Here is a 461,373-nt window from a genome sequence, read left to right as displayed (position 1 = left end):
GTGATCACGACGCTCACCGGGCGTTGCATGTCGACGAGGATCTGCGGCAGATCCTCGCGTATCGCGTGCCACGCAAGGTCTCTAATGCGCTGACCGTGCAGTACGACCGCGTGATGTATCTGCTCGATGACACGCCCGTCAGTCGTGCGCTGATGCATGAGTACGTCGAGGTCGTTGAATACCCTGATGGCGTCATCGAGGTCCAGGCCAGCGGTGTCACGCTGCCGTACCAGCAATACGACCGCATCACGCGCATTGATCAGGGTGCTGAGCTCGAGAACAAGCGGCTTGCAAGCGCCCTGGAGGTGGCGAGGCGCGTGCAGGCCGTGCGCGATGACCGCCGTGCCTCGGGCTCGCCGTCACGTACGCATTGCGGTGAGGAAGTACGCGCGAAGCAGGCGCTCATCGGACTGAAGAAACAGCGGGCAATTGATGTTGCCGACATCAGTCATGCTGTTCTGGAAGTCAGTGCTAAAGCAATGCGGGGACGGGGGGCGGCTGCGCCGCCCCACCCCAAAACCATAAAAAGAAACAAGGCTAAAATCGCTCTGAAACCCGACATTTCGATTTAGCTGGAGGTGCGACATTTGAAACTGGCCTCGACAATGGATGTAGCGGCAATATGAGATGTCGTGTTTCGCTGCTGATGCCGCGGACCGGCCATACCGCCGACCTTCCTATGTCGCGTGTTCGAACCTCTTGAGCGCGGTCCAGGCGCTGAAACGCGGCCGGACTCAGAGGACAGCCTCGGCCCGGGCCTCTACATTGCAAGAGAAATCGCCCATGCTCACGGCGGCGATGTGGCCGCAAGGTCTGACGAATCGGAAACGGTCTTCACCGTTCGACTACCCCGTGGAGCTCCCGACGTCTGAAAAGACCCACCACACCAACGCTAACACTTTCGACTGGAGCGCCGATTGCGCTGATCCGCGCTGACGAGCCTCTCCAGTCATGTCTATGCGGCGACCCGAACCAGTTGACGAATGTCGCTCAGCGACGACCGACGTGGGGTGCATGCATTTTGCCGTCAGCGAGAGGCAGTCCGTCGAGTTCCGATGGCCGCATCAATTACTTAATGTGCGGCTTCGATGACGCTCCAGATTCGTTCAGTGGAGTCGCCCGTGAATCGTCTGGCGATGACAGCATGGCACTTGGTGCACCGATAGTGCTCGAGAGCGAGCGTACCGTTACACTCAGCAATGCCTATCAATGTGAGGCCGTCTTGCCGTTGAACATCGACGGGGCGGCCGTCAATGTTGGCGCATATATCGCAGACTTCCAAAGTGCCTCCTCACCTCGTCGTTGACGTTATCCAGTATTCAAACTGCGATTTATGTAGCTACCCCGGCTGTCCCCTTTTTGGACATCACTGACCGCACTGGATCGACACCACTCGACGCCTTCTGCCTCCGAGCGGAACGCTGGCCCGCTAAAAGCTATTACCTTTTCCCCACTCCAAGCGTTCGCTCTACGGTGAGCGCCCAGTGCCAACCGCCGTCTTGTTCAAATATGTGAAGCGTTAAGCCGTGCGCATCCCTTGATTCCGTCATGCGCGCCTCCGCCGGTGGAAACCGGATCGACGAAAAATGCCTTACCGTTTTCCGCTTGAGCATAGGCGCAAAATTGCTGCATCACAACAATAAATTGTGGTGCCGCCTATTGATGAGCACGCGGCTTTGTGCCGTAGGCGGCCATTTGCCGCCTCCCCCGACAAGGTATTCGAGCGCCAGCTTCGCACGCAAAAATCAGCCGGACGACGGTCCGCACATACATTCCGGATGAATGCACACGTTGTAGCTCGCGTCCGCAAACTTGACAGATAAACTTGCAAGTTAATCTGTCTTGATCTACGCTTCACTCATGGCTCGCTCCCGTCAATCCACTCCGCCGCTGAAATGCGTCGTCTCTGATCTAACGCTGGCTGTCGGCCAGCTTTTGCGTCGGCTGCGCAGCACCAATCCCGGCGACCTGAACCTGTCGCAGTCCAGCGTGCTCGCGAGGCTCGAACGTGAAGGCCCCATGACCACCGCCGATCTCGCGCGCGCCGAATCGATGAAGCCGCAGTCTATGAAAACCATCCTCGCGGGCCTTGAAGAAGAGGCATGCGTCGAGCGCGAAGCGCATCCCACGGACGGCCGCCAGATCCTGTTCGCGATCACGCGCAAAGGGTTGAACGAACGCAAGCGGCGCACGGCGGCCAAACGCGAATGGCTGCTGGCGAAGATCGAACAGTTCGATCCGCAGGACGTCGCGACGCTTGCTGCGGCCATTCCCCTCATCATGCGGCTCGGCGATTCCACGCCTCCCTAGGGTTTCCGGATTCTCCAGCTTTCCTTGAAAGGACGAACCATGAGCTTCGTTGCGATCTTTTTCGCGGGTGCCTTCCTGTGCAACGCGATGCCGCATCTCACCGCAGGTCTGCGCGGCGAGGTGTTCCCTTCTCCGTTCTCGACACCGCATGGCAAAGGGCCGTCGTCGCCGCTGGTCAATTTCCTGTGGGGCATGCTGAACGCATTGATCGGTCTGGCGCTGCTGGTCCACCGTCCGTTCGCGCCCGGCGTGAACGTCGATAGCGCGGCGCTGCTCGTCGGCGTGCTAGTCATGGGTGCTTTCACATCGGTTCATTTCGGCCGTGTACGTCGCGAAGGTCTGTTTTGAGCGCGACGCAACGCGATCAGCTCGATCCGCTGGTCTGGAAAATTACCACCGTCGCCGTACTCGGCTCGCTGCTCGCGCAACTCGATGCGACTATCGTCAATGTGTCGTTGTCGGGTCTCGCGCAGCAGCCTCGCCTATCCTGACGCTGTTCCCGACGGCGCAAAAGAAGTGAATGCCGTCGCGAAATGCTGAAAGTTTGTTGTTAGTTAAGTGGTCCACTTATGACTATGCTTCTGAGGCCACACCCTGAACAGACCGCCGGGCCGAGTGGCATGCCAATCCTTCATGGGAGACGAAAGTGTCGCTCGATACGTTGTCACCGCGCGCGCCTTGCGGTGCGCGCAGGCTACCTGCTGTGTCCGTCATCGTTTCCCTTCTCGGTCTTTCGTGCGCCGCGCCGGTGGTCGCGGCCGGCATCCTGCCGCAAGGCGGCGCCTATGTGAGCGGCAGCGGCTCCATTGCCACGTCCGGCGATACGCTCACTGTCACTCAGCCGGGCTCAACGCGCGGAGTGATCGACTGGAACCGCTTTTCGATTGGCCGGAACAACACCGTCAACATCAACAACGGCAACGGCGCGACGCTCAATCGCGTGACAGGCGGCACGCCGTCGATGATCCTCGGCAAGCTGAACGCCACCGGCAGCATCTACCTGATCAATCCGCAAGGCGTAGTGGTCGGACCGCAAGGCGTGGTCACGACGGGCGGTCGCTTCGTTGCCTCCACACTCGACACCGACAACGCGTCGTTCATGGCCGGCGGCCCGCTGACGTTTTCCGGCCAGTCGACGCAACGCGTGGTGAACCTCGGCAACATCGGCTCGACGAACGGCGACGTACTGCTGATCGCCGCGAGCGAAGTCGACAACTACGGCAACATCAGCGCGCCGAACGGCACCGCCGAGATCGCGGTGGGCAACAAGGTACTGTTGCAGGACTCGTCCAGCTCGCAGCAGATGTTCGTGCAGACCGCGAGCGGTGGCGCGATCGTCAACACGGGCGCGATCGAAGCGGCGCAGGTGAATCTGCAGGCCGTCGACGGCAACATCTATGCGTTGGCCGGCAACGCCGACGTGCTGCGCGCGACCGGGACGGCCGTGCGCGACGGTCACGTGTGGCTCGTCGCGGGTCCGAAAGGACAGGTGATTCTCGCGGGCAACATCGCCGCGAAAAACGCCGACGGCAAAGGGGGCACGGTTGATATGGACACCGGGCTCTTCACGTTCTGGGGCGACTTTGCGAAAGTGGTCGCGGGTCAGTGGAACGTCACCCTGCCCGCGTACACGTTCGACAACGGCGCGTCGCGTTCTTTCACGCGCAGCCTCAACGACGGCACATCCATTTCGATGACGACCACCGGCGCCAACGGCCAGAGCGGCGACCTCATCGCAGATCAAAGCATTCAATGGACGGGCGGCGCATCGCTCTCGCTGAACGCGGCACATAGCGTGACGGTGAGCCCGGGCGTCACGTTGAGCAACCAGGGCAGCGGCGCGCTGACACTGCGCGCGGACGCAGCGAGCGTGAACAACGGCGGCAGCATCACGAACAACGGCACCATCGACTGGTCGCAGAGCACCGGCACGGTCAGCGCACTTTACGACATGAACGGCAGTTATTCGCCCGGCACCCTGCTCGCGAACAGTGCGTGGGTAGCGCCCGACTACAGTGGACTGGTTACGCAGATCACAGACTACAAGCTGGTCAATACGGTGCAGGATCTGCAGAACATCGAGAGCGATATGAGCGGCAACTACGCGCTCGGCCACGACATCGACGCGACGGGTTATGCGTTCAAGACGCTGGGCTACGTGAGCAAAACCTCGTTCACCGGTCAGTTCGACGGCATGTGGCATAGCGTGTCGCATCTCAATCCTGACATCTCGTTCATCAGTGATATTGCCGCAAACGCGGTAGTGCGCGACGTCAATCTCATCGACGCGTCGGCCGGGAATCAGGTGCCGTCGGGTCACCCTGAGGGCATTCTGGCCATGACCAATCACGGCACGGTCGTCAACGCCTTCTCCTCCGGCGTCATCGGACCGCGCAGCAACAACACGTCGGCGTCAGTAGGCGGTCTTGTGGGCAGTAACTTCGGAACAATCGCGCGTTCGGGCAGCAGTGCCACGGTCTATCCAGACAGCGGCGGTGGCGGACTCGTCTCCGACAACTACGGAACCATCACGCAGTCGTATGCGACTGGCATGGTCCAGGCGATCGCGTCGCGTAGCCCAGCGGCAGGTCTCGCCGACCACAACGTGGGCACGATCTCGCAGTCATTCGCAGCGGGGAGAGTTCTGGCATTTAATCCATTGAATGAAGGCGGAATCTGTGTGCGCTGCACAGTGCTCGGCAGCGACGTCTACTGGAATAAGGAAACGACAGGACAGGCGGAAAGCGGCGGCAATCTGCCCGCTTTGAACGGACTAACCACTGCGCAGATGAGTGACCCCAAGAGCTTCGTGGGCTGGAACTTCGGCAGCGATGGCGCGTGGGTGATGCCGGCGGGCGCCACGCATCCGGTGCTGCGCTGGCAGGTGGAACATTGAGCGGAACACGTTGCTGTGGGACTGGATCAGTACGCGATATCGTCGTCACCCTTCCCCACTCCAACCAACTGAGCCCGACGACGGCTGGCTCTGATCGACACGAAGCGGTCATACAACGCCAACAGTGCAACGTCCTGACTTAAACGGATAGCGGACCCCGCCCTGGAGATGGACGATATTCCCGAGAAGCGACCTTTGTAAGAAAGACTCTGTGGTCGATGCCAGCGAGCTAGCCTAGCGCGCCGAGGTGCACGTCTCACGAGCGATATCGGTCAATGATCTCGAAGAGTCGCTGACAGGACGTGGCGAGGTGCTGCTGAGGCGCCGTCGCAACCCCGAGCAAAAGGCCGGGTAAGGTCCACGACGGAGTCGCGAACCACACGGACAGCGGCGATGGCGCCATGCCAACGGCCATCGCTTCCCGAACGATCCGCACGTCGGGTGCGCCGTCGGGGAGTCGGAGAAGTACTGCCAGGCCGGCATTGACCCACTGCGCGTCGCGCATTCGCAACTGCTCACATAGCGCGTCGCGCTGGGCGGAATATAGACGCTTAAGCCGGCGCACGCGTCGGACATAGTGGCCGTCACGCATGAATTGAGCTGTGGCGAGTTGAACGACCGGCGATGGTGCCGGGGCGAGCGTTGCGGCAACTTCGGCGAATGCGTTGGCCAATTCGTTTGGCGCGACGACAAATCCAAGCCGCAGCCCCGGGCTAATCGTCTTGCTGAACGAACCGATGTGAACGACCCGTTTGCCCTCATCCAGCGACGCCAGCGCAGGTGCCGGCCTCCCTTGCAGTTGCAGCTCGCTGAGGTAGTCGTCCTCGATGATCCAGGCGTGGCGCGAGGCTGCCCATTCGAGCAACTGAAGCCGTCGCCTCAGCGACAGCGTCGAGCCCAGTGGTGCTTGTTGACCAGGCGTCACAACAGCTAACGCGGCGTCCGCGGCGTTCTCGATGCCATAGCCTACGTTGAGGCCTTCTGCGTCCACCGGTACCGGCACCATATTCAAGCGCGCGAGCTCCAGGCCTTTGCGGGTGACCATGAAACCGGGCTCTTCCATCCAGACCTTCCTGCCTTCCAAACCTAACACCCGCAGTGCAAGGCCTAAGCCGGAACTGTATCCGGAAGTGATAAAGATCTGCTCCGGATGGCAGTGGACGTTTCTGGCGATGGAGAGATAGCCCGCGATCTCCCTGCGCAGTTCGAATTCCCCCCTCGGATCGGGATAAAGCAGTGACGACAAGCATCCGGTCTTCAGCAGATTGGAAGAACGCGCGCGTGCAAAAAGCTGTTCCGGCAAACCCTCAAAGGCGGGAATGCCGAGCTGGAAGATCGCCGGCCCGGCATTCATCTCCTCGTAAGCCCTCATAAAGGCGCCGAGCTGCGGCGCTTGCGCCCGGGCCGTCACCGCGCGGGGCCGTGGAGCGACACGGCTGCCGCCCGCCCCGAATGTTTCGATCATCTGGGCGTCGCATAACCGTTCATATGCCGCTTGAACCGTACCGCGAGCCACCCCGAGCTGCGCCGCCAGGTCCTGCCACGAGGGCAGCCGCGTGCCGGCTGGGAGCAGTCCGGCCTCTATGGTCCTGCTAATGCTCGCGCGAATCTGTTCTGCCAGGGACAGCTTCGCTGTCCGGTCGAGCTGGATCTGAAGGTCTGGATGCATGTTCTTGGTACACACGAAATTGGTAAGTCTTGGTTCTTCTATTCGTACCGTCGATGGTACAGAATGTTCCCACCATAGCAGGTAGAAATGTGAGCCCAATAGGGAGATACCACGCCATGATCGACCGACCAATTCGAATGGTCAACCATTCGTACTTCGAACTATTCCTCCACTCATAGGATTAACCATGACCAACGCAGTCATCGAATGTATCCTGAGCCGCAGCGCCTCCAAGTACTACGAAACTGCCGCGACGTTGAGCGACGACCAGATCCGCGAACTGGTGCGAATCGGCACCTCCGCGCCGACATCGTTCCACTTGCAGAATTGGCGCTTCATCGCTGTACGCACGCCCGAGGCCAAGGCCCGGCTAAGCCCTATCGCCTGGAACCAGCCCCCGATCAGGGAGGCGGCGGTTACGTTCATCGTATGCGGCCAACTTGTTGATACGAGCGTCATACCCGAGCGCCTGGCTCCGCTAGTGGAAGCGGGTGTCATGCCCGCTGCGATGGTGCCGGAATGGGAAAACCCGGCACGCGACCTGTACATGGCGCACCCGCAGCGCCGGCGCGACGAGGCCGTGCGCACGGCCACGTTCGGCGCGTCCGCGATGATCTATGCGGGTCTCGTCTAGTGATTAGTAGGACCGCCGGTGATGTGTGGGACGCACGCGGCGGCATGATCCGCCGCTCCGAGGCGGCACACACGCTCGATTCCGCTATTGTCTTTCCGAAGCTGCCGGAGAAACTCGCATGAATATCCTGCACATCGATTGCAGTCCGCGACGCGAGTCGCACAGTCGACAGCTATCGTCGGCAGTCGTCGACAAGCTCCTCGCAATCCTCCCCGGTGCGCGTATTAGCCGCCGCGACCTGGGATATGAACCGATACCTCACGCCGGCGCCGACTATGCCGCCGCGCTCGCAACGCCCGCGTCGCTGGCTGCAGCAGGGCGTTCCGCCGACGCGCTACTTCTCGCCGAGCAGCTCATTCAGGAAGTGGAGCATTCCGATGTCGTTGTCATCGGCACGCCGATGAACAACTTCACGGTGCCGTCCGTTCTGAAGGCGTGGATCGATCAGATACTCCGTGTCGGCCGCACGATGAAGTCGACACCAGTTGGTAAGGTCGGAATGCTTCAGGACCGTCCCGTATTCGTCGCGATCGCTTCGGGTGGCGTGTTTGCTGGTGAGCGAGCTAATCAGCCGGATTTACTCACACCCTACCTCACCGCCGTACTCGGCTGCATCGGTCTGAATACAGTCCATTACCTGCCTTTGCAAGGCACGGCCTTTATCGATGAGGCTCGCGCAAAGGAACTTCGCCGCTCGCTCGTCGCGACGATCGAACCGGCGATGGTCAGCCTCGTGCAGAGCCTCGCCTGAACAAGCGTCGAGCCGGTAACTTATCAGGAATGTTTGTCCTTGCGCGTCTCAATCGTGGAAAAGCTGTCGTCGACAACGATCAGCGTATGCTGGAGCGATCCTTGTTCGGGTCATTGCGCGGCTCAGGTCTGGGGCATCTGCGTTGCGCGTGTGGACGCCGTTTGCGTGCTGTCCGGTAGGCCGATACGCCGCGGCGATTCGATCTTTCGTCCACGTGTCTATCGATCACAAGTGCCACTCAATCGCCATCGCATGATCCTCGCTTCAGCGGTAGCGGGATTCCCCGAGAAACCATCCTTTTAAAAGTACTAAAGTATGAGCACACGTATGAGCACATCGAGAAAGGTTGTTGTCGTTACCGGCGCCTCGCGCGGGATAGGTGCCTCGATCGTTCGGGCATTTCGCGAACTCGATTGTGCGGTCGTTGCTACCTCACGCTCGATCGGGCCGTCGGACGACGCGAACCTGCTCACAGTAGCCGGCGACATCGGCGACCCCGCAACCGCGCGACGTCTCATCGCCGAGGGCGTCGCACGATTTGGCAGGATCGACACGCTGGTGAACAACGCCGGCATCTACATCGGCAAGCCTTTTACCGAACACACCGCGGAAGACTATGCGGCCGTGATGAACGTGAACATGGCGGGCTTCTATCACATCACGCAGCTTGCGATCGCCGAGATGGAAAAGCATTCGAGTGGTCATGTGGTGAGTATCACGGCCAGCATCGATCAGGTCGCAATCAGCGGGGTCTACTCGGTCCTCGCGGCGCTGACGAAGGGCGGCATCAACGCGGCCACGAAGTCGCTGGCGATCGAATACGCGAAGAAGGGAATCCGCGTGAATGCCGTCGCGCCTGGAAACGTGGACACGCCGATGCACGCGCCTGAAATCCATGAAGCGCTGCGAGCGTTCAATCCCATCGGACGCCTGGGTGAAACACGCGATATCGCCGACGCCGTGGTCTTTCTCGATTCGGCACCGTTCATTACTGGAGAGATTCTGCACGTCGACGGCGGGCAAAGCGCTGGCCACTGAACCGCTCTTTTCCATGCCGAGGCCTAACGGAGCCCTATGTCCCAAGTCGATTGGCTGAGCCACCTGCTGCAAATGATCACCATCACCGGTCGGCTGGAAGTCCGTTGCGCGTATGGCGCGCCGTGGCGCGTGGCCTGGCCGCGGTCCAGTGCGCATGAAGTTCCCTATCACGTCGTGCTCAAGGGCCGGGCCATCATCGAGGACCCCGAGACAGACACGGCGCGGGCACTGGTAGCCGGCGATGTCGTGCTGCTGCCTCACGGGTCGGCGCACGTGCTGCACGACGGCAGCGGACATGCACCCGGGCCTACATGCGAACGCCGTGATTCCGCCGGATTGACGTTCAGCGAGAACGACGGCCAGGGCGAGCGTCTGGACATGCTATGCGGGCGATTTCTCATCGGACCGCCTCATGATCGGCTGATTCGCAATTACCTGCCTACGAATGTAGTAGTCCGGACTATGAAAGGTCGAGGTGAAAAGGATGCGGGGACTGCTCCAAACCACTTGGCCAGTTTCGTGGGGATGATGCGCGAGGAGTCCACGGGCGACAAGGTCGGTGGATACGCGATCGTCAATGCCCTCTCCTCGGCGCTCTTCACGCTGGTGTTGCGCGAGGCGAGCGAATCCGAGGAAGCCCCGGCAGGCCTGTTGGCACTGGCCGGCAATCCACGACTCGCACCCGCCATCTCAGCCATGTTCGCCGATCCCGCGCGGCCCTGGAACCTGCCTGAGCTAGCCGACTTATGCAGCATGTCGCGCGCCACGTTCATGCGGCACTTTCAGGACACGCTCGGATGCTCGGCCGTGGATCTGTTGACCGATATCCGCATGAGCCTCGCTGCCAACGAGTTGAAGAAACCGATGATGACCACCGAGGCCGTGGCCGAGTCGGTCGGATATCAATCGGTGTCGTCGTTCCGGCGCGTGTTCACCGAGAGGATAGGCATGACGCCGGGGCAATGGCGGCGTCTCGCGCGCAACGGCCAATAGCAGTCCCGGTGCCGGTCGCGAAACATCGCTTCGCTTTCGGTGTGCGGGTCGAGGAGGCACCAGAGGTTCGGGTCGTCTCGTCGACTTGATCCTTTTGGATACTTTATTGAGCAAATCCAGTCTCGAAAGCCGCATCGACGAGGCCTAAAGTGGAGGCTCTTAACCGCCTGACACCTCATCGACGCAACGCAGCTGATACGAGAGAGACCGACTTATGAGCGCACAAGCCTTTGAATTCGACGGACCGCACGGCTACCGGCTCGCCGGCAGACTCGAATTGCCGGACGGCCAGTCGCGTGGCTGGACGATCCTCGCCCACTGCTTTACGTGCGGCAAGGACAGCCTCGCCGCCAGTCGCGTCGCACGGGCACTCGCCGCTCACGGCATTGGCGTGTTGCGCTTTGACTTTGCCGGATTGGGCAACAGCGGCGGAAACTTTGCCGACACGACTTTCGCCGCGGACGTAGACGATCTGGTAGCGGCCGGCAACGCGATGACCAGAGACGGCAAGCCGCCATCGATTCTGGTCGGCCATAGCCTCGGCGGCGCAGCCGTCCTGATGGCCGCGGGCCAGATGTCGGGCATTCGGGCGGTGGTCACGCTGGCCGCTCCATTCGATACCGGCCATGTTCTGCATCAGTTCGCCCCGCAAAGCCTTGAAACCATCGAGACGCACGGCGAAGCGGAAGTATTGCTGGCTGGCAGGCCGTTCGTCGTGCGCAAAAGTTTCGTCGATGACCTCGCGTGTCACAACCTCGAGTCGCGGATCGCCGGGTTGCGCATTCCATTGCTGGTGCTGCATTCGCCGCTGGATTCAACGGTGGGCATCGAGAACGCCGCGCGTATTTTTGCGGCTGCGAAGCACCCGAAGAGCTTTATTTCCCTGGACGACGCCGACCACCTGCTGACGCGCCGGGCCGACGCGGATTATGCGGCCGCAATGATCTCGACCTGGGCCAGCCGGTATCTGATTTCCTAATTTGAATGACATGTGCTCCGCAAGGAGCCGAAGCAATCGTACGCCTGAATCCACCCCTCTACAGACAGGAATCCTTATGAAAAGCGAAATCACCATGACCAACCCCGTTATCGAATGCATTCTGAGCCGCAGCGCGGCCAAGTACTACGATCCAGCCGCGACCTTGAGCGACCAACAGATCCGCGAGCTCGTGCGGATCGGCACGAGTGCGCCGACATCGTTCCACTTGCAGAACTGGCGCTTTATCGCGGTACGCACGCCCGAAGCCAAGGCGCGACTAAGCCCGATTGCGTGGAACCAGCCCGCGGTCAAAGATGCAGCCGTCACTTTCATCGTTTGCGGCCAACTGGTCGAAACGAGTGTGATACCGGAGCGTCTCGCACCGTTGGTCGAAGCGGGCGTCATGCCCGCAACCATGGTGCCAGAGTGGGAAATCCCCGCACGCAATCTGTATATGGCGTACCCGCAGCGCCGTCGTGACGAGGCCGTGCGCACCGCCACTTTCGGCGCGGCGGCAATGATCTATGCGGCCCGCTCGATGGGCCTGGGTTCAACGCCGATGATCGGTTTCGATGACGAAGCCGTACACCGCGAGTTCGGACTGGCCGCGGACGAAGTACCGGTTCTTCTGTTGTCCGTAGGAGCAGAGCGAGCCGGAAACTGGGCGCAGAAGCCGCGCCGTCCCGTGGCAGAGGTGCTGGACCTGGTGTGAAGTGAAAGACAAGCACAAGGCGTCTGCTGCTTAAAGGGCAAACCCGCTTCGACCCATAGTCTGGGAGCGAAGCAAACCAACGGATGGTCTCCCAATGACCGTTCTCAATCTGTAAGACCAGTAAATTAAGGAGGACTACGATGGCAAGGACTACTACTTTAACGCCGAGTCAGGTGCCGGCCGATTCGAAGCCGACGCTCGATGCGTTCACCAAAAATATCGGCTTCACGCCGAACATGATGGCGAGCTTCGCGCAAAGCCCGATCGCCTTCAACGCATGGGCCACGTTGCTCGGTTCGCTGAGCAAAGCACTCGACGTGAAGACGCGTGACAGCATCGGCCTCATTGTCTCGGAAGTGAACGGCTGCAACTACTGCCTGACGGTGCACAGCTTTACCGCCGAGCATATGGCGAAGCTGCCGGCCGATGAAATCATTCTCGCCCGCAAAGGACATGCTGCCGACCCGAAGCGCGACGCCGCGGTTGTGTTTGCGCGCAAGGTCATCGAGACCCGCGGGCAAGTCAGCGACGCCGATCTGAAAGCGGTCCGCGATGCCGGCTACACGGATGCAAACGTGATGGAGATCGTCGCGCTGGTGGCCATGTACTCGCTGACGAACTTTTTCAATAACGTGTTCGATCCCGAGAAGGACTTTCCCCCGGTTACGCCGGCCGGCTCGATCTGAACTTTATTCCCTCGTCTGCGAGGGAATAGGGAAACGAGGCGGAAGAGCCGGTCATACCCCGGCTCAGCCCCGCTCGCTTTACTCAGGAGAACACGCATGACACTCGATCATCCGATTTTCGCGCGCTGGCCGGCGCGGCACCATGATCGGCTCCAGCTCTTTTCGTTACCGACGCCCAATGGTGTGAAGGTCGGCATCATGCTGGAGGAAGCGGGTCTTGCGTATGAGGCGCACCGCATCGACATCATGGCAAATGAGCACCATGATCCGGCCTTTCTCGCCCTCAATCCGAATGGGAAGATTCCGGCGATCTTCGACCCGGACGGTCCCGGTGGACGGCCGCTCGCATTGTTCGAATCGGGAGCGATCCTGATCTATCTCGCCGAGAAGACCGGACAACTCCTCTCGACCGATCCCGTTACTCGCTTCGAGACCATCCAGTGGCTGATGTGGCAGATGAGCGGTGTCGGGCCAATGTTCGGCCAGGTTGGCTTCTTCAACAAATTCGCCGGCAAGGCGTATGAGGACAAGCGCCCGCGCGACCGCTATGTCGCCGAATCAGCGCGGCTGCTGACTGTTCTTGACGAACGGCTCGCGGGTCGCGACTGGGTAATGGGCGCTGACTACAGCATCGCCGATATTTCATTGCTCGGCTGGGTGCGCAACCTGATCGGCTTTTATGAAGCACGTGAGCTTGTCGGTTTCGACCGCTTCTCGCATGTCGGGCACTGGTTCGAGCGCGGTCTTGCGCGTCCGGCGGTGCAGCGCGGGTTAGCAGTGACTGCGGCCTGAAGCAAGGCCGTTGAAACGTTTTGCGTAGCGCAAAGCCGCTCAAATTCTTTTCAAGCGAGGATATCCGTGATCGAAATCAACGCCGACGCAGAGGCGATCATCAAGCGGGCGATATTGTCATTCGTCGCGACAGTCAACGAGGACGGAACGCCGAATCTTTCGCCGAAGGCATCGTTGACGGTCAGGAACGGCGTTCTGTACTTCGCCGATATCGCCTCCCCTTCGACGATACGAAACCTGAAGCGCAGTCCCGCCGTGGAGATCAACGTAATCGACATCTTTGAGAGGCGCGGTTATCGATTCAAAGGTCATGCGTCGATCCTGCCGCCAGGCGATGACGGGCACTCGATGATCGCGGACTGGGTCCGCGCGACCAACGGCCTCGAGTATCCCGTTGATCACGTCGTCAGGATCGAAACCATTTCGATCACTCCGCTGCTGTCACCGGCGCATGTATTCGCCGAGCCTGCTCGAAGTCAGGATGAAATCAGGAACACCTACTATCAGAAGTACGGTGTGGAACGCATCGGCGAATAGGCAGAAGTACTCGTCCCAAGCCAGGAGAAATCTATGCTATCGGTTCAGATCAAAGCCATTGAAAAGAACGACTTTGATATTTGGCTTCCTCTGTGGAAAGACTATCAGCGATTTTACGAAGTGGATATCCCCGAGTCGGTGACACTCGAAACATGGGCGCGCTTCGTGGACCCGATGGAGCCGATGCATGCGGCGCTCGCCATGATGGGCGAACACGCGTTCGGACTGGTGCATTCGATCTACCATCGATCCACCTGGACAACAGCCAGCTACTGTTATCTGCAAGACCTGTTTGTGGCGACCGATGCGCGTGGCGGCGGCATCGGCCGCGCACTGATCGAGCATGTTTATGCGGACGCGAAACGCCGCGGGGCAGCGCGTGTGCACTGGCTGACACACCAGACCAACGCTGCCGCCATGCGGCTTTACGAAAGCGTCGGCGATCGCTCGGGTTTCGTTCAGTACCGAAAACTGTTCACCTGAAAATTTCCATGCGGAGAGGTTCTCAGGACTCCTGCGACACATCAAGCAGCCCCGCGTTTATTTGATCGTTTTGAGCATTTTATAGAGCGATCGCAGTCTCGAAACCGGCATCGGGCAAGCCTAAAGTGAATGCTGTTAATGACCGACCCACAACCTGAATTGGAAACCCAACATGTCTATTCGCACAGATCAGCTCCGTTTTCAAATCGCCGAGAGAAGCGCAGGATCGCTCTCCAGTCTGGCTCTGCTCAGATGGGCGCTTGTCATCGTCTTTCTTTGGTTCGGTGCAATGAAATTCACCGCCTACGAAGCCAACGGCATCGCTCCATTCATCACCCACAGCCCGATCATGAGCTGGTTGCACTCCGTATTCGGAGTTCGAGGGGCAAGCGACGTTATCGGCGTACTCGAACTGTCGACTGCAGCAGCGCTGACTATCGGGGCCTTCCTGCCCATTTTCTCGGCGTTGGGTGCAGCCATGTCGGCCGCGACCTATTTCATCACGCTCACCTTCTTCCTGAGCACGCCAGGAGTGGCAGAAGCGACAGCGGGTGGGTTTCCGGCGATTTCAGCCTTGCCTGGCCAGTTCCTTCTTAAAGATGTCGTTCTACTGGCTGCATCGCTTTCTCTCCTTGTGGCGTCCATCCAGGCCTCGCGGGCTAACGCTCACAATTCGTGACGTGGATGAACTTTCAATAACGCGATTGCCGACACCGCGAGAAGCATCCCACCCATGAAGATGAAGAGGAAAACAAACGTGAAAGAGTCCGCTGAGATCGGCGACAGAATCGCCGACAAATCTTCACAGCCCGACGAGCGCACTATCCGCGACTGGATGGGGCCAGAGGCGTTCGAGCATTGGGTCGAACTGCGGACCTGGATCGAGGCCTCCTATCCTGGTGTTTTTGCGCCAGACTGGTTGTATGGTGGCAAGAAACGTGGTTGGTCACTGCGATACAGAAAGACCAAGGCGCTCTGCACTCTGTTGCCGGCATACGGGCTGTTGTCGGTTCTGGTTGTCCTGGGACGAGCTGAACGGGAGAAATTCGAGGCGCGGCGTTATTTGTGGAGCCCACGGTTGGTGAAGCTCTACGATGAAGCCCGCGCCTACCCTGACGGGAAATGGCTGACTGTTCCGATTTCATCCGCGGACGATCGGCATGAGGTGACCGAGCTAATCCGTATGAAGCGCCCTACGCTGTCACGCGGGTGAATGTCGGGGAAGTTTTGCAACCCACGACACGCGGACGGTACCGTGAACAGGCGTATCGTGCAGCTGCGGGTAGAGCGTTTGCCTCGCGCCAGGTCTGACGTCTGCACGGCGATGAGCAAGCGTCCGCTGTGACTCTGACAGCCGCCGTTGACGCTGTCCTCGCGAATGACTGAAAGTGGCCGATAAGGTGAGGTCGCCAACGTCTAGGCCGTCTCTTTGAAACCAAGGGTCTTCGTTTCGGACGGCGGGAAAAAATGCGGTATGGCGGGGCTGTTCATCGCAAAAATATTTAACTGCGCGCCGTACAGGACGTGGCCGGAGTTTGAGGTGAAGCTAAAGGTCCCGTTCGCCGAAGCCTGAGCACTCTTATTAAACGCAAGAAATCCTGCGGCGGTAGTCGGGTCCTGGGCCAGATTGATCGGTGAGCCGTCAGATGTAGTGTAGATACCGTCCTTCATTTGATACTGTTGAGCGTCGCTGCCCAAACTCTTAAAAAGGTCCAGGAAGCCAACCAGGCCGTCTGCCTCTTTGCTTACGTCGTCTAACTGTGCCTGCGTAAGGGGCGAACCATCCGCGTCTGCCCAAGATGCATAGCCGGCGACAGCATCATCGTGGAATTTCCTAACGGCTTGGACAAGGCCCGCGTTGCTGTTCAGTTTCCCCTGAATCCAGCTTTTATCATCTGCGCTAAGGCTCTTCGATACGACCTTGATTGAACCGTTACTCGACTGGAAATCGAAATGTGCATTAGCGAGGTCCGGGCGCTGTAACAACACTGATCGCATCGTGGAAACCAGGGCGTTTGCGATGTCTCGCGCGTCACTACCCATCTTCAACGGTGCGCCGATCGCATCCATATATTTCGCCAGGCGAGCTGAAATAACCGAGGAGTCAAGGGCAGTCACCGTTAGCGGTGCTGCCGCTGTTCCATCGCTTGACGCGGCCTGTTTCTGGTTCAGTGCAATCGAATTCGGATTGGTGCTGGTCGCGGTCGCCGCTGTCGCATTTGTCGAAATAATAGAGACGCTCACTTTCCCCTCGCAAAGGTTTATTTCGTAAACGTGCTTACGGCCGCAGCTGCTGGAACTTGATGGACCGCTGATTTCCGGCCTTGGTTTTCATCGACCCGCACGGTGTTGCAACACTAGAAAGCGGTCAGTCCGCCGAATCAGGGCTTCCCGGACTGGAGCACCGCAAAGCGGACGTTGATGACCTCACCCAATCGGCCAGGAACGGACCTTCGAAGTCAAATGGCAGAACGGCTGCTAGCGAGGAGTTACCGTTTAAAGATTGGGGCGGCGATCAATCTGCTTGCCGCGGCCGTTCAGGCGGCCAAACTGGCCAGCGGCAATGCTAACCTGACCTTTAGACCTTGCTTATGCCAACGCAACTCCAGGCTGCCTCTGAAACGGCGCGTGACGCTATTGCGCAGCAACATGGCGCCGAACCCTCTTTTTCGGGAGGTGCATCTATGGTCGGGCCGCCGTCTTCTTGCCAAAGGAAGTCGAGCACCTCATCGCGTCGCTCCCAGCTCAACAGGACGCGCCCCCCATCTGCTGAAAGCGCGCCGTACTTGGCGGCGTTCGTCGCCAGCTCATGAAGCACTAACGCAAGACCTGTCATCGCTTGCTCGCCAAGGCTCAGATCTTCGCCTACCACAATGAAACGATCGTGTTCTGCGGACCTATACGGTTCGAAGATTGCATCTGTCAGCCCCCGCAACGTGGCTGAGGATGACACCGACGCAGTCGGGCTCGCGCGGGGACTCTGGCGGGCGAGTGCATGTGAGGCGGCGAGGGCATGCAGTCGACCTGACAGGGTATTCGCGAAATCTGCGGTTGACGTGGCCAGTCGCGCGCCCACTTGAATCATCGAGTCAACGACAGCGAACACGTTATTGACCCGATGGTCCATTTCGCGCGTCAACATCTCCTGCTGATTTAACGCTTCGCGTAAACGCTCCTGGTTTTGCTGCATGGCAAGCGCGATGGCAACGAACGACGCCAGCTCCCGCATGATCCGCGCGTGCCCGCTATCAAAGTGTCCTTCTTCCTCGGAAACGATCCACAGCGTCCCGAGCGGTTGTCCGTGGGCCACATACAGTGGGACAAGAAGCACCTCCGGACAGCTCACGCCTGCCTCTGCAATCCACGAATAATGGCGCTCCGGGTGCCGCGTCAGGGTGGGCTCAAATCGATCAAGGCAAACACCGCAGGGACTGTAATTGCGTGGAGTGGTCCCCCCTTCGAATGGGGCGAGCTTGCCTCGCAGATGACGCCAGCGAAAGATGCCGGCTGTGCCTTCCTGCGGCTCGAACGCGCTGATTCCGGCGGACGTTGCACCGGTCATTAACATGGCGCGCTCGACGAGCTTTGGCAGGAGCTGTTCGGGATGGTCCAGCATCTGCGCACCAATGTCCTGCAGCGCAAGCTTTTCGCCGAGGTGATCTACGACGTTGGGCATCCGCCGTTGGAGTTCAGGGGTTATGTACAGGTCATACGGGGGCACGGAAGCACGCGCGGCCATACCTTCCTCATATCTTTGAACGACGTCCAGCGACTTCAACGCGATCTGCCATTTTGCTTAAAGGGCCCTCGGTAATATCACCCGATGCCGTTAATTTTATGCCAAACCGCGCAAAAAAACAGTCACCCGAATACATGTTTTCGGTCTTTCCAATCGCGCGTCAGTCTAATCCAATGCGCAGGCGCGCAAAGATGGTCCAAGCTTGATGGCGGAATTCAAGCGGGGCATTCTGGCACAACCGTTTGGCCAGCAATGCATTGAAGTCGTTGATAACGCGCAGGGCGTCCAATTCGTGAGTTGATAGTCGTACCTACCGCGGTGTGACGCATGGAGGCCGAACGGCGCATGAATAGCCCGGCCATGAAGAGACCGTCGCCGACGCCCAGGATCGTTGACATTCCTGCGTCGGTTGTGTTGCGAGTGCAATCATCTTTCGATCCGAAGTCCAGACTGTTGAACGGCAGCGCCTGCCGGTGATCGGCGCACCCTTATTAAACCGTGGCTAGCGACGTCCGCTGCGGCCCCATACATAGCGCACCCACCGCTGCCACCGGCCCTGCGGCGGAGCGGATGAGCGGTGCGCAGCCTGCGCTTCGCGGTCGCGCTCAACGCTCTTCTGCACCTGCTCGTGGATCTGCCGCAACGTCATGCCGCCGGGGCCTTTCAGCTTGTCAGGATCGGAATCGGGATCGAGATTGGGATCGTCTGTCATGGGAGCCGCCTGTTCCTCGTGAGGCGACTTGATTTTGAACCTGGTAACGATAATTGCAAAATTGCGCTTTCAATGGTGAACGCGCGAATAGCCGAATTAAAAAATGGTCCGAGGCGGGTTTCAACCGGTCGAGGCGGGCGCGCGAATGGCCGTTCCAGTTTGCAACCAACGTGCCGTAGCGCTCGCATCGGGCCGGATGGCCGATGAGAGTCGACAAGCGTCTTGCGCGACATCGTCCGTCGAGCATTCGATTCCTCTCGTCGCGCTGCGGCGCTGCGCGGCGTTATGCCTGACCATCCGTGGCAACCCGCACCCCTACCCTGCTCCGGCGCCATTTGTTGAAGTTCGTAATTTCCGCTAATGGTGTCCGTTGGAGCGCTAATGGCGTCCGTTAATTCTGCTAGCGTGGCTTTTCCACCGGAACACGAACGCTCCGCGCGGAACGACTAGGAAGGCGCAGCACGATACTTCGGTTGTTGACGCCAAAAACACTCGATTGATGAGGAATCCCACTCAAATCACGAAATCCCTCCCTGGATAGCGAACCGGGCGCCTGATATTGGTCTCCGTTAATTCTGCTAGCGATGTTCACAGCATTTGCTAATGGGAGATGAACCTGGCGGGGCTCGGCGGTTGATGAACACCACCAGCGTGCACGCCGGCGGCCGCTGCGCCCGTGGCACCCGTAGCCCGGCGTCATACATCCATTGCTGCAGGCGTTCCATCGTGCTAACTAAAGGCTGTCAGCCGGGATAACACGGATATCAGCGTCGATGATCCAAGGCATCAAAAAACAGTATTAGATGTTATAGGGCGATCTCGCTATGTTTGTGTTCACACACTAGGCTGCGCCCGAGGTCGGATCAGCAGCCACACCTGGAAGGAGACATGGATGAAATACGACGAAGACGTTCGCACGCGCTCATACCGGTTTCGCGACGAATATGTCGCGGCTACACCGGCGTGGTACAGGGGCGAGATGCACCTGGGCTTCACCCTGTTGTTCACGGGCGGCGTGATTGCGTACTGTATCGCGCAATTGCATGCGCCGACGTTTTCCGAATGGCTCGCCGTCGTTCCGCTTTTCCTGTTCGGCAACTGGGCCGAGTGGGCTGCACATCGTTACGTACTGCATCGGCCCACCAAATATTTCAGCATGATCTACAAGCGGCACTGTGCCGTTCATCATCGGTTCTTCACGCACGTCACGCTCGAGTACAAGGGGCAGAGGCACTGGCGCGCGCTGCTCTTTCCGCCGTTCGCACCTGTGGCGTTCGTGCTTGCCGCCGTGCCGTTTGCGCTTCTAATCGGCTATGTGTTCTCGCGCAATGCTGGCTACATCGCGCTGCTCACCATGGCTTCGTATTATCTAATGTACGAAGGCCTGCACACGCTTTCGCATGTCACCGATAGCCCCTTGCTCGACCGTATGCCGTTCGTCAACACCGTGCGCCGGCTTCACGTGACGCATCACGACCCGGAGCTGATGGCGACGCAAAACTTCAATCTCACGTTTCCCATCTGCGACATGTTGTTCGGAACGCGCAGCGACGTTGCGGACACCGCACGCGAGCCGCTCCAACGCAGTCGCTAGCGCTAGTAGCTACCGTCAGTGCTTGCTGAGACTTCTCGCGATGAAACGCATAGGCTCGCCTACGCTCCTGAGGATCTGGCGCAGCCCCACGTCGACAGGGGGCGCCTCGGCTGCGTGCTGTAGGTCTTATATTGCGAGGTCGTAGAATTGATCAGCGTCCGACCGATGCGGTCCGCGAGGACACTGCATCTGTTCAAGATGGCGCAGACTCAACGGATAAGCTACGTACCGCCGGACACACCGCACATCATAGCGGACCGCGCTATTGCGACAGAGCCCGAGAATCTCGATCACCCTATTGTGCCGGCATGGTCCGAGCATGTCTGTTGACGAACGCCGCGCTTAGAATGCGGTTCCCGTGGCCATCTCGAAGATGAAGTCCTTGAGCAGGACCTTCGCTTCGTCGGTGCGCGCGCCAAACTCTGCACCGACCAGCACGCCGTCTTTTTTGCGCCTGACGTTTCTGGCGACGCAATTCCATAGCACAGCGTGCGTCTTGCCATCTGTCGGCAAACGCAATGCGAGCTTGAAGTGCTCCCCGGGCATCAGTGCGGTATCGCGCAATGACAATTGAAGACCATCGATGCTGACGTTGACGACAGTCGCATCGTATCCCGCGGCGACGGCATCGTTGCGAATGACGCGGGCGGCCACCCTGGTCTCGACGCGACGATGGCGCCTCACCCTGTGTTTGACCACCTTCTCCGGATGCGCGAGTACTACAAGATCGGAGGGAGCCGCGTGCCGTGCGGTCACCCGTGTGCCGAACGTGTACACGTCTCGCCCGAATATCATTTTTGCCTGAACGACGACCCCAGGCTGCAGCAGCTCATCATCCTTTGGCGCTGTGACGATCAGCGCACTCCCCTTGACGGTGCCGACGTACGCAGTTTGCACCGAACGTTTGTCCACGCCCTCCACTGTGAGCTGCAAGCAATCCAGTGCCTGGGTCAGCGCGGGAAAGTCCACGGTGATTGCAGTAGCGGCGCTCGGCGCTGGACGATGGTTCGCGCTCGAAATCAGTATGCTGCGCGCGGACCCGCTCCCGTTTCGTGCCCCCGGCCCGCTGTCGTCGCGATATGCGCCGACATCGAAAAGGCGCTCAAGCTGCGCCTCGGAACTGATGCAGCAGCCCCGGTTCAGGAGCAATCTGCCGTTAGCCGTGTAAATCGAAAATCTGATGGGTGCACCCAGTTGGACGTCCCCTCTGCAGACTTGGACAAAGGCCATTGTGATCGACGGTATAAGTTGGACAAGTGGACTTCGCGCCGTTGCTTCGCGGCGGCTCGAATCATCGCGAGTCACCGGACTGTATCGCGGCACTTGAATCACAAACGTGCGCCAACGCTCTTCCGTCACACAAATTCCACGGATCCCGCGCCCTTTCCGAAGTCGATCCGCCCGCCCCCCCTCCGCAATGATGTTCTCCGGGCTCGATCAGAGGTTGGCGCTTCGTGAGCGAGCCAAGCGCGTCCTTGTGGAGCTCAAAAATTGCGGTACAGGGCCGCACCTGCTCGGTGCCCGTTCACCGCAACCCCAAATCCTGCTACTCGAAAGACGCTTCGCTGGAGGCAGGCGGCTAAGACGAACTTCCGCCTGCCAGCGTGGCCAACATCGATCGGGAGGGAGCAAAGAAGGTCGTACCGGTATGTGCCGTGGAGAAGTCCAGAAGCCTGTCATATGCGCCCGCCGGTTCGCCCACGAACATCCGCTGCAGCATCTTCTCGATCACCCACAAATGCCGGGTGTATCCGATGAAGTAGGTGCCAAACTCGCCGTGGCCGGCGCGACCGAAAGGCATGTTGTCGCGCAAGATATCGTGCTCGTTGCCATCCTCATCGACGATGGTCGCCAGCGTCTTGTGCGACTTGCGCGGGGCATCGTCGTCATCGAGTTCGATATTGTCGATCTTGGTTCGGCCGAGGATTTTCTCCTGCAAGTCGGTCGAGGTTTCGCCCCAAGCCGCAAGATCGTGCAGATATTTCTGCACCACGACATAGCTGCCACCAACAAAGTCGGAATCTTCGTCGCCGACGAGCGCGGACTGACCTATTTCGTGTCCGACCGGGTTGGCAGTGCCGTCCACGAAGCCAAGCAGGTCACGAGCATCGAAGTATCTGAAACCCGAAACCTCGTCGATCATCGTCACCGCCGATCCGAGGGTTCGGAGCAGGATTCGCTCGAACTCAAAGCAGAAATCTGGCCGTTCGGCACGAATGTGAAAGAGGAGATCGCCTGGCGTAGCCGGCGCCTTGTGCCGCGTGCCTTCAAGCGCGGCGAACGGCTTCAGTTCGCGAGGCTTCGTGGGCGCACCCATGCGATCCCACAGCTCGCTACCGATCCCGACGATGCAGGACAGCCGGGCGGAGAGGTCGCGAAATCCCACGGATTTCACGAGGTCGTCGATCCCACCGAGCAAATCGCGAACCTTGGCGAGGGCGTCGGCCCCCTCGTTCACGCCGACCACAAGAAAGATCGCGGCCTGCGAAAGCGGTGCCTCGATACTCTGGGCGTCGATTGGCACCCGATCCCAAGCATGTCCTGTCATATCCACTCCGTTGTTGTGACGCCGCGGCCGTGTCAACCACGGACCGCGTGCTTCTAACCCTCTACCCCAGAAAGCAGACCATCCGACGCAATGGATCGCGATTTCGAGCTTCACCCGCCAGACGCTCAAACGCAGACGTCCGGCGCGGCGATATCGCGCTGGCAGACGATCTAACGCGGCCGCGTTTGCCATTGCGTGTATTGGGGCAAACCGTAGAGGTTAGCGATATTGGCGTCAAGTAGGACGGTCGGTGGCCCTTACGGCGGTCTGCTGGCTTGCGCCAAAAATCTCCTTACACCAGCTTCCATATCCAAACAAAACGTGAACGCGCGAACGCCCTTCCCCTCTGCACTGAAAACGCCATGCATGCCCCATGCAACGTGCATTTTGACCTCCACGCGCGCCATACAAAGCGGCGTCTTCCAGGCGCGGGTTGTAACGGCTCCGTAAAACATGATCTTTCGTGGATTGGTAACTTCCCCACTGACACGCGGCGTTGCAGTTCCGCTTGCAGGCCGCGGCGCCGCGTGACCGTAGATCCATTGAAGGAGGAAGTATGAAGAAGCTGTTGGCAATCGCGGCGCTGGCCGCCCTGAGCGCAACCCTGAGCGGATGCTGGTGGGGGCCGCCTCCGGGTGGCGGCGGCGGTGGCCCTGGCGGCGGTCATGGCGACGGTCCGCATGGCGCGATCGTGGTCCCGGGACACGTCGCGCAGGGCTGACGCCAACCGGCGCACAGCGTGAGTCGGAGAAGGACGGTCAGAAGCATGACCGCCCTTTTTGCGTCAGGCGGGGAAAGTCATCGACACGACGAACCCGCCGTCGACTGCATTGTCCGCATGAAAAACGCCGCCGTTGTATCGCACGAGTCGCCGCACGATCGCGAGACCGAGGCCGCAATGGGCGTCGCCGCTGCGGGCTTCGTCCAGTCGTACGAAGGGTTGCAATGCGCGCTCCAGTTGCCCGCCCGGAATGCCGCCGCCGTGATCGCGAACCGTCAGCGTGTAGTGTCCATTGTGCCGCGACGTCGAGATCTCGACCGGTGGTTCGCCATACGTCAGCGCGTTCTCGATCAGATTGGTGAGTATCCGGTCGAGATCGACGAGCGGCAAGCCAAAGCCGTCGCCCGCCTGCAGGTCGAGACGCACCAGGGCGTCGTCTTCGAGACTGTCGCCGTAATGGCGGCGGCAATGCGCGTCCACGCTCGTGGGCGGTGACCTGTCCGCGCTCTCGCGCGCGAAATCGAGAAACTGCGTGACGATGCGCGACAACGACTCCGCGTCGCGCAGAAAGCCGCTGCGGTTTGCTTCGTCCCGCAGCAAATCCGCGCGCACCTGCATCCGCGTGATGGGCGCACGCAAGTCATGCGCGACGCCCGCCAGCATCACCGCCCTCTCCTGTTCGGCCTGTGCAAGCGCATGCACCATCTGGTTGAAATCGTCGATGAGTCCCTTCACTTCGCGCGGACCGCTCGCCGGCACCACCGGCGCGCGATGCCCAAGCCGAAACTCGCGCGCCGCAATCGCGAGGCGATGCAACGGCCGTTGCAAATGCCATGCGCCGATCAGCGCAAGGATTACAGCGAACACCAGCATCATCGCGGACGCGCTGATAAAACGGCGCGCGGGCAGCATCGAGCTTTCGAGTTTGAGCCAGCCTGCGTTGCCGGCATAGCGCACCCAGACATTGCCGCTTTCCGGGTCCGCGACCACTGCGCTGCCTGGCGGCAGCTTCGCGCGTAACGCGTTCTGGAACGGGCCTGTCGTGTCCTGGCAAGGTGCGGGGCAGCCATACGGGATCGCATTGTCCGCGTTGATGACCGACACGCCGAGCGCCGCGGAGACCTGTGAAGCGGTAACCGCGCCGTCGCGCTGCGACTGAACTGCAAGCAGCAGCGCGCGCTGCGCGTGCCCCGTATCGATCTGGCCGCGATCGCGGTCCACGAGCACGAGCGAGGTAAGATGGACAATGACGATCAGACCGACCGTCATCAACGCGAGCTGACCAAACAGCGTATTAAAGGGATTTTTCATCGTCGCTGCTGCCGGGCACGAACATATAGCCGATGCCACGTACGGTCTGGATGCGTCTTGGGTTGGCGGGGTCGTCTTCGAGCAGGCGGCGCAGTCGCCACACGGGCACGTCGATACCGCGCTCGGTCACTTCCGAGTGCGGGCCATGCAACAGGTCGACGAGTTTCGATCGCGACAGCGTTTGCATGGGATGCTGCGCAAGCACTTCAAGCAACGCATATTCGCTGCCGGTCAGCTTGAGCGGCTCGTCCTTGCGAAACAGCGTACGGCTCGCAAAGTCGAGGCGAAAGCTGCCGAAGCGCAGCGCTTCGCGCTTCTCCACCGGCGTCGTGGCCGGCGCTGCCGGTTGTGCGTGCCGCCGCAGCACCGCATGAATGCGCGCGAGCAATTCCTGCGGCATGAAGGGCTTGCCGAGGTAGTCGTCCGCGCCAAGCTCGAGACCGATCACCCGGTCTACGCCCTCCGCGCGCGCCGTCAGCATGATCACGGGGATCGTGTCGCCGCTCGCGCGTAGCTGCCGCAACGCGCTGAGACCGTCCACGCCCGGCATCATCAGATCGAGCACGACGATGGACGGCCGTTCGCGCTCCAGCCGCCGCGCCAGTTGCTTGGCGTCGTGCAATACCGAGATTTCAATGCCGCGTTGCTGAAAGAAGGTTCGCAGCAGGTCGCGAAGGTCGGCGTCGTCGTCGACCAGTAACACCTGGATGGGCGTGTCTGACATGGCTGGGCCCTGCTCGATGATTACGTTGGCGGACAGCGCAGCGCGCTCGCCCGTCGTAGCGAAATATAGCGAATCGCGCAACGCAGGCGGTTTCGGATTCTTCTGCAAGCTTACAGTCTATTACTGCGCCGCTCGCCATTTGGCGGCCATCCCCAATCAAGCGAGCGTTTGTGCGCGTTGCGTTACAGCTCGTAATGCATGCCTAAGCCACCGTAAGACGCCTCTCATTACTCTCTGGGCCATCCCTTGCCGCTGGTGCGGCGTTGCGTGGCTCCTATCGAACCGGCGACGCATGCCAGACGGTCCTTTGTCGAATTCAGCCGAAGGATGCCCAGAGCATGCCAACATTGTTCCACCCGGATGCATCGGCGGTGCGCGCTCCCCGCTTCGCGCTTCTTGCCGCGACGGTTGCCGCCGCGACGCTGATGCTGGCGGCTTGCGGCGACAACGCGCCGCACGGTCCGCCGCAAACGACACCCGAGGTCGGTGTCGAAACCATCAAGCCGCATACCGTTGTCTCGAACACCGAACTGTCGGGCCGGCTGTCGGCCATTCGTGTCGCCGAAGTGAGGCCGCAGGTCGAAGGCATCATCAGAAAGCGCCTGTTCACCGAGGGTTCGCAGGTCGCGGCCGGAGCAGTGCTTTATCAGATCGACGCAACCAGCTATCAGGCCACCTACGATCAAGCGATCGGCACGCTGGCAAAAGCTGTCGCGACCGCCAACGCCGCGCAAACCAAAGCCACGCGCTACGCCGAGCTATCGAAGATCCAGGGCGTGAGCCGTCAGGACTACGACGACGCCGTGGCCGCGCTCGAAGAGGCCAGGGCCGACGTACTTGCAGACCGCGCCGCATTGAAAACCGCCGCGATTAACCTTGGCTACACCAAGGTCGTCGCGCCCATCTCGGGGCGCATCGGCAAATCGAATGTGACCGAAGGCGCGCTCGTCACCGCTGAACAATCCACTGCGCTCGCCACCGTGCAGGCGACGAGCGAGATGTATCTCGATGTCACGCGTTCTTCCGCCGACTGGCTGCGCTTGCAGAAGGAATTCGCGAGCGGCCAGTTGCAGCCGTCGGGCGCCGACGGCGCCGTGGTCCATCTCGTGATGGAAGACGGCAGCACCTATGCGCGCGCGGGCAAGCTTCTGTTCTCCGACATCACCGTCGACGCTACGACCGGCTCCGTCACGCTGCGCTGCGTGTTTCCGAACCCGGACGGCGTGCTGCTGCCCGGCATGTTCGTGCGCGCGCGGCTCGAGGAAGGCGTGAACCACCAGGCGATCACGGTGCCGCAAATCGCGGTCTCGCGTGCGTCCGACGGCTCGGCGAGCGTGCTCACGGTCGGCGCGGACAACAAGGTCGCGCAAACGCCCGTTACCGCGGATACCGCGTCGGGCTCGGACTGGATCGTCACGAACGGCCTGAAGGCAGGCGACCGCGTAATCGTGAGCGGCTCGCAGCAGGCGCGCACCGGCGCGGTCGTAAAGCCGGTCGAGACACCGGTCGAGATGCCGGCGACGCCCGGCGCGCCCGCCACCGCGGGCAACGCAGCCGCCGCGTCCGCCGCCCACAGCTAAAGCGAGAATCTCATGGCAGGTTTCTTTATCAACCGACCGATCCTCGCGTGGGTCATCGCCATTGTCATCATGATGATTGGCGGCGCTTCCATCGAGACCCTACCGGTCGAGCAATATCCGAGCGTTGCGCCGGCTTCCGTGCAGATCACGGCGACGTATCCGGGTGCGTCCGCCGAGACCGTCGCGACGACCGTAACGCAGGTGATCGAGCAGAAACTGAGCGGCATCGACCATCTGCTCTATATGTCGTCGACGAGCAGTTCGGTCGGCCAGGCGCGCATCACGTTGACGTTCCAGCAAGGCACCAACGCGGACATCGCGCAGGTCCAGGTACAGAACAAGGTCGAGCAAGCGACCTCGTCGCTGCCCGAGACCGTCCAGGAGCAAGGCGTTCAGGTCGCGAAGGCGGCCAACTCGTTCCTGATGATCGTGTCGCTGTCGTCGAGCGACAACAGCATGAGCTCCATCGACCTCGGCAACGTCATCGCGACGCAGATCGAGGACCCGCTCACGCAGATCGACGGCGTCGGCGACGTTACGCTCTTCGGCGCGCAGCACGCCATGCGCATCTGGCTCGATCCGGTGAAACTGCAGGCAGTCGGCCTCGCCACCAGCGACGTCACCACCGCAATCACGAATCAGAACGTGCAGCTTTCCGTCGGCCAGATCGGCGGCTCGCCGTCGACTAAACCGCAGGCATTGAACGCGACGATTTCCGCGTCGAGCCTGCTGACCACGCCTGAGCAATTCGGCGCGATCCTGCTGCGCGTGAATAGCGACGGTTCGAAAGTAATGTTGAAGGACGTCGCGCGTATCGAGGTCGGCGCAGACGACTACAGCACCGACTCGCGTCTGAACGGCAAGCCCGCCGCATCGCTCGCGGTCAAGCTAGCAAGCGGCGCGAACGCCATGAGCGTGGCCAAGGCCGTGCGCGCGAAGCTCAACGAACTGAGTCCGCAACTGCCGCGCAATGTCGTCGTCGACTACCCGTACGACACCACGCCGTTCGTACGCATCTCGATTGAAGAAGTGGTCAAGACGCTGATCGAAGCGGTGCTGCTTGTCTTCGTCGTGATGTACGTGTTCCTGCAGAATCTGCGCGCCACACTGATTCCGACGATTGTGGTGCCCGTCGCGTTGCTCGGCACATTCGGCGTCATGTCGGCGGTGGGCTTCTCGATCAACGTGTTGTCCATGTTTGGCATGGTGCTGGCAATCGGCTTGCTGGTGGACGACGCGATCGTGGTGGTGGAAAACGTCGAGCGCCTGATCGCCGAAGAAGGCCTCTCGCCGATCGAAGCCACGCGCCGTGCAATGGAGCAGATCACCGGCGCGCTGATCGGCATTACGACCGTGCTGATCGCCGTGTTCATTCCGATGGCGTTCTTCTCCGGAACGACGGGCGCGATTTACCGGCAGTTCTCGATCACGATCGTTGCGGCGATGCTGCTCTCCGTGTTTCTTGCGTTGACGCTCACGCCCGCACTGTGCGCGACGCTGCTCAAGCGCTCCGACGTCGAGCATCACGCGAAGCGCGGCTTGCTCGGGTGGTTTAACCGCGTGCTCTCGCGCGGCACGGACCGCTACGATTCGGCGGTCGCGCACGTAATCGGCAAGCCGATGCGCTACATGGTGATCTACGCGTTGATCGCGGGTGTGGTCGCGCTGCTGTTCATGAAGCTGCCGTCGTCGTATCTGCCTGACGAAGACCAGGGAATCATCATCACGTCGGTCTCCGCCCCGGTCGGCACGCCCGCCTCGCAGACGCTCGAAGTGGTGAAGAAGGTCGAGGCTTACTATCGCAGCCAGCCGGAGGTGGACCAGCTCATCACGCTGACGGGCTTCAGTTTCAACGGCTCGGGACAGAACAATGCGCTCGCCTTCGTCAAGTTGAAGGACTGGAGCGTGCGGCGCGGCAGCAACGGGTCGGCGGCTGCGGTGATCCAGCGCGCGAACATGCACTTCGCAGCGTCGCACGAAGCGCAGGTTTTTGCGGTCAATCCGCCCGCGATTCAGGAGCTCGGCACGCAAAGCGGCCTCGACTTCGAACTGGAGGACCGCGCGGGCCAGGGCCACGACAAGCTGATGGCCGCGCGCCAGCAATTGATGGCACTCGCGGCCAAAGACAGCGCGTTGTCGGGCATGCGACCAGGCGGTCTGGAAGACACGCCGCAGTTCCATGTCGACATCGACCGTGAAAAGGCGAGCGCGCTCGGGCTTTCCATTGCCGATGTGAACGACACGCTGCAGACGGCGTTCGGCTCGTCGTACGTGAACAACTATGTCGATACCGGGCGCATCCAGAAGGTGTATGTGCAGGCCGATGCGCCGTACAGGATGATGCCGTCCGACGTGGGACGCTGGTATGTGAAATCGGGTACGAGCAGCACATCCAGCAGCACATCCAGCAGCAGTTCCGCGAGCAGCACCGCAAGCACCAGCACGACCAGCGGCTACGACGGCCAGATGGTGCCGTTCTCCGCATTTGCGACGGGCAAGTGGACGTTCGGGCCGCCGCAGATCGAACGCTTCAACCGCACGCTTGCAATGGAAATGACCGCTCAGACCGGCGCGAATGCCAGCACCGGGGAGGCGATGACGGCCGTGGATGCGCTCGTGAAAAAACTGCCGGCGGGCTATGGCATTGACTGGACGGGTCAGTCATATCAGGAGCGCATGGCCGGTTCGCAGGCCATCTACCTGTATGCGATTTCGTTGATTGTCGTGTTCCTCTGTCTTGCGGGCTTATATGAGAGCTGGTCCGTTCCGATTGCGGTGATTCTCGTGGTGCCGCTCGGCGTGCTGGGCGCGGTGCTCGGCGCGCATATTCGCGGCCTGTCGGACGACATCTATTTCAAGGTCGGTCTTCTCGCGACGATCGGGCTCTCCACGAAAAACGCGATTCTGATCGTCGAATTCGCGAAAGACCTGCAAGCGCAAGGTCGCAACCTGATCGAGGCGACCATCGAAGCCGCGCGTTTGCGTCTGCGTCCGATTCTGATGACGTCGCTCGCCTTCGTGTTTGGCGTGTTGCCGCTTGTCATCAGCACGGGCGCCGGGTCGGCGAGCCGCCATGCGATCGGCACCGGTGTGATGGGCGGCATGATCGCCGCCACGGTTCTCGCGATCTTTTTCGTGCCGGTGTTCTTTGTGGTCGTGCGCCGCCTGTTCGGCGAGCACGGCGACGCCCAGCAACAGGAAGGTGTTGAATGATTAAACTCAAAGTCGGTGCATGCGCGGTTGCATGCGTGGTCGCGCTGCTGACGGGCTGCACGCTCGATCCGCACTATGTTCGGCCCGCCGCGCCTATTCCGGCAGCCTATCCGGAAGGCGACGCATATGAGAGCACGACCGCAGCGAAAGACGCAGCCGATGCGGGCGCGAGCGGGTCCCTGGCAGCCTCTGCAGCGACGCCGAGCACGGCACCGCTCGCCGTCGATACCGCATGGCGCAGTTTCTTTCGCGACGAGCGTCTGCAACGATTGATCGAAATCGCGCTCGCCAACAATCGCGATCTGCGCGTCGCGGCGCTGAACGTGGCCGAGTACGAAGCCCAATACCGGATCACGCGCGCTGCCCTTGCGCCGTCCATTACGGCAAGCGGCAACATGACTCGCGAGCGCACGCAAGGCGCCATTGCAAGTTCGAGCGATGTCAGCGTCGGCACGACGTCGTGGGAAATCGACTTCTTTGGGCGCCTGCGCAGCTTGAAGCGCCAGGCGCTGGAAAACTATCTCGCAACAGATGCATCGCGGCAAAGCACGCAAATCAGCTTGATCGCGACGGTGGCGACCGACTATCTGACATTGCTCGCTGACGAGCGCCTGCTGCAATTGACAGAAGACACCGTCAAGTCGGATCAGGCCACCTACGACGTCACGAAGCGCGTGCAGGAACTCGGCAATGCATCGCTGCTCGACGTGCAGCAGGCGCAGAACTCGCTGGCGAGCGCAAAGGCGAATCTCGCGTCGTACCGGCGCGCTGTCGCGCAAGACCGCAACAACCTCGCGGCCGTGCTCGGCGCGCCGATTCCCGACAACCTGCCTCCCGCGCGCATGTTCGACGACGAGTCCATGTTCGCAGACATCGGTGCAGGCGTTCCGTCGCTGCTTCTCACCCGTCGGCCGGACATCGTGCAGGCAGAGCATGCGTTGAAGGCGGCGAACGCGAATATCGGTGCGGCGCGCGCGGCGTTTTTCCCGAAGATCGAACTGACGGCGACCGCAGGTACGTCGAGTTCGACGCTGTCGAATCTGTTCAAGGCGGGCACCGGCGCGTGGGCGTTCGCGCCGAGCGTATCGGTGCCAATCTTCGATTACGGCAGCAACAAGGCATCGCTCGATGTCGCCATAATCGAAAAGCAGATCGAGGTCGCGGACTACGAAAGCGCGATCCAGACGGCGTTCAAAGAGGTGTCGAATGCGCTGACGGCGCGGGCTACTTATGTGGACCAGGTTGAGGCGGACCGCGAGTACGTCGCTTCGGCGCAGAACTACTACACGCTTGCAGAGGCACGCTACAAGACGGGCACGGACAGCTTCCTCACCTTCCTCGACGCGCAGCGCACGCTCTACACTGCGCAGCAGCAACTGGCCACCGATATTCTCTCGCGGCAGTCGAATCTCGTGACGTTATACAAGGTGTTGGGCGGTGGCTGGGAGGGCTGAACCCGCGCGTGTGCACGGCTGGCTGCGAGTAGAAAGCCTGGACGGGTTTTTCAGAGCGGTAACTTTCTACGCGCTGACGATGCCGCCCTGCGCCGCTGGCATTTTGCCGCCACGGCTTCGCGGTGGCGGCGCGACTGCGGACGCCATTCTCGTGTCACTGCGACCGCACTGCCTCAGAAGCGCGCGCGGTAGATAGAACTACCGTCCCGGCGGATTGGGAAGGTGGTTGGAATGTGAAGCCGCAGCCTTCGCAGGCCCCTTGAGCAGACGGCGGGACGGCTAAGGCAGCCGCGGGAGGATCCGATGTACGGGGAGCGGCAATCAGAAATCCACTCGACGTCAAAAAGATTGCGAGTAACAGGACAAATTCCATGAGCTTGCTCCTGTTGCACAACTGCCGGGTCGTTGGTCGATCGCTTCCTAAAAGTTAGCCCACAGAATGTATCGGGCCAATAGGTCTTTGGCCTTATGCCAGAACCTGCCGCACCGCGACTTGCAGCATCGGTCCGTTTAGATCGGAACATGCGCATGCTTAAAATAGCCGCTAAAGTAGTTCTTCGCGGCTCACGAAATCAATCGCATCGCTTGCGGCCAGCGAGCCGCGAGGATCTGATGACCGGAGGAAGTCGCAGGTTCGCATTATGTTGAGTTCCCTTTTAGTTCGGTGGACTGATCGTCGTCACGGGTACCCATTTCGCGTTTTTCACCTGATACAGCGTCGAGGTCGGGCGCTTCAGATCACCGAATTCATCGAACTCGATCTTCCCCGTGATCCCATCGTATTTCGTGGCATGCAGAACCGGCATGAACACGTCCGGCTTCGCGGAGTTTGCCTGCTTCATCGCGTCGATAGCTACCCACGCGCAGTCGTATGCGAAAGGCGCATAAGTCAGCGTGTTCGCACCGAAGCGCTTCTTGAACTTCTCGGCGAAGGCCCTTCCCTGAGGCAGTGACTCCACAGGGCGGCCATACTCCCACGCCATCGCGCCTTCTGCGGCCGTACCCGCAACACTGATAAAGATGCTGTCGGCAATCCCGCCGCTGCCGACGAACTGCGCTCGCATCCCGAGCTGCTTCATGCGTTTGGTCACCAATGCCGCCTGATTGTTGAGCCCGGCGAAGTAAAGCAGGTCGGCATTCGCTGCCTTGATGGTCGTGAGTTGCGCATTGAATTCGACGGCTTTGTCGTTCGTAAATTCGGATGCGACGATCTTGCCGCCCGCCCCCTGCACCGCTTTCTTGAACTCGTCCGCTGCGCCTTGTCCGAAAGCCGTGCGGTCATCCATCACCGCAATGCGCTGGGCCTTGGTGACATTCACCGCATATTTCCCGGCGTTGCCGGAGTTCTGCGCGTCGGTGGCAATGATGCGGAACACGTTCTTGAGTCCTTGCCGCGTGATAGCAGGATTGGTTGCTGCAGGATCGATCAGCGGAATGCCCGCCTTGGCGAAGATCGGCGCCGACGGTAGTGCAACCCCCGAGTTGTAGTAGCCGACAACCGCCACCACGCCGTCGTCGACCAGTTTCTGCGCGACCTGCACGCCGATGCGCGGATCGCCCTGATCGTCGACGGAATCGAGTTCGAAACGCACTTCCTGTCCACCCAGCTTGATGCGCTGCGCGTTCGCCTCTTCAAGCGCGAGGCGCACACCGTTCTCGATGTCCTTGCCATTGGCCGCACCGTTACCCGTCAGCGGTGCGGAGACGCCTATCTTGACGACCTGCTGCGCACTGCAGACGTGACTCGCGAGGGTCAGCACGATGGCAGACAGCGCGAAGATGAAAAACTTGCGTGACCTATCGAGCATCGTTGGACTCCTGTTGGCGGCGTGCCACGCGTCGCCAGTTCTCAATCCGGTACGCCTGACACGATCGTCGAGCCGGTCTGAGAGACCACCAGCACCGTGCAGCCTTCCGCCGACGACGTGCTATGCCGCGAGCCCGCCGCGTAGCACACGGTGTTTCCTGGCAGGAAGTCGGTGCCGTCTTCGTCGGTGAATACGCCGTCGAGAATCATGATGAGTTCGGTCGAATCATGCCGATGCTCGAGCGAGCGCGCGCCCGGCTGCAGGCGCATCCAGTAGCTGCTCCAGGCGCCGCCTTCGTCGTCGGCAACGGGAATCCACGAAAAGCCGGGCAGCACCGTGTCGCCGATCTTCATCGGGCGCCAGTCGCGCTCATCGATCGAATACCAGCGGCGCGCGCCTTTGACGTTCAGACCGAAAGGCACCATTTCATCGGTCAGTCGTACTGTCGTCATGTCAGTTCGTTCCTGTAGTTGGGATGTGCATCGCCGTTACGTGACGTTCGGTTTTCAGCCATGACGGATGAGCGGCATCGCGCACGCGCCATTCGCCAGGCAATGGGCGATTCGCCGAATTTCTTTCTGAACTCGCGGCTCATACTCGCGGCCCATATGCGATGCATCGGGAAAGCCGCAAGACGTGGCGGCGTTTATTTCGCCGCTTCCGTTTCAACGCTTCGCCATTCGCGCATCATCGTGGCGACTTCCTCGCCTAGCCATTCACGGAACTGCGCATATTCGGACCGCAGCTTCGCATTCTTGTGCGTGATCACATAGTGATGACGGTCGTGGAATTCGAGCGCGTCCTGCACGGGCCGCAGCAAGCGGCCCTGCTCCACCTGTCGATGCACGAGATGATGCCAACCCAGCAGTGTGCCCTCGCCCGCCTCGGCCTGCGAAACCAGCAGCCGGTAATCGTTGCTCTCCAGATGCTCGTTATCGACCAGCCGGTCCGAACCGTCGCCTTGCTGGAACCAGTTGCGCCACACGCGCCAGTCGACATGCTCGCAAACCTGCGCTCGACCCAGCAGCGACAGATTCAGCGTGGGATGCGACAGCAGATCCAGCGGCTTCAACGACCGGTTGTGAAAATGCCGCTCATGAAACGACGGACTGCACACGGGATACACGACGTCATGAAAGAGCGGCTCGATTTCATACTCCGGCTCGCGCGGCGGATTCTTCGTGATGATGACGTCGGGCTGCATGAGCTCGTCGATCTCCATGAAGTGCTCGGTGACCATCACGTGCAAACGGATCTCCGGAAAACGCTTGCGAAACGCCGGTAGCCTGAACGACAGCCAAAGCGCCGAAAACGTATGCGAGACGCACACCGTCAGCGCGTGCCGGTCGGTGCGTCGCACGGCTTCAGCCGCTTCGGCGATGTTCATGATCGACAGATACGACGCGTTGTACAGAATGCGCCCCGCATCCGTCAGCGCGATATGTCGGCCTGTCCGCTCGAACAGCGCCACTTCGAGCGAATCTTCCAGTTCCTTGATCTGCCGGCTGATGGCGGCTTGCGTCACGCACAGCACTTCGGCCGCCTGCGTGAAGCTCTCGTATCGGGCAGCCGTGACAAAGCATCTCAGCGCCCGCAGGGAAGGCATCTGCGCGAGCAACCGGTCGGCGAACAACTGTTTCTTTTGCATGGCTTTCACCTGTGAAGCGGATGCGCAATGCGGGGGCGACGTGTCGGGCGGAGCGTTCCCGCGGAAAAAATAGTGTGCGAGTCTCGCTGGCAACTGGCAATGGCGGGCAACCCGAGTGCGTGGCGGCGTACGCCCCGCCGCGCCCGCTCCCACGCCGCAATGGTTGTGTCCGATGATTATCCGCTGCTATGCGTTGCCCCTGATTCGCCGAAGCACGCCGTCGAGCGCTTCGGCGTAGTAAGCGTATGCCCCACGGCGGGAAAGCTCGGCATGCACCTGCTCGTTGATGCCGCCCGGCGTCATCGAATGCTCGACCATCTGCGAAAACGGCTGTACGCCGCGGGTTGTGTCGTGAGCGAGTCCTACACAGTAGCCGGACAAAAAAGCCCGCGCGTCGGCGTAGTCGATACCCTGCTTTGCGAGCCACGACGCCTCAGTTTCGAGCACCGCGTAGAAGCTCGCCATCGTCGCCGTCACGGCGGACAGCGCGTCGAACTTGTCTTCACTGTCGACCTCGACGGCTTGACCGAGCGGCGCAAAGATCGCTCTGGCGATGTCGTCGGCGGGACAGATCGCGGTACTGCCTTTGCCCTCGGCGACAGCCGGCAACGGCACGGCGCGCGCGATCTTGCCGCTCGTGCGGACCAGGCCGCGCAACTGGTCGAGCGAAACGCCCGCCATAAAGCTGATGACGTGGTGACGCGCGTTGAATTCGAGTTCGCCCAGCACCTCGGCCGCGATTTGCGGCACAACGGCAAGACAGACGACATCCGAGTGATCCAGCACTTGCTGGTTGCTTTCGCAGACTTGGACACGCCCGTCGAGCGTCGCAAGCTCCGCCGCCGTTCGCTCGTTGCGCGGCGACAGCGATATCCGCTCGAACGGCACGCCGAATCTGAGCATGCCCTTCACGACCGCTTGTGTGATCGTACCCGTTCCGATGAATCCAGCTCGCATGTGGCCTCGCGCAAATGTGATGCGTGCCCAACCTGCATGGCTGGGCTATCAGTGGTTTAGATCAGAGCTAGCCCAGCTTCAGCCAGGTGGTCTTCAACTCGCAATACTGGTCGTGAGCATAGACCGATTTGTCGCGGCCGCCGAAGCCCGATTGTTTGAAGCCGCCGAACGGCGTGGACAGATCGCCTTCGCCGAAGCAGTTCACCGTCACAGTGCCCGCACGAATCCGCGCTGCGATCTTGTGCGCGTGGTTCACGTTGTCGGTCCACAGCGAGGCGGCGAGGCCGTAGCAGGTGTCATTTGCAATGTGCACTGCTTCGTCGATATCCGCGTATTCGATGAAGCACACCACAGGACCGAATACTTCGTCGCGCGCAATCCTCATTTGCGGCGTCACGTTGTCGAAAATCGTCGGCTCGACGAACCAGCCGCCCGAGTCGGTCCGCGTCGCCTTGCCGCCACATACCAGACGCGCGCCTTCCGCCCTCGCCTTTTCGATGTGCGCAAGCACCTTCTCGAAGTGCATTTCTTCGATCAACGACCCGAGTTTGACGTCAGGGTCGAGAGGATCGCCCGTTTTCCAGACTTCGAGTACGGCCAGTACTTTTTCGAGCAAGCTCGCCTTCAGCGACGACGGAACCAGAATGCGCGAGCCTGCGCTGCAGTTCTCGCCCATGTTCCAGAACGCAGCGGCGACGGCCTGCTCGGCAACGGCATCGAGATTCGCGACGTCGGGCAGCACGACCTGCGGGTTCTTGCCGCCGCATTCGAGCACCACGCGCTTCAGGTTCGTATCGGCCGAATAGCGAAGGAAGCGCTTGCCCGTTTCCGTCGATCCCGTGAACGCCACCAGATCGACATCCGCATGACGGCCCAATGCCTGGCCCGCGCTTTCGCCGAAACCGGTCACGACATTCAATACGCCTGCGGGTAAGCCTGCTTCCAGCGCGAGATCGGCAATGCGCAGCGTGGACAACGAAGTCTGCTCGGCGGGCTTCACGATCACGCTATTGCCGACCGATAGCGCCGGGCCGATTTTCCAGGCAAGCATGAGCGCGGGAAAATTCCACGGCAACACCGCGCCGACGACGCCGATCGGTTCCCGCGTAATCATGCTCACGACGCTCGCGCCCGATGGCGACAGCGCGTCGTATCGTTTGTCCGTAACTTCTGCGTGCCAGCGGATGCACGCGGCCGACTCGGGAATGTCCAACCCCAGGCATTCGCTGATCGGTTTGCCCGCCTCGAGTGCTTCGAGCAGCGCCAGTTCTTCCGCGTTATCGTCGATCAGTTGCGCGAGCCGTTGCAGCACGGCTTTACGTTGCGCGGGCGCGGCCTTCGACCACACGCCGGATTCGAATGCCTCGCGCGCCGCCGCGACCGCTCGGTCGACATCTTTTGTGTCGCACTTCGCGATATCGGCGAGTACTTTTCCCGTCGAAGGATTGAGCGTCGCAAACGTCTCATTCGACGCAGCATTCGCGCGTTGTCCCGCGATAAACGCCCTGCCGTCGAGCGACAAGGCATCCGCTTTCTGTTTCCATTCCTGATACGTCATCATGTCCTATCCTCACAGATTCAAAGCTCGGCCCCGGCCGAAAATTCCTTGACCCAGATCGCCGCCGATACCGCGACGTCGGCAATCGGACGCACGGGCAGCGAACGCGGATGCGGCTGATTCAAAAGCTGACGCACGAGATCGCTGGACTGGCCGAGCGCGTATTCGGCAATCAGCTTGCCCGACGCCGATCCTCTGCTCAGGCCCAGGCCGTTGCAGCCGACCGCTTCGAAAACGCCATCGGCCCTGCGTCCGAACAACGCACCGTTATTCGCCGACAGACATAACGGGCCACCCCACGTGTATTCGAGCTCGACGTCTTTCAACATCGGAAAGCGCCGGTCGAACGAACGTTGATGCAGATTCTTCGCTTTCGCCAGATCGGCTGGCGAGACCTCCAGATTCGGCCGGAACGCAAAGTGATTGCGCACGCAGATGCGGTCCGTGATCAGCCGGCGCACTGTCGAGCCCATCGGGTCGGCGGGAATCAGCGCCCATGAGCGCGCACCGCCGAGCCGCTGCACTTCTTCCGGCTTCATCACGCGCGTCATCGATGCGAACGTGTACACGGGCAGCAAGCCGTTCGGATGCCCGCCGAACGTCGCTGCGTAGGCGTTAGTGCAGAGAACCACGCGCTTTGCGAAGATCTTGCCGCCGGCGAAAGTCAACACCTTCGCAAGCCCTTCGTCTTCTATCCGCTTCACTGCGCTCAACTCGAACACCTGCACGTTCGCAGGCAAGCTCGCGGCGAGGCCTCGCATCAGCGCGGCGGGCTGCACCGTGCTGCATCCGGGCGTAAAGAGCGCGCCTTCGTAGAAGTCCGTGCCCGTTACCTTCGCGATGGCGGCTTCGTCGAGCCACTCGAAGGCTTCGTCGATACGTTCGAGACCTTCGGCGAAATGCGCGAGCGCCGCATGACCTTTCCGGTTCACCGATGCATGAAATTTTCCGTCGTCGCGCCAGTCGCACTCGATGTTGTGCTGCTTGACGACCGAGCGAACGTAGTCGATGCCGTGACGCTGAAAGCGAACGTCTGCCTTATCCGCTTCGACGCTGCGCGAATAGCTTTCGCTGCTGATGTCGTGCGGCAGATCGACGAAGAAGCCGGAATTGCGACCGGCCGTCGTGCGCCCGATACGGTCCGCCTCGACGAGCGCAATCGACGCATCGGGCGCCAGCTCGGCGAGACGCCGCGCCGCGCACAAGCCCGTGATACCGCCGCCGACCACCACCCAGTCATAGCGGCGCTCAGATGACACTGCAACCGCGGGCGCGGCTGGAGGCAGGCTCTCCCACCATGCGTTCACGCCATCCGATGCGGGAAACCGCGCGAATTCCAGTTTCGAGGTCATGCACGTTACTGAGCGTTAGACAGCAACGGACGGACGAGCTTCGCGAAGCCGCTGCGCTCGTTTTCATCGAGCGTGCCGAGCGGCGCGCGTGCGACGCCAACGGGCGTGCCCGCCAGTTCGCAGCCGTATCGAACGTATTGAATGAATTTGCCGCTGCGCTCCAGCAATTCGAGCACGGGCAGCAATTGCGCCATCAGCTTGCGGCCGGTTGCGAAGTCGCCATGCTTCACGCAGGCATCGAGCAGTGCCGTGTGCGCCTCGGGTAAAAAGTTGGATGCGCCGCCCACCCAGCTTTTTGCGCCCCAGACGAAGAACTCGAGCGCCTGATCGTCCATTCCGCAGCTCAGTACCAGCCGATCCCTGAAATGCGTGGCGAGATGATGGAGGTGCGAAATATCGCCTGTGCTTTCCTTCATCGCGATGAAGTTGGGCCGTTCGAGCAGTTTCGACAATACGTTGTCGCCGATGTGCGTGCCCGTGCGCGCCGGAAAGTTGTACAGCATGACGGGCATGTCGAGGCTGTCGTCCACCTTGAGCAGATGGCTCAGCAGTTCGTCCTGTGTAGGCTGTGCATAGTACGGCGCGGCAAGCAGAAGCGCATTCAGGCCCGCGCGTTTTGCTTCCTGGCCAAGACGGATCACCTCTTTCGTCGTCGTCGCGTTGATGCCCGCCGTCAGATACGTCTTGCCGCCCGCCGCTTCGGCGACGGTGTTGAACGTCTGCACGCGTTCGTCGAAACTCAATGCATAGTATTCACCCGTCGTTCCGCCGACCCCAAGACCCGCGACACGGCCCGCGAGATTCACGGCGTGCTTGCCGAGCAAAGTGTGATCGATTTCGCCATCCGCCTTGAACGGGGTGACGAGCGGTGTGTGTACGCCCTCGAAGCTCATTTCGATTCTCTCTTGAGTAGTTGATCCGCGAATCGCTTTACACAAGCGCTTCGGCATGCGAGTAAATGGGGAACTGGCTACAGAGATCGCGCACCCGGCTGCGCACCGCGCGCTCGACCTGTTCGTCTCCCGCAGGTTCCTGCTCCAGCGCGGATAGGACTTCCAGAATCATCTGGCCGATCTGCTCGAATTGCGCGGTGCCAAAACCGCGCGTCGTGCCTGCCGGTGTGCCGAGTCGGATTCCCGACGTGACGGTCGGGCTCTCTGTATCGAACGGAATGCCGTTCTTGTTGCAGGTGATGCCTGCCCGCTCCAGCGCCTTTTCAGCTTGCGTACCTGTCAGGCGCTTCGAGCGCAGATCGACGAGCAGCAAATGGTTGTCGGTGCCGTCCGTTACGAGGCTTAGTCCGCCCGACTTGAGCACGTCGCCGAGCGCCTGGGCGTTGCGCAACACCTGGTCGATATACGCGGTGAACTCCGGCCGAAGCGCTTCGCCAAACGCGACCGCTTTGCCCGCGATCACATGCATCAGCGGTCCGCCCTGCAAGCCGGGGAAAACCGCCGAATTGATTTTCTTCGCAATGTCGCCGTTGTTGGTGAGGATGAAGCCGCCGCGCGGTCCGCGCAGCGTCTTGTGCGTGGTGGACGTCACGACGTCGGCGAAACGCACGGGGTTCTCGTGCCGGCCCGCTGCGACAATACCGGCGATGTGCGCCATGTCGACCATCAGCAGCGCGCCTACGCTATCGGCAATATCGCGGAATGCGGCGAAGTCGAGCGCGCGCGGATACGCCGAATAGCCAGCGATAATCAGCTTCGGCCGATGCTCTTGAGCCAGGCTGCGCACTTGCTCGTAGTCGACGCGATACGTCTGCGGATTCACGCCATATTGAACCGCGTTGAACCACTTGCCGGACAGCGCGGGACGCGCGCCGTGCGTCAGGTGCCCGCCCGCATCGAGTGACATGCCCATCACCGTCTCGCCGGGCTTGACGAGCGCGAGCATTACCGCGCCGTTCGCCTGTGCGCCCGAGTGCGGCTGCACATTGGCAAACTCGGCCTCGAAGAGAGCCTTGACTCGATCGATGGCGAGCGCTTCGACGCGGTCCACATGTTCGCAACCGCCGTAGTAGCGCTTTGACGGATAGCCCTCCGCGTATTTGTTGGTCAACACGGTGCCCTGCGCTTCCATCACCGCTGCGGACACAATGTTTTCTGAAGCAATCAGTTCGATCTGCGTTTGCTGGCGGCGCAACTCCAGCGCAATCTCCGATGCGATGACAGGATCGCGGCTCTGGAGCGGTTCTGCAAAAAAGCGCGAGTTCTCGTTCACGTGGTCACTCCGGGAAAAATCGTGAAGCATGTAGTGCAGGACGGCAACAACCGGTTCATGCAATGTGCGGTGGTGTGCGGCTTAATGGCTTATTGCTGCAACCAGGCCTTCAGCTTTTCCGGATGCGCATCGACGAATTTCTTTGCGGCCGTTGCGTAGTCGTTCGTGCTGTTGCCTTCGAATTCGATCGCTTCGACGTCGGCGAGCGTCAGCTTGAAGTGCTTGAAGAACACCTCAGCACGGGGGAACTTCGTTGCGAACTGCTTCGATGCAAACGCGTGTACCTGTTCTTCGCCGCCCAGCGCGCCCTTCGGGTCTTTCAGGTAGCGCATCTGCCACTTCTGGAACAGCCAGTGCGGGCTCCAGACCGTGGCGACGACCCATTGTTTCGACTGATAGGCACGCGATACGCCCGCGAGCATGCCCGCCTCGCTCGACGATTGCAGGTTGTAGCCATTCAGGTCGTACGCCTTGAGCGCCTTTTCCGATGCCTGCATCAGACCGCCGCCGGGTTCGATGCCTTGAATGGTGCCGTTCAGCTTGCTCTTCACATCCGGCTTTTCTAGGTCGGAAATCGTTGCGACCTGCGACTCCGGAATGTAGGCAGGCACGGCCCAGCCGTTCTTGCCGCCCGTATAAATCACGCCGACGTCTTCCATGTCGTTCTTGTACTTCGCGTAGTAGGCGCCGTGTGTGACGGGCAGCCATCCGCCGACCATGATGTCGAGGTCGCCGCGCGCCACGCCCTGATACTGGATACCGATGTCCGCCTGCACGAACTGGACAGGTTGCTTGAGGCCGGTTTCGAGCGCGTACTTGGCCACGTTGGCGACGGCGAGCACATCGGCCCAGTTGGTCACGGCCATCTTGATCGGTTCGGCCGCCGCGGCGTGCGCGGCGCCCATCGCCACGACTGTCGATACAGTCAGTTTCGCAACGAGCGATTTGAACAGATTAGTTTTCATACAGTACTCCTACGCGATTATGAAAATTTTCGAAATGAACAAGCTTAGCGATGTGGTTTGCTCTTGTTTTACCGCGAGATGAAGATGACGGCGTGCGTCGGCGTCAGGTGCGCACGGCCGCGCTCGTGCCTGGCTTTGCGGTTCGTACCGTGCGCTTTGCTTTCTTCGCCTTCACGCCGAAACTCTCCGTGAGACGATCGAGCACGATGGCAAGCAGCACGACACCCAACCCGCCCTCGAAGCCGATGCCGATGTCGAGCCGCTGGATGCCGCTCAGCACGTATTCGCCGAGTCCACCCGCGCCGATCATCGAGGCCACCACGACCATCGAAAGCGCCATCATGATGGTCTGATTCACGCCCGCCATGATCGAAGGCAGCGCATTCGGCAACTGGATTTTCCAGAGCAGTTGCGCATCCGTGCTGCCGAACGACCGCCCCGCTTCCAGCAGTTCTTCGCGTACCTGGCGAATACCCAAAGTGGTGAGACGGACCACAGGCGGCATCGAGAACACGATGGTTGCAATCACGGCAGGCACGCGGCCCAGACCGAACAGGATCACGGCGGGGATCAGATAGACGAACGCCGGCATCGTCTGCATGAAATCGAGCAACGACCGCAGAACCATTTCGACGCGCTTGTTCCGCGCGCCCCAGATACCGAGCGGAACACCAATCACAAGACTGAACACCGTTGCCGCCACCACTAGCGCGAGCGTCGAAACGGTCTGCGCCCAGAGTCCCATGTAATGGATAGCCATCAGCGCAACACCAACGAACACCGAAAACACGACCCCGCGCCGCCACAGTGCAAATGCGACGAGCAGCACGAGCATCGCAATGAACGGAATGGCGGCGAGTCCGTCTTCCAGCAACTTGATGACTGCGCCCAATGCGGCAGAAAAAGCGTCGAAGCCGCCACGGAAATGTTGAAAGAGAAAATTGACCGCGTTTTCCGCGAATTTCCCGATGACTGACGAGTTCATGCTGCTCTCCGTTCCATGACCTGCTTGAGAATCGCCCGGCATGACACGATGCCTGCGAGCCGGCCCGCTGTATCGGTGACGGGGACGTCGTGTTGCTGGTTCAATGCAATCGTGGCCAGTTGATGCAGATCCGCATCGAGCGGCACCGCATTCACGTCGTTCACGAACGCCTCCCTGATGGAATGCGCGCCCGTCTTGCGCAGTGAAGCGGGCGTGACGCAGCCTTGATATCGGCCTGCCTCATCACATACGTAGCCGCAATCGGCGCCGCTATCGATCAGCTGATTCAGGTAGCGCTCGGAGGGCGCGGCCACATCGCAGGAGATCAGTTCGCGCTCTACCCTCGTCATCAGGCTCGACGCTTTCAGAAAGCGCGATACATCGACATTACGGAAGAAGTCGCGCACATAGTCGTCGGCGGGTGACTGGATTAGTTCGGCGGGCGTGCCGACCTGAATCAGACAGCCATCTTTCATGATACCGATACGGCCGCCGATCTTGATCGCTTCTTCAATGTCGTGCGAGATGAAAACGATCGTGCGCTGCTCTTCTTTCTGAAGCCGCAGAAGCTCGCTTTGCATTTCGAAGCGGATCAGCGGATCGAGTGCCGAAAATGCTTCGTCCATCAGCAGCACGGAAGGATTCACGGCGAGCGCGCGAGCGAGGCCGACGCGTTGCTGCATGCCCCCGGAGAGTTCGCCCGGCAGCAACTTTTCATACGAACCCAGACCGACTCGCGTCAACGCGGCGCGTGCAATGTCGTAGCGCTCGGCTTTTTTCAGACCCGCAACTTCGAGTCCATACGCGATGTTGTCGAGCACCGTGCGGTTCGGCAGCAGCGCGAACGACTGGAACACCATCGCCATCTTCTTGCGGCGCACGTCGCGAAGTTCGGGCGTGGACATCGGCGCGATGTCGCGGCCTTCGAGAATGACCTGACCCGAGGTCGGCTCGATCAGGCGGTTCAGCAGACGCACGAGCGTCGACTTGCCGGAACCGGACAGGCCCATCACGACGAAAATCTCGCCTGCCTTGACGCTCAGGCTCACGTCGTTGACGGCAACCATGTTGCCCGTCTGCTCGAAGATCTCGTTTCGGCCGAGACCTTGCCTGATCAGTTCGGCGGCACGCTCGGGCCTGGGACCGAAGATTTTCGACAGGTTCTTGACCGTGAGAATATCGGTCCCGGAGATAGCCACGGGCTTCGCCGCTGCGGAAACGTCGTCCGCTCCGAAGGTACCCGGATGGACCATGCTGTCCGGCGCGAATGTCAGGTTTGGCGTCATTCTGTCATCCCAACTGGCGAGTTCAGGAAATCGGCGCCGCGCATTGCGTTTGCTAGATGCGGCAGCACTCGATTGCGAACCCGGGTCTTTCCGCGCAACATGCCGCCTGTCTTCTGACGGGCAGAAGAGTCGTGCGTCACATCCGGTGAACCGCGGGCTTAATGCATGAAGTGCAGCGTATCAAGCCAATTTGCTTCGACTAGCTACATTTTCTGCGCGCTTTTCCATACCTCTGGTAATGGAAGAAGCCGAGAGTCGAGACCACGAGTTGGCCATTTGCTTCGGGCGAGACTCGAGGTTCCTGAACGGACGGGGATTTGCGGGCGATGGCGGCGTAGAGCCGCGTTGCTCCAGATCACGGCGGCTGGGCGCCTTTCGAATGGCTTTGTAGGGATAGTCCCAGGTCGGTCTATCCCTTTCCTGTTTCGCGCGGCAACGCAGGTTTCGTTTGTTACTTCTGCGAGGTGGTTAGTCGCTGAGCGTCGCGGATGCCAGCGAGCACAACCAAACGTCAAGCCGCGTCGCTCTTCTAGTCCGCGTGCGCGCGATCAAACGCCCACACCTCGGGGAACCCCATCAACTCGCACATATCGGAAAACGGATACATCGAGTCAGTGGCGGCTTCCGTGCTCCGGTGCGCAAGAATCTGCCCATAGACATCTCTGAGCGCCTTCGCGACAGATAAGAAACCCGACGCAGGATAGATGGCCAGAGAAAAGCCGAGCTTTTGCAACTCAGAGGGCTCAAGCTGCGGCGTCCGCCCACCTTCAACCACATTTGCGAGCAACGGCATATCGAACGTGCGCCCGATCGTTTCGAGTTCCTCAATACTCTCCGGCGATTCGATGAACAGCACATCTGCGCCGGCCTTCGCATACGCCTCGCCACGACGCAGCGCTTCATCGAGACCGAGCGACGTCCGCGCATCAGTGCGCGCGACGATCTGGAAATTGCTATCGCTGCGGCTCTCCACGGCGACCTGAATCTTGCGCACCATGTCCTCGAGCGGGATCACGCGCCGTCCCGGCGTATGGCCGCACTTCTTCGGGAATTCCTGATCCTCCAGCTGTATGCCTGCCGCCCCCGCGTGCTCATAACCCCGCACGGTATGCGCAACGTTCAGCAATCCGCCATAACCGGTGTCGCCGTCGCAGATCATCGGCGTGTTCGTACCGCCGCAGAACGCCGCGACGCGATTGACCATGTCCGTGTAGGTGGCGAGCCCCGCATCCGGCAGACCGAGGTACGACGCTACTGTGCCGAAGCCCGTCATATAGAGGCAATCGAAGCCCATTGAGTCGGCCATCTTCGCGGAGATCATGTCGAAGATGCCAGGCGCAGTGACAATCTCCTTGCGTGCAAACCGCGCTTTCAACGCTTGACGCCTGCTTTGCTGTGTGACGCTCATACGTGTCCTGTTTAACGAAGGAAGTTGAAATTTGAAGTTGCGATTCATTGTGAAAGCGATGACGCCGGCAGCGGATCGTTCGTGTCGATCGAAGGCGCAATGTCCTCTAGCGAGCGTCGATTCGTCTCGATACCGAACGCTGCAAGGACTACCGCCAACACGACCAGCGTGCCGATGATCATCGTCAGCACGTCCTTCACGCCGCCCGCCGCGTACATCATGACGACGAGTTGCGGCGCGCAGATGCCCGTAATGCGCCCGGCGCAACCCGCGATGCCGTTTGCGCGCATGCGATTCTCCGTGGCGAAGAGTTCCGGGATGTATGTCGCAATACCGAGCGCGACCATCAGGTACGTGAGCGTGAAGAGCAGAAAGCCGAGCAGCGTCGCCATTTCTATGCCGGTCGAATGCCCGTACAACCAGCCGATAACTGCCGTGAGCACCGACACCGCGATGAGCCCTTTCCTGCGTCCGATCCTGTCGGCGAGCAGTACGCCCAACAGCGCCCCTGCCGGTCCGCCGAGCGCCATCAGTGCGGTATAGCCGAGCGACGATGCCATGCCGAGCCCCTGTTTCATCAGAAACGTCGGCACCCACACGATAAAGCCGTAGATCACCATGTTGACGGCAACCTGCACCACGATGGAAAGGAACGTGCGGCGAATTTGCGCCGGCCCAAAGAGTTCGAGCAGCGTGGTTTTCCTCGTGACGGTGCGCGGCGCATCGACGACGGGCGGCAGCGTCCCATTGCGCGCCGACTCCTCTTCTGCTTCGCGCAGGATCGCTTCGGCTTCGGCGTAACGGCCTTTCGATTCGAGCCAGCGCGGTGACTCGGGCATCTTCTTACGAAGGACCCACACGATCATCGCGCCGACGCCGACGATTGCGAACATTGCGCGCCAGCCGATCGACGGGATGATCAGATACCCGAGAAACGTTGAAAAGAATAGTGCGGAGTTCGTGATGAGCGACAGATACGCGGACCACTTCCCACGCACGGCAGGCGGCATGAATTCGCCGACCGATCCATAACCGACGACGATCTCCGCGCCGAGGCCCAGTCCCATGAAGAAGCGGCACACGATCAGCCACGTCATGTTCGGCGCAAACGCGCCCGCGAGCGACGCGAGGCCGAACACTGCGAGATTGAACTGGTACGTGAATTTGCGGCCTTTCGCGTCACCGAGCACACCGGCGGTGAACGCGCCGATCAGCATGCCGATGAACGTCGAAGACAGGAACGCCGCGTTCAGATGCATCGTCGACCAGCCGGTTTTGGCGAGCGCGCCGAGCACGCCGCCGGCAAGATAAATGTCGAACGAATCCAGGAACATGCCGGCGCCGATCAGCCACAGCACGCGCGTGTGGAAGCGCGAGATCGGCAGCCGATCGAGACGTGCACCAGCGCTTGCGGTGCTCAAGGTATATCTATCGGTGCTCGGCATGTCTCGTCTCCAGTATTGTCGTCGTCGCGACTATTGAATGACTGCTCGTGATGCTGGTGCCTTGCTGCTCCTGGCGCGCGGGTTCAGGACGGGGGGCGCTCTCCCTCGCGACGGTCGAGCACCGCACTTTCAGCGGCGAGAATGTGGCAGCGCATGGCGGCTTCCGTCCACGCGGCGTTGCGCTGCTCGAGCGCGCGAACGATTTCGAAATGCTGGCGTGCGCTGCGGACGCGGTCTTCGTCGCTATAGGTGCCAAACGTCCACTTGATGAGCGGCGTTTCCTTCATCGACCTGAGCGAGCGGTCGAGGCGCGCGTTGTTCCCGGCGGCTGTGATGATTGCGTGGAACTCGCTGTTCGCCGTGAACCAGGCTTCGCTGGATTCGGGCGTCGATGGCTGCTGCGTAATGGCGAGCATCGCATCCGCTAGCGTTCGCAGACGTTCTATGTCGGAAGCACCGATGGATAAGGACGCGCGCCCCGCGAGATAGGGCTCGACCAGAAGACGCGCCTCGAAGATCTCGCGGGCGTCGTGCAGCGTCCACATCTTCACGCGAACGCCGTAATTCGGACGCGTTTCCACCCACCCATCCGCGTCGAGACGCCGTAAGGCCTCGCGTACCGGCGTGCGACTCACGCCGAGGCTTTTCGCAAGCTGTTCCTCACGCAGATATTGACCCGGGCCGTATTGGCCGCTGGTCACTGCGTCCTTGATTGCGGTGTAGACGTCGTCCGCAGAACGAGGCGGCTCAGGCGGAATTGTATGCAATGATGCTTCTTGGTGAGCCATTTTGTTCCTGAGATCGGCTTACGTTCACACATTGTATGCAATGATGGCAGCGCCGAAACGTCGGGATTTCCCGCAGGACGCCGCGCTCACGCCATCGGAGATGGAAGGCAAGCGGGCAGCGAAGATTGTCGGTGTCGTAGACGCGAAACGATTGGCCAGTAAGCTGGGCGCTGCTGGCAACGTCTATTGGCGGCTGGAGGCACGAGCCATACCCATCTCACTCCTTGTCCGGCATCGCCGACGAGTGATGACTGGTAATCAGCCATTGCGTGCCGTCCCACCGATAGGTGTACGTATAACGCGCCTTCACAACGACGCCGGTTCTCGCGAACGTGAACGTGTAAAGCCCCGCGTCGACAGCCGAGTTGCAGCCTGAGTCGACGAAACGCATGTCGATTTTTCCGGAGGGACGATCCTGAAGGAAGTGCTGGAAATAGTCCTCCTTGTCCGCAACCGTCACGCGCGGCTTGCTGGATACCGTTGCGAGCAGGATCGACCGCGGCGCGTAGTTGGCGACCACCTTGTGCGGATCGCCGGTCTGCAGAGATTGATTCCATCGATCGAACAACGACGCGATCTCGGCCTCTGTCGCGACCTTGCAACTGCCGGGCTGCGCCGACGACGCATTATTCGAGGATGTGTGATCGGAGGCGCATCCGGCGAGCGTCAGCGTCAGCGCGAGGACAGCACCAGTGAGCGACCTCATGGCGGCACCTCTTCCTTCAGGAGCAGGAAGAAGTTGCGTGCGCGCTGACTCTTCCCGGCAAGTCCGAGGGCGACGCGGAGATAACCTGTGACCGATCTAATGCTGCGTCCGCAGAAGGACGCACCGTCGCCAGTTCAGGCAGACCGTATCGGACAAAACAAGCCAAGTTGAACAAGCACTGCGGGGCCGGTCTGTGCGCTAGCGAACACTTTCTGCTACTCGTCTGCACTGCAAGCCGTATTGCGCGGCAATGCAAACATGCGCGACGCAGAACCCGCCCGGCGCCTCGCAATTGTCGCGGCGCACATCACGGACAACACGCTCGCGACCTTCGACACAAAATAACGGCACACGCCACGAGTTATTCGCCACAGCCACAGCGCGTGGCAGCGCATCTTTGTACTAGAACTTCGGATGACATTCGAAGTTGACCGACGACCCATGCGTCGTCAGCATCTCCACCCCGCTCACCGTTTCCACATTGATGCTGCTCTGCATGCCGCGCCGCTCGCAGTATTCGCGCGCCTCGTTCAGTGCCTCGCCGTGCGCGCGCGCCCATGCCATGCGTCCGCCCGTCGCGCTTGCCGCGACTGTGTAGGTGCCGGGTTTATCGGTTGCGACGACGTGCGTCGAGGACGCGCAGCCGGCAAGCGCGCCTCCTGTCGCGAGCGCCGCAATGGCGACGCGAGACCAATCGCGAAGCTTGTTCAACATGATGCACCTGGATTGTCTGATCGTTTCATGACCGCGCATGGAGTCGTTACGGGGCGGTCGGTGGGTTGTATCGCAGCCGCAATTATCCGGAAATACGCGTGCGAGATCAGCCTCACGGCTCGAAAACACTGTTGCCCTCACCTGAACAATCTGTGCAGGCGCAGCATCGACGCATTGGCGCGCTGGAACTGTTTAAAGCGCTTCCCGAATCGCGGCCGAGCGATTAGTCTTTAACGAAATCTTCAAACCATCCGGACAATGAACTGGAGGAGACATCGATGGAACTCGAAGCACGTACCATGAAACGTGTGACGGTTCGGCTCGTGCCGTTCCTGATCGTCTGCTATTTCATCGCCTATCTGGACCGCGTCAATGTCGGCTTTGCCGCGCTCCAGATGAACAAGGCGCTCGGTCTTTCGGCAAGTGCATTCGGCTTCGGCGCGGGGATTTTCTTTATTGCGTACTTCTTCTTCGAAGTGCCGTCCAATCTTCTGCTCGAAAAATTCGGCGCGCGCCGCTGGATCGCGAGAATCATGTTCACGTGGGGTTTGCTTGCCGGTGCGATGGCGTATATCCCACATATCGCGCAATACACCGGGTTGTCCGCGGCTCATGTGTTCTACGGCTTGCGCATTCTGCTAGGCGTGGCCGAAGCGGGATTCTTCCCAGGCGTCATCTTCCTGCTCACATTGTGGTTTCCCGCCGCGTATCGAGGCCGTGTGGTCGGCTATTTCATGGCGGCGATTCCGCTGTCGACGGTGATCGGCGGACCGATCTCGGGCGCCCTGCTTTCCATGGATGGCTTCGCCGGTCTCGCCGGCTGGCAATGGGTCTATCTGATCGAAGCGCTGCCCGCTCTGATTCTCGCGTTCGCGGTGTGGTTCTACCTGACCGACAAACCGGCCGACGCCACCTGGCTAGCCGCCGATGAACGCGACTGGCTGGTCGCACGTCAGAAGCAGGAACGCGAGCATCGCGAAGCCGTGCATGCGTTTAGTGTGAAAGAAGCGCTTTTGAACCGGCGCGTGCTTGCCATCGCGCTCATCTACTTCGGCGCCAATGCAACGAATTACGGCTTGAGCTTTTTTCTGCCGCAGATCGTCAAGGCCTTCGGTCTGACTAACTTGCAGACGGGCTTTGTGACGTCGCTGCCGTATATCGTCGGCGTCATCAGCATGGTTTACTGGGGACGTCATTCGGACCGCAAGCTGGAACGCAAACGCCATGTGGCAATCGCGCTGACGGTCGCGGCGCTCGGCATCGCGGCGTCGGCCGGGCTCGACAATCCCGTGCAGAAAATGATTGCGCTGTCGATTGCGGGCTTCGGTATTTTCGGCTGTCTGCCGGTTATCTGGACTTTACCGGCTGCGTTCCTGTCGGGCGCCGCGGCTGCCGGCGGCATCGCGGCGATCAATTCGCTCGGCAACCTAGCCGGATTCTTCGGACCTTACGCGATGGGCTGGATCAAGGACAGCACCGGCGGTTTCGGAGCGGGCCTGCTCTGCCTAGCAGGCGCGGGCCTCGTCGGGGCGGCGGCCGCTTTGCTGCTGCATCACGACCCCGCGCTGGAAGCGTCGGCGGGCACCGCGCGACGCGACGCGTCCGCGGGGCCCCCAGTCGCGGAATACTAGCTAACGGGACGCGGCGACACGGCGCCGGGTCGTCCCTAGCCCGGTCGCGCTCAAGGCGAGCCGTTCGCCGCGCCAGATTGAGTTCCGGCGCCCACTGCGTCGGGCGGCACGACGTCGTCCGGCGTGGGCGTAGGCGCCAACGCCGCTGCGCCGGCGCCCTGCGCGTCGCCGTGGACGGGCTCGCTGCCGAACACCGAAGTCGCTGACGAACTGGAAGCCGTGGCGTCGCCGGGCGTGGAAAGAAGCGGCGGTAACGCCCGCGATTCCGCGCTGGCTGCCGCTGCTGCACTGGCGGCAGCCTCGGCGCTCGCACCCTCTGCCGCCGCCCCCGGCAAAGCCGTCGCCACAGGCGCACGCCGCGTCGTGTTGCGAGCGGTCACCGCCGTCTGAGACTTCACCGTCGACGACGGAAAGAGATGCTGGAACCACTCCCGTAGCCGCTCGGAACGCTCGGCGAACCAGCCTGGCTGCTGCTCGGTGGCGAACCGCACGCGTGTGTCGACCAGCTTCGAGCGCTGCGCGCGCTGGAAGAAGTCGCCGACGATCGGCAACGCGCTATGCGCGCCCTGTCCCCAGTAGTCGCTGCGCAACGTCACGCGGCTGTCGTTGAAACCGACCCACGCGCCGGCCACGAGTTGCGGATGAATCAGGATGAACCAGCCGTCTGCGTTGCCCTGCGTCGTGCCGGTCTTGCCCGCTACGTCGCCGCGCACGCCGAAGCGTCCGCGTATCGCCGATCCCGTGCCGCGGTTCACGACGTCGCGCATCACGTCGACGAGCGTGCGGGCGGCGTCCGTGGGCAGTTCCTGTTGCGGCTGCACCGGCGCGAAGTCGGCGAGCACTTCGCCGTTGCGGTCCTCGATGCGCGTGACCATCACCGGCTCCACGTATCCGCCGAGGTTGGCAATCGTTCCGTACGCCGACACCATCTCCTTCAGCGTGACGGGGCTCGTGCCGAGCGCGAGCGACGGCACGGCGTCGAGCGGGCTGTCGCGCACGCCCATGGCGCGGGCGAGCCGCGCGACCTTGTTCGGGCCGACCGTTTGCATCAGCTGCGCGGTGATGCGGTTGCGCGAATACGCGAGCCCGTCGCGCAGCGTGATCGCGCGCTCGCTCGGCTCGTCTTCGTCGCTCGGACGCCAGACTTCTCCGCCCGCGAGCTGTATTTCGACCGGCTGATCTACGAGCGTGTCGGTCGGCTTCGCACCCGCCTCGAAGGCGGCCGCGTAGACAAACGGCTTGAACGTCGAGCCGGGCTGACGGCGCGCCTGCTGCACGTGGTCGAACGGATCCTGGCTGAAGTCGCGGCTGCCGACCCACGCCCTGATCTGGCCGTTGCGCGGGTCCATCGCGAGAAAATCCGCCTGCACGCGGGTCTTGGATTCGCAGAGCGATTGCACGAGGCTGCGGTCGGACGACACGCGCTTGAGCGCATCGTCGTCGGTCAGGCCCGTGTCTTTCGCGGCGCGAAAGTCCGGCGTTTCGCGCAGGAAGGTGGCGAGCAGTTCCTTGCCGTTCGAACAACCGGCGCGGCTGCCCCACGCCGCATTGGCGATGCCTTGCAGCTGGTTGCCCTGCAGGATCACCGCCTGGGTGGCCATGGTCTGCAGGCGCGAATCGATCGTGGTGCGCACCACGAGGCCGTCAGAATAAATGTTGTAGTCGTTGCGATCGGCCCACGCCGCGAGCCACTTGCGCAGTTGCTGTGCGAAGTGCGGCGCGGGTCCCGGCGGCTCGGTCTGCCGCTCGAAGTCGATGCGCAGCGGGCGTTTTCTGAGCGTCTCGAACGCGGCGGGCGTGAGCTTGCCGAACTTCACCATCTGCGCGAGCACGGTATTGCGCCGCTGCAATGCGCGCTCCGGGTTCAGCACCGGGTTGTAGTAGCTGTTGCCCTTCAGCATGCCCGCGAGCGTCGAGCTTTCGAGCACGTTCAGGTCCGACGCCGACTTGTCGAAATACGTGCGCGCCGCCATCTCGATGCCGTACGCGTTGTAGAGAAACGGCACCGTGTTGAGGTACGTTTCGAGGATCTCGTCCTTCGTGTAGAGCGCCTCGATCTTGAAGGCGGTGATTGCCTCCTTCAGCTTGCGGTTTAGCGTCGGCGCACGGCCGATTTCGTCCGGATAAAGATTGCGCGCGAGTTGCTGCGTGATCGTCGAGCCGCCCTGCCGGTCGCCGGAAAACGTATGCAGCGCAGCCGATGCGGTGCGCCGCCAGTCCAGCCCGAAATGCTCGTAGAAGCGATGATCTTCGGTGGCGATCAGCGCATTGACCACATTCGGCGAGATGTCCTTGAGCTTGACCCACTCGCGGTTGGACGGCTTGAACTCGGCGAGCAGCTTGCCGTCGGCCGAGAGAATGCGCGCGGGCTGCTCGATCTTGGCCTTGCGAATATCGCCGATGCCCGGCGTGAACGGAACCAGGAGCAGCACATACAGCACGAACAACAGCGGAAGCGCCGCGCAGGCCCTCAGCACGCCGCGGCGGGTCGGATGGCGCAGGTGCCGCAACGCCCCGGTCACGAGCGGGTTCGCGCGGGTCAGACCTCGTTCGAGGGTCTCCAGAATCAGGGAAATAAAACGCTTCACACCGGTTACCGTCTGCTCGAAAAGGCTGAATCCTACCAAGATGTGCGAAGCCGTCCGATTTCCGGCTTGCATGGCGGCCCGCCCGGCGCCCCCCGTGACCGATCCCGCGCGCCACGCCAGGAGCCGCGCGGGCCACTATAATGTCGCCAATTCCGACAAGAGGTGCTTCATGATCATCAAACCGCGCGTGCGTGGATTCATCTGCGTCACTACCCATCCGACGGGCTGCGAGGCCAACGTCAAGGAACAGATCGAATACGTCAAGGCACGCGGCCCCATCGCCAACGGTCCCAAAAAGGTCCTCGTGATCGGCGCATCCACCGGCTACGGACTTGCCGCGCGCATCACGGCGGCGTTTGGCAGCGGCGCGGACACGCTCGGCGTGTTCTTCGAGCGCGGCGGCAGCGAAACCAAGGCGGGCACGGCCGGCTGGTACAACAGCGCGGCATTCGAGAAATTCGCGACCGCAGAAGGCCTGTACGCAACGAGCATCAACGGCGACGCATTTTCGGACGAAGTAAAGGCACGTACGATCGAGGTCATCAAGCGCGATCTCGGCCAGGTCGATCTCGTCGTGTACAGCCTCGCCGCGCCCAAGCGCACGCATCCGAAAACCGGCGAAGTGTTCAACTCCACGTTGAAGCCGGTCGGCAAGGCGGTCAAGTTGCGCGGCATCGACACGGACAAGGAAGTCATCAAGGAAACCGTGCTCGAACCCGCCACGCAAACCGAAATCGACCACACGGTCGCGGTCATGGGCGGCGAAGACTGGCAAATGTGGATCGACGCGCTGCTGGAAGCCGGCGTGCTCGCCGACGGCGCGAAGACGACCGCGTTCACCTACCTCGGCGAAAAAATCACGCACGACATCTACTGGAACGGCTCGATTGGCGCGGCCAAGAAAGACCTCGACCAGAAAGTGCTTGGCATTCGCGAGAAGCTCTCGGCCAAAGGCGGCGACGCGCGCGTCTCGGTGCTGAAGGCGGTCGTCACGCAAGCGAGTTCCGCGATTCCGATGATGCCGCTCTACCTGTCGCTGCTGTTCAAGGTGATGAAGGCAAAAGGCACGCACGAGGGCTGCATCGAGCAGGTCTACGGCCTCTACAAGGAGAGTCTGTACGGTTCGGCGCCGCACATCGACGACGAAGGACGCTTGCGCGCGGACTACAAGGAACTGGCCCCCGACGTGCAAAACGAGGTTCAGGCGCTGTGGGACAAGGTCACGAACGACAACATCTACGAACTTACCGATTTCAGCGGCTACAAGACGGATTTTCTGCGTCTTTTCGGATTCGAGATCGCAGGTGTCGACTACGAGGCCGACGTCAATCCGGACGTGCAGATTCCGCGGCTCGTGCAGGTTTGAGCGGTTGCGGTAGCGACCGCGTTTGCGTCTGTGTTTGTGTTGCGGGGCCGTTGTGGCCCCGCGTCGTTTGTCCGGTTGGTCTTCTTCCTCTTTTCTTCCTCTGTTCTTCTTCTCTGCTCGCGAGCGCGTCTACGGCGTGCCGTTGCGGCAGTATTCGCGATAACCGTCTCGTTCCGCGAGACGCGTCATATAAGTGGCGACGGCGGGTAAATCGTCGTGCTGAATCGGCGTTTCGAGCCAACGGTTGATCGACAGCGCGATCGGAATGTCCGCGAGCGAGAACGCATTGCCCGCGATGAATGCGCCGGTTCGCTGCAACTGCCCTTCGACGATCGCCATGTGCTTCGCCCAGTTCGCCCGCGACGACTCGATCTGCTGCGCGTCGCGATGCGCGGGCGACTGCCGCACGAGCGCGAGGAACGCGTAACTCCACGAACGGTTCAGTTCGCTCGCCTGCCAGTCGATCCACTGGTCGCATCGCGCGCGCTCGCACGGGTCGGCCGGATACAGCGACTCGCCGCGATCCCGGTAGCGGCCGGCGAGGTAGCGGATGATCGAGTTGGATTCCCACAGTACGAAGTCGCCGTCCTTGATGACGGGAACCATTGCGTTCGGATTGAGCGCGCAGAAACTGCGGGTCGTTGGTCGGGCGAAATCCCGCGCCCCAGTCTTCCTGCTCGAACGCGAGGTCGAGTTCGGCGCAGGTCCACAGCACCTTGCGCACGTTGATGGATGAAGTCTTGCCGAGGATTTGCAGCATAGGACGTCGGATGCGGTAGTCGGGAAGAATGGCTACGTTAGCGCGTCGCGGGATTTTCCGCTGCTCGTGCAGCGCCGGCGGCGCCGTGTAGCGTGCGCCAGGGTACGCCCGGGAATTGCCGCTGGTGAATTCTGCGTGATATTGTTAATAAATGCGGAGGACGGCCGCACGCCGCCTCCCCCGGAAAGCACTTTACCGCAGCGAGCGTCGCCATGAGTGATGTACGCCACCATCTGAGTCCGCGAGACCGCCTGGAGCTGTTGTGCTGGCTCACATGCGGCAGCCTCGGCGCTTATTACCTCAACGAGGACTGGCCCGACGCGGCGTTCCACGTGCAGGCCGCCCACAAATGGCTCGACCGGCGCGCGCGCGAGGCCGACTGGCTTTCCATTGCGAAGTTGTCGGCGACCGCGCTGGAGATTGCGCGACGCCACGCGCGCTTTGTCGACACCGACTGGGCGCGCGACGCCGTCGAAGAAATCCTGGACACCGACGAACTCGACCCGCAAGCCCGGCTCGTACGGCAGGTTCTCGCGGACTGCGAGAAGGCGCTGGCGGACCGGCGGACGGCGGATTAACTTTTCCGGTAAAACCTGGGTTGACGTGACCGCTTAACGATTCGACCACAAAGGTTGAACGAATCCTCCGCGCACCGGCCGGGCTCCGCGCTCAGCCGGGAAGCAGAGAAACCGGAAACCGGCTCAAAACCCTCATGCCGCGTGCATCGCTTCGTGCACCCAAACGCTAGAATGCCGGGCATAGCGCGTACTCGCGCGCCTTCTTCTCCGGTCGAACACCTTGAAACGCAAAATGCCCGCGCTGAATGCGCTCAAAGCCTTTGAAGTGGCTGGCCGCACGGGCAGCTTCACACGCGCCGCGGAATTGTTGAACGTCACGCAAAGCGCGGTGAGCCGGCAAGTGCGCCAACTGGAGGCGCAGATTGGCGAGACGTTGCTGCAACGCCATCATCACCATCTCGAGCTTTCGGCCGCCGGCCGCGTGCTGTTGCAAGCGCTGCAGCAGTCATTCGATCGTATCGAACTCACGGTGCGCAGCCTGCAGGAGAAAACGCATCGCAACCGCCTGCGCATCAACGCACCGCCCACCTTCACGAGCCGCTGGCTGATGCCGCGCCTCGGCCGTCTGCGCGACGCGCATCCGCACCTCGAATTGAGCCTGTCCACTCGCCTCGACGACAAACTCGCGGAGTCGGGCGTGCTCGACTGCGCAATTCGCTTCGGCAACGGCGAGTGGGAAGGTTTCGACAATCGTCTGTTGATGAACGAACGGCATGTCGCTGTCTGCGCGCCGGCACTGCTCGCGCGGCAGGCTGGCCGCGCCGCTATCGACCTCAACGAGTTCACGCTGCTGCATGTGCTCGCCAGCGCGGATCAGCGTTACCTGACCTGGCAACACTGGCTGAAGGCCGCCGGAATCGAGAACGTGGATACACGCGGCGGTTATGAATTCGATCTGCTCGACCACGCGATTCGGGCGGCCATCGACGGGCTCGGCGTGACGATTGCAGACCGCAACATGATCGCGCGCGAACTCGCCGAAGGCCGGCTGGTGCAAGTGTTGAACGTGCACGTCGACGGCCACCAGTCGTACTGGCTCGTCACCCGCGCCGGACAGGACGAACTGCCGCACGTCACGCTCTTTCGCAACTGGCTGCAGCAGGAGATCTGGCTGGGTGAGCGGGCTTTCGAATCGTCCGAGGCGGTGCCGTTGGGCGACGTATCGTGACAGCCGCGCCGTGGATGGTGGCGATGGTGTCGACATTGCGGATATGAAAAAGCCGCGCCGATCGACTGACCGGCGCGGCGTTTCAAGCAACTTCTGAAGGTGCCAACAAGCATCATGCGGCGGTGGCGAACTCCGCCACATAAGGCTCGTGCGCGGCGTGCGCGGCAGCGTCCTCGAGAATCATGTCGGCGCCCTTCTCCGCGACCATCATTGTGGGCGCATTGATGTTGCCGGAAGTGATGTTCGGAAAGACCGACGCATCGACCACGCGCAATCCGGCAACACCATGCACGCGCAAACGCGCATCCACCACGGACGTGCGCGGATCATTGCCCATCGCGCAGGAGCCGCACAGATGATAGATCGAGCCGGACTGCTCGCGAAAGTACTGCAGGAAGCTTTCGCGGCTCGCCACCTGCGGCCCAGGTGAGATTTCCTCGACCGTGATTTCCTTTAATGCGGGCGATGCCATCACCTTGCGCACGAGCTCGCAGCCCTGGATCACCTCGTCGATATCCTTTTGCGTAGTCAGCGCGTTCAGGCGGATTTTCGCGGCATCTTCCGCACGGTTCGACGCGATTTCGATCGAGCCGCGGCTCGTCGGCCGGCAAGGATTGAATGCAAGCAGGAAACCCGAATACGGTTCCGGCTCCAGACTCGCCTTGTTGCTCTTCGGAATGCGGTACGACAGCGGATTGAAGTACAACTGCAGGTTAGGCTGCGCCTCGCGCTCGCTGCCTCTGAAGAAACCGCCCGACTGATTCACGCTCATCGCAAGCGGCCCCTTGCGCGTGAGCAAATACTGCAACCCGAGCTTCAGCTTGCCGATCAGCGGCCGCAGTTCGTCGTTCAGCGTCTTCACGTTCGCGCGGTAATAGAAGCTCACGCACAGGTGGTCCTGCAGATTCTGGCCAACCGCGGGCAATTCCTTGATCGTCGTAATGCCGTGTTTCGCGAGCAGTGCGCTATCGCCGAGGCCGGACAGTTGCAGCAGCTTCGGCGAATCGACAGCGCCGGCAGCGAGAATCACCTCGCGCTTCGCCATGAAACGCCGGGCGACGCCGTTCTGCGTGACGCTCACGCCGATAGCGCGGTGCTTACCCTCGAACAGAACGCGATTGGCCAACACGTTGTGTTCGACCGTGAGATTCTTGCGCGCGAGCGCCGGATGCAGATACTCGAAACTGCTCGACGAGCGTTGGCCGTTGCGCGTGTTGACATCGTAAATACCGGCACCTTCGAACTGCGCGCCGTTGAAGTCGTCGCTGCGCCGGTAGCCTGCCTGATCGCAGCCTTTCAGGAACACATGACAGATCGGATGCACGGCGTCTTTCATCGGCGAAATGCGGATCGGGCCGTCAGCGCCGTGATATTCCGTGTCGCCGAGCGGATGCGATTCGAGCTTGCGGAAATACGGCAGGACATCGCGAAATGCCCAGCCTGGATTTCCGGCTGCCGCCCAATCGTCGAAATCGTGCGGTTGGCCGCGCACGTAGATCATCGCGTTGATCGAACCGGAACCGCCCTGCACCTTGCCGCGCGGACAATAAATAGGACGGTTATCGAGCTCCTTTTCCGGTTCGCTGTAGTACATCCAGTTGTAGGTTTCGTTGTAATACGTCTTCGTGAAACCCACCGGAACCTTGAACCAGAACGAGCTGTCCTTGCCGCCCGCCTCCAGCAGCAGCACCGAGTATTCGCCCGACGCCGACAGGCGATTGGCGAGAATGCAGCCCGCCGACCCGGCGCCGACGATGATGTAGTCGTAGTTCATGCTATATCGCCAGAGTGGCGCTCAATCCATTGAATGCTTGTAGAAGGCCGCGCGGCGTTCAGCCCTTGGCCGGCGCGAGATCTTTCACGTCGACGGGTTGCGCGGCCATTTGCAGGTGCAGACGCTCGCCCGTATATGGCGTGTGCTGCGCGACCACTTCCATGTTCAGTTCGACGCCGAGGCCAGGCTCGCGCGACGGAATGATGTAGCCGTCTTCCCACTGAAGCGGCTTCTTCAGCACGGCCGCGTGAAAACCGTCCCATGTGCCGATGCTTTCCTGGATCAGGAAGTTCGGCGTGCATGCCGCCAGCTGAATGCTCGCCGCCGCGCCGATCGGACCGTTGTACAGATGCGGCGCGATCTGCGCGTAGTACACCTCGGCCAGTGCAGCAACCTTTTTCGCTTCGAGCAGGCCGCCCACGCGCGCCACGTTCAATTGCAGAATAGACGCGGCACCCGCTTGCAGCAGCTTGAAGAACTCGTATTTCGTGGTGAGGCGCTCGCCCGCTGCGACTGGAATGCTCGTGTGCCGCGCGACTTGCGCCATCGCGTCTTCCTGACCAGGCGGCACCGGCTCTTCGAACCAGAGCGGATCGTATTTTTCGAGGCGCTTCGCAAGCCGGATCGCCGATGAGGGCACCATCTGCCCATGCGTGCCGAATAGCAGATCGGCCTTGCTGCCCACCGCTTCACGCACGCGGCGGCAGAACGTCTCGCAACGGTCGAGCACTTCCATCGACAGTTGATGCCCCGAGTAAGCCGTGTACGGCCCCGCCGGATCGAACTTCACCGCCGTGAAGCCGCGCTTCACGTTCTCGGCGGCGCATTCGGCGGCGAGGTCGGGATCGTCGTAGTCGTATTCGCCGCGGTTGTTCTTCGGGTACAGGTATGTGTACGAACGCAGGCGCGGATTGACCATGCCGCCGAGCAACTCGTACACCGGCTTGCCTGCAGCCTTGCCGATGATGTCCCAGCACGCCATTTCGAGGCCGCTCACAACGCCCATCATCGTCAGGTCGGGACGTTGCGTAAAGCCGCTCGAATACGCTTCGCGCCAGAGCCGCTCGACATGGTGCGGATCGTGATCGAGCAGGTAGCGGGAAAAGACATCGTCCACGATATGCGTCATTGCTTTCGGATGGAACGTGGCCGAATAGATTTCGCCGACGCCTTCAATGCCGCAATCGGTCTTCAGTTTGACAAAGATCCAGTACATGCCGCCGACGTGCGGCGGCGGTACGGCAACGACATGCGTTTCGAGCGAGACAACTTTCATTTACGCAACCTCTTTCCTGTTGAGCATGTTTCTTAGCGCGAGTCCGGCCAAACCGCCGAGCGCCGCCATCGCGGCCACATAGCCGAAGTACAGCTGATAGCCGAATACGCCCGGGAACGTCTGCGTCAGGTAACCGTTGATGAGCGGCAGAAACACATCGGGCGAATAGCCAAGTACGGAGATGAGACCGATTGCAAGGCCCATCGTGGAAACCGGAATGTTGCAGCGATCCAGCAGCGACCAGTAAAGCCCGCGAATCGCGTAGGTCAGAATGCCGATGAACAGCACGAGAAAGACCAGCAGCACATGGCTAGAGATACGCGGTGCGGCCATCAGTCCGACTAGCGACAGCGCAGCGAGGAAGAGCGCGATAACCAGCACGGACACCTTCGAGTAACGGTCGCCGAGAAAGCCGCCGCCAATGCCGCCGATGGGCCGCATCCACAGCTTCAGGGTGGTGATCGTGCCGGCCATTACGACCGTGAGGCCGATATCGCCTTCGTGCAGATAGGCAGAAAAGCTGTAGGTTGCCCAGAACACCTGGTAGCCGCAGAACACAATGGCTGCGACGAGCCACAGTTCGGGAATTTTCGCGAGCGTTGCGAGATCGGCGAGCACGTTGCTGCGCTGACGCGCTGCGCGATTCGCGGCGTCGGCGCGGGCGCCCTGCTCGCCTTGCGGATCCTTCACGAGCACGAGCACGACGCCGAGCGCGATGCAAAGAAATGCGTACAGGTAGACGACCATCCGGAAGCCGGCTGCGGCCGTCTCTCCTTTCGTCTGCGTCGCCCACGCGAACAGCGTGATCGCGATCGTGGCGAGCATCGCTTCGATGAGACCGCGCCCGCCGTCGAGCAGACCGAAGAAGCGGCCTTGCTCGTTCGTACCGGCAATCATCGTGACGCGCTTGATGACTGCCGCCCAGAACGTGAGGCCGGTCGACAGGCCCCAGCCGCCGAAGATCAACATCAGCATAGGGAACGACGGCGCGCTCGAATACCAGAGCCCTAGCGCACCCGTTGCGATCAGCGAGAAACAGATCAGCATGCGTGGCGCGATGCGATCCGCGAGCCAGCCGCTCGGCAGATAGCTCAGCAAGAAGATGATACCGAGCGACGAGTACAGATAGCCGAGCTGGCTATCGGTGATATGGAACACTTCCAGCATGGTCGGCTGATAGACCTGCCGCAGATACAGAATCGGATAGATCGCGCCGGCGGCGAGCACCAGCAACATCAACTGCGTATAGCGGCGCCCCTTTGTTTGTTGCAGCGCGGCTTGCGCGTCGGCTTTCATGCCGGCTTCCATCTCGCCTAATGCGAGCGCAGCCGGGGTCGAAGACGATTGAACGGGTTGAGATGACACGTGAGCCTCCTGACAGGCACAGCGCCGACTGAACGGCCTGTGCGTCTCCAATATGTTTTGTTATGAGAGGCAGCGCTTCGCTGTCTCTGGACGAAGCAAGGCAAACGCACGCCGTGCCTTGCGGACTGCTATGCACGGCGCGGCGCGCGCCGGTTCGGCCTTAGTACTTCATGACGACGAGACGGGTCTGCGTAAATTCGAGCATGCCGTGCTTGCCGTCGTCGCCGCCGAGCCCCGAGCGCTTCCAGCCCGCATGGAAGCCCTGATAAGGATCGGCCGGCGTGCGGTTCACATAGAGTTCGCCGGCCTCGATACCGTTGGCGACTTTCATCGCGTTTCGGTAGTTCTCCGTATAGAGCACTGACGACAAGCCGAACTGGTGGTCGTTGGCCATGTCGAGCGCTTCGTCGAGCGTCCGGTATTTGACGACCGGCATGACCGGACCGAACGTCTCCTCCTGCACGATCTCCATGTCCTGACGGCAGTTCGACAAGAGCGTGGCCGGATAGAAAAAGCCTTTGCCCTCGGCCGGCGCCGGCAGCTTGCCGCCCGTCTCGAGCGTGGCGCCCGCTGCAATCGCCCGCTCGACCATCGCGTGGATCGACTGACGTGACGCTTCATTGACGAGCGGACCCATCAGCGAAGGTTGCTCGCTGCGGTCGCCGAATTCGACCGCGCTCATGTGGCGTTTGAGCAGCGCGACGAAGCGGTCGTGCACGCTTTCGTGCACGTAGACACGTTCGATCGCCGTGCAAAGCTGTCCGCAATGCGTGGTCTTCGAGGCGACCAGTTCACGCGCGGCTCTTTCGAGATCGGCATCGGCCTCGATGATGGCGGGCGTCTTGCCGCCCAGTTCGAGCGATGGCTTGGCGATGTTCTCCTTGCAGTACTCGAGCACCTTGCGACCCGCGCCGACGCTGCCCGTCAGCGTGATCATGCCGATCCTGGGATGCGTGCAAAGCGCCTCGGCAGTCGCATGGTTCATGGCCAGGATATTGACGACGCCCGCGGGCAGGCCGGCCTTCTCGACTGCCCTCGCGATTTCGAATGCGGAGGTCGGCGTGTTGTTGCTCGGGCGAACAACCACCGTGTTGCCGGCGATCAGCGCAGGCGCCACCTTGCGCATGAACGTATAGACCGGATAGTTGAACGGAATCAGGCACGCGACCACGCCGATGGGCTCCCGATGCAGCACGAGGTTTTCATCGGGCGAATCGCTTGGAATCACCTCGCCTTCGATGCGGCGTGCCCACTCTGCGTGGTAACGCGTGATCTGACCGGCGTAGACGGCCTCGCTGGTTGCATCGGCGACGCTCTTGCCCGACTCCAGCGCAAGCGCGGCGCCAATGTCCGGCGCGCATTCGGTCAATGTGTCGGCGAGCTTATGCAGATACGCGCCCCGCTCCGCGGAAGGCAGCTTGCGCCACGCCTTCTGGGCGACCGCCGCGGCGTCGACTGCTGCAATGACGTCGGCGTGGCTCGCGGCCGTGACGTGCGCGATCAGCGCTTCGGTGGCGGGGTTGTAGACAGCGATCAATTCGTGATCGGCAGAACCGGCGGCGGGTTCGAGGAAACGGCCATTGGCAAAGTTCCGGTCGAGTCGCATGTTTGTCTCCTTCTTCTTGCTGTGCTGGAAGCGCATGGCCAGTCATATCCGGCTACATGCGAAAGTGCATGGACGGAATTTTTGTCTGGGTCAGGACCGGCCACAAGCGAAAAATTCGCGGGACAAACATTCGAAAAAATCACGTTTATCCAGGGATGTGCCTCATTCGAGAACCGGTTCACGAATTGCAGAATCCGGGCTTCGCCAAAAAGCAGCGGCCGCGCCGAGCCTCGGCCAAACGCCGCTCATTACCAACGTCTGGAGCTCTCGATGATAAAAAAGACCTTGTCCGCCACCGCTACCCTCAGTGCGCTCGCAGCCCTTGCGTCACTGGCCGCTCCGTGCGCGTTCGCACAAAGCAGCGTGACGCTCTATGGCGTGCTCGACGAAGGCCTCGACTACACGAACAACGCCGGACATGGCGCAGTGTGGGAAATGGCAAGCGGCTACGCGCAGGGCAGCCGTTGGGGCCTGAAGGGTTCCGAGGATCTGGGCGGTGGCATGAAAGCCGTGTTTCAGCTGGAAAACGGCTTCGACGTGAACTCCGGGGGGCTCGGCCAAGGTGGCCGCATGTTCGGTCGGCAGGCATACGTGGGATTGAGCGACAGCCGCTTCGGCACGCTTACGTTCGGCCGCCAGTACGATTCGGTGGTGGATTACCTCGCGCAGACCACGGCCAACGGCAACTGGGCCGGCTACCTGTTCGCGCATCCGTACGACAACGACAACACCGACAACTCGTTCCGGCTCGGCAACAGCGTGAAGTACACGAGCCCCGAAATAGAGGGCCTGCAGTTCGGGGGCGTCTACAGCTTCAGCAACGACACCAACTTCGCCAATAACCGCGCGTACAGCTTTGGCGCCCAGTATGCAACCGGCGGTCTGCTGATCGCGGCGGCCTATTTGCAGGCGAACAATCCCGGCATGGGAGCAACTGGCGCGATCACCGCGAACGACGCGAGCTTCATCGCCGCACGCATGCGCGTTTTCGGCGGCGGCATTAACTACACGTTCGGCCCGGCGACCGTCGGCTTCGCTTATACGAACTCCACGTATAAGAGCCCGACCGGCAACGGCTATATCGGCATTCCGCTCGCCGCGCCAGGCGTCGAATTGAACACGCTCAAGTATCAGAACTTCGAAGTGAACGGCAAATATCAGTTCACGCCCGCATTCTTCGTCGGTGCTCAGTACGTGTACACGATCGAGAACTACGATGCATCGTCAGGCAGCGTGAAGCCGAAAATCCACTCGGTCGGACTGATGGCGGACTACAACGTGTCCAAACGCACAGACGTCTATGTGCAGGGCGAGTACCAGAAGGTCACGGGAGACTCGACCCATTCGATTCTCGACAATGCGTTTATTCCCGGTGTGCAGGCGCCTTCGTCGACGGGCACGCAGGTCGCCGTGCGCGTTGCGCTGAGGCACAAGTTCTAACGCACGTCCTCGCTATTTGCTGTCGGGCATGTTGCCTTTCACAAGGCGCGCGCTCGACAGGATCAGCAACGCAATCACCACGCTGAGGATCGCCGTGGCCTCGCGTCCGAGGCCCGCGGCCACACCGACGCCGGCGCTGAGCCAAAGGCTTGCCGCCGTCGTCAGGCCGCGCACCTCGCGCTGCGCACTGAGCTTCATGATGGCGCCCGCGCCGAGAAAGCCGATGCCGGACACGAGTCCCTGCAGCACGCGGCTCATGTTGTCTTGTGAGAAGCCGGCTTGCAGCGGCACGACGACGAACAGGGCCGCGCCCACCGCCACCATCATGTGCGTTCGCATACCGGCGTCGCGCTGCGACATTTCCCGCTCGAAACCGAGCACGCCGCCCAGTATCAACGCGAGCCCGAGACGCATCAGCACCTGCGTTACATCGGCTGGATCCCCGAGATCGGAGAATTCTGCCTTGGCCGTTGCCCACACGGCCTGCCATCCACTGTTCATGTAATTGCCCCGACGTTTGAGAAAACGCCAAGCATAGCCGGGATGAGCACGCGTGGGCAGGTGGGCCGAGATCAGCGATCAGTGTTGAAGCGCTGCGCGTTGCGCGAACTACGTAGCACGCATGACGTATCAGGCGCCCGAGACTTTCTTCACGAATGCGCTGACCACTGCCTCGAGTTCCTTCGTGATCGAAGTCATGACACCGGCCACGACCGCGAACTCGCGACCGGTCACGTTCGTGCGGCTGGCCACGATCTGACCGTTGAAGGACACGATATGCGCTTCTTTCGCGATCGATTTGATGCGATCGATCAACTGCTGCTGCTCTTTCTTCTGGGCACGCGCAATACGGCGGCTTTCCTGTTCGTAGACCGCCGTGACGCCATGTAAGTCGCCTAGCAACGGGTCCGCCGACGCGATCAGGACTTCTAGAGCACTTTCGGCGTTCGAAGCCTCGCGCGCTATGGCGTCGAGCGCCGCGTGAGCCAACGCGATGAAGTTCGTGATCCTCTTCTCCACGTGTCCGCTGCTGCTACCGTTGCCGCTCCCATGAAAAGCCTCGCGCAGAGCGGGCGAAAAGAGCCCCGGCAGACCATCGCGGCCTTGCACCAGTGCCGCGTGACTGTCCGCAAACGTGCGCAACGTCTCCTGCGCGATGGCGAGCGCGCCGTCGCTACGACGCAGCGCGAGCATCGCCTTGAAGACGATGCGCTGCGAAAGCATCCGTTGACGTCCTGCCATGTTGATCAACGAACTCAACACTTCGCTGGACACGTCCACTTGCGGCGGGAGCCGTTCGATTGTTGTGAGCATATCTACTTCGGAAGATCCAGATCGGCGGGTCGCGCCGGCGTGCTGTAGCTTGCACGCCGACGCCCCGTTGACGCGCCCGTTGATACGCTGAGTGACTGCTTTCCGTTAGCCAGTTGCGTTACTCGGTTGCATGAGCGTGCATCACGCCCGATTGCATCGACCACGCCATCCACGGCCGGCGCAGCGCGACGATTGCGACAAACGCGCACGCGGCCAGCGCGCCGAAGGTGGCAAAGCCCATCTGATATGAACCGGTGCTTTCCTTCGCCATGCCCATTACGACCGGCAGATAGAAACCGCCGATGCCGCCCGCCGCGCCGACGATGCCCGACATCAGGCCGGTGCGGCCGGCCCAGCGATGCGGCACGAGCTGGAACGTCGCGCCATTGCCGAGGCCAAAGGCCAGATACAGGCACAGCAGCAGCGCAATGCCGCCCGCGAGCGTCGGCATGACCGCGGCAAACACGAAGTCGCACACCGAGATGATGGCGAGCAGCACGGTCAGTGCGCGCACGCCGGAGACCTTGTCGGCGATCAGGCCGCCAAGCGGACGCACGAGCGCACCGGTCGCGGCGAGAAGCGCCATGAAAAGACCCGCGTCGATCTTCGACAGTTGATAGAGATTGGTGAGCAGCAGCGACACATACGAGGACATACCCACGAAACCCCCGAACGTGATGCTATAGACGAGCATGATGACCCACGTGTCGCGCTCCGCCAGCACCGCACGATAGCGCTTGGGCAGCACCGCAATGGCAAGCAGCGCGCCGATCACCGGCAACAGCAGCACACCCGTTTTGCCCGAACCGAAGATGCCCGCTTCGACCAGCAGCACGAGCACGATCAGGCCGACAAGCGTCACCACGAAGCTGCCGAATGCGCGCAGCACGCTGCCCGTCTTCACGCCGGAGTCGTTTGCCCAGAAATACAGCGTGATGCCTGCGATAGCGAGCAGAGGCAACGCACCGCCCGTTGCAGTCTGCCAGCCGTAGTGAGTCGCGAGTTGCGGGAACAGGAAACCGTCGAGCACCGCGCCGATGTTGCCCGCGGCGGCGAGTCCCAGCACGAGACCCTGTACCTTCGGCGGATAGTTGCTGCCTGCCATCGGCAATGCAACAGCGAAGCTCGCACCGCCGACGCCGAGGAACACGCCCAGCACCAGCAGCAGCGTGTACGACGGAACAGACGGTAGCAACGGCAACACGATGGTCGGCACCGCCGACAGCAGCACGCCGAGCAACGCAATGCGCTTGCCATGCGCCGACTGATAGAGGTTGCCGAGCGTCACGCGCAAGATCGCTGCAGACAGCACAGGCACCGCGACGAGCAAGCCTTGCTGTGCCGGGGTCATCGCGATGCTCTTGCTGATGAACGGCGCGAGCGGGCCATACAGAACCCAGACCGTGAAGCCGGTATCGAAATAGAGGAAACACGCTACCAGCGCGCGCCAGTCTCCACTCTTAAGGGAGCTCATCACGTTTTTCATCAGACATCCTCACTAAACTGATTTTCGACCATCCGGCTCACTGCATGCTTCGCCACGCACCGGAATGATCACTATGTTGAAACCCGCACTATTCATGCAACGTCCATGCCATGCGGGCCTGCTTTTCGATGCAGAACTACGTGCTCCTTGAAGCTTGAATCTGATACGCGCCAGCGAGTACGCGAGCCATGGCGCCAATGAATCAAACGGTTTCCACTACGACGGGAATGGCGGCAAGCTTCGATTGACGTTCATCGTGTGTAGCCGGGCGGATCTGCCCGCGTTCCTCGACGAAGCGCACTGTGCTATCGGACTCGTCGCTATTGACGAAATGGCGGAAGCGCTTGCGCGTTTCGGGATCGGTCACTGCCTTCTTCCACTCGCATTCGTAGGTGTCGATCACGTGCTGCATGTCCGCTTCGAGTTCTTCGGCCACGCCTAGGTGGTCATCGACAACCACGTCGATCAGATACTGGAGCCCGCCTTCGAGGTTCTCGCGCCACACGCTGGTGCGTTGCAGACGGTCGGCGGTGCGCACGTAGAACATCAGAAAGCGGTCGATGTAGCGCACGAGCGTTTCGCGGTCGAGGTCTGAGGCAAGCAGTTCCGCGTGACGCGGCTTCATGCCGCCGTTGCCGCACACGTACAGGTTCCAGCCCTTGTCCGTCGCGATGATGCCGACGTCCTTGCCCTGCGCTTCCGCGCACTCGCGTGTGCAGCCCGAGACGCCGAACTTGATCTTGTGCGGCGTGCGCAGGCCCTTATAGCGGTTCTCGAGTTCGACAGCGAGGCCCACCGAATCGCCCACGCCATAGCGGCACCATGTCGAGCCGACGCACGACTTCACGGTGCGCAGCGATTTGCCGTACGCATGGCCCGACTCGAAGCCCGCCGCGATAAGCTCTTCCCAGATAAACGGCAGTTGCTCGACGCGCGCACCGAACAGGTCGACGCGCTGGCCGCCGGTGATCTTCGTATAGAGGCCGAATTTCTTCGCAACCTGCGCAACGGCGATCAGTCCGTCGGGCGTGACTTCGCCGCCCGCCATGCGCGGCACGACCGAATATGTGCCGTCGCGCTGAATGTTGGCGAGGTAGTAGTCGTTCGTGTCCTGCAACGACGCGTGCTCTTTCTTCAGCACGAATTCATTCCAGCACGACGCAAGAATGCTGGCGACCACCGGCTTGCAGATATCGCAGCCGAGACCATGGCCATGTTTCGCGAGCAGTTCGCCGAAGCTGCGAACGCCTTCCACGCGCACGATGTGATACAGCTCCTGGCGCGAATACGCGAAGTGCTCGCACACATGGTTGTTCACCGCGAGGCCCTGCTTCTTCATCTCGGCCTTCATCACCTGCGTGACGAGCGGCACGCAACCGCCGCAGGAAGTGCCCGCGCTAGTCGCGCATTTAAGCGCGCCGATGTCGGTCGCGCCCGCGCAAACGGCGGCGCACAGGTCGCCCTTCGACACGTTGTTGCACGAGCAGATCTGCGCGGCGTCCGGCAGCGCGTCGACGCCGAGTCCCGGCTTCGCCTTGCCGTCGCTTTGCGGCAGGATCAGAAATTCGGGCGACTCGGGTAGCTCGATGCGGTTGAGCATCATCTGCAGCAGCGTGCCGTACTCGGTTGCATCGCCGACCATTACGCCGCCCAGCAGATACTTGCCGCATTCCGAGACCACGAGCTTCTTGTAGATCTGCTTGCGTTCGTCGCTGAACTGATACGCGCGGCTGCCCGGCGTATTGCCATGCGCATCGCCGATGCTCGCGACGTCCACGCCCATCAGTTTGAGTTTGGTGCTCATGTCGGCGCCCACGAATTCGGCGGGCTCGCCCAGCAGTTGCCTCGCGACCGTGCGCGCCATGTCGTAGCCGGGCGCGACGAGGCCGAACAACTGGCCGTTCCACAACGCGCACTCGCCGATTGCATAGATGTGCGGATCGCTCGTGCGGCATGCGTTGTCGATCACGATGCCGCCGCGCGCGCCGAGCGTCAGGCCGCTGTCGCGCGCAAGGTCATCGCGCGGACGAATGCCCGCGGAGAACACGATCATGTCAGTGTCGAGATACGTGCCGTCCGCGAATTGCATGCGGTGCGTGCCCGCTTCGCCGTCGACGATCGCCGTGGTGTTCTTCTGCGTGTGCACCGTCACGCCGAGTTCTTCGATCTTCGTGCGCAGCACGCGGCCGCCGCCTTCATCGACCTGAACCGCCATCAGGCGCGGCGCGAATTCGACCACATGTGTCTGCAGGCCCATGTCGCGCAGCGCCTTTGCGCATTCGAGGCCCAGCAGTCCGCCGCCGACCACCGTGCCGGTCTTCGAGCGCGCGCCGCATTCCTGCATCGCCTCCAGATCGTCGATGGTTCGATAGACGAAGCAATCGCTGCGCTCGCGTCCCTGCACCGGCGGCACGAACGGATAGGAGCCGGTCGCGAACACGAGCTTGTCGTATGGCAACGTCTCGCCAGTCGAGACAGTCACGGTGCGCGCGGCGCGGTCGATCGAGACAGCCTTCGCGTTGAGCTTGAGCAACACGTTCTGGCGTTCGAAGAAGCCCGGTTCCACGAGCGAAAGATCGTCCGCCGTCTTGCCGGAGAAGAATTCGGAGAGGTGCACGCGGTCATACGCCGGACGCGATTCTTCGCACAGCACCGTGATGTCGAGGCCGTGCGCGGCGTGTTGCGCCAGACACTCGACCAGTTTGTGACCGACCATCCCGTGACCGATAACGATGATTTTCATGACCGCGGCTTCCTCAATGTGCTGGGCATCGGTCGCCGCCATGCCGTCATCGGCAATGCGGCGCCGGAAATAAAAACGGCGTCCCGCGAACCCAGTCAATGACTGAATTCGGGGGACGCCGTTGTCCTGACCTGGTACTGCGGCAAGTGCCTCGTGTGGCGCTTGCGGCGGATCCACGTTGACCCGATGGCGGGACTAAATGCAAGGGCTGTGCCAATCGCATGCGATGTGCGCGTGCGCCCCGCAGCACGGGGCTTCGCGCAACATTGCGCGGGTCGGTGCCGATTCGCACGCGCGACGCATTTCGATGCAGACCGGCACTTCGATGGTGCGACGCAGCACTTTGCGCGTGCCAAAAGCGGGCGCGTAGCCGGTGCAGAAGAGTCCCGCACGAGGAGCGCCGTGACGGCGTCGCGCTCTTTTAGTCAGCGGCTGGCAGGGCGTCCGCAACGTGCCTCAACGCGCATCGCCGAAAGTTCGACTCGACCGAATGCTTGCCGCCAGCGTCGCGCCTTCGCATGTTGGCCTGCTCCTTGCATCGGCATTGGGCGTATGAATGCCGCTCCGGCGACGCAGCCGGCGCACATTTACGGCATCACCTGGCAAGACACAACGCAGTGCCTGGCCAGATTGCGAATCGAAGAGCGGCAAATCAGCAGCATCGGACAACGGCGTCCCCTCGTGATCATCACGGGCGGACGCCGTTTTTGTTTGGCGCCGGCGGAACCCTACCCGCCGGCCACAGAGAGAAGCTAAGGACATCACGATGAACACGAACTCCGGCAAGGTCACGTTATTGAGCGCGGGTCCGGGAGAACTGGATCTGCTCACCATGCGAGCCGCGAAAGCCCTCGCCGCTGCGGACGTCGTCCTGCTCGACGACCTGGCGAATCCCGAGATCGTCACGCTCGCGCCGCAAGCGCGCGTGATCCGGGTCGGCAAGCGCGGTGGCTGCCGTTCGACGCCACAAGCATTTATCGAGCGCCTGATGCGGCGCTACGCGCAAAAGGGGCTGCACGTGGTCCGCGTGAAAGGCGGCGAAGCGCTGCTATTCGGCCGCGCCGGCGAAGAGCTCGCGACCTTGCGCGACGCGGGGATTCCCGCGGAGATCGTCAATGGCATCTCGTCGGGATTCGCTGCCGCGGCGGGGCTCGGCATTTCGCTCACGCATCGCCGTCATTGTCACGGCGTCACGTTCGTCACCGCGCACACGGAAGATCACGGCGAACCGGATTGGGCTGCACTGGCGGCAACGCGAACGACGCTCGCGATCTATATGGGGATGCGGCGTATTGGCAGCCTCGCCAGCGCGTTGCTCGCGAGCCTGCCTGCCGACACGCCGGCTGCGGTCGTTCAATGGGCTGGCGGCGCCAATGAGCGGCGCTTGCTGACGCGCCTCGATCGCCTCGCGGCCGACGCCACAGACGCGGGCTTCGGCAGCCCTGCAGTGATTCTGATCGGCAACGCGATCGGTGAAAGTATGGAGACGGAGTGGGCGCAACATGCGTCATCGCGCAGTGACGCGGCGCATGCTCGCGCCGCGTGAATGTGATGCAAGCGGTCGCACGACTTACTAGTCGCCAAAGCCCAACTCTGCTTCGACTGCCTGGCCGACGCGCAGCCACGCGCCCGCCCCGCTCGTCACTAGCGCGTTGTTGCCGAACGTGACCGCGCCGTTTCGCTGCGGGTTTGCACGATAAACGCTCATCGTGTCGGTCGGTTCGTTCGGCCAGTTGGGATCGCGCTCACCCTTTGCCTGGTCGATGGTCGGCATCGGGCAGCGTGCACACAGTTTGACGAGACGCAGTTCGACGCCTTCCGCGCTATCGGAAGTCGTGTCGTCCACCCTCAGCGTTTCCAGATAGTCTTCCTCGTAAGCATCGAGCCCGCTTAACACCACGTTCGGACGGAACCGATCGATCGGAATGGACGGCGCGCCCTTCGCATTCAGGCGCGTGTTCAGGTCGTCGAGCGACGCCTGGCCGATCACGAGAACCGGGAAGCCGTCGGCGAAATGCGTGGTAGCGCGACCCACACTCTCCGTATAAGCCGGATCGACAATGCGCTCGCGCTCGGGATCAAAGCGCAACAGCCGCACCGGCATGCCGAGAAATTCGGAGAACCACTTCGCGCATTCGTCGCCAGTGTCGAGTCCATAGGCTGCGTCGCGCCATACGGTGGTCTCGACGCTGGCCGCCGTACCGAGTCGCGCGGCGTCGAGCGGCGTACGCAATTCGCTCATGCCGGGCGCGCGAATCACCAGGTCTTGAGCGGCGATCTCGACACTGATCAGCGCCATGCGTGGATACGCGCGTTGCGTGAGCATTGCGCCATTCGAATCGACGGCCATCCAGCCGCGATCGTATTCGAGACCTGTGGACAACACCCGCGCTTCATTTAGCGCGATGCCCGCGCAGGATTTGATCGGATAGACAAAGAGCTCGCTGATGGTCGGCATGATGTGGGGCGTGGACGTTGGATTCGCGAGCGCCGAATCACGCACTCGCTCGTTTTTTATGGCAACTCCTGAATCAACGCACGATTGTAAATCGGTTCGGCACTGTGACCGTGTTGCAACGGCGCTGCCGTGCGTCGGAATTGGGCCGTTTTGCGTCGGGTAATCCCGCATGGCGCTCTGCCGATGCGCCGCTCGACGCCGGTCATGACAGATGATCCCCGAAGACGCCGCCAATCGCGCCGCTGAACGATGGCGTTTCTTCGCATCGCGCTTGGACGTAGAATCCCCAATCAAGCTGATTCGCAAGGGACCCGCCGCGAACGATCGCCTTTCACGGTCCCTGCACGTCGCACCCTACAATGAACGAGACAGGAAATTGATTATGCTGAGCAAACCCGTGTTGACCGTAGCCGAAACGACCCGGATCCTCGAAGCCGCGCGCGCGGAAGCGGAGAAAAACAAGTGGGCCGTCGCAATCGTCGTGGTCGACGACGGCGGCCACCCGCTCGGCATGCTGCGCCTCGACGGCAGTGCGCCCTCGAGCTCGTATATCGCGACTGAAAAAGCCCGCACTGCGGCGATTGGACGGCGCGAAACCAAGGTGTACGAGGACATGATCAACAACGGCCGCACCGCGTTTCTCAGCGCGCCGCTGCTCGGCACACTCGAAGGCGGCGTGCCGGTGATCGTCGAAGGCCAGGTGGTCGGCGCGGTCGGCGTATCGGGCGTGAAGTCCGACCAGGATGCGCAGATCGCCAAGGCCGGCATTCAGGCGCTTGGCGTCTGAGTCAGGCACGGCGATGGCTTCGCCCATCGCTAACGCCAGCGCCGTCACGAATGCCGCCGTGATGGCCTTTCCTCTGAAGCGCAACAATCCGAAAGCAGGATCGTCCCAGCAGTAGCCCCAACGCGGGCCGATGTCCCCACGTCGGCCCCACTCAGACAGATGGAGCAGTCGATGACTCAGATGAACCCGCGCGGTGGATTGCAGGTCGCCGCCAATCTCGACCAGTTCGTCGAAACCGAAGCCCTGCCCGGCACCGGAATTGACAGCGCCGCATTCTGGTCAGGTTTCGACGCACTCGTGCACGAGTTGGCGCCTAAAAACCATGCGCTGCTCGCCGAGCGCGACCGCCTGCAAACGGAACTGGACAACTGGCATCGCGCCAATCCCGGGCCGGTGCGCGACTTACGAGCCTATCGTGCGTTTCTCGAAGGCATCGGCTATATCGTGCCGGCGCCTGCGAGCGTGAAAGCGACGACCGACCAGGTCGACACCGAAATCGCCGAACAGGCGGGCCCGCAACTCGTGGTGCCTCTGTCGAATCAGCGCTATGCGCTGAATGCGGCGAACGCGCGCTGGGGCAGCCTGTACGACGCACTCTACGGCACTGACGCGATTCCCGAGACCAACGGCGCAGACAGACAGAAAACCTTCAACCCGGTGCGCGGCGCTGCGGTGATCGCCTATGCCCGCAAGTTTCTCGACGAAGCCGCACCGCTCGCGAACGGCTCGCATGCTGATGCGACTCGCTACAGCGTGGAAGGCGGCAAACTGGTCGTCGCGCTGAAGAACGGAACGAGCGAACTCAAAACGCCTGCGCAATTCGTCGGCTATCAGGGCGACGCAAGCGCGCCGTCGGCAGTGCTGCTCAAACATAACGGGCTGCACTTCGAGATTCAGATCGACGCGAACGACTCGATCGGCAAGACCGACGCCGCGCATGTGAAGGACGTGGTGGTCGAAGCGGCGGTGAGCACGATCATCGACTGCGAAGATTCCGTTGCAGCCGTCGATGCAGATGACAAGGTTCAGCTCTATCGCAACTGGCTCGGCCTGATGAACGGCGATCTGACCGAAGAGGTCACGAAGAACGGCAAGACGTTCACACGCCGGCTGAACGACGACCGCGTGTACGTCGCCGCGAACGGCACGGCGCCCGTCGTACTGCATGGCCGCTCGCTGCTGTTCATCCGCAACGTCGGTCATTTGATGACCAATCCGGCTGTGTTGACGAAGGACGGCGCCGAGATTCCCGAGGGCATACTCGACGCCGTCATGACGACGCTGTGCGCGCTGCACGACCGCAAACACAAGTTGAATTCGCGCACCGGCTCGATCTATATCGTGAAGCCGAAAATGCACGGCCCAGCCGAAGTCGCGTTTGCGAGCGAACTGTTCGCTCGCGTCGAAGATCTGCTGAAGCTGCCGCGTAACACGATCAAGATGGGCATCATGGACGAGGAGCGCCGCACGAGCGTGAATCTGCTCGCATGTATCGCCCAAGCGTCGGAGCGTGTGGCGTTCATCAACACGGGCTTTCTCGACCGTACCGGCGACGAAATGCACAGCGCAATGGAAGCCGGCCCGATGATGCGCAAGGGCGACATGAAGTCGAGCGCATGGATCGCCGCATACGAACGCAGCAACGTGCTCGTCGGTTTGCACGCGGGCCTGCGCGGCCGCTCGCAGATCGGCAAGGGCATGTGGGCCATGCCCGATCTGATGCACGCGATGCTCGAACAGAAGATCGCACATCCGAAGGCCGGCGCGAATACCGCGTGGGTGCCCTCGCCGACTGCGGCAACGCTGCATGCGCTGCACTATCATCAGATCGACGTACAGGCGGTTCAGCAGCAACTGGAGCGCACCGACTATGCGAGCGTCCGCGACGAACTGCTGGACGGCCTGCTGACGATTCCCGTCGTCGAAACGGCCAACTGGAGCGCCGACGAAATCCGCGCCGAGCTCGACAACAACGCGCAAGGCATTCTGGGCTACGTGGTGCGCTGGATCGATCAGGGCGTGGGCTGTTCGAAGGTGCCCGATATTCACAACATCGGCCTGATGGAAGACCGCGCGACGCTGCGTATCTCGAGCCAGCACATTGCGAACTGGCTGTATCACGGCGTGGTGACGCGCGAACAGGTTGAGGAGACCTTTAAGCGCATGGCGCAAGTGGTCGATCAGCAGAACGCCGGCGATCCGAATTACAGGCCCATGGCGCCCTCGTTCGACACCATCGCATTCAAGGCCGCGCAAGCACTGGTATTCGAAGGACGCCAGCAGCCGAGCGGCTACACGGAACCGTTGCTGCACAAGTTCCGTCTGCAAGTGAAGAACGGCTGAGCTTGATATCGTGCCGCGGCTCGAAGAGGTTTCAAATTCGAGCGCGGCAAAAAAGGACGGGCGCCCACGTGATTCGGGGCGCCCGTTTTCAATGCGCGCGATGTTTCGCGCGCTTCTGCGTGATGCTTCGACGTGATGCCTGAATGCGATCTCGCGCTAATGCGCCGATGACACCGATCACGCGAATTACACGAATCGCGCGATCAGGATGTCCCGGCCTGGATCAAGCCGCTTCGGCCGTGTACTGAGGCTCCAGGCTTTCCGGATTCGCCTGTCCATTTGCGCGCATGTATGCGTGCAGATACGCTTCGAATTCCTCCTTCACCTCCGGATGGCGCAGCGCGAACTCCACCGTCGCCTTCAGGTAGCCGAGCTTGCTGCCGCAATCGAAACGCGTGCCGAAGTAGCGGTATGCGAGCACCTGCTCCTCGGTGAGCAGCGACTGCACTGCATCGGTCAATTGCAGTTCACCGCCGGCACCCGGCTTGAGCGCGCGAATATGCTTGAAGATGGTCGGCATCAGCACGTAGCGGCCCACCACGCCGAGGTTCGACGGCGCATTGTCCGGCGCCGGCTTTTCCACGATACCCGAGAGCTTGATCACGTTGTCTTCCCACTCGCGGCCGTCCACGACACCGTACGAGCGGCTGTCTTCGCGCGCGATGGTTTCGACGCCGATCACAGAACTGTGATAGTGGTTGAACGTATCGACAAGCTGGCTCATGACGGGCTTCGAGCTGTGCAGCAGGTCGTCGGCGAGAATGACCGCGAACGGGCTTTCGCCCACCAGCTTTTCGGCGCACAAGACCGCGTGGCCCAGGCCGAGTGCTTCGGCCTGGCGCACATAAAAGCAGTCGACGTTGGCGGGTTTGATGCTGCGCACGAGGTCGAGCAGCTTCTGCTTGTTGCGTGCCTCGAGTTCGGCTTCGATCTCATACGACTTGTCGAAATGATCTTCAATAGCGCGCTTGCTGCGCCCCGTCACGAAGATCATTTCGGTGATACCGGCGGCAATCGCTTCTTCAACCGCGTACTGAATCAGCGGCTTGTCGACGATAGGCAGCATTTCCTTTGGACTTGCCTTCGTAGCCGGCAGGAATCGTGTCCCGAGGCCCGCTACGGGAAACACGGCTTTAGTGACTTTCAGCATGGTAGGCATTCCCAGATCGGTTAGAAATTGGTGTTCGCGGGCCGCTTGAGCCCTCGACGTCGCCAGAAAGGCTAACAAAAAATCTGCGCTAGATCACGCGTGAATTTCACACATAATGCTTAATGCGCCCGACTCACAACTATTTGCGCCATTTGTCACGGGCACAGGAAACATTTACTTTCGGAAACCGAATTATCTGCGGACAATTCCGAAAAAATTACTCACGCCAGAGGACCCCGCGCGGACTCCGTTAGCAAGCGCGGTGGCATTTACCGGCGTGCTTCGTCGTTTTCGTCGAGTTGCGGCAGCTTGCCCGGACTGATGCGGAAACGGCGGATCGGCTCATTGCGCAGCGCCTCGCGATAAGCTGAAGCGGCGACGAGGATCAGTAGCACGGCAATGCCGGCAAGCATATGCAGGTTCATGACTTCACCTCTCATCAGGAGAATCCGTGCTGTAAATTAGCACGACAAAATCGATAAATAATTGATCGTCCGTATCTGTTTATGCGCAATTACATTTAGTCACAAAGGCCGCTCAAATAGGAATTGGCTGTCATTTTTTATTCATTTTTTTATAGACGCGGTGAACTAGCATGTGATGCACCGCGTGCGGAGGTCGCGCGCGGATCCGCATTGCATGACTTCAAATAAAAGGACCGCGCATGAGCGACCCAGCACTGGATGCCGCCGGCTCATCCCTGCCCCTCTCTCCACCTGTGACGGCTGCCGCACCGCGCGTGCAAAGCGACGCACGTGCCGACAGTGCCGGCAAAGAACATGTGATCGACGCAATGCGAGGCTTTGCCGCGCTGCTCGTCGCGTATTTTCATTGCCGTCAGATCGAATGGGTCGGCATGCAGGCATTTCATCAGAATGCCGGGCATTCGTTGAGTTTGAAAACAATTGCGGCTTATCTGACTTTCCCTATTGCATGGGGATCGGCGGGCGTGCCGATTTTTTTCGTAATCAGCGGCTACTGCATTCACCGCAGCGGCGCCTTACGCCTTGCCAACAACCCGGCTTACCGGCTCGACGCAGGCAATTTCTGGGTGCGCCGCTTCACGCGCATCTATCCGGTGCTGCTCGCCGCGCTACTGCTGACGCTCGCGCTCGACTGGTTCAGTCTTCAATTGCCACCGGTTAGTCACAAGATTCGCGAGATCGGCGTACAGGCGTTTCTCGTCAATCTTTTCTCGCTGCAAGGCGTGGCCGGCAAGACATATGGATCGAACGGCGCGCTGTGGACTCTTTCGCTGGAAGTGCAGTTCTACGCGATCTATCCGTTGCTGTTCGCGCTGCGTCGACGTATCGGCATGACCTCCGTGCTCGCGATCGTCGGCGTGGTCAATCTCGTTTCCGCGTATGTGCTCGAACGGCATGACATCCAGTTCTTCACGTCGTACTGGTTTTCGTGGACCCTCGGCGCATGGATTGCCGACGCGAAAGCCCGCACCTCCGCGAAGACCGGTTCGCCGCGGTGGCTCTATGCGCTCGCCGCTGGATTCATCGCGCTTGGGTGCGCCGCGTTTCACTACGGTCAGTACGGCGCGTTCCAGCTCTGGGCAATCGGCTTCGCGTTCTATCTTTACAAGGCGCTGGAGCGCGGCAACGCCAACCAGCGCGACGGTTGGGGGTTGCGGCTTCTGTCGCGCTTTGGCGACTTCAGTTTTTCTTTGTATCTGATTCATCTGCCGATCTTCGTGCTGCTTTCGTCGGTCCTCTACCGCTCTTCGTTGCAGATGTCGATCTGGCCGTCGTTCGGCTACATGCTGGTCGCCCTGCCGGCCGCATACGTGTTCTACCGGCTGGTCGAATTACCGGCGATGAACTGGTCCGCCAGTTTCAAGCCGAAGTCCGCTAAAGGCGCGTTCGTGAAGTCGTAAAAAAAGCGGGGCGAATGTCAGTGACGTTCGCCCCGTTGCGCCAAATGACAGGAACCGGCCAAGTCCCTGCCTACCCCGCGTCAATCGTTCCTTCAGCAGATGTTCCCGACAGTGCCTCTGGCCTGGATGTCTGTCGCACGGCGGCGGTCTCGGGCGCCATTCATCGAGCCACGCCCTTTACCACCTTTGTGCTTCATGCAAATCGTGCGGGTCGTGCAGATCATGCGCCGGCAGCCTTGCCCGGCTGCGCCACACGCCTCAGGATCCGCTCCACACTTTCGACATAGCTCGACGTACCAAAGCGGTTCAGCGCCGTCATGTAGCCGTTTTTGACGAGCTTGTCGCGCAGTTCGTCGTTCGAGCGCAGTTCTGCCAGCACATCGGCCAGTGCATGAGCATCGCCCGGTGTGCACAGCACGCCGTTCTCGTAGTCGTCGATAATTTCAAGTACCCCACCCGCACGCGCGGCCACGACCGGCCGTTGCGCAAGCATGCCCTCTACGATCACCCGGCCGAACGGTTCGGGCGTGATGGACGTGTGCACCACCGCATCCACCGCGCACATGCAGGCAGGAATATCGTGCTGAAAGCCGAGAAAATGCACGCGGCCGCCAAGATCGTGCGCGGCGACGAACGCGCGCAATTCGATCTCGTACTGATCTTCGCCGAATAGCGGCGCGCCAACCAGCACCGCGTGCATGTGGGGATTGAGCACCAGCGCCTGGAGCAGTACATGCTGCCCTTTCCAGCGCGCGAGGCGACTGAAGGAGCCCACCAGGAAGGCATCTTTCGGCAGGTTCAGCTTCTCGCGCAGCGTGGCTTGCGGCACGTTGCGCAATGCGTCGAACGGTGCCGCCGAAATGCCGTTGAACACCACGTCGATGCGTTTGTCGTCGAAATGCGTGAGGTCGGCGAATGCGCGCGCCGACGCCGCCGAATTGGCGATCACATGCGTGAGGCCGAGGCGTGCGCACCATTTGATGATCGCGAGCTGCTTGGACCCGAAATGCTCCGGACTTACGATGTCGCGCAGATGCCAGACCACCGGCCGCCTCGCGAGCTTGCCGGCGACCGCGCCGATCACCATCGCGCGCTGCGTGTTCGCATAGATCACCTGAGCGCTGCGCGCGCGTTTGGCCGTCGCGCGAATAAGCGACATCAGGCCCATCAGCGCCTGCCCCTTCGGCAACGAACCGCCCTGCTTGCGCACGTTGCGCAGCGCGCCTGCATCGAGCACCTCGACACTGGCGCCCACTTTATCGAGCGCGGTCCGGAATGGGCCGTCGTCGAACAGCACCACTTGCATGCGCGAGCGCAGCGCCTTGACGATTTCGAGCAGCGACAACTCGGCGCCGCCGAGTACGCCGCTTTGATCGACCGCGAGAATATGCGGCGCGTTCGCGGCCGGCTCCGCGTGATACGGCACATACGGTGGCAGCGTCGCGTTGCGCAGCGCGGGCACGGAAGCCCGCACGTGGGCGAAAAAGCGTTCGCGGAAATTGGCTGCGGAAAAACGCTCGGCGTTCGCGCGGCAATCGGTTGGCGAAAAACGCTTCACGTGCCCATCGAAACGCTCGACCGCGGCGATGATCGACTCCGCGCTCTGCTCGTCGAAGAACATGCCGGTCGGACGCGGCTCCGACAGATCGCGCACCGTTTCGAGCGCACCGCCCTTGCCATACGCTATGACAGGCGTCCCGCACGCCTGCGCCTCGACCACCGAAATGCCGAAGTCTTCCTCGGCAGCGAAGACGAAAGCCTTGGCGCGGCTCATCCGGTCCTTCAGCACTTTGAACGGCTGGTAGCCCATGATCTCGACATTGGGCCCCGCCTTCGCGCGGATCTTCTGCATGTCGGGACCGTCGCCGATGACGACGAGTGTTCTCTCGGGCATGCGCGCAAACGCCTCGACAATCAGGTCGATTTTCTTGTACGGCACCATCCGCGAGGCAGTCAGATAGAAGTCTTCCTTCTGCGTGCACAGCGTGAACGCTTCGACGTCGACAGGCGGAAAGATCACCTGCGCATCGCGCTGATAAACCTTTTTAATGCGCCGCGCGATGAAATCGGAGTTCGCAATAAAACCGTCGACCGAGTTCGACGTGCGGATGTCCCAGTTGCGGATGTAATGCAAAATGAGCCGCGCCATTGCCGACTTCGGCCCGCTCGTCAGTTTCGACTGCTGCAGGTACTGGTGCTGCAAGTCCCACGCATAGCGGATCGGCGAATGCACGTAGCTGATATGCACCTGATCCGGACCGGTGAGAATGCCCTTGGCCACCGCGTGGCTGCTCGATATCACCACGTCGTAGGCGGATACATCGAGTTGCTCGATCGCGAGCGGCATCAACGGCAGATACGTGCGGTACTTGCTGCGCGCGAGCGGGAGCTTCTGAATGAACGATGTGGTCACCGGTTTGCCGCGCAAAAAGCTGCGGTCGTCGAGAAAGTCGACGAGGCTGAACAGGTCCGCGTCCGGAAAGCACGCCACGATCTGCTCGAGCACCTTCTCCGCACCCGCATACGTAACGAGCCAGTCGTGCACGATCGCCACGCGCACAGCTTTGTCGCCGCGCAGTGCGGCACGCCGCGGCGGCGCGTCAGCCGTAGGAACGGTGGTCAGTTCCGCCAGCGCACTGCGCGTCGGAGCTTGCAGCACGGCTTCTTCAAGGACTTCGTGGTTCATGCGCTTTTCCTCGGATTCAGTCGCAACAGCAGTGAACGCGCTAGATCGCGCAAGGCGGGTGTCATCGTGATGGACCAGGCGATATTCGCGCCCACCATCAACAGGCCGGCGACGATCGCCATGGGGAGGCCCGGCAGGAAGCTGGAAAGCCAGAGGCTGGCCAGCAGGAAAGCGAGATGAGCAAGCATGTCGAGCGCAATTTGCCGCGCGCGGATCGCCGAGAGCCGCAACAGCACTGCGTAATCGAACAGCGCACGGCCGGCCACCGCGATCGCCGCGCCGGTCAATCCGAAATGCGTGATGCCGAACCACAAAGCCCCTGCAAACAAGGGCAATTCGAACAGACCGACGCGCGCGGCCGTGGCCGGATTAACCTGCGACTGGATCAGGATGCGCGTCACGTTCGCCTGGCCCACGAGCCAGACCGCAACGATCATGATGCGTCCCACGGGCGCCGCGACGCTTGCAATTTCGTTGCCGACCCAAAGGTGCAGGAACGGTTCGAGCACCAGCATCGCGATCAATGCGACAGGCGTGAACACGCCGTTGAGAAATTCGAGCGACTGCTGCGTGATGGTGTCAGCATCGGCGCGGCCCACTGCGGAAAGCCTTGGAAAGAGCGTGCGCACCATGGCGGTGGGCACGATGTTCAAGCGCGTCACGAGGTTTTGCGGCACCGTGTAATACGTGACGAAGCGCGCACCGAGGCTCGTGCCGAGCATCACGCGGTCGAGCGATTCGGCGATCATGTTGGTGACGCTCGCAATCAGCATCCAGCCGCCAAAGTTGAAAAGCCCCTTTGCCACACCAAGCTGCGGCGGCAGAATACTGCGTATTTCAAGCACTTTTAGCGCAGACCGGCCGAGCAGGATCGCAGCGAGAACGCGTGCAAACACGGCGGCGGCCAGCACGTTCTGCAAGCTCGCACCGAGCCAGAGCGCCGCGCCGAGCGGCAGCAACTGGAACAGGAACGTGCCAATGGTCTGATTCGTGTTGTAGATACCGAAGCGTTCGGCGCCGTTGATCGCGCCGGCGAACACCCACGACACGTTCGCAATCGGAATCGCCACCGCGAGCCACGGTAGCGCCATATACACCTCGTGCTGCAGTTCCGGCGACACCTTCGTGAAATACGCGGTGTAGAGGAACGCACCGAAATAGATGATCAATCCGCCGATCACGCCCGTCGCGAGATTGAGCCACGTCGCGCTCCAGAACACGCGCGCGCTCTCGTCCTTGTTGCCCGACGCGCGCGCCTTCGAAATGTGATTCTGCGCGGCCATGCTCATGCCCAGATCGAGAATCCCGAAGTAGCCGATCAGCGTCCACACGAGGCTGATTACGCCGTAGCGCTCGACGCCGAGCAGCCTGATATACGACGGCACGGTGACGAGCGAGACGAAAGTCGGCAGCACGAGTCCGAAGAAATTGATCGCTACGTTCTTGAGAATGCCTTTGTCCATCGGATGCCCTGGGTTCGACTACGATTGCCTGTTTTTTTCGTCATGCGTGGTGTTGCCGACGCGTCGTCAAGGTTTCCAGCGGTACATCAGCACCTTGCCGCGGGCGTCTTCCTCGACGAATACGAGGTACTCGCCGTCGGCTCGCTTCGCCGCGCTGATGCCGTTGGGTACGTCGACCCAGCCGGACGCCCGGCCCACTTCGGGGCCGGGCCGGATTACGCCGAGTTCACGGCCGCTGTCCTTGTCCCACACATGCACCGCGCCCACCGGTTCGACGCCGAAAATGTATTGCCCCTCGACCGTGAGGCCGATGATCGTCGCGATGGGCTTGCTTTGTGTCTGCCACGGCAGCGCGATCGAATAGCGCTGCACCGGCTTGCCGCTCGACCATTTGTCGTAGCGCACCAGCACGCGGCCCACTTCCTTCCAGAAGCCGCGATCGACCGGCGTGTCGGGCGTATAGCCGCTCACGTACATCGTGTCGGTGTCGGGCTCGTAGATCGCGCGATGCAATTCTGTGAACGGTTGCGGCACCGGGTACTGCGTGAGGTCCGAATACGAATAGACGGGGTTGCCCTTCGCATCCAGCCCGCCGAAGCGAAAGCGATAAATGCCCTTGGTGTCACGCGTTCGCCAGACGTCGCCCGCGCTATCCACCCACCAGCCCCAACCGCCCGCGAGCTTCGTGCCGCTCGTGTTCGGGGCGAATTCGTCGCTATTGAATTTGCCGTCGCCGTTCGCGTCGCGCCAGATCCAGTCGCCGCCCGGCGGCGCGTTCGGTACCTTGGCGACCGCGCGCTCGCGGCCCGCGATAAAGCCGGACGGAATCGCCGTTTCGCCATCGCGTTGCGGATCGAAGCGATAGATCTTCAGATGGTCCGCATACATGTCGGTCAGGTATAGAAAGGTGTGGCCCTTCAGCTTGCGGGCGATCGGCAAGCCCGGATATTGATCGGTGTGAAAGACCGGATCGTCCGGGTATTTGAAGCGATTAGAAAGGAATCCGACATATTTCCAGTCCTGCCCCGCAGGCTTCGACAAATCGAGCTCGAAACGCTTGTTGCCCGTGTACACGCTGTCTGGCCGCGACGGATCGACCCATGCACCATCGACGAAAAGCAGTCCCTGCACGAGCCAGTTCTGCTTGCCGTCAGACGCGTAGCTTTCAAGAGTCGCGCCGAGGCCCGCGCCGATCGGCTCATAACGCGGGCCGATGCCGTTGGTCGATACATAGACGTTTCCGCTTGCGTCCACGCCTATGCCTGTTAGTCCGTTGAAACGTCGGGGACCCGGTCTTCCCGCGACGCCGCTAAAGATTCCGCCGCGCTCGCCCAGTGAGCCCGACTGCGCGTATTGGCCATTGCTCTTGCTGAAGAACAGCACCTGCTGTCGCGGACCGTTGTCGGCGATCAGAATGCGGCCTTTCGCATCGACGGCGATATCGACGGCGAGCGTATCGGCGGGCAGTTCGAACGTCTCGTCGATCCGCTTGCCGCCCGGCGTGTAATGCTCGACATGCGGCGCACGATCGTTGCGCGTACCGCTCAGCACCCACAGCGTGCCGTCCGGCGCAAGCGCGATCCGGCCGGGCTCGTGCACGCTCCACGTGGCCTTCTGCTGCATCGACTCGGCGTCGTACACCTCGATCCGGTCTCGCGCCGTGTTGGCCGCATAAAGCGTGGTGTCGCTGGCCGCGAGTCCGCCAATCTCGGCGCTCGTGCCCGTCGGCACTTCGTTCATCATCAGAAAGCCGGCGGCGAGTTGCGCATGCGGGTCAGCGGCTTTCGCCGCGGGCTGAAACGGCGCGGCACGCTTTGGATCGGCGATCTGCCGGCGCGAGATGCCGAACCACTGCTTGCCTTTTACCGGCCACACGCCCTGTTCGACCAGCCGGCCTTTTTCGTTGCCGACCGCAATAGCAACAAAGGCGTACTTGCGGTTGATCGCGATCGCGTTGCCGCCGCTGTTGCCCCACCCATGCGTTCCGCCCGCGAAGCCGAGCATTTTGCCGTTCTGATAGACACTCGCTTCTGCGCCGCTTTCGTCCCATGGCGCATTCGTATAGACCTTGCCGTCGGGCGCGACCGCGATCGCCGTGATGTTGATCTGTGCCCAGGTGCCGTCACCGAAACCAAACGTGTTGCCGATCCATGACGTCTTCGCGTTCAACGCAGTTTCCGCGCGAGCCGCCGAAGTGGCCGATGCAGCAGCCAGTCCGACAGCGCACGCAAATACCGCGAGCCAGCTTTTGAACGTGAAACGGGGCAAGGTATGTCCTCCAGTCGATGCAAACCGATGCTTTGACAGAACTGTGATCCGGGTACGCGACCATGCGAGCGTGCTAACGCGAGCGCCATTGGCAACAGCGTTGCAGGAGTGATGGCAAGCGCCATTCATGAACGCGCGCGGCTATCGGCACATAGACGACTCAGTGAAAGATGAAGGCGCAGCGCGAAGCTTGCTGTCGCGAGCGGCGTCAGCACACGCACGCGCTCTTCCGCTTCGAAGATGCAGGCCGCGCCACGCTGCAGTACGTCACGTCGAACTAACGCGGTGCGCGGCGCACGCGCAGTCCCAGGACGCCCAATGCGCAAGGCTCACATTACGCGTAAAAAACTCCGCGACGAAAATCGAAAATAATTCAAAAATATTCGACACTTTAAAACGATGCGAAAGAAATCATTTTAAAAATGGATTAAAAGAAAATATGTCCGTGCAGCGTGCGAATGAGGCATGCGCGGACCGCTGCTGTTCGTCTTTTGTTCCTCTTTTCGCCTAACAGGGCAGTGCGGACGGTCACTTCATCACGCGATTTTCACCCGACGTCATGAGCGCGACACAAGCATGGAAACGTCGCGCAAATGCATAACGAAACAACCTGTTTCAATCTGGTTCATTTATCCATTTCATTCCCGTTTTTTCACGATTTTCTTTTGCCTAGAATCAAATGCACTGACGTCGCGGCCGCAGCGGGCGCGACTGGCTTTCTGGCACGGCTCGCGGCTCCTCGCGGCTCCTCGCGGATCCTTGCGACTCTTCGGCTTCCACACCATGGACGGTTCATGACTGTTAGCGCAATGCCCTCAGCGCCTTCCCATTCACGCCGCATCGTGCAGCTCGACGGCTTGCGCGCGATCGCCGTGCTCGCGGTGTTCGCGCAGCACGCGTTGAAAGCGCCGCTGTGGATGGGGGTCGATCTGTTCTTTGTTTTGAGCGGCTTTCTGATTACCGGCATCCTGCTCGAACGCAAGGCACGTGAGCAGTCGTACTTCGGCTACTTCTACGCACGCCGTGCGCGGCGCATTCTGCCGCCGTATCTGCTGCTGATGGCGGTCTCCTCGATCCTGTTCGGCTTCGGCTGGGCGCAGCACTGGCAGTGGTACGCATTCTTCGCAACGAACATTGGCGATGCGCTGAATCAGAGCGGACACGACAGCCTGAATGTGTTGTGGTCGCTTGCAGTCGAAGAGCAGTTTTATATCGTCTGGCCGTTCGTGATTCTGTTCGTGCCCGAGCGTGCGCTCGCGTGGGTGGCCGCCGCGCTGGTCCTGCTCGTGCCGGTGCTTCGCGCAGTGGCCACGCCATGGTTCGATTCGTTCTGGCCGATCTATTACCTGACGCCCTTTCGCATGGATCTGCTCGCGGCCGGCGCGCTGCTCGCCGTCGCCGTGCGGCGCGATCGTCACGCACTCGAACCGTTCAAGGGGGTTGCGGTGCTGGGCGTGATCGCTGCCCTCGCCGCGCTCGCCTGGCTGCATCTGCACTTTCCGCGTTTTCGCGCGGCGAATACACCGCTGTCCAATGCGGGGCTCTACAGCATTTCGTTGGTGCTTTGCACATCCGTCGTGGTCATCGCTCTGCAAAGCAAGGGCATCGTCAAACGGCTGCTGTGCAATCCGGTGCTCGTGTATATCGGCACGATCAGCTACACGATCTATCTGATTCATCTGAGCGTGCTGTATGCGCTCTGGCCGCTGCAGATGAACCGCTATGTGAGCGCCGCGCTCGCGCTCGTTATCACGATTGCATATGCAAGTCTCACGTGGTTCGGGTTTGAGAAGCGCCTGATCTTCGGTTCGCGGGGCAACGTGCATGCGACGGCGGGCACCAGTGCGGGCGTGGCGAGCGCTGCGCCGCAAGTACCGCAAAGCCGCGCATGAGATGCCCGCCACGGCTTCGGGCCGCCGCGATATGCGCGTCGCTTGCCGGACTGTCTCTGTGTTCGCCGGGCGCGATTGCTCAAGCCGCGCAAGTGGAGCGGATGCAAGCGCACACGCAGGTCGTGATCGAAGCATACGGCGATTCCACGACGCTCGGTATTTCATGCAGCGAAGGCCATTGCGCGCCGCAAGCGCAGAACGCCGTGGCTTATCTGCAGGACGAATTGCAGACGCATCACGGCGACCGCGTGCGCGTAACCAACTACGGCGTGGGCGGCACGATGGCCATGCAATTGCTCGACGGCACGGGTAATCGGCGCGCCGGGCCGACCGCCGGTTTGCCATGGCGCGAGCGGCTCGCTGCGTCGCCCGCGCGAATCGTGTTGATCAACTACGGCATCAACGAAGTGATGCAGAACCAGACGCCCGAGCAGTTCTACACGGCGCAAACCGCGCTCGTCAAAACCGCTCGCGCGCTCGGCAAGGAGCCGGTGCTGGAGACATCGAATCCGATGCCCGATAACCGGCTCAATGCGCGGCTCGCCTCGATGGTCGCGATGACGCGTCGCGTAGCCGACGAACAGCATGTGCCGCTCGTCGATCAGTTCGCGTACATCAGCAGTCTGCCGGACTGGAAGACGTTGATGTCCGACGGCGCGCATCCGAAGCCGGGCTTGTACAGGCTCAAGGCCGAGCAGGATTTTCAGGTCGTCGAACCGCTGGTGCGGCGGCTTCTCGATGGCACGCTCTGAGGTGCTCTTTTTTCTTTTACCAATATTGAAGGCAAGCTATGAGCCAACCACGCAAAGCGATCATCACCGGTGTGTCGGGACAAGACGGCGCCTACCTGACCCGATTGTTGCTCGACAAGGGCTATCAGGTCACCGGCACGTATCGGCGCACGAGTTCCGTGAATTTCTGGCGCATGCGCGAGTTGGGCGTGCTCGACCATCCGAATCTGCGTCTCGTCGAACACGATCTGACCGACCTCGGCTCGACGCTGCGTCTGCTCGAAGGCGCGCAGGCCGACGAGTTGTATAACCTCGCCGCGCAGAGTTTCGTGGGCGTATCGTTCGACCAGCCGGTGACGACCGCCGAGGTAACCGGCATCGGCGCACTGAATCTGCTCGAAGGCATCCGCATTCTCAACCCGAAGATGCGCTACTACCAGGCATCGACATCGGAAATGTTCGGGCTCGTGCAGGCGGTGCCGCAACGCGAGGACACGCCCTTCTATCCGCGCAGCCCCTATGGCGTCGCGAAACTGTTCGCCCATTGGTCGACGATCAACTATCGCGAGTCGTATGGTCTCTTTGCGAGCAGCGGCATTCTGTTCAATCACGAATCGCCGCTGCGTGGCCGCGAATTCGTGACGCGCAAGATCACCGACACGGTCGCAAAGATCAAGCTCGGCAAGCAGGATGTGCTGGAACTCGGCAACCTTGGCGCGAAACGCGACTGGGGTTTCGCGCTCGAATATGTGGAAGGCATGTGGCGCATGCTGCAAGCCGACGAGCCGGATACCTTCGTGCTCGCTACCGGCCGCACTGAAACGGTTCGCGACTTCGCGCGCATGGCCTTCGCCGCGGCGGATTATCAGATCGAGTGGTCAGGCAAGGAAGAGCGCGAAACGGGCATCGACGTGGCGACTGGCAAGACGCTCGTGCGCGTGAATCCGAAGTTCTACCGGCCAGCTGAAGTCGATCTGCTGATCGGCTGCGCGGACAAGGCGCGCGAGAAACTCGGCTGGCAGGCGCAGACCACGCTCGAACAACTGTGCCATATGATGGTTCATGCGGACATTGGGCGCAATCAGCAACACGAGACGTTTTAATCAGCGACCCTCAGCAACCGCCCCGCACGCCCGCATTGGGGCGATGCAGTGGCGGCAGCACAAAAGCAGGCACATGAAAAAGGCGCCGGCTCTCTTCTACAGGAGCGGGCGCCTTCTTTATTTCGTCCCGCGAATTTCAACGCTCGATCAATGGACCCCGCCCGAAGCGATGGCCTCGCTGTACACCGACGCCACCCGTTTCGCGATCACCGAGTTATCGAAGTTTTCACGCGCATAGCGCCGGCAGGCATCGGCATCGGGCAACTTCAGCGAGCCACTTAGCGCGCCGGCAAGTCCCGCCGCAATCGCCTTTGCGCCGGTCTCCGGCAGCACCAGATCGGGCGACAGCCCCGCAACCGCCTCGGGCAAGCCGCCAACCGGCGTAACCAGCACCGGCGTGCCCGACGCGAGCGATTCGACCGTGATGAGGCCGAAGCCTTCGAGCGCGACTGTCGGCACCACGCTGATATTCGCCGCGCGATACAGCGCCGCCAGATGCTGATCCGGCACGAAGCCGAGAAGCTTCACGTTGTCCTGCAAGCCGGCCTCGTCGATGCGCGCTTGCAATTCATCCGCGAGACGTCCCTTGCCCGCAATCAGAAGCAGCACATCGGGGTGGCTCGGCTTGAGCAGCCTGATCGCATCGATCAGATCTTCGAGACCCATGCGCCGCACGAGACGCCGCACCGCGAGCACGATCGGTCTGTCCTGCGGCAATTGCAGTTTCAGACGCGCCTCGGCAGGCGTGATGGGCAGATTGAACTGTTCGACGTCGACGCAGCCCGGCACCACACGCACACGCTCCGGCGAGATGCGATAACGCGAAGTCAGAATCTTGCCGAACGCCTCCGACAACACGATGAGGCGCGACGAGCGCGTATAGACCGATTGTTCGAGATAACGCTTCGCGCGCTGACCGAGAGAATCCGCGCCTTCAACATGGCTTTCGTCCGCCCACGGTCCCTGAAAATGCGAGACTTGCGGAATGCCGCGCGTCACGTCGAGGCCCGGAAACGTATAAAGCGCGAAGTGCGACGAGATCACGTCGGGACGCGACGTACTGATTTCCTGGCGCAGCGCGCGACGCGCGGCCATCAGCCGCAAAGGCAGCGACTGGCCGGCGGAGCCGAAACCGTTGATCGCACCGCCTGTGTCGGCGGCAACCTTCGGCGAGCCTGCTACGACGCCGCGCACAGCAACGCCCGCGCCCGGCAGCGCGCCGACCAGCGAGTAATACATGCGGTCGAGGCCGCCCGCGCGCTCCGGGAACCAGTGCATGCCGATCTGCAGCGATTTGATTGAGCTTGTCGTCATTGTCGTTGCCTTATTGCGCCTTTTTGTATCCGGTGAGTAGTGTTGAACGCTAGCGCGTAGCGTCATTCGACGCGCTTGTGTCCGGCCAGCGTGTTCAGCGTGAGCGCGTCGGTCTTCGCGACCACCGCCGCCTCGGCTTCCTTGCGCCGGCGATTCTTCTGCTGCCCCTCGATCTGCCGATACAGCGCGATATATTGCGCGGCCATGCGCGCCCAGCCGAAACCGGTCGCGAGTTCGTTGGCGGCCACGCCCATCTTGCGACGCGCGTCGTCATCGGCGGCGAGGCGTGCGACCGCCCCTGCGAGCGCCATCGGATCGTCCGGATCGTCGAGCACGATCCCGCATTCGGGCGTAATGATTTCAGCGCCGCCCGCGGTGCGCGCGGTCACGACCGGCAGGCCGGCCGCCATCGCTTCGAGCAGCGACAGGCTCATGGCCTCGTAACGCGACGGAAACACGAACGCATCGATCGAATGCATCAGCACCGGCATCTCTTTGACGAGCCCGAGAAAATGCACGCGATGCGCGATGCCAAGCGCCTTCGCCTCGTCCGGATACGGACTGCCCGGCAGAAAGCCCGCCACTGCGATATGCACGTGTTCGGGCAAATGCTTGAGCGCGGCTAGCACGGTGCCGAGGTTCTTGCGCGGCGTACGCAGATCGCCGACGAACAGCAGCAAGAATGCGTCTTGCGGCAAGCCGAATTTCGCGCGATCGCCGGTGGCCGCAGCGAAGCCTTGCGTATCGACGCCGTTGTAGATCACGTCCACACGGTTGTCCGGCGTGAGGCCGATTGCGCGGATTTCATCGGCGACTTTTTGCGAGACCGCCGTAATGACCTTCGAGCGCCGGTAGGCCCAGCGCTCGAGCAACGCATTGCAGCGCGTATATACCGACTGATACGCGGACCACGCGCCCTTCGTGAGACCGAACGGGTAGTACTTGCTGCCGAGCCACCCGCTGTGCACGAAGTGCGACGTGTTGACGTCGGCGGGCATCCACGTGATGAAGCCGTTCACGTGGAGCACGTCGTATTCGCGGCGATGGGAGCGCAGCCACATTGCGCTCTTGAACGCGAACACCTGCTGGCGCAGCAGATTGGTCGGCCACCAGCGGCCGATTTTCATCGGCACCCAGCGGACATTCGGATGAACGAGCAGATCGGGCGCGACGTGCGAGGCAATCAGCGTGACGCCGATATTCTCGTCGAGCGCCGCGCGCGCGATCTCGTGGTTGACGCGCCCCTGGCCGTCGTTATGGCGCACAACGTGCGTGACAATGGCGACTCTCAATCAGTGCCTCCGTGGAAAAGTTGCGTGCGGAATAACGTACCGGCGCGGTTGATTTTTTCGTAATGCACCGCGGAAAGAATCGAAAAAACGCTCATGAAAAGCAGCAGCCCACCAGTGCCGACCAGCGAATTGGTGAACACCAGCATCGCGAAAGTCGCGAGGCACAGGCTCAGACATGCGGACACGTACTTGTCGTTGCGCAGCCTGAACGACGCAAGCACGGCGCGCGTCAATAGCCACACGATGCCGGACATGTAAAGCAGCGTGCCGGGCCAGCCGAGCACGAACGGGATGTTCATCACGCCGCTGTCGAAGTTGCCGTACTGGCCGAGCTGGCCGCCGTCGTTCGAGAGCTTGGTCGAGGTGCCGGTCGCGCCCATGCCTTCGCCGGAGACATCGGTAAAGGCGGTTTTCGCGAAGGTCGCATAGAACTCGTTGCGGGCCGCGTAGCTCTGGTCGTCGTTCAGATTGACGATGGTGGACAAGCGCGCCTGCATCCGCTCGGCCACCGGACCGACGGCGAGGAGCGGCACGCACAGTCCCGCGAGCAACACCGCGCTCGCGACGATGCGCACCCGCACCTTGTTGTTGGACTTGATCAACTGGATCAGCAGCGCGATGATCCAGCCGCCCCATGTGGAGCGCACGAGGCTCAACGCGAACGAAAAGAAACCGAGCGCCGCGGCGACCCAGCGCACGCGATGCGTGGCCGCCATCACGTACACCATCGCGCCCATCATCGCGAACGCGAACGGTCCCGACGAATTCATCGTGCTGAAGACGCGCACGCCCATCGGCACAGGGTCGCCTTGCGAGTTCATCTGCGAGCCGAGCATCCACAGTGCGTCCCACTGCGGCATGATGAAAAACTGGATCAGCCCGTAGCCGCCCATCACGAGCATGCCCCAGATGAACGTGTTCACGATGGTGTCGCGGTACTGCGGATACTGGCGCGTGTTCGCCATGATATGAAAGCCGATCAGAATCGGATACAGCCAGTTCGCAAGGTCGTAGGTGGCCGCGAGCGGGCCGCTCGACACTACGCCGACAAGATAGGCGTAGACGAGTCCGAGCAGAATCAGCAGCACCGGAAGTCCGCGCCGTTGTCCGAGCAGCCTGTAGTAGCGTACGAGCGACAACGCGCTGATCATCGTGACGGCGAGCGGCGCGACCTGGATCAGGCTCGTCGGCGTGAACGAGCCTTTGGACCAGTCGGCAAGGCGGCGCACTTCAGGGCTCAGGAACCATAACCACCACATGAAGCCGACATAGCGCGCCGGGCTCTTGAAGTAGAGCCACAGGCCCGTCGCGATTGCGAGCACGGGAAACGCGAGCGTGAGCACCGTGCCCTGACGCGCGACGATCAGTACGGCCGTGACCAGCCACAGCATGGCTGCGGGCAGCCACTCGCGACGTTTGCGCGACGCACCTACGCTGCCCGGCATGCCGGGTGTGGGCGAAAGGTCGGCTCGCGGAAGCGTCGACATCGCTTAGAGGCCTCCGCGCGATTCTTGCGCGGTGCTGCGTTGAGCATGAGCGCCCACCGCCTTGTCCGCGTCGGCAGAAGGCACCGCGCGGCCGCGTGCCGCGGCGCCGCGAGCGCGTAGCATCTCCTGCGTGATCCGCACATGCTGCATCGCGTAGTGCTGCGTGGTCAGATCGCGCGACAGCAGGCCGGCAGCCGCTGCCTGCGCCTGGCGCAATGCTTCCATGGGCGCGGCGGCGAGCCGGTCAACCGCATCGCGCAACGCAGACGGATTGAACGGCGGAATGTACGCGGCCTCGCCGGCCGGGAAATAATCCTGCAAGGCGCCGACGTCGGTCACGACCATCGGCTTGCCGACCGCCGCCGCCTCCAGCATCACGGTAATACCCGACGCGTGCGTGTTCGGCCGCAACGGCACGACGATCACATCGGCCCAGTCATACAGTTCGTGCTGTTTTCTGATGCCCGAGAACAGCGCGATTTCCACGTTCGGCGCGCGCAGCGACGCGGGAATGCGACGGCGCGTGGCGAGCTTCACCGTGTAGCGCGCGTCGTTGCCGAATGCCCTGATGAGCGTGTCCCAGTCACGGTCGCGGTCGTTGCCGATCGCGGCAATGCGGATCGGCGAATGCGGCTTCCATTCGATCGGCGCCTTAACCGGAAAGTCGCGCGTGTTCAGACCGTAGAGAAGCGGCTTCGCGTCGCGATTGAAATAGCGCTTGCATAGCGCAGCGTTTTCACTCGCGAGCGTGGTCAGCTGATCGGCGCGAGCCATCAGCTTGCGATAGAGCCACTTACGCACGATTCCATACGAAGGCCATTTGTCGAGCAGCCACACGCTTTGCGCGAGCAGAAGCGGCGATGAGTCCGCGCCGGCCTTGCGGCCGCTCAGCAGGAGCATCAACGCGGCTGACAGCCATTCCTGTTCGGTGTGCGTCCAGATCACATCGGAGCGCAACATTTCCGCGCGATTGCGCCACGTATGGATGAAGTCGAAACCAAGCACTGCCTTCAGCGCGCGTCGAATGAGCCGCATCGGCTTACCTTCGCGAGCGTCCTGTGAATAGGTCAGCGCGAACGCGTCCGATTCGGCGTGGTGATAGCCGTACAGGCAACCGATGTTGTCGCCCGGTCGATAGAAACGCGGATCGGCGCCGTAAAACAGATGAACGTGGACCTTCGTACTCATGCAGACACTCCCTTTGCCGATGCTGCAGCGTGTGAGGCGCTGCGTGCTGCTCGCGCCCGTTGCATTGGCCGCCCCGCTCAGGCGGTGCGCGACAGCGCGCGCCGCGCTTCGTGCGCGCCGGTACGCACCGCGCGCCAGCGCGAGAGCTTCAGGCGCGCCTGTTTCGACACGAGCGCGAGCGCCGCATGCGTGAGCCCCGGATAGACGCGTGTGCCGACGAGCGTCCACCACCACCACGCGGTTTCGCGGCGCAACGGCGGCAACTGGTCGCGCAGGATCAGATGGAAATTGAACGCGGCATTGCGCAACGCGGCCATGGTTTGCGCATCGCGGCGGTCGTCGTCGAAACGTTCGGCGGGAAAATGATCGACCGCGACGCGCGGGTCGTACATCAGCTTCCAGCCGGCGTTCTTCACCGCGAGGCTGAACGCCATGTCGTTGTGAACCTGCGCGCCCGCGCCGCGCAGCCGTGCGTCAAAGCGGATGTTGCGCACCGCGTCGCGCCGGTAGCTCATGTTGGCGCCCTTCAGAATGTCGACTTCGCGCGCGCTGCCCACGCCGAGGTGATGGTTGCCGATGATCTTGCCGTGCGCCGTGACCTTGCCGACCAGTGGCCGCTCGCCGTCCAGCACGCGGCCTTTTTCGTGCACCCAGTCGCGCCCGCCGAGCGCGCCGAGCCGGGCGTCGCTCTCGAATGCGGCTGCAATGCGCTGCACCCAGTCGGGATGAGGCGCGGCGTCGTCGTCGGTAATCGCGATTACGTCGCCGTTGGCCGCGTCGAGTCCGCGATTGAGCGCCGCGACCTGGCCGGGTGCTTCGACGAGCGCGACTGAGACCGGCAGCATGCCGGTGACCGCCGGATCGCGCAGACACATATGGGTCGCCTCGTCGTCGGCGCGCGCCACCACCACGACTTCATCGGGCGCGCGCGACTGCCGTTGCAGCGCCGCGAGGCAGCGCGCGAGGTCGGCCGGGCGGCGGTAAGTCGGAACCAGTACCGTCACTTTCATTGCGATGTCCTTGTTGCGATGTCCTGTGTGTTTCATCGTCGGTGTACTCCTGCCCGATCAGGTGCTCAGATATTCCTGGACGGCCGCATAGCTGCGGTCGTAGCCGCCGCGAGCCCGCGCCGGCATGCCGTTGAAGATGCCGCCCTGCACGTGCACGCCCGCTGCCCGCAGACGCTTCAACGCGTCGGTAATCTCGCCCTCGCTGTGCATGCCCGAACGCATCACGAAGAAGGTCGAACCGGCATACGCGCCAATGATCGACGCGTCGGTCACCGCGAGCACCGGCGGCGTGTCGACCAGGATCACGTCGTAGCGTTTCGCGAGACCGTCGAGGTATTGCGGCAGACGCGGCGACATCAGCAGCTCGGACGGATTGGGCGGACGGCGCCCGCACGAAATGAAGCTCAGGTTCTCGATCTCCGACGCACGGATCGCCTCCTCCAGCGAGATCTGGCCGCTCAGCAGCTCCGACAGCCCGTTGTCCTGCGTGCCGCCCAGGAAGCGTTCGAGGACGCCGCGGCGCATGTCGCCGTCGATCATCAGCACGCGCTTGCCCGAATGCGCGAGCAGCACCGCCAGGTTGACCGTGAGGAAGCTCTTGCCGACGCCGGCCATCGGGCCCGTGAGCATGACGATGCGGTTCTTCGCGTCCATCATCGTGAATTGCATCGACGTGCGCAGGCTGCGCAAGCTCTCGACCGTGACGTCCTTCGGCCGCGCGTTGGCGAGCACCGAGCGCAGGCGCTCGCCGCCGCGCTGGAAGCCGTTTTCGAGCAGCGTCTGCTCGGCGCTCATCGGCACGAGCCCGAACACCGGCAGATGGAATGCGCGCTCGATGTGCTCCGGGTCGTCGATGCCCTTGAACATATTGCGGCGCAGGAACACGAAGCCGGTCCCCGCGATCAGCCCGAGGATCGTCGCCGCCGACAGGATCAGCGCCTTCTTCGGCTTGACCGGCGCGCCGGGGCGCAGCGCGGCGTCGACGATATGCACGTTGCCGCCCGTGCCGGCCTTCTGCACCGAAAGCTCCTGCACGCGATTGAGCAGCAGCACGTAGATGTCTTCCGCCACTTTCGCGTCGCGCTGCAACTGCACGGCTTTCACTTCGGTAGCCGGCAGATCGCGAAAGCGATCAGCGTATTTCGCGCGCTGCGCCTGCAACTCGGCCATTTGCTCGCGCGCCGCCTTGAGCATCGGATGGTCGTCGCCGTAACGCTCGATGAGCTGCGCCATCTGCAGACGCAAGCCGGCGATCTGCTGCTCGTACTGCACGCTGCCTTCGAGATACACCTTCGCTTCTTCGCTCGCATTGATCGAGCCGGACTGGCGCTGATACGCGGTCAACGCGGCTTCGGCGCGCTCCAGGTCCGACTTCAGGCGCGGCTCCTCGCTCTTCAGGAAGTCGAGCATCTTGCTCGCGTCGGCCTGCTTGTTGGAAACATGCTGGCGCACATATGACTGCGCGAGCGCATTGGCGACGAGCGCGGCATGCTCGGGGTTCTTGTCCTCCAGCGAAATCTGGATCACGCCGGTTTGCTTGCCCTGCTCCTGCACGCTGATTGCGGACTGGAACGCGCTGATCGCGTCGAGATCGTTCGCGCGGACCACGGTGAATTCCTCGCCCGGACGCGCGACCAGCTTGTTCACCAGCATCGTCACGCCGCCGCCCTGCGCCTGCTGGCCGACTTGTCCGCGCAGCAAGAGCGCGCCGTTTTCCGCATGCAGTTCGTAACGGTCACCGCCGAGCGCCTTCATGGTGAGCTTCTGGCCTTCGAGTGCGGGCAGCACGTCGATCGAATCGATGTCGGCCACTTCACCGCCCCACGCATACGACGACAGGCCGAGCCATGGCCGCGCCGGCTGGCCTGGCGTCGCCATGCGGGCGGCAATGCTGCCGAGAAGCGGCAGCGTCTTCGGCGTGACGCTGAAGTTCAGCTTCATCTGCTCGACCACAGGACCGACGACGCCGCGGCTTTTGATGATCTCGATCTCGGCGTCTGTCGGCAGCGAGGTCGAGCCGCTCGTGATCGCGGCGCCGGTCTGCGTCTGCGTGAGCGCCTGCGACGTGTTGTCGGCCTGCTCGACGCGTACGTGCGCATCGGCCGAATAAATCGGCTTGGCGAGCACACAGTACGCACCGGCAATCGCGACGACCGCCGCGGCGATTGCGATCAGCCACCAGATGTCGTCGAGGATCACTTGCACCAGTTGCCCGAGAACGACGTCCTCTTCTTCGGTCCTGAGCGGTCCGGTCATGTGTGGAGAGATTTGATTGCTCACGATTCGATCCCGTATCGGTTGCTTCTGCGGTTGCTGTCGCGGTTGCTTGCGTGCATCTGCTTCGGCGTTGGCTTATCTGTTGTTTCGCGGGTGCTAGCTGCCTTTGCCCCAGTCCCGCGCCGCAGCCACCGGACGATGGCGCGGCGCGGGACCCCTGGCGACTCACGCGCCTAGCGTGTGAGCTGCTTCAGGTAGAACAGCGTCTGCACGCTCGGCAACACCTGCTGCAACACACGGTTGAACGTGGTCGATGCGGCGGTGCCCACATATACGACGTCCATCGGCTGCAACTGGAACTGCGCGGACAGCATGATCGCGTCGGGCTGCGTCATATCGAGGCGGTACACGTCCGGTGTGGTCGGATGCTCGCGCATGCCTCGCATAACGAAGATCTGGCGCGGATTGGCGTCCGTGTCGAGAATGCCGCCCGCTTGCGTGAGCGCGTCGGCAATCGTCAGACGGCCCTTGAGCATCGGCAACTGGATCGGTGTCTTCACCTCGCCCATCACGAAGATGCGGCTGTTGCTGCGGTCCGGCACGTTGATCACGTCGCCGTTTTGCAGCATCACGTTCTGCGTGGTGTCGCCCGCATCCAGCATGCGGTTCGCGTCGAGCACATAGAGCTTGCTGTTGCGCGTGAGGCGCACGCGCTGGATATCGGCGTCGGCAGTCGTGCCGCCCGAGCGCGTCAGCGCATCGACCAGCGTGAGCGGCACGTCGCTCACCGCGAGCGGGCCCGGCGTCTTCACCTCGCCCGTGACCTGCACTTTCTGGCCGCGGTACGACAGCACGCGCACGTCGACCTGTGGATTGCGGATATAGCGCACGAGTCCGGTCGCGAGCTGATCGCGCAGTTCGCCGACGGTTTTGCCCGCAGCCCGGATGCGGCCGACGAACGGGAAATAGATGGTGCCGTCGGCGGCGATGGTCTGGCCGTACGGATCGGCCTGGCCCGGCAGCGCGGCCGTGTACGGCTGCTGCAACGCGCCGGCGATGGTCTGCGTGCTGGTGCCGCCCGCCGACAGCGTGCTGCCCTGCGGCGTGGTCAGTTCAGGGTGATCCCACACGGTGATGCCGAGAATGTCCTGCGGCGAAAGCCGGTAGACGTATTGCGACGGATCGCTGAAGGTCGACGTAGGCAGCGGGCGCGGCGGCATGCTGGCTTCGGCCTGCGCTTGCGCAGCGACGACGGTAGCGTCGATCACATGGACCGGATAGGTTTCCGCGGGCTGGCTCTCGTGCTGGCCGTCGTCTTTCAGACGCGACGTGTCGAGATAATTGCCCGGTGCGGTGGCGCAGGCCGACAGAAAGGACGTCAGCAGCAGCGTGGCGGCGAACCTGGCTCTGAGGTTCGCTCTGAGGTTCGCTTTGAAGTTAGCGTTGCGGTTCGCGAATGCGCGTGTAGCGTATGCAGCTTGTGTAGCGTGTGTTTTCATCAGCATATTTTTTTCAGCCATCCCATGACCAGGTGTTCGATGAGCTCGAGACTCTCCCTGTAAGCGGATTCCTCGCCGCCGTGCGGATCGGCGACGTCGGGCATGTCTTCCCACTTGCCGAGCGGGAAGACCTTGCCGCGCGAAGCCGGATCGAGAGCTTCGACTTCGCTCGCCTGCGCGCGCTCGCTCACGAGCACGAGGTCGGCGGACCGCACGAGCTGCCGGTCAAGACGACGCGAATAATGTGCGTCGGACGCAACGCCGCGCTCGGCGAGCAGCCGCCGCATGACCGGGTCCATGCCGTGACCGTTCATCGCCCGCACGCCCGCCGAATGAAACGCGATCGCCCCCGCCGACGCATGCGAGCGCGCGGCCTGGCGTGCCTTGAACAGCATTTCGGCGGCGGGCGAACGGCACACGTTGGCGTGACAGACGATCAGAACATTGGCGAACATGTCGGGGCTCCGTGAAGATGCGCGGCGATGCAGCAGCGAGCGGCCTGCCAGCCGGCCTAGTGGCCCGCCTCCGCTGCCGCGAGCGCGTCCGCCGGCGTGAGCGGCAGGCCGTTTGCGCCGACTCTCGCGGGCGCATTGCGCAACGCATGCTGACGGCCGATTGCGTGATACTCGATGCCGAGTTCGAGTAGCGTGTCCGGTTCATACAGGTTGCGGCCGTCGAAAATGAGCGGCGTCTTCAGGATCGTTTTCAGCGCGTCGAAGTCCGGGCTCTTGAAGACCTTCCACTCGGTGAGAATTACGAGCGCGTCGGCGCCGTCGGCAGCTTCCATCTCTTCGTTGGCGAAATGAAGGCGTGCGTGCTGCTGCGGCACGTCCTTCAGATCGAGCGCGAATACGCGCTTCGATTCGTCGATTGCGACCGGGTCATACGCTTTCACGCGCGCGCCGCGGCGCAGCAGCTCGGCGATCAGCGGACGGCTGGGCGCTTCGCGCATGTCGTCGGTATTCGGCTTGAACGCGAGACCCCACACGGCGAACGTGCGGTCCGACAGGTCCTCGCCGAGGCGCGCGACGATCTTCTGCGCAAGCACCTTCTTCTGCGTATCGTTGACGGCTTCCACCGCTTCGAGAATGCGCAGGTTGGCGTTGTGGTCGGCGGCCGTGCGGATCAACGCCTGCACGTCTTTCGGAAAGCACGAACCGCCGTAGCCGCAGCCTGCATACAGGAAGTCGTAGCCGATGCGCGGGTCGGAGCCGATGCCGCGACGCACGGCCTCGATATCGGCGCCCACACGATCGGCCAGATTCGCGAGTTCGTTCATGTACGAGATCCGCGTGGCGAGCATTGCATTCGCCGCGTATTTGGTGAATTCCGCCGAGCGCACGTCCATGTAGAGCGTGCGTTCGCGGTTGCGGTTGAACGGCGCATAGAGGCGCTTCATCAGTTCGCGCGCCTTCTCGCCGGGCACGTCCTCATCGCAACCCAGCACGATGCGGTCGGGCCGCGTGAAGTCTTCGACCGCCGCGCCTTCCTTCAGAAACTCGGGGTTCGATACGACCGAGAACATGTGGCTCAGTCCACGCGTCTCGAGCTCTTGCGCAATCGCTTCGCGCACGCGCGACGCCGTGCCGACCGGCACCGTCGACTTGTCGACGATCACCTTGAAGCCGGTCATATGGCGGCCGATATTGCGCGCGGCGGCGAGTACGTATTGCAGATCGGCGGAGCCGTCTTCGTCGGACGGCGTGCCGACCGCGATGAACTGGATGTCGCCGTGCGCGACCGCCGCTTCGACATCGGTCGAGAACGTGAGGCGGCCCGCCTTGCGATTGCGCGCGATGATCTCCTGCAGACCCGGTTCATGGATCGGCACGCCGCCGTTGTTGAGCACGTCGATCTTGCGCTGATCGACGTCGAGACAGAAGACGTCGTGGCCGATGTCGGCCAGACATGCGCCCGTTACGAGGCCTACGTAGCCACTACCGATGATCGTCAGGTTCATGTATTACCTCGCAGGAAATTGGAGTTGGTTCAATATGCGTTGTTGCCGACAAAGCCCTTCCACAGCGTCAGCACGACGATCTTGATGTCGAGCCAGAAGGTCCAGTGCTGCATGTAGTAGAGATCGAGCTTGACGCGGCCCATCATCTTTTCGATGCGGTCGGTTTCGCCGCGATAGCCGTTGATCTGCGCCCAACCGGTGATGCCCGGCTTGATCCGGTAGCGGTGCATGTAACCCTTTACCAGATCCTTGTAGATGTCGTCGTGTTCGAGCGCGTGCGGACGCGGCCCGACCACCGACATCTCGCCGCGCAGCACGTTGATGAACTGCGGCAGTTCGTCGAGGCTCGTGCGGCGCAGGAACGCACCCACCGCGGTGATACGCGGATCGCGTCGCGTCGCCTGAGTGATCCTGCCGGCCTCTTCCTTGTGCACTTTCATCGAACGGAATTTGTAAATCTCGAACTCGTGTCCGTCGATGCCCTTACGCTTCTGGCGGAAGAACACGGGGCCCGGCGAACTGAGCTTGACCATCGCCGCGATCACGAGCATCACCGGAGCGAGCGCGGTCAAGGCGGCGAGCGCAAAGAGCCGGTCGAAGATGCGCTTGGGCAGCACGCGCAAATCGGTGATCGGCGACGCCGCCAGATTGATCGCCGGCACGCCGAGCAACTCGACCATCGGCTGATTGAAAAGAGTCAGGCTGCGCACATCGGGAATGAAGCGGATATTCACGAAGTCGTTGCGCAGATCCATCACGAAGCGATGGATCTCCTTCTCCTTCGAGATCGGCAGTGCGAGCCACAACTCGCGAATCGCGCGCTGCCGGACGAGCTCGATCATGCGCTGATAGTCCCGCTCGACGGGCACGCCTTCGATCGCGTCGGACGTATCCGGGTCTTCGTACGGGTTCACGGTGGCGTCTTCGTCGAATACGACGACGGGGCTAAAGCCCGCGTCCGGACGGCTGCGCATCTGCTGGATCAGGAAGCGCCCATACGGCGCGCCGCCCACGATCGCCACCGCGCGCTGGTTGAAACCTTCGCGGCGCAGTCCGCGCAGAATCGAATAGACGATTACCTTCGTGACGATCAGCAGCACGATGGTGGCGACCGCCCAATACACGAGCCACAGCCGCGACAGACTGTCCGCGCGATGCAGCGTGAAACTGATGAGCACGCCGGTGACTTCCACCATCGCCCAGCCGCCCGCGACGCGGCACAGCAGGTCGTACAGCGGCTTGCCGCGCCATGACTGGTAGATGCCGAGCGCCGGAAAGAACACCACGACGAGCAGGACATCGAAAGCGAGCGACACGCTTTGCATATCGTCCAGCCACACCACTTTCCCGTTGTGCACGGCCGCCGCGATCGCGGCGCCGAGCGCAACCATCGCGATGTCGATGATTCTCGATAGAACGCTCAGCATGTGCTGCCCCTCAGTTCGTCAGTCAAGTGCCATCCCGTCGGTTAGTCGGCTGGTGGGTTCGAAAGGGTTCGAAATACGCGGCCAGGTCATTCCCGCAAGAGCACGCCCAACGCCGGTCATCGCGTTGGCGAAAAATTGCCCGACGCGAAACGAGTTGAAGCGGTGCTAATTGCAGTTCCGTTTCCCGCATGGCTAAACCGGATACGCGGCCGCAGCGAAAAACGTGTCTCGGAATGAGTGAATGTCCTTCTGCAGGTATAGATAAAGCGTTATTAAAATTCGCTTCGCAAGGCTGCAAAAATCTCAAAATGTATCGGTCGAAATTCCTGCATTTTTGGCGCAATTTATTCGGCACTTTTTACCGGAAAAGATGCGTTATCACGGTGTTTTGAGGCGCCCGTGCGCCCGTTTTGGCGTTCTGCAGCCGAAGTTTTTTCTTCGTGCCCTGCCGGCTCGATAGATTGGTCCCGCTCATCCATCGGCGTTAAAAAAATACGTCGTCAGTTTTTTGCGCTTAATTTTTATTTTTGGAACCGCGGCGGTGACATTCTTTGTTCACGAGACGTCGAATTTATAGCCTCGTTTATATAGTTTTAATTTAACGCGCTTTTATTGATTTCGTCCTTCGTGATAAAACTCGATGCATTCACCCAGCCCCGAGGAGTCCATCATGACAGCTCCGGTTACGGCCACGTCCGCCGACACCCGGTCCACGCAAGCGACGTCCACGCACGTCAAACTGAAGGTCCATCCCGTGATTCTGGCGGGCGGCTCCGGCACGAGGTTGTGGCCGATGTCGCGCGAACAGCACCCGAAACAGTTGATCGGCCTGCTCGGCGATGATTCGCTGCTGCAATCCACCACGCGCCGTCTCGACGGCCTCGAGGCCGGTTATCCGCTGACCGGCCAACTCGTCGTGGTGGCCAACGAGGAACAGCGCTTCACGACCGCCGAGCAGTTGCGCACGAGCGGCAAACCAAGCAGGCTGATACTCGAACCCGTGGGCCGCGATACGGCACCTGCATTGACCGTGGCCGCGCTTTCAATCGCCGCGCAGGACGAGGACGGCATCATGGTCGTGATGCCCGCGGATCATGCGGTCACCGACCTCGACGGATTTCATGCAGCGGTCGCCGCAGGCGTGCAGCATGCAGCGGCGGGCAATATCGTCACGATGGGCATCGTGCCGACTCGTGCGGAAACGGGCTATGGCTATATCCGCATCGGCGCGCCTGTCGCTACACCTGGCAATCCTGATGAAACGAGGGCAGACAATGCCGCGCAAGATGCCGCATGGGATGCCGCCGACGCCGACGCTCCGATCGCCGCACACAAGCTCGACCGCTTTGTCGAAAAGCCGCATCTCGAACTTGCGCAGCGCTACGTCGAATCGCGTGAATACTGGTGGAACAGCGGCATTTTCATCATGCGCGCGTCGACCTGGCTGAAGGCGATCCGCCACTTTCAGCCCGCCATTTACGAAGCATGCGACGCGGCTTATGCGGGCGGCAAATCAGATGGCGATTTCTTCCGGCTGCAGCGCGATGCGTTCAGCGCGTCGCCGTCCAACTCGATCGACTATGCAGTGATGGAGCAGCTCGGCAACGATCAGACCGCGGCCGCGGGCGTTGTCATGCCTTTGAATGCGGGCTGGTCGGACGTGGGCTCATGGGACGCGATCTGGGACATCTCCGAGAAAGACGCCGAGCAGAATGTCGGCCGCGGGCGTGTGATGTTCGAAGGCGCATCTTCCACGTTTGCCCATTCGGAAGGACGCCTGATTGCCTGCGTGGGCACGCAGGATCTGGTCGTAGTCGAAACGGCCGACGCCATTCTCGTCGCGGATAAATCGCGTGTGCAGGACGTCAAGAAGATCGTGGCGCGTATTCGCAGCGAGGGCGGCCTCGAAGCAGCCAACCATCGCAAGGTGCATCGCCCGTGGGGCAACTACGATTCCGTCGACTCCGGCGAGCGCTTCCAGGTCAAGCGTATCGTCGTGAAGCCGGGCGCTCGCCTCTCGCTGCAAATGCATCATCACCGCGCCGAACATTGGATTGTCGTGCGCGGCACCGCGCTCGTCACGCGAGGTGAAGAGCGCTTTATCGTCTCCGAAAACGAATCGGCGTATATCCCGCTAGGTGTCACGCACCGTCTTGAGAATCCCGGCAAGATGCCGCTCGAAATGATCGAGGTGCAATCCGGTTCGTATCTCGGCGAAGACGATATCGTGCGCTTCGACGACACCTACGGACGCCAGTAAAGTACTGGATCACGTACGCGAAGTCACTTGCAGGCACAGCCTTGAATCACAGCGAATGAAGCGGAAACCTGCGGCGGTTGCTCCGACAGCCGCGGGGTACTGCGTGCTCATCCCGCGTGGGAGATGAGTTCTGTGTATGACGGATAACGCTCTGCTGCTTCGCGTTCGGTGACTACATGTGCTGCCGCGTCGGCAGCATTCACCGCATTCACCGCGTTTGCAATATTCGCCGGGACTGACGTAGTCACGGCGGACGGTTCGCTCGCATAACGCCGCAGCGGTCCGCGAAACGCATTCAGCGGACCATGCAACGGCGCGCCATGATGCGCGGCGACCGGCTCCGGCACATGACGCAGCCCAGGCAACGGACGCGCCGGCGCCCCGGCATACGGCGCATGAGTGGCCGGTCCATTCGGCGCATAACCTGGCTTGTGCGTTTGCATTGGCGTTGCATGCTGTTGCGGCGCGCGGACCTGGGGCGCGGCTTGCGCTGCGGCCAGCGTACGGCACTCGCGATCGACCCACTGCGCCGCCCACTCGAACGCATACTGCTCGGCGGCCTGGGGATCGGCGAAACGCGGACCGACGAGACCGGAACGCTCGACGCGCCTGCCGTCCATCATGATCTCCGCCCATGCGCGATACATATCGTTGGGCACACGCTCGGCGGCAACGTAGATCAGGTAGCCATGCCGCTCAGCAACTTGCCGGCCCCGCGGTGCGAGACTTGCCGGCAGCGGGCTGCGCTGCAACGCTGCCGCGGGCATTTTTCGCGCCGACGCAATTGCCGAATCCAGACCCTGCATGGCGGCGCCGACTGCACCGGCTTCGCCTATCGCGCCGAGGTCCACGCGCAGCGCAGGGCGCGGCGCATAGGCGACCGAAGGCGTCGGAAAGGCCGGTGCGCGTGCTACTGCCGGCGGTGCATACGGCGTATGCGGTGCGGACTGTTCGGTTGGCGCGACATTGTCGATACCAGCCAGCTGACGTGTGATGTCGGCAAATGGATCGGCGCAACGCCAGTCGCGCGCGTGAGACGGAAGCGCCGCGTGCAGAGCATTCGCGCCGTTGCCGCTCGTGCCGGGCGCCTGCCAGGACTCGGGGCTCTTCCACGTCACACCGCGCGGAGCGTCGTCGCGCGATCTCGAGGTTTCCGCGACCTGCGCGGCCGGCTTGCCCGCAGGCTTTGCGGCAACCAGCGGCGCAGGTTGAGGCACGTACGCGAACGTGCGTCCGGTCCTGGACAGGAGCCGAACCATCTCGAGCAGCGTGCCGTTCAACTGCCATTCTTCAAAGCGGCGCCGGCAAGTAGGACCCGACGGATACCGTCCCGGCAGCTTCGACCACGGCTCACCGGTGGTGAGGATCCACAACACTGCATTCGCCACGACACGTGGATCGGCACGAGGCCGCCCGCGTCGGTTCAGACGGACGGCCGGCTCATCTGAGACAAGCGCTGAGAGCAGCGCCCATTCGTCATTGCTTAGCTCATCGAAAAACATGGATTTTCTCCACGCAGCCTGGCCGGGCCGCGGCTTTGGGCTGACCACGGATTCAACTTTCACGATCCGTGTGTAGCCCTCGGTTGCACAAATATGTTTTGTACTTCTGTCTGGTGATCAATACCGCCCTGTGTTAGTGCGGTTTGTCCCTATTGCGAAGCACAGAACGTGGTCTCACTCGTGCATGGGAGAATTGTGCACGAAGCATACCACCACCAGGGTTTGCGTGAATATCGTTGCGACAAGTGTTACGGATAGAAACAAACTTCTCTTGCGCATTCCGTCTTTTCACGTCAAGCCGTAACGGAAATGCTTGCTGCGATAGCACCGGTTTTTCTGTAGCGAGCCTGAGAATTCGAAAAAGCCGCGAATAAACTTATGCGATTTCGCAGTCACGACGGCACTCGAGATTTTTCGAAATTTTGACGTAGCCGGCTGCGTCAGTTGGTTGCGGGCGCATCGAGCTCAAGGTGCCGACGCTTGATGACATCGATGTGGCAAGCAAGGCTCTCGCGCCTCGTGGCAACAGCGCGGGCGAGGCACCTCGCCCGCGGGTTCGTCGGCGCGTTCAATTAGCGGACTGGAGTGGCTGCGCCCTCGCCGACCACGGTCGTCCACTCGCGCACGCGCCAGCGTTTCACAAGGCCCGCTTGCACGTACGGATCCGCCTTGGCAAAGGCCTCGGCGGCTGCGGGCGACTCGCCGGTGAAAAGCAGCACGGCGGTGTCCACGGGGTCGTTCAATGCGCCGGCAAGCAGCAGTTCGCCGCGCTCCGCCGCAGCCCAAGCAAGTTTCAGATGCCGCTCGCGGTGCGCGCCGCGCTGTTCGAGATAGTCGGGCACAAGGTCATAGGTCAGCAGATAGTGCATGGCATGCTCCTCTGGTTTGTCTGACGCGACAGCATCGGCGCCCCATGCACACCGCCGCGGCAGATAGATTTCGGAATTTCGGTCCGGATTTCCTTACCAATTGCTATTCGTGTGCGGGCGCAGCAAAAAGAACAATTCAGCGCGAATTTTTTTATTCCGCCACTCGCAGCGGCAACATGGCGATTTACGGCCCGGCTGCATTCGTCAATTAATCTGCAATGCATAACATAATGGCCTGTCCGCAATTGGGCCTTCTGAATGCCGCGAATGCCGCAAGCGCCGCTACATCAGGGAAAACACGCGGGTGCGCATGTCAACGCAAACGCGGTTTTGGCCGTTGATGCAGACAGCATTTGCCATAATGGACCTGCCGAGGGCCGGATGCGTAGACGCCCGCGTGCATGAAGACCAAAAACGTTTCTACACCGATGGGAGTGTCACATGAAATTCCAATCCACAATCGCTGCATTGGTACTCGGCGCCGTCCTCGCTTCGCCCGCGTTTGCAGAGAACAGCCAGCAAACCAAGATGGCGGACTGTAACAAGCAGGCCGCCGACAAGAAAGGCGACGAGCGCAAGGCGTTCATGAAAACCTGCCTTTCCGCGAAGCCGGCCGCCGCACCAATGAGCCAGCAGGACAAGATGAAGGCGTGCAACGTGCAAGCCACCGGCAAGAAAGGCGACGAACGTAAAGCGTTCATGAAGAGCTGCCTGTCTTCCGCGCCGGCCAACTGAGTCCGGACATCGCCGGAAAGCGCCGCGTACCTCGCGGCGCTCGATCGTCGCATTATGCTGTCTGCGTTTTTCCGTCACGCGCTTTCCCCGCCCTTCTCCGTGCCGCCGCCCGAACGCGCCGTTTTTCTTCTATGATGGCTGCGGAGACGGCCCACCCCACACAATATCCATACGGGCCGCCATCTTGTCGTTGATGCCGAAAAGCATCGATTGGAGGCAAGGATGGTATCGAAGCATAAAAACCGCTGGTTGAGGCGGTGGCTGGTCGTCATCGTGTTTTGGGCCGTGCCCGTGGCGATCGTTGCAGTCAGCGAAATTCGCGAGGAGATGGCCTATAACGCCGTCGACCTCGAGCGCGCGCTGACCACCTGGAATTTCACCGACGCACAGCGCGCCGCCGGCGCCCCCGCCCGCTGCCACGGCAAGCCCGACGAGGCGCAAGCCGCCGGTTGCCCGGCCGACGTGCTGGCCGCCAACGCGCCGCGCCAGCAGGACGCCCGCAACGAATACAGCGTGCGCCGCTCTACCTTGATGGCTTACCTCTGGCATGCATTCGTCGGTTACTGGATCGTGCCGGCGCTCACGCTGCTTGCCGTGGGTGTGCTGATCGGCGGGGTGCGGCGCGCACTCAGGCGGCCGCCCACGGTCAAGAGTCAGGCGAATCACGGCGGATAGCGTGCACCGAAGCCGCGAGTGTGCGGCGCCGGGACAACACTTTTCGTTCGATGGCGGCGCAAATTGCAGCGCATCCGAATCGGTAAAAATGGGCATCTGCTTAGGTTTCTGTGCGGCCGCCGGTCGTCAACCCACGAGCGAATCCGCGACGCCGTGACCCCGTTCGATCACGCTTTCTGCGCGGGGCGAGCCTCGTCGCGCGAGCCGGTCAGATTTACAGCGTGGCTCTTGCGATCTCCCGCAAAGCCCCGTCACATAAGGCTTTTCGCCTACGCGTGCGAGGGCGCCTTTTAGCGTGCCGTGTGATATAACTCAGAAGACAGCCGCGTAACTTCCGCGGCTGCGCCAAGGAACCATACGGAGAAAAACGATGCAAAGACGACACTTCATGTTGAAGACTACCGCTGCGCTCGCTTTCGGAGGCCTTGCACTTGCTGGTTGTACCACCAACACCGGCGGCCACGACACACCGTCCACCGACGCGTCCAAACGTCAGTCGATCGACGCCAGCGTCGACGGCACCTTGTCGCGCCTGTACACGACCGTGAAGGGTTCACACGAACTCGTCTCGAAGGCGCGCGGCGTGCTCGTGTTCCCGTCGGTGCTGCAGGCTGGCTTCATCGTCGGTGGGCAGTACGGCGAAGGCTCGCTGCGCGTGGGCGGCAGCACGGTGGGCTACTACAGCACGGTTTCCGGCTCGTTCGGCTTGCAGGCCGGCGCACAGTCGAAGGCCATCATCTTCCTGTTCATGACGCAGGACGCGCTCGACAAATTCCGCAATGCCGACGGCTGGTCGGTGGGCGGCGACGCTTCGGTCGCGCTCGTGAAGATGGGCGCGAACGGCGTGATCGACACCACCACCGCCACGGCGCCGGTGCAAGTATTCGTGCTGACCAATGCCGGGTTGATGGGCGATCTGTCGCTGCAGGGCACGAAGGTTTCGCGCCTGAAGATCTAAGGAATATGACGGCGGACCAGCGGCCTCGCATCACGTCGCATCGCGATAACCGCCCGGACGTATGCGGGTTGCGCGTGCTGCCCGCCTGATTCCCGCAACGGTGTCCGGGATGGACGCGGGGATTGCACAGTGTGAGCCGCGCGATGTGTCGCAGTGCGCGGAAACTTGACGACAGGCCGGCTCCACCCGCGGAGGCCGGCCTGTCCAACTTTTATGCGTTCAACTTAAGGTTCTGAAAACGTTGCGCGGGCAGTCGGCATGAGCTTTTGCAACGAGCAAGTGCACATGTCAATTCCGTGGCCAGACCTCCAGAACCGTCCGCATGAACCGCTCGCGGAAATCAACGCCCCGAGCTATCCACCACCTTGAAGCGCGAGCGCTTTTGGGCGCGAATCACCGACTGATACGCGTCCACATATTGCTGCGCCATCCGGTGCGACGTGAAGCGCTCCTCGAAGCGTTGACGCACGCCGGCACGCGGCATCTTGTGCAGCCGGTTGACCGCCGCCACCGCGCCGATCTCGTCTTCGACGATAAAGCCGGTTAAGCCGTCTTCGAGCACCTCCGGCACCGAACCGCGATTGAACGCGACGACCGGCGTGCCGCAAGCCATGGCCTCGATCATGACGAGGCCGAAAGGCTCCGGCCAATCAATCGGAAACAGCAGTGCATGAGCGCCTGACAAAAATTCGGCCTTCTGATGATCCGCGATCTCACCGATGAACTCGACGTGCGGCAAGTCCAGTAGCGGCCGGATATCGCGTTCGAAATATTCGCGATCCGCGGTGTCGACCTTTGCCGCGATGCGGATCTGCATGCCACAGCGCCCAGCAATGCGAATCGCCGTGTCGACGCGCTTTTCGGGCGAAATACGGCCGAGGAACGCGAGGTACTTCTGCTCGACCGGCTGCGGCGTATATAGCTTCTCCGGCAAGCCGTGATACACCGTGGTCAGCCAGCGCGCTTGCGGCAGCGGATGGCGCTGCGCATTGGAAATCGAAATGACTGGCGCAGTGTTGAACGTGTCGAACACCGGCTGTTGTTCGGGTAGATCGAGCCGGCCGTGCATGGTCGTCACAAACGGCGTCTCCTGCCGCTTGAACACCGAGAACGAGTAATAGTCGAGGTGAAAATGCAGGACATCGAACTCTTCGGCCTGGCGGCGCACCAGTTCCATTAGCAACATGTGCGGCGCCACGCGATCGCGGATGCCGGGATCGAGGCGCAGCGCGCGCGGCCACACGGCCTCCAGCTTCGCGCTCGTCACCGAGTCGCCACTTGCGAACAGCGTCACGTCATGGCCGAGCTCCACGAGCGCCTCGGTGATGTACGACACGACGCGCTCCGTGCCGCCGTACAGCTTCGGCGGCACCGATTCGGTCAAGGGGGCGATCTGCGCAATCTTCATAGTTGTCTCCGTGAACTGACGGCTTGCAGCGCTGGCTTATGCACAGCCTGGCGCTGCCCGGCCCGGCCAGGTTTATCCGGCGTCGATAGGCGCCGGGGTGGCAGGCAAGTCTTCCGTCTTTCGATTAATGGCGCTGAGGCTGGCGCGCGCGCCACAGGCATCGAAGCATTATTCCCTGGCAAGCGCTAAAAAGCGCCCGGTATTGCATTTTTTGGGCGCTGTTACATTCAGCTTACATCGCAAGGACCATCGAAATATTGGAGCCGCACGCACGCGTCGGCGTCAGCGCGACGGCCATTTCCACGCCGGTATGTCGCGCTCTTCGGCGTCGGCGAGACGCGTTGCACCGAAATGCTTCTCCAGCACGAGCGACTCGCTCGCGTCTTCGCGTTCGAGCGACGCGATGAGCCGCGCCGCGTGCGACACGACAAGTACCTGTGAGTGCGCGGCGACCCGCGCGATCAGCCGTGCGAGCGCCGGCAACAGATCCGGATGCAGACTCGTTTCGGGCTCGTTTAATACGAGTAACGCGGGCGGACGCGGCGTCAACAGGGCGGCGACCAGCAATAGATAACGCAGGGTCCCGTCAGACAGTTCCGCACCTTTTAGCGGACGCAGCAAACCATGCTGCTGCATCAGCACTTCGAAGCGGCCGTCCTGTGTGGCGACGTCGAGCCGTGAGCCGGGAAACGCATCGTCGATGGCGGCGTCGAGTGCAGCGGGGTCGCCGATTTCGCGAATGGTCTGCAAAGCCGCGGCGAGATCCGCGCCGTCGTCGGAGAGCACCGGCGTGTGCGTGCCGATTTGCGGCATGCGCGCGGGCGCGTCGACATCCGTGCGGAAGTGGTCGTAGAAGCGCCACGAGCGGATCTGTTCGCGCACCGCGATCATCTCCGGCGCGCATCGCGGGTCGGCGAACTCCGTCATCATGCTGTCAAAGCTCGCGACGGGTTGCGGGACCGTTTGCCAGTCGCCGTTTTCATCGCGCGTGCGCAGCGCCGCTCCTTGTCGATCCACCAGCAACGCCGAGGGCCGCAGCACCGGCCCGCTCCAGATGCACTCGCGCTTGATGACGGGATCGAGCACGAACCTGCTGATGCCCGGATGCGGCAAGCCGAGGTCGATCGCATAGCTGAACGTGTCGCCCGCGAAGCCGAGACGCAGACTGACCGGTGCGTTGCGGGTCGTGCCTTGAACCTCGAATTCGCCGCTCAGCATGCCCCGGGAAAAACGCTCCGGGCCGGCCCATAAGGTGGACGGCAAACCGCCTTCGCGCGCGAGCGACGTGATCACGCCGCCGCGCGCCGTTTCGGCAAGCAGACGCAGCGAACGATAGACGCTCGACTTACCGCTGCCGTTGGCACCCGTGATGACGTTGAGCCGCCCAAGCGGCACGATCAACTCGCGCAGCGACCGGTAACCGGCGATGGCGAGCGCGCTCAGCACGCGGCCATCCGTGCATAAGACGCCCTGCAGGCTGCAGGCGCCAAGCGCCCTGGCGTGCCGCGCCCGCATGCGCGCACGACATGCCGTTTCGGATGGCTCACTACTTATGCCCGCCGCCCATGGCGGGCTTCTGCAGCGGCACGCTGCGCAGGTCGCGCAGGAAACTGTCGCGCCACACGCCAAGATCGTTCTTGCGCAGCGCCGCCATGTTGATCTCGTGACGCCGCTGACGCGCGTCGAGCGGCATTTGCAGCGCGCGCTGCAACGCCTCGCACATGCCTATTGCATCGTGCGGATTCACGAGCAGCGCGCCTGTCAGCTCCGCCGCGGCGCCCGCGAAAATGGACAGCACGAGTACGCCCGGATCGTCGGGGTTCTGCGCGGCGACGTATTCTTTCGCGACGAGATTCATGCCGTCGTGCAACGGCGTGACGAAGCCGATCTGCGACTCGCGGAACAGCGACATGAGTTTCCAGCGGTCGTATTGCTGGTTCAGATAGCGGATCGGCGTGTAGTCGAGACCAGAATAGCGCCCGTTGATGCGCCCTGCTTCGTACTCCAGATCCTGACGAATCTTCTGGTACGTAGCGACGTCCGAACGCGTGGGCGGCGCAATCTGCACGAGCGTGACGTTGCCCCGCCATTCGGGCGAACGCTCCAGCAGGTGCTCGAATGCGCGAAAGCGTTCAACGAGCCCCTTCGAATAATCGAGCCGGTCGACGCTCATGATCAGCTTGCGGCCTTCGAGACTCTGCTTCAGATCGAGCACGTGCTGACGGCTTTCGTAGCGCTTTGCCTGCTCGGCAATCTCGTCTGGAAACACGCCGATGCGGTAGACGCCCGTACGCAGTTTGCGGCCGAACGCTTCGACGAGACCGTCGCTCGACACCGAGCCGCGCGCGTGGCGAGTGACGTAATCGTGGAACGCTTCCTGATCGGTCGCCGTCTGGAAGCCCAGCAAGTCGTAGCACGACAGCGATTTCACCAGCTCCTCGTGCGGCGGAATGTTGAGCAGAATCTGCGGCGCGGGAAACGGAATGTGCAGGAAGAAGCCGATGCGGTTCGTGATGCCTTCGCTGCGCAGCGCTTCGGCAAACGGAATCAGGTGATAGTCGTGAATCCAGATCACGTCGTCTGGCTCGAGCAGCTTGATCAGCTTGTGCGCAAGCCACGCGTTGACGCGCCGGTAGCCGGCATACTCCTCGCGCTCGTAGCGCGCGAGATCGTTGCGGTAGTGGAACACCGGCCACAGCGTCGCATTCGAGAAGCCGCGGTAGTACTGGTCGTAGTCCTTGCGCGTCAGACCCACCGTTGCGAAGGTGACCGCGCCGTCCTGTTCGAGCGTCGGCCCGGCGTTGGCGACGGTCTCGCTGACCACGTCGCCGCTCCAGCCGAACCACACGCCTCCGGCATCCTTGAGCGCGCCGAACACGCCGACGGCGAGGCCGCCAGCCGATCCTTTGGTTTCCGTCGGCGTTGCGACGCGATTCGACACGACGATCAGTCGGCCCATGTTGCTAGTCCTCCTTGTTGCGCGCGGCATCTGCCAGGGTGCAGCCGGCGCTCGTCACGCAGCGAGCGCCTCGACAAACTTTCGCATGGTGCACGCCATGCCGCGCCGAGTTTATGTGTAAGTGGACGGTTCGACCCCTTAGCGATCGAATCGGTTGCATCGCCGTGGGCGCCGGTCCGCGCGGAGAAGCCTCACGCGGACATCGGTGGCCACTAGGCCATTTCCTTGACCTTGTTCGACGGCGCTGCCGCGCCAGTCGCCTGAGCGGGCCGGCTCGCCACCGGGTCCGCCTCAGTATGCGCCGCGGTGCTGCCAGCAGGCGTGCGAGCGCCGCGCGGCACCCAGTCGAGCGGCTCGCCCTTGCCGTTTTCGAGTTCCGCCGACACTTCCGCACGCGCGCGCGGCAGATACTGCGGATAGTGCTTCTGGATGAAGTCGAGGAGCCCCTCGCGCACGCGGCAGCGCAAGTCCCAGTTGAGGCCTGAATCGAGCGAACTGACGAGCGCACGCAATTGCATCGAGCGTTCGGTGCCCTCGGTGACTTGCAGAACCTGCACGCGCCCGTCCCACTCAGGCGCCGCCGCGACAATGCGCGCAAGCTCCTCGCGCAGCGGCGCGAGCGGCATCCGGTAATCGACGTAGAGAAACACCGTGCCGATGATTTGCGAACTGCTGCGCGTCCAGTTCGAAAACGGATTTTCGATGAACCATTGCAGCGGCACGATGAGCCGCCGCTGGTCCCACAGGCGCACCGACACGTATGTTCCGGTGATTTCCTCGATGCGCCCCCATTCGCCCTGAATGACGACGACGTCGTCGAGCCGGATGGGTTGTGACAGCGCAATCTGCAAGCCGGCGATCAGATTGCCGAGCACCGGCCGCGCGGCAATACCGGCAACCAGCCCTGCCACGCCCGCCGATGCAAGAAGGCTCGCGCCGATCTGCCGGACATTCGGGAACGTCATCAAGGCGCCGCCCACGCCGACGATAACGATCACGAGCATCACGGAGCGGGCCAGCACTCTCGCCTGCGTATGGATGCGCCGCGCTTGCAGATTGTCGGCGGTGTCGAGCGGATGGGCCTGAATGATTGCCTCGCCGATGGCCGCCGCCGAGCGCACCGACAGCCAGGTCAACGCGCCGATCAGCGCGATCGCGGCGGCGTCGCGCAACGGCGATATGAACGTGAGCGTGTCGGGCGCCTCCCACCATACGGCTTCCAGCGCGAGAATGGTGAGCGCGAACAGCGAAGGCTTGTCGATATAGCGAAGCACGACACTGGTGAGCGGATAAGGCCGCGCGATTCGGGTCACGATACGTGCGCCCACGCGGTGCATGCCGATGCCGATCAGCACGACGACCACCGAGATCATGAACGCGCCCAGCCACGTATGCAGCGGCGCTTCGGCGATACGGTCAAGGTGGTTGAGTTCGTCTAGAAAAGGCATGAAGGACAACCTCCTTTTCGATTGGATGGGGACAGGCCGGCGGCCATGAAACGCGGCGACGGCACAATGTGACACGCGCCGCGGGACGAACCCGCCGGACGCGCTCGTGAAAAGCACTGAAAAACACCGTAAAGCGCCTTCGAGACGGATGCGCTAATCGAAAAATGCGCTCCGCTTGTCGAGCCGGCCGCGCATGTGCAGCGTGGCGTCCGACTCGTGGGAGAACGTGTGCGTCGTACGCTACACGTCCTTTCAACTCACACTAACTTCCGCTTTTGCAAGGAAATGCCTTGCCGAGTCCCAGCGAGATTGCCGTGCTCGCGTTGTAGCCCGCGACAATCGGATTTTCCGCGATGTACTTGCGTACGGCGTCGGTCAGCTGCGCCGAGCGCGCGTCCTGAGGCAAGCAGAAGTATTGCCCGACGCGCGGTCCCGTAGTACCGCCAATCGCGTCGATAGTGTTGAAGATGCCGTCGGCGGCGCCTTCGATGTATGCGGCGCACGCACTGCGCGACGCGACGTCGGTCTTCGTGCACAGTTTGTTGAGGTCGCCCCCCGTAAACGCGGCTGCCGATAACGGTACGGCAAACGCGCTGGCGAAAATCAAAGCCCGCAGCATGGTGTTCCTTTCCAGGGTCGTTTATCAGGCGGTCTGTTGCCGCATCCGGACGGCGCGCGAACGCGCCGCAACAAAGTCGTCATTCTGCACTGTTTTGCGATGCGGCAGCAGGCCGGCAGCCGCGATCTCCAGGCAATGGGCGGTGCGCACCGGCGCATGCCGGCGCGCTGCGCGCTCTATTTTTGCTGCATCTGCTGCAAACGCGCGGTCAGACCTTCGACCACGTCCGGCTCCTTATAGGTCTTCGCGAAATCCAGTGCGGTGAGTCCGATCTGGTTCTTGACCGTCAGGTCCGCGCCGTTGTCGAGCAGCAGTTTCACCGTCGACACATGGCCGCCGCGCGCCGCCATCATGAGCGGCGTGGTGCCGTTCGGGGAGCCTGCGTCCACGTAGGCGGAATGGTCGAGCAGCAGCTTCACGATGTCGTCGTGGCCGTTTGCTGCCGCGTAGTGCAGCGGCGCCCAGCCCTTCTTGTTCACTTCGGCGTCCTTCGCGATCAACTGTTTGACGAAGTCGATGTCGCCGTTCAGCGCGGCCATCATCATGGCGTTTTCGCCGGCCTTGTCTTCGATCTCGACGTTGGTTTTCGCATTTGCGAGCAGCGCGGCGCCGACTTTGTCGGACTTCTCGCGCGCGGCCAGCACCAGGAGCGGCATGCCCTGGTTATCGACGCTGTTCGGGTCCATGCCCTTGGCGAGCAGTTTCTTGACGCCGTCGACGTCGTCGAATTTGACTGATTTGATCAGCGAATCGATCGGCGCGGCCTCGGCCGGTGCCGCGATCAGCGAACTCAGCGCGGCGCAGGCCACCGTGGCCGCGAGCGCGGCGCGCGAGAAGCCGCGGCGCGCCGACATGCATGCGGCGCGGGCCGTTTGGGCGGCTTGGCGCGCGTCGGAGAAACTAGAACTGTTGATCATATTTTACTTTAGGGTTGGCCCCTATCCTCTTGATATTTATCCACTTTCACAGTGCACCGATCGGCGCGGAAAGCTTGAATAGACGGAAGAAATTCTGCGTGGTTGCGGCCGCGAGCGCCTCGTCCGTCATGCCGCGCTGCTGCGCGATGAAACGTCCGACATAGCTGACGTACGCAGGTTCATTAGGCTTGCCGCGATACGGCACCGGCGCGAGGTAAGGCGAATCCGTTTCGATCAGCAGGCGCTCCAGAGGCACGCGGCGCGCGACGTCCTGCACATCCGTCGCGCTCTTGAACGTGACGATGCCCGACAGCGAGATGTAGAAGTTCTGCGCCAGCGCCTGTTCGGCCACGGCCCACGGCTCCGTGAAGCAATGCATCACGCCGCCCGGCTCGCTCGCGCGCTCCTCGGCCATGATGCGTAACGTGTCTTCCGACGAAGAGCGCGTATGGATGATGAGCGGCTTGCCCGTGGCATGCGCGGCGCGGATATGCGTGCGAAAACGCTCGCGCTGCCATTCCATATCGGCGATCGAGCGGCCTTCCAGGCGGTAGTAGTCGAGCCCCGTCTCGCCAATTGCGATCACTTTCGGATGCCCGGCCAGTTCCACGAGTTCCGCGACGCTCGGCTCGCGCATGTCCTCGTGGTCCGGATGCACGCCCACCGACGCGTACACGTTCTCATGCCGGCTCGCGATATCCAGCACGGACGGCAGCGTTTCCAGGTCCACCGACACGCACAGCGCGTGCGTGACCGAGTGGCTTCGCATATTCTCGAGCACCTGCGGCAGGCGGTCGGCGAGTCCTTCGAAATTGATGTGACAGTGCGAATCGACAAACATGATCATGTCCTGCAAATGAATGGCCCGAGGAATGGCCCAAAGCGTGGCCCAAAAGCGTGGCCCGACTCGGTCAGGCTGCCGCGCCTCGCGCGTCGAGGCGCTTGCCGAGGATCACCAGATCGCGCTCCACGCCGTCCAACACGGCCACGCGCGGCAGCGAGCCCCATGTGTCGAAACCGAAGCCGCGGAACAGGCGCAGGCTCGCCTCATTGTGACCGAAGATGAATCCCAGCACGGTGTCGATGCCGAGCGCCGGCGCCGCCGCCAGCGAGGCCGCCAGCAACTGCTTGCCGAGGCCCTTGCCGCGCGCGCGCTCGTCGAGATAGATACTGACTTCGGCGGTACGCTGATAGGCGGGACGGCCATAAAAATCCGAAAAGCTCAGCCAGGCGATCACACGGTGCGGCTGTTCGGCGTCTTCTACAACCCATAGCGGGCGTTTGTGCGGCCCATGCGCGTGAAACCATGCAACACGGCTTTCTACGCTGACCGGTTCGAGATCGGCGGTCACCTGACGCGAGGCCACCGTCGAGTTGTAAATGGCGACGATGGCAGGCAGATCGTCGAGCGTGGCATCGCGGTAAGACAGGTTCATGGTGCTTTCAGATTGAATTGAAGAACCGGCTAACGGGTAAAGCGCTATCGGGTGGAAACGACGCTCGCCGCACGTGGGGAACGCCGCCTCGCGTCATGCAAAAAGCTCGCGGTAACCGAGAAACAGTTCCTCGAACACGAGCCGCGCGTTCAGCGGATGATTTTCGACCGCGCGCTGGCGCGTTACGGCGCGCATGAAGCGGGCGAACGCGCTCGCGTCGGCTTGCGACGCACAGCGCGTCAGCGCCGCCGACGCCTGCGGAAAATAGCGCGGCGCGCCCGCGGTGCGCTGCGCGAGCAGATCGTACATCCAGCGCTGCAGCCAGCCGAGCACGAGCGGCACGGGCAGCTTTTGCAGCGCCTCGCCGCACGCGAAGGCGTCGCACTGCGGGCCGGCGGCCAACTGCTTCAGCGTCCAGTCGCGCAACGTGCGGTTTTCGTCGCTAGCGAGCGCGAGTGCGGTCAGCGGCGCGCCGCCCGCTTCGGCGAGCAGCGCCGGCGCCTCCGCCAAGCCTTGCCCGGCGAGCCACTGGGTCGCGGCCTGCGGCGCGGGCAGACTCATTGGCCATTGGCGGCAACGGCTGATGATGGTGGGCAAAAGCCGGTCGATCCGCGCGGACACCATCAGGAACACGACGCCCGCAGGCGGCTCTTCGAGTGTTTTCAGCAGCGCATTGGCCGCCGCGATGTTGAGCGCCTCCGCCGGAGCCAGCACGACCACGCGTGCGCCGCCGCGGTGCGAACCCACGCCCACGAAGTCGAGCAAGCCCCGAATCTGCTCGATCTTGATTTCCTTGCTCGGTGAGCGCGTTTTCTTGCCTTCGTCGCCATCGGCTTTTTCGGCTTTCTCGTCCGCGCCGTTGCCGATGCCGGCTTCGGCCGCCAGCGCCTCGGGCACGACGATACGGTAATCGGGATGGTTGCCTTGCGTGAACCAGTTGCACGCGACGCAAGCGCCGCACGGTTCGCCGTTGTCCCGCTGGTCCTCGCACAGCAGACCTTGCGCGAGATGCTGCGCAAAGCGCAGCTTGCCGATGCCCGCCTGTCCGTGCAGCAGCAAGGCGTGCGGCCAGTGGTCGCGCAATTGCTGCAGGCGGTTCCAGTCATCGGCTTGCCACGGATAAATCATCTTTTCTCTTTCTGATCAGTCAGTTGAACGCGATTTTATGACGTATTGCATGAGGTCTTGGTCGGTAAATAACACTCGCTTATATTGTTTTATGATCAAAGACTTGCAAGAAGTTCATCAAGTTGTTTCTGGATTCGCGCAATGCTTTGCGAAGAGTCAATGATAGCGAATCGATAAGGCGCTTCTTCCGCGCGCCGCAGATATTCGGCTCGGGTGCGGTCGAAGAATGCGGTCGATTCGCTCTCAAAACGATCCGGATCGCGCGCCGCGCTGCGCCTCTCGTTCGCGATTTCGGGCGCGAGGTCGAACAGCACCGTGAGATCGGGTTGGAAGCCGCCTTGAACCCAGCGCTCCAGCGTTTCGAGCTTGTCGCGCGGCAACCCGCGGCCGCCGCCCTGATAGGCAAAAGTGGCGTCGGTGAAGCGGTCGGAGAGCACCCAGTCGCCACGCGCGAGCGCCGGTTCGATCACTTCGGCCAGATGCTGGCGGCGCAGCGCGAACATCAGCAGCGCCTCGGTTTCGAGGTCCATCTTCTGATGCAGCACGATCTCGCGAATCTGCTCGCCAAGCGGCGTGCCGCCCGGCTCGCGAGTCATGACGACCGAGCGGCCGCTGGCCGCCACCTTCTGTTCCAGCCGCTCGCGGAACCAGGCAAGATGCGTCGTCTTGCCGGCGCCATCTATGCCCTCGAATGTAATGAATTTGCCGCGCGCCATTATTGCCCTCGAATGTATTTGTCCACGGCCTTGTTGTGATCGCCGAGGGTGTCGGAAAAGATGCTGCTGCCGTCGCCGCGCGAGACGAAGTACAACGCGCTGGTTTGCGCAGGGTTCATCGCCGCCTGCAGCGAGGCCACGCCCGGCAGCGAGATAGGTGTCGGCGGCAGGCCCATCCGCGTATAGGTATTGTAGGGAGTGTCAGTCTGCAGGTCCTTCTTGCGGATGTGGCCGTTATAGCTCTCGCCCATACCGTAAATCACGGTCGGATCGGTTTGCAGCGGCATGCCCACGCGCAGACGGTTCGCGAAGACGGCGGCGACCATTGCCCGGTCGGATTTCTTGCCGGTTTCCTTCTCGATGATGGACGCCATGATCAGCGCATCATACGGCGTCTTGTACGGCAGATCCGGCGAGCGCGCGACCCACGCTTCGTCGAGGCGCGCGCGCATCAGCCGGTAGGCGCGGCGGTACACGTCGAGATCGCTCGTGTTCTTGTCGAACAGGTAGGTGTCCGGGAAAAACAGCCCTTCGCCGTTGCCGATCGAGGCTTCCGGCGCGCCGATCGCGCTCATCAGTTGCGCGTCGTTCATTCCGGCGCTGTCGTGCTTGAGCGCCGGATTGGCGTCCAGTTCCTGGCGCATGCGCCTGAACGTCCACCCTTCGATAACGGTCGCGACGTATTCGTTAACGTCGCCGCGAGCGATCTTTTGCAGCACTTCGTATGGCGTGATGCCGGTCTTGAACTCATAGTTGCCCGACTTGAGTTCGCTCTGAAGACCGAGCAGCCGCGTCATGACGATGAACAGTTCCGGCTCGACGGGCACGCCGCCGCGGTTCAGCTGCAGCGTGACGCTGCGCAGACTGCTGTGCGGTTTGACGGTGACGTCGAGTTGCGCGGGGTTCAGCTCAAGCGGGCTATTGGCCCAGTGGTATCCGCCAGCAATCGCGGCTGCGGCCAGCACGACGATAATCGAGCCGGCGACGAAACATTTCTTGAAGAGGGACATGAAAACGTGACTGGGTTGGACTGCATATAATACTTGTTTGCCTTAGCTAAAGTCAGAATTGACTGTTCCAGGAATCCATGAACACACCGCTCGCTACCGCTTCAGGCACTCCTTCAGGCACACCTTCAGGCACACCTTCAGCTACTGCTTCAGGCGCTGCTCCCGGCGCTGTTGCTGGCACCGCCGGCGGCGCGCCCTCGGGGCATTCCGCCACGGCGCTACCGGTGCTGCCGCGTCCGTCCGCCGATGAGTTCGCCGCAGTGCTCGAACATGGCGCCTACATGTCCCTCACGCAGTTCGGCGTGATCGACGCCACCGGCGACGACGCCGCGAGCTTCCTGCACGGGCAGTTGACCAACGACACGCAGCACCTGGACGCCGCGAACGCGCGTCTCGCCGGTTATTGCTCGGCGAAGGGACGGTTGCTGGCGTCGTTTCTGACGTGGCGCAGCGGCGACACGATCCGTCTGCTCGTCTCGAAAGACGTGCAGGCGGCGGTGCAAAAGCGGCTGTCCATGTTCGTTTTGCGCGCCAAGGCGAAGCTCGTGGATGCAAGCAGCGAACTCGCCGTGATCGGCCTCGCGGGCGATGTCCGCAAGGCGCTGTCCGGCGTGTTCGACGCGCTGCCCGACGGCGTTCACGTGAAGGTGGACGGCGCGGCCGGCTCGCTGATCCGCGTGCCTGACGCGTTCGAGCGTTTGCGCTATCTGTGGGTCGGCCCGAAGGCGCAAGTCGAAGCGCACTTGCCGCAGCTTCGCGAGAAGTTGAAGCAGGTTTCGCCCGCAGTCTGGGACTGGCTCGACATTCGCGCAGGCGAGCCGCGCATCACGCAGCCGGTGGTCGAGCAATTCGTGCCGCAAATGGTCAATTTCGACGTGCTCGGCGCGGTCAATTTCCGCAAGGGCTGCTATCCCGGTCAGGAAGTGGTGGCGCGCAGCCAGTATCGCGGCACGATCAAGCGGCGCACGTCGCTCGCCAACGTGGCGAGCGAACTCGATACCGCGAAGGCCGGCGCCGAACTCTTTCACTCCGACGATCCGGGCCAGCCGTGCGGCATGGTGGTGAACGCGGCATCGGCGCACGACGGCGGCGTCGATCTGCTGGTCGAGATCAAGCTGGCGGCGCTCGAAAGCGGCTCGGTGCATCTAGGCGAGGCGCAAGGCCCGGCGCTGCAGTTCCTCGCGCTTCCGTACGGCCTGCCCACCGAGGTTTGACCGCGCTCGAAGATGCGACGCGGCGCTGTTCGACGAAAACGCGCCGCGTCTTCGCTGCACCCTCGCCTGAACCTCTGCCTGCCATGCCATTTCAGAAGTCCCCAACTGGGAGACGCCCCCGATGTGCCTAATTGTCTTCGACTGGCGACCCGATGCGGTCGACGGCCCGATCTTCACGCTCGCCGCGAATCGCGACGAGTTCTTCCGGCGCACGGCCGAGCCGATCGCATGGTGGAGCGACGCGCCTGGCGTGCTGGCCGGCCGCGACTTGCTCGGCGGCGGAACGTGGCTCGGCATGTCGCGCGACGGCCGATTTGCTGCGCTGACCAACTACCGCGCGCCGCGCGAGATGCGCGCCGATGCGCCGACCCGCGGCACGCTTGTCAGTGACTGGCTGGCTTCGGGCAGCCCCGGCAGGAATGGCAGTCAGAACGACATGGAGAACGGCGGTGAGAACGGCGGCCCGCACGAAACGCCGCTGGCCTATCTGCAACGCGTGGCGAAGACCGGCGACATGTACAACGGCTTCAACCTGCTGGTCGGCGACTGGACGCGTCGCGAACTCGCCTGGTATTGCAATCGCTCTAACGCTGCCCCCGCGCTGCTTACGCCCGGCACACACGGCATCTCGAACGCGGTGCTCGACACCCCGTGGCCGAAGCTCGTCAGAAAGCGGGCCGAATTGAGCGCGCTCCTCACGCGCAACTCGATGCCGCCGCTCGAGCGCCTGATCGACCTGATGCGCGACCCGCGCGTCGCCCCCGACGATGAGCTGCCTGCCACCGGCATTCCGCTCGAACGCGAACGGGCGCTGTCGGCGGCATTCATCGAAACGCCGGAGTACGGCACGCGCGGCACGACGGCGTTGCGGGTAGTTGCGAACGCGGAGATGATCAGCGTGGCGGTGGCCGAGCGAAGCGACGACAACGGCTCACACCGGGTCGTGCGCCCGGGCGACTTCGAGCGCAGCTTCGCGTTCAACGTCGAGCCGCAAATCGCGTAATCATTACTCGCCGAATGCCCTGCGCAATGCCGCCGCGGCCTCCGCGTGCGCATGCGCAACATCGGGCACGAAGCCGCCCATCTTGAAGAACTCGTGGATCATGCCCGGGTAGCGCCTGAGCGTGACTTCGTTGCCATGGTCGCGCAGCTTCTGGGCGTAGGCATCGCCTTCGTCACTCAACGGATCGTATTCGGCAGTCGCGATCCAGGCGGGCGCGAGTCCGCCGAACTCGGGTGCGCCGCGTTTGCCGTCGAGCGGCGCAAAACGCCAGTCGTCGCGATCGCTCGCGTCGCGAACATATTGATCGAAAAACCATTGGATCGTCTCGCCCGACAGCAGGAAGCCGTCGGCAAGGCGCGAGTGCGAATCCGTCTCCTGATAGCCGGTCGTGCCGGGATAGATCAGCAACTGCAGCGAAAGCGCGATGCCGGCGTCGCGCGCGAGCACCGCGCAAACCGTGGCGAGCGTGCCGCCCGCGCTGTCGCCGCCTACCGCAAGCCGGCCGGCGTCGATGCCGAATTCCGCGGCGTGCGCATGCAGCCAGACGAGCGCGTCGAAAGCGTCGTTGACGGCGGTCGGGAACTTGTGTTCGGGAGCAAGCCGGTAATCAACCGACAGCACCGCGCATTTTCCGTCTCGCGCAAACATGCGGCACAGCGCATCGTGCGTATCGACGCTGCCGACCGTGAAGCCGCCGCCGTGATAGTAGATCAACGCAGGAGCCGGCTCGGCCCAGCTCGGCTCTGCGGCCTGATAAAGACGCGCGCGAATCGTTGCGCCGTCGCGCGTCGGTACACGCAGGTCTTCGACGGCAAACATCGGCGCGCTCGCAATCTCGAGAATCGGCGCACTCTTCTCATACGACGCGCGCGCCGCTTGCGCGGTCATCTCATGGAGCTTCGGACGCTTTGCGCGCGCGATCATGTCGAGCACCTGCTCGATCTTCGGGTTCAGCGGCATGTGACGCAGGTAACGTTAGATGGCGCATACGCGCCGCAGGTTGAAAAGGCGCACGCGACACTGCGCGCAACGAACGGCGGAACGGCGCTAGTCGGAATGCGCCTGCCTGACTTCGGGCTTCAGCGACATCGGATCGGTGGGATCGCGCAACTGCTCGATGTCCTCGTGGCGCAGTCTCACCGTTGCCATGATGGCCGGGTGCGTGATGATATAGAAACGGCGCTCGGCGATAGCCTCGAACGTGATGCCGGCGACATCGGCGGCACTGAGCTTGCCCGATTGCACCGCGCGCTGCAGTTGCTTGCCCGCGGCGATCTGCGAGCGCGTCGGGCGGCTCTCGTTGCGAAGTTCGGCGGGCCGCGAGCGTTCGGCATCGGCGATGCCCGTGGGCACGAACGCGGGGCACAGCAGCGAACAGCCGACGCGGCGGCTCGCCTCACGCCCGGACTGCGCAATCTGCAGGTCGTGATACAGCGTCTCGGTGAGCGACACGACCGCGTGTTTGGACGCGTTGTAGACGCCCATCGCGGGCGGCGACAGCAGCCCCGCGACGGATGCGGTGTTGACGATATGCGCTGGCTCGTTCTGCGCCAGCATGATCGGCGCAAACGCACGCACGCCGTGCGCGACGCCCATTACGTTGACTCCGAATACCCACGACCAGTCGTTGGCGGAACTCTCCCACAGCAAGCCGCCCGAGCCCACGCCCGCGTTATTGAACAACAGATGCACCTTGCCGAACGCATCGAGCGCGGCTTGCGCGAGCGCCTCGACCTGCGTTGCGCTCGACACGTCGGTCGGCACGCCGATCGCGTCGGCTCCCGCCGCGCGCAATGTATCGACGGCCTGCGCGAGCGCGTCGGGATTCAGGTCGGCGAGCACAAGTTTCATGCCGAGCGCCGCGCCTTTCTGCGCAAACGCGAGGCCGAAGCCGCTGGCCGCGCCGGTGATGACCGCGACCTTGCCTGCAAATTCGAACATCCGTGGACTCCTTTGTGTGCTGCAAACGCCGCTCCAAGTGCGGGTGCAATGGCGACCCCATACGCTTCCAACCGCCGGCCGCCGCCATGCCCCCACATCAGATCAATCGCACAAGCTGTTTGCCGAAATTCTTGCCTTTCAGCAAGCCGATGAACGCCTCGGGCGCCGCATCGAGCCCTTGCGCGATGCTCTCGCGATAGTGCAGCTTTTTCTGCGCGACCAGCGTGCCCAGCTGCTTGAGCGCTTCCGGCCAGACGTCCATATGCTCGCTGACAATAAAGCCCTGCACGAGCAGACGCTGCGTCAATATCAGCGACGGGTGCTTGAGCGGCACCGGCTGACCGTCGTAGCCCGCAATGTATCCGCAGAGGGCGATCCGGCCGGACGGGTTCATGCGTGCGAGCGTCGCGTCGAGCACTTCGCCCCCCACGTTCTCGAAGCAACCATCGACGCCGTTCGGCGTCGCCGCCTTCAGGTCCTGATAGAGGTTGCCCGCCTTGTAGTCGATGCACGCGTCGAAGCCAAGCGTCTCCACCACATAACGGCACTTCTGCGGACCGCCTGCGATGCCCACTGCGCGCGCGCCGGCTTCTTTCGCCAGTTGGCCGACCACACTGCCCACTGCTCCGCTTGCCGCGCTGACCACGACCGTCTCGCCGGCCTTCGGCGCGATGATCCGGTTCAATCCGTACCACGCCGTCACGCCCGGCATGCCGACCGGTCCGAGATAAGCCGACAGCGGCACATGCGTGTCGTCGACTTTCTGAATGCCCGCACCGTTCGACGTGCCGTACTCCTGCCAGCCGAACATTGCGACGACCTTGTCGCCGACCGCGAACTTCTCATTCTTTGATTCGACGACCTCGCCGACCGTGCCGCCGATCATCACTTCGTCGAGCGGTTGAGGCGGCGCATACGACTTGCTGTCGTTCATGCGACCGCGCATGTACGGGTCGAGCGACAGATAGTGATTACGCACGCGCACTTCTCCATCGGCGAGCGGTGCAAGGGGCGTTTCGACGAGGCGAAAGTTTTCGGGCGTCACGGCGCCTTGCGGCCGCGAAGCCAGCACGAACTGACGGTTGATCTGTGGCATGACATCGTCTCCTTAATTTTGCTGCTTCTGCTGATTATGAAGACCGGCTACAGGTTGCCGGGCGCATATCGCTACGGTTGCAGCGAGCCGTGCACCCGGCCTGCGCGCGGACAATGCGGAGCGAAACGCTGCATGTGCTCAGCCGTCGCTAGGACCGGGTTTCGCCGATGGGTCGCTGCGCAAGCGTTGACGCGTCACGTCGCGGCCCACGGCAAGGCGGCGCATGTATTTGAACGTGCCGAGCGCCTTGGCGACGAAGTGCCCTTCGCTATCGCGGATCTCGCCTTCGCAATAGGCCATCGTCGTGGAGCGGTGCAGCACGCGGCCTGTCGCGCGCAACTCACCGCGGCCGGGCTGCATGAAGTTGACCTTCATTTCGACCGTGACCACGCCGACACCGTCGCCCGCGAGGCTGCGCGCGGCCATCGCGAGCGCAACGTCGGCCAGCGTCATGGTTACGCCGCCGTGCGCGACGTCCCACGTGTTCATATGCTCGGGCAGCAAAGGCAGCGTCACTTCACTGACGCCGTCCGCCGCCGACACCAACTCAGCGCCGAGCCGGTCGACAAAGGGACTCTCAGGCAGCGACGCGCCCGTCGCGGTGGATGAAGATGATTCGGTCATTGCGGCTTCAGTGGACTTGTCTTGACATGAGGGCGGTGCAACTCGCAATGATGTGCAAAGAGCAGCATGCACGCGACGGAGCACCGCGCCAAAGGAGAGGAAATGATACCCGCTATGGCACTGTGCGGTATCGAGCGACACTTCGGCTCGACGGGCTAAGCGGGCTAAGCGGGCTAAGCGGGCTAAGCGGGCTAAGCGGCCTCACCGTATTCAACGGGCGCGGTGCGCTCACGCCGCTTGCGTCGCCGCGCGCGCGGCCATCGCTGTCGCTAGCCGGCCGAGCTTCAGCACCGCTTCATCCGCGAGTTCGAGGTCCGTGCTCGGACAACTGAGCCTGATGAACCGATTGAAGCGGCCCGCGTTCGAAAACACCGTGCCCGGCATCACGCGAATGCGTTGCTTCAAAGCGGCATCGAACAACGCGGCCGACGACACCGCGTGCGGCAACTCGATCCAGAAGAACATACCGCCAGCGGGCGGCGTAAAACGCGTTCCATCGGGAAAGGAAGTGCCGATTGCCGCCGACATCCGCTCACGCTGGAGCCTCAAGCGATCGCGCAAACGCCGCAAATGCCGTTCGTACGCGTTCGTTTCAAGAAACTCGGCAAGCACGACTTGCGACAGCTGTTCGTTGTGACGCGACTGCGCAAACTTCAGCATGCCGATACGCGGATGCCAGCGCCCGCCGTTGATCCAGCCGATCCGCATGCCGGGCGCGAGAGTCTTGTTGAACGACGTGCAGTGGATGACGGTGCCGTCGGTGTCCCACGCCTTCAGCGAGCGCAGCGGCTGCGCGCTGTCGACAAGCTCGCGATACGGGTCGTCTTCGATCAGCGCGATGCGGGCTCGCGCGCACAGTTCGACCAGCCTCGCCTTGTGCGAATCGGGCATCACGCTGCCAAGCGGATTCTGCAAATTCGGCACGACGACCACGGCCTTGATGTCGGGATGCGTTTGCAACGCAAATTCGAGCGCCTCGATGGCAAGCCCGCTCGTCGGGCTCGCTGGAATTTCGAGTGCGCGCAGCCCGAGGCTTTCCAGCGCCTGGAGCAAGCCGAAGAAACAAGGCGACTCGACGGCAACGGTGTCGCCCGGTTGCGTGACCGCTCGCAACGCGAGATTGACGGCCTCGATGCCGCCGTGCGTCATGATGATGTCGTCCGCGCCGATCTGAATGCCCGCTTCGAGCGCGCGGCGCGCGATGATCGCGCGCAACGCCGGGTCGCCCTGATCGGGCCCGACTGCGGTCAGCAATGTGGGCCGCCTGCGCAACGCGCGCAGCGCGGCTTTTTGCAACGCGTCAGTCGGATAAAGGTCAGCCGAAGCAGTCGCGCCGCCGAGATTGAATGCGTCCGGATAGCGCTGATATTGCGAAACGATCGCGGAGATCGCCGAGTGAATACCGACGAACTGAGCGGCCTGCGGCAGGGCCGCGAGATCGGGCTCCGACGCCGCCGGCAACGCAGCGCGTTGCGAAGCGCGCACGAAGTAGCCGGCGCGCGGCCGCGCCTCGATTAGCGCTTCGCGTTCGAGCACGCGGTAGCTCTCGGTCGCCGTCGCGAGACTTACGCCGTGGCGCTGCATGAATGCGCGCATCGACGGCATGCGCTCGCCGGGAGGCAGCACGCCGTTGCGGATTGCACGACGGTAGTGGCCGGCCAGTTGACGATAAAGCGGCTCGCTCGCCGGCGAGACGTCCTTAAGCGCGAGGTCCGCGCGCTCGGACTGCTCGGACTGCATGACGGTATCCATGGGGGTGTCCGTTTGCATGTAGGTGGATCGGCTCATCAACCGATGGTGCGCACTGCGGCGGCGCCGCGACAGATACACGTTCCTTGCATTTCGACCGATACAGCGCGCCAAACCGCCGTCTTGTAGCGGTTCAGATTGCCGATAACTGCGGCTGTTTTCAAGGGCACCCGCTCAATATGCTGGATGGCATGCAAACGGTCTTAAGGAAACGGTCATGTCAACTCGCCCCAACGCCGATCTGTCCCGCCTCACTGTCGGTCAAGTCGCTCTGCAGGACGTGCGCGCAAGAAGCAGCGTCGTTGCCGTTGAGGGCGATCTGCAACTGGCGTTTCGCGATCATTCGCTTGCGTGGCTCGGCGATGCCGTTTCAATGACGTCCGTCACCTTGCACGAGGGCCAGTGCTTCGTCGTGCAGCAACACGGCATGATATCGATTAGTGCCGCGGATGCGCGGGCCGCTGCCTTCGTGGTGCAACCGTCGCTTGCTGAAAACAGAGGCAGCAGCTCGACAGGTCGAACCCTGCTCTGGTTAGCCGCATTCCTGAAAGCGACGCTGCGGCGCGCTGCTTAAGACGAAGCATGAGACGAAGATAAGACTAAACACGAGCGGTACCTGATTGACCCTCTCGAGAAGCCGCATCAGAAGCGCCCGCGCGCCGGAGTTCGCCAGCTACAATGCATGACCCCATCCGCTCTTCGAGGTCCCGGCCATGTCCTTCGTCCGCATGCTGTTCAGCGCGCGTTTGTGCCGCATGACCGCGTTATGCGCTGTCTTCGCGCTTACGATGAGCGGCTGCGCCGGATTCTTCGGCGATCCGTTGCGCGTGAGCGTCGCCGGCATCGAACCGATGGACAGCCAAGGCTTCGAGATGCGTTTCAACGTCAAACTGCGCGTGCAAAATCCGAACGATTCGGCGATCAGCTTCAATGGCGTGTCGCTCGATCTGGAACTGAACGGCAAGCCGTTCGCGAGCGGCGTCAGCGACCAGAGCGGCACCGTGCCGCGCTTCGGCGAAACCATTGTCAATGTGCCGTTGACGGTGCCCGCATTTTCCGCCGTTCGCCAGGCGTTCGCGTTCGCCGGTGTGATGCAGGGCAGCACCGCGCAGTCGGGCCAGATTCCGTACATTATGCGAGGCAAGCTCGCCGGCGGCCTGACCGGCACAACGCGCTTCGTCGATCAGGGCGCGTTGAGCCTGCCCTCGACGGGCATGGCCCTGCCCTGACCACGCGCTCTGCCGACCACGCCGTCAAGCGACTTCGAACAGCCCCGCCGCGCCCTGCCCGCCGCCGATACACATCGTCACCACGACGAGCTTCGCGCCGCGCCGCTTGCCTTCGATCAGCGCATGCCCGGTGAGCCGCGCGCCCGACACGCCATACGGATGGCCGACCGCAATCGCGCCACCGTTGACATTCAGACGGTCATGCGGAATGCCGAGCTTGTCGGCGCAATACAGCACCTGCACCGCAAACGCTTCGTTCAATTCCCACAGGTCGATGTCCTCGACTTTCAGACCTGCCTGCTTCAGCAATTTCGGCACGGCGAAAACAGGGCCGATGCCCATCTCGTCCGGTTCGCAGCCTGCCACCGCGAAGCCACGGAAAATGCCGAGCGGTTGCAGCCCTTCGCGCTCCGCGACTTTCGCGTTCATCACCACGCAAGCGGACGCACCGTCTGAGAACTGGCTCGCGTTGCCCGCCGTGATGACGCCGCCCGGCAGCGCGGTGCGGATCTTCGATACGCCTTCGAGCGTCGTGTCCGCGCGAATGCCCTCGTCGCCGCTGACCGTCACTTCTTTCGTGTACAACCGGCCGGTCGCTTTGTCGGCGACGCCCGCGAGCACCGTCAAAGGCACGATCTCGTCCTTGAACTTGCCGGCTTCCAGCGCCGCTGCGGCGCGCTGCTGCGAGCGCACGCCGTACTCGTCCTGACGCTCTTTCGAAATCGAATAGCGTTTCGCGACGTTCTCGGCGGTCTGCAACATCGACCAGTAGATTTCCGGCTTGTTCTTGCTGAGCCAACCGTCGGTCAGCATGTGCTGGTTCATCTCGTTTTGCACGCACGAGATCGATTCGACGCCGCCCGCGACGAACACATCGCCCTCGCCGGCCATCACGCGTTGCGCAGCCAGCGCGATGGTTTGCAATCCCGACGAACAGAAACGGTTCACCGTCATGCCCGGCACGCTGACCGGCAAGCCGGCGCGCAGCGCGATCTGCCGCGCGATGTTCATGCCCGTCGCGCCTTCAGGATTGGCGCAACCCATGATTACGTCCTCCACACGCGCCGGGTCCAGCTTCGCCCGTTCGACGGCGGCTTGCGTTACGTGCCCGCCGAGCGTCGCGCCATGCGTCATGTTGAAACCGCCGCGCCATGATTTGGCGAGCCCCGTGCGGGCGGTCGATACGATTACGGCGTCAGTCATGCGAGTCTCCTGCGTATAGATGGCGAGGGTGGCGCGTGCTTTCCGTGCGGGCGATATCGCCGCCGCGCCGCAATAACGCGCGCCACCGCTGTCGTTCGATATGAGCGGCGTGTGCCGTGTGCGGCGTCAGCCGTTAAAGCCCCGGCCTTGAGCCGCAAGTTCGGCGATGCTGGGCGCCAGTTGCCACGCGTCGCCATTCGGCTGCGATGCGTAGCGGCGAATTGCGCGCTCGACGTTGTAGAGGCCGACGGTGTCCGCGTACAGCATCGGGCCGCCGCGATACAGCGGGAAGCCATAGCCGGTCAGATACACCATGTCGATGTCCGACGGCTTCGATGCAATCCCTTCTTCGAGAATCTTCGCGCCTTCATTCACGAGCGCGAATACGAGACGCTCGACGATCTCGTCGTCGCCGATCTTGCGGCGCTGCGTGTTCGTTTCGTTCGAGTAAGCAACGATCATGTCGTCGACCAGTTTCGACGGATGCGCGGTGCGGTCGCCCGCCTTGTAGTCGTACCAGCCACCGCCGGTTTTCTGGCCGAAGCGCCCCGTCTCGCACAGACGGTCGGCGATCTTCGAATAATGCATCTCCGGATGTTCTTCATAGCGGCGCTTGCGGATCGCCCAGCCGATGTCATTGCCGGCCAGATCGCTCATGCGGAACGGTCCCATTGCAAAGCCGAACTTTTCAATGGCCCGATCGACTTGCGCGGGCAGCGCACCCTCGTCGAGCATGAAAAGCGCCTGGCGGATGTACTGCTCGATCATCCGGTTGCCGATGAAGCCGTCGCACACGCCCGACACCACCGCCGTCTTCTTGATCTTCTTCGCAAGCTTCATGACGGTGGCGAGCACGTCTTTCGCGGTTTCCTTGCCGCGCACCACTTCGAGCAGCTTCATGACGTTGGCCGGGCTGAAGAAGTGCATGCCGACCACGTCTTGCGGCCGCCTCGTGAACGCGGCGATCTTGTCCACGTCGAGCGTCGACGTGTTCGACGCCAGAATCGCGCCGGACTTCGCCACTTCGTCGAGACGCTTGAACACCTGCTCCTTGACGCCGAGTTCCTCGAACACCGCTTCGACGATCAGGTCCGCGTTCTTCAGGTCGTCGTACGAAAGCGTGGGCGTGATCAGCGCCATCCGCTCTTCGAGCGCTTCTGGCTTGAGCTTGCCCTTCTTCACCGTTGCTTCGTAGTTCTTGCGGATCGTGGCGAGGCCCCGGTCAAGCGCCTCCTGTTTCGTTTCGAGCAGCGTGACGGGAATCCCGGCGCTGATGAAATTCATCGCGATGCCGCCGCCCATCGTGCCCGCGCCGATCACCGCGACCTGGCGGATCTCGCGCACTGGCGTATCGGCAGGCACGTCGGGAATCTTGCTCGCGGCGCGCTCGCCGAAGAACGCGTGACGCAGCGCACGGCTCTCGGGCGTTTGCACGAGCGCGACGAAGCATTCGCGCTCGACCGCGAGGCCTTTGTCGAAGCCGTTTTTCACGCCGGCTTCAACTGCGTCGATACATTTGAGCGGCGCGGGGAAATTCTTCGCGACGGTCGCGACACTATTGCGCGCGAACTGGATAAAGCCTTCGGCATTCGGATGCTCGATCTTGCGCTCGCGCACTTTCGGATGCGGGCCTTCTTTTGCGCCGACCTTGCGTGCGAACGCGAGCGCCGCTTCTGTGAGATCGCCGTCCGCGAGTTCGTCGAAGAGACCCGATCGGGCGAGGTCCTGCGACATGACAGGCGCGCCGGAAACGATCATGTTGAGCGCCGCTTCAAGGCCGATCGCACGCGGCAGACGCTGAGTGCCTCCCGCGCCCGGCAAGATACCGAGCTTGACTTCGGGCAACGCGATCTGCGCGCCGGGCGCGGCGATCCGGTAGTGCGCGCCTAGCGCGAGTTCGAGCCCGCCGCCCATCGCGACGCTGTGAATCGCGGCGACCACCGGTTTCGGGCTGCCTTCAACGGTCTTGATGACGGTGGCGAGCGTCGGCTCCTGGGTGGCTTTCGGCGTATTGAATTCGGTGATGTCGGCGCCGCCCGAAAAGGCTTTGCCCGCGCCCGTCAGCACGATGGCCTTGATGGCCGCATCGTTCTGCGCCCGCTCGATGCCCTCGACGATCCCCGCCCGGGTCGACAGGCCGAGGCCGTTGACGGGAGGATTGTTCAGCGTGATGACGGCCACGCCGTCATGGGTTGTGTAGTCCACTGCCATCTGCCTGCCTCCGTGCGATGCATCGCATCCTTGAGATGAGGCGGCGCAGCGCGCGCCGCCCGTCCGGCTCCACCAGACCACAATGTCTGGCTTCAGTGCTCCAACCTTCGTCTCACGTTCAGGTCGGCCGTTCCGGTGTCAGCAGGCAGAATACACAAAAAAGCACGCTCGTTCAATTTATCGTCAGCCGGGGTTTCCCCTGGCGAGCGGGCAGTCTCCCTCGAACATCTGGGCTTCCAGCGCCGACGGCAGCACGTGATCGCGGAAGATTTCGCGCAGCTTCAGCTTTTGCAATTTGCCGGTGGCCGTGTGCGGCAATTCGTCGACGAACACCACGTCGTCCGGGATCCACCATTTGGCGACCTTGCCGTTGTAGAACGCGAGCAGTTCTTCGCGCGTCACGTCGAAACCCGCGCGTTTGACCACGGCCAGCAGCGGACGCTCTGTCCATTTCGGATGAGCGCATGCGATGCACGCCGCCTCCGCGACCGCCGGATGCGCAATGGCGACGTTCTCGACGTCGATCGAACTGATCCACTCGCCGCCTGACTTGATGACGTCCTTCGAGCGGTCCGTGATCTGCAAAAAGCCGTCACGGTCGATAGTCGCGACGTCGCCGGTCGGAAACCAGCCGTCCACGAGCGGCGAGTCGTCCTTGCGGAAATACCGGTCGATCACCCAAGGCCCACGCACATACAGATCGCCGAACGCGACGCCGTCCCACGGCAACTCCGTACCGTCCTCGCCGACGATCTTCATATCGACGCCGTAAAGCGCATGTCCCTGCTTCTCAAGCAGTTTGCGCTGCTCAGTCAGGGGCCGCTGAGATTGCTCCCACGTGAGCTTCGCCAACGTGCCGAGCGGCGACATCTCAGTCATGCCCCATGCGTGAATGACCTGTATGCCGTAGTCGTCCTCGAAAGTGCGCAGCATTGCGGGCGGACACGCGGAGCCGCCGATCACCGTGCGCTCGAGCGACGAAAAGCGCACGCCGGCTTCGCGCAGATAGTTCAACAGGCCGAGCCAGACGGTCGGCACGCCAGCCGAATAAGTGACGCGCTCGCGCTCCATCAGTTCGAACAGCGACTTGCCGTCCAGGTCCTTGCCTGGAAACACGAGCTTTGCGCCGGTGAGCGGCGCGGCGTGCGGGATGCCCCAGGCGTTGACATGGAACATAGGGACGACGGGCAGCACGGAATCGCGCGCGGACAGGCTCATTGCGTCAGGCAGCGATGCGCCGAACGCATGCAGCACAGTCGATCGATGCGAGTACAGCGCGCCTTTCGGGTTGCCCGTGGTACCCGACGTATAGCAGAGATACGACGCCTGACGCTCGTCGATTGGCGGCCATTCGAAATTGCCGTCCTGTGCGTTCACGAGCGTTTCGTAACTCAGCACGGGCGTTTTCATCGCAGGCAAATGTGCTTCGTCGGCGAGAGCGATCCAGCCTCGTACTTTCGGGCATTGCGGCGCGAGGCCGTCGACTAGCGGCGCGAAGGTCGTGTCGAACAGCACGTAGGCATCGTCGGCATGATTGATGATGTACGCAATCTGATCGGGAAAAAGGCGCGGGTTGATCGTGTGGCACACGGCGCCGAATCCGGTCGTGCCGTAATAGGTTTCGAGATGCCGGTAGCCGTTCCACGCCAGTGTCGCAACCCGCTCACCGGAATGAACGCCGAGCGCGATCAAGGCCTGCGCGAGCTGCTTTGCGCGCCGTTCGCAATCGCGATAGGTGTAGCGATGAATGTCGCCTTCAATACGCCGCGACACGATCTCGGTACTGCCGAAATGCCGCGCCGCGTGAGCGAGCAGCGAGGGCACGGTGAGGGGCACATCCATCATCTGGCCAAGCAGCGGCATCGTCATAAAGGGTCGTCTCCTGGCCTTTTTCTTTTCAGGGTTTGGACATTGAAGCGCCGTTCGGGAGAAACCGGCGCGGCAGTGAAATTGCTGAAGCAAGCGACAGGCGAGTCACGCATCCGCCACCACTGCAATGTTCGTATCCGGGCATACGTGGGCCATACGCGAAGCCATGCACGGGCCAAATGCCGGGCCGCCAGCAGCGCCGCGGGTGCGGACTTACAATATCGGTTAATAGTGAGGCGCTCAACATGTCGTTTTCCCCAAGCATTGCAGGCCTGTCCGGGCCTCTGGCGGCACTTTCCGAACTTCTTACCAACCCCACCGAAAGCGCGTTTGCGCGGCTTGGCAGCACGTTTCTCACGCGCCTGCCAGCCACGCCGCTGAGCGCGCCGTACCTGGTCGGTTTTTCCGCCGACACCGCCACGCTGCTCGGGTTAGAGCCGGGCCTCGAAAAAGATCCTGCGTTCGCCGAGATGTTTTCCGGCAATAGCACCCGTGAATGGCCGGCCGAGGCGCTCCCGTATGCGTCGGTGTACTCGGGGCATCAGTTCGGCGTGTGGGCGGGACAGCTCGGCGACGGCCGCGCGCTCGGACTGGGCGAAGTCGAACATGCGGGTCAGCGGTTCGAGCTGCAGTTAAAAGGCGCCGGGCGCACGCCGTATTCGCGCATGGGCGACGGTCGCGCGGTGCTGCGCTCGTCAATTCGCGAATTTCTCTGCTCTGAGGCCATGCATCACCTTGGCATTCCGACCACGCGCGCGCTGTGCGTGATCGGCTCAGACCAGCCGGTGCGGCGCGAAGAGATCGAAACCGCCGCCGTTGTCACACGCGTTGCGCCGAGCTTCGTGCGCTTCGGCCACTTCGAGCACTTCTATTCGAACGACCGCACCGACGCGCTGCGCGCGCTCGCGGATCATGTGATCGAGCGTTTCTATCCGCATTGCCGCGAAGCCGACGATCCGTATCTCGCGTTGCTGAACGAGGCCGTGTTGTCCACGGCGGATCTGATGGTCGAATGGCAGGCCGTCGGCTTCTGCCACGGCGTGATGAACACGGACAACATGTCGATCCTGGGCCTGACCATCGACTATGGTCCGTTCGGCTTCATGGACGGCTTCGACGCGGGCTACATCTGCAATCACTCCGACTCGCAGGGTCGTTATGCGTACCGGATGCAACCGCAGATCGCGTACTGGAATCTCTTCTGCCTCGCGCAAGGACTGCTGCCGCTGCTCGGCGAACGCTACGAGCAAAGCGCGCGCAACGACAAAGCCATTGAAGACGCACAACGCGTGCTCGGCGGTTTCAAGGAGCGTTTCGGCCCGGCGCTCGAGCGGCGCATGGCGTCAAAGCTCGGGCTCGAAACCGTGCACGACGGCGACGCGCAACTGGTCAACCGCCTGTTCGACGTGATGCACGCGAACCGGGCGGATTTCACGCTGACTTTCCGCAACCTCGCCCGTATGTCGAAACACGACGCGAGCGGCGATGCGCCGGTGCGCGATCTGTTTTTCGACCGCGCTGCGTTCGATGCCTGGGCGAACGAGTATCGCGCGCGCCTGTCCCATGAAACACGCGACGACGCCGCGCGCGCCATTGCAATGAACCGTGTGAACCCCAAATTCATTCTTCGCAATCATCTGGCGGAAACGGCGATCCGCCACGCGAAAGAGAAGGATTTTTCCGAACTTGAGCGTCTGGCCGCGGTGCTGCGTCGTCCGTTCGACGAACAGCCCGAGCACGAAGCGTATGCGGGGTTGCCGCCCGACTGGGCAAGCTCGCTGGAAGTCAGTTGCTCGTCATGACCCGCAAGCTGCAAGCCGCTCTCATTACAAGCCCGAGACAGGAACCGATATGAACAATCCCGACGACCTCAAGCACGATACCCCCGCGGTGCAGAAAGACGACACCGAGTGGCGCAAGCAGCTTTCCGACATCGAATATCAGGTGACGCGCCACGCGGCCACCGAGCGCCCGTTCACCGGCCGTTATCATGATCACTGGGAACGCGGCATTTATGACTGCGTCTGTTGCGGCACACCGCTGTTCGAATCGGATACCAAGTTCGACGCCGGCTGCGGCTGGCCGAGCTACTTCAAACCGATCAACGGTGAAGTGATTGCCGAGAAAACCGACCGGTCGCACGGCATGCTCCGTATCGAGGTGCAATGCAAGAATTGCGGCGCGCATCTCGGCCACGTGTTCGAAGACGGACCGGCGCCAACGGGTCTGCGCTACTGCATCAATTCGGCTGCGTTACAATTCGACCCCAAGTAACGCAGCGTCCGGGTTTGGCGCTCTCTGTGCCTGTGCTGGCGAATTGCGGTTGCTGTCGGCGAGTGCTCTGGCGTACGCCGACGCGGTAATGCGCCGAAGCAACCGTGAGCCGCCAGGCCTGGGCCACAAGCAGGCATGGATGGCACAGTCCGCTCCGAACCGCAGGTAGACGCAACCGGCAGCCTACCTGCAGCATCGGAATGCGAACCGGGCGCCCGGCGCGGGGCATCGCGTCACGCTGGCAGCCCGGTTTCGCGTGGACTGCGACGGAAATCAGTTCGCCTCCTCCGGCGCCGCGCCTGGTTGTGTGCTGCACGCCGCGGGGTGCCTCGTGCATGACGCCGCGCACTCGCTCCTCCGACCCACTCTCCGAGTTCCCGTCAGATAAATGAAATTCCTGTTCGATCTGTTCCCGATCATCCTGTTCTTCGTCGCCTTCAAGGTGTGGGGCATCTTCACGGCGACCGCAGTGGCGATCGTTGCCACGCTGGTGCAGATCGCGTGGGTGGCCTTCCGGCACCGCAAGGTGGACCCGATGCTGTGGGTGAGCCTCGGCGTCGTCACCGTGTTCGGCGGCGCGACGCTCGTTCTGCACAACGACACCTTCATCAAGTGGAAGCCGACTGTGCTGTACTGGGCCTTCTCCGTCGTGCTGATCGTGTCGCAACTCGCGTTCAACAAGAACCTGATCGAAGCGATGATGGGTAAGCAGATCACGCTGCCGCATGCGATCTGGAGCAAGCTGAGCGTGATCTGGGCAATCTTTTTCGTGCTGCTCGGACTGCTCAACCTGTTCGTCGCGTACAACTACACGACCGACCAGTGGGTCAATTTCAAACTGTTCGGCGCGACAGGCTGTCTGGTGGTGTTTATCGTCGGACAGAGCTTGTGGCTGTCAAAATACATGAAGGAGGAATGACATGAGCGATATGTTCATGCACGCCACCACTGCCGAGCGTGCCGCGCTGATCGAAGCGCGCCTTACAGCCGCGCTCGCGCCCATCGCATCGATCCAGATCACCGATGACAGCGCGCAGCACGCCGGCCACGCCGGCGCTGCCGCCGGCGGTCATTTCAGTGTCACGATCGTGGCTGCCGCATTCGCCGGCAAGCCCCGCGTGGCGCGGCATCGCATGGTGTATGATGCGCTGGCCGATGCCATGCAGCGCGGCATTCATGCCCTTGCAATCACGGCTTACACGCCCGAAGAATTCGCTTTGTTGCCCCGCTAGGAAACTTCCGATGACCTTGAAGAAAACCCGTCTTTGGGTATTGCTGGCTGCGTTTGCGGCCGCACCTGCATTCGCACAGAACATCGCCGTGGTGAACGGCACGCCGATTCCGAAAGCACGCGCCGACGCGCTGATCGACCAACTGGTTCATCAAGGCCAGCAAAACACGCCGCAACTCCAAATGGCCGTGCGTGAAGAACTCGTGAACCGCGAGATCCTGATGCAGGAAGCGCTGCGCCGCGGCCTGCCGAATCGTCCGGACATCAAGGCGCAAATTGCTGTCGCCCAGCAAACCGTCGTGCTGCGCGCACTGATCGAAGACTTCGTGAAGAAGAACACGCCGAGCGACGCGGAAGTCACCGCTCGCTACAACGCACTGATCAAGGACGCAGGCGGCAAGGAATATCACCTGCATCACATTCTCGTGGACAACGAGCAGCAGGCGAAGGACCTGATCGCGAAAATCAAGGGTGGCGCGAGCTTCGAAGATCTGGCCAAGCAATTCTCGAAGGACCCGGGATCGGGCAAGAACGGCGGCGACCTGGACTGGTCTGACCCGAAGGCTTACGTGCCGGAATTCGCGGAAGCGGCCACGCATTTGCAGAAGGGCCAGATGTCGGACACGCCGGTGCATACGCAATTCGGCTGGCACATCATTCGCGTTGACGACGTGCGCAGCATCACGCCGCCGCCGCTCGAACAGGTGCGCCCGCAAATCGTGCAGCAGATCCAGCAAGAAAAACTGCAGGCATTCGAAGAAGGTCTGCGTAAGAACGCGAAGATTCAGTAAGCGTTAATTCGCAATCTTCGATCTGGTATGAAAAAGCCCCGTTCAGTTGATGACTGAACGGGGCTTTTTTTGTGCCGCGCTTCGGCGGGCTTAGCCGCCACTCGACTGTGCGATTTCGCTGAGTGCGCGCCGCGAGTACGCGCACTCACTACCTCGCTACCTCATTACCCCAGCCAGCGACGTGCGTTCTGGAAGACGCGCATCCACGGGCTTGCGTCCGTGGCGCCCTCGCCCCAGCTTTCCGGATGCCAGCTCATTTGCACCGCGCGATGCACGCGCTCCGTGTGCGGCATCACAACGGTGAAGCGGCCGTCGGGCGTGGTAACGGACGTGATGCCGTTCGGCGAACCGTTCGGATTGAACGGATACTGCTCGGTCGCCTGACCACGGTGATCGACGTAACGCATCGCCACGGCGACCTTCGACGCATCGCCTTGCTGCGAGAAGTCCGCATAACCCTCGCCGTGCGCAACCGCGACCGGAATGCGCGAACCTTCCATGCCGGCGAAGAAGATCGACGGCGACGCCTCGACTTGCACGAGCGAAAAGCGCGCCTCGAATTTCTCTGACTTGTTGCGCGTGAACTTCGGCCATGCTTCGGCACCGGGAATCATCGACGCGAGACTGCTCATCATTTGGCAGCCGTTGCAGATGCCGAGCGCAAACGTGTCGGTCCGGCCAAAAAACGCCGCGAACATATCGGCCAGTTGCGAGTTGAAGCGGATCGCCTTCGCCCAGCCTTCGCCGGCGCCGAGCGTGTCGCCGTACGAGAACCCGCCGCACGCCACCGCACCGGCGAAGTCCGCCAGGTCGGCGCGGCCCGCAAGCAGGTCGCTCATGTGCACGTCGTGCGCGTCGAAACCGGCGCGGTCGAACGCATAGGCCGTTTCGAGGTGTGAGTTCACGCCCTGCTCGCGCAGAATCGCCACGCGCGGACGCGCGCTCTTGCCCACGTACGGCGCGGCCACGTCGTCAGTAGGGTCGAATGTCAGCACCGGCGTGATGCCCGGATCAGCGGCGTCGAGCAGCGCGTCGTATTCCGCGTCGGCGCAAGCAGGGTTGTCGCGCAAACGCGAAATGCGCCAACTCACTTCGCTCCACGTGCGATGCAGCTCGACACGCGGCGCTTCATAGACCTTCTTCGCGTCGCGATAGATTTCGATGGTATCGCGATCGTTGGTCTTACCGATTACATGCGAGCACGCCGACAGGCCATGCTCGCGCAACGCTGCCAGCACCGCGTCGCGGTCGGCCGCGCGCACCTGAATCACGGCGCCGAGTTCTTCGGTAAAGAGCGCGCGGATCGTGCGGTCTTCGCGGCGGCCGCTCGTCTGCTTTGCCCAGTCTTTCGCGTCGCCGTAATCCGACTCGTGATGCGGATCGAGCACGAGCATGTCCACATTCAACGACACGCCGACGTGACCCGCGAACGCCATTTCACAGACGGTCGCCCACAGGCCGCCGTCGGAGCGGTCGTGGTAAGCGAGCAGCTTGCCGTTCTGGTTCAGCGACTGGATTGCGTTGAAGAAGCGCTTCAGGTCTTCCGGATCGTCCACGTCAGGCACTGTATCGCCGATCTGCTGCGTGACCTGCGCGAGAATACTGCCGCCCAGACGATGCTTGCCGCGGCCGAGGTCGATTGCGATCAGCACGGAGTCGCCTACGCCGTCCGCACCGCTTGCGCGACGCAGTTGCGGCGTAAGATGACGGCGCACGTCTTCGACCGGCGCGAACGCCGAGATGATGAGCGAAACCGGTGCGACCACTTCTTTGGCGACGCCGCGGTCTTCCCACTTGGTGCGCATGGACAGCGAATCCTTGCCGACCGGAATGCTGATGCCGAGTGCCGGGCACAGTTCCATACCGATCGCCTTGACCGTCTCAAAGAGCGCCGCGTCTTCGCCCGGCGCGCCGCACGCAGCCATCCAGTTCGCCGACAGCTTGAGCTTGTCGAGCGACGCGATAGGCGCCGCTGCGATGTTCGTGATCGCCTCGCCGACCGCCATGCGGCCCGACGCGGGCGCGTTGATGACGGCGAGCGGCGTGCGCTCGGCCATTGTCATCGCTTCGCCGCGAAAGCCCGCGTAGTCCATGGTCGTGATCGCGACGTCCGCGACCGGAACCTGCCACGGGCCGACCATCTGGTCACGCGCCGTGGTGCCGCCCACCGAGCGGTCGCCGATCGTGATGAGGAACGACTTGCTCGCGACCGTGGGATGGCGCAGCACGCTCACCGCGACTTCCGCAAGTGCGAGGCCGGTCACATCCACCGGCTGGACCTTCGGCTCGACGCGCTTCACGTCGCGATGCATGCGCGGCGCCTTGCCGAGCAGCACTTCCATTGGCATGTCGACCGGTTGGTGCGCGTTCTCGTCCTTCAGTTCGGGATCGATCAGCTTCAGCTGACGTTCGGCCGTTGCCGTGCCGATCACGGCGAACGGGCAGCGTTCGCGCTCGCACATGGCCTGGAAAGCCGGGAGATCGGCAGGCGCGATGGCGAGCACGTAGCGCTCCTGCGCTTCGTTCGACCAGATCTCGCGCGGCGACAGGCCGCTTTCCTCGAGCTGGATTTTGCGCAGATTGAAAATCGCGCCCTTGCCTGCACCATCGACCACTTCCGGAAACGCGTTCGACAGGCCGCCCGCGCCCACGTCGTGAATGCTCAGGATCGGGTTTTTGTCGCCCAGTTGCCAGCACGCATTGATGACTTCCTGCGCGCGCCGCTCGATCTCCGGGTTGCCGCGCTGCACGGAGTCGAAGTCGAGTTCGGCGGTATTCGTGCCGGTCGCCATCGAACTCGCCGCGCCGCCGCCCATACCGATGCGCATGCCCGGGCCGCCGATCTGGATCAGAAGCGACCCTTCCGGCAGGTCGTGCTTGTGCGTGTGCTGATCCGAAATATTGCCGATGCCGCCCGCGATCATGATCGGCTTGTGATAGCCGCGCACGAGACCCGCCACGTTCTGCTCGTAGGTGCGGAAATAGCCGCCGAGATTCGGCCGGCCAAATTCGTTGTTAAATGCGGCGCCGCCGAGCGGGCCGTCGATCATGATTTGCAGCGGCGAAGCGATACGGTCCGGGCGGCCGTACGCCTCAAGCTTGTCGGCCGGATTGCGATGCGCGAGCGGCACGGCGACATCGCGTGCATTTTCCCAGGCTTCGACGCCGTCGGGCAATTCGAGGTTCGACACCGTGAAGCCTGCGAGACCGGCCTTCGGCCGTGCGCCGCGGCCAGTCGCGCCTTCGTCGCGAATTTCACCGCCCGCGCCCGTCGCGGCGCCAGGGAACGGCGAGATTGCGGTCGGGTGATTGTGCGTCTCGACCTTCATCAACGTGTGCGTGAGCTCGACGCTGCGGCGATAGTGTTCGGGCAGTTCGTTCTCACCAAGCTGCTCAGGCGTGCGCGGAAACCAGCGCTCTGCCATGCCGCCCGCCATGATCGCCGAGTTGTCCGAATAAGCGACGATCGTGCCTTGCGGATTGAGCTTCTCGGTATTGCGGATCATGTTGAAGAGCGAGATGTCCTGCTTTTCGCCGTCGATGGTCCATTCCGCGTTGAAAATCTTGTGACGGCAGTGCTCGCTGTTGGCCTGCGCGAACATCATCAGTTCGACGTCTGTCGGATTGCGGCCGAGTTTCGTGAATGCGTCGACGAGGTAGTCGATCTCGTCGTCGGCGAGCGCGAGGCCCAGTTCCGTATTCGCTGCTTCCAGCGCGCGCCGGCTTTGGCCCAGCACGTCGACGGTTTGCAGCGGCTTGGCCGGCAGTTCGTCGAACAGATGCAGCGCATGGTCGCGCGACGGCGCGACGCTCTCGGTCATGCGGTCGTGCAACGCTGCGGCGACGGCTTCGCGCGCTTCGTCGGAAAGCGCCTTCTTGCCCCCCAGCAGGCCGCTTTTCAGCGTGACCGTGTACTCGACGCCGCGCTCGATCCGGCGCACCTGCGTGAGCCCGCACAGGTGCGCGATATCCGTTGCCTTGCTGGCCCACGGCGACACCGTACCGAAGCGCGGCACCACCAGAAACGTTTCGGCCGCGCCGCGCTCTCTGGTTTCTTCGAGCGGATGGCCGTAGTGCATCAGCGCCTCGATCTTCGCGTTGTCTTCAGCGGAAAGCGGGGTCTGTGCGTTGACGAAGTGCAGATATTGCCCGCGCACGCCCGTGATATTCGGGTCGATGCGCGTAAGCGTTTCGAGCAGGCGGGTTTGACGGAAATCGGAAAGGGCCGAAGCGCCGGGGAAACACGAGAAGTGGGCCATGGACTTGACGTTGCGTCGCTCAATGATGCCGAAGAGTCGCGCGTGATGGCGACATGAGGCGGAAAGGAAGTCCGGGATTATACCCCGGGAACGGCCATCCAGCGGGCCGCGCCATGGCCCTGGAATACGCTGCGCGGGTGTCTCGGCCGACGCCTGCGCAGCAGCGCGCATGACCATGCGCGGGCGTTGACTGCTATCATTCGCCCTTTCATCAGATCGGTGCGAGCAAGGTTCTGGCCTTGCCGCCGGCAGTATGTCGCGAGTCCTGCCCGGATCGGATCCGGAGTCATGTGTTCGCGTCATGTCCGGCCGCGCCGCATGTCACGCCTAGCGGGGCCCGCACAACGGCCCCCGCCCGGCAAATCGAATCAGAACAATGGATGTCATCGTCATTGGCGGCGGGATCGCGGGCGTCGCCACCGCTTATCAGCTACGCGCCGCGGGCCACCGGGTATGCGTCGTCGAGCGCCACGCCACCGTCGCGCAGGGCGCGACCTATGGACATGGCGGCACGGTCCTGCCAACGCCGCTCGACGTCTGGTTCGGCCCGACTTTCATGGCGAACCGGCAGAATGCGAAAAATGGAGTGATCAGCAAGCCCGGATTCAACGGGCCGGCGCGCCAGTTCGTGAAGAAGCTTGCCGAATTGCAGGAGCCAGACGAGTTCGGCCGCCAGTACCGGCTGTTGCGTCCGCTTGTCGAACTGTCGCGCGAGGCGATGGCCGACATGGAAGCGCGCTTCGGCTTCGAATTCGAACAGGCGAGCGGTCTGCTGCATCTGGTCCGTTCCGCTCAGGAGTGGCAGCAGTTGCAGCCCGCGCTCGGGCTGCTGGCGCTCTACGAAGTGCCGCATCACGTGCTGAGCCCTGCGGAATGTGCGGCGTACGAGCATTCGGTGCGCACCGAACCGGAATTCGCGGGCGGCGTTCTGTTCGAACACGAGCGAACCGCCAATTGCCCGCTTTTCACCAAGCTCATCAAGCAGACACTCGACACCCAGGGCGGCGTGCAATTCATGCTCGGCTGCGAGGTGTCGGCGATCCGCCTCGACGGCCAGCGCGCCGCAGTCGAGCTCGCGCCTCGGCCGGGCGCGGCGTCCGGGTCACGCGAAGTCGATGTGATCCACGCGGACACGATCGTGGTCGCCGGCGGTTACGGCAGCCTCGCGCTGCTGGAGCGCCTCGGCCTCGCCTTGCCCCTGCATCCGCTGCGCGTGCATACACTCGTCGCGCCCATCGCGCATGAGGAATGTGCGCCGCATGTCGCTATCGTCGACGCGATCAAGCGCATCGGGATCAGCCGGATGAATCACCGCTTGCGCATTGCGGGCGGTGCGGTCCTGCAAGGCGCCAATCTGATCGACAAGCCGCTCGGCGAAGCACTGACGAAAGAAGCGCTGGCACTGCTGGGCCAGGCGACACACGACTGGATTCCCGGCGCGGCGCGTATCTCTGCGGCCTTGCCGTGGGAAGGCATCAAGCTGCTGTCGCCCGACGGCTTGCCGGTGGTCGGCAATGCGCTGCATCCACGGCTTTTCGTCAATGTGGGCCACGGGCCCGCGGGGTGGGGCCTCGCGTGCGGAGCGGGCAAGCTGATCGCCGATCTGGTCGCGGGCCAGGCGCCGGATCTGCCCGACGAAACGCTCGCCGCGCTGCGGGCGGACCGGTTCAGGTAACGGCGGGTGCGCCGGAATCGACGCATTGGGCGCGCATCGGCACTACCATAGCGATTCCAGACGCTTTCGCACCCTGCACAAGGGTGACCGCCCGCCTCGCCATGACAGAAGCCGACCTCACGCCGCCGACGCTGATTCGCCCGCATAACCGCGCCCTCCCGCTGCTGACGCTGACCGACCTGCGGATCGCGGAATCGCAAGCCGCCGCTTCGCTGCCGCAGCACACGCTGATGGACCGCGCCGGCAAGGCGGCAGCCAGCTTCCTGCTCGAACAGATTACTCGCGATACATCGGTCGAAAAATCCAGGCAGCGCGTCTGGCTGATAGCCGGCCCCGGCAACAATGGCGGCGACGCGCTGATTCTGGCGGCGGAGCTGCACAAGGCCGGCATCGCCGTCGAATTGTGCATGCCGGTGGAAGTGAAACCGGACGACGCCCGCTGGGCGCTCGCGACGGCACGCGCATCCGGCGTCGCAATTGCCACCACGCCGCCCGCCTCGCTCGACGGCTACACGTGGCTCGTCGACGGCATGTTCGGCATTGGCCTCGCGCGGCCACTGGAAGGCGTGTTCGCCGCGACCGCGCGGCACCTCTCGCAACGCGCCCAAAGCCGGCCGCACACAGGCGGCGTGCTGGCGCTCGACGTGCCGAGCGGCCTCGACAGCGACACGGGCACGATCGTCGGTGACGGCGACGGCGACGGCAACGCAGCCGTGCGCGCAACCCACACGGTTACCTTCATCGCCGGCAAGCCGGGACTTTTCACGGCGCAAGGCCGCGATCTCGCCGGCTCGGTGACGGTCGCGCCGATCGGCGTCGATTGCAACGCGCGCACGGCGGTGCAACTGAACGCGCCCGAACTCTTTGGCTCGTTCCTGCCGCCGCGCGCTTTCGCGACCAACAAGGGCACGTTCGGCAGCCTCGCCGTGGTTGGCGGCGACACGGGCATGTGCGGCGCACCGATTCTCGCGTCGCGCGCGGCGCTCTACACTGGCGCGGGCAAGGTCCACGTCGCGCTGCTCGGCGCCGGCGCCCCGCCCTACGACCCGCCGCATCCGGAACTGATGTTGCATGCCGTCGACGATTTGCCGCTCGACAAGATGGATGCGCTGGCGCTCGGCTGCGGCATGGGCCACGGCGAGCGCGCCACGCGGGTGTTGCACGATGTGCTGCAACTGGATGTGCCGAAGCTCCTGGACGCCGACGCGCTCAATCTGATTTCGAAAGACTCCACGTTGGCCGTGGCCGTGACCGCGCGAGGCGTGCAGGGCGATCCCTGCGTGCTCACGCCGCACCCGCTCGAAGCCGCACGCCTTCTTGGCACCGAGGTGGTCCGCGTGCAGCGCGACCGTCTCGCCGCCGCGCGGGCTCTCGCCGCGCGCTTTGCCAGTGTGGTGGTGCTCAAGGGCACCGGCACGGTCATCGCGGCCCCCGACGGCCGTCTCACGATCAACCCGACCGGAAATGCCGCGCTCGCGACAGGCGGCACAGGCGACGTTCTGGGCGGCATGATCGGCGCTTTGCTCGCGCAGCACTTGCCGGGTTACGAGGCGGCGTTGGCCGGCGTCTACCTGCACGGCCTCGCCGCCGACACGCTGAGCGCGCAAGGCCACGGTCCCGCCGGCCTCACGGCTGGCGAACTTGCGCCGATGGTGCGCACCTTGTTGAACCGCATGTTTTATCCATCGGCGCAATCGTGATGTAGGGTATCGAGCGATATGGCGCGATATGGCGCGATATTGGGCGAATCGTGGGTGAATCGGGTCGCTGGCTTCCGGCGCGGCTTGTGTCAAAGCGCTGCCGCCTGTCACGCAACGCCGTTATACTGAGTAATCGAGTGAGGAGTGCGTGAGCAACTGCGCTGACCGGTCGAACCCGCGGCCGCGTTCGGACCGCACGCGAACTGAGCGCGCTTGCTGCGCGCATACTGCCTGACGGCGTGGCGGTTCGTAGCGAGCCACTCGCAAAACGCGGCGGAATCAACCGGCGTTCATGACTGCGTGGGCGCTCAAGACTCACCGCGAACGCGGTCGTGCTGCCTTCGTGCTGCCTCGCTCTAACAGCATCGTTGCATCATCCTCGGCGGCGCCTCGCGCGCGCCTTTCTTTGTGCCCCTTGGTTAGACGGACGCTATGACCCAGAATTCGCTCCCCTCCTGGTCCTCTCTGCAAACGCACTACGAGCAGATCCGCGATGCACATCTGCGCGACTGGTTCGCTCCCGGGAACGATCCCGCGCCGACGCGTGCCGAGCGCTTTGCGTTCGCGGGCGGCGGCATCGCCGCCGACTTCTCGAAGAACCGCATCACCGACGAAACCCTGAAGCTGCTCGTGCAACTCGCGCGCGAAGCCGGCGTCGAGAAACGTCGCGACGCGATGTTCGCGGGCGAAGTCGTCAATCCCACTGAAGGCCGTGCCGCGCTGCACACCGCGCTGCGAGCGAGCAACCCCAACGCGCCGTTCCATCAGCAGGTGCAGGCCGAACGAGCGAAAATGGCCGCATTCGCCGATCAGGTGAGAAGCGGCGCTTGGACCGGCTACACGGGCAAGCGCATTCGCCACGTGGTGAACATCGGCATCGGCGGCTCGGACCTCGGGCCGAAGATGGTCGTGCACGCGCTGCATCATCTGGCCACGCCGGAAATCACCACGCACTTCGTGTCGAACGTCGATGGTGCCGATCTCTACAACGTGATGCAGCAGATCGACCCCGAAGAGACGCTCGCCATCATCGTTTCGAAGACGTTCACGACGCTCGAAACCATGACCAACGCGCGTTCGCTGCGTGACTGGTTCACGGAAAAGGGCTGCCCGGAAAATGCGCTGGCGAAGCACTTCGTCGGTGTGTCGGCGAATCCTTCGGAAGTCGTCAAGTTCGGCATCGCGAAAGAGAACGTGTTCGAGATGTGGGACTGGGTAGGCGGCCGATATTCGCTGTGGTCGGCGGTCGGTCTGTCGATCATGATCGCGGTCGGGCCGCAGCAGTTCGGCGAGCTGCTGGCGGGCGCGAACGAAATGGACGAGCATTTCCGCACCGCGCCGCTCGAAAAGAATTTGCCGGTGCTGCTGGGCATGATCGGCATCTGGTATCGCAACTTCTTCGGCTCGCAGAGCTATCTCGTCGCGCCGTACTCGGAGGCGCTGCACTTCCTGCCGTCGTATCTGCAACAGCTGGAAATGGAGAGCAACGGCAAATCGGCGCGTCTCGACGGCGCAATGGTCGACTATCCGACCTCCGCGGTAACGTGGGGCGAGCCGGGTACGAACGGTCAGCATGCGTTCTTCCAGATGCTGCATCAAGGTCCGACCATCGTCCCGATCGACTTCATTGCGGTGCTGACGCCAGAGCATCCGCTCGTGAGCCATCATCCGAAGCTGCTCGCGAACTGCTTCGCGCAAAGCGAAGCATTGATGCTCGGCCGCACGCTCGAAGAAGCGAAAAAAGTCGCCGGTCCCGACAAGCCGGAGCTGGCGCCGCACCTCGTGTTTCCGGGCAACCGGCCGACCACCACGCTGCTGGTCGAAGCGCTCACGGCGCGTTCACTCGGCGCGCTGATCGCGCTGTACGAGCACAAGGTTCTCGTACAGGCGTCGGTATGGAACATCAATCCGTTCGATCAATGGGGCGTCGAGCTAGGCAAGATTCTCGGCAAGGTGGTCGAGGCCGATCTGACGGCCGCAAGCGTCGACGAAAAGAAGCACGATTCGTCGACCTCCGCGTTGATCGCAAGGGCGCGCGCCGCTTTGAAGCGTTGACACTTGAGCGCCGGTTGGCTGTGTAACCGGCGGCGTGCAGCGTTTGGCGCTGAGTGAAGTACAGGGCGAAGTACAGATCGAAGTACGGGGCGGGCCACTTGTGGCCCGCTTTTTTGCGTCGGTGTATGTCTAATCCTGACCGAGCCTGTGCGTCAGGCGAGACGCCCCGCTTCTATCGTTACGGTCGTATCGCAGCGGCGCGCCAGTTCCACGTCGTGCGTGACGAGAATCAGCGTTGCACCGTTCGCGCGGTTCATCTGGAACATCAGATCGATCACTGCGTGGCCGGTCGCGGCGTCGAGACTGCCCGTCGGTTCATCGGCGAAGAGAATGGCCGGATGCGTCACGAACGCGCGCGCCAGTGCGACGCGTTGCTGCTCACCGCCCGACAGCAGCTTCGGATAATGACTGGTGCGCTGACCGAGCCCAACCTGTTCGAGCAGCCCGCGTGCGCGCAGTGCGGCTTCACGTGTACCGATGCCGCCTTGCAATTCGAGCGGCAACGTGACGTTTTCGAGCGCCGTCAAATGCGGCATTAACTGGAACGACTGGAACACGAACCCGACCGAGCCGCTGCGCAATGCCGCGCGCTCGTCTTCGTTCAATGTGGTGAGCTCGCGTCCGAGTAGCCGAACCGAGCCCGAACTCGCGCTGTCCAATCCTGCGAGCAGTCCAAGCAGCGTAGACTTGCCCGACCCGGATGCGCCGACTATCGCGACACTGCTGCCTGCTTCGATAGCCAGATCGATGTTGTCGAGAATGGTCAGTTCGCCCGTCGCATCCTTAACCTTCTTGCACAAACCCCGCACTTCAATGACTGGATCAGTTTTGTTTAGCATAGTGAAGCGTAGGTTGAAAGTGCGCGCCATGAAGCTTCGCGCGAATGCACTGACATCGGCAACGAGCTCGGTGGCAAGGGGCTCGGTCATAGTGGCGGCCGCCCTTTTTTCGACGACCTTCGCGGTTCGCGCAGCCAATGCGCCCGAAGCGGCCAAACCGGTGATCGTCGTACTTGGCGATAGCATATCCGCCGAATACGGCCTGCCCCGCGACACTGGCTGGGTCGCGTTGATGCGCCAGCGACTCACCCAGGAGCGAATCGATTATAGCGTCGCCAATGCAAGCATTAGCGGCGATACGACGAGCGGCGGGCGGGCCCGCTTGCCGGCGCTGATGCAACGTCTGAAGCCCAGTATCGTGATCGTCGAACTGGGTGCCAACGATGCGCTGCGTGGCGTGCCGCTTTCAACAACTGAAGATAACCTGCGCACGATCATCGAGCAGGCTCAGCAGGCTCACGCGAAGGTCGTGCTCGTGGGCATGTACGTACCGCCTAACTACGGCCCGGACTATACGCAAAAGTTCCATGGTCTATACGGCCAGCTCGCCAAGCAACTGAATGTGCCGCTAGTGCCGTTCCTGCTTGCCGGCATTGCCGATAAGCCCGATATGTTCCAGGCAGATCAGATTCATCCGACGCAGCAGGCACAGCCAGTGCTACTCAACAACGTGTGGCCCGCTGTCAAGCCACTCCTTCGTACAAGTTCGTCGCACTGAAAGGCTGCTGTCGGCTTGTTTCCGGAACTACGCGGAACACGGATCCGCGAGCTTGATTTCATGCTTGCGCAATCCCGTGGACCCGGCTCGATACCGAGCGACTTATGAGGAGATAACGTGAAATACTTACCGTTAATCGCTTTGACCGTGGCAATTTCCGCCTGCGCTGCTCAACCGCCGGCTGGCGTCCAGTCCGTCGGACAAAGCCAGCAACCGCCGAAGGCCGTTGCGACCTGCATCGCGCAAAAATGGGCAGACGGCTCCCAGCAACAAGTCGTGTCGCAAGACACCTTGGCCAACGATCAGGCTGTAGACGTGTATGTGCCGGGCCAGCAACCGCCCAACGGCGCGGCCGCTGTGGTGCGTCCTTCGTACTCTGGCAAGGGCTCGTGGGTCGGCTTCCGCGCGAACGGAGCAGCGGGCAGCGACGCCACCAGCGCGATCAGTTCATGCCTCTGACCATGATCACCCTCTGATCGACGCAACCGTTCGGTGAACTTCGAATTCGCCGAATGACCGATCGAATCAGATTCGAACACAAAAAAGCCCCGCATTTGCGGGGCTTTTTTGTGTTCGCGCGTTCGGCGCGGCTTGTGTGGATTCGCTGCGAGTCGAGAGGTGAACGCAAGGCGCGCCGCGAACACCGACGCGCAAACGAGCGTTCGCTGGAAAGCTTACTCGTCGCTTGCCTGCGCGTTGCTGCTCTCGAGCGAGCCGTACAGTTTTACTTTCGACCGGGCACGCAACGCCTGAACGTAGGTCTCCACTTCAGACTGCGACTCTACCTGCGCGATCTGCTGCTGCGCCGCGGCCAGACGCTGCGGTTCCACCGGCGTGCCAGCGACGACGGAGTTCACACGATAGATGGCATAACCGTCGTCACCGAGATCAACGCCCACGTATGCCGGCAGTTTTTGCGCATCGGCCTTGTAGATTGCGCTGAGCGCAGCGGGAGGCACGCCTTGCGCGTCGTTGCGCGACACTTTCAACGGCGACGAGAAACCCGTGGTCGCCTTCGACTTCTCGAACTCCGCGAGCTTCGCGATGCCGTCTTTGTGCGCGGCTTCGTTCGACTGAGCCGCGATGACCTTCTGACGCACCAGGTCCTTGATCGCGTCGAGCGCCGGCACAGCTGCAGCCTTATAGTCGGTAACGCGTGCCGCGATCAGCGTGTTTGAGCCCACGTCGATTGCCTGCGTGTTGTTGCGCGCCACGGCTGCGTCGTTCGCGAAAACAGCGGCGAGGAATTTCGCGTTGTTCAGCGGACTGTCGGGCGGCAGCTTCGGATCGGGCTGCGGAGTGACCGTGGCCGTCTGCAACTGCAGCTTGTACTTGTCGGCGGCAGGCTGCAGGCTCTTCGCCTTCTCATAGACGATCGACGTGAAACCTTCGGAGTCGTCGCTGAATGCCTTGCTGGCCAGCTGCGTTTTCAGGTCTCTTGAGATCTGGTCTTTTACTTCGTCAAAAGGCTTGGTGACGGCGGGCTTCACGTCGGTGACCTTGACAATGTGATAGCCGAAGTCCGTTTGCACGATGCCGCTGACCTCGTCCTTCTTCAGAGCGAAGACGGCGTCGTCGAACGCCTGACCGCCTGCGATCATGCCGCGCCCGAAGTAACCGAGATCGCCGCCCTTTGATGCCGAGCCGGGATCCTGCGAGTTCTGTTGCGCGATCTGAGCGAATTGTTCAGGATGCGCCTTGATCTGTGCGAGCAACTCTTCAGCCTTCTGCTTCGCCTTGGCCTTGTCGGCCGCGCTCGCGTCTTTCGGCGCGGTGATCAGAATGTGGCTGGCGCGTACCTGACCTTCGGTGCGGTAGTGCGCGATGTTGTCGTCGTAATACTTCTTCAGGTCGGCGTCGCTCGGCTGCACCGACGCGGCGAGCGTGGCCGGCGACATCACCAGATACTGAATGGTCGCCGTGGCCGGCGTGGCGAATTCGTTACGGTGTGCGTCGTAGTACGCCTGCAACTGCGCGTCGGTGGGCTGCACCTTCGCCGCATAGTCGCGCGGGTGGAAGGCAATGCCCTGCACTTCACGCTGCTGCTCGGCGAGTTCGGTCAGATGCTGAGCAAGCGTTTTAGACGTGAACGCGCTGCCCTGAATGCTGGCGGGCAATTGTTGAGTAGCGATGCTGTAACGTACGCGCTCGTCGTACTGGTCGGGCGTCATGCCCTGCATGGCAAGCAGTTGCTTGTACCGGTCGACGTCGATCGAGCCGTCTGGGTTCTTCAGCGACGAGATCACCGGATCGTTGAGCAGCGTGCGGCGCACGGCGTCGTCGGATGCGGTCAGGTGCAGGCGCTGGGTTTCATCGGCGAGCACGCGTTGTTCAATCAGGCCGTCGAGCATCTCGCTGCGGCGTTGTGGCGTATCGAACGCCTTCATGTCGAATTGCGCACCGAGCATCTGACGGGCGCGGTCAAGCTGTTGACGCATCGCATTATCGTATTCTGCGCGCGTGATCTTGTGACCGTTGACGCTTGCGACGTTTGCACTTTCGTCAAAGAAGCCGCGAAAGCCCTGAATACCCACAAAACCCAGCCCCGGCACAATGACGAGGATGAGCATAAACATCATCAGGCGTTTGTGATTGCGGAAAAAATCGAGCATGCGTGAGAGCCAAAAACAGAACGCCCGATCTTACAACAGCGGGCAATAAAAAAGGCGAACCGGAGTTCGCCTTTCGAGGATACTGGCGGAGTGGACGGGACTCGAACCCGCGACCCCCGGCGTGACAGGCCGGTATTCTAACCGACTGAACTACCACTCCTTATACTGCGCTTTCACTGCGTCACTACTCAGAAACACGTTAAGAGAATCAGAAACTGGTGGGTGCTGAGAGGCTCGAACTCCCGACCTACGCCTTGTAAGGGCGCCGCTCTACCAACTGAGCTAAGCACCCGGCTTCATGATTCTTGTGCTTCCGCTATTACTGCCTGAATGGTCCGCCTCGCGCCCGATTGAACAACCATCGAACCGAGCAACCGTTATTCAGATTCGCCGCCCTTCTTTCTGACGAACCTGCAATTCCTCAAGCAGCAAGCCCATTAGTTTAGCGCATCCTTTAGCGCTTTGCCAGGCCTAAATTTCGGCACCTTGGCAGCTTTGATTTTGATCGCATCGCCGGTGCGCGGATTGCGCCCTGTGCGCGCCGTGCGCTTGCCGACGGCAAACGTGCCGAAACCAACCAGCGTCACCGAACCGCCTTTCTTCAACGTGCCTTTCACACCGCCGATCACGGCGTCGAGCGCGCGTCCGGCCGCAGCCTTCGAAATCTCCGCTTGCTGCGCAATGTGATCGATCAATTCCGTCTTGTTCATCCCTACCCCCGAGAATGTTTTTAGAACCGAAACGGCGCTCTGCAGCGCCTGACATCGTCTAGCCGGCGGTAATGCCGGGCCGAGTCATTAGAATTGGCCGAAACCCACGTGTCAACCGGGATTGAGCCTGATTTTGGCGTATTCCGATGATCTCTTTGTCACGCGACGTAAATGCCGATAACGGATGCATTAGATGCGCGCGCAACGAGTACTGTGTCCGCAATTCACATAGATTTTTCTGCGATCACGAGGCGCGTTGTTGCGAGTGTCTTCCGAAGCGTGCGGCAATAAAAAACCCGCGGCCGTTCAGGCCGCGGGTTCTTTCTTGCACAGCAAGTATCTTGCTGAAAGCTTAGTGCTTCACGACATCCGTAGCGCCGGAGTCTTTGCCCGGCTCAGCCGCGACGGGCGAGGCCGGCTTCGGCTCTTCTTCCGGCAACGGCGACGGCACACGTTCGAGCGCAAGTTCGAGCACCTTGTCGATCCAGCGGACCGGCACGATTTCGATCGCGTTCTTCACGTTGTCCGGAATCTCCGTCAAGTCCTTGACGTTTTCTTCCGGGATCAGCACCAGCTTGATGCCGCCGCGATGCGCCGCCAGCAGCTTCTCTTTCAGACCGCCGATCGGCAGCACTTCGCCACGCAACGTGATTTCGCCTGTCATCGCGACGTCAGCCCGCACCGGAATACCGGTCAGCACCGACACCAGCGCAGTCGTCATCGCGATACCAGCCGAAGGACCGTCTTTCGGCGTTGCGCCTTCAGGCACGTGGATGTGAATGTCCTGCTTCTCGAACGCTTCGTCCTTGACGCCAAGACGACGCGACCGCGAGCGGACCACCGAGCGTGCTGCTTCGACGGATTCCTTCATCACGTCGCCCAGCGAACCCGTGCGGATCACATTGCCCTTACCCGGCATCACGGCGGCTTCGATGGTCAGCAGATCGCCGCCCACTTCCGTCCACGCGAGACCCGTGACCTGGCCCACCTGATTTTCCTTGGCGGCCAGACCGAAGTCGTACTTGCGCACGCCGAGGAACGTATCGAGGTTGCTACCGTCGACCTTCACCGCGCCTTCCGCCTTCTTCAGCAGAAGCATCTTCACGACCTTGCGGCAGATCTTCGACACCTCACGCTCGAGCGAACGCACGCCCGCTTCACGCGTGTAGTAACGAATGATGTCGCGGATCGCGGTTTCCGTCACATCGACCTCGCCATCCTTGAGGCCGTTGTTCTTCTTCTGCTTCGGCAAAAGATAACGTTGCGCGATGCTGACCTTTTCGTCTTCCGTGTAACCCGACAGACGGATCACTTCCATCCGGTCGAGCAGCGGCGGCGGAATGTTCAGCGAGTTCGACGTCGCCACGAACATCACGTCCGACAGATCGAAGTCCACTTCGACGTAGTGATCGGCGAACGTATGGTTCTGTTCCGGATCGAGCACTTCGAGCAACGCCGACGACGGATCGCCGCGGAAATCCTGACCCATCTTGTCGACTTCGTCGAGCAGGAAGAGCGGATTGCGCACGCCGACCTTGGTCAGGCTTTGCAGAATCTTGCCCGGCATGGAACCGATATACGTACGACGGTGACCGCGAATCTCGGCTTCGTCACGTACGCCACCGAGCGCCATACGCACGAACTTGCGGTTCGTAGCGCGAGCGATCGACTGGCCCAGCGACGTCTTACCGACACCCGGAGGCCCAACGAGGCACAGAATCGGCGCTTTCACCTTGTCGACACGTTGCTGGACCGCGAGATACTCGAGAATGCGTTCCTTCACTTTCTCGAGACCGAAGTGGTCTTCGTCGAGCACACGTTCCGCATTCGAGAGGTCGTTGTTGACCTTGCTCTTCTTGCGCCACGGCAAGCCGATCAGCGTATCGATATAGTTGCGCACGACCGTGGCTTCAGCCGACATCGGCGACATCAGCTTGAGCTTCTTCAGCTCGGCGTCGGCCTTCTTCTTGGCTTCCTTCGGCATGCGGGCAGCCGTGATGCGCTTCTCGAGTTCTTCGAGGTCCGCACCTTCTTCGCCTTCGCCGAGTTCCTTCTGGATCGCCTTGACCTGCTCGTTCAGGTAGTACTCGCGCTGGCTCTTCTCCATCTGGCGTTTCACACGCCCACGGATGCGCTTTTCAACCTGCAGGATGTCGATTTCGGCTTCGAGTTGCGCGAGCAGATGCTCGAGTCGCTCGATAACCGGGAACATTTCGAGGATGTGCTGCTTCTGGTCGAGCTTGAGCGGCAGATGCGCCGCGATCGTGTCGGCCAGACGACCTGCTTCGTCAATACCCGACAGCGACGTCAGGATCTCAGGCGGGATCTTCTTGTTCAGCTTCACATACTGATCGAACTGCGACACGATCGCGCGGCGCAGCGCTTCGGTTTCAGCGCTGTCGGCGTGGTCGGGTTCGAGCGGCATGACTTCGCACGAGAACTGCGTTTCCTGTTCTTCGATGGAAAGCGTTTTCGCGCGCTGCAAGCCCTCGACGAGCACCTTGACGGTGCCATCCGGCAGCTTCAGCATTTGGAGGATGTTGGCGATACACCCTACTTCGTACATGTCCTTTTCGGTCGGCTCATCTTTAGCAGCCGTTTTCTGGGCGACGAGCATGATGTGCTTGCCGCCTTCCATCGCTGCTTCGAGAGCCTTGATCGACTTCGGGCGGCCTACGAAGAGCGGAATCACCATGTGCGGGAAAACGACTACGTCGCGCAGCGGGAGCAGCGGGAGCGTAATGCGTTCCTGCGGGAGGAGTTGGGTTCCTGACATTTCATTTCCCCATGAGTGGAATCAGTTCGTTCGATAGGTGAGGCCAGCAGAAACTATTGCAAGGCCTCCGCGTGTGGGAAAAGTTCAGTGACTCCGAAGGTTCAGTGACTCCATTGTGAAAACAACCATTCTGACCACACGATAAACGAAAAAGCCGTTCACGTCGCCATGAACGGCTTTTTGCAGTACCCGAAGCCGATCAGTTCGAACCCGCGACTTTAGGCGCGTCTTCGTAGATCAGTAAGGGTTTGCCGTCGCCGTCAATCACATTGTCGTCGATGATGACCTTGCTCACGCCTTTCATTTGCGGCAGGTCGTACATCACGTCAAGCAACGCCTGTTCCAGGATGGAGCGCAGCCCGCGCGCACCCGTCTTGCGACGAATCGCCTTACGCGCCACGGCCTGCAGCGCAGCCGGGCGAATTTCGAGCTCGACGCGTTCCATGTTGAACAACTTGTGGTACTGCTTCACGAGCGCGTTCTTCGGTTCTACGAGAATTTTCATCAGCGCGGTTTCGTCGAGCTTGCCGAGCGTGGCCACCACCGGCAGACGGCCGATCAGTTCCGGGATCAGACCGAACTTGATCAGATCTTCCGGTTCCACTTCACGCAGCACTTCGCCGGCGTCGCGGTCCTGCTTGCTCTTCACGCTTGCGCCAAAGCCGATGCCGGTCTTTTCAGTACGATCGACGATGACTTTTTCAAGGCCGTCGAACGCGCCACCGCAGATGAACAGAATGTTCGTGGTGTCGACCTGAATAAAGTCCTGATTCGGATGCTTGCGGCCTCCTTGCGGGGGCACCGACGCCATCGTGCCTTCAACCAGCTTGAGCAGCGCCTGCTGCACGCCCTCGCCCGACACGTCGCGGGTGATGGACGGGTTGTCCGACTTCCGGCTGATCTTGTCGATTTCGTCGATATAGACAATGCCGCGCTGGGCCTTGTCGACTTCGTAGTTGCAGTTCTGCAGCAGTTTCTGAATGATGTTCTCGACATCTTCGCCCACGTAACCCGCCTCAGTCAGCGTAGTTGCGTCTGCAATGACAAAGGGAACGTTCAGAAGCCGCGCGAGCGTTTGCGCGAGCAAGGTCTTGCCCGAACCGGTCGGGCCGATCAGCAGGATGTTGCTCTTGGACAGCTCGATCTCGTCCTTCTTGTCGAGATGCTTCAGGCGCTTGTAGTGGTTGTACACAGCAACCGCGAGAATTTTCTTCGCGCGTTCCTGACCAATCACATACTGGTCAAGGATTTCACGGATTTCCTGCGGACTCGGCAGATCGGACTTGGACAAGCCCGCCTCGATACCCGCGCCTGCTGCTTCATCGCGAATGATTTCGTTGCACAGGTCGATACATTCATCACAGATGAACACCGACGGGCCGGCAATCAGTTTTTTAACTTCATGCTGGCTCTTGCCGCAAAACGAGCAATACAACAGCTTTTCGCTGTTAGAACCTTTCTTGTCCGCCATAGATGTGTGAGCCTCCGGACACTCGATTACATGATACGCCGTTTGCCCCAGCCTCGCAGTTGGGCGCGGCCGGGTTGAGCAATGTGACGGCGTTTGCCGCAGGCGCTCGGACGAGTCTTAATTATTTCACAACCGATCAGACGCGGGATTTGCCCCGATTTAGCGCAAATCCCACCCGATCAAGGACGTTTGTGGGCTACCTGATCGACCAGACCGTAGGCTTGCGCGTCGTCGCCGGACATGAAATTGTCACGGTCGGTGTCGCGTGCAATGCGCTCGACGGGTTGGCCGGTGTGGTGCGCCAGCAGATGATTGAGTCGCTCCTTCAGGTACAGAATTTCGCGCGCCTGAATTTCGATGTCCGACGCCTGACCACGGGCGCCGCCCAGCGGCTGATGGATCATCACGCGCGAATTCGGCAGCGCGAAGCGCTTGCCCTTTGCGCCTGCTGCAAGCAGGAACGCGCCCATGCTCGCCGCCAGTCCCATGCACAGCGTGGAAACGTCCGGCTTGATGAACTGCATCGTATCGTAAATCGCCATGCCGGCCGACACCGAGCCGCCCGGGCTGTTGATATAGAAATAGATGTCCTTGTCGGGATTCTCGCTTTCCAGAAACAGCATTTGCGCGACCACAAGGTTGGCCGTCTGGTCGTTCACCTCGCCCACCAGGAACACAATGCGTTCCTTCAACAGACGCGAGTAGATGTCATACGAGCGCTCGCCCCGGCCGCTCGTTTCCACGACGATCGGCACCAGTCCGAGCGCCTGCGCTTCGAGATCCCGGGACGACTGGGAGGTCAACGTGTCCAGCATTTGGGCGCGAAAGGTCATGCAATGGATCCTTGTCTGGAAATATTCTAAATATTTGATGCTAGACAGGTGTGGTCGACCAGCTCGTATTCAAGTGCACACAAACCGCACAAAAACAGCACAAAAAAACGGCGTGCGGGCCGTCGCTCCGACAGCCGGCACGCCGTTGCAGCGACGCTTACGCTTGCGCCGTTGCGCTTGCCAGTTCTTCGAAGCTCACTTCCTTGTCCGTCACCTTGGCCTTGCTCAGCACGAATTCGACGACGTTCGCTTCAACGACGTACGCTTCCATTTCAGCAAGACGTTGCTGGTTCGAATAATACCAGCGGACGACTTCCTTCGGGTCTTCGTAGCTTTTCGCGAATTCGTCGACTTCTGCGCGGATCTGCTCCGGCTTTGCCTGCAGGTCGTTAGCCTTCACCAGCTCTGCCAGCACGAGACCCAGCTTGACGCGGCGCTCGGCCTGTTCCTTAAACATAGCGGCAGGAATCGGCGCATCTTTAGCGTTCGGCACGCCGCGCTGCTCCAGATCCTGGCGCGCCATTGCGACGAGACGCTCCTGGTCCTGCTCGATCAGTGCGTTCGGCACGTCGAGTTCCGAAATCTTCAGCAGCGCGTCCATGACCTGATTCTTGACGATGGCTTGCGTGCGGCGCTTCGCTTCACGCTCCAGATTGTCTTTGATCTCGGCGCGCATCTTGGTCAGGTCGCCGTCTTCAATGCCGAGCGACTTCGCGAATTCCGCGTCGATTTCCGGCAGGTGCGGCCACTCGATCTTCTTCATGGTGATCGTGAATTGCGCCGTCTTGCCGGCTACGTCCTTGCCGTGATAATCGGCCGGGAACGCCAGATCGAATTCCTTCGTTTCGCCGACCTTCAGGCCCGTAGCTGCCTTTTCGAACTCAGGCAACATGCGGCCTTCGCCCAGCACGAATGCGAAGTCTTCGGCGCTGCCGCCCTGGAATACTTCACCGTCGATCTTGCCGACGAAGTCGACCGACACGCGATCGCCTTCCTTGGCCGCCGTGTCACCGCCGCCGTCGCCATGCTCGCCGGCTTCGCCGCGAGCGTGGAAATGCACGCGCTGCTTGCGCAGGATTTCGAGCGTGCGGTCGATTTCCGCTTCGCTGATGGTCGTCGTGGTGCGCTCGATTTCAGCCGTGGCGACGTCGCCCAGCTTCACTTCCGGATAGACCTCGAAGGTCGCGTCGAAAGCGTAATCGCCTTCGGTAGCGTCGGCCTTCGGCGCGAAGCTCGGCTGGCCTGCGACGCGCAGGTTTTCGGCGCGGCTGATGTCGAAGAATTCCTTGCCGACCTTGTCGCTCAGCACTTCAGCTTCCACCTGGCCCGAATACTGTTGCGTCACCATCTTGAGCGGCACCTTGCCCGGGCGGAAACCCGGCATGCGCACATTCTTCGCGAGTTGACGGATACGCGAATCCACTTCCTTCTGCACGGCGTCCTTCGGCAGGGAAATCGTTACGCGGCGTTCGAGCTTGCCGAGGTTTTCAACAACGTTAGCCATGGCTTCAATCGTCCTAAAATTATTCGAGCGAATTCAGTTATCTTCTCCGTGCCGCATTTGCGCGCCTGCGCCGCGGGCTTGCAGGCCACCGGCAGCACGGTTGAGTCCAAAGAGCCGAATATTTTAGCAAACTATTTGCGCGGCTAACCGGGATTCGACGGTTGCGCCTATTTTTATCGGCATCCAGAGCCGTTTCGGGCGCTTTTTTCAGCGGTTTTGCGCTTCTCTCAAGAAGCTGCCCGCCCGACGAGCACGCACTGCTGCAACACACCTCACGACGCATGACGATGCTGGCTATGCCGTTCGGCATATTCAGTCGAAGCGACCATGCTGCTAAGCTAGCGAACGCGCTTCGGGGCTGCGCTGCATGCGCTGAAGAGCCCGCGTCGCCAGCGGCTTTCCCGCCCGGTACTACCGTACTACTCCAACCATTCAGAGACACCATGCCCAATTCGCCGTCCTCGCCTGTCGTCGTCATTGCCCCGGATTCGTTCAAAGGCTCGCTTGGTGCCGAACAGGTCGCGCAGGCGATCGCGTCGGGCGTGCAGCGCGCGCGCCCGGACGCCGAGGTACGCATCTGTCCGATGGCGGACGGCGGTGAAGGCACGCTCGACGCAATGCTGACGAGCGGCGGCGAGCGCCGCAAGCTGACCGTGCGCGGCGCGGCAGGCCCGGTGCGCGAAGCACTGACAGGCGTCCTCGCCGACGGCAGCGCAATCGTGGAAACGGCGGAGATCGTCGGCATCACGGACTCGGTTGGTATGGGCGCACCGGTTCAGGCGCGCAATACGCGTGGGATGGGCGAAGCAATCAGCGCGCTGCTCGACACAGGAGTGCGGCGGTTTTTCGTCGCACTTGGCGGCAGCAGCACCAATGACGGCGGCGCGGGTCTGCTGGCAGGCCTCGGCCTGAAACTATTCGACGCTCAAGATCGGGAGCTGGAGCCGACGCCTGAGCAACTGGCGCGCGTTGCACGGGTCGACGTTTCACAACTCGACGCGCGGCTTGAGCAGACACAGTTCATCGGCATGTCCGATGTGGACAATCCATTGACCGGTGAGCACGGGGCGACTGCAGTCTTCGGCCCGCAAAAAGGCGTCGCCCCGGAGCAGGTCGCCACGATCGACGCGGCCCTCGCCCGCTTCGCCGATCTGCTGGAAGCAGCGCTCGGGCGCACGGCTCGCGACCTTCCCGGCGCGGGCGCCGCAGGTGGACTCGGCTTTGCGTTGCACATGCTTGGCGCGCAGTTCGAGCCAGGCGCGGAAACGGTCGCGCGGCAGATCGGCCTCGACGCGGCACTGCAAGGTGCGAACTGGTTGATCACCGGCGAAGGACGCTCCGACGTGCAAACGCTGCACGGCAAGGCGCCCTTCATCGCATGCCGTCATGCGCAGTCTGCAGGTGTGCCGGCCACGCTGCTATCAGGCGCCGTGGACTCCGCAGCACTGCCGCGTCTAGCCGAATATTTCAGTGGTTGCTTCTCGCCGGCCCCTGGACCAATCACGCTTGAATTCGCGATTCGCGACGCTGCACGTCTCCTGGCGGATGAGGCCGAACAACTGACGCGTTTGAAGTACGGCGCGCGTTGACCCGGCGGCATGGTTGCGGCAACAATCACAGCGCCACAACCGCGTCACTCATCACGGGAAGACCATGAAGGACTCCGCCAAAGCCGGCTTGGAACAGCTCCTCACATATCGTCTGCATGTACTCAACAAGCTCGCGGAGCGTGGTATCAGCGAGCGTTACCAGGACAAGCTCGGCGTGACGCTGCCGGAGGCTCGCGTAATCGCGTCGGTGGGATCGTTTGGACCGTTCTCGATCATGGAACTGGCGAGGCATGCCAATCTCGACAAGAGTCAGGCAAGTCGCGCCGCCGAGGCTTTGATCAGACAGGGGATCGTCAAACGCGAAGCGAGTGTGGAAGACGGCCGCGTCGTGCTCGTGTCGCTCACGCCCGAGGGCCGCGCGTTGTATCGCAGGGTCATGCCGATCGCGCGCAAGTGGAACGGCGATCTGTTCAACTGCCTTGACGAGAAACAGAAGCTCGCTCTTGGGGAAGCGCTCGATAAAGTCATCGAAACGATGACTGCGCCTGACACGTGAGCCACGAATAAAAAGCGGCTGCCAGCACTGCGCGATTTGCGCCGCGCAGACGTATCGCACGCGGCGGCTTTAAACCCCGTTACCCCGCGCGCATGGAATGAGCCGTGAGTCGTTTGCACACACTGCGCTATTCAAAGCGACGCATGAGTTGCCTACGCTCCGCGCTTCGAACTGACCAATGAGTTGCACGCACTCCTGGGGTAACGAACCATGTCTTCGACACGCTCGTGTTTGCCAACCACACCATGAGTGCGTGGACGTCCCGCCCTTCCAGCCCAGCCGTGACCCGCGCGTCGCAGACTATAGGGAAGCGTGCGATTCAGGCGCCGCCATCACGTTGATGCTCGCCTTGCGTCGTGCCCGTCACACCGCCGGTCATTGAATTGGCCGCGTTCTGAGCAGGAGCGCTGGCCGCTTGTGCAGTGTCCGTCGAAGCGGCTGGTGTACTCGCGAAACCACTCGCCGCAGCTCCCGGCACGGCCGCCGCGGCATCACCCGCCGGCATCCTGGACGATACGCTGCGAGCAAGGCGCCAGGCTATGGCCGCAAGTGCTCCGACGGCAAGAACCAGAGCGGCCCACAGCATGTAGCGGCGGTGTGCATCGGCACTCGCCGACGACGGCGCATTCGCATTCTGCTCGAGCACCAGAGGTTCGCCGACGCGCGCCGTGGCCACCGCCGACGAAGCTCCATTCAGCAGCTCGTCGCGCCCAACGGCCGTCGATACGGCCGCGGCATTGCCCACACCGAGCGTAAAAGGCGCCGCGCCATGCGCGGCAAAAGTCAGCGTCGCGGGACGCCAACCCGCTGCGATGCTCAACGCTCCGGTTCCGAGCCCGCCGTTGCGCGTATCGACGACCACCCGCCAGTGACGGTCCGTGTCGGGCGCGAGTTGCAGCGAAGGACTGTTCTGTTCGACATCGCCGTTATGCAAACGGAAGAGCGTCGCACTCGACACCTCGTGCCACGCCGCGCCGAGTGCGCTGCGTGAATAGACCACGGCAGGCGCCACCGTATTCGGCTGCGGCAAATGGAGCCGCAAACGGTCGATGGGATACGGTCCGCCAGTCGAGAAAAAATATTCGCCGGCCTTGGGTCCCGCCTGCGCCACGATGTTCTCGCGCCATTCGCGCTGCTTGTCCGCGAGTTGCGCGCCACCCGAGCCGGTCGCCTGCACTTCGACATTCATCGATTCGAGATACGGCGCGCCGTCGAGCCAATGCAAGCGCAGATAACGCGCGCGCGCACCGCTCAGCTCTACGCGGTCCTGGCTCAGCGTGCTGCCGTTGTAGCTGACCTTGAGCAATTGCGCGTCGCCGGCGGGCTGCCAGTTCCGTAAGTCGTCGCTCGATTCGACCGACACCCGCCCCTGATAGTTATCGTTACGAAGACGAATCACCAGCGCGCTCACGCGGCCCTCGCGCGAGGCCTCTCCCGCGTCGATCAGATCCGTGTCGTGCTGGGCGCGACCCGGCGGCGCTGCGGTGGCGTGCAGCGAACCGTCGGCCGCGATCGTCACACCGAGCGGCGCACCGGTGTGGCCCGCCGGCACCGGGCGCAGCGGAAACCATCGCGCCGGGCGCAAAGTCGGCGGCGTGCGTGCCGGCTCGCGCGGTCCTTCGAGCGAATACGGCACGGGCTCGCCCTCGCCGTTGAATACGCGCACGTCGCCGAGATCGTTGCGCTGACTGGCGCTATAGACGGCGGCCGGCAGCGTGACGCTGTAGTAGGCGGCGCCCTCTTCGAGCTGCAGCGCAAAGTGCCGCGCGAAATCTTCAGCGCAGGCGGGCGCCGCGGCCCACGCGGATCCGATCGCGACACACCAGGCCGTCACCTTCAGAAAATGCTTCATTATTCAGTTTCCCCGACCACTCGCGTGGGCAGCAACGACGAGAAGTAGCCGATCAGCAGCAACGTCACGCCGACGCCGACGCCGATAAACGATACGAACACGATACGATCCGCCCGACACCGGTCACGTGCGACAGGTCGAACAGGAACAGTTTGACGACGGTTGCGGCGAGCAATGCGCCGCCAATGAAACAGACGACACGGCTTGTGCGCCGGTGGTCCAAGTCATCGCCGCAAGTTCGCATTGCGCCCAGAATACCGAAACAGACGCCCGCACGAGTATCGACTGCGACATGTCGACTAACTCGTATAGCACCACCGTCAAATGATGCAGCGTGCGCAGCGGCGTCGCGTTCAAGCAGCCAAGCCGGTTTGCCCGGGTCAACACTTGCAAAGCAACCGATAGTCGCAAGGCGGCACGCCGGGACGACGAATCCGTACGAGCCACAGCGCGGCCAGCGCGAAGACGACGGCCTGCACAACATTCGAGCGAGCATCGAGCAACGGCGAACTCGCCCACGACCCGCCGTCCTGCGTCAGATTTGCGTAAAACGTTCAAAGCAACGGCACGAGCACTAGCGGCGTAGAAACAATCGCACGCAACTGCAGGATGCTGTCACGCCTCGTGAGCCGCAAACCCGCGAAGACGAACGCGCTCCGGCCGACCAGAAACACCTGCTGCGACGCAATCGACGCGAACACCGCGGCATTATCGTACGCCGCGTCGAAATGATGACGCAATGTACGCAGCAGCAAGGCATTGAACCATAGGAACAATGTCGCGAACACCGGGCAGTCGAAACACGAGGATTCCACTGCGCGCCCAGTACGAGTAAGCGGCGCAACGATATTGCAGAGGCCACGAATGCGAGTACACGTTGCGTCCGACGTTTGCCCCTTTCAGCGGCCATCATCGGATTCAAAAGCTCAGATAAATCGACGTAGTTACCCGGCAATCAAAGCCGGCAGCAACGCCTATCGAGCGACGCGGTCTTCGCCGCAATGTACCAATCGTGTCAAAATTCGGGATCTGACGCCGCGCCGGTTATAGACGCATTCGCTCAACGACCCGCGCAGCGTGCAAGTCGATCGTTCAATCTAATCAGGAAAGTTTTAGTGGATCTCAACAAACAGATCGCGGCGCTCACCGCGTCGGAACTCCAGACGGCCGGCGCGAGCCAGGCGACGGCAATCGCAGTCAGTGTGCTGCTGCGTCATCTGCGCTCGCCGGAACTGGCGAAGCTGTTGTCGTCGGCATTTGAAAACCATCAGGCGGTCATGCTGCAAACGCCTTGGCCCGATCAGATGTTGCAGGCGTTCGAATCGACTCGACGCTTTCTCGAAGGCGCCGCGCAAGCCGACCTGCCCGGCACCCAGGCGCCGCCGGAAACGCCGGTCGCCTGAGCGCACGCGAACAAGCGGCCTGAAAACGAAAAACCCCGCCAGTCCAACGACTTGACGGGGTTTTGCGCTACAGAAAAGTGGTGCGAGGGAGGGGACTCGAACCCCTACACCCTTGCGGGCGTCAGGACCTAAACCTGGTGCGTCTACCAATTTCGCCACCCTCGCAGCCGGACAAGCGTTGTGCGTCTTGCCCGATGTCCTGCATGCTTTGCGCGGCACCCAAAGGTGCACGCCCAAAAGCGTAAGCGCGAGATTCTAACGCATTGATTCGCGCTTGTCTGCAACTGCCGCGCATCTGTCCTTACGCCGCCGATGCTACAATTTTCGGCTTCGTGCACGCTTGCCGTGCCCTCTTCGCCCGCCCTTCCCCACATTCCAATCCGTGAATTTCGACGAATATTGCCAGCAAAAAGCGGCGCCGCCAGGATCGAGCACTTACTACGCGCTTCGGCAAGCTCCCGCAGCCAGTCAGCCGCGCTTGAGCGCCCTGTTCGCACTGCGCCGCGAGTTCGAGGAAACGGTCAAGGAAGTCAGCGATCCGGCCATTGGCCGCACCAAGCTTGCCTGGTGGCAGAACGAACTGGCCGCGCTTGCTGCGGGCACGCCCACGCACCCTGTTTCGAAGGCGCTCGCGGCCTCGCTGCCCGACGTGAAGACCGAATACCCGGCGCTGCAGGCGCTGCTGAGCGGCTTTGAGATGGATCTCGACCAGGCGCGCTATCTTGACTATCCCAATTTGCGGCGCTATGTGCAGGCGGTCGGCGGGACCTTTGCCTCGTTAGTGGCGCGCAGCGCGAGGACCAAGGCTTCTGCCGACGGTTCACAAGCGCCGGATTGGTCCACGCCGTTAGGCGAAGCGCTGCTGCTCGCACAGTTCGTGGTCGAAACGGGCAACGATGCGCGTCACGGCCGCATCTACATCCCTATTGACGAAATGCAGCGCTTCAATGTGACAGCCGCGGACCTGATCAATCGAAAATATAGCGACGCATTCACCGGGCTCATGCGCTTTCAGACGAAGCGCGCTCGCGATGCCGTGCGAACGGCGCTCGTCGCCGTCCCGGCCAACGAGCGCCGTTCGCAGCGCACGTTGCTCGCGCAAGGCGCGCTCGCGTCCGCGCTGCTCGATGAGATCGAGCGCGACGGCTACCACGTGTTGCATCAACGGATCGCGCTGACGCCGATCCGCAAGCTGTGGATCGCCTGGCGCGCAAAGTAAGCGCCGCCGCCGCGCGCCATGCACGCGGCGCGTCGTCCTGCGTCCGGTTCGGCGCGCAGCGCGTCAGCCGTCAAACGCGCAGCAAAGGCAACGGCGCAAACTGCTGCCGCAGAATCGCCGCGGCATCGAGCCCCCACCATTTCGCAAGCACGGTGGCGTAGAGCCGGCGGAAGTCGACGGCGACCGGCAAGTTGCCATGGCCATCGAGCCGTCCAAGCTCCGGCGGTGCACCGTGCAAGCCCCCGAGCACACGTCCGCCCATCATGAAATGCGGCGCCGACGTGCCGTGATCGGTACCGTTGCTGTCATTTTCTCGTGGATGCCGCCCGAACTCGCTATAAGTCATGACAAGCGTGTCGTTCCAACGGCCCAGTTCGATCAGCGCCGATCTCATCGCTGTCAGGCCTTCGGCAAGCTGCTTCAACAACGTGCGGTGTCTGTACGGCTGGTTGCGATGCGTGTCGAAGCCGTTTAGCGTCAGGCGAATCGCCGCGACGCCGCCGCGTTTGCCCGCTGCCGCGCGCGGCATGTCGTCGGCTTGGAGCATGCGCATTGCAATTTCAATCGACGCGCCGAACGCGCTGCAAGGAAAACCCGTCGTCAGCTGCGGCGCGCGTGGCATTGGCTTCGGCCTCGCGCCATCGTATGTCATGGCTTTTGCGGTGCCGGGAACTTGGACTGGAGTTAGAAGAGCCCGCGTACGAGCGCCGTTCGCGAGCGGTCCCATTTCAGCATTGCCGATGACCACGCCGTCTGCAGCGAAACCCGCGGGCAACGGGGCGCTTCTGAATGCGCGAGTGAGCCAGCCGTCGCGCAGGTATTCATCGGCGTGGGAAGCGGTGTCCCATATCTCCACCGAGCGGAAATGCGAGAGATTGGGCTGCGCGTAGCCGACGCCCTGGACAACCGCCAGTTGCCGGCTGTGCCAAAGCGGCATTAACGGTTCCAGTGACGGATGCAAGGCCGTGCGGCCGTCCAGTTGGATAACCTGCTCGCGCTTGATGCCGATCTTCTTGCGAAGCCGGTAGTACGCAGGATCCGCAAATGGGATGACGGTGTTCAGGCCGTCGTTGCCGCCCTTCAACTCGACGAGGATCAGCAGGTTGCCGTATCCGGGACGCAGCGCGGGCAGCTCACTTGCGCTATACGCGGCGGGCTGCGCGCGAACCGCACGAGGCAGCCACAGAGTCGCGCTGGCGGCGGCGCTCATCGAGAGAAAGCTGCGTCGTTTCATGTCGTACTCGCGTCGGTGACTTCTTGCGTTGCGGGCTCGGTTTTTCAGGCGATAAGCTGGGCCGGCCTGCAATGCGAAACTATGCGCTTTGCGGTCGAGATCTATGCGTGTACGAAGCCTACGCCCGTTGCTGCCGTGACGCATCTTGCGTGATCGGGCCACGCATTCACGTGCCGTTGCTGCTTCCCGCATGCGGAGTGCAATGAGCACGATCACTGACAGGAATGAACGACGGCTGCCTGCACCTGCTAGTCACATAACGTGTGAACGCAGCGGGCAAAACGCGAAGTGCCGGATAGAAACCGGGATACAAACGAGAAGCGCGCGGAAAGCGCAGAACGAAAGCGCAAAAGAATCAGGACAGCGGCAACGACAACGACAAAGCTCACATAAAGCGGCACATGAGGCAACGCGAGATCGAGAACAACCCGCGCCCACAACCCAAGCCAAGCGTTTACCGTTTGTAAAGCTCGCGTACAGCGTCTTCGATATGCTGTCTCAACAAACGACGTTCGTCTGGCGTCATATGTCCGTCACGCCGACGTTGATCGAGATCGGGGGGAACTGCGGTACGCAACATGGCGTCTGATGCAGGGCGCTCGACGATGGAACTGTGACGGCTTGCCTTTGAGTTACCTGCCCTGGACGCGCGCTCGCTCGCAGCTCTGTCGGCCGAAGGCTGGGCGTGGGCGAGCGTCGGTCCCAATGTGCCTGCGAGTGAACCGGCAACCGCCAGTGCAATCACGCTCAGGCGCACATTCGGCCAGACCCCTCCCTTCATGTTGTTCCCTTCGTGGCGCGGCAACCGGCTACCTCAAATGCGTATGACAAACCCGGTAACGAGCCGGGCGCGTGGGTTTTAGTCGAGTGAAGTATCCACCGAACAGCCGCATTCAGTAAAGGAGTCTAACTGCCACCGCTTTACGCCGTGCCACAGTGCGGGTAAATTTTGTAACTGACTGTAACTCGATAAATGATGCGAACGCGCACCACTTTCTAATCGCGCTAAGATGCCGACCATGGAAACTAAAAACCCTTCGAAAATCCTCGTCGTCGACGACGATCCGCGACTGCGCGATCTGCTGCGCCGTTACCTCGGCGAGCAAGGCTTCAATGTGTACGTAGCCGAGAACGCGCCATCCATGAACAAGCTCTGGGTGCGTGAGCGGTTCGATCTGCTGGTGCTCGACCTCATGCTGCCGGGCGAGGACGGCCTTTCCATCTGCCGGCGCCTGCGCGGCAGCAACGACCGTACGCCGATCATCATGTTGACGGCCAAGGGCGAAGACGTCGACCGTATCGTCGGCCTTGAAATGGGTGCGGACGACTATCTGCCGAAGCCGTTCAATCCGCGTGAACTCGTCGCGCGAATCCACGCGGTGTTGCGCCGTCAGTCGCCGTCCGAACTGCCGGGCGCGCCGTCGGAAACTACCGAAGTCTTCGAGTTCGGCGAGTTCGCGCTGAATCTCGCCACCCGCACGCTCACCAAGGCCGGCCAGGAAATCCCGCTGACCACGGGCGAGTTCTCCGTGCTCAAGGTGTTCGCGCGTCATCCGCGCCAGCCGCTGTCGCGGGAAAAGCTGATGGAACTGGCTCGCGGCCGCGAGTATGAAGTGTTCGACCGCAGCCTCGACGTGCAGATTTCCCGTCTGCGCAAGCTGATTGAACCCGACCCGGGCAGCCCGCGCTTCATCCAGACCGTTTGGGGTCTGGGTTACGTGTTCATTCCCGACGGCGCAGCCTGAGTTTGTTCACGCCTCCTGCTTTTGTTTTCAGATAAGAAGAAGGGCCCATGCGGATCGACCGGCGCCTCCTGACGCTCGCGTTCGGCGGCCTTTTCTGGCGGACCTTTCTGTTGATCGCGCTGTTGATCGCAGTGAGTCTCGCCGCGTGGTTCCAGAGCTTCCGGGTGATCGAACGCGAGCCGCGCGCGCAGCGCGTGGCGTTGCAGCTCGTCGCGATCGTGAAGCTCACGCGCACCGCACTCCTCTATTCCGATCCCGATCTGCGGCGCGCGTTGCTGCAAGATCTGGAAAGCAATGAAGGGGTGCGCGTGTACCCGCGCGAAACAACCGACAAGTACAAGCTCCAGCCCGACGAGTCGCTGAACCGGCTGATCGAACACGACATTCGCGGCCGGCTCGGCGACGACACGGTGATCGCGCAAAGCGTCAACGACATTCCCGGCGTCTGGATCAGCTTCAAGATCGACGACGACGATTACTGGGTCGCGCTCGACCGCGATCAGCTCGACAACGCGACCGGCCTGCAATGGGCCGGCTGGGGCGTGTTCGCGCTGGCGCTGTCGCTCTTCGGCGCAGCCTTCATTACGAGTCTCGTGAATCGACCGTTCGCCCGTCTCGCGATGGCCGCGCGCAAGGTCGGCTCCGGGCAATCGCCTGAACCGCTGCCCGAGCGCGGCATGGGCGTGGCCGCTGAAACCAATCGCAGTTTTAACCAGATGGTTCAGGACCTCGAACAGCTCGAAGCCGACCGCGCGCTGATGCTCGCCGGCATCTCGCACGACCTGCGCACGCCGCTCGCGCGGCTGCGGCTCGAAACGGAAATGAGTCCGTCGGACCAAAGCACGAAAGACGCAATGGTCGACGACATCGAGCAGATGGACATGATCATCGGCCGCTTTCTCGACTATGCGCGCCCCGTGCAACGCGTGCCGGAACCCGTCGATCTGTCCGTGATCGCGAGCGAACTCGCGGCGCGCATGCAAAGCGAGGACAGCATGCGGCTGATTACGCGGCTCGCGCCGTCGGCGGTGATCGAAGCCGACGAAACGGATATGCGGCGCGTCGTCGGCAATCTGCTGGAAAACGCGCGCAAGTACGGTTTGAGCGATGGCGACGGCATCCCGCACGTGATCCTGGAAACGCGTGTGTCGCATTCACGCGTGGAACTGTCGGTGGTGGACGAAGGCCCTGGCATTCCGGAAGATCAACTGGCGCTCGTCACACGTCCCTTCTATCGCGTGAATTCGGCGCGCACTCAGGCGAACGGCACGGGTCTCGGCATGGCGATCGTGCAGCGGCTCGTCGGCCGTTATCGGGGCGCGCTGCGGTTGCGTAATCGCACGCCTGGCCCGGGTCTGGAAGTCACCATCGAGTTTCCCCTCGCCAAGGGCGCCTAAGAGAATTGCGGCCGGCGCCAGAGTCACAGCGCACGTCGGCCACGCACGACCCACGCACTCTCAATGCCCGCTCCGTTGAATAATAACTATCCGGGTCGTTAGAAAAAAACTATTGAGGCGATAGTTCAATAGAGCTATAGTGAAAAGCCTGTCACGCGCTCGTGATGACGCGCTGGTAGCCTCAGCATGCTTTTTTTCCAACACACGAAGGAGCACTCGCATGAAAACCGTTGGCGACAAACTCGAAGCGTTCACCGTCACCGCTGCCAAGCCTGGCTTCAACAATCACGAGGAAAACGGCGCCTCGGCGTTCGAAGAAATCACGGAGCAGTCGTTCCCGGGCAAGTGGAAAATCATCTACTTCTACCCGAAGGATTTCACGTTCGTGTGCCCCACGGAAATCGTCGAGTTCGGCAAGCTGGCGAAAGACTTCGAAGAGCGCGACGCCGTGCTGCTAGGCGGCAGCGTCGACAATGAATTCGTGAAGCTCGCGTGGCGCCGCGAGCATAAGGACCTGAGCAAGCTGAACCATTATTCGTTCGGCGACGTGAAGGGCGAGTTGATCGACCAGCTCGGCGTGCGCGACAAGGAAGCGGGCGTGGCGCTGCGCGCAACGTTCATCGTCGATCCGGACAACACGATCCAGCACGTGTCGGTCAACAACCTGAACGTCGGCCGCAATCCCGAAGAAGTGCTGCGTATTCTCGACGGCTTGCAGACTGACGAACTCTGTCCGTGCAACCGCGCAGTCGGCGGCGCAACGCTGTAAGCCGTGCCGGCCCGAGCCCGCCACGCTTGAAAAAGCCGCGGGCTTTTTTATCGACAACCCGATAGGAGATGACAATGGAATTCTTGTCTTCCATTAAGGCGCTCATACCCGACTACGCGAAAGACATCCGCCTGAACCTGGACGGCACGATTGCGCGTTCGTCGCTCGAAGGCAACGACGCGGTCGGCGTCGCGCTGGCCGCCGCTTTCGCCGCCAAGAGCAACGTAATCGTCAACGCAATTCGCAACGCGGGTGTGCTGTCTCCTGAAGAGACGAACGGCGCGCTGACGGCCGCCGCGTTGATGGGCATGAACAACGTCTGGTATCCGTATGTCGAGATGGCGGAGAACGCGGATCTGAAATCGCAACCGGCGCAGTTACGCATGAACGCCTATGCGTCGCACGGCGGCGTGGACAAGCGGCGCTTCGAGATGTATGCGCTGGCCGCTTCGATCATCGGCAAGTGTCACTTCTGCGTGAAGTCGCACTTCGACACGTTGATCGCCGAAGGCATGAGCGCGACGCAGTTACGCGACGTGGGTCGCATCGCGGCAGTGGTCAATGCGGCTGCGCAGTGCATTGCCGCTGAATAAGCTAGCGGCTTGCGGGTTTGCCTCGCCTTGACCGGGGCAGCGACACAGCGGCGCAGCGGCGCGCTTAGCCGCCGCGCGCCCGCCGGCTGATGCGTCAATGCCAACGGGTGCATCAACCCTTGATCAGCAACACCACGGCTTGTGCTTCTATGCCCTCGCCTCGCCCGAGATAGCCAAGCTTCTCATTGGTCTTGGCTTTGACATTGACCTTGTCCGCCGGCAGGCCGAGGTCGGCGGCAATGTTCGCGCGCATGCCTTCGATATGCGGTGCGAGCTTGGGCGCCTGCGCCACCACGCTGCTGTCCACGTTCGCAATCGCGAAGCCCGCTGCCTTCACGCGAGCCACGCATTCGCGCAGCAAAACGCGGCTGTCGGCGCCGGCGAACTTCGCATCCGTATCGGAGAAGTGACGGCCGATATCGCCCATCGCGGCGGCGCCGAACAGAGCGTCGGTGATCGCGTGCAACAGCACGTCGGCATCCGAATGGCCGAGCAAGCCGCGCTCGTACGGAATCGTCACGCCGCCAATAATCAACGGACGCCCCGGCACCAGCGCATGCACGTCATACCCTTGCCCAATTCTGAAATCCATCTGCGTCAAGTCCTCAAGTCCGTTCACTAAAAATGAAATCACTCATCACGATGCCGAAGTGCGCAGCAAAATAGCCTCGGCGAGATCGAAGTCTTCTGGATACGTCACCTTGAAGTTTCGCAAGCTGCCTTGCACCAGCTTCGGCGCATGCCCGGCCCATTCGATTGCGCTCGCTTCGTCGGTCAGATCGTGGCCGTCGGCCTGCGCGCGCAAGATCGCTTCGCGCAACATGCCGATGCGGAACATCTGCGGCGTTTGCGCCTGCCACAGGCCGTCGCGCGATTCGGTGCGGGCAATGCGTCCGTCCGCCGATGCCTTGTCGATGCGCTTTAACGTGTCCGCAACCGGCAACGCCATGATGCCGCCTACCGGATCGTCCCTGAGCACGCCCGTCAGCGTGCGGATCAGGTGAGGCGTGATGCCCGGCCGCGCCGCGTCGTGCACGAGCACCCAGTCGTCGTCGCGCGCGTTGAATTCGGTGAGCGCATGCAGGCCGTTGAGCACCGACGCCTGGCGCGACGCCCCGCCGCACCGGCGCACGGCAAAACGCAAGCCGCCGAAGCGGCGCGCGTCGAAGTGCTGGTCGTCAGGCGCGATCACGACGAGCGTTTGTGCGAACTCACTGCAGGCGTCGAACGCGGCGAGCGAATAATGCAACATGTCGCGGCCGGCCACAGTGCGATATTGTTTGGGCATCGCGGCGCCGGAACGGCTGCCGGTGCCTGCGCACGGAATCAGGGCAAATAGACGGGAAGTCACGAGTGCGGATGCCGCGAGGTCAAAGTAAAGGACGGATTTTATAATAGGTCCTTCGCATCCACGCCCCGACACGCGTAAACTTGGCCGTCCGTGTGAGCCCGAGGCCGCCTTTTCTCTTCTATGCCAGACATCGCCGCATCATCGCAGTACGCCCCGCCCGTCGCGCTCGTCAAAGCCGGCCAGCGTTTCGCCTTCGACGGCACGCACGGCTCGTCCGACGCGCTGCTGATCGCCCGCTACCATCTCGCCTTCCGTGAGAAGGTGCCGCTGCTCGCCGTCGTGTGCGAAAGCGCCGTGGACGCGCAGCGCCTGTCGCAGGAAATCGGCTTTTTCGCGCCGCAGGCGCGCGTGCGTCTGTTGCCCGACTGGGAAACGCTGCCGTACGACACCTTTTCGCCGCACCAGGATCTCGTTTCAGAGCGCCTCGCCACGCTGCACGATCTCGGCGAAGGCCGTTGCGACATCCTGCTCGTGCCCGCCACCACGGCGTTGTACCGGATGCCGCCGGCGTCGTTTCTCGCGGCCTACACGTTTTCGTTCTCGCAGGGCGAGCGGCTCGACGAGGCGAAGCTGAAAGCCCAGCTCACGCTGGCCGGCTACGAACACGTGAGCCAGGTGGTGCGCCCGGGCGAGTACTGCGTGCGCGGCTCGCTGCTCGACCTTTATCCAATGGGTTCGCCGTTGCCGTACCGGATCGACCTGTTCGACGACCAGGTCGACTCCATCCGTGCGTTCGACCCCGACACGCAGCGCAGCCTGTATCCGGTGAAAGACGTGCGCCTGCTGCCTGGCCGCGAGTTTCCGTTCGACGAAGCCGCGCGCACCGCTTTCCGCAGCCGCTGGCGCGAGACCTTCGAAGGCGATCCGAGCCGCGCGTCGATCTATAAGGACATCGGTAACGGCGTGCCGTCGGCGGGCATCGAATATTATTTGCCGCTTTTCTTCGACGACACCGCCACGCTGTTCCACTATTTGCCCCAAGGCGCGCAACTGGCGTTCATCGGCGATCTGGACGCGGCGATCCGGCGCTTTGGCAACGACACCAAGCAGCGCTACAACTTCCTGTCGCACGACCGCGACCGGCCCATTCTCGAACCGCAGCGGCTGTTCCTGTCGGACGAAGACTTCTTCACGCTCGCAAAACCGTTCGCGCGGCTCGTGCTGCCGGCCAACGCGGGCGGCGGCTGGTCCACGCCGCTGCCGAATCTGGCGATCGACCGTCACGCGGAAGATCCCGTATCGGCGTTGCGCACCTACCTCGACACCACGCCGAACCGCGTCCTGTTCGCTGCCGAATCGGCGGGTCGGCGCGAAACGCTGTTGCAACTGCTCGCGGACAACCATCTGAAGCCCGCGTCGAGCGACAGCTTCCAGGACTGGCTGACGGGCGACGCGCCTTTTTCGCTCGGCGTCGCGCCGCTCGCGAACGGCTTTGCGGTCCCCGTTGACGGCATCGCGATCATCACCGAGACCGAGCTTTATGGGCCGCTCGCGCGGCGCGCCGGTCGCCGCCGCCAGGAACAGGCGAGCAACGTCGATTCGATGGTGCGCGACCTGTCGGAGCTCAAGGTCGGCGATCCGGTCGTGCACTCGCAGCACGGCATAGGCCGTTATATGGGCCTCGTCACCATGGACCTCGGCGAAGGCGAGACCGAGTTTCTGCATCTTGAATACGCGGGCGACAGCAAGCTCTACGTGCCGGTCGCGCAGTTGCACGTGATCTCGCGCTACAGCGGTGCCGATCCCGAAAGCGCGCCGTTGCATTCGCTCGGCTCGGGTCAGTGGGAAAAGGCCAAACGCAAGGCCGCGCAGCAGATTCGCGACACCGCCGCGGAACTGCTCAATCTGTACGCGCGCCGCGCCGCGCGTTCGGGCCACGCGTTCGCGCTCGAACCGAAAGACTACGTGAAGTTCGCCGAGAGCTTCGGCTTCGAGGAAACGCCCGACCAGGCCGCGGCGATCGCAGCCGTGATCGGCGACATGACGAGCGGCAAGCCAATGGACCGCCTCGTTTGTGGCGACGTGGGCTTCGGCAAGACCGAAGTCGCGCTGCGCGCGGCATTTATTGCTGTCATGGGCGGCAAGCAGGTCGCGCTGCTCTCGCCCACTACGCTCCTCGCCGAACAGCACACGCAGACCTTCACGGACCGCTTCTCCGACTGGCCCGTGCGAATCGCCGAACTGTCGCGCTTCAAGTCGACCAAGGAAGTCAACGCGGCGATCCAGCAGATCAACGAAGGCAGCGTCGACATTGTGATCGGCACGCACAAGCTGCTGTCGTCGGACGTGCAGTTCAAGCGGCTTGGACTCGTGATCATCGACGAGGAACATCGCTTCGGCGTGCGGCAGAAAGAGGCGCTCAAGGCATTGCGCGCGGAAGTGGATGTTCTCACGCTCACCGCCACGCCGATCCCGCGTACGCTCGGCATGGCGCTCGAAGGCCTGCGCGACTTTTCTGTTATCGCGACCGCGCCGCAAAAGCGTCTGGCGATCAAAACGTTCGTGCGTCGCGAGGAAGAAAGCGTGATTCGCGAAGCGATGTTGCGCGAACTGAAGCGCGGCGGTCAGGTGTACTTTCTGCACAACGAAGTCGAGACCATCGAGAATCGCCGGCAAATGCTCGAAGCGCTCGTCCCCGAAGCACGCATTGCGGTCGCACACGGGCAGATGCACGAGCGCGAACTCGAACGCGTGATGCGTGACTTCGTCGCGCAACGCGCGAACGTGTTGCTGTGCACGACGATTATCGAAACCGGCATCGACGTGCCGAGCGCCAACACGATCCTGATTCATCGCTCGGACAAGTTCGGCCTCGCGCAACTGCATCAACTGCGCGGACGCGTGGGACGCTCGCATCACCAGGCGTACGCGTATCTGCTCGTGCACGATCCGCAAGGGCTGACCAAGCAGGCGCAACGCCGTCTGGAAGCGATCCAGCAGATGGAAGAACTCGGCTCGGGCTTCTATCTGGCCATGCACGATCTGGAGATTCGCGGCACGGGCGAAGTGCTCGGCGACAAGCAGTCGGGTGAGATTCACGAGATCGGCTTTCAGCTTTACACCGACATGCTCAACGACGCAGTGAAGGCGCTCAAGGACGGCAAGGAGCCCGACCTCACCGCGCCGCTCGCCGCCACGACAGAGATCAACCTGCACGCGCCGGCGATTCTTCCCGCCGACTATTGCGGCGACGTGCAGGAGCGTCTGTCGCTGTACAAGCGCCTCGCGAATTGCGAGCACAGCGATGCGATCGACGGCATTCAGGAAGAACTGATCGATCGCTTCGGCAAATTGCCGCCGCAAGCGCATGCGCTCGTGGAAACGCATCGTCTGAGACTGGCGGCCAAGCCGTTGGGCATCTCGAAGATCGACGCGGGCGAAGCGGTGATCGGTCTGCAATTCATTCCGAATCCGCCAATCGACGCGATGCGTATCATCGAGATGGTGCAGAAGCACAAGCACATCAAACTCGCCGGTCAGGACAAGCTGCGTATCGAAACACGCAGTCCCGATTTTGCTGTGCGGGTGGCTACCGTCAAGGAAACGTTGCGGGCGCTGGGATCACCAAGCCGCGGCACGGCAGCGGCGGCCGCGGCGCGTTAGAAAAACGCGGTACGTCCAGCGTTTTCCCGCAATGCTGCGGCGCGCAAAACGCGCGCCGCAGCATACGAGGCGGCTTTTTTTGGGTATGATCGAAAGACTCAAATGCCGGAGTCTTGTCATGTCTCATGTCGCTGATTCAGCGCAGTCCTCGCAAACATCCGCAACTGCTTCGTCCGATTCCGCCTCTGGCACTACGCCTGTCTCGCTTCCCTGGGTCACCCGTCTCGTGTCGATGGACACGGTAAGCCGCAATCCGAATCTCGGTCTGATCGAAACCGTGCGCGACGAATTGCGCGCGCTCGGCATTGAAGGCACGCTCACGCACGACGCCAGCGGCAAATGGGCCAACCTGTTCGCCACGATCCCTGCCCACGACGGCGAAACGAATGGCGGCGTGGTGTTGTCGGGCCATACCGACGTGGTGCCCGTCGACGGTCAGCAATGGGACAGCGATCCGTTCAAGCCGGAAATTCGTGGTGACAAGCTTTATGGCCGCGGCACTTGCGACATGAAGGGCTTCATCGGAGCAGCGCTTGCGCTCGTGCCCGACATGCAACGCACGAAGCTCGCCAAGCCGATTCACTTCGCACTTTCATTCGACGAAGAAGTGGGTTGTGCAGGCGCGCCGCTCCTGATCGCCGATCTGATGAAGCGCGGCGTGAAGCCGGACGGCTGCATCGTGGGCGAGCCGACGAGCATGCGGCCCATCGTGGCGCACAAGGGCATCAACGCCTACCAGTGCTGCGTGCGCGGCCAGGCGGCGCACTCGTCGCTTACGCCGAAAGGCTTGAATGCGATCGAATACGCGGCGCGACTCATCTGTTATATCCGCGACATGGCCGATCAGTTCCGCGAGCAAGGCCCGTTCGACGAACTGTACGACGTGCCGTTCACCACCGCGCAAACCAGCACGATCGTCGGCGGCAACGCAATCAATACAGTGCCGGCCGAGTGCAAGTTCCAGTTCGAATTCCGCAATCTGCCCACGCTCGATCCCGAGCCGATCTTCGCGCGTATCGACCAGTACGCACGCGAAACACTGTTGCCGAAAATGTTGCGCGAGCATCCATTGGCGGCAATCGAGATTACGAAGATCGCCGCGGCACCCGGACTTGATTCCTCGGAGCAGGCAGCTATCACGCAACTCGTGCGCGCGCTGACGGCGGACCAGGACAAGCGCAAGGTCGCTTACGGCACGGAAGCCGGGCTCTTTTCGCTAGCGGGTATTCCGAGCATCGTGTGCGGGCCCGGCGACATTCAGCAGGCGCACAAGGCGAATGAATTCGTCGCTTTGGATCAACTCGTGCAGTGTGAACGCTTCTTGCACAAGTTCATTCACAGCATGTCCGTCGAAGCGCATGCGCGCTGAAACCGCCGCCTGAGCAACGAGAAACCATACTTTCACCATCGCCCGCTTCTAGCCAATCTCGCCCACGCCCATGTCAACCGCCACGCCGCAGCACACCGACCACACGATCGACGGCGAGCCGATCCCCACTCTCGACGACATCGCCGCGCAGCACTTTGCGCTGACGCCGTGGGTGGCTCGAACGCCGGTGTTCGACAGGCTCGACTTCGCGTCGCTCGAAGGCACGGTGGTGAACTTCAAGTTCGAACTGCTGCAAGCGGGCGGCAGCTTCAAGGCGCGTGGCGCGTTCACGAACCTGCTTGCCCTCGACGAAACACAACGCAGCGCGGGCGTCACGTGCGTGTCGGGCGGCAACCATGCCGTGGCTGTCGCGTATGCGGCCATGCGGCTCGGCATCAGCGCAAAGGTGGTGCTGTTTCGCGCGGCGAATCCGGCGCGCGTCGCTCTGTGCCGGCAATATCGCGCGGAAATCGTCTTCGCCGAAGATCTTGCGGAAGCTTTCGAACTCGTGCGCCGCATCGAGGCCGAAGAAGGCCGCTACTTCGTGCACCCGTTCAACGGTTATCGCACGGTGCTCGGCTCCGCCACGCTCGGCTATGAATGGAGCACGCAAACACCCGACCTCGAAGCCGTGATCGTGCCGATCGGCGGCGGCGGTCTCGCGGCCGGAGTGGCCACGGCCATGCGGCTCGCGAATCCGGGCGTGCACGTGTTCGGTGTCGAGCCCGAAGGCGCCGATGCAATGGGAAAAAGCTTCGCCGCCAATCACACGGTCAAGATGGGCCACATGCACGGCATCGCGGATTCATTGATGGCGCCGCATACCGAGGAATACAGCTATGAGTTGTGCCGTCGCCATATCGACGAACTCGTGACGGTTTCAGACGATCAACTCTGCGCGGCCATGCTCACGTTGTTCGGACAACTGAAGCTCGCCGTCGAGCCCGCCTGCGCCGCTGCGACGGCAGCGCTGCTAGGACCGCTTCGCGAGAAGCTGCAGGGCAAACGCGTGGGCGTCCTGCTGTGCGGCACAAACACGGACCCGGTCACTTTTTCTGCGCATATCGAACGCGCTCGCCAGGGCATGTCACAGTTTCCGACATAAGAAACTGCCCTCGCCTTTTTGGGTTTTCCAGGCCGAAGGGCTGGCCTATCTGTCTGAGATTGGTATGATTTGGTCATCGATATCCAGGAGGAAACCCTATGAGCATGATCAAGGAATTCAAGGAATTTGCCCTTAAAGGCAACGTGATGGATCTCGCGGTGGGTGTCATCATCGGCGGCGCGTTCTCCACCATCGTCAATTCAGTTGTGAAAGACCTGATCATGCCGGTGGTCGGCGTCGCTACGGGCGGCCTCGACTTTTCGAACAAATTCATTCGACTCGGCGACATTCCCGCGAGCTTCAAAGGCAGTCCCGAGTCGTATAAAGACTTGCAGACGGCGGGCGTTGCGGTCTTCGGTTACGGCTCGTTCATTACCGTGGCCATTAACTTCGTCATTCTCGCGTTCATCATTTTCCTGATGGTGAAGTTCATCAACAATCTGCGCAAGCCGGCCGATGCCGCGCCGTCCGAACCGCCGCCGCCGCCCGAAGACGTGCTGCTGTTGCGTGAGATCCGCGACTCGTTGAAGAACTCGCCGCGCTAGGACGGCGGTGAGGCGAAGCGCCCTCTCACGATTCAACTAGTAAAAAGGCCTGTTGCGATGCACTCGCAACAGGCCTTTGCTTTTGATACCCGCTCACAGCAGTTGTTCTGCGATTTCGCGACTTCGCAATTCGCGTCACGCCTTACGCCTGCTTTCGTGCCTTCAGATTGATCGCGCTCTCGATCATCGCTTCAAGCTGCGCGAAATTGACCGGCTTCGTCAAATGCGAGGTGAAACCAGCGGCAAGGCAGCGGCGTACATCTTCGTCGGTGCCAAAACCGGTCAGCGCAACCGCGGGCGCATCCCAATGCTCGCGATACGCCATGATGAAGTCGAGGCCAGTGCCGTCGGGCAAACCGACGTCGCTGATAACCAGATCGAATTCCTGCAACTGCGTGGCGGCCAGTGCGTCGTCCACACGGCCCACCGTCGTGACGTCGTGGCCAAGTGTGCGAATCAGTTGCGCCATGACCTCGGCCGTATCCACGTGATCCTCGATCAGCAGAATGTTCAGCACGCCAGCGGGATGCACATGCTCGGGCAATACCGCCTGCAACCTTTGCGCAGGCGCCGCCGCGGTCGGCAGCGTGATCGTGAACGTCGCGCCGCAATGCGGCCCTGGGCTTTGGGCCGTGACCGTGCCGCCATGTACGTCCGTTAGCGCCTTCGTGATTGCGAGGCCGAGACCTAGCCCGCCGAACTGCCGCGTCATGTTCTGATCGCCCTGCTCGAACGCGTTGAACAGTTTGCCGATCTGTTCCGGCTCGATGCCGATGCCCGTGTCTTCGACGCAGATCTGCACATGCATGCGCTCATCGCGCGTGCGCACGTAGATGTGTCCACCGTCAGGCGTGAACTTCGCGGCGTTGCGAATCAGGTTCCATAGCATCTGCTGCAGGCGCGCGCGATCGGCGAGCACGTAGTGATGCTGCGCGTCCTTGTGCACATGCACGTCCTGCTGCTTGACCTGGATCTCGCTGCGGAAAAGCTCCAGCACGCTGTCTATCACCTCGTGCACGTCGACCGTTTCGAGCGACAGGCGCAGCTTGCCGTTGGCCACGCGCGTAAGGTCGAGCAGATCGTCGATCAGACGCGCCTCCAGTTCGACATTGCGACGGATCATGCGCACGCTTGAGCGCGCCTGATCCGGCAGGTCGGGAATCATCTCGAGCACGCTTGCACCGGCCAGTACAGGTGTGAGCGGTGTGCGCAACTCGTGCGAGAGCATCGCGAGGAAGCGGTCTTTCGCGCGATTCGCTTCTTCGGCGGTCTGCCGCGCCGCCTGTTCAGAAGCGAGAAGCCGTTCACGCTCCTGCATGGCTTCGCGTTCCGAATGAACATCTGTGCAACTGCCGAACCATTTGCTGAAGTTGCCTTCAGCGTTGCGCGTCGCGACCATGCGCGCATCGAACCAGCGATACTCGCCGTCGTGGCGGCGTATGCGCAGCTCGTGCCGATAAGTGCCCGCATTGCTCGCCACCGCTTTTAGCCAGCTGCGGCGAACTTCTTCGCGATCGTCCGGATGCACGGCGTCGAGCCAGGCCAGCCCATGCGAACTGTTCTCGCCAAGGCCGGTGTAGTCGTACCACTGCTTCGACAGAAAATCGCAGTCGCCGGACGCATTGCAGGTGAGCACGAGGTGCGGCAGCGTCTCCGACAGGTTGCGGTAATGCTGCTCGCGGTCACGCAGCAGCAATGCTTCTTCCGACGCACGCTGCAAGCGCACTTGCGACAGAACGCGCTCCACTGCTTCGGGCAGGTAATCGAGGTAATCGCCCGACTTGGGCACTACGTCGGACACGCCGGCGCGCAACGCCTCGATTACGCGCGACTCGTCTGTAAAACCTGTCACGAGGATGGCCGGAATCCGCACGCCTTCGGAGCGCAACCGGCGGAAAAAGTCGAGGCCCGTTTGCGGCCCGCTCAGTTGATAGTCGAGCACGAGCAGATCCAGGCCGCCGTCCGCGAGCCGCTCGCGAGCCGCCTCGACGCTTGCGCAGACCGCAACCCGGCAGCCTGCGCGTTCGAGCGACTTGCGCGCGAGCCGCAAGATGCCCTCGTCGTCATCGACGACGAGAATGCATGCTGCGGGCGGCGGGGACACTTCTTCAGTCATGCGCGAGTCGCGGTCAGTAGGTCTGGAGAGTATGTGGCATTGCTGTCACGTCATGATGACGCAGTGAAGCGATGCCCGGACGGCAGCTTGACCACCTGCAGGAAGAAGCCGAGGCGACGTACCGCTTCAATAAACGCATCGTACTCGACCGGTTTCGTAATGTAGACATTGCAGCCGAGTTCATAGCATCGCGCGATTTCGCGGGGGTCGTCTGTGGTGGTGAGCACGATCACGGGCACGGGCGCGGTGTGCGGCGACTCCTTCAGACGCCGCAACACCTCGAAGCCATCGACGCGCGGCATCTTCAGGTCCAGCAGTACAACGGAATTCCTCAGATCTTCGGCATTGGCATGACGGCTTGCGACGCTACCGCCCGCTGCAGCGGCGCCGTCGGCCGCATCTGTGCCGAAAAAATAATCCAGCGCCTGCTGACCGTCGCGAAAGCGCACGAAGCCATTCGAAATGCCGGCACGGCGCAGATTGCGCTCGACGAGCGTGGCATGGCCGTCGTCGTCTTCGATCAGAATGATGCTGACCGTCTCCCCGTGACTCATATGCCCTCCATTCTGTCGGTTCCTGCAGGTGCGGCGCACATATTGATTGATGCCGCGCGAATCGTTCCATGCAACTGTTCGCACTGCGCCCGGCGCAGTTCATGGCCGCGCGGGCTGCTCCGGCAACACCACGAAAAACGTCGATCCAGCGCCTTGCGCAGACTCCACCCAGACGCGCCCGCCATGCCGCTCCACGGTGCGCCGCACGACCGCCAGACCGACTCCGTCGCCGTTCGCTACGTCGCCGTGCAGACGTTGAAATGCTCGAAACACCTTCGACATGTAAGCGGCCGGAATGCCCAGGCCGTTGTCGCGCACATAGTACGTGCGCATGCGAATCGCGCGCGGCCCGTTTTCGTCAACGGGCTCCGGTTCGAGCGCACCGATCTCAATGCGTCCGTTGCGCGCGGGGTCCAGATAATTCAACGCGTTGCCAATCAGGTTACTGAAGATCTGTTCGATCGCGGCCGGGTCGCCCCATGCGGGCGGCAGGTCGCGCACGGTAACAACCGCACCGCGCTCCTCGATGGCGCGTTGCAAGGTCTCGGCGACGCGCGCCACCACGCGCGCGACGCTGACCCGTTGCCATTGATATTCGAGCCGGCCGGCACGCGAAATTCGCAATAGCGCTTCGATGATCGCCGCAGCCCGCGTGACCGCACTACGCAAGTATTGCAAGGATTCGCGCACATCGCCGTCGAGAATATGCGCCATACGTTTTTGTTCCGCTGCCGGCAGCCGCCCTTCGACGACGATGCTGTCCAGCTCATCGCACGAGACCTGCAACTCCTTCGAAAAACCTTGCAGGTTCACGAGCGGCGAGCGCAAGTCATGCGATACGCTGTAGATAAACATTTCGTTGTCTTGCGTCTCCTGGCGCAGTTCCTCATTGACGCCAGCCAGTTCCTGCGCACGCGCTTCAAGACGCTTCTTGAGCGACGCCTGTTCGGCCTCCGCCTCGCGCAGTCGCGCGCCGGTCTGATGCAGCACGGCGTCGAGCGCCGCGATTTCGTCGTTACCGGACAGGCGCGCGGCAAGCGGCCGCCCGTTGCCAAGGCGCTCCGCGTTATCGGTCAGCACTTCGAGGCGCCGCCCGATGCTGCGCGCAAACACCACTGCGGTACCGGCCCAGATCAGCATGGAGCCGATCACTGCGGCGATCAGCGCATATTGCTGATGCTCGCGACGCCGCACAAGAGCCGCCGAGCGCTCAGCATCGAGACGCGAAGCTTCTTCGCCAAAGGCCGCGAGTTCGTCGCGAAATGCGGCGACTGGCTGCGGCAACGCACCACTCTCGAGCGCGGCGAGCGATTGCAGATTGCGCCCGTCACGCAACGCCTGCGAAATCATTACGGTCTGCGCGCGATATGCGTCGATTGCGCGCTTCATCTTATGAACCCGCTCGACCTGCTGCGGCGTATCGGCAACCAGGGCGTCGAGCTTCGACAGACGGTCGCTTACGTCGATCCACACCGTATGCCGCTCGAGCAACGACGGATCGCCGATCACAATGCCGGTACGAACCCGAGCCGCCTCGCGCAGCAGCGGATCGACAATTGCCGATGACTGGTAAAGAATCTGCTTGCTATTGGTGACCCATTGCGCGGCTTGGGCTGTCTGCTCCTGAGTATCGAAGACGACGCCAAGAAGCGCCAGCTCCACCAGGCTGGGCACTGCGATCAGCAGCAGGCCCTTGGTGAATAATTTCATGTTCGCCCGAAGGTCGTTCACGCAGCGGCAGCTTGCGGGAACCCGCCAGCCAGACGGGCCATTATCGACGTGAATCGGCAATATTTCAACGTGAGCGCAAGATGCCCGCGCCCACATAAAAATGACTTTTTTATTGGTGCAAGATGTTTTTTCGGCGCGTCGTGCGTCTATGATGGAGTCAGATGTGCTGGAATGCGAAGGCGCGCGGCGAGGCGGTTCGGCATGATTCGTGCGGGAGTCGGTGAGGCGGCGGAGTCGTCGAATCATCGTGAATCCGGCCTTGTCGTATGCTATAAAAGATCGACGTGCGGCGCGCGAAGCCGGGAGTTGTCGCATGAGGACGCTGCGTTTCTTGCAATTCTTTTTCAGGCGAATTTTTATGTCCTTCCCGAAAAAGCGTAGACGCGCGAAGGTGGACGGCGATGAGTCGTTCCTCGCGGTACTACGGCATTTCAAGCCCTTCGGTCAACTCGACACCAAAATTGCGCGCGCTCGCGCGCAAGACGAGCCGGTTCTTTATGCACATGTGTTGCCCGGTCTCGACGTGCTTCTATGCAGCGTGCGCGGCGCACATCCTCCTTACCCGGCCGCGGCCGAATTGCGGCGGCGCTGCATCGAATCCATCACGAATGCACTTGAACAGCCGCTCGACGGTCTCGAGAACGGTGGTTACTGGTATGAAGCGGACGGCTTCGGATTCCTGGTATTTGCGAGCCGCGCTCGCGGCAAGATCCTGACCGAGTTTGGCGCGACACGCGTCGGTGCGCGTCGCGGAGTTCGCCGGCAAGATGCGGCGGGCGACGCAACGCCGCGGTCGTTGCGCTAGGCGGAACCTCCCACCCTCTCTTGCACGGCGTGGTCATACCGTGACCACGCTGCGCTCATGCTTCGCTCATGCTTGCGTCACGCTGTGGTCACAGTCCGTTTGCGCGGCGAGCTTCGCTCCCGCGAACCGGTCACGCCCGTGCTACATCATCGCGCTTACGCCGGCCCTGCGTTCGCCGTGCTATGTAGACGGCACGCTGATCAGCCATAGAAAAACGAACGAAAAGCCGCCGCCAAGGGTCCAGTCGAACCACCCCGCAGGTAAGAGGAAATGCATCAGCTTCCCTTGTACTCGGCTGCGCTCGCGGGCGAAACGGTCGCGGGCTTGCGTCCGGTCGGCGCGGGGGCCGAAGCTGCGGAGGCATCCGAAGCCGCGGACGATGAACGCTTGTTGACCGGCACCCCTTCGAGCGAAATCGCGGGCTTGGGCTTCTGTTTCGTGCCCGGCGGCGGCGCCGTCGGTGCCTGCCGGACTTGCGACAGCAGTTGAGTGCACGGCAACGGCTTGTTGTTGCTCGGCGCCAGCAAGGGCAGCAGCGCGGCGAATGGATTGATGAGGCCGAGGCCTACAGCCGCACCGCCCCGCAACGCCAGCGCGCCCACGTTCACACCGACGTGCGGGTCCTTGAACGTGCCCTTCGCATACAGCGGCGAGCGCAACGAGAACACGCGGAAGCCCTTCGTATGCGGATGCACGCCGAGGTCCATGGTTTCGTCGCGCAGATTGACGTTGCCGTCGATGTCGATCACGGCGTCGTCGGTATCGAGTGCGAACACGCGCGAATCGAGCACGCCGTTGGTCGCGACAAAGTCCGCGGCGGCACAGTTGATCTTCACGTCCCGATTGCCGAACAGCTTTTCATACACGACGTTCGCGACGTTCAGGCCCGCGGCTTCCATCAGCAAGCGGCTCACCGTGCCTTCGGTGACGAGCGCCTTCACTTCGCCGTTCGAAGTGGCCGCGAGTGCAGCGGGCGAGTTGCCCGTCGCGGTCAGCGCGGCGTCGCCATTGATCTCGCCCAGCGCGTTTTGCATCGTCTTGAAGTTCGGGAACAGCTGCTTTAACTTCAGATGTCGCGCGGAGGTCGCGAAGCGTCCCTTCAGCGGCGCGCTGCTGCCGTCCAGATGAATGTTGGAAGCGAGCGTGCCTCCGGCTACGCCGAACTTCAACGGCTCGAGCGACAGCACGCCGTCTGTCATCACGACGTGCGTGTAGAGATCCGTAATCGGCAGATCGGCGTTCTTGACGATGCGCCGGCCGGTGAACTTCACGTCGGCGTCGATCGCCTTCCAGCGGTCGGTGCGGAATTCCTCGACCGGCAAGACCTTATCGGACGGCTGCCTGGCCGCATCCCCGCGCTTGGCCTTGCTCGCGTTGGAGTCCGCGCCGATCACCGGCGCGAGATCGGAGAACTGCAGCAGGTGCGACACGAGTTCGCCCTGCAACAGCGGTCGCGGCCGGCGCGCCGTATAGGTCAGCGAGCCGTTCAGGTCGCTGCCGCCTACGCGGCCTGTAAAGTTTTCATACTTGAAGACGTTGCCGGTGTTCTTGAACTGACCGACGAGGCGCCCTTCCGTTGCGTAGGGCGGCGTGTCGGGCAACGTCACACCTGTCAGCGAATAGAGTTTGGCCATGCTGCTGCCCTGCACCCACAGGCGCATATCGACGGCCGAAAGGTGCGCCGGGTCCGTGATGGTGCCTACGAGGCCGACGTGCAGATCGCCTGCCTTCACATCGGCCTGAACGGGGAACGGCCGGTTGGCGTCCTGGAGCGCCAGCACACCGCCCACCTTGCCGCTGCCCGAGACCGGGGTCTTGTTGTAGGTGCCTTTCAAGGTCCAGCCAATTGCATACGGCGGCACCTCGCGCTGCGCGCCCCGCGCCGCGTTCGTGCTGTCAGCGCTGGCGCCGCTTGCGCTCGATGCCGCAGGCGCTTGTGCACCGCTCGCGCCGGATCCAGCTGCGGCCCCTGCGACGGCCGTGGACGCCGCGCCGCTTGCGCCCTTCGAACCGCCTGCGGTGAGCCCGCCCGCGGCGCCTGTCGCCGCCGTCGTGCCGGATGCGTGGATGTCCGTTGCAGAAGCGCCTGAAGCCGCCGCTGCGGAAGCGGCCGAGGCCGCCGACGCCGCCTGCGCATCAGCCTGGGCGCTCAGTTTTTTCGCGCCCTCTTTGCCGACCGCTTCCGCCGATGCCTTGCGCGACGCCTCCTCCTGCTGCTTCATCGCCTCGCCGATCGGAATCGGCTGACCGAGCGTATCGACGACCATCTGCACGTCGACCTTCTTCTGCTCGTCAGAGAGCGCGATATTGCCTTTCGCGAACACGATGTCGTGCAACTGCAGCTTCCACTGCGACGGCGTTTTCGACGACGGCAGCTGGAACGTCCAGTTGTTGCGACCATCGTTCATGCGTTCGAGATCGACCGAAGGGTTCACGAGGTTGATCGCCGGAATCACGATGTTGTGCGCGATGAGCGGCAGGACCTTCACCTGGAAGTCGATCTCGTCGAGCGTCGCGAACTGCGGGCGCTTCGCCCAGTCGGGGTTCGCTATCGTGATGTTGGCGGCCGAGAAGCGCGGCCAGGGCACCCAGCTTTTCCAGCCGATTTCGCCTGCCGGGTGCCGGAAACCTACCTTCAGATCCCCGTTGATGGTGAACTGCCGACCGATCGCCTGCGTGACCTTGTCATTGACATACGGCCGCGCGCGGTTCCAGTCGAACGTGAGAATAAAAACGGTGAGCGCAACCACAAGGATGACGATGATCGCGACTATCCATGCGACGATTTTGCCGATCCGTCTTCCCATTGTGCTCGACCGTGCCATCAAAAGGCTCCATGGTTTCTTGTTGGTTGTCGATCGCGCAGCAGATCTTGTGCCCGCTTTGTGCGCACGTTGCGGCTCAGCGGCTGGGGCTCAAAGGCTCGGCGGCTCGCCGCAGGCCTCAGTCCACTTTATGATGCTGCATCGCGCACCCCGCCCTCTACGCACCACTTGCTTTCATGACCGATGTCCCCTTCGTTTTCGCCGACGGCATCGTCCGGCGCGATGCATCGCGCGGCCAGACCTTGCTTCAGTCCACCACGTTCGCGCTGTATGCCGGCGACCGCGTTGCCATCTCGGGCGCGTCGGGCTCGGGCAAGAGCGTGTTCCTGCGGGCACTCGCGCTGCTCGATCCGCTCGACGCCGGACGGATCGTCTGGCATGGCGCGTCCGTCGCGCGCGCCGCGATTCCGCGTTACCGGCGCAGTGTCGCCTACATCCGGCAGCGGCCCGCGCTGCTCGACGGCACAGTGGAAGACAATCTGCGTTATCCGTTCGAACTGCGCGCGTATCGCGATACGCGCTTCGACCGCGAAAAGGCGGCCGATCTGGCCGCGCAGGCTGGCCGTGCGGGCGATTTTCTCGGCAAACGCGCAAGCGAACTGTCAGGCGGCGAAGCGCAAATCACCGCGCTGATTCGCGTACTGCAACTCGCCCCTGAAGTGCTCCTGCTCGATGAACCGACTGCGTCACTCGACCCTGAGTCATCACATGCAATCGAAGGGCTCGTGCGTGCATGGTTCGACGCCGATCGCCGCGCGCACGCTTCGATCTGGGTCTCGCACGATCCGGCACAAGCTGCTCGCATGAGCGAGCGCCATCTCACGATGCATGCGGGCGTCCTCGACGAGCCCGCCGTCACGTCCGAGCAAGGAGCGCCCAGCCGATGACATTGCAAAACCTGAGTCTTTGGGACGTCGCGATTGCCGCGTTGCTGATCGTCGTGAACGGCGCGGTCTCGGTGGCACTCAAGCTCGATCTCGAACGCAAGCTCGCGTGGGCCGCCGTGCGCACCGTCGTGCAGTTGCTCGCGATCGGTTATGTGCTGGGTTGGGTGTTTCGCTACGACCACTGGTTTGTCGTGCTGCCGTTGATGACCGTGATGACGCTGATCGCCGGCTTTGCCGGAGCGCAGCGCGGCAGCCGCACCTACGCGGGGCAGCGCGCGGACAGTGTGCTGTCGATCTGGGTCAGTTCGTGGCTGGTGGCAGCGGTCGGACTGTTCGTCGTGATCCGCATTCACCCTTGGTACGAACCGCAGTATGCGATTCCGATTCTCGGCATGATCCTCGGCAATACGCTCACCGGCGTCTCGCTTGGCATCGAACGAATGACCGAGGAGCTGACCGCCCGGCGAGATCGCGTGGAAATGGCGTTAGCGCTCGGTGCGACGCGCTGGGAAGCGGCGCAAGCGCCTGCTCGTCAGGCGGTGCGCGCGGGCATGATGCCGACGCTCAACCAGATGGCCGTGGTCGGCGTAGTCAGCCTGCCCGGCATGATGACCGGCCAGGTGCTGGCCGGCCAGTCGCCGTTGCAGGCGGTGCGTTATCAGATCGTGATCATGTTTCTGATCGCGGCATCGTCGGCGCTCGGCACGGTAGGCGCGGTGCTGCTCACCTATCGACGCCTCTTTTCAGCGGAGCACCGGTTTCTGTCGGCGCGGCTGATCGAACGGGCCGGCGTGCGGCGTTGAACGGTTCGGACCAGCTTCTGCCAAAAACGCTCCACCACCGTCAGCGTTTCGCGCTGATCGCGACAGTCGTGCCGTCGCTGAGCGTCAGCGTCTTCGTGCTGCCGTTCACCGGCATCGTGAAACGGAGCACCTGGCTCATGCTGACATCGTTCGGACACTTGAGCGATTTTCCATTGGCCGTGACAGTCTTCACTCCATCGGGCTTGTGCGCCTGGAAATTCAATTGCACGGTCGCCGTGCCGTCGTCGGCGACGACCGGCGCGAGGCGGATCTGTGTCTGGCGAATCATCGCGCCATTGGAGTCGAGCGGCAGCGACGCGTAGTTCGGACACGCATCCGCCGCAGGAATTGCGCCGCCGGGCGGCACCGTCTTCCACGTGAAGTCGTCCGATTGACCGGAACGAATGGTGCGCGTTTCCTGCGAGTTGCCGAATTGTTTGGAGGTGACGCGTACCGTGTAGCGAATCGGACCGTCGAGGGCGGATTGCGACGTCACCGTAATCGGCGTGGCCGCCCGAGCCGCAGGCGCGAGTACGCCGCAAGAAAGCACGCAAGCGAGAGAAGCGACAACTGGAACGGCGGAGAGTTTGAAGCTGGAGCTCATACTGTCACCTCGTTGTTGTGCCGCTGCATGCCCGCGTCAGTGCGCTGCCCCCGCATGGTCCAGATAAAGCGCGCGGAAGCCGGCAGCAGACGCGAGACACACAACCGTTTTAGCATGATGCGTCACCAGTCTACCGCCAAGCGATGCCGCGCGCGCTCCCTGAGCATCGGGTGTTACCCCGCTTGCGTGGACGCGTTTTATCAGAAGCCGGTCAGGACCAGCTTGCCGATCGCGCGCCCTTCTTCGAGCAGAGCATGCGCGCGCCGAAGGTTCGCCGCATTGATCGCGCCAAGGTGTTGCCCGACGGTCGTGCGCAACGTGCCGGCATCGACGAGACGCGCCACTTCGGTCAGCAGCTTGTGCTGTTCGATCATGTCGGGCGTGCCGAACATGGAACGCGTGAACATGAATTCCCAGTGAAACGCGGCGCTCTTCGCCTTCAGCAACTCGACCGGCACCGGCTTGCTATTTTCGACGATCGTGCAGATGCCGCCCTGCGGTTTGATGAGCTCGGCCGCGATCGGAAAGTTCTTGTCCGTGTCGTTGAACATCAGCACGTAGTCGACTTGTTCGATGCCGAGTTTCTTCAATTGAGCGGGCATGTCGCCGAAGTGATCGACCACATGATCCGCGCCCAGCTCGGTCGCCCACTTCGCCGACTCGGGACGCGACGCGGTCGCGATCACTGTCAGCTTCGCGAGCTGTTTGGCCAACTGGATGCCGATTGAGCCGACGCCGCCCGCGCCGCCGAAAATTAGCACCGTGCGCCCCTCGTGCGCGCCTTGCGGTGAGACGCCGAGGCGATCGAACAGCGCTTCCCATGCGGTGATGGCCGTCAGCGGCAACGCGGCCGCATGCGTGAAATCGAGCGACGCGGGCTTGCGTCCGACGATCCGCTCGTCAACGAGATGAAACTCGCTGTTCGCGCCCGGTCGCGTGATGCTGCCCGCATAGAACACCGGATCGCCGACCTTGAACAGCGTCACGTCCGGCCCCGCTGCGACGACCGTGCCTGCGGCGTCCCAGCCGAGCACGCGCGGCGCCTTTTCGACGGTGTCTTTCGGCGCGCGCACCTTGGTGTCGACCGGATTGACCGAGATCGCCTCGACTTTCACGAGCAGATCGCGACCCGTCGCTTCGGGTTTGGGGATATCCACGTCGATCAAGGCTTCGTCCTGGTCGATGGGCAAATAGCGGTAAAGGCCAACGGCTTTCATGAGTGCTCCCGTGTTTGTTCCGATGAGGTTGAAGAACCGGTGAGGTCCCGCGCGGGTTTTGATGCTTGCTGCCCGCGCCGTTTCACAGAGACCGCCGATCCATGGACATGATCGTAAGCCGCCTCTTACTTCGATAAAAGCGGCATAATCGCTGAAACATCTTTTTGATTTTCCAAATAATGGACGTTCCGGCATCTACTTTTCGCGATTCGCGGCTGGCTGGCAGCGAACGCGATCGGCTGGACTTGCTCGACGTCGCACTATTCGTGCGCGCCGCGCTGCTGGCGAACGTGTCGGCGGCGGGACGCGAGTTCGGCCTGTCTGCGGCGGTGGCAAGCTCGCGGATCGCGCAACTGGAAAAGCTGCTCGGCGCCCGGCTGCTGCATCGAACCACACGCCGCATCAGTCTCACGCAGGACGGCGAAGTCTTCATGGCGCGCGCCGAAGCGCTGCTCGACGCGGCCGCCGCAGCGCGAGCTTCGGTGGGCCGAGGGCAAGCGGAACCGCAAGGCCGCCTGCGCGTGTCGATGCCGTCGTCGTTCGGGCGGCAGCACGTGTCGCCCGTCATTACCGAGTTTCTGCGGCGTTATCCGGGCGTGAGCGTCGATTTGCGGCTGACCGATCAGCTTGTCGATCTCGTCGATGCGGGTATCGACGTGGCTATCCGTATCGGCGTGCTCAAAGATTCTTCGCTGGTCGCGCGCCGCCTCGCGGTCAACCGGCGTGTGTTGTGTGCGGCCCCGTCCTACCTGGCGCAGCGCGGCACACCACATCATCCGTCGGATCTCGTACAACACGAGTGCATGATTCTGTCGGATCAACGCGACTGGGCATTCGAAACGCCGGCGGGAACGCTCGACGTGCGCGTGAGCGGCCGCATGGTCACCGATAACGGCGAAGTGATCCGCGACGCGCTCCTCGCGGGTTTCGGCATCGCGCTCAAATCGACATGGGACGTCGCGCCGTTTTTGCGCACCGGCGAACTGGTGAGCGTGCTCGAAAACTACCCGCTCGCCGAGAAGGTGGCGATCTGGGCTGTGTATCCGAGCCGCGCTTTCGTACCGCCGAAGACGCTCGCGTTCATCGACTTTCTTGCCGCGCATTTCGGCGATCCACCCTTCTGGGACGTGGAGCCGGAGTGAGATTGGTGACATGCGGCATCGCTGATCTGAGCGCCGACGCGGACAGTGAGAAGGACAGCAGGTTCGCGAGGTCCTCGTCGTGAACCATGCGTCCGTTAGCCTCGGTTCGGCATAACTCACAGATAGAAGATCTGCAGCTAGCGCCAAGCCGACTTCCATCAGCAGCCGGAAGTCTGCTTGCAATACCTCACGAGCCAGCCTTGCCGGCTGCGTTACCTGACGATTTCCCATCGGTGTTCACGTCGGCCTGCGCGTCGTTCTGCGTCTTTTCCTGATACTCGCCGCCACCGCGGCGATCCGTGTCCTGCAGCCCACGTTCGACGTCGCTATGCGCCTGCTTGCCAACACGCCGTGGCTCTTCGTCGTGCTGCGACCCGGCGCTCTGGTCGTTCTCATGCGGCAACGGCGCAGCTGCGTCTTCCAATGACTCCGGATGCTTCTCGGCATGCGGATCGGCCTGCTTGCCGCCGTCCGACGATTGCGGTGTGCTTTTCATAACCCGCTCCTTGTGTGTTCACTATTACAGCCGACGCGAACGCGCCGGCTACGCTCCGTTCAGGCGTTTTCTCATTGCCGCGGTGATGCGCTGGCGAGTCTTCGAGTAGTCGGCCCACGGGTCGCTCTTCAGATTTGCAAGACGCTCATGCAGGTTCCCGATATTCCACTGATCGCCGCCAGTGGTCGACGCGACCTCGTCCCAGGCGAGCGGCACCGAAACGCCTAGCCCCGGCCGCGCCCGCGCGGAAAACGCGGCGACCGTGCTCGAGCCGCGGTTATTGCGCAAATAATCGACGAAGATTTTTTGCTTGCGATTTTGCGCGCCCATTTTCGCGCTGAAATATTTGGGCAGCGTGCTCGCCATGTGCTGAGCGACCGCCTGCGAAAACTCTTTCACCTCGTCCCAACCCGCGTGTTTCGAGAGCGGCACCACGACATGGAAGCCCTTGCCGCCGCTCGTCTTGCAAAAAGACGTGAGGCCGAGTTCGTCCAGCAGCGAGCGCGTCAGCTGAGCGGCCTCGATCATCCGGTCCCAGCCGAGCGACGGATCCGGATCCAGGTCGAACACGACGCGATCCGGCTTTTCGATGTTCGATGCCACGCCATTCCACGTGTGAAATTCGATGGTGCCCATTTGCGCGGCGCCGACGAGCGCCTTCACACTCTCCACGGTGATGAGCGGAGGATGGCCGGGGTCGAGCCCGGGGTGCTGCGTGATGTTCGGGATCGACAGCTTCTGGCTGTGCTTCTGGAAAAACAGCTCACCGCCAATGTCTTCGGGTGCGCGCACGAGCGACACAGGCCGGTCCGCCAGATGCGGCAACATCCATCGCGCGACCGATTCGTAGTACTGCACGAGGTCGATCTTGCGCGCGCCGGTGCTCTTGTCGATCACGCGGTCCGGGTGCGATACGCGAACGCCGGCGACTTCGGCGGGTGACGCGGATTTTTTGGATCGCGATGCGACGGGTTTAGTGTCCGCGGCTTCGTCTTTCAGTGTGGCGGTTTTGGCAGCTGGTTTGCTCGCTGTCTTTGCGGCCGGCGTGGTTGTCGTTGCTTCGCCCGCAGTTTTAGCGGTCGTTTTAGCGGTCGTTTTAGCCGGCGCCTTCGCGGTGGTTTTTACGTCCTTTTCCGTGTCGTTGTCCGTTGCTTCTCCCGCCACCGCTTTGCCGGCAGAGCGCTTTTTCTTCGCGCCTGAAGTCGGCACGTCGTCATCCGCTTCAGCCCCTGCGCGCCGTCCTGAACGTTTCTTCGGCGCCGTGTCGGATTGGGCCTCGATATCGGTTTGCTGTTGCACGTCGTCCCCCTTGCGTGGTGCTTCCTTGACGATCTGGCGCGCCGGCTTGTCGCTGCGCAAACTGACGAACGACGCCTGGCGCACGATACCGTCGCTCGTCCATTCGGCGAAATTGCATTCGGCGACGAGCACGGGCTCGACCCAATGCACCGGCGTGCGACTGCGCTCGCGCGGCGGACTCGCGAACGGCATGCGTTTCGTCTCGTGTGCGTCGAGTTCTTTCTTCACCGAGCGCAGCAAGGCGGCGTCGAAACCGGTGCCGACGCGCCCCGCATATTGCAACTTGCCCTTGCTGTCGTACACGCCGAGAAGCAGTGCGCCGAACGCCGCGCGGCTGCCCGACGGTTCCGAATAGCCGCCGATCACGAACTCCTGGCGTCGGCGGCATTTGAGCTTGATCCAGGTGGCCGAGCGGCCGGAGCTATAGCCGCTGTCGCGCCGCTTACCGATGATCCCTTCGAGCGCCATATCGCACGCGCTTTTCAGCAGATCGTCGGCGCTGAACTCGAAGTCGTTCGAAAAGCGCAGCACGCTGTCGTCGACGGGTTCGAGCAGCGCGCGCAGAATCGCGCGTCTTTGCTGCAGCGGCACGCCGCGCAAGTCGTAGCCGTTCAGAAACGGCACGTCGAACAGATAGACGACGATGTCTTGCGGCCGGTTCGAATCGAACGCGTTTTGCAACGCCTGAAAGTTGGGCACGCCGTTCTCGTCGAGCACCACGGCTTCACCGTCGAGCCACGCGCTTTCCACCCCAAGTTGCTCGAACGCCTTCACCTGCTTGCCGAACTTGGCGGTCCAGTCGTTGCCCGCGCGTGTGAACACCTGCACGTCGCGGCCCTTCCCGCTCGCGTCGATGCGAGCGAGCACGCGATACCCGTCGAACTTGATTTCGTACGACCAGTCGTCCCCGGGCGGCGTAGCGTCGACGAGCGTCGCCAACTGTGGCTTGAGCGTCGCGGGCAGTTTCGCTGCCACCGCGCCTTCTATTGCCGGCGCAGCAGCGAGTTCGCGCAGCGACTCGCTGCTGCGCGTCGCCACGATGTCCGGACGCTTCGAATCGCCGCGGACGGGAGCCGCTGTCGTTCGCTTCGCAGCAACCTGCTTGTCTTTTGGCTTGCTCGTCTGCTTGCTCGTCTGCTTGCTGGCCTGCTTGCCGCCTTTGCCATTGGAGGCCGGCGCGGCGCCGAGCACACTGCCCGGCTGTTCTGCGAGAACATCGTATTCGCTCTCGGGACGCGCCTCGTCGTCGCGTTCCTTGATGAGCAGCCACTGCTCCTTGTCGGCGTTGCCGCGCATGTGGCTGCGCACGAGCGTCCAGCCGCCGTGCAGCTTTTCGCCGTGCAGATGGAACTTGAGCTTGCCGGCCCGATAAGCACGCACCGCCTCGGCCGCGCCGCCGACCGGCTCCCACGTGCCGCGATCCCAGACGATCACCGTGCCCGCGCCGTAATTGCCCGGCGGAATTTCGCCTTCGAACGAACCGTACTCGACCGGATGATCTTCGACGTGAACGGCGAGACGTTTGACCGACGGATCGAGGCTCGGCCCTTTCGGCACCGCCCACGAAAGCAGTGCGCCGTTCAATTCGAGACGGAAGTCGTAGTGCAGGCGCCGCGCGTGGTGCTCCTGAATCACATACGACAGGCCTTCGTCCGGTCCTGGTCGCGCCGCATTGCGCCCGACGCGCTTTCTGGTCGCCTTGTTGCCGGCGGGCTCGGGCGTTTCGTCGAAACGGCGCTTGCGGTTGTAGAGGTCGAGTCGGTCGTTCATCGCGCGAACTCCATCGGGGGCGAGGTGGCGATGGCTTGCACCGCTTGTACCGAGCGAACGGAGCCGTCGGATCGGCGCGCGAGCGGGTTCATGCCGCGGTTCGCACCGCTATCTCTGCCCTGTTGCGCCCGCCGCTCCATCATGCCGCCGCGCGGCGCTTGCGCGCGGTCGTAGTCGACTTGGCTGTGGCCCGGCCGCCTCCACTGCCGCTGCTAGTGCCGCTTCCACTCGATCGAGGCGCGCGCGTGGAGCGCGTCGTGCGTGGCTTTTTGCGCGATGCCGTCGAGCCGCTGTCCTCTTGCGAATCGCTGTCTTCGTCGGCAGTCTCGTCGGCGGCAGCGCGCTTGCGCGTGCCCGAAGCAGGCTTGCTCTTACCGCGCCCGAGGCTGCGCTTGAGCAGGTCGGACAAGTCCAGAATGTCGGCCGATTGACGCGACTCGCGCGGCGCTTCGATATCGGTGATTTCCTCGGTCTTGCCCTCGCGGACCTTCCGGTCGACGAGCGCCATGATGTCGTCGCGGAACGTGTCGTGGTACTTCGACGGGTCCCAGGTATCGCTCATGTCGTCGATCAGCTTCTGCGCCATGTCGAGTTCGCGCGCGCTGACGCCTGCCGCCTTGGTGCCTTCGGCCGGCAGTTTGAATTCGTCGAAGTCGCGGACTTCCTCAGCCCAGCGCAGCGTGTTCAGGGCGAGCACCGGGCCGACCGGAATCAGTGCGGCAAGATGCTGCTTGTTATGCAAGACGACACTTGCCACGCCGACCTTGCCCGACGATTTCATCGCCTCGCGCAACAGCGCATAGACCTTTTCGCCTTTGCGGTCGGGCGTCAGAAAGTAAGGTGTGTCGAGGTAGAGAAACGAGATGTCGGGTGCGTCGACGAAAGCGAGAATATCCACCGTCTGCGTGGATTCGGGATTCGCGGCGCGAATCTCGTCATCCGTCAGCACCACGTACTTGTCCTTCTCATATTCGAAGCCGCGCACGATGTTATCGCGCGTCACGTCCTTGCCGGTGCGCTTGTTGATCTGCTTATAGCCGACCGGATCGATCGTGCGCTTGTCGAGCAGGTTGAAGCCGACCTTCTCCGACTTCGTAGCCGGATACAACTGCACCGGTACGTGGACAAGGCCGAAGCTGATCGCGCCTTTCCAGATCATATGTGCCATCGTGCGCTCCCCTGGGCCTAAGACCCACGGAGAAGCACCAAGCGTGCCACGGTTTTTTGACGACGCGCGGCGCAAGGCCGTTGGCCTACCACACACTGCGCTGTAAGTCTTGCATGTTGGCGGCAAAAACTACGGAGTCCCGTGCATTGCCGCCCTCACCTCTATCGGCAAATCAGCGGTACCGAAGCGAAACCGCGAAACCGCACGCGCCCGCCGCGCGTCGGCTCGCCGTCCAGTCGATAAGCAGGAAACCGCTGGACGAAACGGCCGATAGCAATGCGCGCCTCGAGCCGCGCGAGGGACAGACCCGCGCACTGATGGATGCCGAAGCCGAATGCGAGGTGGCGGTTGGGCGCGCGGCGGATATCGAAGCGGTCGGGCTCCGCAAACTGCTCCGGGTCGCGATTGGCGGCGCCGATGCACAGCGTGATCGGCGTGCCGCGAGCTACCGGCAGACCGCCGATCTCCGTGTTGCTGGTCGTCATGCGGTTGCCGAGCTGGTTGGAGCTCTCGAAGCGCAAACATTCTTCGACGGCCGATTCGATCAACGACGGATCTTCCAGCAGCGCGGCGCGCTGATCAGGCCATTCAGTCAGCGTGACAAGCCCGTTGCCGATCAGGTTCGTGGTCGTTTCGTGGCCGGCATTCAGAATGAAGATGCAGTTCTGCAGCAACTCTTCTTCCGACAATTGTTCGCCGTCGCCGCTTTCGCCGCGCTCGCCTTGAATGAGGCGCGTGAGGACATCGTGTTGAGGATCGCCCGGTTCGCGCCGGCGCCGCGCGACCAGATCGCGCAGGTAGTCGACGAACTCGGTCACCGCGCGATTGCCCCGCTCGAACTGCTCGCTGGTGAGCGAAGGTTCGAGCGCGCCGAGGATAGCGAGCGACCAGTCGCGCAACGGCTCGCGTTCCGCATGCGGCACGTCGAGCAGGTTGCCGATAATCTCCACCGGAATCGCCGACGCGAATTCGCCGATCAGATCGATGCGCCCGCGTTCAGCCGCGGCATCGAGCAGACCGTCGACGAGACGCACCAGGCCGGGTTCCATTGCCGCTATCGCGCGCGCGGTCAGCGCGCCGGCGATCAGCTTGCGCACGCGCGTATGGCGCGGCGGATCGTTGAACACGAGGCTCGTGGTGTGATGCGTGTAGAGCGGCGAGTCGCCGTACTTGGGCTTGAATTCGACGGTCTTGTCCGAACTGAAGGTCTTCGGGTCGCGATATACGGCCTGCACGTCGCGAAAGCGCGTCAGGAAAAGCGAGCCATCAGGCATGCGCTTCACTGGCTCATGCGTGCGCAATGCGCTGTAAACCGGGTATGGATTCGCGTAGAACTCGGGGCTCAGATGGCGCAGATCGAAGTCGCGCGCGAGGATGGCTGTGTCGCCGGCGGTCGCCGTGGGCATGCGTTGTCTCCGTATAGTGTGCGTTGTTGCTCCTGCATCGCAATGACCGTGCTCCGCGCTTCTAATGTGTTCTGGCGGTGCCTTGCGAGCGAGCGGTCGTCAAAGCCTTTCTCGTTGAAGGCGCTCTCGCGTCGACTCGAAGGCGTGGATGCAGTGAGCGTGGCGCATCGTTTGACTCGTCAGTATGAACGAGGCGCGCGGCGATTGCATTGCCGCTAACCCGCGTTTTGGCATCCACGACGGCGCATTCCGTCGAGCCGTTACAATAAGCGGATTTCCTGCGAGCCCCGCGCTCGCCTTTTTCTCGTCAATGCGTCGTTCATGAACCTCGTCATTCAAAGCCCCGCGCCGATTTCCACCGATCATCACAAAACGCTCGTTGCGCTCTCGCGCGGCTCGCACGCCACCGTCGTCGACGCAAACGCTATCCGCATCTCCGACGCCGATATTGCGCAGCGTCCGGACCTGGACGTTTATTGCGGCACGCATCGGCTGGATTACGCGTTTGTCGAAGCGGGCCGTCAGTTGCGCGACTTCGGACTCGTCGCGATGGACATGGATTCGACGCTGATCACGATCGAATGTATCGACGAAATCGCCGACTTCTGCGGTCTGAAAGCGGAAGTCGCCGCGATCACCGAAGCCTCGATGCGCGGCGAGATCAAAGACTTCAACGAAAGCCTGACGCGCCGCGTCGCGCTTCTCAAGGGACTCGACGCAAGCGCGCTCGAACGCGTCTATGAAGAACGCCTGCAGCTTTCGCCCGGCGCCGAGCAGATGCTGGCGGGCGCGAAAGAAGCGGGACTGAAAACGCTACTCGTTTCCGGCGGATTCAATTTCTTCACCGAGAAGCTGAAGGCACGGCTCGGCCTCGACTTCACGCGCGCCAATACGCTCGACATCGTGGACGGCAAGCTGACGGGCAAAGTGATCGGCGAGATCGTCAATGCCGATGTGAAAGCGCGCACGCTGCGCGAGACGTGCGCGCAACTCGGCATCGAGCCGTCGCGCGCAATCGCAATGGGCGACGGCTCCAACGATCTCAAGATGATGGCCGAAGCGGGACTTTCTGTTGCGTTCCGCGCGAAGCCGGTCGTACGTGAAGCCGCCAGCGTGGCGTTCAACTACGTAGGGCTGGATGGGTTGTTGCGGTTGTTTTGAAGTCTGATGCGACGCGGGCGTGGTTGCGTCATTGTTGCGTCATCGTTGCGTCATCGTTGCTTCATCGTTGCGTCTTCGTTGTGCCTGATGGCTGCGACTCGCTGAGCGCAGCACAATAAAAAAGCCCACCGCGAACGCGTCACGGTGGGCTTATCTCACTGCGCCGACGCAGCGTCAGTTCACGCGAGTGCTGCGAGACACTGCTCGATATCCGCGCGCAAATCGGCTTCTTCCTCGAGGCCGATGTAGAACCGCACCAAAGTGCCGCGATGCGGCCACTCGCCTTCGGTGCGCATCGACGCAATGTCGTACGGCATCACGAGGCTATGCGCGCCGCCCCAACTCCAGCCGATGGCAAACAGCTCCAGCGACTCGCAGAAAGTGTCGATCTGCGCGGCGCTATACCGCCCGTCGAACACGACGGAAAATAATCCGCCCGCTCCCGTGAAGTCGCGCTTGAAGAACTCGTGCCCCGGACAGTCTTCAATCGCCGGATGCAACACCGCGGCGATCTCCGGCCGCGTCTTCAGCCACTGTGCGAGCGCGAGCGCCGAGCGGTCGTGCTGCTGGAAACGCACTTGCATCGTTGGCAAGCTGCGCAGGATCAACGAGCAGTCATCCGACGACACGCCGATGCCCATGCGCATGCGCGCCGCCTTGAGCTTCAGATGCAGTTCGCGATCGACGGTAATGGTGGCGCCCATCAGCACGTCGCCGCCACCCGACTGATACTTCGTGAGCGCCTGCACCGAGATGTCGACGCCGTGATCGAACGGACGGAAACCGAGCCCGGCGGACCAGGTGTTGTCGATTGCCGTCACCACGTTGCGGGCACGGGCGGCCGCGGTGATAGCTGGCACGTCGGCCACTTCCATCGTCACGGAACCGGGTGCTTCCAGCCAGATGAGCCGCGTGTTCGGCTGGATCAGCTCGGCAATGCCCGCACCGATCATCGGGTCGTAATAACGAACGGTCACGCCGAAGTCGCGTGCGAGCCAGTCGCCGTGATCGCGGTTCGGCGAGTAGACGTTGTCGGGAATCAGCACGTCGTCGCCCGCTTTGACGAGCCCGAAGTACACGTTCGAAATAGACGACAGTCCCGAAGGCTGCAACAGCGCGTGATTGCCGCCCTCGATCGTGGCAAGGCGCTGTGCCAGAGCGAGCGACGTGGGCGTTGCGTGCAGGCCATAGCGCCATTGGGCGTCGTTTTTCCAGTCGAGCGCGCGCATGGTCGCGAGGTCCGGGAAAACGACGGTCGACGCGCGCGTGACCGGCATGGAGAAAGACTCGAAGCCCGGCGTGAGCTTGTCCTCTGCATGCACGATGCGAGTCTGCAAAGACCGTTTGAGTTTGGATTGGGTCATGGTGAATTCAATGAAGGAAGACGATGCGAAAAGCGGCGAACGCCGCGCCGCTCACGCAAGAGTAGACGAGTCGGCGGAATTTCGCCGCGCCGGGTGTAGGTGCCGCGAACCCGCGAAGAGCGCCGGACGCAGAATCACTCGCCGGTTTGCAGGTTGCTGACGCCGCCTACCGGCCGGCCCGCACCCGTTGGCGCTGCCGGCGGAGCCGCGGCTGCGGGCGCCGCCGCATCGGAGCGAGTCGCGGAAGCCGCGCCGCCCGCAGCGGTCTTGCCGTCTTTCGGAGCAGCGGCCGCTGCCGGCACCGCTTGCCCGGCTGCCAGCGGCTTGAGATCAAACGGCTGGGGGTTCGAATCGTCCACGTTCATCCGGTCGCCCGCCACGGAACCGTCCGCCGCGAACTTGCCGACCCAGTTGCCGGTAATGTGCGTGCCGTCGTTCGATTCCTCGACTTCGAGCGTGTCGCCATCGCGGTCGCCGGCGATCAGAATCACTTCACCGGTGTCCGTGAACTGATACTCGCCATGAACGCCGGACGGATCGTCCGTCTTCGGGCCAAGGCGCAGCACGATCTGGCGTGAGCCGAGCATGCCGCTATAGCGCGGAAATCTGGCGAACTCGGGGCTCGGCTTGAGCGGCAACTGGATCGGCGGGGGCGCGGCGAGTTCCTTTACCGCATCGCTTTGCGCTCGCGCCGTTTCCGGCGACAACACCGCCACGCTCACGGACAGCAATGCGGCAACGCTCATAGCGGTCCAGCCGCGCCGACGCATCGCGCCTTTAACCGGTTTCGATTCCTGCATCCGTTCTTTCCTCAATTACCTTGGCTACTGCCTGCTGCGCTTCAGGCGACTCAGATCCGTTCGAAGATCGCGGCGATGCCCTGCCCGCCGCCGATGCACATCGTGACGAGTGCGTAGCGGCCGCCAATGCGTTGCAGTTCGTACAACGCCTTCACGGTGATCAACGCGCCCGTGGCGCCAATCGGATGACCGAGCGAAATACCCGAACCATTCGGGTTGACCTTGGCCGGATCGAAGCCCAGTTCCTTGCTGACCGCGCAGGCTTGCGCGGCGAACGCTTCATTGGCCTCGATCACGTCGAGGTCCGCAACCGTCAGCCCGGCACGCTCGAGCGCCTTGCGGCTCGCGGGCACGGGACCGATGCCCATATAGGCGGGATCGACGCCCGCATGCGCGTACGAAACGAGCCGCGCCAACGGCTTGATGCCGCGCTGCTCGGCAACGCTGCGCTCCATCAGAACGACCGCAGCGGCCGCGTCGTTGATGCCCGAAGCGTTGCCCGCTGTGACCGTGCCGTTTTCTTTCGCAAACACGGGCTTGAGCTTGGAAAAATCTTCCGCCGATGCGTTCATGCGCGCGTGTTCGTCGGTATCGAACACAGTGTCGCCTTTCTTCGACGGAATCGTGATCGGCAGGATCTGTTCCTTGAAGTAACCACTCGTGATCGCGTTGGCTGCGCGGCGATGCGATTCGAGCGCGAGCGCGTCCTGCGCTTCGCGCGAAACGTCGTATTTGCGAGCAACGTTCTCGGCGGTCACGCCCATGTGAATGGACTGGAACGGATCGTTCAGCGCGCCGACCATCATGTCGACAAGGCGGGCGTCACCCATGCGTTGACCGAAGCGCGCAGCGGGCATCGAGTAAGGTGCGCGGCTCATGTTCTCCGCTCCGCCGCCGATCGCGATGTCCGCGTCGCCGAGCAGCACGCTTTGCGCGGCCGACACGATCGCCTGCAAGCCCGAGCCGCACAGACGGTTCACGGTCAGCGCGGGCGTGTGCTGCGCGACGCCGCCGTTGATGGCGGCCACGCGGGCCAGATACATGTCTTTCGGTTCGGTATGCACGACGTTGCCGAACACCACGTGGCCGACTTCGTCGCCGGACACGTTTGCACGCGCGAGGGCTTCGCGCACGACGCGCGCGCCGAGGTCGGTGGGCGGAAAGTCCTTCAGACTGCCGCCGAAACCGCCGATTGCCGTACGCACACCGCTCACCACCACCACGTCCCGTTGCATTGCTCGCTCCTCGTTTAGTCTCTCAAGATGGTTCGCTCTGGCTCGACCCGTATTGCGGCGCATATTGCGACGCTTGATGCGGCTCGTAATGTGACGCGTAGTTTGGCGCGTAATGTGACACGTAACGCGCCACGCTCAGCCCGCGAGAATCCGTTCGACCGCCGCCCGCGAAGGAATCGGCGCGACCGCGCCGTAGCCTTGCGTGGATAGCGCCGCGGCAACGTTCGCATAACGCGCCGCTTCGAAGGGATCGTCGCCTTCGACTAGCCGTGCGATGAACGCGCCGCCGAAGCAGTCGCCCGCGCCGGTTGCATCGACCGCATTGACAACGTGACCAGGCACGACGCGCCGCTCGTCGGGCGTCGCGATGTATGAACCTTCCTTGCCCAGCTTCAGCGCAACCACGCGCGGGCCGTGCGACAGAAGGAAATCGACGATCTCGTCGCGACCGGTCAAACCGGTGAGTTCGGTGACATCGTCCCAGCTTGGCAGGCAGATGTCGGTCTGGCGGATGGCTTCGAGCATCACCGCGCGGGCCCGGTTCAACGGCCACAGCTTCAGGCGCAAATTCGTGTCGAAACTTACCTGCACGCCATTGGCGCGCGCATGCGTAATGGCTTCGAGCGCCGCGTCGCACGCGCTCAGGCTGATCGCGAGACTGATACCCGACAGGTGAATGACTTTGGCAGCGGCGATTGCGTCGAGCGGCAGGTCGCGCGGCGCATAACGGCTCGCCGCGGAACCTGCGCGCAGATAGTCGAACGCGTGACCGTCCGGACCATGCGAGACGAAATAAACGCCAGTGGACGCATGCGGGTCGACGCGTACGAGCGCGGTATCCACTTGCTCGCGCTCCCACAGATCGATCAGCAGGCGTCCGAAATGATCGGCGCCGACCGCGGACACGAAGCCGGTACGCGCACCTTGACGCGCTGCCGCGATGCAGAAGTTCGACGTGTCGCCGCCGAAGCCCTGCAGATAGTTCGGCTCGTCTTTCGCCGACTGGTTGAACTCGATCATCGCCTCGCCGAGCGCGAGGATTTCCGGTTTAGCCGACGTGTTCACCGACATCGTTCAGACCTCGCCCCACAGGTCGTGGCCGTCCGCGCCAGTGATTTTCACCGACACGAAATCGCCGACCTTGTAACGCTTCGACGCCTTCACGGCGGGCGCGATATACACGACGCCGTCGATCTCCGGCGCATCTGCCGCCGTGCGGCCGATACCGCCGTCGGCATTGATCTCGTCGACCAGCACTTTCAGCGTCTTGCCGACCTTCCTGGCGATGCGTTTCGCCGACACCTCTTCGGCCACTTCCATGAAACGCGCACGGCGCTCCTCGCGCACTTCATCGGGCAACGCGCCGTCGAGCTCGTTCGCCGTAGCGCCTTCAACCGGCGAGTAGGCGAAGCAGCCGACACGATCCAGTTCGGCCTCGCGGATGAAGTCGAGCAGCGTCTGAAACTGTTCTTCGGTCTCGCCCGGAAAGCCGGCGATAAACGTGCTGCGGATCGTCAGATCCGGACACATTTCGCGCCACGCCTTCACACGCTCCATCACTTTCTCGGCGTTGGCCGGGCGCTTCATGCGCTTCAACACTTCAGGATGCGCGTGCTGGAACGGCACGTCGAGATACGGCAACACGTGGCCCTTGTACGGCCCTGCCGCCATCATCGGGATGACTTCGTCCACGCTCGGGTACGGATACACGTAGTGCAGGCGCACCCACGCGCCGTATTGGGCGGCCAGTTCGCCGAGCGCGCCGACCAGGTCGGTCATGCGCGTCTTGATCGGCTTGCCGTTCCAGAAGCCCGTGCGATATTTGACGTCGACGCCGTAAGCGCTCGTGTCCTGCGAAATAACGAGCAGTTCCTTCACGCCGGACTTGAACAGATTTTCCGCTTCGAGCATCACGTCCGCGACCGGGCGCGATACGAGATCGCCGCGCATGGAAGGGATGATGCAGAACGTGCAGCGGTGATTGCAGCCTTCGGAAATTTTCAGATACGCGTAGTGACGCGGCGTGAGCTTCACGCCAGCGGCCGGCACGAGATCGACGAACGGATCGTGCGGCTTCGGCAGATGCGTGTGCACATGCTGCATCACTTCGCCCAACGCGTGCGGACCGGTGACGGCCAGCACCTTTGGATGCACTTCTTCGATGAGCCCCGAGCCGCTCGCGCTTTTCTTCGCGCCAAGGCAGCCGGTGACGATCACCTTGCCGTTTTCATTGAGTGCTTCGCCGATCGCGTCGAGGCTTTCCTGCACTGCTTCGTCGATGAAGCCGCAGGTATTGACGACCACGAGGTCCGCACCGTCATACGTGCCCGAAATCTCATAGCCTTCGGCGCGCAGCTGCGTGATGATCTGCTCGGAGTCGACGAGAGCTTTCGGGCAGCCGAGGCTGACGAAGCCGACCTTCGGACTGGAAGGCGTCGGCGAGGTGGAGGAAATGGTCTGCGGCATAGGTGAATCCGGCGTATAGCGGTGACGTGGCGACAATGGGGACGATCGGGACAGCGCGGCGAGGACGGGAGAACGGGTCGTTTACAACGCCCAGATCCTGAGAACGAGCGTCCCGCGCACGCAACCTGCTATTGTACCGCGCTCGCGCCGCTCAGCCTGCCGCGCGCCGCACCAGCCATGCCGCAAGTCCGCGCCGCTATGCGCTGCACGGCTAGACGCCGCGCCTGGCGGGCTCGGACGGCTACTTCTTTTCCGGTTCGGGATTGGCCTGCGGGCTAGCGGGCGCCGCGGTATTGGCGCCGCCCGGCACGTTGACCGCGCCGCCTGGCGTGAACGGGAATGTGGCGAACATGGACTTCGCCTGGTTCTGCATCTGCTCCTGCATCTGCACGAACATGTTCTTCGACTGCTCGATGTAGCTCGTCATCATGCCCTGCATCATCGGCGCCTGCATGTTCATGAACTGCGACCACACCTCGGGGTTCATCGCCTTGCCTTCATACAGGTTCTTCGACTGATCGGCGAGCTTTGCCTGAATGTCGATGAAAGCCTGGATGTTCTTCTCCAGATAGGTGCCCATCATGCCCTGCATCGCGTGGCCGTAGAAACGGATGATCTGCGACAGCATCGACGACGAGAACATCGGCAAGCCGCCGCTCTCCTCCTCGAGGATGATCTGCAGCAGGATCGCACGCGTCAGGTCTTCGTTGCTCTTGGCATCGATGACCTTGAAATCCTCCTGGTCCAGCACGAGTTGCTTGACGTCCGTCAGCGTGATGTACGTGCTTGTCTCGGTATCGTACAGCCGACGATTCGGATATTTCTTGATCAGTCGTTCGGCTGCTTTCTTTGTAGTAGTAGTCATGTAACGCCTTTGAGCGCAAGTAGAGCGCGGACGGCGTGCCGGCTGCGCAATCGGGCATTTGCGCAACCGGGACGCCGCCGGAACCATCCGAGCCAGACCGCGCTGCCTTGTGAGCGGCGCGCCTGTAACTCAGCCCATATGCAAACCGCCGTTCAGCGAAAAATCTGCGCCCGTCGAAAAACCCGATTCTTCCGACGCGAGCCACGCCACGATCGAGCCGATTTCGTCCGGCTGTCCGAGGCGGCGCACCGGAATCGTCGCAACGATCTTTTCCAGCACGTCCGGGCGGATCGACTTGACCATGTCCGTGCCGATGTAGCCCGGCGACACGGTGTTGACCGTCACGCCCTTGGTGGCCACTTCCTGCGCGAGCGACATCGTGAAGCCGTGAATGCCGGCCTTCGCGGTCGAGTAGTTGGTCTGGCCGAACTGCCCCTTCTGCCCATTCACCGACGAAATGTTGATGATGCGGCCCCAGCCGCGCTCGACCATACCGTCGATCACCTGCTTGGTGACATTGAAGAGACTCGTCAGGTTGGTATCGATCACCGCGGTCCAGTCTTCGTGGGTCATCTTGCGAAACACCACGTCGCGGGTGATGCCCGCATTGTTCACCAGCACGTCGATCTCGCCGACTTCGGCCTTGACCTTGTCGAACGCGGCTTTGGTCGACTCCCAATCGCCGACGTTCCCTTCGGACGCGACGAAATCGAAGCCCAGCGCCTTCTGCTCTTCGAGCCACTTCACGCGGCGCGGCGAATTCGGACCGCAGCCCGCGATGACCTTGTAGCCTTCCTTGTGCAGCCGCTGGCAGATGCTCGTGCCGATGCCGCCCATGCCGCCCGTTACATACGCAATTCGCTGTGTCATGACCTTGACTCCATTATCGTTTTCGAGGCGCCGACCGGCTGTTCCGACCGGCTACCTCTGCCCTCGCCTGATGCTTGATCGCGCCGCCCTCTCGCGAACGGCTGTGAGGCAGCTACTGCGCTCGCGCGCCGCGTGCGGCGCGCCTGAACACCTGGTCCGGCACCTCCTGGCGCCTCGCGCGCAGGCGGGGCGCGCGCTCGTTCAAACCCGCTCGAGCGCCAGTGCGACGCCCATGCCGCCGCCGATACACAGCGAAGCGAGACCCTTCTTCGCATCGCGCTTCTGCATTTCATACAGCAGCGTGACGAGAATCCGGCAGCCGGACGCACCGATCGGGTGGCCGATCGCAATCGCCCCGCCGTTCACGTTGATCTTCGACGTGTCCCAGCCCATCTGTTTATGTACCGCGAGCGCCTGAGCGGCGAACGCTTCGTTGATTTCCATCAGGTCGAGATCGTTCACGCTCCAGCCTGCCCGCTCGAGACAGCGGCGCGAAGCCGGTACCGGGCCCATGCCCATGACCTTCGGATCGACACCCGCGTTCGCGTACGCCTTGATGCGCGCAAGCGGCGTGAGGCCGAGCGCTTCCGCTTTCTTCGCGGACATCACGAGCACCGCCGCCGCGCCGTCGTTCAGACCTGACGCGTTGGCCGCCGTGACCGTGCCTTCTTTCGAGAAAGCCGGCTTGAGCCCTGCAAGCGATTCAGCCGTCACACCGTGACGCACGAACTCGTCGGTGGCGAAACGCACCGGGTCGCCCTTGCGTTGCGGGATTTCGACCGGCACGATTTCGTCGTCGAAACGGCCCGACTTCTGTGCGGCTTCGGCCTTGTTCTGCGACAACGCCGCAAACGCGTCCTGCTGTTCGCGCGTGATGTCGAATTCCTTCGCGACGTTTTCAGCCGTTACGCCCATGTGGTACTGGTTGTACACGTCCCACAGGCCGTCGACGATCATCGAGTCGATCAGCTTTGCGTCGCCCATACGGAAACCGTCGCGCGAGCCAGGCAGCACGTGCGGTGCGGCGCTCATGTTTTCCTGACCGCCGGCGATCACGATGTCCGCGTCGCCCGCAATGATCGCGTTGGCGGCCAGCATGACCGCTTTCAGGCCCGAACCGCAGACCTTGTTGATCGTCATGCCCGGCACTGCCGCAGGCAGACCGGCCTTGATCAGCGACTGGCGCGCCGGATTCTGCCCCGAGCCCGCCGTCAGCACCTGACCCAGGATCACTTCACTCACCTGCTCGGGCTTCATGCCCGCGCGTTCCAGCACCGCGCGGATCACCGTCGCGCCGAGTTCGGGCGCCGCGATCTTCGCCAGCGACCCACCGAATTTGCCTACTGCCGTACGGGCGGCCGATACGATCACAACATCAGTCATTTCGATATCCTCCGGGCACATCGGCTGACTACGCCGCAGCCCGTCACGTTAAAAATCTTGTTGCTCGTCAAAAACGCTCACTCGTCCCGTTGCCTGCGTCCGGTTGAACCGCACGCCACAGCACCTCACTCGCGCTGCCGCACGTACCGCCCCGGTGCCGGCTCGATTACCGGGAACTCCTGGGAGCCCGCCGCCGCACGCGGCTTCACCTTCTTGCCGCCGTACTGATCGAGCCATGTGGTCCACTCGGGCCACCAGCTGCCGGGCACTTCTTTCGCCGCGCCGAGCCATTCGTCGGGCGTTTCCGGCAATTCCGCGGTTTCACCGTCGAGCGTCCAGTAACTGCGTTTCTTTTTCGCGGGCGGATTGATCACGCCGGCGATATGACCCGACGCGCCGAGTACGAACTTCAACGGACCGGTGAGGAGCGGCACCGACGCATAAGCCGTTTGCCACGGCACGATATGGTCTTCGCGCGAACCGTAGATGAAGGTGGGCACGTCGACCTTCGACAGGTCCACCGGCTCGCCGCAAGTAGTCAGCGCGCCTGGCTCGCGCAGACGGTTTTCGAGGTACGTATTGCGCAGATACCAGACATACATGGGGCCCGGCAGGCTTGTCGAGTCGCTGTTCCAGTACAGCAGGTCGAACGGCACCGGCGTGCGTCCCTTCAGATAATTGTCGACCACGTAGTTCCACACGAGGTCGTTCGGCCGCAGGAACGAAAACGCGTTGGCGAATTCGACCCCGCGCATCAGTCCCGGCGGCGTACCGTTCTTGCCGCCGATGGTCTGCTCGCGCATCTGCACATGCGCTTCGTCGACGAAGATATCGAGTACGCCCGTATCGGAGAAGTCGAGCATCGCGGTGAGCAGCGTCATGGACGCAGCCGGATGTTCGCCGCGCGCCGCGGCCACCGCGAGCGCCGTGGCGAGCAGCGTGCCGCCTACGCAGAAGCCGAGCGTGTTGATCTGCTCGCGCCCGCTGATCCGGCTCACCGTTTCCAATGCCGTGAGAACGCCTTCACCGACGTAGTCGTCCCACGTTTTATGGGCGATCGACGCATCCGCGTTACGCCAGGAAATCAGAAACACCTGATGTCCCGAATCGAGCACATGTGCGACCAGCGAGTTCTCCGGCTGCAGGTCGAGAATGTAGTACTTGTTGATGCAAGGCGGCACGATCAGCAACGGACGCTCGCGTACGGTCGCCGTGCGCGGCTTGTACTGAATCAGCTGCATCAGCTCGTTTTCGAAAACGACCGAGCCTTCGGTGGTCGCGAGATTTTCGCCGACCACGAAGCGCGATTCGTCTGTTTGCGAAATCTTGCCGCGCTGCATGTCCGTAAGCAGATTCATCACGCCTTGACGCAAGCTCTCGCCATGGCTTTCCAGCAAGGTTTTTTGCGCCTCGGGATTCAACGCGAGGAAGTTGCTCGGCGATGCGGCGGCCGTCCATTGCTGAACTGCGAAACGGATGCGCTCGCGTACTTTCGGTTCGGCTTCCAGCGCGTCGACCATTTCCTGCAGATAGCGCGCGTTCAGCAGATACCAGGCGGCGGTGAATGCGAAGGCCGGCGTGGAACTCCATGCGTCCGAACTGAAGCGGCGGTCCTTGAGTTCGGGCGCCTTCGGTGCCGCGCCGTTGCCGCTCGCCTGCTGAAGCAGGACCATTGCTTCGCGCGTGTAGTCGGCTTGCAGTTTCTGCAGACGCTCGGGGGGAATCGCCGCGGCTGGCATATTCAAGCCTGCCAACGACGGCATGGCTGGCATCGCACCCGCTGCCAGCTTGCTGAAGTCAGGCATGCCTGGGAAGCCGGGGAAAGACCCGAGTCCAGGAAACGACGCTGGGAATGTTCCAGGAAATGCTCCTGAAAACGACGGCATTTGCGGCAAGCTCCAGGGTGCCGCGCCTTGCGCTGGAGGAACCTGCGGCATGGCGAACGGCGTGCCGTTGCCACCGGGCGCCGCGCCGAGCGCGCGCCACGCATTTAACCAGGCGTCAAAAAATTGCTGCATGCCCGCGGCCGGTGTAGCTCCGCTCGTTTCGGCCTGCTGCGTTTGCTCCTTCGAGGAGTCGGTGCTGGGGGAAGCTGAGGAATGAGAAGCTGCCATACCTGCTTTTGACCGGTAAGTCCTTGCGGACGGTTGAGAGGCAGGTTCATGCGCACGTGGGCGATCGCTCGCGCCCTCGTCACGCCCTGTCCCATGTACGAGGAGCTGTGAGAAACATTCTTGCTCCCCATCGCAAGGCATGTCAATGCTTGTTCCCGATTTTGCCGCAGTGCGATAGTTTTTTAATTATCGTTTTCCCTGTATCGCCTGACGTGATTTTCGGCCATATGTCAAACGCATGGCGGATCTGCAAAAAAGCTCGCGTTCTACGGCGCTTTAATCACATTTATTAAGCGCAGCACAGCGCTGAATCGCAGCTGGTTTATCGACTCGATCAGGTTCCGGCAGCGCAGCAAAAAGCGTAGTTCCCGCTATGGGAAACGGGCAGACGTATGCTCATAAATAGCGCGACGTGCGACCCGTGCGAACGATCGCCGTGTGCCGAGGCCGCACGTTAGTCGTCATATCGTTAGGCCTCGGATCACACAGCGGGTCAGTCGCTGAACGTCAGTCACCGAGTGTTTGTGCCTGATCGTCGAGCCAGATCAAGGCGGCCATCCGGCCGGTCTCCCGATCGCGACGATACGAATAGAACCGCTCACGTTGCGTGACCGTGCACAGATCGCCGACGGCAATGCGCGTCACGCCGAGCCGCTGCAAACGCAAGCGCGCCAGCGCAGGAAGGTCCGCAAGATATTTGCCGGCGTTTCGAGGATGTTCGACGAAAGCACTCGACGTGGCCTCGCGCCCGCTTTCGTCCGTGCCGTTCATGAAGGCGTCACGCACGTCCGCACCTACTTCGAACGACTCCGGTCCAATGCACGGTCCGAGGTACGCGTGCAACTCGCCCGCTTGCACGCCGGCGAGGTCCGCGACGCGCTGCGCCGTTTGCTCCACGATGCCTGCCGCGAGTCCGCGCCATCCCGCATGCGCTGCGCCGACTGCGCGCCCCGCTTCGTCGCACAACAGCACCGGCATGCAGTCGGCGATCATCACGACGCACGCGACGCCCGCGCGATCGGCGACGCTCGCGTCAGCCTGCGCCGGCGCACCGCTCGCGCGCGTTTCACGAAGCGCGTCTTCTGCACGCACGATGCGCGCTCCGTGAACCTGATCGAGCCACGCTGCCTCAGTCAAGCCAGCTAGTTCCAGGAGCCGCGCGCGATTGGCGGCGACGGCCGCCGGATCGTCACCGGATTTCATCCCGAGATTCAGGCCGCCGGGCTGGTCCGCGCCGTCGCGCCAACGTCCGAACGGCGGCTCGCTCACGCCGCCGTCGCGCGTGGTGACGAGCGCACGGACACGCGGCGCCACGTTCCAGGCGGGTTGCACGACATCGGCAAAGCTCAGTTGCGGCAGGCTCGTCATGCGCGATCGTCCTCGTCTTGCTCTGAATGGTCCGCGGCTGCGTCGTCTTCATCGTGCTCATCGAGGTCGTCCATCTCCTCGCCAAGCGACGCTTCGTAGCCGTCTTCTTCATAGTACGTCTCGTCGAACTCGCCCGCATCGTCGCGGCCGAGACCGAGCGCCGCCGACAGCGCCGCGATGTCCTCGGGCACGTCGGCGCGCCATTGCATCGTGCGGCCGGTTTTCGGGTGAATCAGACCGAGGCGCCATGCATGCAGCGCCTGACGCGCGAACTCGCCCGGCAGCGGCGTAACAGAACGCTTGCCGCGGGCGCGGCCATAGACAGGATCGCCGAGCAGCGGGTGGCCGATGTGCGCGCAGTGCACGCGGATCTGATGCGTACGGCCGGTTTCCAGATCGCAGTGGATCGCGGTAACCGGCTGACGCTGCCAGATCGCCGTATCGACGCGCCGGAAATGGGTGCGCGCCGGTTTGCCCGATGCGCCGGTGACCACTGCCATGCGGGTACGCTCGCGCGGATCGCGGCCGATCGGCGCGTCGATCGTGCCTTCTTCGGGCATGTTGCCCCACACGAGCGCGAGATAGCGGCGCTTCACCGTGCGCGCCTGCAACTGGCGCACGAGGTCGGTCTGCGCTTCGAGCGTGCGCGCAACCACCATCAGCCCTGACGTTTCCTTGTCCAGCCGATGCACGATGCCCGCGCGCGGCAAGCCCGCCGCCGCGTCGCCGTAACGGTACAGCAGACCGTTCAGCATCGTGCCGCTCCAGTTGCCGGCCGCGGGATGCACGACCATGCCGGCCGGCTTGTTGATGACCACGAGCGTGTCGTCTTCGTAGACGATTTCCAGCGGCACCGGTTCAGGCGTGAACGCGAGCTGTTCGGGCAGCAGATCCGGCACGAGTTCGATCGTCGCGCCGAGCGGAACCGGCTGGCGGATTTTCGCGGGCTTGCCGTCGATGCGCACGCGCTCCGCCTCGATCCAGCTTTGAAGCCGGTTACGCGAAAACTCGGGGAACACGCGCGCGAGCACCTTGTCGAGGCGCTCGCCCGCCAGTTCGTCGGGCACCACGACATGGCGCGGGGTTTCGTCGGCGACACGGTTCGCCACGGTGGGTATCGTGCTCGCCGCGCGGGCCTCGCCGAGCGCGTCGACGCCGAGATCGTCGTCGAGCGAATCGGCGCCCAACGCGTCGGAGGGGTCGGCGCTTACGTTATAATCTTCGTTGCTATTCCCGGCACCGGTTGCAGCGCCTGGAGTATTTGAGCGGGTCATTGAGTCTGGGTCACCTGGACGTAAAGCTAGACTGGAAAATGCGAGCCTTGAACACCATCACTAAAGCGGCGATCAATTTGAAGGCCATGAAGAACGCGGCCCGGAAAGTGGCCGGATACATTGCGTGTGCCGCAGCCGTCGCGGTTGTTGCGGCTTGCCACGGCCTGCCGGAGAAGACCGACGAAACGGCAACGTGGAACAACAACAAATTATATACGGAGGCGAACGACGCCTTGAGCGGCGGCGATTTCGGCAAGTGCGCGAAATACTTCGAAATGCTCGAAGGCCGTGACCCGTTCGGCCACTTCGCGCAGCAGGCGCAGATCAACGTTGCGTATTGCAACTGGAAAGACAATGAAGCCGCGGCCGCCGACCAGGCTATCGACCGCTTCATCCAGCTGCACCCGGATCACCCGGACATCGCGTATGCGTACTACCTGAAGGGCATGATCCACTTCAACGACGACCTAGGTCTCTTCGGCCGCTTCTCCGGTCAGGACATGAGCGAGCGCGATCCGAAGTCGCTGCGTGAGTCGTACGACGCGTTCAAGGTCGTCGTCGACCGTTACCCGAACAGCAAATACGCGCCCGACGCCGCACAGCGCATGCGCTACATCGTGAACGCGCTCGCGTCTCACGAAGTCCACGCGGCAGACTACTACTACCGCCGCGGCGCCTATGTGGCTGCGATCAACCGCGCGCAACTCGCGTTGAAGGAATACAAGAACGCACCCGCTATCGAAGACGCACTGCACATCATGATGCTGTCGTACGAGAAGCTGAACCAGCCGCAACTGGCCGACGACACGAAGCGCGTCCTGGCCGGCACCTTCCCCGACAGCCCGTACATCACGGGTCATGCAAGGCCGGGTAAGGAAAAGTCGTGGTGGCAGTTCTAAGCCGCGCGGCACGCTGAAACATCGGCTGCAAGTGAAAAACGCCACGACGTAAGTCGTGGCGTTTTGCTTTGCGCGGTGGATCCAAGCGTCGGTCTATGCGTTCGCTGATGCGTTCTGCGTTCGCGCTTCGTCAATCGCGCTCGAACAACGCAATCGACTCCACATGCGACGTGTGCGGGAACATGTTGACGACACCCGCACCCACTAGCCGATAGCCCGCCTCATGCACGAGCAGACCGGAGTCGCGCGCAAGCGTCGACGGGTTGCAGGACACGTAGACAATACGCTGCGGCAGCGGCCCGTCGCCGCTCTGAGCAATCTCCGCCAAAGCTTTCGCGACCGCGAGCGCACCTTCGCGCGGCGGGTCGATCAGGAACTTGTCGAAGTGGCCGAGCGCGCGAATGTCGTCGGCGGTAACTTCGAAAAGATTGCGGCACGCGAACGACGTGTGCGCCGCCACGCCATTCAGCTCCGCGTTGGCGAGCGCGCGCGAGGTCAGCACTTCGCTGCCTTCGATACCCACTACTTCCTTCGCGACACGCGCGAGCGGCAGCGTGAAGTTGCCGATGCCGCAGAACAGGTCGAGCACGCGGTCGCTGCGCGCCGGCGCCAGCAGGCGTAGCGCGCGGCTCACGAGCACGCGGTTGATCGCGTGATTCACCTGCGTGAAGTCAGTCGGCTTGAACGGCATCCGGATGTCGTATTCCGGCAGCGTGTAGTCGAGCTGCACATCGAGTGGATAGAGAGGCGTGACGGTTTCGGGTCCGCCCGGCTGAATCCAGAACTGGACCTTGTGCTCGTCGGCGAATTCGCGCAGCACCTGCTCGTCAGCAGGAGTCAACGGCTCCAGGTTGCGCACGACGAGCGCCGTCACCGACGACCCGACCGCCAGTTCCAGTTGCGGCATGCGATCGTAAATGGACAGCTTGCGCACCATGAAGCGCAGCGGCATCAGCATGGCTGACACATGCGCCGGCAGCACTTCGCAGGTTTTCATATCCGCGATGTAGCTGCTTTTCTTCTCGTGAAAGCCGATGCGCATGCCGCCTTTTTCCGGCAGAAAACGCACCGCGAGACGCGCGCGGTAGCGATAGCCCCAAGCCGGCCCGTGAATCGGCCTGAACACCGTTTCGGGGCGCAGCTTCGCCAGATGCTGAAGGTTGTCCTCGAGCACGCGCTGCTTGACCGCGACTTGCGCGCGAATATCCAGATGCTGCATCGAACAGCCGCCGCAAATGTCGAAGTACACACACTTCGGCTTGGTCCGCATCACGCTTTCGCGGAATACCTGGACGACTTCGGCCTGCTCGAATTTAGGCTTGCTGCGATGTGTCGAGTAGCTCACGCGCTCACCGGGCAGCGCGCCTTCGACGAAGACCACCTTGCCGGGCGTGCCGTCCTCGCTCTCCATGCGGCCGACGCCGCGGGCTTCCATATCGAGCGAAACGATTTCAATGACCGGTTCATTGCCGGTAATGACGAGCGCTGGCGCCGGAGCGGGCGTCTTATGATATTTCGACGGGCGCTTCGGCGAGCGACGGTGGGGGGCAGTTCGGGACACCTGCTACTTCCTGGCAAACTTTGGGGAAAGGCGAGATTGTAGACGAAGCGCCGGGCGACGCCCTCACCCCACGCGCATCGCCAGCACCGCCTGCAGCGCTACTGTTCGAACGCTGCAAGATACTCCGCCCATTGTGGCGCCGTTTCGAGCGCCAGTGCGTTCTTGACTAGATTGATCTCGTCGGCGTATTCCGCGGCGGAAAATGCGCCGCGAATGAGCTGAAAGCGGCAATAGAGCAGATACGTATTGACGACGTCGGTCTCGCAGTAATTGCGGATTTCCTCAATCCGCCCTTCCTGATACGCATGCCACACCTGGCTGCCGTCCATGCCCATCTTGCCGGGAAAGCCGCACATCTTCGCCAGCGCGTCGAGCGGCGCGTTGGCGCGCGCCTGGTACATCGCGAGCACGTCCATCAGATCGGTGTGGCGCGCATGATAGCGGCTGATGTAGTTGTTCCACTTGAACTCGCGGTCGTCCTCGCCGAGATCCCAGAACCGGTAGGCGGGTATCCCGTTGACGAGCGCGCGATAGTTCAGCACCGGCAAGTCGAAGCCCCCGCCGTTCCACGACACGAGCTGCGGCGTGTACTTCTCGATCACGCGATAAAACGACTGCACGAGCGCCGCTTCGCCGTCTTCCAGCGTGCCGAGCGAGCGCACGCGAAAACCGTTGTTGTCGCGGAACACACAGGAAATTGCGGCGATCCGTTGCAGATGATGCGGTAGAAAATCGCTGCCCGTCTTGTCGCGGCGGGCAGCGAACGCATGCTCGGCGACTTCGGCGTCGCTCATTGTGGCGGGCAAATCTTCGAGGCGGCGGATGCCGGCGACATCGGGAATCGTCTCGATGTCGAAAACAAGAATCGGTGTCATCTGGTTAGAGAACGGCGTCTTTCCGAACGCCGTTAGAGGCGAAAAAGCGCTTCAAGCGCACGAGCGCTTCTTGTTGGATCTGGCGCACACGCTCGCGCGTGAGGCCCATTTCATCGGCGAGTTCTTCGAGCGTGGCGGGCTCGATGTGGTTCAGGCCGAACCGGCGTTCGATCACATGACGGTGCTTGTCCGACAAGCGTGCAAGCCACGCGCGCGTGAGCGTTTCCAGTTCCCGATGCTGGACCTCCGCGTCCGGCGACTGGCTCTGGTCATCGGACAACAGATCGAGCAGGCTGCTGGCGGGATCGAGATCGAGCGGTGCGTCGAGCGACGCCGTGTGCTCGTTCAGCGCGAGAATGTCAGTGACTTCGTCAGTGGTCTTACCAGTCAGATACGCAATGTCGTCGATGCTGGCGTCGCGGCGCTCGGCTGCTTCGCCCGAATTCATCGAATTTTTTTCCAGATGGCGCTTTGCACGCAGCACCTGATTGAGCTCGCGAATCACGTGCACCGGCAAGCGCACGGTGCGCGCCTGGTTCATGATCGCGCGCTCGATGCTCTGTCGGATCCACCACGTCGCGTAAGTGGAAAACCGGAAGCCGCGCGTGGGATCGAATTTTTCGATGGCATGCATCAGGCCGAGGTTGCCCTCTTCGATCAGATCGAGCAGCGGCACGCCGCGGTTCAGATAACCCTTAGCGATGCTGACGACAAGCCGCAGATTGCGCTCGATCATTACCTGCCGTGCTTCGAACTCGCCCGCCTTCGCAAGACGGGAGTACTTCTGCTCCTCTTCGACGGTGAGGAGCGGCTTTACGCTGATGCGGTTCAGATAATGCTGGATCGTGTCGGCCGTCAGCTCGGCCTGCAGCAGCGCGCGGAAGTCGTCGGCGTCGGGCACGACCTCAGCCGCGCCTTCGCGCGCGTCGCCGCCTTCTTCCGCGCTTTGACGCTCGTCGAGTTCGCGTTCTTCAACAGTCTCTTCTTCCGCTTCGGAAGCGCCGCTTTCGTCCACCGAAGCGGACGTGGCATCGCTGATCGTTTCAGATTCGGCTTGCGGCAGGCGGCGCTTCGATTTCGGCATGGTCGTATCGCTTATTGCGGCGGCAAATACTTCAGTGGGTCGACAGGTTTACCCTGTCGGCGAACTTCGAAATGCAACATGACGCGGTCTGAATCGCTGTTACCCATCTCGGCGATTTTCTGCCCTTTCGTTACCGCGTCCCCCTCTTTTACCATCAAAGAGCGGTTGTGTGCATATGCGGTGAGATAAGTTGCATCATGCTTGATGATAATGAGATTGCCGTAACCACGCAGCCCATTTCCGGCATAAACCACGCGGCCGTCGGCGGAGGCCTTCACTGCATCGCCCGCCGCGCCGCCAATGTTGACACCTTTGTTTGTCGAATCGTTAAATGTACCGAGCAACGGACCACGAACCGGCCACGCGAAGTTCACGTTGCCGGATGCGCCGGCGCTCGAATCGCTCGCCGCACCTGCCGCACCTGTACTGGACGGCGGCGTGAGCGCAGCGTTGTTCGCAGTCGTACCGTAGATCGGCGGCGCGGCGACGCCGGCCGCACCACCTGCGGACGGCGACGTGCCGTTCAGCGGCGCGCCCTGCACTGCGCCGGTGCTGCCGATGGGCGCGGTCGTCACGCCCGGCGTCAACGCGGCGGTATTCGCGCCCGGCGGTACGACGCGCAGCAGTTGATCCACCTCGATCTGATTCGGGTTCGTGAGATTGTTCCACGCGGAAATGTCACGGTAGTTCTGGCCGTTCTCGAGTGCGATCCGATACAGCGTGTCACCGGGCTTCACGCGGTAGTAGCCCGGCGGCGGCGGCCCGAGCGGCACCGGCGACTGCTGCGCAGCTTGCGTGCTGAGCACATTGCCGCCGGAGCGGTCGACGACCGGCGCCTGATCGAGCCGGGATGCACAAGCTGTCATCAACAGGGACAAGGCGAGCACGCACACGCTGCGCTGGGTTACGGACATAGGGATATTCAGACTGGTTCTTTGCATCGCGCGCAACATACTCATCGGTGTCAAATCACTCCGGATTTTAAGGGTACAAAGAAAACGCGATCAAGCCGCGACTCGCGCCACTGCGCCGGTCCGAGACGCTCGACGAGCGTCAGTACCTGGCTCTGACCTTCCTGCGAGCCGACCGGCGCGATCAGACGGCCGCCGATCGCGAGTTGTTCAAGTAATGCTTGCGGTACGTCGAGGCCCGCGGCGGCGATCAGAATGGCGTCGAACGGCGCCGCCGACGGCAGACCCAAACGCCCGTCGCCATAGTGCAGCCGGATGTTCGGAATTCGCAGCGGACGCAAGTTTGTCTTCGCGCGCTCGGACAACGGCTTGATCCGTTCGATCGAATACACCTCGCGCGCGACCTGGCTCAGCACCGCCGCCTGATAACCGCAACCCGTGCCGATTTCGAGCACGTTGGTCAGCGTGCGGCCCGCCGCCGCGAGTTCGATCATTCGCGCGACCACCGACGGCTTCGAGATAGTCTGGTGATGCCCGATCGGCAGCGCCGCATCTTCGTAGGCCTGAACCGCGAGACCCGGGTCGACGAACATGTGGCGCGGCACGACCGACATCGCATTCAACACGCGCTGATCGGTAACGCCGTTCGCACGCAGGCGTTCGACCATGCGTTCGCGAACCCGTTCCGAGGTCAACGCCATGGCCCCGTTCAAAGCGACGTTCGGCGCTGCACTGCGCTCTGCCGGCCGGCTTGCGGGTTTTGCCGACGACGCCAATTGCGCAGCCGGTTTGGCTGGCACTCGCGCGGGCGCCGGTGCCGATGCTGGCGCAGCGGTTCTGCCCAATGACGACGGCCGCACGGTCGCACTTTGCACGACAGGCCTCGCCGACGTTTTCGCTGCTGGCGCGGGCGCGGCGAGCGGCTTTGGCGACGTCATGACTTGTGGCCTCGCCTGCCCACCGGCCGGCGACTTTGCCGGGACCGGCGCCTGCACTCGACCTTGCTTCGACTGCGGTTTGCCCGCTACACCGGGCTGCAGATTCCTGGCGGGCTGTTGCCGCGCATTGAGCGTAGCACTTGCGGCAAGTGCTGCAGCGCGTACCTCGCCCGGACGGCCTTCCGGCCGGCGCGGCTCGCGCACCAGATCTTCGAGACCGAGCGGGAAGCGCTTCGCGCGCTCGCTCGTCATGAAGCGCCGCTACCCGCGCGCGCCCAGTCGCGCGCCGCCGGCAACATCTGCGTGTGGGTCAGATCCAGTTGCAGCGGCGTGATCGACACATGACCGTTGGCGACTGCGTGGAAATCAGTCCCTTCGCTAGCATCGCGGGCGCTGCCCGACGGTCCGATCCAGTAGATCGGCTCGCCGCGCGGATTAGTCTGGCGGATGACAGGCTGGGACGGGTGCCGCTTGCCAAGACGCGTGATATGCCAGCTGCGCAATTGCTCGTACGGCAGGTTCGGAATATTGACGTTCAGAAGCGGATGCCCCGGCAGCGGATGTGCAAGATAGTGCGCGACGATCTCTGCGGCGACGCGCACCGCGTCTTCGAGATGCACCCAGTCCTTGTCGACCAGCGAGAAGGCGATGGCCGGCACACCGAACATGATGCCTTCCGTAGCGGCCGCGACGGTGCCCGAATAGAGCGTGTCTTCGCCCATGTTCTGACCGTTGTTGATACCCGACACGACGAGATCGGGCGTGTGGTCGAACATGCCCGTCAGCGCGATGTGCACGGAGTCGGTAGGCGTGCCGTTCACGTAGTAGAAACCATTGGCCGAGCGCAGCACCGAAAGCGGCCGCGACAACGTCAGAGAATTGGACGCGCCGCTGCAGTTCTGTTCGGGTGCCATCACGGTGACGTCCGCGAGCGGCTTGAGCGCTTCGTAAAGCGCGGCAAGGCCGGGCGCCAGATAACCGTCGTCGTTGCTGAGTAGAATTCGCATGCGGCGATTGTAACCGAGGAAAGAAGGCGCGCGAACGACACGACCGGGGTGTTGCGCGCACCACGCAAAGCGCAGGCGCTGGGCTCGCCACAAGGCGCACGAGGCTTGCAGCAACGCGACCTGCGTGCCCGCCCAAAGGAGATAAACGTACGGTCGTACGGATGCTTTACACTCGAAGCGACTGTGAACCCCGACCGAATGGAGACACGATGCGCGCGATTCGCTGCAATCAATATGGGCCGCCCGAAACCCTCACCGTAGAGAACCTGCCGGAGCTTTTGCCCGAGGCCGGGCAGGTCGTGATCGACGTGAAGGCCGCCTCCGTCAACTTTCCCGATGTGCTGATCATCGAGAACAAGTATCAGTTCAAACCGCCGCTGCCCTTCACACCCGGCTCCGAGGTCGCGGGAATCGTGCGCGCGGTCGGCGCGGGCGTCACGCAGTTGACGTCGGGCTCGCGCGTGGTCGCGTTCACCGGTTCGGGCGGCTTCGCGGAGCAGGCCGTAGCGAGCGCGTCGGCATGCGTTCCGCTCGCGGACGGCGTCGACTTCGAACTGGCTGCGGCGTTCACGCTGGCGTATGGCACCTCGCACCATGCGGTCGTGGATCGCGCCGCGTTGCAAGCTGGCGAGACGATGCTCGTGCTAGGCGCGGCAGGCGGTGTCGGCCTCGCGGCTGTCGAAATCGGCAAGGCGCTCGGCGCTCGCGTGATCGCGGCCGCTTCAAGCGACGAAAAGCTGAGCATATGCAAAAAGCATGGGGCGGACGCGACGATCAACTACAGCACCGAAGACTTGCGCGAGCGCATCAAGGCACTCACCGACGGCCGCGGTCCAGACGTGATCTACGACCCGGTCGGCGGCGTCTATACGGAGCCGGCGTTTCGCAGCATCGGTTGGCGCGGGCGCTATCTGGTGGTGGGTTTTGCGAACGGCGAGATTCCAAAGCTGCCGCTCAATCTGACGTTGCTCAAAGGCGCAAGCGTGGTCGGCGTGTTCTGGGGAGATTTCGCGAAGCGCGAGCCCGAGCGCAATCATGCCGCGTTCGAACAGATGGTCGGCTGGATAGGCGAAGGCAAGCTAGAACCTTACGTGTCGGCGCGCTACCCGCTCGAAGAAACGGGGCGCGCGCTGCGCGATATGGCCGAGCGCCGGGTGATCGGCAAGGTGGTGATTACGCCATGACTGTCGGCGCCCCGTGGCTACGGTAGGGCTGCGGGCGCGCAGCAGACCACTGGGCGTTCGGCAAAATAAAACAGCGTGTGGCTCTTCAGCTCACACGCTGTTTTTCTTTTCGGCGGCGTTTGCGATTGCTAGAGCTTTTCGGTATCGCCGGTTTTCGGCTGCCACTTCATCAGATGCCTTTCCCCGACGCCGACGATCGCGTCGAGCACCAGCGCGAACGCGGTCAACACCAGGATGCCGGCAAACACCGTGTTGATGTCGAAGGTGCCTTCGGCTTGCAGAATCAGGTAGCCGACGCCGCGCGCCGAGCCGAGATACTCGCCCACCACCGAGCCGACGAAGGCCAGGCCCACCGACGTATGCAAGCTCGAAAACACCCAGCTCATCGCGCTCGGCAAATAGACGAAACGCAGCAGTTGCTTGCCGTTCGCACCGAGCATGCGCGCGTTGGCGAGCACGACCGGGCTCACTTCCTTCACGCCCTGATACACGTTGAAGAACACGATAAAGAACACCAACGTGACGCCCAACGCGACTTTCGACCAGATGCCGAGACCGAACCACACGCCGAAGATCGGCGCGAGAATCACGCGCGGCATCGAGTTCGCGGCCTTGATATACGGATCGAATAGCGCGCTCGCGAGCGGCGACAGCGCAAGCCACAAACCGACACCAAGACCGAGCGCCGTACCGAACGCAAACGCGAGCACGGTCTCGAGCAGCGTGATCCACAGGTGCAGATAAATCTCGCCGGTCGTGAACCACTCCCAGATTCGCAGCAGCACTTTTTGCGGTTCGCCGAAGAAGAACGCTGCCTTGTTCGGGTCGTCGAAATAAAACGCCGGCAAGAGCGTCGGGCTCGTCAGCACGTACCAGAGCACGAAGCACAGCACGAGCAGCAGCCATTGCCAGATCACCAGATTCGCCCGGTTAGGGCGCAACGTCTTCCACATGACTCGGTTTGCCTTAGACGATTGATAGACGTAAAACGTGACGCGCGCCAACGGTCATTAGACGGCGCTCAGTTGTTGCTGATAGCCCTTGAGCACCTCGTCGCGCAGCACGCTCCAGATTTGCGCGTGCAATTCGACGAAGCGCGGATGCGAGCGGATTTCCGCGACGTCGCGCGGACGCGGCAAGTCGATCGTGAATTCGCCGATGGGATGCGTGCCCGGCCCCGCCGACAGAACGACCACGCGGTCGGACATCGCGATCGCCTCGTCGAGATCGTGCGTGATGAAGAGCACTGCCTTGCGTTTGGCCGCCCACAGCTCGAGCAACTCGTTTTCCATCAGCTGACGCGTCTGGATATCGAGCGCCGAAAACGGTTCGTCCATCAGGATGATGTCCGGATCGAGAATCAGCGTCTGCGCCATCGCCACGCGCTTTCGCATGCCGCCCGACAACTGGTGCGGATAACGGTCGCCAAAGCCGCCGAGGCCCACGCGCTTGAGCCATTCGTCGGCCTTCTCGCGCGCCTCGGCTTGCGGCACACCGTGAAATGCAAGGCCCGCGAGCACATTGTCGATAGCAGAGCGCCACGGCATCAATGCGTCGGCCTGGAACATGTAACCCGCGCGCCGGTTGATGCCCTTCAACGGCTCGCCAAATACGCTGACCGAGCCCGACGACGGCCCAAGCAAACCGGCGCCGACGTTGAGCAACGTGGATTTACCGCAGCCGGTCGGGCCCACCACGGAGACGAACTCGCCTGGCGCGATTCTCAACGTGGTGTCCTTGACCGCCGTGTAGCGTTGCGCGCGGTTGTCGCGCGCAGCGAACGTGCAAGTGATGTTTTCGAGCGCCAGGGCTGCAACGGTCATCGTTCGACTCTGTTCGTGGATCGGTTCGGAATGGGACGTCACGCGCCGAGCGAGGCATGGCGTGACGTGACGTGGCGTGACGTGACTTAGTGCGAGGAGAACGACCTTAGGCCTTCACCGTGGTCAGCGCTTTCTTGACGAAGTCGTTCGTCCACGTCCTGGATACGTCGATCGGCTTGCCCTGCACCGCCGGATCGAACGCCTGCAAGGTCTTGAGCGCCGTCGCAGGGCCATCTGCGGGCATCAGGCCATCGGGCGACATCGCTTCCTTCACGTGCTGCCATGCGTCCAGATAGACCGCGCGATCTCCGAGCAGATACCCTTCGGGCACCGTGTTGATGAGTTCCGTGCCGGTCGCGGTCTGCAGCCACTTGAGCGCGCGCACCATCGCGTTAGTCAGCGCCTGCGTGGTGTTCGGATTCTTCGTGATGAAACTCTGCGATGCGTACAGGCACCCTGCCGGCATGTCGCCACCGAACACGCTGCGCGTGTCCGCGAGCGTGCGCGTATCCGAGACGACGCGAATTTCGCCGGTACGTTCGAGTTTCGTCATGACGGGGTCGAGATTGGCGAGCGCGTCGATCTGCCCGGACTGCAGTGCCGCGATTGCGCCGGCGCCCGCGCCGACGCCGATGAACGCAACGTCTTTCGCGGTCAGCCCGCCCTTGGCCAACACGAAGCTCGCCATGATCGAAGTCGACGATCCAGGCGCCGTCACGCCGATTTTCTTGCCCTTCAGGTCGGCGATCGACTTGTAGTTCGGCATGGTCTTCTTCGACACCGCGAGCACGATCTGCGGCGCGCGCCCCTGCAGCACGAACTCGCGAAACGACTGCTTCTGCGCCTGCAGCAGCAACGTGTGTTCGAACGCGCCGGAGACGACATCCGCGCTGCCGCCCACCGCCGCCTTCAACGCTTGCGAGCCGCCGGCGAAGTCGGAAATCTCGACGTCGAGTCCTTCGTCCTTGAAGTAATTGCGGCGCTCGGCGATCGTGAGCGGCAAATAGTAGAAGAGGTTTTTTCCGCCGACAGCAATGGCCACTTTCGTGGTTTCCAGTTTGCTCTGTGCGAAAGCGAGCGGCGTGGCCGTCAGCGTGGCGCCGGCAAGTGCGGCGGTACCGGCGAGGAAGCTTCTGCGATGCATGTTCGTTGTCTCCAAGGCTCTTGCAAAATCTGGTCTTGCGATTTTATTTATTCGGCTGCAGCGGGCGTGGCTCACACGCGTGGTTCACACGCGTGGTTCACACAATTTGTTGCGCGTGCAACCTTGCGATGTGGTCTGCATCATAACCTAGCGATTGCAGGACTTCATCGGTATGTTCACCCAGTTCGGGGCCGAGCCAGCGCGTCTCGCCAGGCGTCTCCGAGAGCTTCGGTGTGACCGCCGGCAGCGTGATCTCGCGGCCGTCCTGCCACTTGAAGCGCTGGATCATCTGGCGCGCCATGTACTGCGGATCGGTGAACATGTCAGCCACGCTATAGATGCGGCCCACCGGCACGTCTGCTGCGTTGAGCACCGCGAGCGCTTCGTCGATGGTGCGTGTGGCGAGCCACGCGGCAATCGCGGCGTCGATTTCCTGCGTGCGCGGCACGCGGCCGTCGTTATGCGCGAGAGCGGGATCGTTCGCAAGATCTTCGCGTTCGATCGCGATCATCAGGCGCCTGAAGATCGGATCGCTATTGCCGCCGATCACGATGCTGCCGTCGCGGCAAGGATAAGTATTTGACGGCACGATGCCAGGCAGCGACGCGCCGGTGCGCTCGCGCACCATGCCGTAGACGCCGTATTCGGGCACGACGCTTTCCATCATGTTGAAGACGGCCTCGTACAGCGCGACGTCGACGACCTGCCCCTTGCCGCCGTTCACCTGCTTGTGATGCAGCGCCATCAGCGCGCCGATCACACCGTGCAGCGCCGCGATCGAATCGCCGATCGAGATGCCGATGCGCGGCGGCGGCAAATCCGGATAGCCGGTGATGTGCCGCAAGCCGCCCATCGACTCCGCGATCGCGCCGAAGCCGGGCCGGTCGCGATACGGTCCGCTCTGGCCGTAGCCGGACAAGCGCACCATCACGAGCCCGGGGTTTTCCGCCGACAGCACGTCATAACCGAGCCCGAGTTTCTCGAGCAGGCCAGGCCGAAAATTTTCGACGACGATATCCGCTTCGCGCGCGAGACGTCGCACGATCTCCTTGCCCTCCTCGGCCTTCAGATTGATCGTGACGGATTTCTTGTTGCGCGCCTGCACGGCCCACCACAACGACGTGCCGCCGACTTCCGGATAGAGCTTGCGCCATTTGCGCAGCGGATCGCCGCCCTTGGGGTCTTCGATCTTGATCACGTCCGCGCCGAACTCGCCGAGAAAGCGGGCGGCAAACGGCCCCGCGATCAGCGTGCCGAGTTCCAGCACCTTCACGCCGGCAAGCGGTCCCGGTTGGCTTTGCGGCGCCTCTTTCGCCTCGTTGGCGCCTGATTCGGGAGTTGCGCTCATAGTCTCCTTCGTTCTGTTCTGTTTTTGTGGCGGCGACGCCGCTCGCGCGATTGCCGCGCGGTGTCGCTACATCGAGCGGCGATCGAGCATCGCGCGGGCTATTGTGCCGGCGTCGACGTATTCGAGTTCGCCGCCTACCGGCACGCCGCGCGCAAGGCGCGTGACGGACAGGCCGCGCGCCTTGAGCGTCTGCCCGAGGTAATGCGCGGTCGCCTCGCCTTCGTTAGTGAAATTCGTTGCCAGCACGACTTCTTTGACGACGCCGTCAGACGCTCGCCTGACCAGTCGGTCGAAATGTATCTCCTTCGGGCCGATACCGTCGAGCGGACTCAGACGGCCCATCAGCACGAAGTACAGACCACGATACGTCATGGTCTGTTCGAGCATGATCTGGTCGGCAGGCGTTTCGACGACGCACAGCAGCGTTGGATCGCGCTCCGGGTCCAGGCACACTTCGCAGATTTGCGCTTCGGTGAAGGTGTTGCACTTCTCGCAGTGCTGCAGATGCTCGGTCGCGAACAGCAACGCGCGGCCCAGCTTTTCCGCGCCGTCGCGATCGTGCTGCATCAGGTGGTACGCCATGCGTTGCGCGGACTTTGGCCCGACTCCGGGCAGCGCGCGCAGCGCTTCGACGAGCGCCGACAAGGCGGAAGGTTGTTTCATGCGAATCGGCGTCGAGGTGGGTTTGCCAGGGCAGATGGGTTCGTAGTGCGGTTCGGCGTGTTGCGGTTCTTCAGATGCTGTCAGGCTTTGCCCGCCCGCGGATGGATCGCGCAAGCGGGTCGAGTATCATGGCCGGCGCTAAGTCCAGGCGGCCCCCAAGGGGCGCGCCTGCGCGGCGCGCAACGACCGGCTCATCGGATGCGAAGCCGGTGATTGCGGCGCGCAGCAGTCAAACGCGACGCGCATCTCTCACATGCGGCGTTAGCTCACCGTTCGAGCCCGCTCCGTCTTGCAACGTCGCTTTTAGAACGGCAGCTTGAAGCCCGGCGGCAGCGGCAGGCCCGAGGTCATGCCGCCCATTTTTTCCTGAGCGGTGGCTTCGGCCTTGCGCACGGCGTCGTTGAACGCAGCGGCGACGAGGTCTTCCAGCATGTCCTTGTCGTCAGCCAGCAGGCTCGGGTCGATCGACACGCGGCGCACGTCGTTCTTGCAGGTCATCGTGATCTTCACGAGACCGGCGCCCGACTGCCCCTCGACTTCGATCTGAGCGAGCTGCTCCTGCATCTTCTTCATGTTTTCCTGCATCTGCTGGGCTTGCTTCATCAGCCCGGCGAGTTGACCTTTCATCATGGAAATGCTCCTTCTTGATAGCGTGAAATTCTAAAATCGCGCGCGCCCCAGTGTGTTTCCGGCGTGATCGCGCAGCGAATCAGTGAACCGAGGACGCGCCGTTCGGGCCGGCGTCCGGACTAATCGACGTACTCGAACTAATCGGGCGGATCGAGCCCGGCACGATGCTCGCGCCGAACTCGCGGATCAGCGACTGCACAAACGGATCGGCGCCGATTTCGCGCTCCGCTTCCTGCTGACGTTGGGCCCGCATGGCGGCGTCGTGAGCGGCAGCCGTGCGGCGCGCCGGGCCGACTTCGACCTGCACGTCGACATGCTGGCCCAGCTTTTCGGCGAGCGCGCTTTTCAGTTTCGCAACCTGCGAAGCCTCCGCGTACTGCGGCACGGGCACGTTCAATTTCAAGGTATTGCCTTCGAGCGCCATCAGTTCGCTGTTGAACGCGAGCTGATACGAGATGCCCTTGAGCGGGAGGTCGACGGCGAGCGCAGGCCAGTCGCCTTTGAACCCGAGCGGATCGAGCGGCACGGCGGGAGGCAGCGGACGCTTATCGACGACCGGCGTCGGCGCGGACGCCGGCGCGCTCACGCGGACGTCGTCAGGGCCGCTGTCGAACACGGGCATGTAGTTGTCGTCGGGCGGCCCATAGTAGCCGTCATCCGATGCCGACAGCGGCACATAGTCGTCAGGCGGCATGTCGTCCCACGGAGGAACCGCCGAGCCGTTCGGCTGCGACTCTTTGCGCGCCGCCGGTTGTGCCGGCGCCGCAGCTGCTGAAGCGCGCGCGCCCGATGCGGACTCCGGCTGTGCCGCGCCACGCGGCGCGCCGGGCGTTGGCACGGGAACCACCACGCGCGGCGCGGCCGGCTTCGGCGCGGCCGGACTCGCGTTGGCGGACGCCGCCGGCTTCGGGGTCGAGGCGGCGTTCGCGCGACCACGGTCGGACGACACCTTCAGGCCAGCGCTGCGCAGAACGTCGAGTGCGGCGCTCGCGCCGCCCGCACGGCGCGGCGGTGCGTCGGGCAACGTCGCAGGTGCGGCTTGGGCCGCTTCATTTGAATCCGCCGAGGACGCGGCTTCGCTCGCGCGCGCGAAGGCGGCGGCAGCCGGTGCGCTGAGCGTGGCGGGCGGCGTGCTCTCCGAAGATGCTGTTTCCGCCGACGTGGATTCCGATGCGAGCGCAGCAGGCGTATTCGCTGATGCGGGCGTCGGCGCGGGTTCGGCGGGCACTGAAGTGCGCGCGGACGCTGTGTCGACAGCACCCGGGTCCGTCGCCTGGTTCGCGGCAGACGCAGCGGGCTCATCGTCCCACGGAGCCAGCGCACGCGCTGGCGCACTTTCCAGAGCGGCAGACGTTCCCGCGACCGGCGCAGGCACATCGACGCGCGCAGGCGTCGAGGTAGTATTCGCTTCGTTCGGGATCGGGGCTGACTCTTGAGCCGTGTGTTGAGCGACGTCGCTAGGGGCCGATACAGCTTGTGTGCTTGCCGCAATGTCCCGCCTCTGACCGGCGCTCGCGGGCGCATCTTCGGCAGCACCGGCGACCCGTCCCGGCTCACGAGCCGGCTCAGCCGGGGAAACCGCGCCGCGCGGGCCCGCCGCCAGCAGTACGGGCGGCGCAGTATTTGCCGCCGACAAACCCGCCGCCGCTACCGCGGGCGTCCCCGCCCGCTTTCCTCCGCTCGCGCCTGTCTGACCAGCCTGCCGGCCAGGTCCAGCAGCTCCGCCGCCGCCCGTTGGAGCAGGTTCGAACGCAAGCATGCGCAGCAGAGTCATCGTGAAACCGGCGTATTCGTCGGGCGCGAGACCGAGTTCGCTTCGGCCGATCGTCGCAATCTGATAGAACAGCTGCACCTGTTCGGCGCTGAGCGTCTCGGCAAAGCGGCGCAGGTCGCCCGCCTCCGGCCACTCGTCCAGTACCGAGGACGGTGCGAACTGCGCCCACGCGATGCGATGCAACAGGCTCGCGAGATCCTGTAACGCGGTCGAGAACGACAGACTGCGCAGCGCCATTTCGTCGGCAACCGACAGCACAGCCGCGCCGTCGCCTTCGGCGAGCGCATCGAGCAGCCGGATCAGGTAGCTTTGATCGAGCGCGCCGAGCATGCCTCGCACAGCCTCTTCATTCACCTGATTAGCCGAATACGCGATAGCCTGGTCGGTCAGCGAGAGCGCGTCGCGCATCGAACCGTCGGCGGCACGCGCGAGCAGGCGCAACGCCTGGGCCTCGTACGGCACTTTTTCTTCGCCCAGAATGTGTTCGAGGTGCGAGACGATGTGGCCGGCGGGCATCTGCTTCAGATTGAATTGCAGACAACGCGACAGCACCGTGACCGGAATTTTCTGCGGATCGGTCGTGGCGAGAATGAACTTGACGTGCGGCGGCGGCTCTTCGAGCGTCTTCAACATTGCGTTGAAGGCGTGGTTCGTAAGCATGTGCACTTCGTCGATCATGTAGACCTTGAAACGTGCATCGACCGGCGCGTACACCGCGCGCTCCAGCAAGGCCGCCATTTCGTCGACGCCGCGATTACTTGCCGCGTCCATCTCGACATAATCGACAAAGCGCCCTTCGTCGATTTCACGGCAGGCCCGGCAGACTCCGCACGGCGTGGAGGTCACGCCCGTTTCGCAGTTCAGCGCTTTGGCGAAGATGCGCGACAGCGTCGTCTTGCCGACGCCACGCGTGCCGGTAAAAAGATACGCGTGATGCAGACGGCCGCCGTCGAGCGCGTGCGTGAGCGCGCGCACCACGTGCTCCTGTCCGACGAGCGACGCGAAATCTTTCGGCCGCCATTTGCGTGCGAGAACTTGATAGGTCATCGGGAAATTGTATCAGTAACAATGCCGTGCAAAACCGATTCGCGACCCGGCGCCAACGCGCGCGGCCGCAAGATTGAACCGCGCGATTGAAAGCGGCTAATGGAGCGATAGAAAAATATAACGGCGACAGCGCGGAGCGTCGTTGCGCATCGTCCGGGCGACGTGCACAGCCTTATGGCTGAAGGCTCAGAGCGAATGAGTACCCGTGCAGCGCGAACAACAGCACATAGGCAACCGGCATCTGGAACAGACGCGATCAAAGCGAGCGCAAGGGGAGAAAAACAGAACGAACAGAAAGAGGAAGGTGACGAGCCTGACCCTCGGCACTGGTGGAAAACGGCTGTGGCTGCTTCGTTCCCGACCTGACCAGGTTGACCATCCCTCCATGCGAGGAGGCCCGTCACGAAACATTCTATCACTGCCTGGCTCTTCGCGCGACTGTTAATACGATCAAAGCGACGATCGAAGCGCAAAGCGCGCACCGAATCGCCGCCGTTCCCGTCTCGCCACACGGCTTGTGCCGCGTTTGCGCCGCGTACTTGAGTTTGATCGCCGGACCTCCACATAGGCTACGTCGTAGTTGATGAAACAACGGTGGCACTTCATCGGCAGTCGTCGGCCCCACTGCCCCTGATGAGTACTATCGCCCCCGGCAACGCATAGCGAATTAAGCTAAACTGCCGTACGGATGACCCGCAAGCGCGAGCCTTCCGCCCACGCCGACTGGTCTCCGACTTTTCGCGCGCAGGTGGTGAGGTTCGGAATGCGGCCAAGCGAACGGAAGTTTCCCTAGGTTTTGACGTATCGTGGCGAGCAATTCAGGCGGGCCTCGAACCGATAGAGGTATTCATACAATGAGCGAACAAATCAAGCATATTAGCGACGCATCGTTCGAACAGGACGTCGTGAAATCCGATAAACCCGTGCTGCTCGACTTCTGGGCTGAATGGTGCGGTCCGTGCAAGATGATCGCGCCGATCCTCGACGAAGTCGCCAAGGATTACGCCGATCGTCTGCAAATCGCGAAGATCAACGTCGACGAACATCAGTCGACGCCGGTCAAGTTCGGCGTGCGCGGCATCCCCACGCTGATCCTGTTCAAGAACGGCGCTGTCGCCGCACAGAAGGTCGGCGCATTGTCGAAGTCGCAACTCACCGCGTTCCTCGACGGCAACCTGTAAAACGGTCGCGCGGGCGCGCCGCGAGGTCTACCGGACCCGCGCGCGCCTCGTCTGCCCTGTTGTGGGGCGGCAACGTTTCCTCCAAGAAAGATGCCGTAGCGCCCCACTGGCGGAAACTGGCGTGTGCTATGCTAGAATCCGCAAAACGTCGAAAAGACGTGTAGGTCCTTGAGCGGTTCCGCTCACTTCTCCTCCCAGATTCCATTTCGTCGCACCTTCTCCTGCGGGTTCTCCGTATGCATTTATCCGAGCTTAAGACTCTGCACGTGTCCGAATTGATCGAGATGGCCAATGGCCTCGAGATCGAAAGTGCGAACCGCCTGCGCAAGCAGGAATTGATGTTCGCCATTCTAAAAAAACGAGCCAAAACGGGCGACACGATCTTCGGCGACGGCACGCTTGAAGTGCTGCCGGACGGCTTCGGCTTCCTGCGGTCGCCGGAAACGTCCTATCTCGCCAGCACGGATGACATTTACATCAGCCCGTCGCAAATCCGCCGCTTCAACCTGCATACGGGCGACACGATCGAAGGTGAAGTGCGTACGCCGAAAGACGGCGAGCGCTATTTCGCGCTGGTGAAGGTCGACAAGGTCAACGGCCAGCCGCCGGAAGCCTCGAAGCACAAGATCATGTTCGAAAACCTGACGCCGCTGCACCCGAACAAGGTGCTGCTGCTCGAACGTGAAATGCGCGGTGAAGAGAACGTCACCGGCCGCATCATCGACATGATCGCGCCGATCGGCAAAGGCCAGCGCGGCTTGCTGGTTGCGTCGCCCAAGTCCGGCAAGACCGTGATGCTTCAGCACATCGCGCACGCCATCAAGCAGAACCATCCCGATGTCGTACTGTTCGTGCTGCTGATCGACGAGCGTCCTGAAGAAGTGACGGAAATGCAGCGTTCGGTGGCCGGCGAAGTGATCGCCTCCACGTTCGACGAACCTGCCGCGCGTCACGTGCAGGTCGCCGAAATGGTGATCGAAAAAGCCAAGCGCCTCGTCGAAATGAAGAACGACGTGGTCATTCTCCTCGACTCGATCACGCGTCTCGCGCGTGCATACAACACGGTCGTGCCGGCTTCGGGCAAGGTGCTGACGGGCGGTGTCGATGCCAACGCATTGCAACGCCCGAAGCGCTTCTTCGGCGCGGCGCGAAATATCGAAGAAGGCGGCTCGCTCACCATCATCGGCACGGCGCTGATCGAAACCGGCAGCCGCATGGACGATGTGATTTACGAAGAATTCAAGGGCACCGGCAACATGGAAGTGCACCTTGAGCGCCGTCTTGCAGAAAAGCGCGTGTACCCGTCGATCAATCTGAACAAGTCCGGCACGCGTCGCGAAGAATTGCTGATCAAACCCGAAGTGCTGCAAAAAATCTGGGTGTTGCGCAAGTTCATTCACGACATGGACGAAGTCGAGTCCATGGAATTCCTGCTCGACAAAATTCGCCAGACGAAGAGCAACTCCGAGTTCTTCGACATGATGCGCCGTGGCGGCGGTAGCTAAGAAAAGCTGCGCACGTACACTGTATGAGAAAACCGCTCGTCACCGACGAGCGGTTTTTTTTCGCCTAGCAGATCTGCAATAACGCGGCTTCGACTCCAGCAATTCAGTCCCACGTTCCAACCTGTACGTGAACGTACACGTTGGAGTAAAATCTGACGACGCTTTTCTGTCAGGCCATGCTCATGTCGAACGACTCACCCGCCCTGCTTACCGTCCGTGACGCGGCCGAGCGCCTCGGCGTCACGCCTCGCACGTTGAAATATTACGAAGAGCGGGGGCTTGTATCGCCCGCTCGCAGCGAAGGCCGTTACCGTCTTTACGACGACAACGACATACAACGGTTCGGGCGCATTCTGCGTTTGCGTTCCTTGGGCTTCTCGCTGCACGGCATTACTGAAATGCTTAAGCGGCCGCTCGAACCGGTCGGGGGCGGACATCGTTTTTCAACCGAATCGCTGCAGCAGATCCACGACGCGATCGCTGGACAGGTGGACGCACTCGACGCACGCATTCAAGCCATGCGCCGTGAGCTCAAGGAAGCGCAGAAGCTGCGCGACGAATTGAGTCCGGACCTCGATTATCTGAAGCGCCGTCTAGCGGGCGAAAACGCGGACGCCCTGCTCGAACAGCGCCGCAATGCGCTGGCGAAAGGCGCGAAAGCTTCGAAGACTGCCAAAGGTCGTGAAGACCCTCAAGCGCCTAAGATCGTCAAACACAAGGAAGCCGGCGCAAGACCCGCTGCGAAGCCCGGGAACAAACCGCGCGCCTCGACAGCGGGCAAGCGGTCATGAGCACAGCGTGGCCTCGCACCCGCTGGCCCGGTGCGGAGAAACTGCGTGGCGATGTATTCCCCTGGGTGCTGGCGGTCGTCACGGGTCTCGACTATTTCGACAACTCGATTTTTTCGTTTTTCGCGAGCTATATCGCCGGCGGCGTGAACGCGTCGCCGGACGAACTCGTGTGGGCTTCGAGCGCCTACGCGGTCGCGGCGGTGCTGGGCATCCTTCAGCAGGAATGGTGGGTCGAGCGCTTCGGATACCGCCGCTATGTCGCCGGTTGCATGCTCTTCTACGCGGTGGGCGCCGTAGCGGCCGCGCTGTGCGAATCGTCGGTTGAACTTGCGTTCGCGCGCGGCTTTCAGGGCTACTTCATCGGCCCGATGATGGGCACCTGCCGCATCCTGATCCAGATGAGTTTCACGCCCAAACAACGCCCCGCTGCAACCCGGGCGTTCCTGATCCTGATCGTCCTGAGCAGCGCGCTCGCGTCGTTGATCGGCGGCCAGCTGGTTTCGTACTTCGGCTGGCGTGCACTCTTCGCCTGTACCGCGCCCGTCGGCATGCTCTTCATGGTTCTCGCCGTGCTAGCACTGCCCGACGCGGGCAACCGTCTGCCCGAGGAGCGCGGTTCAGCACACTTCTGGCCGTACATCGTGTTTGCCTTTGCGCAAGGCGCACTGCAAATCGTCATGCAGCAGGTGCGCTTCCAGTTGTTCAGCGCGTCGCCCGGTCTGATCCTGCTCACACTCGCCGGCATCGTCGCGCTCGGCTGGTTCGCGTATCACCAATGGCATCACCCCGCGCCGCTCATGCGCCTGCATGCGTTGCGCGAGAAGGTGTTCCAGATCGGTCTCGTGCTGTACATGTTCTATTACTATCTGTCGACTGCGTTTAGCTATCTGATTTCGCGTTTGCTGGAGAGCGGTCTCGGTTACCCGATCGAGAACGCCGGCCAACTCGTCGGCGTTACGTCGCTGATTTCCGCGAGCGCGCTCTTCATCTACCTGCGCTTCGCAAAACTTCTGACGCGCAAGAAGTGGATCATCGTGCCGGGCTTCGGCATCGCGGCGCTCACGGCCGCGTGGATGACCCGCATGTCGCCGTCCGTCGGCGAAGCGGCGTTGGTGGGGCCGCTCCTGTTGCGCGGCCTGCTGTTGCTGTTCATCGTGCTGCCGGTCGCGAATCTGACCTTCAGGATCTTCGCGATAGAGGAATTCACGCACGGTTACCGGTTGAAGAACATCGTGCGGCAACTCACGATCTCCTTCGCCACCGCGTCGGTGATCATCGTCGAGCAGCATCGGCAGGCGATACATCAGGCGCGACTCGCGGAGTTCGTGAATCCGTACAATCCATTGTTTCAGGACTCGCTTGCCGCGCTCACGCGCACGTTGTCCGCCGCGGGCCGTTCGCCGTCGGACGCGCATTCGCTTGCGCTCGTGGAGATCAGCCGGTCGGTGGTGCGGCAGGCCAGCTTTCTGACCTCGCTCGACGGCTTTTACTTTCTGATCGGCATCGCGATTTGCGGCGGTATTTTTGCCGCGTGGCAAAAACAGATCGACTAACGGTTTCATCGGCCCATGCTTTCGAAACTCACTCAATGGCTCGGCGCCCGGCGACGCGAGCGCGCGCTGCGCGACTACGCAATCGGCGATGCCCTGTGGCAGGCCACGCTCGACGGCTTGCCGTTCCTCGCGCATCTGGATGCCCCGGATCGCGCGCGCCTGCGCGAGATGAGCAGCCTTTTCATCGCACAAAAGGAGTTCTCGACCGCGCATGAGCTCGAGTTGACCGACGCAATGACCGTCGCCATTGCGGCCCAGGCGTGCCTGCCTGTGCTGAATCTGAGCCTCGATCTTTATCGCGGATGGGTCGGCGTGATCGTGTATCCGGGCGAATTCGTGATCCGCAAGACGGTCGAGGACGAAGACGGCGTCGTTCACGAGGTCGAGCACGACGCGAGCGGCGAAGCGTGGGAAGGCGGCCCCGTCGTCCTGTCGTGGGAAGATGCGCAGATGACGGACGGCACGGACGCATATAACGTGGTGATTCACGAGTTCGCGCACAAGATCGACATGCTGAACGGCGAAGCGGACGGCCATCCGCCGCTCGTGCGCCGCTGGCACGCGCCACTCGACTCGCAAGCCTGGGCGGATGTGTTCGACGCCGCCTACGATCAGTTCTGCGCCCGCGTCGACGCCGTGCCGCAGCGCCGCTGGACGCGCTTCGAGCGGGAATCGCTGATCGATCCCTACGCCGCGGATCATCCGTCGGAATTTTTCGCGGTGTGCAGCGAGGCGCTGTTCGTCAAGCCCCAAGCTTTCGAAGCGGAGTACCCGGAGCTGTATCGGCTTCTCGCCCGATATTATCGACAGGACCCGGCGCGAGTCGGCCTGACGTTCGCGCTGCCGCAATAGGCGAAATACGGGCAAAACACCTGACGGAATTCGTCAAGCGACTGATTTTCTGGCATAATCGCCGTTTTTCGACCACAGGCAAGTGGCTCGCGCCTAGATGCAGTCCGCGCATAAGCGGCCGCACGCGGGTTGGCTACCGCCAGATTAAAGGAAAGATCATGAAAGAAGGCATTCACCCGAATTACCGCGAAGTCCTGTTCATCGACATGTCGAACGACTTCAAGTTTGTGACGCGCTCGACCATCCAGACGCGTGAAACCGCCGAATTCAACGGCCAGACCTACCCGCTCGCCAAGATCGAAGTGTCGTCGGAATCGCATCCGTTCTACACCGGTCAGCAAAAGATCATGGACACGGCAGGCCGCGTCGAGAAGTTCAACAAGAAGTTCGGTTCGCGCGCTACCGGCAAGGCAGCAGCGAAGTAATACCTGCCGCTTTGGCTGGCTGGGCAAAATCAGGCCGATTTGGCCACTTTCGTCCGGCAGCGAAGCAGCAAAAGAAGGGCAGCGCGAGCTGCCCTTTTTTGTCGCCCGCGCGCAACTGGAAAACCGGTGCCGACGTGGCCAACGTTCGAGCCGCCTTGCACGTGGACAGCCGGCTCGGTGTAACGGCACGCTCGACGCCGTTGCAGCCCCGCTGTTGCAGCCCCGCTGTTGCAGCCCCCCGGTTGCAACCCATTACCGGCCGTGACGCGCACACTGGCTCCCGACTACAATGCCGGATGCTCCAATAAGGCCATGCCAGCCGGACCGGCCGTCCAGTGGCGGCTTTCGCTTATTAAATATCCCAAACCGCATGAGACCTGTCGTTCGCCTCACTGCTTCCGCGACCAGTGCGCTCCCGCGCTGGCTGCTGTTGACCATCTGTATCGTCTACGCGTCGTTCGGCCTGTTCGGCCGCGATCCGTGGAAGAACGAGGACGCAGCCGGCTTCGGCGTGATGTGGACCATGGCGAACGGCAGTGCGCACGACTGGCTCCTGCCGAATCTCGTCGGCAAGTACCTGACCGAAGACGGCCCGCTTGGCTACTGGCTCGGCGCCAGTGCGATCCGCGTGTTCGCACCGTGGGTGGACGCGAGCAATGCGTCCCGTGTCGTTACCGGGTTGCTCTTTTGCGCGGGCTGCGCTTTTGTCTGGTACGCCGCCTACCTGCTCGGCCGGCGCGCCGAAGTCCAGCCGTTCAAGTACGCGTTTGGCGGTGAGCCGGAACCCCGCGACTACGGTCGCACGCTCGCCGACGGCGCGCTGCTGATCCTGCTCGCCTGCTTCGGCCTCGCCGAGCGCGGCCACGAAACCACGCCGCAGCTGGTGCAGTTCGTGTGTATCGCAATGCTCGTGTACGGGCTCGTGCGAATGATCGACAAGCCGATTCAGGGCGCGGCGATCTGGGGCCTGGCGATCGGCTTCGTCACGCTCGCGAGCAGCCCCGTGCTGGTCGGCGCGCTTCTGCTGGGCACGCTCGCCATGACGTTGATCGTCCGCGAGACGCGCTCGCGCTGGCTGCTGCTCGCAGGTCTGCCGATCGCGCTGGCGCTCTCGGTCGCGTGGCCGATCGCCGCGCTCTGGGCTTTTCCCGTCGACGCCGTCTGGTATCTGAACCAATGGGTGCACGTCAGCCTGAGTTCGTTCGCCGGCCCGCCCGGCTCGGTCGCGGCTTACGCGCTGAAAAACCTGCCGCTCTTCACTTGGCCCGCATGGCCTCTCGCGCTCTGGGCATGGTTCAGCTGGTCGGGTCTGCGCCGCGCGCCGCACGTCGCGATTCCGCTTTCGGTGATCGGGCCGCTGCTCGTGCTCGTCGTGTTGCAAAGCCATCAGTCGAACCGGCTTTATATGTTGCTGCTGCCCGCGCTCGCAGTGCTGGCCACCTTCGCGCTGCCGACGCTCAAACGCGGCGCCATCAACGCAATCGACTGGTTCGCATTGCTCAGTTTCACGATCCTCGGCAGCTTCGTCTGGCTCGTGTACGTGGCCGGGCTGACCGGCTTCCCGCATCCGCTCGCGCGCAACCTCGCGCGTCTCGCGCCGGGTTTCGCGCCGCAGTTCAAAATACTGTCGTTCGTCTGCGCGGTCGCGGTGACGATTTGCTGGTTCGTGCTCGTGCAATGGCGTCTCGCACGCCATCCGAAGGTGCTGTGGCGCAGCGTCGTGCTCTCGAGCGCCGGCACCACGCTCATGTGGGTGCTGCTGATGACCTTGTGGTTGCCGGTCGTCAACTACAGCCGGACTTACAAGGACGTCGCCGAACAGATCGCGAGTCACTTGCCTGAGGACTACACCTGCATATCGCCCGTGCGCCTCGGCAATGCGCAAATTGCGACCTTCGCGTATTTCGGCGACATGCACTTCTCGTTCAATCAGGATTGCGACGTCATTCTGCGCCAGGACACGCAAGACTTCGGCGAGCCTAGCGCGATGTCCGACTTCATGTGGAAGCTGGTGTGGGAAGGCCGCCGCGTGGCCGACCGCGACGAACGCTTCCGCTTGTATGTGCGTATCGACCGTCCGAAGCCGCCGGTCGTGAAACGGCGCAGCTGGCACAAGAAGCCTGGCTGACCATGCTCGCCGACGTACGGAAAATCGCCGGGCTCGCGTGGCCGGTGCTGATCGGTCAACTGGCCATCATCGCTTTCGGCGTGATCGACACGGCCATGGTCGGCCGTTACTCGGCTGTCGATCTCGCGGCGCTAGGCCTCGGCTCGTCGATTTACATCTCCGTCTACATCGGCTTGACCGGTATTCTCACCGCGCTGCAACCGATCACCGCGCAACTGTTCGGCGCACGCCGCTACCAGGAGATCGGCGAGGAAGTCCGGCAATCGCTGTGGCTCGCACTGGCGCTCACGCTCATCGGCTTCCTGATTTTGTTCTTTCCCGGCCATCTGCTGCATCTCGCGCGCGTGCCCGATGCGCTGCACGAGCGCACGGTGTCGTATCTGCGGATACTCGCATTTGGCCTGCCTGCCGGCCTCGTGTTTCGCGTCTACGGTTCGATCAGCAATGCAGTGGGCAAGCCGCGACTCGTGATGATCCTGCAGATCGGCGCGCTGTTGCTCAAGGTGCCGCTCAATACGTGGTTCATTTTCGGCGGCCTTGGCGTGCCGGCACTCGGCGGCCCCGGTTGTGCGCTTGCCAGCACGTTGATCAACTGGGGGCTCGCGCTCGTCGGCATGGTGCTGCTCACCCGTGTCGACGTCTTCACGCCGTTCGCGATCTTCAAGCGCTTCTGCTGGCCCGTCTGGCGGCGCCAGGCCGCGCAGCTGCGGCTGGGCATTCCGATGGGACTGTCGTATCTGATCGAAGTCACGTCGTACACCTTCATGGCGCTCTTCATTGCGCGCTTCGGCACGACGACGCTCGCCGGGCACCAGATCGCCGGCAACATCGGCGCAGTGTTGTATATGACGCCGCTTTCGATCGGCATTGCTTCGTCGACGCTGGTGGCTCAAGCGCTCGGCGCGCACCGCCCGGAGGCCGCGCGCACGTTGTCGCGCCACGGAATCATGATGGCGGTCGCCCTCGCCTGCTGTTACGGCGCAGTGCTGCTCGTGCTGAGACCCTACGTGATCAAAGGCTATACGCCGAACGCGCAAGTCGTGGCGGCGGCGCTGCCGCTCGTGCTGATCGTCGTCTGCTATCACCTGTTCGACGCGCTGCAGATCACCACCGCGTTCGTGTTGCGCGCGTACAAGGTCGCCGTCGTGCCGACCGCAATCTACGCGGTCGCGCTGTGGGGCGTGGGTCTCGGCGGCGGTTATCTGCTGGGCTTCAATGTGACCGGCGCGATCCCGCCCTGGCTGACGGGGGCGCGCGGCTTCTGGGTCGCGAATACGGCGAGTCTCGCGATCGCGGGCATCGGCTTGCTGCTTTACTGGCGCGTGGTCAGCAAACGGCATGTGCGCGCGGGCGCGGTGCTGCGATCCGAAGCGGCTGATTGAGGGCGACGTTGTCGGCATCGCCACTTGCCGCCAACAGCCGCCCGCAATCAACCCGATCAATTCCTGTCTGCGCAAACCGCGCGCTTTAGCGGCGCGCGTCGCTCCTCTGACCGTTCCGCATGCTCACCCCGCATGCGTCAGGTTCTCTGCCCGCTCCGGCCGCACCTCATGCAATCCCTGATCGTGGCGCTCGAAAACCTCGCGCGCGGCGAACAGCGCGTTCAATGCCGCCGGGAACCCAGCATACAAGGCCATCTGCATGAACACCTCGACGATTTCCTCGCGCGTGCAGCCGACGTTCAGCGCCGCCTCGATATGCACCTTCAGCTGCGGTTGCGCACAGCCGAGCGTCGCAAGCGACGCGATGGTGGCAATCTCCCGCGCGCGCAGATCGAGTTGCGGACGGCTGTAGATATCGCCGAAACCAAATTCGATCAACAGTCGCCCGAAGTCCGGTGCAATCGGTGCGAGCGCGGCGATCACCTGCTCGCCGGCAGAACCGTCGATTTCCCTCAGTTTGTTCCAGCCTTGCGTGTAACGCTCGTTTTGCGCGTAGTCCATGGTGAGTCCTTTTCCTTTCCCGAGTGTGAGAACGATGACGTGTCGTCGATCCGTCGTGCCTGACTCTCCGCTGCGGACGTCTGGCCAGCCGCTTCGCCTTCGTAATACGCGATCTTGTCGACGATTGCGCCAAGGTTGGCCTGCAAGTCGGCAATCCGCGCCAGAACCGCATTGCGATGCGCTACCAAAAGGTCGCGGCGCGCACAGAACGTCTGCTGACCCTCGGCACGCAGCGCCGCGAAGGCCTGCATGCCGGCGATCGGCATGCCGGTGGCTTTGAGGCGCATCAAAAACCGCAGCCAGTCGAGGTCGGCCGGCGAATACAGGCGATGCCCCGCCTGCGTGCGGCCAACCGCGCGAATCAGCCCGGCCTGCTCGTAATAGCGCAGCGTATGGGTTGAGACGCCGATGGTGTCGGCGACCTGCCCGATGGTGAGTGCGTTCGACGTGTTCGACATGACAGGACTCAGGTTAGGACTTCGAGTGCACTCTAAGTCAAGTGCGTCGCGCTGTCATTCTCACGTAACCTCGGAACTCAGCCGGCCATGCAATGCGGTTCGATCGCGGTTCGAAGCAAGCAATCCGGCTCACAACCGCCTTCTTGCGAGGCAAAAGGTTTAAAGATTGTTCACGACGATTTACTTGCCGTTGATCGGCCGGTATAAATCGTCGGCGGTCGCCAATAAGCTCGCGCGTTTGTCCTATGCTTAAGCGCAGCGCCTGCTGACACATTGCGTCGTCCGTTCCCGGCTAACTTTTGCCCTCAATGGAGTGCTTGCCATGCTGAAAAAGCTCGTGATGCTGTGCGTTGCCTTGATGTTGTCGCTGTCGGCGGGATTCGCGTCCGCTGTCGAAGTGAATTCCGCCGATCAGGCCGCACTCGAATCGGTCAAGGGCATTGGGCCCGTGCATGCGAAAGCGATCATCGAAGAACGCACGAAGAACGGGCCGTTCAAGGACGCCGACGATCTGGCCACGCGCGTCAAAGGCATTGGCAGCAAATCGGTGGTGAATCTTGAAGCGGCGGGCCTGACGATCAACGGCTCCTCTACGCCGCCAACAGGCGCGAAACCCGCCGCAAAGTCCACGGCGACGAAGACCGCGCCTGCGGCCAACACCGCGGCAACCGCAGCCACTACTGCAACGACCGCAACTCCGGCTGCCCCGGCCGACGCTTCAGGCGCAAAAGCTTCGAAGTCGTCGAAGAAAAAGGCTAAGGCCGCAGCCTCGGACGCGGCCGCGGCATCCGCGCCGGCGCCCACTGCCACTGCACCCGCAGCACCCGCCGCTGCGGCCAGTGCGCCTGCCGACGCATCTGGCGCAAAGGCGTCGAAGAAGAAAGCGAAGAAGAGCAAGGCCGCGTCGGCAGCGGCGGCTTCGGGCGGCGCTTAAAGAACCTGCGCGCAAAAATCGGATCAGAGACTGACTAAGCCAGCAAGGCAGAGCGCCAGCAGCGAAGTTTCGGTGCAATCCGCGTGATCCGCGTGTGACGAGCATGCCGCGCTGCCGGCAATGCGCCTGCCTTCCCCCGACGCCGCGCAGCCGCGCGGCGCGTCACCCGCCGACCCGTCATCGACGTGTCGGCATTCAAGAGAGACCGTCATGAGCCTACTCGACACCCTCGGTTCCCTGGTTGGCAAAACGCCCGAAGGCGGCGGCCAGCAAGCGCTGATCGCCGCCGCACTCGAATTCGTCAATAGCCAGCCGGGCGGCCTGAACGGCCTGATCCAGCGCTTCCAGGAGAAGGGCCTCGGCGACGTCGTATCGTCATGGGTCAGCAACGGCGAGAACCAGCCGATTGCAGCCGACGCCTTGCACAGCGTGCTCGGATCCGAAGCCGTCACCGGGCTTGCCGCCAAAGCCGGCGTGCAACCGGATCAGGTCACCGGCCTGCTTTCGCAGATTCTGCCCCACGTGGTCAACGCCGCAACCCCAGACGGCGAAGTGCCGGCCGAAGGCAAGCTGAACGCGACCACCGTGCTTGGCGCGTTCGGCGGCCTGTCCGCGCTGTTCGGCAAGGGCACCGCGTAAAGAGGCACTGCGTAAGCGCGCTGATCGACGCAAGCACTGCCTTGCCTGCCCATTGAGCAGGCAAAAAAAAAGCGGCAACGAAGGTGACTTCGTTGCCGCTTTGTCATGTGCGAAGCTAGTGCGTGACACGTCGCCCTGCGTAGGGATCAAATCAATGCGTGATCAATGCGTGGGCCAACGCGCCGCATGATACGACGCGTCAGCACATGACATCGATTAGTGCACGACTCGCTCGAACACCAGGTTGCCATCTTCCAGCTCGACCGGAATCACGTCCTTCGGACCGAACTTGCCGGCCAGAATCAGCTTGGCGACCGGGTTCTCGATCTCCTGCTGGATTGCGCGCTTTAACGGCCGCGCGCCGAACAGCGGATCGTAGCCGACCTTGCCGACATGTTCCAACGCCTCGTCCGACACCACCAGTTGCATGTCGAGCTTGGCGAGCCGCTCGTGCAGACGCTGCAACTGGATTCGCGCGATGGACTGCACATTCGAGCGATCGAGCGCATGGAACACCACGACGTCGTCGATACGGTTCAGGAACTCGGGGCGGAAGTGCAGCTTCACCTCTTCCCACACCGCGTCCTTCACGGCTTCCTGCGGTTCACCGACCATTGCCTGAATGACCTGCGAACCGAGGTTCGACGTCATCACGATCACCGTGTTCTTGAAGTCCACGGTACGGCCCTGGCCATCGGTCATGCGGCCGTCGTCGAGCACCTGCAGCAGCACGTTGAACACGTCCGGATGCGCTTTCTCGATTTCGTCGAGCAGAATCACGCTATACGGCTTGCGGCGCACGGCTTCCGTCAGATAACCGCCCTCTTCGTAGCCCACATATCCGGGCGGCGCGCCGATCAAACGCGCGACGCTGTGCTTCTCCATGAATTCGCTCATGTCGATGCGGATCAAGTGATCTTCCGAATCGAACAGGAACGCCGCCAGCGCCTTGCACAACTCGGTCTTACCTACGCCGGTCGGTCCGAGGAACAGGAACGAACCGTACGGACGGTTCGGATCCGACAGACCCGCGCGCGAGCGGCGGATCGCATCGGCCACCGCGCTGATCGCCTCGTCCTGACCGATTACGCGCTCATGCAGCTTGTCTTCGATCTGCAGCAGCTTTTCACGCTCGCCCTGCATCATTCGCGAAACCGGAATGCCGGTAGAGCGCGACACGACTTCCGCGATTTCCTCTGCACCGACCTGCGTGCGCAACAGACGCGGACGCGTCGGATTGTTCTGCTCCTTCGCTTCGGCCTGGGTGACTTCCTTCAACTGCGCCTCGAGACCCGGTAGCTTGCCGTATTGCAATTCCGCGACCTTTTCCAGCTTGCCTTCACGCTGCAAGCGCGTGATTTCCGCGCGCGTCTTGTCGATTTCTTCCTTCAGTTGCGCGCTGCCCTGCACGGCTGCCTTTTCCGCAGTCCAGATTTCTTCGAGGTCCGAATATTCGCGGTCGAGCCGCTCGATTTCTTCCTCGATCAGTTGCAGACGCTTTTGCGACGCTTCGTCCTTCTCCTTCTTGACGGCTTCGCGTTCGATCTTCAGCTGGATCAAGCGACGGTCGAGCCGGTCCATCTCTTCGGGCTTCGAGTCGATTTCCATCTTGATCTTCGACGCCGCTTCGTCGATCAGGTCGATTGCCTTGTCCGGCAGGAAACGATCGGTGATGTAGCGATGCGACAGTTCCGCCGCCGCGACAATCGCCGGGTCGGTGATGTCCACGCCATGGTGCAGTTCGTACTTCTCCTGCAAGCCGCGCAGGATCGCGATCGTGGCTTCGACCGTCGGCTCGTCGACGAGCACCTTCTGGAAGCGGCGTTCGAGCGCAGCATCCTTTTCGATGTACTTGCGATATTCGTCGAGCGTGGTCGCGCCGACGCAATGCAGTTCGCCGCGCGAGAGCGCCGGCTTCAGCATGTTGCCCGCGTCCATCGCGCCTTCGGCCTTGCCCGCGCCGACCATCGTGTGAATTTCGTCGATAAATACGATGGTTTGCCCTTCGTCTTTCGCGATGTCGTTCAGCACAGCCTTCAGGCGCTCTTCGAATTCGCCGCGATATTTCGCGCCCGCCAACAACGCAGCCATGTCGAGCGACAGCACGCGCTTGCCCTTGAGCGTTTCGGGCACTTCGCCGTTGACGATCCGCTGCGCGAGCCCTTCGACGATCGCCGTCTTACCCACGCCCGGCTCGCCGATCAGCACCGGATTGTTCTTCGTGCGGCGTTGCAGAATCTGAATGGAACGGCGGATTTCGTCGTCACGGCCGATCACGGGGTCGAGCTTGCCGGCACGCGCGCGCTCGGTCAGGTCGACCGTGTACTTCTTCAGCGCCTCGCGCTGGCTTTCGGCATCCTGGCTATGCACTTGCGAGCCGCCACGCACCGCGGCAATCGCGCTTTCGAGCGACTTGCGCGACAAGCCATGCTGGCGCGCGAGGCGGCCGGCTTCGCCCTTGTCGTCCGCGATCGCAAGCAGGAACATTTCACTTGCGATGAACGTGTCGTTGAGCTTTTGCGCTTCCTTGTCGGCCTGATTCAGCAGACCCGTGAGTTCGCGGCCGATCTGCACGTTGCCGTCCGTGCCTTGCACCTGCGGCAGACGCGTGATGGCGTCGTCGAGCGCAGTTTGCAGCGCCTGAACATGCACGCCGGCGCGTGAAAGCAGCGAGCGCGCAGAGCCGTCCTGCTGCGCGACCAACGCCGCGAGAACATGAACGGGTTCGATGTATTGATTGTCATGGCCGACCGCGAGACTCTGCGCGTCAGCCAGCGCTTCCTGGAATTTAGTGGTGAGTTTGTCGATTCTCATGCGAGACCTCCAATTTCGATTACCACCAAAATGAGGCGTTTTATTCAGGTTTCAAGCGCTTTTTTAACGTCGCGACGGAGTTTTCAACATCTGCCGCGAAGAAAATGCGCGGCTGTGTGTCACCGCCGCGCTCAGGAAATCGACACCGGCTTGTCGCTCGCCGTCGTGACAGGCGTTAACGGTACGACCGGAATGACGGTGCGTATGCCGAGCAGCGCCGCAAGCGGACCTTGCGGACCCGCCACTTCGTCGATCGTATGGCGATCGAGTTCTGCGAGAAACGCATGACGCGCCGCCTCGAGCGCGCCGCGCAGCCGGCACTGGGGCGTAATGACGCACGGCCGGCGTTCGCCGTTCTGATCCGGCAGGCAGGCCACCAGCGCGAAGTCGCTTTCCGTTGCGCGCACGACCTCGCCGACCGTCAGCGAACGGGTTCGTCCGGCGAGCCGTAAGCCGCCGTTGCGGCCGCGCACGGTTTCCACCCAGCCGAGTTCGCTCAGCTGCTGCACCACTTTCATCAGGTGATTCTTGGAGATGCCGTACGCCTGCGATATGTCCTGAATGGTCGATAAACCCTCGCCTCGAACCGCGAGGTATAACAGGACGCGCAGCGAATAGTCGGTGTAGTCGGTCAGTCTCATAGGTGCAGTATCACAATGAGCGCAAGCCGCGATCCGTGGGATAACCGCGTCGATGCAAGGGTTGCCGGAGGCCGCAGCTTCGCCATAAGATGCACATGGCAGATATTTATTATGCTGCTTGAGTAAAAGTTGGGCGTTCGCGCCCATGGTAACGTTTCCCGCCGCGCCCATTCGCAGGAAAAGCGCGCTTTTTTCAGTCCACTTCGGCGGAACGCGCCCTATTTCCGGCGGTTCGTGCCGGTGCGCGGCGCGCTGGGGCAGGCGACGAGCCAATCGTCGCACACTTCCGGAACTTGCATGAAGCCTTCTTTTCCCGCCGCGCCGGTTGTCGAGCGCGCCGCCGAGCCTGACGAAGCCAATATCCGCGAGCTTGTGTACGGTTTCTACGACCGCGTACGGGCAGATCCGCTGCTCGGGCCGGTTTTCGATGCGAAGCTGGCCGGCCGCTGGGACGATCATCTACCGAAAATGTGCACGTTCTGGGCGAGTCTCGTGCTGGGCGCAAAGCAGTACCGCGGCAATGTGCAGCAGGCGCATCAGCCGCTTGAAGGGATCGAGCCGCAGCATTTCAGCCGCTGGCTGTACCTGTTCCTCGATACTGTCGAGTCGCGTTATGAGCCGGCCGCCGCCGTCCGCTTCATGGAACCGGCGCTGCGCATCGCGCAGAGTTTGCAATTGAGCCGTTTCGGTTGGGACTACAAGATTCCGGCGGAACAACAGGCATTGCTCGAACGCGTTGCGCCGAAACGCCCCCCCCGCGACGATGAGCCGCAGCTCCCCGAGCGGCCCGCTGGGGAGCCGTTTCCGACGCGCATTATCGGGCGGGCACGCGACGAGTGACGACGAGTGACGGTGATTGACGGCGCAACCCGCCGCTGATGCGACGAGCGCGGCAAACGCCTACTCTGAAGATCCGTTCCCGGATTCGATGCCCCATCGCGCGAGCGCTGTATCGTCGGTCACGCGGGCGTCGACCCAGCGCTCGCCCGCTTCCGTTTTCTCCTTCTTCCAGAACGGCGCCTGGGTTTTCAGATAGTCCATCACGAACTCACACGACGCAAACGCATCCCCGCGATGCGCGGCCGTGGTTGCCACCAACACGATCTGGTCGAGCGGATAAAGTTTGCCCACGCGATGCACGATCAGCACCTCGATGCCGGGCCAGCGCAGGCGTGCGCTTTCCACGATTGCCTCGAGCGACTTCTCAGTCATGCCCGGATAGTGCTCGAGCTCCATTGCCTCGACGGCGCTGCCCTCGTTCAGATCGCGCACGGTGCCGACAAAGCACGCCACGGCGCCTATCTTCGGATTGCGAGCGCGCAGCGCGGCAACTTCGGCGCTGAGGTCGAAATCTTCGGTCTGGACACGTACGGGCATGGCGGGCTCCTTGCGGTTCAACCGCCAGTGACGGGTGGAAAAAACGCGACCTCGCAACCCTCGGTGATTCGCGCGCCGGCGTTCGTCATGACGTGATTGCAGGCCATGCGCAGCGCGCGGCCTTCGACGAGCGTGTCGGCCCAGATGCCGCCACGCACACGCAGCCAGGCGCGCACGTCGCCGACGGTCGCGACGCCTTCGGGCACGTCAACGGTTTCATCAGCCAGATCGAGCGCTTCACGCACGCTCGCAAAATATCGCAGTTGAATCTTCATGGGATGCCGCCGGCGTTGCCGGCCTCAATTCAGCAATTCGGAAAAAGGAATGAAACGCACGGTTTCGCCGGCGCTGATCGCATGATTGGGCGGATTGTCGATCAGCCCGTCGCCCCATACCGTCGACGTCAGCACGGCCGAGCTCTGGTTCGGAAACAGTTCGAGACCGCCGGCGCTGTTGATGCGCGCACGCAGGAATTCGTTGCGGCGATCGGCCTTGTTCTGCGTGAAGTCCGCGCGCAAAGACAGCGCGCGCGGTGCGACGGCCTGCACGCCCGCAAGCCGCAAAATGAACGGACGCACGAACAACAGAAAGGTCACGAAGCTCGACACAGGGTTGCCGGGCAGACCAATGAAAAACGTTTCGGCCGACGCAGCGGCATGCCCCGCATCAGATGCGTGATTAGCGCTGGTTTCACCGCTCCCCGCGCCGCGACGCACGGCGCCGAACGCGAGCGGCTTGCCTGGTTTCATCGCGATCTGCCACATCGCAAGGCGTCCTTCCGCCTCGACGGCCGGCTTCACGTGATCTTCCTCGCCGACGGACACGCCCCCGCACGTCAGGATGAGATCGTGCGCGTGCGCGGCTTTACGCAGCAGGTCGCGCGTCGCATCGAGCCGGTCGGCGACGATGCCAAAGTCGCTCACCTCGCAGCCGAGCTTCTCGAGCAGTCCACGCAGCGTAAAGCGATTCGAGTTGTAAATCGCGCCGGGCTTCAGCGGCTCGCCGGGCATGGTCAACTCGTCTCCGGTGAAGAAAACGGCAACCCGCACCGGGCGACGAACTTCCAGTTCGGCGCAACCGACCGACGCGGCAAGCCCCAACGCCTGCGGCGTGAGCCGTGTGCCGGCCGGCAGAATGACCGAACCGCTTTGAATGTCGGCGCCTTGCGCGGTGATCCATTCGCCGGGCCGGGGGCTGTGCAAAATGGTGACCTCGTCGCCGTCGGCTTCCGTTTGCTCCTGCATGACGACGGCGTCGGCACCCGGCGGCACGGTCGCGCCGGTGAAAATGCGGGCTGCCGTACCGGGCTTCAGCGGCTCGGGCGCGTGGCCGGCCGGGATGCGTTGCGACACCGGCAGACGGCGATTGCCGTGCGTCGTCACGTCGGCGGCGTGGATCGCGTAGCCATCCATTGAACTGGTGTTCATTGGCGGCACGTCGAGCGGCGAGACGACATCCGCCGCGAGCACGCGGCCTGATGCTTCGAGCGTCGGAATGAATTCGCTGCCGATGACCGGACTCGCAGCGCTGAGCAGGGTCGCCAATGCGTCGGCGGTGGCGAGCATCGGAGCGCGGGGCGTGGGTGTGGACATCTGGGGTTCGAAGCCGCAGGTTAAAAGAACATTGTAGCGGCCGAAGGCTGAGCCTTGTCACGCCCGCTCTTATCGGAGGGTTTCGCAGTGCGCCGCAGAGTTCTGAGGCGCTCGCCGCAGCGGGTGCGGCAAACGCGCCGCGTCCAACGCGACCCGACCGCCGGCTCGACTTCCGCACTATCGGCGCGGCATGTCACGCGGGCCGCTGGCCCGCGCGCCAGTCGCAATTACGCGCCGGTGTTCGCCACGATGAAGTCCTTCACGCGCTGTGCGTCGGCGGGCAGCACTTCAAAACGCTGCGGCAGCGACTCCAGCCCCGTGAACGCGGCCGGACGCTCCGGCTCGCGCAACAGCGCTTCGCGAATCGTCTCACCGAACTTGATCGGCTGCGCCGTCTCCAGCACGATCATCGGCACGCCGGGTTGCAGATGTTCGCGCGCCACTTTCAGGCCGTCTGCCGTATGCGTGTCGATCATCGTGTCGTAGCGCTGGAAGACGTCTCGAATCGCTTCAACGCGGTCGTCGTGGCTGCTGCGGCCCGATACGAAGCCGAACTCCTTCACACGAGCGAAGTCGCCGCTCGCCGCGAGGTCGAAACCGCCCTTTTCCTCGACGTCGCGGAACAATTGCAGCACTCGCGCCGGATCGCGGCCGAGCAGATCGAACACGAAACGCTCGAAGTTCGACGCCTTCGAAATGTCCATGCTCGGGCTGCTCGTGTGATACGTCTCCGCGGCCTTGCGCACGCGGTAGATGCCGGTGCGGAAAAATTCGTCGAGCACGTCGTTTTCGTTCGTAGCCACCACGAGTTTTTCGATCGGCAGACCCATCATGCGCGCGATGTGACCCGCGCACACGTTGCCGAAATTGCCCGACGGCACCGTGAACGACACGCGCTCGTCGTTGCTCTTGGTCGCGGCGAAATAGCCCTTGAAGTAATAAACGACTTGCGCAACGACGCGCGCCCAGTTGATCGAATTGACCGTGCCGATCTTGTACTTCGCCTTGAACGCGTGGTCGTTCGAAACGGCTTTGACGATGTCCTGGCAATCGTCGAACACACCTTCGACCGCGAGGTTGAAAATGTTCGGGTCTTGCAGGCTGTACATCTGCGCGGTCTGGAACGCGCTCATCTTCTTGTGCGGCGACAGCATGAACACGCGAATGCCCTGCTTGCCGCGCATCGCGTATTCGGCGGCGCTGCCGGTGTCGCCAGAAGTCGCGCCGAGAATGTTCAGCGTTTCGCCGTGTTTCGCGAGCGCATATTCGAACAGGTTGCCGATCAACTGCATCGCCATGTCTTTGAACGCAAGCGTGGGACCGTTCGACAGTTCCAGCAGCGACAGCGGCGCGCCGTTCTCGATGCCGAGTGTTTTCAGCGGCGTGATCTGTTCCGCGCCTTCGTCGTCGCGCACGTTGCAATACGTTTGCGCCGTGTACGTCTTCCGGGTCAGCGCGCGCAGGTCTTCAGCCGGAATGTCGTCGCTGAACTTCGACAATATTTCGAAGGCGAGGTCCGCATACGGCAGCGTGCGCCAACGGGCGAGTTCGTCGGCGCTGACGCGCGGGTATTCGGCCGGCAGGTACAGCCCGCCGTCTTTTGCGAGACCGCCGAGCAAAATGTCGGAAAAAGTGTGGCGCTCGCCGGCTCCGGCGCCGCGCGTGGAGAGGTAGTTCATAGTTCGGCCTAGTTCAGCGCTTCCATGCGCAGCTTCGTGACTTGCGAGACAACGGTCTGCAACGCTTCGATCGACCTGATCGCCGCATTGACATTTTTTTCAACCGTTTCGTGCGTGATCAAAATGATGTCGGTCTCGCCCTTGCCGTTTGCATCGACGTGCTCCGATTCCTTTTGCAGGAGCGCGTCGATCGAAATGCCGGTGTCGGCCAGAATGCGCGTGATGTCGGCCAGCACGCCCGTCACGTCCGCGACCCGCAAACGCAGGTAGTAGCCGCTCGTCACTTCGTCGATCGGCAGAATCGGTGTGCTCGACAGGCGATCCGGCTGGAAAGCCAGATGCGGCACGCGATGCTCCGGGTCGGCGGTATGCAGGCGCGTCACGTCGACCAGATCGGCGACCACGGCGGACGCCGTCGGCTCCGCTCCTGCGCCCTTGCCGTAGTAAAGCGTGGTGCCGACTGCGTCGCCGTGCACGACGACCGCGTTCATCGCGCCTTCCACATTGGCGAGCAGGCGCTTTTCCGGAATCAGCGTGGGGTGCACGCGCAATTCGATGCCCTTGTCGGTGCGCCGCGCGATGCCGAGCAGCTTGATGCGATAGCCGAGTTCCTCGGCATATTTGATGTCGATTGCGGCGAGCTTGCTGATGCCCTCCACATAAGCGCGGTCGAACTGCACCGGCACGCCGAACGCGATCGCGCTCATGATCGTGGCCTTGTGTGCGGCGTCCACGCCTTCGATGTCGAAGGTCGGATCGGCTTCGGCGTAACCCAGTTCCTGCGCGGCCTTCAGCGCGGTCGCGAAGTCGAGCCCGCGGTCGCGCATTTCCGAAAGAATGTAGTTCGTCGTGCCGTTGATGATGCCCGCGATGTACTGGATGCGATTGGCCGTGAGCCCTTCGCGCAGCGCCTTGATGATCGGGATGCCGCCCGCCACCGCCGCCTCGAACGCGACCATCACGCCATTGGCGCGCGCCGCTTCGAAGATTTCCGTGCCGTGCACCGCGAGCAGCGCCTTGTTGGCCGTGACCACGTGCTTGCGATTCTTGATTGCGCGCAAAACCAGGTCGCGCGCCACGCCGGTGCCGCCGATCATTTCCGCGACGATGTCGATCGAAGGATCGTCGACCACCGCGTTGAAGTCGTCGGTGAGCGCCACGCTCGGCGCGTCAGCGCCCAGCGCCGCGGTCGCCTTCGCCGGATTGCGCACTGCAATGCGCGCCACCTCGATGCCCCGGCCGGCCCGGCGTTTGATTTCTTCCTGATTGCGGCGCAGTACCGTGAAGGTGCCGCTGCCTACCGTGCCGAAGCCCAGCAGTCCAACTTTGATCGGTTCCATGCAGCGTGTTTTCGAGTAAATGTTTAAAAAGTGCCCCCAACCCCGGCGCTTCGCGCCAGGCCCCGAGGGGGTGAGAAAAAGCCGGGCGGCCCGGCGTTTTCTCACGAGGAAACGGGTGTCGGATGCAATGCGCCGCCGAAGCGCGAGTCGCCTATTGTGCGCTAGGCCGTGTGACGTTTGCGATAACCGTCCAGAAAACGCGCGATCCGGTTGATGGAATCCGCGAGGTCGTCGACATTCGGCAGGAACACGACGCGGAAATGATCCGGCGTTTTCCAGTTGAAACCGGTGCCCTGCACCAGCAGCACGCGCTCTTCCAGCAACAGGTCGAGGATGAACTGCTGGTCGTTCTGGATCGGATAAACCTTGGGGTCGAGGCGCGGGAACATGTACAGCGCCGCTTCCGGCTTCACGCAGCTCACGCCGGGGATCGACGTGAGCATGTCGTACGCGAGCTCGCGCTGTTTGTAGAGGCGCCCGCTCGGCACGATCAGGTCGTTGATGCTCTGATAGCCGCCGAGTGCGGTCTGGATCGCGTACTGGCCGGGCACGTTCGGACACAGGCGCATGGACGCGAGAATGCCGAGTCCTTCGAAATAGTCTTTCGCGCTGCGGCGGTTCTCGCCGGTCAGGCCCGAAATGAACATCCAGCCCGCGCGGTAGCCGCAGGAGCGGTAGCTCTTCGACAGGCTGTTGAACGTGACCGTCAGCACGTCTTCCGAGAGCGCCGCCATCGACGTATGCGTCTTGCCGTCGTAGACGATCTTGTCGTACACCTCGTCGGCGAAGATCACGAGCCCGTGCTGCCGCGCTATCTCGATCAGGCCGAGCAGCAGTTCGTCGGAGTACAGCGCACCGGTCGGATTGTTCGGGTTGATGACGACGAGCGCGCGCGTGTTCGGCGTGATTTTCGCGCGGATGTCGTCGAGGTCGGGCATCCAGCGGTTGCCTTCGTCGCAGATGTAGTGCACCGGCGTGCCGCCCGCGAGGCTCACGCCGGCCGTCCACAGCGGATAGTCGGGCGCGGGCAGCAGCACTTCGTCGCCGTCGTTCAGGAGCCCCTGCAACGCCATCACGATGAGCTCGGAGGCGCCGTTGCCAATGTAGATGTCATCCAGCTCGACGCCGTGTACGCCCTTTTGCTGCGTGTAATGCATGATCGCCTTGCGCGCGGCGAACACACCTTTGGAGTCGGAGTAGCCGGACGAGCCCGGCAGATTCAGGATCATGTCCTGGATGATTTCGTCGGGCGCCTCGAAACCGAACGGCGCCAGATTGCCGATGTTCAGCTTGATGATGCGGTGGCCTTCTTCTTCGAGCCGCTTCGCGTGTTCGAGGACGGGCCCGCGAATGTCGTAGCAGACATTCAACAACTTGTTGGATTTGAGAATCGGTTTCACGGCGGGCACTTCATCCTGGTTAATTGGCTTGGAGCCTTGGGCCTGCAGCTTCGGGCGAACGGGCACGGCCGGCGCGGGTCGGGCCGCCCTGCGCGGCCACTTCCCGAGGTTTGGTGCAGAGTCTGCTCGGAACTCTTAGCGGCGGATTGCGCCGATGCACCAGCGAGACCGGCTAAAGCGGGCTAGAGCAGGCCAAAGCGGAACAAAAGCGGAACAAAAGCGGACGAAAAGCGGGCAAAACCAGGGCGCGTGGCCGATAGACCCGCCCCGGATCGTCAGCGCGGCTTGTGGCGGCGCTTGGCGAGAGGCGCCGCTGGGCGGCTAAAAAGTTATAATTTAGCGGATTTTGGCCGACTTCCGCAATGCACCAACCGTAACGGGACCACAACGAACCGTGACGGAACCGCAACGGGAGCTTTTTCGGCCCTTTCGTGTCCCACCGCGTCTGACCGCCCTGCTCGTGCTTGCCACGGCCAGGCCGCCAACACGCATGATGTCTCGCGACGACTTCGGAAAACGAATTTGAAATTACATCAGGATTCCAGCGGCGCCCTCAATACCGTGACCGGTTACGGCGACGGCTATGTCGAAATCAATCTGGTGCGTCATTCCGGCAGCATCCTCGTGCTTCCGGAAGCGCCTGTCATCCCCTGGCCTGTCTCGTCCTTCGAGGAACTGAGCCCCGAGCTTTTCTCGATGCTGGTCGAGCCGGCGCCCGAAGTGGTGATCTTCGGCAGCGGCGAGCGGCTGCGGTTTCCGCACCCGCGCCTGACTGCCGCGCTTACCGCTAAACGCATCGGCGTCGAAACGATGGACTTCAAGGCCGCCTGCCGCACGTACAACATCTTGATGGCCGAGGGCCGCAAGGTCGCGGCCGCGCTGCTGATCGAAGGCTAGCGGGTCTGGCAATTGGTGCGCCGACGCCGTATCTGTTGCGTCGGCGGCTCTGGGTCGACCGCTGCGGCGCGACTTGAGCGGATGCGTTCTGTCGTGGCCCGGAGTGCGCTGGCGACAGTGCTGCTCCAACCGCGCTGGGAGCAGCATCTCACGCGAATTGCAGCACCCCCGCCCTCGCCGGGTCACGGACGATCACGTACACTGCGCGCCATCTACGCGAAGCCGGCGGTCCGGACATCAGCGATTTCGGCTCCCGCTGCCGCCGCTGCGCGAGCCGCTCAGCTCACCGAGGCAGCGGCCAACGCCTGTTCGTAGGGCACCGGTGCCGTACGGCGCACGCAGCGCGCGAAATGCGCCGGCACGTGAGCGGCCATAAGACCTGGCGCGAGCCAAGGCACAGCAGCACAGCAGCAAGCCGCGAAGTCCGGGCCTGCCGCCCATTCCGAATAACAACGCAGCGCCGCCCATGCGGCGTCGCCAGAAAGGTTTAAATCGATGAACGATACGCCGTCGAGGCTACCGCTCAACCGCACCGCGATTCTGCTGCTGGTGCTGGCCCTTGCCGTGATCTGGTTCGTGCCGCTCGGGTGGCGCCATCTGCTGCCGAGCGATGAAGGCCGCTACGCCGAAATGGCGCGGGAAATGTTCGTGACCGGCGACTGGATCACGCCGCGCTACAACGGCTACAAGTACTTCGAGAAGCCGCCGCTGCAAACGTGGGCGAACGCGCTCACGTTCGCGTGGTTCGGCATCGGCGAATGGCAGGCGCGGCTCTACACGGCGCTCACCGGATTTGCCGGCGTGCTGCTGATCGGCTTCACCGGCGCGCGCGTGTTCAATGCGGCCACCGGCGTGTTTGCAGCGCTGGTACTCGCGACGTCGCCCTACTGGAACCTGATGGGCCACTTCAACACGCTCGACATGGGCCTGTCGTTCTGGATGGAACTCACGCTGTGCGCATTGCTGCTCGCTCAGCGCCCGAATCTCGAGACCGCCCGTGTGCGCGGCTGGATGTGGCTGTGCTGGGGTTCGATGGCGCTCGCCGTATTGTCGAAGGGCCTGGTCGGCGTCATTCTGCCGGGCGCCGTGCTGGTGATCTACACGCTGGTCGCGCGCGACTGGGCGGTGTGGAAGCGCCTGCATCTGATCGGCGGCCTCATCGTCTTCTTCGCGATCGTCACGCCGTGGTTCGTGCTGGTGCAGCAGCGCAATCCCGAGTTCCTCAACTTCTTCTTCATCGTTCAGCAGTTCAAGCGGTACCTGACGCCCGAGCAGAACCGTCCCGGGCCGTTCTATTATTTCGTGCCGGTGCTGATCGTCGGCTTCCTGCCCTGGCTCTCGGTGGTGCTGCAGAGTGTGCGTCATGCGTGGCGCCTGCCGCGCCAGCCGAATGGCTTTGCACCTGTCACGATGATGCTGGTCTGGACCGGCTTCATCTTCCTCTTCTTCAGCGCGTCGCATTCCAAGCTGCTCTCGTACACGCTGCCGATCGCGCCGCCCATCGCGCTGCTGATCGGAATGTATCTGCCGCTCGTCACACGGGACCAGTGGCGCCGCCATCTCGCCGGCTATGCACTATTTCTCGTAGTGGCCGCGTTCGTCGCGCTCTTTCTGCCGCGCTTCGGCAGCCAGCGCAATCCCGCCGAGCTGTACGCGCAGTACCGCACGTGGGTACTGGCCGCGCTTGCCGTCGCGTTCGTGCTGACGCTCGCCGCACTTTGGTTCAATCGCCGCAGCCGCGCTGGCAGCCTCGGCACGATCGCGAGTTTTGGCGCGGCGTGGCTGTTGCTCGGCACGATCGCCGGCATCGGCCACGACGTGTTCGGCCGCCTCAGTTCCGGCGCGCCGCTCGCGCCCGCGATCAAGGCGCAGATGGCGAAGTTGCCGGCCGACACGCCGTTCTACTCGGTCGGCGTGCTCGACCACACGCTGCCGTTCTACATCGGCCATACGATGACGATGGTCGAGCATCCCGACGAACTCGCGTTCGGCGTGTCGGTGGAACCGCAGAAGTGGCTGCCGTCGGTCGAGGCGTGGGTCGAGCGCTGGAAGGCCGACCGCTACGCACTGGCACTGATTCCGCCCTCCACTTACAAGCGGCTCCTGAAAGAAGGCCTGCCGATGCAGGTCGTTGCGCAGGACTCGCGCCGCGTCGTCGTAATGAAGCCGCTCGCTGCGGGCGCGGTGGCCGCGCCCGTGGAAAAAACCCAGCAGTAACCCCATATCAGGACCTGAACAACCGATGAACCCCATTTCCCTCTTTTGCATTCTCGCTGGCGTCGCGTTGAACGCCGGTGCGCAGTTGCTGCTCAAAGCCGGAACGAATGCGGTTGGACACTTCGAATTCACCCGTGCGAACATCGTGCCGATCGCCTTTCGCATTGCGACGCAGCCGCCGATCATCGGCGGTGTGGCCTGCTATGTGATCAGCCTGGCCGTCTGGATCGTCGGGCTGTCGCGCGTGGACGTGTCGATTGCCTATCCGATGCTGTCGCTCGGCTATGTCGTCAACGCTTTCGCCGCGTGGTATCTGTTCGGCGAGGTGCTGTCGGTGCAGAAACTGGTCGGCATCGGCGTCATTCTGGTGGGCGTGGTGATAGTCGCGCGCAGCTAGCGCGGCCACGCACCAGGCGCAGCAAAGCTGCCGCAAAGATAGCGTAAGCCGGCATCCGCACCGGCTAAGCAAAACGTAAGGTTGATCGCGGTATGCTCCGCGGTTTGCACCCTTTTTAGTCTTGGCCCGGATTTGCGCGTAGTGTGTGTTCACCGCGCCCCTTCAGGCCGCGGCCCTTTCGATCGAGCGAAGTATTCATGACCCAGTCAACCGTTCCGCCTCTGCCGTTCCTGCCGTTCGTCAAGCCGGAGATCGATGAAGAAACGATCCGCGGGGTAGCCGACGTTCTGCGCTCGGGCTGGATCACCACCGGCCCGCAGAACCAGAAGTTCGAAGCGGCGCTCTCTGAATTCTGCGGCGGCCGTCCCGTGCGCACGTTCAACTCCGGTACGGCGACGCTCGAGATCGGACTGCGCATTGCCGGCGTGGGCGAAGGCGACGAAGTGATCACGACGCCCGCCTCGTGGGTGTCGACCAGCAACGTCATTTACGAAGTCGGCGCGACGCCGGTGTTCGCCGACATCGACCCGGTCACGCGCAACATCGACCTCGACAAACTCGAGAAGGCGATCACGCCGCGCACCAAGGCGCTGATTCCGGTTTATCTGTCAGGCCTGCCCGTCGACATGGACCGCCTGTACGCGATTGCGCGCGAGCACAAACTGCGTGTGGTGGAAGACGCCGCGCAGGCGTTCGGCTCGACTTGGAACGGCAAGCGCATCGGCGCGATCGGCGACATGGTCTCGTTCAGCTTTCACGCGAACAAGAATCTCACGTCGATCGAAGGCGGCGCACTCGTACTGAACAACGAGGACGAAGCCGTCCTCGCACAGAAATACCGGCTGCAGGGCATCACCCGCACGGGTTTCGACGGCATGGACTGCGACGTGCTCGGCGGCAAATACAATCTGACGGACGTCGCCGCGCGCGTGGGCCTCGGTCAGTTGCCGCACCTCGAACGTTTTCTCGCACAACGCAGGAAACTGGCGCGCGCATACTTCGCCGGCTTCGAGGGCGGCGCGGCACTGAAGCTGGGCGTTGGACTGCCGTTCGCCGACTTCGAGAACAGCAACTGGCACATGTTCCAGATCACATTGCCGCTGGAGAAGCTTTCGATCGACCGCGCCGGTTTCATGGGCCAGTTGAAGGAACGCGGTATCGGTTCGGGCGTGCACTATCCGGCCATTCATCTGTTCTCGCTGTACCGCGCCCGCGGCTTCAAGGAAGGCATGTTCCCGAACGCCGAGCGTTTCGGCGCGACGAACGTCACGTTGCCGCTCTTCACACTGATGAACGAAAGCGACGTAGAGCGCGTGTGCCGCGCGGTCAACGAAATTTGCGAACAATACGGAAAATAAGCGGAAATGATTTATACGGAACAACGCGCCGTCGCACCGGAAGTGTCGATCATCATTCCGGTGTACAACGAGGAAGCCGGACTTGCGGCGCTATTCGCGCGGCTCTATCCGGCGCTCGACGCGCTCGGCACGTCTTATGAAGTGATCTTCATCAACGACGGCAGCCGCGACAAATCCCCCGCGCTGCTCGCCGAGCAGTTCCGCGCGCGCCCCGACACGACCCGCGTCATCCTGCTGAACGGCAACTACGGGCAGCACATGGCAATTCTCGCGGGCTTCGAACAGTCGCGCGGCGAGATCGTCATTACGCTCGACGCCGACCTGCAAAACCCGCCGGAAGAAATCGGCAAGCTGGTCAACAAGATGCGCGAAGGCTTCGACTACGTCGGCACGATTCGCCTGCAACGTCAGGACAGCTTGTGGCGCCGCAAGGCTTCGCGCGTGATGAACCGTCTGCGCGAGCGCATCACGCGCATCAAGATGACCGATCAGGGCTGCATGCTGCGCGCGTACAGCCGCCACATCATCGACACGATCAATCGCTGCGGCGAAATCAACACGTTCATTCCGGCGCTCGCGTACACCTTCGCGCAGAATCCCGTCGAGATCGAAGTCGCGCACGAGGAGCGCTTTGCCGGCGAATCGAAGTACTCGCTCTATTCGCTGATCCGACTGAATTTCGACCTCGTGACCGGCTTCTCAGTCGTGCCGCTGCAGTGGCTGTCGTTCATCGGCGTGATCCTGTCGCTCGGCTCCGCGGCGTTGTTCGTGCTGCTGCTGATACGGCGCTTCATCATCGGGGCGGAAGTTCAGGGTGTGTTCACGCTCTTCGCCATTACGTTCTTCCTGCTTGGCGTGATCATCTTCGCGCTCGGGCTGCTCGGCGAATATATCGGCCGGATCTATCAACAGGTGCGCGCGCGTCCGCGCTATCTGGTGCAGACCATTCTCGAACAGCGCGACGGCGCGGCCGTGGTTGAAATGCCGCGTCAAACCGTCGTGCAGGCGATTCAACCGGCGCCGCTCGCCGACCATCAAGGCGAGGGCCCGAACCGATGAAACCGCGCGCCGTCGTATTCGCGTATCACAACGTCGGCGTGCGCTGCCTGCAGGTACTGCTCGCGCGCGGCATGGACGTGGCGCTCGTCGTCACACACGAAGACAGCCCTACCGAAAACATCTGGTTCGGCAGCGTGGCGACGGTCGCGGCCGAGCACGGCATTCCTGTGGTCACGCCCGCAGACCCGAAGAGTCCCGAATTGCGAGCGGCCGTCAGCGCGGCACATCCCGACTTCATCTTCTCGTTCTACTACCGCCACATGCTGCCGGTCGATCTGCTCGCGCTCGGCGCGCGCGGGGCCTACAACATGCATGGCTCACTGTTGCCGAAGTACCGTGGTCGCGTGCCCACCAACTGGGCGGTGCTGCACGGTGAAACCGAAACCGGCGCGACGCTGCACGAAATGGCCGCGAAGCCTGACGCGGGCGCGATCATCGCGCAAACGCCGGTGCCGATTCTGCCCGACGACACCGCGGCGCAAGTGTTCGACAAAGTCACGGTGGCCGCGGAACAGACGCTGTGGCGCGTCCTGCCGGCGTTGCTCGCCGGCGAAGCGCCGCATCTGCCGAACGATCTTTCGCACGGCAGCTACTACGGCGGGCGCAAGCCGGAGGACGGCCGCATCGACTGGACACAGCCGGCTCAACAGGTCTACAACCTGATCCGCGCAGTCGCGCCGCCCTATCCCGGCGCGTTCACCGACATCGACGGCCGGCGTTTCGTTGTCGCGCGCGCGCGGCTTGCGGCGCCGGGCGCGCTTCGCCCGGATTTGCCGCCGGGCCTGCACGTAGGCGATAATGGCGTTTTCGCGATATGCGGCGACGGTCGCGCGATCGCCATCCACGAATTGCGGCATCAGCACGACGGCACTGAAACCGTCGTCACTCCGGCCACATTCGCCCAGCTCATTCAAACTCCCCGACATTTATGAAGAAAGTCCTGATCCTGGGTGTGAACGGCTTCATCGGCCATCACCTGTCCAAACGCATTCTCGAAACGACCGATTGGGAAGTCTTCGGAATGGACATGCAGACCGAACGTCTGGGCGATCTCATCAATCATGAGCGGATGCACTTCTTCGAAGGCGACATCACGATCAACAAGGAGTGGGTCGAATATCACGTCAAGAAGTGCGATGTGATTCTGCCGCTGGTCGCGATCGCCACGCCGGCTACCTACGTGAAGCAGCCGCTGCGCGTGTTCGAACTCGACTTCGAAGCGAACCTGCCGATCGTGCGTTCGGCGGTCAAGTACGGCAAGCATCTGGTATTTCCGTCGACCTCCGAGGTCTACGGCATGTGCACGGACGAGCAATTCGATCCGGAAGAATCGCAACTGTCGTACGGTCCGATCAACAAGCCGCGCTGGATCTACGCGTGCTCGAAGCAGTTGATGGACCGCGTGATCTGGGGCTACGGCATGGAGGGTTTGAACTTCACGCTGTTCCGTCCGTTCAACTGGATCGGCCCGGGCCTCGACTCGATCTACACGCCGAAGGAAGGCAGCTCGCGCGTGGTCACGCAGTTCCTCGGCCACATCGTGCGCGGCGAGAACATCAGCCTCGTCGACGGCGGCGCACAAAAGCGCGCGTTCACCGATATCGACGACGGCATCGGCGCGCTGATGAAGATCATCGAGAACAAGGACGGCGTCGCAACGGGCAAGATCTACAACATCGGCAACCCGACCAATAACTTCTCGGTGCGGGAACTCGCGCACAAGATGCTGACGCTCGCCGCGGAATTTCCGGAATACGCGGACACCGCGAAAAAAGTCCAGCTGGTCGAAACGTCGTCGGGCGCGTACTACGGCGCCGGCTATCAGGACGTACAGAATCGCGTGCCGAAGATCGACAATACGATGCAGGAACTCGGCTGGGCGCCGAAGTCCACCTTCGACGAAGCGCTGCGCAAGATTTTCGAAGCGTATCGCGGCCACGTCGGCGAAGCACGCGCGCTCGTCGAACAGCAGTAAGGGCTGATCCTTGGCCCGAATCGTCCTGAAGATCGACGTCGACACGCTGCGCGGCACACGCGAAGGCGTGCCGAATCTCGCGCGTATTTTCGACCGCTTCAAGGCGCGCGCTACTTTCCTCTTCAGCCTCGGCCCCGATCACACTGGTTGGGCGATGCGCCGTGTGCTGCGGCCGGGCTTTTTGCAGAAGGTGTCGCGCACGTCGGTGGTCGAGCACTACGGGCTCAAGCAGTTGATGTACGGCGTGCTGCTGCCGGGACCGGACATTGGAGCCAAGGCGTCGGCGGAAATGCGGGCGATCCACGAAGCCGGTTTCGAGTGCGGCATTCATACCTGGGATCACGTGTACTGGCAGGACAACGTGCGCTCGAAAGATCGCGCGTGGACGTCGGCGCAAATGCAGAAAAGCCGCGACCGTTTCATCGAAATCTTCGGTGCGCCGCCCGTCACGCACGGCGCGGCCGGATGGCAGATGAACGGCCATGCGTTCGAGCAGATCGACGCGTGGGGCATGCACTACGCGTCCGACGGCCGGGGCCATTCGCCGTATTTCCCTGTGGTCGACGGAAGAACGCTCGCGCATGTGCAGATGCCGACCACGCTGCCCACGCTGGACGAAGTACTCGGCGTGGACGGCGTGGACGAACACAACGTCGCGGCCTTCATGCTGAAGCACACAGAAAATAATCCGCACGATCAGGTGTTCACGCTGCACGCGGAACTCGAGGGCCAGAAGCTCGCGCCGAACTTCGAACAGTTACTGGAAGGCTGGCGTGCACAAGGCCACACGTTTGCGACCATGGGCGATTACTACGCCACGCTGGACCGCGGCGCGCTGCCATCGTACCCTGTTACGTGGGGCGAAATTCCAGGGCGCTCCGGCGAGCTGATCGTCCAGCCGTGACTGGCCGCCCGGCATGCTGACTTCACGCAGCCGTTGAGTTGCTGTCCGGCAGCCCGTCCTGACGACCCGACCGCCACGCGAGAACATGCGCGCACCGGTAGCCCCTTCCCCCAACTCGATGCCAGGCCGACGCCGCCTTGTCGGATTCACACCGCGCCGCCGCCTATAACAACCGGAGAACCTCGTGTCCATCGCAGTCGACCAACCCATCCCCGACTTCACCGCTCCCGCCACCGGAGGCGAGATCACGCTGTCCAAACTGCGGGGCAAGAAGGTGGTGCTGTATTTCTATCCGAAGGACAACACACCCGGCTGCACGACCGAAGGTCTGCAGTTCCGCGATCTCTATCCGAAGTTCAAGAAGGCCGGCGCGGAAATCATCGGCGTGTCGCGCGACAGCCTGCGCTCGCATGACAACTTCAAGGCAAAGCTCGAATTGCCGTTCCCGTTGATCTCCGACCCGGAAGAAAAGCTGTGCGCGCTCTTCAACGTCATCAAAATGAAGAAAATGTATGGCAAAGAAGTACGGGGAATCGAGCGCTCCACGTTTCTCATCGATAGTGACGGCGTGCTGCGCACGGAGTGGCGCGGCGTGAAAGTGCCCGGGCATGTCGACGAGATTCTGGAGGCTGTACAAGCGCTTTGAGGCGCGTTATATTGGGTTGCAATGAGTGCCTGTCCACCCCAAAATTTTCGTCGCTGCGCCACATTCGACGGCTGCTTTGCCGGATTCATCGGGTCCGTCGGAGTCGTCAGGCGCAATGCGAACACCGTAGGCGAGCCGCTTGCCCCGTACGCCGGGGCGGCGGCTTTTTTATTGCGCGCAGCCGTTCGTTCACTCGGCCGCGCGTTCATCGTTAAGGAGCCGATCGAAGACCAGGCGAACCGGCATCTCTAGACCGAATGCGCGCCTCCGGGCGCAAACTGCGTGCGCAACATCGGCACGGGCAGAATGCGACAGGCGGCGCACGATATGTGACCCGATTATTTCGAGGGAAACCATGCCTTTGCCTACCCCCCCCAGCAAGCTCGGCAATCTCCTGCCGCCTGACGAATACAAAGCCAAAGCCGCCGCACCGGCGCGCTCCGCTTCGAAGAAACAGGCCGAAGGCGAATCCGCAGAGCCGGCCGATTACGGCCGCGCGAACGTCGCCACACCCATGGCGCACGCTGCCAATGCCGCGACCACGTTGCGACCGGTGCCGGCATCGTCGGCGGCCGTAACGGGGACCGCAGCCGACGAGGCCGTTCAGGCACGCGGCACATCGGGCTCCGGTCGCAAGACGAGGCAAACCGCCGCGCTGCTGCAACCGGTTCCCGCTGCCCGTCCGCAAGCCGAACCCGCCGCCGAGCCGCAGCCGGCCGTCGCACGCACGCCGAGCGCGAAGCAGCCCACGGCGAGCACGCCGGCCGCCGCGCCTACCGCGCGCGGCACGAGTAAAAAACGCGGCACCGCCGCCGAGCCGGTCGAAGTCCAGAAGCTCTTCGTGCTGGACACGAACGTGCTGATGCACGACCCGAGCTGCCTGTTCCGTTTCGAGGAACACGACGTCTATCTGCCGATGATGACGTTGGAAGAACTCGACAACCATAAGAAAGGCATGTCGGAAGTCGCGCGCAACGCTCGTCAGGTGAGCCGCACGCTGGACGCACTGGTCGCGAACGCGGGCAACATGTCTGAGGGCATTTCGCTCGCGCGTCTGGGCAGCCGCGAGGCGTCCGGGCGTCTGTATTTCCAGACCAAGCTGACCGCGATCGAACCGGTTGAAGGTCTGCCGGAAGGCAAAGCCGATAACCAGATTCTCGGTGTCGTGCGTGCGTTGCAGCGCGACCGGATGGATCGCCAGGTCGTGCTGGTGTCGAAAGACATCAACATGCGCATCAAGGCGCATGCGCTCGGCCTGCCCGCCGAAGATTACTTCAATGACCAGGTGCTCGAAGACAGCGACCTGCTGTATTCGGGCATCCGCGCGCTGCCGCAGGATTTCTGGACCAAGCACGCAAAGGGCATGGAGAGCTGGCAGGACACCAAGACGGGTACTACGTATTACCGTGTGACCGGTCCGCTGTGCCCGTCGATGCTCGTCAACGAATTCGTTTATCTCGAGCCGCAGAACGGCGAGCCGGCGTTCCACGCGTTGGTGCGCGAGTTGAACGGCAAGACAGCGCTACTGCAAACGCTGCGCGACTATGGCCATCACAAAAACAACGTGTGGGGCATTACGGCGCGCAACCGCGAGCAGAACTTCGCGCTGAATCTGTTGATGAACCCCGAGATCGACTTCGTGACGCTGCTCGGCCAGGCCGGCACCGGCAAGACACTCGTTGCGCTCGCGGCGGGTCTCGCACAGGTGCTGGACGACAAGCGCTATAACGAGATCATCGTGACGCGCGCCACGGTGCCGGTTGGCGAAGACATCGGCTTTCTGCCCGGCACGGAAGAGGAAAAAATGCAGCCGTGGATGGGCGCCTTCGACGACAACCTCGAAGTGCTGCAGAAAACCGACGACGCAGCCGGCGAATGGGGCCGCGCCGCGACTCAGGAACTGATCCGCTCGCGCCTGAAGATCAAGAGTATGAACTTCATGCGCGGACGGACGTTCGTCGATAAGTATCTGATCATCGACGAGGCGCAGAACCTGACGCCCAAGCAGATGAAAACGCTGGTCACCCGCGCGGGTCCCGGCACGAAGATCATCTGCCTCGGCAATATCGCGCAGATCGACACGCCTTATCTGACGGAAGGCAGTTCGGGCTTGACGTATGTGGTCGACCGTTTCAAGGGTTGGGCGCACAGCGGTCACGTGACGCTCGCCCGCGGCGAGCGTTCGCGCCTCGCCGATTACGCGTCCGAAATCCTTTAAGAATCAATTAGCTGGCTGTACCTCAGAGCCGCGCACGGAACATTCCGGGCGCGGCTTTTTCATTGTCGCGGCGTCTTTGGCCGGCAACACTTAGCGCACGAACTTCAAGTAATTTGTCAAGACTTCTTGCCGCTTCCGCATTTCACCGGCTACCATCCGGACATCGTCCGTCATTAAACGAGCGTTTACCGCTTTACTCTTTCATGTGCCGACTTGCGTTCTCGCTGCTGACCGTGTTGTTGCTCGCCGCCTGTGCCGGCGCGCCGCAGAAGACGTCGTCGCGCGGTTCGTCGGGCGCCGTTACCGTCACAAACGGGGCGTACCGCGCGCCGCCACCGGGTTTCCCCAACTTCGTCGACCACAGCATTGGCCGCGAGGAAATTTCTATTCAGGCAATGAGCCTGGTCGGCGTGCCCTACCGTTGGGGCGGCAACACGCCGGATAGCGGCTTTGATTGCAGCGGCCTGGTTCGCTATGTGGTGTCGCGCGCGGCTTCGGTGAATTTGCCCCGCACGACCGCCGATATGAGCGGACGCGGCGAATCGGTCGAACCGGACGAGATCGCGCCCGGCGATCTGATTTTTTTCAACACGACCGGTCGCGCGCACTCGCACGTGGGCATTTATGTGGGCAAGCTGCGCTTTGTCAACGCGCCGTCGACGGGCGGCACTGTGCGGCTCGATTATCTGACCAATCCTTATTGGGCAAAGCGCTTCGACGGCATTCGCCGGGTGGCCGGACCGGCCGCGAAGCCGGTGCCGTTCGACGCGCCTAGTTACCAGGCGGCGGCGCCTCAGACGGAGCGTGCGGTAACACAGGCGGCGAGCACGGCAGATCGCAGCGGCGATCCGTCGGCGGCGAACGCACCGTTGGCTTCGACTCGAGCAGTTCCCGTCTATGCGACCGGTTCGTCGGCCTCCCAAGTAACGGCTCGCGCTGGCGCCGAGCCGCGCGCGCCATCGACATCGCCATCGACCGCGGCGGCCGAGCCGGCCCTTGCGGCAACGGCGGCAACGCGCGCGCCGCAAGCCGATCCCTTCGAACCTCCGCCACCGGCTATGAGCGCGGCGCAGATTCAGGCGCGCGCAGCAGGCGCGGTGTCGCCGACGCCTGCTCTGTCTGCTCGGGCCAGTGGGTATGACGGCGGCGCGAGCGCACAGGCTCAACGGCCAGCCGCTGCAGGTTCCCCGCCCGTTTCCCAAACGGCCGCCGCGCGAGGAGCCGATGCGATCGACGCAGCCGCCGATGCGTTCGAGCCGCCACCGCCCTCTTCAGTCGCAGCTCGTCAGGCACGCCAGGCGCGGCAGGCAGACGCGGCAGAACGCACACCGGGCGATAACGGCAGCGTACAGATCATGCGAGCCTCGACGGCGTCACGAGGCGTCGCGGCCCCATCGCAAACGAACGACGACCCGATCGCCCGGTTTGCCAACGGGAACTTCTAGCTGGCCGACCTACCTGACCCGCGCGCCGTCACGCATGCGCACGGCTGAAATGGCGTTGGGCCCTTGGCGTTGCGAGGGGTCACAAAGTGGCCGCACTCTCTTCACCGCCAGCAGCACCGGTCACGACAAGGCGGTCAGACATGCCGATTGAGCTCTTCGAGTGTGATGGGCGCCGTGCCGATCTTCCCGACGACGACACCGGCGGCCGCGTTAGCGAGGCGCGCTGCACTTTCCATGTCTTGGCCGGCAGCCAGCGCGGCGGCCATGGTGGCAATCACTGTGTCGCCCGCGCCGGATACGTCGTAGACCTCGCGCGCCTGCGCGGGAATGCGAACATGCCGGTTGCCGACAACGAGGCTCATGCCCTCCTCGGATCGCGTAACGAGCAACGCGCCCAGTTCCAGATCGTCGCGCAGTTTGAAGGCGCGCCGCTCGAAGTCCGACTCGCCATTCCACTTTCCCGCGGCCTGCGCGAATTCATCTCGGTTCGGCGTAACGACGCTCGCGCCGCGGTATATCGAGTAGTCCGGTCCCTTTGGATCGACCAGAATGCACGCGTTCGCCGCCCGCGCGTCGCCCATCATCATGCGTAGGTGCGCGAGGCCGCCCTTGCCGTAATCCGAGAACACGACGGTCTTGCAGGTCTTCAGCTTCTCCCGGAACTGGGCCACTAGCGGAAACAACAACTCGTGGTCCGGACGCTGTTCGAAATCAGCGCGCACGATTTGCTGGTTGCGTGAAATGACGCGAAGCTTCACGGTGGTTTGCAACGCCGGATCGCGGACGAACGCGCAATGAACATTGCGAGATTCCAGCAAAGACTGCAAGGCACGCCCATCGTGATCGTCGCCCACGACCGACAACAGCGTAGTCTGAACACCGAGGTTCACCGCGTTGACGGCGACGTTCGCCGCGCCGCCCGCCACGTCTCGCGTGCGCTGAACGTGAACTACCGGCACGGGTGCCTCCGGCGAAATACGCGTGCTGTCTCCAAACCAGTAGCGATCCATCATGACGTCACCCGCGACGATGACGGAAGCCGATGAGCAGTCTAGACTCACTTCAGGATTCCTTTGAGATGTTGTTTGACGACGTTTCAAAACGCGGTGTGCAGATGGCGTATCAACGGCTTTTTCGCTGGCCGCGTTGCCGGCAGGGGCCGGTTCGCGGCAACCACAAGTAGACGTCGCCGCGCAGTAGGCCGGGGAAGCCGAGATAGCCTTTGTCGTAGCTCGTGATAAAGACCAGCAACCCGGACAGCGCAGCTAGTCAAATGATGCCCCAATCGGCTTCTCATAATTCGTTATCCTGAATTAATAGTTGCGATCGACGAACAAGTCGCGTGGGCGAGGCGCGCGGACATTCCTATACATGAGATGGCGAGCCAAAGCCGTCTAAAGTTTTCACACCAACATCACGGCAATCAGATTCGTGCGATTTCCGCGCGCGCAAGCGCCGTCCGCAGTCGCGGCTCGGCCAGCACACGTTGGGCGCCGATCTGCTATCGTCATCGGTATTCTTCCGAACGGGTGGCGACAATGGATCTCGGGCTGAAAGACAAAGTGGTGCTGATCACGGGCGGCAGCAAGGGAATCGGCTTTGCGTGCGCCCGGGCTTTCGCGCTGGAAGGTGCGAAGGTGGCAATCGTTTCGCGTGATCCCGCCAATCTGGCGCGCGCTTACGAACAGCTCAAGCAGGAAGGCTTGCACGTGCATCGCACGCGCGCCGATCTGCATGAGCCGCATAGCGCCGCCGACATCGTCGAGGAAGTGAGCACGGCCGTCGGCCCGATCGACGTGCTCGTCAACAGCGCCGGCGCGGCGCGTCGCTACGACCCCGAAACGCTCGATGCAGACGCGTTTCGCGCCACGATGGAAGCGAAGTATTTCCCTTACATCTACCCGCAGCAGGAAGTGCTACGCCGCATGGCCGAGCGCACGAAAAGCGGCGATCGCGGAGAACCGGGCACGATCGTCAACATCATCGGCATGGGCGGGAAGATTGCGAGCGATATCCATATCGCCGGCGGCGCCGCCAACGCCGCCCTGATGCTGGCCACGGTCGGCCTCGCCCACTACTACGCGCGCTACGGCATTCGCATCAACGCGATCAATCCGGGAGCAACGCTCACTGAGCGCGTCGAAGAAGCAGTCAAGCTCGAAGCAACGCAACAAGGCATTCAAAGCGCCGAAGCGCTCGCGCGTGGGCAGGCCCGAGTGCCGCTCGGGCGCTACGCAAAACCGGAGGAGATTGCAGATGTCGCGCTGTTTCTGGCGAGCCGCCGCGCGAGCTATGTGACGGGCGCGATCGTCCCGATGGATGGAGGCAGCGCGCCGCTAATCTGAGCAACGCGCGCCGTGCGTCGAGCCTATACCACGGCGCTGCGGCTGCGGAGCGAACGGCCCTGCCGTCCGCCCCGCAGCCTGCCAGTTACAGGAAGTGGTGGCCGAACCACCAGGCGGCGGCAGCGAGCGCCGCTGACGCCGGAATCGTCAGAATCCATGCCCACACGATGTTGCCCGCCACGCCCCAGCGGACCGCGCTCAGCTTCTGCGTCGCGCCCACGCCGACGATCGCACCGGTGATCGTGTGCGTGGTGGATACCGGAATACCGAGCCAGGACGCGGTGAACAATGTGATCGCCCCGCCCGATTCGGCACAAAAACCGCCTACGGGTTTGAGCTTGGTAATTTTCTGACCCATGGTACGGACGATTCGCCAGCCGCCGAACAATGTGCCAACCCCCATCGACAGATAGCAGCCGCCGATCACCCACAGCGGTGGCGCCTCTGCGATCGACGACGCGTAGCCGGTTGCGATCAGCAGCATCCAGATAATGCCGATTGTTTTCTGCGCGTCGTTACCGCCGTGGCCAAGGCTGTACAGACCCGCCGACACGAGTTGCAGACGCCGGAAGCGCCGGTCGACCTTGCTCGGCGGCGTACGAAAATAGATCCACGACACAGCCAGCATGAAAAACGAGCCGAGCACAAACCCGAGCAGCGGCGAAATGAAAATGAACGCCACCGTCTTGAGCAATCCGTCGAAGTTGAGCGAACCCCAGCCAGACTTGGCAAGCGCCGAGCCGACCAGTCCGCCGATCAGTGCGTGCGAGGAACTCGACGGTATGCCGTAGTGCCACGTGATCACGTTCCAGCCGATCGCACCCACCAGGGCGCCGAAAATCACGTAATGATCGACGATGCCGGGGTCTATCGTGCCTTTGCCGACAGTTGCGGCCACTTTCAGGTGAAACACGAAATATGCGACGACGTTGAACGCGGCGGCGAAAGCCACTGCCTGCTGCGGCTTCAGAACGCCTGTCGAGACGACGGTGGCGATCGAGTTGGCCGCGTCGTGAAAGCCGTTCATGAAGTCGAAAATGAGCGCGACGGCGACCAGGCCGGCCACGACCCAGATAGCGAGTTGTATCGATTGCATTATGCGTTTTCCAGCACGATGCCTTCGATGATGTTTGCTACGTCTTCACACTTGTCCGTGATCGTTTCAAGCAATTCGTAAATGGCTTTGAGCTTGATCAGGGTTTTGACGTTGTCTTCTTCGCGGAACAGCTTGGACATGGCCGAGCGCAGCACCCGGTCGGCCTCGGACTCCAGCCGGTCGATGTCCTCGCACGCTTTCAGAATCTGACTTGCCTGCTTCATGTCGGACAACAGGCTGACGGCGAATTGCACCCGCTCGGAAGTCGCCGTGCAGATGTGCGCAAGCTGGCTTGCCTCGGAGGTGACCGACTGGACGTCGTAAAGGGAAATAGCGGTGGCGACGTCCTCCATCAGATCGAGGATGTCGTCCATCGTGGTGATGAGCTTATGGATCTCATCGCGGTCGAGCGGCGTGATGAAGGTCTTGTGCAGCAGGTCGATGGTTTCGTGCGTGAGTTTGTCTGCAGCCTTCTCGGCTTTCTGCACGTTTTGCTTATGCGTTTCGGCGTCTTGCAGGTTGTCGATCAGGAGCTCGAGTTCGCGGCTCGCCGAGACGATGCACTGTGCGTGCGCATTGAAAATATCAAAGAACTTGCCCTCGGTGGGCATGAATCGACCGAACATTGGGATCCCGAAAATTGGTCACTTAATGGCTGACATAAAACCGCCATATTGTACCGTTGCGGGCCCGATGTAGCACTTTGCAAAGCGCGGTTACAACAGCGCCTATTGCGTTTGCGCGATTTTCCGGTCGCGCCGCCGCTGTTCGCGGTTAATCGCCGTAGAAATTTTGCGCGCCCGCAAAGTTGTCGAACTTCGTGTATTGGCCGTGGAACGTGAGCCGAACTGGTCCGATCGGGCCGTTCCGCTGCTTGCCGATAATGATTTCAGCCGTGCCTTTATCCTGGCTGTCGGGGTTATACACTTCGTCACGGTAGATGAACAGGATCACGTCGGCGTCCTGCTCGATAGCGCCCGATTCCCGCAGATCCGACATGATCGGCCGCTTGTTCGGACGTTGTTCCAGACCGCGATTGAGCTGCGACAAAGCGATGACCGGCACGTCCAGTTCTTTCGCGAGGCTCTTGAGCGATCGCGATATTTCCGAGATTTCGGTCGCGCGGTTTTCACCCGACGACGATCCGCTCATCAACTGCAGGTAGTCGATGATAATGAGCCCGAGCTTTCCGCACTGACGCGACAGACGCCGCGCGCGCGAGCGCAATTCCATCGGATTCAGACCGCCGGTTTCGTCAATGAAAATTTGCGCCTCGCTCATTTTCTGCACGGCGTGCGTGAGCTTCGGCCAATCCTCGTCGGTCAGGCGGCCGGTTCGCATGCGGTGCTGATCGAGGCGGCCGACTGAGCCGAGCATACGCATGGTGAGCTGAGAGCCCGGCATTTCCATTGAGAACACAGCGACCGGCAAGCCGTATTCGACCGCGACGTACTCGCCGATGTTCATCGAAAACGCCGTCTTACCCATCGACGGACGTCCCGCAACAATGATCAGCTCGCCGCCGTGCATGCCCGAAGTCATGCGGTCGAGGTCGACAAAACCGGTCGGCGTGCCCGTCACGTCGCTCGGATTCGCCGTGTGATACAGCGTGTCAATCCGCTCGACGACCTGAGTCAGCAGCGGGCCGATTTCAAGAAAGCCCTGCGTGCCACGCGCGCCGTCTTCCGCGATCGAAAACACCTTCGATTCCGCCTCGTCCAGCAATTGCCGGACTTCCTTGCCTTGCGGATTGAAAGCGTCGGCCGAGATTTCGTCGGCGACGGAAACCAGCCGACGCAGCACCGCGCGGTCACGCACGATTTCCGCATACCGCCGGATATTCGCCGCGCTCGGCGTGTTCTGCGCGAGTGCGTTCAGATACGCGAGGCCACCGACCTCTTCCGCCTTGCCCGATGTTCCGAGCGCTTCGTAAACGGTAATGACGTCGGCCGGACGCGTCGCCGCGATGAGCTTGCCGATGTGCTCGTAGATGATGCGGTGATCGTAGCGATAGAAATCGCTTTGCGACAGGAAATCGGCAATCCGGTCCCATGCGGCGTTGTCCAACAGCAAACCGCCCAGCACCGATTGCTCGGCCTCGATCGAATGCGGCGGGACTTTCAGCGACTCGAGTTGGGGATCTTTGGACGGTGCGTTCATGGAGAGGAATTATCGTGGAAATCAGGCGACCGCGGCCAGCGGAACGAGCAAAAAATAACGGGCACAAAAAAGGCAGGGGCCGGTTGCCCGGCCCCTGCCCTCAGCCAGCAACAACCTGGCCAACACTATCTGATGCTTGATGCGGTAGATTCAGACGCGCTCTTAAACGTGCTCGCCGAGTACCGACACCGTCACGTCGACAACCACGTCGGTGTGCAGCGAAACCTGAATCGGGTGGTCGCCCACCGTCTTCAGCGGGCCTTCCGGCAGGCGAACTTGCGCCTTTTCAACCGCGAAGCCTTGCTTGCCCAGTGCTTCGGCGATGTCGGCGTTCGTCACCGAGCCGAACAGACGGCCGTCCACACCGGCCTTCTGGCCGATCTGAACCGTCGAACCGGCCAGCTTTTCGCCTTGAGCTTGAGCAGCAGCCAGCTTTTCAGCGGCGGTCTTTTCGAGTTCAGCGCGGCGGACTTCGAATTCGGCCAGCGCTTCCTTCGTTGCACGGCGAGCCTGCTTGTTCGGGATCAGGAAGTTACGTGCGTAACCGTCCTTGACCTTCACGATATCGCCCAGGTTGCCCAGATTGACGACTTTTTCCAGAAGAATGATTTGCATTCGGATGCTCCTTATCGCGTCGTCGGGTTAGGCCTTGTGCTGGTCGGTGTACGGCACGAGCGCGAGGAAACGTGCGCGCTTGATTGCCGTGTCCAGCTGGCGTTGATAGTGCGACTTCGTACCCGTGAGACGCGCCGGCGTGATCTTGCCGTTTTCGCCGATGAAGTCTTTCAGCGTTTCGATGTCTTTGTAGTCGATGTATTCGACGCCAGCAGCCGTGAAACGGCAAAACTTCTTACGCTTGAAGAGCGGATTTTGTTGCTGACGACGCTTGTCGAATTTCTTACCAGTCGGGCGGGGCATGTTCAGTCCTTTCCAATGTCCTGCAATGCTGTGATGTGAAATACCAGAGTTCTTGCGTTGCGGTGCTTTTTTGCCAGAAAGCCTGTGAAGAGCGTTTCCACGCCCATCGGACAGCTTTCCAGCTTACCGCTCGCCTCGCCTGCGGCTACCGCCTGCATGGTCAGTTCGACTTGCCGGGCAATACCGGCTTCGACGACTTCCGTGCGGTGGTGCAACGTGCAGCTGGCAATCGGAACGCCGGCGGGGGTGTACCGCACCGGTTCGCGTTCGACGACGCTGGCTGTGAGCTGCAGCCGGTTCATGAAGCCTTTGACAAGGGCGACGCTTGATCTGGTAGCTTAAATAGTGTGTCTTAAGCCTGCGCTTCGGACGGTTGCGTAGCAGCCGACTTCTTGGCTTCTTCGCGCTGCACTTCCTTCATCATCGGCGAAGGGCCGGTTTCGGCTTTCTTCATCTTGACGATGAGGTGACGCAGAACGGCGTCGTTGAACTTGAACGCGTGTTCCAGCTCGTCGAGCGTGGTCTGGTCGCATTCGATGTTCATGCAGACGTAGTGAGCCTTCGCGAGTTTCTCGATCATGTAGGCCAGTTGGCGACGGCCCCAGTCTTCGATACGGTGGATCTGGCCACCGTGCGACGTGATCGTGCTCTTGTAACGCTCGATCATGGCGGGCACCTGCTCGCTCTGATCGGGATGCACGATAAAGACGATTTCATAATGACGCATACACACTCCTTGTGCTGACTTTTGGATAGAAGCCACCCGGGCGTCGAACCGGTGTGGCAAGTGAGAAGCCGAAGATTGTAGCCCGATTGGGGATGGACTGCAAGACATTGCACCGTCCCGAGCTGCGATTGAGGCGTGTTTTCAACGATTTAGCACCCAACCTGAACGTGGCGCGTGAACCAACGCCGCTCAAATTTAGCCTTCATGCGCTGCGGGCAGCTGCCGGCGCTGCTCCGTCACGCAGCTTCGCGGCCCGCGCCTATAGAGGCCGCTCCAAGCCTCAGCCGTGCCCGTCACCGCGCCGCAGCGTCCCCGAGCGCACCGCTCGCGCATGCGTGGCGTGGCGTGGCGTGGCGTGGTCGAGCGTCAGCGCTAAAGCACGCTAATACCCCGGCCGGTTCCAATAATCCTCGCTTGCGTAGATCTCTTTCAGATAATCGATGAAATAGCGCACCTTGGCCGGCACATAGCGCTGCTGCGGGTAGACCGCGAGAATGTCGTAATCGGGTAGCGCGAATTCGTCGAGCACCGTTTCCAGTTCACCGCGCGCGAGCTGCTGCTGAATTTCCCAAGTGGATCGCCAGCCGAGTCCGAGTCCTTCGGACACCCAGCGGTGCAATAGTTCGCCGTCGTTGCAATCGAGCGTGCCGCCTACCCGCACCGTGACGAGCTTGCCGTTGCGGCGAAAATACCAGCCACGGTTCTGGCCGCCTTGCAGATTGAACGCGAGACAGTTGTGCCGCGGCAGGTCTTCGAGCGTTTTGGGCTTGCCGTGCTGGCGAAAGTAATCCGGCGTGCCGCACACCACGCGCCGGTTCGACGCGAGTTTCACCGCCACGAAGTTCGGATCCACCGCACCGCCGATGCGTATCGACAGGTCATAACCCTCCCGCACCAGATCCACGACGCGATCGGTCAGGTTGAACGACACCTGCAATTCCGGCTTGTCGGCGACAAACGCCGGCGCGAGCGGCGCGACGTGCTTGCGGCCAAACGCAGCCGGCGCCGACACGATCAGATGCCCGTTCACCGCGCGCCGCCCGGCGCTCAGTTCGTTCTCGGCCTGGTCCCATTCGGTCAACAATCCGCGGCAACGTTCGAGAAAGGCCGCGCCGTCCTCGCTGACGACGAGCCGCCGCGTCGAGCGATACATCAGCTTTACGCCGAGGCGCTTTTCGAGCGCGTCGATGCGCCGCCCGAGGATCACCGGCGACACGCCCTCCTCCAGAGCCGCGGCCGCAAGGCTACCCGCGTCGGCGACGCGCACGAAGGTTTCAATCTGCTTGAATCGATCCATGGCGGTCTCCTTGCGGACGCACGCTGCGTGTGCCCGCATTCCATACTTTTTGTTTCGAAATAAGCGACGCAGACTGATCTTATCAAACCTTTAGGTCAAGCCTAAAGTGCGTTCAAGAGCCTTATTCGCCAATTTCCAAACATTGAGGAGACATTCATGGCCAAGATGAGAGCCGTCGACGCCGCCGTGCTGGTGCTCGAAAAAGAAGGTATCGACACCGCGTTCGGCGTGCCGGGCGCAGCGATCAACCCGTTTTACTCGGCCATGCGTCGCGCGGGCAACATCAGCCACGTGCTCGCGCGCCACGTCGAGGGCGCTTCGCACATGGCCGAAGGCTATACCCGCGCGCAGCCCGGCAATATCGGCGTGTGCATCGGCACGTCGGGGCCTGCCGGCACCGACATGATCACCGGTTTGTACTCCGCTCAGGCCGACTCGATCCCTATTCTGGCTATCACCGGACAAGCGCCGCGCGCGCGCCTGTACAAAGAAGACTTCCAGGCCGTCGACATCGAATCGATTGCGAAGCCGGTCACCAAGTGGGCCGTGACCGTGCGCGAGCCGGCGCTCGTGCCGCGCGTGTTCCAGCAGGCTTTCCATCTGATGCGCTCGGGCCGTCCGGGACCTGTGCTGGTCGACTTGCCCATTGACGTGCAGCTCGCCGAAATCGAATTCGACATTGACACGTACGAACCGCTGCCGGTCTACAAGCCGAAGGCGACGCGCAAGCAGATCGAAGCCGCCCTCACCTTGCTCAACGATTCCGAGAAGCCGCTGATCGTTTCAGGCGGCGGCGTGCTGAACGCAGCCGCTGAAGATCTGCTCGTGCGCTTCGCCGAAACCGTCGGCGTGCCGGTGATCCCGACGCTCATGTCGTGGGGCGCGATTCCCGACGACCATCCGCTGATGGCCGGCATGGTCGGCCTGCAAACCTCGCACCGTTACGGCAACGCGACGATGCTCGCGTCCGACTTCGTGCTCGGCATCGGCAACCGTTGGGCGAACCGTCACACGGGCAGCATCGACGTTTATACGAAGGGCCGCAAGTTCGTGCACGTGGACATCGAGCCGACGCAAATCGGCCGCGTGTTCGGTCCGGACCTCGGCATCGTGTCGGACGCGAAGGCCGCGCTCGAACTGTTCGTCGAAGTCGCGAGCGAATGGAAAGCCGCAGGCAAGCTGAAGGATCGCAGCGCATGGGTCGCCGATTGCCAGCAGCGCAAGCAGACCATGCATCGCAAAACTCACTTCGACAACGTGCCGATGAAGCCGCAGCGCGTCTACGAAGAGATGAACCAGGTGTTTGGCCGCGACACGTGCTACGTGAGCACGATCGGCCTTTCGCAGATCGCCGGCGCACAGTTTCTGCATGTCTACAAGGCACGCAACTGGATCAACTGCGGTCAGGCCGGCCCGCTCGGCTGGACGATTCCGGCTGCGCTCGGCGTGCGCGCAGCAGATCCGCAACGGCCGATCGTCGCGCTCTCGGGCGACTACGACTTCCAGTTCATGATCGAAGAACTCGCGGCCGGCGCGCAATTCAAGCTGCCGTACGTGCATGTGGTCGTGAACAACTCGTACCTCGGCCTGATCCGCCAGGCGCAGCGCGCATTCGACATGGACTTCTGCGTGCAGCTCGGCTTCGAGAACATCAACTCGCCGGAAACCAACGGCTATGGCGTGGATCACGTCGCGGTAGCCGAAGGCCTCGGCTGCAAGGCGATTCGCGTGTTCAAGCCGGAGGAACTCAAACCGGCGTTGCAAAAAGCGCAGTCGATGCTCTCCGAGTTCAACGTGCCGGTGATCGTCGAAGTGATTCTCGAGCGCGTGACCAACATCTCGATGGGCACCGAGATCGACGCGATCAACGAGTTCGAGGAACTCGCCGTGACGCGCGAAGACGCGCCGACTGCGATCAGCATTCTCGACTGAGCGTGACGGCCGAAATCGCGGGGGCGCGATTGCACGACTGCACTGCAATCGCGCTATGAAGTTTTTCAACGACCGACCAGAGAGACCTGAGCATCATGCCCAAATTCGCAGCGAATCTCACGATGCTTTTCAACGAAGTTCCGTTCCTCGACCGCTTCGCGGCCGCAGCCGACGCGGGCTTTAACGCCGTCGAATTCCTGTTTCCGTATCCGTACCGGATCGCCGAGTTGAGCGAGCGTCTTCAGCAGAACCGGCTGAAGCTCGTGCTGCACAACCTGCCCGCGGGCAACTGGGAAGCCGGCGAGCGTGGCATTGCCTGCCTGCCCGATCGCGTAACCGAGTTCCAGGAAGGCGTGGGCCGTGCGATCGAATACGCGAGCGCGCTGAAGGTGCCGCAACTGAATTGCCTCGTCGGTATTCCGACGGCGGGCGTCGATGCCGACAAGGCGCGCGCGACCATCGTCGATAACCTGCGTTTTGCAGCGGGTGAATTGAAGAAGGCCGGTATCAGACTGCTAGTCGAGCCGTGCAACTCCTACGACATTCCGGGCTTCGCGTTGAATCGCTCAAGCGAAGGCCTCGACGTGATTCGCGCCGTGGGGTCGGACAATCTGTTCCTGCAATACGACATCTATCACATGCAACGGATGGAAGGCGAACTCGCGGCAACGATCAAAAAGAATCTGCCGCAAATCGCGCATATCCAGCTTGCCGACAACCCGGGGCGCAACGAACCCGGCACCGGCGAAATCAACTACCCGTTCCTGTTCGACCTGCTCGACTCGATTGGCTACGACGGCTACGTCGGTTGCGAATACAAGCCGCGCACGAACACCACTGCCGGCTTGTGCTGGGTGCAGAGCGTGGCCGGGCAAAGGCGCGGCGCCGCGCACGCCGCCGCCTGAACGATGCGCTGAACACCGAGTCGTGCAGACCGGGCGCGTGACGCCTCGAAAGAAGTCCCGCCAAGGGACCGCTAACAACACTGGAAACACTGGAGATTCAGACACATGGCAAAGATCGGTTTCATCGGGCTCGGCATCATGGGCGCGCATATGGCGCGCAACCTCCTCAAGGGCGGTCACACGCTGTTCGTGAACGGCGCGTACCCAGTGCCCGAAGATCTGGGCAAGAGCACGAACGTGGTGTCCGACTCGACCGCTGTCGCGCAGGCCGCCGACATCGTGATCATCATGGTGCCCGACACGCCTGACGTGGCCAACGTTCTTTTCGCCGACGACGGCGTCGCCGCCGGCCTCACGGCAGGCAAGCTCGTGATCGACATGAGCTCGATCTCGCCGCTCGATACTCAGGCGTTCGCGAAGAAGATCAATGCGCTCGGCGTCGATTATCTCGATGCGCCGGTGTCCGGCGGCGAAGTCGGTGCACGCGAGGCAACGCTCACGATCATGGTCGGCGGCCCGGAGAAAGCCTTTGCGCAAGCAAAGCCGCTCTTCGAACTGATGGGCAAGAATATCTCACTGATCGGCGACAACGGCGCGGGTCAGACGTGCAAGGTCGCGAACCAGATCATCGTGGCGCTGAACATCGAGGCAGTGGCCGAAGCACTGCTGTTCGCATCGCGCTCCGGCGCCGATCCGGAACGTGTGCGCAAGGCCTTGATGGGCGGCTTCGCTTCGTCGCGCATTCTCGAAGTGCACGGCGAGCGCATGACGAAGCGCACTTTCAATCCGGGCTTCCGGATCGAACTGCATCAGAAGGATCTGAACCTCGCACTCGACGGCGCGCGCAAGCTCGGCATAGCGCTGCCGCACACCGCGAGCGCGCAGCAACTGTTCAGCGTATGCGCGGCGAACGGCGGCAAGGCATGGGATCACTCGGCGATGGTTCGCGCACTCGAAATCATGGCGAATTACGAAGTCGCACAAGCGCCGGATAGCGAAGCGAAAGCAGCTTGAACTTGCAGCGTTTCTTCGCGGCTTGCGAATCAGCAACAGCAGTGGCCGCATGCATGGAGAAGCGTAAATAGCCCGGTAATACCGGTTGCCGCGGATGTTGCCTCGTCGACGCTACGGCAATCGCAAGTGGGGCGCCCGTTTTGTCGCGCGGCATCGCGGTGGAACGGGCAAATCGTGCCGCTCTGGGCTGAGAGCGGCAAAGTGGGGTCCGCAGCGGCACCCGGCGGCGCCGGGGAAGCCTTGGTCGGTCAGACGTCGTCGTCGGGTGTCCGGCTGTCGGATTCATTCTCAGGTTTTCTCCGCCACTCAATGGCGTGCGCCCTCATGCGGCGCCGTGATGCACGCACGTTTGCATTTGCTTGCAACTTCGTGCCCTCTTCCTCACCTTTCTTGACACTTCGTCACCCGCTATCTCCTACACTCGTGAGTCGTTGCATGCATCCGGGCGCGCCTGCTGCCTGATCAACGCGTTCGCGTTGTGCGGCGTGCTCAGCATCGCAACGAGTGCTTAACTCGTACGCAAAGCATGCTTGCGTACCAACATGAGGAGTGTGATCGATGGGTATTCTCAGTTTCATCAAGGAAGCCGGCGAAAAATTGTTCAGCGCCGCGTCCACGACGGCCAAGGCCGAATCCGCGCCCGCCGCACCGGACCTCGCCGCGCTGAACAAGACCGCAGGCGACGCGATCGCCACTTACATCCGCAGCCAGGGTATGAACGCAACGAATCTGCAGGTGACGTACGACGGCACGAGCCATACGGTCACCGTATCGGGGGAAGCCGCCGACCAGCCGACCAAGGACAAGATCCTCGTGGCAGCCGGCAATGTGCAGAACGTCGACAAGGTCGACGACCAGTTGAGCGTAACTGCGCCCGCCGCGGCGCCTACGCAATTCCACACGGTGGTGCCGGGCGACAACCTGTGGAAGATCGCGGAGAAGTACTACGGCAGCGGCGCTAAAAACGACGTGATCTTCCAGGCCAATACGCCGATGCTGAAAAGCCCGGATAAGATCTATCCCGGCCAGGTGCTGGTGATTCCGGCTGCGTAATAGCTGATTGCAAATGCCCGCCTCGGGCGGGCAAAAACACTGCGATAAAACGCAACGCGGCGCTCGAAGTCATTACTCGAGCGCCGCGTTTTTCTTTGACAACTTCCGTTGAACGCCGCGAGGCGTCAATACGTATCGAACGCTTTTTGCAAAGCGACAGGTCCGGCGCCGCCAGCGGCCAATGCCACCATCAGCAGCACGCGCGCCTTGTACGGATTGAGCGAGCCGGCGCTGACAAAGCCGAGTGCATCGTCGGCGGCCGCGCCGTTGCGCATTACATGGCCTGAGCCCACGCGCGACGAACGCACTACCGCGACGCCCTGCGAAGCGGCATCGGCCAGAGCCTGCGTCAGCGACGCGTGAATCGAACCATTACCCGTGCCCGCAACGACGATGCCGCGCACGCCGGCTGTCACGAGCGCATCGACGGCAATGCGCGACACGCCGGCATAGCTCGCGACGATATCCACATGCGGCCAGTTCGCACCGATCACGAATTCAGTGGACAGCGTATGCGGACGTACGACGCTGCGCTGAAATTCGACGCGCCCGTCCTGCACCCAGCCAAGCGCACCGACTTCGGGCGACTGGAATGCATCGACGGCATAGGTGCTCGTCTTGACCACGTCACGCGCACTGTGAATCTTGTTGTTGAATGCAACGAGAACGCCCTGTCCGCGCGCGCCGGCATTTGCCGCGACGGTCACGGCGTTCAGCAGATTGAGCGGTCCATCGGCGGACAGCGCGGACGCGGGGCGCATTGCCGCTGTCAGCACCACCGGTTTGTCGGACTTGACAGTCAAATGCAGCAGATACGCGGTTTCTTCGAGCGTATCGGTGCCATGCGTGACCACCACGCCGTCGATGTCGTCGTCAGCAAGCAGTGCGTTGATACGTTGCGCGAGCGCGGTCCACAGCGGCATCGCCATGTCCTTGCTGTCGACGCTCGCAATCTGCTCCGGCGCGATGCGGGCTACCGTCGACAACGCCGGCACCACGGCCAGCAATTGCTCGACGCCGACCACGCCGGCCTGATAGCCAGACGTATTGGTAGCGTCCGCGGCCGCGCCGGCAATCGTGCCGCCGGTGGCGAGCACGGCGATGCGCGGCAGCAACGCGGCGGCGCCAGGAGAGGAAGAAGAAGTCTGTGCGTTCATGGCGGCGATTGTAAGCGATGACGCGCCGCCGTCGCGCGCCTTTGAAGCGGCCAAGGCCGCTTTCCCCGTTAGCGCCTCACACTGCCTCGCGCAACTGCGCGGCGATTTCCGCCTCGGTCAGTTGCGGTGCGAACATCTCGATCAACCGGTAGGCATATGCGCGCAAAAACGCGCCCTTGCGCAAGCCGACCCGCGTCGTGCTCGCCTCGAACAGGTGCTGCGTGTCGAGCGCGACCAGTTCGCTGTCGCGTTTCGGGTCGTAGGCCATTGCCGCGACCACGCCGATACCCATGCCGAGCTCCACATACGTCTTGATCACGTCGGCGTCGATCGCGGTCAGCACCACGTCGGGCAGCGCCCCCGCTTTCGCGAACGCCTGGTCGATATGCGAGCGGCCCGTGAAGTCCTGGTCATACGTGACGATCGGGAATTCGGCGATTTCGTCCAGCGTCAGATTGGGGCGGCCGACGAGCGGATGATCCTTCGGCACGACCACGACGTGATGCCACGAATAGCATGGAAACGTGACGATGTCGGGGAAACGGTCGAGCGCTTCCGTCGAGATGCCGATGTCCGCCTCGCCGTTGATGATCATCTGCGCGATCTGTTGCGGACTGCCCTGGCGCAGCGCCAGATGCACCTTCGGAAAAACCTCGGTGAATTGACGGATCACCTTCGGCAGCGCGTAGCGTGCCTGCGTGTGCGTGGTCGCGACCACCAGATGGCCACTGTCCTGGTCCGCGTACTGACGCGCGACGCGGCGCAAATTCTCCGCGTCCAGCAGCATCCGCTCGATCAGTTGATGCACCGCCTTGCCCGGCTCCGTGAGACCCGTGAGCCGCTTTCCGCGTCGAATGAAAATGTCGACGCCGAGTTCGTCCTCGAGATCCTTGATCTGTTTCGACACGCCCGACTGCGACGTGTAGAGCACGTTCGCCACTTCGGTCAGGTTCATGTTCTGACGCACGGCCTCGCGCACGAAGCGCAATTGCTGGAAGTTCATCTTGAAGTGTCCGGTTCAGCGAGAGTTGAGTTGTTCGAGTTATTCAGTTCATTCGCGTGGAGTCGCATCGGTCATGCGCTCATTGCGCCGGGAAGACCCGCAGCGCGCGCGGCACCGCCGTCACGCCGTCGCCGATCGAGAGACGCAGCTCGCGCCATGCTTCCCGATCGAGTTCGGCTTCGAGCAGATTGCCCTCGCGGCCCGCGAGTTCGACCCGCACGGAGCCGCCCAGTGTCACGACGCGCCGCACATCGACGACGATACCCTCGCGGTGCCCCGCCGACTGCGGATACAACTGCAAATCGTGCGGACGTACATAAGCGAAAGCCGGACCGCTGAAGTCGGTGCTAATGGCGACCGGCAACGCCGCGCCGTCCACCACGAATCCGCTCGCGTCGACGTTGCCGTGCAGGCGGTTCGCCGCGCCGAGAAACTCATACACAAACGACGTTTGCGGATGGTCGTACACGTCCTGCGGACTGCCGACCTGCTCCACGTGTCCACGATTGAGCACGACGATACGGTCCGCCACTTCGAGCGCCTCTTCCTGATCGTGCGTGACGAAAATCGTCGAGATATGCAGATCGTCGTGCAGACGCCGCAGCCAGCTGCGCAATTCCTTGCGAACCTTCGCATCGAGCGCGCCGAACGGTTCGTCGAGCAGCAGCACTTTCGGCTCGACGGCAAGCGCGCGAGCGAGCGCGATACGCTGTCGCTGCCCGCCCGACAATTCCGACGGATAGCGCTGCGCGAGCCAGTCGAGTTGCACGAGCTTGAGCAACTCATGCACCTTCTCGCGAATCACCGCTTCCGACGGACGCTCCTTCCTCGGCTTCACTCGCAGCCCGAACGCCACGTTCTCGAACACCGTCATATGACGGAACAGCGCGTAGTGCTGGAACACGAAACCCACTTCGCGCTCACGCGCGCCGACAGTCGCGACGTCCTGGCCCTGCAGGACGACCTGCCCGCCGTCCGCGTATTCAAGGCCCGCGATCACGCGCAGCAACGTGGTCTTGCCGCACCCCGAGGGCCCGAGCAGCGCAACCAGTTCGCCCGGCGGAAAATCGAGCGAGACGTTATCGAGCGCGACGAAATCGCCGAAGCGCTTCTGCAGGTTACGTACGGTGATACCCATTACAGCTCTCCTTGCTTGAGCGGGTGTTGCTGCGAAGATTGCATGTTCAGCGACTGCGCGGTCGACGGCAAAGCGGACGGCAGCGTGACGGGTCCGGCGTGCGCCGGCACGTCGCGGGCGTCCGACAGTTCCGCCGACATATGACGCTCGGCGAGCAGTTTCAATGCGAGCGTCACGAGTGCGAGCAAGGCCAGCACCGACGCCACGGCGAACGCCGCCGAGAAGTTGTATTCGTTGTAGAGAATTTCGACGTGCAGCGGCATGGTGTCCGTCTGGCCGCGAATATGGCCCGATACGACCGACACCGCGCCGAACTCGCCCATCGCGCGGGCGTTGCACAGAATCACGCCATACAGCAGGCCCCATTTCACATTGGGCAGCGTGACGCGGCGAAATATCTGCCAGCCGGACGCGCCGAGCACATGCGCGGCTTCCTCTTCGTCGTTGCCTTGCGCCTGCATCAGCGGGATCAGTTCGCGCGCGACGAACGGGAACGTCACGAAGATTGTCGCGAGCACAATGCCGGGCACGGCGAAGATGATCTGCACGTTATGCGCTTGCAGCCACGGACCGAACCATCCTTGCGCGCCGAACATCAACACGTAGATAAGACCCGAGATCACTGGCGAGACCGAGAACGGCAGATCGATCAACGTGGTGAGGAGCGCCTTGCCGCGAAACTCGAACTTCGCGATGCACCACGAAGCCGCGAGGCCGAACACCAGATTGAGCGGCACGGCGATTCCCGCTGTAATTGCCGTCAGCTTGATGGCCGCCAGCGCATCCGGATCGGCGAGCGACTCCAGATAAAAACCAAGCCCCTTGTTCAACGCCTGATAAAACACGGCGACGAGCGGCACGACGAGAAAGAGCCCGAGAAACAGCAGCGCAATGCCGGTCAGAATCCAGCGGACAAGCGGCGGTTCGGTGACCGGATCGGGCCGGCGCGCAATGTTCAGTGGCGCGCGCGGAGCCACGGCGTGCGGCGTGACGCCGTCGGCGTTATCGACGTGACCTGCCGAATGGCGGCTCATTGCGCACCTCCGCCAATGCTTGCAACGCTCGCGGCGCCAGGCGCCGGACCTGCGTTGCCGCGGCTCGTGCGGCGCTGCAGATACCACTGCAGCGTATTGATGAAAAGCAGCATCAGGAACGAGACTACGAGCATCACGACGGCAAGCGCCGTCGCGCCGGCGTAGTCATACTGCTCGAGCTTCGTGATGATGAGCAGCGATGTGATTTCCGACTTCATCGGCACATTGCCTGCAATGAAAATGACCGAGCCGTATTCGCCTAGTGCGCGCGCGAACGCGAGCGCAAAGCCCGTCAGCAGTGCCGGCAACACGGCCGGCAACACCACGCGGCGAAACGTCAGCCAGCGCGATGCGCCGAGGCAAGCAGCAGCCTCTTCCTGCTCGCGCTCGAACTCTTCGAGCACCGGCTGCACCGTGCGCACGACGAACGGCAAACCGATAAAGGTCAGCGCGACGAGCACGCCCACCGGCGTAAATGCGACCTTCAGACCGAGCGGCTCCAGGAACTGTCCAATCCAGCCGTTGCCCGCGTACACGGCCGCGAGCGAAATGCCGGCCACCGACGTGGGCAGTGCGAACGGCAGATCGACCACGGCGTCGACGATGCGCTTGAACGGAAACCTGTACCGCACGAGCACCCATGCGACCAGAAAGCCGAACACCGCGTTGATCAGTGCGCCGCCGAGCGCGGAGAAGAACGTCAGCCGGTACGAGGCCAGCACGCGCGGCGAGCTGACGGCGCGCACGAACTGACTCCAGTCGAGGGTGGCTGTCTTCAGAAAAGTCGCCGCGAGTGGAATCAGCACCACGAGGCTCAGATAAGCCACCGTGATGCCGAGTGTCAGGCCGAAACCGGGCAACGCGCTTGGTTTGCGGAAGGTCAACGTGGTCATGCTCGATACTCTTTCGGTTGATGCTCGTGTTGCCGGCCGCCTGGTCCTGATCGGCCAAAAGCGCGCCAGTGGCGCGCTCCGGAAAGTGACGCGCCGTGGCGCGTCGCGTTGCCTCGGTTCGCGCCTGCCGCGGCGCGGACCTGGGCGGTGTTACTGAGGCTGGTAGATCGAATCGAACACGCCGCCGTCCGCAAAGTGCGTCTTCTGCGCGTTGGCCCAGCCGCCGAACGAATCGTCGACCGTGTACAGCTTCAGCTTCGGAAACTTCGAGGTCAGTTCGGCCGGAACCTTGTTCGAACGCGGACGGTAGAAGTTCTTCGCGGCGATTTCCTGGCCCTGCTCGCTGTACAGGAAGTTCAGATACGCTTCGGCCAGCTTGCGCGTACCATGCTTGTCGACGACCTTATCCACCACCGCCACCGGCGGCTCGGCCAGAATGCTCACGGACGGCACGACGATTTCGAACTTGTCCGGACCGAATTCCTTCAGCGAGAGGAACGCCTCGTTTTCCCACGCAATCAGCACGTCGCCGATGCCGCGTTGCACGAAGCTGGTGGTCGCGCCGCGCGCTCCGGAATCGAGCACGCCGGCATTCTTGTACAGCTTGCCGACAAACTCCTTGGCCTTCTGGTCATTGCCACCCGGCTGATGCGCTGCATACGCCCATGCCGCGAGATAATTCCAGCGCGCGCCGCCCGAGGTCTTCGGATTCGGCGTCACGATCGACACGCCGGGTTTGGTCAGATCGTCCCAATCCTTGATGTGCTTGGGATTGCCCTTGCGCACCAGAAACACAATCGTCGACGTGTACGGCGACGCGTTGTCGGGCAAGCGCTTCTGCCAGCCTTTATCGATCAAACCCTTGTTCGCAATGGCGTCGATGTCATAGGCGAGCGCGAGCGTCACGACGTCGGCCTGCAAGCCGTCGAGCACCGAGCGCGCCTGCGCACCCGAGCCGCCGTGCGACTGCTTGAACGTGACGGTCTCGCCGGTCTTCGCCTTCCATTCTTTGGCGAAAGCCTGGTTCACATCCTGGTAGAGCTCGCGAGTTGGGTCGTAGGACACATTGAGCAGCGTCGTGTCGGCGGCTTGCGCCTGGGCCGCCGCGCCAAGGACGCCAAGCGCGGCTGCCGCGCCGAACGCGAGCGCTGCGATAAGTTTTCGGCTCCTGCCTGCCCGGCCCGCTTCGTGATTGTTCATGCCAAGTTCTCCGCGTGTTGGTGCGCTGAAACAGCGTGTGTTGTTTTGCGTCGGGTCACGTGCACATGAGCGACTGGAGGCCAGTCTATCCAGGGGCTTTCATCATTAAAAATAATGTTTATTCATTTTTTAATACGCAAAAGTGGTAATGACAGCCAGATAAGGCGTTGCGACATGAAAACGGATGTCTTGACGTCGATTTACGACGTTGCAGCGAGGGGTCGAGCCGCAAACTTAAAGTAAAGCTTGAATTGCGCCGGATACTGTATAAAAATACAGGCACCTGTTCATCCATACAGTGGCGCCATGACCAAACTCACCGCACGACAGCAGCAGGTTTTCGATCTGATCCGCCGGGCCATAGAGCGCACCGGTTTTCCGCCCACGCGTGCGGAAATCGCCGCCGAACTGGGCTTCAGCTCGGCCAATTCGGCTGAAGAGCATCTGCGGGCGCTTGCACGCAAGGGCGTGATCGAACTCGCGGCCGGCGCGTCGCGCGGCATTCGCCTGCTTGCTGGCCCGGACGAGGCGCCGCATCAGTTCACGTTGCCGCACGCCAGCATCATGCAACTGTCGCTGCCGCTCATCGGCCGGGTTGCCGCCGGCAGCCCGATCCTCGCGCAGGAACATATCGCCCAACACTATGCGTGCGACCCGGCGCTCTTCTCGAGCAAGCCCGACTACCTGCTCAAGGTGCGCGGGCTGTCCATGCGCGACGCGGGTATCTTCGACGGCGATCTGCTCGCGGTGCAGAAAAGAAGCGAGGCCAAAGACGGCCAGATCATCATTGCGCGGCTTGGCGACGACGTCACGGTCAAGCGCCTGAAGCGCCGCGCGAACGGTATCGAGTTGATTGCCGAGAACCCCGATTACGAGAACATCTTCGTTGAGACAGGCAGTGCGGATTTCGCGCTGGAAGGCATCGCTGTCGGGCTGATCCGCCCGGGCGAATTCTGACAGCACGGGTTTGGCGCAATGAGCGACAAGCTCAGTGCGTCATTAGCCAACCGCTCGCCTGCTCACCGACTAAAGCAGTACTCATGTTGAATCGCCCGGAGAGACTCATGGAACGCCTTGCCCGCCTGTTGCCGTTTCGCCAGTTCGGCCGTCTGCGCCATCTGCGCAAGCTGGTACCTTGCTCACTGATCGAAGCGTCCACGGCCGCTACCGCGTCGCTGTTCGACTCGCCCGCTCGTGGGTCCGACCGGCAGGCCGCGTTGCCATCGTCACTGCCGGCATTCGCCCGCGTGTCGCTGAACTCGGGGCTCAATACTGCCGAGCCCGAGCGCCGTGCGCCTGTGCGCGTGTACCACGGGCCGTCGCGGCTCATCATGGTCGGCACTGTAGACGCGGTGTGCCGCATGATTGACCGTTGCATCGCCGAGGAAACCAACGTCCACGGTGCGGTGTTCGAGTCTTGATGAGTTGTGAGGTGTGGGGCGCGTCGCTCACATGGTTTGTGGCAGCGCACGGATCGTTTCAGCGCGGTTGCGGTCCACGTTAGATCACACCTGAAGGAGTTTTCCGCTCGATGGCAGTTTCAACACCCAGGAAGCGCAGCGCCCGTCCGCTTGCAGTCACGCTTACCGTCACGTTGATCGTGATCGCGCTGATCGCGGCGTTGGGCTTCGCTTATGCCTCCCCGTATATCGCGCTCAACAACCTCAAACGCGCCGCCGACGCACGTGACGCGCAGACGGTGAATCGGTATGTCGATTTTCCTGCGTTGCGCGAGAGCCTGAAGCAGCAAGTCACCGGCTTGCTGACGCGGCGGCTGGACTCACACGGAAACGGCAATCCGTTGGCTGCGATCGGCGCGATGATTGGCGTCGCGTTGATCGGCCCGCTCGTCGACGCGTATGCAACACCCGACGGCGTGGCCGCGCTGTTGAACGGCATGCCGCCGCGCGGCGAGCCGGGTGAGCGGCCCAACGCCGCGCCGGTCACCGGCAATCCGCCTGCTGCCAATGCGCCCGCCCCCGCATCGTCCGGTGCGGACAGCGGCGCGCCCGGCGGCACTACGGGTGATCCGAACGGCAACGCGGTTAATAGGGCCACCCCGCCGCAACCGCCGCAAACCACAGCCGGCTACCGCGGCCTCAACGAGTTCGCCGTCACATACCAGCACGGTGCGGGGGACGCGCGTTACTCCGCCATCTTCATGCGCGAGGGTCTTTTCACGTGGAAGCTGGCGGCGGTCAATCTGAACGAGTGAGCGCCAGGCGCGGCTTGTCAGATCGAACGCGCACGCGGCCGATTTGACCCAATGCACTCGCAATGCACACGCCGCCCGCTACTCCGTCCTCCGCGTTCATCCGGCCCAAAGCTCACGAGCACCCACCCGCACGAAGCACCCGCACGAAGGCTGCATGCCTGGCGCGGGTGGCCGTGCGCCCGAACCGCATCGTCAGGCCGCTTCCTGCTGCTGCTCATGCGCTGAGGAGCACGCGACCAGAATGCTGCATGACACCCGGTCGAGCAGCGGTGTATTGCCAGCACCCATCCACCATCGGGACAAGCCTGTGCGGCAACGGTGGCCCACCACCACCAGGTCGACGTGCAACTCGTTGGCAAGATTGGCGATCTCGTCGATCGGATGGCCGAACGCAAAGTGACCCTGCGCGTTGACGCCGCGCTCGGTCAGCCAGTCCACGCCCTCTTGCAGGATGTCCCGCGCCGTCTTTTCGAAGCTGCCGCATGCGACGTCCGTCAGCAGGCCCGCGCTTTGCGCAATGCTCGAACGCATGTCCACCACCGAAAGCAGATGCGTTTGCGCCTTCAGATCCAGCGCAAGGTCCGCGCCGCAACGCAGAGCCTTGCGGCCTTCACGCGAGCCGTCATAGCACAGCAGGATTTTCTGGTAGCTCGCCATCGTTTTCCCCTTTCCGCAAAAGCGCGGTCTGAATCAATCATGGTGCGCCGCAATTCAGCTTGCAAGGGATGGAAAACGCTAAGTGCGATTGCTGCACGCCCCGGCCTTGTGCATACGAGGCACGCTCGGTGAGGACAACGCCGGCGACGCCTTTGCGGCAGTGCAAGAAGCCACAGCGCGGGGCGCTCCTTAAACCGCCATTTCCCGGCTGATGACCTAGAATGAGCAGCCTTCCCGTCGATTCGCCTCTTTTGCCTGAGCCTCGATCCCTATCCATGCCCGACACCGCTATCGAATTCCAGCAGGTTGAAAAAAGTTACGGCGAAAAGAAAGTTGTCGACGGACTGTCGTTTCATGTCGACGTCGGTGAGTGTTTCGGCCTGCTCGGACCGAACGGCGCCGGCAAGACCACCACATTGCGCATGCTGCTCGGCATTGCCACGCCGGACGCCGGCTCGATCCGCCTGTGCGGCGAGCCGATTCCCGGCCGGGCGCGCATCGCGCGGGCGCGCGTGGGCGTGGTGCCGCAGTTCGATAACCTCGATCCCGACTTTACCGTCCGCGAGAACCTGCTGGTGTTCGGCCGCTACTTCGGCCTGAGCGCCGCGCAATGCCGCGCGATGGTGCCGTCGCTGCTGGAATTCGCGCGGCTGGAGAGCAAGGCCGACGCGCGTGTGAGCGAACTGTCGGGCGGCATGAAGCGGCGCCTCACGCTCGCGCGGGCGCTCGTCAACGATCCCGATGTGCTGATCATGGACGAGCCGACTACCGGCCTCGACCCGCAGGCACGGCATCTCATCTGGGAGCGACTGCGCTCACTGCTCGCGCGTGGCAAGACAATCTTGTTGACCACCCACTTCATGGAAGAAGCCGAGCGGCTATGCGACCGGCTGTGCGTGATCGAAGAAGGACGCAAGATTGCGGAAGGTGCGCCAAGGGAGCTGATCGAGTCGGAAATCGGCTGCGACGTCATCGAGATTTTCGGCCCCGATCCGTTCGCATTACGCGATGAGCTTGCGCCGCTCGCACAGCGAACCGAGATCAGCGGTGAGACGCTCTTCTGTTATGTGAACGACGCCGGGCCAGTGCATGCGCGACTGAAGCAGCGAGCGGACCTGCGCTATCTGCACCGCCCGGCGAATCTCGAGGATGTGTTCCTGCGTCTCACCGGCCGCGAGATGCAGGACTGACTTCCATCGACACTGCACGAGACACGCAATGGATGCACGCACTTATCGAAGCAATGAAGCCACGCCACCCATGCAGGCCCCTTTCGCCGCGTTGCCCGCGAACGCGGTCAACTGGATCGCAGTGTGGCGCCGCAACTACCTTGTGTGGAAGAAGCTTGCGCTCGCCTCCATGTTCGGTAATCTCGCCGATCCGATGATCTACCTGTTCGGCCTCGGTTTCGGTCTCGGGCTGATGGTCGGCCGCGTCGACGGCGTGTCGTATATCGCGTTCCTAGCAGCAGGCACCGTTGCGTCGAGCGTCATGATGTCCGCGAGTTTCGAGTCGATGTATTCGGGCTTCTCGCGCATGCACGTGCAACGCACGTGGGAAGCAATCATGCACACGCCGTTGACGCTCGGCGATATCGTGCTTGGCGAAGTGATCTGGGCGGCCAGCAAGTCGGTCCTGTCGGGCGCCGCGATCATGCTGGTGGCGGGCGCGCTCGGCTACGCCAGTTTTCCGTCAGTGCTGCTCGCGTTGCCCGTGATCGTGCTGACCGGCCTCGCGTTCGCAAGTGTCGCGATGGTCGTGACCGCGCTCGCGCCGTCGTACGACTTTTTCATGTTTTATCAAACGCTGGTGTTGACGCCGATGCTGTTGCTCTCCGGCGTGTTCTTCCCGATCTCGCAGTTGCCTGCCGCCGCGCGTGGTGCGGCCGAGGTCCTGCCGCTGGCGCACGCGGTCGATCTGATACGGCCTGCGATGCTTGGTCGCCCGCTCGACAACGCCCTGTGGCACGTGGCCGTGCTGGCGGGTTATGCGGTAGGAGGGTTTATCGTCGCCACCGTGCTGTTTCGGCGTCGGCTGATGAAGTAACTCGTGCTGAAGTAACTCGTGCCCGGCGTCCAGAGAGGCGCGGACAATTCGAGGGCGGCTGACCCGATAGGTCAGCGCCCACGAATGAATTTGCTGCACGGACGCGAGCTCAGTCCTCTTCGTCGGTCCAGGGAATGTCGACGTCCGAGATGAACGCGACTGTTGCAAACGGGCCGCCTTCGTGACGCCCGATCTTGCCATCGGCACGCTGCCATTCCACCCGGAACATCGTGCCCGGATCGTCGGCGATCAGCCGCACGGTGCGGATCTCGTCCGGATCGGCGTCCTCGACCGGACCGTCGAGCGAAATCTGCAGTTCTTGCGGCCAGAGACCGTCGGCCGGATCGTAAATCTTGTCGCCGTCCGGAATCAGTGTGAATGCTTCGACGCCGATCGTCGCCGAAGCATCAACGATCATTTTGGCTAGCGCGCGCAGCAGCGCGGTGGCCCGCGCCGAATTCGCCTGACGGATCGCAAGGTCCCCGCGCGTCAGCGCCTGCTCGAGTTTTGGGTTCGTTTTTTGTTGCGCCATTCGATGTCCTGAGTGCTATCGCCGAGTGTGAACAGTGCGGCTGAAAACCCGCCGCCGCTGCCGAATTCCGGGCTGCATCCTACCATTCGTGCGCGCCGCGCCACGCGCAAAAGCACGACACGAAGGCAGAAGCCCGTCCTGCTCACCACAGTTTAGGTCGTGATTTGCCGACAGGGAGGGACATTTGCCTTTCGTTGCATGTCCCAGCGAACTCAGGGCGCCGGATTCGGCTGCAGCTGATGCAGTGCGTCGATTTCATCGAGCACGTGCTGCGACAGCTTTACGTCGACGCTCGCAATGTTCTCCTTCAACTGATCGAGCGAGGTCGCGCCAATCAGATTGCTCGTGACGAACGGCCGGCTATTGACGAAGGCAAGCGCCAACTGGGCCGGCGACATGTGATGGCGCTTTGCCAGTTCGACGTAACGCGTGGTGGCCTGGATCGCCTGGGGCTTGCTGTACCGCTGGAAGCGCTCGAACAGCGATATGCGTGCGCCAGCCGGCCGCGCGCCGCCTTCGTACTTGCCGGACAGCCAGCCGAACGCCAGCGGCGAATACGCGAGCAGGCCGATGTTGTCGCGGTGCGCGTATTCGGAAAGCCCCACCTCGTAAGTGCGGTTGAGCAGACTGTACGGGTTCTGGATGCTGACGATACGCGGCAAGCCGAGCTTTTCCGACGCGCGCAGGAACTGCGCGACGCCCCACGGCGTTTCGTTCGATACGCCCACATGGCGCACCTTGCCCGCCTTGACGAAGTCGGCGAGCACGGAAAGCGTTTCGTCGATAGGCACTGTGTATTCATCGTCGACCCACGGATAGGCCGGACGGCCAAACGTCATCGTATTGCGGTCCGGCCAGTGCAACTGGTATAGATCGACGTAGTCCGTTTGCAGACGCTTCAGGCTGTCGTTCAGCGCCTCAGTGAGGTTTTTACGGTCGAACTGGTTGGTCTCGCCGCGGATATGTCGCGGGTTATGCGGCTGGCGCGCGGGTCCCGCGATCTTCGTAGCGAGCACGATTTTCTCGCGCGCGCTGCGATGCTTCGCGAGCCACGTGCCGATAAATCGCTCGGTCGAACCTTGCGTCTCGGCGCGCGGCGGCACCGGATACATCTCTGCGGTATCGATCAGGTTGACGCCATGATCGAGCGCGTAGTCGATCTGAGCGTGCGCATCCTGCTCTGTGTTCTGCTCGCCCCACGTCATGGTGCCGAGTCCGATCAGGCTGACCTGTACATCCGAATCGCCGAGTCTGCGGTATTCCATGGAAGCTTTCCTTGTTAGTTATATGAACATAAACCGCTCAAGTTACCATGCCCGCGCGATGCCTGCAGCACGGCTAGAATGCCGTGCTGGCGTGCAGTGCAAGCACGCCTCGCCCAACATTCCTTGCGCCGGTGCATCACGATGAATCCCGAACACCTCGAACTGCTGGTCACGCGTGTGATGCCCTACGGCAAGTACAAGGGTCGTCTGATCGCCGACCTGCCCGGCCATTACCTCAACTGGTTCGCGAGCCAGGGCTTTCCGCCGGGCGAGATTGGACGGCTGCTCGCGCTGATGCACGAGATCGATCACAACGGTTTGTCGTCGCTGCTCGAACCATTGCGCAAGCGCTGAAGCGTTCTTCCGATCAACTGCATCGAATGATAAGAGCAGCGGCGGCCTGTTCTGTTGCAGAAGATTAACCAGGTGTTACCGCGCAATAGATACGCCGATGCGCTTTCGATCGCCGCATGCAGCACGCGCCTTGGAGTACCCGTGCGGCACAGGGATGAGCGTTGCGCAGGCGCTCGGTGCGATCGTAATGCGCGGACACAAATGCGGCTGAACTCTCGGGCTCGCGATCTTTCTGATCCTTATGTGAGGACGGGAGGCGATTGTGAGCAGACTCTTTGCATCGATGGCATTGCTGGCCGTGGTCGCGGGCGTCAGCGGATGCGCAGTCGCGCCCGGCTATGACTACGCCTACGCCCAACCCTATTACCCCGCCTATGGCTACGGATATGGGCCACCCTATGCGCCGGTGTACGGCACGGTCGGCATCTGGGGCGGCTGGGGCGGACCGTGCTGCTACTACCACGGCGGCGGCGGACACTGGGGCGGCGGTTGGCACGGCGGTCACGGCGGCTGGCATGGCGGCCACGGCGGATATGGGGGCTATGGCGGATCCCACGGCGGCAGTTCGTGGAGCGGCGGCGGGCATGGCGGACGCAGCCATTGATGAGAAAAGCGCGAACCCAAAACAAAAACGGCGCTGTGATTTCTCACAACGCCGTTTGCGATCAACTTCAATCTTTACTGCCGAAATTCTTTGGGGTGGCTGATGGGGCTCGAACCCACGACAACAGGAATCACAATCCTGGACTCTACCAACTGAGCTACAGCCACCACTGAGATCTGCTTTGACTTGCCGGAAAACCTGACTCGCCAACGAAGAAACGAGATTATACGAACACGTTCCGCGTTTGCCTAGTCCTTTATTCAAAAATTTCGGCTGGCTCACGCAGATGCTGTCTCGCCTCATTGAAGATAGAGAGGTCGCGCGCAGCGAGGCGCTTGCTGTCGGAGAGGACGCGACGCCAGCCGCGCGCACCTGCTTCGCCTCGATAGAGACCGAGTGCGTGACGAGTGATCGCACCAAGATAAGTGCCGCGGGCCATCTCGGCTGCGCAATATTCGATGAGCTTCGCCTCGACCTGCTCGCGCGTGAGCGGCGCTTCGGTGGACCCGTAGAAGCGCGCGTCCACATCGGCCAGCATATACGGATTGTGGTACGCCTCCCGCCCGAGCATCACGCCGTCGACGTGTGCAAGATGTGTCTGCACTTCGTCGAGCGTCTTGATCCCACCGTTGATGATGATCTCCAGTTGCGGAAAGTCGCGCTTCAATTGATACGCGTAGTCGTACTTGAGCGGCGGGATCTCGCGGTTCTCTTTCGGGCTCAGCCCTTTGAGAATCGCGTTACGCGCGTGGACGATAAAGACGTTGCAACCGGCATCTGCGATGGTGCCGACGAAGTCGCGTACGAAGCCGTAATCCTCAACGGCATCCACGCCGATTCGATGTTTGACCGTGACGGGCACGGAGACGACGTCGCGCATGGCCTTCACGCAGTCGGCCACCAGTTGCGGCTCGTTCATCAGACACGCGCCGAACGCGCCGCGCTGCACACGCTCCGATGGGCAGCCACAATTCAGATTGATTTCGTCATAGCCCCATTGCTCGCCGAGCTTCGCCGAGCGCGCGAGATCGTCTGGCTCGCTGCCGCCGAGTTGCAACGCGACGGGCGCTTCGTCGGGCGTGAATGCGAGATGGCGCGGCACATCGCCGTGCAGCAGGGCGCCAGTCGTCACCATTTCCGTGTAGAGCCACGTGTGACGCGAGATGATGCGATGAAGCGACCGGCAGTGACGATCGGTCCAATCCATCATGGGTGCGACACTGACGCGGCGCGGACTGGCAGTACTAGCTGAAGACATGGGGCGGCCAAAGGCTTGAATCGAAACCGCAATTTTAGCGCAACGCGGGCGATTGACCGGCCGCCGCATGGCCGACCACCCGCTAAAACCCCTTCCCCATCAGGACTTTGACCCGCATCTACCGCTTGGCGATCGGGGCCAGACCGTCGCTGAGCCCCGCCCGCTCTTCGATCGCCCGATTATTTCACCAGCAAGAACAGTAATTTCAAATTATCGGCACAAATTCTCGATAGTAGGGGTATACACTGCCTCCATCGACGTTGCAGACACAGCCCCCGGCTCCCGCGACGCCATTCCGAAAGTCGAAATCATTGGAGGTACATCATGAAGACCAAATTTATCGCCGCCCTTCTCGTTGCCGTTTCCGCCTCGATCGCTGCACCGGCTTTTGCAAGCGGCTACGGCCCGGCACCGTTCTATCGTCCGTCGGTCGGCGCACCGGCTTCGCAACAAGGTCAGAATGCGCAGACTGTCGCGGCTGAACGCGCTAACGCCGAATCGAACGCTTACGGTGGCGTGAACAACGCGTCGTCGCAATCGGGCACGCGAGAACCGGCATCGGGTCCGCAGTCGGTTTTCTTCGGCCACTAAGCATTCGCTGCCGAGCTTGCTGCGCTTAGCGGCAAGCACAGAGGGCGCCGAGCATCGGGTTCCGATGCCGGCGCCCTCTTCAGTTTACGGGCTCAGGCGGCCTCAACCCGCAACACCTGCGTCGATGACTTCGCGCGCGGCCCGAAAACCTGCTTCGGCCGCGGCGTGCTCGGTGGGCCACAGGCTGTCGATATGCACCAGCCGCCAGTCGACCACCACTGCGCTCCCGCGCAGCACACGGAAATGCGCCTTGACGCCCGTGAGCACCTGTTCGACCGCGACTTCGATGTCGTAGTCCTGATAGCGCTCCTGGTAATCTCCCATGTCGAGCCCTTTCGGCTCCATTTTCACCTCCACGTCTGCCATGCTTCCCGAGGACGTTCGCAGCGCCCAGCGTGCCCGCTCAACGCCATACTTGCGCTGCGCGAACGCCGTCACATGCGCTGACGCCGCATCGCGTAATCGCCGGCATTCATGCTCAATCGCAATCGCCTGAAAGGTACTGCCTGCCGTTACAGGTGATTTCGACTTCGTCCCCGCTTGCCTCGGTGACGAGCCCGCAGGCCAGCAGTTCAGCGGTTACGGTCTGTGGGAATCGCGGCGGCGGCTGACCCACGCCGACCTCGTTCAAGCGGCGCAACGCTTCGATCGCTTCGGGACTCAATGACTTCGACATGGCTGCCTCCGTCGAAATGGCTAAATTCATCCTAGCAAGTTTCGAGAGCGAATGCAGTCGCATTGGTGCATCGTCATGGCCGAATGGCTTTGCGCGTGAATTTTCGCCGGCAAGCCGGGTCTATCCCGAACTCACGCAATCCGACCGGCTGCGAAGCACGCACAAGGAGAAGGAGATGAAGCGAAGCACTCTGACAGCTCTGTCCGCAGTCGCCGCACTGGCAGCGATGTGTGTAGGCGAAACGGCGCCGTGGGCAGCAACGGCCAACGCGGCCAAAGCGGCCGAAGCGGCGCAAGCCGGATCAACGGCTTCCAAAGGCTCCGCTGCGCCGGCAAAGCAGCCGGCGGCGCCGGGCGACGCCGCGTCGTCGATGGCGAAGCCGCCCGAGGCGGCCTCCGGCTCGACCGGATCGAGCAACCCGGACAACATGCCGATCAAGCGTCCGCGCAAGCCGACCAACGACAAGATGATGCACGAGCCGCCCGCGAGCGGCGCGAACGCGAAATAGCGCGGCGCTTACAGGCGCGCGATCGAGACCTCCGTCGACTTGACGAGCGCGACGACTTCCGAGCCGACCTGCAGGTCGAGTTCGTCGATCGAGCGCGTGGTGATCACAGAAGTCACGATGCCAAACGGCGTGTCGACATCGACTTCGGACACAACCGGTCCACGGATGATTTCCTTGACCTTGCCTCTGAACTGATTGCGTACGTTGATTGCGGAAATGCTCATTGCGAGTGACTCCAGGGAAGCGATTAAAAACAGTCAGTCAAGGAACGTCAGACAGCCCAGCGGACGTCTGTAGGCCGCCGGAAGCGGCCCTGGCTACGCGTGCCGCGTGCGTCTTCGGGCTGTCCGGACAATGCGTCGTCGCTTGGCGCATTTTTCAGAACGCGCTGCAGCACGTGTTCTTCGAGCGCGGCGAAGCCCGCCGACGCACGCGCTCGCGGGCGCGCGAGCGGCACCGGCTGATCCAGCGCGATGCGCCCTTCTTCGATCAAAAGGATGCGGTCGCCTAACGCGACGGCCTCGTGCACGTCATGCGTGACGAGCAAGGCGGTGAACTTGTGCTCGCGCCACAGGCGCTCGATCAGCGAATGCATTTCGATGCGCGTCAGTGCATCGAGCGCGCCGAGCGGCTCGTCCAGAAGCAGCAGTTGCGGACGATGCACGAGCGCCCGCGCCAACGCGACACGCTGACGTTGACCGCCGGACAGTTGCGCGGGCCAGTCGCCGGCACGCTCCAGCAATCCAACTTCGGCCAGCACCGCACGCGCGTCTTCCCGCGCGCTGCGGGGCAGTCCGAGCATCACGTTCTGCAACACGCTCTTCCACGGCAACAGGCGTGCGTCCTGAAACATGATGCGAGTGTCGAGCGGCCGGCCGTCTTCGGCACGCTTTTCGAGCACGCCCGCCGTGGTCTTCTCCAGACCGGCGACGAGACGCAGCAACGTCGATTTCCCACAACCGCTACGGCCGACAATCGCGACGAAACTGCCGCGCTCGATCGACAGGTCGAAGTCCGTCAGCACCTTGCGCTCGCCATACTGCTTGCCGACGCCGCGCAACCGGACCGAATAGTCGACCGCGTTGTTCTCGCGACGTGGACCGTTTGGTTCGCCAGCCGCACTCGCGTCGCGCACATAGCCGTGGGCTGTGTCGCGTTGCTGCGAGTCCGCGGCCAGGCCGGCGTCGCGATCGGCGATGCGCGCCTGCGCCAGTTCCGCTTCGAGATCGCTGCCCGCGATGCCGCCGAACGACGATGAAAATGTCGTTGCGCTCATGCCTTGCCTCCCCGTTGATAAGCCGGATGCCAACGCAGCGACACGCGCTCCAGGCTTTTTGCCAGCACGTCGGCGATCTTGCCGAGCGCCGCGTACAGCAGAATGCCGACCACGACGACATCGGTTTGCAAAAATTCGCGCGCATTCATCGTCATGTAACCGATGCCCGACTGCGCGGAAATCGTCTCTGCGACGATCAGCGTCACCCACATCAGCCCGAACGCGAAGCGCACGCCGACGAGAATCGACGGCAAGGCGCCGGGCAGGATCACATGGCGGTAAAGTGCGAAACCCTTCACGCCGTAGCTGCGCGCCATCTCGATGAGATTGGAATCGACCGAACGGATGCCGTGAAACGTGTTCACATAGACCGGGAAAAACACACCCAGCGCTACGAGAAACACCTTCGCCTGCTCCTCGATGCCGAACCACAGGATCACGAGCGGGATCATCGCGAGCGCCGGGATATTGCGGATCATCTGCACGGTCGAATCGAGTGCGATTTCGACCGGCTTGAAGAGGCCCGTCGCGAGTCCGAGCACGAGACCGATCCCACCGCCGATCGCGAATCCGGACACCGCGCGCCACGTGCTGACCTTCACGTCCGCCCACATCTCCCCCGACTGGATCAGCGACCACGCGGCCTTCACGACGGCGAGCGGTTCGGGCAGAACGCGCGTCGACAGCACGCCGCTGCGCGCGGCGGTTTCCCATGCGAGGAGAATCAGGAGCGGTGCGACCCACGGCGCAAGCGACGCGCCGACTTGCCGTAACGACCCGACAGCGGACGCCAGCGCGGAGCCGAAACCGGCGCCGCCGCGCGCACTCGCGTCCCGATCCGCACTTACAGTAGATTGAGCCATGGTTACTCCCTCATTGCGTGTCGAAGATGCCGTACCGATGCGGGCGACGCTCAGCTCGCGCTCGCCGCCTTCGGCAAATAGTTGTTGCCGACAATCTCGCCGAAGGGTCCCGACAACGGTCCACTCGAAGTCTTGCTCTGCCGGTTCGGCAGCAGCGGGAACACGAGTTCGGCAAAACGATACGACTCTTCGAGATGCGGATAGCCGGACAGGATGAACGTCTCGATACCGAGGTCCGCGTACTCCTTCATGCGCGCCGCCACCTGCTCCGGGTTGCCGACGAGCGCGGTGCCCGCGCCGCCTCGCACGAGACCCACGCCGGCCCACAGGTTCGGATAGACCTCGAGTTCGGCGCGCCCGCCCCGTTTGCCGCCGTGCAGCGCGGCCATGCGGCGCTGGCCTTCGGAATCCATCTTCGAAAACGATGCTTGCGCACGCGCGATGGTTTCGTCGTCCAGCTTGCTGATCAGCTTGTCGGCTGCGGCCCATGCTTCTTCTTCGGTCTCGCGCACGATCACGTGCAGGCGAATGCCGAACCGGATCGTGCGGCCGTGCGCGGCGGCGCGGGCCCGAATATCGGCGATCTTCCTTGCAACCGCGGCGGGCGGCTCGCCCCAGGTCAGATAGGTGTCGATATGCTCGCCCGCCATGTCGTGCGCGGCCGGCGACGAACCGCCGAACCACAGCGGCGGATGTGGCTTCTGCACCGGCGGATACAAGGCCTTGCCGCCCTTCGACTTCAGATGCTTGCCGTCGAAGTCGATTGCGTCGTTCGTATGCGCGGCGCTCAGCAGCTTGCGCCAGATGTGCAGGAATTCATCGGTGATCTCGTAGCGTGTGTCGTGATCGACGAACACACCATCGCCCTCGAGCTCGGTCGCGTCGCCCCCCGTCACCACATTGATCAGCAGGCGCCCGTTCGACAGACGGTCGAACGTGGCCGCCATGCGTGCCGCAAGTCCCGGCGACGAAATGCCCGGCCGGATCGCGACGAGAAACTTCAGGCGCTTCGTCGCGGCGATGAGGCTCGATGCAACGACCCATGCGTCCTCGCACGAACGGCCGGTCGGCAGCAGCACGCCCTCGTAGCCGAGCGTATCGGCGGCGACGGCGATCTGCTGGAAGTAGTCGTAATCGGCTGCACGCGCGCCTTGCGACGTACCGAGATAGCGGCTGTCGCCATGAGTCGGAATGAACCAGAACACATTCATTTACTGCTCCCTGCGAATTCAAAACTGGATTGAATGAAGACGGTGCATGCCGCGCGGCAAAACCACACGCCAGCGCAGGCGCGGGCCACGCGCATACAGCCGGTCATCGGAGATGAGCCGGGCGATGCATCGCTAAAGAACGGAAGATGCGGTATCGACGCTAAGGGCGACGGCGGCAAGCGCCGTCTACATGGAGAAAGAGTCTATGGAGCGGAGCGCGGCTTTTGAACGATTTTTTTGAGCTTAGGTTTTCCACTTCCGTGATTAGCCCGACGCTAAAGCATACGAACGCGACGCTTCGCGCAACCGGAAAAGGCGTCACCGCTGGCTATAATGGCGCACGTTTCCAATAATCCGGTGCGGGCAACGCGAACCACGCGCCTGTACCCTGGCGGTGCAATGCATGCAAAAACTCATCCTGCCGTTCGTCGCCGGTTTTCTGGCTTCTCTGTTCTTCCATGAATCGACGCTGGCGCTGCTGAATGCAGCCGGTGTTATCGACAAAAGCGGTTTTTCGACTGCCCCGTTTCTACCGCTCGGCCTGCCCGAGTTCATTGCTAACGCAATCTGGAGCGCGTTCTGGGCCGTACTCATGGCGTGGCTCTTGCGCGTGGCTCCCGAGCGACGCGCGCCGTGGCTGCCCGCGTTCGTGTTCGGCGGCATCGTGTTGACGGCGGCAAGCGTGTTCGTCGTGGATCCGCTGCGCGGCATCTGGCCAAGCGGCAACATGCTGCCGCGCCTCGCCATGGGCTTCGCCGCGAACGCAATGTGGGGCTGGGGCGCACTCGTCTTCATGCGCGCCTTCATGGCGAGCGAAGAGGTGGATTGAGTCGGTCTGGGCGGTTCGTCGCGTCCGCCCGCGCCTTAACCGTGCAGATCCCGCAACGGATGTTCGTAGGCCGGCCACGGGCTTTCGAACATTTTCGCGACATCGGCGGCGCTCACGTCCTCAATGCGCGCGAAGCGCCAGTGCGGCGCGTTGTCCTTGTCGATAATGCGCGCGCGAATGCCTTCCACCGCGTCGCCTTGCAGGAAACTCGAACGCGTGAGATCGAGATCGCCGCGCAGCACTTCGGCCATCGAGCCTTCCGCGCGCGTCACCACCTCCAGCGAAACAGCCATGGAAAGCGGTGAGCGCTCCCGCAATACGGCAATGGTCTGCTCGGCCCAATCGGCGGTATCGCGATCGCACTTCTGCTGAAGCGAGGCGAGAATGCGCGGCACGTCGGGAAGCGCAAAATGCCGGTCGATCAACCGCCGCGCGCGGGCAAGCGGCGACTGCTCCGGCTGCGGCGCGACCTGATAAGCGCGGCTTTCCCGCTCGACGCACGCAACCACGTCCGCGCCGCGCTCGAACAGTTCGCTGCGCAAGATGTCGATGAGCGCGGGCAGCGCGGCATCGTCGATATAGAGATCGGCGAGGCCGGCGTACAACGCGTCGGCAGCGCCTATCGCTTCGCCGGTCACCGCGAGATAGCGGCCGATCGCGCCGGGCGTGCGGGCAAGAAACCAGCTAGCGCCGACATCCGGGAAAAGGCCGATGCGCGTTTCCGGCATCGCCATTTTTGTCGACTGGGTAACGACGCGCAGGCCGCCGGTCCGATGCGCGCCCTGCGAGATGCCCATGCCGCCGCCCATCACGACACCGTTCGTCAACGCGATGTAGGGCTTCGGGTAAGTGAAGATTGCGTGATTGAGCCGGTATTCCTCGATGAAAAACGCGTCGCGCGCTTCGTGTTCGCCACGCTTCGCCGACTCGTAGAGGAAGCGGATATCGCCGCCCGCGCAGAACGCGCGAGGATGCTGGCTGCGCACGACGACCGCAAGCACATCGGGATTTTCGCGCCAGTCGTCGAGCGCGGCGTGGATCGCTCGGATCATGCCGAGCGACAGCGCGTTCAGCGCCTTCGGCCTTTCAAGCTCGATGAAACCGATGCAGTTGGCTACGTAAGTCGCGACTTCGTCGCTAGCTTCGGGCAAGGCGGAAAGAGACATGAAAGACGACGCACGGCGGCGCAAAGACGTGGAAACCCAACGTTATCACGGCCCGCGACTCGGGGTCGGTTTGGGGTGCAAGGCGCAGCCTTGCGCGACTTCGGGTGGGACCGTCGCCAAGGTAGGCGGTGACTCGTTGCCTAACGCGCCTTCTTCGCTGCGCGACGCCGGGTAGCCGCGGGTTCTGCGCCCGGGCCATCTTGCACCTCGGATGGCGCCTCTGCTTGCGCCTCTCCTTGACCCTTGACTTGCGCATTGTCCTGCGACGAACTTTGCGCGCCCGCGGCACCGGTCCTCTTCCTGCGAGACACCGCCCCGTTAGCGTTCGAGCTTGCGATGCCAACTGGATCTGCATCCGCAGCGACACCGCCCGCCCCAAGCCAGGTGTCCATTGCGATTCCCACAACGGTGTCGAGCGGCGCCGACGGAAAAACCGGGCACGTCAGGTGAAGCGCGACGATGCCATGCAACGTCGCCCAGAAAGCGTCGGCCCAGACCCTCGGATCCACCGATGCAGCAAGACGCCCCGCCGCTTTCAGCTCGTCGAGTGCGGAAATCATGAATTGCAAGGCCGCGGCGCCCGGATCGTCTTCCGTGCCGGGCTGCTCCGCCTGAACCCGCGTTTGCGCCTCGCTTCCAGTTGACGGGTCGGATTTCGACGGGCCGGACACCGCGGCGGCCGCCTTCGCACCGAGCGCCGCGCCGGTATAGCTCGGATCTTCCATGAAGATCAACCGGTACGTTTCCCGATGAGCGACGCCAAAGGCAACATAAGCCCGCCCCATTCCCTTGAGCCGTTCAGCCGGGTCGGCAATGCCCGCGAGCGGCTCGAAGGTCTGCAGCAACTGCGCATAGCCTTCCTCGCACAGCGCCCGGGCGATCTCGTCGCGGCTCGCGAAGTGCAAATACAGCGCGGCGGGCGAATACTCGATCGCTTCGGCGATCTTCCGCATTGAGAGCGCGGCAAAGCCTTCACGCATCACGATATGTCGTGCGGCTGCAAGGATGCGTTCCCGCAACGCCTGCTTCTCCCGGTTCTTTCTTTCAGCGATTCCCATGCGAGGCATTTTCCAGTTGACAAACTGAAAAGTCAAATTAAACTGAACACCGTTCACTGAACACTGTTCACAAAACATTGACCAATCAACAGCTGGCGTGCATCGAGGCGCGCCGCGTCACCTGGAAGGTACCGTCATGCACAACGAAGGAAAGGTCGGCCTGTTCGGAGCTGCCGGCGCCGCCGGCCGGATCATCGCGGCATCGCTCGGCGCGGCAGGCCGCGACTACCGCGTCGTCGGCCGGTCGCGGGAAGCGCTGGTCGCCGCTTTTGGCCACGATCCGCACGCGGAGATCGTCACGTGGAATCCGGACGATCCGGCTTCTATCAGCGCCGCGGCAGAGGGGCTGCAGAGCGTCGTCTATCTGGTCGGCGTGCCGTACGACCGCTTCGCCGAGCACCCGCCGCTAATGCAGAAAACGCTCGCAGGTATCACGGCAGCGGGCGTGGAACGCTTCATTCTGATCGGCACCGTCTATCCCTACGGTCGTGCGGGCAGCAATCCGATCGCTGAAGACCATCCTCGCGAGCCGCACACGTTCAAAGGAAAAATGCGGCTCGCCCAGGAAAATCTGGTGTTGCAGGCGCACGGAAAGAACGGACTGTCGACGCTGGTTCTGCGGCTACCGGATTTCTACGGCCCGGGCATCGAGCGCAGTCTGCTCAACGGCGTATTCGAAGCTGCCGCAAATGGAAAGCGCGCGCAGATGATCGGTCCCGTAGATGTGCCGCACGAATTCATTTACCTGCCGGATATCGGAGCCGTGGTCGAGACGCTTACACGCACGCCCGAAGCGTATGGGCGCTGGTGGCACCTTGGCGGCGCGGGCACCATCACGCAGCGGGAAGTGGCACGGCAGGCTTATGCACTGGCAGGCGGCCAGCCGAGGCTGATGGTGGCCGGAAAGACGATGCTGCGCGTGCTCGGCCTCTTCAATCCGCTGATGCGTGAGCTAGTCGAGATGAATTACCTGATGACCGAACCGATCGTGCTCGACGACTCTGCGTTGACGAAGCTGATCGGTCCGATCGCGAAGACGTCTTACGAGGAAGGTATCCGCCAGTGCATGGCCGCCGCGCTCGGTTCTGCTCAGCCTAGCGAGCCGCGTTCCCAGGCGGAAAGTGCCCGCTCTTGAGCAGCACAGGCGTGCCGTTACTGATCTGCAAGTGTTCGCGCGCCACGGCTTCTATGCGCGGGCGTCCGGCGTCGAATGCGCGCATCCAGCCTTCCAGGTCTTCGGAATGTGCGCCGAAGTGGTCTTCGAGCGCCTCGACAGAGATTGCGCACGGTACGGGCTCACCGTCCACCAGCGCGGGAAAGACAACGGTCAGATTGGAATCGCGGTAGGCTGGCGCGCCCTCGGGAAACCTGATTTCCATGGTCGCCTCATCAGAAGTATCCGGCACACAACCGGAGCCCGCGAGAACCGGCCGGCCCCGGACGACCTGAATATGGTACTCGCGCGGCCGGACCGCGGTCCACCCCGCCGAGGCGCCGGAATCGCGAGATGCGTCGGCATGAGTTCGCGCGCGGGCTTGCTCGTCAGGTGCCCTCATGACCTACCTCGAAGCAGACGTTCGCCGGTCATGACTGGCCTCCCAGCAGACGGTCGACGTAATTACGCGCGGCCTGTTCAACGTAGGCGAGCGCCTCTTCTTCGCTGCCGAACCGTTGCTGATCGCCGAGATCCAGTAGTGTCTCGATCCGGTGTGCATCGTCCGGACCAAGCTGGGCCAGGCTGACCGAGCCGACGTAGGTGCCGGCGGTGCCGTCGGTGCCGCCCGTGCCCTGGTCGCTGGACGCCGGCACGAGGCGCGCGGCGGCACTGATGTAGTAGCCGCGGTAAGGGCCGCTGACCCGTTCAGCCATGTTCGTTCTCCTCGTTGCAATAGATCAGGTAAGGCGCGCGGCGATCGAATAAGTTCTGTACGTTTTCACGGTTGCACTTGTCGGATCCGTCGAGGTCGAACCGACTGCACGGCACGTTCCGTGCTGTTGCAGTGCCTCCATTTCGAGTTCAGCGAGCGCAATATGGGAAAATATTTTCTGCAAGATCACGAACTGCCCGAGCCGGATGCGGCGAACAAATGGTTTGCGTACGCCGAAAGCCATGATATCGACATCGCGAAAGCCATCAGCATCTGGGAAGACGCGGCCACTGAAAGCGGCGCCGAAAGCCGCCGCCTCGTCAGCGCGGCGGGCATTACTGTCGAAACGCCCTGAGCTTGCGCCTGCGCTTGGCAAGCCAACCGATCAAAGGAAACAATCACGATGCATTTCATGACGCAACGGCCGCGCCGAAGTCATTCACCGCGTGGCAGCGCGCGGGCTCTGCTGCGCCACACGTCCCTTCTTCTTGTATTCCCGGTGGCAGTTGCGCTGGGCGCGGGCGTGGCGGGGTGTGCGTCGTCGAACACGACGTCACTCATCAATCTGCCGAACGGCCAGACCGGCTTCGCGGTCAATTGCAGCGGCGCCGACGCCGGTTCGAGCTGGGCCTCGTGCTATGTGCAGGCGGGCAAGGCGTGCGGCGCGACCGGCTATGACATCGTGTCGAAAGACAACGACGAAGGCGGGACCGCGGGCGGCAGCGTGACGAACGTCGTGTCGGCCAACGTCAAGAACCGCTCGATGATCGTCCGCTGCAAGTAGGAGCCGAGGAGAGCCGACGTCACCGGCAAGCCCCGGCAAAGCTCGATCGCATGTACAACGGATCCAGCCAGAGCCTTCGCGGTGACTCGGGCTCGCGCTTCAATGTGCCTCCATCTTCGAGAACATGTTCAGCACGGTGACGCCGGCAATGATCAGCCCGAGCCCGATGACGGCCGGCACATCGGGCACTTGCCCATAGAGCAGCAGCGCAACTAGCGTGATCAGCACGATGCCCGCGCCCGACCACACGGCGTAGACGATGCCGACCGGAATGCTCCTGAGCGTTAGCGACAGGCAGTAGAAGGCGACTCCGTAGCCGAGTACCACTACCGCCGACGGCACGAGCCGCGAGAAACCGTCCGACGCTCGCATGGCGGAAGTGGCAATCACCTCGGCCACGATCGCGATACCAAGCAATGCATAAGGCGGCAGCCGCATCGGCTCAGACCTTTGCAAGCGCGAGCTTGCTGTAGTCGTGACCGAGGTGCGCGCAAAGGGCTTCCACTACGAACTCATGATCGGCACGCTGGGGCAAGCCGGACACCGTGACCGAACCGATCACGCCCGCGCCCGCGACCGTCAACGGAAACGCGCCGCCGTGCGATGCATATTCGGCGGCGGGCAGACCGTGCTTGTCCGCGAGCGTGCTGCCGGCCTGCTGCATTTTCAGGCCGATCGCATACGAGCTGCGCCGGAAATGCGCGACCGTGTTGCCCTTGCGGCGCGCCCAATCGACGTTGTCCGGCGTCGCGCCGTCGAGCAGGCTGAAGAACAGAGGCTGACCGAACGTGCGCACGTCGATGGCGGCAGGAATGCCGCGCGCTTTCGCGACTTCATGCAGATAGGCGCCGATTTGCCATGCGCGGTCAGCATCGAATTGGGGGAACACAAGCGCGTGTTCCTGAGCGGCAATGATCTGCAGGTCGTGAGCGATGTCCATGAAGTTCCGGGAGCAAAGTGTGAATGCGGGCGCGCCGTCGTGCATTCGCGACCGACTCGGTGTGAATTCGTCGTGAGTCTCATTCGTCGTAAGTCTCGCGCAAACGACATGACGGCGCGCCGGGAAATTCCGATTCTAGCGCAGCGTCTTGGAGCGGCCTGGCGCGATGCGACGCCGCCCACGCATCGCGCGACGTTTCGCTGAAGGCGCACGATGAGTGCGAGTGATTGCCCGAAGCCGCAAGCGGGAAGCCGCCTGCTAAACGACTAGCGCCTGGACTATTGCATCGTCCTCTGATCTGGTCTATAATCTTTTCTTCGACGGACGCGGGGTGGAGCAGTCTGGCAGCTCGTCGGGCTCATAACCCGAAGGTCGTAGGTTCAAATCCTACCCCCGCAACCAAAAGCTGGAACGTCGAAAATAACATTGAAGGCTTGCCAAACCGGCAGGCCTTTTTTGTTTTGCGCGGCCGTTTTTTCGAGTCGATATCTCTGGCATGGGTCGATGCCCGATGAACACCCGATGATCTGCGTGATCAAGCACACGCATACGCCGCGCATAAGCGCACGCACGCCTCCTCACCCCGCCCGCTCGCCGGCGCCGCCCTCATCACGCGTCACCATCTCTGCGCACGGTAAAACGCCGCCCCAGTGATAAACTCCTAGCACTCTTTCTCGTGCCCTTCCTATGAAATTCTGTTCTGTCTGCGGCCACGGCGTCAGCTTGAGCATTCCGCCGGGCGACAACCGCGAGCGCTTCGTATGCGGCAGTTGCGGCACGGTGCACTATCAGAATCCGCGCAACGTCGTCGGCACCGTTCCGGTCTGGGACGACAAGGTGCTGCTATGCCGCCGCGCGATCGAACCGCGCTACGGCTACTGGACGCTGCCTGCAGGCTTCATGGAAATGGGCGAGACAACGGCGGAAGCCGCTTCGCGCGAAACGCTCGAAGAAGCCGGCGCGCGCGTGGAGGTACAGAACCTCTTCTCGCTGCTGAACGTGCCGCATGTGCATCAGGTGCATCTTTTCTACATGGCGCGCCTGCTCGATCTGGACATTGCCGCGGGCGAAGAGAGTCTCGAAGTCAAGCTCTTCGAGGAAAGCGACATTCCGTGGGACGAGATTGCATTTCCCACCGTCGGACAAACGCTGCGCTTCTTTTTCGCCGACCGCGCGGCCGGCAGCTTCGGCCTGCATACGGGCGACATCTTCCGCTCGCTGCGCGAAGGCTGAGCGGCGCGCATGGTTCCCTGGCTCGGACCCGACGATCCGTTTCCGCCCGTCGAGCGCGCGCTCGGCGCGGCAAGCGGCGCTCCGGGCCTGCTTGCCGCAAGCGGCGATCTGCTGCCGTCACGCCTGATCGACGCGTACCGTCACGGCATCTTCCCGTGGTATTCGGACGGCCAGCCCGTGTTGTGGTGGAGCCCCGATCCCCGCATGGTCCTGCGTCCGGCCGAGTTCAAGGTATCGCCGTCGCTGCGGAAAACGCTCAAGCGCGTGCTGCGCGACGACGCGTGGGAAATCCGCGTCGACCAGGATTTCGCTGCCGTGATGCGCGCCTGCGCGGAGGCGCCGCGGCGTGGCCAGCGCGGCACCTGGATTACTGCGGACGTAGTGGAAGCCTATTCGTCGCTGCATCGCGTGGGAGACGCGCACAGCATCGAAACATGGTTCGAAGGCGAGCGCGTGGGCGGCTTGTACGGCGTCTCGTTCGGCAAGATGTTCTTCGGCGAATCCATGTTCGCCAACGTCACGGACGCCTCGAAAATGGCGCTGGCCGCGCTCGTCGGGCACTTGCGCCGTCACGAAATAGAAATGATAGACTGCCAGCAGAACACGTCGCATCTGGCGTCGCTCGGCGGTCGCGAGATAGCGCGCAAGGCATTCATCGCTCATGTTCGCGCGTCTGTCGACGCACCGCGCATTCCCTGGCGCTTCGACAAGACCGTGTTGCTCGATGTGCTCGCGCGAGCGGCGTAGGAAGAATCAGGCCGAATCCGGATCCGTTCAACGAAACGCGCGGATCGAGTGCTGCACAATGAGCCGCACCACGAGTTGCGCATTGAGCTGCAACACGCTTTGCAAGAGATCTGCAAGACAAGTTGCAACGCACGCCGGGTTTGCATTACCAGAGATGCTTCGAGAGCTGCCAACGTGACTCATCCTAACGAGCTGCCTCTTTCTCCGCTTTCGGCGCTGCAATTTTATGCAACGGCGCCCTATCCCTGCAGTTATCTCGACGGGCGTATCGCACGCTCGCAAGTCGCGACGCCCAGTCACCTGATCAACTCGGACGTCTATACGGACCTCGTCAAGGCGGGTTTCCGGCGTTCGGGCGTGTTCACCTATCGGCCCTATTGCGACGGTTGCCGCGCATGCGTGCCGGTGCGCGTGCCGGTCGACAGATTCGAGCCGAACCGCACGCAGCGGCGCGTCTGGAAAAAGCATGGCGGCATGATCGCCACCGTCGCGCCGCTTCACTACGACGAGGAACACTACGCGCTCTATATGCGCTATCAGTCGGCGCGACATGCGGGCGGGGGCATGGACCGCGACAGCCGCGACCAGTACGAACAGTTTCTGCTGCAAAGCCGGATCAACTCGCGACTCGTCGAATTCCGGGAACCGCTGCCGGACAACCCCGAATCGCCCGGTCTTCTGCGCATGATCAGCATGATCGACATTCTCGGCGACGGGCTCTCGTCCGTGTACACGTTCTTCGAGCCGGGACTGCCGCATACGAGCTTCGGCACGTACAACATCTACTGGCAGATCGAGCAGGCGCGCAGCCTGAAGTTGCCGTATGTGTACCTTGGGTACTGGATTCGCGAGAGTCCGAAGATGGCCTACAAGGCCAACTTCCGGCCGCTCGAAGGTCTGGTCGACGGCGTATGGCGGGTGCTCGATCCCGAAGGCGCAGATCTCCCGCAGGCCGACGCGGCGTCGAGGGGCAAACGCGGGCCGCTGCTGCCTTAGGTGCCAACTTAGGTGCCAACTTAGCTGCGGACTTAGCCGCGGCTTAGCTGCAGACTCAAGGAGGAGCGCGACGCCTGCTCCGCCTTATCTCATTGACACCGCAAAGCCGGTAAAATAGCGGGTTCCCATTTTTTGGCCGCCCGGCTCCGTCCTGTGTTCAGTTCCCTCTATCCGCTTATACGCGCCCAACTCTTTCGCATGGACGCGGAAGACGCTCATCACCTGACCTTGCGTGTGCTCGGCGCCGCGGGCCGCACCGGCCTCGCCGGCGCGCTCGCCGCGCGCGTGCCGGACGCGCCGCGCACGGTGATGGGGCTGACGTTCCGCAATCCCGTCGGGCTTGCGGCAGGGCTCGACAAGGACGGCGCGTCGATCGACGGGCTCGCCGCGCTCGGCTTCGGCTTCATCGAAGTGGGCACGGTCACGCCGCGCGCGCAGCCCGGCAATCCGCGGCCGCGCATGTTCCGTCTGCCCGAGGCGAATGCCGTAATCAACCGCATGGGCTTTAACAACGCGGGCGTCGACCAGTTCGTGAAAAACGTGCAGTCCGCGCGCTATCGCGGCATTCTAGGACTGAACATCGGCAAGAACGCCGACACACCGATCGAACGCGCCGCCGAAGACTACCTGTATTGCCTCGAACGCGTCTATCCGTTCGCGAGCTATGTGACGGTCAACATCTCGTCGCCGAATACGAAGAACCTGCGCCAGTTGCAAGGCGCTGGCGAACTCGACGCGCTGCTCGCGGCGCTCAAGGACAAGCAGCAGCGTCTCGCCGACATGCACGGCAAGCTGGTGCCGCTCGCGTTGAAGATCGCACCCGATCTCGACGACGAGCAGATCAAGTCCATCGCCGACACGTTGTTGCGCCACCGCTTCGAAGGCGTGATCGCGACCAACACCACGCTGTCGCGCACCGCCGTCGCAGGCATGCAATACGGCGACGAAGCCGGCGGCCTGTCGGGCAAGCCGGTGTTCGACGCGTCGAACGAAGTAATCCGCAAGCTGCGCGCCGAAGTCGGTGAGGCAGTGCCGATCATCGGCGTGGGCGGGATCTTTTCCGGCGACGATGCGCGCGCGAAACTCGCCGCCGGCGCCTCGCTCGTTCAGCTTTATACCGGCTTCATCTATCGGGGACCGGCGCTCGTCGCCGAATGCGTGCAGGCGCTTCGCTGACTCGAGGCGCGCGAACTTAGGCACGCGAACTCAGGCACGCGAACCCAGGCACGCGGCGGCCGGGTAATACAGGCATGAACAAACGATATTTAGCGTTCGACAGTCTGCTTTGTTAAGCTTTCGTCCGCTAAAACGACATACGAACAAAAAGGAACACAATGCAACTCGGGTTGTTGAAGAAAATTTTCGTCGCCGCTCTGATCGGCGCTTCGTTCACCGCGGTCACGGCCCATGCCGACGACCTGCTGGATCAGGTCAAGCAGCGCGGCACGCTGCGCATCGGCCTCGAAGGCACCTTCCCTCCGTTCAATTCAAAAGCGCCGTCGGGCGAACTGGTCGGCTATGACGTCGACATCGCCAAAGCAGTGGCGGCGAAGCTCGGCGTGAAGCCGGAATTCGTCACGACCGAATGGAGCGGCATCATTGCGGGTCTTCAGGCCGGCAAGTTCGACGTGATCGTCAACCAGGTCGGGATTACGGATGCGCGCAAGCAGGCGCTCGATTTCTCGCCCGCTTATACGTACTCGGCCGCGCAGCTGATCCAGCGTAAGGACGACACGCGTCAGTTCAAGTCGCTCGACGATCTGAAGGGCAAGAAGCTCGGCGTCGGCCTTGGCACCAACTACATGGACATGGCGAAGTCGGTGCCGGGCATCGACGTGAAAACGTACCCGGGCGCACCCGAATATCTGCGCGATCTGGCGGCGGGCCGTCTCGACGCGGCGCTCAATGACCGTCTGATGCTCGCGTATCTGTTGAAGAATTCGCAGTTGCCGCTGCGCACCGGCGCGAATGTCGGCGCGGGCAACCCGTCGGGCATTCCGTTCAAAAAGAACAATCCGAAGTTCGCCAAGGCAATCGACGACGCAATGACGCAGCTCGAAGCGGACGGCACGTTCGCGAAGATCTCGGACAAGTGGTTCGGCATCGACGTGAGCAAGCCGATCAAGTAACCGGCTCTGCATGAAACGAAGGGCGGCTTCTCCGGAATGCCGCCCTTCGCACTGTTGCAGCACGCGCCCAGCCTGGGCGATGTGCGTCTCGCGCGCCAAACCGAGCACCGCTCATGTCAACCACTTCCCTGCTCGTTCAATCGCTTCCTGTGCTCGCGCAGGGCGCTGTCCTCACGGTCAAGTTCGCAGTTCTGTCGATGTTCTTCGGCCTGATCGCCGGCGCCATGCTTGCGCTGATGGGCGTGAGCCACAGCCGCACATTGAACTGGATCGCACGCATTTACGTGAGCGTGATGCGCGGCACGCCGCTCCTCGTGCAGATCTTCGTGATCTATTATGGCTTGCCGAGCTTCGGCATTTCGCTCGACCCGACGCCGGCCGGCGTGATCGCGCTGTCGGCAAACGTGGCTGCATATCTGTCGGAAAGCATGCGCGGCGCAATCCTCGGCATTCACCAGGGGCAATGGCTCGCCGCCTACAGTCTCGGACTCTCGCGGCGCCAGACGCTGCGCTATGTGATCGCGCCGCAAGCCCTGCGCATTGCGGTACCGAGCCTGTCGAACAGTTTGATCAGCCTCATCAAGGACACTTCTTTGGTCTCCGTGATTACGGTGACCGAACTGCTGCGTAGCGCGCAGGAAATCATCGCATCGACGTATCAGCCATTGCCGCTGTATCTCGCGGCGGCGGCAGTCTACTGGGTGCTATGCCAGATACTCGAACTGCTGCAACGCTGGTATGAACGGCGGCTCGCGTTGCCCTCCAGGCACTGAGCACTGAGCACTGAGCGTGCAGCCGGCGTCATTCGCCCGCAAATCTAAGCCCTAAGGCTGCACGCGCCGCATCCGCCATTGCGATCATCTGCAACGACTTGCTGTGCGGCATTACAGGACTCTCGATCTGTCCCGCCCGAATCAGCTCGCAGAAATGCGCGGTCTCGTAGTTCAGACCGCCGCCTTCGAACGGCTCGTCGAGCTCGATCACGCGACCGTCGGCGTAGCGGATAGTCGCACGCGACGGGTTCCACCACGGTTCGTGAATCGTCACGTGCCCGCTCTTCGCCATCAGCAACGCGTCGCCCTTGCCGTGCAGATCGAGGCCGCAGAAGAGTTGCGCGATGCCGCGCTCATGCTGGCTGTTCAGGCTCGCGAACGTATCGACGCCGGTCGAACCGAGGCGCCCGAGCGTTTGCACGTCGAGCGGCGCGCCCAGCCAGTCGACGGCGAGAAACATCTCGTAGATGCCGATATCGAGCAGCGCGCCGCCCGCATGCTCGAACGACAGCGAAGGGTGATCGTCGGGCACGCCCGGCACCGAACAGCCGGCCCGCACGAGCCCGACTTCGCCAATCGGATCGTCTTTTAGATGCGCCTGCAACTTTCTGTACAACGGATAGAACGGCGGCTTCATCGCTTCCATGAAGAGGCGTTTCTCGCGACGCGCGGCGTCCTGAATGCGCTCGAGTTGCGGCCTGTTGATCGCGGCGGGCTTTTCGCACAGCACGTGCAGGCCGGCTTGCAGTGCCGCGATGGCGTAATCAGCGTGGCTGTCCTGAACGGTCGCGATATAGAGCGCGTCGATTCCGCTGGCGAGCAGCGCATCGAAGCTCGCGCAGAGCCGGCCGCCGAATTGGTCGGCGAAAGCCTGCGCCGGCTCGGCACGGCGCGACCACAACGCCGCAAGGCGCGCGTTCGGCACATAAGCAAGCCCTTGAGCGAACCGGCGCGCAATGCGGCCCGTACCGACGATTCCCCAACGGATCATGCCGTCCGATGGAATGGCTTGTGTTGCGTCGGTGGTGGCTTGCGTGGTGGCTTGCGTGGTGGCGTTAGTGGCGTCAGCGGCGGCGTTTGCCGGGGCATGTGTGCCCGCGTTGATCACAGCGTTTGTCACGATCACCTGGCGTCCCTGCGGTTAAGAGCAAGGCGCTATTGTCGCGCATGCCGCCCGCAAGTGAGTCGACCTAAGGGAAACACAACACGCCGGTGACGCTGCAAGCCTGACCGTCAGCCAATCGGCGCGCCGCTGCGGCAACGCGCGCAGCAGCGCCAGAAGCCACACGTCGGCCCGGCGTTATCCCGCGTTTCCGCCATGCGCGGGCGGGACCGGCGGCGCTGCGGCGAAGGTGCCCGCGATCTCTTCGGTCGTGAAGTCGATCATCGCCATCGACGCAAGCTCGGCTTCTTTAGGATCGCGCCGTTCTATCGCTTCGACCACGCGCCGGTGCGAATTCACTGCGCCTTCCCACATCCCTTCTCTCTCGTTCACGATCGGGTTGCCCGTCGCCAGTGCGCCGCGAATGATCGCCGCCATCTGCTTGAAGAACTGATTCCCGCTCGCGACGACGATGCGCGTATGAAAGAGTTCGTCGGCTTCCTGATACCCCGGTTCGGCCGGACGGATCACGCGAAACGCCTCGAACGCGTCGCGCACCGCAGCGATGTCGGCCGCGCTGCCGCGCGCCGCGGCCTGCGCCGACGCCCGCGGCTCGATCAGAATGCGAAACTCGATCACGTCGCGCAAAAACAGCGGATCGGGCTTCGCGCGAAAACGCCAGTTCACGACGTCTTCGTCGATCATGCGCCAGTCGCTCATCGGCCGGATGCGCGTGCCGATCTTCGGCCGCACATCGAGCATGTCGCGCGCGAGCAGCATCGACAGCGCCTCACGCATGACCGTGCGGCTCACGTCGAATTCTTTCGACAGCACGTCTTGCGGCGGCAGTATCGCGCCGTACTTCTCCTCGACGATGCCCGTAACGAGCCCGTCCATCACCTTGCTGACCAGTGATCGATCTTTGTTTCCCTGTTCCATGACCCTCTCCCCGAAGCGGTGTTCGCCCCCGCGTAGCCTGTTGATAAACCGACGTTCTTTGTGTGTTTTATCGTCACGTGGTGTTCATCCACGATACGTTGCTAGCTTCACAACGGTTACGCCAGTTGGGACACTTCCTGACAGGGTTATCCCTCTGAAGAATTGTTTCTTCTATGTAACGCGCTACGTGCCAAAGGGCCACAAGCTTGCGTTTCAAGCATGCCTGCGGCCTCGACTTTGCATCGTGCGACGACGCACGTTGAACGATAAATTGTCTGAACCTAAATGGTCTCGAATCAGTCATGGCTTTTTGCATACGGTGGACCCGGTTCAACGTGTTCGCAGTGCGCGGATGCGGGCAATGCATGCGTCGGTGCCGGTGTCGCAAGGCGCGAACCGGCAACCGATCCATAGCGACCGCCGAAGAAAATGAGCGGAGCGTTTTCGCCCAGCGAAAACACCAACACCTCGCCGACGAACAACGTGTGGTCGCCGCACGGATGCCTGTCCACCACGCGCGCTGCGAAGCGGGCTGCCGCATGTTCGAGAAGCACCACGTCCGCAAGTCCGTCGACGCCGGTAAAGCACGGCGCAAGCCGGCTCTGCGGCTCGCCCGCGAAGTGCCGGCTGTGCGCCTCCTGGGCGTCCGACAACACGCTTACACCGAACACCGCGCAGCCCATCAGGCGCTCGTGCATACGCGCGCTCTGCCCGACCGACACCACGATCAGCGGCGGCCTGAGCGAACCCGACATGAAGGCGTTCGCAGTCATCGCGTGCAGACGTTCGCCGCTGCCGCTCGAGATCACGACGACGCCGGTCGCGAAGCGCCCGAGCGCATGCCGGAAGCCGCGCTCGTCGAAGTCCGCGTCTGCTGCGCGCGGCTCGTCAAGCCGAAGTGCGTCGGCGTGCATGGCCGCTCTCCTGATCGAAGCGATATGCGCCAGGCGGCTTGTGCGCGATGAAGTGAAACCACCAGGCGCCGCTGTCCTCTACGTCATCCGGAATGCGCCTGCCGTCGCAACTGGCGAACACCGCATCGCATTGCAAGCCCACCTGCGCGAGTTGCCGGCGCTGTTCGCGAAGCGTCGTGTAGACGATCACAATGCCGAAGTTGTGAGCCGCTGCTGTCTTGACCGAGTAACCGCCGTAGTCGTGGTTCAGCTTGACGTTACGCACGTAGTTCAACGTGCCGAGCTGGAAGCGGCGAAGTGAGCGCAGCGTGCGCCAGCCGAGTTTGAGCGGATTGGAGGTGAACTGCGGCAGCAGTTGCCAGATGTTCTCGCGATAACCGGGGCCGCCGCGATTGTGCGACGAGAACAGCACATAACCGCCCGGCCGCACCACGCGATTCATTTCTTCGAGGATCTTCACGCGACCGTCGTAGTCCACGCAGTCGATACCGTTCCAGCTAAACGCAGCCAGCCCGTAATGATTCGACGGCAGCTCCGACATGTCGCGCGCATCCATATGGCGCAAGTCGCGGCCGGGATAGCGCGACCTCGCAATGTCCAGCAGCTTTGGCGTATAGTCGATGCCGGTGTAGTCGTTCGAGATTGCCAGCATCAACGCAATGGTGCGCCCGGTGCCAATGCCGATGTCGAGCAACGGCGTTGCCGCGCAGCGCGGCGCGAGCCACTGGAACGCGGCCTCCTCGCCGGCGTCGGAGAAGGTATTGCCAGCGGCGAAAACGCGCGCCGCGTCGCGCGAATTCCACGCCACGCGATTGATGCGGTCGAGGTCGGATTGTGTATTCACGGCACTCCTCCAGCGTATCGGAGTGCGCCGCAAAAAGTGATGAAGGTCGGCTTGCCAGACGGCGCACTGGCGAGCAGATCGAGACAGCGCGCCGCGAACGCCGAGGCGCGTGGCACGCTGTCCCACGAGTTTCATCACGCTTCTCCGGTTAGGCGAAATGCACGCGCATGCTTGACGAGCCATTGCGCCGCGCGCGTACGGGGCCCGCTGCAACGCTTCGCGACAGTTTCGCCGGCTTCGAGCCTGGCGGCAGCAGACTGCTCACCGAACTGGCTGCGATAGAAGTCCTCGAAATGCGACATCACGTTTTCCTGCGCGCTTGCGGACAGAATTGCGTGGTCGGTGCGCTCGCAGAAAACCACGCGAACGCGGTTCAATCGCTGCAACCTGATGCCACGCACTCCGAAGTATTTCTCGAGTTCTTCAACGCCTTCGTCCAGCACGCCATAAAGAAGGCGCGTCTCAACGCCGCGCGCATCGAGCGCCGCAAACGGACGACGCTCCTCGTTCGCGCCAAGCTGCAGTCCGGTGATTCGCTCGATCCGATCGGCCAGCGTCGCGCGTAAAAGCGCCGCAACACGGGTCGCCAGTTCGCGCGCAACGGGCCAGCCGCCCGTCTGCCCTTTAACGACGCGCAGCCATTTGCGCGGCTCGCACATCGAGCGAAGATAGCTGCGCGTCGAACCGATCGCCGCGACTCGAACGGTCGGCTTGCCGTTTTCATCGCAGATGTTGCGCCACGTGAATTTCTGCAGATTAACGAGCATCGCGCCCGTCACCGCGGGCTCGCGCGATGCGGCATGGAGACCGACGTAGGCGCCCGCGCAGATGCCGAGCAGCACGGCACCGCGGTGGCCACGCGCCGTGAGCCAGCGCGCGGCGCAGGCGGCATCATCAGCCCCGCTCTGCGCGTAGAGCGCGTCGAGCGTGACCGCATCGAGCGAAGGCTGACTGTCGCCGAGTCCGCCGAGATCGACGCGAAGCGAGGCAATACCTTGCCGTGCGAGACGCCGCGCAAAACGCACGCCGAGCCGCGCGTTGCCGATTCTGGACACTGCGCCCGTGTTGACGATCAGCACCGCGGGGGCACCTGTGCTGCCACCGCTCGTCGCTGAATGAGAATGAGGCACGCAGTAGATGCCGAACAGTCTGCCGTTGTCGATCGATACGGGCGTTTCGGTCACGCCCGCTTCGACAATGTGGCCTTCCGCATCGCCTGCATATGCACTCACGCCCGACACCGCTGCCGGGCTGCCTGTCGAGTCTCCCGCCAGCCAGTTCTCAATCGACTCGAACGCCGCGTGCGGTATCTCGCTGTCGAGCGCCTCCATCATGAACTTGCTGTATTCGTCGAAGCTCTGGCGCTCGACCTCGACACCCTGCTCCCGATAATGCGCGACCAGCGCATCGACGCGTGTCGCGTCCAGCGAATCGAGCACCAGCACCCGCCTTGCTGGTGACGGCGCATCGCGCCGCAGATCGACCGCACGCAAGCTTTCGATGGTTTCGCGATAGAGGCGAAAGCCGTACGCCTCGACGAACTCGTCGGTGTCCGGCTCGGGCGTGCAATCCATTGCCGCGGGCATCGACAGCCATTGACGATATCCGGCACGCAACTCACGCTGATAATTTTTGCCGGACAGCACGGGCGAGAGGAGCACAAGACCGTCGACGTCGCCCAGTTCCTGAGCGGCAAGCGCGGCGAGTGTGCCGCCCAGCCGCAAGCCGCACAAACTCACGTGCTCGATGCCCGTCGATTGCCGAAGCAACGCCACGGCCTTCCTGATGCTGTCGATCCACGCGCGCCAGAGGCCCGGCTCGCTTGCATCGCCCGCGGAGTCGCCCGTGCCCGGATAGTCGAAGCGCAGCACCGGGACGCCGCGCATCGCGAGGCGCTCGGCGAGCCGGCGCATGCCGCGATAGGTGCAAAGCGCGTCGTAGCCGAACGGGTAGCAGAGCACCACGCCATGCGGCCCGGCTGCGGGATGCAACCAGCCGAACTGGCCATCGAAGACTACTGGCCTCACGCTACGCTCCTCACAAGTCTTCTTTTGGGCATTACAGCAAAGCCCGCCCCTCGCCTCTGTACGCCCTGCCACATTGCCTCGGGCCGCATTGCTTCTGCCACACTAACCCCGCCAATTCGCATCCCCACACGCGCCGTGCTGCCAGCCTGCCGACTCAACCGCCAGGCGGCATGCGTGCGCCGAGCGTCGAGCGTGTGGCAAGCAGCAAGTGGTACAAAAAGCGCGCGCGCAGCCGGTCGCGCAACGCGTAATGCTTCGACAGCAGCACGCGCCACGCCGCGCGCGCGTCGCCGGCGCGCGCATACGCGGAAGCGGCGCGCGGTGCGACGCGCCGCAATGCATCGTCGCGCGCGGCATGTGCGGCGGCGGGCACATCGCTCGCGCACAACTGCGCGAACGCGTGCATCGCAGGCAACGCATGCGTCGAGATCGACAAGGCCGTCTCGCGCGAAATCGAAACGAACTCGTCGACAAAGCAAACGGCTGCCGCCTCCACGCACAGGCGCAAACCGAAATCGAAATCGCACGCTTCGCCCACTTGCGCCGCGAGCCGATAACCGACACGTCGAGCGGCCAGCGTATCCACCAGATAGCCGTTGTTCGGGAACATCTGGTCGATGCCGGCGAGCGCGGGCACGGCGAGCCGCCCCGCACGCTCAGGAACGCGGCGGTAGTCGCGATTGAGCCGCGCGGTGGCTTCGGGCCGTGGCGTGCCGTCGTCGGCGATTACGCGCTGTTTGCCGAATGCGGCGGTCAATTGCGGATCGGTGCGCCAGCACGCATCGAGCGTACTCAGCGCATGCGGTTCAAGCAGATCGTCGTCGTGCAGCAACACGAGCCGCGCGCCGCGCGCGCGAGCGAAGAGGCGGTTCACATTGGATGCCTGCCCAAGCCTCGGGCGGTTGCGTTCGTAGCGGATCGGATGCTTCGCGCGCGCCCGGCAACGCTTGACCATCTGCGCTGTGCGCTCGTCACTCGAATCGTCGCCGATCACGATTTCGAACTCGCCGTATGTCTGCGCTTCACAACTTTCAATGGCTTCTTCGAGCAGACCCGGTCGATTGCAGGTCGGTATGCAGATCGAGATGAGCCGCGGGTTCAATTCTTTCGATTCCTTCACGCTGTCCTCGCGATGCCCGTTCACCGGCCGTATGCGGTCGAAGCTGATTTAACCGCGACGCAGAGCTCCCATCTGTACGCCCAGCCACACACGCAAGCGGCACACAAGCGCAGTATCTAACCCAGCGACAAGCCGACGCCCTCGCGCGGGACGCGCTCGTGGGTGCGGCTGCGCACCGACAACGCCCCGTACTAACCGCACCATTGCACGACATTCCCGCGGACAGCGCACCATGGAAAGAAGTATCGTCAGGAACATCGTCATCAACTTTGCAGGAGCGATCGCTCCGACGTTCATTTCCCTCGTCACGGTGCCCGCCTATATTCATCTGATGGGCGTGGAACGCTATGGCGTCATCAACCTGGTGTGGACGCTGATCGGCTACTTCAGCGTACTGGATCTCGGCACGAGTCTCGCCACCGAAAATCAGATCTCCAAAGCGCGCGCCGCTAACGACGACTCCCTCGAACGCATTTTCTGGAGCGCGTGGTTCATGAACCTCGGCACCGGCATCGTGGGCGGGCTCATCATTTACGCGGGCACGGTCGTCTACATCACGCATGGTGTGAAGATCGAGCCGACGTTCCAGCGCGAGGTGATGGCGAGCTTGCCGTGGATTGCGGTGGCCGTCCCCATTGCCAATGTGTCATGGGTGTTCGCGGGCGCGATCAACGGAGTCGAACGCTTCGCGAGCTTCAACGTTAATCAGACGCTAGGGACCGCGCTCTTCCAGTTGTTGCCGCTCGCGGCGATCTTCTGCTTCTCGCCCTCGCTTGCCGTGGTCATTCCGGCCGCGGTTCTCGCACGGCTCTTCGCCGGTTTGATGCTGGGTGCCGCGGCGTTTCGTGCGATCGGCATTCGACGCGTGCGCATGCCGCAATGGCGCGTGATGGCCGAACTGTTCCGTTATGGCCGTTGGATGCTGCTCTTTTCCGGCGCCGGCATGATCGCGTCGACACTCGACCGCGTGCTGGTCGGCGCGCTGCTCGGCGCGAGCTTCGTGACTTACTATGCGACGCCGCAGAACCTGATCACGCGTCTGAACCTGCTGCCCGTCGCGATGGTGCGCACGCTGTTCCCACGCTTATCCGCCGTGTCGCGCGCGGACGCGGACGCGATCGCGCATAGCGCGCTCGCGTTGCTGAACGGCGCATTTACGCCTTGCCTGATCGTCGCGATGTTCGCGCTCAAGCCCTTCCTTGTCGTGTGGCTCGGGCCGACGGTGGCCGCTGCGGCACCTGTCGCGTGCGTGCTGATACTCGCCGTGTGGCTCGGCGGCCAGGCTGGCATTCTCGGCATACTTATCCAGGCGCAGACCAGTCCCGCCGCTATCGCGGGCGTCAGTTGGGCGCAACTGCCTGTGTTCGCCGGCGCGCTGTGGTGTGGCATCCACTGGTTCGGCATCATGGGCGCCGCTGTCGTGGTGGTGTCGAAGGCGCTGTTCGACTACGGCGTGCTGCTTCACTTCGCCCGGCTGCACGTGGGCTCCATCGTGCGCAATATGGTGGTGCATCTCGCGTTTCTGCTGGTAGCACTCGCGCTCGCCGAGTCGATCAGCGCGCCGTCCTCACTGATTGCCGCCGCGCTCGTGCTGGTGTGCGCAAATCTGGCTTTGTCGCTGCACGGCTCCAGCGAATTGCGCGGCCTCGTGTACAAGCTCTGGACCAGGCTGACCTTATCGGCAAGCTGAAGTCCGATCACATCTTCACGACATATCGCGCTGGCCACGGATCATTCGTGGCCGTTGCGCTGACGAAATCACGCAGACCCGGTAAAAAACGCCCGCCGTGAGCGCAACGCCGCGCTTACAGCGGCGCCGAGTGGCTCACACGTTCCGCCATGCCGACGCGAGCTGCGTCGATATCGCGCGTGGCAATGGTGGCGAAGCGGCGCGGCTGGCAACTCGCAAGCGTGCGTTCGTAGATCGCCAGATAGCCGTCGCTCACGCGCTGCACGCTGAACTTCTCGAGATCCTGCACCGCGCGTGCGGCCAGTTCGGCGCGCCTCGCCGGATCGGTGAGAAGCCGCTCGAGCGCGTTTGCCAGCGTAGCGGGATCATGCGGCGGCACGAGCACACCCGCCTCGCCGCCGTCGAGCATCTCCGGAATGCCGCCCACGCGCGTCGCGACGATTGCGCATCCCTGCTCGCGCGCCTCGCATAGCACGAGGCCCGCCGGTTCGTTGTGCGAGGCCAGCACGAACACATCGGCCTGCGCGAGATAAGCCCGCGGATCGGCAATGAAACCTTCGAAACGCGCATGCCGCGCGACGCCGAGTTGCGAGGCCAGTTGCTCCATCGCGGCGCGGTCGGGGCCTTCGCCCACGAGATACAGCATCGCGCCGGGCACGCGCTCACGCACCGCCGCAAACGCGTGCAACAGGTCGCGGATACCCTTGCGTTCATACATGCCGGCCAGCGTCACGATGCACGGATGAGTCAGTAAAGGTAAGCGCGGCGCGATCGCGTCGGCGAGCCGCGGCGTGCCGAGCGCACCATTACGCACGACGCTCAGGCGCGACTTCGGAATACCGCGCCGTTCCATCGCGACGGACACCGCTTCGCTGACAGCGACAACGCGGTCGCCGACACGCATCATGGTCGCGCTCTTCTGGAATTCGTTGTGCACCGTCGTTACCAGCACGAAGCGTCGCCGCGGCACGCCGAAGCGCGCGATCAGCGCGCCCGTCATCATGTGTGCATGCACGACGTCAGGGTCGATCTGCGATACCAGCCTGTTGAAGCGCGCGACCATCGCCGGCACACGCAAAGGTCGCGGCGATTGCGGCAACAGCACATGACGCACGCCGTGCCGCGCGAGCAGTTCCTCGAATCCGCCGCCTCCCGAGGCCACCGTCACGTCGTGTCCGGCGCGCGCCTGCATGCACGCGAGATCGACCATCACATTGACGATGCCGTTGCCCACATTCAGCGCGTGATTGGCGAGATGGATGATTTTCATGATTTTCCTGCAACGTCGATGGAGTTGCGATGAGCAGCCGCGAGAGCGGCCGTTGACGGCGTGAACCGGTACATCAATGCCTTGCCGTGTGCGTCTTCTTCGACGAATACGAGGTATTCGCCCGACGCGAGACGATGCGCGGTGACAGGCATCGGCACGTCGGCCCAGCCGCTCGCCGTGCCGACTTCCTTGCCCGGGGTCAGACGGCCCGCTTCGCGCCCGCTCGCGCGGTCATAAATCCGCACGGCTGCGCTGCGCGTTTCGACGGCGAAGATGTAGTCGCCCGCCACCGCAAAGCCGTTGATCGAGAGCCATTCGGGCGGACCGCGGTCCGGCAGGTCTATCAGATAGCGCAGTACCGGCTTGCCGGTTTTCCAGTGGTCGTAGCGGGCAAGCTGTGAACCGGCACTATTCCAGTTGTCCTGAACAAACGGCCGCGCGCGCGTCGAGCCGGAGACAAACAGTGTGTCGTCTTCGGGAAAGTAGTTAAGCCGAGCAACGCGGTAAAACGGCGCGGGCACTGCGTATTGCCGCATCGCCGCGTAACGGTAAATTGGATTGCCGATGCGGTCGAATCCTTGCAGCGGGAAGCAGCGAATGCCGGCCGCCTCGGTGCCCTGCCAGACGTCGCCGCGACTATCCACCCACCAGCCTCGCATTGCGGGCGCATCGGCGCCGTTGCTGTTCTGATCGAATGCGGCATGGGAGAAGTCACCCGCGCCTGTCATGTCGCGCCAGATCCACTCGCCGCGCGCCGGCTGATTGCGCGGCCACGGTCCGTCTATGTGCGATTGCGCGAACAGCCCCGACGGAATCGCCGTCTCGCGATCTTCGGCGAAACGATAGATGCGCAGATACGACGAATACATGTCAGTGGTGTACAGCAGCCGGTGCCCGTCGATGTCGCGCACCATCGGCATACCCCGCTGGCCGCCCAGGTACAGATGAAAGTACGGATCGTAGGGGTAGCGGAAACGGTCGGCGGTATAACCCGCATACGACCACTCGTTGCCAGGCGCGCGCGTGAGGTCCAGCGTGAAGCGCTTGCTGCCGCTGTACACGGACGGCGGATTGCCGTCGACGAACTGCGCGCCGTCGACGAACAGCAGCCCTTGCAAGCTGAAGCGCTGCCGTCCATCGGGCGTATAGCTTTCGAGCAACGCGCCGTCGTAGGTGCTCGGCCCGGTGCCATAAGAGCGCGGACCGGCACCGTTCATCGACACATAAATGTTGCCCGCGCGATCCACGCCTACGCCAGTCAGACCGTTGAAGCGCCGGGGCCCGGGCGCGCCCGCGCGCCCCGCGTAGATACCGCCTTTTTCGCCGAAGCTGGCCGTCAATTTCATGGCCGTTCCTTGCTGCATGTTGCCCGTCGACGTACTGGTCCGTGCGCTCGCGTCGCCGGTATAGATCAGGATCTGCTGGCGCACGCCGTTGTCCGCGATCAACAGGCGTCCGCGTGTGTCGACGGTCAGATCCGCCGGCACGACGCCTTCAGGCAACGGCAATTCGCCGATGACTGCCCCATTGCGCGCATGGTGCACCACGCGTTGCGTGCCGTCTGTGCGGCTGTTCTCCAAGACCCATAACGAACCGTCGGGCGCGAGCGCGAGGCGGCCCGGCTCACGCACCGGGAATGCGCCGATTGTCTGCATGGTCTGCGCGTCGAACACCTGCACCCGATTCTCGAGCGCGTTCGAGACAAAGAGCCGCGTGTCGTCCGCCGCCAGACCACGAATCGCGTAGTCGGCCTTTGCGGAATAAGTGGCGATGAGCAGGAACGCGAGGCGGCTGCCGGTGGGGAACTTCACCTGCCCGGCGAACGGTACGCCGTCGCGAATGTCCGCGCGGCTGCGGCGCGAGATACCGGTCCACACTTCCCCCTCGCGTGGCGACGGTCTGTGCTTCGCGGTTTCGTTGCCGAGGCTGACCATGGTTTGTGCGACGTACACATACTCGTCGTTCGCGGCAATCGCGTCGCCACCCATCATTCCCCAGCCATGAGTCTCGCCACCGTGACGCAGCAGCTCGCCATTGCGGTACTGACCGAGTTCGCCACCGGCCTCGTCCCATGGTGCATTAGTAAAGACGTCGCCTTGCGGCGTGACGGCGATCGCCTGGATGTCGATCTGCATCCAGCGCTGATCTCCGTAGCCCCATGTATTGCCGATCCATGAAGTTACATAGGATGGCGAATGATTCGCACCGGTCGCTTGTGCGCTGGCTGGGGAGATGCTGGCCGCAGCTTCGGTGTCTTCGGTCAACATCTTTGCAGCCGCGCGCGGAGCTTCCTGCTGGCCCGTAGAAACTCCACCGCCCGTCAATCGAGCACCGCCCGCGCCGTGCTCCGATTCGCCCGCCGCAAGCAGCACGACCAGCGGGAGCGCGAGAGCGCCCGCGCACACTAGCCGCTCGAATGTTTTGCGTGTGAGGCGTCGCATGGTTACCGGCGTTAGAACACGTCGATCGCTTCGCGATAGATTTGCGCGACCTGCGCGGCTACCACCGGCCTGTCGAAGTTCTCACGCGCATACTTGCGGCACGCCTCTTCGTCCGGCAACTTGAGCCGGCCGAGCAATGCATCGGCCATGCCTTCTCCGATCGCCTTAAAACCGCCGGACGGCAGCACCAAATCGCGCGACAACGGCGCCACGGCTTCAGGCAGGCCGCCTACCGGCGTGACCAGAACCGGTGTGCCGGCGGCAAGCGATTCGATCGTCGTCAGGCCGAAGCCTTCCAGCGATACGGTCGGCACCACCGAGAGGTCGGCCGCGCGATACCACAACGGCACGGTCTCGTCCGGCACGAAGCCAGCAAGCGTCACGTTGCCCTCGAGGCCGCGCGCGACGATGCGAGCCTGCAACTGCGACGCAAGCGGTCCCTTGCCCGCAATCGTCAGCAATACGTCTGGTAGCAGCGGCTTCACAATCGCCATTGCGTCGATCAGATCTTCTAGCCCCATGCGCGAAACGAGACGGCGCATGCAGAAAATAAGAGGCCGGTCCACTGCGACGCCGAGTTGCCGACGCGCTTCGAGCTTTGTCATGCCAGTATCGAAATGCGCGACGTCGACGCAGCCCGGCACGATGCGGATGCTGTCCTCACTCACGCCATAAGTCTCGTGAAGCAGACGGCCGAATGCCCGCGACAGCACGATATGACGTGTCGCGCCGCGATACACGAAACGTTCAAGCGCGACACGCAACGCGCGCGATAGCCCGCCCCCGCCCCCCGGATATGACTCCGCCGCCCACGGTCCATGAAAATGAACGACCTTCGGCACGTTGCGAAACACGCCCGCTGTCGGCGCTGCATAAAGAGCGAAATGCGTCGCGACGATGTCAGGCATACGCGCGGCCCGCAACACACGCGAATATTTGCGGGAGCCCAGCAACCGCGCGCCGAGTTGCGCCTGCGCGCCCGCGAACGATTGAACGCGGCCACCGGAAGCCTCGATCACGTCAGCGCTGCCCGCCACCATGCCGCGCACGTTCACCCCTTGAGCGGGAAGCGTATCCACCAGCGCCTGAAACATACGATCAAGACCGCCTGGCCGTTCGTCGAACCAGTGCATGCCGATTTGCAGCGAATCGATCGGAACCGCGCTCATAGTTTCACCGGCTCAGTCGCGCATGCGGGCGGCAACGGTTGTGCCGCGCGGCGTGCATGCACCTGCTCGTAGACTGTCAGATAGCGCTCGGCCATGGCCTGCCAGCTCAGGCTTTTCGCCACCTCTCTCGCACGCGTGCCGAGGCTTCGCGCGTAGTCCGTATCGCTCGCCACACGCATGATGGCCGCGCCGAGCGCCGCCGCGTCGTCAGGATCGTCGAGCACGACGCCGCTGCCCGGCTCGATCACTTCGGCGCCTCCGGCAGTGCGCACCGTGATCACCGGCAATCCCGCGGACAACGCCTCCAGCAATACCAGTCCCATTGGTTCGTAGCGCGAAGGAAACACGAACGCATCGACCGAGCGCATCAGCGCGGGCATGTCCATCACCATGTCGGTGAAGTGCACGCGTGCGCTCAGTCCGAGCGATTCGACCAGCGCCGGATACGGGCTGTTGTGCAGAATGCCCGCGACCGCGAGATGCACGTCGGCGGACGTATGGATCAGTGCATGCAGCACGGTGTCGAGGTTCTTGCGCGACATGCGCAGATCGCCCGCGAACAACAGCATGAACGGTGCTTGCGGCAAGCCGAAACGCGCGCGTTCGCATGCGCCGGACCGGAACTCGTCGACATCCACGCCGTTATGAATCACCTGCATGCGCGCCGCGCCGATACCCAACGCCCGCACCTCGCCCGCCACCTTCTGCGAAACCGGCACGATGACCTCGGTATGGCGAAACGCCCATTTCTCGCATGCGATGTTGAGCCTGGTGTAGATAACCTGATACGCGTGATAGAAACTGTGCAGCAGACGAAACGGGTAGAAGCCGCAGCGATACCAGCCGTCGTGCACGAAGTGCGCCGCGTTGACGTCGGAGCGGGCCCATGCAATGAAGCCGTTGACATGAACCACGTCGAACTCATTGCGGTGAGCGCGAATCCATGCACCGCAGCGCAAAGCGAACATTTGATACTGCACCAGCCGGGTCGGCAGGCGGCTCTTCGCAACGCGCACAAAACGCACGCGCGGATGCGCGACCAGTTCCGCAGCCGCTTCCGCGGCAAGCAGCGTCACGGCATGCCCAGCGGCCAGCGCCGCCTGCACGATCTCGTAGTTCACGCGCCCTTGCCCATCGTTCTTGCGCACGACATGGGTAACGATGAGAATTCGCATCCCGTTGTCCTTCATTTGAATTATCAGGTCCGCGAAACCGTCGCGCTATTTGTGGCGTGCCGCTCTCGCGCATAGCGCAACGAAATCACCGGCAAGGTCACGCCGAGAAAGAAAAACATCCCGGATACGGAGGTAAGCGTGTTGATGAAAATCATCATCGAGAAAATGGCGACCGCCACACCTACGCCGGAGATGGCAAGAAGATCGGTCGGATGCGATCGGCTCGCTCGGTACGCGCGCCACAGCAACATCAGCACGCCTGTCGCGTACAGCAGCGTGCCTGGCCAACCCATTACGAAGGGCACTTCCATCAGGCCGCTATCGAAGTCGGCTATCGCGGAGGCCGACTTGTCGTCGGACAGCTTGGTGCCCTGCCCCGTCGCGCCGAGGCCTTGGCCTGCGATATCGGTGAGTGCCGACGAAAGAAACGTTTTGTAGAACTCCGCACGCGCCTGGTAGCTGTTGTCCTCGCCGATGTCCTGGATGGTGCTGAAGCGCCGCATCACGGGCTCGGCCACCTGGTCGATCATCATTAGCGGCGCGGCCATCACGGCAAGGCCGAATACACCGGCGAGCAAGCGCATCCGGCTCTTGCCGTCGAGCATGGCAAATGAATAGACGAGCGCGATTGCAAAGCCGCCCCATGTACTGCGCGCGCTGGTGAGCAGCAGCGCGGGAATGCCGACACAGCCGAGCACAATGCGCGCTTTTCCGCGCGCTGCGAGCGACATCAGTAGGATAGTCATGAGCGTGACCGCGAACGGGCCGCAAGAATTCATCGTGCTGCTGATGCGCATGCCGAACGGCACCGGCTGTCCCTCGGATTCCATCTTCGAGGCGATCAGCCAGAAGGCATCCCACGGCATCGGCGAAATGAATTCAAGCAATCCGTAGAGACTCATCAGGAGTCCGCCGAAAACGAACGTTTTCAGCAGGACCCGGTGGTAGTCCGGATAATGGCGCCACGTCACGGTCATATAAAACGCGACCATCACTGGATAGAGCCAGTTGATCAGCGTAAAGGTTGCTGCGGCAGGACCTGCTTGCACAAAGCCCACCACGTACGCGTACAGAAGCGCGATCACGATCAACAGAAGCGGTGCGGCCCGGCGCTGCCCGAACGCAGAGACGTGCTTGATGAGCGTGAATCCCATGAGCGCCACCGCCAGCAACGGTGCGACCATGATCGGGCTTTGCTGATTGAACGCTCCGCTCACGAAGTCCGCGAGACGCCTCACTTCCGGCGTGAGAAAGAAAAGCCAGCAGACGAAGCCGAGGTAGTGAGCCGGCGAGCGCCGGTACAGCAACAGCGCAACGCCAAAGGCACCGGCTGGAAAGAACAGCTCGACCACTTTGCCCTGATGCAGCAGGATGAGTCCCAGCGTCGCGCCGAACAGCAGCAACGGCCAACGCAGCGGGTGACGCAATGTCCGCGACGCACGGCGAGTGCGAGTGGCTCTGGCCGCTCCTCGTTCGCTCCTCGTCGTTGCGCCTTGCCTGTCGTCAGCCGGCGTGCGCAGCGCGAGCCGCGCGCTCGACGGCGTGATCAGCAACCGCTCCATTACAGCATCTCGAACGTGTTGACGAGCGCAGCACGATCGCGCTCGCGCCGCCGCAACACAGCGAGCGGCTGCGAGGCGCGCATGTGACGCGTGAGGCCGATGAAAGGCACGCCATGTTCGAGGTATGGACCTTCCGTTTTGCGAAAGCCGAATTGCTCATAGAACTCGCGCAGGCCGAGCGGCGCGCTTACACGCGCGGCGTGTCCCGGCCAACGCTCGGCAATGGCCTGCAGTACGCGCTCCACCAGCATTTCGGCGGTACCGTCGCCGCGCCGCAGCGGGCTCGTCAATACCTTGTCGATCGTGATCTCGGGGTCTTCGGCGTCGCCGGGCCGCACGCGAGCGTAGGCAAGAATCGGCATGGGGCGACCCATGTCCTCCACGGCGAACACATGCAGCGATTCCTCGTCGCGGCCATCGGCATCGAGGTAGACATGCGATTGTTCGACGACGAACACCGCGCTGCGCGCCCGCAGAATCAGGTACAGCTCGCGTGCCGAAAGCTGCTCGAATTCCAGCGTTTTCCAGTTCATCACGTTCCCCAGCGGATTCTTTTATGTTTAACGGACCGGCGCCGCACGCCGCCCGCCTGGGCCACGTTCGACACGCCGGCCCGTCTGATGGCTACACGTTAAGGCCGCGATACATGCGTTTCCGTGCGGCATCGCACTGACGCTGCGGGTTGGCGATTCTTAAATACGAGGCACCGGATCGCGCCTCACGTCGCGAATAAAAAAATCGGCCGCATGCATTCGTCTACGTCGGCGAACGCGAAGAGACCGCTGCACAACTGAGGGGTACACCACCATGAAAACCGCATTGCGACGCATCCTTTCCGAATCCGCTCGCCTCGACGTATCGCCGGAGAGCCTCGCGGACGATGCCGATCTCTATGCCGCAGGCCTCTCCTCCCTCGCGACCGTGCACCTGATGCTCGCAATCGAGGATGAATTCGACGTCGAGATTCCAGACCGCATGCTCACGCGCCGGCTGTTCTCGAGCATCGATTCGATGGCCGCCGCCGTTACCGAACTGCAACAGGCGAAAGCAGCATGAACACCCCACTGCTGGATCCGGCTGCTTCGGCGGCCGCGACCACGCCCGCGGCTCTGACGGCGATCGAGCCCGAACCCGCCTGGCGCGCTGCGGCGCAACGTTGTGCGGCAGTCGCCGCGCAGTTCGCCGACGCCGTCGACAGCGAGGCCCGGTTTCCCACCGAAGCGTTCGCGGCACTGAAGCGCGAGCGCCTGCTTTCGGCGATGGTGCCGGCGGCATACGGTGGCGCCGGCCTCTCGCTTGCGGACGTCGGCGCAATCTGCGAAACGCTTGCCCAGGGCTGCGCGTCCACCGCGATGATCTATGCGATGCATCAGATCCAGGTCGCCTGTATCGACGAGCACGGCAGCGAGTCGCCATGGCACCGGCAGTTGCTCGCGCAACTTTGCGATCAACAATGGCTTTTCGCATCGGCCACGTCTGAGGAAACGATCGGCGGCAATATGCGCACGAGCGCCTGCTCGGTCGAGGCCGACGGCGAGCGCTTTTTGATAGAAAAACTCGCCCCGACGATTTCATATGGCGCGCATGCCGACGCCATTCTGGTCACCGCGCGCCGCACGGCTGAGTCGGCCGCCTCGGACCAGGTGCTGATCGTCGCGTTACGCGAACAAACGCTGCTCGAAAAACGCGGCGCCTGGGATTCGATGGGTATGCGCGGCACCTGCAGCGAAGGCTTCAGACTGGTCGCCACCGGTCTTGCCGCGCAGATCCTGCCGACGCCCTTCGCCGAGATCGCCGACCAGACCATGCTGCCGGTCTCGCACACGCTGTGGGCATCGGTATGGACGGGGGTGGCCGCCGACGCAGTGAATCGCGCGAAGGCCTTCTACAGGGCACAGGCTCGTTCGAAGCCGGGCGCGAATTCGCCAGCCGGCGTGCGCCTCGCGCATGCTGTCGGATTGCTGCAGATGATGCAGGCGCGTCTTTCCGTAGCACTCGACGCGGCGCGTGCTGCGCACGCCGCACGTCTTCATGAATCGCAAGCCGATGCGCCGCTCGCGGCGATGCTCGGGTTCGCGTCGGACATGAACACGCTGAAGACCAGCATTTCGACGATTGCACTGGACGTCGTGCACGAAGTGATGATGATCTGCGGCATGGCCGGATACAAGAACGGCACGCCGTACAGCGTGGGACGCCATTTGCGCGATCTCTACTCCGCACCGCTCATGATCAATAACGACCGCATCGCGCAGAACACCGCGAGCCTGCTGCTCGCGCAGCGCCCTGCCGCGCCGGGGAGAGCCTGATGAATACGATGACCGATACCGCTGCTCTCGCTACCGCCACGAATGGCGATGAACACATTGCGCCCACCTTTCGCGACCAGTTGCTGGCCGCGGGCCTGTTGATCGACACCGGCGAAAATGGACTGTATGGCCGCAGCCAGATTTTCGAGGATGTCGTCGATCGGCTGAATGTGGCTATCACGCATCTTGGAGCCGATCAGGATGCCGAAGTATTGCGCTTTCCACCCGCCATGCGCCGGACAGACTTCGAGGACAGCGAGTATCTGAAGAATTTCCCCGACCTCGCCGGCACGATCCACTCGTTTTGCGGCAACGACATGGGACACCGGCGCCTGTTGCAGGCGCTCGATCACGCGATGAGCGAGAGCGACGACGATCGCAGCGACGAATGGATGGCGCAGCAAAAGCCCACGCGCGTGGTGCTCACGCCGGCCGCCTGTTATCCGATCTATCCGGTACTGGCGCGGCGCGGCCCGCTGCCCGCGGGCGGACGCACCGTCGACGTGCTCTCGTATTGCTTCCGTCATGAGCCTTCTCTCGATCCCGGCCGCATGCAAATGTTCCGTCAGCGCGAATATGTGCGGCTCGGCAGCGCGCATGAGGTAATGGCATTCCGCCAGATGTGGATTGAACGCGGCTCGCTGCTCGTCTCCCTGTTGCAATTGCCTGTCGAGGTGGATCTCGCCAACGACCCGTTTTTCGGACGCGGTGGGAAGATCGTCGCCGATAGTCAGCGTGCCCAGGCGCTCAAGTTCGAACTGCTGATTCCTGTAGCGAACCCGGAGAGCAAAACCGCGTGTCTGTCGTTCAACTATCACATGGACCACTTCGGCAAGATCTGGAAGATAGCCTGCGAAGACGGCACGCTCGCGCATACCGGCTGCGTCGGCTTCGGCATGGAGCGCCTCACGCTCGCGCTGTTCCGTCATCACGGGCTGGACGTGAAAGCATGGCCCGACGACGTGCGCGCTTTGCTATGGGGCGACACTGCAACACGCGTCGCGCACGGCATGGCAAAGATGCAGGCGTTGGCTGCGGCACCGGGCACCGGAGACGGCGCATGAGTCCATCGCAGAGGCGCTTGCCGGGAAACGCATTCTCTACATCGCAGTTGCCTCGGCAACGCGCATCGACGGCTGACGCTTCGCACGTTTCATCGCAAGCAGCCGCACTCCACGCGCAAGCAGCGCGTGCGCGCCAGCACGAGCCGCATGCATGGCATCAGGGCGAGCGCGTCTGGCAGGAAACCAACTGCTATGTGGATCTGTGGATCGAATTGCTGCACGGCTTCGGTCTCGATCCGCGCGCGGCGTTTGGCTTCACCGTCACACAGGACTTCGAAGGCGATCAGTTCACGTTCTTCAAATTCCCTCTCGAAGATCTGGAGCGGCTCTACGGCACCCAGGTCCAGGAGCTCGCGATCTACGACTCGCTCGAAGCACGCGTGCTCGCGCAGACTCAGCGCGGCCACACCGTGCTCGTCGAAGTAGACGGCTTTTATCTGCCGAACACGCGGGCCACGTCGTATCGTCGTGAGCATCCGAAGACCACGGTGGGTATCGACTTCATCGACCCGGACGCGCGCCGCCTCGGCTATTTCCACAACACCGGCTATCACATGCTGGATGGCGAGGACTACGACGGCGTATTCCGCAAGCTGCCGCAATTCGCACAGCAGCCCGACCTGCTGTTTCCCTACGTCGAATTCGCGAAGCAGGCGCGGCCCGCGCTGGAAGGCACGGCACTCGCGGAAGCGTCGGCGGAACTGTTGTGCGCGCATCTAAGCCGGCGGCCTTTGACGAATCCGATCTCCGAATGGCGTGCCGCATTCCCGGGTCACCTCGATACGCTGATGGCGCGCGGCGAGGCGTTCTTTCACCCGTACTCGTTCAATCTGATGCGGCAGCTCGGTGCGAACTTCGAGTTTCTCTCGAAGTACCTGCTGTGGCTCTCGGAGCAAGGCTTCGAGATTCCCGCGACGATTCCCGCCGCCGCGCAACGTATCGCGTCGGAGTCGATGGTCATGCAGTTCCGGCTCGTGCGAGCGATCGCGCGCGGACGCCGCGACGCGTGCGACGACTGCTTCGACGTCCTCGAAAGCGCCTACGAACAGACACTGCCGCCGCTCGCCGCTCTCGTGTCGTGACGCATGTGCCCCGAGCCCCGGGGACTCATCAGGAGCCCGCCGTGGATGCACTGACGACCGACCCGGTGCCCGAATCCGATCACACAGGCGGCTTAACCGCCGTCGCGCCCGACGATATCCGGCCTCAGCGACTGGACACCGGCTGGCAATGTATCAGTACACCGGCGGGAGCATGCGAGTCACCGGGGGATCTGCCGGACCACGGCTGGCTGGCGGCGCAAGTTCCCGGCACGGTGGCGAGCGCGCGCCGTGCCGCGGGTCTCTTCGACGTGGCGCATCCCGAACCCCTCGCTTTCGACGATCACTGGTATCGCGTGACGCTGAACGGCACGGGCAAACGGCGCTTGCGTCTGCATGGACTCGCAACCATCGCGGAAGTCTGGCTCGACGGCATCAGACGTCTCGACTCCGATTCGATGTTCGTCGAACACGAGCTCGACGTCGAACTGAACGGCAGCGCGACGCTCGACATATGCTTTCGCTCTTTAGCGCCAGCGTTGGCGGCAAAACGCTCGCGCGCAAGATGGCGGCCGCGACTCGTCTCGCCGCCCACGTTGCGCAACGTCCGCACGACGCTGCTTGGCCATATGCCGGGCTGGTGCCCTTCTGTACACGCGGTGGGACCGTGGCGGCCGGTCGAGATGCTGAGCGATGCACGGAACGGGATCGACCGCTTCGAAGTCGCGAGCCGGATTGACGGCGACGACGGTATTGTTTCGCTAACGCTACGTTTCGTTCATCCGCACGATCGCGCGGCGTGCCGCGCTTCGCTCGGCTGCGGCGGCCACGTTTCGTCGCTGCAATGGCGCGACGCCTTCACACTGACCGGCAGCGTGCGGGTGCCGTGCGTCGAACGCTGGTCGCCTCACACGCACGGGGCGCCCACTTTATATCCACTTCTATTGCATCTCGATGACAGCGGGGTCATTGCGCTGCCGCTCGGCTCCATCGGCTTTCGCGAGATCGCCGTGGAACGCGGCGCTGACGGTACGGGCTTCGCGCTGCATATCAACGGCGTGCCGGTGTTTTGCCGGGGCGCGTGCTGGACGAGCGCCGATCTCGTGACGCTGGCCGGCAGCGAAGCGCAACTCCGGCAAGCCTTCGAACTAGCCCGCGACGCAGGCATGAATATGCTGCGCGTGGGCGGCACGATGGTCTACGAGTCCGACCTCTTCTATACCCTCGCCGACGAATATGGCGTGCTCGTCTGGCAGGACTTCGCATTGGCGAATTTTGACTACCCGAACGACGCGGCTTTCCGTGCGTCGATCGAATGCGAGGCCTCGCAGTTTCTCGCCCGCACGCGCCGCTTTGCGTCGCTCGCGGTGTTGTGCGGCGGCAGCGAGGCCGATCAGCAGGCCGCGATGTTCGGGCTCCCGCCTTCGATGCGCGTGCAACCAGTGTTCGACGAGCTATTGCCCGCTATCGCCGCTCGCGAGCGGCCGGACGTGCCTTACGTGAGCAACTCGCCGTCAACAGGCGTGTGGCCGTTTTGCACTAGTGAGGGCATCACTCACTACTATGGCGTGGGCGCGTACCAGCGGCCGCTCGACGACGCGCGCCGCTCACAGGTGCGGTTCGCTGCCGAATGTCTGGCTTTTGCCAACGTGCCGGACGACGCCACCTTGAATGAAGCGCTCGGTACCATCCATCCGCACGATCCGCGCTGGAAAGCCGCAGTGCCGCGCGATCCCGGCGCAGGATGGGATTTCGACGACGTCCGCGACCACTATCTTCAGACGCTTTATGGCATCGAGCCGGCCCGTCTGAGATACGAAGACCCGCAGCGCTATCTGGACGCGTCGCGGGCAGTGGTGGCCGACTTGATGGCCGAGGTGTTCACCGAATGGCGCCAACACGGATCGGACTGCGGCGGCGGACTCGTCTGGCAGCTTCAGGATTTGCGGCCGGCAGCGGGCTGGGGGCTGATCGACGCCACGGGACGGCCTAAAAGCGCTTTACACGGCCTCGCTCACACGCTCCAACCCATACAGGTGCTGCTCACCGACGAAGGCCTCAACGGCCTCGATATCCACCTGATCAATGAGCGCGCGCAAACGTTGTCAGCGCAACTCGAACTCGTCTGTCTGCGCGACGGCCGCGTGAAAGTTGCACAGGCGAGCCGCGCGGTGCAACTCGCGCCGCGTTCCACCGCCCGCATCTCCGCCGCCGCGTGTCTCGATCAGTTCTTTGATCTGACGCATGCCTACCGCTTCGGCCCGCGCGCACACGACGTAACGATCGCGACGTTGCGTGATGCGGCGAGCGGGAAGATTCTGTCCGAAGCGTTTCATTTACCCGAGCGGCGCATCGGCGATCGTCACGAACTCGGCTTGACCGTCGAAGTCGAGCGCGCGGGCGACGGCTGGCAGCTGGTGATAGAAGCACAGCGTTTCGCGCGCTTCGTTCATATCAATGACGCGAAATACCGCGCCGCGCACGACTGGTTTCATCTTGCGCCGAACCGCCCTCGCATCGTGCCGCTCATTCCGCTCGCGCCGAACGCATCGCAAAGCGCAGTGGTTGCGTGCGCATCGAACGTCGCCTTTAAAGCGGATGCAACAAATGCGGCACCCGCCGGTGAAGTGCTCGCACTGAACGCGGCGAGCCCCACCTTCTACGGGTAAACGTATCTTCTACCGCTCATCCCTTCGCAAGCCGCGTAAAACCTCGCGCTGCGCGAATACATTTGTCTGCTGCGGCCCATCACTGTCGTTTTTTTTGCGACTCCCTAAACCACAAATGACGAACCGTACGCCAGCGAACGCAAAGCGTTGAACACATCTGAATCAATTCCGGCACATCGCGGACATCGCGTGAAGCGGTGCCTGGAAAGGCCCGGTTCACCCCGGCGATTGCTGCGCGACAACCCTGCCAGTGGGTGCGAATCCAATAGGATCAAGCACTTGGCTCATATTAAAACAGCGCTCACGACGCCGGCTTCCTGGATGACCGATGTACAGAATTGAAACAAAAAGCCGCATCTGGGTGGGCCAACCCACACTGACGTCCTCGCTGCGTCGCACCAGTCAGGCTTTTCCCCATGGTTGGCACAGTCCTCGCTAATAGGAGAACGCGACACCGCGACGCCGCAGGGGAGCAACAGAAACGGCGTCGCGCATCAGGCAAATACGGGGCCGGTTCCATTCATCCTCCGCTGCGCGCAATGCAGCGGACTTATAAAAGGATGCGGGAATCGGATCAAAAACAGGAAGACGCGAACACGCGCGCCTTCACGCGAGGACCGATCATGTTGACACTTCAATCAGATCTGCATGGAAACCATTTGCTCGGCGCATTGCCGTCACACGAATGGCAAGCACTTGCTCCGCACCTCGAACTGGTTCATCTACGCACTGAGCAACTGCTCTGCGATTCGGGCCAACGTATTCACCATGTGTACTTCCCCACTACCGCAATCATTTCGATGCTGTCGACGATGGAAGACGGCAGCTCGGTGGAAATCGCAGCGGTCGGCCGCGAAGGCATGACGGGTGTGCCGGTGCTCACGGGCGGCGAGACCATGCCGAATCGCGTGCAGGTTCAATGCGCGGGCTTCGCGTACCGGATGAGCGCTCAAGCTCTGAAGCAGCAATTCGCACGCTCCGATTTCCTGCGCCGGCTGATGTTGCTCTACATGCACGCTCTTCTCACGCAAGTCGCGCAAACGGCAGCCTGCAACCGTCATCACGCATTGAACAAGCAACTGTGCAGGTGGCTCCTCATCGAAGTAGACCGTGTCGCGTCGAACGATCTGACGGTCACGCAGCAGTTGATCGCCGACATGCTCGGCGTGCGCCGCGAGGGCATCACCGAAGCGGCCGGCAAGCTGCATGACGAAGGCCTGATCCATCATAGCCGCGGGCATATCAAGGTGCTCGACCGCAAGGGACTCGAAGCGCGTGCGTGCGAATGCTACGGACTCGTCAAGCGCGAGTTCGACCGCCTTCTGCCGCGCCTGCGCCAGGCTGAGACTGTCGAATAAAACACCGCACCGTTCGACTACCTCGCAGAGTCAATAATGTTCAGGAATACTGCGCGATGCCTCGACGCAATCTTCGTGATCGCGGGAGGCCTGCTCGCCCATTGGATGCGGTTTTCGACGCTCGCCGCATTGCCGGATACGGAACGCCTGCTGATCGCGTTTAACTGCGTGCTGGTGCTGCTGATGTTTCCCGGCTTCGGCGTGTACGAAACATGGCGCGGCAAGCCTTTGATGTCGATGCTCGCAAGAGTCGCGGCTGCATGGCTCGCCGTCGTCGCCGGTGCGTTGCTGCTCGCGTTCACGCTGCATCGCATGGATGAGGTGTCGCGTTTGTGGCTCGCTTACTCAACGCTGATTTCGGGCGTGCTGATCATCGCGACCAAATGCGGGGTGCACGTGGCGTTGCGCAGTGTACGGCGCCGCGGCATGAATTTCCGCACGGTTGCAATCGTCGGCGCCCCCGGGTTTGCGCGCACGTTGCTCGCCCATCTGGAACATGCGCCGCAAGCGGGCTTCAAGCCGGTCTGTGTATTCGATAGCAGCATTCACACCAGCATTCATGCGGGCATCGAAGCGTCCGGCGCTTACGGCGCGCGTCTGAACCGTCTGCCGGTACTGACCGACCTGAACGCATTTGCCGCGAAAGTGCGGGACGAAAACGTGAACGAAGTGTGGCTCGCATTACCCTTATCAGAAGAACGCATGATCTATCGTTTCCAGCGCATGTTCAGGAACGACTTCGTGAATCTGCGCTTTATTCCCGATGTACGCAGCCTCTCGCTTTTCAACCACTCGCTCGTCGACGTAGTGGGCTTGCCCACGCTGAACCTCGGAGCGCCGCCGTTCTCGCCGCCGCAGATGTGGCCGAAGCTGATTTTCGACCGCCTCTTCGCGGCGGCCGCGCTGATCGCGCTCGCGCCGGTTTTCCTGGTGCTTGCCGTCGGCATCAAGCTCACTTCGCGAGGACCGGTGTTCTTCCGCCAGACCCGTAAGGGCGCCGACGGCCAGACGTTCTCGATCTACAAGTTCCGTTCGATGACCGTGCATCAGGAGGCGCATGGCGAGCTCACCCAGGCCTCTCGCAACGACGCGCGAGTGACGAAGCTCGGCGGCTTCATGCGCCGCACGAGCCTCGACGAGCTGCCGCAGTTTCTGAACGTGCTGCTCGGCCAGATGTCGGTGGTCGGCCCGCGTCCGCACGCAATCGAGCACGACGATCTCTACAAGGACCAGGTGTACGGCTACATGTACCGCTACCGTATCAAGCCCGGCATCACGGGTTGGGCGCAGGTGAACGGCTATCGCGGCGCAACGCGCAAAGTGGAAAAGATGGAAGCGCGCGTGAAGTTCGACCTCTTCTATATCCACAACTGGTCGTTCTGGTTCGACATGAAGATCGTCTTCATCACGATCTTCAAGGGCTTTGTCGGCCGCAACGCATTCTGATCATGCCGCTACGTGAACCGCTCGTGAAAGTCTCCGTGATCGTGCCGACGTATCGACGCACCGCCGATCTGGCGCGGTGCCTCGCGGCGCTCGACGCACAGGAGCGCCGGCCCGACGAGGTGATCGTCATCGCTCGTCACGACGACCATGCGACGCTCGACTGGCTCCGCACACGCGAAGCCAACCGGCCCGATCCGCGCCGCTATGTCGTGCTCGTGCATAAGCCGGGTGTGGTGGCCGCCTACAACCTCGGCATCGAAAGCGCATGTGGCGACGTGCTGTGCTTTACCGACGACGACGCCGCTCCGCATTCCGACTGGGTCGCGCGAATCGCCCGCGCATTCCAGGGCGATCCGGGCCTGGGCGGTCTCGGCGGGCGCGACATCGTGCATGAACGCAACGGCATCCTGCAGGGGCAGAAGCCGTGCGTCGGCATCGTGCGATGGTATGGCCGCACGATCGGCAATCATCACATCGGCCACGGCCAGGCGCGCGAAGTTCATGTGCTCAAAGGCGTGAACATGGCGTTTCGCCGCGAGGCGATCGGCACACTGCGCTTCGACGCGCGCTTGCGGGGCAGCGGCGCGCAGGTTCATTGCGAAATGGGCTTCAGCCTCGACGTGCGGCGGCGCGGCTGGAAGCTCGTCTACGACCCGGCGCTGCTCGTCGAACATTTTCCCGCTCAGCGCGGCGACGAAGATCAGCGCTTCACATTTAACGACGCGGCTTTTTATAACGCGTCGTTCAATCTCCGACTCATCATGTGCGAACACCTGACGCCGCCTGGCCGATGGGCGTTCGTCGCTTATTCGACGCTAATCGGCGATCGCGCGGACCCGGGGTTCCTGCGTGCATTGTCGCTGGCATTCGAGCGCGGCGGACTGGCGCTTGCGCTTCGCAAATGGCGAGTGGGTTTACGCGCAATGCGCGGGGCATGGCAGGAAGCGGTGCGCTAACCATCGACGTACCGGCTACACGCGAAGGGACCATAAAATGACTATCAAAACAATTGCCGCGACGCTCGCGGCTGCATCTCTATGCGCCTGTTCACTGGCGCCCGGACCATACCTCGACACGAAACGGCTGGAACCGCCGGCACCGCCCGAGCAGACCGCCGAGAAGTTTCCGGTGCATGCAATCGACGTCGGTTACTTCCGCGAGCAACGCGCGGCCACCGTTCCCGCCGTCTGCCCGTTGACGTGCCTTACACCGCAAACGCGCGGCCTTTACGAGTATCAGCTGGGGATAGGCGACCAGTTGACCATCATCGTCTGGGATCACCCCGAACTGACGGGCGGCGTGGGCCTCGCAACCGGTACGCCGCCGTTGCCCGGAGGTAGCGCTGCGCCCTCGCCCGGCCCCACGCAGACGCAAGGCGCGACGCCCATCGCGCCCACCACGATGAGCAGCGGCGAAGGTGGTCTTACGGTGCGTGTCGCCAACAACGGCACGATCTTCTTTCCGCGCGTGGGCCGCATCAAGGTGCAAGGCATGACCGCGCAACAGGTTCAGGAAGCGCTGACGAAAGGTCTCGCGCGCACGATTCGGGACCCGCAACTCGACGTGCGCGTGTCGGGCTTCAACAGTCAGTCGGTGCAGGTGACCGGCAACCTGCGCACGCCCGCGTCCGAAGCAATCACCGATGCGCCGCTCACCGTGCTCGACGCGATCAACCGCGCGGGAGGCGCGCTGCCCGACGCCGATCTGCAGAACGTCGGCGTCACGCGCGACGGCAAACGCCATACGGTCGACGTAGCGGCGCTACTCGAAACCGGCGACCCGCAGCAGAACGTATTGCTGAAGGACGGCGACATCATCGACGTGCCGGATCGCTCCAATAGCCGCGTATTCGTGCTCGGCGAAGTCAACAAGCCGACTTCGCTGCCGATGAACCGCGGCCGTCTCACGCTCGCCGACGCACTCACCGGCGCAGGCAGTCTCGATGTGAAGACCGGCGACCCGCGCTACGTCTATGTGGTGCGTGGCGCCGACAAAACGCTGACGCCGGACGTCTATCAACTCGATATGACGCAAGTGGACGCGTTGATGCTAATGACCAAGTTCGATCTGCAACCGAAGGATGTGGTGTACGTGCAAGTGTCGAATGCCGCGCGCTTCAATCGCGCACTCGAACAGATCACGCCGACTCTCCAGTCGCTGTTCTACACCGTCCAGTTGTCCAGATAAATTGCTTGCAACGGAGTATCGACATGAGTACGTATGACATGCTGGACCACGGGCCGGCACCGGGCGGCGACGAAGACGCGGTAATGCGCGATCTGCTGCGCACGGTTACGGAGCAGATCTGGTGGGTAATCGGCATTGCAGGCAGCGTGATCCTCGCCGCAGTCGTCTATACGAAGATCGCCACGCCGGTCTATTCGGCCGACGCGCTGCTTCAGGTCGATGCGCAGAGCAGCGGCAACAACCCGCAAGGTCAGAAGCTGCTTTCGTTGACGCCGAGCGTGGGCCCGATGCGCACCGAGGCCGAGATCGAAATCATCAAAAGCCGCGCGGTGGTCGAGCCGGTAGTAGAGCAGTTCAAGCTGAACTTCAGCACATCGGCGAACACGGTGCCGGTGCTGGGCAAGATTGCTTCGCTGTTCGCGAGCCCGGGGCACCCGTTCGCTGCACCGTTCGGACTGACCGAATATGCGTGGGGCGGAGAGCAGTTCGAGGTTGCCTCGATCGTCGTGCCGAAGGCGCTCGAAGGCGCGCAACTGACGCTGCGCGCGCTCGACAAGGGCCGCTACGTACTGACCGATGCGCACGGAGCGACGCTGTTGACCGGCGTGGCCGGCGTGCAAGCGCAAGGCCACGACATCACGCTGCTGGTGAAAAGACTGGTAGCGCGTCCCGGCACCGAGTTTTACATCACGCGATTCAATCAGCTTGACGCGGTATCGGGCCTGTCCACTGCGTTGCAGGTCACCGAGAAAGGCCGTGACACGGGCGTCGTGCAATTGTCGTATTCGGGTACCGACGCCCATGCGATCACCGCAATCACGAACGCGGTGGCCGCCTCGTATCTGAAGCAGCGCACCGAACGCGCACAGGAAGAAGCGAGCCACATGCTCGACTTTCTCAACAGCGAACTGCCGCGGCTGCGCGACGAGGTAAAGAAGACGGAAACCGCGCTATCGGAGTATCAGTCGAAGGTTGGCTCGTTCCAGCCGACTCAGGAAGCGGGCGTGTATCTCGCCGGTGGCCTCGACTACGAAAAGCAGATCGCGGCCCTGCGCATTCAGCGCGCGCAATTGCTGCAGCGTTTCACACCTGAAAGCCCGGAAGTGCTGCAGGTAGACTCGCAATTGGCGGCAATGGCCCGCGAGAAAGCGCGTTTTGAAGACCACTTTACGACGCTGCCGAGTTCCGAGCGCAACGCGCTCGCATTGCAACGCGATGCGAAAGTCGCCGAAGAGATTTACGTCGCGCTGCTCAACAGGATTCAGGAGTTGTCGATCTCGCGGGCCGGCACGATCGGCAACGTTCATATCGTCGACGAAGCGTTGCTGCCGTCGAAGCCCGTGCGGCCGAAGTCGGCACTCGTGATTTCTGCGGGCACGCTGCTCGGCGTGATCGGCGGCATTCTGTTCGCGTATTGCAGGCGCAAATTCTTTACCGGCGTGGCCGATCCGGAATTTGTCGAACGCCGCTTCCAGTTGCCGATTTTCGGCGCGATCACATTCAGTCCGGAACAGGCGCGCAGCGACCGGCAGTTGAGCGCGACGCGCGGAGCCGCTCTCGCCGCGCCTCGTTCGCGGCCGACCGAAGTGGAAGATGCAACTGCGTCCCCGGGCGGCATCGCGGGACTGTTGTCGTCCCGCTCGCGCGCGACTGCAGCGGCAGACGAAGCGCGCAGCGAGCCGGTCGGCACACAAACGGTGGTCTCGTCGGGCAGGACGCCGGTGCGCCCGCTGCTCGTCAAGACGCATCCGTATGACACGACTGTCGAAGGCTTGCGCGGCTTGCGCGCCACTTTGCAGTTCGGCCTGCTGGATGCGCCGAACCGCATCATCGCGATTACGAGTCCGGCGCCGTCCGACGGCAAGAGTTTCCTGAGCGCGAACCTCGCGGCGCTAATCGCCGAATCGGGCAAGCGCGTGCTGCTGATCGATGCGGATTTGCGGCGCGGTCGTCTCGCACAGTATCTCGGCCGCTCCCCTGAAGGCGGGCTCACCGAGTTGCTGACAGGCCAGGTGGACCTTGAAACGGCGGCACGCGCGACGGGCGTGGCGGGTCTTCACTTCATCGCCGCGGGCACTTATCCGCCGAATCCGTCGGAGATTCTCACCTCGTCGCGGTTCAGTGAAATCCTTGCGCGTTTCGAACAGCAGTTCGACCTGATCATCGTCGATACGCCGCCGCTGCTCGCGGTCGCCGACGCCGCAGTGGTCGCGAATCTCGCGGGCTCGACGGTGCTCGTCATGCGCGCCGGCGCGCACACCGAAGGCCATCTCGCGGAAGCGTTGAAGAAGCTGCGTCGTGCTCGCGCGCGCGTGGTCGGTGGCGTGATGAACGCCGTACCGCTGAAGAGCCACAATAAAAATGGTACGTACGACTATGCTTATGCATACACGTACGCGACTGCCCATCCTGACGACACCGGCAAGACGGGCTGATTCACGCTGCAAGCGATAAACGGTAAGCGATCGAGGGCCGCGCTCCACGGAGACGCGGCCCTTTTTTCTATTACTGCGTCGACGCGCGATGATGCAATGGTGAGGGTGCTGGAGCTATAGCAGACAGGGCGCCGACAGCGGAAAACCGCCGGCGCAGAACGAGTGAGACGTCTTGAGTGAAACCAGCCGCACAAACGGACCGCGGACGATCGGCGCCGCCCGGCTACGGTCTTATAGAAATGCGCTGACGTCCGTCTGGAAACGCTGGGCAAGCGCTTTTGCGACCTTCTTGCTGATCGAGCGGCGGCCCGCCAGGATATCGCTCACCACCGTCGGCGACGCGATGCCCATCAGATCCTTCTGCTTGAGGCCGTGGGTCTCCAGCAGGTGCCGCAATACCTCGCGCGGCTCGCCTTTCGGAAGCGTCGTATTCTGCGCTTTCCAGGCGCGCACTAGCTCCGAAACGATTGCATGAAGATCGGCAAGCGGATCGTCCTCCTTGCCGTTCAGATGGGCGGCAAGCGCGCTGGCGAGCTCGACCATCGTCTGGTAATCATGCTCGTTGCGAATGGGAGTAATGGGCACGTGAGCCTGCAGCGCGGCCCAGCTTTGAGCAATGTCGGGAAAGGATCCCGGAAGGCGATCGGCATTCATGAGTGTAGGTTCATCCTCGTCCAAAGGTCGTGCTCGCATGCGTCACCACGTGACGAACGAATAACGACTGCCTGTTGTAATAAATCGCCGCGACAATCCGTGCCGGCTGTCGCCGCGTCGAAGACCGTGTATCGAGGCGGCCATGACCCACGCTGGCGCCTCCCCCCGGATAGCCGCTCGGGTGGCATCGCCCGGCGGCTTGTTCGATATGCTGCCCCTGCTGAAACAGGTTTGAATCGCCGAGCAAGGAAGCTCGCGAAAACCTCGGCTCATCGTCCCCAACTGCTCCGCGACGCCGGCTGGGCAGGCCAGCCAACCTCGTCGGCGATGAGATCGGCGCCAGTTCTCTCCACTACCGCCGCCTCACTGCGCAAGCCCGCCGCGGCGATCGTGCGCGTCACCTCAGCCATGAACGCGCGGCGAAACACAGCCGACGAGAACCGCTCCGCGTTCGCACGGCAAGCGGCTGGCGTGATCTGCTCGCGCTGCCGCTCGAAACGGTCGATGGCATCGAGCATCGACACGACAGTCTGTCGTCCGAAATAAACGCCTGTAGGATGCGCTTCACCGACAGGCACAACTGTTTCGAGCGCTCCGCCCTTGCCGAACGCAATGACCGGCGTGCCGCAGGCTTGTGCTTCGAGCGGAACGATGCCGAAGTCCTCTTCGGCAGCGAAGACAAACGCCTTCGCGCGCTGCAAATAGTCCTTGAGCACGCCGGCCGGCTGGTAGCCGAGGATCGTCACATTCGGCCCGGCCTTGGCGCGAATCGCAGCCATTTCGGGGCCGTCGCCGATCACGACCAACTGGCGGTGCGGCGTTGCGCTGAACGTCTCGACAATCAGGTCGATGCGCTTGTACGGCACCATTCGCGAGGCCGTCAGATAAAAGTCTTCCTTGCGTGTGCATAGCTCGAACTGCTGCACGTCGACGGGAGGCGGAATGACGGCCGCGTCGCGACGGTACGTTTTCATCATGCGGCGCGCCACGAATTGCGAATTGGCGATAAGACGGTCCACGCTATTCGCCGAGTGCGAATCCCAGCCACGCAGGTAATGCAGCAGCAGGCGCACGAGCCATGACCTGGGGCCGTGCGTCAATCCCGCTTCGCGCAGATACTGATGCTGCAGGTCCCACGCATAACGCATCGGCGAATGCACGTAACTCACATGCGTTTGGTCGGGTCCGACGAGCACACCCTTCGCAACCGCATAGGAACTCGTGATAATGAGGTCGTAGCCCGAGAGGTCGAACTGCTCGACCGCGAGCGGCATCAACGGCAAGTAAGCGCGGTAGCGGCGCCGCGCGAGCGGCAGGGATTGAATGAATGAGGTAGTGACCGGTTTGCCGCGCAACGGCCGGCGGTCTTCGAGAAAGTCGACGAGACTGAAAAGATCCGCGTCGGGAAAGCATTCGATGATCTGCTCGAGTACTTTCTCCGCGCCGCCGGGTGCGACGAGCCAGTCGTGCACGATCGCAACTCTCATGATCTCCTTATCCTCAGTCAACGCCTCTGGGCTTAACAACGAGTGTATGTGGCGCTTCGTTTGCTGCGTGTGCGCGTGCACACATTCGACGCGCGACGGGACGCGAATAATTAATCATCGCCATTCGCCTCTTGCGAACGAACAAAAACCAATTAATTCGCCTTCCTATGCGCCCTCCGCTCGACGCCTCTCCAATCGCTACCCCGCTGCCGCTCGTGTCGCCGGTGTTCATCGATCCAGTTGCAGCGCCTGCCGCGCCGGTCGGCTCCGGCATGTCGGCACCCACGGTCAGGCAAACGAGCGCATTGCCGCGCGTGCTCTTTGTCGACCAAAGCGGCCAACTCGGCGGGGCCGAGTTCGCGTTGCTGCAATTGGCAGAACATTGCAGATCGCATAGCGAAGTCGTGTTGCTTGCCGACGGTCCGTTTCGAATGCGTCTGGAAGCGCTCGGCGCCCGCGTGCAAGTGATGAACGACGCGAAGGTCTCGGGCATCGCGCGGCAAGCGTCGGCTTTGAACTGCTTGCGCGTGCTGCCGGGCATCGTGCGGCAGGTCCGCGCTCTTGCGGCACGCGCGCGAGCGTTCGACGTATTGTTCGTCAACACACAAAAAGCGCTTGTGCTGGGCGCGCTTGGCAAGGTGCTGTATCGCAAGCCTGTGGTCTGGTATCAGCACGACATTCTCACGCGCGAGCATTTCGGCCGGGTGCAACTGAGCGTCATCAAGTGGGCGGTGCGGCTTGCGGTCGACCACGTGATCGTCAATTCGCAGGCATCGGCGAGGTCGCTTGCAGCGCTCACAGGTCTCGCCGCAGACTCGGTACCGGTCGTCTACAACGGCATCGACGCGAGCGCGTTCGATCGCGTGGATGGCACCGACATCGGCTCGCTCAGGCAGCGCCTCGGCTTGCCCGAGAACGCATGGCTCGCCGGTCTGTTCGGCCGCCTCGCGCCGTGGAAAGGTCAGCACATCGCGCTCGAGGCGTTGGCGCGATTGCCCGATGCGCACCTCGTTCTGGTCGGCGCACCACTATTTGGTGAGGATGCCTATGCGCAGCGTCTGCGCGACCAGGCCGCCGCGCTCGGCATTGCCGAACGCGTGCATTTCGCGGGCTTTCAGGACGACGTGCCCACGTGGATGAAAGCGATGAATGTGATCTTGCACACGTCCACGGAACCCGAGCCTTTTGGCCGTGTAATCGTCGAGGGCATGGCGGCGGGCCGGCCGGTGATCGCGGCGGCCGCAGGCGGCGTAACGGAGATCGTGCGGCATGGCCGCAACGGCTGGCTGGTGAAGCCCGGCGATGCAGCGGCGCTCGCGGAGGCAATCGTCGCGTTGCGCGCGGATCCGGCGCTCGCACAGCGCCTTGCGCAACAGGCGCTGACCGATGCGCAGGCGGAGTTTTCGGTGGAGCGGTATTTGCAGCGAATGATGGACGCGTTGACGGCCGCCATGCGGCGCCCCGGTGACAGAACGAATACTCAGGCGAGCCGCTAGAACGCGTGCCGCTGCTGAAACGATGGATGCGTGCGAGCCCGCGTGAGCAGGCTCGCGCGTGACTCAGTCCTTGCGGTATTCGATGGTTTGCACGCCGGTGTCCGTGCCGAGCAGACACAGATTTGCGCCGCGCGCCGCGAAGAGTCCGACCGTGACGACGCCTGGCCACGCGTTGATATGCATTTCGAGCGTGCGCGGGTCGCTAATACGCAGACCTTTGACGTCGATGATCTCATTGCCGTTGTCGGTGATGAAGGGCGTGCCCTCTTTCGTGACGCGCACCACCGGCACACCGCCGAGCGCCGTCACGCGGCGGCCGATTGCGGTGCGTGCCATCGGCACCACTTCGATCGGCAGCGGAAAATTGCCCAGCGTGTCGACGAGTTTGCTCGCATCCGCGATACAGACGAATACGTCAGATACCGAAGCGACGATTTTCTCGCGCGTCAGCGCACCGCCGCCGCCTTTGATCATCGCGCCGCTGTGGTCGATCTCGTCCGCGCCGTCCACATAAACCGGCAGCGAATCGATTTCGTTCAGATCGAGCACCGTGATGCCGTGCGATTGCAGGCGCGCGGTGGTGGCAAGCGAACTCGACACCGCGCCGCGATAGCGCGCCTTGTTGGCGGCCAGCGCGTCGATGAAGCAGTTCGCGGTGGAGCCTGTGCCCACGCCGATCAACGAGCCTTCGGGCACGTTGGCGAGGACGTAGTCGGCGGCGGCCTGGCCGACCAGTTGCTTGAGTTCGTCTTGAGTCATGGGAATGCCGGCTAGCAGTAAAAAACACTAGTTTACCGGAGTGGAGGCCGCGGGCCGGCCGGAATTACTTCTTCACCGCCCGCTGCCTGACCGCCTCGAACAGACACACGCCGCTCGCCACGGATACGTTCAGGCTTTCCACGGTGCCGGCCATCGGAATCTGCATGACGACGTCGCAGGTATCGCGCGTAAGACGGCGCATGCCCTCGCCTTCGGCACCCATCACGAGTGCAACAGGACCGTCGAGCTCCGTCTCGTACAGGCTCTTGCTGGCCTCGCCGGCCGTGCCGACGACCCACACGCCGGCGTCCTTCAGTTCGCGCAACGCCCGTGCGAGGTTCGTCACGGTGATGTACGGCACGGTGTCAGCGGCGCCGCTCGCGACCTTTGCGGCTGTCGCGTTCAGGCCGACGGCGCGGTCACGCGGCGCGATCACCGCGTGCGCGCCGGCAGCATCGGCCACGCGCAGGCAGGCGCCCAGATTGTGCGGGTCCGTCACGCCGTCCAGCACCAGAATGAGTGGCGAACCGTTGATGCCGTCGAGCAATTCAGCCAGGTTCTGCGCGAGCGGCATGTCGCCCGCGCGCGCGACGACGCCCTGATGACGCTCGGTGTGCGCGAGGCCCCACAGGCGCGTTTCGTCGGCGGCGATGAGACGCACGCCCGCTTCTTTCGCCACGTGCAGAAACTCGGTCATGCGACGGTCCTTGCGCGTGGCGTCGTAATAGACATCTTCGACGGTGGACGCGTCGTGCCTGATACGCGCGGTGACTGCGTGGAAACCGTATAGAACCTTGTGACGTGCCATGACTGATACAACCTTTGATTGAGCCCGGCAGGATCGCCGCGCTGCTGTGATGAATATATGTGCCTGTGCGCGATCCAGCCAGCGCGTGAATCCGGGATTGACCGCAGATTGAACCAGGCAGATGAAACGAACACCGCGCGCAACCGGCACGTCAAGACGTACCCGCTGCGCGCGGTTCAAGCCATGAGGGCGGCTTTAGCGCTTCTTGCGCGCCGTCGGCTTGGACGCCGGTTTGGGCGCCGCGCCGTGCTTCTTCGCGGCACCGCGCGCGGCGCGTGCTTCCTTGACGGCAGCGCTTTGTGCGGGAGCCGCTTTCTTGCGACGCGCGCCCGCCGCATTGCCGCCTTCGACCGGCGGCAACGCGCGCACGCGCGCGCCGCCGTTTTCGCCGGATGATTTGTCGGCCGCCGCCGCGCCGCGCACCGGATGCGGCTTGATCGGCGTATCCCGCACGAGACGGAAGTCGATCTTCCGCGCGTCGAGATCCACGCGGCTCACCTGCACGCGCACGCGATCCGACAGGCGGTAGCGAATACCCGTGCGCTCGCCGCGCAGTTCGTTCTTGATCTCGTCGTACTGGAAGTAGTCGGAGCCCAGTTCGGTGACGTGCACGAGGCCTTCGATGAAAAGCGAGTCGAGCTGCACGAAAATGCCGAACGACGTGACACCGTTCACCATGCCGCCATATTCTTCGCCGAGCTTGTCGCGCATGAAATAGCACTTGAGCCATGCCTCGACGTCGCGCGACGCTTCGTCGGCGCGGCGTTCGTTGGCCGAGCAATGCAGACCCAGTTCTTCCCAGATCGCCACGTTGTTCGAGCGCGAGCGGCCGCTTTTTTCCTCGTCGGCCTGCTGCATCGCGCGTGCGCGCGGCGACAGCGCCGTATTCAGCGTGACGCCTTGCGGCGGCTCCGGCTGATACTTGCGGCCCTGCAGGATCGCGTAGATCGCGCGGTGCGTGAGCAGGTCGGGATAACGGCGGATCGGGCTCGTGAAGTGGGCATACGCCTCGTAGGCGAGACCGAAGTGGCCGATGTTGTCGGGGCTGTACACGGCCTGTTGCATCGAGCGCAGCAGCATGGTTTGCAGCATCTGCGCGTCGGGCCGTTCGCGGATTTGCGCCATCAGCGCGGCGTAGTCGCTTGCATGCGGCTTGTCGCCGCCGCCGAGCGTGAGGCCCATGCCGCGCAGGAACGTGCGCAGATTTTCGAGCTTCTCCGCAGTCGGCCCGGCGTGCACGCGGAACAGACCCGGATGCTTGTTGCGCTTGAGGAAGTCGGCGGCGCAGACGTTCGCGGCCAGCATGCATTCCTCGATCAGCTTATGCGCGTCGTTGCGGGTACGCGGCACGATCTGTTCGATCTTGCCCTGCGCATTGCAGACGATGTACGTCTCGGTCGTGTCGAAGTCGATCGCGCCGCGCTTCTGGCGCGCGGCGAATAGCGACTTGTAGACGCCGTACAGATTCTGCAGTTGCGGCAGCAGCGCGGCGCGGCGCGCGGCTTCCGGACCCTTGGTGTTCTTCAGCACCGCGGCGACTTCGGTATAAGTCAGACGTGCGGCCGAATGCATCACGCCGGGATAGAACTGATACGCCTTCACTTCGCCGCGCGCGGTGACGATCATGTCGCACACCAGCACGCAACGGTCGACGCTCGGATTCAGCGAGCACAAACCGTTCGACAGTTTTTCCGGCAGCATGGGAATGACGCGGCGCGGGAAATAAACGGAGGTGCTGCGTTCGATCGCGTCCGCGTCGAGCCCGCTCTTCGGATGCACGTAGTGCGAGACGTCCGCGATCGCGACGATCAGGCGGAAACCATCGCCGCGGCCTACCTTGACCGGCTCGCAATAGACGGCGTCGTCGAAGTCGCGCGCGTCTTCGCCGTCGATCGTGACGAGCGGCACGTCGCGCAGGTCGACGCGGTGACGCACGTCGGCCGGTCGGACTTCATCGGGAAGTTTCGAGGCTTCGGCAAGCGCGTCGGGGCTGAACTCGTGCGGCACGCCGTACTTGCGCACGGCGATTTCGATTTCCATGCCGGGGTCGTCGATATCGCCGAGCACTTCGGCCACGCGGCCGAGCGGCTGCGAATGACGACTCGGAAAATCGGTCAGCTCAACGACCACCACCTGACCGACCTTGGCCTTCTTGGTGTTCTGCGTGATCAGGATGTCGTGGCCAATGCGCTTGTCTTCGGGCGCGACGATCAGCGCGCCGTTCTCATTCAGCAGGCGGCCAATGACGCGCTTGTTCGCGCGGTCAGTGACTTCGACGATATGCCCTTCCGGCCGGCCACGCCGGTCATAGCCGACGATGCGCGCGAGTACGCGATCGTTGTGCATGACCTTCTGCATTTCGGCGGTGGGCAGGAACAGGTCGTCCTGGCCGTCGTCGCGAATCAGGAAGCCGTAGCCGTCGCGATGGCCTTGAACGCGCCCTGCGACGAAGTTCGACGGATGAGTCAGTTGATACAAATTGCGCTGATCGAGCCGGATCTGGCCGTCGCGCTCCATCGCGCCGAGGCGCTTGAAGAATCCCTCGCGCTCCTGGCGCTTGATCGACAAGGCTTCGGCGATGTCGTTGGCGGCGAGCGGCGCTTCGCTCGTACGCAGGACGCCGAGGATTTCCTCGCGGCTCGGAATCGGATACGGAAATTTGCTCAAGGGCTTGTCGATGATTTTTTCTCGTTGCATGGACGTCGGTCGGCGATGTGGCTCGGCTTAAGAAGCGTTTGCAGCGCGCATGATCCGCGCCTGCCGTTGCACTAAAAAGACTGTCTCGGGTCCGGCTCGTTCAAGGCTGAGTCCGACGGGCTTGTGCACCGTGCCAACGAACTACTGCGAGGCATTCTAACACCCGTGCGGCGCGCCACGCGGGCCGTCAATAGTCGCCAGGAAGCCCGCGCAGCGTCGTCGGCGGGTTGTTTAAGCAAGTTTTGAGAAACGCTTGACAGGCTCCATCCTGCCGCTATAATGGCGGTCTTTGCTGTTCATCACCTGCCCAGGTGGCGAAATTGGTAGACGCACTAGGTTCAGGTCCTAGCGGTGGCAACACTGTGGAGGTTCGAGTCCTCTCTTGGGCACCAGGATTCAAAACTAAAGCCGCCATGTTGTATGGGCGGCTTTAGTTTTTGTGAAAAGCGTTTTGTGCAAAGCGTTTGGTTTGATGGTCATGCAGTCTGATTACCGGTCGCCGGCATTCAATGCATTGCTCGTAGTTGTAAAAGCGAAGTTTGTTTATAGCGGGGATTGACACGCTGCATCAGCCCGCTAAAATAGCGTTCTAGCTTGAAGACGTGCCCAGGTGGCGGAATTGGTAGACGCACTAGGTTCAGGTCCTAGCGGTGGCAACACCGTGGAGGTTCGAGTCCTCTCCTGGGCACCACAGTTGTTCCGGCGCAAGCCGCAGTAGTTCGAGAAACCCCGTAAGGTCAACGTCTTACGGGGTTTTTTGTCGTCTATAGATCCGTTGCGTTCAACTGACGCCGAAGATTTTTGCCCTACCCCGATATCACGCTCGTTAATAAAGACGGTCGGCCACGCTCAATGGCTCAGACGTACGACGCTGTTACGCCGGTGCACTTCACGTCCTGGCGTTTTTCCGTTGACAGTTGCCGCAGCGCATCTGAAATAAGCTCGCCGACCTGGGATTGAATCGCCTCTTCGCCGACTGCCTGCGGCGTGCATATCTTCAAGAAGTGCAAGCCATTGCACAGGCTCATCAGCGTCAACGCGACGGCGTCCTGCGGCAAAGGCAGCTCGCAGCCGCCATGCCCGACATTCGCTCGCAAATAGGCGCTGACTTCTTCCAGTTGTTCGTGGCGGAGCGCATTCACGCGCTCCCGGAATGCGCTGTCGCGGCGCGCAATGAGATGCGCCTCCAGCCATAGCGGAAAGGAATCGCTTGGCAGAAAGCAGCGGCTGTAATACGCAATCGCGCGCGAGCTCATATCGTCGCCCCGCTCCGCGACCATGGACTGCAGACGCGCACTTGCCTCGTCGACATCGCGCCGGAGCAGTTCTAGAAGTAGCTCCTCTTTGCAGTGGAAATTGGAGTAGAAGGCGCCGCGCGTATAACCCGCCGCCTTGACGATGTCCTCTACGCTCGTCGCGGCCAAACCCTTTTCAAGGAAAACGCTCCGCGCAGCCTCGAACAGACGCTCTCGCGTCTGCTGTTTTCTCCGCGCGTGCGTCAGGCGTTCGTGCTTCATCGCATAGCTCACCGGTGACGTTGCCGTCTGGACTCGCCGAGCCTCAGCGAACGTGTCAGATGGCGGTTTGCTCGACAACTCTACCTGTGCACCGAGCGGCGCACCGGTCGTATTTGCATATTAAAATCATAACTGACTATATAGTCAATCTATGAAACCGGAACGGAAATAGCGAACCGTCCCGGCAAGCACGTTCGTCCTGACGTTACGCGGGCTCGGCTGCGGTCGCCGCCTGCGCGACGTTGACGTCGCCGAGGTAGACGCTTTCGCCCAGTTCACATTCACGCGACGCCTTGCCGAGCGCGTGAACTATCTCCACCCGGTAGAGGCCGCTGTCCTTTGCGAGGCCCAGGAACCGGAAATCGCCGAACGCGTCCGACACCGTTTCGGCAATCTTCTCGCCACGCGCGTACAGCACAACCACGGCATCGGCCACACACTCGACGATGCCTTTCACCTCGGCACTCACGCTTCCGCCGATAAAGCAGCTTTCCCAGCGCTCAAGGCCGCTGTACCACACGCGAGGTTGTGTGCCGAGGCGCGGTTGCAAAACCTTCAGCCCTTCTTGCCTCGCTTTTTCCGCCATCTTTGCGTCGTCCAGCTTGACCGTTTCGAACACGCCGGTCGGGCATGACTGTTCACATCTGGGACGTTGCCAACCCCCGTCGAGCAGGTGGGCGTCGAAGATCCATGTCTGCGGCAGTTGCAGTTCCTCGTTCCACACAATCGCCTTGTAAGGGCAGGACTTCACGATATCTTTCCGCCCGCGCGCCTTGTCAGGATCGATGATGACGATGCCGTCGGCACGTTTGCGAACGGCGCCGTCACCCGCTCGCACGCATGGCGCGTCGTCGCAGTGATTGCACATCACGGGCAGGTAGGTCGTGTCGACCATGTGCGAGCGGCCCTGCACACGGCGCAAGATCCTGATGGGGCTCGCGGCGCCGGCCGCAGCGGGCGCGGCGTAACCGGGGAAGTCGTTGCCGACGTGCTCGTCGCGCGCGGCGATGACGCAGTTCTGGCAGTTCTCGCAACGTCCGACCTTGATAATCAGATTCCATTTTTTCACGCTGTGCTCCTTACGCTGCGCGGGCGAGCAGAAACGCTTCGGCGCCTCGCCATTTTTCGACCTGTACGAGGCATGAATTCGGGCTCATGCTGCTCGTTCCTGCCGTTTGGGGCCGGTCGGGTGTCAGCATATTCATGCAGCCACCAATTTCGACGCGCTCGCCGTCGACCTCGATCAATTGAAACTCGGCGCTCGCCTCATATGACTTGACGACCCCTGCGGTGACCAGCGGTGAAACGTCGGCCGCGCAGATCACGGCTCCGCGGTCGTTGTAGACCTTGACGAGATCGCGATGACCGATGCATCGCATCGCCGCATCGGCCGCGCTCAACCTGAGGAGCCAGAAACGGTGACCGCCGATGAGCGCGCGATGATCCTCGACACTGTTGATGGACGAATTCTTGCCGTCACAATGCGTATGAAAGCTATAACGGCTGTGCGTGGCGATCAGCTGCAATGGGTACCGGTGAGCCAGGTCCGAGCGCAGTCCTTCCCACGACGGGATATAGCGGTTCAGCGGCGGCCGCTCAGGGTTGTCCGCGGTATGGCGCTTGAGCAGTTCGGGAATGAACTCGAACTTTCCGCTCGGCGTTTGCAGTCCCATGCCGAATCTTTCGGCATGCTGCGACGGCAGCGGATGCGGTTCCTGCAAGTCCTTGCGACGCCCCTGCGCGAACCAGCGCATATCCGGCGGCTGGCGTAATTCCGCTTTCTCGGGTGGCACGACGAAATAGCCTTTGCGGCAGAAATCTCGCCACGAAACGTGATCGGGCAAATCCGACGATTCGAACACGCGCTTGACCCAGTCGAGTTCGCTGCATCCCTCGGTGAACACGCCGCCGAGGCCGAGCCGGCTCAAGATGGCAGTGAAAATGTCGTAGTCGGAGCGCGACTCGCCCAGTGGCTCGATGCATTTGTGCTGCATGGTCATGATGCGATGATTGACCGTGCTGAAACCATGATGTGCGTAGCCGCCGGAATTCGACCATTCGCCGATGTCCCATCGCTCAAGCGACGTGCACGCGGGCAGGATGATGTCGGCGAACTGCGCCTCGCCTTCCATCCAGATCGACTGGTTCACCACGAACTCGATGCTCGGGTGCCGGTAAGCCTCGGCCCACCGTCCGGATCGGGTCACCGTGCTGAAGGCAGAGCCGCCATATCGGTAAATCATGTGGATGGGCGAGTAACCGGGCATCGGGTAACTGAACGGCGCAAACTGCGCTTCCTGAGAAATGCCGTCCCATAGATATCCGGTCGCATGGCCGTTGATGATCGCGTCGGGCAGTTGCTGGCGGGGCACCATCTGCTTGACCGGATTCATGGTAAGAATGTGCGGCATGCGCTGGTAGTTGTTCACCGCGTTCGCGGTCCAGGCCAGGTCGCCGGACATGCCGCCGTCCGCATAGCCAGGAAAGTAGAACTGCAGATCGTGCGGGACCCCGATCTCCAGGCAGCCGAAATTGACGCCCGGCTTACCCCAGCCTTGCATCGCCATCATCATGACCATGCAGCGCGCCCATTGCGCGCCCGTGGCGCCGCGTGCGGCACCGCCAAATCCCGCCCCTGTCATGCCGACGGCGAGATAGACCTTCCTGTTCCCCCACCGCCGCGCGAGCGCGCGAACGTCTTTTGCAGGAACGCCGGTTTCCGGCTCCTGCCATTCCGGCGTCTTCGGCACACCGTCGGATTCGCCGAGCAGATAGGCACGCCATTCGTCGAAGCCGGTCGTGCGCGTGGCAACGTAGTCTTCGTCATATAAGCCTTCCACGGCCCATACGTGCATGATGGCAGTAGCCAGCGCCGCATCGGTTTGCGGTCGCACGGGAATCCACCGTCCGCCGAACAGTTGGGCGGTCGGGTTGCAGTGCGGATCGATGTGCACGAACTCGATACCAAGCTCCTTCGCCCACAGGCGCCTCGCCGTTCCTTCGAACCCGGCGTATGCGCCATTGGTGCTCTCCGGGTCGCAAGACCAGAACACGATCATTTCTGCTTCCTTCAGGCAATCTTCGACGCCGCCGTAGCCGGACGGCACGCCGACCCGCATCGAGTTGCCGAAGTGATGCATCGCCCCCCAATACCATCCCTCCCAACTGTCCGGATTCGCGGCCACGCGGGTGAACCCGATCAGGTTCGCAAAGCGGGTCAGCGCGCTCAGGTAGTAGCCGACATTGCCCCATTGGTGATGGGAAGACATCGGAAACGTGATCGAACCGGGACCATGAACGCGCTTTTGCCGGTTGATCTCCCGCGAGACGATGTCGAGAGCCTCGTCCCAACTGATCGGCATATAGCCGGACGTGCCGCGGTTTTGCGGATTGCGCTCGCCGTCAGGGTCGAAGTCGACCCGCTTCATCGGGTGGAGAATGCGCTTGTCCGAGTAGACGAGTGACTTGATCGCCAATGCATGCGGCGCGACCATGCCTCGTCGCGGCGGGCTGAAACGGCGTCCGCGCGCCTCGATCTCCCAGCTTGCTGCATCGGAGCGATCCAGGTCTATCGGCGTGACCCGGACGATGCGGCCATCCTTTACATAGACGAACAACGGCCCGCCATTCGTGCAGGTCGCATAGCGCCGCGTGCCATCGCGCATCGGCGTACCCATCGGCAGGCTGACGGTTTGCATCATGCTCAGTGTTTGCATGAGCCAAACCAGCAGTTCGTCGTCGCCTTCCGTCACGACCTTGAAATTCTTCGCTGCATGCACGATCTCGGCCTGATCGGGACGTGGAGAGAGGAATTTGAGCGCGGTGGCGACATCCTTGAATGCGATGCGTACGTCCGGCTTTCGGCGCCTGTCTGCAAGAGAACAGACTCGCCCGTTCTTGATCTGGATTGCGCGCCCCATGCTTTCATCCATCAGTCCGATCGAGGCGACCAGGTCGTGCTCTTTCAAACGATGTCGATAAGCCGGAAAGCGGCGCGCCGTCAGTTCGAGAACTTTGGGCAGCGCTAAAAGAATGGTCTTGAGGACCTGTCGTTTCATCATTCGATCCTATGTGAGCTTTGTGTTGGAAGCGCAGCGGGCGGACTTTCGCTAGAACGTGTACGCCACGTTCACGAAAACGCTGACGGGATCCAGCCTGAGCGTGGATTTCGACACGACCTGGGTTCCCGTGGCGGTCTGCCCGTGCAAGGTCAGGTTGGTCTTGACCGGCATGTAGTTGACGTTGCTTCCAACAGACCAGTGCTTTGTGAGCGCGTAACTTGCGCCTAGCTCGAATACCGGATTCCACGACGAACTAAGCGTCGCGTGCGCCGATCCGCCGGGTCCAAAGCTTCCTTCGACGAACGCTTTGTTAGTAGCCCGTACCTGTGTGAACCACGTGTAGTTCACGCCGAGCCCTACGAATGGCCGGAACGCCGAGCCGGCCGAAAACAGGTGATAGCGAAGTTCAATCGCCGGCGGCATGGGCTTCGTCGTGCCGAGATTGCCGTACTTCGCGAGCGTCCCCTCCCCAATCAGATCGACTTTCACTGGAAAACCCAGAAGCGCCGCAACGCCGATGTTGTCCGTCACGTAGTATTCGGTTGTGATCCCCACCGTATCCGACGTCGATGCATGCGCCCCCGTGCCTGTGAGCGTCTGATTCACTGGCTGCCCGCCGACGCTCTCGACCGTGAGTGGCGTTGCGTGGCCTTGTGGCGCCACATGCAACCATCCGAGCGACAGCGTCAAGCTGCCTGCGCTCTGCGCGTGGGCCGCATCAGTCAGCGCGATCCCGCAGACGCAAGCCACCGCTCCGGCAATGCCGGTTCTCCTCTGCTTCATCATTGTTTTCTCCTGTCTCCAGTTGCCGCAACTGTTACGAATTGGGCTTGTCCATGCCATTAGTGAGGCATTCTTTTCACTTTTTAATAGTCGTACTAAATTAATTGAGTCGTTGCACGTGCGATGAAAAGGCAATGCACGCAAACGTCGTTGCGGGCGGCGATGCCCTATCGTCGCGTCCCTGCTACGGCGGCTTCATCGCTCCTGCTGCTGGCGCACACAAGAAAACGAAATGGCGAACGGAAAGCGTGCGAGTGCCGAGGCGGCCAAAGCCTCAAGCGCGAGATCGGGCAGTTCAACGCGCAGCGCAAGAGCCGTTGTTGCGTCTTCAACGACGCTAATGCTCGCGCCTTCGATGCCGACCGCTGCAAGAGCGCAATCAACTGCGTCTACCGTCTCGCGCCGTTTGAGCGAGGGCTTGAAAATCTTGCCCACAGCGGTCAACGGCATGGAGTCGACAATGCGGATCGCCTTCGGCAGCGCTGCGCGCTCCTGAATCTCGCCACGCAGGAAATCGAACAATTCCGCTTCTGTTGCACTCATGCCCCGCTTCATTTCAACATAGGCGACGGGCAGCTCGCCTGCGTGTGTATCCGGGCGGCCCACTGCGGCGGCGAGGCGTACCGCCGGATGACGATGCAGCGGTTCTTCGATTGCCGCGGGATCGATGTTGTGTCCACCCCGGATAATCAGCTCTTTCTTGCGGCCGGTGAGCCAGAAGTAACCGTCGGCGTCACAACGGCCGAGGTCGCCCGTGTTAAGCCAACGGCCGCCGTCTCCCGTATCCATCCAGATGCCGCTGTTCTGTTCTGCTCTCGCATAGCCGACGAATACATTCGGGCCGGAGATCAGCAACTGTCCGACTTCATTTGCAGCGCAGTCCCGGACGTAGCTTCCGGCTTCGTCGACCACCACTGCTTTCATCGCCTGACCGGGCAGACGCAGACCGATCGAGCCGGCCCGGCGTTCGCCGAGCGGCGGGTTGACGCTGCTGACGCAACTGCCTTCAGTGAGACCGTAACCTTCGAGAATTCTTATTCCCGTGCGAGCCTGAAATGCGCGGAGCAACTCAACTGGCATGGGCGCGGCGCCGCATAGTGCGTATTCGAGTGAGCCGATATCCCGGCCTTCGACTGGAACCTCCATCAGTGAACCATAGAGGGTCGGCACGCCGCTGAAAAAGTTGATCCGGTAGTGCTCGACGATTTCCCAGAAACGCTTGACGACGCCCTCGCCCCGATAACCCTGTGCAGTACCGAGCACGACATGCGCGCCGCGCGAAAATGGCAGCAGACCCGTCACCGTCACGGCGTTGACGTGAAAGAGCGGTAGTCCGCAGAAGATCGTCTTCCCGGGTCCGACGCTTTCCCCAAGGAACCGGCCGGCGCTCCATGCGTTGGCCACTTCGTTGCCGTGTCGGCGCATCGCGATCTTGGGCAACCCGGTCGTGCCACCCGTGCAGAAATAGGAGGACACGTCGTCCGCATTCATCTGATGCGCGGTGCAAAGCGCCTCGCCCGACTCGCGCGCAACTGCCGTCGCGAAATCGTGAAACTCAATCTGCGAGGTCACGGCGCGACTCTCGCCGACAGGTTCGTGCTGCTGCGAGCATTCGCCGGCGAGATCGACGAGCACGACATGCCTGAGCGAAGGCACCTTATGCAGAACCGGCTTCACCTTCTGCCAGACGTCAGTGCCTGGGAACGGTGCCAGCGTGACAAGCACGGCAGCGCCCGACGCCTTCAGCAATTGACCGATCGCCTCGCCCTCGAGCATCGGGTTGATCGCACAGACTATCCCCACCGCCTCGCCGCCCCAGATCACACAATGCGTCTCGGGCAAATTGGGCAGCACATAGGCGACGACGGTGGCGCGCTGTACGCCGAGGCGCGACAGCATGTTCGCCGTGCGCGTAATATCGCGCAGCAGTTCGCTGTACGTCCAGTGCTTCGCGTTCGCGTAATCGTCGGCAGTTGCGAAATACGAAAGCGCCGGTGCCGATGGATCGATCGCGGCGCCCCGGCAGATCATCTCGTAGGTGGTTGACGGCAGATCGGCCGGCTGTCCTTGCGCTTCGATAGCAAGAACATCCTGTAGGTTGGCGACGCCTTTCATGCTGCCTCTGCGACGACCAGGTTACGCTGCACCCCGAGGTCGATCGAACCGTCGGGGCTGGCGATACGCGCTTCCACCACGTCTCCCATGCTGAGATACTGCGGCCGCTCGGACTGCATCTTGAGGAACATGCGCCACTTTTCCGCTTCTGGAAGTTGCGCCGCGGCGCGCTGCTTCTCGGGCGATGGAACGATGAGCGCGCAGCCGGACGGCGTCCCGGTCGCGAGCAGGTCGCCTGCGTACAGGTCATGCACTCCGGAGAGTTCAGTCAAAGTCTCCGCCGGACCGTAGACGAGTCCCGCCGTCGAATCGCTCTGGCGAACCGCGCCGTTCACAGTCAGCGTCAGCTTGAGCTCCTTCAGCTTGGGAAAGTCCTGCTGTTGAAGCAGACAGAGGTATGGACCGACAGGGCCAAACGTACGGTAGCTCTTGCCCTTGTAAAACTGCATTTGCGGAATCTGGATATCGCGCGCCGAATAGTCGTTGACAATGACGATGCCCGCGACGAAGTCGTGGAGATTCTCGTCGGTAACCGTTTGGCGGGTTGTGACGTTGCGCTTGAGAACAAGGCCCAGTTCGATCTCGTAGTCGAGAAACTGCACCTCTTTGGGCTTTACCAACCGGGAATCGGCGGCAACGATACAGCTAGACGCCTTCGTGAAGATCATGTTGAATTTCTTCACATCGGGGTCCAAGCCGGACTCGATCATATGCTGACGGTAATTGGCGCCCTGGCAGATGAACTGCTGATCGGCCGTAACAGGCGAGAGCCACTGCACGTCGGACTCCGAGATCTTCTGGCCGTCGAGGTACAGCAACTGCTCGACAGGATTGGCCTCGATGAACTCCGCGGTGGACTTGAACTCACCGGGGATGGGCGTAATAGCGCCATCGGCCACGACGCCCCAATGTGCGCGGCCCTCATGCAGGTAATGCAGAACGTGAACTGGCATAGGTCGATCTCCGGATTCAAATAAAAGGTGTGGTGTCACGCGAAAATTCTGGCCAGCGTCCTCAGCTTGCTCAGCGTGAGATCTGGGCAGCGTCGCAAATTCGAAATCAATGCGGCAATGCTCGCGGGAGTGAATCGGGGCCTCGTGAAACTGCGTGGCATCGTGGGACCCCACTGAGCCATCGCCTCGCGGCTCACGGCATGAATGCCAGTTGGCGCGGCGGACGTGAACAGATCGCCGTCGCAGTAGTGCTCATGCTTGTCGCCCCATGGGTCCTGCCAGTAGTCGAATATCTGGCTGCCGAGAATATGGCGGCCGATGCCCCACGCGTGCGTCCAGCCTTTGTCGCGCAGAACGCGTTGACCCATACCGACCGCGTCGGCGTCCACGACTTCGTAGGCACTATGGCTGTAGGTCGCCACGAAGCCCTGTGCGAGTGCAAGCGTGTGATGATCGGCCGGCTCGTCACCGAGATCCAGCCGCAGGAATGCAACTGCGGGCGAACCGTCGGGAAGCACCTGTATGTCGCTCGGAATGAGGCCGAAGTGGCGCGTGTACCACGCACAGGTTTCCTGATAGTCGGCGAGTTCGAGCACGACATGCCCGAGCCGGATGACCTCCGGCGGCTGTTCGGGCGGCCGCTGTGTATCGTTGATGCGGACTGCCGCATCGACGGAATTGAAAGACAACGGCTGCCGATGGGGCAAAGCCTCCGCTGGCGACTGGCCCCATATCGCATCGACTCGGAAACCCGACGGATCGGTTAGCTGAACGACGTAACCGCCGCCCACGAGCGCAGACGCTTGCACCTGGGACGCGCCCGGCAGGTTGGCCAATGCATCGAGTTCCGCCAGGCTGCCGACCTGCAAACCGAAACCGGCAAAGCGAGCTTTCTGCGCCTTGCGCACCGCATAGCAGAAATGCGAAGCACCGGTACCGCGAAGAAGCAGAAGTGCTTCGTCCCGCGACACGGTTAGGAGCCCGAAGTCGTTGAGGAATCGTTCGGCCTGCTCGAGGTCTGGCCGCTCCAACATCAGATAACTCAATGCCGTTGCTTTCGCCGTCGGGTTGGCGTGACGAGCAGGCTGTGCGGTAGTGATTTTCATGGCGGGATGTGATCAGGCGATCGTAGTGACCGATGCGGCTTCGAAAGCCGGCGAACCGGCAGCGCTCGCATACGGTGGAAGATGTCGGCGCCCACCGAGGTTGCCGACGGAACCGTGAATCTGAGAGGTGCCTGGACAGCAGCGGAACAGACCTGTCACGCGACGGCTCACGGGTCGCCGGGCAATCGCTGTCTCCGCTGGCGGGCATTTCGCCGCCACGGCATGAACGACGCATGACGACGCCGCCATGTGCGGAAGAATAAGGTAGTGCCGGCCGGTCGGCGCGACACCCTTTCGGGTTGCTGTCTCCACAGTCACTCCATCTGTTTTCGTTAGACCGGCCGTTGCGCCGTTGATGACATTAAACTCATCGCTGATCGTTTTGTCAATGTAGACGTTCGAATCTATACTGTGGACATAACCAGATCAGGATTGAACATGACGAACACGACAAATCGCCGGACAACCCAGCGTCCGGCGCGTAAGGCGCCGGTCTCGCCGGCTCCCGCCGTCGAAGAACGCGAGCCTCGCGGCGCGCGCCGCAAACGTGAGACACGCGCGCGGCTGCTGGATGCGGCGCTCAGGTTGATGGCCGAAAAAGGCATGGAGGGCGTGGCAATCAACGAGATCACCGAGGCGGCAGACGTCGGCTTCGGCTCGTTTTACAACCACTTCGAGTCAAAAGAGGCGATCTACGCAACGCTGATCGACAACGTGTTCGAGGAATTTGCGGACACGCTCGATCGTCTCGCGGGCGGCATTTCCGATCCGGCCGAAGTGGTCTCGGTCTCGGTGCGCCATACGGTGCTGCGCGCACGGCGCGACCCGGTTTGGGGACGTTTCCTGATTCGCGAAGGGTTCTCCGCTCGTGTCGTGAGCCGCGGGCTGGGCCAGCGACTGCTGCGCGACATAGGCAACGGCATCGCTGCGAAGCGTTTCATCGTCGCAGATCCGTTTGTCGCGTTTCTGGCAGTGGGAGGCACGGTCCTCTCAGTGATTGCAGCCGATCTGAACTTTGCCGCACCGGGCGCAACCGCACCGGCAGTGCTCGCAGAACTCGGCTTTAGCGGCGAGCATTTTCCCGAGCGCACGGCGGCCATGCTGCTGCAAACGCTGGGTCTGAAGCGCGCGGAGGCGGAAAAGATCGCGGCGCGTCCGCTGCCCGTCGTGGACGAGGCCGCAGAGGAGCAGTGAGAGGGATGACTGCCACCCGGAATGTCACCCCCGGTGCCGCTCGCACCACGCTCATCGAGCGTGATACGCAGCTCGCGGAGCTGCTTTAATTCTCGCCGCGCAGGACGGATTGGTCGGCGATCGTTGCAGCGCTATCGGACAAACGGGGACATGCCAGCGCCGCCTTCCCCGTTTTCACTCGTCATTGCCCCGACGCCGCCGTCTGCTGGTTCACTGGCAGCTCGCCCATCGCCTGGAAAAGCGCCGCGGTGTCGCTCATGCGCTGGCTGGCCGCCCGCACCGCGCCCATTTGCGCGTTCAGATAGCGCGCTTCGCTCGCGTACTGCGCCGTGGCAGGCAACGACCCCATACGATGGCGCGACGCGGTGTCGTCGAATGCCGCGCGCGCGGCCTGAGCGGCTACTTCGTTCGACGTCAGCGTCTGCGCATCGTTGTCGAGTGCGGCCAGCGAATTCGCCACGTCCTGGAACGCGGAAAGCACCGTCGCCTTGTAGTGCAGCACTGAGGCGTCGTAGGCATCGATCGACGCGCGGCGCTGTGCAACGAGCGCGCCGCCATGGAAGATCGGCTGCGACAGGCTGGCGCCGATTGCCCATAGGCCGCCCGCGCCCGAAAGCAGCGCCGGCCAGCTAAAGCCGCCGCGGCCCATCGAGGCGGTCAGCGACAGGCTCGGGAACATCTGCGCCGTTGCAGAGCCGACATCGGCGGCTGCAGCCTTGACGGCGGCGTCAGCGGCCTGAATGTCAGGACGCGCACGCAGCAGGTCCGAAGGCACGGCCACGGGCACATGTTCGGGCAGCGACAGCGTGTCGAGTGCCGGCACGCTCGGCGGGTTGTCGGGCGTACGGCCGAGCAGCACAGCGAGTGCATGAATCGCAGACGCGCGCTGCTGACGCAGCGCTGGCAAAGTCGCCGCGACCGACGCGGCATCCTGTTTCGACCCAAGCGCCTGCACGCGCGAGACCGAGCCGAGCGCATAGCGCTGCTGATCGTCGCTTGCCGTGTCGTTGGATACGGCAACGAGCCGTTCGGTGAGCGCGATCTGCCGGTCGAGCGCCGCGACATTGATCGAAGCACCCACGATGTTCGCGGCCAGCGCACGCCGCGACGCTTCCAGCTCATACGCCTGTACGTTCACGCGAGCCGCGCTTGCCGAGTTCATGTAACGGGTCTGCCCGAACAGGTCGAAGGTGTAGTGCGCCGCAAGCTGACCGGCAAAGAAGTTGTATTGCACCTGCTCGGGACCCAGTCCGGGCACGACCGGTGACCGGGCGCGCTGGACCTGTGCGACACCGTCGATCGACGGAAGCGTCGTCTCGCCAATCTGCGCCCGCAGTTGCTGTTGCGCCGACGCGAGCGTGCGCTGTGCCGCCGCGAGCGTAGGACTGTTGCGCAAGCCCTCGTCGACGAGAGCGTCGAGCGCATCGGAGCGATAGAGGCGCCACCATTGCGGCGCTGAGGTCGCGCCTACATCGAAAGTCTGCGTAACGCCGCCCGCCGCCACTGTCTTCGAAGGCTGCGCCTGCGCGCCGTAATGCTCGGGCGAAGGCATGGCCGGCGGCTCGCCGCCCGGCCCGAACGAGCACGCGCTCACAGCGAGTGCCGCAGCCACCGCCAGCACCAATGTCCTGTGGTTGAAGCTCATGATCAAACCTCCGTATGCTCGACGACGACCGGTTGCGTGCCGCGCTCGTCATGGCGGACCCTGAAGCACGTCGCGTACAGCGCCGGCAGAAAGAACACGGTCAGCACCGTGGCGATCGTGATGCCGCCCATCAGCGCGGTTGCCATGGGTCCGAAGAAGCCCGAGCGAAGCAGCGGAATCAGCGCGAGCACGGCGGCGGCCGCCGTCAGCATGATCGGCCTGAAGCGCCGCACCGTTGCGCCGATGATGGCGTCGAAGCGCGCATGCCCCGCCGCGATGTCCTGATCGATCTGATCGACCAGGATCACCGAGTTGCGCATGATGATGCCGAACATCGCGATCACGCCGAGCAGCGCGACGAATCCGAATGGCTTGCCGAACAGCAGCAGCGCAGTCACCACGCCGATCAGACCCAGCGGCGCCGTCAGCACCACGATGAACGTCCGCGCAAAGTTCTTGAGCTGAATCATCAGCAGCGTGAGCACCGCAATGATCATCAGCGGCATTTCCGCATTGATCGACGTTTGCCCCTTCACGCTTTCTTCGACCGCACCGCCCACGTCGATCCGATAGCCGACAGGCAGCGTGGCGCGCACCGAGGTCAGTGCGTGGTCGATGTCGCGCGTGACGTCGATGCCCTGTGCGTCGCCGCGTACATCGGCCTGCACCGTAATGGTCGGCTGCCGGTCGCGTTCCCAGATCACGCCGTACTCCAGCGTATCGCGTACATGACCCAGCGAGCCGAGCGGCACTGGGCCATTCGGTGTCGGAATCGCGAGGCTCGTGAGCTTTGCCGGATCGACGCGCTCGCTCTTCGGCGCGCGCAGATCCACGTTGATCAGCTTGTCGCGCTCGCGATACTGCGTGACCGTATATCCCGATAGCGTCATGGCGAGAAAGCTCGATACGTCTTCCGAACTCACGCCCAACTGGCGCGCCCTGTTCTGGTCGATCTCGAACGAGATGGAGCGTTCGGCCGGTTCGTCCCAGTCGAACTGGACGTTGCGCGTGCGCGAGTCGCCACGGACCTTCTCCGCGACCGTCTCGGCGAGCGAGCGCACCGTCGCGATGTCGTCGCCGCTCACGCGGAACTTGATCGGGAAGCCCACGGGCGGCCCGTTCTCGAGTCGTGCAACACGGGTACGAACACCGGAGAATTCTTTCTCGAGTTTCGTGTCGAGCCAGTGCATCAGCTCCTCACGCGTTTCGACGTCCCGGGCCGTAATCACGAATTGCGCGAAGTTCGGCTGCTGAAGCTGCTGGTCGAGCGGCAGATAGAAGCGCGGCGCGCCCGTGCCGACAAAATCGACGAAATGCTGGATCTCCGCCTTGCCGTCGAGCACTTTCTCAAGGCGCTTCGCCTCACGCAGCGTTGCCTCGAACGAAGCACCTTCGGGCAACCTCAGGTCCACGAGCAGTTCAGGCCGCTCGGAGTTCGGGAAAAACTGCTGCGGCACGCGCGTGAATGCGCCCATGGCGATCGCAAACAGCACGGCGGTCACCCCGAGCACGACCCAGCGCCGCTCGATGCACCACGTCACCCAGCCTGCCAGACGCTTGTAGAAGCCGGTGTTGTACACATCGTGCTCATGCTCGTGCCCGTGCTGGTGCCCATGACCGCTGCCCGCATGACCCTTGCGCTCCGGCAACATGTGGAAACCCAGCAGCGGCACCAGCACGACTGCCGCGAACCACGAAACGACGAGCGCGATTGCCGACACTTCGAAAATGGAGCGCGTGTACTCGCCCGTGCTCGATTTCGCGAGTGCGATCGGCAGGAAACCGCAGACGGTCACGAGCGTGCCGGTCAGCATCGGAAATGCGGTGCTGGTGTAGGCAAACGCCGCGGCGCGCGTGCGGCTCCAGCCCTGCTCCAGTTTCACCGCCATCATTTCGACCGCGATGATCGCGTCGTCGACGAGCAGGCCGAGCGCGAGCACGAGCGTGCCGAGCGACACCTTGTCGAGGCCGATACCGAACAGATGCATGCATAGCGCCGTCACCGCGAGCACGATCGGAATGGTGATCACGACCACCATGCCCGTTCGCAGGCCGAGCGAAACGAGACTCACGACGAGCACGATCGCCACAGCCTCGCCGACCGAGCGCACGAACTCGTCGACCGAGTGCTTGACCGCATGCGGCATGCTCGAAACGGGGGCGAGCTTCAGACCCGCGGGCAGCGTGGCCTGCAGTTCGGACGCCTTTGCGTCGAGCGCCTTGCCCAAGTCGATGACGTCGCCGCCCTTTTGCATCGTCACGCCAATGCCGAGCACCGCCTGTCCGCCGACGCGCATCTGCGTCACGGGCGGATCGTCATAGCCGCGCCTGATGGTGGCGATGTCGCCGAGCCGGAACGTGCGCTTGTTGATCGTGATTAGCACGTCCGCCAACGCCTGCTCGTCCTTGATCGCGCCGCTTGGCCGCACGAACACGCGGTCATCAGCCGTGGTGACCGTGCCGACGGGCGCGACGGTATTCTGCGCGTCGATGGCTTGAGCCAGTTGCTGCGGCGTGATCGAAAGCCGCGTGAGCTGCGCATTCGAGACCTCGACGAAAATGTGCTGGTCGGGATCGCCGAAGTAATCGACCTTCGCCACGCCGGGCACGCGCAGCAGCACCGTGCGCAGCTTGTCGGCGTAGTCGTGCAGCTGCGCGGGCGTGAAGCCGTCGCCCTCGAGCGCGTAGATGTTGGTGTAGACGTCGCCGAACTCGTCGTTAAAGAATGGCCCGACCGTACCCTTCGGCAGCGTTGCCCGGATATCGCCCACCTTCTTGCGAACCTGGTACCAGGTCTCGGGCACTTCCTTGACGGGCGCCGAGTCCTTCATCGCGAAGAAAATCATCGACTCGCCGGGGCGCGAGTAGCTCTTGATGTTGTCCACATACGGCGCCGCCTGCAACTGGCGGCCGATACGATCCGTGATCTGCTCCTGCACATCGCGGGCGGTCGCGCCCGGCCAGTAGGTCTGAATGACCATCGTGCGAAACGTGAATGGCGGATCTTCCGATTGCGCGAGGCGCGTATAGCCGATCACGCCGAAGAGCGTCGCCAGTCCGATCAGGAAGATCACGAGCTGCTGGTGACGCAGTGCCCAGGAGGAGAGATTGAAACCGCCTGTGTCGGCGGTCTCTTTGTCGGAAGCATTCACGGGCGGCATGTCCGGCCCGTTCTCATGGTCGCGTGCGTTCATGACGGGAAGTCCTCCGGATGCAGCGGCGGCACGACTTGCACATGCTGCCCCGAACTCACGGCGTGCACGCCTTGCAGGATCACGCGTTCGCCGTCATGCAGGCCCGAACCGATCGACACCGTACGTTCTTCGTATCGCTGGATCGTGACCGGGCGCAACTCGAGCGTGTCGCTTCCGCTACGCACGACCCACACCGCGGGATTCTCGCCACGATGGAAAAGCGCAGTCACCGGCAGCGTGAAGGTCTGTCCAACTGCGTTGCCCTGAACCGAATCGAACGCGACATTGGCCGTCATGCCAAGGCGCACTTCCGGGCTCGCTGCCGCGAGCGTCAGCTTGACCCGCCAGGTGCGGCTTTCCTGATCGGCGGCGGCCGACACTTCGCGCACGCTCGCCTCGAACGACTTGCCCGGCAACGCGGGCAGCGTCACACGCGCCTTGCTGCCGGCCTTCAGCGAGTTGACCACGCGCTCCGGGGCATCGCAGACGATATCCACATCACCCGTCCAGTCGATGTGATACACGGCCTGCGTGGCCTGCACGTTCTGCCCGGTGTTGGCATCTTCGGAAGTCACCACGCCGTCGTGATCCGCGGCAAGCGTTGCATAGCGCAGGTGATCGGCGGCGAGCGCCATCTGCGCCAGCGAGGAATTGCGCTGCGCCAGCGCGGTCGCGTAGGCGTCCTGGGTCTGTTCGAGCTGTGCGGGCGCAATCAGGTTCGCGTGCGCCTGCGCCTCGTCGCGGTCGAGCTGCTGTTTGGCAAACACGAGGCGATGTTCTGCGGCGTCGAGCTGCGCTCGCGCGCTGACAAGGTTGTTCTGCAGATCGGTTGGGTCGAGCAGCGCCACCGTCTGTCCCGCCTTGACGGTATCGCCGATACGCACTCGCCGCTCAGTGATCTTGCCGCCGACGCGAAACGAAAGCGTCGTGGAATAGCGCGCCTCTACCTGCGCGGGCAGCGACTCGCCCGGGATGCGTCCGTCGGGGCGAACCACACGTGCAACGACCGGCTTGGCCGCGGGCGCCACGACCTCGCGTTGATGACATGCGGAAAGAAGGATTGCGCTGCACGCCATGAGGATGACGGGCGCCCGATGCGTCGACCGGATGATGGAAGGTAACAACGAACGCGCCCGCTTCAGCGCGACAGGAACGGAATGTTTCACGATGTTCACAAGACAGGTGGTGAGTCCAGGTAGAAAAGTCGTCCGCGCTGATGAAAGGCCGCCGTGCCCGGAAGCACGCGTTGCCATTGGCGCGAAAACAGGAAAGCCCTCTGATGCGCTACTGATCCTCTCGAGCGCCGCGGCAAACGATGGCACCGGTTTCTGGCCGGCTATCGAACCTGGCACGCAACACATGTGTGTTGCAGATCAGCATTGACGGAGCCGCGCGATTGCGTAAGCGCACGCGTTGCTATGCACGGTATCTGCGGATTCCGGCCTGGTGTCCGTCAACGCCTGAGACGCCGCCGCTGTATCCACCCTGCTCGTTCAGTCCTGCTAGCCCACGTTTCCGCATGTCAGCCGCACGGATGAGATTAGACCCATAACTGATAATGTTGTCAACCATGACGTATGAATCTAAAATCGGAACAGACAATGACCGAGGAGGCAACAATGTCTGATGGCTCCAACCCGCGCGCGAGCCGGCGACAAGCAGTCATGGTCCCGATTCCGGCGCGCAAACCGCTCGCCGGAGATTCACCGCGTCTTGCCCGGCGCAAGAGCGAAACCCGCGCCCGTCTGCTCGACGCCGCGTTCGGACTGATCGCGAAAAATGGAATGGACGGTGTGACGATCAGCGAAATCACAGACGCAGCCGATGTGGGATTCGGCTCCTTCTACAACCACTTCGACTCGAAGGAAGGCATCTTCACCGCGCTGGTCGAATGGCTGTTCGAGGAATTCGCCAATACGCTGGATCGACTCGCAAGCGGCTTGTCGGACCCCGCGGAAGTGATCGCGGTGTCGATTCGTCATACGCTTTTGCGCGCTTGCCGCGAGCCGGTCTGGGGAGAACTGCTGATACGCGAAGGCCTGTCTATGCGCGCGCTCAGCCGAGGGCTCGGCCAGCGGCTGCTGCGCGATACGGAGAGAGGCATTTCCGAGCAACGCTTCGTGGTGGCCGACGAGCTGATGTGCGTGATTTCCGTCATCGGCACGGTGCTCGCAGGGGTGGCCGTCGAACTCAATTCCGCCGCGTCGTCGAAACGTGTGGTTCGTATGCGCAAAACGCTTCGATCGAAACAGGAGAAGCTCGCAGAGAACACGGCGGCCATCGTCCTGCAGGCGTTCGGCCTGGGACGCGCGGAGGCGGAGAAGATTGCCCGGCGTCCGCTGCCGGCGCCGCTCCAAAGCCAGCAATGTTTTTGAGGAACCGCCAGGCCGTGTTCTTACTCTCTTCTGATCAGGCAGCGTGCGTCTGCGGCAACCAGCGACGCCCAGCTACTCGAACTGGACGCACTGAGCCGCCGTGCAGCCGACGATGTGGACAAGTTGATAACCGGCTCTCTGCAGCCCGATCTCGGGAGAACACATGCGCAGCTCGACGTGCTGGGTGCGATGCCCGCCGCGGACACCGGTTCGGAAACCCCTGCGGTGGCGAGAACTGCTGTTCGCCATACTGAAAAGGCTACGCGCGGCCGACATCTCGCTGTTGAACCCAAGAACCGTGGTCGTCCAAGGAACGAGAAGTAGCGAACTGATCGCGTGACGGCAATCGACTAAAAAAGAACCGTGGAATAGCCCTGTCTCATGGCTTTATGTGCACGCTGCACGTTGCTTGAAGACACGGCCCGCGTTGAGCATTCCCGTGGGGTCGAGCAGCGCCTTGAGTTTGTTCATCAATTCGATTTCCGGTTCCGAGCGGCTGTAATGCAGGAACGGCTCTTTAATCACCCCGATGCCATGTTCGGCAGAAATACAGCCTTCGGCCTCGCTAACGGCCGCGTAGATCAGTTCTTCGACTTCCAGCAGGTTTGAGGCGTCCGCATACGGGCCGGAAAGCAGATGCAGGTTTCCATCGCCGAGATGGCCAAAGAACAAATGCGTCTGCTGCGGGAAGCGTTCGCTCAAAGACGAGCGTGCATCGTCGACAAAGCGCTCCATCCTGTCCATCGGTATTCCGATGTCGAACGCCGCATGAGGTTTGAGCTTCGACAGCAATTCGCCGACCGTCTCGCGGTATGCCCACAACTGCTTCGCGTGATCGATGGTCTGCGCAATGATCACGTCCTGAACGACGCCTTCTTCGAGCATCCGTTCGAGCGACTGTTCAAGCGCGAGCCTGTCGTCATCGTAGGATTCGCCCAGCGTTTCAACCAGCACATACACGGGAAACCGCTCGTCGAACGGTGCCTTCAATTGAGCGATATCCATCGCCGCGCTCATGAAGTCCTGCCACATCAGTTCGAACGAGGAGAGACTCGCGAGCCGCGCGCGCAGGTACTTGAGCAGACGCGTCGCGTCTTCGAACGACGCGACCGCGCACAACGCCGTATTCGCCGCTGAAGGCTTCGGCTCCAGCTTGAGCACGAGGCGCGTGATCACGCCGAGCGAGCCTTCGGAACCGATAAAAAGCTGCTTCAGATCGATACCTGTGGTGTTCTTCGTCACCCGGTTCATCATCGACAGCACCGTGCCGTCGGGCAATGCAACTTCCAGTCCGAGAATCCGATCGCGCATCGTGCCGAAGCGGATTACGCGATTGCCGCCCGCATTCGTCGCCGCGTTCCCGCCGATCTGACACGTGCCGCGGGCACCGAGATCGAGTGGAAAGAACCACTCCTCCGCTTCGACGAACGTTTGCAACTGTTCGAGCGGCACACCGGCTTGCACCGTCAGCGTACCGCCAATCCTGTCGAACGATTCGATCGCATTGACGCGCGCGAGCGACAACGCGACTTCACCCGCCTGCGGCGTCGCACCGCCCGCGAGTCCAGTCAGTCCGCCCTGTACGACGACCGGTTGTCGATGCTTCGCCAGCACGCGCAATGCGCGTGCAACATGGGCGGGCGTGCGTGGGAACAGGGTCATTCGTGGCCGGACACGCGGCGCGTCGCTCCAGTCGCCGGCGTGTGCATCGGCAACGGACGCATCGAGCGACACGCAATCCGCGCCCAGTGTTTCGACAAGCGAGAGTTGGAGTGCGTCCGGGTGCTGTGCATGCATGTTCCGATCCCCCGCTCAGGTCGCCACACGTTCAATCTGTCCGCCGAAGCGGCCGACGAAACTGCCTGCGATCAACGCGATCAGCGCGACGACCGTCAGGAAGATGCCAGGCGCGGTCAATGCGCCGGTGTGATGCAGCAGTTGCGTGACGACCAGCGGCGTAATGCCTGTGAAGAGCACGGTCGCGAGGTTGAGCGACAGCGCGATGCCGCTGAAACGCACGTTGGTCGGAAAAAGATCGGCCAGCAGATACGCGTAGGCGCCGTTCACAAAGCCGCCGACTATGCCGATGATCACGAACGCAAACAGCGGATCAATGCCATGCGCGGCCACGAGACGGTAAAACGGATAGCTGCCGAACAGCATCAAAAGCGAACCGATGCGATGCCAATGCCGCGAAGGCACCGAATCGCCGAGCCACGCGAATAACAGCAGCGACGCAGACATCGTCGCGATGCCGAGGTTCTGTCCGGCGCTGACTGCCGTAGGCGCGTAGTGCAGAACGGTCGTCAGGTACGACGGCAGCACGACGAAAAGGAGACTGTTCGATGCATTCACAATCCCCGCCACGCCGACCCCGATCGCAACCTGCTTCGGGTAATCGGTCAACACTTTCCTGAACGGACGCTTAACCTTGTGACTCTTGAGCCGCTGATACTCGTTCGATTCTTCGAGCGAAGTGCGCAGCCAGTACGAGACCAGTCCGATCACGCCGCCGAAGATGAAAGCAATGCGCCAGCCGAACGCGAGCACATCGGCGGCGTTGAGCAGCGAGTGAAGCGCAAGGCTGATCAGCGTCGCCGTCAGTACGCCGGAATTCAGGCAGAAGATCACGAGTCCGCTGACGAGACTCGCTCGAACCGGAATCTCTTCAACGACGTACGTGATCGAGCAAGGCAATTCGCCCGCGAGGAAAAAGCCTTGTGCGAGACGCAGCAGCACTAGCAGCACGGGCGCCAGCACGCCGATCGACGCATAGCCTGGAATCAGCCCGATGCCGATGGTCGCCGCCGACATCGCCAGCACGGACACCAGAAAAATCACGCGCCGCCCGAAGCGGTCGCCGAGACTGCTCAACACGATGCCGCCCAACGGACGCGACACGTAGCCGATCGCAAACACGCCGAACGTGCTGATCAGCGACGCCAGCGGATCCGTTGCGGGAAAGAACTGCCGCGCGATTTCACGCGCGAACACGCCGTAGATGATGAAGTCGTAAATCTCCAGCGAGCCCCCGAGGCTCGCGAGTATCACCGTCTTCCACTTCTGCCTGACCGCTGGCTGGCGGGCAACCGCCGCAATGTCTGCTGAGGCCATCGAGTTGTCTCCGTCATGGCTTTTTATCGGAATGTCTATGGCACGCGCTATTCGACCGGTACGGGTGTCGCCGCGGGCGTGCCTGTTCTCAACGCGGCGTCCCGGCCGCCGAATGCTTGCACCAGTCTGTCCTGATCGGCCTTGGCAGCAGCATCGGCAGCCTCGGGATCGACCAGCGTCCGAAGCTGCCGTTCGAAGCGCGCCAGCACGTCGGCGTATTCCGGCAACGGCGCAAGATCACGCAGCTCTTCCGGGTCATTTTCCAGATCGAACAGTTCCGGCCGCATGCCGACGTAATGGTGGTACTTGTAGCGGCTGTCCGCGACCATGTAGGCTGCGCTCTCCGATCCCACGGCGTGATATTCGCTGAACGCGAGGCGCTCAGGCACGTCTTCCGCGCGGGCAAGTTTAACGAGCGACTCGCCCGGACCGTCGATCATTTCCGCATCGCAGCCCGCGCATTCGAGCAGCGTATTCTGGATATCGACCAGCGACACCGGTGTGCCGCTCACCTTGCCCGCCGGAATGTCCGGACCGGCGACGATCATCGGCACGCCCGTCGACTCGCGGTACATGAGGCACTTGTTCCACATGCCGCGCTTGCCGAGGTTGTCGCCGTGATCGCTGCTGTAGATGATCGTCGTCGATTCGTCGAGCCCGTTCTCTCGCAGCGCGGCGAGCACCTTGCCGACCTGTGCGTCGAGAAACGACACGAGCGCGTAATAGCACGCGACGGCGAGGCGCCGACGCTCGTCGCTGCCGATCGCGGCGTCGTGATCCATATGCCGCGCCTGACGTTCCACCCACGGATGCCGCACGTAACCCGTCGACGGATGCAGCGCCGGCAGATCGATCCCGTCTGGATCATAAAGATCGAAGAATTCCTGCGGCACGACGAGCGGAAAATGCGGCGCAACGAGGCCGACGAACAGCACCCAGGGTTTGTCGTCGCGGCTGTGCGCGCCGAGCCAGTCGCACGCCGTATCGGCCACGCGCATGTCGAAGCGGTTGTAGTCGGACATGCCCGGACCGATCTTGTCGTAGAGCGGAGAGCGGCCCATCGTCTCGGGCATCGGATTGCGCACCGAGCCCCACACCTGGCCGATGCCATCGAGAATGTGCACCGCGTGATGCTGCTTGCGAAAGCCAACGGGCGACGCCTCCGTCTTGTAGTGCAGCTTGCCGATCGACTCTGTCAGCACGCCGCTCGCCGACAGATGCTGCGCCCAGCCAGGCGTACTGCCGTCGTATGCGATTGCGTTGTCCCAGCAGCGGATGTCGTGAACATAGCGCCCCGTCGCGAGACTCGCGCGCGCCGGCACGCAGATCGGCGACGGCGTGTATGCGTTGCTGAAGCGCGTGCCGCGCTGCGCGAGCGCATCGAGCGCCGGCGTCTTGATGAGCGGGTGTCCGGCGCACCCCATCAGGTTGTGCTGATGTTCGTCGGACAGAATGAAAAGGACGTTGGTGGGCTTCATGGCGCTGTCTCTGCGGCTTGTATTCGGTATTGCCGCGTCTCCTGCAGTTCATAGTGGTCTAACGCCGCATGACGTGCAATTGACATTTTTTGAGAAGCGAATAACTATTGGTTATTCGCTTTCGCGCCAGGCCACTGCGTATGGATCCGATCGAACGCTTCTTCCAAGCTGGATTGAAGCTCAGTCATCTGCGTCTGCTCACAATGTTCGACAGCCTTGGGCAAATCCGGCTCGTTGCCGAAAAGCTCAACGTGACGCAACCTGCCATATCGAAGCAGCTGGCAGAACTTGAAGCGGGTCTCGGCGGGCCCGTGCTGACGCGTGTGGGCAACCGGCTGTTTTTCACGCCGGTCGGCGAGGCGCTGATGAAGCGCGCTCGCGAGGTATTTCATCAGCTTGAACAGGCGCGCTTCGAGGTCGATGCGTTGACGAGCGGCATCTCGGGCAAGATTTCCGTCGGCGCGGTCGCGACCGTAATGCCTGTCTTCGCCCCCGAACTCGTGGCCGAACTGAAAAAACACGCGCCGCATGTGAACGTAAGTTTTTACGAGGCCACCAGCGACCGCCTGTTTCCGATGCTCGCCGCCGGCGCGCTCGATTTCGTCCTGAGTCGCACGGGTCCGCCGCGCGCCGACACGGCGGCATTCGCTTCGCATGCTGTGCTCAATGATCCGATCGTCGTGGTCTGCGGGCGCGAGCATCCGCTCGCCGGGCGCCGCACGATCGGCGCGTCAGATCTCGCCGGACTGCCGTGGATCCTGCCGCCGCGCGAAGCGCCGACCTTTCTCTCGCTGCAAGCTTGAATGCATGAACACGAACTCGAGTTTCCCGATGGCTGCGTGCAATCCATTTCGTTGCAAGCGAACGAAGCAATGATCGCTTCGTATCCGTTTCTTGCGCTGATGCCACTCGCAGTCGCGCGGCAAGGCGTGCATCGCGAGAAACTCGCGATTCTTCCGTTAGAAGGAACCCGCTTTCTGGAGACGGTGCAGCTGTTCTATAACCACTCGTCGGCGAATCCTGTCCTGCCCGTCGCGCTAACCTGTATTGAGTTAGCTGAAAAGCGGATTTCGAGTTTGCTGCTAGCGTAAGGTTCGTAGACCCAAGTAAATCGACCAATCGCGGTGTCGTTCTCGATCGACGATAGCGTAGTTCAGAAACGACCGCGCGTTTTCCGCCTTGCTCAGATCTGCAATGAACTTGCACAGATCCGCACTCGCTAAGGGACCGGTCACCCGCCTAAGATGCCTCTACACCGACAGCGAGGGATGAGCCAGCGTGGCTCGGCGCACACGGAAACACCTCACGTATTGGCATCCGTCGATGTCGCTTCAGCAAGGGCACACCATGGCAGACCGGTCCACCGCCTGCAAGCAGGCGCTTGGCAGCGTCAAGGCGCCCAAATCGGTGGAGTTCTGGACGGACCTGCCGCGTAGTGCGGTGGGCAAGATACTCAAACGGGAAATACGCGCGCGGTTCTGGGAGGGACAGTGGAGGTCCGTCTGAGCTTGCGGCACTTATGCGGACGGCGATAAGCTCGCCGCCCGCCTTCAATATCCTGCCTGTCACGCTTGAAGCTGCGTTCGCGACCTAGCCGATTCCATGCGCCAGCACGTGGCGTACGAAAGGAAGCACGCTCTCCCCTGCCAGCATGCCAAGCAGACCCACAAGCGCGATCGTCGGCGGCGCCGGCGACTTCACGTTGATAACGCTATAGACTAGCCCGACCAACACTCCGGCAGCGAGCGACACGAGGTAAGGTTTCATGAAGTTTTCCAGTTCCGTGCAGGGAAACAACGCTCACATTTCAAGCACGACGCGGCCACGGGTCCCAGCCTGGACCGCGTCGTATGCAGCCTTTGCATTTTCCAGCGCGTACCGTTGCGCAATCACCGGCGGCTCGAAGCTTCCTTTCTCGAATTCGGCTCTTAACGCATCCATGAAGGGTGCAGAGTCGGCAACGCCAAGCTTCGCGCTGTCCGCCCCGTATAGCTGTGTCTCGTTGTGATAAAAGTCGATCAGATCGAATTCGACGCGCCGCTTGCCCGTGGCACTGATTTCAACCACGCGCCCGCGCCGCTTCGCAAGCGAAAGCGCAAGCTCGAACGTCACGCCTCCTACCGCATCGTAGACGAGGTCGACACCACCGTTTGCCAGCTCGCGCACACGCAGTGCTGCGTCCTCCGATATAGGCACGTAATGGTCGATGAGGCGACCGGCAGGTGAATCCGGAAGCGGTTCATGACGGTCCACTGCAATCACTCGCGCGCCGCGTGCTTTTGCAATTTGCGTCACGGCACCGCCAACGCCTCCCGACGCACCAATCACGGCGATGGTTTCGCCCGCGGAAAGTCGTCCGTACTCGACTGCGCCGAGCCATGCAACGACGAAATTGACGCCAATGGAAGCGGCTTCGGCGTGTGAAAGGTTGGCCGGCTTGCGCGACAGCGCTTTCAGCGGAATTCGCAGAAATTCAGCGTGGGTTCCGTCGCGCGTGAAACCAATGTCGCCTCCCGTGCCCCAAACCTCTGCTCCGATCCATTCGGCAGGACCTTCGACGACAACGCCGCTGAAATCGCGGCCAGGAATTCGCGGCGGTACGGTGTGCGAGAAGTGACCCGAAAGATTCTTGACGTCACTAGGATTGACCGACGCCGCCTTGACCTGAACCACCGCCTGCTCTGCATCGGCATGCGGGGTCTCCAGATCGAGATACTCGAGTACGCTCGGGTCACCGAACGAGCGGAATTGAATTGCTTTCATGGCCTGGTCCTTTGACGGTTCTGGCTGCACTGGAGTCAGTGCATGCATTCACGAGTCAAAGTGTAGTGCGCGATGCGGCGGGCGTTGCGACAATGACTTCTGTGTTTCGGACAAATGCAAAGGAGCGTCCGATTGATTTACCGACTGTCCCGCACTACCCTTTCGCGCAACAACACACGAATCGATGCCATGTCCAAAGCAGTTCCTCCTGACCTGTCGGATAGCACGGAGCCCGGAAAGTCCTTGGCCCGGACGTACCCTCGTGGACTGCACATCGAGCCGCATTCACATGACTGGGCGCAAGTTCTCTATGCGGTGGCGGGCGTCATGTGGGTCGAGGTCGGACGCCAGGCGTTGGTGGTCCCGCCTCAGCGGGCGGTCTGGCTGCCTCCTGGTACCGTACATTCGATTCGAATGATGAGTGCGGTCGAGATGCGAAATCTCTACCTGAGAAAACGCGACGTCGAGCATTTGACCAAACTCCCGGACGTGTTCGAAATCAATGGCCTTTTGCGCGAGCTCATCACGACCATTGCAGAGCGCGAAGCGGAGCGAGACGACGAATACCTGGACCTCGCATACCGGTTCGCCGCGCTGGAACTCGCACACGCGAATCGCTACTCGCTACGAATCCCATTGCCGGATGGCACCGACCGTCGGCTCGAAGTCCTTTGTCGAGCGGTCATAGAAAATCCGTCGGTCGACATCAGCTTCGAGCAGCATGCGGCGTCCGTGGGCGCGAGCGTGCGCACCTTGGCGCGACTGTTTTCCCGCTCGCTAGGCATCGGCTTCGCTGAATGGAGGCGGCAGGTACAACTTGCGATTGCGGTTTCCAGGCTCGCCGAAGGTCAGTCGGTCAGTACCATCGCTCGGGCGCTTGGATATCAGCCAAGCAGTTTCAGTGACATGTTCCGGCGAGAACTGGGAACGTCGCCAAGCGAGTTCGGTGCAGACCAGACGCTCGCCGATGCGTCCGGAGGGCCGGAGCCGACTCCTGGCCTGGGTCGCCGGCAATGAAAGTGCGCTTCGCGAGCCGCGCCCGGTCGTCCGTTCATCGGCTCACGCGGGCTACAGCCTCTGCTATCGCAGCCTTTCCTCTACCGCCGCTGGCTTGCAAAAGCGCCAGAATCGAGTCATCCGCCCTGACATGGAACAGAAAGTGCTGCATCCAGCGCTCATCAAACGAATGCCGGAGCTCGTCCAGTCACGGGGCTTCCGCTTGAGGGAGAGCTAATGGGCTCGCAACGCACAGAGTGTCAACGGCCAGTCCTCGCGACTGATTGTCGTGGCCTTATCGGCAACATGAAGACGACGGCGCTCGTTTCCACCCATGGGTCCATTGATTTCATGTGTTATCCGCGCATGGATTCGCCCACCATCTTCGCCGCGTTGCTGGACAAAGAAGGTGGCCAGTTTTCGATCACTCCATGCTCTGCCGATTTCACTTCGAAGCAGATGTATTTGCCGGAGACCAACGTCCTCCTGACCCGCTTCATGACAGGCGATGGCGTTTGCGAGCTTGTCGATTTCATGCCAGTCGTCAATGACTCCAAGGGCAAACTCTCACAGTCGACTGCAAACTGCGTGATACGGGCGGTCAAGGTTCTGTTTGGCTCGATGCACCTTTCAATCTCCTGCACACCGCGCTTCAATTACGGGCGCGCCGGCCACACTGTCGAGCAGACAACGGGAGGCTTCCGGTTCGTGCCCGATGACGGTGCCGCACCTCTTCTCCTCCATGCGTCAACATCACTTGCATGCGACCGCGGCACGGTTGAAGCCACAGTGAAGCTTAGCGAAGGCGACACGCTTTGCATCGTGCTCGGCGCCGAGGCCGAGCTCGCGGAACAGAAGATTGATGGTGAGGCGCTGCTCAGCGATACCACCGACTTCTGGAAGCGCTGGTCTTCCCAGTCGTCTTACCGCGGCCGTTACCGGGAGATGGTTCTTCGCTCGGCGCTTACCCTCAAGCTACTCAGTTCGAGTGAGCACGGCGCGATTATCGCGGCACCCACCTTCGGACTTGCTGAATCACAGGACGGCTCACGTAGATGGGATTACCGCTTCACATGGATACGCGATGCCGCGTTTTCCGTCTATGCGCTATTGCGGCTCGGCTACACGCAGGAAGCGGAGCATTTCATGCAATGGATTGCGAACCGGAATCGGGACTGCGCTTCGGACGGCTCCCTCCAGGTGATGTATGCCGTCGACGGCCGGCCCGTGCCAGAAGAAGAAGCCCTCGAACCGTTTGGCGGCTCAACCGGTGGCTTTCTGATAGGCAACGCGGCACGGGACCAGAAGCAACTGGATGTCTATGGGGCGCTCCTCGATGCCGTGTACCTGTACAACAAATATGGCGTCAGCATTTCGTACGAAGGCTGGCGCCATGTAGCGCGAACTGTTCAGTACGTGGTCGCGCACTGGCGGGAGGCGGATAGCGGAATCTGGGAATTGCGCAATGGTACCCGCCCGTTGCTGCATTCTCGCCTCATGTGCTGGGTGACTATTGACCGTGCTCTACGGCTTGCTGAGAAGCGCTCGTTGCCGGCACCGTTTAGCGACTGGTTCGCCGCAAGGGACGAGATTTATCGCGACATCCACGAGAATTTCTGGAACCCGGAGCGCAACAGCTTCGTCCAGACTCCGGGCTCGAACACGTTCGACGCCTCCGTGCTGATGATGCCACTGGTACGGTTCATCGGCCCGCAGGACCCTCGCTGGATCGGAACGCTTGACGCAATCGGCGCAGAACTGAAGGTTGACCCGCTGATATTCCGCTACACGCGCGGTTCGACGCTCGACGGCCTGCCCGGTATGGAAGGCGGATTCAGCGCGTGCTCTTTCTGGTATGCCGAGGCCCTCGCGCGCTCCGGGAGAGTCGACGAGGCCCGCCTCGTATTCGAAAAGATGCTGGCTTACGCGAACCACGTCGGTCTGTTCTCAGAGGAAGTCGCCACGACGGGAGAATCCCTCGGCAACTTTCCGCAAGCACTGACTCACCTCGCCCTGATCAGTGCTGCTTACCGGTTAGACCGCGACCTCGATGGAACCCATGTTCCGTGGACCTGACACTGGGACATTGCGACACAGGGCAGCAATCGGCCTTAATGTACGCTGCAACACCCATCTGGAAGAACCGTTTCAGGGGTTCGACGGAACCGGAGGGCGGACAGGCGCTGAGCGCTCGGCAGGTACGCCGCTTGCGAAAGTTGGTGGAGTTCTCTCTACCACTATCGCGTGATGTCCACCGTACTGCTCGTCGACGATGACCTTGAAAACAGATGGGCGCTGCAACTGGCGCTGGAAAGTCGCGGCCACCGGGTCGTGCTAGCCGGGAACGGATGGGATGCGCTGCGCAAGGCACAAGCCGACTTTCCGGAACTCGTTCTCACCGATCTGGAGATGCCTGAGATGAGCGGCAGAGAGCTTTGCCAGCGTCTCAAGTGCCGGCCTGTATTTTCCGACATACCAGTGGTGTTGCTGTCGGCTATGCCGGAACCTGAAGAAGAAGGGATGCGCTCCTGGAATGCGTTCCTCCGGAAGCCGGCCCCGATTGAAGTGTTGCTCGATACCATCGACACGTTCATCGCTGCGCGGCTGACTTACGCGCGCGCATCGCAGCGCGCCGAGTACCCTATTGTGGTGCGATGGACAGCTATCGATTCGCGATGCTGGCCTTGACTGCATCGCAGCGCGTAGCCACTTTGGCACGTCGTCACTTTGGATCGTGACGGTGCTGATTGGAAAGTTAGCTCGATCCATGCTCTGCACCGAAACCGGCAAACCGTCGTCCGGCTCATGCTGTTCGGTAAAAGAACATTCACTGCGTTTGAGCATCCCGTTCTTCTCTCGCGGGATTCAATCGAGTCGTCGCAACGTTGCACTGTTGGGGAGCAACGGCAGTCCATAGTGCCGAGTCGAGTCTTGAGCCGGGCCGCACCAGACGCAGCGCATGAGAGCCGTCGCAAAACTCGAGGCATTCTATCTCCATGCAATCGCCAACCGGTTCCGATGCATTGCGACAGACGCCGCGAAAGTGCTTGAACGGGAGCCCTCCTTCTCGCAGCATATCGAGAGCCGATGGCTCTCCGTCGAGTTCTTCCATCGTTAATCGGCATCTATTTAGTAAGGTTGTTGCAGCTTCGGCGTCGTGCATCTTGTACCCCGTTGGAGAGTCGTGGCGAATGCCGCTGGGGGCGGTATTCAACTCCATAACGCTAGCAATTTTTGTGCAACGCAGCACCGCGATGCGCGCTCGACTCCAGCGACCGCACCGGCGCCTATGTAGCGGCGCCGGTCTGAAACATGGGCTTATTGCCCGCATAACCCAAGCACCATAAGGGATGCAAATCCGGCGTCAACGCAGGCAAACTTTGTACAAAGCGGAGCGCGACATTGCCTTCACAAAACCTTCATAAACCGGCCGGCGACGATTTTCTCTAATAAAGACGGCGTTCGCCCGCCCTTCGATAGCGCGCAGCGTCACGCGCGGGTCATGAAGCCAGGAGGAATGGTTTTTGCCCATACTGGTGCATCGCGCAATATGAGGAACCATCATGACTTCGGACGGCAGCAAACCCTTACCCGACCGTGACGCGCTGGCGGAATCCAGCTTCGCGATCTATGCCAGCCCGTTGGTCACCGAGGCCATCGGGCAGGTGTCGGCTCTGCGGGACGATGCAGATGCCGAGAAGCTCCACAAACTTCGCATCGCCCTGCGCCGCTTGCGTACTTTGCTCTGGGCATATCGGCCGATTCTCGACGAGAAATTCGACAACGAGCAGCGCGCACTTTTCAAGTTCATGGCCAACGCAGCGGGCAACACGCGCGATTGGGACATATTGATCAAGCTCGTTGAGAAAGACAGTGACCAGGCTCTTCTGGATGCATTCCGAAGAAGTCGAAACGAGACGGCCGAAAAAAGCGCCGAAACTCTAAGTAACGCACATCTCGACAAGACACTGCGCAATGCAGTGAGCGAAGCGAACCGGGAATTGAACACATCGCCGACACGAACACCGCTGCGGAAATTCGCGCAAAAGCGGGTGAAGACGGCGCAGCAACAATTGAAAAAACGGATGCGCCACGCGTCGAAAGCGGGCAGCTCTGACTACAACTCGTATCACGACGTGCGCAAAGCTGGAAAGAAGGTGCGCTATCTCATCGAGTTCTTCGAGCCGTTGCTGGGCAAAAAGCAGCGCAACGGACTGAAGGGACTGAAGCGGCTACAGAAGCATTTCGGCGCACTAAACGACGCCGTTGCGAGCCGTGACCTGCTCGACGCGAATCGTTCTTCGTTGCCTGCAGATGTCGATGCAACGTCAGTCTTTCGTGCATTGAAGAAAGAACAGCAGCGCCAGATTAAAGCGGCGTCAAAACTGCTTGGTTAAATGCTCGGGCCAGCACACCACACTCGCCTCGCAAGGCGCTATGGTGTACTGGCCCGTTGTGTGTTCGTTGTGTGTGGTTAGCGCCGCCGTGCGGCGAGCTAACAACCTGGCGTCATTCGAGCAACGGGGCAATCTTGTCCAGCGTCACAGAAGGCACAAACTCCTTGTTCTGATAAACCTTCGCCAATTCCGCTTCTGGTATTACCCGTGCGCCTGATGGCAGCGACGTGTCAGCCTTCGCGAATGCTGCTTCCCAGATGGCCGCAAGATATCGCGCTCCTGCGCCCATCAGCCTCGCCGTATCGTCTCCAAAAGCATTCCAGAGACCATCGACTACCTTCGCGGAACTGCCGCCACCGAGGCGAATATATTCGTCGATCAGCTTGCTGGGAGGGAGAATGTCTGCCGCCTGCGCCATCAGCGTTACGGTGGCGAAAGCGGCATCGCGTCCGTTAGAAATGGCGGGGATCGTACCTTCGAAGCGTTTCGCTTGCGGAGCAATCTTGGGCAGCAACTCAGTCGAGTGCCGGTCGACCATCTTGTCTTCGTACGTCGAATGGACTCCCTTGCCCGGCCACGTTTTGCTGGTTGCGCCCGGGGCATCGCGGTATCCGTCGGCATGATAGGACCCGTGAAGCGGCTGGCACGCATCGCCAACGTAGTGAGCCAATACGCCTGCGGCGCACAGGAATCGCGTATCGTCTCGGGCCTTCAACTGCCGAACCATCTCGTCAAAGATCTGCCACACGCGGAACGGCAGCAGTCCCTCTGAGCGACTGTCCGCCTGGCCTTCGTCTGCATACCACTTCAGCCATACAGAAACACTCATGTTGTCGATGCTGCTCAACGTGACGTCGCGCAAGGTCTTGCCGTTGGCATTGGGCTCGTCGATATCGGCGTAATGGGTCGGATGTTCGGGCCCGGCGTTCTGCGCGTAGTCCCGTCCGCCAGGCACACGCGCTGGCGTTTTCTTCCACACGAGGTCGGGCACATCGGCAAGTTCAACGAATTCGCCGTTGGCGAGTTTCGCGTGGATCTGCTGCGGCGTCAGCTCATCAGGACGAAAACTGATGCGCTCGATATTCGCCTTCATGAACTCCCGCAATGGACCGTTCGCTACCGATTCGATTGCAGCGGTCGCGATGCTGTAATGACCCGTTTGTCCCCAGTACGGGTTAGCGCCTTGATTGTGGTCGCGAACCAGGTCGACGTCGAGCAACTGACATGCAGTGCTGAGCCCGGTAGCCAGCGCATAGTTCAGACGCATGTCGCCCTCAAGTAACGTCTGGCCGCCCCACTCCACCGCCAACGGATGCAGCTTGGGCTTTTCCTTGTCTCCAGACTTCAGGTACCACACCGTGCCGGAATCGCCGGCCTGTGTTTGCGTCGAGCCCGATGTTGGCGCGATGAGAAACTGCGAAACATAGTCATAGCCCGCCAACGATTTGTGGCGGTAGAAAAGTGCCTTGATGGTTCCGTCGAGCAGTCCCGAAGCGCTACCGAACGCAGTCACGGGCTGGTCGACAAGTCGAAGGCTCAGGCTCAGTTCATTCAGGTCAGCGATTTCCTCAGGCGTCCCTTCGATGCCGAAGGGCTGGCTCGACCAGTCGTTGACGTCGTGGACTTCGACGAGACCAATGTCTAGCGTCAAATAACTGCGACTCCCAGGAAACTCCGGAAAGACGGAGGTGAACGGTTCGCGCGTCAGTTGCCGCTCAGAGGCGATGCCGATTTCGGCAACTGCACCACGCAGACGCGCTTTAACGGGACTTCCAGGCTCCCCGCACACGTGCCGATTCGTGAGCGCATAGGTTGTATGGCCGTCGGTCACGAGACATCCCACGCTCGCGGTGCGTTCGACACCCTGCGCCTGCGCAAGCAGCGGACATCCGCCGCCAATATAGGTCGAGGGCCAGCGGGTATCGGCCGGGGCTTTTGTTGACGGCTCGGTCTCCTGCACTGCGACGACACAAACCGGAACTGCGCGGCCGTCCGGCATATAAAGCGTACGCGGCACCATATGGTCCGGGTCGACCTTGCCAAATCCGAATTCCGTCGCATCTACCCAGTTGCGCACGAGCACGATGACTGCAGGCCACGAATACGGACGCACTTCCGAATTGTCGAACGTGCGAATGCCTTTCTCGAGTGGCGAACGGCTTCTGTCGGAATCGGCATTGTCCCCGGGCCAGGGGTCGTCTTTCCGGATCAGGTACAGACCCACAGCAGTGCCTACGACGTTCGCCTTGTTCGACAGATGCCAGTGGTAAAGCTCTCTGGCTTCGAGCAAGTCCTTCAGTGAGAGGCTCTGGAAATTCTGCTGCGTGGACAGTGGGCTCATCTCATCACCTTCGCGAGTTCGACCAGGAGCGGCCGGTTAGGATGCGCGTCGTGGGACGAGAAACTGTCCACTTCGCACGTTCGCATTCAGGTTGGATGACCCATGTGACAACTTCGCGAAAGCGTCGCTGGCGCGGTCGCAACGCGGGCTTTCCAGGTCGCGGCGGACCGCAGATGATTTAATCGACCCTTGATTTACAGGAACATCGTGTGGGTGGCGCAAGGAACACGTCTCAGTCCCTTGCGCGCTGCCAACAAGTCAGAAGGCGCGCGAGCGGAGCGCCGCGACCGCCTGCTTTCATCCTTTCGCGGGGCGCCCTGTCTTCACCGCTTCTACCGCGGTCACGGCCGCCAGAAGACGTTTCAACGCCGCGGCCTCGAGCATGAGTAGCCCCGCCCGCAACAGCTCGCTCTTTTTGACGGATACGCCCGCGTCCAGACATTTCTGCTTCAGGGCCGCGATCTTTTCGTAGTCGGATTTCGGCATCGTAAAGCTGTCTCGCACCACCTTTTCCTTTCTGGCACGACGGGGCTTCTGTTCAGCCTGCGCCTTTACTTCTTCCTGCTTCGAAGCAGCGGCGCGCTTTGCTTTCGGTGCAGTTTTCGTCGGGACAGGATTGTTGGTTGCAGGCTGCTCGGCAGGTACGGCCGGCGATGCGTTAACGCTCTCCTGACCTTTCGAGTTCTTGGGGAAATGAAACGCCTTTTTTGTTGGCTGTCGTAAAGTCGGTGCGGCCATGACTGATCCTTTTTTAAGAGTAACGGTATAAACAGTATATACGGTTATTTATCCGGGAAGTGGTCGATAAGTGGTCTATGGATGTGCCGCGTGCGCCGCGCGCCTCGTGACTACGGCGCCGGTTGCGAATGGCCCCGCTCCGGTCCCGCCGCTCGCACCTGCACATCGTCCTGGAGGCAGCGAAGAATCGGTCCTTGACCGTCTCGACCCAGTATCATGTCGCATCGTCGCCGATTGGTTTGCCGTGCCGCGAAAGCCCATCGCCGTTGCGGTTGGAGACTCTGGACGCGGGCCTGCCGCGCCACCCGGGAGGAGCCGGCGTCGTTGACTTGGCGTGCTTCGTCCCGTATTGTTAAATGGACCCTTGGAGTGAGAGGTGTGCCTGCGTCAACCGCTCGCACATATGCAACGAGCCTTGCTTTGTGGCACTCTCCGGTCCCCATCATCTTTGGATAGCAGCATGCCTGGTTACACTGGCGAGCTTGCCCGACGGCCTGCCCGGGCACCCGATTACGCAGCCGAAAATCAGGCCCTCGTCGCTCTAGCCCGGGCCCAGGCTGGCTCGCGCGAAGAACTTCTCCAGGCAATTGCAGACACCGCGCTGTTGCTGTGCTCGGCGGGCAGCGCAGGCATCAGCCTCATCGAGCAGCAACAAGGCGAGCAGGTGTTCCGCTGGCTTGCCGTATCAGGACTCTGTGCGGGCCTTCAGGGAAAAACGACCGCATGGGAAGACTGCCCCTGCGGAGTAACTTTGCGGGCCGGCACCGCCCAGTTGTTTGTCGAGCCACAGACGCAATTCCCGTGTTTGTCATTCCCTGGCATAAGCGTCCCGGAAGGTGTCGTTGTTCCTATCAATGTGGGAGGCAAGGACCTCGGTGCGATATGGGTCATGTCCCACCGGGACGACTGCCGATTCGACCTCGAAGACGCCCGGCTGTTATCGAATCTTGCCGTCTTCGCGGGCTCTTCGCTGACAATCGTTGACGCACGCGATATCAGCGAGGAAAGCGAGCGCAGGCAAAACGAATTCATCGCGATGCTCGGGCACGAACTGCGAAATCCGATGGCGCCGATCGACAGTGCGATTGGCGCGGCCAAGCATCTGTGCGCCGACAACCAGCGAGCGGCCCGCGTGCTGGATATCGCACACAGGCAGATGCGCCACCTGCGCACTCTCGTAGACGACCTGCTAGACGCCGCGCGCCTGCAGCACGGAAAGCTCACCATCAAGCTCAGCGACACATCGTTTAACGACATTGCGTTCGATGCGCTGTCGGCAATCAGGCATCACATTGAAGCGCGCAAGCATAAGCTGACGGTCACCGGCCTCGACGAACAACTCCCTGTCCGTGCCGATCATGTGCGGTTGAGTCAGGCCCTCGGCAATCTGCTGTCGAACGCTGCAAAGTACACCGCAGTCGGCGGCGATATCCGGATGAGCGTGAGCATCGAGCCTTCGAATTCCACTGACGGCGTCTCTGACTCGGTACTCGTCGAGATTCAGGACAATGGCATCGGTATCGAAAGCGTCGCTCAGCAACAGATATTCGAACTGTTTGCTCAAGGAGCGAGAGGCGCAGCGCGGGCAGACGGCGGCCTCGGCATCGGACTCGCCGTTGCCAAACGCATGGTGGAACTCCACGACGGCGAAATTTTGTTGCGCAGCGACGGTCCAGGAAGTGGTACGACGGTACGCCTACGACTACCGATACTGAGGCCGGTCGCTGATACGCACGTCGCTCAGCAGGTGCAAGCGCGTGCGGAGACGAAACGGGCGCGCCTGATGGTGGTCGACGACAATCGCGACGCGTTGGAGGCACTCGGGCTTCTGCTCGAAGTGGAAGGTCATGAAGTCACCACGTCGGACAACGGCAGCGACGCAATCAAGCTGATGTCAGAGCGCCGCCCGGACATCGCACTGATCGATATCGGCATGCCGGTGATGGACGGATTCGAGGTCGCACGCCTCGTCCGGTTAAATCCAGAACTTAACGGCATCGTGCTGGTGGCACTCACCGGCTACGCAGCGGAATCAGACAAGTCGCGAGCGCTTGCCGCTGGTTTCGACTTCCACCTGACCAAGCCGCTTTCGCTGGACAAGCTCGAATACATCCTGTCCAACCGGTCCGAAGGCACGCTTAGCGGTATGGTTTGAAGCCCGGGTGCCGCGCACCGGTTTGTATCGCCATCGTTTTGTTCTGATCCACAGCTCCCTCTGATCGGCCAGCGCTTAAGCAACAGCCGCGGCATGCGGCTTGCTACGCCTTCAAAACCCTCGACGTCCCACTAGTCGCCCTCCCGCACCGCCCGCCTCGCCGCGGGACTGATGCTGAAGTGAAGGCGTGCGGCTTGTGTCGTTCTGAAATTGCACGACCCGGCAGTCCATTGAAAAACGATAATTTGCGGAGTTCACGGAGCCGATGCAGACATCTCATCCAGCGCACCCGGTAGCAATATTCCTCGGCAAGACGCGTTTCGCTGCCGACGATCCGCTCGCCCTCGGCGCTGTATTGGCGGACCTCATCGAACACGAGTTCGATCGCGCGCCCCACATGCCGCTGCCCGGTCAGGGCGAGACTCTTTCGCGTTGGCGTGTTCTCGCCGATGTCGCGGCGCACGATCTGGGGCTCGTCAAACTCTACGAGGGCCACACCGACGCCCTGGCGATCCTCGCGGAACTCCATGGCCCCACGCCGCCGAGTGGGAGCAAATGGGGCGTCTGGGCGGCCGAATCACCCAACGCGCGCGTCCGTGCAACGCGAGAAACAACCGGAAGCAATGGTGCCGACGTGGTCCTTGACGGTACCAAAGCGTGGTGTTCGGGAGCAGGCGTTCTCAGCCATGCACTCGTGACCGCGTGGCTCGACGATCAGCCAGTGCTCGCTGCCGTCGCCATGAGTCACCCTTCCGTTTCGATCGATACCTCGAACTGGCAGGCCGTCGGTATGCAGGCCACGGCAAGCGCAGACGTGACTTTTCGCGGCACGCCCGCGACGCTCGTTGACAACGCCCATGCCTATGTGAATCGGCCCGGCTTCTGGCATGGCGGCGCCGGCATCGCGGCGTGCTGGTACGGAGCCTCGGCGCGCATCGGCGAAGTGCTGCGTGACGCCTGCCGGCAGCACGCGGACCCGCACCGCCTCGCGCATCTGGGAGCGGTCGATTGCGCGCTGGCAGGCGCGGCGTCAGTGCTGCGGGAGACGGCCGCGCATATCGACGCGCATCCTCACGCCATCGTGCAACGCGAGGCACTGCGTGCGCGGCTGGTCGTCGAAGACGCAGCGACTGCCGTGATGCGTCACACCACGCGCGCACTCGGCGCCGGACCGCTATGCCGCAACGGCCGCTTCGCCCGCGCGATGGCCGACCTGCCCGTGTTCATTCGACAAAGTCACGCGGAGCGCGATCTGGCGGCGCTCGGCGAAACGCTCCTTCAAGAAGGTGGCGGCAGCACGCACACCTGCGAACCGGAGAACTCCCCGTGGACGCTATGACGCGCGACGCCGACCGCTATTTCGATGACCTGTACAAGCACAGCGACGATCCGTGGAACCTGCGCAACGGCTGGTACGAACGCCGCAAGCGCTCGCTCACGCTCGCCGCTTTGCCACGCGAACGTTACCGCAATGCGTTTGAGCCCGGATGCGCAAACGGCGAATTGACCGCCGAACTTGCGACGCGCTGCGACACGCTACTTGCCGTCGACCTGCACGAGCGCGCGGTGCGTGCCGCACGCGAGCGCGTGGCGCACGCGCCGCACGTGCGCGTCGAGCAATGCGCGGTGCCCCGAGAGTGGCCGACGCAGAGCGGACCGTTTGACCTCATCGTCGTGAGCGAACTGGCCTATTACCTCGACGACAGCGAACTGGACATGCTCGCCGCACGGATCGCCGACACGCTCTCGTCCGACGGCACGCTGCTCGCGTGTCACTGGCGCTGGCCCTTCGCCGAGGCGTTGCAGGAGACTACCAAGGTGCATGCGCTACTCGATACGCGTTGTGGCTTGACGCGGCTTGTGCATCACGAGGAAGCCGATTTCATCATCGATGTCTGGTCGCGCGATGCGCGCTCCGTAGCGCAACATGAGGGCCTTCTATGATCGGCGTCGTCGTTCCCGCACACAACGAAGAGGCGCTGCTCAAGCCCTGCCTGATAGCGCTCGCCGAGGCGTCGTGCCATCCCCTGCTTGGCGGCGAAGCTGTGCGAATCGTCGTCGTGCTCGACGCGTGCGACGACCGCACCGGCGTCATTGCACATGCGCATGGCGCACAGACGCTGAGCGTAAGCGCGCGCAACGTCGGCATTGCGCGCGCGGCCGGCGCCGATCTGCTGCTGGCCGAGGGGGCGCGCTGGCTGGCCTTCACCGACGCGGACAGCCGCGTCTCGCCGGGCTGGCTCGCCGCGCAGCTCGCGCTGGGCGCCGACGCTGTTTGCGGCTCGATCGCCGTGGACGACTGGAGCGAGCATCCGCAGAGCGTGCGCGACTTCTTTCGCGCAACCTACATGGATGCGGACGGCCACCGGCATGTGCATGGCGCCAATCTCGGCGTCAGTGCGCAGGCGTATCTTCGCGCGGGCGGTTTCCCGCCCTGTGCGTGCAGCGAAGACGTGGGGCTTGTCGATCGGCTGATCGCTACGGGCGCACAGATCGCATGGAGCGCAGCACCGCGCGTCGTGACGAGCGCGCGAACGGCAGTACGCGCACGCGGCGGCTTTGGCGATACGCTCGTCTCATGGGCGGCGAACTAGCGCGCTGATCTTTCGCGTCGCCATGCATTGCCGCGAAAAAATGGAGCAATCTCCATTCAGAACGGACTGATGCCGGACATGCCGCCGTCGACTGCGAGGTCGGCGCCGGTCACGTACCCCGACGCATTCGACGCAAGAAAGAGGATTGCCGCAGCAACCTCGGCGGGTTCGGCCGGCCGCTTCATGGGAATCACATTCGACCATTCCAACAGTTGCGCGTCGGATATGCCCAGCGTATCGAAGATTGGCGTATGGGCCACTCCCGGCGAAATGCTGTTCACGCGCACGCCGAGTTCGACCAGATCGGCTGCAAAGCATTTTGCCAGCGAGACCACCGCCGCTTTCGAAGCGCAATATGCGGAAAAATTCTTCGTGCCCTGACTGGCCGCGAGCGACGCCACGAGGACGATCGACGCAGGTCGGGCGAGGAACGGCAACGCCTCTCGAACAGTCGAGGAAACGCCCCCGACATTGATGTCGAGAAGTTCGGAAAATTGCTCCAGCGTCGTCTCGCGCAGCGGAGTTTGCCGGGAGATGCCTGCGTTCGCGACCACCACATCGACATTGCATTTGAAACGGCCGACCGCTGTCTGATATAGCCGTTGCATGTCTTCCGGGTTCGCGGCATTCGCCATGACCGGCAACGCGTTCTCGCCGAGTTTGTCCGCGGCCTGCTGGAGTTTTTCCGCGTTACGCCCGCTGATCACCACGCGCGCGCCTTCGGCGATAAACCGTTCAGCGGTTGCAAAGCCTATGCCGCTGCTGCCGCCCGTCACCACCGCCAGAGCATGGTCGAGTTGCATCGCGTTATCCCCGCAAGTTGACGACTAACGCACGGCCTGGCCGGATTGCGCGCGTCGTGTGGCCGGTGCCCTGCAGATCGTTCGCAATGAAAACCGAGCCTGCTGCAAAACGCTGCGCTGTGTCCCGCCCTTGCACGCTGATTTCGAGTTCCCCTTCGAGCACCACGACATATTGCCGTGATGGCGGGTTGTGCCAGCCGAGAAAGTAATCGCCGTCGAATTCATGCATGAGCACGCTTTCGCATGGCAGCGGCGAAGACAGCGAGACGGCAACGCCCTTGAACAACACCGGACTCGTCTCGAAGTCCTGGATAGTCCTGAAGTTCGAATGTCCGTCGGCGCCCGCGTATATCTCGGTGCATTCCATCGGATCTCCTTTTCTCGTCGACGAACAGGCGCAAGCGGTCCGGCAAATGTGCAGACGATTCCACACGGCCATCAACCGCTTGCGGACAAAAATCGAGTCTAGGAGGTGAAACGCAAAAGATCACGCAGGCGCTTTGTGAACTGACTACGCGTTGAAGCCACCGTCGATCGTCAGGCTCGCACCGGTGACGAACCCGGCGTCCGGTCCGACAACATAAGCCACCATGCCGGCGATCTCATCAGGATGTGCATGACGTGGCAATGCCATGAGGCCATGCAATGCCGATGCAAAGTCGCCGCTTTCCGGATTCATGTCGGTGTCGGTTGGGCCAGGCTGCACGTTGTTGACTGTGATCCCGCGCGGGCCAAGGTCGCGTGCAAGGCCTTGAACCAGTCCTTGCAGCGCCGACTTGCTCATCGCATAAGCAGCGCCGCCCGCAAAAGGCATACGCTCCGCGTTGCAACTGCCGATGTTGACGATGCGCCCGCCATTCCCCATGTGCGGAAGCACCGCCTTGATGGCGACGAACACCCCGCGCACGTTGACTTCCAGCGTCTTGTCGAAGTCTTCCAGCGAGAAGGTGTCGATCGGGCCCATCAACAGCACACCGGCGTTATTGACCAGAATGTCGATCTTGCCGAGCGCCGCCGCTGCTTCGTCGACGGCGCGCGTCAGTGCCGCTGGGTCGCCTGCGTCGGCCTGCAGCGCGATGGCACGCCCGCCCTCAGCCGTGATGCTTTGCGCGAGATCGTTCGCAATCGCCGCCGAGCCTTTGTAGGTGAACGCGACAGCCGCACCGTCGCGCGCCAACCGTCGCACGATGGCGGCTCCGATTCCGCGGCCGCCGCCGGTCACAAACGCCACTTTGCCGTTGAGGGTTGAGTTCATGATGTCGTTCCTTGTTGAATTGAGTGCATGAAGTATGGGCTCGACACCTGGTTACCGGTAGCGTCTGATGTAGAGTTGGTCTTTCAACCATTGGTATCAAATCGCGATGGAAGCGTTGAACTCGATCGAGTCGTTTGTCCTTAGCGCGGAGTCGGGCAGCTTTTCGGCGGCGGCCCGGCGACTCGGCCTCACGCCCGCGGCGGTCAGCAAGAACGTGGCTCGCCTCGAGGCGTCGCTCGGGCTGCGTCTTTTTCAGCGCACCACGCGGAACCTCACGCTCACGGCGGCCGGCGAACGTTTCCTGCGGGACGTGGCCGATCCGTTCTCCGCGGTTCGCGATGCCATTGCAAATGCAGCCACGCATGAGGGCAAGCCGTCCGGCGCGCTGAAGGTCAGCATGGCGCTGGCATTCGGTCGCGAGTATCTGCTGCCGTTGCTCGGCGAGTTTCTTCAACGCTACCCGGCGATCATTCCCGACTGGCACTTCGACAATCGCCCGGTCGATCTTGTCGCGGGCGGGTTCGACGCAGCGATCGGCGGCGGCATCGAACTCACGCCGGGAGTCGTCGCACGCGAACTAGCGCGGACCCACGTCATCGTGGCAGCGTCCCCTTCGTACATGGCGACACGGGCAATGCCGCGTCATCCCGGCGATCTAACCGACTTCGACGGCATCGTGCGGCGCTCGGCGACATCGGGACGTCTGCGTTCATGGACGCTGCGTAACCAGGTCGGCGAGCAGGCCGACGCCGAGTGCCGCCCGAGGATGATTTTCGACGACCCCGAGGCGATGGCTCACGCGGCCATGCTAGGCCACGGTGTCGCATTCCTTCCGATGCCGCATGCGGCGCGCTGGCTCGCGAGCGGGGCGCTGGTGCGTCTGCTACCCGGCTGGTACGCGGACCACGGACCGATTTCGATCTACTATTCGAACAAGAAGCTCCTCCCCGAAAAAACGCGTGTCTTCATCGACTTCGTGGTCGCTGCTTTCCGGGAGCAGAGGCTCGCGTCGAAGTTCGACGCGCGATAACACGAGACGCCGACCCATCTGTCATCGCGACTCGACAGCCGCGAATCTGCTCGTTGCACGCCGCGCGAGGGAAAACCCCTAAACCGTGAAGCGGGCTCGTCCGCCCCCGCCACGCATGGGCCTCGGCATCGCATGCCTCGAATCGTTACCCTCACGATAACGAACGCCTGGCAAACGTCATTGAACGGTCATCTCGCGCTCCCATAGACTCGCGCCATATTCAAAAGAATTAGCAACCGCCTTGCATGAGGCCAGCTCGAGCCGACAGCTTTTGCATGAGACACGGGACAGGAGACACGAATGATCATTTATGGAACTGCGCTGCTTGCTTTCTGCCACCTCGCCGGTCTGTTTCTCGGCGACCTGCTCGGGGTCGCCATCGGCGTGAAGACGAACGTTGGCGGGGTCGGCATCGCGATGCTGCTACTGATCTTCCTGCGGCTCTATCTGCACGGCAAGGGTTTGCTGCCCAAGGAAACAGAAGCAGGCGTTGGCTTCTGGGGCGCAATGTACATCCCCGTCGTCGTCGCGATGGCGGCCAACCAGAACGTCGTCGCCGCGCTCAAAGGCGGCCCCGTCGCGCTGCTTTCGGCACTGGGCGCGGCAGCCTTGTGCGCCATCTGTATCGCTGTGCTCTCACGCACCGGTCGCGACAGCACGTCGTTCATCGGCAGCCCGCAACCCGAAGAAATCTGAAGCAGGAGCCAGCCATGATCCAGATGCTCGACAAAGTACTGATACACAACGGCCTCGTCACGGCGTTCGCGCTGGTCGGGCTCATCATGTGGGTGTCGTCGGTGATTTCGCGCAAGCTCACGTTCGGGCGCGTGCACGGCTCGGCGATCGCTATCGTGATCGGACTCGTGCTCGCTTACTTCGGCGGAGTCTTCACCGCGGGCCAGAAAGGTCTGGCGGACCTGCCGCTCTTCGCCGGCGTCGGCCTGATGGGCGGCGCGATGCTGCGGGACTTCGCGATCGTCGCGACGGCCTTCGAGGTGCAGGCCACCGAAGCACGCAAGGCGGGGCTCATCGGCGTCGTCTCGCTGCTGCTCGGCACGGTGCTGCCGTTCATTGTGGGCGCAAGCGTCGCTCACGCGTTTGGCTACACCGATGCGGTCAGCATGACGACCATCGGCGCGGGTGCGGTGACCTACATCGTCGGACCGGTGACGGGCGCGGCGATCGGTGCAAGCTCGGACGTGATCGCCCTCAGCATCGCGACGGGCCTCATCAAGGCGATCATCGTCATGATCGGCACGCCGCTCGCGGCCGGCTTCATGGGACTCAGGACGCCCCGCTCCGCGATGATCTTCGGCGGCCTTGCGGGCACGGTGAGCGGCGTGAGCGCGGGACTGGCGGCCACCGACCGGCGGCTCGTTCCTTATGGCGCGCTGATCGCCACGTTTCATACGGGCGTGGGCTGTCTGCTCGGACCTTCGCTGTTGTTCTTCACGACGCGCGCACTGGTCGGCGGCTGACTTGATCGCAGCGGTGTCGCGGGTGATGCGTGGCGACTTTTGTGCGGCGTCATGCGCCAACTTGCGGGACAGGCGCAAGCGGCCACGAACGCGGGCACTTATGTTATGCGCACGACAAAGCCGCGGCCCAAAACCTCAACCGGCGTTTCTTGTTCGAAGACGGCACACGGCCATGAGTGCGAGCAGATTCGGATCGCGCTCGCGTGCTCGCAGGAAGCTGACGCCGATCGTCTGGCGCATCATGTATTGCGGTTTAAGCGGGATGAACTGCACCTTGTCGCCGAATACGCCTCGCACGCGGCCGGGCAACAGCGTATAGCCGACGCCTCCGCTTACCAGGTTCATCAGCGAATAGATGTCGCCTACCCGCATGGTCACGTTGGGCGTGAATTCCGCGACGCGAAAAGCTTCCTGGAAGCCGTGATAAGTCGCAAACCCCTCGCCTAGCGAAACGAAGGTTTCGTCGCGGCAGTCGCGCAGATCGACGGCATCGAGGTTTGCATACGGCGAATCCGCAGGCGCGGCGAAGAAAATATCGTCTTCGAAAAGCGGGATCGATTCGACCTCGGGCTCGGCATCGGGCAACGCCATCAGTGCCGCATCGATCGCGCCCTGCTTGAGCTTCTCGATCAGTTCGGCATTCGGACCGAGCACCAGTTCGACCTGAAGTGCCGGCCGCCGCACCTTGAGGTCGACGACGATGCCCGGCACGGTCCTGATAGTCAGCGAATACAGAGAGCCGATCTTCAGGCGATCCGACGAATAACCCGCGGCCTCGCGCGTCGCCCGGATGCCGTCGGACATCAGCGTGATGACTTCTTGCGCGACGTCGGCGAGCATTTGCGCCGCATCGGTGGATTTCAGATTGCGGCCTTCATGGCGAAACAGTGCGCAGCGCACACCCTGTTCGAGCGAGTGCAGCGCGCGATGCACGCTGACAGTACTTACGTTCAACGCCTCGGCCGCCTTCGCAAGACTGCCGGTCTGCATGAATGCGAGCAGCACTTCCAGTTTGCGGAAGGTAATCTCGTCGTCGATTCGGTCGCGCATGTCGAGCTGTGGAACGGTCGAAACCGTCGATTATCGGCTCGCGAGCGCCTGCGGCAAATAGCGTTATTCCCTCACGGGCTGAGCGAAGCAGCCGGCGGGGGCACGCGTTGCGTCAATTGCTTGAGCTGCAGCAGTTGCGGCAGTTGTGTCAGTTACGTCAGTTGCGCGGCTGATGGCGCTGCCAGTACCACCCGGGTACCTGATGCAGTTCGCTTAACAGCTTGCTGCGGCGATGTTCCCGCCGATAGTGACCTACAGTGAAGACGACCGCGATCAGGAGGACCGTTACACCCATGACGATGCTAATCAATTCTTCGTTCATTACCGCCCTTCGTTCAGTACAAAGTTCTGACCTTGACTGCTACAAGCTCAGCGCTTTCGCGCCACCGCGTTGAGCATGGAATGGCCCGCGCCGGTCACATGCAGGCGCTGGTGCCCGCAAGCGAGTTCCTCAAGGGCGACCAGTTGACGTTCAAGCAGCGTGTCGAGTTCTTGCCTACACATGTCGATCTGGTCGGGCGCGGCATTGACCAGCATCAGCGTGGCGAACTCTTTTGGACTCAGCATGGGTTGTCTCTCACAAATTTTGTATTAATAAAGACGGAAGAACGAATTACCTGCGGGCCGTTCCACTCCGGTAAATTTCGACATTTATCTCGGCTTTTCACTAATGCGCGGCGGAGATGCGTCGGGTGAACATTCTAAACTGAAAGGTACGGTGGTTATCAATCGAATAAACCATCGACGCGTACAGACGATAGCCGTTATATAAACATATGATATGCGGCTTTATGAAACGCCCGATGCGTCTTGGATTCATCCGCACGCCTACCTGAGAGTGCGCTGCAGAAAATGGAAATGAATAATCGACAGCAATTCGCCAGATGTCAATTACGTGTCAACGGCCAAATTAAAAGAGCAAAACATAAATCGACACTTAATTACTTGGCAAAATGTCTCCGAATTCCTGACATATCCAACTGGCCTGACCAAATACGGTGCAATCACGGGGAAAAGCGCGGGGTTGGCTTGATACCGTGCGTATCGGCGACCAGTCAACTCCGTATTTACCCGCAAATCGTCAAAGTGGCTTGACCAATTCTGACAGGGAAAGTTATTCTACGTTCAGCGAATACAAGGCTAGTTCAGCTTCTGTCCCGGTTTCGATGACATCACGCGGCAACGGCGCCGCTGTCAGGGCAGCCATCCCCGCCCTTGCACACGATGTTTCCGTGCTGCTCCAACTCTTCGATAAAAAAGCCCACATAGGTCATTTAGTCATGCTTACAGTTGTCTGCGAGAAGCCCGGCACTCTTCGATCCGAAACGCGCTCGATTCCCGAACGCGGGCCGGGCGAAGTATTGCTGAGGGTCAGGCGCGTCGGTGTGTGCGGAACCGACATGCACATCTTCACGGGCAATCAGCCGTACCTTGAATACCCACGCGTGATGGGCCACGAGCTGTCGGCCACTGTCGAGGCAGCCGACGCGGAGTCCGGCCTCGCTGCCGGCGATGCGGTCTATGTCATGCCTTATCTGTCCTGCGGCACATGTATTGCCTGCCGCAACGGCAAAACCAATTGTTGCGTGAACATCAAAGTACTCGGCGTGCATCGTGACGGCGCAATGACCGAATATCTGAGCGTACCCGCTCAATTCGTTCGCAAAGCGGAAGGCGTTACGCTCGATCAGGCCGCGATGGTCGAATTCCTCGCCATTGGCGCGCACGCTGTCCGACGCGCGGACATCAGCGCCGGTCAGCGCGTGGTGGTCGTCGGCGCGGGGCCCATCGGCATGGCTGCGATGATCTTCGCGGGCCTTCGGGGCGCAACGGTCACCGCGCTCGACTCGAGAGCAGACCGCTTGAAGTTCTGTTCCGCGAAGCTAGGCGTGGCAGCGTCGGTCACCGTCGGTAATGGCGACATTGAAGCGCTGAGCGAGCTGACGGACGGCGAGTTCTACGATGTGGTGTTCGATGCAACCGGCAATCCGGACGCCATGCGCCGCGGCTTCGAATTCATCGCACACGGCGGAAAATATGTGCTGATCTCCGTCGTGAAGGACGTCATATCGTTTTCGGATCCGGAGTTCCACAAGCGCGAAGCAACGCTGCTGGGAAGCCGCAACGCGACGCTCGAAGATTTCGACACGGTACTCGATGCGATGCGTGCGGGCAAAATCCCCGACGCGGCTCTGAACACGCATCGCCTGCAGTTGTCGTCGCTTCCCGCCGATTTCTCGAAGCTGCTCGATCCGTCAGCAGGCGTCGTGAAAGCCATCGTCGAATGCTAACGAACGGAAACCGAGCATGACCAACACGCCCTGTCCAATCCTTCAATTCGGGACCAGCCGATTCTTGCAGGCACACGTCGATCTGTTCGTCTGCGAAGCTGCGCGTCGCAATCCGGATGACGCGCTCGGAAAGATCGCGATGGTGCAGACCACTGCGAGCACGCAAAGTCGCGCGCGCATCGACGCGATCCGCGCAAACGCGCGCTACCCTGTCCGCATTCGCGGCTTGCATCGCAAGGAAACCGTCGATCTGACTATCGAGTGCGACAGCGTTGCGCAAGCGCTGCATGCCGACGACGACTGGCCGCTATTGCTCGAATACATTCGCGACGAAGTGAAAGTTATCGTTTCGAATACCGCGGACAACGGCTATGCGCTCTTTGCTGAAGACACCGCCTCGGTGCTTGACGGCCGCACAGCGCCACGCGGCTTTGCGGCGAAGCTGGCCGTTCTGTTGCATGAACGCTATCGCGCGGGCGGCAAGGCAATCACGCTGCTGCCGTGCGAACTGGTTTCGCGCAATGGCGACGTATTGCGAGATCTGGTGCTTTCGGTCGCGCGCGGCTGGCAGATGGACGCTGACTTTCTGCGCTATCTGACGAACGATTGCATCTGGGTCAATTCGCTCGTCGACCGGATCGTCTCCGAAGCCATCGAGCCCGTCGGCGCCGTGGCCGAGCCGTACGCTTTATGGGCGATCGAACAGCAGGACGGCATGGTCTTGCCCTGCCGTCACGAAAGCATCGTGGTGACCGACAATCTGGCGCACTATGAACGCCTGAAGCTTTTCCTGCTGAACCTCGGCCATACCATGCTGGCGCAATGCTGGCTCGATTCGCAAGGCGATCCGGCCACTACCGTCCTCGACGGCATGCGAAACGAATCGTGGCGCGCAACGCTCGAATCGACATGGAAAGACGAGGTGCTTCCCGTGTTCGAAGCACTGGGTCAGAGTGAGATTGCGACGAAGTATCTCGACGATGTGCGAGACCGCTTCAGCAATCCGTTTCTGGCGCACCGTCTTGCCGATATCGCCAACAACCACCAGGAAAAGAAACAGCGCCGACTCAAACCCGTTGTCGAACTCGCCAGCGAACTAGGCGTGCGGGTCGAGCAAAAGCATCTCAAGGCCGCACTAGCCGGTGCATAGTCGTTCATAATCGTTGGCACTGGTCTTGATCAAAACAGGCGGCCCGGCTCCGGGCAAGAGGCCGTCATGAATAAGTAAAGGAGACAAATATGCGCAACATGCGTTGGATAGTGATACTGCTGTGCTTTCTTGCGATCGCGATCAACTACATCGACCGCGCGAATATGGCCGTGGCGGCGCCCGCCATCCAGAAAGCGCTGGATATCGGCCCCGCTCAAATGGGTCTTATCCTGAGCGGCTTCTTCTGGACCTACGCGTTGATGCAGATGCCGTTCGGCTGGTTCGTCGATCGCATTGGTGCGCGCATCGCATTGCCGCTCGCGGTGGGCTGGTGGTCACTGTTCACGGCGCTGACCGCGGCAGCGACCAGCGTCGGTGCCATGTTCGGTTGCCGTCTGCTGCTAGGCATCGGCGAAGCCGGCGCCTATCCTTCGTGCGCAAAGCTCGTGAGTCAATGGTTCAAGCGCGCACAACGCGCGCTTGCCACAAGCATCTTCGACAGCGGATCGCGGGTCGGGTCCGCACTGTCCATTCCGGTGGTGGCGCTCATCATCAGTGGGCTTGGCTGGGAAGCGTCGTTCGTCATCACGGGCGTGGTCGGCTTCGTGTGGGTTCTCGGATGGTTCCTGGTCTACCGGAATCCTTCGCGCGGCGATCTGACCGGCGAGTCCGATGGAGATGTCCCGCAAACCGCAGTCCCCGGGCGGAAGGTTCCGTGGCTCTCGCTCTTCAGGCATCGCACGCTGTGGGGCATGATGCTCGGCTTCTTCTGCCTGAACTTCGTCATCTATTTCTTCATTACCTGGTTTCCCAGCTATCTCGTCCAGACGCGCGGTTTTTCGCTGAAGTCGCTCGGCACGCTCGGCATGATTCCGGCGTTGATGGCGATTCCTAGCGGCTGGCTCGGCGGCTTCGTATCCGACGCGCTGTATCGCCGCGGCTGGAGCCTCACCAAGGCCCGCAAGACCTGCATGGTCGCGGGTATGCTGCTGTCGTCGGTCATCACGCTATGCGCGTTCACGACGAACATCTACCTGATGCTCGCCTTTTTCGGCATTGCTTATGGAAGCCTCGCTTTTGCCGCTGCGAGCATCTGGTCGCTGCCCGCCGACGTCGCTCCTACGCCCGATCACGTCGCCTCTATCGGCGGCATCCAGAATTTCGCGTCTAATTGCGCCGGCATTGTGATCACCACGTTCACGGGCCTGATGGTTTCGTTGACGCACGGCTCGTTCACGATTCCACTGTGCGTGGCGGGAGGCTTCTGCGTACTTGGCGCGTTCAGCTACCTCGTCATTGTGCAAAAAATCGAGCCGTTGCCCGTCGAAGGCGATGCTTACGACGCCGAACGCAGCCACGCTCATTCAACGGTATGAACATCATGTCCAGTCAATCAACGCAATCCGATCCTGCAGTCATTCGCCTGCATGCAAACGACGACGTCGTCATCGCAACCCGGCAGTTGATGTCGGGAGCGCGCATCGCGTCGGAAGATCTGGTCATCGCCGGACTGATTCCGCCCGGCCACAAGATCGCGACACGCGCTATCGCTGCAGGCGAGCCGGTCAAACGCTACAACCAGATCATCGGAGTAGCAACGCAGCCGATCCAGCGTGGTCAGCACGTCCACGTTCAGAATCTCGGCATGGCCGAGTTTTCACGCGCTCACGAGTTCGGCGTGGCGGTGCATGCAACGCAATACGCCGCCGAGCCCGCGACCTTCATGGGCATTCGTCGCGCCGATGGGCGAGTTGCAACACGCAACTACATCGGCGTGTTGACGAGTGTGAACTGTTCGGCCACCGTCGCGCGTGCCATCGCCGATCACTTCCGGCGCGACGTGAATCCGCATGCGCTCGCCGACTATCCGAATGTCGACGGCGTCGTCGCATTGACGCACGGGCTAGGCTGCGGCATCGACACACTCGGCGAGGGGCTTGCGGTTCTGCGCCGCACGCTTGCCGGATATGCGGTTCATCCGAACTTCCACTCGGTGCTGTTCGTCGGGCTTGGCTGCGAGACGAACCAGATTGCAGGCGTGCTCGAGTCTGCCGGATTGAAGGACACGGAACAGTTGCGCAGCTTCACGATTCAGGATTCTGGCGGATCGAAGAAGACAATCGAGCGCGGCATCGCGATGGTCAACGAGATGCTCGCCGACGCTAACCGTGTGAAGCGCGAGCCGTTGCCGGCATCGCATCTGATCGTTGGTCTGCAATGCGGCGGGTCCGACGGATATTCCGGTATTTCCGCCAATCCGGCGCTGGGTGCGGCGGTCGATCTTTTGGTGCAGCACGGCGGCACGGCGATTCTCTCGGAGACGCCGGAAGTGTACGGCGCGGAACATCTGCTCACGCGGCGCGCCGTCAGTCGCGCGGTCGGCGAAAAACTGCTGGCACGCATTGCGTGGTGGGAAGAGTATTGCGCGAGAAACGGTGCGGCGCTCGACAACAATCCCTCTGCGGGAAACAAGGTCGGCGGCCTGACGACGATACTCGAGAAGTCGCTCGGCGCGGTGGCCAAGGGCGGTACAACAAATCTCGTCGACGTGTATCAGTACGCCGAGCGCATCGACGCGAAGGGATTCGTCTTCATGGATTCGCCCGGCTACGACCCGGTGTCCGCAACGGGCCAGGTCGCGGCGGGTGCCAACCTGATCTGCTTCACGACAGGGCGCGGTTCGGCCTACGGCTGCGCGCCCTCTCCTTCGTTGAAGCTGGCGACGAATACCGCGCTGTGGGAACGGCAGGAAGACGACATGGACATTAACTGCGGCGGCGTGATAGACGGGTCCGCTTCGATCGAAGAACTGGGAGAAGCTATTTTCGCGCAGATGCTCGAATGCGCGTCGGGTGTGCCTTCGAAAAGCGAAGTGAACGGCTACGGGCAAAGCGAGTTCGTGCCCTGGCAGTTGGGCGTGATCACCTGAATACAGCAGCGGCACGCGTTGTCGCTTGCACCGTCCTGCGCCGCCGCGAACGCTCGGCGCGCCATGGGCCACGCAAGCGCGCCGGCCGCGGATTCGCCGCATGCCGCTGCGCTGCGCCACCATCGGCAGCTTCGCCGTTAGAACCGGGAGACACAACGACGCCGGCGTTATGGTCGTCGTTGAATACACCGTTCAGCTCGATTGCACGAAGCATCGCTTGAAGTTTTTTCAGCATCACAGCACAGAGTCCTCATCAGGCATCGCACTCGCGGCAAGCTCACCGTGACGCAGTGTGGGCAGTCTCGCGTCACGCCTAACGCGCAACGGCGATTCAAGCCGCACTCAAGCGCGCCAGTTCCGTATCGACCAGCAGCTTCTTCAACTCCGGCACACACGACCCGCAGTTGCCGCCGGCCTTCAGGCACGCGGTGATCTGCGCGGCGGTCTTCAAGCCCTGCTCGCGAATCGCCGTACAGATCGTATTGCGCCCCACGCCGAAGCACGAGCAGACCGTCGGCCCGGTATCGGCGCCCTTGCCTATGGGTTGGCCCGCTAGCACGGCAATCCGGTCGGCTTCGTCGAGCTTGTCCTTCGCAAACAGGCTCGCGAGCCATTCGCGCGCCGGCAAGTCGGGACGCGCCGACAGGAAAACACAGTTCTCGATGCGATCGTCAACCACATGAACCGCGCGATAAACACCGGCGGTGCGATCCTCGTATTCGAGCCAGTCGGCATGCGCATCGTCGACGCCCAACAGCGCCCGCGCCCAGGCCCCGCGATCGCCCTGCTCCGAGAGCGGATTGCGGCCCGCGAGTTCATAGCGCACGAACTGCGTGCCGTGAATGCGGGTCCAGTACGTGATGCCGGTGAGCGCCGGAGCGCGGCGGCTCAGCGAGAAGCCGTGCCACGCGACGTGAAACTTGTCGACCCGCACCGGCGTGTGTTTGAACTCGGGCTCGCCGGATAACGGATCGACCGATGGATTGACCACGGCGCCCACGCGCGCGTCGGAAGCCACCTGATCGTTCCAGTGAATCGGCACGAACACACTGCCGCTCGCCATGCCGCCGCCATATTGCACGCGCGCGACCATCGCACCCCAGCGACTCGATACGCGTGCAAGGTCGCCTTCGCGCACGCCGCACAACAGCGCGTCCTGCGGATGCATGTCGACGAATGCCTCCGTGACATGACCCGCGAGTTTCTCCGACTTGCCCGTGCGGGTCATGGTGTGCCACTGGTCGCGCACGCGGCCCGTGTTCAGCGTCAGCGGATAGTCGTCGTCGGGCGCGTTAGCCGGCGCGCGCGGCGGCGTAGCAATGAAGCGCGCCTTGCCGTCCGCGTGGCTGAAGCGGCGATCGTCGAACAGGCGCACAGTGCCCGGCGCGGCAGGATGGTTGTCCGCGCGCACAGGCCACTGCACGGGTTGTAAACCGGCATAGCCGTCGCTACCGAGACCCACTAGCCCAGCGAGATTGAACGCGCGATGCACGCCGCCGTCTTCAACGCCTTCGTCTTCCACGCCTGCGCCTTCACGCCCCGCGCTGCTCCCGTTTCGCCATGCACTCAGCCGCGCATGCTCGTCGAAGATCTCCTGCTGGCTCGCGAACTCGAAACCTGCATAGCCCATGCGCCGCGCCACGTCGCAGATGATTTTCCAGTCCGCGCGCGCTTCTGCCGGCGCGGGCAGAAATGCGCGCTGCCGCGAAATCCTGCGCTCAGAATTGGTGACGGTGCCGTCCTTCTCTCCCCAGCCGAGCGCGGGCAGAAGTACGTGAGCAAACGCATTGGTGTCCGTGCGCTCCACAATGTCGGAGCAGACCACGAGATCGCAGCGCGCGAGCGCGCGTTTCGCCTGGTCGCTGTCGGGCAGGCTCACGACGGGGTTGGTACCCATGATCCAGACCGCCTTGATCCGGCCTTGCTCGATCGCCTCGAACAGTTCGACCGCTTTGAGTCCAGGCCGCGATGCGATCGCAGGTGCGTCCCAGAACTGCTGAACGATTTCGCGATGCTTCGCGTTGTCGAGTTCCAGGTGCGCGGCGAGCGTGTTTGCGAGACCGCCCACCTCGCGCCCGCCCATTGCATTTGGCTGTCCGGTGAACGAGAACGGACCCATTCCGGGCTTGCCGATGCGCCCCGTCAGCAAATGGCAATTGATGATGCTATTAACCTTGTCAGTGCCGGCGCTCGACTGGTTCACGCCTTGCGAATAGACGGTCACCACGCGCTCGGTCCGCGCGAACAGGCGGTAGAACTCGAGCAGATCGTGAGGATCGAGTTTGCAGGCCTTCGCGCATTGGGCGAGGTCGAAGCGGGTTGCCGCGCCGTTCGAATCACCGCCTACATCACTGGCTGAAGCGGCGGCTAACGCCTCGGCAAATCCACTCGTATGCGCATCGACGAACTTCGCATCTATCGCACCGTGTTCCGCGAGAAAGCCAAGCAAGCCGTTGAAGAGCCGCACGTCGGTGCCCGCGCCCAGCGGCAGATGCAGATCGGCCATCTCGCAGGTCGCGGTGTAGCGCGGATCGATCACGACGATCTTCATGTCGGGCCGCGTTTCCTTGATCCTGACGATTCGCTGGAACAGGATCGGATGACACCACGCCGTGTTCGAACCCACCAGCACGACGAGATCGGCCAGTTCGAGATCTTCGTAGCAGACCGGCACGATGTCCTCGCCGAAAGCCCGCTTGTGTCCCGCAACCGATGACGACATGCACAGCCGCGAATTGGTGTCGATGTTCGCGCTGCCGACATAGCCCTTCATCAGCTTGTTCGCGACGTAGTAGTCCTCGGTCAGCAACTGCCCCGATACGTAAAGCGCGACCGCATCCGGCCCGTGCTCGTCGACGATCTTGCGAAAGCCGCCGGCCACCGCATCGAGTGCATCGTCCCACGAGACGTCGCGCAAGACGCCGCTCCCGGGCTCGCGCATCTTCGGATGAAGCAACCGTCCGTCGAGTCCGATCGTTTCGCCGAGCGCCGAGCCTTTCACGCACAGGCGGCCGAAGTTCGCGGGATGCAGTTCGTCGCCTGCCATGTCATGTGCGCCGTCCGGCCGCGCGCTGACGCGCACGCCGCAACCGACGCCGCAATACGGGCAGGTGGTCCTGACAGTGTTACGGCTGTCGTCAGCCGCGCTCGAAATAGCGATGGGGAAACTCACGGTGTCTTCCAGGTCAGGCGGCCTGCGTTTCGCAGAGCGTTTTGCCGAACAGCAAATGGCTGCGCAGCGAAGAGATGTCGGTGCGGCTCTGGATCAGGTCGAAATACCACGCGCCTTCTTTCACGTCGCCGTATAGCACCGCGCCGATCACGCGGTCATCCTCGATCACCAGACGCTTATAGACGCCGCGGCGCGGATCGCGCAGCACAAGGTCTTCGCTGTCCGGACCGCCGATGAAATCGCCGGCCGAATACAGTTCGACGCCGGTGACCTTCAGCTTCGTCGCCGTCGCACGTTGCACATAACGGCGATGACCCGCGCCGGCGAGATGTGCGCCGCACACGCGCGCCTGGTCCCAGATCGGCGCGACGAGGCCGAACGTCGCGGTGCGATGCTGCACACATTCGCCGACCGCATAGATGCGCGGATCGTAGGTCTGCAACGTGTCGTCAACGACAATCGCGCGGTCGCAATGCAGCCCCGCCTGTTTCGCGAGGTCGATGTTCGGCCGCACACCGGCCGTCATCACCACGAGATCCGCGGGGACCTCCGTGCCGTCGTCAAAACGCACCGCGGTGACGCGATCCGGTCCGACGATTTCCGCAGTATTCGCCTTCAGCAGGAAACGCAAACCCTTGCGCTCCAGCGCCTGCTGCAACAAGGCCGACGCGCTTCGGTCGAGCTGGCGGTCCATCAGGCTGTCCGTGACGTGCACGACCGTGACCGACATGCCCTGGCGCATGAGCCCGTTCGCGGCTTCGAGACCAAGCAAACCTCCGCCGATCACGACCGCGTGACGATGACTGCGTGCCGCGTCGAGCATCGTTTCGACATCCTGAATATCCCGGAACGCGATGACACCCGGCAGATTGTGACCGGGCACAGGAATCAGAAACGGCTTCGATCCCGTTGCGATCAGCAGCCGGTCATAGCCCGCTTCGACGCCATTCCTGGAGCGCACGGTGCGGCGCATGCGGTCGATTGCGACCACCGGATCGCCGGCATGCAGACGAATCCCGTTCTCTTCATACCAGCTACGCGAATTGAGAATGATGTCGTCGACGCTCTTCTCGCCCGCCAGCACCGGCGAAAGCATGATGCGGTTGTAGTTGCCGTATGGCTCCGCGCCGAACACGGTGATGTCGTAGAGATCCGGCGCGAGCTTGAGCAGTTCCTCGACCGTGCGCATGCCGGCCATGCCGTTGCCGATCACGACGAGACGCGAGCGTGAGGGCGTTGCCAACGGTATGTCTCGCGGCAAGCGCGCATCGATCTCCGCTTTCATGCCGCGACCCACACCTTGCCGCTCTCGACACGCACGGGATACGCACTCACCGAATTCTCGGGTGCTTCGAGGCACTCGCCGGTGCGCAGGTCGAAGTGATGCTTGTAGATCGGCGAGGCGACCACGATGCGCTCCCCGAGGCTGCCGATCAGCCCGCGCGAAAGTACCGCCGCACGCGAGCCCGGATCGAAATTGTCGATTGCGAACACGCCGCCCTCGCCGTCCGTGACGTGAAATACCGCTACCTGCTCGCCGTTGACGAGCGCGCAGACGCCCGTATTTGGAACGATGTCATCGAGCGCGCATACGGGCATCCAGGAAGCCGAAGTCTGTTCGTTGCTCATACTGGGTTCCTCACTCATGTAGGTAGTTGTCCGGCGGTTCATACGGTTTCATACGGTTTCATCCGCTCGCGACGCGGTTCGCGACACGATCCGGACAGCAAATAAAAAACGTCCCGCGGATGCAATCGCCAGAGCGACTGTATTCGTGGGACGCCGTTGTCCGAACCAGTAATCTACGAAGGGACTTCTTGCTGCGTGCGGGCCGGATCGTCATTGATCCGCTGCCTTCTTAATGCAAAGCCCATGCCATCGGAGAACAGCAACACAGTCACGGCGCGCAACGCCCGCCGGTTAAGCCACCGCACATGTCGCCGCGCCGGACCGCTCGACCGGAGCGGACGCATTGCAAGGCATGAACGCGCAACAATGGTGCGACGCAGCACCGTCTGCGTGCAGCGCATCGTGGCGCGGTGCAATGAGCCGCATGCGGGACGCGTGGGTTAACTGGCACGCTCTGCCTGTTTGCGGCGGCAAGCGCGTGCTCTATGAGCGCCGCTAAAGCGCATGGCCCACGCGCACAGCGGCCGGCGTCTGCAAGGTGTCGCCGTGCTTGTGACAGTGCTGCCATGAAACGCAATCAGAAAGGACCGCCTTGCTTCTTTGTTAGGCACAAGGCGATCACACTCCTCATCCAGCACTACGTTCAGGCGTCGGTAGACAGCGTGACGGATTCCCACGCGGCGATTTCATCGGACAATGCCGACAGTTTCGTGCGCACGAGGCTGAGCGCATCGCTGCCCAGCAGCAGGTGCGCGGGCGGCCGCTCGGCAGAGATCGCGGCCAGCATGGCGCGTGCAGCCTTGATCGGGTCGCCGGTCTGCTTGCCGCTCTTCTCTTCGCGAGCCTTGCGCACCGGATCGAACAAGGCGTCGTAATCCGGGATGGAGCGCGGCGTGCGCGCCATCGAGCGGCCCGCCCAGTCGGTGCGGAACGAGCCCGGCGCCACGGCAGTCACCGCGATGCCGAACGGCTCCACTTCCTTGCCGAGCGCTTCCGAAATGCCCTCGAGCGCAAATTTGCTGCCGCAGTAATAGGCGATGCCCGGCATCGTGATGTAGCCGCCCATCGACGTGATGTTGAGGATGTGGCCACGGCGGCGTTTGCGCATGTACGGCAGTACTGCTTTGATCATTGCCACCGCGCCGAACACGTTCACGTCGAACTGCCGCCGCATTTCGCCGAGCGGCGACTCTTCCAGCACGCCTTCGTGGCCGTAACCGGCATTGTTCACGAGGACATCCACTGGGCCGACACTGGCCTCCACTTCAGCCACGACGCCGTCGATGGCGTCGAAGTCGGTCACGTCCAGCACGCGGCCCCATGCGCTGTCAGGCGCAAGCGCCTCGAACTCTCTTTTCGACGCTTCGCTGCGCACCGTGCCAATCACACGATGACCCGCCGCAAGCGCTTCCTGAGCGAGCGCGCGGCCGAAGCCGCTGCTCACGCCGGTGATCAGCAAAGTCTTGATCGATGCCATGATGCCTCCTTTCTCAAGTTGAACAGAAAGTGCATACTATTCTCTTCAACCCGCCGGTTTGAGGCCGAATCGTCGATTTTTCTTGCCTATTCTTATGATGACCCAAAAAACGCTCCTGGAGGCGCGCGCTGCCAGCCGACCTGCTCGCCGACCTGCTGGTCAGGAGCAGCAGAAAATGGCGGCCCTACTGCGCGCACTGGCGCCCCAGGAGGGCTACAACCTGACTGCGCTGCCGGGCGTTCGCATCCTGCGCTCCGATCGGCCGTTGTCGTCCACGCCCGTGCTGTACGACCCCGGCATCGTGATCGTCTGCCAGGGACGCAAGCGCGGCTATTTCGGCGATCAGCTTTACGTGTACGACGAGCAGCACTATCTCGCGGTGTCGGTGCCAGTGCCCTTCACAATGGAGACAGACGCGACGCCGGAGCACCCGCTCCTCGCTATCTACATGCACCTCGACTTCAAGCTGGCCGCCGAACTGATGGCCCAGATCGAGCGTCATGAAATGCCCAACCATGCGCAAGCGCCGCAGAGCATGATGTCGAGCCCAATGGACGAGGCGCTGCGAGACTCGGTGCTGCGCTTCCTGGAAGCGATGAACCGCCCGCTCGATGCAGCGGTTCTTGGCCCAGGGTTATTGCGCGAGCTGTACTTTCGGGTTCTCACAGGTGCGCAGGGCAGCGTGATGCGCGCCGCGCTGGGCATGAACGGGCAGTTCGGCAAGATTGGCAAAGCGCTGCGCCGCATTCATTCCGACTACGCCGGCGCGCTCGACCTCGCGGAACTCGCGAGCGAAGCCGGCATGAGCGTTCCCACGTTTCATACGCATTTCAAGGCGATCACGCGTACATCGCCGATGCAGTACGTGAAGTCGACGCGCCTGCACCAGGCCCGCTTGCTGATGTTGCGACAGGACATGACGGCCGAGGCCGCAAGCAATGCGGTCGGTTATGCGAGCACGTCGCAGTTCAATCGCGAGTTCAAGCGGCTTTTCGGGCTCACACCTGCCGCGGAAGCGCGGCGCATGCGGGCGAGTTTCGCCATACCGCCCGCGCACGCCGGTTCGGAGTTTGTCTCTTCGCATTGAGGCCGACGGTCGCGCCATCGGTCAACGCGCCGCCACTTGGATTGCGTTCGCTGGCTACACGCGCCCGCCAGGACCGTGGACAGGCCCGCACGTCGCGAGCCCCGGCTCGGTCCGCTCGCTTCGCGCCCAGTTCGCGCCCGGTTCGCGCCCCGACTCGCGCCCGACTCGGTGCCGCGTGCTAGCCCGCAGTGCCTGCGTACGCCGCCTTTAGCGCGGCGACGTCGAACTTCACCATCTTCATCATGGCCTCGGCGGTGCGCCGCGCTTTTTCCGGATCCGGATCGGCCATCATGGCGATGACATCGGCCGGCGCAATCTGCCACGACACGCCGAAGCGGTCTTTCAGCCAGCCGCATGCGTCGGGCGAGCCGCCGCCTTCGAGAAGCGCGTCCCAGTAGCGGTCGACTTCCGCCTGATCGGCGCAATTCACGAGGAGCGAAACGGCATGGTTGAACGGTTCGTTGCCGGGGGAGCTCATGGCAATGAACGGCTGTCCGAACAGAACGAACTCGACGACCTTCGTCGAGCCGGCGCTCGGCACCGGCGTGACGCGGACTATGCGCGAGTTCGGGAAGATGCTTGTGTAGAAGGCCGCAGCCTCCTCGGCTTCGGTGGAATACCAGAGAAAGGGGGTGATCTTCTGAATCGTCATTGAGCGTCTCCTGTCAGTATCGGCCAGATGGGCGGCGGGGCCGCATGCCGCTATGGGGACGACGAAAGAAGACCATCAAAATCGACACGCCGGGAAGAAAAATACGGCTCGCGAGCCGCCCCCGGATAACGCATCGACTCCGCCGCTCCACCGGAGCGGATTATAGGCAATCAAGCGGGCAATCAAGCGGCAATCAAGCGCTTCGCTATCCGTCCGATACGTCCCCGCGCGCTCGCTCAGGCACCAAGGCGCTGCCACCGCGAACTACCCGAATCACGGCGCGGGTGGCAATCGGAAAGAGGCCAACGAGAGCAGACACCTCGTGCCGCGCTGACGCAGCGCCCTTCCTCACGCGACTCTGCATGCGCCAACGGCCTCCGGGACCGGAAGCATCGGCGACCGCGTGCGCAGCTACATGACGACGCTGACCGCGATCGCAGCGCGCCTTGTCATGGACGGGCGCGCCAGCGTTCTCGCAGCCTTTACTGCTTCACCTCACCCGTTCGGCCCGTCCCGGACGCTCCTTGCGGCGACAGCGCGTTTGCGCGCTTATCCATCAGCGTTCCCGGTTTGTTGCCGGGCGCGCCCATTGCCGCGGGCTCGTCGACGGTGTGCCCGGCCTGTCCAGGCTGCGCCTGCGTGCCGCTCTGCGTGCCACTGTTCGCCGGCGCGTTACCGCTTTGCTGCGCATAGACCGTGCTGCTCACGCACAGCACCAACGCGACACCTGCCACTTTCAGCATACTCATGACTGTCTCCCGATTTCACGGCGCTTGCCGTTTTCAAGGAATCCAGCATGGCGCGTGCCGCGAACCGAATTACGGCGCGCAAAGCCCGGCACAACCGGGGGAAGTAAGAACAGCGCCGCTATTCGACGCGCCGCCGTGTGGAAATTGCAGAGGCCGTTGAAATGACCAGATCGGCGAAGCGCTTCTCGTCGCGATCCGCCTGCCAGCGCGAGCGGGCCACCGCAATATTGACCGCGCCGATGCCGCGCCCGTGCGCGTTCGTGATCGCCGCCGCCGTCGAAATATCGCTCACGAAGTATTCGTCTTCGGTATGCGCGTAGCCCTGCTTGCGGATCTGCGCGATCCGCTCCCTGATCTTGCGCGGCTGATAGACGGTGGACGCCGTGTACGCCACGAGATTCGTGCGCGACAGAATGTCGTCGATTTCGCCGTCGGCGAGCGTCGCCAGAATAGCGAGGCCGGGCGCAGTGCAATAGGCGGGCAGCCGCGAGCCCGTGATGACATGTGCGTTGAACACGTTGCGGCTCACGATCCGCAGCACGAACACGATGTCCGTATCGTCCAGCACGGTGAGGTTGGTTGCCTCTTCCGTCTCGGAGCCGAGCTGCTGCAGATAAGGCGTCGCACGGCTCACGAGATCGTTTGACGTGAGATAGTGATACGTGAAGTCGAGAAGCCGCGGCGACAATTCGTACTTGCGACTGTCCGGGTCTTTGAAGAGATAACCGAGAGCAGCGAGCGTGTAAGTGAAGCGCTGCGTCGCGCTCATGTCGAAACCCGTGAACGACGAGATTTCCGAGAGCGACAACTGACGCTTGCTGCCGTCGAACGCGGTGAGCACCTTCATCGCCTTTTCCACGGACTGCACGTAAAGCGAAGACGCGGTCGGGTCGACGGCTTCGGCCGACGGCTTTGCCGCAGAAGTCTTGCGCTTGCGCGGGGCTTTGGGCTCGTCGCTCATCAGGTCAGTTCGTATCCGGTTTGAACGGAGAATTATCGCATAGCCCTAAAACGTTATCTATATACGATAGCTACTGCTTTGCGGTGGCGAGCCGGTCCCACGCGTTCCCAATGTCGCGGGACAGCAGGTGTTTCTTCACGCGCTCGCTCGCCGTCATCTCGAAGCCGGCCACCGCGCGGTAATAGCGCGGCAACTGGAAACTTGCGAGCCGCTCGCACGCCCACGCGTGCAATGCTGGCCACTCCACCGGTTCGTCCTTGAACTGCACGTCGAGCAGGATGTCCTGCTCGCCGATCGCCGACGCGACACCAATTGCCGCGCTAGCGCGGATCGCCGGATGCGCCGCAAAAATGCGTTCGATTTCCCAGGCGGACACGTTCTCGCCGCGCACGCGCATGCTGTCCGTCTGCCGGCCGATAAAAAACAGATCGCCGTCCGCATCGCGCCGCGCGCGGTCCCCGGTATGAAGCCGGCCGTTGCGCAAAGCGGCTTCGGTTGCATCGGGATTCTTCAGATACGCCGGCAAAAACGTGCCCTCTACCTTGCTTGTCAGCACGATCTCTCCCGCCTCGCCCTCTTTCACCGGACGGCCATTTTCATCGAGCAATGCGATGTCGATCCAGGGCAACGCACGGCCGATCGAACCGGCCTTGCCCGTCACGTTCGCCGTAGCGAAGCTCGAACATTCGGTCATGCCGTAGCACTCGCGCAGCGACACCTTCAACCGCGTCTGAATCGGCTCCCACGATGATGCGCTCACGCCCGCGCCCCACGCAACGCGCAACGTGTGCTTTGCGGGTTGCTCCCTCTCGGGCAACTGCATCAGGATATCGAGCACGCCGCCGAGATAATGGAGTTGCGTTGCGCCCGCGCGCTCGATCTGCGTCCAGAACTGCGATGCGGAGAAGCGCGGCACGGCGTGCAGCGTCACGTTGGCAAGAAACGGCAGCAGCAGCATCTGAGCACCGCCGATGTGGCACAACGGCTCCCACAGAAAGAGCCTGTCGCTGTCGCGCACGTCCGCCACGCGAAGTGCCGCCTCGCTCGCGATACGCATCATCCGGTGCGTGAAGACGACACCTTTCGGCGCGCCGGTCGTACCGGACGTGTAGATGACGCACAGCGGATCGTGCACGCCGATAGCCGGTGTCGCGAATTCCGTGCTCGTGTCGCGCGCATCGAATCCCGGCAGATGCGTGCGCCGCGCCGCGCCGCAATCGAGCTGCGCCGTCACCGCGTCGAATTCATCGTCGACAACGAAGAGCTTGGGCTCTGCATGCTGCAGCAGATATTCGAGGCCCGCCGCGCGCAGCTTCGTGTTAACAGGCACCCACACCAGACCGCTTAGATGCAGCGCGTAGATCAGATGAATATGCTCGGGACTGTTGCCGAGCATCACGGCAACGCGGTCGCCCTGCTTCAGACCTTGCGCGGCAAACCAGCGCTGCAATTGCACGACGTGGCGCGCGGCGTCTTCGCACGAAATCGCGCGATCCTCGAAGTGCACGATGGTGCGCGCGGGGTCGCGGCGCAATCCCGCCGCGAGCAGCGGTACGCAGTCGAGTTCGTCGTTGGTGTGCCGGTGAGGGAAATATTCTGGATAACGATGCATGTGTGAACCGGTCGAAATACGAAGACTCAGCGCGCCTTGCGCTTGAGCCAGGAGGAAACCGCGACGACGAGCGCGATCAGAATGACGAGTGTTGTCGACACGGCTGCAAGTGTCGGCGTAATCGCAAGCTGGATGTCGTCCCACATCTGCTTGGGCAGCGTCGAGTTGATGCCGCCGGAAACGAAGATCGCAATCGTGAGGTCGTCGAACGAAACGAGGAATGCGAACAGGAACGCAGCCGTCACGCTTGCCATGAGAAGCGGCAACACGATCGACGTAATGCGTCGCAATGGCGACGCGCCCATCACGCGCGCAGCGTCGTCAAGACGCCAGTCGAAGCGCTGGAAGCCGGCAGCGAGCGTGACGACGACATACGGAATGGCGAGCACTGTATGGCCGATCACGAGGCCAAGGTTGGTGCCGGTGAGGCCGAAACGTCCGAACAGATAGAGCAGGCCGACTGCCACCACGATACGCGGCACGATGAGCGGTGCGACTAGCAGCGCGAAAATCGGCTTGCTCGCGCGGCGCGGCATGCGCGTCATCGCGAGTGTGGCGCCGAAGCCGAGCAGCAGAGACAGCAGCGCGGTGCCGAGACCCACTTCGAACGAGCGGACGATCGCGCTTTGCCACACTGGCGAATCCATGAACGTGCCGAACCAGCGCACGCTGAAAAGCTTCGGCGGGAAAGAAATGTAGTCGCTCTTCGTGAATGCATAGGGGATCACGGAAAGCACCGGCACGACGAGCACGATCATGATCGCGCACGTATAGAAACCGAGCGGACTCACCGCGCGCGCGCCCTCTTCGGCGTGCGTCTTGCGGCGCATCATGAACGGCGCGAACACGCGCCCCGCCGCGATCAAAAGCGCGAGTTTGATGCCTTGCGCACGCGAGCCGCGCTGACGCTCCGCCACTTCGCCGGTGAGCGACGTGAGACCCACCATGCGGTCGTACACGAAAAAGATCACGATCGAGCAGACCAGCAACACGGTCGACAACGCGCCGGCAAAGCGCATGTCGAAAAGCTCCAGCACCGACGAGATCACGAGTTGCGCGATCATCGTTTCCTTCGGCGAGCCGAGCAGCGCCGGCACGATGAAGAAGCCGAGGCTCGATATAAACACGAGCAGGCCTGCCGCCGCGACGCCCGGCGAGGACAGCGGCAGAAACACCGTGAAAAAGCTCGTGCTGCGTTCGGCGCCGAGCGTTTCGGCGGCTTGCGTGAGCCGATCGTCGATGCCGCGCATGACCGGCAGCATGGTCATCACGGCGAGCGGCAGCATCGAATGCACCATGCCGATCAGCACGCCGGTGAGCGATGGAATCGTGCCGCTCGTCTCGCGCACGAGGCCGAGCGATAACGCGATGGTCGACAGCACACCGGTCTTCGAAAGCAGCAACATCCATGCGTAAGTCTTCACCAGATAACTGGTCCAGAACGGCAGCATGATCCACAGCAGCCAGCGTTCGCGTGCTCGCTCAGACAGGCGGCTCAGCATGTAGGCAACCGGATAGCCGAGCAGAATGGATAGCGCCGCCGTCATGAACGAAATGGCGAAGGTGATCCACAACACCTTGGCGTAGACCGGCGTGCGTGCAATGCGCTCGAACTGCGCGAAGCCGACCTGCCCTTCGGCGCTGACAAGTCCGCCTTGCAGGATTTCGCCGACCGGCACGATGAAGAACACCAGCAGGAACACAAGCGTCGGCACGATCGGCAAAAAGCGCATGCAGCGCGCGAGCCACACGGAGCGGCCGCGGCGCGAGGTTTCGTTCTCGCGGTGCGCGTGAAGAGCGATGGTCATCGTGGTCCTCTCAGGCCTGCAGAAGCGTCGTGCGATACGGGTCCCACACGAGGCCGACCTTGTCGCCGATGCGCGGCGAGAGGCTGCGCTCGCAGCGCACGGTGAGTTCGCTGCCGTCGTTCATCGCGAGTTGCACACGTGTATCGCTGCCGAAGAACACGATGTCCGCAATCGTGCCGTCGACAAAGCCGCGTTCGGGTTCGACAAGTCGCGGCGCCTCCGGGCGGACCAGCAGCGTGTGACGGGTGCCGGCCGCGCCGGATGCAACGGATGCGTTCATTGCGTTCATTGGCAGAGGAATGCGGCCGCCCGCCGCGAGCAGAATCGCCTCGCCGCTTGCGCCGCGCGTATCGTCGAGCGCGCCTTCGAGCAGGTTCGAATGACCGATGAAGCCGGCCGCGAAGCGCGTCGCGGGACGGTCGTACAGATCGGCAGGCGTGCCCACCTGCTCGATGCGCGCCTGATTCATCAGGCAGATGCGGTCGGACAGTGTGAGGGCTTCGTCCTGATCGTGCGTGACATATACGAACGTTGCGCCGAGTTCCTTATGCAAGCGGCGAATCTCCGACTGCATATGCTCGCGCAGTTTCTTGTCGAGCGCGCCGAGCGGCTCGTCGAGCAGGATTACCGAAGGCCGGTACGCAAAGCAGCGCGCGAGCGCGATCCTCTGCTGTTGCCCGCCCGACAATTCCTTGGGAAAGCGCTTGGCATATTCGGTCATGCGAACCATCGCGAGTGCGTCGTCGACGGCCCCGCGCACTTCGTCGCGCGACTTGCGTCGCATGCGCAAACCGTACGCGACGTTGTCCCACACGCTCATGTGCGGAAAGAGCGCGTAGCTCTGAAACACCATGCCGATGCCGCGCTTGCCGGGCTCGACATGCGTGACGTCGCGCCCGTCGATCTCGATACGGCCCGCGCTCGGCGCGACGAGGCCCGAGATCATCTGCAACAGCGTGGTCTTGCCCGAGCCCGACGGACCGAGCAGCGTCAGGAACTCGCCGGCCTGCACGGCGAGGTCCGTCGGTTCCAGCGCGACCGCATCGCCGTAGCGCTTTGCAATGCCGATCGCCTCGAGCTTCGAACTCATGATGCGGTCCTTACGAAATGATCCACGAATTGAACCGCTCAGTGACCTTCTGACGGTTCGCTTCCCACCATTGAGGGCTCGGCAGCCGCATATCGCGAATGTTGTCGGGCGCCGTGGGCAACAACGTCGCGCGGTCTTTGGAGATCGTCTCGAACGCTTTCTTGTTGGTCGGACCGTATGCAAGCGTGCGTGTGAGCATCGCCTGACGCTTCGCGTCGGCGCAAAAGCGCACGAACTGCTTTGCGGCGTCCGCGCGCGGCGTGCCCTTCGGAATGCCCCAGCCTTCGATCGAATAAAGACCCTGGTTCCATACGATCGTGACCGGCGCGCCGCCGTCCTTCGCGGCTTGCGCGCGGCCGTTCCACGCCGAGATCATGTCGACGTCGCCGCTCTGGATCGCCTGCATGGCTTGCGCGCCCGAGGTCCACCAGATGTTGACGTGCGGCTTGATCTTGTCGAGGCTCCTGAACGCGCGATCCACGTCGAGCGGATAGAGCTTGTCGAGCGGCACGCCGTCGGCGAGCAGCGCCTGTTCGAGCGTGTCGAGCGGACTGCGCCGCAGGCAGCGGCGGCCGGGGAATTTCTTTACGTCCCAGAAGTCGGCCCACGATTTCGGACCGTTGTCCTTGAACTTGTCCGCGCGATACGCGAGCACCGTCGAATACACGTCGACACCGAGCCAGTTCGGCGTGATCGCGTCGGGCATGATGTCCGGATAGTCGCTCGTCTTCAGGCCGATGGGTTCCAGCAGACCTTTCGATTCAAGGTACGGAATATCGGCCGAAAGCGTGAGCGTGGTGACGTCCCACACATAGTTCTTCGTCTGCACCATCGCTGCGAATTGCGCGACCGGCTGCGATTCACGCGCGACGCTCACGACCTTGATACCGGTTGCTTTCTCGAACGGGTCGTAGAACGCTTCGCGATAAGCGGTCGTATAGGGGCCGCCCGGGTCCGACACCACGATCTGCTTCGATTGGGCTCGCGCGGCGAGCGGCATCGCGCTCGCCACGGCAAGCGCGCCCGCGCCATGAAGAATGCGACGGCGCGTTGCATTGAAGTCTTGCGTCATTGTTCAGGTCTCCCGCACATGGGTTGAGATTGGAACGGTGCGACTTTGACTCGATTCTGGCGGCCTCGGGCTCCGCATTCGGCCCCGCTCGCGGCCGGCTACTTTCCGCGCTTACGGAAGAACTCTTCCATCATGCGAGCGGGTTCGCCCGAGTCGTACGCTTCACGCTGAATGCGCTCCCCCGCTTCGATGCAGTCGACGAACCCTGGCTCGGTCATCTCACGAAAGCGCTGCTTGTCCAGACGCATCGCGACGGGCGGCTTCGCGGCGAGTTCGGTGGCGATTTCCAGCGCCTTGTCGAACACCTTGTCTTCGTCGACCAGATGATGGATGAGGCCGATGCGATGACACTCGTCCGCGTCCATCAGACGACCCGTCAGCGTAAGTTCGATGGTGCGCGACATGCCGAGCATCGAGTTCATGATCCAGGGGCCGGTCGTGCTGGCAATGCCCGCATTGATTTCCGGCTGGCCCATGCGCACACCTCTATGTGCGACGCGAATATCGCCGAGCAGCGCCACCTGGAATGCCGAGCCCGCGGCTGTGCCGTTCAGCGCCATGACGAGCGGCTTCGCAAGGCTGCGCAGCGCCGTGTAGTAGCGCTGCCATTCCTTGACCCACGCCACCGCGCGTTCGCCGTCGAAATCATGTGCTTCCGACAGGTCCTGGCCCGCCGAGAACGCCCGGTTGCCCGCCCCCGTCATGATGATCGCGGCGACGTCGGGGTCGTTGTTAAAGCGCTCCAACGCCTCGATGATCATTTCGCGCATCGGCGTGGTCCACGCGTTTAAACGCTCAGGACGATTGAGAGTGATGACCGCGACGCGGCCGTGATTCGAGAACAGCACGTCATTGCTCATTGGTTATCGCATCGCAATAGTTGATGGTGTAATGCAATATAGGCGCATCAAAATTAAGGTGCAAGCGGGTTTACCAGAGAGATGATCGGTGAAGCTCCCTGGCGCACGCTCTGCGGGTTTCGAGCGCTTAATAGTTAGTTGGACGATCGGACACAACCGCGTCGAAGTGCGCGGTCAAGCTCGGTTCTTTAGAGGGAGGATTGGAACCGCGGCGCTGACACCGAAGGGCATTGCGTCGCTGGAAACGATCACGACAGATCGCGGATCGCGGAGCACGGAACAACAGAGGCCCGCATCGATGACAAAATCGACGCGCAGAAAAAAGCCGCAGACGAGCTGCGGCGAACAAACACACACGCCGAACGTTTGGGAACGCTGACGCCTGATGAATCGTAGCCACGTTTGCGGGGCATGAACATCGGGTGTTTTGTATGAAAGCATGCGCTGAGCGCGTCAGAAGCTTGTGGCACGTGCGTGTCGGCGCAACTGGCTCTTCGTCAAGTCGCGAAAAAACAACGCGAAGCGCACGACAGTCCGCCCCATACATGGCGGGCGATGGAAGGGATCGCCGGTCGACATCCGCGCAACAATGTAAAATCACACGCCAGTCGAATGCTGCAAACCCGCTGCAACCCTTATTCGCGCAGTCACCGCGATGCGCGTGTATCGCTTCGTCACCAGGCCACGCTGTGCGAACGTGCAGCACGGTTCCCGCGTGGCGTCTTTGGCTTCCATCTCGTTCGCAAGACTGCGGACGGTTCCGTGTTCAGCACGAAATTGACTCGGCGCGACGACCAACGTGCTCGCACCGGGTGGTAAAACGCCAGCCGGTTCAACTTATTACTCAGGTTTCAATTTGACTCCACTATCCGTCTACGTTCTCACATACAACAGCGAGCGTTATCTGGACAAGGTTCTGGCGGCCGCGAAGCGTGTCGCGGATGACCTGCTGGTCGTGGATAGCGGCAGCACCGACGCGACGCTGTCGATTGCGGCCAGACACGGCGCACGAACCGTGCATCGGCCGTTCGATAATTTTCGCACGCAACGGCAGTTCGCCAACGGGCTTTGCCTGCACGAAACGGTGATGTTTTTCGATAGCGACGAAATCGCAAGCGACGCGTTGATCGACGAAGTACTCGCACTGAAAGCCCGCGGTTTCGATCACGAAGCGTATGCCGTCAGGCGCGATTGGGTTGTCATGGGCAAGGTCATTCACGCGCTGATGCCGATCTCGTCTCCGGACTATCCGATCCGCATCTATCGTCGCGCCACGCTGCGTTTCACCGACCATAGCGTTCACGAAACGCTGACCGGTTACGAGAACTGTGGGCGAATCGAATCGCCGGTGGTTCATCGTACGTTTGAGACCGCGAGTGAGATGAAGACCAAGCTCGATCTGTACACGGACCTCGCCGCAACCGACCTGCTGGACAGAAGAGACCCGGCTCGCGTTCTGTGGCTCAAAAGCTGGTTCAGCCCTTTGGGCGCATTCCTGAAGTGGTACATCCGCAAAGGCAATGTCCGCGACGGTCGCATCGGCCTAACCCTCGCGCTTTACGCTTCGTCCTATACGCGGCGAAAGTATCGCAAAGCGCTCGTGCAACTCAATGCAAATCGTTGAGGTGCTTTTTTCTGTCGGCGCGTGAGAGCAGAATGAAAAGCCGCCGCCCACACTGAACCGTGCGATCTGCCCAGGATCGCGCCCTGCCGACCGGGAGTTTCGTATGATCGTATCGATGAATACGTATTTCGACGTTCCCGGCGGCTTGCGCACGGGCACCGTCGGGCTGACTCTGGCTTTCGTCGTTTCCACCGCGGGCGCGGCGTCGAGCTGTCCGACAGTGATCACGACGCCGGGCGGCAGCGCGTTCGACATGGCCTCGCTCATTTCGGACAACGGCTCGCCGGCAGCGGCGCTCGCGAAGCTGCGCTCGGTGTTGTCGAAGCTCGGTTGGGGAAGCCGCTGCAGCATGCTCCGAGACGTGGCCGCATGCGAGGAAACGGTTGAGCTTGCGAAACGGGCAGTCGTCGCGCTCGAAGCTTGCGCCGGCTCGACGCCGCCCACGACGTCGCCCAATACGGGCGCCGACAAGCCGCGCGAACAAAGCGGCGACCGGGGCCAATCAGCACGACTCGGCGAATGAAACCGTAGGCCAGGCTACCTGGCGATTCGCGCGATGCTCGTTGGTTGTTCTACCCACGCCATGCGCGACATGCGTCACTGCGATTGGTACTTCAGTCCGAGGCAGCGGCCGTACGTCGGAGCGCGGCTTCGCCGGGCGCCGCCGCAAGCGGCGAACTATCCACATCCGCTGTTTCCACGACCACGCGTTCGAGCGCTCTGAACGGCGCGAGTAGCGCCTCGTCCGCGACGCTCGATGTAATGAGCCGCCAGTCGCGTTCGAGAGGAGTCCAGTGTTGTTGCCGCGAGCGGCCGAGTTTGTCGGCGTCGGCAAGCACGAGAACCTGCGCCGCGCGCCGGATGATGCAGTCTTTCAGATACGCTTGCTGCGCGCTGGCTTCGCACAGCCCGAATTCGGCGACCACGCCATCCGCGCCGAGAAACGCCTTGTCGACGCTCAAACGGCTCAGCGAAAGTTCGGCAAGCGGCCCGAGCGTGCTCATGCTCGAACTGCGCAAGTCGCCGCCGATCAGCGTCAGATGCACACCCGGAGCGTTCGCGAGCGTCATCACGGCAAGCAGATTATTGGTGACCACGTGAAGATCGACGCGCGAGCCGAGATGCCGCGCGAGCGCGGCGCAAGTCGTGCCGCCGTCGAGCAGCACCGTATCGCCGTCGTGCACATGCGCGGCAGCCGCCCGCGCGATCGCTTCCTTCTGCTCGCGCTGCGTCGCCTTGCGTTCCTCCAGCGACGCCTCCGGCTCATGCGAGCCGATCAGCGCGGTCGCGCCGCCATAGGTGCGCACGAGACGGCGCTGGTTCGCAAGCGTCGTGAGATCGCGCCGGACCGTTGCCTCGGACACGCCAAGCGCGGCGCTGAGCTGTTCGACGTTGGCGTCGCCGGTCACAACGAGATCGAGAATCGCGCGATGGCGCTCGGACGCTTTCATGGCTGTCATCTGCAGTAAAGAGGCTGCCGATCTTACACCACGGCCGCCCGCTATTTGCCCTGCTTCAGCCGCGCCGCGTGGCGAGTTCCGCGCCCTGGCGAAGTGCCTCGAGCAAGCTGCGCTCGTCGGCGATGCCCTTGCCCGCAATGTCGAATGCTGTGCCGTGATCGACCGACGTGCGGATCACTTCGAGGCCCACGGTCACGTTCACGCCGGCTTCGAGGCCGAGCACCTTCACGGGGCCGTGGCCCTGATCGTGATACATCGCGACCACCAGGTCGAAATCGCCGCGGCCGGCGCGGAAAAACAGCGTGTCGGCGGGCAGCGGCCCCGTCACGTCGAGCCCGCGTTCCTGCAGCACTTTCACCGCCGGCACGATCTTCTCTTCTTCCTCGCCGTAACCGAACAGGCCGTTTTCGCCGGCGTGCGGATTGATGCCGCACACGCCGATGCGCGGCTTCGCAATGCCGGCCTTGACGAGCGTCGCGTTACCCCGCTCGATGGTGCGTTGTACAAGACCCGGCTCGATCTTGCGGATCGCGTCGATGATGCCGATATGCGTGGTCACGTGGATCACGCGCAGTTGCGGCGCGACCAGCATCATCGACACCTCGTCCACACCCGTGAGATAAGCGAGCATTTCCGTGTGGCCGGGAAACTTGTGGCCGCCCGCGTGCAGCGCTTCTTTATTCAGCGGCGCCGTGCAGATCGCGTCGATCTGCTTCGCCTCGGCGAGTTGAACCGCGCGCGCGATGAACTGATAGGCGGCGTCGCCCGCGACTGCCGACAACTGGCCGAACGGCATGTCGGCAGGAATCAGATCGAGGTCGATGCAGTCGATCGTACCCGGCTCGTAGCGCGCTTCGGCCGCTTCCTTGATACGGCGGATTCTGGCATTGCCGCCGACGATCTCGTTCGCGCGCTCCAGCCGCCGCGCGTCACCGATCACGAGCGGACGGCACTGCTTGTAGACGATGTCGTGCGCAAGGCTCTTGACGATGATTTCCGGGCCGACGCCCGCTGCGTCGCCCATCGTGATGCCGATGACTGGAAGGTAATTGCTCATGATGTTTTGCCTGGTCCTTGATGTCTGCCTAACCTGCCCGCCTGATTGCGCCGATGCGGCGCTCAGGCTGGAGCGTGTGAGCCGGTTCCCGCGACCGCCGACGTTGCCGGCGCTTCGTGCAGATAGCGCCACGCGGCGAACAGCGCGTGATCCGTGCCGAAGGCGCCCGCCTTCGTGACGATACGCAAATGCGGTTGCGACGCGCGGGCTTCGACGGGCTTGCCTATGGCCACGCCCGGTTCGATCTCCGCAATCAGTTCTACACCGCTGACGCCGACGGCACTCAGCATCGCGCGCGCGGTCTCGCCGCCCGTTGCGATCAGTCCGCCGAGCGCATTGAAGTGCGGCTCGACGAGCGCCGCAAGTGCTGTGGACAGCAGCGCGCCTTCGGCGGGATCGAACGCGTCGTCGCGGCCGATGCGCAGCAACAGATCCGCGCGCGTCGCGATCACCTCGCCGATCCGTGCCCGCCATGCGGGCCAGTCGGGATGACGCTCTCCGTCGCGCAGCATCGCGGGCGGTACGGTCAGTTCCGCCATGCCCGCGCGTTCGCGCAGCATCGCACACTGCCGCTCCGACACCGCCGAAAGACTGCCCACGAGAATCAGCACCGGCGCGTTTTCATCGCGCGATTGCGGTGGGCATTGAGTCTGTGCCGCGGGTCGGGCGTCGAACAGACCGGCGAGGCCTGCGATCTCGCGCGCGAGGCCGCCTGAGCCGACCCAGAACAGCGCCTCGCTCATCTGCGTCGTGACCTGAGCGAGCGTCGCTAAATCCTGCCTTGTCTCGGCGTCCACCACCAGTGCCTGCGTGCCGCTCGCTGTCACGGCCGCGATCTGCGCGGCGAGCGTGTCAGCACCTTCGCGCAACGCGTCGACTTCGAGTTGCGCGGTTGACAAGCCGGCTTCCGCCAGCATCGCGTGCAGGTCGGCGGCGCGGCCGGGATTGTCGAGCTGCCAGGTGTCCGTCGATTCGAGCGGTTCGCCGTGCACGAACACGCGGCCGCCGCGCAACGTGCGACCCGTCGCCGGGAACGCAGGCGCGACGATCGCGAGGCCGGCTAGCGGCTGCAACGCGGCGACCTCGGCCGCCCAGTTGCCGCGCAGCGTCGAGTCGATTTTCTTGTACAGACGCCGGCCCGGACCGCGCAATGTCTGCCACGCCGCCGCGCTGCGTTGCGCGGCCTGGGCTGGCGTGAGACGGCGGGTGTCGGTGTCCGCGGCGATCACGTCGGCCGCCTGTGCGTCGAGCCCATGCGCCGGCACGTCGAGCGTCACGATGGTGCGGTGGCCGGCGCTTGCAAAGCCGATCGCGCAATCTGCGGCGCCGGACAGATCGTCGGCGATGATCAGTATGCTCATCGCGCCAGCTCTCCTGCTTCGCGGCGAAGCTGCACGCGTTTCGCGACGGCGGCAGTGAGGATCGGAGAAAGGATCGCGGTCACCACGACGCACGCGGCCACGAGCAGTGTCGCGCTTTTAGCAGCCTCTGAGTAGACCGGGTTCGCCGCGGCGATCAGCGCCGGCACAGCGGCCGCATTACCCGCGGTATTCGCTGCCGCGACGCCCGCCACACCGGTGCCGCCCGTCAGACGATCGGCCAGATAAAGCGGAATACCTGTGACGATCACAACCGCAATGCCGAGCCCGATGCCGAGGATGCCGGCCTGCCACACCTTGTGCAGATCGAGGCTCGCGCCGAGCGCCAGAGCGAAGAATGGAATCATGACTGGTACGGCTTTGCCGAGGAACGCGCGCATTTCGCGGTCCAGGTTACCCAGCAGCATGCCGAAAACCAGCGGCAGAATGCTGCCGACGAGCGTAGGCCACGGGAACGCCGACAGACCGGCGACGCCGAGCGTGACCATGGTCAGGAAGGGGCCGGATTCGAGCGACATGATGGTGTAGGCGCCCACGTCTTCCGAGCGGCCGTATTGGCCCATCAACGCCATGTAGAGCCCGCCGTTGGTGTCGTTCATCGCCGCGACGACGGCAAGCGTCGACAGACCGGCGAAGAGTCCCGACGAAATGGGCTGTTCGCCGAGGAAATGCCCCATCACGACGCCGATTACGATCGCGGCGCCAACCTTGGTGACGAACAGCGCGCCGCCTTTTTTCAGCAGATAAGGCGTGGCTTTGACATCGATGCTCGCGCCCATGCAGACGTAAAACACCGCGAGAATCGGCAGCGCGCCGGTGAACAACGCGTTTGTGAACGAGCCGAAGAATTTCGGCATGCCCGGCAGGAAGGTCGCGACGAGCGCGCCTAGCAGCAACGGGACGATCATCATGCCGCCGGGTACGCGTTCAATGCCGCGCTTTATGTGTATTTGGGCCATACGAGTCTCCAGTCTGATCCGACCTGATTGATTTGGTCACTGATTTGATTGAAACAATCAGATTGCAGTGTACCTCTTCCACGAAACTTGCGCAAATCAATCATTTGTGTGATCGATGTGAGCAGACGGCGACCCGGCGCGCGTGCCCAAACGCGCTGCTGCGCATCTCGCTAACCAGCTGGAATTGCCCGCGCCGACGGCGCCAAACCTATGCCGACCACGTACACTGCGGTCAGCAACGGGCAATCAAAAGGAGCGAGGTAAGCAATGACGAGCGCGGCGTTCTCCCCTGCAGGTTCTGACAACTGGCTAGAGGCGCGGCGCGATCCGGAGACGGGAATCGAAAGCCTGCGCGCGCATTTCAGCGGCCACGCCTACGATCCACACGACCACGACGACATGCTGGTCGGCTACACGGAACAAGGTGTACAGCGCTTCCGGTGCCGCCGCTCGCTGCATACGAGCGTCCCGGGCCGGGCGATCCTGATCGAGCCAGGCGCGCTGCACGACGGACATGCGCCGGAAGCAGGCGGGTTCACCTACGCGATGTTGTATCTGCCGCAGACCTGGGTCGAACGCGCGACGCGCCGCCTGAACGTTCCCGGTGTCCAGCGGGTCGACGCGGCTTTCGCGCATACGCTCGTCGACGACAGCGGCCTTGTCGACGCCATCCGGCAAGCGTTTCTCGCGATCTACGGCAACGAAGGTCGACTGGCGCGCGACCAGACGTTGGATCGCCTCGTCAGGCGGCTCGCCGGTCACCTGGGCGATATCCCGATGACGGATAGCATGGCTATGTCGGCGACGATCGCGCGAGTCCGCGACTTCTTGCACGACCACATGGACGGCAACGTCGGACTCGATGAACTGGCCAGTATTGCGGGGATTGACCGGTTCCGGCTGACGCGTCTGTTTCAGCAGGCGTTCGGCACGTCGCCGCACGCGTATCTGGTCCGCCTGCGCCTGCGCGCGGCGCGCAGACTGCTCGCAAACGGCCGCACACCCGCGGAGGTTGCCGCGGAAGTCGGATTCGCGGATCAAAGCCATCTTGGCCGCTGGTTTCGCCGTGCTTACCGGATGACCCCTGCCGCCTACCGGCGCATGTGCACGAACGTTCCAGACTGATTGCGCAGGCTCGCCGATCATGAGCGCCTCACCGAGGAGCAAACATGTTCGATACGAAAGTAGCGCTGATCGTGCGCGACGATCTCGCAGTCTGGCAAAAACTCAATGTAGCCGCGTTTCTCGCGACGGGTGTCGCCGCCGCGATACCGGACGCGCTGGGCGAGCCTTACGAGGATGCCGCCGGGCGCCGGTATGGCCGCATGCTAGGTCAACCGATGCTGGTGTTCGCCACCGATCTTTCCGGGCTGCAAGCTGCGCATCGGCAAGCCGTCACGCGCGAACTCACGATCGTGCCCTACGTGCACGCGATGTTTTCAACCGGCCACGACGCGGCGAACCGTGAGGCTTTTCGTGCACAGGATGTGGCGAACCTGGACCTCGTGGGTCTCGCGCTGCATGGGTCCAAAAAGGCCATCGACAAAGCGGTGAAAAGGCTGAAGTTGCACTCGTGAGTCGGCGCGAGCGCCGGGCGCCGAGCGCCGGACCAGACCACGCGCGCCGTCACTACGAGGTACGCATCGACGTGATCCGGCCGGAATTCGAATTTTCGTTCTATCGAATCACGCGCAGCGGCCGCGATACGCTGCCCGCGTTGGATCAGTTCACGCAGATGTTCGCGGCGGCGGCGCAGCTGAGTCCATCCAACGCGGCGTCGAGAGCAAGGTAATCGCGTCGGCGTGTCCGACACCGCTCGGCCGCCTCGCCGTCCCGCACGTGGCGAAGCGGCATTGCCTCATAAGTACTCGACGTTGCCATCCACACTGATTGCCTGTCCCGTCACATTGCTGCCCGCCGGCGACGCGAGGAACAGTGCCATTGCCGCGATGTCGTCGACAGTCACCATGCGGCGCAGCGAGATCTTCTTCAGATACTCTTCGCGCATCGCGTTAAACGGGATTCCAAGCGCGTCGGCACGAGCGGAGATCACGCGGTCCATCCGTTCGCCTTCCACCACGCCGGGCAGGATCGCGTTGACGCGAACATTGCTCGGTCCGAGCTCCGCAGCGAGCGATTTGACGAGCCCCACGATCGCCCATTTCGTCGACGCGTATGGCGTTCGGAACGGATACCCAAGGCGTCCCGCAACAGAAGACATCGCGATGATGCTCGCGCAGTCCGATGTCTCCTTGAGTACCGGCACCGCCTTGCGCAAGAAATAGAACTGACTGTTCAGATTGGTGGAGACAGTACTTTCCCATTGCGCGGGATCGAGTTCCTCCACGGCACCCGTAGGTCCCGCTATGCCGGCGTTATTGACGAGAACATCGAGTCCGCCGAGCTTGCGCCGCGCATCGTCGATGATCTGATCGACCTGCGCCTGCTTCGACACGTCGGCGATGCCCGCGTGCAGTTTGGGGAACCGCGACGTGGCCTCATCGATGGCGGCCTGGTTCACATCGCAGATATAAACCTCTGCTTGCGCCTCGATGAACGCTTCGGCGATCGCCAGGCCGATTCCCGCAGCACCCGCTGATACGAATACCCGCAGCCCGGGCCTCGGCTTCAAAAGATCAATGATGCTCATGCTCGTGTCTCTCCGATATTCTTGATATGGCTCGTTATGCGGCCCGTAGCGTGGCTTGTAGAGTGATTAATAAAGCCGCTCACAGCGTGAGTCCTCCGGTGGCCTCGATAACCGCGCCGTTGACATAGCTTGCTTCGTCGCTCGCAAGGAACGCGTAGATGCTGGCGATTTCCTCGGGCTTGCCGAGCCGGCGCAGCGGCACCTGGTCGCGCATCTTCGTCAATACATCTTCAGGGATCGTCTTGAGAATAGGCGTGTCGATGAAACCCGGCGCAACCGCATTGACGCGAATGCCTTTCGGACCCAACTCGCGACTCCATGTCTTCGTGAAGCCGATCACGCCGAACTTGGCTGCGGCATAGTTCGTCTGTCCGTAGTTGCCGTAGACGCCCACCACGGAACTCGCGTTCAGGATGACGCCCGAACCCTGTTCGATCATGGTATCGACAACGGCCTGGGCGGTATGGAAAACGCCGCGAAGGTTCACGTCGATGACGTCGTCGAATTGCTGCAGCGTCATTTTTTGCAAACGGGCGTCGCGCGTGATGCCCGCGTTGTTCACCACCACATCGATGCGCCCATATGTGCCGCGCACTTTGGCGACCATTTCATCGACCTGCGTGCGATTGGTGACATCGACGGCAAATGCGTCGGCCTTCCCGCCCGCTTCGCGACACAGGTGCGCGACCGTCGCCACCGCATCGAGATTCATGTCGCACGCGATCACGACCGCCCCTTCGCTTGCGAACTTCAATGCCGTTGCCGCGCCGATCCCCTGCCCCGCGCCGGTAATGATCGCGACTTTTCCGTTCAGCTTCATCGTTGAATATCCTTACTGTAAAAGCCAGGCTCTAACATGCCCGCTATGGTTTCATCTGTGCAGCCGACCCCGACGACGCAAGCACACCGGCCTCGCTGCGCATTGCTCGCGCCAGCACAGGAACGAGTGCGAGACCGAGCACCCCGGCAATCAGGATCACCGTGAAACCGGCATCGCTTCGACCGGAGGATGTTTCTGCAATACCGAACAGATACGGTCCGACGAAGCCGCCAATCAAACCGATCGTGTTGACGAACGCAAGGCCGGCGGCTGCCTGAATGCCTTGCAGACGCTTCATCGCGATCGCCCAGTAAGAAGGCAGCACACCGCCCGCGAAGAACGCGGTCACCGTGAGCAGCGCAATGCGCGCGGCGGGATTCGTCACTGCAAGGTACGCACAAGCACCGAGGATAAGCCCTGCGGTCAGGATACCGAGAAACACACAGTCACGATCCGTGCGGCGATGGATACGCGGAAGAACCAGCACGCCAAGCAGAAAGCCGAGACCGACGCTCGCCGAGAGAAAACCTACCACGAGCGACGAATCGACATGCATCTGATGAATGATGGCGGGCGTAAAGAAATACAGTCCGACGAACGCGACCTGATTCAGAAAGTAGATGAGGCCGATCAGCACCGTCGTCGGCCGTTTCAGAGCGGCGATCCAGTTCGCGGACGAATAGTCGGCGCGGCCGTGCCCGTCGATTACCGCATGCGTCTCCAGCACATCGCGCTCGGCCGCCGAGAGCCATCGTGCGTCGCGCGGCCGCTCGGGCATCTTGAAGAACAATACGATGCCGACGATCACGCTCGGAATGCCTTCGAGCATGAACATCCATTGCCAGCCGTGCAGGCCGCCGAAGCCGTCGAGTTGCATCAGCGCGCCGCCCAACGGATTGCCGAGCATGAGCGCGAGCGCCGGCGCAATGTAGATCCAGCCGACCACGACAGGCCGGTCGTGAGGCGCGAACCAGAGCGTCACCATATACATCAGCGCGGGGAAAAGGCCCGCTTCCGCAATGCCCAGCAGAACACGCAACACGTAGAACGAGGACGTTCCCTGCACGAACATCATCGCCGTCGACAGAATGCCCCACGTCACCGCGATGCGTGCGATCCAGCGGCGCGGCCCGACCTTGTGGGCTGCGAGGTTGCTCGGAACTTCGAGCAATGCATAGCCGAGAAAGAAAATGCCCGAGCCGAACCCATATGCGGCGGCGCTGATGCCCACATCCGCCGCAAGCTGAAGCTTTGCGAGCGCCACGTTGGTGCGATCGAGGAAGGACATGAAGTAGATGGCGCACATCAACGGGATGAGTCTGGCCATTGCTTTGCGCGTGGCGATGCGATGCAACTGTCCGACCCGCTGATCGGCGGAAGCGGTATCCATAACGTTGTCTCCAATATTTGAAACAGCTCTATTTTTTTGTTGTTGCGAGGCAAACCAGGACTCATCGGGTGATGAGTCCCGTAGCGGGTACAGAGCGGCTACAGATTGACCTGATCGGCGCCCTTGAGGCCCAGCATTTTTCGCGCGTCGGCGGGCGTGGCGATTTCCAGAGACAGCTCTTCCAGAATGCGCCGGATTTTGCGGACCTGTTGCGCGTTGGTCTCCGCCTTAACGCCCTTCGCGAGATACACACTGTCTTCCAGACCCACACGCACATTGCCGCCCATGATCGCGCTCATGGTTACGAGCGGCATCTGATGCCGACCTGCGCCGAGCACCGAGAAGTGATAATTCTCGCGGCCGAACAGCCGGTCTGCCGTGGAACGCATCAGCAGCATGTTTTCAGGGTCGGCGCCCAGACCGCCCAGAATCCCGAACACCGATTGAATGAAAAACGGCGGTTTAACGAGGCCCTGATCGACGAAATGCGCGAGGTTATAGAGGTGGCCCACGTCGTAGCATTCGAATTCGAAACGCGTGCCGCTTTCGCCCAGTTCCAGAAGAATGTTGCGGATGTCCCTGAAGGTGTTGCGGAAGATCATGTCTTCCATTCCTTCGATGTAGTCCTTCTCCCAGCCGTAGCGCCACGATGAAATTTTTGCGGCGACCGGATGGATCGAAAAGTTCATCGAGCCCATATTGAGCGAACACATCTCAGGTCTCGCCAGTCGCGGATACGCAAGACGTTCTTCGAGCGTCATACGCGTGCTGCCGCCTGTCGTGATGTTGATGACCGCGTCGGTCGCTTCGGCGATCGCGGGCACGAAGGCCTTGAAGATTTCCGGACTCGGTGTCGGGCGGCCGTCAACCGGATCGCGAGCATGCAAGTGGATGATCGCGGCGCCCGCCTGAGCTGCTTCGATCGCCTGATCCCTGATTTGCTCAGGCGTGATCGGTAGAAATTCGGACATCGACGGGACATGCGTTGCCCCCGTGATGGCGCATGAAATGATGACCTTTCGGCTGGTGTCGCTCATTGAAGTATCCTCGATTGCGGAGATGATCCGGCGCACTGTCGTACCCGACCGGATCACGCGTCCACGTTGTCCCCATTGTCTGCAGATGCCGCGACCGCTGTGCGGGCGCATCGTCTTGTGTAGTCAATCTTATTTCGATACGATCGCAGTGGTAAGGTCATTTCCGGACATGGAGATGTCCCCCGAGGACAATTTGCGGAGCTTTCTTTGGCATCGACCCGCCCATTGCTTAACGAGCGTATTTACGCGCCGTACAAAATCGCCGCGCTGGTCGAAGTCCTCGCGGAGCAAGGCATTGCGGCCGAAACCAGTCTGAAGGGAAGCGGCCTGACAGTGGATCAGCTCAACGACGCGTCCGTGATGACCTCGGTGCGTCAATATGCAGTGGTGGCCCGCAACGCGGTGCTGCTCTCGCGCGACCCGGCGACGCCGTTCAAGGTCGGCTCGCGTCTGCACCTGTCGGCGTACGGCATGTACGGCTATGCGTTGATGTCCTGCCTGTCGTTGCGCGATTACTTCCGTCTCGGCGTGAAGTACCATCGCCTCGCAACACCCACGGTGACGATCGACTGGACGGAGTATCCGGACAAGGCTGTCTGGTCGTTTCCGGACGCGTTTGTTTCGAGCCCGTCGCGCGAACTGCGCGAGTTCATCATCGAGCAGCAGTTCACGCAGCATGTCACGCATTTGCAGGACGTCGCCGGCCATAGCTGCCCGCCGCTCAAGGCCTGTTTCTCGTACCCTGCTCCGCCGCATGCCGGTATCTATTCGCAGTACCTCGGCTGTCCGTGCTTTTTCGACGCGCCGCAATGCGAGCTCATCTACGACAGCGCGATTCTGAACCAGAAGCCTCAACTCGCGCACAAGCTCACGGCAACGCTGCTGCAGGAAACGTGCGATCGCCTGATCGGGCAGGCGAAGACCTCGGTGGGCACATCCGGCGAGGTGTACCAGATTCTGATGAGCACGCCCGGTGTTTTTCCAGGCATGGAGGAAGTGGCGACAAGGCTGAATCTTACGAGCCGGACCTTGCGGCGCCACCTTGAAACAGAGGGAACCTCGTTCGTGGCAATCGTCGACGATGTGCGCTGCTCGCTCGCTATCGAATACCTGCAGTCGACAAGAATGAGCACCGAAGATGTCGCGATGCTTCTAGGCTTCAGCGACGCCGCAAACTTTCGCCGCGCGTTGAAGCGGTGGACAGGAAAAGGGCCTGGCGAATTGCGACGGTGAGCGCGTTTCCAAAGCCCGTTGCCTCCAATTGAATGGCAGTACTGCGAACGTTAATGTGCTCTTCGAACGCAGATACCGTTAGCGGAAACTCGCGCGACCTGGCGGCATGAAAAGGCTTCACCTTCAGATCCGCGCGTAAATCGAACTGCCGATTGTCAACGTCGTCGCACTGGTCGACGCGAAACGGATCTCGTAGAGGTCGCGCCCGAAATTGCCCGGCACCTTGACCGACATGCCACCGAGCGTGTCGCTCAACGGCACGAATAGCTGGTAGCGAAGGTCTTCGTTGCCGTATAGCACGTAGCCTGGAAGTTCGTTCAGTGTCGCGAAAAATCCCGGCGGATTGCCAAGAACGACGATCGGCACGGCGCTCGGCGAATCGTTGGTCAACGTCCATTGCGTACCGACGCGTTGCTGCCACGCGCTGTCGAGCGCCGCCAGCGGTGTCATTTGCTGACCGACCGGCAACGTCAGATAGGCATAGCCCGCGCCCGGCACGACGCGCTTCATCAGATAGCGATAGTTGAACGCATTTCCCCCGCTGTCGCTGCCCGACACGACTGCGAAGCGATATGACGTCGTGTCGGTATCGCTTGCCCACCAACCGTCGCTGCGATACCGGTATGCGCCAATCTGCGCCCAGCCTCGCGTGTGGGCGTCCCACTGGTTGATCTGCAGACTACCGTCCGCGTTGGCAAGCACCTGATACGGCGAATCCGAATTGCCGTAGATGCCCGCGCCGCTCGCAATGCCCGGCCCCGATGCAACCGGCGCGGGCGTCGTACTGATCCTCGCCGGCAGCGACGAAATCGTGCCGTCTTCTTTCAACGCCGACAGCACCAGCGTTTCAGCAATCCCGCGAGCGTCGTATCCCGCATTGCCGGTCACCAGCAGCGCGAAATGCGAGTTGGGCACAACGAAAAATTCGGTCGAATAGAACGCAGTGCCGCCGTCTTTTTCCCACCCGAGCACGCCTGCAGCGTTGAGCGCCGGCTGCACCACGGTGTCCCAGCCAAGACCCCAGCGCCATTCGGGCGATGGGTTGATCGTCAGGCTTTTCGTCTGGTCCGCGCCCATCTCCGCGATGCCCGCCGCGGAGACGATGCGCCGTCCTTCGAACACGCCGCCGCCGTAGATCATCTGCGCGAGGTTCATCATGTCGGCGGGCGTGGAGCTTAGTCCTCCGGTCGCGTACGCATTGACGAATTCCTGGCGCTGGGTGCCGTTCACGTAGGGCAGCGAGAACGGTCCGCTGGAAGGCACGCTCGTCAGATAGCTGGAGTTCGTCATCTTGAGCGGCGCGAGAATCTCCGACTGGACGAAGTTCACGAAGCTCTGCCCCGTCACGGCGAGCACGACCTGCTCGACCATCGTGAAGCCGTCGTTGCAATACACGGCCAGTTCACCGGGCAAATGCTTCAGGTGCGAGTTGGCGAGTTCGGCTTGCGTGTCGGCGGCGTAGCCGGCAACCGGCTCGAACGTGAAGAGATTGCGCCCATTTGTGCCGGGTAGACCGGATGCATGCGACAGCAGATGACGCATGGTGATCTGCGCGTATTGCGGCGACAGCATCGTGAAGGCCGGCAGATATTTGACGATCGGCGTGTCGAGCGCGATTAGCCCACGATCGACGAGGATCGTCGCCGCCAGCGCCGGGAACAACTTACTGACCGAGCCGATGTTGAAGCGCGTCTGCGGCGTCGCCTTGATCTGCCCCGGCACCGATGCCAACCCGAAGGCCTGCTGCCAGACCACCGCGTTGCCTTTGACCATCGCGACTGAAATCGCGGCGACGCCATTCGACGGATCACTGACAGCCTGCTGGATCACCTGTTGACCAAGTGCAATGGTCTGCTGATAAGGCGTCGAATGAAGCTCGTCGTTGCCGCAGCCGGGCAGCACGGCCGCGAGTACCCCGGCGCCCGTGTAGCCGAGAAACTGCCGCCGCGCTTCGCTGGAAAGTCCCTCGTTATTGCGGTTGCATCTGGCCACGGCATTCCCCTTTGTTCAAGTTTTTCAGGACCTGCAACAAGCGCTTCTTCAACCGTGGCATCGCCAGCACGGCGATGCCATTTTCCGCATCTTTGACACAATGCAAGGGCGTTTCGCGTGCTGCACCCTGCACCAATCATAGCGGCGCAATGAGAGCGCGAGTAGCAATGTGTCGAGATGCTGCGAGGCTTTGGCTCAAGAGTGCGCCTAACGAGTTGCAACACCTGGTCCGGGCAGCCGGCTCAGCTTGCGAACGATATGTACCTTGTGAAGGGCCGCCTAAGCAGCCGCTTCTTCCAGCTTTTCCATCAGCATCAAGGCGTTCGGCACCGCCTCGCCGTGCGCGGTGTTGTCGAAAATACACCAGACGTCGGCTCCGGAATCGCGGGCTTCGACAATGCGCGCCGCGACCGCTTCGATGAACGGCTCGTCGTAGGCCGAATAGTAGATTCGAGGCGAGCCGTGCAAACGGATGTACAAGGTGCGCGGATCGCCCACCGGTTCGGCGCCGGCGACGGGCGGTGGATGCGCGCGCACGCAGGCGACCTTGCCGTCGATTAGCGTCTGCGCGGCTTCGTCGGTGAACCACGACGCATGACGCGGTTCGCACACAACGCGCACGTTTGTGAGGTCGCGCAGCAGCGCAAAGAAGTCGCTTGCGACGGATTTATCGAATGCGAGGCTCGGAGGCAACTGCAGCAACAGGCAGGCCATTTTCTCGCCGAGGGGCGCGACTTCCGCAAGAAATGCGCTCATGGCGGCATCGGCGTCGCGCAACCTGAGTTCGTGCGAGACCGCCTTCGGAATCTTCACGGAAAACCGGAACGCTTCGGGTACGGTTTCCGCCCAGCGGGCGTAGGTTTTCGGCTGATGCGGGCGATAGAACGACGAGTTGATTTCCACGGCCGGGAACACCCGCGCATATCGCTCGAGATGGCTGCCATCCGTGGCAAATTGCGCCGCGACATTGGATGACAGCGCCCAGCCTGCACAGCCGATAAGTATCGGCGATGCGGTGGGACGAGTCTCGCGATGCGTCGAATGGGTCATGCGTGTAGGCGCAGCAAAGTCCGGGCCTATGAGGCGTGCTGATGCCGCTGGTTTAGCAGCTAGATGTGGCACCTATAAGAAAAAGGCCCGCGGGAAAGCGGGCCTTGCGAGATGCTGACGGCGGGAAGCTGCGGGAGCAGCGTTCCTTTGGGAGACCTTTTACGTCGACGATGGCTTTGGTCGCGCTTGGTCGCGTCTAGTTGGCTTGGGTCTTTTGCGTCGGTTAATGGACCGGACGTGCTCGATCTGCACGCCGGTTGTTACCGCTTACTCCCACTCGATTGTCGCCGGCGGCTTGCCCGAGATGTCATACACCACCCGGTTGATCCCGCGCACTTCATTGATGATGCGGTTCGACACATGACCCAGCAGCTCATGAGGCAGATGCGCCCAATGCGCGGTCATGAAGTCCAGCGTCTGCACGGCGCGCAACGCGACCACGTACTCGTAAGTGCGGCCGTCGCCCATCACGCCGACGCTCTTCACCGGCAGAAACACCGCGAACGCCTGGCTCGTCAGGTCGTACCAGGACTTGCCGGTTTCCTTGTCGATGAACGTGCGCAGCGTCTCGATGAAAATGGCGTCTGCGCGACGCAGCAGGTCCGCGAAATCGCGCTTCACTTCGCCAAGAATCCGCACGCCCAACCCCGGGCCCGGGAACGGATGGCGATACACCATAGCCGGCGGCAGACCGAGCTTCACGCCAAGCTCGCGCACTTCGTCCTTGAACAGTTCGCGCAGCGGTTCGAGCAGCTTCAGGTTCAACGTCTCAGGCAGGCCGCCCACGTTGTGGTGGCTCTTGATAGTCTGCGTCGCCTTCTTGCCCTTGCCCGCCGATTCGATCACGTCCGGATAGATCGTGCCCTGCGCGAGCCACTTCGCGTCGGTGAGCTTGCCGGCTTCCGTCTGGAACACCTCGACGAACTCCGCGCCGATGATCTTGCGCTTCGCTTCCGGGTCAGTCACGCCTTCCATCTTGCGCAGGAACACGTCGCTTGCGTCGACATGAATCACCTTGACGCCCAGGTGATCCGCGAACGTAGCCATGACCTGCTCGGCTTCGTTCAGGCGCAAAAGGCCATGATCGACGAATACGCAGGTGAGCTGATCGCCGATCGCGCGGTGCAGCAGCGCCGCCGCCACCGACGAATCCACGCCGCCCGACAAGCCCAGAATCACGTGTTCGTTGCCGACCTGCTCGCGAATCTTCGCGACTGCTTCGTCGATATAGTGGCCCATTTCCCAGTCGGGCCGCGCGCCGCAAATCTGCAGCACGAAGCGCTCTAGCATCGCACGGCCTTGCAAGGTATGCGTGACTTCCGGATGCCATTGCAGGCCGTAGAAGCGGCGCGTCTCGTCGGCCATTGCGGCGATCGGGCACGATTCCGTCGACGCCATCAGCGCGAAGCCGGGCGGCATTTCGAGCACCTTGTCGCCGTGGCTCATCCACACCTTCAGCATGCCGTGACCTTCCGGCGTAGTGAAGTCGCTGATGCCTTCGAGCAGGCTCGTGTGATTGCGCGCGCGCACTTCGGCATAGCCGAATTCGCGCAGATGGCCGATGTCGACCTTGCCGCCCAGTTGCTCGGCCATGGCCTGCATGCCGTAGCAGATGCCGAGCACCGGCACGCCGAGTTCGAACACCGCTTGCGGCACGCGCGGCGTGTCCGTTTCGGTGACCGAGCTCGGGCCCCCGGACAGGATCACGCCCTTCGGCGCGAAGTCGCGGATGAACGAAGCATCGACGTCGTAGGGATGGATTTCCGAATACACGTTGGCTTCGCGAACGCGACGTGCAATCAGTTGGGTGACTTGCGAACCGAAGTCGAGGATCAGGATCTTGTCATGCATGGCAGCGGACGGAGTCAAAAGTGAGCGGATACGGAATGCCGCGCACGAAGCGCGGCGTTGAATTCAAAGCGGTCCACGCGGACATGCGGGCCCGCGGATTCGATGGCGAAACGCGATGATGAAGCCTGTGTGCGCCTGGTCCGCCACTGCTGCAGAGAACTGCCTGCGGCGCGCGCGCACGGATTGCGGTTGCTTCGGCGAATGCACTGGCGCGCGGCGCGTCAGCCATGAAACGGGGGCCGGGGCGCATTGGGCGCATCGGCAGCGGCATTGCGGGCCTCGTCGCGAGCGGCAGCAGCTTGCACGCGTGCAGCGCGTTCGGATGCGCTCAGACCGGGCTCGTCGACCGCCGGATGCAACGGCGCGGTAGATGCCGAGCCGAGCGGCCGCGTGTCCGGAGCAGCAGGCACGGCCGTCGCAGGTACAACCGTCGCAGCAGGCATAGCCGGCTCGACGAGCGGCTCCGCGCGATACACCGGGAAGCCTGCCGTAGCAGGCACCACGGGCTCGCGCCGGCCGTCCGTGCTTGCAGTGCTTGCCGTGCTGCTTGCCGTGTTGATTGCCGCTTCGTTCGCCGCCCTGTTTGCCGCATTTTTGGCGGCGTCTTTCGCGGCCTGCTTTTCGGCACGCTCAGCGGCAGTGGCTTCAGCGACGCGCAACTTCTCGCGCCGCCGCACCGCGCCCGACAACCGCACGCCGCCCAGACCCAGCACCAGCAACACCACTCCCGTGAGCACCGCGACGATCTGCCCGAAGCCGGTCAGCGCCGGCGTATGCAAACCGAGCAGCCAGACCAGCATCAGCACGCCGGTCAGCCAGTTCACGTGGCCAACAGCCCTTGCAACCGACGACGTCAGCCCGCCGTCGATCGACGCATGCAACGCGAGCCACGCGAGCCCGATCAACGCAATGCCAAACGCCTGGCCGACCAGCGCCGGCTGCGTTTGCACCAGCAGCAGCGCGTTGTACAACGAAGTCCACGGCGTCAGCAGGAACAACAGGCCGAACGCGAGCAGCAACAACGCGTCGACGATCAGTACAGCGCGCAGCAATGGCTTCATTGGCGTTTAGTCCACGTGGTAGTTGGGCGCTTCCTTGGTGATTTGCACGTCGTGCACATGCGACTCGCGCAAGCCCGCGCCTGTGATCTGCACGAACTCGGCCTTGTCGTTCATCTCGGCAATCGTGCGGCAACCGCAGTAGCCCATGCTGGCACGCACGCCGCCGATCAGCTGGAACAGAATCGCGTTGACCGAGCCCTTATAGGCGACGCGCCCTTCGATACCTTCCGGCACGAGCTTGTCGATGTTTGCCGAGTTGTCCTGGAAGTAGCGGTCCGCCGCGCCGTCCTTCATCGCGCCGACCGAACCCATGCCACGGTAGGACTTGTACTGGCGGCCCTGATACAGGAACACGTCGCCCGGCGCTTCTTCGGTGCCGGCGAACATGCTGCCCATCATTACGGCGTTTGCGCCCGCTGCGAGCGCCTTGCTGACGTCGCCCGAGAAACGCACGCCGCCGTCTGCGATAACCGGCACGCCGGTACCCTTCAGCGCTTCAGATACGTTCGAGATCGCGGTGACTTGCGGCACCCCGACGCCCGCGACGATTCGCGTCGTGCAGATCGAGCCCGGGCCGATACCGACCTTCACGCCGTCTGCGCCGTATTCGACGAGCGCCTTGGCCGCCGCCGCGGTGGCGATGTTGCCGCCGATCACCTCGACGTGCGGGAAGTTCTGCTTGACCCAGCGCACGCGCTCGAGCACGCCCTTGCTGTGACCGTGCGCGGTGTCGACGACGATCACGTCTACGCCCGCCTGAACCAGCAGTTCGACGCGCTCTTCGTTGTCCGCGCCGACGCCGACCGCCGCGCCCGCGCGCAGCTTGCCGTGTTCGTCTTTACAGGCGTCCGGGTGCTCGGTCTGCTTGGTGATGTCTTTCACCGTCATCAGGCCGCGCAGTTCGAATGCGTCGTTGATGACGAGCACGCGCTCCAGACGGTGGCTGTGCATCAGCGCCTTGGCCTCGGCGAGCGAGGTGCCTTCCTTGACGGTCACGAGCCGTTCACGCGGCGTCATGATGTTGCGCACCGGCTCGTCCAGACGCTCTTCGAAGCGCAGGTCGCGATTGGTGACGATGCCGATCAGCTGCGCGCCTTCCACAACCGGGAAACCGGAGATGCCATGCTGTTGCGACAGTGCAATGACGTCGCGCACCTTCATTTGCGGCGGCACCGTGATCGGATCGCGGACGACGCCTGACTCGAAACGCTTGACCTTGGCCACTTCACGCGCCTGCTCGGCCGCCGTGAGGTTCTTGTGGATGATGCCGACGCCGCCCATTTGCGCCATGGCGATAGCGAGGCGGGCTTCGGTGACCGTGTCCATAGCGGCGGACACGAGCGGCATATTCAGGGAAATATTGCGGGTCAGCCGGGTCTTGAGGCTGGTGTCGCGCGGCAGAACATCGGAGAAGGCCGGGACGAGGAGCACGTCATCGAACGTGAGTGCTGTTTGGATCAGACGCATGGCAAATCCTATAGGCGCAAAAGCGAATTATACGCGATACCTCCCCGCTTTTCACTGCGCGAACAGCAGCTTAGCGAATTTCGGGTGCTTTTTTTCGTGGCTTCGCGTCCGCTATTTCGCTTCGTCTTTCGCCTCGGGTTCGATCGCGTTTCGTTTGCTGGCCTCGAATGCAGAATCAAACAAGACGCGCGCGGCGCCCAACGGCTAATCTGCGGCCTATCCCGGATTTCTTGCAGGAGCAGTCGATGCAGCGCGGTGTCGCATATGGAGTGATAGCTGGAGCCTTGTGGGGCATGGTTTTTCTGGTCCCGCGGGTGCTGCCGGACTTTTCACCGCTTCTGCTGTCCGCCGGCCGGTACACCATGTACGGCGTCGTCTCGCTGGCAGCGGCGCTGCCAATGGCGCGCTCGCTCGTCAAACGCCTGACTCGCGAGGACCTGGTCGCGCTCGTCAAGCTCGCGCTGGCCGGCAATCTGCTGTATTACCTGCTGCTGACTGCCGCTGTGCATCTGGTCGGGATTGCGCCGGCGTCGCTGATCGTCGGCGTGCTGCCCGTCACGGTGACGCTGATGGGCCGCGGCGACCACGGCGCGGTGCCGCTTTCCCGCTTGGGCTGGCCGCTTGCGATGGTGATGGCCGGCATCGCCTGCATCAATATCGACGTCTTCACGGTCGCCGAAGGCACGCCGGTCAGCGTTCTCACCAAAATGCTCGGCCTCGCCTGCGCGGTCGGCGCGCTCGGCTGCTGGACGTGGTTCGCAGTCGAAAACGCTCGCTACCTTCAGCGGCAGACGCGTTTCACCGGCAACGAGTGGTCCGTGCTGTGGGGCGTGGTGACGGGCATGCTCGGCGCCGCGCTCTGGCTCGCGGCCGCCGCGCTGCCGCCGGGCGGCCCGCAAGGCGAACTGGCGTCAGGCCGCTGGCACAGCTTCTGGATGCTCAACCTCGGTCTCGCGATTGGCGCGTCGTGGCTCGGCAACGGGCTGTGGAACGCGGCGTCGAAGCGGCTACCCCTCACGCTTTCCGGCCAGTTGATTGTCTTCGAAACGCTGTTCGCGCTGCTCTACGCGTTCATTTACGACGAACGGCTGCCGCGGCCGCTGGAGATCGCCGCAATCCTGTTACTGGTGGCGGGCGTGTGCTGGTCGGTGCGTCAACATGCGGATGACGATTCCGGGGGCGCCACGCCTATCGGGAAAAAGGCGCACGGTTCGGCGCCCTGAAGTGGGCGATGCGCCTGTGAGCCGGCGCCTACCGCGAATCCTTATTCTGCCAGCGGCGGCCTTCAATGGAGCCCGCCTTCCGGGTTTTTTCGACGCGGCGTTGGCGAGAAACCTTCGGGTCCACCAGCAGCGGCCGGTAGATCTCGACGCGGTCGTGATCGGCCAGCGCCGTATCGAGTGGCTTGAGCTTGCCGAACACACCGACCTTCTGCGTGCGCAGATCGATCTGAGGATAACGCTGCAAAACGCCGCTAGCCTCGATCGCCTGCATGAGTGTGGCGCCCGCGGGCAGTTCGACGTCGATCAGCACCTGCTCGGTGGCGAGCGCATAACAGACCTGAACGGACAGACGTTCGCTCATGCCTTGCCGTAGCGCTGATCGGCGCGCTTCACGAACGATTCGACGAAAGTATTGGCGATGTGATTGAACACAGGCCCAATGATCTTCTCGAGGATGATGTTGGTGAACTCGTAGTGCAGCGCGAATTCGATCTTGCAGGCGTCCGCGCGCAACGGCGTGAAGCGCCAGAAACCGGTGAACTTGCGAAACGGGCCGTCAGCGAACTCCATGTCGATACGCGTGGGCCGCTCCATACTGTTGCGCGTGGCAAAGTGTTGCTTGATACCCTTGAAGTTGATGTCGATCTTCGCCTCCATGCTAGTGTCGTCCCGGTGGCGGACCTCCACTCCTCCGCACCAGGGCAGGAAGTTGGGGTAATCGGCGACGTCGGTGACGAGGTCGAACATCTGTTCCGCCGAATGGCGGATCAACACGGTTTTTTGGACATCTGCCATAAATTGAACAGCGCGCGGCGAGGGTGGACGAGCGCGGCGGGCTTTCCTTGCCCCGCTTTGCTAAAATCGTGATTTTAAACGAGTTGGGCACTTTCCATTCATGAGCATTATCGACAACAGAAAAGCCTTCTACGACTATTCGGTCGAAGAACGCTACGAAGCAGGGCTCGTGCTCGAAGGATGGGAGGTCAAGGCCTTGCGCGCCGGCCGTGGCCAGATCAAGGAAGGTTACGTCGTGATCCGTAACAACGAACTGTTCCTGATCGGCACGCATATCAGCCCGCTGCCCGAGGCCTCGACCCACATCACGCCCGATCCGGTCCGCACACGCAAACTCCTCTTGCATAGCGAGGAAATCAGCAAACTGATCGGCAAGGTCGAGCAGCGCGGCTATACGCTCGTGCCGCTGAACTTCCACTACAAGGGCGGCCGCGTCAAATGCGAAATCGGTCTAGCCAAGGGCAAGAAGCAGCACGACAAGCGCGAAACCGAGAAAAAGCGCGATTGGGAGCGCGAAAAGGCGCGTCTGATGCGCTCGCCGGGCTGAGCTATTGCTCGCTCTGCGTCGTTCGCTTTACGCGACGCGAAAGAACTATCGCGCGGATATGCCGCACGTTGCCCCCGAGGCCGCCGCATCTTTTTTTCACCTGATCTAACAAAATGGCCCGCACTGATGCGGGCCATTGTTTTTCCTGCGCCATTATTGAAACGGTCTTACGGCCGACTCGCCCGTGCCTCGCCCGGATTGCTCAGCGCGCGTCCGCCACACCCTTGCCTTTATTCACGATGGCGAGCGCCGACGCGATCATCGAACTCATGTCCGACAGATTGCCCGGCACGATCAGCGTGGTGCCCTGCTTTGCCAGATTGCCGAACGCGTTCACGTATTGCTCGGCGACCTTCAGGTTCACCGCCTCCATGCCGCCGTTCGACTGGATCGCAGCGGCAATCTTCTGGATAGCCTGCGAATTTGCGTCCGCAACGGCAAGAATCGCCGCGGCCTGACCTTGCGCCTGGTTGATCGCCGCCTGCCGCTCGCCTTCCGATTTCTGGATCGCCGCTTCGCGGCCGCCCGACGCGATATTGATCTGCTCCTGCTTGCGCCCTTCCGACGCCGCGATCAACGCGCGCTTCTCACGCTCGGCGGTGATCTGCGCCTGCATCGCGTGAAGAATTTCCTTTGGCGGCGTCAGATCTTTAATCTCGTAGCGTAAGACTTTGACGCCCCAGTTCGCCGCAGCTTCGTCGAGCGCGGAAACAATGCTGTGATTGATGAAATCGCGCTCTTCGAAAGTCTTGTCGAGTTCGAGCTTGCCGATCACCGAGCGCAGCGTGGTCTGCGATAACTGCGTGATCGCAAACACGAAGTTGCTCGACCCATACGACGCCTTCATTGGATCCGTGACCTGGAAGTACAGCACGCCATCTACCTGCAACTGCGTATTGTCGCGCGTGATACAGACCTGGCTCGGAACCTCGAGCGGGATCTCCTTGAGAATGTGCTTGTACGCGATCCGGTCGACGAAAGGGAACACGAAGCTCAAACCCGGCGTCAGCGTGCTGTGATAGCGGCCAAGGCGCTCGAGCACCCATGCGTGCTGCTGCGGCACGATCTTGATGGTCTGCGCCGCCAGCACGATCACGATGACCAGGAACACCGCCCCGATGATGGTCGAATCCATATCTGCACTCCAGAACCGTTAGTTAGTTTAATTAATTGCTGCGAGCCTACCGGTCAATATCAAAGATGCGTCGCATTGGACCGTGCGTGCTGCGCCGCGGCCACCACGAGGCAACTGCCGCGCAACTCTTTGATCTCGTAAATGCGCGCATCGTCCGGCTCTCCGGGCGCGAGTTCGACGTCCCATTCCGCCCCGCGATAACTCACTCGCGCACGACGCTCGTGCCATGCCGGCACGCTCACCGTCTGACCGATGTCGAGATTGACGTCCGGATTCCTGGACGCCTCCTTGCGCGTTCTGCGGCCGAAACGCGAACGCCTCAACACGAGCACCGCGGCGAGCGCGACGATCGCCGCGACCGCGAACTGCATGTCTGCGGCAGCGCCCGCGATATGCGCAATGGCTGCAGCGACGCAACCGAGCGCGATCATCAGCAAATAGAAAGTGCCGCTGAGCAACTCCAGCACGACTAGCACACCGGCCCCGATCCACCAGAACAGTCCACCTGGCGCCACTTCGACCTCCACAAAGCAAAACACCCCGGATCTACCGGGGTGTTTATAGCACGAAGCGGATGCGGATTACCGGCATCGAACGTGCGGTTGAGCCTGCCTTTGATGCGCGTTCGATGTGCTTTCGCTACGCGTTCGATCTGCCGCGCGTTTCGTCATGCGTGCCGCTTACGACGCGGCACGCGCAACGCTTACTTCGTCGACGTCTTTGCCAGCTGTTGCCAGGTCTCGATGATCGTGTCCGGGTTCAGCGAGATCGACTTGATGCCTTCGTCCGTCAGCCACTGAGCAAAGTCGGGGTGATCCGAAGGACCCTGACCGCAGATACCGACGTACTTGTCGAGGCGCAGGCACGTTTCGATCGCGCGCTTGAGCATGAACTTGACCGCCGGGTCGCGTTCGTCGAAATCGACGGCCAGCAACTCCATACCGGAGTCGCGGTCGAGGCCGAGCGTGAGTTGCGTCAGGTCGTTCGAGCCAATCGAGAAACCATCGAAGAACTGGAGGAATTCCTCTGCCAGAATCGCGTTCGACGGCACTTCGCACATCATGATCAGACGCAGGCCGTTCTCGCCGCGCTTCAGGCCGAACTTTTCGAGCAGCCCGACCACGCGCTCGGCCTGCTTGAGCGTACGCACGAACGGCACCATGATCTCGACGTTGTCGAGGCCCATCTCTTCACGCACCTTCTTCAGCGCGACGCATTCCATCTGGAACGCTTCGGCGAAGTCTTCAGCGATGTAGCGCGACGCGCCGCGGAAGCCCAGCATCGGGTTTTCTTCGTCCGGCTCGTAACGCGAACCGCCGATCAGCTTCTTGTACTCGTTCGACTTGAAGTCCGACAGACGCACGATCACGGGCTTCGGATAGAACGCTGCAGCGATCGTCGCGATACCTTCGGTCAGCTTGTCAACGTAGAACGCGCGCGGCGAGGCGTGACCGCGAGCGACGCTTTCCACGGCCTTCTTCAGGTCCTGATCGATGTTCGGATATTCGAGAATCGCCTTCGGATGAACGCCGATGTTGTTGTTGATGATGAACTCGAGCCGCGCGAGACCCACGCCGGCATTCGGCAGTTGCGAGAAGTCGAAAGCCAGTTGCGGGTTGCCGACGTTCATCATGATCTTCACCGGAATCGGCGGCAGGTCACCGCGCTGCACTTCGGTGATTTCGGTTTCGAGCAGACCGTCGTAGATCTTGCCTTCGTCGCCCTCAGCGCACGAGACGGTGACGAGCGAGCCCTCTTTCAGCACGTCGGTCGCGTCGCCGCAGCCCACCACGGCCGGCACGCCCAGTTCGCGCGCGATGATCGCCGCGTGGCAGGTACGCCCGCCCCGGTTCGTAACGATCGCGGATGCGCGCTTCATCACCGGCTCCCAGTTCGGGTCGGTCATGTCGGCGACCAGCACGTCGCCCGGCTGCACACGGTCCATTTCCGACGGATCGTGAATCACGCGCACCGGACCCGCGCCGATCTTCTGGCCGATCGCCCGGCCGGTGGCCAGCACGTTCGATTGTCCCTTCAGCTTGAAGCGCTGCTCCGCCTTGCCGGTCGCCTGGCTCTTCACCGTTTCGGGACGTGCCTGCAGGATAAAGATCTTGCCGTCGCGGCCGTCTTTGCCCCACTCGATGTCCATCGGACGCTCGTAGTGTTTTTCGATGATGACCGCGTACTTCGCGAGCTCGATCACGTCTTCGTCAGTAATCGAGAAGCGGTTGCGCTGTTCGTGCGGCACGTCGACAGTCTTCACGCGGCCTTCTTCGCCGGCCTTCGTGAATTCCATCTTGATCAGCTTGGAGCCGATCGAACGGCGGATGATCGGATACTTGCCTTGCGCGAGCGTGGTCTTGTAGACGTAGAACTCGTCCGGATTCACCGCGCCTTGCACGACGGTTTCGCCCAGACCATAGCTCGACGTGATGAAGACCGCGTCTTTGAAGCCGGACTCGGTATCGAGCGTGAACATCACGCCGGCCGCGCCGACGTCCGAGCGCACCATGCGCTGAACACCAGCCGACAACGCGACTTCAGCGTGCGTGAAGCCCTTGTGTACGCGATAGGAAATAGCGCGGTCGTTGTACAACGACGCGAACACGTGCTTCATGCGATCGAGCACTTCTTCGATGCCGACCACGTTGAGGTAGCTTTCCTGCTGACCCGCGAACGATGCGTCCGGCAAGTCTTCCGCCGTTGCCGACGAACGCACGGCAAAGGAAAGCTCTTCAGGCGAGCTGTTTTGCAAGGTCTCGAAACCTGCGCGGATGTCAGCCTCGAGTTGCGGCTGCAACGGCGCTTCGACGATCCATTGACGGATCTCCTTGCCCGCTTCGGCGAGCGCCTTCACGTCGTCGACGTCGAGCGTCTCCAGACGTTTGGCGATGCGCTCGGTCAGGTTGTTGTGATGCAGGAAGTCGCGGAAAGCCAGCGCCGTCGTGGCGAAACCGGTCGGCACGCGCACGCCTGCTTCGGCGAGCTGACTGATCATCTCGCCTAGCGACGCGTTCTTGCCGCCGACAATCTCCACATCGGTCATCCGCAACTGCTCGAACGGAACTACATATGCCCTATCCTTTGCGACGGTAACTGCGTTAGTCATACAAGCCCCTAAGTGTGAAAGAAATTCACGGCTGTGCAAGTGGGCTCGAACGCGAGACGCCCATTGGGAGCGTGACCTCGCGTCTTGCACAACCTGTTGGAGAAGCAATCGCTTACGGAGCTTACGGCGCTTGCGTACCACGCCGATGCAACGCGCTTGTGCAATGCATCACGCCGACAACGCCAATGAAGCCAACGAAGCCAACGAAGCCAACCAGGGCGACGAAGAGCGCGAATGCCCGGATTTAGCGATCGATGCGCCGCGTTCCGTGGCGTTTGACGTCCGATAGCGGAGCGTTGAACGACCGTTCGCGGTGAGTTAGGCGCCAATCGCCTGCAATTGCTTATCCAACAGGTTGCCGCTATTCTACCGTGCCGACTCTCGAAATGTGACTGTCGGACGAGAATTGCGCCTCCAACCGCGCCCGGACCGCCTGCGCGGCTCTTTCAATCTTTTCCGAAGAGTCTGCAGGTGCTTCCCGGCGCAGTAGCGGTGCCCACGGCGCGTTGTTTGACGCCGCTGCTTTGCGGTCAGCCACCGCGCAGCGAAATCAACGCAGCGATGTTCCATTCGAGCGCTTTTTGCCGCTCACGTTCCCTGCCCCACTGATGCCGCCCACCGTATTCATCGTCTCCGACGGTACCGGGATCACTGCCGAAACCTTCGCGCATTCGATCCTCTCCCAGTTCGACCAGAAATTCCGCCTGGTTCGCGTGCCTTTCGTCGACTCGACGGAAAAAGCCTACGCCACGCTCGAAAAGATCAACGAAGCGATCCAGCAGGACGGCCGCCGTCCGATCGTGTTCACGACGCTCGTGGACAGCGCCTCGAATCAGATCGTCAAGGGCTCGAATGCGCTTGTGCTGGACATGTTCCAGACCTTCGTCGAGCCGCTGGAACAGGAACTGGAACTGAAGTCGAGCCACGCGATGGGGCGTGGCCACCAGAACGCGGACACCGAGGAATACAAGAACCGGATCGAAGCGATCAACTTCTCGCTAGCGCACGACGACGGCCAGTCGAACCGCAATCTCGCCGATGCGGACGTGATACTGGTTGGCGTGTCGCGCAGCGGCAAGACGCCGACAAGCCTGTATCTCGCCATGCAGTACGGCGTGAAAGCGGCCAACTATCCGCTGATCCCGGAAGATTTCGAGCGAGGCAAACTGCCTACGCCGTTATTGGCGCATCGGCAGAAAATGTTTGGGTTGTCGATCGATCCTCAGCGGTTATCGGAGATCCGTAACGAGCGCCGGCCGGGCAGCAAGTACGCCGCGCCGGAGAATTGCCGTTACGAGATCAACGAAGCCGAAACGATGATGCGTCGCGAAGGGATCAAGTGGCTGTCGTCGACGCACAAGTCGATCGAAGAGATTGCGACCACGATCCTGCAGGAGATCAAGCTGGATCGTCCGTCTTATTGAGCGGGGAAACGTGCAGGCGAACGCGCGTCGCTGGGCATGTTCGCGGCGCGCTGTTGTCTGCATTGCTCGAAGACGCATACAGCGGCCGCGGCCGCGACATTGAGTGACTCCATGCCGCCCGGCTGGGGAATCGTCACCCGCAATGAGACGGCCTCACGCCAGATTTGCGATACGCCGGCCCCCTCGTTGCCGAACACCCACGCAAGTTGTCCGCTCAGGTCACAGTCGTAGATCGCCGCTGCGCCGTGCGAGTCGGTAATCACGACAGGCACCGCGAGGCGATCTATCAACGTCTGCGCTTCGACGTCTTCGTAGATCTGCAGCAGGAAGTGTGCGCCCATGCCGGAGCGCAACACCTTGGATGACCACGCGTAGGCGGTGCCCGGTGCGCAGAACACGTGCTGGATACCCGCCGCGGCTGCGCTGCGCAAGATCGAGCCGACGTTGCCTGCGTCCTGCACGCCGTCGAGCACGACGCATGTCTGCGCGACCTTCTCCGGCAGCGGCATGGCCAGCTTTTCCACGAGCAGCAGAATCCCGACGCCGTGCACGACATTCGACAACTGTCCGAAAAGCGCATCCGGCAACGTGACGATGCGATGTTCGTCGATGCGCGAAACGATCGCCTGAGCTTCGTCGTGACGCAGTGCGCCGTCGGTGACGACGCACATCTCCGGCTGCCCGGCTACATCGAGATAAGCGCTCGCGAGATGGAAACCTTCCAGCAGCGCATGGCCGCTGCGGCGCTGTTGATGCGTCGAACCGGCGAGCGCCTTCAGGCGTTTATAGAGCGGATTGTCCCGCGAGGTGATGGCTTTCACAGGCAGCGAAGACGGTGAGGTAAGGAAAAAGGTTAGCGGGGGTAAAGCGTCATGCTGGATGCAATCACGCACCGGGTGTAGATCGGGCCGCCCGCCAAATCCGCGCGATATTCAAGCGCCGCTGTGTTCGCCGAACGCGTCGCGATCGAGCATTGCGTCGTCCAGCATGCCGTTCGCCAGCATATCCGGCACGACGATGACTTCGCCCGCGGGCAGCGGCACGCCGGTGCCGAATCGCAAATGGGCCTCGCGCACGGGCGCGAACGAGCGCCGATGATGTTCGCAGGGACCGTGCTCCCGCAACGCCGCGAGGTGTTGCGGCGTGCCGTAGCCCGCATGCGCATTGAAGCCGTAAAGCGGATACGTCTGGTGCAGTTCCAGCAGCATCCGGTCGCGCGTGACCTTGGCAAGAATCGACGCCGCCGAAATGCATTTCACGAGCGCGTCGCCACCAATCACTGCTTCGCTACGCACGGTCAATGTCGGGCATCGATTACCGTCGATCTTCACTAGCGTGGGCGTGACGGACAGCCCTTCCACCGCACGCTTCATCGCCAGCATGGTTGCATGGAGGATGTTCAGCGAATCGATTTCTTCGACGGTTGCCGATGCAATGCAGTACGCGAGCGCGCGGTCGACGATCTTGTCGTATAGCTCGTCACGCTTTTTGGCGCTCAGCGCTTTGGAATCGTCGAGGCCGCGAATCATCGGCTTCGACGGGTCGAAAATCACCGCCGCAGCCACCACCGGACCGGCCAGCGGTCCGCGCCCTGCTTCGTCGACGCCGCAAATAATGTCGTCGGGCGTCTCGAAGTTCAAGCCGACCTGCCGGCCGGCCGATCCCGCCGCGCCTGCGACGGCCGCGGTCTTGCGGCGAGGCGCGGGTGCGATGGTGCGTCCGCTGGCGCGTCCGCTGGCGCGTCCGCTGGCGCGTCCGTCGGTGCGTCCGTTCTTCACGGCCGCGCCTTGCGTTTTTCGACAACGCTCGCGACGACTTCCGCCGCACGCTGCGCAGTGTTCTGCTTCAGCACGTGGTGCATCTCCGTGAAGATTTCCGTCAGCGTGCGCCGGTTGGCTTCATCGCGCAACTGTTTCAGCGTGGCTTCGGCCAGCGCTTGCGGCGTCGCGAAATGCTGGAGGATTTCCGGTACCACGAAGCGCCCCGCCAGAATGTTCGGCAAACCGACATACGGCAGGTAGCCCTGCCGGCGCATGATCTGACCGGTCAGCCACGGCACCTTGTACGAGATGACCATCGGCTTTTTCAGGAGCGCCGCCTCGAGCGTGACAGTGCCGCTTTTCACGAGGATCGCGTCGGCGGCCGTCATGGCGAGTTGGGACTGGCCGTCGGTAATGGTCAGCGCGAGGCCGGGGTGCGAGTCGACCAGCGGGCGCAGCATTTCTCGCAGCGCGGGCGTCGCCGCCGGCATCACGAAGCGAAGACCGGGCTCCTGATGCTGCATCATTTCCATCGCCGCGAAGAACGTCGGCCCGATCAGGTCGATCTCCGAGCGGCGGCTACCCGGCAGCACCGCGATGACAGGACCGCTTTCCGCGAGACCGAGCGTCCGGCGCGCGCCGAGCGTGTCGGGTTCGAGCGGAATTTCGTCGGCAAGCGGATGACCCACGTACGAAGCCGCGACGCCCGCTTTTTCAAGCAGCGCCGTTTCGAACGGGAACACGCACAGCATATGGTCGACGGCCTTCGCGATCTTTTTGATGCGCCCACCGCGCCACGCCCAGATCGACGGGCACACGAAGTGAATCGTCGGAATGCCCGCCTCGCGCAGCGGATGTTCGAGCCCGAAGTTGAAGTCGGGCGCGTCGACGCCTACGAACACCGCTGGCGGCTCGGCCAGCAGCTGGCGCTTCAGGTCGTTGCGAACACGCAGGATTTCGGGAATGTGCCGCAGCGCTTCAACATAGCCGCGCACGGACAGCTTTTCCATTGGCCAGTGCGCGTCGAAACCCGTGGCGATCATGCGCGGGCCGCCGATTCCGTAGTAGTGCGTGGCGGCAGGCAGGCGGCTCGCGAGGCCGTTCAGCAGCGACGACGCCAGCAGGTCGCCGGACGGCTCGCCGGCCACCATCGCGATGCGTAGCGGACTTGGTTGCAATGCCATCGTTTAGCGGATGATGCCGCGCTGCGACGCTTCGACAAATGCCAGCAGCGTTCGCACCGGCTCGTCGCCGTCGCCGCCGGCCGACGCCAGTTCACGCAACTGCACTTTCGCTTCTTCGAGCGACAGGCTGTTCTTGTACAGCAGGCGGTACGCGGAGCGCAGCGCCGAAATCGCGTCCGGCGAGAAACCGCGGCGGCGCAGGCCTTCGACGTTGATGCCGTGCGGCTCGGCCTTGTTGCCGGCCGCGATCACGAACGGCGGAATGTCCTGCACGAGCGCGGAAGCGCCGCCCAACATGGAATGAGCGCCGATGCGCACGAACTGATGCACGCCCGACATGCCGCCGACGATCGCATGGTCGCCGATCGTCACGTGGCCCGCCATCTGTGCGTTGCTCGAAAGAATTACGTTGTTGCCGACGTGGCAGTCGTGCCCGATGTGCACGTACGCCATGATCCAGTTGTCGTCGCCGAGCGTGGTCACGCCCGCGTCCTGCACCGTGCCGGTGTGGATCGTGGTGAACTCGCGGATCGTGTTGCGGTTGCCGATTTCGAGCCGGGTGGGCTCGTCTTTGTACTTCATGTCCTGCGGACGGCCGCCGACCGATGCATAGTGGCCGATCCGGTTGTCTTCGCCGATCGTGGTGTGGCCTTCGATCACGCTATGCGAACCGACAGTGGTCCGGGCGCCGATCGTCACGTGGGCGCCGATCACCGCATACGGTCCAACTTCGACGGATTCGTCGAGTTGAGCGCCCGGTTCGACGATCGCAGTGGGATGAATCCTGCTCATGCGTCCTCGCTTCTGATTCTGTTGCGTTGTCTGGATGGGCTGGGTCGAGCCGGCAGCGTCATGAGGCGCCGGCTGCCCGAACATTGACTCAGGCGTCCTTGTCCGTGTGACGCACAGCGCACATCAGGTCTGCTTCCGCCGCCACCGCGCCGTCCACTTCGGCTCGCGCCTTGAACTTCCAGATGCCGCGCATATGCCGCTCGAACGTGCAGTTCAGGATGAGCTGATCGCCGGGCTCCACGACGCGCTTGAATCGCGCGTTGTCGATACCGACGAACAGGTACAGCGTGTTCGACGGGTCGCTCGGCTCTTCCGAGAACGTGAGGAGCGCTGCCGTTTGTGCGAGCGCTTCGAGGATCAGCACGCCAGGCATGACGGGACGCGTCGGGAAGTGCCCCTGGAAATACGGCTCATTGATCGACACGTTCTTCAACGCTTTGATGCTCTTGTGCGGCTCGAGTTCGAGCACCCGGTCGACCAGCAGGATCGGGTAACGATGTGGCAGCAGCGTGAGAATCTTATGAATGTCGAGATTGATTTTTTCGGTGCTCATGGTGTTTCTGCTCACGCATTGACTGCGCGATGATGACTGCGGATGCTGGTGCAGGTGGGTTGGTAACGCGTGCTGCCGGCGCTCGCCGTGACCTGATTGCCGTGCCACCGGGTCACGGCAACCGTCTTTGCTTCCTGATATTCGCCCGCCATTTTACGCGGTACTGGCGGGCCGCCCAGAAATCTAGCTTTTGTCGCTCTGTGAATTGCCCGTCGCGCCCGATGCCAAAGGTGCTGGCGTGTTGGCCGGCTTCGCGTCCGGCCGGTCAGCCGAGGCAGTTTCCAGCGCCTTGATACGGTCGCGGAGCTTGTCGATATTGCGCAGCAAAGCCGCGCTTTTGTTCCAGTCAGCGTGGTTCACGGCCGGGAATGCGCTCGTGTACATGCCGGGCTTGAGCAGCGACTTCGACACGCCGGACTTCGCGGTGACGATCACGTAATCGGCGAGCGTCACGTGCCCGGCAATCCCGACCGCGCCGCCGATCATGCAATGACGGCCGATCGTGGTGCTGCCCGCGATACCCGCGCAACCGGCGATTACCGTGTAAGCGCCCACCTTGCAGTTGTGGCCGATCTGCACGAGGTTGTCGATCTTCACGCACTCTTCAATGATCGTATCGGCCATTGCGCCACGATCGATCGTGGTGTTCGCGCCGATTTCGACATCCGCTGCAATCGATACGCCGCCAACTTGCGGAATTTTCACCCAGCTACCGGTACGCGCTTCGCCTTCGCCGACGAAATCCGGCGCGAATCCAAAACCGTCGGAGCCGATTACCGCACCCGCGTGCACGATCACGCGCTCGGCGAGCTTGCAGCCGTGATACACGGCCACATTCGGATACAGATGCGAACCCGCGCCGATGCGAGTGCCGCGGCCAATGACGACATTCGCGTCGAGCCGCACGTTTTCGCCGATGACAGCGCCGGCTTCGACCGTAACGTGCGGTCCGATCACTGCGCTCGCAGCGATCTGCGCAGACGGGTCGATCGTCGCGCTCGGATGAATGCCGGGCGCGACTTTTGGCGTAGCGAGGTCGATGAAGGTTTGCGCGACGCGCGCGAAATAAGCGTACGGGTTCGGCGTGACGATGAAGTTACGGGCGCTGCGGGACGTGAGCTTCGCCAGGTCGTCGGCATTGATCAACACGGCGCCAGCCTGGGTCGTTTCCACTTGCGACAGGTACTTGGGGTTCGCGAGGAACGCCAGCTGGTCCGGACCTGCCTGGTCGAGCGGCGCAAGGCTGCCGACGCGCTGCGAACCGTCTCCTACTACTTCACCGCCGAACCGTTGGACGATGTCCTCGAGCGTAAATGCCATGCCTGTCCTGTCTCCTGCTGTTCAGTGCGTCTTGTCAGAGTCGCCGGTGAGAGCCCCGCCCCGGCTCGCCTTCCGCAGTTCAAGCGCGGCGGCGTACTTCGGTTCGCGTAAAGCTGATCTGCAGCTCACCAGACGGCGCGCGTCGTGCGCGGCGTTTGCATTCAACGCCCTGGCCGAGGCCGCCCTTCAACCGCTGCTTGCAACGCTCCTGCCTGTGCTCTTAGTTGCCCGAGGCCGCGAGGGCCTTAAGCACCTGATCCGTGATGTCGATGCGCGGGCTCACATACACCGCTTCCTGAACGATCAGGTCGTAATGCTGTGCCTCGGCGATCTGCTTGATCACCTTGTTCGCACGGTCCAGCACCGCCGCCAGTTCTTCATTGCGACGCTGGTTCAGGTCCTCGCGAAACTCGCGTTGCTTGCGCTGAAAGTCCGTGTCTAGTTGTGACAGATCGCGCTGCTTTTGCGCGCGATCCGCCGACGACATCGACGCACCGCTCTTGTCGAGCGAATCGGACATCGACTTCAGCTTCTGGGCCATGTCCGCGAGGTCCTTGTCGCGCTTCGCGAACTCGGCCTCGAGCTTGACCTGGGCCGCCTTTGCCGCAGCCGATTCCCGCAGAATCCGGTCCGAATTCACCGCGGCAATCCTGGCTTCCTGCGCGTGCGCTACTCCGACGCCCAGCGTCATTGCCAGCGCCAGCGCGCAAGCCACACGTTTCGAAAACATACCGGTTAGCAAAGTGATCCTCTCGATACTGTTGTTTGGCGAGCTGTCCGCAACGCGGATCAGAACGCCGTTCCGATCTGGAACTGGAACTTCTGATACTGGTCGCCCGTATGCTTGGTCAGCGGGAAGCCCAAGCTCAGCTTGAGCGGTCCGATCGGCGAAATCCACGCGAGGCCGACACCGTAGCCGTAACGCAGACCGTTAGCGCCATTCGACGTGGCGGCGCTGCTCGCGTCCGCCCACACGTTACCCGCGTCGAGGAACGTGAATACGCGCAGGGTTCGATCATAGCCGGTGCCCGGCAACGGGAACGTCAACTCGATATTGCCGACGAGCAGCTTCGAGCCGCCGATCGGGTCGCCCGTGGTGGCGTCGCGAGGACCAAGCGAACTCGGCTCGTAGCCGCGGACCGAACCGATACCGCCCGCGTAGTAGTTCTTGAAAATCGGGTACGGCTTGCCGCCCATGCCCTTGCCGTAGCCGCCCTGGAAGTTGAAACCCAGCACGAAGCCACGCGAGAACGAGTAATAGTACTGCGCGTTGATGTCGGCCTTGTAATACTGGGTGCCGCCGATCGGCGTGCCGTATTCGGCGTTTGCCTGCGTGAAGTAACCGCGGCTCGGTACCAGCGCGCTATCTCGCGCATCGCGCGACCAGCCGACAGTAAGCGGTACGTTGTTCGACACGCGGCCAAAGTCCTGAACGTATTGCTTATACGACGCAGGCGTGTTCGCGTCGACGTCCAGCTGGTTCTGCTCGAGACCCGCGCCGAAGTACACCGTATCCACTTCGGAGAACGGAATACCGAACTTCAGGTCGCCACCGATCGTAACGATCTTGAAGCTCGAGTCGGTCGAGTAATACAGCGGCTGATAGGTACGGTAATAGACGTCGGTAATACGCTTGATGCCGTCGACCGTGAAGTACGGATCGACCTGCGTAACCGTCAACGTCCGGTAGGTTTTCGCAGTATTGACGTTCACCGCGAGGCTCGTACCCGAGCCGAACACGTTGTCTTGCGAGACGCCGGCCGACAGCACCACCTTGTCGGTCGACGAAAAGCCCGCGCCCAGCGTGATCGCGCCCGTCGGCTTTTCAGCGACCTTGACGTCCACATCCACCTGGTCAGGCGTGCCTTCCACAGGAATGGTGGTCACGTCGACGTCGGTGAAATAGCCAAGACGGTTGATACGGTCTTTCGACAGTGCGAGGCGGTTCGAGTCGAACCACGAGCTTTCGAGCTGACGCATTTCGCGGCGCACCACTTCGTCGCGCGTGCGTGTATTGCCGACCACATTGATACGGCGTACATAGACGCGGCGGCTCGGGTCCACCTGCAACGTCAGGTCGACCTTGTGGTTCGACTGGTCGATCTGCGGCTGCGCGTTGACGGTCGCGAACGCGTAACCATATTCGCCCAGTTTGTCGACGATCGACTTCGTGGTGGCCTGCAGCTTTTCGGCCGAAAAGCGATCGCCCGGTTTGATCTTGATGAGCTTGGCGAGCTCCGGCTCGCGGTCGAGCAGATTGCCGGCCAGCTTGATGCTCGAGATCGTGTACGGCTCGCCTTCATGCAGCGTGACCGTGAGATACATGTCCTTCTTGTCCGGCGTGATCGACACCTGTGTCGACTCGATATTGAACTCGAGGTAGCCGCGGTTCAGGTAATACGAACGGACATTTTCGAGGTCGCCGGTGAGCTTGTCTTTCGCGTACAGATCGTTCTTCGTGTACCACGAGAACCAGTTCGGCGTGGACAGCTGCATTTCGTCGCGCAGCGTGCCCGTGCTGAACGCCTTGTTGCCGATAAAGTTGATCTGGCGGATCTTGGCGCTCGGCCCTTCGGCCACCGAGAACAGCACCGAGACGCGATTGCGGTCGATCGGCGTGATCGTGGTCGTGACCTCGGCTGCATAGTAGCCGCGCGTCAGGTACTGACGCTTCAGTTCCTGTTCGGCCTTGTCGACGAGTGCCTTGTCGTAGTAACGGCCTTGCGACAAGCCCACGGCGCGCAGCGCCTTGGTCAGGTTTTCCTTGTCGAATTCGTGAATGCCCGCGAAGTCGATCGTGCCAATGGCCGGACGCTCCAGCACCTGCACGATGACAACATTGCCTTCGGTCGCGATCTTGACGTCGTTGAAGAAGCCCGTTGCGTACAGTGCGCGAATGGCTTCCGATGCCTTGTCGTCGCTGAACGTGTCGCCCTGCTTGATAGGCAGATAGGCGAACACGGTACCAGGTTCGACGCGTTGCAATCCCTCGATCCGGATGTCTTGCACCACGAAGGGCGTGGTTGCGTGGGCGACCAGCCCATGCGCGGCGAATGCCGCGGTTATAACCGTCTTCGGAACAAAGCGATGAGGTTTAAACAACGTGCTTCCCCAGTGTGTATAGCTGCATCAGGTCGGACGGTCGCCATTGTTAGCGCCGCCGGACACTTTAAAAGTGGATTAAACGAGCGAGATCGTTGAACAGTGCAATCGCCGACAAAGCGACGATGCAGGCGAGACCCGCCCTCTGAAAAACGAGTTGCCAGCGATCGGAGACAACTTTACCGGTCACAGCTTCAACCAAATAATATAACAGATGACCCCCGTCCAATACCGGAATTGGTAGCAGGTTCAGTACACCGAGGCTAATACTGACGAGGGCCAGGAACGACAGAAATGCAGAAGGACCGAGACGTGCACTCTTTCCCGCGTAATCGGCGATCGTCACCGGACCCGAAAGATTTTTCAGCGAAGCGTCGCCGACGATCATGCGGCCGAACATCCGCACCGAATAAACCGCCAGGTCCCACGTACGGCGTGCGCCAAGTTGAAGGCTTTCGAAAGGTCCATAACGCACATTGATGGACGGCACCTGGGTCGCCAGTTCCGCGCCGATGCGGCCGACCTGCTGCCCCGTTGCCGCGTCGCGCTGCGCCTGCGGAACAATGGTGATGTCTTCGAGCTTGCCCTGCGTTTGATCCTGCACTTTGCCGCCGGCCGCGCGCTCCACTTGCAGCGTCAAAGGCTTGCCGGCGTGCGATTTTACATACGCGATGAAGGCCGTGGCGTTGTCGGTTGCCATGCCGTTGATCGCGCGCAAACGGTCGCCCGGAACAAGCCCGGCTTTCTGCGCCGCGCTGCCCGGCTGCACACCCGCAACGGTCAGCTTGCCGCCGCCGGGTTCGAAGCCGAGGCGCGACATGAAGTCGTCGTCTACGTCCTTTTCACCGACACCGCGCAGATCGAGTTGGAAGTCCGACGTGCCGCCCGGGCCTTTCGCGCTCAGCACGACACGCTTGTGATCGAAAGCTGCGCCCAGCAACTTCCAGCGCAAGTCAGACCAGGACCGCACCGGCTCGGAGTCAGCAGCGTTCTCCGTGCGCACCGCCACCACCGTCTCGCCACCTTCGAACCCGGCGACGGCAGCCGCCGTGTTCGGCGCGGGCACGGCCAGAATGGCCGCAGGCTCTGTGACGCCGGTGGCGAACACGAGGCCGAACAGCACGATGGCGAGCAGGAAATTGGCGACCGGCCCGGCCGCCACGATCGCGATACGCCTCCACACCGACTGCCGGTTGAACGCATGCGGCAACGCTTCGACAGGAATCGGCGCGCTGCCGGTCTCGCGCTCGTCGAGCATCTTCACATAGCCGCCGAGCGGCAACGCGGCAACGGTCCATTCGGTGCCGCTCTTAGGACTGACCCACTGGAAGAGCGGCTTGCCGAAGCCGATCGAAAAGCGCAGCACCTTGACGCCGCACAGCCGCGCCACGCTGTAATGCCCATATTCGTGGACGACCACGAGCACGCCAATCGCAACCGCGAAGGCGAGCACTTCGATCAGCAGATTCATAAGCGCCTCACTGGACGGCGCGTTCCGTGCGGCGGGCGGCGTCAGGCAGACGCGCGATGAATTCGGCAGCGGCGCGACGCGCTGCGGCGTCTGCTTCGATCACGTCTTCGAGCGCGTGCGCGCTGCCGTTCGGCAACCCGTTGAGCACCGAGTCGACCACTTGCGCGATCGCCATGAAACCGATCTGGCGCGACAGGAACGCTTCAACAGCAATTTCGTTAGCGGCGTTGAGCGCCGCACTGGCGAGGCCGCCTTCGGCAAGTGCCTTCATCGCCAGAGCCAGACAGGGGAAACGCGCGTAGTCCGGCTTCTCGAACGACAGCGACGCGATTTCCGCGAGGTCCAGTTGCGCGACGCCCGAATCGACACGATCCGGGAACGCGAGCGCATGAGCGATGGGCGTACGCATGTCCGGGTTGCCGAGTTGCGCGAGCACCGAGCCGTCGGCGTACGAAACCAGCGAATGG

400 protein-coding genes, 7 tRNA genes, 1 other RNA gene and 3 pseudogenes (2 of these 411 cut by a window edge) are annotated in these 461,373 nt (G+C 62.4%); 165 read left to right on the top strand and 246 right to left on the bottom strand.

The features are described from left to right. Together H281_RS0105320 and H281_RS37555 are read left to right on the top strand one after the other, a co-directional pair. A protein-coding gene (locus H281_RS0105320; RefSeq protein WP_027804306.1) for a helix-turn-helix domain-containing protein crosses the window boundary here: on the top strand, nucleotides 1-572 show its end. Its footprint begins 580 nt before the window's first position; only the last 572 of its 1,152 coding nucleotides appear in the window; the start codon falls outside the window, past its left edge; its stop codon occupies nucleotides 570-572. 90 nt (nucleotides 573-662) lie between these two features. Continuing rightward, the gene (locus H281_RS37555; protein ID WP_123282634.1) at nucleotides 663-872 is read left to right on the top strand and encodes an ATP-binding protein; all 210 of its coding nucleotides are present in this window, start codon (nucleotides 663-665) and stop codon (nucleotides 870-872) included. 436 nt (nucleotides 873-1,308) lie between these two features. Here H281_RS37555 and H281_RS37615 read toward each other — a convergent pair. Further along, a pseudogene (locus H281_RS37615) lies at nucleotides 1,309-1,550 on the bottom strand (hypothetical protein). 310 nt (nucleotides 1,551-1,860) lie between these two features. On the opposite strand from H281_RS37615, the gene H281_RS0105315 reads away from it, so the two are divergent. The 4 genes from H281_RS0105315 to H281_RS0105300 all read left to right on the top strand — a co-directional run bounded on the left by H281_RS0105315 (nucleotide 1,861) and on the right by H281_RS0105300 (nucleotide 5,206). Further along, complete coding sequence (locus tag H281_RS0105315; protein WP_020066040.1) at nucleotides 1,861-2,310, top strand: MarR family winged helix-turn-helix transcriptional regulator; 450 nt, start codon at nucleotides 1,861-1,863, stop codon at nucleotides 2,308-2,310. Between the two features lie 39 nt (nucleotides 2,311-2,349). Continuing rightward, complete coding sequence (locus H281_RS0105310) at nucleotides 2,350-2,658, top strand: hypothetical protein (protein WP_020066039.1); 309 nt, start codon at nucleotides 2,350-2,352, stop codon at nucleotides 2,656-2,658. Next, nucleotides 2,655-2,801, top strand: coding sequence for a hypothetical protein (locus H281_RS36745; RefSeq protein WP_020066038.1), 147 nt, complete (start codon nucleotides 2,655-2,657; stop codon nucleotides 2,799-2,801). The genes H281_RS0105310 and H281_RS36745 overlap by 4 nt, the downstream gene beginning before the upstream one ends. A 212-nt stretch (nucleotides 2,802-3,013) precedes the next feature. Next, nucleotides 3,014-5,206: a two-partner secretion domain-containing protein gene (locus tag H281_RS0105300; RefSeq protein ID WP_123282633.1), complete on the top strand. Its 2,193-nt coding sequence runs from the start codon at nucleotides 3,014-3,016 to the stop codon at nucleotides 5,204-5,206. A gap of 256 nt (nucleotides 5,207-5,462) precedes the next feature. Here the strand turns inward: H281_RS0105300 and pdxR are convergent, their stop codons facing one another. After that, nucleotides 5,463-6,875: a MocR-like pyridoxine biosynthesis transcription factor PdxR gene (gene pdxR, locus H281_RS0105295; protein ID WP_020066036.1), complete on the bottom strand. Its 1,413-nt coding sequence runs from the start codon at nucleotides 6,873-6,875 to the stop codon at nucleotides 5,463-5,465. 187 nt (nucleotides 6,876-7,062) lie between these two features. Between pdxR and H281_RS0105290 the strand changes: the two are divergent. From H281_RS0105290 to H281_RS0105235, 13 genes and pseudogenes are all read left to right on the top strand, one after another. Continuing rightward, nucleotides 7,063-7,497: pseudogene (locus H281_RS0105290) on the top strand (nitroreductase family protein); the annotation flags it as partial. Between the two features lie 130 nt (nucleotides 7,498-7,627). Next, complete coding sequence (locus H281_RS0105285) at nucleotides 7,628-8,260, top strand: FMN-dependent NADH-azoreductase (RefSeq protein ID WP_020066033.1); 633 nt, start codon at nucleotides 7,628-7,630, stop codon at nucleotides 8,258-8,260. A 33-nt stretch (nucleotides 8,261-8,293) separates the two neighbouring features. Next, the gene (locus tag H281_RS35860) at nucleotides 8,294-8,563 is read left to right on the top strand and encodes a DUF3331 domain-containing protein (protein WP_084690017.1); all 270 of its coding nucleotides are present in this window, start codon (nucleotides 8,294-8,296) and stop codon (nucleotides 8,561-8,563) included. Nucleotides 8,564-8,587: 24 nt separating this feature from the next. After that, nucleotides 8,588-9,298 carry an SDR family NAD(P)-dependent oxidoreductase gene (locus H281_RS0105280; protein ID WP_020066032.1) on the top strand — a complete coding sequence of 237 codons (711 nt, stop codon included), beginning with the start codon at nucleotides 8,588-8,590 and terminating at the stop codon, nucleotides 9,296-9,298. 36 nt (nucleotides 9,299-9,334) lie between these two features. Next, nucleotides 9,335-10,291: an AraC family transcriptional regulator gene (locus H281_RS0105275; protein ID WP_020066031.1), complete on the top strand. Its 957-nt coding sequence runs from the start codon at nucleotides 9,335-9,337 to the stop codon at nucleotides 10,289-10,291. Between the two features lie 214 nt (nucleotides 10,292-10,505). After that, a complete protein-coding gene (locus H281_RS0105270) occupies nucleotides 10,506-11,270 on the top strand; it encodes an alpha/beta hydrolase family protein (protein WP_020066030.1) in 765 nt (254 codons plus the stop codon). Nucleotides 11,271-11,346: 76 nt separating this feature from the next. Continuing rightward, complete coding sequence (locus tag H281_RS0105265; protein WP_020066029.1) at nucleotides 11,347-11,982, top strand: nitroreductase family protein; 636 nt, start codon at nucleotides 11,347-11,349, stop codon at nucleotides 11,980-11,982. Between the two features lie 140 nt (nucleotides 11,983-12,122). After that, nucleotides 12,123-12,668 carry a carboxymuconolactone decarboxylase family protein gene (locus H281_RS0105260; protein WP_027804305.1) on the top strand — a complete coding sequence of 182 codons (546 nt, stop codon included), beginning with the start codon at nucleotides 12,123-12,125 and terminating at the stop codon, nucleotides 12,666-12,668. Between the two features lie 96 nt (nucleotides 12,669-12,764). Beyond that, nucleotides 12,765-13,460, top strand: a complete 696-nt coding sequence (locus H281_RS0105255; RefSeq protein WP_020066027.1) for a glutathione S-transferase N-terminal domain-containing protein — start codon at nucleotides 12,765-12,767, stop codon at nucleotides 13,458-13,460. Between the two features lie 66 nt (nucleotides 13,461-13,526). Continuing rightward, nucleotides 13,527-13,997, top strand: coding sequence for a pyridoxamine 5'-phosphate oxidase family protein (locus H281_RS0105250; RefSeq protein WP_020066026.1), 471 nt, complete (start codon nucleotides 13,527-13,529; stop codon nucleotides 13,995-13,997). Between the two features lie 33 nt (nucleotides 13,998-14,030). Continuing rightward, nucleotides 14,031-14,480, top strand: a complete 450-nt coding sequence (locus tag H281_RS0105245; RefSeq protein WP_020066025.1) for a GNAT family N-acetyltransferase — start codon at nucleotides 14,031-14,033, stop codon at nucleotides 14,478-14,480. A gap of 172 nt (nucleotides 14,481-14,652) precedes the next feature. Further along, a complete protein-coding gene (locus tag H281_RS0105240) occupies nucleotides 14,653-15,159 on the top strand; it encodes a YkgB family protein (RefSeq protein ID WP_020066024.1) in 507 nt (168 codons plus the stop codon). A gap of 54 nt (nucleotides 15,160-15,213) precedes the next feature. Beyond that, a complete protein-coding gene (locus H281_RS0105235; RefSeq protein WP_020066023.1) occupies nucleotides 15,214-15,693 on the top strand; it encodes a DUF3788 domain-containing protein in 480 nt (159 codons plus the stop codon). Nucleotides 15,694-15,896: 203 nt separating this feature from the next. On the opposite strand, the gene H281_RS0105230 is transcribed toward H281_RS0105235, so the two are convergent. From H281_RS0105230 to H281_RS0105215, 3 genes are all read right to left on the bottom strand, one after another. Further along, a complete protein-coding gene (locus H281_RS0105230; RefSeq protein WP_164701821.1) occupies nucleotides 15,897-16,724 on the bottom strand; it encodes a hypothetical protein in 828 nt (275 codons plus the stop codon). Between the two features lie 334 nt (nucleotides 16,725-17,058). Further along, the gene (locus H281_RS35385) at nucleotides 17,059-18,219 is read right to left on the bottom strand and encodes a sensor histidine kinase (protein ID WP_241077833.1); all 1,161 of its coding nucleotides are present in this window, start codon (nucleotides 18,217-18,219) and stop codon (nucleotides 17,059-17,061) included. 502 nt (nucleotides 18,220-18,721) lie between these two features. Continuing rightward, nucleotides 18,722-18,931, bottom strand: a complete 210-nt coding sequence (locus H281_RS0105215; RefSeq protein WP_020066020.1) for a hypothetical protein — start codon at nucleotides 18,929-18,931, stop codon at nucleotides 18,722-18,724. Nucleotides 18,932-19,823: 892 nt separating this feature from the next. Between H281_RS0105215 and H281_RS0105210 the strand changes: the two genes are divergently transcribed. Beyond that, nucleotides 19,824-20,525, top strand: a complete 702-nt coding sequence (locus H281_RS0105210; RefSeq protein ID WP_020066019.1) for a sterol desaturase family protein — start codon at nucleotides 19,824-19,826, stop codon at nucleotides 20,523-20,525. A 342-nt stretch (nucleotides 20,526-20,867) separates the two neighbouring features. On the opposite strand, the gene H281_RS36740 is transcribed toward H281_RS0105210, so the two are convergent. After that, nucleotides 20,868-21,494 (bottom strand): PilZ domain-containing protein, encoded by a 627-nt coding sequence (locus H281_RS36740; protein WP_164701819.1) that lies wholly within the window; start codon nucleotides 21,492-21,494, stop codon nucleotides 20,868-20,870. 610 nt (nucleotides 21,495-22,104) lie between these two features. Next, on the bottom strand, nucleotides 22,105-23,073 hold the full coding sequence (locus tag H281_RS0105200; protein WP_020066017.1) for a Dyp-type peroxidase: 969 nt from the start codon (nucleotides 23,071-23,073) through the stop codon (nucleotides 22,105-22,107). A gap of 556 nt (nucleotides 23,074-23,629) precedes the next feature. On the opposite strand from H281_RS0105200, the gene H281_RS36735 reads away from it, so the two are divergent. Beyond that, the gene (locus tag H281_RS36735) at nucleotides 23,630-23,794 is read left to right on the top strand and encodes a hypothetical protein (RefSeq protein ID WP_020066015.1); all 165 of its coding nucleotides are present in this window, start codon (nucleotides 23,630-23,632) and stop codon (nucleotides 23,792-23,794) included. A gap of 63 nt (nucleotides 23,795-23,857) precedes the next feature. Here H281_RS36735 and H281_RS0105180 read toward each other — a convergent pair whose 3' ends face one another. Further along, nucleotides 23,858-25,105: an ATP-binding protein gene (locus H281_RS0105180; protein WP_020066014.1), complete on the bottom strand. Its 1,248-nt coding sequence runs from the start codon at nucleotides 25,103-25,105 to the stop codon at nucleotides 23,858-23,860. Next, a complete protein-coding gene (locus tag H281_RS0105175; RefSeq protein ID WP_027804303.1) occupies nucleotides 25,089-25,829 on the bottom strand; it encodes a response regulator in 741 nt (246 codons plus the stop codon). The genes H281_RS0105180 and H281_RS0105175 overlap by 17 nt, the downstream gene beginning before the upstream one ends. A 338-nt stretch (nucleotides 25,830-26,167) precedes the next feature. On the opposite strand from H281_RS0105175, the gene H281_RS0105170 reads away from it, so the two are divergent. The 3 genes from H281_RS0105170 to H281_RS0105160 are packed head-to-tail and all read left to right on the top strand — an operon-like array spanning nucleotide 26,168 to nucleotide 32,076. Then, on the top strand, nucleotides 26,168-27,409 hold the full coding sequence (locus H281_RS0105170; RefSeq protein ID WP_020066012.1) for an efflux RND transporter periplasmic adaptor subunit: 1,242 nt from the start codon (nucleotides 26,168-26,170) through the stop codon (nucleotides 27,407-27,409). Nucleotides 27,410-27,421: 12 nt separating this feature from the next. Then, nucleotides 27,422-30,622 carry an efflux RND transporter permease subunit gene (locus H281_RS0105165; protein ID WP_020066011.1) on the top strand — a complete coding sequence of 1,067 codons (3,201 nt, stop codon included), beginning with the start codon at nucleotides 27,422-27,424 and terminating at the stop codon, nucleotides 30,620-30,622. After that, nucleotides 30,619-32,076, top strand: coding sequence for an efflux transporter outer membrane subunit (locus tag H281_RS0105160; RefSeq protein WP_020066010.1), 1,458 nt, complete (start codon nucleotides 30,619-30,621; stop codon nucleotides 32,074-32,076). The genes H281_RS0105165 and H281_RS0105160 overlap by 4 nt, the downstream gene beginning before the upstream one ends. Nucleotides 32,077-32,732: 656 nt before the next feature. On the opposite strand, the gene H281_RS0105155 is transcribed toward H281_RS0105160, so the two are convergent. The 16 genes from H281_RS0105155 to H281_RS0105075 form a co-directional block, all read right to left on the bottom strand. Continuing rightward, on the bottom strand, nucleotides 32,733-33,884 hold the full coding sequence (locus H281_RS0105155; RefSeq protein ID WP_020066009.1) for a branched-chain amino acid ABC transporter substrate-binding protein: 1,152 nt from the start codon (nucleotides 33,882-33,884) through the stop codon (nucleotides 32,733-32,735). Nucleotides 33,885-33,925: 41 nt separating this feature from the next. Continuing rightward, a complete protein-coding gene (locus H281_RS0105150) occupies nucleotides 33,926-34,336 on the bottom strand; it encodes a cupin domain-containing protein (protein ID WP_020066008.1) in 411 nt (136 codons plus the stop codon). A 194-nt stretch (nucleotides 34,337-34,530) separates the two neighbouring features. Beyond that, a complete protein-coding gene (locus tag H281_RS0105145) occupies nucleotides 34,531-35,532 on the bottom strand; it encodes a LysR substrate-binding domain-containing protein (protein ID WP_020066007.1) in 1,002 nt (333 codons plus the stop codon). 186 nt (nucleotides 35,533-35,718) lie between these two features. Then, nucleotides 35,719-36,489, bottom strand: a complete 771-nt coding sequence (locus tag H281_RS0105140) for a pyrroline-5-carboxylate reductase (protein WP_020066006.1) — start codon at nucleotides 36,487-36,489, stop codon at nucleotides 35,719-35,721. A 67-nt stretch (nucleotides 36,490-36,556) separates the two neighbouring features. Continuing rightward, on the bottom strand, nucleotides 36,557-38,050 hold the full coding sequence (locus H281_RS0105135; protein WP_020066005.1) for an aldehyde dehydrogenase: 1,494 nt from the start codon (nucleotides 38,048-38,050) through the stop codon (nucleotides 36,557-36,559). Between the two features lie 17 nt (nucleotides 38,051-38,067). Next, nucleotides 38,068-39,399, bottom strand: coding sequence for an NAD(P)/FAD-dependent oxidoreductase (locus tag H281_RS0105130; RefSeq protein WP_020066004.1), 1,332 nt, complete (start codon nucleotides 39,397-39,399; stop codon nucleotides 38,068-38,070). 5 nt (nucleotides 39,400-39,404) lie between these two features. After that, nucleotides 39,405-40,292, bottom strand: a complete 888-nt coding sequence (locus H281_RS0105125; protein WP_020066003.1) for a dihydrodipicolinate synthase family protein — start codon at nucleotides 40,290-40,292, stop codon at nucleotides 39,405-39,407. 37 nt (nucleotides 40,293-40,329) lie between these two features. Then, entirely contained in the window at nucleotides 40,330-41,625 is a 1,296-nt protein-coding gene (glyA, locus tag H281_RS0105120) for a serine hydroxymethyltransferase (RefSeq protein ID WP_020066002.1), read from the bottom strand. Between the two features lie 89 nt (nucleotides 41,626-41,714). Continuing rightward, the gene (locus tag H281_RS0105115) at nucleotides 41,715-42,590 is read right to left on the bottom strand and encodes a glycine betaine ABC transporter substrate-binding protein (RefSeq protein ID WP_020066001.1); all 876 of its coding nucleotides are present in this window, start codon (nucleotides 42,588-42,590) and stop codon (nucleotides 41,715-41,717) included. A 103-nt stretch (nucleotides 42,591-42,693) separates the two neighbouring features. Beyond that, a complete protein-coding gene (locus tag H281_RS0105110; protein ID WP_020066000.1) occupies nucleotides 42,694-43,575 on the bottom strand; it encodes an ABC transporter permease in 882 nt (293 codons plus the stop codon). Then, the gene (locus tag H281_RS0105105; protein WP_020065999.1) at nucleotides 43,572-44,861 is read right to left on the bottom strand and encodes a quaternary amine ABC transporter ATP-binding protein; all 1,290 of its coding nucleotides are present in this window, start codon (nucleotides 44,859-44,861) and stop codon (nucleotides 43,572-43,574) included. The genes H281_RS0105110 and H281_RS0105105 overlap by 4 nt, the downstream gene beginning before the upstream one ends. A gap of 529 nt (nucleotides 44,862-45,390) precedes the next feature. After that, complete coding sequence (locus tag H281_RS0105100; protein ID WP_020065998.1) at nucleotides 45,391-46,269, bottom strand: isocitrate lyase/PEP mutase family protein; 879 nt, start codon at nucleotides 46,267-46,269, stop codon at nucleotides 45,391-45,393. 44 nt (nucleotides 46,270-46,313) lie between these two features. Then, on the bottom strand, nucleotides 46,314-47,714 hold the full coding sequence (locus H281_RS0105095) for an MFS transporter (protein WP_020065997.1): 1,401 nt from the start codon (nucleotides 47,712-47,714) through the stop codon (nucleotides 46,314-46,316). An 83-nt stretch (nucleotides 47,715-47,797) separates the two neighbouring features. After that, nucleotides 47,798-48,502, bottom strand: coding sequence for a GntR family transcriptional regulator (locus H281_RS0105090; RefSeq protein WP_020065996.1), 705 nt, complete (start codon nucleotides 48,500-48,502; stop codon nucleotides 47,798-47,800). 217 nt (nucleotides 48,503-48,719) lie between these two features. Beyond that, entirely contained in the window at nucleotides 48,720-49,208 is a 489-nt protein-coding gene (locus H281_RS0105085) for a DUF4440 domain-containing protein (RefSeq protein WP_020065995.1), read from the bottom strand. Between the two features lie 402 nt (nucleotides 49,209-49,610). Further along, entirely contained in the window at nucleotides 49,611-49,922 is a 312-nt protein-coding gene (locus H281_RS0105075) for a hypothetical protein (RefSeq protein WP_020065994.1), read from the bottom strand. 278 nt (nucleotides 49,923-50,200) lie between these two features. On the opposite strand from H281_RS0105075, the gene H281_RS0105070 reads away from it, so the two are divergent. Next, nucleotides 50,201-51,553 (top strand): MFS transporter, encoded by a 1,353-nt coding sequence (locus H281_RS0105070; RefSeq protein WP_020065993.1) that lies wholly within the window; start codon nucleotides 50,201-50,203, stop codon nucleotides 51,551-51,553. Between the two features lie 50 nt (nucleotides 51,554-51,603). On the opposite strand, the gene H281_RS0105065 is transcribed toward H281_RS0105070, so the two are convergent. Then, entirely contained in the window at nucleotides 51,604-54,141 is a 2,538-nt protein-coding gene (locus tag H281_RS0105065) for a penicillin-binding protein 1A (RefSeq protein WP_027804302.1), read from the bottom strand. A gap of 169 nt (nucleotides 54,142-54,310) precedes the next feature. Here H281_RS0105065 and fabV point away from each other — a divergent pair, with 169 nt between their 5' ends. Beyond that, nucleotides 54,311-55,507, top strand: a complete 1,197-nt coding sequence (fabV, locus tag H281_RS0105060; RefSeq protein WP_027804301.1) for an enoyl-ACP reductase FabV — start codon at nucleotides 54,311-54,313, stop codon at nucleotides 55,505-55,507. 129 nt (nucleotides 55,508-55,636) lie between these two features. On the opposite strand, the pseudogene H281_RS35380 reads toward fabV, so the two are convergent. Then, nucleotides 55,637-56,267 (bottom strand): annotated as a pseudogene (locus tag H281_RS35380) (glutathione S-transferase family protein). 212 nt (nucleotides 56,268-56,479) lie between these two features. Between H281_RS35380 and H281_RS0105050 the strand changes: the two are divergent. Beyond that, on the top strand, nucleotides 56,480-56,845 hold the full coding sequence (locus H281_RS0105050; protein WP_020065989.1) for a hypothetical protein: 366 nt from the start codon (nucleotides 56,480-56,482) through the stop codon (nucleotides 56,843-56,845). Nucleotides 56,846-57,077: 232 nt separating this feature from the next. Beyond that, nucleotides 57,078-58,013, top strand: a complete 936-nt coding sequence (locus tag H281_RS0105045; protein ID WP_020065988.1) for a LysR substrate-binding domain-containing protein — start codon at nucleotides 57,078-57,080, stop codon at nucleotides 58,011-58,013. Between the two features lie 112 nt (nucleotides 58,014-58,125). On the opposite strand, the gene H281_RS0105040 is transcribed toward H281_RS0105045, so the two are convergent. The 4 genes from H281_RS0105040 to aldA all read right to left on the bottom strand — a co-directional run bounded on the left by H281_RS0105040 (nucleotide 58,126) and on the right by aldA (nucleotide 64,034). Then, nucleotides 58,126-59,787 carry a GMC family oxidoreductase gene (locus tag H281_RS0105040; RefSeq protein WP_020065987.1) on the bottom strand — a complete coding sequence of 554 codons (1,662 nt, stop codon included), beginning with the start codon at nucleotides 59,785-59,787 and terminating at the stop codon, nucleotides 58,126-58,128. A 58-nt stretch (nucleotides 59,788-59,845) separates the two neighbouring features. After that, nucleotides 59,846-61,063, bottom strand: a complete 1,218-nt coding sequence (locus H281_RS0105035; protein WP_020065986.1) for a mandelate racemase/muconate lactonizing enzyme family protein — start codon at nucleotides 61,061-61,063, stop codon at nucleotides 59,846-59,848. Next, nucleotides 61,064-62,371 carry an MFS transporter gene (locus tag H281_RS0105030; RefSeq protein WP_020065985.1) on the bottom strand — a complete coding sequence of 436 codons (1,308 nt, stop codon included), beginning with the start codon at nucleotides 62,369-62,371 and terminating at the stop codon, nucleotides 61,064-61,066. 217 nt (nucleotides 62,372-62,588) lie between these two features. Continuing rightward, nucleotides 62,589-64,034, bottom strand: a complete 1,446-nt coding sequence (gene aldA, locus H281_RS0105025) for an aldehyde dehydrogenase (protein WP_020065984.1) — start codon at nucleotides 64,032-64,034, stop codon at nucleotides 62,589-62,591. Nucleotides 64,035-64,304: 270 nt separating this feature from the next. On the opposite strand from aldA, the gene H281_RS0105020 reads away from it, so the two are divergent. Then, nucleotides 64,305-65,474 (top strand): porin, encoded by a 1,170-nt coding sequence (locus tag H281_RS0105020; RefSeq protein ID WP_020065983.1) that lies wholly within the window; start codon nucleotides 64,305-64,307, stop codon nucleotides 65,472-65,474. Between the two features lie 12 nt (nucleotides 65,475-65,486). Here H281_RS0105020 and H281_RS0105015 read toward each other — a convergent pair whose 3' ends face one another. The 4 genes from H281_RS0105015 to nirB all read right to left on the bottom strand — a co-directional run bounded on the left by H281_RS0105015 (nucleotide 65,487) and on the right by nirB (nucleotide 71,017). Next, entirely contained in the window at nucleotides 65,487-65,975 is a 489-nt protein-coding gene (locus H281_RS0105015) for an MgtC/SapB family protein (protein ID WP_020065982.1), read from the bottom strand. Nucleotides 65,976-66,104: 129 nt separating this feature from the next. After that, nucleotides 66,105-66,788, bottom strand: a complete 684-nt coding sequence (locus H281_RS0105010) for a type IV pili methyl-accepting chemotaxis transducer N-terminal domain-containing protein (RefSeq protein WP_020065981.1) — start codon at nucleotides 66,786-66,788, stop codon at nucleotides 66,105-66,107. Between the two features lie 118 nt (nucleotides 66,789-66,906). Continuing rightward, the gene (locus H281_RS0105005) at nucleotides 66,907-68,274 is read right to left on the bottom strand and encodes an MFS transporter (protein ID WP_020065980.1); all 1,368 of its coding nucleotides are present in this window, start codon (nucleotides 68,272-68,274) and stop codon (nucleotides 66,907-66,909) included. A 202-nt stretch (nucleotides 68,275-68,476) separates the two neighbouring features. Next, the gene (gene nirB, locus H281_RS0105000) at nucleotides 68,477-71,017 is read right to left on the bottom strand and encodes a nitrite reductase large subunit NirB (protein ID WP_027804298.1); all 2,541 of its coding nucleotides are present in this window, start codon (nucleotides 71,015-71,017) and stop codon (nucleotides 68,477-68,479) included. Between nirB and H281_RS37470 the strand changes: the two genes are divergently transcribed. Together H281_RS37470 and cobA are read left to right on the top strand one after the other, a co-directional pair. Further along, nucleotides 70,994-71,119: a hypothetical protein gene (locus tag H281_RS37470; RefSeq protein WP_277394731.1), complete on the top strand. Its 126-nt coding sequence runs from the start codon at nucleotides 70,994-70,996 to the stop codon at nucleotides 71,117-71,119. The two genes, nirB and H281_RS37470, sit on opposite strands and share 24 nt — an antisense overlap. Nucleotides 71,120-71,783: 664 nt before the next feature. Then, nucleotides 71,784-72,563: a uroporphyrinogen-III C-methyltransferase gene (gene cobA / locus H281_RS0104985; protein ID WP_020065976.1), complete on the top strand. Its 780-nt coding sequence runs from the start codon at nucleotides 71,784-71,786 to the stop codon at nucleotides 72,561-72,563. A 27-nt stretch (nucleotides 72,564-72,590) separates the two neighbouring features. Here cobA and H281_RS0104980 read toward each other — a convergent pair whose 3' ends face one another. Beyond that, on the bottom strand, nucleotides 72,591-73,475 hold the full coding sequence (locus H281_RS0104980) for an MOSC domain-containing protein (protein WP_027804297.1): 885 nt from the start codon (nucleotides 73,473-73,475) through the stop codon (nucleotides 72,591-72,593). Nucleotides 73,476-73,857: 382 nt separating this feature from the next. On the opposite strand from H281_RS0104980, the gene H281_RS0104975 reads away from it, so the two are divergent. Together H281_RS0104975 and H281_RS0104965 are read left to right on the top strand one after the other, a co-directional pair. After that, nucleotides 73,858-74,262, top strand: coding sequence for a heme-binding protein (locus H281_RS0104975; RefSeq protein WP_020065974.1), 405 nt, complete (start codon nucleotides 73,858-73,860; stop codon nucleotides 74,260-74,262). Between the two features lie 171 nt (nucleotides 74,263-74,433). Next, the gene (locus H281_RS0104965; RefSeq protein WP_020065972.1) at nucleotides 74,434-76,605 is read left to right on the top strand and encodes a malate synthase G; all 2,172 of its coding nucleotides are present in this window, start codon (nucleotides 74,434-74,436) and stop codon (nucleotides 76,603-76,605) included. Nucleotides 76,606-76,828: 223 nt separating this feature from the next. On the opposite strand, the gene galU is transcribed toward H281_RS0104965, so the two are convergent. Both galU and H281_RS36730 read right to left on the bottom strand, forming a co-directional pair. Then, complete coding sequence (galU, locus tag H281_RS34325) at nucleotides 76,829-77,755, bottom strand: UTP--glucose-1-phosphate uridylyltransferase GalU (protein WP_084690031.1); 927 nt, start codon at nucleotides 77,753-77,755, stop codon at nucleotides 76,829-76,831. A 269-nt stretch (nucleotides 77,756-78,024) separates the two neighbouring features. Then, a complete protein-coding gene (locus tag H281_RS36730; protein ID WP_020065970.1) occupies nucleotides 78,025-78,180 on the bottom strand; it encodes a hypothetical protein in 156 nt (51 codons plus the stop codon). Nucleotides 78,181-78,419: 239 nt separating this feature from the next. Between H281_RS36730 and H281_RS0104950 the strand changes: the two genes are divergently transcribed. Continuing rightward, complete coding sequence (locus tag H281_RS0104950) at nucleotides 78,420-79,640, top strand: acyltransferase family protein (RefSeq protein ID WP_027804296.1); 1,221 nt, start codon at nucleotides 78,420-78,422, stop codon at nucleotides 79,638-79,640. Nucleotides 79,641-79,860: 220 nt separating this feature from the next. Here the strand turns inward: H281_RS0104950 and H281_RS0104945 are convergent, their stop codons facing one another. The 3 genes from H281_RS0104945 to H281_RS0104935 all read right to left on the bottom strand — a co-directional run bounded on the left by H281_RS0104945 (nucleotide 79,861) and on the right by H281_RS0104935 (nucleotide 86,057). Further along, a complete protein-coding gene (locus H281_RS0104945; protein ID WP_020065968.1) occupies nucleotides 79,861-82,326 on the bottom strand; it encodes a glycosyltransferase family 4 protein in 2,466 nt (821 codons plus the stop codon). After that, nucleotides 82,323-83,789, bottom strand: a complete 1,467-nt coding sequence (locus tag H281_RS0104940; RefSeq protein ID WP_020065967.1) for a flippase — start codon at nucleotides 83,787-83,789, stop codon at nucleotides 82,323-82,325. The genes H281_RS0104945 and H281_RS0104940 overlap by 4 nt, the downstream gene beginning before the upstream one ends. Nucleotides 83,790-83,855: 66 nt before the next feature. Then, nucleotides 83,856-86,057: an NHL repeat-containing protein gene (locus tag H281_RS0104935; protein WP_020065966.1), complete on the bottom strand. Its 2,202-nt coding sequence runs from the start codon at nucleotides 86,055-86,057 to the stop codon at nucleotides 83,856-83,858. 794 nt (nucleotides 86,058-86,851) lie between these two features. Between H281_RS0104935 and H281_RS0104925 the strand changes: the two genes are divergently transcribed. From H281_RS0104925 to gmd, 3 genes are all read left to right on the top strand, one after another. Continuing rightward, nucleotides 86,852-87,949, top strand: a complete 1,098-nt coding sequence (locus tag H281_RS0104925) for an acyltransferase family protein (RefSeq protein WP_020065964.1) — start codon at nucleotides 86,852-86,854, stop codon at nucleotides 87,947-87,949. A gap of 101 nt (nucleotides 87,950-88,050) precedes the next feature. Next, entirely contained in the window at nucleotides 88,051-88,701 is a 651-nt protein-coding gene (locus H281_RS0104920) for an SGNH/GDSL hydrolase family protein (RefSeq protein ID WP_020065963.1), read from the top strand. Between the two features lie 38 nt (nucleotides 88,702-88,739). Further along, entirely contained in the window at nucleotides 88,740-89,783 is a 1,044-nt protein-coding gene (gene gmd / locus H281_RS0104915) for a GDP-mannose 4,6-dehydratase (protein ID WP_020065962.1), read from the top strand. A 147-nt stretch (nucleotides 89,784-89,930) separates the two neighbouring features. On the opposite strand, the gene H281_RS0104910 is transcribed toward gmd, so the two are convergent. The 10 genes from H281_RS0104910 to H281_RS0104865 form a co-directional block, all read right to left on the bottom strand. Then, complete coding sequence (locus H281_RS0104910) at nucleotides 89,931-91,097, bottom strand: glycosyltransferase family 4 protein (RefSeq protein ID WP_020065961.1); 1,167 nt, start codon at nucleotides 91,095-91,097, stop codon at nucleotides 89,931-89,933. 62 nt (nucleotides 91,098-91,159) lie between these two features. Beyond that, on the bottom strand, nucleotides 91,160-92,389 hold the full coding sequence (locus H281_RS0104905; protein WP_020065960.1) for a glycosyltransferase family 4 protein: 1,230 nt from the start codon (nucleotides 92,387-92,389) through the stop codon (nucleotides 91,160-91,162). Then, the gene (locus H281_RS0104900) at nucleotides 92,386-93,876 is read right to left on the bottom strand and encodes a glucose-6-phosphate isomerase (protein WP_020065959.1); all 1,491 of its coding nucleotides are present in this window, start codon (nucleotides 93,874-93,876) and stop codon (nucleotides 92,386-92,388) included. Before H281_RS0104900 ends, H281_RS0104905 begins: the two co-directional genes overlap by 4 nt. A 3-nt stretch (nucleotides 93,877-93,879) precedes the next feature. After that, nucleotides 93,880-95,064, bottom strand: a complete 1,185-nt coding sequence (locus H281_RS0104895; protein WP_020065958.1) for a glycosyltransferase — start codon at nucleotides 95,062-95,064, stop codon at nucleotides 93,880-93,882. A 77-nt stretch (nucleotides 95,065-95,141) separates the two neighbouring features. Beyond that, entirely contained in the window at nucleotides 95,142-96,074 is a 933-nt protein-coding gene (locus H281_RS0104890; protein ID WP_027804294.1) for a glycosyltransferase family 2 protein, read from the bottom strand. A gap of 57 nt (nucleotides 96,075-96,131) precedes the next feature. Continuing rightward, the gene (locus H281_RS0104885; protein ID WP_020065956.1) at nucleotides 96,132-98,330 is read right to left on the bottom strand and encodes a polysaccharide biosynthesis tyrosine autokinase; all 2,199 of its coding nucleotides are present in this window, start codon (nucleotides 98,328-98,330) and stop codon (nucleotides 96,132-96,134) included. Between the two features lie 194 nt (nucleotides 98,331-98,524). Beyond that, the gene (locus H281_RS0104880; protein WP_020065955.1) at nucleotides 98,525-99,796 is read right to left on the bottom strand and encodes a polysaccharide biosynthesis/export family protein; all 1,272 of its coding nucleotides are present in this window, start codon (nucleotides 99,794-99,796) and stop codon (nucleotides 98,525-98,527) included. After that, nucleotides 99,790-100,245, bottom strand: a complete 456-nt coding sequence (locus H281_RS0104875) for an arsenate reductase/protein-tyrosine-phosphatase family protein (RefSeq protein ID WP_020065954.1) — start codon at nucleotides 100,243-100,245, stop codon at nucleotides 99,790-99,792. Before H281_RS0104875 ends, H281_RS0104880 begins: the two co-directional genes overlap by 7 nt. 56 nt (nucleotides 100,246-100,301) lie before the next feature. After that, a complete protein-coding gene (locus H281_RS0104870; RefSeq protein ID WP_020065953.1) occupies nucleotides 100,302-101,750 on the bottom strand; it encodes a UDP-glucose dehydrogenase family protein in 1,449 nt (482 codons plus the stop codon). 29 nt (nucleotides 101,751-101,779) lie between these two features. Further along, nucleotides 101,780-103,177, bottom strand: coding sequence for an undecaprenyl-phosphate glucose phosphotransferase (locus H281_RS0104865; protein ID WP_020065952.1), 1,398 nt, complete (start codon nucleotides 103,175-103,177; stop codon nucleotides 101,780-101,782). 670 nt (nucleotides 103,178-103,847) lie between these two features. On the opposite strand from H281_RS0104865, the gene H281_RS0104860 reads away from it, so the two are divergent. Next, complete coding sequence (locus tag H281_RS0104860; RefSeq protein WP_020065951.1) at nucleotides 103,848-105,437, top strand: mannose-1-phosphate guanylyltransferase/mannose-6-phosphate isomerase; 1,590 nt, start codon at nucleotides 103,848-103,850, stop codon at nucleotides 105,435-105,437. 107 nt (nucleotides 105,438-105,544) lie between these two features. On the opposite strand, the gene H281_RS0104855 is transcribed toward H281_RS0104860, so the two are convergent. Together H281_RS0104855 and H281_RS0104850 are read right to left on the bottom strand one after the other, a co-directional pair. Then, a complete protein-coding gene (locus H281_RS0104855) occupies nucleotides 105,545-106,939 on the bottom strand; it encodes a transposase (RefSeq protein ID WP_020065950.1) in 1,395 nt (464 codons plus the stop codon). A gap of 572 nt (nucleotides 106,940-107,511) precedes the next feature. Further along, nucleotides 107,512-107,808 (bottom strand): YciI-like protein, encoded by a 297-nt coding sequence (locus tag H281_RS0104850; protein WP_020065949.1) that lies wholly within the window; start codon nucleotides 107,806-107,808, stop codon nucleotides 107,512-107,514. Nucleotides 107,809-108,249: 441 nt separating this feature from the next. Here H281_RS0104850 and H281_RS0104840 point away from each other — a divergent pair, with 441 nt between their 5' ends. The 3 genes from H281_RS0104840 to H281_RS0104830 all read left to right on the top strand — a co-directional run bounded on the left by H281_RS0104840 (nucleotide 108,250) and on the right by H281_RS0104830 (nucleotide 110,176). Continuing rightward, complete coding sequence (locus H281_RS0104840) at nucleotides 108,250-108,543, top strand: PsiF family protein (protein WP_020065947.1); 294 nt, start codon at nucleotides 108,250-108,252, stop codon at nucleotides 108,541-108,543. A 222-nt stretch (nucleotides 108,544-108,765) separates the two neighbouring features. Beyond that, a complete protein-coding gene (locus H281_RS0104835) occupies nucleotides 108,766-109,218 on the top strand; it encodes a membrane protein (protein WP_020065946.1) in 453 nt (150 codons plus the stop codon). 370 nt (nucleotides 109,219-109,588) lie between these two features. Next, entirely contained in the window at nucleotides 109,589-110,176 is a 588-nt protein-coding gene (locus tag H281_RS0104830; RefSeq protein ID WP_027804292.1) for a BPSL1445 family SYLF domain-containing lipoprotein, read from the top strand. A 340-nt stretch (nucleotides 110,177-110,516) separates the two neighbouring features. On the opposite strand, the gene H281_RS0104825 is transcribed toward H281_RS0104830, so the two are convergent. The 11 genes from H281_RS0104825 to mltG form a co-directional block, all read right to left on the bottom strand. After that, nucleotides 110,517-111,584, bottom strand: a complete 1,068-nt coding sequence (locus H281_RS0104825) for a glycosyltransferase family 4 protein (protein ID WP_020065944.1) — start codon at nucleotides 111,582-111,584, stop codon at nucleotides 110,517-110,519. A 282-nt stretch (nucleotides 111,585-111,866) separates the two neighbouring features. Beyond that, nucleotides 111,867-113,030 carry an AAA family ATPase gene (locus tag H281_RS0104820; RefSeq protein ID WP_027804291.1) on the bottom strand — a complete coding sequence of 388 codons (1,164 nt, stop codon included), beginning with the start codon at nucleotides 113,028-113,030 and terminating at the stop codon, nucleotides 111,867-111,869. 100 nt (nucleotides 113,031-113,130) lie between these two features. Then, on the bottom strand, nucleotides 113,131-114,543 hold the full coding sequence (gene otsA / locus H281_RS0104815; protein WP_020065942.1) for an alpha,alpha-trehalose-phosphate synthase (UDP-forming): 1,413 nt from the start codon (nucleotides 114,541-114,543) through the stop codon (nucleotides 113,131-113,133). A 212-nt stretch (nucleotides 114,544-114,755) separates the two neighbouring features. Further along, nucleotides 114,756-115,991 (bottom strand): mechanosensitive ion channel family protein, encoded by a 1,236-nt coding sequence (locus H281_RS0104810; RefSeq protein WP_020065941.1) that lies wholly within the window; start codon nucleotides 115,989-115,991, stop codon nucleotides 114,756-114,758. 262 nt (nucleotides 115,992-116,253) lie between these two features. Next, on the bottom strand, nucleotides 116,254-116,610 hold the full coding sequence (locus H281_RS0104805) for a Rap1a/Tai family immunity protein (RefSeq protein ID WP_006048979.1): 357 nt from the start codon (nucleotides 116,608-116,610) through the stop codon (nucleotides 116,254-116,256). A 176-nt stretch (nucleotides 116,611-116,786) separates the two neighbouring features. Further along, on the bottom strand, nucleotides 116,787-117,464 hold the full coding sequence (locus H281_RS0104795) for an ankyrin repeat domain-containing protein (protein ID WP_408735234.1): 678 nt from the start codon (nucleotides 117,462-117,464) through the stop codon (nucleotides 116,787-116,789). Between the two features lie 109 nt (nucleotides 117,465-117,573). Beyond that, nucleotides 117,574-118,368 carry a TatD family hydrolase gene (locus H281_RS0104790; protein ID WP_020065938.1) on the bottom strand — a complete coding sequence of 265 codons (795 nt, stop codon included), beginning with the start codon at nucleotides 118,366-118,368 and terminating at the stop codon, nucleotides 117,574-117,576. A 70-nt stretch (nucleotides 118,369-118,438) separates the two neighbouring features. Continuing rightward, complete coding sequence (locus H281_RS0104785) at nucleotides 118,439-118,963, bottom strand: GNAT family N-acetyltransferase (RefSeq protein WP_020065937.1); 525 nt, start codon at nucleotides 118,961-118,963, stop codon at nucleotides 118,439-118,441. 93 nt (nucleotides 118,964-119,056) lie between these two features. After that, a complete protein-coding gene (locus H281_RS0104780; RefSeq protein WP_020065936.1) occupies nucleotides 119,057-120,091 on the bottom strand; it encodes a DNA polymerase III subunit delta' in 1,035 nt (344 codons plus the stop codon). A 95-nt stretch (nucleotides 120,092-120,186) separates the two neighbouring features. Next, nucleotides 120,187-120,807, bottom strand: a complete 621-nt coding sequence (tmk, locus tag H281_RS0104775; RefSeq protein ID WP_020065935.1) for a dTMP kinase — start codon at nucleotides 120,805-120,807, stop codon at nucleotides 120,187-120,189. After that, a complete protein-coding gene (gene mltG / locus H281_RS0104770; protein ID WP_020065934.1) occupies nucleotides 120,807-121,817 on the bottom strand; it encodes an endolytic transglycosylase MltG in 1,011 nt (336 codons plus the stop codon). The genes tmk and mltG overlap by 1 nt, the downstream gene beginning before the upstream one ends. 77 nt (nucleotides 121,818-121,894) lie before the next feature. Here mltG and ygfZ point away from each other — a divergent pair, with 77 nt between their 5' ends. After that, complete coding sequence (gene ygfZ / locus H281_RS0104765) at nucleotides 121,895-123,031, top strand: CAF17-like 4Fe-4S cluster assembly/insertion protein YgfZ (RefSeq protein WP_027804290.1); 1,137 nt, start codon at nucleotides 121,895-121,897, stop codon at nucleotides 123,029-123,031. A 121-nt stretch (nucleotides 123,032-123,152) separates the two neighbouring features. Then, on the top strand, nucleotides 123,153-124,034 hold the full coding sequence (locus H281_RS0104760) for an NRDE family protein (RefSeq protein WP_020065932.1): 882 nt from the start codon (nucleotides 123,153-123,155) through the stop codon (nucleotides 124,032-124,034). Nucleotides 124,035-124,037: 3 nt separating this feature from the next. Here the strand turns inward: H281_RS0104760 and H281_RS0104755 are convergent, their stop codons facing one another. The 5 genes from H281_RS0104755 to H281_RS0104735 form a co-directional block, all read right to left on the bottom strand. Continuing rightward, nucleotides 124,038-124,994 carry an alpha/beta hydrolase gene (locus tag H281_RS0104755; protein WP_020065931.1) on the bottom strand — a complete coding sequence of 319 codons (957 nt, stop codon included), beginning with the start codon at nucleotides 124,992-124,994 and terminating at the stop codon, nucleotides 124,038-124,040. A gap of 87 nt (nucleotides 124,995-125,081) precedes the next feature. Continuing rightward, a complete protein-coding gene (locus H281_RS0104750) occupies nucleotides 125,082-125,975 on the bottom strand; it encodes an SDR family oxidoreductase (protein ID WP_020065930.1) in 894 nt (297 codons plus the stop codon). Between the two features lie 97 nt (nucleotides 125,976-126,072). After that, nucleotides 126,073-127,071, bottom strand: coding sequence for an NADP-dependent oxidoreductase (locus H281_RS0104745; protein ID WP_020065929.1), 999 nt, complete (start codon nucleotides 127,069-127,071; stop codon nucleotides 126,073-126,075). Between the two features lie 138 nt (nucleotides 127,072-127,209). Further along, on the bottom strand, nucleotides 127,210-127,695 hold the full coding sequence (locus H281_RS0104740) for a PaaI family thioesterase (RefSeq protein ID WP_020065928.1): 486 nt from the start codon (nucleotides 127,693-127,695) through the stop codon (nucleotides 127,210-127,212). 228 nt (nucleotides 127,696-127,923) lie between these two features. Beyond that, the gene (locus tag H281_RS0104735; protein ID WP_020065927.1) at nucleotides 127,924-129,447 is read right to left on the bottom strand and encodes an aminotransferase-like domain-containing protein; all 1,524 of its coding nucleotides are present in this window, start codon (nucleotides 129,445-129,447) and stop codon (nucleotides 127,924-127,926) included. A gap of 214 nt (nucleotides 129,448-129,661) precedes the next feature. On the opposite strand from H281_RS0104735, the gene H281_RS0104730 reads away from it, so the two are divergent. Continuing rightward, nucleotides 129,662-130,018: a hypothetical protein gene (locus tag H281_RS0104730; protein ID WP_020065925.1), complete on the top strand. Its 357-nt coding sequence runs from the start codon at nucleotides 129,662-129,664 to the stop codon at nucleotides 130,016-130,018. Between the two features lie 139 nt (nucleotides 130,019-130,157). Continuing rightward, nucleotides 130,158-130,673 (top strand): LEA type 2 family protein, encoded by a 516-nt coding sequence (locus tag H281_RS0104725; RefSeq protein ID WP_020065924.1) that lies wholly within the window; start codon nucleotides 130,158-130,160, stop codon nucleotides 130,671-130,673. Nucleotides 130,674-130,697: 24 nt separating this feature from the next. On the opposite strand, the gene H281_RS0104720 is transcribed toward H281_RS0104725, so the two are convergent. From H281_RS0104720 to H281_RS0104710, 3 genes are all read right to left on the bottom strand, one after another. Further along, nucleotides 130,698-131,876, bottom strand: a complete 1,179-nt coding sequence (locus H281_RS0104720) for an acetyl-CoA C-acyltransferase (protein WP_020065923.1) — start codon at nucleotides 131,874-131,876, stop codon at nucleotides 130,698-130,700. A 126-nt stretch (nucleotides 131,877-132,002) separates the two neighbouring features. Next, nucleotides 132,003-134,087, bottom strand: coding sequence for a 3-hydroxyacyl-CoA dehydrogenase NAD-binding domain-containing protein (locus H281_RS0104715; RefSeq protein ID WP_020065922.1), 2,085 nt, complete (start codon nucleotides 134,085-134,087; stop codon nucleotides 132,003-132,005). Between the two features lie 183 nt (nucleotides 134,088-134,270). Continuing rightward, complete coding sequence (locus H281_RS0104710; RefSeq protein ID WP_020065921.1) at nucleotides 134,271-135,956, bottom strand: 3-(methylthio)propionyl-CoA ligase; 1,686 nt, start codon at nucleotides 135,954-135,956, stop codon at nucleotides 134,271-134,273. Nucleotides 135,957-136,201: 245 nt separating this feature from the next. Here H281_RS0104710 and H281_RS0104705 point away from each other — a divergent pair, with 245 nt between their 5' ends. The 5 genes from H281_RS0104705 to H281_RS0104685 all read left to right on the top strand — a co-directional run bounded on the left by H281_RS0104705 (nucleotide 136,202) and on the right by H281_RS0104685 (nucleotide 140,252). Continuing rightward, complete coding sequence (locus tag H281_RS0104705) at nucleotides 136,202-137,758, top strand: protein adenylyltransferase SelO (RefSeq protein ID WP_020065920.1); 1,557 nt, start codon at nucleotides 136,202-136,204, stop codon at nucleotides 137,756-137,758. Nucleotides 137,759-137,807: 49 nt separating this feature from the next. Then, nucleotides 137,808-138,230: a peptide-methionine (R)-S-oxide reductase MsrB gene (gene msrB / locus H281_RS0104700; RefSeq protein ID WP_020065919.1), complete on the top strand. Its 423-nt coding sequence runs from the start codon at nucleotides 137,808-137,810 to the stop codon at nucleotides 138,228-138,230. 388 nt (nucleotides 138,231-138,618) lie between these two features. Beyond that, nucleotides 138,619-139,149: a septation protein A gene (locus H281_RS0104695; protein WP_020065918.1), complete on the top strand. Its 531-nt coding sequence runs from the start codon at nucleotides 138,619-138,621 to the stop codon at nucleotides 139,147-139,149. A gap of 1 nt (nucleotide 139,150) precedes the next feature. Continuing rightward, nucleotides 139,151-139,462, top strand: a complete 312-nt coding sequence (locus H281_RS0104690; protein WP_020065917.1) for a BolA family protein — start codon at nucleotides 139,151-139,153, stop codon at nucleotides 139,460-139,462. 10 nt (nucleotides 139,463-139,472) lie between these two features. Further along, entirely contained in the window at nucleotides 139,473-140,252 is a 780-nt protein-coding gene (locus H281_RS0104685; RefSeq protein WP_020065916.1) for a peptidylprolyl isomerase, read from the top strand. Nucleotides 140,253-140,416: 164 nt separating this feature from the next. On the opposite strand, the gene purL is transcribed toward H281_RS0104685, so the two are convergent. Next, nucleotides 140,417-144,511, bottom strand: a complete 4,095-nt coding sequence (gene purL, locus H281_RS0104680) for a phosphoribosylformylglycinamidine synthase (RefSeq protein ID WP_020065915.1) — start codon at nucleotides 144,509-144,511, stop codon at nucleotides 140,417-140,419. 376 nt (nucleotides 144,512-144,887) lie between these two features. Here purL and H281_RS0104675 point away from each other — a divergent pair, with 376 nt between their 5' ends. The 3 genes from H281_RS0104675 to pgi all read left to right on the top strand — a co-directional run bounded on the left by H281_RS0104675 (nucleotide 144,888) and on the right by pgi (nucleotide 149,941). Further along, complete coding sequence (locus H281_RS0104675) at nucleotides 144,888-146,186, top strand: FAD-dependent oxidoreductase (RefSeq protein ID WP_020065914.1); 1,299 nt, start codon at nucleotides 144,888-144,890, stop codon at nucleotides 146,184-146,186. A 101-nt stretch (nucleotides 146,187-146,287) separates the two neighbouring features. Next, entirely contained in the window at nucleotides 146,288-147,886 is a 1,599-nt protein-coding gene (locus tag H281_RS0104670) for a bifunctional ADP-dependent NAD(P)H-hydrate dehydratase/NAD(P)H-hydrate epimerase (RefSeq protein WP_020065913.1), read from the top strand. 432 nt (nucleotides 147,887-148,318) lie between these two features. Continuing rightward, on the top strand, nucleotides 148,319-149,941 hold the full coding sequence (pgi, locus tag H281_RS0104665; RefSeq protein WP_020065912.1) for a glucose-6-phosphate isomerase: 1,623 nt from the start codon (nucleotides 148,319-148,321) through the stop codon (nucleotides 149,939-149,941). 152 nt (nucleotides 149,942-150,093) lie between these two features. Here pgi and H281_RS0104660 read toward each other — a convergent pair whose 3' ends face one another. Beyond that, nucleotides 150,094-150,780 carry an ABC transporter ATP-binding protein gene (locus H281_RS0104660; protein ID WP_027804288.1) on the bottom strand — a complete coding sequence of 229 codons (687 nt, stop codon included), beginning with the start codon at nucleotides 150,778-150,780 and terminating at the stop codon, nucleotides 150,094-150,096. Nucleotides 150,781-150,808: 28 nt separating this feature from the next. On the opposite strand from H281_RS0104660, the gene H281_RS0104655 reads away from it, so the two are divergent. After that, complete coding sequence (locus H281_RS0104655) at nucleotides 150,809-151,498, top strand: arylesterase (protein WP_020065910.1); 690 nt, start codon at nucleotides 150,809-150,811, stop codon at nucleotides 151,496-151,498. Between the two features lie 117 nt (nucleotides 151,499-151,615). Beyond that, nucleotides 151,616-151,957 carry a hypothetical protein gene (locus H281_RS0104650; RefSeq protein ID WP_027804287.1) on the top strand — a complete coding sequence of 114 codons (342 nt, stop codon included), beginning with the start codon at nucleotides 151,616-151,618 and terminating at the stop codon, nucleotides 151,955-151,957. A gap of 215 nt (nucleotides 151,958-152,172) precedes the next feature. On the opposite strand, the gene H281_RS0104645 is transcribed toward H281_RS0104650, so the two are convergent. The 8 genes from H281_RS0104645 to tig form a co-directional block, all read right to left on the bottom strand. Next, nucleotides 152,173-154,110 carry a SurA N-terminal domain-containing protein gene (locus tag H281_RS0104645; RefSeq protein WP_020065908.1) on the bottom strand — a complete coding sequence of 646 codons (1,938 nt, stop codon included), beginning with the start codon at nucleotides 154,108-154,110 and terminating at the stop codon, nucleotides 152,173-152,175. Nucleotides 154,111-154,193: 83 nt separating this feature from the next. Further along, nucleotides 154,194-154,270 (bottom strand) — tRNA-Asp (locus tag H281_RS0104640). Between the two features lie 56 nt (nucleotides 154,271-154,326). Beyond that, nucleotides 154,327-154,402, bottom strand: a tRNA-Val gene (locus tag H281_RS0104635). A 145-nt stretch (nucleotides 154,403-154,547) separates the two neighbouring features. Continuing rightward, nucleotides 154,548-154,820, bottom strand: coding sequence for an HU family DNA-binding protein (locus tag H281_RS0104630; protein ID WP_006048930.1), 273 nt, complete (start codon nucleotides 154,818-154,820; stop codon nucleotides 154,548-154,550). Between the two features lie 352 nt (nucleotides 154,821-155,172). After that, complete coding sequence (gene lon, locus H281_RS0104625; protein ID WP_020065907.1) at nucleotides 155,173-157,596, bottom strand: endopeptidase La; 2,424 nt, start codon at nucleotides 157,594-157,596, stop codon at nucleotides 155,173-155,175. Between the two features lie 199 nt (nucleotides 157,597-157,795). Further along, complete coding sequence (gene clpX / locus H281_RS0104620) at nucleotides 157,796-159,067, bottom strand: ATP-dependent Clp protease ATP-binding subunit ClpX (protein WP_020065906.1); 1,272 nt, start codon at nucleotides 159,065-159,067, stop codon at nucleotides 157,796-157,798. Between the two features lie 179 nt (nucleotides 159,068-159,246). Further along, on the bottom strand, nucleotides 159,247-159,900 hold the full coding sequence (clpP, locus tag H281_RS0104615) for an ATP-dependent Clp endopeptidase proteolytic subunit ClpP (RefSeq protein WP_006048927.1): 654 nt from the start codon (nucleotides 159,898-159,900) through the stop codon (nucleotides 159,247-159,249). Nucleotides 159,901-160,057: 157 nt separating this feature from the next. Then, nucleotides 160,058-161,404 (bottom strand): trigger factor, encoded by a 1,347-nt coding sequence (gene tig / locus H281_RS0104610; RefSeq protein ID WP_020065905.1) that lies wholly within the window; start codon nucleotides 161,402-161,404, stop codon nucleotides 160,058-160,060. 443 nt (nucleotides 161,405-161,847) lie between these two features. Between tig and H281_RS0104605 the strand changes: the two genes are divergently transcribed. Continuing rightward, the gene (locus H281_RS0104605) at nucleotides 161,848-162,993 is read left to right on the top strand and encodes a glycerate kinase (RefSeq protein ID WP_020065904.1); all 1,146 of its coding nucleotides are present in this window, start codon (nucleotides 161,848-161,850) and stop codon (nucleotides 162,991-162,993) included. 64 nt (nucleotides 162,994-163,057) lie between these two features. Further along, on the top strand, nucleotides 163,058-163,510 hold the full coding sequence (locus H281_RS0104600) for a MarR family winged helix-turn-helix transcriptional regulator (protein WP_020065903.1): 453 nt from the start codon (nucleotides 163,058-163,060) through the stop codon (nucleotides 163,508-163,510). Nucleotides 163,511-163,829: 319 nt separating this feature from the next. On the opposite strand, the gene H281_RS34320 is transcribed toward H281_RS0104600, so the two are convergent. Beyond that, the gene (locus H281_RS34320; protein ID WP_020065902.1) at nucleotides 163,830-165,362 is read right to left on the bottom strand and encodes a DUF3999 domain-containing protein; all 1,533 of its coding nucleotides are present in this window, start codon (nucleotides 165,360-165,362) and stop codon (nucleotides 163,830-163,832) included. A gap of 554 nt (nucleotides 165,363-165,916) precedes the next feature. After that, complete coding sequence (locus H281_RS37610; protein ID WP_020065899.1) at nucleotides 165,917-166,150, bottom strand: hypothetical protein; 234 nt, start codon at nucleotides 166,148-166,150, stop codon at nucleotides 165,917-165,919. A 327-nt stretch (nucleotides 166,151-166,477) separates the two neighbouring features. On the opposite strand from H281_RS37610, the gene H281_RS0104575 reads away from it, so the two are divergent. Next, complete coding sequence (locus tag H281_RS0104575) at nucleotides 166,478-166,765, top strand: hypothetical protein (RefSeq protein WP_020065898.1); 288 nt, start codon at nucleotides 166,478-166,480, stop codon at nucleotides 166,763-166,765. Nucleotides 166,766-166,843: 78 nt separating this feature from the next. Here the strand turns inward: H281_RS0104575 and H281_RS0104570 are convergent. Continuing rightward, nucleotides 166,844-166,930, bottom strand: a tRNA-Leu gene (locus H281_RS0104570). A 217-nt stretch (nucleotides 166,931-167,147) separates the two neighbouring features. Between H281_RS0104570 and H281_RS0104565 the strand changes: the two genes are divergently transcribed. Then, nucleotides 167,148-167,984: a squalene/phytoene synthase family protein gene (locus H281_RS0104565; RefSeq protein WP_020065897.1), complete on the top strand. Its 837-nt coding sequence runs from the start codon at nucleotides 167,148-167,150 to the stop codon at nucleotides 167,982-167,984. 70 nt (nucleotides 167,985-168,054) lie between these two features. On the opposite strand, the gene H281_RS0104560 is transcribed toward H281_RS0104565, so the two are convergent. Both H281_RS0104560 and H281_RS37195 read right to left on the bottom strand, forming a co-directional pair. Continuing rightward, on the bottom strand, nucleotides 168,055-169,218 hold the full coding sequence (locus H281_RS0104560; protein ID WP_020065896.1) for a DUF1501 domain-containing protein: 1,164 nt from the start codon (nucleotides 169,216-169,218) through the stop codon (nucleotides 168,055-168,057). 454 nt (nucleotides 169,219-169,672) lie between these two features. Beyond that, complete coding sequence (locus tag H281_RS37195; protein WP_027804286.1) at nucleotides 169,673-169,999, bottom strand: hypothetical protein; 327 nt, start codon at nucleotides 169,997-169,999, stop codon at nucleotides 169,673-169,675. Nucleotides 170,000-170,228: 229 nt separating this feature from the next. Between H281_RS37195 and ompR the strand changes: the two genes are divergently transcribed. From ompR to H281_RS0104535, 4 genes are all read left to right on the top strand, one after another. Further along, a complete protein-coding gene (gene ompR, locus H281_RS0104550) occupies nucleotides 170,229-170,963 on the top strand; it encodes an osmolarity response regulator transcription factor OmpR (protein ID WP_006048917.1) in 735 nt (244 codons plus the stop codon). Between the two features lie 47 nt (nucleotides 170,964-171,010). Then, the gene (locus H281_RS0104545) at nucleotides 171,011-172,360 is read left to right on the top strand and encodes an ATP-binding protein (RefSeq protein ID WP_020065895.1); all 1,350 of its coding nucleotides are present in this window, start codon (nucleotides 171,011-171,013) and stop codon (nucleotides 172,358-172,360) included. 220 nt (nucleotides 172,361-172,580) lie between these two features. After that, on the top strand, nucleotides 172,581-173,129 hold the full coding sequence (locus tag H281_RS0104540; RefSeq protein WP_020065894.1) for a peroxiredoxin: 549 nt from the start codon (nucleotides 172,581-172,583) through the stop codon (nucleotides 173,127-173,129). Nucleotides 173,130-173,203: 74 nt separating this feature from the next. Continuing rightward, nucleotides 173,204-173,722 (top strand): carboxymuconolactone decarboxylase family protein, encoded by a 519-nt coding sequence (locus H281_RS0104535; RefSeq protein WP_020065893.1) that lies wholly within the window; start codon nucleotides 173,204-173,206, stop codon nucleotides 173,720-173,722. A gap of 112 nt (nucleotides 173,723-173,834) precedes the next feature. Here H281_RS0104535 and ispF read toward each other — a convergent pair whose 3' ends face one another. Both ispF and ispD read right to left on the bottom strand, forming a co-directional pair. Continuing rightward, entirely contained in the window at nucleotides 173,835-174,314 is a 480-nt protein-coding gene (gene ispF, locus H281_RS0104530) for a 2-C-methyl-D-erythritol 2,4-cyclodiphosphate synthase (RefSeq protein ID WP_020065892.1), read from the bottom strand. A 45-nt stretch (nucleotides 174,315-174,359) separates the two neighbouring features. Beyond that, complete coding sequence (ispD, locus tag H281_RS0104525) at nucleotides 174,360-175,073, bottom strand: 2-C-methyl-D-erythritol 4-phosphate cytidylyltransferase (RefSeq protein ID WP_027804285.1); 714 nt, start codon at nucleotides 175,071-175,073, stop codon at nucleotides 174,360-174,362. A 120-nt stretch (nucleotides 175,074-175,193) separates the two neighbouring features. On the opposite strand from ispD, the gene mfd reads away from it, so the two are divergent. From mfd to mscL, 4 genes are all read left to right on the top strand, one after another. After that, nucleotides 175,194-178,676, top strand: coding sequence for a transcription-repair coupling factor (gene mfd / locus H281_RS0104520; RefSeq protein WP_020065890.1), 3,483 nt, complete (start codon nucleotides 175,194-175,196; stop codon nucleotides 178,674-178,676). A gap of 118 nt (nucleotides 178,677-178,794) precedes the next feature. After that, nucleotides 178,795-180,045, top strand: a complete 1,251-nt coding sequence (argE, locus tag H281_RS0104515; protein WP_027804284.1) for an acetylornithine deacetylase — start codon at nucleotides 178,795-178,797, stop codon at nucleotides 180,043-180,045. A gap of 70 nt (nucleotides 180,046-180,115) precedes the next feature. Beyond that, nucleotides 180,116-181,150 (top strand): threonine/serine dehydratase, encoded by a 1,035-nt coding sequence (locus H281_RS0104510; protein ID WP_020065888.1) that lies wholly within the window; start codon nucleotides 180,116-180,118, stop codon nucleotides 181,148-181,150. A gap of 98 nt (nucleotides 181,151-181,248) precedes the next feature. After that, nucleotides 181,249-181,695, top strand: a complete 447-nt coding sequence (gene mscL / locus H281_RS0104505; protein WP_020065887.1) for a large conductance mechanosensitive channel protein MscL — start codon at nucleotides 181,249-181,251, stop codon at nucleotides 181,693-181,695. Between the two features lie 142 nt (nucleotides 181,696-181,837). Here the strand turns inward: mscL and H281_RS0104500 are convergent, their stop codons facing one another. The 3 genes from H281_RS0104500 to H281_RS0104490 all read right to left on the bottom strand — a co-directional run bounded on the left by H281_RS0104500 (nucleotide 181,838) and on the right by H281_RS0104490 (nucleotide 186,075). After that, entirely contained in the window at nucleotides 181,838-183,811 is a 1,974-nt protein-coding gene (locus tag H281_RS0104500) for a hybrid sensor histidine kinase/response regulator (RefSeq protein WP_020065886.1), read from the bottom strand. Nucleotides 183,812-183,861: 50 nt separating this feature from the next. Beyond that, a complete protein-coding gene (locus H281_RS0104495) occupies nucleotides 183,862-184,365 on the bottom strand; it encodes a response regulator (RefSeq protein ID WP_020065885.1) in 504 nt (167 codons plus the stop codon). A gap of 99 nt (nucleotides 184,366-184,464) precedes the next feature. Beyond that, on the bottom strand, nucleotides 184,465-186,075 hold the full coding sequence (locus H281_RS0104490) for a sensor histidine kinase (RefSeq protein ID WP_020065884.1): 1,611 nt from the start codon (nucleotides 186,073-186,075) through the stop codon (nucleotides 184,465-184,467). Nucleotides 186,076-186,409: 334 nt separating this feature from the next. On the opposite strand from H281_RS0104490, the gene H281_RS0104485 reads away from it, so the two are divergent. After that, nucleotides 186,410-186,901 (top strand): hypothetical protein, encoded by a 492-nt coding sequence (locus H281_RS0104485; protein ID WP_006048904.1) that lies wholly within the window; start codon nucleotides 186,410-186,412, stop codon nucleotides 186,899-186,901. A gap of 275 nt (nucleotides 186,902-187,176) precedes the next feature. Here H281_RS0104485 and H281_RS0104480 read toward each other — a convergent pair whose 3' ends face one another. After that, nucleotides 187,177-189,726, bottom strand: coding sequence for an AsmA family protein (locus tag H281_RS0104480; protein ID WP_020065882.1), 2,550 nt, complete (start codon nucleotides 189,724-189,726; stop codon nucleotides 187,177-187,179). Nucleotides 189,727-189,902: 176 nt separating this feature from the next. Between H281_RS0104480 and H281_RS0104475 the strand changes: the two genes are divergently transcribed. After that, entirely contained in the window at nucleotides 189,903-190,613 is a 711-nt protein-coding gene (locus H281_RS0104475) for an ABC transporter ATP-binding protein (protein ID WP_020065881.1), read from the top strand. Next, nucleotides 190,610-191,416, top strand: a complete 807-nt coding sequence (locus H281_RS0104470) for an ABC transporter permease (RefSeq protein WP_020065880.1) — start codon at nucleotides 190,610-190,612, stop codon at nucleotides 191,414-191,416. The genes H281_RS0104475 and H281_RS0104470 overlap by 4 nt, the downstream gene beginning before the upstream one ends. Before the next feature lie 40 nt (nucleotides 191,417-191,456). Here H281_RS0104470 and H281_RS0104465 read toward each other — a convergent pair whose 3' ends face one another. Both H281_RS0104465 and H281_RS0104460 read right to left on the bottom strand, forming a co-directional pair. Next, on the bottom strand, nucleotides 191,457-192,020 hold the full coding sequence (locus H281_RS0104465; protein WP_020065879.1) for a DUF6013 family protein: 564 nt from the start codon (nucleotides 192,018-192,020) through the stop codon (nucleotides 191,457-191,459). A 200-nt stretch (nucleotides 192,021-192,220) separates the two neighbouring features. After that, nucleotides 192,221-193,237, bottom strand: coding sequence for a zinc-binding alcohol dehydrogenase family protein (locus H281_RS0104460; protein WP_020065878.1), 1,017 nt, complete (start codon nucleotides 193,235-193,237; stop codon nucleotides 192,221-192,223). A gap of 179 nt (nucleotides 193,238-193,416) precedes the next feature. On the opposite strand from H281_RS0104460, the gene H281_RS0104455 reads away from it, so the two are divergent. Beyond that, nucleotides 193,417-194,379, top strand: coding sequence for a LysR family transcriptional regulator (locus H281_RS0104455; protein WP_020065877.1), 963 nt, complete (start codon nucleotides 193,417-193,419; stop codon nucleotides 194,377-194,379). A gap of 187 nt (nucleotides 194,380-194,566) precedes the next feature. On the opposite strand, the gene H281_RS0104450 is transcribed toward H281_RS0104455, so the two are convergent. From H281_RS0104450 to H281_RS0104435, 4 genes are all read right to left on the bottom strand, one after another. Next, nucleotides 194,567-194,875: a hypothetical protein gene (locus H281_RS0104450; protein WP_020065876.1), complete on the bottom strand. Its 309-nt coding sequence runs from the start codon at nucleotides 194,873-194,875 to the stop codon at nucleotides 194,567-194,569. Nucleotides 194,876-194,923: 48 nt separating this feature from the next. Next, the gene (gene ligD / locus H281_RS0104445) at nucleotides 194,924-197,944 is read right to left on the bottom strand and encodes a DNA ligase D (RefSeq protein ID WP_020065875.1); all 3,021 of its coding nucleotides are present in this window, start codon (nucleotides 197,942-197,944) and stop codon (nucleotides 194,924-194,926) included. A 139-nt stretch (nucleotides 197,945-198,083) separates the two neighbouring features. Beyond that, entirely contained in the window at nucleotides 198,084-199,112 is a 1,029-nt protein-coding gene (gene ku, locus H281_RS0104440; RefSeq protein WP_020065874.1) for a non-homologous end joining protein Ku, read from the bottom strand. A 161-nt stretch (nucleotides 199,113-199,273) separates the two neighbouring features. Beyond that, entirely contained in the window at nucleotides 199,274-200,518 is a 1,245-nt protein-coding gene (locus H281_RS0104435) for a cytochrome P450 (protein WP_020065873.1), read from the bottom strand. A 321-nt stretch (nucleotides 200,519-200,839) separates the two neighbouring features. Between H281_RS0104435 and serB the strand changes: the two genes are divergently transcribed. Further along, nucleotides 200,840-201,679 carry a phosphoserine phosphatase SerB gene (gene serB / locus H281_RS0104430; RefSeq protein WP_020065872.1) on the top strand — a complete coding sequence of 280 codons (840 nt, stop codon included), beginning with the start codon at nucleotides 200,840-200,842 and terminating at the stop codon, nucleotides 201,677-201,679. Nucleotides 201,680-201,858: 179 nt separating this feature from the next. Here the strand turns inward: serB and H281_RS0104425 are convergent, their stop codons facing one another. From H281_RS0104425 to H281_RS0104375, 11 genes are all read right to left on the bottom strand, one after another. Further along, a complete protein-coding gene (locus tag H281_RS0104425) occupies nucleotides 201,859-203,043 on the bottom strand; it encodes a cystathionine beta-lyase (protein ID WP_020065871.1) in 1,185 nt (394 codons plus the stop codon). 134 nt (nucleotides 203,044-203,177) lie between these two features. Beyond that, complete coding sequence (locus tag H281_RS0104420; protein ID WP_020065870.1) at nucleotides 203,178-203,843, bottom strand: hypothetical protein; 666 nt, start codon at nucleotides 203,841-203,843, stop codon at nucleotides 203,178-203,180. A 50-nt stretch (nucleotides 203,844-203,893) separates the two neighbouring features. Continuing rightward, on the bottom strand, nucleotides 203,894-205,078 hold the full coding sequence (gene bktB, locus H281_RS0104415; protein ID WP_020065869.1) for a beta-ketothiolase BktB: 1,185 nt from the start codon (nucleotides 205,076-205,078) through the stop codon (nucleotides 203,894-203,896). Nucleotides 205,079-205,213: 135 nt separating this feature from the next. Beyond that, a complete protein-coding gene (locus H281_RS0104410; protein ID WP_020065868.1) occupies nucleotides 205,214-206,149 on the bottom strand; it encodes a sugar kinase in 936 nt (311 codons plus the stop codon). A 3-nt stretch (nucleotides 206,150-206,152) separates the two neighbouring features. Then, nucleotides 206,153-207,544: a 30S ribosomal protein S12 methylthiotransferase RimO gene (gene rimO, locus H281_RS0104405; protein ID WP_020065867.1), complete on the bottom strand. Its 1,392-nt coding sequence runs from the start codon at nucleotides 207,542-207,544 to the stop codon at nucleotides 206,153-206,155. 241 nt (nucleotides 207,545-207,785) lie between these two features. After that, nucleotides 207,786-208,409 carry a polyhydroxyalkanoate synthesis repressor PhaR gene (gene phaR / locus H281_RS0104400; protein WP_020065866.1) on the bottom strand — a complete coding sequence of 208 codons (624 nt, stop codon included), beginning with the start codon at nucleotides 208,407-208,409 and terminating at the stop codon, nucleotides 207,786-207,788. A 129-nt stretch (nucleotides 208,410-208,538) separates the two neighbouring features. Then, nucleotides 208,539-209,279: a 3-ketoacyl-ACP reductase gene (locus H281_RS0104395; protein WP_020065865.1), complete on the bottom strand. Its 741-nt coding sequence runs from the start codon at nucleotides 209,277-209,279 to the stop codon at nucleotides 208,539-208,541. Nucleotides 209,280-209,480: 201 nt separating this feature from the next. Beyond that, entirely contained in the window at nucleotides 209,481-210,662 is a 1,182-nt protein-coding gene (locus H281_RS0104390; protein WP_020065864.1) for an acetyl-CoA C-acetyltransferase, read from the bottom strand. Nucleotides 210,663-210,787: 125 nt separating this feature from the next. Next, complete coding sequence (gene phaC, locus H281_RS0104385) at nucleotides 210,788-212,680, bottom strand: class I poly(R)-hydroxyalkanoic acid synthase (RefSeq protein WP_020065863.1); 1,893 nt, start codon at nucleotides 212,678-212,680, stop codon at nucleotides 210,788-210,790. Nucleotides 212,681-213,283: 603 nt separating this feature from the next. After that, nucleotides 213,284-214,144, bottom strand: coding sequence for a peptidoglycan editing factor PgeF (gene pgeF, locus H281_RS0104380; RefSeq protein WP_020065862.1), 861 nt, complete (start codon nucleotides 214,142-214,144; stop codon nucleotides 213,284-213,286). Further along, nucleotides 214,141-215,418, bottom strand: coding sequence for an RluA family pseudouridine synthase (locus H281_RS0104375; protein WP_027804282.1), 1,278 nt, complete (start codon nucleotides 215,416-215,418; stop codon nucleotides 214,141-214,143). The genes pgeF and H281_RS0104375 overlap by 4 nt, the downstream gene beginning before the upstream one ends. 86 nt (nucleotides 215,419-215,504) lie before the next feature. On the opposite strand from H281_RS0104375, the gene H281_RS0104370 reads away from it, so the two are divergent. Continuing rightward, on the top strand, nucleotides 215,505-216,317 hold the full coding sequence (locus H281_RS0104370; protein WP_123282643.1) for an outer membrane protein assembly factor BamD: 813 nt from the start codon (nucleotides 215,505-215,507) through the stop codon (nucleotides 216,315-216,317). A gap of 130 nt (nucleotides 216,318-216,447) precedes the next feature. Here H281_RS0104370 and rlmD read toward each other — a convergent pair whose 3' ends face one another. The 6 genes from rlmD to surE all read right to left on the bottom strand — a co-directional run bounded on the left by rlmD (nucleotide 216,448) and on the right by surE (nucleotide 222,693). Then, complete coding sequence (rlmD, locus tag H281_RS0104365) at nucleotides 216,448-217,878, bottom strand: 23S rRNA (uracil(1939)-C(5))-methyltransferase RlmD (RefSeq protein ID WP_020065859.1); 1,431 nt, start codon at nucleotides 217,876-217,878, stop codon at nucleotides 216,448-216,450. Between the two features lie 98 nt (nucleotides 217,879-217,976). Next, nucleotides 217,977-218,753: a 3'-5' exonuclease gene (locus H281_RS0104360; RefSeq protein ID WP_020065858.1), complete on the bottom strand. Its 777-nt coding sequence runs from the start codon at nucleotides 218,751-218,753 to the stop codon at nucleotides 217,977-217,979. Between the two features lie 4 nt (nucleotides 218,754-218,757). Next, nucleotides 218,758-219,837 (bottom strand): RNA polymerase sigma factor RpoS, encoded by a 1,080-nt coding sequence (gene rpoS / locus H281_RS0104355; protein WP_020065857.1) that lies wholly within the window; start codon nucleotides 219,835-219,837, stop codon nucleotides 218,758-218,760. Nucleotides 219,838-219,848: 11 nt separating this feature from the next. Further along, nucleotides 219,849-220,796 (bottom strand): peptidoglycan DD-metalloendopeptidase family protein, encoded by a 948-nt coding sequence (locus tag H281_RS0104350; RefSeq protein WP_027804280.1) that lies wholly within the window; start codon nucleotides 220,794-220,796, stop codon nucleotides 219,849-219,851. Between the two features lie 5 nt (nucleotides 220,797-220,801). Continuing rightward, complete coding sequence (locus tag H281_RS0104345; RefSeq protein WP_020065855.1) at nucleotides 220,802-221,938, bottom strand: protein-L-isoaspartate(D-aspartate) O-methyltransferase; 1,137 nt, start codon at nucleotides 221,936-221,938, stop codon at nucleotides 220,802-220,804. Next, complete coding sequence (gene surE, locus H281_RS0104340; protein ID WP_020065854.1) at nucleotides 221,935-222,693, bottom strand: 5'/3'-nucleotidase SurE; 759 nt, start codon at nucleotides 222,691-222,693, stop codon at nucleotides 221,935-221,937. The genes H281_RS0104345 and surE overlap by 4 nt, the downstream gene beginning before the upstream one ends. A 209-nt stretch (nucleotides 222,694-222,902) precedes the next feature. On the opposite strand from surE, the gene H281_RS0104335 reads away from it, so the two are divergent. Next, complete coding sequence (locus H281_RS0104335) at nucleotides 222,903-223,877, top strand: NADPH:quinone oxidoreductase family protein (RefSeq protein ID WP_020065853.1); 975 nt, start codon at nucleotides 222,903-222,905, stop codon at nucleotides 223,875-223,877. Between the two features lie 128 nt (nucleotides 223,878-224,005). Here the strand turns inward: H281_RS0104335 and H281_RS0104330 are convergent, their stop codons facing one another. The 8 genes from H281_RS0104330 to ffs all read right to left on the bottom strand — a co-directional run bounded on the left by H281_RS0104330 (nucleotide 224,006) and on the right by ffs (nucleotide 232,708). After that, nucleotides 224,006-224,830 (bottom strand): ABC transporter permease, encoded by an 825-nt coding sequence (locus H281_RS0104330; protein WP_020065852.1) that lies wholly within the window; start codon nucleotides 224,828-224,830, stop codon nucleotides 224,006-224,008. A gap of 57 nt (nucleotides 224,831-224,887) precedes the next feature. Beyond that, nucleotides 224,888-225,700: an ABC transporter ATP-binding protein gene (locus tag H281_RS0104325; protein ID WP_020065851.1), complete on the bottom strand. Its 813-nt coding sequence runs from the start codon at nucleotides 225,698-225,700 to the stop codon at nucleotides 224,888-224,890. Between the two features lie 106 nt (nucleotides 225,701-225,806). Then, nucleotides 225,807-226,844, bottom strand: a complete 1,038-nt coding sequence (locus tag H281_RS0104320) for an ABC transporter substrate-binding protein (protein WP_020065850.1) — start codon at nucleotides 226,842-226,844, stop codon at nucleotides 225,807-225,809. A gap of 97 nt (nucleotides 226,845-226,941) precedes the next feature. Beyond that, nucleotides 226,942-228,192, bottom strand: a complete 1,251-nt coding sequence (locus tag H281_RS0104315; protein WP_020065849.1) for a CaiB/BaiF CoA transferase family protein — start codon at nucleotides 228,190-228,192, stop codon at nucleotides 226,942-226,944. A gap of 66 nt (nucleotides 228,193-228,258) precedes the next feature. Further along, nucleotides 228,259-228,855, bottom strand: coding sequence for a recombination mediator RecR (gene recR, locus H281_RS0104310; RefSeq protein WP_020065848.1), 597 nt, complete (start codon nucleotides 228,853-228,855; stop codon nucleotides 228,259-228,261). Nucleotides 228,856-229,158: 303 nt separating this feature from the next. Then, nucleotides 229,159-229,485, bottom strand: coding sequence for a YbaB/EbfC family nucleoid-associated protein (locus H281_RS0104305; RefSeq protein WP_013588467.1), 327 nt, complete (start codon nucleotides 229,483-229,485; stop codon nucleotides 229,159-229,161). Nucleotides 229,486-229,564: 79 nt separating this feature from the next. Beyond that, nucleotides 229,565-232,306, bottom strand: coding sequence for a DNA polymerase III subunit gamma/tau (locus tag H281_RS0104300; protein ID WP_020065847.1), 2,742 nt, complete (start codon nucleotides 232,304-232,306; stop codon nucleotides 229,565-229,567). 303 nt (nucleotides 232,307-232,609) lie between these two features. Then, nucleotides 232,610-232,708, bottom strand: an RNA gene (gene ffs, locus H281_RS35720) — signal recognition particle sRNA small type. Between the two features lie 452 nt (nucleotides 232,709-233,160). On the opposite strand from ffs, the gene trxA reads away from it, so the two are divergent. The 8 genes from trxA to H281_RS0104260 all read left to right on the top strand — a co-directional run bounded on the left by trxA (nucleotide 233,161) and on the right by H281_RS0104260 (nucleotide 242,123). After that, a complete protein-coding gene (gene trxA / locus H281_RS0104295) occupies nucleotides 233,161-233,487 on the top strand; it encodes a thioredoxin TrxA (RefSeq protein WP_006048864.1) in 327 nt (108 codons plus the stop codon). 236 nt (nucleotides 233,488-233,723) lie between these two features. Beyond that, nucleotides 233,724-234,992, top strand: coding sequence for a transcription termination factor Rho (gene rho / locus H281_RS0104290; RefSeq protein WP_006048863.1), 1,269 nt, complete (start codon nucleotides 233,724-233,726; stop codon nucleotides 234,990-234,992). Between the two features lie 182 nt (nucleotides 234,993-235,174). Beyond that, nucleotides 235,175-235,783 (top strand): MerR family transcriptional regulator, encoded by a 609-nt coding sequence (locus H281_RS34315; protein WP_033379432.1) that lies wholly within the window; start codon nucleotides 235,175-235,177, stop codon nucleotides 235,781-235,783. Then, nucleotides 235,780-237,336, top strand: coding sequence for an MFS transporter (locus tag H281_RS0104280; RefSeq protein WP_020065845.1), 1,557 nt, complete (start codon nucleotides 235,780-235,782; stop codon nucleotides 237,334-237,336). The genes H281_RS34315 and H281_RS0104280 overlap by 4 nt, the downstream gene beginning before the upstream one ends. 15 nt (nucleotides 237,337-237,351) lie before the next feature. Then, nucleotides 237,352-238,188 (top strand): M90 family metallopeptidase, encoded by an 837-nt coding sequence (locus H281_RS0104275; protein ID WP_020065844.1) that lies wholly within the window; start codon nucleotides 237,352-237,354, stop codon nucleotides 238,186-238,188. A 158-nt stretch (nucleotides 238,189-238,346) separates the two neighbouring features. Continuing rightward, nucleotides 238,347-238,613 (top strand): type B 50S ribosomal protein L31, encoded by a 267-nt coding sequence (locus H281_RS0104270; RefSeq protein ID WP_020065843.1) that lies wholly within the window; start codon nucleotides 238,347-238,349, stop codon nucleotides 238,611-238,613. A 370-nt stretch (nucleotides 238,614-238,983) separates the two neighbouring features. Beyond that, a complete protein-coding gene (locus H281_RS0104265) occupies nucleotides 238,984-240,741 on the top strand; it encodes an ArnT family glycosyltransferase (protein WP_020065842.1) in 1,758 nt (585 codons plus the stop codon). A gap of 2 nt (nucleotides 240,742-240,743) precedes the next feature. Then, complete coding sequence (locus H281_RS0104260; protein WP_020065841.1) at nucleotides 240,744-242,123, top strand: MATE family efflux transporter; 1,380 nt, start codon at nucleotides 240,744-240,746, stop codon at nucleotides 242,121-242,123. A gap of 123 nt (nucleotides 242,124-242,246) precedes the next feature. Here H281_RS0104260 and H281_RS0104255 read toward each other — a convergent pair whose 3' ends face one another. Together H281_RS0104255 and H281_RS0104250 are read right to left on the bottom strand one after the other, a co-directional pair. Then, the gene (locus H281_RS0104255; protein WP_020065840.1) at nucleotides 242,247-242,684 is read right to left on the bottom strand and encodes a carboxymuconolactone decarboxylase family protein; all 438 of its coding nucleotides are present in this window, start codon (nucleotides 242,682-242,684) and stop codon (nucleotides 242,247-242,249) included. Beyond that, complete coding sequence (locus tag H281_RS0104250; RefSeq protein WP_020065839.1) at nucleotides 242,636-243,142, bottom strand: MerR family transcriptional regulator; 507 nt, start codon at nucleotides 243,140-243,142, stop codon at nucleotides 242,636-242,638. Before H281_RS0104250 ends, H281_RS0104255 begins: the two co-directional genes overlap by 49 nt. Before the next feature lie 322 nt (nucleotides 243,143-243,464). On the opposite strand from H281_RS0104250, the gene H281_RS0104240 reads away from it, so the two are divergent. Then, the gene (locus tag H281_RS0104240) at nucleotides 243,465-244,076 is read left to right on the top strand and encodes a helix-hairpin-helix domain-containing protein (protein WP_020065838.1); all 612 of its coding nucleotides are present in this window, start codon (nucleotides 243,465-243,467) and stop codon (nucleotides 244,074-244,076) included. 120 nt (nucleotides 244,077-244,196) lie between these two features. Next, a complete protein-coding gene (locus tag H281_RS0104235; RefSeq protein ID WP_408735231.1) occupies nucleotides 244,197-244,715 on the top strand; it encodes a YidB family protein in 519 nt (172 codons plus the stop codon). 216 nt (nucleotides 244,716-244,931) lie between these two features. Here H281_RS0104235 and clpB read toward each other — a convergent pair whose 3' ends face one another. Together clpB and H281_RS0104225 are read right to left on the bottom strand one after the other, a co-directional pair. Then, complete coding sequence (gene clpB, locus H281_RS0104230) at nucleotides 244,932-247,529, bottom strand: ATP-dependent chaperone ClpB (protein ID WP_020065836.1); 2,598 nt, start codon at nucleotides 247,527-247,529, stop codon at nucleotides 244,932-244,934. A 131-nt stretch (nucleotides 247,530-247,660) separates the two neighbouring features. Further along, a complete protein-coding gene (locus H281_RS0104225; protein WP_020065835.1) occupies nucleotides 247,661-248,170 on the bottom strand; it encodes an Rrf2 family transcriptional regulator in 510 nt (169 codons plus the stop codon). 297 nt (nucleotides 248,171-248,467) lie between these two features. On the opposite strand from H281_RS0104225, the gene H281_RS0104220 reads away from it, so the two are divergent. Next, entirely contained in the window at nucleotides 248,468-249,010 is a 543-nt protein-coding gene (locus H281_RS0104220; protein ID WP_020065834.1) for a group III truncated hemoglobin, read from the top strand. 60 nt (nucleotides 249,011-249,070) lie between these two features. Here H281_RS0104220 and moaE read toward each other — a convergent pair whose 3' ends face one another. From moaE to H281_RS0104190, 6 genes are all read right to left on the bottom strand, one after another. After that, a complete protein-coding gene (gene moaE, locus H281_RS0104215; RefSeq protein WP_020065833.1) occupies nucleotides 249,071-249,547 on the bottom strand; it encodes a molybdopterin synthase catalytic subunit MoaE in 477 nt (158 codons plus the stop codon). Nucleotides 249,548-249,564: 17 nt separating this feature from the next. Beyond that, nucleotides 249,565-249,822, bottom strand: a complete 258-nt coding sequence (moaD, locus tag H281_RS0104210; RefSeq protein WP_020065832.1) for a molybdopterin converting factor subunit 1 — start codon at nucleotides 249,820-249,822, stop codon at nucleotides 249,565-249,567. Between the two features lie 24 nt (nucleotides 249,823-249,846). Next, entirely contained in the window at nucleotides 249,847-251,139 is a 1,293-nt protein-coding gene (locus H281_RS0104205) for a molybdopterin molybdotransferase MoeA (protein WP_027804279.1), read from the bottom strand. Nucleotides 251,140-251,366: 227 nt separating this feature from the next. Continuing rightward, nucleotides 251,367-252,818 carry a threonine synthase gene (thrC, locus tag H281_RS0104200; RefSeq protein ID WP_020065830.1) on the bottom strand — a complete coding sequence of 484 codons (1,452 nt, stop codon included), beginning with the start codon at nucleotides 252,816-252,818 and terminating at the stop codon, nucleotides 251,367-251,369. An 8-nt stretch (nucleotides 252,819-252,826) separates the two neighbouring features. Beyond that, complete coding sequence (locus H281_RS0104195; RefSeq protein ID WP_020065829.1) at nucleotides 252,827-254,158, bottom strand: homoserine dehydrogenase; 1,332 nt, start codon at nucleotides 254,156-254,158, stop codon at nucleotides 252,827-252,829. Between the two features lie 161 nt (nucleotides 254,159-254,319). Further along, nucleotides 254,320-255,567 carry a pyridoxal phosphate-dependent aminotransferase gene (locus H281_RS0104190; RefSeq protein ID WP_027804278.1) on the bottom strand — a complete coding sequence of 416 codons (1,248 nt, stop codon included), beginning with the start codon at nucleotides 255,565-255,567 and terminating at the stop codon, nucleotides 254,320-254,322. Nucleotides 255,568-256,080: 513 nt separating this feature from the next. Between H281_RS0104190 and H281_RS0104185 the strand changes: the two genes are divergently transcribed. From H281_RS0104185 to H281_RS0104120, 11 genes are all read left to right on the top strand, one after another. Further along, nucleotides 256,081-256,455, top strand: coding sequence for an Mth938-like domain-containing protein (locus H281_RS0104185; protein WP_020065827.1), 375 nt, complete (start codon nucleotides 256,081-256,083; stop codon nucleotides 256,453-256,455). A gap of 495 nt (nucleotides 256,456-256,950) precedes the next feature. Then, nucleotides 256,951-258,672 carry an ArnT family glycosyltransferase gene (locus tag H281_RS0104175; protein ID WP_020065825.1) on the top strand — a complete coding sequence of 574 codons (1,722 nt, stop codon included), beginning with the start codon at nucleotides 256,951-256,953 and terminating at the stop codon, nucleotides 258,670-258,672. 25 nt (nucleotides 258,673-258,697) lie between these two features. Then, a complete protein-coding gene (locus H281_RS0104170) occupies nucleotides 258,698-259,069 on the top strand; it encodes an SMR family transporter (protein WP_020065824.1) in 372 nt (123 codons plus the stop codon). A 197-nt stretch (nucleotides 259,070-259,266) separates the two neighbouring features. After that, nucleotides 259,267-260,427 (top strand): DegT/DnrJ/EryC1/StrS family aminotransferase, encoded by a 1,161-nt coding sequence (locus H281_RS0104165; protein ID WP_020065823.1) that lies wholly within the window; start codon nucleotides 259,267-259,269, stop codon nucleotides 260,425-260,427. A 6-nt stretch (nucleotides 260,428-260,433) separates the two neighbouring features. Next, complete coding sequence (locus H281_RS0104160; protein ID WP_020065822.1) at nucleotides 260,434-261,486, top strand: glycosyltransferase; 1,053 nt, start codon at nucleotides 260,434-260,436, stop codon at nucleotides 261,484-261,486. Further along, entirely contained in the window at nucleotides 261,483-262,418 is a 936-nt protein-coding gene (locus H281_RS0104155) for a formyltransferase (protein ID WP_020065821.1), read from the top strand. Before H281_RS0104160 ends, H281_RS0104155 begins: the two co-directional genes overlap by 4 nt. Next, the gene (locus tag H281_RS0104150; protein ID WP_020065820.1) at nucleotides 262,415-263,461 is read left to right on the top strand and encodes a bifunctional UDP-4-keto-pentose/UDP-xylose synthase; all 1,047 of its coding nucleotides are present in this window, start codon (nucleotides 262,415-262,417) and stop codon (nucleotides 263,459-263,461) included. The genes H281_RS0104155 and H281_RS0104150 overlap by 4 nt, the downstream gene beginning before the upstream one ends. 10 nt (nucleotides 263,462-263,471) lie before the next feature. Further along, the gene (locus tag H281_RS0104145) at nucleotides 263,472-264,365 is read left to right on the top strand and encodes a polysaccharide deacetylase family protein (protein ID WP_020065819.1); all 894 of its coding nucleotides are present in this window, start codon (nucleotides 263,472-263,474) and stop codon (nucleotides 264,363-264,365) included. 184 nt (nucleotides 264,366-264,549) lie between these two features. Continuing rightward, nucleotides 264,550-265,011 carry a peroxiredoxin gene (locus H281_RS0104140; protein ID WP_020065818.1) on the top strand — a complete coding sequence of 154 codons (462 nt, stop codon included), beginning with the start codon at nucleotides 264,550-264,552 and terminating at the stop codon, nucleotides 265,009-265,011. Between the two features lie 355 nt (nucleotides 265,012-265,366). Beyond that, nucleotides 265,367-267,229: a PhoH family protein gene (locus tag H281_RS0104130; RefSeq protein ID WP_020065816.1), complete on the top strand. Its 1,863-nt coding sequence runs from the start codon at nucleotides 265,367-265,369 to the stop codon at nucleotides 267,227-267,229. A gap of 203 nt (nucleotides 267,230-267,432) precedes the next feature. After that, nucleotides 267,433-268,674 (top strand): C40 family peptidase, encoded by a 1,242-nt coding sequence (locus H281_RS0104120; RefSeq protein WP_020065815.1) that lies wholly within the window; start codon nucleotides 267,433-267,435, stop codon nucleotides 268,672-268,674. Between the two features lie 134 nt (nucleotides 268,675-268,808). On the opposite strand, the gene rfaE1 is transcribed toward H281_RS0104120, so the two are convergent. Then, on the bottom strand, nucleotides 268,809-269,735 hold the full coding sequence (rfaE1, locus tag H281_RS34305) for a D-glycero-beta-D-manno-heptose-7-phosphate kinase (RefSeq protein ID WP_020065814.1): 927 nt from the start codon (nucleotides 269,733-269,735) through the stop codon (nucleotides 268,809-268,811). A gap of 477 nt (nucleotides 269,736-270,212) precedes the next feature. Here rfaE1 and H281_RS0104110 point away from each other — a divergent pair, with 477 nt between their 5' ends. Continuing rightward, nucleotides 270,213-271,019: an SDR family NAD(P)-dependent oxidoreductase gene (locus tag H281_RS0104110; protein ID WP_027804277.1), complete on the top strand. Its 807-nt coding sequence runs from the start codon at nucleotides 270,213-270,215 to the stop codon at nucleotides 271,017-271,019. A gap of 85 nt (nucleotides 271,020-271,104) precedes the next feature. Here H281_RS0104110 and H281_RS0104105 read toward each other — a convergent pair whose 3' ends face one another. From H281_RS0104105 to H281_RS0104070, 8 genes are all read right to left on the bottom strand, one after another. After that, nucleotides 271,105-272,115, bottom strand: a complete 1,011-nt coding sequence (locus H281_RS0104105; protein WP_020065812.1) for an inorganic phosphate transporter — start codon at nucleotides 272,113-272,115, stop codon at nucleotides 271,105-271,107. Continuing rightward, nucleotides 272,115-272,741, bottom strand: coding sequence for a DUF47 domain-containing protein (locus tag H281_RS0104100; protein ID WP_020065811.1), 627 nt, complete (start codon nucleotides 272,739-272,741; stop codon nucleotides 272,115-272,117). Before H281_RS0104100 ends, H281_RS0104105 begins: the two co-directional genes overlap by 1 nt. Before the next feature lie 148 nt (nucleotides 272,742-272,889). Continuing rightward, nucleotides 272,890-274,275 carry a replicative DNA helicase gene (locus tag H281_RS0104095; RefSeq protein ID WP_020065810.1) on the bottom strand — a complete coding sequence of 462 codons (1,386 nt, stop codon included), beginning with the start codon at nucleotides 274,273-274,275 and terminating at the stop codon, nucleotides 272,890-272,892. Between the two features lie 162 nt (nucleotides 274,276-274,437). Continuing rightward, nucleotides 274,438-274,890, bottom strand: a complete 453-nt coding sequence (rplI, locus tag H281_RS0104090; protein ID WP_020065809.1) for a 50S ribosomal protein L9 — start codon at nucleotides 274,888-274,890, stop codon at nucleotides 274,438-274,440. Between the two features lie 27 nt (nucleotides 274,891-274,917). Next, nucleotides 274,918-275,193 (bottom strand): 30S ribosomal protein S18, encoded by a 276-nt coding sequence (rpsR, locus tag H281_RS0104085; protein WP_006048825.1) that lies wholly within the window; start codon nucleotides 275,191-275,193, stop codon nucleotides 274,918-274,920. Nucleotides 275,194-275,195: 2 nt separating this feature from the next. Beyond that, on the bottom strand, nucleotides 275,196-275,495 hold the full coding sequence (priB, locus tag H281_RS0104080; RefSeq protein WP_020065808.1) for a primosomal replication protein N: 300 nt from the start codon (nucleotides 275,493-275,495) through the stop codon (nucleotides 275,196-275,198). Between the two features lie 50 nt (nucleotides 275,496-275,545). Then, nucleotides 275,546-275,920, bottom strand: coding sequence for a 30S ribosomal protein S6 (rpsF, locus tag H281_RS0104075; RefSeq protein WP_006048823.1), 375 nt, complete (start codon nucleotides 275,918-275,920; stop codon nucleotides 275,546-275,548). Nucleotides 275,921-276,302: 382 nt separating this feature from the next. Then, nucleotides 276,303-277,217, bottom strand: coding sequence for a LysR family transcriptional regulator (locus tag H281_RS0104070; protein ID WP_020065807.1), 915 nt, complete (start codon nucleotides 277,215-277,217; stop codon nucleotides 276,303-276,305). 156 nt (nucleotides 277,218-277,373) lie between these two features. Here H281_RS0104070 and gcl point away from each other — a divergent pair, with 156 nt between their 5' ends. From gcl to lysM, 4 genes are all read left to right on the top strand, one after another. Further along, a complete protein-coding gene (gene gcl / locus H281_RS0104065) occupies nucleotides 277,374-279,149 on the top strand; it encodes a glyoxylate carboligase (RefSeq protein WP_020065806.1) in 1,776 nt (591 codons plus the stop codon). 95 nt (nucleotides 279,150-279,244) lie between these two features. Next, entirely contained in the window at nucleotides 279,245-280,054 is an 810-nt protein-coding gene (gene hyi, locus H281_RS0104060) for a hydroxypyruvate isomerase (RefSeq protein WP_020065805.1), read from the top strand. Between the two features lie 105 nt (nucleotides 280,055-280,159). Further along, nucleotides 280,160-281,068: a 2-hydroxy-3-oxopropionate reductase gene (locus H281_RS0104055; protein WP_020065804.1), complete on the top strand. Its 909-nt coding sequence runs from the start codon at nucleotides 280,160-280,162 to the stop codon at nucleotides 281,066-281,068. A 558-nt stretch (nucleotides 281,069-281,626) separates the two neighbouring features. After that, on the top strand, nucleotides 281,627-282,121 hold the full coding sequence (gene lysM / locus H281_RS0104050) for a peptidoglycan-binding protein LysM (RefSeq protein WP_020065803.1): 495 nt from the start codon (nucleotides 281,627-281,629) through the stop codon (nucleotides 282,119-282,121). Between the two features lie 125 nt (nucleotides 282,122-282,246). Here lysM and H281_RS0104045 read toward each other — a convergent pair whose 3' ends face one another. The 6 genes from H281_RS0104045 to H281_RS0104020 form a co-directional block, all read right to left on the bottom strand. Continuing rightward, nucleotides 282,247-283,278, bottom strand: coding sequence for an asparaginase (locus H281_RS0104045; RefSeq protein ID WP_027804276.1), 1,032 nt, complete (start codon nucleotides 283,276-283,278; stop codon nucleotides 282,247-282,249). 76 nt (nucleotides 283,279-283,354) lie between these two features. Next, complete coding sequence (locus H281_RS0104040) at nucleotides 283,355-284,281, bottom strand: CysB family HTH-type transcriptional regulator (protein ID WP_020065801.1); 927 nt, start codon at nucleotides 284,279-284,281, stop codon at nucleotides 283,355-283,357. Between the two features lie 79 nt (nucleotides 284,282-284,360). Beyond that, nucleotides 284,361-285,419, bottom strand: coding sequence for a sulfate/molybdate ABC transporter ATP-binding protein (locus H281_RS0104035; protein ID WP_020065800.1), 1,059 nt, complete (start codon nucleotides 285,417-285,419; stop codon nucleotides 284,361-284,363). Beyond that, nucleotides 285,419-286,453: a sulfate ABC transporter permease subunit CysW gene (gene cysW, locus H281_RS0104030; protein WP_020065799.1), complete on the bottom strand. Its 1,035-nt coding sequence runs from the start codon at nucleotides 286,451-286,453 to the stop codon at nucleotides 285,419-285,421. The genes H281_RS0104035 and cysW overlap by 1 nt, the downstream gene beginning before the upstream one ends. Continuing rightward, nucleotides 286,450-287,346 (bottom strand): sulfate ABC transporter permease subunit CysT, encoded by an 897-nt coding sequence (gene cysT, locus H281_RS0104025; RefSeq protein ID WP_020065798.1) that lies wholly within the window; start codon nucleotides 287,344-287,346, stop codon nucleotides 286,450-286,452. Before cysT ends, cysW begins: the two co-directional genes overlap by 4 nt. A 150-nt stretch (nucleotides 287,347-287,496) precedes the next feature. Continuing rightward, nucleotides 287,497-288,546 (bottom strand): sulfate ABC transporter substrate-binding protein, encoded by a 1,050-nt coding sequence (locus H281_RS0104020; RefSeq protein ID WP_020065797.1) that lies wholly within the window; start codon nucleotides 288,544-288,546, stop codon nucleotides 287,497-287,499. Between the two features lie 306 nt (nucleotides 288,547-288,852). On the opposite strand from H281_RS0104020, the gene lexA reads away from it, so the two are divergent. The 3 genes from lexA to H281_RS0104005 all read left to right on the top strand — a co-directional run bounded on the left by lexA (nucleotide 288,853) and on the right by H281_RS0104005 (nucleotide 290,761). Next, nucleotides 288,853-289,503, top strand: coding sequence for a transcriptional repressor LexA (gene lexA / locus H281_RS0104015; protein ID WP_027775193.1), 651 nt, complete (start codon nucleotides 288,853-288,855; stop codon nucleotides 289,501-289,503). A gap of 107 nt (nucleotides 289,504-289,610) precedes the next feature. Then, complete coding sequence (locus tag H281_RS0104010) at nucleotides 289,611-289,967, top strand: hypothetical protein (protein WP_020065796.1); 357 nt, start codon at nucleotides 289,611-289,613, stop codon at nucleotides 289,965-289,967. A gap of 110 nt (nucleotides 289,968-290,077) precedes the next feature. After that, nucleotides 290,078-290,761 (top strand): DUF2939 domain-containing protein, encoded by a 684-nt coding sequence (locus H281_RS0104005; RefSeq protein WP_020065795.1) that lies wholly within the window; start codon nucleotides 290,078-290,080, stop codon nucleotides 290,759-290,761. Between the two features lie 192 nt (nucleotides 290,762-290,953). On the opposite strand, the gene H281_RS0104000 is transcribed toward H281_RS0104005, so the two are convergent. Beyond that, nucleotides 290,954-291,418 carry a universal stress protein gene (locus H281_RS0104000; RefSeq protein ID WP_020065794.1) on the bottom strand — a complete coding sequence of 155 codons (465 nt, stop codon included), beginning with the start codon at nucleotides 291,416-291,418 and terminating at the stop codon, nucleotides 290,954-290,956. Between the two features lie 275 nt (nucleotides 291,419-291,693). Between H281_RS0104000 and nodI the strand changes: the two genes are divergently transcribed. Next, nucleotides 291,694-292,608, top strand: a complete 915-nt coding sequence (gene nodI, locus H281_RS0103995) for a nodulation factor ABC transporter ATP-binding protein NodI (protein ID WP_020065793.1) — start codon at nucleotides 291,694-291,696, stop codon at nucleotides 292,606-292,608. A gap of 28 nt (nucleotides 292,609-292,636) precedes the next feature. Next, nucleotides 292,637-293,464, top strand: coding sequence for an ABC transporter permease (locus H281_RS0103990; protein ID WP_020065792.1), 828 nt, complete (start codon nucleotides 292,637-292,639; stop codon nucleotides 293,462-293,464). A 109-nt stretch (nucleotides 293,465-293,573) separates the two neighbouring features. On the opposite strand, the gene H281_RS0103985 is transcribed toward H281_RS0103990, so the two are convergent. Continuing rightward, nucleotides 293,574-293,996 (bottom strand): hypothetical protein, encoded by a 423-nt coding sequence (locus H281_RS0103985; protein ID WP_020065791.1) that lies wholly within the window; start codon nucleotides 293,994-293,996, stop codon nucleotides 293,574-293,576. A 212-nt stretch (nucleotides 293,997-294,208) separates the two neighbouring features. Beyond that, complete coding sequence (locus H281_RS0103980) at nucleotides 294,209-295,261, bottom strand: NADP(H)-dependent aldo-keto reductase (RefSeq protein ID WP_020065790.1); 1,053 nt, start codon at nucleotides 295,259-295,261, stop codon at nucleotides 294,209-294,211. Between the two features lie 141 nt (nucleotides 295,262-295,402). On the opposite strand from H281_RS0103980, the gene H281_RS0103975 reads away from it, so the two are divergent. Further along, the gene (locus tag H281_RS0103975) at nucleotides 295,403-295,615 is read left to right on the top strand and encodes a DUF3820 family protein (RefSeq protein WP_020065789.1); all 213 of its coding nucleotides are present in this window, start codon (nucleotides 295,403-295,405) and stop codon (nucleotides 295,613-295,615) included. A gap of 262 nt (nucleotides 295,616-295,877) precedes the next feature. Beyond that, on the top strand, nucleotides 295,878-296,219 hold the full coding sequence (locus tag H281_RS0103970; RefSeq protein ID WP_027804275.1) for a hypothetical protein: 342 nt from the start codon (nucleotides 295,878-295,880) through the stop codon (nucleotides 296,217-296,219). 91 nt (nucleotides 296,220-296,310) lie between these two features. On the opposite strand, the gene H281_RS0103965 is transcribed toward H281_RS0103970, so the two are convergent. Both H281_RS0103965 and dusA read right to left on the bottom strand, forming a co-directional pair. Beyond that, nucleotides 296,311-296,386: transfer RNA gene (locus H281_RS0103965), tRNA-His, on the bottom strand. Between the two features lie 89 nt (nucleotides 296,387-296,475). Then, nucleotides 296,476-297,477: a tRNA dihydrouridine(20/20a) synthase DusA gene (gene dusA, locus H281_RS0103960; protein ID WP_027804274.1), complete on the bottom strand. Its 1,002-nt coding sequence runs from the start codon at nucleotides 297,475-297,477 to the stop codon at nucleotides 296,476-296,478. Between the two features lie 324 nt (nucleotides 297,478-297,801). On the opposite strand from dusA, the gene H281_RS0103955 reads away from it, so the two are divergent. Further along, the gene (locus H281_RS0103955) at nucleotides 297,802-298,068 is read left to right on the top strand and encodes a hypothetical protein (RefSeq protein WP_020065786.1); all 267 of its coding nucleotides are present in this window, start codon (nucleotides 297,802-297,804) and stop codon (nucleotides 298,066-298,068) included. Nucleotides 298,069-298,170: 102 nt separating this feature from the next. On the opposite strand, the gene H281_RS0103950 is transcribed toward H281_RS0103955, so the two are convergent. Both H281_RS0103950 and H281_RS0103945 read right to left on the bottom strand, forming a co-directional pair. Further along, a complete protein-coding gene (locus H281_RS0103950; RefSeq protein ID WP_027775201.1) occupies nucleotides 298,171-298,413 on the bottom strand; it encodes a DUF6566 family protein in 243 nt (80 codons plus the stop codon). A 133-nt stretch (nucleotides 298,414-298,546) separates the two neighbouring features. Further along, a complete protein-coding gene (locus tag H281_RS0103945; protein ID WP_020065784.1) occupies nucleotides 298,547-298,744 on the bottom strand; it encodes a hypothetical protein in 198 nt (65 codons plus the stop codon). A 175-nt stretch (nucleotides 298,745-298,919) separates the two neighbouring features. Here H281_RS0103945 and H281_RS0103940 point away from each other — a divergent pair, with 175 nt between their 5' ends. Continuing rightward, on the top strand, nucleotides 298,920-299,252 hold the full coding sequence (locus H281_RS0103940) for a hypothetical protein (protein WP_027804273.1): 333 nt from the start codon (nucleotides 298,920-298,922) through the stop codon (nucleotides 299,250-299,252). Between the two features lie 8 nt (nucleotides 299,253-299,260). On the opposite strand, the gene H281_RS0103935 is transcribed toward H281_RS0103940, so the two are convergent. The 4 genes from H281_RS0103935 to ssuD are packed head-to-tail and all read right to left on the bottom strand — an operon-like array spanning nucleotide 299,261 to nucleotide 302,602. Beyond that, on the bottom strand, nucleotides 299,261-299,476 hold the full coding sequence (locus H281_RS0103935) for a TOBE domain-containing protein (RefSeq protein ID WP_020065782.1): 216 nt from the start codon (nucleotides 299,474-299,476) through the stop codon (nucleotides 299,261-299,263). Between the two features lie 47 nt (nucleotides 299,477-299,523). Next, nucleotides 299,524-300,528: an ATP-binding cassette domain-containing protein gene (locus H281_RS0103930; RefSeq protein WP_020065781.1), complete on the bottom strand. Its 1,005-nt coding sequence runs from the start codon at nucleotides 300,526-300,528 to the stop codon at nucleotides 299,524-299,526. Continuing rightward, on the bottom strand, nucleotides 300,525-301,391 hold the full coding sequence (ssuC, locus tag H281_RS0103925; protein WP_020065780.1) for an aliphatic sulfonate ABC transporter permease SsuC: 867 nt from the start codon (nucleotides 301,389-301,391) through the stop codon (nucleotides 300,525-300,527). The genes H281_RS0103930 and ssuC overlap by 4 nt, the downstream gene beginning before the upstream one ends. 50 nt (nucleotides 301,392-301,441) lie before the next feature. After that, complete coding sequence (ssuD, locus tag H281_RS0103920; protein WP_020065779.1) at nucleotides 301,442-302,602, bottom strand: FMNH2-dependent alkanesulfonate monooxygenase; 1,161 nt, start codon at nucleotides 302,600-302,602, stop codon at nucleotides 301,442-301,444. A gap of 403 nt (nucleotides 302,603-303,005) precedes the next feature. Here ssuD and H281_RS0103915 point away from each other — a divergent pair, with 403 nt between their 5' ends. Further along, entirely contained in the window at nucleotides 303,006-303,431 is a 426-nt protein-coding gene (locus H281_RS0103915) for a hypothetical protein (RefSeq protein ID WP_020065778.1), read from the top strand. Between the two features lie 35 nt (nucleotides 303,432-303,466). Here the strand turns inward: H281_RS0103915 and H281_RS0103910 are convergent, their stop codons facing one another. Together H281_RS0103910 and H281_RS34300 are read right to left on the bottom strand one after the other, a co-directional pair. Beyond that, nucleotides 303,467-304,597 (bottom strand): enoyl-CoA hydratase/isomerase family protein, encoded by a 1,131-nt coding sequence (locus tag H281_RS0103910; protein WP_020065777.1) that lies wholly within the window; start codon nucleotides 304,595-304,597, stop codon nucleotides 303,467-303,469. A 140-nt stretch (nucleotides 304,598-304,737) separates the two neighbouring features. Continuing rightward, nucleotides 304,738-305,655 carry a TetR/AcrR family transcriptional regulator gene (locus H281_RS34300; protein WP_020065776.1) on the bottom strand — a complete coding sequence of 306 codons (918 nt, stop codon included), beginning with the start codon at nucleotides 305,653-305,655 and terminating at the stop codon, nucleotides 304,738-304,740. 136 nt (nucleotides 305,656-305,791) lie between these two features. On the opposite strand from H281_RS34300, the gene H281_RS0103900 reads away from it, so the two are divergent. Further along, nucleotides 305,792-306,790, top strand: coding sequence for an NAD-dependent epimerase/dehydratase family protein (locus H281_RS0103900; RefSeq protein WP_020065775.1), 999 nt, complete (start codon nucleotides 305,792-305,794; stop codon nucleotides 306,788-306,790). Here the strand turns inward: H281_RS0103900 and H281_RS0103895 are convergent. Both H281_RS0103895 and H281_RS0103890 read right to left on the bottom strand, forming a co-directional pair. Then, on the bottom strand, nucleotides 306,750-307,034 hold the full coding sequence (locus H281_RS0103895) for a DUF1488 family protein (RefSeq protein ID WP_020065774.1): 285 nt from the start codon (nucleotides 307,032-307,034) through the stop codon (nucleotides 306,750-306,752). The genes H281_RS0103900 and H281_RS0103895 overlap by 41 nt on opposite strands. Before the next feature lie 205 nt (nucleotides 307,035-307,239). After that, the gene (locus H281_RS0103890; protein WP_020065773.1) at nucleotides 307,240-307,524 is read right to left on the bottom strand and encodes a hypothetical protein; all 285 of its coding nucleotides are present in this window, start codon (nucleotides 307,522-307,524) and stop codon (nucleotides 307,240-307,242) included. 162 nt (nucleotides 307,525-307,686) lie between these two features. Between H281_RS0103890 and H281_RS0103880 the strand changes: the two genes are divergently transcribed. Together H281_RS0103880 and H281_RS0103875 are read left to right on the top strand one after the other, a co-directional pair. Beyond that, a complete protein-coding gene (locus H281_RS0103880; protein WP_027804272.1) occupies nucleotides 307,687-307,878 on the top strand; it encodes a hypothetical protein in 192 nt (63 codons plus the stop codon). Between the two features lie 48 nt (nucleotides 307,879-307,926). Continuing rightward, complete coding sequence (locus H281_RS0103875; RefSeq protein WP_020065770.1) at nucleotides 307,927-308,307, top strand: hypothetical protein; 381 nt, start codon at nucleotides 307,927-307,929, stop codon at nucleotides 308,305-308,307. A gap of 99 nt (nucleotides 308,308-308,406) precedes the next feature. Here the strand turns inward: H281_RS0103875 and H281_RS0103870 are convergent, their stop codons facing one another. Both H281_RS0103870 and H281_RS0103865 read right to left on the bottom strand, forming a co-directional pair. Then, on the bottom strand, nucleotides 308,407-308,745 hold the full coding sequence (locus H281_RS0103870; RefSeq protein ID WP_020065769.1) for a DMT family transporter: 339 nt from the start codon (nucleotides 308,743-308,745) through the stop codon (nucleotides 308,407-308,409). A gap of 4 nt (nucleotides 308,746-308,749) precedes the next feature. After that, nucleotides 308,750-309,247 carry a heme-degrading domain-containing protein gene (locus tag H281_RS0103865; RefSeq protein ID WP_027804271.1) on the bottom strand — a complete coding sequence of 166 codons (498 nt, stop codon included), beginning with the start codon at nucleotides 309,245-309,247 and terminating at the stop codon, nucleotides 308,750-308,752. A gap of 325 nt (nucleotides 309,248-309,572) precedes the next feature. Here H281_RS0103865 and H281_RS0103855 point away from each other — a divergent pair. From H281_RS0103855 to H281_RS0103825, 7 genes are all read left to right on the top strand, one after another. Beyond that, nucleotides 309,573-309,649: transfer RNA gene (locus H281_RS0103855), tRNA-Met, on the top strand. Between the two features lie 285 nt (nucleotides 309,650-309,934). After that, complete coding sequence (locus H281_RS0103850) at nucleotides 309,935-310,480, top strand: NUDIX hydrolase (RefSeq protein WP_027804270.1); 546 nt, start codon at nucleotides 309,935-309,937, stop codon at nucleotides 310,478-310,480. A 9-nt stretch (nucleotides 310,481-310,489) separates the two neighbouring features. After that, nucleotides 310,490-311,227: a leucyl/phenylalanyl-tRNA--protein transferase gene (gene aat / locus H281_RS0103845; RefSeq protein WP_020065765.1), complete on the top strand. Its 738-nt coding sequence runs from the start codon at nucleotides 310,490-310,492 to the stop codon at nucleotides 311,225-311,227. 174 nt (nucleotides 311,228-311,401) lie between these two features. Next, nucleotides 311,402-312,223 (top strand): arginyltransferase, encoded by an 822-nt coding sequence (locus tag H281_RS0103840; protein WP_020065764.1) that lies wholly within the window; start codon nucleotides 311,402-311,404, stop codon nucleotides 312,221-312,223. A gap of 153 nt (nucleotides 312,224-312,376) precedes the next feature. Further along, nucleotides 312,377-313,399, top strand: coding sequence for a quinone-dependent dihydroorotate dehydrogenase (locus H281_RS0103835; RefSeq protein ID WP_027804269.1), 1,023 nt, complete (start codon nucleotides 312,377-312,379; stop codon nucleotides 313,397-313,399). A 158-nt stretch (nucleotides 313,400-313,557) separates the two neighbouring features. Beyond that, the gene (locus tag H281_RS0103830; RefSeq protein ID WP_020065762.1) at nucleotides 313,558-314,352 is read left to right on the top strand and encodes a cystine ABC transporter substrate-binding protein; all 795 of its coding nucleotides are present in this window, start codon (nucleotides 313,558-313,560) and stop codon (nucleotides 314,350-314,352) included. Between the two features lie 113 nt (nucleotides 314,353-314,465). Continuing rightward, complete coding sequence (locus tag H281_RS0103825) at nucleotides 314,466-315,125, top strand: amino acid ABC transporter permease (RefSeq protein WP_020065761.1); 660 nt, start codon at nucleotides 314,466-314,468, stop codon at nucleotides 315,123-315,125. Between the two features lie 28 nt (nucleotides 315,126-315,153). Here the strand turns inward: H281_RS0103825 and H281_RS0103820 are convergent, their stop codons facing one another. The 6 genes from H281_RS0103820 to H281_RS0103795 all read right to left on the bottom strand — a co-directional run bounded on the left by H281_RS0103820 (nucleotide 315,154) and on the right by H281_RS0103795 (nucleotide 322,071). Further along, complete coding sequence (locus H281_RS0103820; RefSeq protein ID WP_051120890.1) at nucleotides 315,154-316,116, bottom strand: Gfo/Idh/MocA family protein; 963 nt, start codon at nucleotides 316,114-316,116, stop codon at nucleotides 315,154-315,156. 309 nt (nucleotides 316,117-316,425) lie between these two features. Continuing rightward, on the bottom strand, nucleotides 316,426-317,166 hold the full coding sequence (locus tag H281_RS0103815; RefSeq protein WP_020065759.1) for a FadR/GntR family transcriptional regulator: 741 nt from the start codon (nucleotides 317,164-317,166) through the stop codon (nucleotides 316,426-316,428). Nucleotides 317,167-317,462: 296 nt separating this feature from the next. After that, complete coding sequence (locus H281_RS0103810) at nucleotides 317,463-318,080, bottom strand: flavin reductase family protein (protein ID WP_020065758.1); 618 nt, start codon at nucleotides 318,078-318,080, stop codon at nucleotides 317,463-317,465. Beyond that, a complete protein-coding gene (locus tag H281_RS0103805) occupies nucleotides 318,055-318,924 on the bottom strand; it encodes a class I SAM-dependent methyltransferase (protein WP_027804267.1) in 870 nt (289 codons plus the stop codon). Before H281_RS0103805 ends, H281_RS0103810 begins: the two co-directional genes overlap by 26 nt. A gap of 134 nt (nucleotides 318,925-319,058) precedes the next feature. Continuing rightward, nucleotides 319,059-320,951, bottom strand: coding sequence for a serine aminopeptidase domain-containing protein (locus H281_RS0103800; RefSeq protein ID WP_020065756.1), 1,893 nt, complete (start codon nucleotides 320,949-320,951; stop codon nucleotides 319,059-319,061). Between the two features lie 154 nt (nucleotides 320,952-321,105). Then, entirely contained in the window at nucleotides 321,106-322,071 is a 966-nt protein-coding gene (locus H281_RS0103795) for a glycosyltransferase family 2 protein (RefSeq protein WP_241077829.1), read from the bottom strand. A 232-nt stretch (nucleotides 322,072-322,303) separates the two neighbouring features. Between H281_RS0103795 and H281_RS0103790 the strand changes: the two genes are divergently transcribed. Continuing rightward, nucleotides 322,304-323,761 carry an oligosaccharide flippase family protein gene (locus H281_RS0103790; RefSeq protein WP_020065754.1) on the top strand — a complete coding sequence of 486 codons (1,458 nt, stop codon included), beginning with the start codon at nucleotides 322,304-322,306 and terminating at the stop codon, nucleotides 323,759-323,761. 115 nt (nucleotides 323,762-323,876) lie between these two features. Here the strand turns inward: H281_RS0103790 and H281_RS0103785 are convergent, their stop codons facing one another. The 6 genes from H281_RS0103785 to H281_RS0103760 are packed head-to-tail and all read right to left on the bottom strand — an operon-like array spanning nucleotide 323,877 to nucleotide 331,911. Then, complete coding sequence (locus tag H281_RS0103785; RefSeq protein WP_020065753.1) at nucleotides 323,877-325,031, bottom strand: glycosyltransferase family 4 protein; 1,155 nt, start codon at nucleotides 325,029-325,031, stop codon at nucleotides 323,877-323,879. Next, complete coding sequence (locus tag H281_RS0103780) at nucleotides 325,028-327,472, bottom strand: NHL repeat-containing protein (RefSeq protein WP_027804266.1); 2,445 nt, start codon at nucleotides 327,470-327,472, stop codon at nucleotides 325,028-325,030. The genes H281_RS0103785 and H281_RS0103780 overlap by 4 nt, the downstream gene beginning before the upstream one ends. 11 nt (nucleotides 327,473-327,483) lie before the next feature. Further along, nucleotides 327,484-328,641 carry a glycosyltransferase family 4 protein gene (locus H281_RS0103775; protein WP_020065751.1) on the bottom strand — a complete coding sequence of 386 codons (1,158 nt, stop codon included), beginning with the start codon at nucleotides 328,639-328,641 and terminating at the stop codon, nucleotides 327,484-327,486. Beyond that, the gene (locus H281_RS0103770; RefSeq protein WP_027804265.1) at nucleotides 328,638-329,816 is read right to left on the bottom strand and encodes a glycosyltransferase family 4 protein; all 1,179 of its coding nucleotides are present in this window, start codon (nucleotides 329,814-329,816) and stop codon (nucleotides 328,638-328,640) included. Before H281_RS0103770 ends, H281_RS0103775 begins: the two co-directional genes overlap by 4 nt. 23 nt (nucleotides 329,817-329,839) lie before the next feature. Next, a complete protein-coding gene (locus tag H281_RS0103765) occupies nucleotides 329,840-331,378 on the bottom strand; it encodes an O-antigen ligase family protein (RefSeq protein WP_020065749.1) in 1,539 nt (512 codons plus the stop codon). Further along, nucleotides 331,378-331,911, bottom strand: a complete 534-nt coding sequence (locus H281_RS0103760; RefSeq protein WP_020065748.1) for a GNAT family N-acetyltransferase — start codon at nucleotides 331,909-331,911, stop codon at nucleotides 331,378-331,380. The genes H281_RS0103765 and H281_RS0103760 overlap by 1 nt, the downstream gene beginning before the upstream one ends. 274 nt (nucleotides 331,912-332,185) lie before the next feature. On the opposite strand from H281_RS0103760, the gene H281_RS0103755 reads away from it, so the two are divergent. The 10 genes from H281_RS0103755 (at nucleotide 332,186) to H281_RS0103710 (ending at nucleotide 345,886) form a co-directional block, all read left to right on the top strand. Next, on the top strand, nucleotides 332,186-332,434 hold the full coding sequence (locus tag H281_RS0103755) for an acyl carrier protein (protein ID WP_020065747.1): 249 nt from the start codon (nucleotides 332,186-332,188) through the stop codon (nucleotides 332,432-332,434). After that, on the top strand, nucleotides 332,431-333,687 hold the full coding sequence (locus H281_RS0103750; protein WP_020065746.1) for an acyl-CoA dehydrogenase family protein: 1,257 nt from the start codon (nucleotides 332,431-332,433) through the stop codon (nucleotides 333,685-333,687). Before H281_RS0103755 ends, H281_RS0103750 begins: the two co-directional genes overlap by 4 nt. After that, complete coding sequence (locus H281_RS0103745; protein ID WP_020065745.1) at nucleotides 333,687-334,751, top strand: amino acid--[acyl-carrier-protein] ligase; 1,065 nt, start codon at nucleotides 333,687-333,689, stop codon at nucleotides 334,749-334,751. Before H281_RS0103750 ends, H281_RS0103745 begins: the two co-directional genes overlap by 1 nt. Further along, nucleotides 334,748-335,833 (top strand): DUF1839 family protein, encoded by a 1,086-nt coding sequence (locus H281_RS0103740; protein WP_020065744.1) that lies wholly within the window; start codon nucleotides 334,748-334,750, stop codon nucleotides 335,831-335,833. Before H281_RS0103745 ends, H281_RS0103740 begins: the two co-directional genes overlap by 4 nt. Nucleotides 335,834-335,898: 65 nt before the next feature. Beyond that, complete coding sequence (locus H281_RS0103735) at nucleotides 335,899-338,460, top strand: glycosyl hydrolase 2 galactose-binding domain-containing protein (protein ID WP_408735233.1); 2,562 nt, start codon at nucleotides 335,899-335,901, stop codon at nucleotides 338,458-338,460. Nucleotides 338,461-339,083: 623 nt separating this feature from the next. Then, nucleotides 339,084-339,818, top strand: coding sequence for a Crp/Fnr family transcriptional regulator (locus tag H281_RS0103730; protein ID WP_006048767.1), 735 nt, complete (start codon nucleotides 339,084-339,086; stop codon nucleotides 339,816-339,818). 36 nt (nucleotides 339,819-339,854) lie between these two features. Beyond that, nucleotides 339,855-341,264: an undecaprenyl-phosphate glucose phosphotransferase gene (locus H281_RS0103725; protein ID WP_020065741.1), complete on the top strand. Its 1,410-nt coding sequence runs from the start codon at nucleotides 339,855-339,857 to the stop codon at nucleotides 341,262-341,264. 2 nt (nucleotides 341,265-341,266) lie between these two features. Next, nucleotides 341,267-342,220, top strand: coding sequence for a glycosyltransferase family 2 protein (locus H281_RS0103720; protein WP_020065740.1), 954 nt, complete (start codon nucleotides 341,267-341,269; stop codon nucleotides 342,218-342,220). 37 nt (nucleotides 342,221-342,257) lie between these two features. After that, complete coding sequence (locus H281_RS0103715; protein WP_020065739.1) at nucleotides 342,258-343,451, top strand: polysaccharide biosynthesis/export family protein; 1,194 nt, start codon at nucleotides 342,258-342,260, stop codon at nucleotides 343,449-343,451. Between the two features lie 23 nt (nucleotides 343,452-343,474). Beyond that, nucleotides 343,475-345,886: a polysaccharide biosynthesis tyrosine autokinase gene (locus H281_RS0103710; protein WP_020065738.1), complete on the top strand. Its 2,412-nt coding sequence runs from the start codon at nucleotides 343,475-343,477 to the stop codon at nucleotides 345,884-345,886. Nucleotides 345,887-346,117: 231 nt separating this feature from the next. Here the strand turns inward: H281_RS0103710 and H281_RS0103705 are convergent, their stop codons facing one another. After that, on the bottom strand, nucleotides 346,118-346,540 hold the full coding sequence (locus H281_RS0103705) for a helix-turn-helix domain-containing protein (protein ID WP_020065737.1): 423 nt from the start codon (nucleotides 346,538-346,540) through the stop codon (nucleotides 346,118-346,120). 269 nt (nucleotides 346,541-346,809) lie between these two features. Then, nucleotides 346,810-348,027: a glycosyltransferase family 4 protein gene (locus H281_RS0103700; protein WP_020065736.1), complete on the bottom strand. Its 1,218-nt coding sequence runs from the start codon at nucleotides 348,025-348,027 to the stop codon at nucleotides 346,810-346,812. A gap of 167 nt (nucleotides 348,028-348,194) precedes the next feature. On the opposite strand from H281_RS0103700, the gene H281_RS0103695 reads away from it, so the two are divergent. Continuing rightward, nucleotides 348,195-349,523 carry a glycosyltransferase gene (locus H281_RS0103695; RefSeq protein WP_020065735.1) on the top strand — a complete coding sequence of 443 codons (1,329 nt, stop codon included), beginning with the start codon at nucleotides 348,195-348,197 and terminating at the stop codon, nucleotides 349,521-349,523. A gap of 63 nt (nucleotides 349,524-349,586) precedes the next feature. Here the strand turns inward: H281_RS0103695 and rpiA are convergent, their stop codons facing one another. From rpiA to rnr, 3 genes are all read right to left on the bottom strand, one after another. Further along, the gene (gene rpiA, locus H281_RS0103690) at nucleotides 349,587-350,282 is read right to left on the bottom strand and encodes a ribose-5-phosphate isomerase RpiA (protein ID WP_020065734.1); all 696 of its coding nucleotides are present in this window, start codon (nucleotides 350,280-350,282) and stop codon (nucleotides 349,587-349,589) included. Between the two features lie 64 nt (nucleotides 350,283-350,346). Then, on the bottom strand, nucleotides 350,347-351,090 hold the full coding sequence (rlmB, locus tag H281_RS0103685; protein WP_020065733.1) for a 23S rRNA (guanosine(2251)-2'-O)-methyltransferase RlmB: 744 nt from the start codon (nucleotides 351,088-351,090) through the stop codon (nucleotides 350,347-350,349). A gap of 195 nt (nucleotides 351,091-351,285) precedes the next feature. Next, complete coding sequence (gene rnr, locus H281_RS0103680; RefSeq protein ID WP_020065732.1) at nucleotides 351,286-353,787, bottom strand: ribonuclease R; 2,502 nt, start codon at nucleotides 353,785-353,787, stop codon at nucleotides 351,286-351,288. A 305-nt stretch (nucleotides 353,788-354,092) separates the two neighbouring features. Here rnr and H281_RS0103675 point away from each other — a divergent pair. Both H281_RS0103675 and H281_RS0103670 read left to right on the top strand, forming a co-directional pair. Continuing rightward, a tRNA-Leu gene (locus H281_RS0103675) sits at nucleotides 354,093-354,179 on the top strand. Between the two features lie 212 nt (nucleotides 354,180-354,391). After that, nucleotides 354,392-354,478, top strand: a tRNA-Leu gene (locus tag H281_RS0103670). A 166-nt stretch (nucleotides 354,479-354,644) separates the two neighbouring features. Here the strand turns inward: H281_RS0103670 and H281_RS34295 are convergent. The 7 genes from H281_RS34295 to H281_RS0103635 form a co-directional block, all read right to left on the bottom strand. After that, nucleotides 354,645-355,304, bottom strand: a complete 660-nt coding sequence (locus tag H281_RS34295) for a TetR/AcrR family transcriptional regulator (protein ID WP_020065731.1) — start codon at nucleotides 355,302-355,304, stop codon at nucleotides 354,645-354,647. 205 nt (nucleotides 355,305-355,509) lie between these two features. Next, on the bottom strand, nucleotides 355,510-356,373 hold the full coding sequence (locus tag H281_RS0103660; RefSeq protein ID WP_020065730.1) for a 4Fe-4S dicluster domain-containing protein: 864 nt from the start codon (nucleotides 356,371-356,373) through the stop codon (nucleotides 355,510-355,512). Between the two features lie 10 nt (nucleotides 356,374-356,383). Then, nucleotides 356,384-359,362, bottom strand: coding sequence for a molybdopterin-dependent oxidoreductase (locus H281_RS0103655; protein ID WP_020065729.1), 2,979 nt, complete (start codon nucleotides 359,360-359,362; stop codon nucleotides 356,384-356,386). 51 nt (nucleotides 359,363-359,413) lie between these two features. Beyond that, nucleotides 359,414-360,151 carry an OmpW/AlkL family protein gene (locus H281_RS0103650; RefSeq protein WP_020065728.1) on the bottom strand — a complete coding sequence of 246 codons (738 nt, stop codon included), beginning with the start codon at nucleotides 360,149-360,151 and terminating at the stop codon, nucleotides 359,414-359,416. A 192-nt stretch (nucleotides 360,152-360,343) separates the two neighbouring features. Further along, nucleotides 360,344-362,263, bottom strand: coding sequence for an acyl-CoA synthetase (locus H281_RS34290; RefSeq protein ID WP_020065727.1), 1,920 nt, complete (start codon nucleotides 362,261-362,263; stop codon nucleotides 360,344-360,346). Then, nucleotides 362,260-363,216 carry a fumarylacetoacetate hydrolase family protein gene (locus H281_RS0103640; protein WP_020065726.1) on the bottom strand — a complete coding sequence of 319 codons (957 nt, stop codon included), beginning with the start codon at nucleotides 363,214-363,216 and terminating at the stop codon, nucleotides 362,260-362,262. The genes H281_RS34290 and H281_RS0103640 overlap by 4 nt, the downstream gene beginning before the upstream one ends. A gap of 35 nt (nucleotides 363,217-363,251) precedes the next feature. After that, nucleotides 363,252-364,322 (bottom strand): VOC family protein, encoded by a 1,071-nt coding sequence (locus tag H281_RS0103635; protein WP_020065725.1) that lies wholly within the window; start codon nucleotides 364,320-364,322, stop codon nucleotides 363,252-363,254. 438 nt (nucleotides 364,323-364,760) lie between these two features. On the opposite strand from H281_RS0103635, the gene H281_RS0103630 reads away from it, so the two are divergent. Beyond that, nucleotides 364,761-365,516, top strand: coding sequence for a TetR/AcrR family transcriptional regulator (locus H281_RS0103630; RefSeq protein WP_020065724.1), 756 nt, complete (start codon nucleotides 364,761-364,763; stop codon nucleotides 365,514-365,516). 181 nt (nucleotides 365,517-365,697) lie between these two features. Here the strand turns inward: H281_RS0103630 and H281_RS0103620 are convergent, their stop codons facing one another. From H281_RS0103620 to H281_RS0103610, 3 genes are read right to left on the bottom strand one after another with little or no spacing between them, the layout of a single operon-like run. Further along, a complete protein-coding gene (locus H281_RS0103620) occupies nucleotides 365,698-367,161 on the bottom strand; it encodes an efflux transporter outer membrane subunit (protein WP_020065723.1) in 1,464 nt (487 codons plus the stop codon). A 2-nt stretch (nucleotides 367,162-367,163) separates the two neighbouring features. Continuing rightward, the gene (locus H281_RS0103615; RefSeq protein WP_020065722.1) at nucleotides 367,164-370,355 is read right to left on the bottom strand and encodes an efflux RND transporter permease subunit; all 3,192 of its coding nucleotides are present in this window, start codon (nucleotides 370,353-370,355) and stop codon (nucleotides 367,164-367,166) included. Further along, nucleotides 370,352-371,530, bottom strand: coding sequence for an efflux RND transporter periplasmic adaptor subunit (locus H281_RS0103610; protein ID WP_020065721.1), 1,179 nt, complete (start codon nucleotides 371,528-371,530; stop codon nucleotides 370,352-370,354). The genes H281_RS0103615 and H281_RS0103610 overlap by 4 nt, the downstream gene beginning before the upstream one ends. Nucleotides 371,531-371,974: 444 nt before the next feature. Here H281_RS0103610 and H281_RS0103605 point away from each other — a divergent pair, with 444 nt between their 5' ends. Next, the gene (locus tag H281_RS0103605; protein WP_027804263.1) at nucleotides 371,975-372,730 is read left to right on the top strand and encodes a TetR/AcrR family transcriptional regulator; all 756 of its coding nucleotides are present in this window, start codon (nucleotides 371,975-371,977) and stop codon (nucleotides 372,728-372,730) included. A gap of 387 nt (nucleotides 372,731-373,117) precedes the next feature. On the opposite strand, the gene H281_RS0103600 is transcribed toward H281_RS0103605, so the two are convergent. From H281_RS0103600 to H281_RS0103590, 3 genes are read right to left on the bottom strand one after another with little or no spacing between them, the layout of a single operon-like run. Continuing rightward, a complete protein-coding gene (locus H281_RS0103600) occupies nucleotides 373,118-374,527 on the bottom strand; it encodes an FAD-binding oxidoreductase (RefSeq protein WP_020065719.1) in 1,410 nt (469 codons plus the stop codon). Between the two features lie 15 nt (nucleotides 374,528-374,542). Further along, a complete protein-coding gene (locus H281_RS0103595; RefSeq protein WP_020065718.1) occupies nucleotides 374,543-375,844 on the bottom strand; it encodes an MFS transporter in 1,302 nt (433 codons plus the stop codon). 47 nt (nucleotides 375,845-375,891) lie between these two features. After that, nucleotides 375,892-377,322 (bottom strand): sulfatase-like hydrolase/transferase, encoded by a 1,431-nt coding sequence (locus H281_RS0103590; protein WP_020065717.1) that lies wholly within the window; start codon nucleotides 377,320-377,322, stop codon nucleotides 375,892-375,894. Between the two features lie 140 nt (nucleotides 377,323-377,462). Here H281_RS0103590 and H281_RS35375 point away from each other — a divergent pair, with 140 nt between their 5' ends. Then, complete coding sequence (locus H281_RS35375) at nucleotides 377,463-378,125, top strand: LysR family transcriptional regulator (RefSeq protein WP_020065716.1); 663 nt, start codon at nucleotides 377,463-377,465, stop codon at nucleotides 378,123-378,125. After that, a complete protein-coding gene (locus H281_RS37190) occupies nucleotides 378,126-378,413 on the top strand; it encodes a type 2 periplasmic-binding domain-containing protein (RefSeq protein ID WP_020065715.1) in 288 nt (95 codons plus the stop codon). It abuts the gene before it with no gap. Nucleotides 378,414-378,912: 499 nt separating this feature from the next. Here the strand turns inward: H281_RS37190 and H281_RS34280 are convergent, their stop codons facing one another. Then, a complete protein-coding gene (locus H281_RS34280) occupies nucleotides 378,913-379,089 on the bottom strand; it encodes a DUF1427 family protein (protein WP_020065713.1) in 177 nt (58 codons plus the stop codon). 33 nt (nucleotides 379,090-379,122) lie between these two features. Further along, the gene (locus tag H281_RS0103570; RefSeq protein WP_020065712.1) at nucleotides 379,123-380,085 is read right to left on the bottom strand and encodes a quinone oxidoreductase family protein; all 963 of its coding nucleotides are present in this window, start codon (nucleotides 380,083-380,085) and stop codon (nucleotides 379,123-379,125) included. A 189-nt stretch (nucleotides 380,086-380,274) separates the two neighbouring features. Here H281_RS0103570 and H281_RS34275 point away from each other — a divergent pair, with 189 nt between their 5' ends. The 4 genes from H281_RS34275 to H281_RS0103545 all read left to right on the top strand — a co-directional run bounded on the left by H281_RS34275 (nucleotide 380,275) and on the right by H281_RS0103545 (nucleotide 385,478). After that, entirely contained in the window at nucleotides 380,275-381,102 is an 828-nt protein-coding gene (locus H281_RS34275) for an AraC family transcriptional regulator (protein ID WP_051120884.1), read from the top strand. 216 nt (nucleotides 381,103-381,318) lie between these two features. Next, nucleotides 381,319-383,157 (top strand): glycoside hydrolase family 15 protein, encoded by a 1,839-nt coding sequence (locus tag H281_RS0103560; RefSeq protein ID WP_027804262.1) that lies wholly within the window; start codon nucleotides 381,319-381,321, stop codon nucleotides 383,155-383,157. Between the two features lie 171 nt (nucleotides 383,158-383,328). After that, entirely contained in the window at nucleotides 383,329-383,769 is a 441-nt protein-coding gene (locus tag H281_RS0103555) for a response regulator (protein ID WP_020065709.1), read from the top strand. 875 nt (nucleotides 383,770-384,644) lie between these two features. Beyond that, complete coding sequence (locus H281_RS0103545) at nucleotides 384,645-385,478, top strand: CHAD domain-containing protein (protein ID WP_020065707.1); 834 nt, start codon at nucleotides 384,645-384,647, stop codon at nucleotides 385,476-385,478. Nucleotides 385,479-385,590: 112 nt separating this feature from the next. On the opposite strand, the gene H281_RS0103540 is transcribed toward H281_RS0103545, so the two are convergent. Next, entirely contained in the window at nucleotides 385,591-387,819 is a 2,229-nt protein-coding gene (locus H281_RS0103540) for a Nal1-like putative serine protease (RefSeq protein ID WP_020065706.1), read from the bottom strand. Between the two features lie 297 nt (nucleotides 387,820-388,116). Beyond that, nucleotides 388,117-388,557: a hypothetical protein gene (locus tag H281_RS0103535; protein WP_020065705.1), complete on the bottom strand. Its 441-nt coding sequence runs from the start codon at nucleotides 388,555-388,557 to the stop codon at nucleotides 388,117-388,119. Nucleotides 388,558-388,960: 403 nt separating this feature from the next. Between H281_RS0103535 and H281_RS0103530 the strand changes: the two genes are divergently transcribed. From H281_RS0103530 to H281_RS0103515, 4 genes are all read left to right on the top strand, one after another. Beyond that, on the top strand, nucleotides 388,961-390,712 hold the full coding sequence (locus H281_RS0103530; RefSeq protein ID WP_338117940.1) for a hybrid sensor histidine kinase/response regulator: 1,752 nt from the start codon (nucleotides 388,961-388,963) through the stop codon (nucleotides 390,710-390,712). A 265-nt stretch (nucleotides 390,713-390,977) separates the two neighbouring features. Next, entirely contained in the window at nucleotides 390,978-392,051 is a 1,074-nt protein-coding gene (locus H281_RS0103525; protein WP_020065703.1) for a hypothetical protein, read from the top strand. Further along, nucleotides 392,048-392,656, top strand: coding sequence for an SAM-dependent methyltransferase (locus H281_RS0103520; protein WP_020065702.1), 609 nt, complete (start codon nucleotides 392,048-392,050; stop codon nucleotides 392,654-392,656). The genes H281_RS0103525 and H281_RS0103520 overlap by 4 nt, the downstream gene beginning before the upstream one ends. Further along, nucleotides 392,653-393,306, top strand: a complete 654-nt coding sequence (locus H281_RS0103515) for a glycosyltransferase (RefSeq protein WP_020065701.1) — start codon at nucleotides 392,653-392,655, stop codon at nucleotides 393,304-393,306. The genes H281_RS0103520 and H281_RS0103515 overlap by 4 nt, the downstream gene beginning before the upstream one ends. Before the next feature lie 56 nt (nucleotides 393,307-393,362). Here the strand turns inward: H281_RS0103515 and H281_RS0103510 are convergent, their stop codons facing one another. From H281_RS0103510 to H281_RS0103500, 3 genes are all read right to left on the bottom strand, one after another. Continuing rightward, entirely contained in the window at nucleotides 393,363-394,109 is a 747-nt protein-coding gene (locus tag H281_RS0103510; RefSeq protein WP_020065700.1) for an SDR family NAD(P)-dependent oxidoreductase, read from the bottom strand. 4 nt (nucleotides 394,110-394,113) lie between these two features. Beyond that, on the bottom strand, nucleotides 394,114-394,476 hold the full coding sequence (locus tag H281_RS0103505) for a cupin domain-containing protein (protein ID WP_020065699.1): 363 nt from the start codon (nucleotides 394,474-394,476) through the stop codon (nucleotides 394,114-394,116). A 144-nt stretch (nucleotides 394,477-394,620) separates the two neighbouring features. Beyond that, nucleotides 394,621-395,364: an SDR family oxidoreductase gene (locus H281_RS0103500; protein WP_020065698.1), complete on the bottom strand. Its 744-nt coding sequence runs from the start codon at nucleotides 395,362-395,364 to the stop codon at nucleotides 394,621-394,623. Nucleotides 395,365-395,470: 106 nt separating this feature from the next. Between H281_RS0103500 and H281_RS0103495 the strand changes: the two genes are divergently transcribed. From H281_RS0103495 to madM, 3 genes are all read left to right on the top strand, one after another. Then, the gene (locus tag H281_RS0103495) at nucleotides 395,471-396,394 is read left to right on the top strand and encodes a LysR family transcriptional regulator (RefSeq protein ID WP_020065697.1); all 924 of its coding nucleotides are present in this window, start codon (nucleotides 395,471-395,473) and stop codon (nucleotides 396,392-396,394) included. Nucleotides 396,395-396,694: 300 nt separating this feature from the next. Next, nucleotides 396,695-397,090, top strand: coding sequence for a malonate transporter subunit MadL (madL, locus tag H281_RS0103490; RefSeq protein ID WP_020065696.1), 396 nt, complete (start codon nucleotides 396,695-396,697; stop codon nucleotides 397,088-397,090). A gap of 14 nt (nucleotides 397,091-397,104) precedes the next feature. Further along, nucleotides 397,105-397,872, top strand: coding sequence for a malonate transporter subunit MadM (madM, locus tag H281_RS0103485; RefSeq protein WP_020065695.1), 768 nt, complete (start codon nucleotides 397,105-397,107; stop codon nucleotides 397,870-397,872). Nucleotides 397,873-398,007: 135 nt separating this feature from the next. Here madM and H281_RS0103475 read toward each other — a convergent pair whose 3' ends face one another. The 3 genes from H281_RS0103475 to H281_RS0103465 form a co-directional block, all read right to left on the bottom strand. Then, nucleotides 398,008-398,922: a LysR family transcriptional regulator gene (locus H281_RS0103475; RefSeq protein WP_020065694.1), complete on the bottom strand. Its 915-nt coding sequence runs from the start codon at nucleotides 398,920-398,922 to the stop codon at nucleotides 398,008-398,010. 157 nt (nucleotides 398,923-399,079) lie between these two features. Further along, nucleotides 399,080-399,244, bottom strand: a complete 165-nt coding sequence (locus H281_RS36725) for a hypothetical protein (protein ID WP_020065693.1) — start codon at nucleotides 399,242-399,244, stop codon at nucleotides 399,080-399,082. Nucleotides 399,245-399,291: 47 nt separating this feature from the next. Beyond that, the gene (locus H281_RS0103465) at nucleotides 399,292-399,489 is read right to left on the bottom strand and encodes a hypothetical protein (RefSeq protein ID WP_020065692.1); all 198 of its coding nucleotides are present in this window, start codon (nucleotides 399,487-399,489) and stop codon (nucleotides 399,292-399,294) included. Nucleotides 399,490-400,202: 713 nt separating this feature from the next. Here H281_RS0103465 and H281_RS0103460 point away from each other — a divergent pair. From H281_RS0103460 to H281_RS0103445, 4 genes are all read left to right on the top strand, one after another. After that, the gene (locus tag H281_RS0103460) at nucleotides 400,203-401,213 is read left to right on the top strand and encodes a zinc-binding alcohol dehydrogenase family protein (RefSeq protein WP_027804260.1); all 1,011 of its coding nucleotides are present in this window, start codon (nucleotides 400,203-400,205) and stop codon (nucleotides 401,211-401,213) included. 16 nt (nucleotides 401,214-401,229) lie between these two features. Beyond that, nucleotides 401,230-402,363 carry a mannitol dehydrogenase family protein gene (locus tag H281_RS0103455; protein ID WP_020065690.1) on the top strand — a complete coding sequence of 378 codons (1,134 nt, stop codon included), beginning with the start codon at nucleotides 401,230-401,232 and terminating at the stop codon, nucleotides 402,361-402,363. Between the two features lie 89 nt (nucleotides 402,364-402,452). Next, complete coding sequence (locus tag H281_RS0103450; protein WP_020065689.1) at nucleotides 402,453-403,739, top strand: MFS transporter; 1,287 nt, start codon at nucleotides 402,453-402,455, stop codon at nucleotides 403,737-403,739. Further along, nucleotides 403,736-405,292, top strand: coding sequence for a UxaA family hydrolase (locus tag H281_RS0103445; RefSeq protein WP_020065688.1), 1,557 nt, complete (start codon nucleotides 403,736-403,738; stop codon nucleotides 405,290-405,292). Before H281_RS0103450 ends, H281_RS0103445 begins: the two co-directional genes overlap by 4 nt. A gap of 331 nt (nucleotides 405,293-405,623) precedes the next feature. Here H281_RS0103445 and H281_RS0103435 read toward each other — a convergent pair whose 3' ends face one another. The 4 genes from H281_RS0103435 to H281_RS0103415 form a co-directional block, all read right to left on the bottom strand. Further along, nucleotides 405,624-408,464, bottom strand: a complete 2,841-nt coding sequence (locus tag H281_RS0103435; protein WP_027804258.1) for a nitrate reductase — start codon at nucleotides 408,462-408,464, stop codon at nucleotides 405,624-405,626. Between the two features lie 13 nt (nucleotides 408,465-408,477). After that, nucleotides 408,478-409,749 (bottom strand): NAD(P)/FAD-dependent oxidoreductase, encoded by a 1,272-nt coding sequence (locus tag H281_RS34270; RefSeq protein WP_020065685.1) that lies wholly within the window; start codon nucleotides 409,747-409,749, stop codon nucleotides 408,478-408,480. Continuing rightward, complete coding sequence (gene nirD, locus H281_RS0103425; protein WP_020065684.1) at nucleotides 409,746-410,093, bottom strand: nitrite reductase small subunit NirD; 348 nt, start codon at nucleotides 410,091-410,093, stop codon at nucleotides 409,746-409,748. The genes H281_RS34270 and nirD overlap by 4 nt, the downstream gene beginning before the upstream one ends. Before the next feature lie 643 nt (nucleotides 410,094-410,736). Further along, the gene (locus tag H281_RS0103415) at nucleotides 410,737-411,570 is read right to left on the bottom strand and encodes an oxidoreductase (protein WP_020065682.1); all 834 of its coding nucleotides are present in this window, start codon (nucleotides 411,568-411,570) and stop codon (nucleotides 410,737-410,739) included. A gap of 175 nt (nucleotides 411,571-411,745) precedes the next feature. Between H281_RS0103415 and H281_RS0103410 the strand changes: the two genes are divergently transcribed. Next, nucleotides 411,746-412,657, top strand: a complete 912-nt coding sequence (locus H281_RS0103410) for an AraC family transcriptional regulator (RefSeq protein ID WP_020065681.1) — start codon at nucleotides 411,746-411,748, stop codon at nucleotides 412,655-412,657. Between the two features lie 178 nt (nucleotides 412,658-412,835). Here the strand turns inward: H281_RS0103410 and H281_RS0103405 are convergent, their stop codons facing one another. The 8 genes from H281_RS0103405 to H281_RS0103370 all read right to left on the bottom strand — a co-directional run bounded on the left by H281_RS0103405 (nucleotide 412,836) and on the right by H281_RS0103370 (nucleotide 421,461). Then, complete coding sequence (locus H281_RS0103405) at nucleotides 412,836-413,309, bottom strand: VOC family protein (protein WP_020065680.1); 474 nt, start codon at nucleotides 413,307-413,309, stop codon at nucleotides 412,836-412,838. Nucleotides 413,310-413,791: 482 nt separating this feature from the next. Further along, a complete protein-coding gene (locus H281_RS0103400; protein ID WP_020065679.1) occupies nucleotides 413,792-414,058 on the bottom strand; it encodes a hypothetical protein in 267 nt (88 codons plus the stop codon). Nucleotides 414,059-414,176: 118 nt separating this feature from the next. Further along, complete coding sequence (locus H281_RS0103395) at nucleotides 414,177-415,019, bottom strand: IclR family transcriptional regulator (RefSeq protein ID WP_020065678.1); 843 nt, start codon at nucleotides 415,017-415,019, stop codon at nucleotides 414,177-414,179. 70 nt (nucleotides 415,020-415,089) lie between these two features. Further along, nucleotides 415,090-416,631 carry an AMP-binding protein gene (locus tag H281_RS0103390; RefSeq protein ID WP_020065677.1) on the bottom strand — a complete coding sequence of 514 codons (1,542 nt, stop codon included), beginning with the start codon at nucleotides 416,629-416,631 and terminating at the stop codon, nucleotides 415,090-415,092. A gap of 26 nt (nucleotides 416,632-416,657) precedes the next feature. Then, nucleotides 416,658-418,439 (bottom strand): ABC transporter permease subunit, encoded by a 1,782-nt coding sequence (locus tag H281_RS0103385; protein WP_020065676.1) that lies wholly within the window; start codon nucleotides 418,437-418,439, stop codon nucleotides 416,658-416,660. A 10-nt stretch (nucleotides 418,440-418,449) separates the two neighbouring features. Continuing rightward, nucleotides 418,450-419,529, bottom strand: coding sequence for an ABC transporter ATP-binding protein (locus H281_RS0103380; protein WP_020065675.1), 1,080 nt, complete (start codon nucleotides 419,527-419,529; stop codon nucleotides 418,450-418,452). Between the two features lie 10 nt (nucleotides 419,530-419,539). Then, on the bottom strand, nucleotides 419,540-420,601 hold the full coding sequence (locus H281_RS0103375) for an ABC transporter substrate-binding protein (protein ID WP_020065674.1): 1,062 nt from the start codon (nucleotides 420,599-420,601) through the stop codon (nucleotides 419,540-419,542). A 98-nt stretch (nucleotides 420,602-420,699) separates the two neighbouring features. Then, nucleotides 420,700-421,461, bottom strand: a complete 762-nt coding sequence (locus H281_RS0103370; protein WP_020065673.1) for an enoyl-CoA hydratase/isomerase family protein — start codon at nucleotides 421,459-421,461, stop codon at nucleotides 420,700-420,702. Nucleotides 421,462-422,317: 856 nt separating this feature from the next. Here H281_RS0103370 and H281_RS0103360 point away from each other — a divergent pair. Both H281_RS0103360 and H281_RS0103355 read left to right on the top strand, forming a co-directional pair. Beyond that, on the top strand, nucleotides 422,318-423,085 hold the full coding sequence (locus H281_RS0103360) for a glycosyltransferase family 2 protein (protein ID WP_027804257.1): 768 nt from the start codon (nucleotides 422,318-422,320) through the stop codon (nucleotides 423,083-423,085). 103 nt (nucleotides 423,086-423,188) lie between these two features. Continuing rightward, a complete protein-coding gene (locus tag H281_RS0103355) occupies nucleotides 423,189-423,608 on the top strand; it encodes a hypothetical protein (protein ID WP_020065670.1) in 420 nt (139 codons plus the stop codon). A 91-nt stretch (nucleotides 423,609-423,699) separates the two neighbouring features. Here H281_RS0103355 and H281_RS34260 read toward each other — a convergent pair whose 3' ends face one another. The 4 genes from H281_RS34260 to H281_RS0103335 all read right to left on the bottom strand — a co-directional run bounded on the left by H281_RS34260 (nucleotide 423,700) and on the right by H281_RS0103335 (nucleotide 427,940). After that, nucleotides 423,700-424,536, bottom strand: coding sequence for a DeoR/GlpR family DNA-binding transcription regulator (locus H281_RS34260; RefSeq protein ID WP_020065669.1), 837 nt, complete (start codon nucleotides 424,534-424,536; stop codon nucleotides 423,700-423,702). A gap of 64 nt (nucleotides 424,537-424,600) precedes the next feature. Then, a complete protein-coding gene (pdxA, locus tag H281_RS0103345) occupies nucleotides 424,601-425,602 on the bottom strand; it encodes a 4-hydroxythreonine-4-phosphate dehydrogenase PdxA (RefSeq protein ID WP_020065668.1) in 1,002 nt (333 codons plus the stop codon). 62 nt (nucleotides 425,603-425,664) lie between these two features. Next, on the bottom strand, nucleotides 425,665-426,963 hold the full coding sequence (locus H281_RS0103340) for a four-carbon acid sugar kinase family protein (protein ID WP_020065667.1): 1,299 nt from the start codon (nucleotides 426,961-426,963) through the stop codon (nucleotides 425,665-425,667). After that, nucleotides 426,960-427,940 carry a 2-keto-3-deoxygluconate permease gene (locus tag H281_RS0103335; RefSeq protein WP_020065666.1) on the bottom strand — a complete coding sequence of 327 codons (981 nt, stop codon included), beginning with the start codon at nucleotides 427,938-427,940 and terminating at the stop codon, nucleotides 426,960-426,962. The genes H281_RS0103340 and H281_RS0103335 overlap by 4 nt, the downstream gene beginning before the upstream one ends. Nucleotides 427,941-428,207: 267 nt before the next feature. On the opposite strand from H281_RS0103335, the gene H281_RS0103330 reads away from it, so the two are divergent. The 3 genes from H281_RS0103330 to H281_RS0103320 are packed head-to-tail and all read left to right on the top strand — an operon-like array spanning nucleotide 428,208 to nucleotide 429,732. After that, nucleotides 428,208-429,065, top strand: a complete 858-nt coding sequence (locus H281_RS0103330; RefSeq protein ID WP_020065665.1) for an AraC family transcriptional regulator — start codon at nucleotides 428,208-428,210, stop codon at nucleotides 429,063-429,065. Nucleotides 429,066-429,109: 44 nt separating this feature from the next. Continuing rightward, on the top strand, nucleotides 429,110-429,517 hold the full coding sequence (locus tag H281_RS0103325; RefSeq protein ID WP_020065664.1) for a DUF2000 domain-containing protein: 408 nt from the start codon (nucleotides 429,110-429,112) through the stop codon (nucleotides 429,515-429,517). Beyond that, nucleotides 429,514-429,732 (top strand): hypothetical protein, encoded by a 219-nt coding sequence (locus tag H281_RS0103320; protein WP_020065663.1) that lies wholly within the window; start codon nucleotides 429,514-429,516, stop codon nucleotides 429,730-429,732. The genes H281_RS0103325 and H281_RS0103320 overlap by 4 nt, the downstream gene beginning before the upstream one ends. A gap of 66 nt (nucleotides 429,733-429,798) precedes the next feature. Here H281_RS0103320 and H281_RS0103315 read toward each other — a convergent pair whose 3' ends face one another. The 4 genes from H281_RS0103315 to H281_RS0103300 all read right to left on the bottom strand — a co-directional run bounded on the left by H281_RS0103315 (nucleotide 429,799) and on the right by H281_RS0103300 (nucleotide 433,837). Next, nucleotides 429,799-430,590, bottom strand: coding sequence for an SDR family oxidoreductase (locus H281_RS0103315; RefSeq protein ID WP_020065662.1), 792 nt, complete (start codon nucleotides 430,588-430,590; stop codon nucleotides 429,799-429,801). A gap of 79 nt (nucleotides 430,591-430,669) precedes the next feature. Then, complete coding sequence (gene fabG, locus H281_RS0103310; protein WP_020065661.1) at nucleotides 430,670-431,410, bottom strand: 3-oxoacyl-ACP reductase FabG; 741 nt, start codon at nucleotides 431,408-431,410, stop codon at nucleotides 430,670-430,672. A gap of 43 nt (nucleotides 431,411-431,453) precedes the next feature. Beyond that, nucleotides 431,454-432,800, bottom strand: a complete 1,347-nt coding sequence (locus H281_RS0103305; RefSeq protein ID WP_020065660.1) for an MFS transporter — start codon at nucleotides 432,798-432,800, stop codon at nucleotides 431,454-431,456. Nucleotides 432,801-432,898: 98 nt separating this feature from the next. Then, a complete protein-coding gene (locus tag H281_RS0103300) occupies nucleotides 432,899-433,837 on the bottom strand; it encodes a BKACE family enzyme (RefSeq protein ID WP_020065659.1) in 939 nt (312 codons plus the stop codon). 207 nt (nucleotides 433,838-434,044) lie between these two features. Between H281_RS0103300 and H281_RS0103295 the strand changes: the two genes are divergently transcribed. Then, nucleotides 434,045-435,070 (top strand): AraC family transcriptional regulator, encoded by a 1,026-nt coding sequence (locus H281_RS0103295; protein ID WP_027804256.1) that lies wholly within the window; start codon nucleotides 434,045-434,047, stop codon nucleotides 435,068-435,070. 123 nt (nucleotides 435,071-435,193) lie between these two features. Here H281_RS0103295 and H281_RS0103290 read toward each other — a convergent pair whose 3' ends face one another. The 5 genes from H281_RS0103290 to guaB all read right to left on the bottom strand — a co-directional run bounded on the left by H281_RS0103290 (nucleotide 435,194) and on the right by guaB (nucleotide 442,491). After that, nucleotides 435,194-437,062, bottom strand: a complete 1,869-nt coding sequence (locus H281_RS0103290) for a serine hydrolase domain-containing protein (protein WP_020065657.1) — start codon at nucleotides 437,060-437,062, stop codon at nucleotides 435,194-435,196. 279 nt (nucleotides 437,063-437,341) lie between these two features. Continuing rightward, the gene (locus H281_RS0103280) at nucleotides 437,342-438,112 is read right to left on the bottom strand and encodes a DUF72 domain-containing protein (protein WP_020065656.1); all 771 of its coding nucleotides are present in this window, start codon (nucleotides 438,110-438,112) and stop codon (nucleotides 437,342-437,344) included. A gap of 267 nt (nucleotides 438,113-438,379) precedes the next feature. Then, complete coding sequence (guaA, locus tag H281_RS0103275; RefSeq protein WP_020065655.1) at nucleotides 438,380-439,963, bottom strand: glutamine-hydrolyzing GMP synthase; 1,584 nt, start codon at nucleotides 439,961-439,963, stop codon at nucleotides 438,380-438,382. Between the two features lie 221 nt (nucleotides 439,964-440,184). Beyond that, entirely contained in the window at nucleotides 440,185-441,024 is an 840-nt protein-coding gene (locus H281_RS0103265; protein WP_020065653.1) for a hypothetical protein, read from the bottom strand. A 6-nt stretch (nucleotides 441,025-441,030) separates the two neighbouring features. Then, entirely contained in the window at nucleotides 441,031-442,491 is a 1,461-nt protein-coding gene (gene guaB, locus H281_RS0103260) for an IMP dehydrogenase (RefSeq protein WP_020065652.1), read from the bottom strand. Nucleotides 442,492-442,736: 245 nt separating this feature from the next. On the opposite strand from guaB, the gene H281_RS0103250 reads away from it, so the two are divergent. Further along, nucleotides 442,737-443,714 carry a DMT family transporter gene (locus H281_RS0103250; RefSeq protein ID WP_027804255.1) on the top strand — a complete coding sequence of 326 codons (978 nt, stop codon included), beginning with the start codon at nucleotides 442,737-442,739 and terminating at the stop codon, nucleotides 443,712-443,714. 28 nt (nucleotides 443,715-443,742) lie between these two features. On the opposite strand, the gene H281_RS0103245 is transcribed toward H281_RS0103250, so the two are convergent. Both H281_RS0103245 and H281_RS0103240 read right to left on the bottom strand, forming a co-directional pair. After that, nucleotides 443,743-444,075, bottom strand: coding sequence for an RnfH family protein (locus H281_RS0103245; protein ID WP_020065649.1), 333 nt, complete (start codon nucleotides 444,073-444,075; stop codon nucleotides 443,743-443,745). Further along, nucleotides 444,072-444,509 carry a type II toxin-antitoxin system RatA family toxin gene (locus H281_RS0103240; protein ID WP_006048694.1) on the bottom strand — a complete coding sequence of 146 codons (438 nt, stop codon included), beginning with the start codon at nucleotides 444,507-444,509 and terminating at the stop codon, nucleotides 444,072-444,074. The genes H281_RS0103245 and H281_RS0103240 overlap by 4 nt, the downstream gene beginning before the upstream one ends. Before the next feature lie 100 nt (nucleotides 444,510-444,609). On the opposite strand from H281_RS0103240, the gene smpB reads away from it, so the two are divergent. Further along, nucleotides 444,610-445,056 (top strand): SsrA-binding protein SmpB, encoded by a 447-nt coding sequence (smpB, locus tag H281_RS0103235; RefSeq protein ID WP_020065648.1) that lies wholly within the window; start codon nucleotides 444,610-444,612, stop codon nucleotides 445,054-445,056. A 202-nt stretch (nucleotides 445,057-445,258) separates the two neighbouring features. Here smpB and H281_RS0103230 read toward each other — a convergent pair whose 3' ends face one another. From H281_RS0103230 to ppsA, 3 genes are all read right to left on the bottom strand, one after another. After that, entirely contained in the window at nucleotides 445,259-446,191 is a 933-nt protein-coding gene (locus tag H281_RS0103230) for an SPFH domain-containing protein (protein ID WP_020065647.1), read from the bottom strand. 59 nt (nucleotides 446,192-446,250) lie between these two features. Then, a complete protein-coding gene (locus tag H281_RS0103225) occupies nucleotides 446,251-446,706 on the bottom strand; it encodes an NfeD family protein (RefSeq protein ID WP_020065646.1) in 456 nt (151 codons plus the stop codon). Nucleotides 446,707-446,894: 188 nt separating this feature from the next. Beyond that, nucleotides 446,895-449,300 (bottom strand): phosphoenolpyruvate synthase, encoded by a 2,406-nt coding sequence (ppsA, locus tag H281_RS0103220; RefSeq protein ID WP_027804254.1) that lies wholly within the window; start codon nucleotides 449,298-449,300, stop codon nucleotides 446,895-446,897. 163 nt (nucleotides 449,301-449,463) lie between these two features. Here ppsA and H281_RS37465 point away from each other — a divergent pair, with 163 nt between their 5' ends. Both H281_RS37465 and ppsR read left to right on the top strand, forming a co-directional pair. Then, nucleotides 449,464-449,589 carry a hypothetical protein gene (locus H281_RS37465; RefSeq protein ID WP_020065644.1) on the top strand — a complete coding sequence of 42 codons (126 nt, stop codon included), beginning with the start codon at nucleotides 449,464-449,466 and terminating at the stop codon, nucleotides 449,587-449,589. A 319-nt stretch (nucleotides 449,590-449,908) separates the two neighbouring features. Continuing rightward, nucleotides 449,909-450,724, top strand: a complete 816-nt coding sequence (gene ppsR, locus H281_RS0103210) for a posphoenolpyruvate synthetase regulatory kinase/phosphorylase PpsR (RefSeq protein ID WP_020065643.1) — start codon at nucleotides 449,909-449,911, stop codon at nucleotides 450,722-450,724. On the opposite strand, the gene H281_RS34255 is transcribed toward ppsR, so the two are convergent. From H281_RS34255 to H281_RS0103155, 10 genes are all read right to left on the bottom strand, one after another. Beyond that, complete coding sequence (locus tag H281_RS34255; protein ID WP_020065642.1) at nucleotides 450,718-451,545, bottom strand: TrmH family RNA methyltransferase; 828 nt, start codon at nucleotides 451,543-451,545, stop codon at nucleotides 450,718-450,720. The two genes, ppsR and H281_RS34255, sit on opposite strands and share 7 nt — an antisense overlap. A gap of 111 nt (nucleotides 451,546-451,656) precedes the next feature. Beyond that, the gene (gene rnhB / locus H281_RS0103200; protein WP_027804253.1) at nucleotides 451,657-452,436 is read right to left on the bottom strand and encodes a ribonuclease HII; all 780 of its coding nucleotides are present in this window, start codon (nucleotides 452,434-452,436) and stop codon (nucleotides 451,657-451,659) included. A gap of 62 nt (nucleotides 452,437-452,498) precedes the next feature. Continuing rightward, nucleotides 452,499-453,668: a lipid-A-disaccharide synthase gene (gene lpxB, locus H281_RS0103195; protein ID WP_027804252.1), complete on the bottom strand. Its 1,170-nt coding sequence runs from the start codon at nucleotides 453,666-453,668 to the stop codon at nucleotides 452,499-452,501. A gap of 3 nt (nucleotides 453,669-453,671) precedes the next feature. Next, entirely contained in the window at nucleotides 453,672-454,460 is a 789-nt protein-coding gene (gene lpxA, locus H281_RS0103190; RefSeq protein WP_027804251.1) for an acyl-ACP--UDP-N-acetylglucosamine O-acyltransferase, read from the bottom strand. A gap of 88 nt (nucleotides 454,461-454,548) precedes the next feature. Then, nucleotides 454,549-455,013: a 3-hydroxyacyl-ACP dehydratase FabZ gene (gene fabZ, locus H281_RS0103185; RefSeq protein ID WP_020065638.1), complete on the bottom strand. Its 465-nt coding sequence runs from the start codon at nucleotides 455,011-455,013 to the stop codon at nucleotides 454,549-454,551. 183 nt (nucleotides 455,014-455,196) lie between these two features. Next, entirely contained in the window at nucleotides 455,197-456,333 is a 1,137-nt protein-coding gene (gene lpxD, locus H281_RS0103175; RefSeq protein ID WP_020065636.1) for a UDP-3-O-(3-hydroxymyristoyl)glucosamine N-acyltransferase, read from the bottom strand. 220 nt (nucleotides 456,334-456,553) lie between these two features. Then, nucleotides 456,554-457,075, bottom strand: a complete 522-nt coding sequence (locus H281_RS0103170) for an OmpH family outer membrane protein (RefSeq protein ID WP_027799514.1) — start codon at nucleotides 457,073-457,075, stop codon at nucleotides 456,554-456,556. Between the two features lie 47 nt (nucleotides 457,076-457,122). Beyond that, nucleotides 457,123-459,435 (bottom strand): outer membrane protein assembly factor BamA, encoded by a 2,313-nt coding sequence (gene bamA, locus H281_RS0103165; protein WP_027804250.1) that lies wholly within the window; start codon nucleotides 459,433-459,435, stop codon nucleotides 457,123-457,125. A 67-nt stretch (nucleotides 459,436-459,502) separates the two neighbouring features. Further along, complete coding sequence (gene rseP / locus H281_RS0103160; RefSeq protein ID WP_020065633.1) at nucleotides 459,503-460,906, bottom strand: RIP metalloprotease RseP; 1,404 nt, start codon at nucleotides 460,904-460,906, stop codon at nucleotides 459,503-459,505. A 7-nt stretch (nucleotides 460,907-460,913) separates the two neighbouring features. Next, a protein-coding gene (locus tag H281_RS0103155; protein ID WP_020065632.1) for a 1-deoxy-D-xylulose-5-phosphate reductoisomerase crosses the window boundary here: on the bottom strand, nucleotides 460,914-461,373 show its 3' end. The gene runs 746 nt beyond the window's last position; the window shows 460 of its 1,206 coding nt (coding positions 747-1,206); the start codon falls outside the window, past its right edge; it ends in the stop codon at nucleotides 460,914-460,916.

The organism is Paraburkholderia caledonica (assembly GCF_000383275.1).
In the GTDB taxonomy this organism is placed as follows: Bacteria; Pseudomonadota; Gammaproteobacteria; order Burkholderiales; family Burkholderiaceae; genus Paraburkholderia; species Paraburkholderia caledonica.
This window is presented reverse-complemented; position numbering and strand designations above follow the sequence as displayed.

Excerpts from the sequence above, each read along its gene's own strand:
- H281_RS0103355 (WP_020065670.1), top strand. The coding sequence starts at position 423,189 with ATGATCGTATCGATGAATACGTATTTCGACGTTCCCGGCGGCTTGCGC.
- fabZ (WP_020065638.1), bottom strand. The coding sequence starts at position 455,013 with ATGAGCACCGAAAAAATCAATCTCGACATTCATAAGATTCTCACGCTG.
- recR (WP_020065848.1), bottom strand. The coding sequence starts at position 228,855 with ATGAAACAACCTTCCGCCTTGTCGGCGCTCGTCGAAGCGCTGCGCGCG.
- H281_RS0104790 (WP_020065938.1), bottom strand. The coding sequence starts at position 118,368 with ATGTTTGTCGATTCGCACTGTCACATCAATTTCGAAGGACTCGCCGAC.
- H281_RS0104110 (WP_027804277.1), top strand. The coding sequence starts at position 270,213 with ATGGATCTCGGGCTGAAAGACAAAGTGGTGCTGATCACGGGCGGCAGC.
- clpX (WP_020065906.1), bottom strand. The coding sequence starts at position 159,067 with ATGGCGGACAAGAAAGGTTCTAACAGCGAAAAGCTGTTGTATTGCTCG.
- H281_RS0103380 (WP_020065675.1), bottom strand. The coding sequence starts at position 419,529 with ATGAGTTCGAAGCTCGAGGCGATCGGCATTGCAAAGCGCTACGGCGAT.
- nodI (WP_020065793.1), top strand. The coding sequence starts at position 291,694 with ATGCCCGACACCGCTATCGAATTCCAGCAGGTTGAAAAAAGTTACGGC.
- H281_RS34295 (WP_020065731.1), bottom strand. The coding sequence starts at position 355,304 with ATGAAGCACGAACGCCTGACGCACGCGCGGAGAAAACAGCAGACGCGA.
- H281_RS0103230 (WP_020065647.1), bottom strand. The coding sequence starts at position 446,191 with ATGGATTCGACCATCATCGGGGCGGTGTTCCTGGTCATCGTGATCGTG.
- H281_RS0103450 (WP_020065689.1), top strand. The coding sequence starts at position 402,453 with ATGCGCAACATGCGTTGGATAGTGATACTGCTGTGCTTTCTTGCGATC.
- pdxA (WP_020065668.1), bottom strand. The coding sequence starts at position 425,602 with ATGAGCAATTACCTTCCAGTCATCGGCATCACGATGGGCGACGCAGCG.
- H281_RS0104785 (WP_020065937.1), bottom strand. The coding sequence starts at position 118,963 with ATGAACCTGTCTTACCGCGATGCCACGCTCGACGATCTGCCTGCCATC.
- ku (WP_020065874.1), bottom strand. The coding sequence starts at position 199,112 with ATGGCACATATGATCTGGAAAGGCGCGATCAGCTTCGGCCTTGTCCAC.
- lpxB (WP_027804252.1), bottom strand. The coding sequence starts at position 453,668 with ATGGCATTGCAACCAAGTCCGCTACGCATCGCGATGGTGGCCGGCGAG.
- H281_RS0104020 (WP_020065797.1), bottom strand. The coding sequence starts at position 288,546 with ATGAACAATCACGAAGCGGGCCGGGCAGGCAGGAGCCGAAAACTTATC.
- H281_RS0103980 (WP_020065790.1), bottom strand. The coding sequence starts at position 295,261 with ATGGAATACCGCAGACTCGGCGATTCGGATGTACAGGTCAGCCTGATC.
- H281_RS0105200 (WP_020066017.1), bottom strand. The coding sequence starts at position 23,073 with ATGACAGGACATGCTTGGGATCGGGTGCCAATCGACGCCCAGAGTATC.
- H281_RS0105310 (WP_020066039.1), top strand. The coding sequence starts at position 2,350 with ATGAGCTTCGTTGCGATCTTTTTCGCGGGTGCCTTCCTGTGCAACGCG.
- H281_RS0104270 (WP_020065843.1), top strand. The coding sequence starts at position 238,347 with ATGAAAGAAGGCATTCACCCGAATTACCGCGAAGTCCTGTTCATCGAC.
- H281_RS0103945 (WP_020065784.1), bottom strand. The coding sequence starts at position 298,744 with ATGTCGAAGTCATTGAGTCCCGAAGCGATCGAAGCGTTGCGCCGCTTG.
- H281_RS0104010 (WP_020065796.1), top strand. The coding sequence starts at position 289,611 with ATGGAACGCCTTGCCCGCCTGTTGCCGTTTCGCCAGTTCGGCCGTCTG.
- H281_RS0103810 (WP_020065758.1), bottom strand. The coding sequence starts at position 318,080 with ATGCACGCCGACGCACTTCGGCTTGACGAGCCGCGCGCAGCAGACGCG.
- H281_RS0105090 (WP_020065996.1), bottom strand. The coding sequence starts at position 48,502 with ATGGCTCACCAAGAAGCATCATTGCATACAATTCCGCCTGAGCCGCCT.
- H281_RS0103720 (WP_020065740.1), top strand. The coding sequence starts at position 341,267 with ATGCCGCTACGTGAACCGCTCGTGAAAGTCTCCGTGATCGTGCCGACG.
- H281_RS0105095 (WP_020065997.1), bottom strand. The coding sequence starts at position 47,714 with ATGCCGAGCACCGATAGATATACCTTGAGCACCGCAAGCGCTGGTGCA.
- H281_RS0104865 (WP_020065952.1), bottom strand. The coding sequence starts at position 103,177 with ATGCTGAGCGTTCTATCGAGAATCATCGACATCGCGATGGTTGCGCTC.
- clpB (WP_020065836.1), bottom strand. The coding sequence starts at position 247,529 with ATGAGAATCGACAAACTCACCACTAAATTCCAGGAAGCGCTGGCTGAC.
- H281_RS37195 (WP_027804286.1), bottom strand. The coding sequence starts at position 169,999 with ATGAAGGGAGGGGTCTGGCCGAATGTGCGCCTGAGCGTGATTGCACTG.
- H281_RS36725 (WP_020065693.1), bottom strand. The coding sequence starts at position 399,244 with ATGAACGAAGAATTGATTAGCATCGTCATGGGTGTAACGGTCCTCCTG.
- H281_RS0103730 (WP_006048767.1), top strand. The coding sequence starts at position 339,084 with ATGTTGACACTTCAATCAGATCTGCATGGAAACCATTTGCTCGGCGCA.
- H281_RS0105165 (WP_020066011.1), top strand. The coding sequence starts at position 27,422 with ATGGCAGGTTTCTTTATCAACCGACCGATCCTCGCGTGGGTCATCGCC.
- H281_RS0104315 (WP_020065849.1), bottom strand. The coding sequence starts at position 228,192 with ATGAGCGCAACTCCCGAATCAGGCGCCAACGAGGCGAAAGAGGCGCCG.
- H281_RS0103815 (WP_020065759.1), bottom strand. The coding sequence starts at position 317,166 with ATGGAACAGGGAAACAAAGATCGATCACTGGTCAGCAAGGTGATGGAC.
- ompR (WP_006048917.1), top strand. The coding sequence starts at position 170,229 with ATGCCGACCATGGAAACTAAAAACCCTTCGAAAATCCTCGTCGTCGAC.
- H281_RS0103280 (WP_020065656.1), bottom strand. The coding sequence starts at position 438,112 with ATGACCCATTCGACGCATCGCGAGACTCGTCCCACCGCATCGCCGATA.
- H281_RS0105210 (WP_020066019.1), top strand. The coding sequence starts at position 19,824 with ATGAAATACGACGAAGACGTTCGCACGCGCTCATACCGGTTTCGCGAC.
- H281_RS0103505 (WP_020065699.1), bottom strand. The coding sequence starts at position 394,476 with ATGGAATGCACCGAGATATACGCGGGCGCCGACGGACATTCGAACTTC.
- H281_RS0104105 (WP_020065812.1), bottom strand. The coding sequence starts at position 272,115 with ATGCAATCGATACAACTCGCTATCTGGGTCGTGGCCGGCCTGGTCGCC.
- H281_RS0104715 (WP_020065922.1), bottom strand. The coding sequence starts at position 134,087 with ATGGCAGTGGACTACACAACCCATGACGGCGTGGCCGTCATCACGCTG.
- rpsR (WP_006048825.1), bottom strand. The coding sequence starts at position 275,193 with ATGCCCCGCCCGACTGGTAAGAAATTCGACAAGCGTCGTCAGCAACAA.
- madL (WP_020065696.1), top strand. The coding sequence starts at position 396,695 with ATGATCATTTATGGAACTGCGCTGCTTGCTTTCTGCCACCTCGCCGGT.
- H281_RS0104130 (WP_020065816.1), top strand. The coding sequence starts at position 265,367 with ATGCCTTTGCCTACCCCCCCCAGCAAGCTCGGCAATCTCCTGCCGCCT.
- H281_RS0104875 (WP_020065954.1), bottom strand. The coding sequence starts at position 100,245 with ATGTTCGCCAATGTTCTGATCGTCTGTCACGCCAACGTGTGCCGTTCG.
- H281_RS0103460 (WP_027804260.1), top strand. The coding sequence starts at position 400,203 with ATGCTTACAGTTGTCTGCGAGAAGCCCGGCACTCTTCGATCCGAAACG.
- H281_RS0103340 (WP_020065667.1), bottom strand. The coding sequence starts at position 426,963 with ATGAGCATACTGATCATCGCCGACGATCTGTCCGGCGCCGCAGATTGC.
- H281_RS0103515 (WP_020065701.1), top strand. The coding sequence starts at position 392,653 with ATGATCGGCGTCGTCGTTCCCGCACACAACGAAGAGGCGCTGCTCAAG.
- H281_RS34275 (WP_051120884.1), top strand. The coding sequence starts at position 380,275 with ATGTCCAAAGCAGTTCCTCCTGACCTGTCGGATAGCACGGAGCCCGGA.
- H281_RS0104535 (WP_020065893.1), top strand. The coding sequence starts at position 173,204 with ATGGAATTCTTGTCTTCCATTAAGGCGCTCATACCCGACTACGCGAAA.
- H281_RS0103825 (WP_020065761.1), top strand. The coding sequence starts at position 314,466 with ATGTCAACCACTTCCCTGCTCGTTCAATCGCTTCCTGTGCTCGCGCAG.
- H281_RS0104600 (WP_020065903.1), top strand. The coding sequence starts at position 163,058 with ATGAAGGACTCCGCCAAAGCCGGCTTGGAACAGCTCCTCACATATCGT.
- H281_RS0104035 (WP_020065800.1), bottom strand. The coding sequence starts at position 285,419 with ATGGGTATCACCGTACGTAACCTGCAGAAGCGCTTCGGCGATTTCGTC.
- priB (WP_020065808.1), bottom strand. The coding sequence starts at position 275,495 with ATGAACCGGCTGCAGCTCACAGCCAGCGTCGTCGAACGCGAACCGGTG.
- argE (WP_027804284.1), top strand. The coding sequence starts at position 178,795 with ATGTCTCATGTCGCTGATTCAGCGCAGTCCTCGCAAACATCCGCAACT.
- lpxD (WP_020065636.1), bottom strand. The coding sequence starts at position 456,333 with ATGGCATTTACGCTCGAGGACATCGTCCAACGGTTCGGCGGTGAAGTA.
- H281_RS37190 (WP_020065715.1), top strand. The coding sequence starts at position 378,126 with ATGCATGAACACGAACTCGAGTTTCCCGATGGCTGCGTGCAATCCATT.
- ygfZ (WP_027804290.1), top strand. The coding sequence starts at position 121,895 with ATGAACACACCGCTCGCTACCGCTTCAGGCACTCCTTCAGGCACACCT.
- phaR (WP_020065866.1), bottom strand. The coding sequence starts at position 208,409 with ATGACTACTACTACAAAGAAAGCAGCCGAACGACTGATCAAGAAATAT.
- trxA (WP_006048864.1), top strand. The coding sequence starts at position 233,161 with ATGAGCGAACAAATCAAGCATATTAGCGACGCATCGTTCGAACAGGAC.
- H281_RS0105045 (WP_020065988.1), top strand. The coding sequence starts at position 57,078 with ATGCCCGCGCTGAATGCGCTCAAAGCCTTTGAAGTGGCTGGCCGCACG.
- galU (WP_084690031.1), bottom strand. The coding sequence starts at position 77,755 with ATGCTGAAAGTCACTAAAGCCGTGTTTCCCGTAGCGGGCCTCGGGACA.
- H281_RS0104150 (WP_020065820.1), top strand. The coding sequence starts at position 262,415 with ATGAAGAAAGTCCTGATCCTGGGTGTGAACGGCTTCATCGGCCATCAC.
- H281_RS0105170 (WP_020066012.1), top strand. The coding sequence starts at position 26,168 with ATGCCAACATTGTTCCACCCGGATGCATCGGCGGTGCGCGCTCCCCGC.
- H281_RS0103555 (WP_020065709.1), top strand. The coding sequence starts at position 383,329 with ATGTCCACCGTACTGCTCGTCGACGATGACCTTGAAAACAGATGGGCG.
- H281_RS0103655 (WP_020065729.1), bottom strand. The coding sequence starts at position 359,362 with ATGAAACGACAGGTCCTCAAGACCATTCTTTTAGCGCTGCCCAAAGTT.
- H281_RS0104360 (WP_020065858.1), bottom strand. The coding sequence starts at position 218,753 with ATGACACCGATTCTTGTTTTCGACATCGAGACGATTCCCGATGTCGCC.
- H281_RS0103705 (WP_020065737.1), bottom strand. The coding sequence starts at position 346,540 with ATGAATGCCGATCGCCTTCCGGGATCCTTTCCCGACATTGCTCAAAGC.
- H281_RS0104175 (WP_020065825.1), top strand. The coding sequence starts at position 256,951 with ATGAACGATACGCCGTCGAGGCTACCGCTCAACCGCACCGCGATTCTG.
- H281_RS0104280 (WP_020065845.1), top strand. The coding sequence starts at position 235,780 with ATGAGCACAGCGTGGCCTCGCACCCGCTGGCCCGGTGCGGAGAAACTG.
- H281_RS0104805 (WP_006048979.1), bottom strand. The coding sequence starts at position 116,610 with ATGCTGCGGGCTTTGATTTTCGCCAGCGCGTTTGCCGTACCGTTATCG.
- rpiA (WP_020065734.1), bottom strand. The coding sequence starts at position 350,282 with ATGACTCAAGACGAACTCAAGCAACTGGTCGGCCAGGCCGCCGCCGAC.
- H281_RS0103615 (WP_020065722.1), bottom strand. The coding sequence starts at position 370,355 with ATGAACGCACGCGACCATGAGAACGGGCCGGACATGCCGCCCGTGAAT.
- rseP (WP_020065633.1), bottom strand. The coding sequence starts at position 460,906 with ATGAATCTGCTGATCGAAGTGCTCGCCTTCGCGGTTGCGATTGGCGTG.
- H281_RS0104425 (WP_020065871.1), bottom strand. The coding sequence starts at position 203,043 with ATGACCCAATCCAAACTCAAACGGTCTTTGCAGACTCGCATCGTGCAT.
- H281_RS0103935 (WP_020065782.1), bottom strand. The coding sequence starts at position 299,476 with ATGAGCATTTCCGCAATCAACGTACGCAATCAGTTCAGAGGCAAGGTC.
- H281_RS35375 (WP_020065716.1), top strand. The coding sequence starts at position 377,463 with ATGGATCCGATCGAACGCTTCTTCCAAGCTGGATTGAAGCTCAGTCAT.
- H281_RS0103760 (WP_020065748.1), bottom strand. The coding sequence starts at position 331,911 with ATGAACTGGAAAACGCTGGAATTCGAGCAGCTTTCGGCACGCGAGCTG.
- H281_RS0105015 (WP_020065982.1), bottom strand. The coding sequence starts at position 65,975 with ATGAACAGTGGATGGCAGGCCGTGTGGGCAACGGCCAAGGCAGAATTC.
- H281_RS0104160 (WP_020065822.1), top strand. The coding sequence starts at position 260,434 with ATGATTTATACGGAACAACGCGCCGTCGCACCGGAAGTGTCGATCATC.
- H281_RS0105030 (WP_020065985.1), bottom strand. The coding sequence starts at position 62,371 with ATGGAAGCCGGCATGAAAGCCGACGCGCAAGCCGCGCTGCAACAAACA.
- H281_RS36735 (WP_020066015.1), top strand. The coding sequence starts at position 23,630 with ATGAAGAAGCTGTTGGCAATCGCGGCGCTGGCCGCCCTGAGCGCAACC.
- H281_RS0104945 (WP_020065968.1), bottom strand. The coding sequence starts at position 82,326 with ATGAACCACGAAGTCCTTGAAGAAGCCGTGCTGCAAGCTCCGACGCGC.
- H281_RS0103985 (WP_020065791.1), bottom strand. The coding sequence starts at position 293,996 with ATGGCGCAACAAAAAACGAACCCAAAACTCGAGCAGGCGCTGACGCGC.
- H281_RS0104475 (WP_020065881.1), top strand. The coding sequence starts at position 189,903 with ATGACCGATGTCCCCTTCGTTTTCGCCGACGGCATCGTCCGGCGCGAT.
- H281_RS0105175 (WP_027804303.1), bottom strand. The coding sequence starts at position 25,829 with ATGTCAGACACGCCCATCCAGGTGTTACTGGTCGACGACGACGCCGAC.
- H281_RS0104980 (WP_027804297.1), bottom strand. The coding sequence starts at position 73,475 with ATGCCGACCATCAGCGAGCTCTTTGTCTATCCGATCAAATCCTGCGCG.
- H281_RS0105110 (WP_020066000.1), bottom strand. The coding sequence starts at position 43,575 with ATGAACTCGTCAGTCATCGGGAAATTCGCGGAAAACGCGGTCAATTTT.
- H281_RS0103870 (WP_020065769.1), bottom strand. The coding sequence starts at position 308,745 with ATGCGGCTGCCGCCTTATGCATTGCTTGGTATCGCGATCGTGGCCGAG.
- H281_RS0105240 (WP_020066024.1), top strand. The coding sequence starts at position 14,653 with ATGTCTATTCGCACAGATCAGCTCCGTTTTCAAATCGCCGAGAGAAGC.
- H281_RS0103710 (WP_020065738.1), top strand. The coding sequence starts at position 343,475 with ATGAGTACGTATGACATGCTGGACCACGGGCCGGCACCGGGCGGCGAC.
- H281_RS0104670 (WP_020065913.1), top strand. The coding sequence starts at position 146,288 with ATGACAGAAGCCGACCTCACGCCGCCGACGCTGATTCGCCCGCATAAC.
- H281_RS0103975 (WP_020065789.1), top strand. The coding sequence starts at position 295,403 with ATGAATCCCGAACACCTCGAACTGCTGGTCACGCGTGTGATGCCCTAC.
- H281_RS0103495 (WP_020065697.1), top strand. The coding sequence starts at position 395,471 with ATGGAAGCGTTGAACTCGATCGAGTCGTTTGTCCTTAGCGCGGAGTCG.
- mscL (WP_020065887.1), top strand. The coding sequence starts at position 181,249 with ATGAGCATGATCAAGGAATTCAAGGAATTTGCCCTTAAAGGCAACGTG.
- H281_RS0104870 (WP_020065953.1), bottom strand. The coding sequence starts at position 101,750 with ATGAACCTGACGATCATCGGTAGTGGCTACGTAGGCCTCGTAACGGGC.
- H281_RS0103770 (WP_027804265.1), bottom strand. The coding sequence starts at position 329,816 with ATGCGAATTCTCATCGTTACCCATGTCGTGCGCAAGAACGATGGGCAA.
- H281_RS0104975 (WP_020065974.1), top strand. The coding sequence starts at position 73,858 with ATGCTGAGCAAACCCGTGTTGACCGTAGCCGAAACGACCCGGATCCTC.
- H281_RS0104220 (WP_020065834.1), top strand. The coding sequence starts at position 248,468 with ATGAAGCCTTCTTTTCCCGCCGCGCCGGTTGTCGAGCGCGCCGCCGAG.
- H281_RS0103455 (WP_020065690.1), top strand. The coding sequence starts at position 401,230 with ATGACCAACACGCCCTGTCCAATCCTTCAATTCGGGACCAGCCGATTC.
- H281_RS0103605 (WP_027804263.1), top strand. The coding sequence starts at position 371,975 with ATGTCTGATGGCTCCAACCCGCGCGCGAGCCGGCGACAAGCAGTCATG.
- H281_RS0103695 (WP_020065735.1), top strand. The coding sequence starts at position 348,195 with ATGCGCCCTCCGCTCGACGCCTCTCCAATCGCTACCCCGCTGCCGCTC.
- H281_RS0104795 (WP_408735234.1), bottom strand. The coding sequence starts at position 117,464 with ATGTCGGCGCGCCGCGGCTTCTCGCGCGCCGCGCTCGCGGCCACGGTG.
- H281_RS0105125 (WP_020066003.1), bottom strand. The coding sequence starts at position 40,292 with ATGAGCTTCGAGGGCGTACACACACCGCTCGTCACCCCGTTCAAGGCG.
- aat (WP_020065765.1), top strand. The coding sequence starts at position 310,490 with ATGGTTCCCTGGCTCGGACCCGACGATCCGTTTCCGCCCGTCGAGCGC.
- H281_RS0105150 (WP_020066008.1), bottom strand. The coding sequence starts at position 34,336 with ATGACGACAGTACGACTGACCGATGAAATGGTGCCTTTCGGTCTGAAC.
- H281_RS0104830 (WP_027804292.1), top strand. The coding sequence starts at position 109,589 with ATGCAAAGACGACACTTCATGTTGAAGACTACCGCTGCGCTCGCTTTC.
- cysT (WP_020065798.1), bottom strand. The coding sequence starts at position 287,346 with ATGACCACGTTGACCTTCCGCAAACCAAGCGCGTTGCCCGGTTTCGGC.
- H281_RS0103370 (WP_020065673.1), bottom strand. The coding sequence starts at position 421,461 with ATGAGCAATGACGTGCTGTTCTCGAATCACGGCCGCGTCGCGGTCATC.
- H281_RS0105050 (WP_020065989.1), top strand. The coding sequence starts at position 56,480 with ATGAGTGATGTACGCCACCATCTGAGTCCGCGAGACCGCCTGGAGCTG.
- guaB (WP_020065652.1), bottom strand. The coding sequence starts at position 442,491 with ATGCGTCTGATCCAAACAGCACTCACGTTCGATGACGTGCTCCTCGTC.
- H281_RS0104165 (WP_020065823.1), top strand. The coding sequence starts at position 259,267 with ATGACCCAGTCAACCGTTCCGCCTCTGCCGTTCCTGCCGTTCGTCAAG.
- H281_RS0103500 (WP_020065698.1), bottom strand. The coding sequence starts at position 395,364 with ATGAACTCAACCCTCAACGGCAAAGTGGCGTTTGTGACCGGCGGCGGC.
- H281_RS0103525 (WP_020065703.1), top strand. The coding sequence starts at position 390,978 with ATGCAGACATCTCATCCAGCGCACCCGGTAGCAATATTCCTCGGCAAG.
- H281_RS0103875 (WP_020065770.1), top strand. The coding sequence starts at position 307,927 with ATGCATTTCATGACGCAACGGCCGCGCCGAAGTCATTCACCGCGTGGC.
- H281_RS34300 (WP_020065776.1), bottom strand. The coding sequence starts at position 305,655 with ATGGGAATCGCTGAAAGAAAGAACCGGGAGAAGCAGGCGTTGCGGGAA.
- H281_RS0104685 (WP_020065916.1), top strand. The coding sequence starts at position 139,473 with ATGACCTTGAAGAAAACCCGTCTTTGGGTATTGCTGGCTGCGTTTGCG.
- H281_RS0103305 (WP_020065660.1), bottom strand. The coding sequence starts at position 432,800 with ATGGATACCGCTTCCGCCGATCAGCGGGTCGGACAGTTGCATCGCATC.
- fabG (WP_020065661.1), bottom strand. The coding sequence starts at position 431,410 with ATGAAGCTGAACGGAAAAGTCGCGATCATTACCGGCGCGGGGCAGGGG.
- H281_RS0103395 (WP_020065678.1), bottom strand. The coding sequence starts at position 415,019 with ATGAGCGACGAGCCCAAAGCCCCGCGCAAGCGCAAGACTTCTGCGGCA.
- H281_RS0103335 (WP_020065666.1), bottom strand. The coding sequence starts at position 427,940 with ATGGCCCAAATACACATAAAGCGCGGCATTGAACGCGTACCCGGCGGC.
- H281_RS0104920 (WP_020065963.1), top strand. The coding sequence starts at position 88,051 with ATGCAAGCGCACACGCAGGTCGTGATCGAAGCATACGGCGATTCCACG.
- madM (WP_020065695.1), top strand. The coding sequence starts at position 397,105 with ATGATCCAGATGCTCGACAAAGTACTGATACACAACGGCCTCGTCACG.
- rimO (WP_020065867.1), bottom strand. The coding sequence starts at position 207,544 with ATGCCGCAGACCATTTCCTCCACCTCGCCGACGCCTTCCAGTCCGAAG.
- H281_RS0103620 (WP_020065723.1), bottom strand. The coding sequence starts at position 367,161 with ATGAGCTTCAACCACAGGACATTGGTGCTGGCGGTGGCTGCGGCACTC.
- moaE (WP_020065833.1), bottom strand. The coding sequence starts at position 249,547 with ATGCCCGTACGTGTCCAGACCGAAGATTTCGACCTCAGCGCCGAAGTT.
- H281_RS0105145 (WP_020066007.1), bottom strand. The coding sequence starts at position 35,532 with ATGCAAAAGAAACAGTTGTTCGCCGACCGGTTGCTCGCGCAGATGCCT.
- H281_RS0104910 (WP_020065961.1), bottom strand. The coding sequence starts at position 91,097 with ATGACGACAAGCTCAATCAAATCGCTGCAGATCGGCATGCACTGGTTC.
- H281_RS0104490 (WP_020065884.1), bottom strand. The coding sequence starts at position 186,075 with ATGAAATTATTCACCAAGGGCCTGCTGCTGATCGCAGTGCCCAGCCTG.
- H281_RS0104345 (WP_020065855.1), bottom strand. The coding sequence starts at position 221,938 with ATGACGAGCGAGCGCGCGAAGCGCTTCCCGCTCGGTCTCGAAGATCTG.
- H281_RS0104155 (WP_020065821.1), top strand. The coding sequence starts at position 261,483 with ATGAAACCGCGCGCCGTCGTATTCGCGTATCACAACGTCGGCGTGCGC.
- H281_RS0104940 (WP_020065967.1), bottom strand. The coding sequence starts at position 83,789 with ATGGACAAAGGCATTCTCAAGAACGTAGCGATCAATTTCTTCGGACTC.
- H281_RS0104250 (WP_020065839.1), bottom strand. The coding sequence starts at position 243,142 with ATGTCGAACACGTCGAACGCACTCACCATCGGGCAGGTCGCCGACACC.
- H281_RS0104840 (WP_020065947.1), top strand. The coding sequence starts at position 108,250 with ATGAAATTCCAATCCACAATCGCTGCATTGGTACTCGGCGCCGTCCTC.
- H281_RS0103400 (WP_020065679.1), bottom strand. The coding sequence starts at position 414,058 with ATGAGTATGCTGAAAGTGGCAGGTGTCGCGTTGGTGCTGTGCGTGAGC.
- H281_RS0104420 (WP_020065870.1), bottom strand. The coding sequence starts at position 203,843 with ATGCAGGAATCGAAACCGGTTAAAGGCGCGATGCGTCGGCGCGGCTGG.
- H281_RS0104890 (WP_027804294.1), bottom strand. The coding sequence starts at position 96,074 with ATGAAAGTGACGGTACTGGTTCCGACTTACCGCCGCCCGGCCGACCTC.
- H281_RS35385 (WP_241077833.1), bottom strand. The coding sequence starts at position 18,219 with ATGGCCGCGCGTGCTTCCGTGCCCCCGTATGACCTGTACATAACCCCT.
- H281_RS0104675 (WP_020065914.1), top strand. The coding sequence starts at position 144,888 with ATGGATGTCATCGTCATTGGCGGCGGGATCGCGGGCGTCGCCACCGCT.
- nirB (WP_027804298.1), bottom strand. The coding sequence starts at position 71,017 with ATGAAAATCATCGTTATCGGTCACGGGATGGTCGGTCACAAACTGGTC.
- H281_RS0103330 (WP_020065665.1), top strand. The coding sequence starts at position 428,208 with ATGACGAGCGCGGCGTTCTCCCCTGCAGGTTCTGACAACTGGCTAGAG.
- H281_RS0104880 (WP_020065955.1), bottom strand. The coding sequence starts at position 99,796 with ATGCTGATGAAAACACACGCTACACAAGCTGCATACGCTACACGCGCA.
- H281_RS0105135 (WP_020066005.1), bottom strand. The coding sequence starts at position 38,050 with ATGATGACGTATCAGGAATGGAAACAGAAAGCGGATGCCTTGTCGCTC.
- moaD (WP_020065832.1), bottom strand. The coding sequence starts at position 249,822 with ATGAAGATTCAACTGCGATATTTTGCGAGCGTGCGTGAAGCGCTCGAT.
- H281_RS0103775 (WP_020065751.1), bottom strand. The coding sequence starts at position 328,641 with ATGAGCGCGGTTCCGATCGATTCGCTGCAAATCGGCATGCACTGGTTC.
- H281_RS0103630 (WP_020065724.1), top strand. The coding sequence starts at position 364,761 with ATGACGAACACGACAAATCGCCGGACAACCCAGCGTCCGGCGCGTAAG.
- H281_RS0104540 (WP_020065894.1), top strand. The coding sequence starts at position 172,581 with ATGAAAACCGTTGGCGACAAACTCGAAGCGTTCACCGTCACCGCTGCC.
- H281_RS0105005 (WP_020065980.1), bottom strand. The coding sequence starts at position 68,274 with ATGAAAAACGTGATGAGCTCCCTTAAGAGTGGAGACTGGCGCGCGCTG.
- H281_RS0104645 (WP_020065908.1), bottom strand. The coding sequence starts at position 154,110 with ATGCTCGATTTTTTCCGCAATCACAAACGCCTGATGATGTTTATGCTC.
- lexA (WP_027775193.1), top strand. The coding sequence starts at position 288,853 with ATGACCAAACTCACCGCACGACAGCAGCAGGTTTTCGATCTGATCCGC.
- H281_RS0103850 (WP_027804270.1), top strand. The coding sequence starts at position 309,935 with ATGAAATTCTGTTCTGTCTGCGGCCACGGCGTCAGCTTGAGCATTCCG.
- H281_RS0103570 (WP_020065712.1), bottom strand. The coding sequence starts at position 380,085 with ATGAAAGCAATTCAATTCCGCTCGTTCGGTGACCCGAGCGTACTCGAG.
- tmk (WP_020065935.1), bottom strand. The coding sequence starts at position 120,807 with ATGGCGCGCGGCAAATTCATTACATTCGAGGGCATAGATGGCGCCGGC.
- H281_RS0104300 (WP_020065847.1), bottom strand. The coding sequence starts at position 232,306 with ATGACCTATCAAGTTCTCGCACGCAAATGGCGGCCGAAAGATTTCGCG.
- H281_RS0104860 (WP_020065951.1), top strand. The coding sequence starts at position 103,848 with ATGACAGCTCCGGTTACGGCCACGTCCGCCGACACCCGGTCCACGCAA.
- guaA (WP_020065655.1), bottom strand. The coding sequence starts at position 439,963 with ATGCATGACAAGATCCTGATCCTCGACTTCGGTTCGCAAGTCACCCAA.
- H281_RS0104885 (WP_020065956.1), bottom strand. The coding sequence starts at position 98,330 with ATGACCGGACCGCTCAGGACCGAAGAAGAGGACGTCGTTCTCGGGCAA.
- H281_RS0104120 (WP_020065815.1), top strand. The coding sequence starts at position 267,433 with ATGTGCCGACTTGCGTTCTCGCTGCTGACCGTGTTGTTGCTCGCCGCC.
- H281_RS0104000 (WP_020065794.1), bottom strand. The coding sequence starts at position 291,418 with ATGGCGAGCTACCAGAAAATCCTGCTGTGCTATGACGGCTCGCGTGAA.
- H281_RS0104730 (WP_020065925.1), top strand. The coding sequence starts at position 129,662 with ATGTCAACTCGCCCCAACGCCGATCTGTCCCGCCTCACTGTCGGTCAA.
- H281_RS0104410 (WP_020065868.1), bottom strand. The coding sequence starts at position 206,149 with ATGTCGGTGAACACGTCGGCTAAACCGGAAATCCTCGCGCTCGGCGAG.
- tig (WP_020065905.1), bottom strand. The coding sequence starts at position 161,404 with ATGGCTAACGTTGTTGAAAACCTCGGCAAGCTCGAACGCCGCGTAACG.
- H281_RS0103560 (WP_027804262.1), top strand. The coding sequence starts at position 381,319 with ATGGGCTCGCAACGCACAGAGTGTCAACGGCCAGTCCTCGCGACTGAT.
- purL (WP_020065915.1), bottom strand. The coding sequence starts at position 144,511 with ATGGCCCACTTCTCGTGTTTCCCCGGCGCTTCGGCCCTTTCCGATTTC.
- H281_RS0104690 (WP_020065917.1), top strand. The coding sequence starts at position 139,151 with ATGAGCGATATGTTCATGCACGCCACCACTGCCGAGCGTGCCGCGCTG.
- H281_RS0105105 (WP_020065999.1), bottom strand. The coding sequence starts at position 44,861 with ATGACGCCAAACCTGACATTCGCGCCGGACAGCATGGTCCATCCGGGT.
- H281_RS36730 (WP_020065970.1), bottom strand. The coding sequence starts at position 78,180 with ATGAACCTGCATATGCTTGCCGGCATTGCCGTGCTACTGATCCTCGTC.
- H281_RS0104205 (WP_027804279.1), bottom strand. The coding sequence starts at position 251,139 with ATGTCCACACCCACGCCCCGCGCTCCGATGCTCGCCACCGCCGACGCA.
- H281_RS0103240 (WP_006048694.1), bottom strand. The coding sequence starts at position 444,509 with ATGGCAGATGTCCAAAAAACCGTGTTGATCCGCCATTCGGCGGAACAG.
- otsA (WP_020065942.1), bottom strand. The coding sequence starts at position 114,543 with ATGGGCCGACTGATCGTCGTGTCGAATCGCGTCGCAACGCCGACGGAA.
- H281_RS0104755 (WP_020065931.1), bottom strand. The coding sequence starts at position 124,994 with ATGCCGCTGAACCCGAAGATCGAGCAGGTGCTCGACATGATCGCGCGC.
- H281_RS0105140 (WP_020066006.1), bottom strand. The coding sequence starts at position 36,489 with ATGCGAGCTGGATTCATCGGAACGGGTACGATCACACAAGCGGTCGTG.
- H281_RS0103900 (WP_020065775.1), top strand. The coding sequence starts at position 305,792 with ATGCACAACGAAGGAAAGGTCGGCCTGTTCGGAGCTGCCGGCGCCGCC.
- H281_RS0104745 (WP_020065929.1), bottom strand. The coding sequence starts at position 127,071 with ATGCCACAGATCAACCGTCAGTTCGTGCTGGCTTCGCGGCCGCAAGGC.
- H281_RS34320 (WP_020065902.1), bottom strand. The coding sequence starts at position 165,362 with ATGAAGCATTTTCTGAAGGTGACGGCCTGGTGTGTCGCGATCGGATCC.
- H281_RS0103750 (WP_020065746.1), top strand. The coding sequence starts at position 332,431 with ATGAACACCCCACTGCTGGATCCGGCTGCTTCGGCGGCCGCGACCACG.
- H281_RS0104470 (WP_020065880.1), top strand. The coding sequence starts at position 190,610 with ATGACATTGCAAAACCTGAGTCTTTGGGACGTCGCGATTGCCGCGTTG.
- H281_RS0104895 (WP_020065958.1), bottom strand. The coding sequence starts at position 95,064 with ATGAGTACGAAGGTCCACGTTCATCTGTTTTACGGCGCCGATCCGCGT.
- H281_RS34270 (WP_020065685.1), bottom strand. The coding sequence starts at position 409,749 with ATGAAAGCGGAGATCGATGCGCGCTTGCCGCGAGACATACCGTTGGCA.
- H281_RS34260 (WP_020065669.1), bottom strand. The coding sequence starts at position 424,536 with ATGAAAGCGTCCGAGCGCCATCGCGCGATTCTCGATCTCGTTGTGACC.
- dusA (WP_027804274.1), bottom strand. The coding sequence starts at position 297,477 with ATGTCTTCAGCTAGTACTGCCAGTCCGCGCCGCGTCAGTGTCGCACCC.
- H281_RS0104240 (WP_020065838.1), top strand. The coding sequence starts at position 243,465 with ATGCTGAAAAAGCTCGTGATGCTGTGCGTTGCCTTGATGTTGTCGCTG.
- H281_RS0104260 (WP_020065841.1), top strand. The coding sequence starts at position 240,744 with ATGCTCGCCGACGTACGGAAAATCGCCGGGCTCGCGTGGCCGGTGCTG.
- H281_RS0104560 (WP_020065896.1), bottom strand. The coding sequence starts at position 169,218 with ATGAAACGACGCAGCTTTCTCTCGATGAGCGCCGCCGCCAGCGCGACT.
- lysM (WP_020065803.1), top strand. The coding sequence starts at position 281,627 with ATGGGTATTCTCAGTTTCATCAAGGAAGCCGGCGAAAAATTGTTCAGC.
- H281_RS0103535 (WP_020065705.1), bottom strand. The coding sequence starts at position 388,557 with ATGGCCGCACCGACTTTACGACAGCCAACAAAAAAGGCGTTTCATTTC.
- H281_RS0104605 (WP_020065904.1), top strand. The coding sequence starts at position 161,848 with ATGCCCAATTCGCCGTCCTCGCCTGTCGTCGTCATTGCCCCGGATTCG.
- H281_RS0103510 (WP_020065700.1), bottom strand. The coding sequence starts at position 394,109 with ATGCAACTCGACCATGCTCTGGCGGTGGTGACGGGCGGCAGCAGCGGC.
- H281_RS0104655 (WP_020065910.1), top strand. The coding sequence starts at position 150,809 with ATGAAGCTTCGCGCGAATGCACTGACATCGGCAACGAGCTCGGTGGCA.
- H281_RS0104045 (WP_027804276.1), bottom strand. The coding sequence starts at position 283,278 with ATGAACGCACAGACTTCTTCTTCCTCTCCTGGCGCCGCCGCGTTGCTG.
- ispF (WP_020065892.1), bottom strand. The coding sequence starts at position 174,314 with ATGGATTTCAGAATTGGGCAAGGGTATGACGTGCATGCGCTGGTGCCG.
- H281_RS0104350 (WP_027804280.1), bottom strand. The coding sequence starts at position 220,796 with ATGAGTATGTTGCGCGCGATGCAAAGAACCAGTCTGAATATCCCTATG.
- H281_RS0105315 (WP_020066040.1), top strand. The coding sequence starts at position 1,861 with ATGGCTCGCTCCCGTCAATCCACTCCGCCGCTGAAATGCGTCGTCTCT.
- H281_RS0103445 (WP_020065688.1), top strand. The coding sequence starts at position 403,736 with ATGAACATCATGTCCAGTCAATCAACGCAATCCGATCCTGCAGTCATT.
- H281_RS0105035 (WP_020065986.1), bottom strand. The coding sequence starts at position 61,063 with ATGAAAGTTGTCTCGCTCGAAACGCATGTCGTTGCCGTACCGCCGCCG.
- H281_RS0103315 (WP_020065662.1), bottom strand. The coding sequence starts at position 430,590 with ATGAGCATCATTGATCTTTTGAAGCCGAGGCCCGGGCTGCGGGTATTC.
- bktB (WP_020065869.1), bottom strand. The coding sequence starts at position 205,078 with ATGCAACGGGACGTGGTGGTGGTGAGCGGTGTGCGTACGGCAATCGGC.
- H281_RS0105020 (WP_020065983.1), top strand. The coding sequence starts at position 64,305 with ATGATAAAAAAGACCTTGTCCGCCACCGCTACCCTCAGTGCGCTCGCA.
- H281_RS0104630 (WP_006048930.1), bottom strand. The coding sequence starts at position 154,820 with ATGAACAAGACGGAATTGATCGATCACATTGCGCAGCAAGCGGAGATT.
- ssuD (WP_020065779.1), bottom strand. The coding sequence starts at position 302,602 with ATGAATGTGTTCTGGTTCATTCCGACTCATGGCGACAGCCGCTATCTC.
- H281_RS0103520 (WP_020065702.1), top strand. The coding sequence starts at position 392,048 with ATGACGCGCGACGCCGACCGCTATTTCGATGACCTGTACAAGCACAGC.
- gcl (WP_020065806.1), top strand. The coding sequence starts at position 277,374 with ATGGCCAAGATGAGAGCCGTCGACGCCGCCGTGCTGGTGCTCGAAAAA.
- H281_RS0103865 (WP_027804271.1), bottom strand. The coding sequence starts at position 309,247 with ATGGACATCGCTCACGACCTGCAGATCATTGCCGCTCAGGAACACGCG.
- H281_RS0105285 (WP_020066033.1), top strand. The coding sequence starts at position 7,628 with ATGAATATCCTGCACATCGATTGCAGTCCGCGACGCGAGTCGCACAGT.
- H281_RS0103820 (WP_051120890.1), bottom strand. The coding sequence starts at position 316,116 with ATGATCCGTTGGGGAATCGTCGGTACGGGCCGCATTGCGCGCCGGTTC.
- H281_RS0105260 (WP_027804305.1), top strand. The coding sequence starts at position 12,123 with ATGGCAAGGACTACTACTTTAACGCCGAGTCAGGTGCCGGCCGATTCG.
- H281_RS37465 (WP_020065644.1), top strand. The coding sequence starts at position 449,464 with ATGCATCACGCCGACAACGCCAATGAAGCCAACGAAGCCAACGAAGCC.
- H281_RS0103590 (WP_020065717.1), bottom strand. The coding sequence starts at position 377,322 with ATGAAGCCCACCAACGTCCTTTTCATTCTGTCCGACGAACATCAGCAC.
- H281_RS0104510 (WP_020065888.1), top strand. The coding sequence starts at position 180,116 with ATGTCAACCGCCACGCCGCAGCACACCGACCACACGATCGACGGCGAG.
- H281_RS0103415 (WP_020065682.1), bottom strand. The coding sequence starts at position 411,570 with ATGGCATCGATCAAGACTTTGCTGATCACCGGCGTGAGCAGCGGCTTC.
- H281_RS0103950 (WP_027775201.1), bottom strand. The coding sequence starts at position 298,413 with ATGGAGCCGAAAGGGCTCGACATGGGAGATTACCAGGAGCGCTATCAG.
- H281_RS0104780 (WP_020065936.1), bottom strand. The coding sequence starts at position 120,091 with ATGATTTATCCGTGGCAAGCCGATGACTGGAACCGCCTGCAGCAATTG.
- H281_RS0105215 (WP_020066020.1), bottom strand. The coding sequence starts at position 18,931 with ATGACAGACGATCCCAATCTCGATCCCGATTCCGATCCTGACAAGCTG.
- H281_RS0104495 (WP_020065885.1), bottom strand. The coding sequence starts at position 184,365 with ATGAGTCACGGGGAGACGGTCAGCATCATTCTGATCGAAGACGACGAC.
- H281_RS0104725 (WP_020065924.1), top strand. The coding sequence starts at position 130,158 with ATGTCCTTCGTCCGCATGCTGTTCAGCGCGCGTTTGTGCCGCATGACC.
- H281_RS0105085 (WP_020065995.1), bottom strand. The coding sequence starts at position 49,208 with ATGAGGTCGCTCACTGGTGCTGTCCTCGCGCTGACGCTGACGCTCGCC.
- H281_RS34315 (WP_033379432.1), top strand. The coding sequence starts at position 235,175 with ATGTCGAACGACTCACCCGCCCTGCTTACCGTCCGTGACGCGGCCGAG.
- H281_RS0104330 (WP_020065852.1), bottom strand. The coding sequence starts at position 224,830 with ATGTGGAAGACGTTGCGCCCTAACCGGGCGAATCTGGTGATCTGGCAA.
- aldA (WP_020065984.1), bottom strand. The coding sequence starts at position 64,034 with ATGCGACTCGACCGGAACTTTGCCAATGGCCGTTTCCTCGAACCCGCC.
- serB (WP_020065872.1), top strand. The coding sequence starts at position 200,840 with ATGAACCTCGTCATTCAAAGCCCCGCGCCGATTTCCACCGATCATCAC.
- H281_RS0104695 (WP_020065918.1), top strand. The coding sequence starts at position 138,619 with ATGAAATTCCTGTTCGATCTGTTCCCGATCATCCTGTTCTTCGTCGCC.
- H281_RS0103715 (WP_020065739.1), top strand. The coding sequence starts at position 342,258 with ATGACTATCAAAACAATTGCCGCGACGCTCGCGGCTGCATCTCTATGC.
- ssuC (WP_020065780.1), bottom strand. The coding sequence starts at position 301,391 with ATGGCTCAATCTACTGTAAGTGCGGATCGGGACGCGAGTGCGCGCGGC.
- H281_RS0103465 (WP_020065692.1), bottom strand. The coding sequence starts at position 399,489 with ATGCTGAGTCCAAAAGAGTTCGCCACGCTGATGCTGGTCAATGCCGCG.
- H281_RS0104195 (WP_020065829.1), bottom strand. The coding sequence starts at position 254,158 with ATGGAACCGATCAAAGTTGGACTGCTGGGCTTCGGCACGGTAGGCAGC.
- H281_RS0104455 (WP_020065877.1), top strand. The coding sequence starts at position 193,417 with ATGGACGTTCCGGCATCTACTTTTCGCGATTCGCGGCTGGCTGGCAGC.
- H281_RS0104395 (WP_020065865.1), bottom strand. The coding sequence starts at position 209,279 with ATGACACAGCGAATTGCGTATGTAACGGGCGGCATGGGCGGCATCGGC.
- H281_RS0105160 (WP_020066010.1), top strand. The coding sequence starts at position 30,619 with ATGATTAAACTCAAAGTCGGTGCATGCGCGGTTGCATGCGTGGTCGCG.
- gmd (WP_020065962.1), top strand. The coding sequence starts at position 88,740 with ATGAGCCAACCACGCAAAGCGATCATCACCGGTGTGTCGGGACAAGAC.
- H281_RS0103830 (WP_020065762.1), top strand. The coding sequence starts at position 313,558 with ATGCAACTCGGGTTGTTGAAGAAAATTTTCGTCGCCGCTCTGATCGGC.
- rnr (WP_020065732.1), bottom strand. The coding sequence starts at position 353,787 with ATGCAACGAGAAAAAATCATCGACAAGCCCTTGAGCAAATTTCCGTAT.
- H281_RS0104965 (WP_020065972.1), top strand. The coding sequence starts at position 74,434 with ATGACTCAGATGAACCCGCGCGGTGGATTGCAGGTCGCCGCCAATCTC.
- H281_RS0104170 (WP_020065824.1), top strand. The coding sequence starts at position 258,698 with ATGAACCCCATTTCCCTCTTTTGCATTCTCGCTGGCGTCGCGTTGAAC.
- mfd (WP_020065890.1), top strand. The coding sequence starts at position 175,194 with ATGCCAGACATCGCCGCATCATCGCAGTACGCCCCGCCCGTCGCGCTC.
- H281_RS0103790 (WP_020065754.1), top strand. The coding sequence starts at position 322,304 with ATGGAAAGAAGTATCGTCAGGAACATCGTCATCAACTTTGCAGGAGCG.
- H281_RS0104710 (WP_020065921.1), bottom strand. The coding sequence starts at position 135,956 with ATGACGATGCCGCTGCTTGGCCAGATGATGGATGTGCCCCTCACCGTG.
- H281_RS0105075 (WP_020065994.1), bottom strand. The coding sequence starts at position 49,922 with ATGTTGAACAAGCTTCGCGATTGGTCTCGCGTCGCCATTGCGGCGCTC.
- fabV (WP_027804301.1), top strand. The coding sequence starts at position 54,311 with ATGATCATCAAACCGCGCGTGCGTGGATTCATCTGCGTCACTACCCAT.
- H281_RS0104855 (WP_020065950.1), bottom strand. The coding sequence starts at position 106,939 with ATGTTTTTCGATGAGCTAAGCAATGACGAATGGGCGCTGCTCTCAGCG.
- nirD (WP_020065684.1), bottom strand. The coding sequence starts at position 410,093 with ATGAGCAACGAACAGACTTCGGCTTCCTGGATGCCCGTATGCGCGCTC.
- H281_RS0103635 (WP_020065725.1), bottom strand. The coding sequence starts at position 364,322 with ATGAAAATCACTACCGCACAGCCTGCTCGTCACGCCAACCCGACGGCG.
- hyi (WP_020065805.1), top strand. The coding sequence starts at position 279,245 with ATGCCCAAATTCGCAGCGAATCTCACGATGCTTTTCAACGAAGTTCCG.
- H281_RS0105070 (WP_020065993.1), top strand. The coding sequence starts at position 50,201 with ATGGAACTCGAAGCACGTACCATGAAACGTGTGACGGTTCGGCTCGTG.
- H281_RS0104660 (WP_027804288.1), bottom strand. The coding sequence starts at position 150,780 with ATGCTAAACAAAACTGATCCAGTCATTGAAGTGCGGGGTTTGTGCAAG.
- H281_RS0105270 (WP_020066030.1), top strand. The coding sequence starts at position 10,506 with ATGAGCGCACAAGCCTTTGAATTCGACGGACCGCACGGCTACCGGCTC.
- H281_RS0103545 (WP_020065707.1), top strand. The coding sequence starts at position 384,645 with ATGACTTCGGACGGCAGCAAACCCTTACCCGACCGTGACGCGCTGGCG.
- H281_RS34290 (WP_020065727.1), bottom strand. The coding sequence starts at position 362,263 with ATGAAAGGCGTCGCCAACCTACAGGATGTTCTTGCTATCGAAGCGCAA.
- H281_RS0103990 (WP_020065792.1), top strand. The coding sequence starts at position 292,637 with ATGGATGCACGCACTTATCGAAGCAATGAAGCCACGCCACCCATGCAG.
- H281_RS0104450 (WP_020065876.1), bottom strand. The coding sequence starts at position 194,875 with ATGAAAAGCACACCGCAATCGTCGGACGGCGGCAAGCAGGCCGATCCG.
- H281_RS0103325 (WP_020065664.1), top strand. The coding sequence starts at position 429,110 with ATGTTCGATACGAAAGTAGCGCTGATCGTGCGCGACGATCTCGCAGTC.
- H281_RS0105040 (WP_020065987.1), bottom strand. The coding sequence starts at position 59,787 with ATGAACTACGACTACATCATCGTCGGCGCCGGGTCGGCGGGCTGCATT.
- H281_RS0105255 (WP_020066027.1), top strand. The coding sequence starts at position 12,765 with ATGACACTCGATCATCCGATTTTCGCGCGCTGGCCGGCGCGGCACCAT.
- H281_RS0105100 (WP_020065998.1), bottom strand. The coding sequence starts at position 46,269 with ATGAGCGTCACACAGCAAAGCAGGCGTCAAGCGTTGAAAGCGCGGTTT.
- H281_RS0103385 (WP_020065676.1), bottom strand. The coding sequence starts at position 418,439 with ATGACCATCGCTCTTCACGCGCACCGCGAGAACGAAACCTCGCGCCGC.
- H281_RS0104705 (WP_020065920.1), top strand. The coding sequence starts at position 136,202 with ATGTCGTTTTCCCCAAGCATTGCAGGCCTGTCCGGGCCTCTGGCGGCA.
- H281_RS0104390 (WP_020065864.1), bottom strand. The coding sequence starts at position 210,662 with ATGACTGATGTTGTGATCGTATCGGCCGCCCGTACGGCAGTAGGCAAA.
- H281_RS0104375 (WP_027804282.1), bottom strand. The coding sequence starts at position 215,418 with ATGACCCGCTCAAATACTCCAGGCGCTGCAACCGGTGCCGGGAATAGC.
- H281_RS0103700 (WP_020065736.1), bottom strand. The coding sequence starts at position 348,027 with ATGAGAGTTGCGATCGTGCACGACTGGCTCGTCGCACCCGGCGGCGCG.
- cysW (WP_020065799.1), bottom strand. The coding sequence starts at position 286,453 with ATGAGCCGCCATTCGGCAGGTCACGTCGATAACGCCGACGGCGTCACG.
- H281_RS0103780 (WP_027804266.1), bottom strand. The coding sequence starts at position 327,472 with ATGCGACGCCTCACACGCAAAACATTCGAGCGGCTAGTGTGCGCGGGC.
- H281_RS0104305 (WP_013588467.1), bottom strand. The coding sequence starts at position 229,485 with ATGATGAAAGGTCAACTCGCCGGGCTGATGAAGCAAGCCCAGCAGATG.
- clpP (WP_006048927.1), bottom strand. The coding sequence starts at position 159,900 with ATGACCTTTCGCGCCCAAATGCTGGACACGTTGACCTCCCAGTCGTCC.
- H281_RS0104095 (WP_020065810.1), bottom strand. The coding sequence starts at position 274,275 with ATGAACGCACCGTCCAAAGATCCCCAACTCGAGTCGCTGAAAGTCCCG.
- H281_RS0104225 (WP_020065835.1), bottom strand. The coding sequence starts at position 248,170 with ATGAGACTGACCGACTACACCGACTATTCGCTGCGCGTCCTGTTATAC.
- H281_RS0104480 (WP_020065882.1), bottom strand. The coding sequence starts at position 189,726 with ATGGCACGGTCGAGCACAATGGGAAGACGGATCGGCAAAATCGTCGCA.
- H281_RS0103245 (WP_020065649.1), bottom strand. The coding sequence starts at position 444,075 with ATGAGCGAACGTCTGTCCGTTCAGGTCTGTTATGCGCTCGCCACCGAG.
- H281_RS0103745 (WP_020065745.1), top strand. The coding sequence starts at position 333,687 with ATGAATACGATGACCGATACCGCTGCTCTCGCTACCGCCACGAATGGC.
- msrB (WP_020065919.1), top strand. The coding sequence starts at position 137,808 with ATGAACAATCCCGACGACCTCAAGCACGATACCCCCGCGGTGCAGAAA.
- H281_RS0104255 (WP_020065840.1), bottom strand. The coding sequence starts at position 242,684 with ATGGACTACGCGCAAAACGAGCGTTACACGCAAGGCTGGAACAAACTG.
- cobA (WP_020065976.1), top strand. The coding sequence starts at position 71,784 with ATGAACACGAACTCCGGCAAGGTCACGTTATTGAGCGCGGGTCCGGGA.
- pgi (WP_020065912.1), top strand. The coding sequence starts at position 148,319 with ATGACCCAGAATTCGCTCCCCTCCTGGTCCTCTCTGCAAACGCACTAC.
- H281_RS0105275 (WP_020066031.1), top strand. The coding sequence starts at position 9,335 with ATGTCCCAAGTCGATTGGCTGAGCCACCTGCTGCAAATGATCACCATC.
- H281_RS0103940 (WP_027804273.1), top strand. The coding sequence starts at position 298,920 with ATGAAGCGAAGCACTCTGACAGCTCTGTCCGCAGTCGCCGCACTGGCA.
- H281_RS0103880 (WP_027804272.1), top strand. The coding sequence starts at position 307,687 with ATGGGAAAATATTTTCTGCAAGATCACGAACTGCCCGAGCCGGATGCG.
- H281_RS0104850 (WP_020065949.1), bottom strand. The coding sequence starts at position 107,808 with ATGCACTATCTGCTGACCTATGACCTTGTGCCCGACTATCTCGAACAG.
- H281_RS0103890 (WP_020065773.1), bottom strand. The coding sequence starts at position 307,524 with ATGGCTGAACGGGTCAGCGGCCCTTACCGCGGCTACTACATCAGTGCC.
- H281_RS0103895 (WP_020065774.1), bottom strand. The coding sequence starts at position 307,034 with ATGGAAATCAGGTTTCCCGAGGGCGCGCCAGCCTACCGCGATTCCAAT.
- H281_RS0104720 (WP_020065923.1), bottom strand. The coding sequence starts at position 131,876 with ATGACTGACGCCGTAATCGTATCGACCGCCCGCACGGGGCTCGCCAAA.
- ppsR (WP_020065643.1), top strand. The coding sequence starts at position 449,909 with ATGCCGCCCACCGTATTCATCGTCTCCGACGGTACCGGGATCACTGCC.
- H281_RS0104335 (WP_020065853.1), top strand. The coding sequence starts at position 222,903 with ATGCGCGCGATTCGCTGCAATCAATATGGGCCGCCCGAAACCCTCACC.
- H281_RS0105115 (WP_020066001.1), bottom strand. The coding sequence starts at position 42,590 with ATGAAAACTAATCTGTTCAAATCGCTCGTTGCGAAACTGACTGTATCG.
- H281_RS0104235 (WP_408735231.1), top strand. The coding sequence starts at position 244,197 with ATGCGCCTGCCTTCCCCCGACGCCGCGCAGCCGCGCGGCGCGTCACCC.
- H281_RS0104465 (WP_020065879.1), bottom strand. The coding sequence starts at position 192,020 with ATGAGCTCCAGCTTCAAACTCTCCGCCGTTCCAGTTGTCGCTTCTCTC.
- ligD (WP_020065875.1), bottom strand. The coding sequence starts at position 197,944 with ATGAACGACCGACTCGACCTCTACAACCGCAAGCGCCGTTTCGACGAA.
- H281_RS0105235 (WP_020066023.1), top strand. The coding sequence starts at position 15,214 with ATGAAGATGAAGAGGAAAACAAACGTGAAAGAGTCCGCTGAGATCGGC.
- H281_RS0104005 (WP_020065795.1), top strand. The coding sequence starts at position 290,078 with ATGGCAGTTTCAACACCCAGGAAGCGCAGCGCCCGTCCGCTTGCAGTC.
- H281_RS0103375 (WP_020065674.1), bottom strand. The coding sequence starts at position 420,601 with ATGACGCAAGACTTCAATGCAACGCGCCGTCGCATTCTTCATGGCGCG.
- H281_RS0103390 (WP_020065677.1), bottom strand. The coding sequence starts at position 416,631 with ATGCATCGTTATCCAGAATATTTCCCTCACCGGCACACCAACGACGAA.
- pdxR (WP_020066036.1), bottom strand. The coding sequence starts at position 6,875 with ATGCATCCAGACCTTCAGATCCAGCTCGACCGGACAGCGAAGCTGTCC.
- H281_RS0104485 (WP_006048904.1), top strand. The coding sequence starts at position 186,410 with ATGAGGACGCTGCGTTTCTTGCAATTCTTTTTCAGGCGAATTTTTATG.
- rpoS (WP_020065857.1), bottom strand. The coding sequence starts at position 219,837 with ATGCCGAAATCGAAGCGCCGCCTGCCGCAAGCCGAATCTGAAACGATC.
- lon (WP_020065907.1), bottom strand. The coding sequence starts at position 157,596 with ATGTCAGGAACCCAACTCCTCCCGCAGGAACGCATTACGCTCCCGCTG.
- H281_RS0103475 (WP_020065694.1), bottom strand. The coding sequence starts at position 398,922 with ATGCGCGACCGAATCGACGACGAGATTACCTTCCGCAAACTGGAAGTG.
- rpsF (WP_006048823.1), bottom strand. The coding sequence starts at position 275,920 with ATGCGTCATTATGAAATCGTCTTTATCGTGCATCCCGATCAGAGCGAG.
- H281_RS0104750 (WP_020065930.1), bottom strand. The coding sequence starts at position 125,975 with ATGTTCGAATTTGCAGGCAAGGTCGCGGTCATCACCGGCGCGGCCAGC.
- H281_RS0105265 (WP_020066029.1), top strand. The coding sequence starts at position 11,347 with ATGAAAAGCGAAATCACCATGACCAACCCCGTTATCGAATGCATTCTG.
- H281_RS0104275 (WP_020065844.1), top strand. The coding sequence starts at position 237,352 with ATGCTTTCGAAACTCACTCAATGGCTCGGCGCCCGGCGACGCGAGCGC.
- H281_RS0104925 (WP_020065964.1), top strand. The coding sequence starts at position 86,852 with ATGACTGTTAGCGCAATGCCCTCAGCGCCTTCCCATTCACGCCGCATC.
- H281_RS0104460 (WP_020065878.1), bottom strand. The coding sequence starts at position 193,237 with ATGAAAGCCGTTGGCCTTTACCGCTATTTGCCCATCGACCAGGACGAA.
- H281_RS0103910 (WP_020065777.1), bottom strand. The coding sequence starts at position 304,597 with ATGTCTCTTTCCGCCTTGCCCGAAGCTAGCGACGAAGTCGCGACTTAC.
- H281_RS0103955 (WP_020065786.1), top strand. The coding sequence starts at position 297,802 with ATGAAGACCAAATTTATCGCCGCCCTTCTCGTTGCCGTTTCCGCCTCG.
- H281_RS0104040 (WP_020065801.1), bottom strand. The coding sequence starts at position 284,281 with ATGAACTTCCAGCAATTGCGCTTCGTGCGCGAGGCCGTGCGTCAGAAC.
- H281_RS0103640 (WP_020065726.1), bottom strand. The coding sequence starts at position 363,216 with ATGCCAGTTCACGTTCTGCATTACCTGCATGAGGGCCGCGCACATTGG.
- rlmB (WP_020065733.1), bottom strand. The coding sequence starts at position 351,090 with ATGGCACGTCACAAGGTTCTATACGGTTTCCACGCAGTCACCGCGCGT.
- H281_RS0103600 (WP_020065719.1), bottom strand. The coding sequence starts at position 374,527 with ATGCATGCACAGCACCCGGACGCACTCCAACTCTCGCTTGTCGAAACA.
- H281_RS34280 (WP_020065713.1), bottom strand. The coding sequence starts at position 379,089 with ATGAAACCTTACCTCGTGTCGCTCGCTGCCGGAGTGTTGGTCGGGCTA.
- H281_RS0104835 (WP_020065946.1), top strand. The coding sequence starts at position 108,766 with ATGGTATCGAAGCATAAAAACCGCTGGTTGAGGCGGTGGCTGGTCGTC.
- H281_RS0103405 (WP_020065680.1), bottom strand. The coding sequence starts at position 413,309 with ATGACGATTCAGAAGATCACCCCCTTTCTCTGGTATTCCACCGAAGCC.
- H281_RS0105155 (WP_020066009.1), bottom strand. The coding sequence starts at position 33,884 with ATGCTCGATAGGTCACGCAAGTTTTTCATCTTCGCGCTGTCTGCCATC.
- pgeF (WP_020065862.1), bottom strand. The coding sequence starts at position 214,144 with ATGACGAGCCTGCCGCAACTGAGCTTTGCCGATGTCGTGCAACCCGCC.
- H281_RS0104545 (WP_020065895.1), top strand. The coding sequence starts at position 171,011 with ATGCGGATCGACCGGCGCCTCCTGACGCTCGCGTTCGGCGGCCTTTTC.
- H281_RS0103540 (WP_020065706.1), bottom strand. The coding sequence starts at position 387,819 with ATGAGCCCACTGTCCACGCAGCAGAATTTCCAGAGCCTCTCACTGAAG.
- H281_RS0103410 (WP_020065681.1), top strand. The coding sequence starts at position 411,746 with ATGGCGGCCCTACTGCGCGCACTGGCGCCCCAGGAGGGCTACAACCTG.
- smpB (WP_020065648.1), top strand. The coding sequence starts at position 444,610 with ATGAGCATTATCGACAACAGAAAAGCCTTCTACGACTATTCGGTCGAA.
- H281_RS0104810 (WP_020065941.1), bottom strand. The coding sequence starts at position 115,991 with ATGCCTTTTCTAGACGAACTCAACCACCTTGACCGTATCGCCGAAGCG.
- rplI (WP_020065809.1), bottom strand. The coding sequence starts at position 274,890 with ATGCAAATCATTCTTCTGGAAAAAGTCGTCAATCTGGGCAACCTGGGC.
- H281_RS0103725 (WP_020065741.1), top strand. The coding sequence starts at position 339,855 with ATGTTCAGGAATACTGCGCGATGCCTCGACGCAATCTTCGTGATCGCG.
- H281_RS0104325 (WP_020065851.1), bottom strand. The coding sequence starts at position 225,700 with ATGACCGTTGCAGCCCTGGCGCTCGAAAACATCACTTGCACGTTCGCT.
- H281_RS0103265 (WP_020065653.1), bottom strand. The coding sequence starts at position 441,024 with ATGAAGCCATTGCTGCGCGCTGTACTGATCGTCGACGCGTTGTTGCTG.
- H281_RS0103785 (WP_020065753.1), bottom strand. The coding sequence starts at position 325,031 with ATGAAAATCATCCATCTCGCCAATCACGCGCTGAATGTGGGCAACGGC.
- H281_RS0105245 (WP_020066025.1), top strand. The coding sequence starts at position 14,031 with ATGCTATCGGTTCAGATCAAAGCCATTGAAAAGAACGACTTTGATATT.
- H281_RS0104760 (WP_020065932.1), top strand. The coding sequence starts at position 123,153 with ATGTGCCTAATTGTCTTCGACTGGCGACCCGATGCGGTCGACGGCCCG.
- H281_RS0103530 (WP_338117940.1), top strand. The coding sequence starts at position 388,961 with ATGCAACGAGCCTTGCTTTGTGGCACTCTCCGGTCCCCATCATCTTTG.
- H281_RS0105010 (WP_020065981.1), bottom strand. The coding sequence starts at position 66,788 with ATGCTCACAACAATCGAACGGCTCCCGCCGCAAGTGGACGTGTCCAGC.
- H281_RS0104435 (WP_020065873.1), bottom strand. The coding sequence starts at position 200,518 with ATGCCCACGGCGACCGCCGGCGACACAGCCATCCTCGCGCGCGACTTC.
- H281_RS0104825 (WP_020065944.1), bottom strand. The coding sequence starts at position 111,584 with ATGAAGATTGCGCAGATCGCCCCCTTGACCGAATCGGTGCCGCCGAAG.
- H281_RS0103300 (WP_020065659.1), bottom strand. The coding sequence starts at position 433,837 with ATGAGCGACACCAGCCGAAAGGTCATCATTTCATGCGCCATCACGGGG.
- H281_RS0104950 (WP_027804296.1), top strand. The coding sequence starts at position 78,420 with ATGAGCGACCCAGCACTGGATGCCGCCGGCTCATCCCTGCCCCTCTCT.
- H281_RS0103740 (WP_020065744.1), top strand. The coding sequence starts at position 334,748 with ATGAGTCCATCGCAGAGGCGCTTGCCGGGAAACGCATTCTCTACATCG.
- H281_RS0104370 (WP_123282643.1), top strand. The coding sequence starts at position 215,505 with ATGAAGAACGCGGCCCGGAAAGTGGCCGGATACATTGCGTGTGCCGCA.
- H281_RS0104735 (WP_020065927.1), bottom strand. The coding sequence starts at position 129,447 with ATGGATACCGTCATGCAGTCCGAGCAGTCCGAGCGCGCGGACCTCGCG.
- H281_RS0104500 (WP_020065886.1), bottom strand. The coding sequence starts at position 183,811 with ATGACTGAAGAAGTGTCCCCGCCGCCCGCAGCATGCATTCTCGTCGTC.
- phaC (WP_020065863.1), bottom strand. The coding sequence starts at position 212,680 with ATGCAGCAATTTTTTGACGCCTGGTTAAATGCGTGGCGCGCGCTCGGC.
- H281_RS0103595 (WP_020065718.1), bottom strand. The coding sequence starts at position 375,844 with ATGGCCTCAGCAGACATTGCGGCGGTTGCCCGCCAGCCAGCGGTCAGG.
- H281_RS0104900 (WP_020065959.1), bottom strand. The coding sequence starts at position 93,876 with ATGTCGACGCTTCCGCGAGCCGACCTTTCGCCCACACCCGGCATGCCG.
- mltG (WP_020065934.1), bottom strand. The coding sequence starts at position 121,817 with ATGTCCCTCTTCAAGAAATGTTTCGTCGCCGGCTCGATTATCGTCGTG.
- H281_RS0103915 (WP_020065778.1), top strand. The coding sequence starts at position 303,006 with ATGCAAAAACTCATCCTGCCGTTCGTCGCCGGTTTTCTGGCTTCTCTG.
- H281_RS0103250 (WP_027804255.1), top strand. The coding sequence starts at position 442,737 with ATGCAGCGCGGTGTCGCATATGGAGTGATAGCTGGAGCCTTGTGGGGC.
- H281_RS0105180 (WP_020066014.1), bottom strand. The coding sequence starts at position 25,105 with ATGAAAAATCCCTTTAATACGCTGTTTGGTCAGCTCGCGTTGATGACG.
- lpxA (WP_027804251.1), bottom strand. The coding sequence starts at position 454,460 with ATGAGCAGGATTCATCCCACTGCGATCGTCGAACCGGGCGCTCAACTC.
- H281_RS0105130 (WP_020066004.1), bottom strand. The coding sequence starts at position 39,399 with ATGACCTCGAAACTGGAATTCGCGCGGTTTCCCGCATCGGATGGCGTG.
- rho (WP_006048863.1), top strand. The coding sequence starts at position 233,724 with ATGCATTTATCCGAGCTTAAGACTCTGCACGTGTCCGAATTGATCGAG.
- H281_RS0104055 (WP_020065804.1), top strand. The coding sequence starts at position 280,160 with ATGGCAAAGATCGGTTTCATCGGGCTCGGCATCATGGGCGCGCATATG.
- H281_RS0103650 (WP_020065728.1), bottom strand. The coding sequence starts at position 360,151 with ATGATGAAGCAGAGGAGAACCGGCATTGCCGGAGCGGTGGCTTGCGTC.
- H281_RS0104070 (WP_020065807.1), bottom strand. The coding sequence starts at position 277,217 with ATGGATCGATTCAAGCAGATTGAAACCTTCGTGCGCGTCGCCGACGCG.
- surE (WP_020065854.1), bottom strand. The coding sequence starts at position 222,693 with ATGCGAATTCTACTCAGCAACGACGACGGTTATCTGGCGCCCGGCCTT.
- H281_RS0104320 (WP_020065850.1), bottom strand. The coding sequence starts at position 226,844 with ATGCATCGCAGAAGCTTCCTCGCCGGTACCGCCGCACTTGCCGGCGCC.
- H281_RS0103755 (WP_020065747.1), top strand. The coding sequence starts at position 332,186 with ATGAAAACCGCATTGCGACGCATCCTTTCCGAATCCGCTCGCCTCGAC.
- ppsA (WP_027804254.1), bottom strand. The coding sequence starts at position 449,300 with ATGACTAACGCAGTTACCGTCGCAAAGGATAGGGCATATGTAGTTCCG.
- H281_RS0104100 (WP_020065811.1), bottom strand. The coding sequence starts at position 272,741 with ATGTTCGGTCGATTCATGCCCACCGAGGGCAAGTTCTTTGATATTTTC.
- H281_RS0104740 (WP_020065928.1), bottom strand. The coding sequence starts at position 127,695 with ATGACCGAATCATCTTCATCCACCGCGACGGGCGCGTCGCTGCCTGAG.
- H281_RS0104265 (WP_020065842.1), top strand. The coding sequence starts at position 238,984 with ATGAGACCTGTCGTTCGCCTCACTGCTTCCGCGACCAGTGCGCTCCCG.
- H281_RS0105280 (WP_020066032.1), top strand. The coding sequence starts at position 8,588 with ATGAGCACATCGAGAAAGGTTGTTGTCGTTACCGGCGCCTCGCGCGGG.
- thrC (WP_020065830.1), bottom strand. The coding sequence starts at position 252,818 with ATGAACTACCTCTCCACGCGCGGCGCCGGAGCCGGCGAGCGCCACACT.
- H281_RS0103930 (WP_020065781.1), bottom strand. The coding sequence starts at position 300,528 with ATGAGCGCAACGACATTTTCATCGTCGTTCGGCGGCATCGCGGGCAGC.
- H281_RS0103765 (WP_020065749.1), bottom strand. The coding sequence starts at position 331,378 with ATGGAGCGGTTGCTGATCACGCCGTCGAGCGCGCGGCTCGCGCTGCGC.